Here is a 447,009-nt window from a genome sequence, read left to right as displayed (position 1 = left end):
CCGCGCCTTGATGGACGTGGCGCAGAACGGCACCGCCAAGCGGGTCTGGGGTTCCTTCAAGGATCCGTCCGGCGCCGCGGTCCCGATGGGAGGCAAGACCGGCACCGGCGACCACCGGCTGGAGCGCTGGGGTCCGGGCGGCGTGCTGCTGGAATCGAAGGCGGTGGCCCGCACCGCCACCTTCGTCTTCTACATCGGCGACCGTTTCTTCGGCACCATGACTGCCTTCGTCCAGGGGCCGGAGGCCGACGACTACCGCTTCACCAGCGCCCTGCCGGCCCAGCTGTTGAAGAGCCTCGCTCCTGCGCTGCAGCCCCTGGTCGACCAGGTCGCCACCCGCACCGCCGACACCCGCCCGGCGCCCGCCGGTCTGTAAAGGCCACCAATAGCGCCGCGACAACCGCCGCCGCCCCCTGTTGAGGCTGTCGATACAGCGCAAGCCGGGGGGAGAAAAGATGCGGGATCTGCAAGGCGCCGCCGTCGTGGTGGCCGGAGCATCGAGCGGGATCGGGCGGGCCACCGCGCTGGCCTTTGCACGCGAAGGCGCCCGGCTGGCGCTGGCCGCCCGGCGGGAGGAACTGCTGGAGGAGGTGGCGGAGGACTGCCGCAACCTTGGCGCCAGCGCCATCGTCATCCCCACCGACGTCACCGATGCCGACGCGGTGAAGCGCCTCGCCGAGCGGACGGTGCAGGAATTCGGCTCCATCGACATCTGGATCGCCAATGCCGGTGTCGGCGCGGTCGGCCGCTTCGAGGATACTCCAGTCGAGGCGCACCGCCGGGTGATCGAAACCAACCTGCTGGGACCGCTCCACGGCGCCCATGCGGTGCTGCCCCTCTTCCGCCGCCAGGGCCACGGCACCTTCATCGCCACCGTTTCTGTCGGCGCCTTCGCCCCCGCCCCCTATGCCGCCGCCTATGCGGCCAGCAAATACGGTCTGGACGGGATGCTGGAAAGCCTGCGGGCGGAGCTGGTCGACAGCCCGGACCTGCATGTCTGCGGCGTCTATCCCGCTTTCACCGACACGCCCGGCATGATGCACGGCGCCAACTACACCGGGCACGAACTGTCGCCGGAAGGCCCGATCTACGACGATCCCGAGGACGTGGCGGCGACGATGGTGGCGGTCGCCCGCCGTCCGCGCGCCAAGGCCATGGTCGGAGCGCTGACGCCGCTGGCCCGCCTCGGCCACGCCGTGGCGCCGCGGCTGGTGGAGGCGGTGGCGGGCTATGGCGCCCACCGCCATTTCGACCGCCAGCCCCCGGCGCCGCACAGCGACGGCAACCTGTTCCAGCCGGTGGAGAGGGGCCGGGACATCACCGGCGGCTTCTACACCCCGCCGCCCGCCTGGGTCTCTCCCGTGCTGGTGGCCGGCGCCGCGGTCGCCGCCTTTGCCGCCTACCGCAGCCTGCGGCGGCATTGAGCGCCGCTTTTCATCGGATGCTTAGCCGCCCCGCCGCCCGTGCCAGAATGGACGGGTCAAGTCGCGCCCTTGTGAAGTGAACAACTGAACAGGGGCGCAAAACCTGTTTCATGCCGTTTCAAACGTTCCATCCGCCGCCGGTTCCTGCGAAATCCCGCCACGCCCCTTGACGCAGCCCCCCGATTGCCGTAAGCACGCCGCGCACGCGTCGGCACCCCTGGAGGCCGGCGCCCTTTTCGTTTTGGAGCATCGTCATGACCAAGATCATTCCGCTCGGCGCTGAGACGCGCGAACGGGCCGGCAAGGGGACCGCCCGCCAGACCCGCCGTGACGGCCGCATTCCGGCCGTCATCTACGGTGGTAAGCAGGCTCCTGTTACCATTTCGCTCGAGAAGTTCGAGTTCACCCGCGTCCTGCATCAGCCGGGCTTCTTCACCCACCTGTTCGAAGTGACCGTCGACGGCGCCGCGCATCGCGTCCTGCCGCGCGACGTGCAGTTCCACCCGGTGACCGACGTCCCGCTGCATGTCGACTTCCTGCGCGTTTCGTCCGACACCCGCATCAACGTGCAGGTTCCGGTCGAGTTCGCCGACCAGGACAAGTCGGCTGGCCTGAAGCGCGGCGGTGTTCTGAACATCGTCCGTCATGAGCTGGAGCTGAGCTGCCCGGCCGACAGCATCCCCGAGCACATCACCATCTCGTGCGAGGGCTTCGACGTCGGCGACTCGATCCACATCTCCTCGGTCAAGCTGCCGGAGGGTGTGACCTCGACGATCACCGACCGCGATTTCACCATCGCGACCATCGTTGCGCCGTCGGGCCTGAAGTCGGAAGAGGGCGCCGCTTCCTAATCCGGAGCGTCCGTTCTTCGACGATGGGTACAGTGGGGGGCTTCGGCCCCCCGCTTCGTTTGTGGAGAGTGCTTTCCAAAGGGTGAGGGACATGCTGCTTCTGGTCGGATTGGGCAACCCCGGCAACGAGTATGCCCGCAACCGCCACAACATCGGCTTCATGGCGGTGGAGACCATCGCCCAACGCCATCGCTTCACCCCGTGGAAGAAGCGCTTCCAGGGCCAGACCGCCGAAGGCACCGTCGCCGGCGACAAGGTGCTGGCGCTGGAGCCCGCCACCTTCATGAACCTGTCCGGCCAGTCGGTGGTGGCGGCCCTGCAGTTCTACAAGCTGAAGCCCGAGAACGTCGTCGTCATCCATGACGAGCTGGACCTGCCCCCCGGCAAGATCCGGGTGAAGAAGGGCGGCGGCCATGGCGGGCACAACGGACTGCGCTCCATCGACGCGCATATCGGCAAGGAATACTGGCGCATCCGGCTGGGCATCGGCCATCCCGGCAACAAGGATCTGGTCAGCGGCTACGTCCTGCACGACTTCGCCAAGGCCGACCAGGGCTGGATCGACCCGCTGCTCGACGCCGTCTCCGACAACCTCCCCCTGATGGTAGAGGGCCAGCCGGAGCTTTTCATGAACAAGGTGACGGTGGCGACGCAGGCGCGATAAGCCGCGGCCTGCCCGTCCCCTCCCCCACTTCGCGTTTGCGCTTTGCCCCCCTTCGTAGGATAAAGCGCAACAATTCCAGCATTTCCGACGGCGAGCACCCACCCATGGGCTTCAATTGCGGCATCGTCGGCCTGCCGAACGTCGGCAAGTCGACCCTCTTCAACGCGCTGACCGCCACCCAGGCGGCGGAGGCGGCGAATTTCCCCTTCTGCACCAAGGAGCCGAACGTCGGCCGCGTCAGCGTGCCCGACCCGCGGCAGGACAAGCTGGCGGAGATCGCCAAGTCGCAGAAGGTCGTCCCGACCCAGCTGGAGTTCGTGGACATCGCCGGCCTGATCCGCGGCGCGTCGAAGGGTGAAGGGCTGGGTAACCAGTTCCTCGCCAACATCCGCGAGGTCGACGCCATCGTCCATGTGCTGCGCTGCTTCGAAGACGACGACATCACCCATGTCGAGGGCAACGTCGACCCGCTGCGCGACGCCGAGGTGGTCGAGACCGAGCTGATGCTCGCCGACATGGAAAGCCTGGAACGCCAGTTGACCAGCCTGCAAAAGAAGGCCAAGGGCGGCGACAAGGACAGCAAGATCAAGGCCGACCTGATGGAGCGCGCCCTGAAGGTGCTGCAGGACGGCAAGCCGGCCCGCGTGGTCGAGGTTTCGGACGAGGAGCGGCCGGTGTTCAAGCAGTTCATGCTGCTGACCGCCAAGCCGGTGCTCTATGTCTGCAACGTGGAGGAGGCGTCCGCCGCCACCGGCAACAGCTTCTCCGCCAAGGTCGCCGAAAAGGCCAAGGCCGAGAATGCCGAAGTCGTCGTCATCTCCGCCGCCATCGAGTCCGAGGTCGCCCAGCTGACCGACCCGGCCGAGAAGGCGGAGTTCCTGGAATCGATGGGGCTGGAGGAAACCGGCCTGAACAAGCTGATCCGCGCCGGCTTCAAGCTGCTGGACCTGATCACCTTCTTCACCGTCGGCCCCAAGGAGACGCGCGCCTGGACCGTGCGCCGCAACGCCAAGGCCCCGGAAGCGGCGGGCGTCATCCACACCGACTTCGAACGCGGCTTCATCCGCGCCGAAACCATCGACTACACCAGCTATGTCACGCTGGGCGGCGAGCAGGGGGCGAAGGACGCCGGCAAGATGCGCCAGGAAGGCAAGGAATACGTCGTCCAGGACGGCGACATCTTCCACTTCCGCTTCAACGTCTGATCAGACGGGGTTTGAGGGGACGGGGGCGTAACGGCCCCCATTCCACCTCCGCCGTCACCCAACTGTCATATTGTCGTAACAATCAGCGCACCCCACCCTTCAGTTAGGGGTGCCGCCTGATCGCATCCCCGATCCGACAGAGGGGGTGCGATGCAGGCGACACGGGTGCTGCTGGAACTGGCCGGGAATGTCGTGCTGCTCCTGTGGGGGCTGCACATGGTGCAGAGCGGGCTGACCCGCGCGCTGGGCGGCGATCTGCGCCGCATCCTGGGCGCCGGGCTGCGCAACCGCTGGACCGCCTTCCTGTCCGGCATGGGCATCACCATGCTGCTGCAGAGCAGCACCGCAACCGGCCTGATGGCGACCGGCTTCACCGCCAACGGGCTGGTGTCGCTGATGCCGGCGCTGGCGGTGATGCTGGGTGCCAATGTCGGTTCCACCCTGATCGTCCAGGTTTTGGCCTTCGACGTTTCCCATGTGGCGCCGGTGCTGCTGCTGGGCGGCTTCCTCGCCTTCCGCCGCGGCAGCCGGACGCGCAGCCGCGACCTGGGCCGGGTCGCCATCGGGCTGGGCCTGATGCTGCTGTCGCTGCACCTGCTGCTGGCAACCATCGCCCCGGCGGAGAACGCGCCGATGCTGCAGCGGATGCTGGGCATGCTGACCGCCGATCCGGTGGTGGCGGTGCTGCTGGCCGCCATCCTGTCCTGGGCCGCCCATTCCAGCGTCGCCGCGATCCTGTTGATCGCCTCGCTGGCCGGCGGCGGGGTGATCGCGCCCGAGGCCGCCGTCGCCATGGTGGCCGGCGCCAACCTGGGCAGCGCGATCAATCCGATCATCGAGGGACCGGGCGGCGACGGCCAAAACCCGGCGGCCCGGCGCCTGCCGGTGGGCAACCTGGTCAACCGCCTCGTCGGCTGCCTGATCGTCGTGCCGCTGCTGGGGCCGATCACCGCCGGGTTGCAGATGGTGTCGCCGGATGCCACCCGGCTGGCCGCCAACTTCCATCTCGCCTTCAATCTGGCGATGGCCGCGCTGTTCATCGGCCCGCTGCCCTGGTTCGCGCGGGCCCTGACCCGGCTTTTCCCGGAGCGGGTGGCGGTCGCCGATCCGGCGATGCCGCTCTATCTCGACCGCAGCGCCCTGCGCATTCCCCATCTCGCCATCGCCAACGCCTCACGCGAGGCGTTGCGGATGGCCGACACGGTGGACAGCATGCTGCGCGGCGCGCTGGACGTGCTCCAGACCGACGACCGCAAGCGGGTGCAGGAGATCCGCAGGATGGACGACGTGCTCGACCGGTTGCACGACACGATCAAGCGCTACCTCACCCAGATCAACGTCGAGGATCTGGACGAACGCGACGCCCGTCGGGTGTCCGACGTGCTGACCTTCACCATCAACCTCGAACATGTCGGCGACATCGTCGACCGCAACCTGATGGAGGCCGCGTCGAAGAAGATCCGGCGCAGGCTGCGCTTCTCCACCGAAGGCGCGGCTGAGATCGCCGGCATGCTGGAACGGCTGAGTGAGACCCAGCGGCTGGCCGCCGCCGTCTTCGTGTCCGGCGACATCCGTTCCGCCCGCGCACTGATGCGCGAGAAGGAGGTCATCCGCGATCTGGAAACCAGCGCGACGGAGGCGCATTTCGCCCGGCTGCGTGCCGGACGGACCGAAAGCGTGGAAACCAGCGCCCTGCATCTGGATATCCTGCGCGACCTGCGCCGCATCAACGCCCATCTGGTCGCCGCCGCCTACCCGGTGCTCGATCAATCGGGGGAGCTGCTGCCCAGCCGACTCAAGCATGAGGCACCCCATGGGTGATTGTCTGTCCCAATGATGGGGAGCGGTGAGGTCTCCGCTTAGCCTCTTTCTTGTCACCAACCCAGCAACGTTAACTCTTTCGTAACCATATAAAATTCGTCAAGCTCTTTCGCGACATGGTTAACAAACCATTGCTGTGGTTGTTATGCCAGGGAGAGCCGGGCAGCGACCGGCAAAGGTTGGCGGAATGGAGCGGACGGTGGCGAACACGCACGCGACGTCGAACGGGCCCGAAACGCCGGGGACATCCGACGCGGGATTCGTCGAGCGGGTCCGCGATGCCATCGATCGGCAGGAGCTGTCGCTGGTCTTCCAGCCGCAGGCCGACGTCTTCACCAACCGCCTGACCGGGTTCGAGGCGCTGTCGCGCTGGCGCCTGTCCGACGGCACCATGCTGCCCCCGGACGTCTTCGTGCCGATGGCCGAACAGGGCGAGGCGATCCACCTGCTGGGCGAATGGACCCTGCGCGCCGCCTGCGCGGCGGCGGCCGGCTGGCTCCGCGCCGGTATCGTCGACGTTCCGGTGTCGGTGAACCTGTCGGCCCGTCAGCTCGACGATCCGGGTCTTGTGCTGAAGGTGCTGGGTATCCTGGGCGAAACCGGCCTGCCCGCCGCAAACCTGAAGCTGGAATTGACCGAAACCGCGATGTTCAGCCAGACCGCCGACGCGCGGGAGGCCCTGCTGCAGCTGCGCGGCGCCGGGATCCGGATGGTGCTGGACGATTTCGGCACGGGCTGGTCGTCGCTCGCCACCCTGCGGCGGGTGCCGGTGGAAGCGCTGAAGATCGACAAGCAGTTCGTCCAGGCGATGGTGGAGGACCGCGACGCCGCCGCCATCGTCCAGGCGGTGGTGGCGCTTGCCCACGCCCTCGACCTCGGTGTGGTGGCGGAGGGGGTGGAGACGGCCGAACAGCGCCTGTACCTCCAGGCCTACCGCTGCGACACGCTGCAGGGCTATTGGCTGTCGCGCCCGCTGACCGCCGATGGCGTGGCGGAGTTCCTGGCCGAACGCAGCGTCGTCATCGGCCTGAAGCCGGGCGGGCCTTCCGCTGTTCCGCCGACATCAGGATGACCCGCCGGGTCTCGTCCCACTCCGTCAGGTCGCCGGCCTCGTCGGCGGTGGCCCAGCAGGCTTCCAGCGCATCGTCGGCGCAAATCGGATCGCCCTCCGCACTGTCCGCCGCCACCTCCACCAGCGTGTAGTGGTAATGGACGCGACCCTCGGCATCGGGGGTGATCGCGTCCACCACGGTGACGATGCCGGTCGGCACCACCTCCAGTCCGGTTTCCTCCCGCACCTCGCGGATCGCCGTCTCGAACACGGTCTCGCCCACCGACTGCGCCCCGCCCGGCAGGCTCCATTGCCCCAGCCGCGGCGCCTTGCCCCGCCGGATCAGCAATACCCTATCCCCGCGCCAAACGACCACCCCCACCCCTACCCAGGGACGGTCGGGATATTCGCGGCTGGAACGGTCGGGCGGAACAGTGGACATGATCGGCTCCCCATCGATGGCTTGACCCGACGGTAACGCGATCCGACACTGGCACACCAGACGCGAAGACGCATCGCCGCGTTCTGCCGGCCCTCCGGACTTTAAGGTCTCCCCATGAAGCTCAACGAAATCCGCACCTTCATCGCCGTGGCCGATGCGCAGTCGGTGCAGGAGGCCGGCAACCGGCTGGGGCTGACGCAGTCGGCGGTGTCGCGGCTGATTCAGCGGCTGGAGGCGGAACTGGGCGTCGTGCTGTTCGACCGGCAGACCAAGCCGCTGGCGCTGACCCGCGACGGGGAGCTGGCGCTTGCCCATGCGCGGCGCATCCTGGCGGCGGCCAGCGACTTCGCCGACGCCTTCGCCGGATCCGTGGAACCGCGCGGGTTGCTGAGGCTGGGCGTCGCGCATGTGCTGACCGCGCTTGCCGCCGGAAGGCCGCTGGACGACCTGCGCGCCGGCTTTCCCGGCCTGACGGTGCGACTGCATTCCGACTGGAGCAACCCGCTGATCGAGCAGGTCCGCGCCGGTACGCTCGATGGCGGGCTGATCCTGATGTGCGAGGAGCAGACGCCGCCCGACGACCTGCCGGCCCGCCGGATCGGGACCGAGGATGTCAGCATCGTCGCCTCTCCCGACCGGTCGGTCGGCGCCGATCTGGCATCGATGAACGAACATGGATGGGTGCTGCAGCCCAACGGCTGCCGGTACCGCGAGGCGCTCCACCAAGCGCTGGCGCCGCTGGGACTGCAGCCGAACGTGACGGTGGAGGCCTACGACCAGAGCCTGCTGGTGTCGCTGGTGGCGCGCGGCGTCGGGTTCGGGCTGGCGCCGATGGGCCTTATCGCGCCGATCCCCGGTGCCGCCATGGTCCGGCCGGTCGATCTGCCCGGTTTCCGGATGGCGGTGACCATCTGGCTGATCCAATCGCGGACGACCGGACGCATCGCCCCGGTGTTCGACCGGCTGGAGGAGGCGCTGCGGCGCGAGTTGGCCGCCGCTCAGCCGGTGAACCAAGCGATGGAACGGATCGCATTCCTGCATTCCGCCGCGGAATGACCCGGTTACCGATTATGAATTTGCCGAACTGTTGATGCCTGCCTATCGTCGGAGGCGACACAACGCCACGATGCGTATTCCCCTTCCGCGCTGCTGCGCCGGATCGGCACGCATCGGCACCCGACCCCGGAGGACGCCTTGACCACCGCCACCCCCGCACCGGCGCCCTCCTGGAGGACGCCAGCACTCGTCGTCGTCTGCGGCTGCCTGATCTCGATGCTGGCCTTCGGACCGCGGTCCAGCATGGGCCTGTTCATCGGGCCGCTTTCTGAAACCCGCGGCTGGGGCCGCGACGTCTTCGCGCTGGCGATGGCGATCCAGAACATCCTGTGGGGGGCCGGCGGCCCCTTCGCCGGTGCGCTGACCGACCGCTACGGTCCGGCTCCAGTGCTTGCCGGCGGCGGGGTTCTCTACGCCGCCGGGCTGGCGCTGATGCCCTATGCCACCACCAGCGTCGAGCTGTACCTGACGGCCGGCGTGCTGATCGGGCTGGGGCTGTCGGGCGCCTCCTTCGGCATCATCATCGCCGGCTTCACCCGGCTGCTGCCGCCGGAACAGCGCAGCTGGTCGGTCGGCATCGCCACCGCGGCCGGGTCGATGGGCCAGTTCCTGTTCGCGCCGATGGGTCAGGCCTTCATCGCCGGCTTCGGCTGGCAGACTGCCCTCCTTCTGCTGGCGGCGTCGATGATCGCGGTGCCGCTGCTGGCCGGCGTCTTCCCGGGACCGAAGGGCATGACGGCGAGCGGCACCCCGGCGGTGACCGGCGCCAACATCGGCTACATCGCCGCGGTGCGGCAGGCCTTCCAACACCGCAGCTATGTGCTGCTGGTTGCCGGCTTCTTCGTCTGCGGCTTCCAGCTGGCCTTCATCACCACCCATCTGCCGCCCTACCTGACCGAGGCCGGCATCAGCGCGTCGCTCGCCGCCTGGGCGCTGGCGCTGATCGGCCTGTTCAACGTCATCGGCTCCTACGCGTCCGGCGTGCTGGCGGGCAAGGTCAGCAAGCGCTACCTGCTGTGCGCCAACTATTTCTCGCGCGGCATCGCCACGGCGATCTTCATCCTGCTGCCGATCTCGTCGGTGACGGTGATCGTCTACGCCGCGGTGATGGGCCTGCTGTGGCTGTCCACCGTGCCGCCGACATCCGGCCTCGTCGCGCTGATGTTCGGTACCCGCTACATGGGCACGCTGTACGGCTTCGCCTTCTTCAGCCATCAGGTCGGCGGCTTCCTGGGCGTCTGGCTGGGCGGCGTTCTGTATGAGCGCACGGGGTCCTACGACGTCGTCTGGTGGCTGGGCGTGGCGCTGGCCATGTTCGCGACCATCGTCCACTGGCCGATCGCCGAGAAGCCCGCCCCGTCGCTGGCGGCGGCCGAGGCGAAGGCGTAAGGTAAATCCCATGAGCAACAGCCCCGCCCCCTCCCCTTCCGGGCTCCCCATCGGCCACGGCCTTGCCGCGGCGCTGTTCGGCGGCGTTCTGCTGGTCTGGGCGGCGCTGATGGGGCTGTCGCTGCAACGCGCCGCCCTGCCGGACGCGACCGACGGCATGATGCTGGCGGTCTTCTCCCCCGGCACCAGCGACGCGGAGGCGCTGGCGGCGATGGTGCGGGCTGGGGGCGAGCCGGTGCGCTCCACCTGGCTCGGATTCGCCTGGGTCGCCCGCGGGACGGAGCCCGGATTCGTCGGCCGGCTGAAGGCCGAGGGCGCGCTCGGCGCTTTCGGGGAGCTTCCGGTCGGGCCGACGCTGGGCGGCTGCACCGCCACCCCGGTCGACACCGCCAAGATCGCCGCGACCCGCCTGCAATAGGCGCCTCTTTCCACCCTGCGGGGCAGCTTGGGCCTCACCAACGGTGGACGCGCGTCCCTTGCGGTGTCATAGTGCGGCCCGCATTCGACCAGCCCCGTGTCCGCGGGGCCAGACTCCGGAATTCGTGAGCGACGATGAGCGAGCCGATCTCCCTGTTCACCAAACTGGCGAACATCCACATCCGTTACGTCACGTGGCGTCGGGGCGCCAAGGTCGGCAGCGACCGCTTCGGCAACGTCTATTACCGCAGCAAGGACACCAAGGCCGGCACGCGCGAGCGCCGCTGGGTCCTGTATGCCGGTGAGCCCGACGCCTCCAAGATCCCGCCGGAATGGCACGGCTGGCTGCACCACACCACCAAGGAGCCGCTGCCCGAAGGGTCGAGCGCCTTCCACAAGCCCTGGCAGAAGGAACATCTGCCCAACATGTCGGGCTCGGTCCAGGCCTATCGTCCCCCCGGCCATGTGCTGGCCGGCGGCAAGCGCGTGCCGGCCACCGGCGACTACGAGCCCTGGACTCCGAGCTGATCCCTGCCTAGGACTGACCCTCACGTCAGAGCGGAAAGCCCGGCCCCTTTCGGGCCGGGTTTCGTTTCTGGAACTCGCAGCAGGATAGCTCTATGCGCCGGAATGTGATCGAAACCGTGCTGGGCGGCGTCGTGCTCGCCGTGGCCGCCGTGTTCCTTGCCTTCGCCTACAAAAGCGCCGATCTGCGCAAGGTGCAGGGCTATGACATCACCGCCAATTTCACCAGCATCACCGGCCTGCAGGGCGGCGCCGACGTCCGTATCAGCGGCGTGAAGGTCGGCACGGTCACCGGGCTGTCTCTCGACCCCACCAGCTATCAGGCGGTGGTCCACCTGTCGGTCGACAATTCGGTGAAGCTGCCGAAGGACACCGCGGCGGTCATCGCGTCGGAAAGCCTGCTGGGCGGCAAGTTCCTGTCCCTGGAACCGGGCGGCGATCCCGACATGATCAAGCCGAACGGCAAGATCGAGTTCACGCAGAGCACGCCGGGCCTGGAGCAATTGCTGGGTCAGGTCATCTTCTCGCTGCAGAGCATGAGCAAGCCGGGCGATTCGTCCAGCGGCCAGTCCTCCCAGGCGCCGTCACAGGCGCCGGCCCAGCCGCCGAAGCTCTGACACCAGGCTCCGATACGAAGCAGGGACGCGGCCGGAACCAGCGGCCACGCTCAAGCGTTCCTCCTGTATCCGGATGGCGGCCATCGGACAGGCGCTGCCGGATCATGAAGCAGGAGGAAGTGCGATGCGTCTCTCCCACTTGGCCGTGTTCGGTCTGGCCCTGGCGACCGCGGCCTGCGGTGCCAACATGGAAGAGAAATCCGCCAGCGGCGGACTTGGCGGTGCCGCCGCGGGCGCCGTGGTCGGCGGCCCGGTGGGTGCGGTCGTCGGCGCCGCGGCCGGCGCCGGTGCCGGTGCGGCCACCCAGAAGATCGAAGACCGGAACGAAGCGCAGAGCGGTACCGGCTCCACCTACAGCGCCCCTGCGTCGCGCAGCAGCGTCACGCGCTGAGCCCTCTGGCGCTGAACCATCCGCCACGAACAACCCATCCCGGCGTCCCCGCCACTGGACGCTGCCCCCGCTTCCGGGCTAGAAGGCGGAGCGCCCCCGGCAGAGCCCATACCGACAGGCAGGTCCGGCCGCAAGGGCGCCGTCCGCAATAACGGAAGCGATCCGACGTGACGCGACTCTCAAGATGTTTCCGGCCGGCCGCCCGGCTGATGGGTGCCGCGGCGGTGCTGGTCCCGCTGGCCGTCCAGGCCGCCCCGGTTCCGAGCCAGATGATGGAGCGGCCGGCGGCAAAGCTGCAATGGCTGGACAAGGTGACCGCCCGCACCTCCACCTTCACCATGAAGGTGGGGGAGACCAAGGCGATGAGCAGCCTGCGCATCACCCTGCGCGCCTGCCGCGAGAACCCGCCGATCGAAACACCGGAATCCGCCGCCTTTCTTGAGGTCACGGAGATCAAGCCCGGCGAGCAGGCGGAACAGGTCTTCAGCGGCTGGATGTTCGCCTCCAGCCCCGCCCTCTCGGCGATGGAGAACCCGATCTACGACGTGTGGGTTCTGGGCTGCGAGCAGTGAGGGCGTAGGGGGAGGTTAGACCCCCACCTATCCTCCCCCACTGGGTGGGGGAGGGACTACCGCCGCTTTTCCGAACAAGCACTTTTCCCCTCCCCCGCCCAGCGGGGGAGGGTTGGGGTGGGGGGGTAACTTACTCCGCCACCGCCGCGATGGGATTGCCCAGGGCCTTGTCCAGATAGTCGTCGACCTGCGTCGCCAGATCGTCGGTGCGGTTGACGAAGAAGTGGCTGGCGCCGGGGACCACGCGGTGGTCGATGCGGATGTCCTTCTGGTGCGACAGCTTGGTCACCAGCTTGGTCACAGCGGCCTGGGGCACCACCTCGTCCTTGTCGCCGTGGATGATCAGGCCCGAGGACGGGCACGGCGCCAGGAAGGAGAAGTCGAAAAGGTTGGCCGGCGGCGAGACCGAGACGAAGCCGTCTATCTCCGGACGGCGCATCAGCAGCTGCATGCCGATCCAGGCACCGAAGGACACGCCACCGATCCAGCAGACCGGCGCATTCGGGTTGTAGGTCTGCAGCCAGTCCAGCGCCGCCGCGGCGTCGGCCAGTTCCCCCTCCCCCTTGTCGTAGGTACCCTGGCTGCGCCCGACGCCACGGAAGTTGAAGCGGAGCGCCGAATAGCCGCGCTTGGTGAAGGACTGGAACAGGGTGAAGACCACCTTGTTGTTCATCGTCCCATTGTGCTGCGGGTGCGGGTGCAACAGCAGCGCAACCGGGGCGTTCGGCTGCTTGCCGTGGGTGTAACGGCCTTCCAGGCGACCGGCGGGACCGTTGAAGAGCACTTCAGGCATGGGAACGACGTTCCTGACGCGGACAAAGGGTTGTTGGGACCGTCTGAGGCGACCAACCGGAGATGATCCGGCCTGCCGCTCCGACGCACGGGGCCTTTACGAGCCCGTCACGGATTTTCCCGCATTGGAGTGGGGTTTTTCGCACACAATTCTTGACCGTTTTGCTTGGTCATCATATATGCGTCGTAACGTCCTCCGGGGCAACCCGCCTGACCCGCCCGATCGGCCCAGCGCTAGCGGGACCGGCCGAAAGACCGGGTCCATGCCGGCCGGATCCGCATGGTTCCGGACCGGAAGGTCCTGAACCGCAAGGTTCCGACAGGCCGAAGCCGGGCGCGGGCGGCCGATGAGAGCGGCGGACTATACCACGGCGGGTGATGGCGTGTTCAAGCATCTTCGCGAAGAGATCGACGGGATCATGGCGCGCGACCCGGCGGCGCGGTCCCGGCTGGAGGTGGCGATCTGCTACCCCGGATTTCATGCGATCGTGCTCCACCGCCTTGCCCGGCGTGCCCGCGACGCCGGCTGGCACCTGACCGCCCGCCTCGTCTCGCAGATCGCCCGCTCGCTGACGGGCATCGAAATCCATCCCGGTGCAACCATCGGCCGCCGCTTCTTCATCGACCACGGCATGGGCGTCGTGATCGGCGAAACTGCGGAGATCGGCGACGACGTCATGCTCTATCACGGGGTGACGCTGGGCGGCACCTCGCTCAATCCCGGCAAGCGCCATCCGACGCTGAGCGACGGCGTGATCGTCGGCGCCGGCGCCAAGATACTGGGCGCCATCACCATCGGGCGCGGCGCGCGGATCGGCGCCAACGCCGTCGTGGTGGCCGATGTGCCGGCGGACACCGCGGTCGTCGGCATCCCGGCCAGGCCGGTCGCCCCGCGCGACCGGACGGAAACGCGCAAATTCATGCCCTACGGCACCCCTTGCGGCGAGATCCCCGATCCGGTGGCCCGCGCGCTGTCCGGCCTGCTCGATCAGGTCACGGCGCTGCAGGCCCGTGTCGGCGAGCTGGAGGCGGCGAACCCGCCATCGGCTGCAACCGTACTTCCCCGTTCAACACCCACACCGCTGGAAGCGGTGGCGTCCCACCCTGTCGGGATGCACGAAGCCCAAGGAGATCCGCGATGAGACTCAGCACCAAGGGACGCTATGCCGTGATGGCGATGGTCGATCTGGCCGCCACCAGCCAGGGCAGCCCGGTCGCGCTGGCGGACATCGCGGAACGGCAGGAGATCTCGCTGTCCTACCTGGAGCAGCTGTTCGCCAAGCTGCGCAAGGGCGGGCTGGTCAAGAGCGTGCGCGGTCCCGGCGGCGGCTATCTGCTCGCCCACCCGGCCGATGCCACCCGGGTGTCCGACATCATCCTGGCGGTGGACGAGCCGATCCGCACCACCCGCTGCGCCAACGGCACGCCGCAGGGTTGCCGCACCAACCGCTCGCGCTGCCTGACCCACGATCTGTGGGAGGAGTTGGGCAACCAGATCCACATGTATCTCAGCTCGGTCACCGTGGCCGACGTGGTGGAACGGCGGATCATCGGCACCAGCGGCCTGAACCTGCTGCGCCCGGCCCCGGCCGCCGACAGCGCCGCGGTCGCCGCCGCCGAGTGAAGACGACCCTTTCCGGACGCGAGCAGGCCTGAAAAGTGACCATTCTGCCCGTCAGCCCGTTCCGGCGGACCGGAGTCTATCTCGACCACAACGCCACTGCTCCGCTGAAGCCGGAGGTGAAGGCGGCGATGGGTCAGGCGATGGATCTGGTCGGCAACCCGTCCTCCGTGCATGCCTTCGGCCGCAGCGCCCGGCGCGCAATGGAGGAGGCGCGCGCCGCCGTGGCCGCGCTCGCCGGGGTCAGGCCGGCGCAGGTGCTGTTCACCGGCAGCGGGACGGAGGCCAACAACTTCGCGCTGCGCGGCTTCGCCGGCCGCCGGGTAGTGACCTCGGCCATCGAGCATGAGTCGGTGCTGGCCGCCCGGCCCGACGCGGAGCGCTTCGGCGCGACCCGCGACGGCGTCGCCGACCTGGAGGATCTGGAACGCCGGCTGACCGACGGGGCCGATCCGGCGCTGGTCGCGCTGATGCTCGTCAACAACGAGACCGGGGTGATCCAGCCGGTGGCGGACGCCGCCCGGATCGCGCACGCCCACGGCGCGCTGGTCCATTGCGATGCGGTGCAGGCGGCCGGACGGCTGCCTCTGTCGCTGTCTGCCCTCGGCGCCGACCTGATGACGCTGTCGGCCCACAAGCTGGGCGGTCCGACCGGCGTCGGCGCCCTGATCCTGGCCGAGGGTCTGGAACCCGATGCGCTGATCCGCGGCGGCGGACAGGAGCGGCGCAAGCGCGCCGGCACCGAGAACCTGCTGGGCATCGTCGGCTTCGGCGCCGCGGCGCGTCTGGCGCTGGACGGGCTGGCGGACGCCGCCGACCTCGCGACCCTGCGCGACCGGCTGGAGCGCGAGGCGCTGGCCGCCATGCCGCGCGCCCGCGTGATGGGGGCCGGCGCGGCGCGCGTCACCAACACCTGCTGCCTGATGCTGCCCGGCCTGCCCGGAGAGACCCAGGTGATGACGCTCGACCTCGCCGGGGTGGCGGTCAGCGCCGGTTCGGCCTGTTCCAGCGGCAAGGTGAAGCCGTCCCATGTGCTGGCGGCGATGGGCGAGGACGACCAAGCCGCCGCCAGCGCCATCCGCGTCAGCCTGGGCTGGACCAGCGACGACGAGGCGGTGGACCGCTTCCTGACGGCCTGGACCGCGATGGCGCGGCGAAGTGCGCCTGCGGATGGCTGAGGGTCCTCCTACAGCCGGCATGGCTGCGCGACCATCTGTCTCCCATCCGGAAAGCCTGCATTCGCGCATTGCGCCGGATGCGGCTTCTGGGTATGACGCCGCGGAAGGCCCCTATGGTGTCGGGCCGGATGGCGGCGGAGGCATGATGTCGGGTACACCATCCTATCGGCCGAGCCTTTCGGCGTTTTGACGGACAGCGCGCATGACCCGTTCCAAATCCGGCCCGCCCGGCAACAACAGCGGCGGAATTTCCGGCGCAATCGCCGGCGATCTGGAGCCCTGCGGCGCCTGCGGCCGCTCGGTTGCGCCGCGTGCCCTGTTCTGCCACGCCTGCGGTGCGGCGCAGCCGCCGCGCGCCCTCGACCCCTTCACCCGGCTGGGGCTGGAACGGCGCTTCGACATCGATCTGGAGCAGTTGTCGAAGCAGCATGCCGGCTTCACCCGCGCTATGGACCCGGAACGCTTCGCCGCCCGCGGCCCGCGCCAGCAGGCCAACGCCAAGGCCCAGGTCGACGCCCTGCGCGAGGCGTACGAGGTGCTGCGCGACCCCATCCGCCGCGCCCGGACGCTGCTGTCCCTGCTGGGCGGCATGCCGGCCGTGGACGATGGGGCCGAAAATGGGGCCGAAAATGGGGATGAGGAGATCGCCGACCTTGCCGCCCGGCTGACCCGTGCCGACGACGCGCTGGAGTTGGACCGCATCGGCCTGGACCTCGGCCAGCGGATCGAGGCCTGCATCAAGTATCTCGCCCCCGCCTTCCGCAAGGCGCAGACGGCGTCCGGCCTGGACAGCCCGCCGGCCTTCGACGGCGCCGCCCGCATCCTGGCCCGGCTGGAACGGCTGGAGGCGCTGGCCGCCGACGTCCGCGACCGCCGTGCCGCCCGGACGCCGCCACGGCCCTGATCCGGCCAACCCGTTACCAAAACCCGCCCTTTCAATCGCTAGGCAACCTTAGAAGAACGAGGACCCCATGCCCAAGATGACCTTCATCGAGCCCGATGGCAGCCGCCGCGAGGTGGACGCCCCGCTCGGCTTGTCCGTGCTGGAAATCGCGCACAAGAACAGCCTGGACCTGGAAGGCGCCTGCGAGGGCTCGCTGGCCTGCTCGACCTGCCATGTCGTGATCGAGCCGGAATGGTTCGACGTCCTGCCGGACGCGCAGGAGGACGAGGAGGACATGCTGGACCTCGCCTTCGGCCTGACCAAGACCTCGCGCCTCGGCTGCCAGATCATCATGACCGAAGAGTTGGACGGCCTGGTCGTCCGTCTGCCGGGCGGCAGCAACAACGCGATGAAGTAACGGCGCGGGGGAGCCCTGTTCCGGCCGCCGGAGACGGCGTCACGCGACGCAAGACCCGGCGGCCTCTTTCCCCTGCCCGTCCTCTGTTCCGATTTCCTACTTTTCCGGGCGCCTGCCCGTACCATATAGGGCGCCATGAACTCCCTCGGTCTTTCAAAGCGCCCCCAGGACACCCGCGTCGTCGTCGCGATGTCCGGCGGGGTGGATTCCTCCGTCACCGCCGCCGTGCTGCGGGAGGAGGGCTATGACGTCGTCGGTATCACGCTGCAGCTTTACGACCACGGCCTCGCCTTGCAGAAGCCGGGCGCCTGCTGCGCCGGCCAGGACATCTACGACGCCCGTCAGGTCGCCGACCGCATCGGCATCCCGCATTACGTCCTGGATTACGAGGGCCGCTTCAGCCAGGACGTGATGGACGATTTCGCCGACAGCTATCTGCGCGGCGAGACGCCGATCCCCTGCGTGCGCTGCAACCAGCGCGTCAAGTTCCGCGACCTGCTGAACACCGCCCGCGACCTTGGCGCCGACGCGCTCGCCACCGGCCATTACGTCCGCCGCATCGCCGGCCCGCAGGGCGCCGAATTGCACCGCGCCGTCGATCCCACCAAGGACCAGAGCTATTTCCTGTTCGCCACCACGCGCGAGCAGCTGGAGTTCCTGCGCTTTCCGCTGGGCGGCCTGACCAAGCCGGAGACCCGCGCGCTGGCCGAGCGCCATGGGCTGGAGGTCGCCGCCAAGCCGGACAGCCAGGACATCTGCTTCGTGCCCAACGGCAATTATGCCGAGGTGGTGGCGAAGCTGCGCCCCGGATCGGTCGAGCCCGGCGACATCGTCCATGTCGACGGCCGCGTGCTGGGCCGCCACAAGGGCGTCGTCCACTACACGGTCGGCCAGCGCAAGGGGCTGGGCATCGGCGGCATCCGCGGCCAGGAGGAGGAGGCGCTCTACGTCGTCCGCCTGGAGCCGGCCCGCCGCCGCGTCGTGGTCGGTCCCCGCCGCGACCTCGCCCGCTCGCTGGTGATGGTGCGCGACGTGAACTGGCTGGGTCCCGATCTCGCCGACGGTGCGGGGATCGAGGTGTCGGTGAAGCTGCGTTCCGCCCAGCCGGCAGCCCCTGCCCTGTGGCGCGCCGGACCGGACGGCAGCGCGCGCGTCGAACTGCTGGACGCCCAGCACGGCATCGCCCCCGGTCAGGCCTGCGTCGTCTACCAGGGCGACCGCGTGCTGGGCGGCGGCTGGATTTCCGGCACCGCCGGTGGTGTGGACGCGGGGGCGGAGGTGAGTGAAACGGCGGCTTGAATCAGGGGGTTAAGCGACTTTCCGCCAGCCAGCCGAAAAAAATCGCACCCCCTGAAAATTCCGCGTTGACAGGCCAAGTCGCCCTATCCTATATAGCGGCTCCCGGCGGCAACGACGGGACACGATGGTAGCCAACGGCGGCGGAAACGCCAACAACGGCGAACACGATGGCAGCGTAGCTCAGTGGTAGAGCAGGGGAATCATAATCCCTTGGTCGGGGGTTCAAATCCCTCCGCTGCTACCATCATAGGAAAACCCCCTGATTTCCAGACGGAAGTCAGGGGGTTTTTCTTTGCGCATCATCGGGTTGACGCGCCGTCGATTGCAGTTCGACCAATGCGGAACGCCGACTGCGGCCTCCCCTACCCCATCATCGACTTCGGCAGCGCGATCCGCGGTTCCACCTCCACGCGGTTACGGCCGGCGTGTTTGGCGCGGTAGAGGGCGGCGTCGGCGCGGGCCAGCAGGGGTTCGATGCCGGTGTCGGTCGCATTCAGCCAGCTCAGGCCCAGGCTGACCGTCACTGTCATCTCGCCGCCGGCCTCCAGCCGCACGGGCATGGCGGCGACGGCCTGGCGCAGGCGCTGGGCGACGGCGTAGGCATTGACCGGCGGGGTTTCGGGCATCACCACGGCGAATTCCTCGCCGCCCAGGCGGCCGATGATGTCGCTGGTTCGCAAACTCTCCTTGCAGGCGCGCACGGTGCTGCGGATCGCCTCGTCGCCGGTGGCATGGCCGTGGGTGTCGTTGACCCGCTTGAAATGGTCGATGTCCAGCATCACCACCGACAGCGGACGTTCGTAGCGCCGCGAGCGGCCGAACTCCTCATCCCCCCGTTCCAGGAAGCGGCGGCGGTTCAGGGCACCGGTCAGGGCGTCGGTGGTGGCCAGCCGCTCCAGGTCGCGCTGCATCGCCACGACGCGCGAAGCGGCCAGCAGGCGCGCCGCCGTCCATTTCCAATCCAGCGGCTTGCGCAGGAACTCGTCGGCACCGGCCTCCACCAGTTCATGGAACTGGTCGGTCATGCTGCCGGGGATCATCAGGATCAGATAGAGGTGACGCAGCCCCTGGGCGGTGCGCAGGTGCCAGCACAGCTCGATCCCCGTCATGTCGGCAAGGCGGATGTCGGCCATCACCACGTCGAAGCGCTCGTTCGCCACCGCCTCGATGGCGGCGGCGCCGGTCTCGACCACGCTGGTCGCGTAGCCCAGCTTCGTCAGCTCATACACCATCATGGTGAGGTGACGCGGTGAATCGTCGACGATCAGAATCCGCAAATCGAAAGCTCCCGGCGATCCATGCCCGTTTATGGAGCATGAGACCCGACTTGTGCAAATGTCCTTAACGTCATGTCGCAGAACGATAACGAAAAGCCGGGGTCATACGCAGGTATGGCGGAGACCTGTCCGCGGTCGGCCGGTGGGCCTGTCTGATGCTTTTGCACATGTTGCCTACCGGGTCGCCCGGTTGCTAATGTTTCATTCAAATCTGTTCGCGGGACAAGCGGACGATATTGCGGGAGGCACGACCATGGACAGCGCGCGCGCGGCCCACATCGATGAACTCGTCCGTGTCTCCGCCGGTGTGCCGTCAGCCCGCGATGCGATCATCGAAAGCTCCTGGCGCCGCTGCGTCGCCGACCACAAGCTGGACCCCACCATTGGGCGCGAGGCCCACATCCTGCCGCAGGAACGGCTGCGCGAGCACCGCGACGCAATGGACGAATTCCTGCGCATGGCCCGCTTCGGGTTGGAGGCGCTGTACCGGCAGGTCGCCGGCATGGGCTATGTCCTGCTGCTGACCGACAGCAACGGCGTCACGGTGGACTTCATCGGCGACCCGACCTTCGACAACCATCTGCGCCGGGCCGGGCTGTATCTGGGCTCCGACTGGAACGAGGGGCATGCCGGCACCTGCGCCGTCGGCACCTGCATCGCCACGGCCCAGGCGCTGACCGTGCACCAGACCGACCATTTCGACGCCACCCACATTCCGCTGACCTGCACCGCCGCCCCCGTCTTCGACAGCGGGGGAGAGCTGGCAGCAGTCCTCGACATCTCCGCCCTGCATTCGCCGGAACCGAAAATCAGCCAGTATCTGGCGCTGCAGATGGTCAAGGCCTATGTCCACAAGATCGAAACCGCCAACCTCTACAACAACTTCCGCCGCGACTGGGTGGTGAAGCTGTCGGCGTCGCAGGAATTCGCGGAGGTCGATCCCGACTTCGTCCTCGCGCTGGACGGCGGGGGACGGGTGATCGGCTTCAACCACAAGGCCCATGACCTGCTGGCAGAGGACGGCGTGTCGCCGCTCGGCCGCTCCTTCGCCGAACTGTTCGACTGCGAGGTGGACGATCTGGTCCGCTTCGTCCGCGCGCTCCCGACCGAGCAGCGCACGCTGCGCCTGCGCCGCACCGGACTGCCGCTGTTCGCCCAGGCGATGCCGCCGCCGGCGGTGTCCCTGCCCCGCAACCATCCCCACGATCACGGGAACGACCCATTGCCGGAGCCGCTGCGCGTGGTGTCCGGCGGCGACCCGGCGCTGAAGGCGGTGCTGACGCGGGCGGCGAAGCTGGTCAACACGCGCATGAGCCTGCTGATCCATGGCGAGACCGGCACGGGCAAGGAGCATCTGGCCAAGGCGCTGCACAAGTCCAGCGTCCGCCGCAACAAGCCCTTCGTCGCCGTCAACTGCGCCGCCTTGCCGGAAAACCTGATCGAGAGCGAACTGTTCGGCTACGAGCCCGGCTCCTTCACCGGGGCGACGGCGCGCGGCAAGAAGGGGCTGATCCTGGAGGCCGACGGCGGCACCCTGTTCCTGGACGAGATCGGCGACATGCCGCTGTCGTCGCAGACCCGCCTTCTGCGCGTGCTGGCGGAACGAGAGGTGACGCCGATCGGTCGGACCAAGGCGGTGTCTGTCGACGTCCGCGTCATCGGAGCGACCCACCGCGATCTGGTCGAGCTGGTCAAGGCCGGCCGCTTCCGCGACGACTTGTACTTTCGTCTCAACGGGGCGGTGTTCACCGTGCCGCCGCTGCGGCAGCGCGGCGACCTGGACTGGCTGATCGAACGGCTGCTGGCCGAGCGGGCGGAGCGCGACGGCGTCGGCTACCGCCTGGCCCCGGCGGCGCTGGCGGCACTGCGGGGCCACAGTTGGCCGGGCAATGTGCGGGAGCTGGTGAATGCGCTGGACTATGCCTGCGCGGTCAGCGACGGCGGGCTGATCGACCTCGCCGACATTCCGGAGCCGGTTCAGCACAGCGGCCTGTTCCAGGCCTGGCCGGCGGAGGCGACGGAAACGGTGGTGGCGGAAGAGGATCCCGCCGCGCGGCTGCGCGAGACGCTGCGGCGCCACCATTGGAACGTGTCGGCGACGGCGCGGGCGCTGGGGGTCGACCGATCGACCATCCATCGGCAGATGCACCGCTTCGGCATCGTGGCGCCGCATCGGGCTGAGTGAGGGTGCGGGGCGTTATACCCCCACCTAACCTCCCCCGCTGGGCGCGGGAGGGACTGCCGCTACCTTTCCGAACAAGCACTTACCCCCTCCCCCGCCCAGCGGGGGAGGGTTGGGGTGGGGGCAAACGCCCCCTCACCCCACAGCCCCGAACCCACCCCCGCCGGGCGTCTCCACCACCAGGGCGTCGCCCGGCCGCATCGCCGTGCTGTCCTGGGATGCCAGTTCCTGCACGCTGCCGTCGGTGCGCTGGACCCAGGTCCGGCCGAGCGCGCCGTCGGCACCGCCCTTCAGGCCGAAGGGGGCGATCTTGCGGTGGTTGGCAAGGATGGCGGCGGTCATCGGCTCCAGGAAGCGCAGGCGGCGGATCACGCCGTCGCCGCCGCGCCAGCGCCCTGCCCCGCCGGAGCCGCGGCGGATGCGGAAGCCCTCCACCAGCACCGGGAAGCGCCATTCCAGCACCTCCGGATCCGTCAGGCGGGAGTTGGTCATGTGGGTCTGCACCGCGTCGGTGCCGTCGAAGCCGTTTCCGGCGCCGGACCCGCCGCAGACCGTCTCGTAATACTGGTGCCGCTCGTTGCCGAAGGTGGTGTTGTTCATCGTCCCTTGCGCCGACGCAATCACCCCGAGCGCGCCGAACAGCGCATCGACGATGCACTGGCTGGTCTCCACATTGCCGGCGACCACCGCGGCGGGCGGGTTGGGCGACAGCATGGACCCCGGCGGGATGACGATCTCGATGGGACGCAGGCAGCCCTCGTTCATCGGGATCTCGTCGTCCACCAGACAGCGGAAGACATAGAGCACCGCCGCCCGGCAGACCGCCGAGGGGGCGTTGAAGTTGTTGGTCAGCTGCGTGCTGGTGCCTGAGAAATCGACGATCGCCGAGCGCGCGGCATGGTCGATGGAAACCCGCAGCTTGATCACCGCCCCGTTGTCCAGCGTCACCGCGAAATCGCCGTCGCTCAGCACGCCGATGGCGCGGCGGACCTGCTCCTCCGCATTGTCCTGGACGTGGCGCATATAGGCGATGACGGTGGACAGGCCGTGCAGGCGGACGACGCGGTGCAGTTCGCGGGTGCCCTGCTCGTTCGCGGCGACCTGCGCCTTCAGGTCACCGATGTTCTGCGCCGGGTTGCGCGCGGGGTGCGGACCGGAGCGCAGAAGCTCCAGCATGGCCTCCTCGCGGAACCGGCCGTTCTCCACCAGCGGCACGCAGTCCAGCAGCACGCCCTCGTCGGCGATGGTCTTGCTGTCCGGCGGCATGGAGCCGGGGGTGATGCCGCCGACGTCGGCGTGATGCCCGCGCGAGGCGACGAAGAACAGCAACTCCTTGCCCGCCTCGTCGAACACCGGCGAGACGACGGTGATGTCCGGCAGATGCGTGCCCCCATGATAGGGGTCGTTCAGCGCGAAGCTCTCGCCCGCGGTGAAGGTCCCGCCGCGCCGTTCGATGACCGCGCGCACGCTCTCGCCCATCGAGCCCAGATGCACCGGCATGTGCGGAGCGTTGGCGATCAGCCCGCCGTCGCGGTCGAACAGGGCGCAGGAGAAATCCAGCCGCTCCTTGATATTCACCGAGCGGGCGGTCTTCTCCAGCGTCACGCCCATCCGCTCGGCGATGGACATGAACAGGTTGTTGAAGACCTCCAGCATCACCGGATCGACCTTCGCAGCCCCCTTGATGCCGGCTGCCTGACGCTGGGTCGCCGGCTCCAGTCGGGTCAGCACCAGATGGTTCTTGCGGGTGACTTCCGCCATCCAGCCGGGCTCGACCACGGTGGTGGAGACCGCTTCGGCCAGAATGGCCGGGCCGACGACGCGGTTGCCGGGCTGAAGCTGGCGGCGGTCGTAGAGCGGCGCCTCGCGGCGCTGGCCGCCGCTATGGATGGCGACGGTGGCGAGCCGGCGCGGCAGCACCGCGGTGGTGGCGGGAAGCTCGGGATCCTCCAGCACATCGGTCAGGCCGACGGCCTCCAGCGTCACGGATTCGACCTCCAGCGCGGTGCCGGGGGTGAGGAAGCCGTAGCGGCGGCGGTGCGCCTCCTCGAACGCCTTGGTCATCGCCACCTTCGACCCGAAGGCGACCGTCAGCGTGGTGTCGGAGCCGGCGGCCTTCAGGTGGACGCGGCGGTTGATCGCCTGCCGGTCGGCGGCAACGCCCTGACGGGCCAGCTCCGCCCGCCCCTCGGTCTCCAGATCGGTGAACAGCATGGTCAGCCGGTCGACCACGGGATCGCTCAACGGGCCCTCGACCGCGCGCTCGCGGATGGCGACGGTGTCGGCCAGACCGATCCCGTAGGCGGACAGCACGCCGGCCTGCGGGTGCAGGAACACCCGCGTCATGCCCAGCGCGTCGGCGACGGCGCAGACATGCTGGCCCGCCGCCCCGCCGAAGCCGTTCAGCGTGTAGCCGGTGACGTCATAGCCGCGCTCCACCGATATCTTCTTGATGGCGTTGGCCATGTTGTCGACGGCGATGCGCAGGAAGCCTTCGGCGACCTCCTGCGGGGTCATCGTCGTGCCGAGCTTGGCGTTGACGGTGGCGGCCAGTTCGGTGAAGCGGGCCTTGACCACCTCGGCATCCAGCGGCTGGTCGCCGTTGGGGCCGAAGACCTGCGGGAAGAAGCGCGGCTGGATCTTGCCGACCATCACGTTGCAGTCGGTGACGGTCAGCGGGCCGCCTCGACGGTAGCAGGCCGGGCCGGGATTGGCGCCGGCGCTGTCCGGCCCGACGCGGAAGCGGGTGCCGTCGAAGACGCAGAGCGAACCGCCGCCGGCCGCCACGGTGTGGATGTGCATCATCGGCGCCCGCACGCGCACGCCGGCCACCACCGCGTCGAAGGCGCGCTCATACTCCCCGGCATAATGCGACACGTCGGTGGAGGTGCCGCCCATGTCGAAGCCGATGACCCGGTCGAAGCCGGCCATCCCGGCGGTGCGCACCGCCCCGACGACGCCGCCGGCCGGCCCCGACAGGATGGCGTCCTTGCCCTGGAAGCGGCGGGCGTCGGTCAGGCCGCCGTTCGACTGCATGAACATCAGCGGCACCGGCATGCCATCGACGCTGAGGTCGTTGGCGACCCGGTCGACATAGCGGCGCAGCACCGGAGAGAGATAGGCGTCGGCCACCGTCGTGTCGCCACGGCCGACCAGCTTCATCAGCGGGCTGACCAGATGGCTGACCGAGACCTGGGTGAAGCCGACGGCGCGGGCAAGCGAGGCGACCTGCCGCTCATGCTCCGGATAGCGGTAGCCGTGCATCAGCGCGATGGCGGCGGCGCGGAAACCCTGGCGGTAGGCCTCCTCCAGCCCGCGGCGGACGGCGTGCAGATCGACCGGCTTCAGCACGCGGCCGTCGGCCATCACCCGTTCCGGCACCTCCACCACATGGGAATAGAGCTGGTCGGGCAGATCGATGCGGCGGGCGAAGATCTTCGGCCGGGCCTGATGGCCGATGCGCAGCTGGTCGCCCAGCCCTTCGGTGATCAGCAGAACGGTCGGCTCGCCCTTGCGTTCCAGCAGGGCGTTGGTGGCGACGGTGGTGCCCATCTTCACCACCTCCACCGTATCCGGCGGGATCGGCTGTCCGGGCTTCAGGCCCAGCAGCTCGCGGATGCCCTGGACGGCGGCGTCGGCATAGCGCTCCGGATTCTCCGACAGCAGCTTGTGGGTGACGACCGACCCATCCGGGCGGCGGCCGACGATGTCGGTGAAGGTGCCGCCGCGATCGATCCAGAACTGCCATTGGGCGGGCTTGACCGCCGCCGTCCCGCCCATCGCCGCGCCTTGATTCTCAGCCATCGTCGTCGCACCCGCCGAATCCCTGCGCGGCAACCGCACCGCGCGTGGGCCGGAGTTTCGCGATCCGGCAGCGAATTTCAACCGCCAGCGTGCCCCACGCCCATCAGGGCAGCCATCAAGACGGGCGGCCGCGGCGGAAAGAACACAGGATCACCGATGAAGCACACCTTTGGTCAGGCGGCGAGCCGCTCCGGCCGGGTGCCGGGCAGGCGGGCCAGGATGGCGTTGCCGGCCAGGATGCTGTTGAAGGCGCCGCTGCCGTCCTCCAGCGCTTCGAGGGCGAGGGAGAACTGGTTGGGCGGCGGCAGTTCGAACAGAGCCGCGACCTCGCCGCCGTCCAGCGCCAGCCGGCCGCCGAAGCGGCGGGCCAGGGCACGCATCCGGACATTGCTGGCCAGGCACATCATGTGGACATGGCGGATGCCGCGGTTGCGGGCGACGGTCAGGATGCGGCGGACCAGCGTGCTGCCGATGCCCTTGCCCTGAAGCACCGATTCGACGCTGATGCCGAATTCGGCCTGATCGGGCCAGAGGATGCGGTCGCCGCACAGCTCCACCGCGCCACGCAGAACGCCGTCCTCGAACGCGCCCAGCAGCACCGTACGGCCCCAGTCGATGGATGCGCAGTGCCGCTCCACAGCCTCGTCCGACAGCGTGCCGGTGAAGCGGGCATAGCGGTCGGCATTGTCCAGGCGGAGGAGATGCGCCCGGTACTGCGGGAGTTCGGTCGGCATGATCTTGCGGATGACAGGCATGGCTCTGCTCACGGTTCTCGAAATCCGAAAACGCATTCGTGCAGAACGTTTTTCCCCAGACCCCGGCACCGCACGCTCGTGACAAGCACTTGGCGGACACCGTCGTTATCGAAACCGGCGCTCTCTGCGGCGCCCTTTATTGCAGTGCAACATGGCGTCCTGGAGGGGAATGGCAAGCGCTTATTAGAAATTCGCAATGCGAACAATGCTGGCCTGTTGCAGCCGCGCCACAGTTGGCCGATAACCGTACGGCGGCTATGCTGCCGGCCGACAGGATGACGGACGAGCGGAACGCGGAAGGCGGAGCATGAGCATTTGGGGCAGGATCCTTGGCAGCGCGGCCAGCCTGTTCAGCGGCGGGCCGTTGGGCAGCCTTCTGGGCGGGCTTGCCGGGCAGGCGGTGGACCTGTGGTCGCCCTGCGGCCCCGGCGACCAGCGCAGGGCCATGACCGATGCGGAGGCCGAGGAGGCCAAGCAGACCGTCGCCTTCACCATCGGCGTGATCGCCCTCGCGGCGAAGATGGCGCGGGCCGATGGCGTGGTGAAACGGGTGGAGGTCGACACCTTCAAGCGGCTGTTCCGCGTCCCGGCCGACGAGTTGGCCAATGTCGGCCACGTCTTCGACCTCGCCCGCCGCGACACCCATGGCTTCGAAGAGTATGCCCGCCAGATCGCCAACCTGTTCGAGGACAGGCACGCGGTGCTGGAGGAACTGCTCGACAGCCTGTTGATGATCGCCGAGGCCGACGACGAGTTGCACGAGACGGAGGTGGAGTATCTGCACGCCATCGCCGTGATCTTCGGCTTCGACGAGGCCGAATTCCGCCGCATCGTCGCCGGGCACCATATGGCCGGCGGCCCGACCGACTCGGACCCCTACGCTGTGCTGGGCGTGGCGCGAACCGCCGGCGACGACGCGGTCAAGGCCGCCCACCGTGCGCTTGTGCGCGAACACCACCCCGACCGGCTGATCGCCCAAGGCATGCCGCAGGAGTTCGTGGATCTGGCGACGCAGAAGCTCGCGCTCGTCAACGCCGCCTATGACCGCATCCGGCGCGAGCGGGAAGGAAGCGCCGCCCTGCTCTAGCGTGTCGCGATTCGTCACGATGTGACTGGATTTTAAATTGCTTTACCGTGGGCTTTATCCCGTTTTTTGACGTATCGTCCCCGATGGGGCGGGCGACCGGTTGCCCGCAGGATTTGGGAACGACACGACGATGCAACGCACGATCATCCGGACGATCTTCGCTGCGGCTTTAGGAACGGCATTGGCGGCAGGTACGCTCTGCGCCGCCCAGGCGCAGACCGCATCCATCGACAGCCCGGTGGTGCTGGGTCAGCCGCTGACGCTGAATCTGGGGGCTCCGCCGTCCGGCGCCGATTGCCCGACGCAAGCCGCGGCGCTCAACGCGCAAGGGCTGGTCCTGGTCGCCAACGGCCAGACCATTCCGGGCGCCCGCGCCAGCTTCGGCTGCTCCGCCAAGGGGGAGCTGGTGGGCACCGCCTCCACCTCCATCGCCGGCAACGGTGACGACGCGGCACAGCGGCGGGCGGCATGGCAAACCGCCTTCAGCGGCTTCTTCAGCCTTTCCCGCACCAAGACCCTGCCGATCGCCTTCGGTCCGGCCACCGGCGGCATGAGCACCGCACCGAAGCTGGTCGCCATCCAGGGGGCGAGCGACCGCGACCTCGGGCTGGCCGGCCTGTGGTTCGCGCTTGTGGCGGCGGGGTTCCTGTTCGCCTTCTTCCGCCATTTCGGCCGCATGGATTCGATCACCCCCATTTCCCGCGTGCCGATGCCAGCCGATTACCGGGCGCCCTACAGCCTCGCCCGCTTCCAGCTTCTGTGGTGGAGCGGGATCGTCACCGCCTCCTACGTCGCCATCCTGACCATCACCGGATCGATGGACACCGTCACCACCGGCACCATGGCGCTGATGGGAATCGTCGGCGGCACCTCCGTGCTCGCGGCCTTCCAAGACCGCCGGCCGGGCGACGACGAGACGCGGCGCCAGCAGCATGCCGCCGCCTACATCGCCGCCGCCGCGGCCAACCCGCCCGATCAGGCGACGATGGCCGCGAGCCTGAAAGAGGTCTATCCGCCGACGCAGGGATGGCTGGCCGACCTGCTGAGCGATGCCGCCGGCTACAACATCCACCGCCTGCAACTGCTGGCCTGGACCATGGTGCTGGGCATCACCTTCCTCTACGAGGTCACCCGCACGCTGGGCATGCCGGAGCTGTCGGCCAACCTGCTGGCCCTGACCGGCATCAGCAACGGCACCTATTTCGGCTTCAAGATGCAGGAGCAGCAGGTGGCGACGCCGACCGGACCGGTTCCGGCGGCGGGCTGAGGGGAGCCCGGCTCCGCAGGACGCAACCCGCCCAACCGTTTTTCCGGGTCGCGGTGGAGGGGGATGGCGCGTTATAACCCATCCCCTTCCCTCGATTTTCCGGCGCACGAACGGTCCATGGCTCCTCCCGCACCCATCACGGCGCTCCAGGGCGTCACCGTCACCTTCGGCGGCCGTCCGCTGTTCGACGGCATCGACCTGTCCATCGCCCGCGGCGACCGCGCCTGCCTGGTCGGCCGCAACGGGTCGGGCAAGTCGACGCTGATGAAGGTGCTGGCCGGGATGATCCACCCCGACGGCGGCACCGTCTTCGTCCAGCCGGGCGCCCGCCTCGCCTATCTGCCGCAGGAACCGGACTTCACCGGCTGCGCCACCGTCCACGACTATGTCGTGCAGGGCCTGCCCGCCGACGAGCAGGACGAGGCCCACCGGGTCGACGCCGTGCTGGACCGGCTGCAGGTGGACGGCAGCCTCGACCCCCGCACCCTGTCGGGCGGCGAGTCGCGCCGCACGGCGCTGGCCCGCACGCTGGTCGGCAACCCCGACGTCATGCTGCTGGACGAGCCGACCAACCACCTCGACCTCCCCACCATCGAGTGGCTGGAGGAGGAACTGCTGTCCTTCCGTGGCGGATTGCTGCTGATCAGCCACGACCGTGCCTTCCTGAACCGGCTCGCCAAGCGCACGCTGTGGCTCGACCGCGGCACGGTGCGCGCCACCGACCGCGGCTTCGCCGAGTTCGAGACCTGGCAGGCCGAGGTGTTCGAGTCGGAGGAGGCCGCGGCCCACAAGCTGGACCGCAAGATCGAAAGCGAGATGAAGTGGCTGCGCGAGGGCATCTCCGCCCGGCGCACCCGCAACATGGGGCGCGTGCGCAACCTGCTGGACCTGCGCGCCGGGCGCGCGGAGCAGATCAAGGGCGGCCAGCAGGCCAAGCTCGCCATCGCCGAGGCCGAGCGCGGCGGCCGGCTGGTGATCGAGGCGACCGGCATCTCCAAGGGCTTCGACACGCCCGATGGCCGCAAGACCATCGTGAAGAACTTTTCCACCCGCATCCTGCGCGGCGACCGGGTGGGCCTGATCGGGCCGAACGGCGCCGGCAAGTCCACCCTGCTGAAGATGCTGACCGGCCAGCTCGATCCCGACGAGGGCACGGTGAAGCTGGGGACCAACCTGGACACCGCCTATTTCGACCAGCGGCGCGAGGGCCTGGATCCGGAGGACACCATCCGCAAGGTGCTGTGCCCGTTCGGCGGCGACGCGGTGATGGTCAACGGCGTGTCGCGCCATGTCGCCGGCTATATCAAGGACTTCCTGTTCGACACCCGGCAGCTGGACAGCCCGGTGAAGGCGCTGTCGGGCGGCGAGCGCAACCGGCTGCTGCTGGCCCGGCTGTTCGCAAAGCCCAGCAACATGATGATCCTCGACGAGCCGACCAACGACCTCGACATGGACACGCTGGACCTGCTGGAGGACGTGCTGGGCGACTATCAGGGCACGCTGCTGCTGGTCAGCCACGACCGTGATTTCCTCGACAGGCTGGTGACCGCCACCATCGCGCTGGAGGGCGACGGCACCGCCACCGAATATGCCGGCGGCTATTCCGACTATCTGGTGCAGCGCCCGGCCAAGCTGGCCCCAGCTGCCGCCGCCAAGCCGAAACCCGCCGCCGCGGCGCCGGCCGCCGCCGCCAAGCCGCGCGGCAAGCTGAGCTACAAGGACCAGCGCGAGTTGGACGAGCTGCCGGCCCGCATGGATGGGCTGGGGGCGGAGATCGCCAAGCTGGAGAAGGCGCTGGCCGACCCCGACCTGTTCACCCGCGATCCCGCCAAATTCCAGAAGACCAGCGAACAGCTGCACGCCAAGCAGGCCGCCCTCGCCGCGGCGGAGGAGCGCTGGCTGGAGCTGGAGGCGATGCGCGAGGAGCTGGAAGGCGGGCGGGCATGAGTTTCGCCCACACGCTCCAGGCGCTGGTGGTGATGGCGCTGTGGGGGCTGAACTTCGTCGTGGCGAAATGGGCGCTGGCGGAATTCCCGCCGCTGTTCGTCATGTTCCTGCGCTTCGCCCTGGTGGCGGTGCTGATCACCCCCTTCTTCCGCATGCCGCGGGACAAGCTGTGGAAGATCGCGCTGCTGTCGGTGACGCTCGGCAGCATCCATTTCCCGATGATGTTCACCGGGCTGCAGGGGATCGACGCCGCCACCGCCTCGCTGGCGGCACAGGCGCAGGTGCCCTTCTCCTCGCTGCTGGCGGCTGTGGTGTTCAAGGACAAGCTGGGCTGGCGCCGCGGCATCGGCATGGCCGCCGCCTTCGCTGGCGTGGCGGTGATCGCAGGCGAGCCGCGGCTGGGTGAATCGCTCTATTCGCTGCTGCTGATCCTGGCCGCGAGCTTCGCCTTTGCGGTGGCCAGCGTGCAGATGAAGCTGATCGGCGCGGTGAACGGCTTCGCCGTCAACGGCTGGATGGCGCTGTTCGCCATGCCGCAGTTGCTGGTCCTGTCGCTGCTGCTGGAGCATGGCCAGATGGAGGCGCTCGCCAATTCCACCTGGGTGGGGTGGGCATCGATCGTCTACATGGCGGTCGCCGTCACCATCATCGCCTATGGGCTGTGGTATCCGCTGCTCGGCCGCTACTCCGTCAACCAGACCATGCCCTATCTGCTGACGGTGCCGATCTTCGGCGTCGCATCGGGCGCGCTGCTGATGGGGGATCCGCTGACGATCAACCTCGCCATCGGCGGGCTGCTGACCATCGGCGGCGTCGCGGTGATCGTCCGGCGCGGAGCGAAGGCGGTCAACGAGACGGTCACGAATCCGACATGAGCGCCTTCCGCCGGATCGACCGCCCCTCCCCCAACCATGGCCCTCGGGCCGATGGTGCGCAGGTGGAGTTGTTGATCCTGCACTACACCGGCATGCCGACCGCCACCCATGCGCTGGACCGGCTGTGCGATCCGGCGGCCCAGGTCAGCGCCCATTACACGGTGGACGAGGACGGCACCGTCTACGCCCATGTGCCCGAGGACCGGCGCGCCTGGCATGCCGGCCGGTCGAGCTGGCGCGGGGCGGAGGACGTCAACAGCCGCTCCATCGGCGTCGAGATCGTCAATCCCGGCCACGAGTTCGGCTATCGCCCCTTCCCGCCGGTGCAGATGGCGGCGGTGGCGGAGCTTTGCCACGGCATCATGGAGCGCCACGCCATCGCTCCCGCCGACGTGCTGGGCCACAGCGACGTGGCGCCCGCCCGCAAGGAGGATCCGGGCGAACTGTTCGACTGGCCAGGCCTCGCCACCCACGGAGTCGGGATCTGGCCCACGCCGTCCCAGGCCGACGGCGGCCCCTTCACCGATGCCGAGGTCGCCGGGCTGCTGGGACGCTATGGCTACGACCCGGCCGAACCGCGGGCGCTGCTGGCCTTCCAGCGCCATTTCCACCCCGACTGCCTGACCGGCACCCCGAACGCCGAGACGGTGCGGCGCCTGCGCGCGCTGCTGCGGCGGACGGGGCGGTGACGGCACGCGCGGTTCCTCTGATCGATTGAACCGCCGCTTGATTTGGGATTTGCCCCCACGGCCGCTTCCCTATATGAACGACCGCGCCAGATGGCCGGATGGCCGCCTTCGGTTTCGACCGGGGGAGGAAAGTCCGGGCTCCACGGAAACACGGTGCCGGTTAACGGCCGGCGGGGGCGACCCTAGGGACAGTGCCACAGAAAGCAAACCGCCAGCGTTTCGACGCAGGTAAGGGTGAAAGGGTGCGGTAAGAGCGCACCGCGGACCCGGCAACGGGGACGGCACGGTAAACCCCACCGGGAGCAAGACCGAATAGGAGCGGCCCGACCACCGTCCCCGCAACGGGACGGGCGTGGGTCAAGCGCGTTTCCGCGCCGCCGCTCGGGTTGGTCGCGCGAGGCGTCCGGGCAACCGGCGTCCCAGACGAATGGCCATCGCCTGCCCTTCGGGGCGGGATACAGAACCCGGCTTACAGGCCATCTGGCACTTTTCCTACACCACTGCCCATTCCATCCCAGTTCGGGCGGCCGACCGGGGCATGTGATCCCATGCGCCCCCATGGCGGCACCCTTTTGCCCCCCTGCCGCCCAATCGGATGGTTCGGCGTGGGACGGCATGGGCGCTTTCCCGCGTCATCCACAGGGCGGGCGCCGCCCCTCCTTCCCCGCATCCCGCAGTTTGCCGGGCTTTCCCGCGGCCATCCCCAGGATGTCCACGGCCACATCCACATTTTCCCCAGACTAATCCACAGCCGGTGGATAACTGTGGGGCGATTTCCCATGCCGTCCCATGCCGGACCGCCCTTTCCTACCCAAGGTCCTATGCCGTCGGAGGGGGTCGATTCGACGGTGCAACAAACCATGGATCAGTCGCATTTTCTTAAAACTTTGGAACATTCAGAGAACCCGTGTGGATAACTTTATCCACATCGGCAGAGTCCAGCGGAATACTGCGAAGATTCCGGAAATTCGTACACCAACTTGCGCAGATGCCACAGCCTGACCCGAAAGTCTTGACACCCCCGTCTGAATACTCGGGGGGCCGTTGACGCCCATGCCGTCCCATGCTATCCCAAGAATGCCCATTTAAGGGGGGCTCTTACCCATTCTGGTTAACACCGGGGGCGGGGGCTGAATGGGCCAAGCGGGGCTAGCGCGGAGCACCCGACCGCGCACGGGGGATAGCAGGGGGGATCGCCGGGCCTATGGCCGTTTTCCTGTCCACATACGTCAATAAGGTTGACAGGAAAGGGCGTGTGTCCATCCCGGCACAGTTCAGGCAGTCGCTTGCCAAGACGTCGGCTCCCAGCACCGTCTATCTCTGGCCCTCGCTGAACCACCAGGCGCTGGAAGGCGCCGACCAGGACTATCTCGACGTCCTCTCCGAAAGCCTCGAATCCCCCGACCTCGACGCTGACGAGCGTGACATGATCGAGACCTTCATCTTCGGAAAGCTGATCCCCGTCTCCTCCGACGCCGAAGGCCGCATCGTCCTGCCCAAGGAGCTGGCGGAATTCGCCGGCATCACCGAGGAGGCCGCCTTCATCGGCCGCCGCAAGACCTTCCAGATCTGGGAACCCGACGCTTTGAAAGCCCACGAGGCGGCGCTGCGGGAGCAGGTCGTGCGCAAGGACATCTCCCTCAGCCAGATCGTCGCCAAGGCCTCCCGCGGCGCCGCCAGCCGGAGCGGGGAGGGCGCCTGATGACCGGAAACACTCCCATCCATATTCCCGTCCTGCTGGACGAAGTGATCGCGGCCTTGGCCCCGCGCGACGGCGGCCTCTATGTCGACGGCACCTTCGGCGCCGGCGGCTACAGCCGCGCCCTGCTGCGCTCGGCGTCCTGCCGCGTGATCGGCATCGACCGCGATCCCGCGGCGATCGAGCGCGGCCGTACGCTGGCCCAGGAATTCCCGGGCCGGCTGGAGGTCATCGAGGGCCGCTTCGGCGACATGGACAGGCTGCTGGCCGACCATGGCGTGACCAGCGTGGACGGCGTGGCGCTCGACGTCGGCGTCTCCTCCCCCCAGATCGACGAGCCGGAGCGCGGGTTCTCCTTCCGCTTCGATGGCCCGCTCGACATGCGGATGGGACGGGATGGGCCGACCGCCGCCGACGTGGTCAACACCGCCGACGAGGCGGAACTGGCCGACATCATCTATCACCTGGGCGAGGAACGGATGGCGCGCCGAGTCGCCCGCGCCATCGTCGCCGCCCGCCGCGAGGCACCGATCGAGCGAACGGCGCGGCTGGCCGAGATCATCCGCTCCGTGGTGCCGAAGGGGAAGGGCGACGGGATCGATCCCGCCACCCGCAGCTTCCAGGCGCTGCGCATCCATGTGAACGACGAGTTGGGCGAACTGCGGCGTGGCCTGTCCGCCGCCGAGTCGCTGCTGGCGCCCGGCGGGCGTCTGGCCGTCGTCTCCTTCCATTCGCTGGAGGACCGCGAGGTCAAGGCGTTCCTGAGGGAACGGTCGTCGCCGCCGCCCTCCCCGTCCCGCCATACGCCCGTGACCGCGGTCGCGGCGCATCACCCATCCTTCCGCCTGCTCTCCCGGAAACCCGTGGACCCGAGCGAGGCCGAAGCCCGCAACAATCCCCGCGCCCGGTCCGCCCGGCTGCGCGCGGCTGAACGTACCGAGGCGCCAGCGTTCCCGGCGCCCGGCAAGGAGGCAGCATGAAAGGCAAGACCTGGCTGTTCTGGGGTGGCCTGATCGCGGCCGCCGGTGGCGTGCTGTTCCAGACCAGCTACGACGTCCAGGATCTGGAGGAAAAGCTCGCCGGGCTGAACCGCAAGATCATCCATGAGCAGGAGTCCATCCAGGTCCTGAAGGCCGAGTGGAGCTACCTGAACGATCCGACCAAGCTGGAGCAGATGGCCCAAAGCCATCTGGCGCTGCAGCCGACGGAGCCGCGCCAGTATGTGGCGATGGACCTGATTCCCATGCGCCCGGCCGATGCCGTTCCGCCGCCTGCCCCTGCCCTGCCCGGCCAGCCCGGTGCCGCCCCGCTGCCGCCGATGGTCCGCGCGCCCGGCACCGGCACCTCCCAGGTCGCTTCCGCCCGCGTGCCCACCGTTCCCAACAACACCGCCGCCGGAATCGTTCCGGCCAGCGTGCCGGCGGCCGCGAAGCCGCTGCCGATGGACAAGGCGCTGGAACGCGCGGCGGTCATCGTGCCGGCCTCCTTGCCGTCGAGCGGCGGCCTTGCCGATCCGGCTCCCCGCGTCAAGCCCTCCGCCCTGGTGCCGGGTGCGGCCCGCGCCCCGGTGGAGAAGACCCCTGAGAAGACGGCGACCGACCGCGCCGCCGGCAAGCTCGCGCCGAACGCCCCGACCTCTCCCAACCGGGCGACCGAGGTGGCGACGCGGCCGGTGCCGCCGGCCGCGGCTCCGGTTCCAGCACCCAAGGCGGCGGCGGTCCAGCAGCCCTACCAGCCCAAGCCGACCGACAGCCTGGGCCTGCTCGTCGCGCGTCTGGGGGCCAATCGATGAGCGGTTACGACCACGGCGGCCCGGCCGGTTACGGCCAGCCCGGCGGTGGCGGGGTGCCCGGCAGCCCCGGCAGCACTTATGTCCCGCCCCCGGCGCCCTCGCCTTACCAGACGCCGCCCCAGCAGCCGTCCGCCAGACCGCGGACGTCACTGGCCGTCGCGCTGGAACAGAGCCGTTACCGTCTGCTGGTAACAGCCGCCGTGGTCACGACGGTCTTCACCGCGATCAGCGTCAAGCTGGCGATGGCAACCCTGTTCGCCGGTGGCGGCGAGCCGCGCCAGCATGTGGCGCTGGAGGTGGACAACACCACCACCAACCGGGCCGACATCGTCGACCGCAACGGCAACCTGCTGGCGACCTCGCTGGTCACCCAGTCGCTCTTCGCCGATCCCAAGCTGGTCTCGCGCCCGGAAGAGGCCGCGCAGAAGCTGGTCAGCGTCCTGCCGGACATGGACTACAAGGATCTGGTGGGCAAACTGAGCGGTGACCGCCGCTTCGTCTGGCTGAAGCGCAACCTGACGCCGAAGCAGCAGGCCGCCGTCCACCGGCTCGGCATTCCCGGCATCGCCTTCGAGCGTGAGGAGCGCCGCTTCTATCCGGCCGGCCCGCTGGCTTCGCATGTGGTCGGCTTCACCGGCATCGACAACAACGGCCTCGCCGGCATGGAGCAGGGCTTCAACAAGCGCCTGACAGAGGATCCCGGCACGCCGCTGCAGCTGTCTCTCGATCTGCGGTTGCAGCACGTCCTGAAGAAGGAACTGACGGCCACCATTCAGGAGTTCAGCGCCATCGGCGCCGCCGGCATCGTCTTCGACGTGCGCAGCGGCGAAGTCCTGGCGATGGTCTCGCTGCCCGATTTCGACCCGCAGGACCCGACCGGCCTCAACCCCGACACGCTGTTCAACCGGGCGACGCTCGGCGTGTACGAAATGGGTTCGACCTTCAAGATCTTCAACTCGGCATTGGCGCTGGATTCCGGCAAGATCCGAGTGACGGACATGTTCGACACCAAGCATCCGATCAAGATCGGTCGCTTCACCATCAACGAATATCATGGACTGAACCGCGCCCTGACGGTGGCGGAAGTGTTCCAGCACTCCTCCAACCTCGGTTCCGTGCGCATGGTCCAGTTGATGGGCATCGCGGCGCAGAAGGCCTTCATGACCAAGATGGGCTTCACCAAGCCCACCGGGCTGGAGCTGCCGGAAAGCGGCTGGCCGCTGGTGCCCAACCCATGGCGCGAGGTCAACAGCTACACCATCTCCTTCGGTCACGGCATTTCGGTCAGCCCGATGCACACGGTGGCCGCCGCCGCATCCGTCATCAACGGCGGCTTCTTCCACAAGCCGACGCTGCTGAAGCGCAATTCGGAGGCCGAAATCCCGACCGAACAGGTCGTTTCGCGCCAGACCTCCGACATGATGCGGCGGATGTTCCGCTTCGTCGTCACCGAAGGAACGGGCAAGTCGGCCGACGTAAAGGGTTATGTGGTCGGCGGCAAGACCGGTACCGCCGACAAGCAGAAGGGTCGGCATTACCAGAAGAACTCGCGCATGTCGTCTTTCCTGGGGGCCTTCCCCATGCACGACCCGCGCTATGTCGTCTATGTGCTGGTCGACGAGCCCAAGGCGACGGCCAAGACCTACGGCTACGCCACCGGCGGCTGGGTCGCCGCTCCGGCGGCCGGCCGCATCATCAAGCAGATCGGCCCGCTGCTGAACGTGCCGACGGTGGACGAGAGTTCGCCCGAGATCCTGAACTCCACCTTCCTGAACGCCGCCGGGTCCACCAACTGGCAGCAGTCCCTGCCTCCCGTCTCCGCCCCACCCCCGTCGAAGGGAAGCACCGTTGCGTCTTTCCCAACTCAGACCAAGCCCCGCTGACGCCACCGCCCATGTGGCACACGGTGTAGCCGACCCCGACATCGCCGGGCTGACCGCCGACAGCCGCGCGGTCAGGCCCGGCTTCGTCTTTGCCGCCCTGCCCGGCGTGAAGGCCGATGGCCGCGCCTTCATCGCCGACGCGCTCGCCAAGGGCGCCGTCGCGGTTCTGGCGCCCGAGGGCACCGAACTTCCGCCCGGTTCCACCGCCGTCCTGCTGACCGATCCCCAGCCCCGCCTCGCCTTCGCGCGCATGGCCGCCGCCTTCCATGGCGGGCGCCAGCCGGAGACGGTGGTGGCGGTGACGGGCACCAACGGCAAGACCTCCACCGTCCAGTTCGCCGCCCAGATCTGGACGCGGCTCGGCCTGCCCGCCGCCAGCCTGGGCACGCTTGGGTTGCTCGGCCCCGGACTGCAGGGCTATGGCGGGATGACCACGCCCGACCCGGTGTCGCTGCACCGCGACCTCGCCGCCGCGGCGGAGGCCGGCATCGGCCATCTGGCGATGGAGGCGTCGAGCCACGGCCTGGAGCAGTTCCGGCTGGACGGCGTGGCGATCAAGGCCGCCGGCTTCACTAACCTGACGCTGGACCATCTGGATTACCACGGCACGATGGAGGCGTATCGCGACGCCAAGGCGATGCTGTTCGACCGGGTCCTGCCGCCGGGCGGCGTCGCGGTGCTGAACGCCGACTCTCCGGAATTTCAACATTTTGCCACCATTTGTAACCACCGTGGCCACCGCGTCCTGTCCTATGGTCTGGCCGGAACCGAGCTTCGGGTGACCGGGGTGGAGCCGCTGGCCCATGGCCAGCGCCTTGCCCTGTCCGTGCTCGGCCGCGACGTGACGGTGGACCTGCCGCTGGCGGGTCGTTTCCAGGCCTGGAACGTGCTCTGCGCGCTAGGGCTGGTCATCGGGTCCGGCGGGGATGCCGAACGGGCGCTCGCCACCCTTCCCTCGCTGGAAGGTGTGCCGGGCCGGCTGCAGCATGTCGCGACCCACCCCAACGGGGCGACGGTCTACGTCGATTACGCCCACACGCCCGATGCGCTGGAAACAGTGCTGCGGGCGCTGAAGCCGCATGCCGCGCGCCATCTGGTGACGGTGTTCGGCTGCGGCGGCGACCGCGACCGCAGCAAGCGGCCGGTGATGGGGGCGCTGGCGGCTAGGCTGGCCGACCGCGCCATCGTCACCGACGACAACCCGCGCACCGAGGATCCCGCATTCGTGCGGGGTCAGGTGCTGGCCGGCGCCACCGGGGAACTGGCCGGAAAGCTGGAGGAGATCGGCGACCGGGCCGAGGCGATCCGCACCGCGGTGCGGCAGCTTCAGCCCGGCGACGTGCTGGTCATCGCCGGCAAGGGCCACGAGCAGGGACAAACGATCGGCACCGAGGTGCGTCCGTTCGACGACGCGGACGAGGCCCGGAAAGCCGTAGCGGAGGTTGGAGCATGAGCGAGGACAAGACGGTCCTCCGGACCGGCGATAAGACGGTCCTCTGGACTGCCCGGGACGCGGCGGCCGCCACCGGCGGGCTTCTGGCCGGTCCGGATGCCTGGACCGCCACCGGCGTCGCCATCGACAGCCGCAAGGTGGCGCCGGGCGATCTGTTCGTCGCCATCCGCGGGCCGAATTTCGACGGGCACGCCTTCGTCGGCGCGGCACTGGCCGCCGGGGCTTCGGCGGCACTGGTCGACCATGTGCCCGACGGGCTGCCGGCGGATGCGCCGCTTCTGATCACCCCGGTCGACACGCTGGAGGCGATGGCGGCGCTGGGTGCCGTCGCGCGTGCCCGCTGCGGCGCGCGGGTCGTCGGCGTCACCGGCTCCGTCGGCAAGACCGGCACCAAGGAGACGCTGCGGCACGTCCTGTCGGCGCAGGGGCTCACCTACGCCACCGAAGGCAGCCTGAACAACCATTGGGGCGTGCCGCTGTCGCTCGCCCGCCTGCCGGAAGCCAGCGCCTATGGCGTGTTCGAGTTGGGGATGAACCACGCCGGCGAACTCGGCCCGCTGTCGCGGCAGGTCAAGCCGCATGTCGCCATCGTCACCACGGTGGAAGCGGCGCATCTGGAGTTCTTCTCCGGCGTCGAGGCGATCGCCGACGCCAAGGCCGAGATCTTCGAGGGGTTGGATGCCAACGGCGTCGCCGTGCTGAACCGTGACAACGGGCAATATGCCCGGTTGGCCGCCGCGGCACGCCGCCAGGGACTGACCAACATCTGGAGCTTCGGCGCCCATGAGGATGCCGACGCCCGCCTGATCGACTGTTCGCTGCACGCCACCTGCAGCGCCGTCACCGCGGTCATCCGCGGCGAGCGGCTGCAATATTGCCTGTCGCAGCCCGGCCGGCACTGGGTGATGAACAGCCTCGCGGTGCTGCTCGCGGTGAAGGCGCTGGGCGCCGACGTCGCCGCGGCCGCCCGCTCCCTGTCCAGCCTGCAGCCGGTCAAGGGCCGCGGCACCCGCAAGCGCATCCAACTGCCCCAGGGCGCCTTCACCCTGATCGACGAGAGCTACAACGCCAGCCCGGCCGCCATGGCCGCGACACTGGAGGTTCTGGGCAAGATCGATCCCGGCGCCGGCGGACGCCGCATCGCGGTGCTGGGCGACATGCGCGAGCTGGGCGATCGCGCCGACACGCTGCACATCGCGCTTGCCGACCCGTTGCGCGCCGCGCAGGTCGATACCGTCTATGCCTGCGGCCAGCACATGAAGGCGCTGTTCGACCGGTTGCCGGAAACCATGCGCGGCGCCTGGACCGAGACCAGCGTCGACCTCGCTCCCATCGTAACCGCGGCCGTAAAAGGCGGCGACGTTATCATGGTCAAGGGGTCATTGGGCAGTCGTACAGGTCTGGTCGTCGATGCGCTCGCGGCACTCGACAGCGGGCGCGAAAGCGTGGACAAAGCCGCCTCCCGAACCACCAACCAGCCGCAGGCGGCCGCGCAAGGCCAGCAAGGCCCGCGAGGCTGACGGACCCAAATGCTCTACAACCTCCTCTTCGGACTGGCCGACGTCTTCACGCCGTTCAACCTGTTCCGCTACCTGACCTTCCGCACCGGCGGTGCCGTGATCACGTCGCTGGTCATCAGCTTCGTGTTCTTTCCGCGCCTGATCGCCTGGCTGAAGCGCAAGCAGGGCGAAGGACAGCCCATCCGCGCCGACGGCCCGGAAAGCCATTTCAAGAAGAAGGGCACGCCCACCATGGGCGGCCTGATGATCCTGATCGCCATGACGGTCAGCACCCTGCTGTGGGGCGACCTGACCAACGCCTATGTCTGGATCGTCCTGCTGGTGACCATCGGCTATGGCCTGATCGGCTTCGGCGACGATTACCTGAAGCTGACCAAGCGCAACACCAAGGGGCTGTCCGGCCGCTTCCGGCTGGGCTGGGAGATCGCCATCGGGCTGGTCGCCTCCGCGCTGATCATGTGGGTGTCGGCCCCACCGCTGTCGGGCGGCGTCGCTGTGCCCTTCGTCAAGGATTTCCTGATCCAGCTGTCCTGGTTCTTCGTGCCATTCGGCGCCTTCATCATGGTCGGCGCGTCGAACTCGGTGAACCTGACCGACGGGCTGGACGGGCTCGCCATCGTGCCGACGATGATCGCCGCCGGCTGCTTCGGCCTGATCTCCTACCTGTCGGGCAACGCCATCTTCGCCAACTACCTGCAGATCCACCATGTTCCGGGATCGGGCGAGCTGACGGTCTTCTGCGGCGCCCTGGTCGGCGCCGGGTTGGGCTTCCTCTGGTACAACGCCCCGCCGGCCATGGTCTTCATGGGCGACACCGGATCGCTGTCGCTGGGCGGCGCGCTGGGCGCCGTCAGCGTGGTGACGAAGCACGAGATCGTGCTGGCCATCATCGGCGGCCTGTTCGTGCTGGAAACGGTGTCGGTGATCGTGCAGGTCGCGTCCTTCAAGCTGACCGGCAAGCGGGTGTTCCGCATGGCGCCGCTGCACCATCATTTCGAGAAGAAGGGCTGGGCCGAACCGACGGTGGTCATCCGCTTCTGGATCATCGCCTCGATCCTGGCGCTGGTCGGCCTGTCCACGCTGAAGCTGCGCTGAGGGGGCCCAAGGCGATGATCGACCTGTTCTATATGCAGGAGCTGCCCGTCGCGGTGATGGGGCTGGGCAAGTCCGGCCTCGCCACCGCCCGCGCGCTGCGCGACAGCGGGGCCGAGGTGCGGGTGTGGGACGACAACCCCGCCTCCCGCGCCGCGGCGGAGGCCGAGGGCTTCGCCGTCGTCGATCTCGCCACCGCAGACCTGTCGGATCTGACCACCATCGTCTGGTCGCCGGGCATCCCCCACACATACCCCACGCCCCACCCGGTCGCCGAGCGCGCCAAGGCAATGGGGATCGAGCTGATCTGCGACATCGAGCTGCTGGGCCGGGCGGAGCGCGATTGCGCCTTCATCGGCATCACCGGCACCAACGGCAAGTCGACCACCACCACCCTGGTCGGCCACATCATGGCCGCCGCCGGGCGCAAGGCTGCGGTCGGCGGCAACCTGGGCACGCCGGTGCTGACCTTCGACCCGATCGGGTCCGGCGGCACCTGCGTCCTGGAGATGTCGAGCTACCAGCTGGAGCTGACCCACTCCATCACCTTCGACATCGCCGTCCTGCTGAACATCACGCCTGACCATCTCGCCCGCCATGGCGGGATGGAGGGCTACATCGCCGCCAAGACGCTGATCTTCCACCGCCAGACCTGGCCACGCACCGCGGTGATCGGCGTGGACGACGAGCATTGCCGGAAAATCCACGCAGACCTCGTGGCGGCCGGCGACCAGCGCATCTGGCCGGTCTCCGCCCTGGGGCCGGTCGCGGGCGGCGTCTATGCCGCCGACGGCTGGCTGGTCGACGACACCGACGGCCAAGCCGCCCGCGTGGTGGAGCTGTCCACCCTGCCCACCCTGCTCGGCACCCACAACTGGCAGAACGCCGCCGCCGCCTTCGCCGCCTGCAAGGCCGCCGGCCTGCCGGTGCCGGCCGTCGTCGCAGCGATGGCGACCTTTCCTGGCCTTGCCCACCGGCAGCAGCTGGTCGGCGAGGCGGACGGCGTGCGCTTCGTCAACGACAGCAAGGCGACCAACGCCGACGCGACGGAAAAGGCGCTGGCCACCTTCGACCCGATCTACTGGATCCTCGGCGGACAGGCCAAGGACACCGGGCTGAACGGGCTGGAGGGCTATATGGGCCGCGTCCGCCACGCCTTCCTGATCGGCGAGGCGCAGGAACAATTCGCCGCATGGCTTGACGCGCAAGGTGTTGCTTATACACGCTGCGGGACGCTGGATATCGCAACCGCGAAGGCGGCTGGTCTGGCCCTGGCGGAACGGCTGGACGGCGCCTGCGTGCTGCTGTCGCCCGCCTGTGCGTCCTGGGACCAGTTTGCCAACTTCGAAAAGCGTGGCGAGGCTTTCGCAGCCTATGTCGCGGGCATACTCGGCGCGCGCGATGCGACGAGCGGGGGCGCTGCATGATCACCTTCGACCGTACCGACCAATCCATCTTCGGCCGCTGGTGGTGGACCGTCGACCGCTGGCAGCTGGGCGCCATCGCCCTGCTGATGTTTCTCGGCACGGTCCTGATCACCGCGGCCAGCCCGCCGGTCGCCGAGCGCATCGGCATCCAGGACACCTTCTATTTCGTCGAACGCCACCTGATGATGCTGATCCCGGCGATCATCATCATGGTCGGCGTCTCGCTGCTCAGCCCGCGCGGGGTGCGGCGGGTGGCGCTGGGCGTGTTCCTGTTCTCGGTGCTGCTGGTCTTCGCCACCCTGGTGGTGGGCATGGAGATCAAGGGCGCGCGGCGCTGGATCCACATCCCCGGCCTGTCGATCCAGCCGTCTGAGTTCGTCAAGCCCGCCTTCGCGGTGGTGGCGGCGTGGCTGTTCTCGCTGTCGCGCACCAACCCCGGCTTTCCCGGCGCGCTGGTGTCGATCGTGCTCTACGGCATCACCGTCGCCGGCCTGATCCTGCAGCCCGACCTGGGCATGACCTTCGTCGTTTCCGCCGTCTGGTTCACCCAGTTCTTCCTGGCCGGGCTGAATCTGGTGCTGGTGATGGGGCTCGGCGGGCTGGGCGTGGTCGGGCTGATCGGCGCCTATTACACGCTGCCGCACGTCACCAGCCGCATCGACCGCTTTCTCGACCCGAATGCCGGCGACAACTATCAGGTCAACCGGTCGCTGGAGGCATTCGCCAACGGCGGACTGATGGGCACCGGCCCCGGCCAGGGCACGGTGAAGTTCTATCTGCCCGACAGCCACGCCGACTTCATTTTCGCCGTCGCCGGTGAGGAACTGGGGCTGATCTTCTGCCTCGGGTTGGTGGTCCTGTTCGCCTTTGTCGTCCTGCGCGGATTCGCGCGGGTCTTCAACGACAACAACTACTTCGTCCTGCTGGCGACCGCCGGTCTTCTGATCCAGTTCGGACTTCAGGCGGCGATCAACATGGGATCGTCCTTGCATCTTATGCCGACGAAGGGCATGACCCTGCCGTTCATTTCCTACGGCGGCTCCTCGCTGCTGGCACTCGGGTTCGGCATGGGCATGGTTCTGGCTTTGACACGCAAACGCTTCGGCCCCGCGGAATGAGGAGGCCGACGGATTTGGACCCCACAGCGCACAAGGTGATCGTGCTGGCCGCCGGCGGCACCGGCGGGCATATGTTTCCGGCCGAGGCGCTGGCGCGCGAGCTGCTGTCCCGCGGCCGTGCCGTGACTCTGGTCACCGACAAGCGCGGCCATGCCTTCGGCGACAATCTGCCGGAGGTGCCGGTCCACCGCATCCGCGCCGCCTCCCCCGGCGCCGGGATCGTCGGCAAGCTGAAGGCCGCCCTGCAGATGGGGATGGGCCTGCTGGAGGCGCGCGCCCTGATGCGGCAGCTCGCCCCCGCGGCGGTGGTCGGCTTCGGCGGCTATCCGTCCGTCCCCACCGTCTATGCGGCCATCCAGTCCAAGCTGCCGGCCCTGCTGCACGAACAGAATGCCGTTCTCGGCCGCGCCAACCGGATGCTGATCGCAGGCGCCCGCCGCATCGCCGTCGCCTTCCCCGGCATCGAGAAGCTGGCCGAGGCGCAGAGCGCCAAGATCGTCCGCACCGGCAACCCGGTCCGTCCCGCCGTCGCCGCCCGCCGCCTCTCCCCCTACGAGGCGCCGCAGCCCGGTGGTCCCGTCCGCCTGCTGGTGATGGGCGGCAGCCAGGGCGCCCGCGTCTTTTCCGAGGTGATCCCCGCGGCGCTGGCCCTGCTTCCGGAGGACCTGCGCGCCCGCATCCATCTGGCGCAGCAATGCCGCGCGGAAGACCTGGAAACCGCCCGCGACGCGCTGGAGCCGCTGGGCCTTGCCCGGCTGGAGCTGCAGACCTTCTTCCGCGACGTGCCGGAACGGCTGGCCGCCTGCCACCTCGCCGTCACCCGCGCCGGTGCCTCCACCATCGCCGAGCTGACCTGCGTCGGCCGCCCGGCAATTCTGGTGCCCTACCCGCACGCCACCGACGACCACCAGACCGCCAACGCCCGCCATCTGGCGGAGGCCGGCGCCGCGTGGCTGGTGCCGCAGCCCGCCTTCACCGCGAGCGCGCTGGCCGAGCGGCTGTCCGCCCTGCTGGCCGATCCGCAGGCGCTGTCCGCTGCGGCGCAGGCCGCCCATGGCTGGGGCACCGCCGACGCAGCCAGCGCCCTGGCCGACGCCGTTCTGGCGATGCTGGACGGCGGCACCCGAGTCAACCGCACCGCCGACACCGGTTCCAACCAGACCGACCCGACCACGACCGATCCGACGAAGACTGACCACGACCGATCCCACAACGCCCGGTGGTCCGCCGCCGGCGCCAGCGCCAAGGGGGCCGCGGAATGATCAAAGCCAGGACACTGACCCGACCGACGCCGCGCCCGCTGCAGGACTGGCCGGCGGACATGACTCGGACCGAGGGCGGCTGGTACAACCGTCCGGGCTGTCCGCTGGTGCCGCGCTTCCTCGCCGAAGGCGGCTTTCTGCGGGATCGCCTGTCGATGATCCACGGATCGCAACCCCTTCCCAACGACCTGTCCGACGGGGCGGTCGACGCCACCCTTCGCCTGATGCTTCGCCGCGGAAAGTAAGCCTGACATGCGCGCCCTCCCCCTCTCGATCGGCACCATCCACTTCGTCGGCATCGGCGGCATCGGCATGAGCGGCATCGCCGAGGTTCTGCGGAACCTGGGCTACACCGTCCAGGGCTCCGACCTGGCCGAGAACGCCAACGTCAAGCGCCTGCGCGAACTGGGCATCAAGGTGTTCGTCGGCCATCGCGGCGAGAACATCGCCGGTGCGGCCGTGGTCGTCGTCTCCTCGGCCGTCAAGCGCGACAATCCGGAAGTGGTCGCCGCCCGCGCCGCCCTGGTGCCGGTGGTCCGTCGCGCCGAGATGCTGGGCGAACTGATGCGCCTGAAATGGGCCATCGCCATCGGCGGAACCCATGGCAAGACCACGACCACCTCGATGGTCGGCCATATGCTGGAGCACGCCAACCTCGACCCGACCGTCATCAACGGCGGCATCATCAACGCCTACGGCTCCAACACCCGGCTCGGCACCGGCGACTGGATGGTGGTGGAGGCGGACGAGAGCGACGGCACCTTCGTGAAGCTGCCGGCCTGCATCGCCGTCGTCACCAACATGGATCCGGAGCATCTGGACTTCTACGGCACCTTCGACAACGCGCGGGCCGCCTTCGACAGCTTCGTCCAGAACATTCCCTTCTATGGCTTCGCCGCGCTCTGCATCGACCATCCCGAGGTGCAGGCGATGATCCCCCGCGTGTCCGACCGCCGCATCGTCACCTACGGCTTCTCGCCGCAGGCCGACATCCGCGCGGTGAACGTGGAGCTGGGTCCCGACGGCGCCAAGTACGACGTGTTGATCTATGACCGCCACAGCGGCGAGAGCCGCGCCATCGCCGGCGTGCGCCTGCCGATGTACGGGCCGCACAACGTCCAGAACTCGCTGGCCTGCTTCGCGGTGGGCAACGAGATGGGCCTGCCCGACGTGGTGATGCGCGACAGCATGGCCAAGTTCCAGGGCGTGAAGCGCCGCTTCACCAAGACCGGCGAGGCCAACGGCATCACCGTCATCGACGATTACGGCCATCACCCGGTGGAGATCGCCGCTGTGCTGAAGGCCGCACGCACCGCCGGCACCGGCCGCACCATCGCCGTGGTCCAGCCGCACCGCTATTCCCGCCTCGCCGCCCTGTTCGAAGAGTTCTGCACCTGCTTCAACGACGCCGACGCCGTGATCGTCGCCGACGTCTATGCGGCCGGTGAGGCGCCGATCGAGGGCGTCAGCCGAGACAGCCTGGTGGAGGGCCTGCGCATGCACGGCCACCGCCATGTCGTGGCCCTGCACAACCAGCAGGAGCTGGCGCAGGTCGTGCGCGAGATGGCCAAGCCCGGCGACTTCGTCGTCTGCCTGGGCGCCGGCAACATCACCCAGTGGGCGAACGCCCTTCCGGGCGAGCTGTCGTCCCTCTACGGCACCAATCGATGACGGCGGCACCGCGCATGAGCGCCCCTCACGGCCATCGGATCGGCCACTTGATCGAGCGGATGCCCGCCGTGCGCGGGCGGCTGACCGCCGACGCCCCGCTGGCGCCGGTGACGTGGTTCCGCGTCGGCGGGCCGGCGGAGGTGATGTTCCGCCCGGCCGATGCAGACGACCTCGCCGGCTTCCTGGCCGCCTTGCCCGCCGAGGTTCCGGTGACGGTGATCGGCGTCGCGTCCAACCTGCTGGTGCGGGACGGCGGCGTGCCGGGCGTAACCATCCGGCTCGGCCGCGGCTTCACCGACATCCTGGCGGATGGGATGACGCTGACCGCCGGTGCGGCGGCGCTCGACCTCAACGTCGCCATGGTCGCCCGCGACGCCGGCATCGAGGGGCTGGAGTTCCTGTCAGGCATCCCCGGCACCATCGGCGGCGCGCTGCGCATGAACGGCGGCGCCTATGGCCGCGAGTTGGCCGACGTGCTGGTCTCCGCCACCGCGGTCGCGCGCGATGGCCGGCGGCTGGAGTTCAGCCATGCCGGCATGGGCTTCACCTACCGCCACAGCGCAGCGCCGGAGGACTGCATCTTCACCGGTGCCGTCCTGCGCGGGGAGCCCGGCAACCCGCTGGAGATCGCCCGCCGCATGGCGGAGATCTCGGACAAGCGCGCCGACAGCCAGCCCGTCCGCTCGCGCACCGGCGGTTCGACCTTCAAGAATCCGGCCCCTGAAATTTCCGGCGGCCACAAGGCTTGGGAGCTGATCGACCGGGCCAGCTGCCGCGGCCTGTCCATCGGCGACGCCCAGGTGTCGGAAAAGCACTGCAACTTCCTGATCAACAACGGCACGGCCACCGCCGCCCAGCTGGAAGCGCTGGGCGAGGAGGTCCGCCGCCGCGTGTTCGAGACCAGCGGCGTGACGCTGGAGTGGGAAATCAAGCGCATCGGCGTCCCGGCCGCCGAAGGAAGCACCGTCCAATGACCGAAGCCCTGCTCCACGCCCACAAGAAGCATGTCGCCGTCCTGATGGGCGGCTGGTCGGCCGAGCGCGAGGTGTCGCTGGTCAGCGGTGCCGGCGTCGCCAAGGCGCTGGAAGAGGAAGGCTACCGCGTCACCGCCATCGACGTGCAGCGCGACCTGGGCGGGCTGATGCACGCCCTGACCAATCCGCGCCCCGACGTGGTGTTCAACGCCCTGCACGGCCGCGGCGGCGAGGACGGGACGATCCAGGGCGTGCTGGAGTTCCTGGGCCTCCCCTACACCCATTCCGGCGTCCAGGCCGCGGCAATCGCCATGGACAAGGCGATGACCAAGCGGGTGCTGGATACGGTCGGCATCCGCTCCCCCAAAGGAATGGTGCTGTCCCGTGGCGAGATCACCGGCGGTACCCACCCCATGCCGGCGCCCTATATCGTCAAGCCTGTGGACGAAGGCTCGACCGTTGGCGTAACCCTGGTCCGCGAGGGGCAGAACAGCCCGGTCGGCGACGATGGCTTCTTCGGGGGGACCTTCGGAGAACGCGTGCTGGTCGAGGAGTTCATCCCCGGTCGCGAACTGACCGTGGGCGTCATGGGTGACCGCGCTTTGGCGGTGACCGAGATCGTCTTTCAGGCTCAGGTCTACGACTACACCGCGAAATACAGCGCCGGCCATGCCGTCCATACCATCCCCGCCGCGATCCCCGAGGCCGTGGCGGAGGAGGCGAAGCGGCTGGCGGTGCTGGCGCACCACACCCTGGGTTGCCGGGGTGTCTCGCGCAGCGACTTCCGCTGGGATGACGGCCGGCCGGGAACCGACGGGCTGTACTTCCTGGAGATCAACAACCAGCCGGGCATGACGCCCCTGTCGCTGGTGCCCGAACAGGCGGCGCATGTGGGAATTTCCTACGGCGCGCTGGTCGGCTGGCTGGTGGAGAATGCCGCATGTCAGCTCGCCTGATGGCCGACCCGGACTTCCGCGCCGCCGCCGCCGGCGCGCGCGCCCGGGACGAGATGCCGACCCCGCCGCGCGCCATGGCCGCGTCGGCGCAGAAAGGCAAGCGCCGCCGCGCCTGGCCGCGCTGGACGCGTTCGGCCGTCAAGGCGGCGCTGATCCTGGTGCCGGTGCTGGGGCTGACCGCCGCCGCCGGCTCCACCTGGAAGCGCGGCACCCTGGCCGACACGCTGGAGGCGGCGCGGGAAAGCGTCATCCAGACCACCGGCGACCTGGGTTTCCGCCTGTCGGAAATCCTGGTGGTCGGCCGCAGCGAGACGGAACGCGACGCCGTGCTCGACGCGCTGGGCGTGCGCCGGGGCGAGCCGATCCTGTCCATCGACCTCGCCGAGGCCAAGCAGCGGCTGGAAGAGCTTCCCTGGGTGTCGTCGGCCTCCATCGAGCGCCGGCTGCCCGGTTTCCTCTACATCCGCCTGTCGGAACGCCAGCCGATGGCGATCTGGCAGCATGAGCGGCAGTTCACCGTCATCGACCGCGCCGGCCGGCCGCTGGCCGATGCGGCGGAACTGGCCCGCCGCGGCAACCAGCGCATCGACACGCTGCCCCAGGTGATCGGCGCCAACGCCCCGCAGCAGGTCCACACCCTGCTGTCGGCGCTGGACAGCGCCCCCACCATCGCTCCGATGCTGTCCTCGGCCAGTTGGATCAGCGACCGGCGCTGGAACCTGCAGCTCAGCAACGGCGTGACGGTGAAGCTGCCCGAAGGCACCGCGGAGATGCGCCGCGCCCTTCAGCAGCTGGAGCAGATGCATACGGCCAGCCATGTGCTGGACCGCGACATCGTCGCCATTGACCTGCGGCTGCCCGGCCGCGCCGCGATCCAGACCTCCGCCACCGCCCAGCTTCCTGGCTGGGAGGATGAGTCGAAGAAGAAGAACGGCAAGAAATCGTAAGGACGGACCGGCGGCGGGCCTTTCCGGGGGAAGCCCGTCGCCGGTGGACAGGAGTAGAGGGGACGTTTGGGGGGCATGTTCGGGATGGGATTCAACGGCGCCAAGAAGCCGAAGCGGCCAGCCCGTGGCGGAATCGTCACGGCGCTGGACGTCGGCTCGACGAAGGTGTGCTGCGTCATCGCACGGATGGAGGAGCCCGGCTCCCTCCGCGTGATCGGCGTCGGCCACCAGATCGCCACGGGCATCCGCGCCGGAACCATCATCGACATGGAGGCGGCGGAAACCTCGATCGGTGCCGCCGTGCATGCCGCCGAACAGATGGCCGGCGAAACGGTGCACGATGTCGTTGTCAACCTGTCGATGGGCCAGCCGCGTTCCCACGCCTTCACCGCCACGGTCCCCGTCTCCGGCCAGGAGGTGACGGAGGGCGACATCCGCCGCGCCATGGCCCATGCCCGCACCCTGCAGGCCGGCCCCGATCAGGCGCTGATCCACACCATCCCGCTGGGCTTCAGCCTGGACGGCAGCCGCGGCATCCGCGACCCCAAGGGGATGAGCGGCCATTCGCTTGGCGCCCAGCTGCATGTCGTCACCGCTGCGGCCGGCGCCATCCGTACGCTGCACGCCTGCATCGCCCGCTGCCACCTGAACATCGAATCCATCGTGGTCAGCCCCTTCGCCTCCGGCCTCGCCTGTCTGGTGGAGGACGAGATGGAGATGGGGGCGGCCTGCGTCGACATCGGAGGCGGCGGCACGACAATCTCGATCTTCTCCGAAGGCAATCTGGTCTGGACCGGCTTCGTGCCCTTGGGCGGCCGGCATGTCACCAACGACATCGCCCATGGGCTGACCACGCCGCTGGTCCATGCCGAACGGCTGAAGGTGCTCTACGGCAGCGCCCGGGTGAACCCGGCCGACGAGCGCGAGATGATCGAGGTCCCGCAGATCGGCGAGGACGAGCGCAGCGGCAGCGGCACCGCCAGCCACCCGCGCTCCTTCCTGGTCAGCATCATCCAGGCGCGGATGGAAGAGATCTTCGAAGAAGTGCGCAGCGCCATCGAGCAGTCGGGCCATTCCCGGCTGGTCGGCCGGCGCGTCGTGCTGACCGGCGGCGCCAGCCAGCTGCCCAACACGCGCGACATGGCCGCCCCGATCCTGGACAAGCAGGTCCGCATCGCCCGCCCGACCCGGATCGCCGGCCTCAACGAGGCCCATGGCGGCCCGGCCTTCGCGACGGTCGCGGGCCTTCTCCTACACGCCGTCCGCAACCCGACGGAGCTGATGGTGACCGGCCACGAGGCGGTCGCATCCACCGGGCTCATCGGCCGCGTCGGCCTCTGGCTGCGGGAGAATCTGTGATGATTCCCGCTGCCATCCACCGATTCCCGAACGGACAGACACCGGACACAACCGGGCGCCGGTCGCGGCATATCAAACATCAAACCCAACGAAAACAGGTTGTGGAGGCCTGAACACCATGATCAACGTGACCATTCCCCAGATCGAGCCCGAACTGAAGCCGCGCATCACCGTGTTCGGCGTCGGCGGCGCCGGCGGCAACGCCGTCAACAACATGATCAAGTCGAACCTGGAAGGCGTGGACTTCGTCGTCGGCAACACCGACGCGCAGGCGCTGAAGGGTTCCTTGTGCGAAAAGCGCATCCAGCTGGGCACCGGCACCACCCGCGGCCTGGGCGCCGGCTCCAAGCCGGATGTCGGCCGCGCGTCGGCCGAGGAGCAGATCGACGAGATCGTCCAGTATCTCGAAGGCTCCAACATGGTGTTCATCACCGCCGGCATGGGCGGCGGCACCGGCACCGGTGCGGCACCGGTCATCGCGCGCGCGGCCCGCGAGCGCGGCATCCTGACCGTCGGCGTCGTCACCAAGCCCTTCCATTTCGAGGGCGGCCACCGCATGCGGCTGGCCGAGGGCGGCATTGCCGAGCTGCAGCAGTATGTCGACACCCTGATCATCATCCCGAACCAGAACCTGTTCCGCATCGCCAACGAGAAGACGACCTTCGCGGACGCCTTCAAGATGGCCGACGACGTTCTGCATTCGGGCGTGCGCGGCGTCACCGACCTGATGGTGATGCCCGGCCTGATCAACCTGGATTTCGCCGACATCCGGTCCGTCATGACCGAGATGGGCAAGGCGATGATGGGCACCGGCGAGGCCGGCGGCGAGCGCCGCGCCATCGAGGCCGCCGAGGCCGCCATCTCCAATCCGCTGCTGGACGACGTGTCGATGAAGGGTGCCCGCGGCGTCCTCATCAACATCACCGGCGGCTACGACATGACCCTGTTCGAGGTCGACGAGGCGGCCAACCGCGTCCGTGACGAGGTCGACCCCGACGCCAACATCATCTTCGGCTCGACCTTCGACAGCTCGCTGGACGGCGTGATGCGCGTGTCGGTCGTCGCCACCGGCATCGACGCCGCCGCGATGAGCAACCCGCGCACCCTGCACCCGGTCAACCTGTCGCTGGTCGGCGACCGCGCCAAGAAGCCGGGCGCTCCCGGCAATCTGACCGGCGCGCCGGTCGCCCCGGCCGGCGCCCCCGGTTCGCCCATCCCCAGCGCCGCCATCGGCCTGCGCACCCCGCAGCCGGTGACCGCCGGCGCCGCCGCGATCCAGCACGACCCGGCCCAGCAGCACGCCCCCCAACAGCATGAGGCGCCGAAGCCCGCCGCCGGTCCGTTGCATGGCGAGAACCAGGGCGGCCATTTCTTCGCGCCGAAGCCGGCCGATGCCGGTCCCCGCCAGCCGGTGACCGTCGGCGCCGCCCCGCTGTCCGCTCCCCAGCCGCAGCAGCCCGCCGCCCACCAGCAGGCCCCGCAGGCTCACCAGCAGCCGCAGCCGCAGCAGCACCAGCCGCAGCAGCCGGTCTCCCACCAGCAGGCCCCGCAGGCCCACCAGCATCACCATCACGCCGCCCCGCAGGCTCACCAGCCCCATCCGGGCGGCCTGTCGGTCGGCCCGGCTCCGGCGCAGGCGCCCGCTCCGGAGCCGGCGCCCGCCCGCAAGGGGAACTTCCTGTTCGGTCTGGTGACCGGCCTCGGCCGCAAGTCGGAACCGGCGCACCAGCCGGCCCCGCAGCCCGCGCCGCAGGTCTACCAGCCGCAGCCGGCCCCGCAGCAGTACCAGCCGGCCCCGCAGGGCTACCCGCAGCAGCAGCCGGCCTACCCGCAGCAGCCGCAGGCGCCCCAGGCCTATCAGCCGGCCCCGTCCTACCCGACCGCTCCGCAGCAGGCTCCGGTCTATCCGCAGCAGCAGGCGGCTCCGCAGCAGGCCCCGCAGGCGCCCAGCTATCCGGCCGCCCCGCAGCAGATGGCCCCGGCCCCGCGCGCCGACGCCAAGCCGGGTGAGCAGGAGGAACTGGACATCCCGGCCTTCCTGCGCCGTCAGGCCAACTGAGCGCCCACCATTCCGGACCGCCGCGGACTCTCCCGCGGCGGTCGGCCGATCCCGGCGAAAGCCGGAGATAACCGCCGGCGCCGCAGCCTCCTAATCGCGGCGCCGACGGCTCCACAACCTGACCGAACCTCTCGGACCCCGGGACGCCTCCGTGCGTTTCCGGGGATTTTTTATTGCATCACTATTGTGCGTATACCCGATTGCTTGTGATCCGCGCCTCTTTTGCCCTGCAACAAACGGTAACAATGAGTGATTTGCCGATTTCCGAGCCCCGGTGTTACCTATCAGCATGGTCGAAAGCGAAAGCCGCCGACGCGATGATCTCCCAAGATCATGCGGCGCGGCATCGCCGGGAACCTCCCCTTCATGACCAAGATGGAAAAGACATCGTGGCCAACAATCGCAGCAACGCGGACGGCATGTTCCAGCAGACCCTGAAGAAGTCGGTGACGATCGCCGGCGTCGGTCTGCATTCGGGCGTCATCGTCACGCTGACGATTTCCCCGGCCGATGCGAATTCCGGGATCACCTTCCATCGCACCGACTTCCGTGGTGCCGCCGCCGTCATTCCGGCGCGCTGGGACACGGTGGTCGACACCCGTCTGTGCACCGTGATCGGTAACGAACATGGCACCACCGTCGGCACGATCGAGCATCTGATGTCCGCGCTGGCCGGCTGCGGCATCGACAATGCCGTCGTTTCGCTGGACGGCATCGAGGTGCCGATCATGGACGGCAGCGCCGCCCCCTTCGTCGCCGCCATCGAACAGGCCGGCATCGCCGTGCAGAAGGCCCCGCGCCGCGTCATCCGCATCCTGAAGCCGGTCGTCATCGGCGACGGCGTGAAGAGCGCGTCCTTCACCCCCGACATCGCGACCACCTACAGCTTCGAGATCGACTTCGACAGCGCCGCCATCTCCCGTCAGGCGCATGCGCTGGAGATCGACACCGACAGCTTCAAGGACGAGATCAGCCGCGCCCGCACCTTCGGCTTCCTGCATGAGGTCGAGGGGCTGCGCAAGATGGGCCTCGCCCGCGGCGGCTCGCTGGACAACGCGGTGGTCATCTCCGGCGACACGGTGATGAACGCCGAGGGCCTGCGCTTCACCGACGAGTTCGTGCGCCACAAGATCCTGGACGCCGTCGGCGACCTGTATCTGGCTGGTGCGCCCATTGTCGGGCATTTCCATGGCGTGCGCTCCGGCCACGCCCTGAACAACCAGCTGCTGCGTGCGCTGTTCGCCGACCGCAGCGCCTGGCGCTATGAGACGGCGGTGTCGCTTCCGGTCGCGCGCCGTGGTTTGGAGCAGCTGGCGGTCGCTTGACGACAGCCTGTTCTCGATTGGGCCGGTTTTCGATTGGGTTTGCCCCTGCCTCCCCCACCGGGGAGGGCTTTTTCTTTGCGCGCACTCCCCTCCCCTTCCGTCGGCCAGAGGCGTGCGAAAGAAAAAGCGCCCTCCCCTCTCGGGTTGGGCGCTCACCGGATTTTCGTGGCTGCTCACGCTTTTCTGAATTGTTTCAGTATTTTAGATAATTTTCTTCAGATGATGCTTCGAGAGCACTTGCGTTAAGCCCCTCCCCCCTTGCGGGAGAGGGGTTGGGGTGAGGGGGGCGCAAACTAATGTTTCCAGTCGCCTACGGCCCTTACACCCCTCATCCCAACCCACGGGTCGGTAAAACGCCGTTGGCGTTTGGCCGATCCCGCCCCGCAAGGGGAGAAGGACTATTGGCGTGCCATGGTCTCGACCAGATTGAAAGTTCCTCTCCCCCTACTCCGCCACCGCCAGTTCCGCTTCGCTGCCGGCATATTCGCCGAAGCGGGTGTCTTCCTTCAGGATGTGCTTACCGAGCCAATCGGAGCAAAAGAGGAAAACCTCCTCGCCACTGATGCTGCCGCCGTTGGCCCGGAAGTCATCGCGGTAGCTTTCGACCTGCCGGGTCAGATTGTCGTGCAGAGCCTTGTGTGCGGCGAAGGTCGGGTAGTTCAGGCGCTGCATCTGCGCCTCCTCCTCCGCAAAATGGTGGCGGGTGTAGGCGATCAGTTCATCCATGATCGCTTCGATCAAGGCGGGGTCCTGGCGGTTGGCGTCGTCATACAGCTTGTTGACGATGGCGATCAGGACGCGGTGATCCTCGTCCAGAGCGTCGTTGCCGACGCTCATCCAGCGCGACCACTGAATTGGCTCCATGGCGTTTCCTTCGTCCCCCTTCGTTGGGTGCCGGGCAGGTAGGTGCGGGCGTTGGCCGCCCGTCGACCCCGCCCTGATCCAGGGTCGGGCCGCCTGCTTGGCATCGTTTCGCTTCTGACCATAAGCGTTGTCTGATCTCACTCCCCCTGCCTCCGTCCGTCAATCCGAGCGAACGGAGATGCGACATTTTGGCTAAGGCCGGCATCCGGTCAGCCGCCGATCTTGGCCAGCCATTCATCCTCGGTCAGGATCTCGACACCCACCTCCTTGGCCTTGGCGGCCTTGCTGCCGGCGTCTGCCCCGGCGACCAGATAGTCGGTCTTGCCGGAGACCGAACCGGCGACCTTGGCACCCAGCGATTCGGCCCGCGCCTTGGCCTCCGAGCGGGTCATCCGCTCCAGCGTACCGGTAAAGACCACCGTCTTGCCGGCGATGGGTGAGTTGCTGGCCTTCGGCGCCTCGGCCGCCAGCACGGTCAGCCGCTCCATCAGACCGCGGACGATGACGAGGTTGCGCTCCTCCGCGAAGAAGCCGGCGAGTTCCTCCGCCGCGACCTCGCCGACATCGGGGGTGGCGACCAGGTCGAGCCAGGGCTGCCCCGGCACCTGCGCCGTCGCGCGCTCCATCGCCGCCCGCCAGTCGGCGAGAGTGCCGTAGCGGGTGGCCAGCGCCTGGGCCGCGCGCGTGTTCAGCCGCTTGATGCCGAGCGAGCTGATGACCGTCTCCAGCCGCAGTGCTTCGCTGCCGGCATAGAAGTCCAGCTTGGCCGCATTTTCCGGATCGGCGAACCAGGCGAGGATGGTGTCGGCGGTGACCGGGCCGACGCCACTCAACGCATGCAGGTCGCGCCACTCCTGCCCCGGCATGGCCTGTTCCGCCGCCAGCATGCCGTCGACCCAGCCCTGCATGGTCTTATACTGGCGGGCCAGCGACTTCGCCGTCACTTCGCCGACATGGCGGATGCCGAGCGCGTAGATCACCCGGTGCAGGTCGATACCGCTGCGGCGCTGTTCGATCGCCTTGAACAGGTTCTGGACCGATTTCTCCTTCCAGCCCGGCCGGCCGATCAGTTCGACCCGGCCTTCCAGGGTGAAGATATCCGCCGGTGACTTGATGAAGCCCTCGTCCCAGAACTCCTCGATGATCTTCTCGCCCAGCCCTTCGATGTCGAAGGCGTCGCGGGAGACGAAATGGCGCAGCCGTTCCTTCGCCTGGGCCGCGCAGATCAGGCCGCCGGTGCAGCGGCGCACCACCTCCCCCGCCTCGCGGATGGCGAGGCTGCCGCAGACCGGGCAGGTCTCCGGCGCGACATAGGTCACGGAGTCGGCGGGGCGCTGGGACAGCACCACCTCCACCACCTGCGGGATGACGTCGCCGGCGCGCTGGACGACCACGAGGTCGCCGACGCGGATGTCCTTGCGGGCGATCTCGTCCTCGTTGTGCAGGGTGGCGCGGCTGACCACGACGCCGCCGACGGTGATGTCCTCCAGCTCGGCGACGGGGGTCAGCGCGCCGGTGCGGCCGACCTGGATGGTGATCGCCTTCAGCCTTGTCTGCGCCTGTTCCGCCGGAAATTTATGGGCGATGGCCCAGCGCGGCGCCCGGCTGACGAAGCCCAGCCGCTGCTGAAGCTCCAGGCTGTCGACCTTGTAGACGACGCCGTCGATGTCGAAGGGAAGGCCCGCGCGCCGCCGGCCGATACCCTCGTAATAGGCCAGCAGCTTGTCCCTGCCGTCGCACAGCTCCGCCGGGCGGTTCAGTTGGAAGCCCCAGCCCTTCAGCCGCTCGCGGATGCGCCATTGCGTCTCGGCGATCGATTCCGACACCTCGCCCAGCGCATAGCCGAAGAAGCAGAGAGGCCGGCCGGCGGTGATGGAGGGATCGAGCTGGCGCAGGCTGCCGGCCGCCGCGTTGCGCGGGTTGGCGAACAGTTGCTCCCCCTTTTCCGCACGGGCGGCGTTCATCGCCAGGAAGTCGTCGCGGTTCATATAGACCTCGCCGCGGACCTCCAGCACATTGGGGAAGGGGGCCGGCAGGCGGTGCGGCACGTCGCGGATGGTGCGGACATTGGCCGTGACGTTCTCGCCCTCCGCCCCATCGCCGCGGGTGGCGGCCAGCACCAGCTCACCACGCTCGTAACGCAGGGAGCAGGACAGGCCGTCGATCTTCGGCTCCGCCACGAAGGTCAGCGGCGCCTCGTCGGACAGGCCGAGGAAGCGGCGGACGCGGGCGTCGAATTCCGCCACATCCTCGGGCGCGAAGGCGTTGCCCAGCGACAGCATCGGAATGGCATGGCGCACCTTGCCGAAGCCGGCGGCAGGGGCGGCGCCGACGCGCAGGCTGGGCGAATCGGCGCGGCGCAGGTCGGGGAAGCGCGTCTCGATGGCGAGGTTGCGGCGGACCAGCGCGTCATACTCGGCGTCGGAGACCTCCGGCTGGTCCTGCTGGTGATAGAGCCGGTCATGGTGGGCGATCTCGGCGGCCAGCGCCGCCAGTTCCGCCGCCGCCTGATCCGGCGTCAGCGCCTCGACATCGATGCTGCGGGGATTGGGCGGCGTGTCGAACAGGTCCTGCATGGCGCGTCTCGTGACGAATCGGGGGCTTCCGAAGAAGGGCCGCGCAGGATAGCGCCTGCAGATCGGTTTCGGGAGTCTGTCGGGACGGACACTGCGCATCGGGGCGACGGGCGGCCGGAGTGCCTATATACTGACGGGCACATCTTTTCGGAGTCCGCCTGCCTGATGAGCAAAGCCCATCTCCCGGACCTGCGCATCGACGACCGCATGATCGTCGCCGCCGCTCTGGACCGCATCCTCTACGACGATCCCGATCATTTCGCGGCGGAGGACGCGCGCACCGTCCGCCGCCTGATCCCGCACGGCCGCTCCGGTTGGCTGCGGCTGGGATTCCGTGCCGAGTCCCAGGGCCCCTCGATGAAGGGCGAGGCCGCCGGGGTCGGCGACGTGCGGATGGAGGGCGACAAGAAGGTGGTGGAGGGCAGCGTCGGCGAATCGACCGCCTGGCGCTGCGGCCAGTACAAGATCACCAACCATGGCGGCGACCTGGAAATCTGGCAGGTGATGAGCGACGAATACGCGCCGGAGCCGAAGGGCGCCCGCCTGGAATTCGACGCGCACGGCGAGCCGGAACGGCTGACCTTCTTCCAGCCGCGGGACATCGAACTGCGCATTCCCTTCACCAGCATGGCCGTCGGCGTGCGGCTGGGCGGGTGGCAGTTCTGGAAGCAGGTGGCGAGTTAGACCCCCACCTATCCTCCCCCGCTGGGCAGGGGAGGGACTGCCGCCGCCTTCCCCGCAAACACGTGCCTAAACAAGGGCTTGTCTCCTCCCCCGCCCAGCTCTCGCACAAAGCTATGCTTTGTGCGAGAGCTGGGCGGGGGAGGATTAAGGTGGGGGCGATCGAAGACGGTGGTTATCCGCAAAAGCCCCCAACCTCACCTTCACCCCTGCCGGTAGTTCGGCGACTCGTTGGTGATGGTGATGTCGTGGACGTGGCTTTCACGCAGGCCGGCGTTGGTGATGCGGACGAACTGGCACTTCTCGCGCATCTCGGCGATGGAGGCGCTGCCGGTGTAGCCCATGGCCGCGCGCAGGCCGCCGACCAGCTGGTGGATGACCGCCGAAACCGGGCCCTTGTAGGGAACGCGGCCCTCGACGCCTTCCGGCACCAGCTTCATGGTCGAAACCTCCTGCTGGAAGTAACGATCCGCCGAGCCGCGCGCCATGGCGCCGACCGAGCCCATGCCGCGATAGCTCTTGTAGGAACGCCCCTGGAACAGGATGACCTCGCCCGGGCTCTCGTCGGTGCCGGCGAACAGGCTGCCCAGCATGGCGACGCTGGCGCCGCCGGCAATGGCCTTGGCCAGATCGCCCGAATACTTGATGCCGCCGTCGGCGATCACCGGAATGCCGTGCTTCTCGCACTCGTCCACCACATCCATGACCGCAGTCAGCTGCGGCACGCCGACGCCGGCGATGATGCGGGTGGTGCAGATGGAGCCCGGACCGATGCCGACCTTGACGGCGTCCGCGCCGGCGTCGATCAGCGCCCTGGCCGCTTCGGCGGTGGCGACGTTGCCGGCGATCACCTGGGTGTAGCTGGACATGGCGCGGGCGGCGCGGACCTGCTCCAGCACCTTGGCGGAGTGGCCGTGCGCGGTATCGACCACCAGCACGTCGACACCGGCGTCGAACAGGGCCTCGGCGCGGGCAAGACCGTCACTGCCGGTGCCGGTGGCGGCGGCGACGCGCAGGCGGCCCTTGCTGTCCTTGCAGGCGTTCGGATAGGCCTGGGCCTTCTCGATGTCCTTGACGGTCACGAGGCCGATGCAGCGGTAATCCTCGTCGACGACCAGCAGCTTCTCGATGCGGTGCTGGTGGAGCAGGCGCTTGCCTTCCTCCTGGCTTACGCCCTCGCGGACGGTCACCAGCTCCTTGGTCATCAGTTCGCTGACCGGCTGGTTGGGATCGGTGGCGAAGCGGACGTCGCGGTTGGTCAGCATGCCGACCAGCTTGCCGCTGCCGAGCTGGTCGCGGCTTTCCACCACCGGGATGCCGGAAATGCGGTGGTCGGCCATCAGCTGCAGCGCGTCGGCCAGCGTGGCGTTCGGCGTGATGGTGATCGGGTTGACGACCATGCCCGATTCGAACCGCTTGACCTTGCGGACCTCTTCGGCCTGCTGCTCGATGGTCAGGTTGCGGTGGACGACGCCGATGCCGCCGGCCTGGGCCATGGCGATGGCGAGACGGCTCTCGGTCACCGTGTCCATCGCCGAGGACATCAGCGGGATGCCCAACTCGATGGTCTTCGTCAGTCTTGTCCGGGTGTCCACGTCGTTCGGCAGGACCGAGCTTTCGGCCGGAACCAGCAGCACGTCGTCGAAGGTCAGGGCTTCGCGGATTTTGGTGTCGCGCGCCATGTGTGAATCTCCCGGAAGATAAACGTGGCGCACTTATACACAAGACCATGGGCTTGTGAACCCGTGCGCACACAGCATCTGTTATGCAAGTGCGAAAATCAGCGAATGTCGCCGTTCGCGCTGCCGCCGCGGAAGCCGGTGGCGACGACGTAGGTCTCCGACGACTCCGCACGGCTGGCCGGCGGCTTGGCGTGCTTGACCTGGGCGAAGTCGCGCCGCAGCCGGTCGAGCAGCGAGCGCTCCGCCCCGCCCTGGAACAGCTTGGCGACGAAGGCGCCGCCGGGGGCCAGCACCTCCTCCGCGAAATCGTAAGCCGCCTCGGCCAGACCCATGATGCGGAGGTGATCGGTCTGCTGGTGGCCGGTGGTCGGCGCGGCCATGTCGCTCAGCACCAGGTCGGCCGGGCCGCCCAGCGCTTCCTTCAGCGCTTCCGCAGCCCCCTCCTCAAGGAAGTCGGCCTGCATGGTGGTGGCGCCGGGGACCGGATCCATGGGGAGGATGTCGAGCCCGACGACCTTCCAGCCGTCCTTGGCGGTCTGAACCTTCTCCACCGCGATCTGGGTCCAGCCGCCGGGGGCGGCACCCAGATCGACCACGCGCATGCCGGGGCCGAGCAGGCGGAACTTCTCGTCCAGCTGCAGCAGCTTGAACGCGGCGCGCGAGCGGTAGCCGCGCTTGGTCGCCTCGGCCACATAGGGGTCGTTCAGGTGGCGCTCCAGCCAGCGCTTGGAGGATTCCGTGCGCTTGCCGGCGGTCTTCACACGGACCGTGGCACGGCGCCCGCCCGGGCGCGTCGACGGAGTCTTTTCGGTCATGATCGCTGCAGTTCCTCGGTCATCCGGCACGGGCGGGGAGCCTTCTCCCCTGCCCGGCCCATACAAATTCCGGCCGCTCGCCGGCCAAATCCGGTCACTCGCCGGCGGCCCCCATCAGGTCCACCAGAATTCCTTCGCGCAAGCCGCGGTCGGCGATGCGCAGCCGTTCCACCGGCCACACGTCGCACAGCGCGTCCAGAACGGCGCAGCCGGCGACCACCAGATCGGCGCGGTCCTGCCCGATGCAGGGATGGCGGGCACGGCCGTCGAAATCCTGGGAGACCAGATGGTCGATCACCGTGCGGGCATGGTCCACGCGCAGATAACTGCCGTCCACCGCCCGCCGGTCGTAGCGGCAGAGCCCCAGATGCACACCGGCCAGCGTCGTCACCGTACCGGAGGTGCCCAGCATCTGCACCTTGCCGGCGGCGATGCGGTCCTGGATGCGGTTGCGCGCCTCGAACGGGGCGATGGCGTCGGCCACAGCCTCCACCATCTGGTCGTAGTTGACGCGGGTGACGTCGGGGCCGCCATATTCCTCGGTCAGGCCGATCACGCCGCAGCGGATGGAGGTCTGGTCCAGCAGGCGCGGCACCCGCCCCTTCTCCACCGCCAGCCACATCAGTTCGGTGGAGCCGCCGCCGATGTCGAACACGATGGCATAGGGATGCGTCGGCTCCAGCAGCGCGGCGCAGCCGGCGAGCGCCAGCCGCCCTTCCTCCTGGCTGGAGATGATCTCCAGCGCGATGCCGGTCTCGCGCTCCACCGCTTCGACGAAGGCGGTGCCGTTTGCGGCGCGGCGGCAGGCCTCCGTGCCTACGGCACGCACCGCGGTAACCCCGCGGCGCTCGATCTTGGAGCCGCAGACCCGCAGAGCCGCGATGGTGCGTTCCATCGCCGGCTCCGACAGATGGTCGTTGCGGCTCAGCCCCTCGCCCAGCCGGACGATGCGGGAAAAGGCGTCGATGACGCGGAAACCGCCGGGTGCGGATTTGGCGATCAGCAGCCGGCAATTGTTGGTGCCGAGGTCCAGCGCGGCGAAGACCGGGCGCACCAGCGCCGACGAACGCAACCGTCCGGTGTCGTTCTGTCGTTCGCTTTGCACCTGTAGATCCACGTACCGTCCCCGCTGCGCCTAAAGAGCGGAGTGTAACCCGGATCGCGGTCCGGCGGGAACCCCTCTCGACCCCGATCCCGCCGGCGACGCCCCGCAGGTCACCCCTGCGCCGGTTACTGGGCTTTGACGAAGGGGCAGGCGCTGGTTTCCAGCGGCAGGAAGGCTTCGGCCGCCGGGATGCTGCGGATCTGCTTGTAGTAGTCCCACGGCGCCTTGCTCTCCGCCGGGGTCTTCACCTGGTACAGATCAAGGTCGTACAGCACGCGGCCGTCCTTGCGGATGCTGCCGGGGGTGCCGAAATAATCGGTCGGCATCGCCTTCATCGCGGCGGTGACCGCCTCGGCGTCGATGGTGCCCGCCGCCTTCACGCCCTTCAACCAGTGCAGGGTGGCGAGATAGGTGTTGGCCTGCTCCTTGGTCGGCATCTTGCCGTGGCGCTCGAAGAAGCGCTTGGCCCATGCCCGCGTCCGGTCGTTGCGGTCCCAATAGAAGCCGCTGGTGACATACAGCCCCTTGGCGAGGTCGAGCCCCAGCGAGTGGATGTCTGTGATGAAGACGATGTAGCCGACCAGCCGCTGCCCGGATTCGGTCAGCCCGAATTCGCCAGCCTGCTTGATGGTGCCGATGGTCTCGGCGCCGACATTGGCGAGCGCCACCACCTTGGCGCCGCTGCCCTGGGCGTTCAGCAGGTAGGACCCGAAATCGCTGGTGCCCATCGGGTGGCGCACGCCGCCGACCACCGTGCCGCCGGCCTGTTTGATCGCCTCGGTCGCGGCCTTCTCCATCGCCGTGCCGAAGGCGAAATCGGCGGTGATGAAGTACCAGCTGGTGCCGCCCGACTGCACCACCGCCTTGGTCGTGCCGACCGCCAGCGACGCCGTGTCGTCCGCCCAATGAATGCTGTAGGGCGAGCATTGGGCATTGGTCAGCTCGGTCGTCGTCGCGGCGCTGATCATCAGCACCTTCTTCTTCTCGCGCGCCACCGCCTGCACCGCCAGCGCCACGGAGGAGACCGGGATGTCGGTCACCATGTCGACGCCATCGACGTCGAACCAGCTGCGCACGATGTTGGACGCCACGTCCGGCTTGTTCTGCATGTCGGCGGACAGCACCTCCACCGGCCGGCCGAGCACGGAACCGCCGAAATCCTCCACTGCCATCCGGGTGGCGAGCACGGCCCCCCTGCCGCCGATGTCAGACGCGAAGCCCGCCTCGTCCGCCAGCACGCCGATGCGCACCGGCTTCGCGGTCTGAGCCAGAGCGGGAAACGCCGCAGCGGACAACACCGTCGTGGCAAGCAGCGCCGCCAGTGCGAAAGGCCTCAGCAACCGACCCATGCGATCCTCCCCATCCTTGGTCTTGCGTGACGGGTGCGCGCCGGCCTGCGGCGTCCCGCCGCACCGTCAGTTTCCGTGGATAGCGGGATTTGGTTTCATGCGCAAACAGTATCGTTTGAAACGTATTGCTGGAGAGCTCTCCGCAAAACAAAAGCCCTCGCTCCGAGATGAAGCGAGGGCTTTCGCAGCGGGCATCCATGGCCCGGATGAAGTCGCCAATCAGGCGAAGGAATTCGAAACTGAAACCTCAGTCATATCGGCCGAGAAGTTCGGCACAATCAGGTAAGCGCCGGTGGAGTCATGATCTTACTCACCCTCCCTGGTATCGGTCTCTACTGCTCCGTCCAAGCTATCAGCTTGACCGGTTAGGCGTTTCCGAATTTCGCTCACTTCACCTCGGCGTTGATTACTGCAAGACGAAGCCTGCCCCTCTTTCCGGAGGCTGTCAAGAAAATCGCACATTGCGGCGCAGCACCATCCGGGGGACATCGGTCGGCAGTCTCCGATCGGGGGAGGACTGGCCTTTTGCCAGGGGCGCACCCACCTTGTGGGCATGCCGGAACACGATGAGAACACATGGGGCGGACGGGTCGCGCGATATGCGCGGGTCGGCACCGCCGTTGGCGGGCTGGCCGCGCGGCTGGCGGGCGAGCGCGTGCTGGGAATCCGCGTTGAGCGCGAACGCCATGCGGCGGAGCTGCGGGCGGCGCTGGGTGGTCTGAAGGGGCCGCTGATGAAGGTGGCGCAGATCCTGTCCACCATCCCCGACGCCCTGCCGAAGGAGTACACCCAGGAATTGGCGCAGCTTCAGGCCGACGCGCCGTCGATGGGCTGGCCCTTCGTCAAGCGGCGGATGGCGAGCGAGCTTGGCCCCAACTGGCAGTCGCGGTTCCAGAGCTTCGAGCACACGGCCGCCGCCGCCGCGTCGCTGGGCCAGGTCCACAAGGCCATCGGCCCCGATGGGCGGGAGCTTGCCTGCAAGCTGCAATATCCCGACATGGCCTCGGCGGTGGAGGCCGATTTGCGGCAGCTGGGCCTGATCTTCGCGATCTTCGAGCGCACCGACAGCGCCATCTCCACCCGCCAGATCCAGAAGGAAATCGGCGCCCGCCTGCGCGAGGAACTGGATTACGAGCGGGAGGCCAAACACGCGCGCCTTTATCAATCGATGCTGGCCGGCACACAGGGCGTCCATGTGCCGGACGTGGTGCCGGAGTTGTCGACCAAGCGGCTGCTGACCATGGGGTGGGTGCATGGCCGCAAGATCCTGGACTTCGTCGCCGAGCATCCCGAGGCGCGCGACGAGCTGGCGATGAACATGTTCCGCGCCTGGTACGTGCCCTTCTACAATTACGGCGTCATCCATGGCGACCCGCATCTGGGCAACTACACGGTCCGGCCCGACCGGTCGATCAACCTGCTCGATTTCGGCTGCATCCGCGTCTTCAAGCCCAGCTTCGTCAAGGGCGTGATCGACCTCTACAACGCGTTGCGCACCGAGAACCGCGAGCAGGCGGTGGAAGCCTATCGCACCTGGGGCTTCGTCAACCCGTCGAACGAACTGGTCGACGTGCTGAACATCTGGGCGCGCTTCGTCTACGCCCCGATCATGGAAGACCGCCAACGCAAGATCGAGGAGACCAACGGCGGCCATTACGGCCGCGAGACGGCGGGCAAGGTCCATGCCGAGCTTCGCCGCGTCGGCGGAGTCGAGATCCCGCGCGAGTTCGTCTTCATGGACCGCGCCGCGGTGGGGCTTGGCTCGGTCTTCCTGCATCTGAAGGCGGAGCTGAACTGGTACCAGATGTTCCAGGGGCTGATCCGCGACTTCGACGTCGATGTGCTGACGGCACGGCAGAGCGCGGCGCTGGCGGCGCAGGGGCTGCCGCAGGCGGAGTGAGGAGGGGGACTCGGATTTCTTGCGGCGTAGACCCCCACCTAACCTCCCCCGCTGGGTGGGGGAGGGACTGCTGCTGAACGTCGACAAAGGTCCATTTCCCTCTCCTGCCCAGCAGGGGAGGGTCAGGGTGGGGGTCTAACGTCGCAAGAAGCCAACCCCCCAAACCCTTCCCATCCGCCCACCGTTCAGTCTATAGCTTGCCCCTCCCATGAAGACCGCCGATTTCGACTTCGACCTGCCGCCCGACCGGATCGCCGAGCATCCCGTCCGGCCGCGTGACGCCGCCCGCCTGCTGGAGGTGGGTTCCTCCTTGCGCGACCTCATCGTGCGGGACCTGCCGACGCTGTTGCAGCCGGGCGACCTGATGGTCGTCAACGACACCCGCGTCATCCCCGCCCGGCTCGATGGCCGGCGCGGTGAGGTGGCGGTGGAGATCACGCTGCACAAGCGGCTGGGCGAACGGGAATGGGCGACCTTCTCCAAGCCCGGCAAGCGGCTGAAGCCCGGTGACACCATCGTCATCGCGGAAGACTTCAGCGCCGAGGTGATCGCCAAGGACGGCATGGAGGTGCGTCTGCGCTTCTCCGCCGGTGGGGCGGAGCTGATGGAGTCTCTGCACCGCCATGGCCGGATGCCGCTGCCGCCCTACATCCGCCGCAAGGCCGACGAGGGCGACAACGCCGATTACCAGACCGTCTTCGCCGCGCGCGAGGGCGCCGTCGCCGCCCCCACCGCCGGGCTGCACTTCACGCCCGAGCTGCTGGCGGCACTGGATGCGCGCGGGGTGCGGCGGGTTCCGGTCACCCTGCATGTCGGCGCCGGCACCTTCCTGCCGGTGAAGGTCGACGACATCGCCGACCACAAGATGCACAGCGAATGGGGAGAAATCTCTCCCGAGACCGCCGCCGCGGTGAACGAGACGCGCAAGGCCGGCGGCCGGATCGTTTCGGTCGGCACCACCGCGCTGCGCATCCTGGAGACGGCGGGGCAGCCGGACGGGACGCTGGTCCCCTTCAGCGGCGACACCGACATCTTCATCACCCCCGGCTACCGTTTCCGCATCGTCGATCTGCTGTGGACCAACTTCCACCTGCCGAAATCGACCCTGTTCATGCTGGTCTGCGCCTTCGCCGGCTACGACCGCATGCGGGCGGCCTATGGGCACGCCATCGACACCAACTATCGCTTCTTTAGCTACGGCGACGCCTCGCTGCTGCACAGGACGGACCCATCATGACCGGCATCGGCTTTGACCTTCTGGCGACCGACGGGCGGGCGCGGCGCGGCCGCGTGACCACCGCCCACGGCACCATCGAGACGCCGGCCTTCATGCCGGTCGGCACCGCCGCGACGGTGAAGGCGATGACCACCGACGCGGTGGCCTCGACCGGTGCGGAAATCCTGCTGGGCAACACCTACCACCTGATGCTGCGCCCGACGGCGGAGCGGGTGGCCCAGCTGGGCGGCCTGCACCGTTTCATGAACTGGGACAAGCCGATCCTGACCGACAGCGGCGGCTTCCAGGTGATGAGCCTGTCCGACCTGCGCACCATGTCGGAGGAAGGCGTCACCTTCAAATCGCACCTGGACGGCAGCCGCCACCACCTGACGCCGGAACGCTCGATCCAGATCCAGCACATGCTGGACAGCAACATCACCATGTGCCTGGACGAGTGCACGCCCTTCCCCGCCACGGAAGCGCAGGCCGAATCATCCATGCGCCTGTCGATGCGCTGGGCGCGGCGCAGCAAGGACGCCTTCGTCGAGCGGCCGGGCTACGGCCTGTTCGGCATCGTCCAGGGCGGCATCTATCCGGAGCAGCGGGCGGAGAGCGTCGCCGCCCTGACCGACATCGGCTTTGACGGCTACGCCATCGGCGGGCTGGCGGTCGGCGAGGGCCAGGAGACGATGTTCCGCGTGCTCGACTTCACAGAGCCGCTGATGGTCAAGGACCGGCCGCGCTACCTGATGGGCGTCGGCCGGCCAAGCGACCTGATCGGCGCCGTGCGGCGCGGCGTCGACATGTTCGACTGCGTGATGCCGACCCGTTCGGGCCGCACCGGTCAGGCCTTCGTCCGCCGCGGCACCATCAACATCCGCAATGCCCGCCATGCCCATGACGAGCGCCCGCTCGACGCCGAATGCGGCTGTCCCGCTTGCCGCAGCTACAGCCGGGGCTATCTGCATCATCTGTTCAAGGCGGACGAGATGCTGGGGCCGATGCTGCTGACTTGGCACAACCTGCATTACTACCAGGACGTGATGCGGACGATGCGGCAGGCCATCGCCGACGGCAACTTCGAAGAGGTCGCCGGCGCCATGGAAGCCCGCCTGAACGAGGGCGACATCGAGGCGACCGTCGACCCCATCGCCAAGCCCGGCAAGCCGCCGAAGCAAGGCCGCCCGCCCAAAGCCGAGCGGATGGCAGAGGAAAAGACCGATGACTGAAAACATCTATGCCGGCCTGACCCAGCTCGGCGGCTCCACCGTCCAGCCCAAGACCCCGGAAGAGGCGGTGCTGGAGCGGGTGCCGAACCCGAACCCCGGCGACGCCTATTGCGTGCGCTTCACCGCGCCGGAATTCACCTCGCTCTGCCCGATCACCGGCCAGCCGGACTTCGCCCATCTGATGATCGACTATGTGCCGGGCGACTGGCTGGTCGAATCGAAGTCGCTGAAGCTGTTCCTGACCAGCTTCCGCAACCACGGCGCCTTCCACGAGGCCTGCACGGTCGGCATCGCCAAGCGGCTGGTCGACGAGCTGTCGCCGGTCTGGCTGCGCATCGGCGGCTATTGGTATCCGCGCGGCGGCATCCCCATCGACGTGTTCTTCCAGACCGGCGAGCCGCCGAAGGGCGTCTGGATTCCGTCGCAGGACGTGCCGACCTACCGTGGCCGCGGCTAAGCCCGCCACCGTCCCGTCTGACCCGTCGCGCCTGCGGGAGGCGATCCGCAACCGCGCGCTGGCGGTGGGATTCGATGCGGTGGGCTTCGCCCCCGCCGCGCTGGGGCCGGAGGCGCGCGAACGCCTCGCCCGCTTCGTCGCCGAGGGACGGCACGGCGACATGGGCTGGATGGCCGAGCGCAGCGACCAGCGCAGCCATCCGCAATCGCTGTGGGACGAGGCGCGCACCGTCATCGCGCTGGGCACCAGCTACGCGCCACACGACGATCCGCGCCGGCTGGCCGAGCATCCCGACCGCGGCATCGTTTCCGTCTATGCCCGCAACCGCGATTACCACGACCTGATCAAGGGGCGGCTGAAGACGCTGGCCCAATGGCTGGCCCACCAGACCAAGGCCGGGGTGAAGGTGTTCGTCGACACCGCCCCAGTGATGGAAAAGCCGTTGGCGGCGCAGGCCGGGCTGGGATGGCAGGGCAAGCACACCAATCTGGTGTCGCGCGACCATGGCTCCTGGCTGTTTTTAGGCGAGATCTACACGACGCTGGAACTGCCGCCCGACCCGCCGGCGCGCGACCGCTGCGGCTCCTGCGACCGCTGTCAGGTCGCCTGCCCGACGGCAGCCTTTCCGGCGCCCTACCAGATCGATGCCCGGCGCTGTATCAGCTACCTGACCATCGAGCACAAGGGGCCGATCCCCGACGAACTCAAGCCGCTGATGGGCAACCGCATCTATGGCTGCGACGATTGCCTTGCCGCCTGCCCCTGGAACAAATTCGCCCGCGCGACAAACGAGCCAGCCTTCCTGCCGCGGGCCGAACTGACGGCGCCCCGGCTGGCCGATTTGGCGCAGTTGGACGATGCCGGCTTCCGGCAGGTGTTCAGCGGCTCCCCCATCAAGCGCATCGGCCGGGACCGCTTCGTCCGCAACGTGCTGATCGCCATCGGCAACAGCGGCGACCCGGCGTTGAGACCTGTGGCTGAGGCCCTGCGCGAGGATGCGAGCGATGTGGTGCGCGAGGCGGCCGCATGGGCGGCAGTTCGGTTGAGCGATGCGGCAAATTCACACGCCTGAGTGACATTTCTTCTGCGCGACGATGGCTTCCGCCTACCTTGTCGCCGCCAGCGCTGTTGCGCTATCATTCCTGCGGAGGCGTGCATGTCCAACAATGCCGAGATTCTAACCGCGATTCTGGATCTGAAGACCCACTTCGACGGCAAGTTCGATCGGGTGGAGCAGCGTCTCGACCGGGTGGAGCAGCATCTCGACCGCCTAGAGCAGCGGGCCGATGGAGTCGACCAGCGCCTGGATGACATGAACCACCGCCTCAAAGACCTGCAGATCACCACCCACAATCAGGGCGAACGCATCAGCCGGATGGAAGGCCGCCTGGACGAGCAGTCGCGCATCCTCGCTGCGCTGATCCCGACCCGCGTCGCCGCGGTGCCGCCTGCCGCCGAATGAGCGGAGACCGGCCGTTTCCCTTCCCACGCCACAATCCGACTACGGCCCGGCACATCCGGACGAACTGAGCGCAGTCGCTCGGCTGGCCCGGCTCGGCTTCGGGCTGTCGCGCGACCTGTTCGACCGCTATGCGGCTCTGTTCGGCCCCGACACCGTTCGGGTGCTGAGACGTCCGCATGGCAGCGGCACCATTCCGGTGGCCTGTGCCGCGCACTGGATGATGGACCAGTGGTTCGGCGGAAGCCCGGTTCCGGTACAGGCGGTCGCCATGGTGGCGGTCGATCCGGCCCTGCGCGGCTCCGGCCACGGCAAGGCAATGATGCGCGCCCTGCTGACGGAGGCGCGCTCCGCCGGAGCGGTCCTGTCGATCCTTTGCCCTGCCACGCTGCCATTCTATCGCGGACTGGGGTACGGGTGCGGAGGCGTCGCCTGCCAGTGGAGCGCACCGCCTGCCGCCTTCGCCACACCGCCATCCGGCGCCGCTTCCCTCCGGCCGGCGGATCCGCTCGACGCCGCCCCGCTTGCCCAGCTCCGCCGTCAATTGCTGGCAGACGGGAATGGGTTGCCGGAACGGACGGAGGCATTGTGGACGCTTGCCCTCTGTCCGGATGGCGATCCGGCCGACCTCTTCCGCGATGATGACGGATACATCGCCGTCCTGCCGCCGCGGGATCGGCGGCTTGCGGTCGCCGACCACTGCCTGCCCTCCGGCGCAACGCTGGGCGGGGCGATGAACCTGCTGGCAGGCTTCCGCGCCCAGGTGGACCGGGTAACATGGTCCGGCGGTCCCAACGACCCTCTGGCGCTCCTGGCCGGCGACGGCTTGCGGCTGGACGGACGGGAAGAATGGCTGGTCCGCCCGCTGGACGTCGCGGCGGCGCTGGAGAAACGCGGCTATCCGGCCGGCCTCACCGAATCGGCTACCTTCGAGATAAAAGATTCCTTAATTTTCAGCAATTGCGGGCGCTACCATCTTGAGGTTGCTCGATCCAGGGGGAATATCTCCCAAATCGAGCAAGTTGTTGAAGCGCCGGCCAGGATGGAGATCGGCACCTTCGCCAGTCTGTTCACCGGACACGCAAGCGCTCGCGCATTGTGGCGGGCGGGTTTGCTTCATGGTGAAGAAAAGATGATCGACCGGCTGCAGCGCATATTTTGCGGCGCGGCACCCTGGATGCCTGACCGCTTCTGAAATAAGGCTGTTTCCTGACCTGAATCAAACCGGACGTTAACCGTCCTGTGCTTCAATCGGGCAATGATCGGGAGAAAGGCGTCTCCGGAAGGGCGACGCGAGCGGGGAGTCCACCATTCATGACGATCGGAACGCGGATCGCGCTTGGCTTCGCCACCGTGCTGCTTCTGACGGTTGGCGTGGCGTTCGTCGGCTGGAACAGCCTCAGCACCTATGCCGAGCGAGTCGATCTGGCGGCCCACACCGCCGATCTCGACACGCGGCTGAAGTCGGTGCGGCTGGAAGAGGCGCGCTTCGTGACCGAACGCGACGCCAAGGCCGCGGCCAATGTTCCCGGCATGCTGGACGCCCTGCAGGCCGAAGCGCAGGAGACCCGCGCCGCGCTCGCCGACGGGGAAGGCCGTCGCCTGCTGGACGAGGTGCGTTCGGGGATCGACGGCTACCGTGCCGCCTTCACCAACTTCGTCGCCCAGGACGCCGAGGCGCACGCCCGCACCGCCAGCATGGAAATGCGCGCGCGCGCGCTGCGCGAGATCGCCGAGAAGATCGGCAAGCAGCAGTCGGAGCGCCATGACCTGAACATGGCCAGCAAGCGCGACGCCGACGCCGAACTGCGCCATGCCATGGACACCGCCGAACGGGCCAACCGCGTGATCGAACGGGTTCTGGAGGTCCGCCGCCGGCAGAGCGAGTTGCGGCGCAACGCCGAAGAGGCGCTGGCTGCCCAGATCGTGGAGGCGCTGGACGAACTCGTGCAGACCACCGATACCGTCGCCAAGGACCTTGTAGGCACCAATGATGAGGCGCTGGCCGCGCGAATCGCCGACGACACCCGAGCCTATCACGGCACGGTGCAGGCTCTGCGCGGCAGAGGAGCCGCGGCGCTGGCCGATGCCGGGGTCGCCGCCGGGCTGGACGAGGCCGCACGCGGCGTGCAGGAACGCGCCGTGGAGCTTCAGCAGAACCAGGCCATCGTGACCGAAGCACTGCGCGAAGCCTCGAAATTCGCCCAGAGCGAAGTGAACGAGGCGGTGATGCTGCGCGGTCTGGCGATGCGCCTGGTGCAGGGTGCCCAGTCCGCGATGCTGGGCCAGCGTGATTTCCTCCTGTCCGGCGCGTCGGATGCATCCACCGGCGCGAAGACCGCGGTCGCGGCGGCGGTCAAGGAGATCCTCGACATCGCCGGACAGGCCGGAGCCGTGCTGGTCGACCAGGAGGGGCGCGCACTGATCGCCGCCATCACCGACGCCGCCCGCGCTTTCGATTCGGAATTCGCAGCGCTATCGGCCGCCGCCGCCAAGCAGCACGAGGCGTCGGCCGCCATGGCCCAGGCCTCATCCGCGGTCAGCGGACAGGTGGGCCGGCTGGTCACCCTCCAGCGCGAGGATCGCGAGGCCGGCCGCGCCAGCGCCGGGATGGTGATCGCCATCGGTGCGGCGGTCGCCCTGCTGCTGGGCGCGCTGATGGCCTGGATCATCGACCGCGCGATCACCCACCCGCTGCACGCCATGACCGGCGCCATGGGCCGGCTGGCCGAGGGCGACCTGACGGTCGAGATCCCCGGAGGCGACCGCAAGGACGAGATGCGCCACATGGCCGACGCCATGACCATCTTCAAGGACAATGCCCTGGAGATGCAGCGGATGGAACGCGAACGCGAGGAGATGCGCATCCAGATCGATGCCGACCGCCGCCGCACCATGAACGAGTTCGCCAACGGCTTCGAGCAGGCGGTGTCCGGCGTTGTGATGTCGCTGACCGAGTCGGCGGGGTCGCTGGGTCGCGATGCGCAGGAGATGTCGTCCGATGCGGCGCTGACCACCGCCAAGTCCACCGCCGTCGCCACCGCCTCGCAACAGGCGACGGCGAATGTCCAGACCGTCGCGGCGGCGGCGGAGGAGCTGTCCGCCTCCATCGCCGAAATCTCGCGCCAGTTGAACGCCAGTTCCGCCACCGCATCCGGCGCCGCCGACAAGGCGGTGCAGACCAACAGCATCGTCGAAGGCCTGTCGCTCGCCGCCGAGCGGATCGGTCAGGTCGTCGGGCTGATCGGTGAGATCGCGGAGCAGACAAACCTGCTGGCGCTCAACGCCACCATCGAAGCGGCCCGCGCCGGCGAGGCCGGCAAAGGCTTCGCCGTGGTGGCGACGGAGGTCAAGAACCTTGCCGGCCAGACCGCCAAGGCGACGGAGGAGATCTCCGCCCAGGTCGCGGAAATGCAGACCGCCACCTCCAGCGCCGTGGCGGCCATCCGCACCATCTCCGACGCGGTGACGGCCATCAGCGGAACCGTCACCGACATCGCCCACGAGATGGAGCAGCAGGGCAGCGCCACCCGCGAGATCGCCCAGAATGTCCAGCAGGCGGCCGAAGGCACCCAGCAGGTGATGCGCAACATCGCCGAGGTGACCACCGCCGCCACCAAGACCGGCGGCGCCGCGGATGCGGTCCTGAATGCCAGCCGCACCCTGACCGCCCAGGCCGACCGCCTGCGCGGCGAGGTGCAGGGCTTCCTCGACAAGGTGCGGACGGCGTAGCTTTTACAGTGACTCAGTTTGCTGCGGTTGCGCCGGTTCCTCCCGCCCTTTCGGCGGCGAATGGGGACCGGCACCTGCAGTGGATCATATTCGCTAAGCGGCCGCAGGCGACGACCAGCGTTGGATGGGTGCGCGGGAGAGGGACGAGTTGCCGTAGGCCCGCAGCGTGGTGACCTCCGCCCCGATCCAGTCGGGCAGCGGAACGGTCTGGTCGGGGTCTTCCAGTTCGACCTCTGCGATGATCAGGCCGGTGTTCTCACCGTGGAAGACGTCGATTTCCCAGCACAGGCCGTCCTGACAGTGGCGGTAACGCGTCTTGTCGATCACTCGCCCCTCGCAGCCGTAGAGCAGCAGTCGCCGGCCGAAATCCAGCGACAGGGGATGTTCCACCTCCTCGCGGCAGGCCCCCTGTTTCAAGGATTTGATGGTGAGTGTCGCGCGGTCGTCGGCGATGCGGACGCGGACCGTGCTGATGCCGTCGGACGGCAGATATCCCTGGACGATTCGCACGCCGTCCCGGCAGAGATGCCGGACGCCCTTGCGGACCAGGAATCGTCGCTCGATTTCCAGTGCCATGACCGGGCCCTTCGGACGAATTCGCCGACGACCCTAGCCGAAAGTCGCGCCAGCCTTCAACCTCGCTGCCCTGTGTGCGGCGCAACCGAGACTGCGTGCGGCTGTACTATGCCGTGACGATCGGTCGCAAACGCTCCGTCTTCGGTGCTATCTTGGAGCGATGAACGCCGATTCCTCCGCCAACGGTCTCTGGGCCGCCATTCCCTGGCTGGTCCTGTTCGCCTTCTATGGGCTGCCGCTGCTCCATGTGGCGCTGTCGCGCCGCGGTGGCGGATGGCGTCCGCCTGCCGGATCACGCTGCCCCTTCGGCCCGCGCGCCGGCTGGCTGGTGATGGTGCTGATGCTGGGGCCGGTCGGATGGCTGATGTTCGCCCTCCGCCGGCCCCGCCGTGCATCAAACGGATAGACTGTCCGATGGGTTGCGGATCAGATCCGGCCCATCAGCAGCAGAACGATCAGGACAATCAGCAGCACGCCGAGGATGCCGCTGGGACCATAACCCCAGCCGCGGCTGTGCGGCCAAGCCGGGACGGCACCGAGTAGCAACAGAATCAGGATGATGAGCAGAATCGTGCCGAGCATGGCCTTCTCCCTTCTGGTGGAGCTTTCGTGACGGACAAGCGGAAACGGAACGGGTATTCCTGGGCTTTGTTCCTGTCCGGCTCGAACGTGACCATTCGCCACCACCAAGGGGGGATTCGGCTCCTCCGGCGCTCCCCGAACGCGACGCCTGCGGACTTCCGGCTGGTCGGCCCCTGTTGACGGGGCGGCTGCGGCAGCTTAGGCTGTTGCCATGATCACGCATCGCTTCGACGGCATTCTGCGAATTAGCGGCCCGGTTCTCCTTTGAGAGCCGGGGATTTCGCTCGTCCATTCCGCAGAACCGTCTGAAAGCCTGATCACGCCATGTCCGTCACCGTGAAGACCACCGCCGCATCCGCGTCTGATGCGCGCGTCACCGCGCCCGGCCGCCGGGTCGCCTTTTCCCTGGTCGCAGATGCCGATCCCGGCACCCTCCCCCGCATCTTGGAATTCGTTGCAAAGCGCGGACTGGTCCCGCTGGCCCTGCACAGCCGCCTGACCGACGATACGCTTGCCATCGCCATGGAAGTGGGTGACCTGCCCCAGGCGGAGACCGACCATATCGGCCGTTGCCTGGGACAGATCCCGATGGTGGCGCGGGTCATCGTCGCGGAACTTGCCGCCACCGCATCCGCCGCGGAACTGGTGGCGGCGGAATAGCGGCGGCGGAATGCAGCAGGCGGAAGGCCGGTCAGACCGGCTTCCGCGGTTCCTCTCCGGACGCTGCGATGTCGTCAGACGGCTGCTCCCCGGGAGAGGCTTCGGCCTCAACCTCCGGCCCCGGCTCCGTGATCTCCGTCCGCATCAGTTCCGCGGCACTCTGCAGCTTGCGGAACTGGAGGACGGAGAAGGGCAGCATCGACAGATAGGCCAACCCGACGATGGACAGGGTCCACCAGGGCTGGCTGACCAGCATGGCGGCCAGCAGGCCGACACCGGCCAGCGCCGGCACCACCCATTGTGCCGGCACGCGGGCGCCCTTGAAGGAGAAGGTCGGCAGGGTGCTGACCATCAGCCCACCGATCAGCAGGGTCCAGGGCACGATCACCGCCGGATGGCCGAGGAACTCCGGCCCGATCTCGAACCCCAGGATCATCGGCAGCAGCACGAGGCCGGCGCCGGCCGGAGCCGGAACCCCGGTGAAGTAGTTGTAGGCCCAGGGCGGCAGATCGACCACGCCGAGTCGCGAGTTGAAGCGGGCAAGACGCAACGCGCAGCACACGGCATAGGCCATGGAGGCGATCCAGCCCAGGCTGCCCGCGCCGTTCAGCCCCCACAGATACATCATGAAGGCCGGCGCGACGCCGAAGCTGATGGCGTCGGACAGGCTGTCCAACTCCTCGCCGAACTTGCTCTGGCCGTTCAGCAGGCGTGCGATCCGGCCGTCAAGCGCGTCCAGGATGGCGGCGATGACGATGGCGATGACCGCCGGCTCCCACCGCCCCTGCATGGCGAATCGAATCGCGGTCAGGCCGGAGCAGAGCGCCAGCACCGTCAGCACGTTCGGCAGCAGGTGGTTGATCGACAGGCCCTTCAACCGTGGGTGCGGCCGGCCGGGGCGGCGCGCCCGGTGCGGGCGGAAGATCTGCTGGCGGAAGACGGGCGGTCGTTTCATCGACGCACATCCCCCTGCCGTTGCGCTTCCGTCCCGTCCAGGTCGGCCAGGATCGTCTCGCCACCGATGGCGGTCTGACCGACGCAGACCAGCGGGGCGACGCCGTCCGGCAGGTAGATGTCGGTGCGGCTGCCGAATCGGATCAGGCCGAATCGCTCGCCCGCCTTCACCTCCTGCCCCGCCTTGACCCACCACAGGATGCGGCGCGCCACCAGACCGGCGATCTGGACATAGGCGATCTCGCGCCCGTCGGGCAGGCGATGGCGGAAGGCCATCCGCTCGTTCTCGTCGCTGGCCTTGTCGAGCGCGGCATTGACGAAGGTGCCCTTGTGGTATTCGGCCGCCACGATGGTGCCGTCGGCCGGCACGCGGTTGACGTGGACGTTGAAGACGTTGAGGAACACGCTGATCCGGGTCAGCGGCTTGTCGCCCATGCCCAGTTCCTTGGGCGGCACGGCCTGGACGATCATGGTCACCCGCCCGTCGGCCGGGCTGACCAGCAGGCCGGGCCGGGTCGGTGTCACGCGGTCCGGATCGCGGAAGAAGTAGGCGCACCAGAGCGTGAGGACCAGCCCGATCCAGCCGAGCGGCGCCCAGACGGCGAGACCGAGAACCAGGGAGACCACCGCGAATCCGGCGATGAAGGGCCAGCCGGCACGGTGGATGGGAACGACGACGGTATCGATGGCGGACATCGCCTGCTTTCTTCGTATTTTCAGACCACAGCGAACAGCCATTCTAGACGTGCGTTCCGGGCCTTTACAGAATTTTAGCTGGCGGCGCCCATGCTGTCGTCTCAATCGCCCCTGAAGCCGAGCGTACCGCCTTGTCCGTTCCCGATCTGAAGACCATTCAATCGCTGGCCGAGGTGCCCGACGGCGCCCTGCCGATCAGCCCAGGTTCCATCGAAGTGACGCCGGAAGGCGTGCTGGGCATCGCCAGGCCGCCGCGCCCCTGCAAGCTGACCTTCATGGCCGACGGCCTGCCCTTCAACGTCGCCGTCCGGCATGAGAGCGAAGAGGAAGGCGGCGGGTCGATCTGCCAGATTTGGGCCGATGTCGGCCATGTGCCCTACACCGCCCAGGCGCCGGAACGCCGCCGCTCCCTGCTGGCGGTGCTGCGCGGGATCGAAGGGCTGCCCCATGTCCGCTTCATCGTCCAGGGCGGGCAGAAGATCATCCTGTTCTCGGAAATCAGGCTGGAACACCACGCCTCGCCCGAGGATCTGTTCCACCAGACGACGCTGGTCCTGCAGGAAGCGCGCCCGTTCCTGCGGCTGCTGGGCGAGTATCTGTAAAGCGGGGCGGCGCCGGAAGGTGCCGCTCAGGCATCCGGCCAGAACGACTCGTTCATCATCTCAGCGAAGCTCCACGGGCAATCCGTGGGAAAAACCTGTCGCGAGATACCGGTTTCGCGTTCGGCCGCGATCAAGGCAAGCCGGTATGCGTCCTCGACAGACGCTCCAAGCGATGACTTGAGGCTTGGATTATCGCGCAGATGAGCGGCGAGCCGATAGCGTTGCTCCTCGATGCTGAGGCGCCAGCTGTTGCCACGCAGCGGCTCCTGATAGCGCCACTTCAACAGGTGCAGCAGCAGAACGACCAGGCGGTTGACCAGTTCACGCTTTTCGCTGCGCCCCATGCTCTCGATCTCCTCGGCGATGTGCTCGATGTCCGCCGCGTCGAGCTTGCCGGCCCGCAGAAGGGCGGCCTGTTCGTTCGCCCAGGCGTAGAAATCGCTGTCGTAGAGGCTGCTACCGTCCATCGCCCACCTCCCCACATCGCCGAAGGGCGCGACGGACAGGAGGTTTTCACCGCCGGTTCGCCGCGCCGTACACTGCTTACTTCGGAACCTTGCCCTGCACGCCCTCGACGTACCAGTCCATCTTCAGGATCTGCTCGTCGGTGGCGGTCTTGCCTTCCGGAATCACGACCTTGCCGGCCTGGTCCTTGACCGGGCCCTGGAAGGAGTGGCGCTTGCCCGACACGATGTCGGCCTTGAGCTGATCGGCCATCTTCACGACGTCGGCCGGAATGGCCGGGTTGTAGGGGGCCAGCTCGACCATGCCGGTGCTGATGCCGCCCCAGGTGTCGATCGGCTTCCAGCTGCCGTCCAGCACCGCCTTGACGCGCTGGACGTAATAGCCGTTCCAATCCTCGACGATCGCGGTCAGGTGCGACTTCGGACCGAAGCGGGTCATGTCTGACGACTGGCCGACCGACCACAGCCCACGCTCCTGCGCGGTCTGGATCGGGGCCGGGCTGTCGGTGTGCTGGACGATGACGTCGGCACCCTGGTCGATCAGCGCCTTGGCCGCCTCGGCTTCCTTGCCGGGGTCGTACCAGCTGTTGACCCAGACGACGCGGACCTCGGCCTTCGGGTTCTGCTCGCGCAGCGCGATGGTGAAGGCGTTGATGCCGCCGACCACCTCGGGAATCGGGTAGGAGCCGATGTAGCCGATGATGTTCGACTTGGTCATCTTGCCGGCGATGGCGCCCACCACCGTGCGGCCCTCATAGAAGCGGCCGGAGTAGGTCGCGACGTTCTCGGCGCGCTTGTAGCCCGTGGCGTGCTCGAACTTCACGTCGGGATAGCGCTTGGCCACCTTCAGCGTCGGGTTCATGAAGCCGAAGGAGGTGGTGAAGATCAGCTTGTGGCCGCTGGCGGCCAGCTGCTCGACCACACGCTCGGCGTCGGCGCCTTCCGGCACATTCTCGACGAAGGTGGTGGTGACCTTGTCGCCCAGCGCCTTCTCCACGGCGAGACGGCCCTGGTCGTGCTGGTAGCTGTAGCCGTGGTCGCTGACCGGGCCGACATAGACGAAGCCGACCTTCAGCTTGTCCTGCGCCAGGGCGGAGCCCATGCCCACGCTCAGCGCGATGGCGGCACCGGCCAGACCCAGCACCGCCTTGCCCATCGTCCTTCTGTTCACGTCGAAGCTCCTTGTTCTTGATATCTCTGTGATATGGGCTTTGTTTCGATTTCAAAACGACGCGTCAAGCATCGGGATGAAACAGTTTTCCCAGACAGGCCGGCGCGTTCAGGCGGATGCGGGCGACGTCCCGCGAAATCAGCACCAGGACCAGGACGGTAGCCAGATACGGCAGCATCGACAAGAGCTGCGACGGCACGTCGATGCCCAGCCCCTGAACGTGCAGTTGCAGGATGGTGACGCCGCCGAACAGCCAAGCGCCCAGCATGGCGCGCACCGGCTTCCAGGTGGCGAAGACCACCAGCGCCAGCGCAATCCAGCCGCGGCCCGAGGTCATGTTCTCCGCCCACATCGGCGTGTAGTCCATCGACAGGAACGCGCCGCCCAGCCCGGCCATGGCGCCGCCGAACAGCACGGCGAGGAAGCGGATGCGCAACACCTTGTAGCCCAGCGCATGGGCGGCCGTGTGGTTCTCCCCGACCGCGCGCAGGACCAGCCCGGCGCGGGTGCGGTAGAGGAACAGGTGGACCAGCGGCACGGCGGCGACCGCCAGATAGACCATGATGTCCTGGCCGAACAGCGCCTGCCCCACCACCGGCAGGTCAGTGAGGCCGGGGATGTACAGCTTGGGCAGCCCTTCCAGCGGGATGCCGACGAAGCCCTGCCCGATCAGCGCCGACAGGCCGACGCCGAACAGGGTGAGCGCCAGGCCGGTCGCCACCTGGTTGGCCAGCAGGAACAGGGTCAGCACGGCGAACAGCGAGGCGGTGGCGGCACCGGCCAGCGCCGCGACGAGAAAGCCGGTGACGGCGCTACCGGTCTGAATCGTCACGGCGAAGCCGCAGACGGCGCCCACCAGCATCATGCCTTCCACGCCCAGGTTGAGGACACCGGACTTCTCGACCACCAGCTCGCCCAGCGCCGCGAACAGCAGCGGCGTCGCCGCAGCGAACATGGCGGTCAGGATCGGGCCGATCAGGGCAAAGTCGTTCATGCCACCGCCCTCCGCGCCCCGAAGCGGACCCGGTAGCGGATCAGCACGTCGCTTGCCAGCAGGAAGAACAGAAGCATGCCCTGGAACACTCCGGTGATGGCCTTGGGCAGGCCCATGGCGATCTGCGCCGCCTCGCCGCCGATGAAGGACAGCGCCATCAGCAGCGCCGCCAGCAGGATGCCGACCGGATGCAGGCGGCCCAGGAAGGCGACGATGATGGCGGTATAGCCGTAGCCCGGCGAAATGCCGGCGGTGACCTGCCCGATCGGGCCGGCGACCTCGCCCATGCCGGCGATGCCGGCCAGCGCGCCCGACAGCAGCAGCGCTAACCAGACGATCCGCTTCTGGTCGAAACCGGCATAGCCGGCGGCGGCCGGGGTCAGGCCGATCACCTTGATCTGGAAGCCGATGAAGGTCCGCGCGATCAGCAGCCAGCCGCCCGCGACCGCCAACAGCGCGAACAGCGCGCCCAGATGGACGCGGGTGCCCGTCCACAGGATCGGCAGCACGGCGTCGGCCTCGAACAGGCGCGACTCCGGGAAGGCGAAGCCATCGGGGTCGCGGTAGGGGCCGTGGACCAGATAGTTCAGCAGCAGCAGCGCCACGTAATTCAGCATCAGGCTGGTCAGGATCTCGCTGGCGTTGAAGCGCAGCCGCAGGAAGGCCGGCACCGCCGCCCAGACCGCGCCACCGACCGCACCGCCGATCACCATCAGCGGCAGCAGCCACCAGCCGCCCTCGCCATAGAAGGCCAGCGCCAGCCCGCCGCCGGTGATGGCGCCCAGCGTCAGCTGGCCCTCGGCACCGATGTTCCAGACATTGGCGCGGAAACCGATGGCGAGGCCGACGGCGCACAGCACCAGCGGGGTCGCCTTCACCACCAGTTCGCCCAGCCCGCGCACCGAGGTCAGCGGGGCGATGAAAAAGGCATGGAGCGCCTTGACGGGATCGAACCCCATCGCAAGGAACAGGATGAAGCCGCTGAGCAGGGTCAGCGCCACCGCCAGCAGCGGCGTGGCGTAGACCATCGTCTTCGACGCCTGCCCGCGCGGTTCCAAACGGATGAGGCTCATGCGGCGTCTCCGGCAATCGCGAAACCATCAGACCGCACGCGTGATCTCCCCGTCTTCGTCCGGCGGCGTGCCGAACAGGCCGCCCATCAGCAGGCCGATGCGTTCCACCGTCGTCTCGTGCGTCGGCCGGCTGTCGGACAGGCGGCCGTGGAACAGCACGGAAATCCGGTCGCTCAGCACGAACAGCTCGTCCAGATCCTGGCTGATCACCAGAACCGCGGCGCCCGAGCGCGCCAGCCCGATCAGCGCCTTGTGGATCGCCGCCGCGGCGCCGGCATCGACGCCCCAGGTCGGCTGGCCGACCACCAGCAGCTTGGGCTTCTGCAGGATCTCGCGACCGATGATGAATTTCTGCAGGTTGCCGCCCGACAGCGACCGCGCTTCCGCCCGGTGGCCGTGGGCGACTACGTTGAAGCCGCGGATGATCGTTTCGGCATAGGCCCGCGCCCGGCCGAAATGGACCATGCCGCCACGCACCAGCGGCTCGCGGGCATACCCCGACAGCAGCGCATTCTCAGAGAGGCTCAGTTCCGGGACGGCGCCGCGGCCCAGCCGCTCCTCCGGCACGAAGGCGAGGCCGAGCGCGCGGCGCGCGCGCGGCCCCAGATGCCCGGCCGAGGTGCCCTCGATCACCACGGACTCGGCGTCAGCAACCAGCATCTCACCGCTGAGCGCGGCCATCAGCTCCGCCTGCCCGTTGCCGGCCACCCCGGCGATGCCCAGGATCTCGCCCGCCCTCACCTCGAAACCGACGTCTTTCAGGTTGGTGGCGAAGGGATTGTCGGAGGTGGTGGACAGATGGCGCACCGACAGGCGCGCGGCCCCGGCGGCACCCTGCGGCGGCCGTTCGGGCATGGACAGCTCCGCCCCCATCATCATCTCGGCAAGGCTGCGCGCCGTCTCCTGCCGCGGGTCGGCGGCGCCAACCACCTTGCCGGCGCGCAGAACGGTGGCGCGGCTGCACAGCGCGCGGATCTCCTCCAGCTTGTGCGAGATGTAGAGGATCGTGCAGCCCTCCGCCGCCAGGACGCGCAGCGTCTCGAACAGCTTGGCGGCCTCCTGCGGCGTCAGGACCGAGGTCGGCTCGTCCATGATCAGCAGCTTCGGATCCTGCAGCAGGCAGCGCACGATCTCCACCCGCTGCCGCTCGCCCACCGACAGGTGGAAGACATGGCGTTCGGGGTCGAGCGCAAGGCCATAGCGTTCGGACACGCTGCGGATGCGGTCGGCCAGCTCGTCCATCCGGCCGGCATCGTCCAGGCCGAGCGCGATGTTCTCCGTCACCGTCAGCGTGTCGAACAGCGAGAAGTGCTGGAACACCATGCCGATGCCCAGCCGCCGGGCTCCGGCAGGATCGGGGACATTGGTCTCCGCCCCCTGCCACAGCATGGTTCCGGAGTCGGGGTGCAGCACACCGTAGATCATCTTGACCAGGGTGGATTTGCCGGCGCCGTTCTCACCCAGCAGCGCATGGATCTCGCCCGGCTGGAGGACGAGGTCGACATGGTCGTTGGCGAGGCATCCGGGGAATCGCTTGGTGATGCCGCGCAGCTCCAGGCGGGGCGGCGAAGCGTCCGGGGGAAAAGTCTCGGCGTGCGAAGGCAAGGAGGGTCAATCCGGGAAAAGGTCAAACCTGTATGGCAATGCCAAAGCCGTGCCACCGCTACCAACAGAGTAATCCGGTGGCACCACCGGCCGTCAACAGCCGATCCTCTGCCTATACGCAATGCATTTGCCGCTTCGGTCATCATGCCACAGTCCGTGGCGGCAACCCAGCCTTTCGCCCGGGGGGTCTGTTGCGATGCGGCAGGCCCTTGCCAGCCGGCCCGTTCGGACCAACACTCCAGACGGTCGGCAGTTCGGCCGATCGGACAGGGTGGAGGCAAGGATGTCGGCGGGTTACGCGGTGCTGGACCGGCGGAGCGTGGTGGCGGTGACGGGGGAGGACCGCAAGGCCTTCCTGCAGGGGCTGGTGTCCAACGACATGCTGCGCGTTACCCCCGACCATGCCGCTTATGCCCTATTCCTGACCCCGCAGGGCAAGTTCCTGCATGATTTCACCGTCGTCGAATCGGGTGCCGTCGAATCGGGTACGGATGCGTCAGCGGCACTTCTGCTCGATCCGGAGATGGACCGGCGCGCCGACCTGCTGCGCCGGCTGAAAATGTACAAGCTCCGCTCGAAGATCGCGCTGGAGGACCGGGCCGAGGCGCTGCGCGTCGTGGTGGCATTCGGGGACGGCGCGCTGGCTGCGCTGGGACTGCCGGCGGAGCCGGGCACGGCACGGCCCTTCGGCGGCGGGATCGCCTTCACCGACCCCCGACTGCCGGCGCTGGGCGCCCGCCTGTTCCTGCCTGCGGACGGCATTGCGGAACTGGAGACAGCCGGGCTGGTGCGACGGGATGCCGCGGAGTACGACCGCCTGCGCCTGTCGCTCGGCGTGCCGGACGGGACCGACGACCTGATCCCGGAAAAGTCGATTCCCCTTGAGAACCGGATGGACGCGCTGAACGCCATTTCCTGGGACAAGGGCTGCTACATGGGGCAGGAGCTGACCGCCCGCACCAAGTACCGCGCCCTGATCAAGAAGAAGCTGTTCCCCGCCGCCATCGAGGGTCCGGCACCGGAACCGGGCACTCCGGTGATGCTGGAGGGCAAGGAGGCCGGGGAGATCCGCAGCGTCCGCGACGGCGCGGCACTCGCCCTGCTGCGGCTGGAGGAGGTGCGGCGCGCGGCCGAGAACGGGCTTTCCTTCCAGGCCGGTCCGGCGACGCTGACGCCGCAGGAACCGGGCTGGGACATTACCACCAAGGGTTAGGCCCACACCGAAAGAGTTCACGGAAGGTGAGATCAAACGGGGCTTGCGCCTGTTGTACCGGTGTCTTTCGACACAACGACAAAGGAGCCACCCCATGCGTCGCACCCTGATCGCCACCGCCGCCACGCTGGCTTTGCTCTCCGGCGCCGCCGTCGCGCAGACCACCTCGCCGACCGTGGGCAATCCGTCCTCGTCGACCTCCACCATGTCGAACAGCGCCACCACCGGCAGCTCGGCCACCAGTGCCACCGGCGGCCAACTCGCCAGCGCCGAGGAGTTGATCGGCAAGAACGTCTATGGCCGCGACAATGAGAAGATCGGCGAGGTCGACGACGTGATCCTCGACGCCAACGGGCAGGCCAAGCAGCTGGTGGTCAGCTCCGGCGGCTTCCTCGGCATCGGCGAGAAGCAGGTCGCGGTCGACTACACCGCCGCCAACTGGGATTCGCAGAACAACCGCCTGAACCTGGCCGGCATGAGCCGCGACGACGTGAAGGCGATGCCGGAGTTCAAGTACGACGACACCATGACGTCGCTGAACAAGAACCGGAAGCCGGCCGAGGACGATAAGATGGCGCCGGGCGCCGCCCCGACCACCGGCTCGACCGGGACCACCGGCACGACGACCGGCACCGGCAGCACGGCGCAGTAAAGGTCGTCGCGGCATTGGGGGAGTTAGCCCCCCTGACCCTCCCCCGCCCAGCGGGGGAGGGTCAGGGTGGGGGTCTAACTTTCCCTCCCCCCAGCACCCTCACCCCCGCAGCAGATCCACGAAACGCCGGCAGGCCACGATCTCCGCACGTACGTTCGCGCGGCGCTTCGTGGCCTCCGCGTCTTCACCCCACTGCTCGATCTGGTAGGTCTCGTCCAGTTGCGAGACCTCGAAAGCCTCTTCGGCGCCGATGCGGCCTTCCAGCAGGGCCAGCGCCACGATGATCGAACCGCAGACGCCGGTCGTGGTCTGCAGCGCCGACAGGTACCAGTCGTCGGTCCGCTCCACCACCCGGCGCAGGGCGGCCAGCGCCTCCTCCGGCTGCGGCTTGGGCATCAGGCCGGCACAGACATGCAGCGGCGCGTCGTAGGTCAGCGCCGCCCAGTCCAGCAGCGGTTGCCACAGCTGGGCCTGACGGTCCACCAGCGGCTGGGGATGTTCGGCGCGGTAGCACAGCAGGTCGGTGCCGGCATAGGCGCTGATGGCCTGGACGATGTCGGGCCGCTTGGCCGGAATCAGGTCGACGGCGGTGCTCGACAGTTGCATCAGCGGCATGGAATGGGCGTCGATCTGGTCGCCCTGCTCCGCCCATTCGTCCGCCACGCCCTGGGCCAACGGCCGGCTGGGGAAAACCAGCGGCGCCTTGGCAGGGCTGCGCACCGGACGGCCGTCCAGTTCGACCCGGAAGCCGCCTTCGGTCTCGCCGACCCCCGCCGCCTTGTAGAAACGCTTCATCGCTTACCTTTCCAAAAGCTCCAGCACCGCGGTGGCGACATCCCGCCCGCGGTGAACGATGCGGTCCGCCCCGGCCCGCTCCAGCTCCGGCACCGCGTGATAGCCCCAGGAAACGCCGACCGACCGCACCCGCGCGTTGCGGGCCATCTGAATGTCGTAGGTCGTGTCGCCGATCACAACCGTGCCCGCCTCTTCCGCGCCGGTCTCCGCCAGCGCGCGCTGGACCATGTGCGGGTTGGGCTTGCCGGGACCGACATCGGCGGTCTGCAGCGTGACGAAGCGCCCGGTCAGCCCGTGCCCCTTCAGCACGGCGTTCAGCCCGCGCCGCGACTTGCCGGTCGCGACCCCTAGCAGGATGCCCGCCTCTTCCAACGCCGCCAGCGTGTCGATGATGCCGGGGAACAGCGGCTCGTCCACATCGCCCCGGCTGCGCGCGGCGGAGAAGGCCCGCTTGTAGCTTTCCGCCACCGCGACATGGGCCTCGGCGTCGTGGGTGGGCAGCAGCAGGGCCACCGCCTCCACCAGCGACAGTCCGACCATGCGGCGGACCTCCATCGGGTCGGGCTCGCCCAGCCCATGCTCCGCCCAGGCCTGGGTCATGGCGTCGATGATCGCGAACTGGCTGTCGACCAGCGTGCCGTCGCAATCGAACAGGGCGAGACGCAGGGGCGATTTCCCGGAAGCCGCCATCACTCGAAATCCTCGAACGGATCGTCGCGCAGGTTCGGGCTGAAGCCGAAATACTTCCAGGTCGCCTGCATGTGGTCGGGCAGCGGAGCGGTGACGTCGATGGTCTTGCCGCCGCGCGGGTGCGGCAGGATCAGCCGGCGGGCATGCAGATGCAGCTTCTTCGTCACCTCCGCCCCGGCCAGGAAGGCGCCCTGCCCGGCATATTTGCCGTCGCCGAGGATCGGCGTCCCGACGGCGGCCATGTGGACGCGCAGCTGGTGGGTGCGGCCGGTCAGCGGCCACATGGCGACGAAGGCCGCCTGCTTGCCGACATTCTCCTGCACCGAATAGACGGTGACGGCGCGCTTGCCCTCTTCCTTGTTCTCGGCCACCCGCTCGCCATGGGGACCGCCTTCCTTGGCCAGCGCGAGGTCGATCTTGCCCTGGTAGGGCGTCGGCACGCCGACGGTGACGGCCCAGTAGATCTTGCGCACGGCGCTGCCGCGGAACAGCTCCGTCAGCTTGCTGGCGGCGAAGGTGGTGCGGGCCAGCAGCAGGACGCCCGAAGTGTCCTTGTCCAGCCGGTGGACCAGCTTCGGCCGCTCGTTGCCGTCGAAGCGCAGGGCGTCCAGCATGGCGTCGAGGTGCTTGGAGGTGCCGGTGCCGCCCTGCACCGCCAGACCGGCCGGCTTGTTGATGGCGATCACGTCGGCATCGCGGTAGAGCACCAGCGCCTGCAGTTCGGCGATCTGCTTGTCGGACATGCCCTTGGGCTTGCCCGCCCCCGGATTGGGCCCCTTGACCGGAGCCGCCCAGGCGGCAAGCGGCGGAATGCGCACGCCCTGCCCCGCCGCCAGCCGCGACGACGTCTCCGCCCGCTTGCCGTCGATGCGGACTTGGCCCGTACGCAGCAGCTTCTGCAGATAGCTGTGGTTCACGTCGGGGAAATGCCGCTTGAACCAGCGGTCGAGCCGCATGTCGGCCTCGTCGGCCGTGACGGTGCGGGTTTCGACCTTGCTGTCGCTCTTGGTTTCAGTCGACGGGTCGGCAGCGTGATCGGGAGAGTCAGTCATCAGAGGGACACCGAAACAAGAGAACGCACGGCCCACAGGCCGGCAAAGAAGCCCACCACGCTGAACAGCGTCGAGGCGAGGAAGTATCCCGCCGCCGCGGCGAACTCGTCTCGGGCGACGAGAACACCGATGTCCAGCGTGAAGGAGGAGAAGGTGGTGAAGCCGCCGAGCACGCCGACCAGCAGCAGGGCCCGCAGCTCCGGCGACGGCGACCAGGTCAGTGCCGCCAGTTCCGACAGCACGCCCATCACCGTGCAGCCGATGACGTTGACGACGATCGTCCCCACCGGGAACCGGGTGCCAACCCACTGCATGATCGCCAGCAGCATCAGATAGCGCGCCACCGATCCGGCGGCACCACCGACGGCAACGGCAAGCAAGGACAGGGGGGATGCGAGCACGGCGCCTCCGGTTCAGCGCAGGACGGTGGGGTTGGGGATCGAGCGCCGGATTAGAGCCAGAAACCGCGCCACTTGTCACGCGATGGACAATGGCGGCAGGATCGTCGGCATGGAAACGCTCCCCCACAACGCCGCCCTGCTGATCGTCGACCTGCAAATGGCCATCGACGATCCGCGCTGGAGCCGCATCGGTCCGCGCAACAACCCGCAGGCCGAAGCCAACATCGCGGCATTGCTGGCCGCCTGGCGGCGGGACGGGCGGCCCATCGTCCATATCCGCCATGATTCGGTGGAGCCCGACTCCACCTACCGTCCGGGCGGCCCCGGCCACGCCTTCAAGGATGAGGCCATGCCGCTGCCGGGCGAAACGGTGATCGGCAAGGCGGTGAACAGCGCGTTCATCGGCACCGGTCTCGACGAGTGGCTGCGCGGCCGCGGCATCGGCACGCTGGTGGTGGGCGGCGTCGTCACCAACAACAGCGTCGAGGCGACAGTGCGGATGGCCGGAAACCTCGGCTTCGACGTGCGTCTGGTCGCCGACGCCTGTTTCACCTTCGCCAAGTTGGATCGGTCGGGAAGGCTGCGCACCGCGGACGAGGTCCACGACCTGTCGCTCGCCAACATGGACGGCGAATATGCGACGGTGGTGGAGACGGCGGAGGTGTTGGGGGCGGTGTCGGCTTCGAGCACCCCCACCTAGCCTCCCCCGCTGGGCGGGGGAGGCTAGGTGGGGGGTCTAACTCCGCGCCTACGCCAGCTTCGCCTTCAGGAACTCCACCGTGCGCTTCCAGGCCAGATCGGCGGCCTCCTTGTTGTAGCGCTCGGCCGAGGTGTCGTTGTGGAAGGCGTGGTTGACGCCTTCGTACATGTGGATCTGATGTTCCACGCCGGCCTTCTTCAGCGCCTCGTCATAGGCGGGGATGCCGGCGTTGATGCGCTGGTCGAGCCCGGCGTAGTGCAGCATCAGCGGCGCCTTGACGGTGGTGACCAGCGCCGGGTCGGGCGCCGGGCCGTAGAAGGCGACGCCGGCCTTCAGGTCGGGCGCCTTCAGCGCCAGGCGGTTGACCATGCCGCCGCCCCAGCAGAAGCCGACGGCACCGACCTTGGCCGAGGAATAGCGGTAGGCCATCAGGTAGCTCATGGCCGCGATCAGGTTGTTGACCGTCTTGTCGCCGTCGAGCTGGCCGATCATGTCGCGGGCCTTGTCGGGGTCCTGCGGCGTGCCGCCCAGCGGCGACAGCAGGTCGGGCGCCAGGGCCACGAAGCCTTCGGTGGCGAGCCGGCGGGTGACGTCCTCGACATAGGCGTTCAGGCCGCGGTTCTCGTGGATGACGATCACCGCCGGGGCCTTGTCCGACAGCTTCGGCCGGGCGAGATACCCGGCAACGTCGCCGGTCGCCCCCTGGAAACTCACCTTTTCCGCCGCCAGACGCTTGTCGTCCTCGCCGACGATGGCCGCGTGGGCATAGTTCGGCTCGATCGCAGACAGAATGGCCGGGATCGCCGCCGCGCTGCCGGCCAGTACCGCCAGCCGCTCCAGGAAGACCCGGCGCGGCAGCGGCGCATGGGTGTATTCGTCGTAGAGATCGATGATACGCTGGTCCATCCCCAATGCCCCCTGTCTTGCCTATGCCGCAGCTCAGCCGGCGCGGTCGCGCTTGAGAGTGGGGGCACGGCACCGGCTTGGCAACCGGGGGACGGACGCGCTTTCGGCCTATGACGCGTCCGGCGCGGCCTCGGCCAACGGGACCAGTTCCGACGGCTGGTACTCGACCAGCCGCCCGTCGCGCATCTCCAGTACCCGGTCCATGCGGCGGGCGAGGTCCAGATTGTGCGTCGCGACCAGAGCGCCCACCTTGGCCTGACGGACGATCGCCGACAGCATGGTGAAGACATGCTCCGCCGTGTGCGGGTCGAGGTTGCCGGTCGGCTCGTCGGCGATCAGCAGCGATGGGGCGTTGGCCAGCGCGCGGGCGATGGCGACGCGCTGTTGCTCGCCGCCCGACAGGCGGGCCGGACGGTGGGTGCCGCGCTGCTCCAGCCCGACCATGCGCAGAAGCTCGTCCGCACGCTGCCTGGCGACGGCCTTCGGCACGCCGGCAATCATCTGCGGCAGGACGATGTTCTCCCGCGCGGAGAATTCCGGCAGCAGGTGGTGGAACTGGTAGACGAAGCCGATGGAGCGGCGCCGCACCTCGGTCCGCTTGCCGTCGTCCAGGTTCGACACGTCGGTGCCGGCGATGCGCACCGTGCCGCCGGTGGGCCGTTCCAGCAGGCCGGCGATGTGCAGCAGGGTGGATTTGCCGGCACCCGACGGGCCTACCAGGGCAACCAGTTCCCCGGCGCCGACCGTCAGTTCGACCCCGCGCAGCACCTCCAGAATCTCGCCCGCCTGTTCGAAGCGGCGGACGATATCCTTCAGTTCCAGCATCGGCTGCATGACCGCATCACTCATAGCGCAGCGCCTCCACCGGATCGAGCCGGGCGGCGCGCCAGGACGGGTAGATGGTGGCTGCGAAGGACAGGCCCAGCGCCATCAGCGTCACCTGCACCACCTCGCTCCAGTCGATCTTGGCCGGCAGGTGGGAAAGGAAATAGATCTCGGCGTTGAACAGGTTCGTGCCGGTCAGGCCCTGGATGACCTGCCGGATACTCTCGATGTTCAGCGCGAAGGACACGCCCAGCGCCAGCCCCAGCAGCGTCCCCGTCACGCCCACGCTGGCACCGGACAGGAAGAAGATGCGCATGACCATGCCGCGCGTCGCCCCCATGGTGCGCAGGATCGCGATGTCGCGCCCCTTGTCCTTCACCAGCATGATCAGGCTGGAGATGATGTTGAAGGCCGCGACCATGATGATCAGCGACAGGATAAGGAACATCACGTTGCGTTCGACCTGAAGGGCGGTGAAGAAGCTGGCGTTCGACTGCTGCCAGTCGACCACCCGCCCTTCCCCGGCCACCGCCGATTGGACCGCGGCACGCGCGGCAACGATCTGCATCGGGTCGTCGATGAAGACCTCCAGCGATGTCACGGCTTCGCCGGTGCGGAAGAAGGCCTGCGCCTCCTCCAGCGGCAGGAAGATGAAGCTGTTGTCGTATTCGAACATGCCGACGTCGAAGATCGCGCCGACGGGATAGCTGCGCATCCGCGGCACGGTGCCGAAGGCGGTGACGTTGCCCTGCGGCGCGATCAGTGTGATCTGGTCACCGACGCTCAACCCCAGCCGCTGGGCCATGCGCGATCCGATGGCGATGCGGTCGTCTCCGAATTCCTCGGCCGAGCCGCGGATGACGTTGTTGGCAAGTGTCGGCCGCATCCTGAAGTCTTCCGCCCGCACGCCGCGGATGACCGCGCCCGACGCGACGCCGCGCACCGACACCAGCGCCTGGCCTTCCACCGTTGGGGTGACCGTGTTGACTCCGGGCGTGTTGCGCAGCTTGCCGGCCAGGATGTCGAAGTCCGGCAGCGGCCCGCCGCGCATGTTGTAGACGTTGAGGTGCCCGTTGAGGCCGAGCACACGGCCCAGCAGCTCCGCCCGGAAGCCGTTCATCACCGCCATCACGATGATGAGCGTCGCGACGCCGAGCGCGATGCCCAGCAGCGAGAACCCCGCGATGACCGAGATGAACCCTTCCTGGCGGCGCGCCCGGAGGTAACGCATCGCGACCATGCGTTCGAAGGCGTTGAAGATCATGCGAGGGTCCTATGGGTGGGCGGAAACGATGCCCTACATGGGAACGTGAGCGTGGCGGAAAAAGGGCAAAGCCCGGATCGCCGCATTGCGGCCATCCGGGCTTCCTGGTCGGGTTAAGCCGATCAGCCCAGCAGCTTCGCCAGCGCCGCCTCGACCGGCAACTCTTCCTTCTCGCCGGTGGCGCGGCGCTTCAGCTCGACGACGCCGTTCTTCAGGCCGCGGGGGCCGACGACCAGCTGCCAGGGAACGCCGATCAGGTCCATGTCGGCGAACTTGGCGCCGGGACGCTCGTCACGGTCGTCATAGGCGACCTCCAGGCCGGCGCCCTCCAGCTTGGCGTTCAGCTCGGCGCAGACGCGGTCGGTCTCGGCGTCGCCGGACTTCAGGTTGATCAGGCCGACATTGAAGGGAGCGACGGCGTCCGGCCAGATGATGCCGTTGTCGTCGTGGCTGGCCTCGATGATCGCGCCCATCAGGCGCGACACGCCGATGCCGTAGCTGCCCATCTCCACCGGGATCGACTCGCCGTTCGGACCAGCGACCACGGCATTCATCGGCTTCGAATATTTGGTGCCGAAGTTGAAGATATGGCCAACCTCGATGCCGCGGGCGGAAACCAGTTCCGACTCCGGCACCGGGCTGTTGGCCGGGTCGTGCTTCTCGTCGGTCGCGGCATAGATGGCGGTGACGCGGTCGAAGAAGGGCTGCAGGTCGTCCTCCATGCCGGGGGCGTCCTTCAGCACGTCCAGGTTCATCCAGTCCTTGTGGCAGAAGACGCCGCTCTCGCCGGTCTCGGCCAGGATGATGAACTCGTGGCTCAGGTCGCCGCCGATGGGGCCGGTGTCGGCGCGCATCGGGATCGCCTTCAGTCCCATGCGGGCGAAGGTCCGCAGATAGGCCAGGAACATCTTCTGGTAGGAACGGCGGGCGCCGTCCGGATCGATGTCGAAGGAATAGGCGTCCTTCATCAGGAACTCGCGGCCGCGCATCACGCCGAAGCGCGGGCGGATCTCGTCACGGAACTTCCACTGGATGTGGTAGAGGTTCAGCGGCAACTGGCGGTAGCTCTTGACGAAGGAGCGGAAGATGTCGGTGATCATCTCCTCGTTCGTCGGGCCGAACAGCATCTCGCGGTCGTGGCGGTCGGTGATGCGCAGCATCTCCTTGCCGTAATCGTCGTAACGGCCGCTCTCGCGCCACAGATCGGCCGACTGGATGGTCGGCATCAGCAGTTCCTGCGCACCGGCGGCGTCCTGCTCCTCGCGGACGATCTGCTCGATCTTGCGCAGAACCCGATAGCCCAGCGGCAGCCAGGCATAGATGCCGGCGCTGGTCTGGCGGATCATCCCGGCCCGCAGCATCAGGCGGTGCGAGACGATCTGCGCCTCGGTCGGGGTCTCCTTGAGGGTCGGCATGAAGAAGCTGGACAGCCGCATGGCTCTGCTCTCGTGTGCGAGGTGTTCGACAAGGCCGCGCGGACATGCTCCTTTTTCGAACGGGAGCGGACTCGGGCGGCGGGTGAGCGACTTTAGGAAGGTCGCCCGCACTTGTCCACTGTAAGCCCCCGCTTCCTCCCCGGCCGCCCCGGCCCTACCGGGTGCGGCAATAGGCGTAGAGGCGGTCCTCCGCCCCCGGATCGATCGGCTGGCCGTTGAGATAGAGCCGGTCGCCGACGACGCTCAGCCAGACCGAAGTCACGTCGTCGGGCAGAAACGGCACCGACGGCAGCGCAATGCCCATCCGCCGGGCGAGATCCACCGACAGCGGCAGGTCGATGGGAATGGGCGGTTGTGCGCCGGCGGTGCCCGGCAGGTCTGCGGGCGCCACCGGGCGGCCGTTCACATCCACCCCCGGCCGGTATTCCACGTTGGCGGCCGGCACATGGCGGGTCAGACGCTGGCACAGCGACAGATCGATCACCGGCCGCTCGCGGGCGGCATCGGGGGTCAAAGGGATCGGACCCGGCAACTGCGGCTGCGATTGCGCGGATGCGGAGCCGGCCGCAAGAGCCAGCAGGCACGCGGTCAGGCCGGCGCGCAGGGCCTCTGGCGCCGTCACAGCGTGTGCCGCTCGGCCAGCAGGGCCGGGTTGCGCATGGCTTTCCAATAGAGCGACAGGTAGGGCATCCCTTTCTCCGCCTCCTCCTGGGTCCGCGCCGACTGGCGGATGTATTTGCCGATGAAGGGCTTGTTCACATGCTCCAGGTCCACCGCGGCCTTCAGCACCAGGAACTCGCCGATCTTGTCCGGCAGATTGTAATGCCATTTCTGCAGGCAGTCGGAGGTCACGCCCGGCTTGGCCTGTTCCGGTTCAGGTAGATAGAATTCCTGATGGTGATACTGCGAGATCTCCTTCCACGCCTGGGCGACCCGGCCGGGTTTCAGCCGCGGCAGGGCCTTCAGGATACGGACATCGTCGTGGAACAATGGCAGGAAACCGCGCTTCTGCGCCAGTTCGGTCAGCATGATGTGCAGCCCGGCCATCACGCCGCCTTCCGCACCCGCGCCGTGGCCACCGTCGGACTTCTCTTCGCGCTTGCGGCCGAACAGGGCGCTGAAAAAGCCCTTCTTCGGCTTGGCGCCGCCACCGGCCCCGCCATTGTCCTGCCCGACCTTGCGCTCGTCCCACAGCGAATCCCAGGCATATTCCCAGGCGGTGAAGATGGCGTTGGAGCGGTCGTCGAGGACGGTCAGCAGATACTCGCGGCCTTCCCGCGCCCAATCGACGTCGCCGACGATGGCGCGGACCGGCCGGCGGCTGAGCACCACCGGCAGGATGCCGACGCGCACGAGGTCCTGATAGAACTCGACGAAGGATGGCGTCTGGATGAAAGGCAGCATGGAGCAGGGCTGCTGGTCCGGCGCCAGCAACTCCATGCTTTTTCTGGTCCGCTCCAACAGTTCGGTCGTCAGAACCGCGGCGAACTGATCGAATCGTTCGTTTTCGTTCGCGGCCATCGGCGCCTCGACTGTCGTCCTTCTTCTGACGCCCGCCGGAACGGGCGATTGACCGGTTGGTCCGATGGGCCAATGCGGACGACCACCCGGGCGGCGCGTGCCTCCGGACGGCATTCTTTGCGGCCATTCTCGCCGGATAGGGAGAAACCCCAAGGCAGAATCGGCCCGAGCAACGCTACCAAGGAAACCGTTAACGTTTTCTGGACCTGCGGAGGAAATTTCCTGTCCGCATGCAAACAATCGGCATGGCGGATAAAGAAAGGCCGCGCGGCGAATGCGGCGCGGCCTGTCGAGTTTAGGGAGGAATCGCCACCAGGCGTCGGAAAGGGAGGAAGGTCCTCCCTCGTCACATCAAAAGAGTGAACCCGTGCCGCAGCCATGGCAAGCCCAAAACAAAGGCAATACCCTGCCATGCTCAAAGTTTTTGCATTTCTGCCCAGCCTTTCGGCGATTGCCGCCGTTCTGACCGGACCTTTGCCTACTTCATGGGCTCAAACCCGCGATAGCCGCTGTCGACCGCGGCCTTCCAGGGCGGACTCTGGGCCAGGACGGCGGCGTGGACCGGACAATCAGGCTGGTGCGCACCCGGCAGGTAGCCCAGGCTCATCAGAAACTCGCCGACGATCTCGCCGCCTGTGAAGCGGAAGGTCCGGCCGAACAGCTTCACCCATTCCGCCTTGGTCAGCGGATGATGGGCGCGCAGCCAGCCGTCGAAGGAGCCATGGGTCTCGCGCAGGGCAATGATCCGGCGGGCATTCTCGATCACCGCATCGACCTTCAGACGGTTGCGGATGATACCGGCGTCGGCCAGAAGCCGCGCCCGTTCCGCCTCGCCGTAGGCGGCGACCCGGTCGATGTCGAAATCGTCGAAGGCGGCGCGGAACGCCTCGCGCTTCTTCAGGATGGTCAGCCAGGACAATCCGGCCTGGTTGATCTCCAGCACCAGCCGTTCGAACAGCACCCGGTCGTCGCTGCTCGGGAAGCCGTATTCGCCGTCATGGTAGGGGCCATGGTGGAGATGGCCGGGTGCGGCCGCGCAATAGGTCAGGCTCACCCGCCCTCTCCTCTCCGGTCGGTCAGTACATGTGCCGCGCCATTTCGCGGAAGGAGATGATCCCGGACCTCTCCACGCCGAAGATCACCAGCCACACCAGAAGGGCGACCACCGACGTGATCATGAACTTGCGCAGGATGCGCGGCTCGACGGGCGCGGACGACGCCATGCCGGGCTCCGGTTCGTCCGGCGTTCTGACACCCCAGGGCAGCACCCCGAACAGCACCACCCACCACACGACGATATAGACGAAGACCGCCGTCACCCAGTTGTCCATCGCCCTCTCCGCCGCCTTTCGTCCCCTAACCTTCTCCGCCCGCCGCCCGGCGGAGGGATCAGGCCTGCTCCAGTTCCACCAGCGTCCCGCAGAAGTCCTTGGGGTGCAGGAACAGGACCGGCTTGTCGTGGGCGCCGATCTTGGGCTCTCCATCGCCCAGCACGCGGGCGCCCTGCTCCTTCATCCGGTCGCGGGCGGCCAGGATGTCGTCCACCTCGTAACAGATGTGGTGGATGCCGCCGGACGGGTTCTTTTCCAGAAAGCCAGAGATGGGAGACTTTTCGCCGAACGGATGCAGCAGTTCGATCTTGGTGTTGGGCAGGGTGACGAAAACCACGGTCACGCCATGCGGCGGCAGATCCACCGGCTGAGACACCGCGGCCCCCAGCGTGTCGCGGTAAAGCGCGGTCGCCGCGGGCAGGTCCGGAACGACAATAGCGACGTGGTTGAGCTTCCCGATCATGCGTGTCCTCTCGCTGGCTGTCCGTCTGGCCCGTTAGCGGGCTCTGATAAGCCTGTTATACACACTTTCCGTCAGACGCGGACCAGATGGACCTCCGTCACCGGCTTCTTGCCATGGGACGCATTGAAGCAGCGGCGGACGGCGATCCGCGCCGCCTCCTTCACCTGGGCATCGTCGGCGCGCGCCGATTTGGGCAGCATCGCCACCGATTCGCGCACCGCGTCGATCACGTCCAGCAGCAGGTCGCGGTCGGTCGCCTCGTCGATCAGCCCCATCACCGCCACCTGCGGCGCGGTCAGCAGTTCCCCGCTCCCGGTCATCACCAGCGTCACCACGGCGGCGCCGTTGTTCACCATGCGGTTGCGTGCCCGCATCATGCCGGTGTCGAGCGGCACCAGCCGCTTGCCGTCCACCGCCATGCGGCCGGACCGCACATGGGCGACCACCTGCGCGCCCTCCGCCCCGTCAAGCCGGATCAGTTCCCCATTGGCCGGCACGATGCTGTGGGCGACCTGACAGTCTTCCGCCAGGGCCGCATGGGCCTGCTGGTGCCGCTGCTCGCCGTGGACCGGCACCGCGATGCGCGGCCGCACCCATTGGTACATGCGCACCAGCTCGTCCCGCGCCGGATGACCGGAGACGTGGACCGCCGCCTCGTCCGCCGTGACCAGCTCCACGCCCTGGGCGACCAGCTGGTTCTGCATGCGCCCGATGGCCCGCTCGTTGCCGGGGATCTCGCGGGAGGAGAAGATCACCACGTCGCCGCGCGACAGCGTGACCTGCGGATGGTCGTTGGCGGCGATGCGGGCAAGGGCGGAGCGCGGCTCTCCCTGGCTGCCGGTACAGATCAGCACCAGCTTTTCCCGCGGCAGATAACTGGCGTCATGCTCCGACAGGAATTTCGGCACGTCGGCCAGATAGCCGCTGGCCCGCGCCGCCTCGTTGATCCGCCACAGCGACCGGCCGACCAGCGCCACATGACGGTCATGCGCGGCGGCGGCGGCGGCGATGCTCTCCAGCCGCGCCACGTTGGTGGCGAAGCAGCTGACGGCAATTCGCGAATCGCGGTAGCGCCCGAACAGCTCCATCAGCGAGGCCCGCACCGTCGCCTCCGACCCGGCGGAGCCCGGTACCAGCGCGTTGGTGCTGTCGCCGACCAGTGCCAGCACTCCCTCGTCGCCGATGGCGCGCAGCCTCGCCTCGTCGGCGGTGTCGCCGACCAGCGGGTCGGGGTCCAGCTTCCAGTCGCCGGTGTGCAGGACAGTGCCGGCGGAGGTGCGGATGGCGAGCGCGTTCGGCTCCGGAATCGAGTGCGTCATGGTGACGTATTCGACGGAGAAGGGACCGACCTCCACCGTGCCGCCCAGCGGGATCTCATGGATCGGAACCGTGGCGCTCAGACCCTTCTCGTGCAGCTTGGCGCGCAGGAAGGCGGCGGTGAAGGGCGTGCAATAGACGGGGCAGCGCAGGTCCGGCCACAGATACTGCACAGCGCCCAGATGATCCTCATGCGCATGGGTCAGCACCAGCCCGACGAGGTCCGCCCGCCTCTCGGCGATGAAGGCCGGGTCGGGCATGATCACGTCGAGACCGGGCATGGTGTCGTCGGCGAAGGAGATGCCGAGGTCCACCATCAGCCACTTGCCTTGATGGCCATAGAGGTTGAGGTTCATCCCGATCTCGCCGGATCCGCCGAGCGGGAGGAAATACAGGGCGCCATCCTCCGGAACGAAGGTGTCCGCCGGCGCTGCAGGGATTCCGGCGGCTGTCTTGGAGGATTGTGTCATTGGACCGTGTTGCGCTTGTGGATCAGGAGGAGACCGCGGAGCGTCAGCTCATTGTCGGTGTGTTCGATCACATGGGTAGCCTTGGCGAAAAGAACAGCCAATCCGCCAGTAGCGACCACCCGCATCGGTTCGCCGTACTCCGCCCGGATGCGGGCGACCAGCCCTTCGATCAGGCCGACATACCCCCAGAAGATGCCCGACTGCATGCAGGCGATGGTGTTCCGCCCAATCACATGCTCCGGCGGCTGGATCTCCACCCGCGGCAGCTTGGAGGCGGCCATCTGCAGCGCCTCCAGCGACAGGTTCAGCCCCGGTGCGATCACGCCGCCGCAATAATTGCCGTCGGCATCCACCACGTCGAAGGTCGTCGCGGTGCCGAAATCGATGACGATCAGCGGGGACTTGTATGTCGCGGCGGCGGCCACCGTGTTGACCAGCCGGTCGGCCCCGACCTCCTCCGGCCGGTCGACCAGCGCCTTGGCGCCCAATTCGACGCCGGGCTGGCCGACGATTACCGGTTCGCAGCCGAAATGATCCTTGCACAGGCGCTTCAGATTGAAAGTGGCGCCGGGCACGACGCTGGCGATGATCGCGCCATGGATGTCGACCGGCTTCAGCCCCTTCAGCGCCATCAGGTGCGTCAGCCACACCATGTATTCGTCGGCGGTGCGTTTGGGATCGGTCGCCGTGCGCCAGATGCCGCGCTGGCGGTCGCCGTCATAGATGGCGAACACCACATTCGTGTTTCCGGCGTCGATGGCTAGCAGCATGGCGTGGTCCTGAAGGCGATGGGCACTTGGGATTAGCTGGCGGCAGAAGGTGCGAAGAACACGTCCCCGGCGGCGATCCGCTGGCGCGGTCCGCCGTCCGTTGGATCAAGCAACAGAACGCCGTCGCTGTCCAGATCGGCGAAGGTGCCGGGGATCGTCCGATCGGCCAGCCTGACCATGATCGGTCCGCCGAGCCCGCGGGCGCGAGACAGCCAAGCTTCACGCACCGGAGCGAAGCCATGGGCGCGCCAGCGGCCATACCAGTCCGCCAGGTGACCGGCAAAGACCTCCAACAGGGCGCCGGCTCCCATCGGCGGTGCCCCTTCGGCGATCAGCGATGTCGCGCCGTACTCGGCGGTCGCGGGAAAATGCCGCAGGTTGATGCCGACGCCCAGCACCACCCAGGCGACCGCACCGTCCGCCGCAGGCTCCGACTCGAGGAGGATACCGGACAGCTTGCGGTCATGCACCAGCACGTCGTTCGGCCATTTGCAGCGCACGCCGCCGGGATCGGGCAGTACGGATTCGGCAGTCTCGGCGATGGCCAGCGCAGCGACGAAGGAGACCTGTGCGGCTTCCGCCGGCGGCCGGCCGGGCCGCAGGATCGTCGTGCTGTAGAGGTTGCCTTCGGGGGACGTCCAGGCCCGGCCCCGCCGGCCGCGCCCGCTTTCCTGCCGGCGGGCCCAGACGATGGTGCCTTCCGGTGCCCCTGAACGCGACAAGGCCTTCGCTTCGTCGTTCGTGCTGCCGACGGAGTCGAAGGCCTTGACCTGGAAGCCCGGAGGCAGGCGCAGACGCGCCGCCTCCGCTTCGAGAGATAACGTCATCGGTCCGCCGTCAGCCGGCGAACAGGGCCGCCGCGGCAGCCGCCGCACCGTTCAGGATCGGCGCCGGGGCGACGAAGAACAGCAGGGTGAACAGGCTGGTGACAACCAGAACGCCGGTCATGCCGTCGTCGTCCACCTTGTCGACCACCACCGCGGGCTCATCGAAATACATGATCTTGATGATGCGCAGGTAGTAGAAGGCGCCCACGACGCTCGTCAGCACGCCGATCACGGCCAGCGTGTATTCCTGCGCCGCGACGGCGGCCAGGAAGACATAGAGCTTGCCGAAGAAGCCGGCCATCGGCGGGATGCCGGCCATGGAGAACATGAAGATCGCCATGGTGGCGGCCAGCATCGGGTTGGTCTTTGACAGGCCGGCGAAGTCCTTGATCTCCTCCAGCATCTGGCCCTTGGCCTTCATGCTAAGGATGACCGCGAAGGCGCCGATGTTCATGGCGATGTAGAGCGCCATGTAGATCAGCACGCCACGCACGCCGTCCTGGGTGCCGGTGGTCAGGCCGACCAGGGCGTAACCGACGTGGCCGATGGAGCTGTAGGCCATCAGGCGCTTGATGTTGGTCTGCATGATGGCGACAAAGGACCCGATCACCATCGACAGCACGGCGGCGGCGACCAGCACCTGATGCCACTGGTCGGCGAGATGGCCGAACGGCTCGATCACCACGCGGGTCAGCAGGGCGATCGCCGCGACCTTCGGGGCCGCCGCGAAGAAGGCGGTCACCGGCGTCGGCGCGCCCTCATACACGTCCGGGGTCCACATGTGGAACGGCGCGGCGGAGACCTTGAAGGCCAGACCGGCCATCACGAACACCAGACCGATCACCAGACCCGGCGACACGTGGGCGCCGCCGGCGAACAGGGCGGCGACCTTGTCGAAGGAGGTCGTGCCGGCGAAGCCGTAGACCAGAGACGCACCGTACAGCAGCATGCCCGAGGAGAGCGAGCCGAGGACGAAATACTTCAGACCGGCTTCGGACGACTTGGCGCTGTCGCGGCGGAAGGCCGCGATGACGTAGAGCGCGAGGCTCTGCGTCTCCAGCCCGACATAGAGAGAGATGAAGTCGTTGGCCGAGATCATCATCAGCATGCCGAGGGTCGCGAAGACCATCAGCACCGGGAACTCGAAGCGGGCCATTTGCTCCCGCTCGTTGAACCCGAGCGAGAGGACGACCGCGAAGGCCGCCGACACCAGCACCAGCACCTTCATGAAGACGCCGAAGGCGTCCATCACGAACATGCCGTTGAAGGTGACGATGCGGCCGCTGCCGTAGCCCATCGCCAGTACGGCGGCGAGCAGCATGCAGACGATCGCCAGGTAGGAGACGGGACGGGTGAAACCGTCGCCGCGGAACACGCCCAGCATCAGCAGGGCGACGCCCGAGAGTGCCAGGAAGATCTCCGGCAGGGCCGGCCAGATGTCGGGAAACACTGCGGTCATGTCGAAGAACCCCTTACCGAGCGGCGACCGAGACACCGGACGCGGCGTGCGACGCGGCCAGCTTGGTCTGGTAGGTCTGGATCAGCTGCTCGACCGATGCCGAGGTGACGTTCAGGAAGCTGCTGGGATAGACGCCCATCCACAGGACGACGGCGACCAGCGGCAGGAACACCGCGATCTCGCGCGGGGTCATGTCGAACATCGCCTTGACGTCCGGATTGACCAGCTTGCCGTAGACGACGCGACGGTACAGCCACAGCGCATAGGCGGCGCCCAGGACCATGCCGGTGGCGGCAAGGGCGGCAACCCAGGTGTTGTCCTGGAAGACGCCGAGCAGCACCAGGAACTCGCCGACGAAACCGGCGGTGCCCGGCAGGCCGACCGAGGCCATGGTCATGAACAGGAAGACCACCGCGTATTTCGGCATATTCTTCACGAGGCCGCCGTAACGGGCGATCTCGCGGGTGTGCAGCCGGTCATAGACCACGCCGACGCACAGGAACAGCGCGCCCGACACCACGCCGTGCGACAGCATCTGGAACACCGAGCCTTCGATGCCCTGCTGGTTCAGCGCGAACATGCCGATGGTGACGAAGCCCATGTGGGCGACCGACGAGTAGGCGATCAGCTTCTTCATGTCCTCCTGGGCGAGAGCGACCAGCGAGGTGTAGATCACGGCGACGACCGACAGCGTGTAGATCAGCGGCGCGAAGTACTCGGTCGCTTCCGGCAGGATCGGAATGTTGAAGCGCAGGAAGCCGTAGCCGCCCATCTTCAGCAGCACGCCGGCCAGGATGACCGAACCGGCGGTCGGCGCCTCGACGTGGGCGTCCGGCAGCCAGGTGTGGACCGGCCACATCGGCACCTTCACCGCGAAGGAGGCGAAGAAAGCCAGCCACAGCCACAGCTGCATGTTGCGCGGGAAATGGGTGGCGGTGATGGTCGGGATGTCGGTGGTGCCGGCCACGAAATACATGGCCAGGATCGCCAGCAGCATCAGGACCGAGCCGAGCAGCGTGTACAGGAAGAACTTGAAGGCGGCATAGACACGGCGCGGACCGCCCCAGACACCGATGATCAGGAACATCGGGATCAGGACGCCTTCGAAGAACATGTAGAACAGCACGAAGTCCAGCGCGCAGAACATCCCGATCATCAGGGTTTCCAGCGCGAGGAAGGCCATCATGTATTCCTTCACCCGGACCTGCACCGACTCCCAGCTCGCCAGGATGCACAGCGGCATCAGGAAGCCGGACAGGACGACGAACAGCACCGAGATGCCGTCGACGCCCATGTGGTAGTTGATGCCGAATTCCGGGATCCAGCCCGCCTTCTCGACCATCTGGTAGCCGGGATTGCGCGGATCGAAGTTGGCCCAGACGAGCAGCGTCAGCACGAAGGTGACGAGCGTCGTCCACAGAGAAATGTACCGCACGTTCCGCAGCACGTCCGGGGAGTTGCCCCGGCAGAACAGCAGGATCAGCGCGACGCCCACGAGCGGCAGGAAGGTCGCGAACGACAGGATCGGCCAGCTAGCCATTGTTGTTGTTCTCCTTCGATACCGCTCAGCCGAAAACCGACAGCCAGGCGACGAACAGGACGACCCCGATCACCATGGCAAAGGCGTAGTGATAGACGTAACCGGACTGCAGACGGCTGGTGCGTGCCGCGATGTCGCGGGTGGCGGCGGCAACGCCGTCCGGCCCCACGCCGTCGATCACCGCACCGTCGCCCGCCTTCCACAGCCCATAGCCCAGGGCCTTGGCCGGACGGGTGAACAGCGCGTCATACAGCTCGTCGAAGTACCACTTGTTGTAGAGGAACTGGTGGATGCCGCGGAAGGTGCCGGCGATCTTGCCCGGCAGGCCCGGCATCATGATGTAGCCGACATAAGCCATGGCGATGCCGATCAGGCCGACCACCAGCGGGGCCAGCTTGACCCAGCCCGGGGTGTGGTGGTGCGCGGCCTCGATGGTATCGTGGTCGTGCAGGACCATCAGGGCCTTGCCCCAGAACTCGGCGCGGTCATGGCCGATGAACCACTCGTGGAAACCGACGCCGGCGAACAGCGCGCCCAGGGTCAGGACCGCCAGCGGCACCAGCATGACGACCGGCGACTCATGGGCGTGGTCGTAGACCTTCTTGTCCATCCGCGGCGTGCCGTGGAAGGTCATGAACAGGAGACGCCAGGAGTAGAAGGCGGTCAGCAGCGCGGCAGTGATGCCGAGCGCGAAGGCAAAGCGCCCCACCCCGCTGCCCGAGGCGAAGGCCGCCTCCAGGATCATGTCCTTCGAATAGTAGCCGGCGAAGAAGGGCAAACCGGCCAGAGCCAAGTTGCCGATCCACATCATCGCGTAGGTGGCGGGGATCTTGCGCCAGACGCCGCCCATCTTGCGCATGTCCTGCTCATGGTGCAGGGCATGGATGACCGAGCCGGCGCCGAGGAACAGCAGGGCCTTGAAGAAGGCGTGCGTGAACAGGTGGAACATCGCAGCGCCATAAGCCGACACGCCGATGGCGAAGAACATGTAGCCGAGCTGGGACATCGTCGAATAGGCGATGACCCGCTTGATGTCGAACTGGGTGAAGCCGATGGTCGCGGCGACGAAGGCGGTCAGGCCGCCGACAACCGCGACGACTTCCAGCGCCGTCGGCGCGTATTCGAACACCGGGGACAGGCGGCAGAGCATGAAGACGCCGGCCGTCACCATGGTGGCGGCGTGGATGAGCGCCGACACCGGGGTCGGGCCTTCCATCGCGTCCGGCAGCCAGGTGTGCAGGCCGAGCTGCGCCGACTTGCCCATGGCGCCCATGAACAGCAGCAGGCAGGCGATGGTCAGGCCGTTGAAGTCCCAGCTGAGGAAATGCAGCGTCTCGCCGGTCAGCGTCGGCGCCTTGGCGAAGATGGCGTCGAACTGGACCGAGCCGGTCAGCACGAAGATCGCGAAGATGCCGAGCGCGAAGCCGAAGTCGCCGACGCGGTTGACCAGGAAGGCCTTCATGGCGGCGGCGTTGGCCGACGGCTTCTCGTACCAGAAGTTGATCAGCAGGTAGGAGGCGAGACCGACGCCCTCCCAACCGAAGAACATCTGAACGAGGTTGTCCGCCGTCACCAGCATCAGCATGGCGAAGGTGAACAGCGACAGGTAGCCCATGAAGCGCGGCTTCTGCGGATCCTCGGCCATGTAGCCGATGGAGTAGACGTGCACGCAGGCCGAGACGGTGTTGACGACGATCAGCATCACCGCGGTGAGCTGGTCGACGCGCAGCGCCCACTTCACGTCCAGCGTGCCGCTCTGGATCCAGGTCATCAACTCGATGGTGCGCGGGTGACCGCCCACGGCGACGTCGAAGAACAGGACCCACGACAGGATCGCCGAAACCAGCACGGCACCCGCGGTCACGAACTGCGAGACACGGTCGCCGACGGTCGGCGGGCCGGCGACGACATGATGGTCGTCATGCCCGTCGTCGTGGCCATGATCGTCGTGGGAATGGTCGTCATGGGCATGGGCGATCTGGGCGTGACCGTGATCGTCATGACCATGACCGTGGCTTCCGTGACCCGCAGCCGCCGGCTCGGCCTTCGGCCCGCCGAACAGCGCGATCGATCCGGCGACGAGGAACGCCAGGAGCGGAAGGAATACGACTAGCACTTCCATGGCGCCGCCTCAGCCCTTCATCATGTTGATGTCTTCGACTCGGATCGAGCCGCGGTTGCGGAAGTAGACCACCAGGATGGCGAGGCCGATGGCCGCCTCGGCGGCGGCGACGGTCAGGATGATCATGGCGAAGATCTGGCCGACCAGATCGTGCAGGAAGGTCGAGAAGGCGACGAGGTTCAGGTTCACCGCCAGCAGCATCATCTCGATCGACATCAGGATGATGATGACGTTCTTCCGGTTCAGGAAGATTCCCAGCACACCCAGCGTGAAAATGATGGCCGAGACCGTCAGGTAATGTCCGAGACCGATCTCCATGATCACACGCCCTCCCCGGTCGGTACCTTGCGAATGACGACCACGTCTTCCCGGCGACGGGAGATCTGGGCGCCGACATTCTGTTTGCGCACGCCCGGACGGTGCCGCAGCGTCAGCACGATGGCGCCGATCATGGCGATCAGCAGGACGATGCCCGACGCCTGGAACAGGTAGACGTACTGCGTGTACATCAGCCGGCCCAGCGCATGGGTGTTCGTCACCTGATCGAGCGCCGGCGTCGGCGCACCGGCGACGGTCGCGACGTTCGGGGCGACGATCCAGCCGCCCAGCACGGCCGCCAGTTCCGCCAGCAGGATCAACCCGACGAGCGCGCCCAGCGGCAGCGCTTCCATCGCACCCTTGCGCAGTTCGCGGAAGTTGATGTCGAGCATCATCACCACGAACAGGAACAGCACGGCCACGGCGCCGACATAGACGATGACGAGGATCATCGCGATGAACTCGGCGCCCATCAGGACGCAGAGACCGGCCGCCTGGAAAAAGGCGAGGATCAGGAAAAGAACTGAGTGAACGGGGTTCCGCGCCGAGATGACCATCACACCGGAGGCCACCAGCAGCGCGGCGAACACGTAGAAGGCGATGCCTTGGAGTATCATCGTTTTTCTCGCTTCCGCTTACCGGTAAGGAGCCTCGGCCGCGAGGTTCTGGGCGATTTCCGCCTCCCAGCGGTCGCCGTTCGCCAGCAGCTTCTGCTTGTTGTAGAAGAGCTCTTCACGGGATTCGGTGGAGAACTCGAAGTTCGGCCCCATGACCACCGCATCGACCGGGCAGGCCTCCTGGCACAGGCCGCAGTAGATGCACTTGGTCATGTCGATGTCGTAGCGCGTCGTGCGGCGGCTGCCGTCGTCACGCGGTTCGGCCTCGATGGTGATGGCGAGAGCCGGGCACACCGCTTCGCAGAGCTTGCACGCGATGCAGCGCTCCTCGCCGTTCGCATAGCGGCGGAGCACATGCTCGCCGCGGAAGCGCGAGCTGATGGGGCCCTTCTCATAGGGATAGTTGATCGTGACCTTGGGCTTGAACATGTAGCGCAAGGTCAGCGCCATGCCGCCCAGCAGCTCGGTCAGGAACAGGCTGCGCGCCGCGCGGTCGAGGAACGCCATGGCCTCTTCGTCTCCTTCCTCGCCGGCGGACGCCCTTTTGTTGGACGGCTCGCCGGCACTCAAATCGACACATCAATGATGGGTTCGGTGCAGGCTGGCTTGTTTGGGCCCCGTTTACTTGGGCAGCCAGCCGAAGGTCACCAGCACGCCGGCGGTCAGCACGACCCAGAACAGCGAGAAGGGCAGGAAAACCTTCCAACCCAGCCGCATCAGCTGGTCATAGCGGTAACGCGGAACCGTGGCGCGAACCCAGACAAAGGTGAACAGGCACAGCGCGATCTTCAGCGCGAACCACACGATGCCGGGCACCCAGGTGAAGGGCGCGATGGGCAGCGGGGGCAGCCAGCCACCGAGGAACAGGATGCTCGTCATCGCGCTCATCAGGATCATGTTGGCGTATTCGCCAAGGAAGAAGAGCGCGAAGGGGGCGGAGCTGTATTCCACCATGAAACCGGCGACCAGTTCCGACTCGCCTTCCGGCAGGTCGAAGGGGGCGCGGTTGGTTTCCGCGAGCGCCGAGATGAAGAACATCACGAACATCGGCAGCAGCGGGATGGCGAACCACACCGTCTCCTGGGCGCGCACGATGTCGGTCAGGTTCAGCGAGCCGACGCACAGCAGCACGGTGATGATGATGAGGCCCATCGAGACCTCGTAGGACACCATCTGCGCCGCGGAGCGGAGCGCGCCCAGGAAGGCGTAGCGCGAGTTCGACGCCCAGCCGGCCATTACGATGCCGTACACGCCGAGCGACGAGATCGCGAAGAGGTACAGCACGCCGACGTTGATGTTGGACAGCACCACCCCGTAGTCGAACGGGATGACCGCCCAGGCGATCAGCGCCAGGAAGAAGGTCAGCATCGGCGCGATGTAGAACACGATGCGGTTGGCGCCTTCCGGCAGGATCTGCTCCTTCGCGAACAGCTTCAGGCCGTCGGCGAAGGGCTGCATCAGGCCGAAGGGACCGACGATCGCCGGACCCTGGCGCAGCTGCATCGAGCCCATGATCTTCCGCTCGGCGTAGGTCATGAAGGCCACGGCGACCAGCAGCGGCACGACGATCGCCAGGATTTGCAGGACCATAATGATCAGCGGCAGGAGAAAGCCGCTCCAGAACTCAGCCATGGGTGCCAGTCCTCTCCTGAGCAGGGCCCACCAGCGCTTCCGTGCAGTTGGCCATCGTCACCGATGCCCGGCTGATCGGGTCGGTCATGTAGAAGTTGGTGATCGGCGTCACGAAGGGAGCGGCGTCGACCGGGCCCTGCGCGCCGAACGGCGCCCAGGCGGCCGCGGTCATCTCGCCGATCGCACCGAAGATCGGGTTCGCCGCCATCAGCCGCTGGCGCAGCTGGCCATGGGTGTCGAAGGGCAGCGTGGTGCCCAGGACTTCCGACAGGGCGCGGACGATCTTCCAGTCCTCGCGCGCTTCACCCGGCGGGAAGACCGCGAGGCGGGCGAGCTGCGGACGGCCCTCGGTGTTGACGTAGACCGCGTTCTTCTCGGTGTAGGCGGCACCCGGCAGGATGACGTCGGCGCGGTGGGCGCCGGCATCGCCGTGGTGGCCCTGATAGACGACGAAGGCATTGCCCAGCTTGGCCGTGTCGATCTCGTCGGCGCCCAGCAGGTAGACGACGTCGATCTCGCCCTTCGACGCGCCGTCGAGAATGCCGTGAACGTCGCGACCGCCCTCGCCCGGCAGGAAGCCGGCTTCGATGCCGCCGACACGCGCCGCGGCGGTGTGCAGCACGTTGAAGCCGTTCCAGTCGTCACGGAACATCCCGTAGGCCTCGCCGACCAGACGGGCAGCGGCCTGCACCGCGAGACCGTCGGCGCGCTGGAAGGCGCCCATGCCGACGATGATCATCGGGTTCTTGGCGGCGCGCAGGGTCTCGGCAAACGGATGGCTGCCGTCGACCAGCTGCTGCAGCGTCTCCGGACCGGAGCCGATCACGCTGTAGGGATAGGTCAGGTCACGCTGCTCGCCGATGGAGGCGATGGTGACGCCGCCGGCCAGATAGCGCTTGCGGATGCGGGCATTGACCAGCGTGCCTTCCCAGCGCGGGTTGGTGCCGACCAGCAGGATGACGTCGGCCTTCTCGATGCCGGCGATGCCCGAGTTGAAGAGGTAGCCGGCACGCACCGACGTGTCGAACCGCGCACCGTCCTGGCGGCAATCCAGGTTCGTGGAACCCAGACGCGACAGCAGCTCCTTCAGCGCGAACTGCGCCTCGACATCGACCAGATCGCCGGAGATGGCGGCGATGCGGTTGCCGGACAGGCCCTTCAGGCGCGCCGCGATGGCGGTGAAGGCCTCGGCCCAGCTGGCCGGAACCAGCTTGCCGTTCTGGCGGATGTAGGGGCGGTCCAGGCGCTGGCGCTTCAGACCATCATAGGAGTAGCGGCTCTTGTCGTTCAGCCACTCCTCGTTGATGTCGTCGTTCACGCGCGGCAGGACGCGCATCACCTCAGGCCCACGGGCGTCGACGCGGATGTTCGAGCCGACGGCGTCGAGGACGTCGATGGTCTCGGTCTTGCGCAGTTCCCACGGGCGCGCCGTGAAGGCGTAGGGCTTGTGGGTCAGCGCGCCGACCGGGCAGACGTCGGCGAGGTTGCCCGACAGCTCCGAGCCGATCGCCTTCTCGACGAAGGTGGTGATCTCCATATGCTCGCCGCGATAGACGGCGCCGACATCGGGAACACCGGCCACTTCGTTGATGAAGCGGATGCAGCGGGTGCAATGGATGCAACGGGTCATAATGGTCTTGATGACCGGACCCATATACTTGTCGTTGACCGCCCGCTTGTTCTCGCCGTAGCGGCCGCGGTCGAAGCCATAGGCCATGGCCTGGTCCTGCAGATCGCACTCGCCGCCCTGATCGCAGATCGGGCAATCCAGCGGGTGGTTGATCAGCAGGAATTCCATGACGCCCTTGCGGGCCTTCAGGACAGTCTCGCTGTTGGTGCGGACGACCATTCCGTCGCCGCAGGGCATGGCGCAGGACGCGACCGGCTTGGGCGCGCGCTCCATCTCCACAAGGCACATGCGGCAGTTGGCCGGCACGCTGAGGCGCTCGTGGTAGCAGAAGCGCGGAATCTCGATCCCCAGCTGCTCGCAAGCCTGGAGGATCGAGGTGCCCGGCTCGACCTCGATCTCGATCCCGTCGATGGTCAGTTTCGGCATGGGAACGGGAACTCCTTACTCGGCTGCCAGCGGGGCGCTGTTGCGGTAGGCCTGGATGCGCCGCTCGACTTCCGGACGGAAGTGGCGGAACAGGCCCTGGATCGGCCAGGCGGCGGCGTCGCCGAGCGCGCAGATGGTGTGGCCCTCGACCTGCTTGGTGACCTGCAGCAGCATGTCGATCTCTTCCATGCGCGCGTTGCCGGTGACCATGCGCTGCATGACGCGGTTCATCCAGCCGGTGCCCTCGCGGCACGGCGTGCACTGGCCGCAGGATTCATGCGCGTAGAACTGCGACAGGCGGGCAATGGCCTTCACGATGTCGGTGGACTTGTCCATCACGATCACCGCGGCGGTGCCGAGGCCGGACTGCACTTCGCGCAAGGAGTCGAAATCCATCAGGACGGTGTCGCAGATCGACTTCGGTAGGACCGGAACCGACGAGCCGCCGGGGATGATGCCCAGCAGGTTGTCCCAGCCGCCGCGCACGCCGCCGGCGTGCTTCTCGATCAGCTCCTTCAGCGGGATGCCCATCTCCTCTTCCACGTTGCACGGATTGTTCACGTGCCCGGAGATGCAGAAGAGCTTGGTGCCCGAGTTCTTCGGACGGCCAAGGCCGGCGAACCAGGAGGCGCCGCGACGCAGGATGGTGGGAACAACCGCGATGGATTCGACGTTGTTCACAGTGGTCGGGCAGGAATAGAGACCGGCCTGGGCGGGGAACGGCGGCTTGTTGCGCGGCTGTCCCTTCTTGCCCTCGATCGACTCGATGAGCGCGGTTTCCTCGCCACAGATATACGCGCCCGCGCCGCGGTGGATGTAGACGTCGTAGTTGTAGCCGGTGCCGCAGGCGTTCTTGCCGATCAGTCCCGCCGCATACGCCTCGTCGATGGCGCGCTGGACGTTGGAGCCCTCGTTGTAGAACTCGCCGCGGATGTAGATGTAGCAGGCACTGGCACCGATGGCGAAACCGGCGATCAGGCAGCCTTCGATCAGCTTGTGCGGATCGTGGCGCAGGATGTCGCGGTCCTTGCAGGTGCCGGGCTCGCCCTCGTCGGCGTTGATGACGAGGTAGACGGGCTTGTCGGTCACGTTCTTCGGCATGAAGGACCACTTCATGCCGGTCGAGAAGCCGGCGCCGCCGCGGCCGCGCAGCCCCGATTCCTTCACCTGCTCGATGATCCAGTCCCGGCCGTTGGCCAGGAAGGACGCCGTGTTGTCCCAGTCACCGCGCTTGCGGGCCGCCTCGAGACCGAAGTCCTGGTAGCCGTAGAGGTTGGTGAAGATGCGGTCCTCATCGCGAAGCATCGCTGTCCCCTCCCCCTCAATCGTCCGCTTGCGCGGTGGTGGCGTCCGCTTGCGCGGTGGTAAAGGCCTTCAGCGTCGTCGGGCCGCCGACCGGCTCCGAGGACTGACGGCCGGTCTGCGAACCGGGCTTCGGCGTCTCGCCGCGCGCCAGCGCGTCGAGGATGCGCTCCATATGCTCCGGGGCCACGTCTTCGTAGTAATCGTCGCCGATCTGCACAACCGGCGCGTTGACGCAGGCGCCCGAGCACTCGACCTCGCCCAGCGTGAACTGGCCGTCGGCCGTGGTCTCGCCCACCTCGATGCCGAGCTTCTTCTTGCAGGTGTGGACGATGTCGTCCGACCCGCGCAGCCAGCAGGGCGTGGTGGTGCAGACCTGGATGTGGTGCCTGCCGACCGGGTTCTTGTTGTACATCGTGTAGAAGGTCGCGACCTCGTACACGCGGATGCGCGGCATGCCGAGCAGATCGGCCACGGCGTCCATGGCGACACGGGGCAGCCAACCGCCGTTCTGGCGCTGGGCCACGTCCAGCAGCGGCATGCAGGCGCTGGCCTGCTTGCCCTGCGGGTACTTGGCGATGATGCGCTTCGCCAGCTCCAGGTTTTCCGGAGTGAAGGTGAAGCTGGTCGGCTCGGCGTGGCCGTGATCGGAAGCGGGCGCGCTCATCGATCGATTTCTCCGAAAACGATGTCCATCGAGGCGATGTTGGCGACAGCGTCAGCCAGCATGTGACCCTTCGACATGAAGTCCAGGCCCTGAAGATGGGCGAAGCCCGGCGCGCGGATCTTGCAGCGGTAGGGCTTGTTGGTGCCGTCGGACACCAGATACACGCCGAACTCGCCCTTGGGCGCTTCGATGGCGGTGTAGGTCTCGCCGGCGGGGACGTGGAAGCCCTCGGTGAAGAGCTTGAAGTGGTGGATCAGCGCTTCCATCGAGCGCTTCATCTCGCCGCGCGGCGGCGGCGACACCTTGCGGTCCTCGATCTTGTAGGGACCGGCCGGCATCTCCTTGCAGCACTGGCGGATGATGCGCAGCGACTGCCGCATCTCCTCCATGCGCACGAGATAGCGCGCCCAGCAGTCGCCGGTCAGGCCGACCGGGACGTCGAACTCCATGCGGTCGTAGACCTCGTAGGGCTGCGACTTGCGCAGGTCCCACGCCACGCCTGAGCCGCGCAGCATCGGGCCGGTGAAGGCCCAGTCGAGCGCCTCCTCCTTGGTGACGATGCCGATGTCGACCGTGCGCTGCTTGAAGATGCGGTTCTCGGTCAGCAGGCTTTCGAGGTCGTCCATGAACTTCGGATAACGCTCGGTGAAGGCCCAGATGTCGTCCAGCAAGCCGTCCGGCAGGTCCCAGGCGACGCCGCCGGGCCGGAAATAATTGGCGTGCAGACGGGCGCCCGAAACCCGCTCGTAGAACTCCATGAGGATTTCGCGTTCCTCGAAGCCCCAGAGAGCCGGCGTGATGGCGCCGACATCGAGCGCGCCCGTCGTGATCGACAGGATGTGGTTCAGGATGCGCGTGATTTCCGAGAACAGCACGCGGATGTACTGGGCGCGCAACGGCGCCTTGATCTGCAGCAGGTTCTCGATGCCGAGCACATAGGCGTGCTCCATGCACATCGGGCTGACATAGTCCAGCCGGTCGAAATACGGCACGGCCTGGACGTAGGTCTTGTACTCGATCAGCTTTTCGGTGCCGCGGTGCAGCAGACCGATGTGCGGATCGCAGCGCTCCACCACCTCGCCGTTCAGCTCCATCACCAGACGGAGCACGCCGTGGGCGGCCGGGTGCTGCGGCCCGAAATTCATCGTATAGGGCTTGATCTGCGTCTTGGTCTCGGGACCCGACGCGCTGATCGGTCCACCCGGGCCAGTCGTGACGACGCCGGTCGCCGATTCGGTCGAAACGGTCATGCTCACGGCTTCTTGCTCCCGTCCTGGAGGGCCGCCTTCTCGTCGCCGGGCAGCATGACGTTGGTCATGCCTTCCCACGGGCTGAGGAAGTCGAAGGCGCGGAAATCCTGGGTCAGACGGACCGGCTCGTAGATCACGCGCTTCTGGTCCTCGTCGTACCGGGCTTCGACATAGCCGGTCAGCGGGAAGTCCTTGCGGAAGGGGTGCCCCTCGAACCCGTAGTCGGTGAGGATGCGGCGCAGGTCCGGATGATTCTCGAAGAAGATGCCGAACAGGTCCCACACCTCGCGCTCGAACCAGTTGGCCGCGCTGAAGACGGACACGGCCGACGGGACGGGCGTGTCCTCGTCGGTGGCCAACTTCACGCGCATGCGCCGGTTGTGGGTGTAGCTGAGCAGCTGATAGACCACCTCGAACCGCTCGACGCGATCCGGGTAATCAACAGCGGTGATGTCGGTCAGCTGCTCGAACCGGATGGCCGGATCGTCGCGCAGCGCGGTCAGCACCGTCAGGATGGCCGGCCGTTTGACCGTCACCATCAGCTCGCCGAGCCTCACCTCGACCTTCAGGACGTCGCCGCCGATTTTGGCCGCGATGACGTCCCCGAGTTCCTTCAACGCCTGTTCGGACATGGGTGGGACCCTGCCTTCCTACTTGTCTTCAGCGCGCTTGTCGTTCGTCCCGCCCGGCAGCGGCATGGCTGCGGGCGGGAACGGTACGCCGTGGTCAGCGGGCGATGCGGTTGCCGCGCTTGATCTTCTTCTGGAGCTGGAGGATGCCATAGATCAGCGCCTCCGCCGTCGGCGGGCAGCCGGGCACATAGATGTCGACCGGAACGATCCGGTCGCAGCCACGAACCACGGCGTAGGAATAGTGATAGTAACCGCCGCCGTTGGCGCAGGACCCCATGGAGATCACCCAGCGCGGCTCCGGCATCTGGTCGTAGACCTTGCGGAGCGCGGGGGCCATCTTGTTGGTCAGGGTGCCGGCGACGATCATGCAGTCGGACTGGCGCGGGCTGGGACGCGGGATCACGCCGAAACGGTCCAGGTCATACCGGCTCATATAGGCGTGGATCATCTCCACCGCGCAGCAGGCCAGACCGAAGGTCATCGGCCACAGCGATCCGGTCCGGGCCCAGGCCAGCAGGTCCTCGTACTTCGCCAGCACGAAGCCCTTGTCCTGGATCTCGTCGGAGACCGCGCGGATGTAGGCGTCCTGTTCCGGTCCGGGCGGAATCGGCGCCAGCGGCTTGGCGACCTCTACTCCCATTCCAGAGCTCCTTTCTTCCACTCATAAATGAAGCCGATGGTCAGGATGCCCAGGAACACCATCATCGACCAGAAGCCGAACAGCCCGATGTCGCCGAGGGCGATCGCCCACGGGAACAGGAAGGCGACTTCCAGGTCGAAGATGATGAACAGGATCGAGACCAGGTAGAACCGCACGTCGAACTTGGTGCGCGCGTCCTCGAACGGCTCAAAGCCGCATTCGTAGGGGGAGACCTTCTCGGCGTCCGGGTTCTTCGGGCTGATGACGTAGGATGCCCCAACCATCACCGCGGCCAGCGCGATGCCGATCAGCAGAAACACCAGGATCGGAAGATACTCAATGATCAGCGGAGTCGACACCGCGTTCCTCCCATAAGCCCACGACCACGGGCGCCGTTCCAGCCGGAAATCGGCGGAAGCGCAAAGCCGTGGCAGCCATGCCTTGGATTAGCCCATCAGACGGGCCGGAATATATGCCGAGACCGTGGGCAAGGAAAGCGCTTTGAATCGCTTTTCACTACGCGGAAGGACAAGCCGGTCCCTGCGGTAGATCCTGGTAATACCACGTTTTTAAAAACGGGCAAAGGGAAGACTATTCGCATGCGAAAAAGGACCCGCAAACTGCGAGTCCTTGAGCCATACTGGCGATTGACAACGATTTTTCAAAAGGAAAGTGGCGCGAGTGACGGGACTTGAACCCGCGGCCTCCGGCGTGACAGGCCGGCGCTCTAACCAACTGAGCTACACCCGCGCTGAGCGACTTGGTTTGAACACCATCCAATCGCAAAGCCAACGCTTTGAACTGACTGCTGTTTTCACCGGGACCGTTGAGGCCCCCCGTCGTTCGGTGGGCGGTTTGTAGTCGCCCGGGAGGCCGCCTGTCAATCACCAAATTGCAAAAAATTAATGCCGAGGCGCCCGCTCGGGTTCCGCCCGTCGCCCTGCCCTGCTCAAGGCAGTTGATGAGCTTCCCGGCGCAACGCTTCCAGGCGATCGAAGGCCTGGATCATGCCGGCCGACAGTTCCCGGTGGTCGACGGCATCGGGACCGCCGAAACGGGTCAGCGTTTCTTCCAGGGCCCGGGCAAGATGTTCGGCGACGTCCAGATGCTTCTGCTCCAGCGCCAGTTCCAGTGCGGCGAGGATGCGGTCGCCGAGCCGCCGGTCGTTCGAAGTCATGCGTTTCCCCAGCCCGTGGTTTCTGCAGGCGGCCTTCTGCCGCCGCGGTTCGATTGAAGACCCAGGATAACAGTTTCGCCGGACCGGGGCGGCGGGAATCGCACCGCTGCGACATTTCGGAGGCACCTCTTCCGATTCGGGGACAGCCCATGCGATAGTGCCGCCATGCCGTTCCATGCTTCATCCTGCCGCAGCCTCGGCGCCCTTCTGCTGACCGCCGGCCTCGTCCTGGCGGCGGGGCCGGCCCCGGCCGCTTCCAATGTCTCCGCCGCGCAGGCGGAGGCCAAGGAGATCGCCAAGTCCATGGGCAACTGCACCCCGGCCAAGGTCGAGGTGCTGCGCTATACCGTCGGGCGCGAGGGATCGACCACCTTCAAGATCGGCTGCAGCGAGGACAAGGACGCCTTCGTCGTCGTGCAGTGCCGGTCGCGCATCTGTGCGCTGGCGCGCTGAGCTGAGAGCGGCAAGGACGAGCCGCATGAGTGAATTCACCGCTTGTTAACCGCGGTCGCGCGCAATTGTGGAATGCGGCGGACCAGGAGCGGTGTGCGCATGGCAACAGGGACCAGATGACGATGGGCATGGGACGGACGGCGTCGATGCGGAGCTGGCTGGCCATTGCAGTGGCAGGGCCGGTTATGGCGTTGGCCGGTTGCACCTCCCCGCTCGGGCTGGCGGCGGCCGGTGCGGATGTGGTGACGCTGAACGCCACCAAGAAGACCATCGGCGATCATCTGGTGTCGGCAGCGACCGGCCGCGACTGTTCGATCATCAGTTTCGAGAAGACGGGCGATTATTGTCCCGACAAGGTGGAGGTCGACCGCTCGCGGGTCTATTGCTACCGCACGCTGGCCGATGTCGAGTGCCACCACATTCCCGATCCCTACCGCAACGGCAACACGGCGCTCGCCAGCCCGCCGCCGGACATCCGGACGGTCCCGCGCAGGAAGAGCTGGTTCGACGACTCCACGCCCTACACGGCGAACAACGGAACCTAGGCCCCTCAGCGCACCTTCTTGGCGACGAAGGCCTTGGCGATCGCCATCATCGCCTTCTCGTGCGTCGGTCCGCCGGCCGGGGCCTCGTGAACGGTGGCCCCCTTTGCAGCCGCCGCAGCCTTGCCGGCGGGGGCGCCGCGCTGGGGAACCGGGTCTCCCGAATCGCGGCCCAACTGGTTCAGCAGGTTTTCAAGCGCATCACGGCTGAGACCCGAAGCGGACGGCCTCCCTCCCCCTGCGCCACCACCGGCAGCCGGACGTGCGGCCGCGCTCCGGCTGGGCGGACGGCCGGCACGCTCGATGGCGGCGGCGGCGATGGCCTTCAGGAAGGGCTGGGCGATCCCGCGCAGCAGGTCGGGATCCTCGACGGCCCAGGCCATCAGGAGCTTTTGCGCGTTCATCCGGCTGCCCTTGGCCGCCAGGATCGCTTCGCGGACCTTGCCGTCGACGTAGGAATTGCTCATCGGGAATCGTCCACCGGGATATGTCCGCCAGCCGCTTTGGGACTGCGAGAACCATGGAGGACTGTCGGGCCAACTCGGTTAACAAACGGTTGCAAGGCCCTTTGCACTTTCCGGAAGGAATGGAAGAAGCGGTTGCCGCGCGCCGGAGAGGCGCGGATAGTGGCGGGATGCTGATCGAAACCTTCGCCGACCTGATCTGCCCCTGGTGCTATATCGGCAAGCGCCGGCTCGACCGGGCGCTGATGCAACGGCCGGGCTTGCGCCCGGAACTCCGCTGGCAGCCGTTCCAGCTGAACCCGGACATGCCGCGCGGGGGAATGTCGCGCGATGATTATCTGGCCGCGAAGTTCGGTGGCGGGGAGCGCGCCCGGCAGATTCACCGGGTGGTCGAGGACACGGCGGCACGCGACGGGCTGCCGCTGGCGCTCGACCGCATCCAGCGCACGCCCAACAGCTTCGATGCGCATCGGCTGGTCCGAATCGCCGGGCGCCATGGGCTGGGCAACGCGATGGCCGATGCGCTGTTCGCCGCTTATTTCGTCGAAGGCGTGGACATCGGCGACCGGGACGCACTGGCGAGCGTCGCCGCCGGGTTGGGCCTGGATTTCGTCGAGACGCGGCGCCAACTGTCCACCGACGCCGAATCGGCTTCCGTGCATGCCGCCGACGCGCTGGCCCGCCAGATGGGACTGCAGGCGGTGCCCTGCTACATCTTCAACCGCCGCTACGCGCTGTCCGGCGCGCAGGAGCCGGCGAGCTTTCTGCCGCTGCTGGACCTCGGCAGCGAGGAGCCGGAGAACCTGTCGGTCGTATCCGGCTGAATCCCTGGAATGAGAAAGGGCGGCCCGAGAGCCGCCCTTTTCGCTGTCCGCCCCATCAGGCCGGCGTGCTGCTGGTCTTGGCATAGCCCAGCGTCTTCAACGCATCGGCGATTTCCGGCAGGATGCCCGGATCGTCGATGGTCGCCGGCATCTTGTAGTCCTGGCTGTCGGCGATCTTCTGCATGGTGCCGCGCAGGATCTTGCCGGAGCGGGTCTTCGGCAGACGGTCGACCACCAGGGCGCGCTTGAAGTCGGCGACCGGGCCGATCTGCTCGCGCACCAACTGGACGACCTCCTTGACGATCTCCTCATGCGGACGGGTGACACCGGCCTTCAGGCAGACGAAGCCCAGCGGCACCTGGCCCTTCAGGTCGTCGGCCACGCCGATCACCGCGCATTCGGCGACGTCCTTGTGGCTCGACAGCACCTCTTCCATGGCGCCGGTGGACAGGCGGTGGCCGGCGACGTTGATGATGTCGTCGGTGCGGGCCATGACATAGACATAGCCATCATCGTCGATGAAGCCGGCGTCGCCGGTCTGGTAATAGCCCGGGTAGTCGGCGAGGTAGGATTTCTTGAAGCGCTCGTCGGCGTTCCACAGCGTCGGCAGCGTGCCCGGAGGCAGCGGCAGCTTGACGCAGATGGCGCCGATGTCGCCGCGCGGAACCTCCTTCAGCTCGGCATTCAGCACCCGCACGTCCCAGCCCGGCATCGGACGGGTAGCAGAGCCGTACTTGATCGGGAACAGGTGGACGCCCAGCGGATTGCCGGAGATCGCCCAGCCGGTCTCGGTCTGCCACCAGTGGTCGATGACCGGAACGTTCAGATTGTCCTCGGCCCAATGCAGCGTGTCGGGATCCGACCGCTCGCCGGCCAGGAACAGGGCACGGAAGTGCGACAGGTCGTACTTCTTCAGGTAGTTGGCGTCCGGATCCTCGCGCTTGATGGCGCGGAAAGCGGTGGGCGCGGTGAACAGCGTGCCGACCTTGTGCTGCTCGATCACGCGCCAGAAGGTGCCCGGATCGGGGGTGCCGACCGGCTTGCCTTCGAACACCACGGTGGTGCAGCCGGTCAGCAGCGGGGCATAGACGATGTAGGAATGACCGACGACCCAGCCCACATCCGATGCCGCCCAATACACCTCGCCGGGCTTGACGTTGTAGATGTTGGTCATGGTCCAACGCAGCGCCACCGCATGGCCGCCGTTGTCGCGCACCACGCCCTTGGGCTGCCCGGTCGTGCCGGAGGTGTAGAGGATATAGAGCGGGTCGGTCGCCTTGACGGGCACGCACTCCGCCGGCTCCGCCTTCGCCACCGCTTCGGCCCAATCGACATCCCGGCCGGCCACCAGAGCCGCGGTCTCCTGCGGGCGCTGCCAGACGATGACGCTTGCCGGCTTGTGGGCCGACTGTTCTATGGCTGAGTCCAGCATCGGCTTGTACTTGACGATGCGGTTCGGCTCGATGCCGCAGGAGGCCGAAACGATGGCCTTAGGCTTGGCGTCGTCGATGCGGGTCGCCAGCTCGTGCGGGGCGAAACCGCCGAACACCACCGAATGCACGGCGCCCAGACGGGCGCAGGCCAGCATGGCGACGACCGACTGCGGGATCATCGGCATGTAGAGGAGGACGCGGTCGCCCTTCTCCACGCCCTGGGCGCGCAGCGCGCCGGCGAAGCGGGCGACCTGATCCTGCAGCTCGGCATAGGTGATGGTCTGGACGGTCTGGGTGACCGGGCTGTCATAGATGATCGCCGCCTGCGCGCCGCGACCGCCCTCCACATGGCGATCGACCGCGTTGTAGCAGGTGTTCAGCTCCCCGCCGGTGAACCAGCGGTAGAAGGGCGCGTTGCTGTCGTCCAGCACCTTGTCCCACGGCTTGAACCAGGAAATGTCCTTCGCCGCCTCGCCCCAGAACCCGGCGGGGTCCGACAGGGAGCGGGCATGCATCTGGTCGAAAGGCTCTGCAGTCGTGGTGCTGGCGGTCGGGCTCATGGCAGGGCGTCCCTCGTTCTATTTTGGTACTATTCGGTGCGCATTTCCTCTCGGCCGCGAAACGATCAGTTCCGCCGCCTCCACAATCTGCGACAAAAGCATAAGTGCTGGCAAATGTCAGAAGGTCGGGGGTGCGGCGAGCTGTCGCATTCCCCGTTCGTGAAACGCCGTTCCGAAACTTGGAATTCAAAAGGAAACGCAAACCGGCCGTATGGCGAGTCCAACCGACTGCTGGTGGAATCGCTCCTTGTACGATTCGACGATTTCGCGGATGAGCGACAGCGTCGCCGGTCCGCCTTCGGCCAGCAGGGTGAGCACCTTGCTCGGCTCCCGGATCAGCCGGCCGGTCTCGCTGTCACGCCAATGGCCGGAAGCGTCGATTACGGTCAGGCCGTTGGGGAAGCGCGGCGTGACCTCCCCGTCCAGGAAATCGGCCCAGTCGCGGTCGCTGACGCCCACGTCCGCACCGATGTTGCGGCCGAAGAACAGATGCGCCTCGATCATCGGGGCGGCGGAATAGGCCTCGCACGCCAGCGCTGCCGCAGCCGGAGCGAAGGCCGGCTGCGTGGAGGGGGGCGCCAGCTGCGCCGCAGCCGGACCGCTCAGCAGCACGAGCGGGAGAAGCATGGACGGCAGAGTGGGGACGGGACGCATCGGCGAGACTCCGTTCAGGCACCGGATGGCGCGTCAGGTCGAACGGGTGGCGCCAGGATCAGCGATGCTCTGGTCAGGACGCCCCCGGACCGTTATGCATGGATCATGGCCACCGATCCACCCATCACCGGGATTCGCCCGATCCTGACCGTCGTCCATGGGAATGGCGAGCGCCTGATCGTGGCTCGTCTCACCAATCTCGGCGGCGGCAGCCAGTCAAACCGCTTCGTCCTGCGCCGCGCCGATTTCCGCCCGCCGTGGGAGCAGCCGGAGAAGGGCTATTTCGGCTATGCGGAGGTCGCCCGCGCGCTGGACGCCAACGGCTGGCGCGGCTGCAGCATCGAAGCGATGGCAACCACCGACCTGGAGGAACGCCGCGCCCGCCAGCTCGCCCGCAAGAAGCTGCACCTGCAATGCGTCGAGGCGGCGATCCGGCGGGCACAGGAGACGGAAACGCCTGAAAGGGCGTAGGATCTGCGCTCACCGCTTCCCCAGCGCCGTCATGCGTCGGTCGAAATCGGCGGCAAGGTCGGCAAGCGTCACTTGATCGAGGTGGCGGAGGAGCACCGCCTCCGCCTCGCGCAACGCCCCGTCCAGGGCGGCATTGACGGCCTGCTCCACCAGACAGCTCGGCTCGTCCGCCGTCGGGCCGATGGCGAAGATCCCCGGCTCGCCCAACGCGCGGTGGATGTCGAGCAGCGTGATCGCGCCAAGCGGCCGTGCCAGCCGCCAGCCGCCGCCATGCCCCTTTTCCGACCGGACATGGCCGGCGTCGCGCAGACCCGCCATGGTCCGGCGGATGACCACCGGATTCGTGTTCAGCATATCGGCGATCGCCTCGGACGTCAGGGCGCCGTCATGCCGATCCATGTGGATCAGCACATGCAGCATGCGGGAAAGGCGGCTGTCCTGTCGCATCGGTGATCGGTTCCTTGCGGTGGCGCGCCGGGCGGCCGGCCAAGTCAGGCCACTTTATAAGTTACATGTCACATTGACCGCCGCCTTTCATGTAACTTATCGTGTGTCATGACTGGGCGCGGACGTCGCGCCCGGCCAATCCGAGGAAAGGCACGGTCATGGACGGAAACAACACGACGACCTACGACGCCATCGTCATCGGCGGCAGCTATGCCGGCATCGCCGCCGCGCTGCAGTTGGCCCGCGCCCGGCGCCGGGTGCTGGTGATCGACGAGGGGGTGCGGCGCAACCGCTTCGCCTCCCATTCCCATGGCTTCCTCGGTCAGGACGGCCGTCCGCCGGGAGACATCGCCGCCGAGGCCCGCGACCAGTTGATGCGCTACCCGACCGTCACCTGGAAGACCGGCAGAGCCGAGGATGCCGCACGGACGGCCGAAGGATTTCGGATCACCGATTCGGATGGCGTCGGCCACCGGGGGCGGCGGCTGCTGCTCGCCGTCGGTGTGGTCGACGAGTTGCCGGGGATTCCCGGCCTGCTGGACCGTTGGGGCCGCTCCATCTTCCATTGCCCCTACTGCCACGGCTACGAGCTGATGCAGGGGCGGATCGGCGTCATCGCCGTGTCCGGGCAGTCGATGCACCATGCGCTGATGCTGCCGGATTGGGGGCCGACGACGCTCCTTCTGAACGGGACGTTCGAGCCCGACGCCGACCAGTCGGCCCATCTGGCGCGGCGCGGGGTTGCCGTCGAGACCAGCATCATCATTGGAATCGGCGGCGATCCGGCGGAGGTCGCGCTCGCCGACGGGCGGGCTCTGCCCTTCGCCGGCCTGTTCGTGCTGCCGAAAAGCCGCATCGCGAGTCCGCTCGCCGCACAGCTGGGATGCGCGACCGAGGACGGGCCGCTCGGCACCCACATCCGGGTCGATGCGATGCAGGAAACCAGTGTCCCCGGTGTCTTCGCCTGCGGCGACGCGGCACGGGCGGCGGGATCGGTGGCGCTGGCGGTCGGCGCCGGCACGATAGCCGGAACGGCGCTGCACCGGTCCCTGCTGTTCTGCGAGGACGACGCCCTGTTCGCCCGCCCCTAACCGATCAGCAATCCGGCGGCGATGGCCCACATCACCACGGCGATGACGCCGTCCATCACCCGCCAGGACGCCGGCCGGGCGAAAAGCGGGCGCAGCAGGCGGGCGCCATAGCCGAGCCCGAAGAAGAACAGGAAGGAGGCGGTCATCGCTCCCAGCGCGAAGGCCTCCCGCGCCTCGGCGAAGCGGGCGGAAACGGAGCCGACCAGCACCACCGTGTCCAGATAGACATGCGGGTTCAGCCAGGTCAGTGCCAGACAGGTCAGCAGCGCCGGCAGCAGTCCGGCGGGCTCCCGGTCCGCCGGGGTCAGCCCGGCGGCCCCGTTGCGCAGGGCGGATCGGGCGCTGCGCAGGCCATAGACCAGCAGGAACGCCGCGCCGGCATAGCGCATCAGCGGCTCCAGCCAGGGCCAGCGCGCGCCGGCCGTGGCGAACCCGCTGACGCCGATCAGGATCAGCACCGCGTCCGACAGGGCGCAGGTGGCGCAGATCGCCAGCACATGCTCGTTGCGCAGGCCCTGGCGCAGCACGAAGGCGTTTTGCGCCCCGATGGCGACGATCAGGCTGAAGCCGAGGAACAGGCCCGGCAGAAAGGCGGTGAGCAGGGCGGAGGAAAACAGGGAGGCGGTGAAGGGGTCGTTCATGGCGCGGTTCCGGAGCCGGTGGATGCCAATCCGCTACCATCGCGGCCGCCCTTTGCCCTACTTAATACTCCTTGATCTGATTAAGCAGAGCTAATTGATGTTGGACTATCCGCTGCTGGCGGCACTGGCCGCCGTGATCCGTACCGGCAGCTTCGAACGCGCCGCCCAGCAGCTGCACGTCACGCCGTCGGCGGTGTCGCAGCGGGTCAAGCTGCTGGAGGAACGGCTGGGCAGCGTCCTGGTGGTGCGCGGCCAACCCTGCACCGGGACGGCCGCCGGCCAGCGCCTGTGCCAGCATGTGGAGCGGGTGGCTCTGCTGGAAAGCGAACTGCGCGGCGCCCTGCCCGGCCTGATCCCGGCGGAGGGGCCGACCACCCTGCGCATCGCGGTGAACGCCGACAGCCTTGCCACCTGGTTCGTCCCAGCGATGGCCGAGATGCCCGACTGCCTGTTCGATCTGGTTCTGGACGACCAGGACCACAGCGCCGAATGGCTGCGCAAGGGCGAGGTGTTGGCCGCCGTCACCGCCAGCGCGGCACCGGTTCCCGGCTGCAACAGCCATCCGCTGGGCGCGCTGCGCTATCGCGCGACCGCAAGCCCCGACTACATGCGCCGCCATTTTCCGGACGGCGTGATAGCCGACGCCCTGTTCCGCGCGCCCTGCCTGACCTTTAACCGCAAGGACCGGCTGCAGGCGCAATGGCTGCGGACGGTGCTGGGCGACCGCCATTCGCAAACGCCGACTCCACCCACCCATTGGCTGCCCTCCACCCACGCCTTCGTCGACGGGGCGCTGGCCGGGCTGGGATGGGGGATGAACCCGGACCCGCTGGTCGCCGACCATCTCGCTGCCGGCCGGCTTGTGGAACTGGTGCCCGGCCATCCGCTGGACGTGCCGCTCCATTGGCAGCAGAGCCGCATCGCCGGAACAGCGCTGGCCGAGCTGTCGCGTGCCGTCCTGCGCGCGGGCCGACGAGCGCTGCATCCCGCCGACGGAGTGGAGCGCGGCGCAAGCCCACCGGACGCATGAGGACTTTGCCCGCAGCGCGTGCGCGCTTATATGGATCCAACCAATCTCTGGAGGGATTCGATGACCAGCAGCGCCGCCACGGCCGCAAACGACACCGCCGAACTGGGTGCGCTTCCCACCTGGGACCTGAGCGATCTCTATCCCGGCATGGAGTCGCCGGAGCTGAAGGCCGACCTCGACCGGATGGAGCGGGAATGCAAGGCCTTCCGCGAACGCTATGCCGGCAAGCTGGCCGCGCTGAAGGGCGATGAACTGGCAGCGGCGATCCGCAGCTATGAGAGCATCGACGAGACTCTGTCGCGCGTCATGTCCTATGCCGGGCTGGTCTACAACGGCAACATGGTCGACCCGACCATCGCCAAGTTCTACCAGTCGGCGCAGGAGCGGGTGAACGACATCTCTGCCCACCTGATCTTCTTCACGCTGGAGATCAACCGGCTGGACGAGGCCGATCTGGCGGCCAAGCAGAAGGCGTCCCCGGCGCTGCGCCATTACGAGCCGTGGCTGCGCGACGTCCGCCTCTACCGCGACCACCAGTTGTCCGACGAGATCGAGCGGCTGCTGCACGAAAAGCATGTCGTCGGCCGCGCCGCCTGGAACCGCCTGTTCGACGAAACCATCGCCAGCCTGCGCTTCCCCATGGGCGGCCCAAACAGCGTCAGGGACCTGACCTGCGCGGAGGCGCTGAACCGCCTGTCCGACCGCAACCCCGTCGTCCGCCGCGAGGCCGGCGAGGTGGTGGGCAAAGTTCTGGGCGAGAATGCGCGGCTGTTCGCGCTGATCACCAACACGCTGGCCAAGGACAAGGAGATCGAGGACGACTGGCGCAACTATCCGACGCCGACCTCCGCCCGCAACCTGTCCAACCGGGTCGAGGACGAGGTGGTCGACGCGCTGGTCTCCGCCGTCAAGGGCGCCTATCCGGACCTGTCCCACCGCTATTACGCGATGAAGGCCAAGTGGTTCGGCCAGGACCATCTGGACTATTGGGACCGCAACGCCCCCCTGCCGGAGGATGCCGACCGCAGCATTCCGTGGGAGGAGGCGCGTGACATCGTGCTCGGCGCCTATGGCCGCTTCTCCCCCGATCTCGCCAGCCTGGGCAAGCGCTTCTTCGACAACCCCTGGATCGACGCGCCGGTCCGCCCCGGCAAGGCGCCGGGCGCCTTCGCCCACCCGACCGTGCCCAGCGTCCACCCCTATCTGCTGGTCAACTACCAGGGCAAGACGCGCGACGTGATGACGCTGGCCCATGAGCTGGGCCATGGCGTCCACCAGATCCTGGCCGGCAAGCAGGGGCATTTCCTGTCCGACACCCCGCTGACGCTGGCGGAAACCGCGTCGGTGTTCGGCGAGATGCTGACCTTCCGCGCCCTGTTGGCGGCGGAGACCGACCCGAAGCGCCGCCGCATCATGCTGGCCGGCAAGGTCGAGGACATGCTGAACACGGTGGTCCGCCAGATCGCCTTCTTCGATTTCGAACGCCGTGTCCATACCGAGCGGCGCGAGGGCGAGCTGACGTCGGACCGCATCGGCGAGATCTGGATGGCGGTGCAGACCGAGAGCCTCGGCCCGGCGCTGCGCTTCGACGAGGGATACCGGCACTACTGGTCCTACATTCCCCACTTCATCCACTCGCCCTTCTACGTCTACGCCTATGCCTTCGGCGACTGCCTGGTGAACTCGCTCTACGCGGTCTATCAGGATGCGGAGAAGGGCTTTGCCGAAAAGTATCTGGCGATGCTGTCGGCCGGCGGCACGCTGCGCCACAAGGAGCTGCTGGCTCCCTTCGGGCTGGATGCCTCCGACCCGGCCTTCTGGCAGAAGGGCCTCGGCGTCATCCGCGGCTTCATCGACGAGTTGGAGGCCGGCGAGGCGAAGGGCTGACGCTCCGGCTGTCTTGACCGCCGTCAAGAGACCATGACGGCTGTGCGGGTATGGTGGCCTTCGGAGCGTCGTCTCCGAAGGCCATCTTCGTTTCAGGAAGCCCCCCCATGCTTGCAACCGCCACGCCCGCCGCCCCAGCCGCCGAGGTCCCGACCCTTGGATTTGCGGTCATGGACCGTGATCACATCGATTCCGTCGCCCTGCTGCAGGCCGCCTGCGATGCCCCGGCCGGCGAATTGCAGGTGCCTTTCGCCGCCTTCGCCAAGCACCTGCGCGAGCATTTCGCCCGCGAGAACGCATTGATGACGCAGCACGGCTTCTTCGCCCTGCATTGCCACAAGGACGAGCACGCCCGCGTCCTGAACGTGGTCGCGACCATGGAAGCCGAGTTGGCGGAGGGCAAGGAGGACCGTGCGCGCCTGTACGTGACCGAGCATTTCCCCGACTGGTTCCACACCCATCTGGCGACGATGGACCGGGTGACCGCGGATTTCCTGGCACAGGCGGAGGGGTGAGGGTTTAGGCCGGATTGCCTCTTCCCCATGCCACCCCGCCTTCGGCGGTGGAGAGGGTTGAACGCTTGTCGGCGTAAGTAACCGCGAAAGCGGCGGCGGTCCCCTCTCCCGCCCTGGCGAGGGAGGGTCAGTGAGGGGACATTACGCGAGGCGCCTCGCCCTCCAACAGAACCCCAAAACTGGAAAGGGGCCGGAACCTGCTCGGTTCCAGCCCCTTAAGGATGGTGGGCGCACAAGGACTCGAACCTTGGACCCGCTGATTAAGAGTCAGCTGCTCTACCAACTGAGCTATGCGCCCATCCGTAGGACATGTTCAAGAGATGGTGGGCGCACAAGGACTCGAACCTTGGACCCGCTGATTAAGAGTCAGCTGCTCTACCAACTGAGCTATGCGCCCATCTCTTGATGCGATGAACTTCGCCGAAACGAGCCGACTGTTCATCGCGCCGGCCAAGCCGTTGTCCCGGCCGGTGTGGCGCGGTTTATAGCGAAGGGCTTTTGGCCTGTCGATAGCAAAATCGCACCCCATGTGAATTTTTTGGCGCGCGCTTTTCGGTGGCCGAGTTCCACCCCCGGCAGCTACACCGGCGCTGTCGACAATGGGCATCGAAACGGGAGATCGGGAATGGGCGGCTGGACGGAAGGCTATGTCGGCGGCATCGACTATATCCGCGCCGTCTACCGCGACTGGTCGCCCGCCCTGCTCGGCTTCGCCCTGACGCTGCGCGGTTGGCGCCCGCCCGAGGCGCTGCGCCGCGGCTGCTTCACCATGGCGGAACCGGGATGCGGCCACGGGCTGACCAGTGCGCTGCTGGCCGGTGCCCACCCGGCGGCGCGGTTCGAGGCGATGGACTTCAACCCTTCGCACATCGCCGGCGTCCGGCGGCTGGCCGACGATGCCGGGCTCGCCAACGCCACCTTCCTGGAGGAGAGCTTCGCCGACCATGCGCGGCGCGAGGGGCCGATGCTGGACGTGGTTGCCCTGCACGGCGTCTGGTCCTGGGTGAGTGCCGAGAACCGGGCGATCCTGCTCGACACGCTGCGCCGCCGGCTGGTGCCCGGCGGGGTCGTGTTCGTCAGCTACAACGCCCTGCCCGGCACGCTGGCCCATATGCCGCTGCGCCGCCTGCTGGTGGAGCGCTGCGCCGACGGCGATGGTCCCCTGCCCGACCGCATCGCGCGAGCGGTCGAGTTCGCTTCGCGGATGGCCGCCCGGGGCGGCGGCTGGTTCGGCGCCACCGACGGCGTGGTGGAGCGGATCGAACAGCTGCGCCACAAGTCACCGAACTACATCGCCCACGAGTATCTCAACGGCGACTGGACGGCCTTCTACCACGCCGACGTGGCGCGCGAGATGGCCGCCGCCAAGCTGGAGTTCGCCGGCGCCGCGGTGCCGATGGAGCAGTTGCACGACCTCAGCCTGTCCCCCGCCCAACAGGCGCTGGCGGCGGAGGCCCGCGACCCGGCCCAAGCCGAGACCCTGCGCGACGTGATGACCAACCGCAGCTTCCGCCGCGACCTGTTCGTGAAGGGCGGCGAGCGGCTGGGACCGGCCGAGCGGCGCACGCTGTTGGGTGAGACCCGGTTCGTGCTGCTGGTGGCCGCCGACGATTTGCCGGAAGTCGCCTCCACCCCCGTTGGCCGCCTGCCCTTCCCGCAGGCGCTCTACCAGCCGCTGGGCGAGGCGCTGGCCGAGGGGCCGCAGAGTCTCGACGCGCTGCTCGCCCGGCCGGCTCTGGCGACGCAAGGGGAAGATGCCGTGTTGCGCGCGCTGGTCCTGCTGACCAGCCTGTCGCTGGCCGCGCCGGTCATGCCCGAAGACGGTATTGCCGAACGCAAGGCCTCGAGCGAGCGCTTCAACGTCGTGGTTCTGGAGCGCCACCGCTTTGGCGACACGCCGGGGCAGCTCGCCTCCCCGCTGCTGGGCGCCGGGGTGCCGGTATCGCGGATCGAGGCGCTGTTCCTGCTGGCCGCCCGGCTGGGTGAGGACCCCGCCGCCTTCGCCTGGCGCCATCTGTCCGCCGACGGACTCACGCTTGGCCGCGACGGCGAGCGTTGCGAGGGGGATGAGGCCAGCCGGGCGGAACTGGCGCGCCGGCATGCCGCTTTCGTGCAGCGGCGGCTGCCGTTGCTGGAAGGTTTGGGAGTGGTTTGAAGGTTGGGAGCGTCGGCGTCAATGTCCCCCGACAGCCCCGCTCAACGCTCGGCGACCACCTTCGGCAGTTTCTCGGCGATGCCGTAAAGCGCTTCGCGCCGGCGGATTTCGGCGAACACGTCGTCCGGGTGGATGTTCAGCGTCGCCCAGAGCACCGACAGGTTGTACAGCAGGTCGGCACTTTCGTTGATGACCCCCTGGCGATCCTCGTTCATGGCATCCAGCGCCACCTCGACCGCTTCCTCGCCCACCTTCTTGGCGATCTTCTTCGGACCGGCGGCGATCAGGCGGGCGGTCTTGGACTGCGCCGGGTCCATTTGCTGGCGGTCGAGGATGGCGTCATAGAGGCGGATCAGGTCGTCGGTCATCAGGGAGGGTTTGTCTCGTCTGCGGGTTGGAACGGCATCCCGTTAACGTGATCGCTCCGCAACGGAAATGCTATCCCCCATCGGCCCGGTCCCAGGCCGAACGATCGCCTTATGCCTTGCGGTGACGCCCCCCTTGTCTCAGGCCTCAGCTTACCGGATCATAGGAATGGTCGGCCTTCGGACGCTCGTCCAGCAGGGTCTGGCCGGTGCTGACGAAATGCACGACCTCGGCGATGTTGGTGGCGTGGTCGCCGATGCGCTCCAGGTTCTTGGCGATCATCATCAGGTGCATATGCGCCATGAATTGGTCCGGTGCCGCCAGGGCGGACCGTTCCACTTCCGCAACGAGGCTGGTGTAGAGCGCGTCCACCTCATCGTCGGTGCGCCAGATGCGCAGTGCCGCCTCGCTGTCGCTGTCGACATAGGCGTCGACCACGGCGCTGAGCCGCTCGCGCACCAGTCGCCCGAGCTGCGGCAGGCCCGACAGCGAGGCCGATTCTGCAAGGCTGAAGATGGCGACCGCGCGCTTGGCGGTGTTGGCGGCATGGTCGCCGATGCGCTCCAGGTTGCCGGCGATCTTCAGCGCCGCCACGACCTCGCGCAGGTCGTCGGCCACCGGCTGGCGCAGTGCCAGCAGGCGCATGCAGTGCGCTTCGATGTCATGCTCGAAAGAGTCGAGTCGCGCGTCCGACTCGACGATTTCCCGCGCCAGGTCGGGGTTGCGCTGGGCCAGGCAGGTCAGTGCCTGATCGATCTGCGTCTCCGCAGCGCCGGCCATCTGCACGATGGCGGATTTCATCCGCTTCAGCGCGTCCTCGAACGCGGACACGATGTGCGGAGCGGAGGTCTTCATGGTCGGCAAACCCTTCCCGGCGGTCTCATCCAAAGCCGCGACCATAGCGTCTCGACGTTACGGTACGATGACAATGCCTATGACGAATGGAGGTTCCGCCCTCTCCGCGCGACGATTGAAATGCGCGGTTGATTTTGCGGCGCAGCATTGCGACACATCCGTCGTCTCCGCATCTTCCCTAATCAACGACGTGCCGAACCCGCCATGATCGAACGCCGCTTCGAACAGATCATCTTCGCCAGCCGCTGGCTGCTCGCGCCCTTCTATCTCGGACTCGTGGTCTCGCTGGTGCTGCTGCTGGTGAAGTTCACCCAGGAAATCCTGCACATCGTTCCGCATGTGCTGGACATGAGCGAGAAGGACGTGCTGCTGGCCGTGCTGACGCTGATCGACCTGTCCTTCGCCGGCAATCTTCTGCTGATGGTGATCTTCGCCGGCTACGAGAACTTCGTCTCGAAGATCGACGTGGCCAATCACGAAGATCGTCCGGATTGGATGGGCAAGGTCGATTTCGGTGGGCTGAAGTTGAAGCTGATCGCCTCCATCGTCGCCATTTCCGGCATTCATCTGCTGAAGGCCTTCATGAATTTGTCCCAGACCTCGCAGGAGGAGCTGATGTGGCTGGTGATCATCCACATGACCTTCGTGGTGTCGGGCGTTCTGCTGGCCTGCATGGACCGGCTGGAGGGACACCACGCCCATGCGGCAAAGCCGACGGGCAAGCCCGAGGCCGGGCATCACTGACCACCCCGCCGGACCGGCGGGCAATTGCCCATTGCGGCACACCATGGTTCGGACTAGACACTGAACCGCCACACCGGCCGAATGGCTATCGGCGGGTCGGGACGGCGTTTACCGCAAGGGCGAACCTCAAGAGTTTGGCCGTTGACGGAAAATTAACCCTGATCCGCCAGTTTTGCCTTCACCAGACACCGCAAGAGGCGGCGGGCACCGGCCAACCGGAACCCGCTTTCGCGACACGGGTCAGGCCTGCCGGGCGCACTCTCCGCTTGAGCGTGCGGACGCATTCGACTATGGAACCGTCGGCGGGCATGCTATGCCAGTCGCCGCCGGCTCGGCCGTCTCAACCGCTTTGATAGAGTTCGTCAGCTCCATGCTCTCCAAACTGCTGGGCGTTCTGTCCGCCGACATGGCGATCGATCTGGGCACGGCCAACACCCTGGTCTATGTCAAGGGCCGCGGCATCGTCCTGAACGAACCGTCGGTCGTCGCCATCGCCAACGTGCGCGGCAAGAAGCAGGTCCTCGCCGTCGGTGACGAGGCGAAGATGATGCTCGGCCGAACCCCCGGCAACATCCAGGCCATCCGGCCGCTTCGCGACGGCGTCATCGCCGATTTCGAAGTCGCGGAGGAAATGATCAAGCATTTCATCCGCAAGGTTCACAACCGCCGCAGCTTCGCCAGCCCGCAGGTCATCATCTGCGTGCCGTCGGGCTCGACCGCGGTGGAACGCCGGGCGATCCAGGAATCGGCGGAGGCCGCAGGCGCCCGCCGCGTCTTCCTGATCGAGGAGCCGATGGCCGCCGCGATCGGCGCCGGGCTTCCGGTGACGGAACCGACCGGCTCGATGGTCGTCGACATCGGCGGCGGCACCACCGAGGTGGCCGTGCTGTCGCTGGGCGGCATCGTCTATTCGCGGTCGGTCCGCGTCGGCGGCGACAAGATGGACGAGGCCATCATCGGCTACATCCGTCGCAGCCACAATCTGCTGGTCGGCGAAGGCTCGGCCGAGCGGATCAAGAAGGAAATCGGCTCCGCCTGCCCGCCCGAGGACGGCGAGGGCCGCATCCTCGAAATCAAGGGCCGCGACCTGATGAACGGCGTGCCCAAGGAACTGATCATCTCCGAACGGCAGATCGCCGAGTCGTTGGCCGAACCCGTTTCGGCCATCGTCGAGGCGGTGAAGGTGGCGCTGGAACACACCGCTCCGGAACTGGCCGCCGACATCGTCGACAAGGGCATCGTGCTGACAGGCGGCGGCGCCCTGCTGGGCAACCTGGACTTCGTTCTGCGCCACGCCACCGGCCTGCCGGTGTCGATCGCCGACGATCCCCTCTCCTGCGTGGCGCTCGGCACCGGCCGCGCGCTGGAGGAGATGAAGACGCTGCGAAACGTCTTGGTCAGCGCTTACTGATTGGTGTATCCCTGATTGGAAGGCCTCCGGTCCGCCGCCCAACTCCCGGGCGGTGAGGGCCGGAGACGGACCGCGTATCTGGACGGGAATTTCCTGTGAAGTCACGCTCATCCGGCTCCGTCATCCGCCTTGCCGCGCCCCTGCGGGCCCTCGCGCAGCGTTTCTCCTTCCTCCTGCTTGTCCTGGCCTCCATCGCCTTGATGATGGTCGGCAAGATCGAGTCCGTGTCGGTGGACAGCGCCCGCGCCCGCGTGACCGACGCCTTCGCCCCGATCCTCGACGCCATCTCCCGCCCCGCCGCGACCGCGGCGCGCGTGGTCGAGTCGGTGGTCGAGCTTGAGAACGCCTTCGACGAGAACCAGCGCCTGAAGGCCGAGAACGCCCGGCTTCTGCAGTGGAAACAGGCGGCATTGCGGCTGGAGGCCGAGAACAGCAGCCTGCGCAGCCTGCTGCGCGTCCGTCCGGAGCCCTCCGTCAATTATATCGCCGCCCGCGTCATCGCGACCCCCGGCAGCTCCTTCGTCCGCACGCTGGTGGTGACCGCCGGCAAGCGCGACGGGGTGCGCAAGGGACAGGCTGCGCTGGCCGGCGCCGGTCTGGTCGGCCGGGTGATCGAAGTCGGCGAATGGTCGTCCCGCATCCTGCTGCTGACCGACATCAACGCCCGTGTCCCGGTGGTCCTGGCCAACACGCGCCAGCGCGCCATCCTGGCCGGGGACAATTCCGACCAGGCCAAGCTTCTTTATCTGCCGCCGGAGTCGCCGATCCAGGTGGGCGAGCAGGTGGTGACCTCGGGCGACGGCGGCCTGTTCCCGTCCGGCCTGCCGGTCGGCGTGGTGACCGCGGTCAGCGAGCGCGGCGTGCGCGTGCTGCCCAGCGCCGACCTGTCGCGGGTCGAACATTTGCGCCTGGTGGATTTCGGGTTGCCCGGCACCGACCTGGACCCGTCGCCGGAGTGGAAGTGAGCCGGTCCGACTGCGCCCCGGCGGGAAGGCCGCCGGTATGACGGCAACTTTCTGGCAACGGGTCGATAAGGCCGGGCGCAATCTGGCGCCCTTCGCCGTTACCGTCATGATGGTTCTGGTCGGCATGATTCCGGTGCCGGTGCCGGGCTACGCCCCGGTGGCGCCGAACCTGACGCTGGTTTCCGTCTACTATTGGACGATCCACAGGCCTGACCTGATGCGTCCGGGGGTGGCCTTTCTGATCGGGCTGCTGCAGGATTTCCTGATCGGCGGGCCGCTGGGCGTCAATGCCCTGCTGCTGATCGTGGCGCAGTGGGCGGTACTGAACCAGCGCCGGGTGTTCCTGGCCAGCACTTTCGCGTTGCTGTGGTTCGGCTTCACCCTGGTGATGGCCGGTGCCGTGGTGCTGCAATGGCTGGCCTTCACGGCACTGGATGCGGCGGCGCTTTCAATCCTGCCGGCGCTGTTTCAGGGCTTGCTGACGGTGGCGGTGTTTCCTGCGGTGGGCTGGCTGCTGATCCGCGTCCACCGCGCGTTCTTGAACGGGTAAAGGGTCCCGGCGGTTTCATGAGTTCGATCGATCGCGATACCGACCGTTCCCGCCTGCTGGCGCGCCGCGCCCTGGTGCTGGGCGGCATCAAGCTGGCCGGCCTGTCCGCGCTGGTCGGTCGGCTCTATTACCTGCAGGTGGTCGAATCCGCGCGCTACACCATGCTGGCGGAGGAGAACCGCATCAGCCTGCGGCTGATCGCACCGTCGCGCGGCAACATCGTCGACCGGTTCGGCGTGCCGCTGGCGGTAAACGAACAGAACTACCGGGTCGTCGTGGTGTCGGAGCGCACCCACAACATCCAGGAGACGCTCGACAAGATCTCCCGCATCGTGCCGCTGACCGACGGCGACCGCCGCCGTGTGATGCGCGAACTGCACCGCAAGCGCCGCTTCGTCCCCGTCACCGTGCGTGAGAACCTGACCTGGGAACAGGTGGCGACGCTGGAGACCAACACCCCCGATCTGCCCGGCGTGGCGATCGAGGTGGGCGAGCTGCGCCACTATCCGCAGGCGGAGGCGACCGCCCATATCCTGGGCTATGTCGGCGCGGTGTCGGAAGCGGAGCTGAGCGGCAACAGCGATCCGGTGCTGTCGCTCCCTGGCTTCCGCATCGGCAAGGCCGGCATCGAGAAGTATCACGAGAAGGTTCTGCGCGGCACCGCCGGCACCAGCCAGTTGGAGGTCAACGCGGTCGGCCGCGTCATCCGCGAGCTGTCGCGCGACGAGGGGCAGTCGGGTCGCGAGATTCAGCTGACCATCGACATGGCGCTGCAGCGCTTCGTGCAGGAACGCCTGTCGCAGGAGGTCAGCGCGTCGGCGGTGGTGATGGACGTTCACACCGGCGGCATCTATGCGCTGTGTTCCCACCCCAGCTACGACCCCAACCAGTTCACCATGGGCATCAGCGCCGAGCTGTGGGAGGAGCTGCTGTCCAACCAGGCGACGCCGCTGAACAACAAGGCGGTGGTCGGCCAGTATCCGCCGGGCTCCACCTTCAAGATGATGGCGGCGCTGGCGGCTCTCGAGTCGGGAATCGTCAGCAGCCGGCACACCGTCTTTTGTCCCGGCCACATGGAACTGGGCGACCATCGCTTCCACTGCTGGAAACGCGGCGGCCACGGCACGGTCGATTTCGTCGGGGCGCTGCGCCATTCCTGCGACGTGTTCTTCTACGACGTGTCGCGCCGCATCGGCATCGACCGCATTTCCGAGATGTCGAACCGCTTCGGCCTGGGCGCCCGCACCGGTATCGACCTGCCGCATGAGCGCGCCGGGCTGATGCCGTCCATCGCCTGGAAGAAGGCGACCCTGGGCAAGGGCTGGGACATGGGCGAGACGCTGGTCGCCTCCATCGGCCAGGGCTATGTGCTGACGACGCCGCTGCAACTGGCGGTGATGACCTGCCGGCTGGCCAACGGCGGCTATGCGGTCAAGCCGCATTTGACCAAGCAGATCAAGACCGTGAGCGGCGAACAGACCGCCTGGCCCAGCATCGGCGTGAAGAAGGAGAATCTCGACATCGTCCTGCGTGGCATGAACGAGGTGACCAACGCGCCCAACGGCACCGCCTTCAAGTCGCGCATCACCGAAGTCGGGTACGAAATGGCCGGCAAGACCGGCTCCGCCCAGGTCCGCCGCATCACCATGGCGGAGCGCACCACCGGCGTGAAGAAGAACGAGGACCTGCCCTGGCGCGAACGCGACCACGCGCTGTTCGTCGCTTTCGCACCCGTCCAGGCGCCGCGCTATGCCTGCGCCGTCTTCGTCGAGCATGGCGGCGGCGGCTCCACCGCGGCGGCGCCGATTGCCCGCGACATCCTGCTGGAAACCCAGAAGCGCGACCCCGGCCGCGCCGCGGTGGCCGAAACGCCGCCGACCAGTTTCAAGGATCCGCGGGGCTGATACCTCCCCGCAGCGGTCAGCCGCGCCGGCCCGCGGGAACGGTCATGGCCGCGACCCCCAGCACGACGGCCGCACAGCCGGCAAGAATGTCCGGTTCCAGTGTCTCGCCCAGCAGAAGCGCGCCGATCCCGACACCGATCGGCACCCTCAGATAGGCCTGCGCGGTGGTCGGAACCGACCCGATGGTCTGGACCAGACGAAAATAAAGGACGAAAGCCAGCGCGGTCGAGAAGATCGACAGGCCAGCGAGTGCCAGCAGCGAGTCCCATGATGGCGCGAGGGTCCAAGGCCGGTCGACCGCCAGACTGACCGGCAGCAGAAGCACCGCTCCGCTCAGCAGCGATCCGGCAGCCGGCATGATCGGGTCCAGCCCCTTGAAGACTCGGCCGAAGATGGCGGCTCCGGCATAGCAGAGCGTGGCGAGGACGATCGCCCCCTGCGCCAGAAGATCGCGGCCGATGCCATCCACTGCCCCCACCCCGACGACGAGAACCGTTCCGCCCAGACCGGCAAGCACACCGAACGCCTTCCAAATGGTCAGAGGCTCGTGCCGCGTGAGCAGAAGGGTAAGGAGAAACGCGAAGATCGGCGTGGTCGCATTGAGAATGACTGCGGTCCCGGCTTCCACCGTCTGTTCGGCCCAGGCGATCAAAGTGAAGGGGATGACGCTGTTCAAGCAGGCTTGGATCAGGAATCGGCGCCACACCGCTGGATCGCGCGGCAGGGAAACCCCACGCCAGCGGATGACCGTCAGCAGGATCGCGCCGGCAATCAGCGTCCGGGCGGCAATCAAGGTCAGGGGCGGGATGGTCTCGACGCCGATGCGGATGAAACTGTAGGACGCTCCCCACAAGGTGGCGAGGCACAGAAGCAATGCGAGTTCGACACGAAGATCTGGCCGGGAAGAGGATCTGTCCGGAGCGGAATTGCCCTGGTCGGAAGGATTGGTCATCATTGCTCCGTCAGTCTGAATGGCGGCCCACCATGCCGGCTCCAGCGAACGATCGCCCCCTCGAACGCTTCGGCGGCGGGCGAAGCATCTCCAGCAGCCCGAAGCAGCCACGCGGCGTACAATTCGGACCATGAGCAACCCGCCCTGCCCCGCCGCGTCCGCCAATGACATTGCCACCATCGCCGCCCTGATCGGCGATCCGGCACGGACGAACATCCTTTCAGCACTCATGGGCGGACAGGCGCTGACCGCCGGGGAATTGTCCTGGCATGCCGGCGTTGGAGCACCGACAACCAGTGGCCATCTCGCAAAGTTGAGCGAGGCGGGACTGCTGGTGATGGAACGGCAGGGGCGGCACCGCTATTACCGGCTGGCCTCCGCCGACATCGCCCATACGATGGAGAGCCTGATGGCGCTGGCGGCCACCGGTCCGCGCCGCCACCGGCCGCCAAGCCCGAAGGACGAGGCGCTGCGAACCGCCCGCACCTGTTACGACCATCTGGCCGGACGGCTCGGCACCGCGCTGGCCGGATCGCTGGACGCGCGAGGTCATGTGATCGTCGGCGACGGCGGCGCCCTGGTAACTGAAGCGGGCCGTGATTTTCTGGCCGGCTTGGGTGCCGGCCTGGGTGCCGCCCTTGCCGACGGGAATGGCGACGGAGCGGGCGGGGGCCGCCCGCTGTGCCGCGTCTGCCTGGATTGGAGCGAGCGCCGCCACCATCTGGCTGGACGGCTGGGCGCGGCGCTGCTGACCTGTTCGCTGGAACGCGGCTGGATCGCCCGCATCCCCGACAGCCGCGCAGTGACGATCACCGACGCCGGCAAGCAGGCCTTCTCTACAGTCTTCGACATCACAGCGGAGCACCTGGCTCCCAAATGAAAAGCGCGCCCCCGGAGGGACGCGCTTTCCAACAAACCGACTTGGCTTGCGCCCGATCAGTTCTTCGACTTGTCGACCAGACGGCGCTCGGCGATCCACGGCATCATGGCGCGCAGCTTCTCGCCGACCTTCTCGATCTCGTGCTCGGCATTGCGGCGGCGGATCGCCTTGAAGGACGGCTGGCCGGCCTTGCACTCCAGCATCCAGTCGCGGACGAAGCGGCCTTCCTGGATGTCGGTCAGAACGCGCTTCATCTCGGCCTTGGTCTCGGGCGTGATGATGCGCGGGCCGGTGCGGTAGTCACCGTATTCGGCCGTGTTGGAGATCGAGTAGCGCATGTTGGCCATGCCGCCCTCGTACATCAGGTCGACGATCAGCTTCACTTCGTGCAGGCACTCGAAATAGGCCATCTCGGGGGCATAGCCCGCCTCGACCAGCGTCTCGTAGCCGGCGCGGATCAGCTCGGTCAAGCCGCCGCAGAGCACGGCCTGCTCACCGAACAGGTCGGTCTCGCACTCTTCCTTGAAGGTGGTCTCGATGATGCCGGCGCGGCCGCCGCCATTGGCCGAGGCGTAGGACAGGGCGATGTCCAGCGCATTGCCCGAGGCGTTCTGGTGCACGGCGACCAGCGACGGCACGCCGCCGCCACGCTGGTATTCGCTGCGCACGGTGTGGCCGGGGCCCTTCGGCGCGATCATGAACACGTCGAGGTCGGCGCGCGGCTCGATCAGGTTGAAGTGGACGTTCAGGCCGTGCGCGAAGGCCAGAGCGGCGCCCTGCTTCATGTTCGGGGCCAGATCGTCACGGTACAGGTCGGCCTGCAGCTCGTCCGGGGTCAGAACCATCACGACGTCGGCCCAGGCGGCGGCTTCGGCCGGGGTCATCACGGTGAAGCCGGCGGTCTCGGCCTTCTTGATGGTGGCCGAACCCGGGCGGAGCGCGATCCGCACGTCCTTCACGCCGCTGTCACGCAGGTTATGGGCGTGGGCGTGGCCCTGGCTGCCGTAGCCGACGATGACGACCTTCTTGCCCTTGATCAGGTTGACGTCGGCATCACGATCGTAATAGACGCGCATGGAGATGGTTCCTTGAATTCACAACGAACGAAGACAGAGTGCGTTTCCTGCGGCGGATTACTCCATTGAGCAAAGCCGCGCGTCAAGGGAAACAATCGCTCGACCGAGCGGCAAAATGCAAAGCTTCCTTGCGTTTTTGCCGCTCCGATCTTTCGCAGAATGTATTTCTGCGGGTTACGGCGCCTAGAACGCCGACGGTCCCTTCGACATGGCGACCACGCCGGTGCGGCTGGCTTCCACGAGGCCGAGCTGGCCCATCAGGCCGACGAAATCGTCGACCTGCTCGGTGGTGCCGGTCAGCTCGAAGACGAAGCTGCTCAGCGTCGCGTCGACCACCTTAGCCTGGAAGATGTCGGCGAGGCGAAGCGCCTCGATCCGGCGGTCGCCGGTGCCGGCCACCTTGACCAGCGCCAGTTCGCGTTCCACCGACGGCCCTTCGTCGGTCAGGTCATGGACGCGGTGGACCGGAACCAGCCGGCCGAGCTGCGCCTTGATCTGCTCGATGATCATCCGGGTGCCGGAGGTGACCAGCGTGATCCGCGACAGGTGGTCGGCGTTGTTGACCTCCGCCACCGTCAGGCTTTCGATGTTGTAGCCGCGGCCCGAGAACAGCCCGATGACGCGGGCGAGAACGCCCGGCTCGTTGTCCACCAGCACGGCGATGGTGTGCTTTTCGATCGCGTTTTCCATGAGACCCATTCCCCCCGTTCGTTCGTCGTCAGCCGATCAGACCAGCACCATGCCGTCTTCCGGCGTGGCGTCGGACGGGCTGTCGTCCGGACCGAACAGGATTTCGTTGTGGGCCTTGCCGCCCGGGATCATGGGGAAGCAGTTTTCCTTCGGATCGACGGCGATGTCGATGATGCAGGGGCGGTCGGTGACCGCCAGCATCTTCTCGATCACCTGATCGACCTCGGCCACCGTGGTGGCGCGCAGGCCGACGCAGCCCCAGGATTCCGCCAGCTTCACGAAGTCCGGCAGGGCTTCCGAATAGCTCTGGGAATAGCGCGAGCCATGCAGCAGTTCCTGCCACTGGCGCACCATGCCCATATACTGGTTGTTCAGGATGAAGATCTTGACCGGCGCACGGTACTGCACGGCGGTGCCGATCTCTTGCATGTTCATCAGGAAGCTGGCCTCGCCCGACACGTCCACCACGATGGCGTCGGGGTGGGCGAGCTGTGCGCCGATGGCGGCCGGCAGGCCGTAGCCCATGGTGCCGAGCCCGCCCGAGGTCAGCCAGCGGTTCGGCTGGTCGAAGGGCAGGAACTGGGCGGCCCACATCTGGTGCTGGCCGACTTCCGTCGTGATGTAGTGGTCCTTGCCGCGCAGGGCCTCGCGCAGGCGTTCCAGCGCGTATTGCGGCTTGATGACCGATTCGGTGCGGTTGTAGTTCAGGCAGTTGCGGGCGCGCCAGCCCTCGATCTTGCCCCACCACTCCTTCAGCGCCGGCTTGTCGGCGCTCTTAGCGCGCGCCTTCCAGATGCGCAGCATGTCTTCCAGCACGGCGCCGCAATCGCCGACGATCGGGATGTCGACCGCGACGTTCTTGTTGATCGAGCTGGGATCGATGTCGACGTGGATCTTCTTGGAGCCCGGCGAGAAGGCCGACAGCTTGCCGGTCACGCGGTCGTCGAAGCGGGCGCCGATGTTGATCATGACGTCGCATTCATACATGGCGAGATTCGCCTCGTAAGTGCCGTGCATGCCCAGCATGCCCAGCCACTGATTGTCCGACGCCGGGAAGGCGCCGAGACCCATCAGGGTCGAGGTGATCGGGAAACCGGTGGTCTTGACGAACTGGGTCAGCAGCTTGGCCGCGAAGGGACCGGCATTGATCACGCCGCCGCCGGTGTAGAAGACCGGCCGCTTGGCGTTGGCGATCAGTTCGATCGCCTCTTCGATGCGGGCCATCTCCGGCTTCACCTGAGGCCGGTAGGTCTTGTGCTTGACCTCCGCCGGCGGGACATAGGTGCCGTCGGCGAACTGCACGTCCTTCGGAATGTCGACCAGCACCGGGCCGGGACGGCCACTGCGCGCGACATAGAAGGCCTCGTGCAGGGTGCGGGCCAGGTTGTCGACGTCCTTCACCAGGTAATTGTGCTTGGTGCAGGGACGGGTGATGCCGGTGGTGTCGGCTTCCTGGAAGGCGTCGTTGCCGATCAGGTGGGTCGGCACCTGCCCCGACAGGCAGACGAGCGGAATGCTGTCGCACAGGGCGTCCAGCAGGCCGGTCACCGCGTTGGTGGCGCCGGGGCCGGAGGTCACCAGCACGCAGCCGACCTTGCCGGTCGAGCGCGCATAGCCCTCCGCCGCGTGAACCGCGGCCTGTTCATGGCGTACGAGGACATGTTTCAGGTCGTTCTGCTGGAACAGCGCGTCGTAGATGGGAAGTACGGCGCCGCCGGGATAGCCGAAGATGATGTCAACGCCCTGATCCTTCAGGGCCTTGATGACGATCTGGGCGCCGGTCAGCTTCTGTTCGGACATCGCTCACGACCTTCTCATGTGGGCGCCTCCTCTAGGGCACCCGGTTCCTTGGGAACACCAACCCCGCCGGATGGGCATAGCCGTTCAGAACAACGACTTAGCCCCGATGGCGTGTGCTGGGACCGGCAAATTAGTCAAATCATCCGTCACAGGTCAACCCAATTCGCGAATGTTTGCAAAGTTTTTTTGCCGCAGTTTTTCCAATTGTTGCGCGCCCATAGGAGGTGGCGGTCCTGCCCGGTCCCAGCTTGCCCAAAACGGAAACGGCGGCCGCACCGAAGCGCGGCCGCCGTTCCGAAGGAGCGACGACTGGGAAGGACGAACCGTCAGGCGGCCGTCTTCAGCAGCGCGCACAGCCGGCGGATGCCCTCGCGGATCTGGGCCGGCTTGGTGACCGAGAAGGCCAGCCGCAGCGTGTTCTTGCCCGACCGGTCGGCATGGAAGGCCGATCCGGGGACGAAGGCGACATTGGCCTCCTTGATGGCGCGGGCCAGCAGTTCCGTGCCGTCGACGCCCTCCGGCGCCTCGATCCAGACGAACAGGCCGCCTTCCGGCTTGGTCCAGGTGACGCCCGGCGGGGCGTATTCGTCCAGCGCCGCCAGCATGGCGTCGCGGCGCTCCTTGTACTGGGTGCGCAGCAGCTTGATATGGCTGTCGAAGATCTGCGAGACGACGTCGTGCATGACGATCTGGTTGATCGTGCTGGCGTGCAGGTCGGCCGCCTGCTTCATCAGCACCAGCCGGTTCACCACCTCCGGCGCCGCATTGACCCAGCCGACGCGCATCGCCGGCACCATCGTCTTGGAGAAGGTGCCGCCGAAGATGACGTTGGTCAGCTTGCCGCCGTTGCGCTCGCAATCCAGCGCCGCCATCAGCGGCAGATGTTCGCCGTCATAGCGCAGCTCGCAATAGGCGGTGTCCTCGATCACCGGCACGCCGGCCGCATCGCAAGCGTCCAGGATGGCGTGGCGGCGGGCCAGCGTCACCGTGGTGCCGTTGGGGTTCTGGAAATCGGGGACGAGATAGAAGAACTTCGGCTTCTGCGCCAGCGCCTCGTTCAGCGCGGTCATCTCCGGCCCTTCCTCGTCCATCGGAATGGAGAGGTAGGTCGGCTCATAAGGCGAGAAGGCCTGCAGCGCGCCGAGATAGGTCGGGCGGGTGACCACGATCTTGTCGCCCGGGCCGATCAGCAGCTTGCCGACGAACTCCAGCACCTGCTGCGAACCGTTGGTGATCAGCACGCCGTCCAGGCCGATGTTGACGCCCTTGCCGCCCATGTAATCGCAGATCCATTCCCGCAGCGGCGTGTAGCCCTCGGTGATGGAATACTGCAGCGCGGCCCCCGCCCCGGCATTGGACTGGAAGATCTTCTCGTAGGACCGGGCAATGGCGGAGCTGGGGAACAGGTCCGGGTCCGGAATGCCACCGGCGAAGGAGATGATCTCCGGACGATCGATCAGCTTCAGCAGTTCCCGGATTTCGGACGCCGTCATGCCGCCCACGCGGCCCGCGAACACATGACCCCAATCAACCGACACGTCGCTTCTCCTTCGGATCAGTAATTTAGTATCGTTCTCAGGCGGCCGAGCATTGCATTTCGTTCCGCCTCTGAACAGGGTGAATCGATGGTATGGCAGCTATGCTGTCCTGTATGACTTACCAGCATTTCGGCCGCTTTGCCAACAATCTGATGCCGGAACCAAGTCACCTGCCGTTTGGCATAGCGGCGGGTGGATTGCTGGGCCAGCGCGACCGCCTCGGCCAACGGGATTTCGCCATGCAGGTGGCGGCGCAGTTCCGGCACGCCCAGCGCCTTCAGCACCGGCAGGTCGGGAGCGAGGTTCTGCTCGCATGCCAGGGCGTCCAGCCGCCGCACCTCCTCCAGCGCACCCTGTCCCATCATCAAGTCGAAGCGCTTGTCGCACTGGGCGTAGAGGTCGGCCCGCGGCGGATCGAGCACGATGACGGTGAAGCGCAAATCCTCCGGCGCACCTTGGGCGGTTTGGCTCTGCCAATGGGACAGCGGATGGCCGGTGGCCTCCAGCACCTCCCAGGCGCGGGTCAGGCGGGTGGTGTCGCCAGCGTTCAGCTTGGCCGACGCCGGATCGCGGACGACCAGTTCGGACCGGAAGGCCTCGCCTCCGATGGCGGCCAGCCGGGCATGGGCGGCGGCGCGCAATTCGTCGGGGATGGAGGGGACCTCGCTCAAGCCCTGCATCAGCGCACGTAGATAAAGACCGGTGCCGCCGACCACCACGGGCAGCAGCCCCTCGGCCTTGGCCGCGTCGATCTCCGCCAGCGCCATCTCGCGCCAGCGCGCCGCCGACCCGCGTTCGGCCGCCGGGAGGACGCCATAGAGACGGTGGGGCGCCCGCGCCAGATCCTCGGCCGGCGGGCGGGCGGTCAGCACATCCAGGTCGGCGTAGAGCTGCATGCTGTCGGCATTGATGACGGTGCCGCCGAACGCCTCGGCGACGGCGAGCGCCAGCCCCGACTTGCCCGACGCGGTCGGCCCGCCGATGACGATGACGTCGGTAAGGTGGGGCGTCATTCGAATCCGACCTCAGATCCCCCTCTCCCCCCCTGGGAGAGGGTCGGGGTGAGGGGGTGACGCGGCAGGACATTCGCAAGGCTCCCGCCGCGCGTCCCCCTCACCCTAACCCTTTCCCCGGGGGGGAGAGGGGATATGATCCGTCGAGCCTGTTCCATCGCCCTTCCATGGCGTTCCGGCGCTCTCTTTGCAACACCCAACCGCATGCCGACGCCGAAGCTTCGTTGGACCCGGCTCCCCGCCTGTGGTAGGCAGCGCGCAAAGGCCCTCTTTTCCTCGGGATACCCGCCGATGAACGCCGTCGCCACGCTGATCGCCCCCCGCACCGCCACGCTCGACGAGTCCGTCGTCCAGACCGCCAAGGCGGCGCTGGTCGGGCTGGGCGCCGATGCCGGGGCTCCGGATTGGCTGGCCCCCGGCACCGCCTGCGACCTGCCTTTCGGCAACCTCGCACCGGAACAGGCGGAGGCGGCGATCCGCCACGCCCTATTGGGGAATGGGAACGGCGCCACGCTGGACATCATCGCCCAGCCGGCGGCGATCCGGCGCAAGCGGCTGCTGGTCGCCGATATGGAATCGACGATCATCGAGCAGGAGATGCTGGACGAACTCGGCGACTATGTCGGTCTGAAGGACCACATCGCCGCCATCACCGCCCGCGCCATGAACGGGGAGATCGACTTCAAGGACGCGGTGCGCGAACGCGTCGCCCTGTTGAAGGGTTTGAAGGAGACGGTGATCGACGAGGTGTGGCAGCGCGCCACCCTGATGCCGGGGGCATCGCAGCTGGTCGGCACCATGCGCGCCAACGGCGCCCTCTGCGTCCTGGTGTCGGGCGGCTTCCGCTGCTTCACCGGCCGTGTGCGCAGCTGGATCGGCTTCGACGACGACCGCGGCAACGATCTGGAAGTGGTCGACGGCGTGATGACCGGCACGGTGATCGAACCGATCCTGGACAAGGACAGCAAGCTGCAGGCGCTGATGGCCTATGCCGGCGAGCACCGCGTGCCGATGGCGGAGACCATGGCCGTCGGCGACGGCGCCAACGACCTTCCGATGCTGCTGGCCGCCGGGCTTGGCGTCGCCTTCCATGCCAAGGCCGTCGTCGCCGCCGAAGCCCGTGCCCGTGTCGACCACGGCGACCTGACCGCCCTGCTCTACGCCCAGGGCTATCGCGCCACCGAGTTCGTGGGGTAGGCGCCTGCCCCTATCCGATCACGCCCAGACGCCGCGCACATAGGGCGTGAGCTGCGTGTCCATCAGGATGATGTGGCGGACCAGCCAGTCGGCGGTGAATTTGTAGAGCTTCTCGGCGTTCTCGTGGGTGGGCTCGATGGAGAAGCGGTTCGACAGCTCGCTGACCATCTTGACCGCGGCGCGGTGCATGGCGACGTGCTCCTCGAATTGCGGATAGCGCACGATCTGCATGATGCGCTCCTCGCGGGCGAAATGCTCCTTGGTGTATTCCAGCAGCTTGACCAGAATCTTGGCAACGCGAACCGGCTGGAACCGCGGGGCGGCCAGCGCTGCGTCGAGTTCGTTCAGATACTCGATCAGATGCTTGTGATCGTCGTCGATGGCCGGCTGGCCGACGCTCAACTGCCGTCGCCATGTGATGGCGCCCATGACCTTGCCGCCTCCCCCCTTACCGGCACCCCGTTCGGGCGGATTATGGCTGGTGCTACCACCGCACCCAAACAGTCGGGACGTCACACGGCAATTTGACGCACCTTGGAGAGGCGTTCCAATCGAAACGGGGCGGATGCGTCGCCGCACCCGCCCCGTTCTTCAACCGGAAATCCGCCGGCTTCAGCCGATGATGGAATAGCCGCAGTCGACGTAGGTGGTGTCGCCGGTGATGCCCTTGGCGCCGTCGGTGGCGAGGAAGGCGGTGGTGTAGCCGACCTCCTCGATGGTCACCAGCCGGCCCTCGGGAGCCCGCTCGGCAGCCTTGTTCATCAGCTCGTCGAAATGGGCGATGCCGGAAGCGGCGCGGGTCTTGATCGGGCCGGGGGAGATGGCATGGACGCGGATGCCCTTGGGGCCGAGTTCCGACGCCAGATAGCGCACGCTGGCCTCCAGCGCGGCCTTGACCGGTCCCATGACGCCGTAATTGTCGATAACGCGGTTGGCGCCGAAATAGGACATGGTGAACAGCGACCCGCCGTCCTTCATCAGCGGCTCCGCATACCTGGCCATACGGATGAAGGAGTGGCAGGAGACGTCCATCGCCTGCTGGAAGCCCTCGCGCGAGCAGTCGACGACGCGGCCGTGCAGATCCTCCTTCGGTGCGAAGGCGATGCTGTGCAGCGCGAAGTCCAGCTTGCCCCACTTCTCGCCGATCTTGTCGAACATGGCCTTCAGCTCGCCTTCGCCGGTGACGTCCACCGGTTCGAAGATCTCGGCCTCAAGCTGCTGGGCCAGCGGCTCGACGAAGCGCTTGGCCTTGTCGTTCAGATAGCTGACCGCCAGGTCGGCACCCAGCGCGCGGAAGGCGCGGGCGCAGCCCCAGGCGATCGACTGGTCGTTGGCGATGCCAAGGACGAGCCCCTTCTTGCCTTCGAGCGTGGCGGCGGCGGGAATGATCGTGGTCATGGCGGACGGTCCTGCGGTCGGTGTGACGGGAGGAGCGGCCGCAACCCTGGCGGCCTTTTCGCCGGGCAAGGGCACGCGGCGTTCCTTGTGCGGTGCACCATAAACCAATCGCGACAGGTCCGCAACGTGCAATGGGCGCAATTCACGAACCCAATCCAATCATTGCGCAGCATTGATGCCGGCATATCCAGTAAAAGCCGAAGTCCTAACGGCAATGCCTTTCATTGATCCACATCAAGACGGCCCTCCGGCACCAGGCCGGAAGACCGTTTCTTGATGACATTTCTGTTATCCCGCCACACCGCTTGGTCGATCACCCCTTACCGCGCAACACCGGGCGTGAAGGAGGGCGGATCGCTGGCTGGGAAGGATTCCTGAGACGCCTCGTCGACGATCTCCTCCTCGCAGGCTTCCTGATAGATGTCGCCGGGATGGCGGGAATAGGGATCGATCCCGCGTTCCACATCCTGCGACGGAATGGCCGCGCGGTCGCGTTGCGCCCAATCGGCCAGCATCGACTTGCCGGGACAGAATCCGGTCAGGCCGCGCGCCACCAGGACGCCGCCGGCCAACGCCATCGCGGCGCCGGTCCAGTTCGGCCGGCGCAGGCCCAGCACCGCCAGCGCCACGCCGCCGGCCAGCGAGGCCAGCCGTTCGCTGTGGCCGACATTGATGGTATAGCCGCCGCCGGGACCATGGATGCGGTCGTTGAAGCCGCGCAGGCTGCGCTGGGCCGTATCGGTGATGGAAGAGAGTTCCATGTCGGTCCTCCTGGATGCGGGACCCGAAGCCGGGTGCTCCCGCGATCGGATCGTTATCGTGTCACTGTTGGGAAACCGGCGGCTGGGGGGTGTCGTTCCCCGACGGTGCCTGCGGAGATGCCTGAGGAGTTGCCTGGGAGGCGCCACCCTGCCCGCTTCCGCCGGCCGTCGCGGCGCTGGAGCCGGATGCCCGCGCCTGCTGCAGTTCCTGGTTCAGCCGCGACACCTCCTGGGACAGGCGCTGGACCTCCTGGCGCAGGGGCGCCGCCGCGGCGTCGCTGCCGCCGCCCGTCGAGCCGGCGATGGCGGCCAGCGTCGCCGACTGCTGCATCCAGTAGGGAGCGACGCCGTAATAAGTGTGCACCGCCATCGCCCACTGGCGGTCGTTCATGTTCGGGCGGTTGCTGTCGTCGAAGCGCGGGGCGTTGGTCAGCTTGTCCTTCGGCACGTTCAGGACATAGCCGTTGCCGGACGGCGCGAACAACGCCCACGGCACGGGAAAGTCGCTGTCGCCGATGCCGAGGAAGCCGCCCAGCTCGACCACCGCATAGGCGATGCGGCCGGTCGCCGGATCGATCACCAACTCGGAGATTTTGCCCAGATCCTTGCCGTCCGGACTGCGCAGCTTGGCGTCCTCAAGGTCGTCGGCGGCAATCGCGCGGGGGTGGGCGATGGAATCCTGCAGCGCCGTGGCCTCCCCCAGGATGGCTTGGCAGGCAGGCGCATTGCCCTTCTGCGCCGCGCCTTGGGCGGCCTGCTGCAGGGCACGCAGCTGCGCGATCTCCTGCTGGGTCACCGGGGCCGGATTGTTGGGTGCCGCGGCCTCGAGGGCCGCCGCCTGCTGTCCCAGCCGGTCGAGCCCGGCCGCGCAGTCGTCGGCGGCCAGCGCGGGCGCGGCGATGGGTCCCAGCGCGGCGAGCAGCAGCGCGGTGCCCAGGGCCGTTGCAGGGGTCGGGCGCGTCATCAGGACATCCTCCGGCTTGAATCGTCTCACGCTGCATGAACAGCATGGTCAAGCCGGAGGTTCCCGCAAGCCGGTCTTCCTGCGGTTGTGTCTTCGGGTGTAAGACTCTCAACCCGGCAGGGGCAGGCCGCCGCGCTGGACGATGAAGGACTGGATGGCGTCCACGCCCTCGCCGGCCTTGACGTTGGCGAAGACGAAGGGACGGTCGCCGCGCATCTTGCGGGCGTCGCGGTCCATCACCTCCAGGCTGGCGCCGACCATCGGGGCGAGGTCGGTCTTGTTGATCACCAGCAGGTCCGACCGGGTGATGCCCGGGCCGCCCTTGCGCGGGATCTTGTCGCCGGCCGACACGTCGATGACGTAGATGGTGATGTCCGCCAGTTCCGGCGAGAAGGTGGCCGCGAGGTTGTCGCCGCCCGATTCGATGAAGATCAGGTCCAGGTTGGGGAACTTCGCGTTCATCTGGTCGACGGCGGCGAGGTTGATCGAGGCATCCTCGCGGATCGCGGTGTGCGGGCAACCGCCGGTCTCCACCCCCATGATCCGTTCCGGCTTCAGCGCGCCGGAGCGGGTGAGGAATTCCGCATCCTCCTTGGTGTAGATGTCATTGGTGATCGCCGCGACCTCCCAATCGTCGCGCATGCGCTTGCACAGCGCGTCGGTCAGCGCGGTCTTGCCGGAGCCGACGGGACCGCCGATGCCGACGCGAAGCGGACCGGCGTGGCTCTTTTCGATAGCGGGGAGAGCGCTCATGAGCGGAACAGCCTCGTATATTGGGTTTCGTGGATCATCGAGGTCCAGTCGACGGCCATCGCCCGGCCGCCGAGATCGTCGAGCGGGGCCGCCAATGCCGCCTCCGCCGCCTTGTGGGTGATGGGGTCGAGGGCGGCCAGCGCCCGCTGCCCGTCGGTCTGGCCGAGCGGGACCAGCCGGACGCCGGCCGAAACGAGGTTGGCGGCGAAGGCATGCAGATAGGCGGTCAGCGCCGGCCCCTCCGCCACGCCGATCAGGGCCGACACCAGCGCGACCGACACGGCATAGGCCGGCGGCCGGCCGGTGGCGGCGATAACGGCATCCCAGCGCGGCAACTCGTCGAGCGGCCATGCGGCGCGGATCGCCAACAGGAAGGCCTGCCCCTGCGCCCGCGATTCGAGCGCGGTCTCGGAGGAGGCGCGCAGGATGTCGGCCCGCTCCACTGCCCAGGCGAAGGCAGCGTCGTCACCGGCCAGCACCGCGCGATGCACGGCAGCGAACAGCATTCCGTCGGTTCGCCCGGCGCCATGGCGCAGGATGCCGTCGAGCCAGACGATCATCGTCGCCCGGTCCCGCACCAGCCCCTGCTCCACCGCCGCCTCGATACCATGGCTGTAGGAGAAGCCGCCGACCGGAAAGCTGGGCGACAGCCACGCCAGCAGGCGCGTCAGGGCGTGGGTGGAGACGCCGTCCACCTCAGTGCGAATGCCCATGCCCGCCGCCATGCGAATGCCCGCCATAGGCGCCGCCTTCCGGCATGAAGGGCGCCGTCACGTCGCGCACCTCGGCCCCCAGCCCACGCAGCATGTCCTCGATCACATGATCGCGACGCAGCCGGATGGTGTCGCCGACGATCTGCACCGGCAGATGACGGTTGCCGAGATGCCAGGCCACCCGCGCGAAGGCCTCCACCGGGCCGGGCACGCGGACCTCCATCAGGTCTTCCGGCGCGGCGACCACGCGCAGGAAGCTGCCGTCAATCAACTCCAACCCGTCGCCGTCGTCGAGCGCCACCGCGCGCGGCAGGTCGAGCAGGAAGGCGCCGCCGGCATCGTCGGTCATCGCCATGCGGCGGCGGAAGCGGTCGTCGAAGGCGAGCGTCACGGTGCCGGCCGCCTGCTCGGCAGGCCAATGGCCGCGGGCATGGACACGGGTGGCGCGGCGGGTGGGGTCGGTCATCAGCTAAGCCGTTCGAAGGGGGTCGGGTGGCCGAAGAAGCGGCCGGCCAGTTCGCTGACCAGCGCCGCGTCCCCGGTGGTGAAGAAGCGCAGGCCCTTCTCGGCGGGATCGGGCCGGTATTCGGGGTGGCGGTCGAGATACTGCTCCAGCGAGCGGGCGGTCAGGGTGGGCTGGCACAGCACCTCCACCCCCGGCGGCAGGGCGCGGGCGAACAGGTGGCGGACCAGCGGGTAATGGGTGCAGCCCAGCACCACCGTGTCCAGCGGCTGGCTGCCCATCTTGTCCAGCAGCACGCGGACATAGCCGGCGACCGCCGGTTCGATCTCTGCATCCGACGCGCCGCGCTCGATCAGCGGGACGAGGTCCGGGCAGGCCTGCTGCACGACGCGGACGGAAGGCGCGCGCTTGCCGATCTCCCGCGGAAAGGAGCCGGAGTTGACTGTGGCCGCGGTGGCGAAGATGCCGACTGTGCGCGGTTCGGCCAGATGGTCCGGCGGCACGGTGTCGATCATCCAGGGCACCCGCGTGATCGCCTCCACCATCGGCACCAGCACGCCCAGCACGTTGCGGCCGGGATGGGCCGATGGTAGCCATTCCTGCTGCAGCCGGCGCAACGCGACGGCCGCGGCGGTGTTGCAGGCGATGACGACCAGCCGGCAGCCCTGGGCGAACAGCCGGTCCATCCCGGCGATGGTCAGCCGGTAGATGTCGTCCTCGCTGCGCGGGCCGTAGGGAGCGGCGGCATGGTCGCCGAGATAGACGAAGGGCCGGTCGGGCGCCGCATCCACCAGGGCGCGCAGCACCGTCAATCCGCCATGTCCTGAGTCGAATACACCGATCAACTGTGTAAGCCTTCGCAACCATTACCCTCTCCCGCCCCGGGAGAGGGAGGGACCCGCTGAAGGCGGGAGGGTGAGGGGTGATCCAGACATGGATTCCTGACCCTTGCCTAGCCCCTCACCCTTCCCATGCTCCGCATGGGCCCCTTCCCTCTCCCGGGGCGGGAGAGGGAGCCTACCATCAGAACAGGAAATACCGCTGCGCCATCGGCAGGACGTCCGCCGGTTCGCAGGTCAGCAGCTGCCCGTCCGCCCGCACCTCGTAGGTTTCCGGGTCCACCTCGATGTGCGGGGTCGCGTCGTTGTGGATCATGTGCTTCTTGCCGACGGTGCGGGTGCCCTGGACGGCGATCAGCTCGCGCTGCAGGCCAAGCTGCCGGCCGACCTCCAGCTCCATCGCCTTGGCGCTGACGAAGGTCACGCTGCTGGCCTGCATCGCCCGGCCAAAGGCGCCGAACATCGGACGGTAATGCACCGGCTGCGGCGTCGGGATCGAGGCGTTGGGATCGCCCATCAGCGCGGCGGCTATGGTGCCGCACTTGATGACCATGTCCGGCTTCACCCCGAAGAAGGCCGGCGACCACACCACCAGATCGGCCAGCTTGCCGACCTCTACCGAGCCGACGACATGGCCGATGCCATGCGACAGCGCCGGGTTGATGGTGTATTTGGCGATGTAGCGCTTGACCCGGAAATTGTCGTTGTCGCCGGCCTCCTGCGGCAGGCGGCCGCGCTGCAGCTTCATCTTGTGGGCGGTCTGCCAGGTGCGGATGATCACCTCGCCCAGCCGGCCCATCGCCTGGCTGTCCGACGAGATCATGGAGAAGACGCCCAGATCGTGCAGGATGTCCTCCGCCGCGATGGTCTCGCGCCGGATGCGGCTTTCGGCGAAGGCGACGTCTTCCGGAATGCGGGCGCTGAGGTGATGGCACACCATCAGCATGTCCAGATGCTCGTCCACCGTGTTGATGGTGAAGGGCCGCGTCGGGTTGGTCGAGCTGGGCAGCACATTGCCGAGGCTGGCCACCCGGATGATGTCCGGCGCATGCCCGCCGCCCGCCCCTTCGGTGTGGAAGGTGTGGATGGTGCGGCCCTTGAACGCCGCGATGGTGTCCTCGACAAAGCCCGATTCGTTCAGCGTGTCGGTGTGGATCGCCACCTGGACGTCGAGCTGGTCGGCGACGGTCAGACAGGTGTCGATGGCGTCGGGCGTGGTGCCCCAATCCTCGTGCAGCTTCAGGCCGCAGGCGCCGGCGGCGATCTGCTCCAGCAGCGCGTCGGGGCGGCTGGTGTTGCCCTTGCCGAAGAAGCCCAGGTTGATCGGCAACCCTTCGGCGGCCTGGAGCATCCGCTCCATATGCCACGGTCCCGGCGTGCAGGTGGTGGCCGCGGTGCCGGCGGCCGGGCCGGTGCCGCCGCCCAGCATGGTGGTGACGCCGCTGTTCAGCGCCTCGTCCACCTGCTGCGGGCAGATGAAGTGGATGTGGGCGTCGATGCCGCCGGCGGTGACGATCTTGCCCTCGCCCGCGATCACCTCGGTGCCTGGACCGATGATGATGTCGACGCCGGGCTGGACGTCGGGGTTGCCGGCCTTGCCGATGGCGGCGATGCGCCCGCCGGTGATGCCGATGTCGGCCTTGACGATGCCCCAGTGGTCGATGATCAGCGCATTGGTGATGACGGTGTCGACCGCCCCCTGGTGGCGCGAGCGCTGGCTTTGGCCCATGCCGTCGCGGATCACCTTGCCGCCGCCGAACTTCACCTCTTCGCCATAGACGGTGTGGTCGCGTTCGACCTCCACGATCAGGTCGGTGTCGGCCAGCCGGACGCGGTCGCCGGTGGTCGGGCCGTAGAGGGCCGCATATTCGGCCCGGTCGATGCGGTGCGCCATGTTCTCGCCCTTCCTGTCGGCCCGTCAGAGGGCGCCGTTGACCTTGCGGTTGAAGCCGATCACCACCCGGTCGCCGCCATAGGCGACCAGCGTCACCCGGCGGGTCTGGCCGGGCTCGAAGCGCACCGCCGTCCCGGCCGGAATGTCGAGCCGGAAGCCGCGCGCCTTCTCGCGGTCGAAGGTCAGCGCACTGTTGGTCTCGTAGAAATGGAAGTGCGAGCCGACCTGGATCGGCCGGTCGCCGGCATTGGCGACGTCAAGCTCGGCGGTGGCTCGGCCATCGTTCAGCACGATCTCGCCGGCCGCCGGGAAAATTTCACCGGGTTTCATCGGGCATTCCCCTCAACGGATCGGCTGGTGGACGGTGACGAGCTTGGTGCCGTCGGGGAAGGTGGCCTCGACCTGGATGTCGTGGATCATCTCGGGGATGCCCTCCATCACCTGATCGCGGGTCAGCACGGTGGCGCCGTCGCGCATCAGCTCGGCCACCGTGCGCCCGTCGCGCGCACCCTCCACCACGTAATCGGTGATGAGGGCGACCGCCTCCGGATGGTTCAGCTTGACGCCGCGCTCCAGCCGCCGCCGCGCCACCATCGCCGCCATCGCGACGAGCAGCTTGTCCTTCTCGCGCCCTGTCAGGTTCATCGGGGGATTGCCCTTTCGCCGCCCTGTTCGTCACCGGATCATTGCCGGCTGATTAGGGGCGATTATGCCACGATGATGCGGTGCGCCAAGTGCGTCGTATGACGTAGGGGGTTGAAAGTGCTGGCGGTGCGGCCTGGGTCCGGCCGTCAAACCTCCCACAGCCGCGGCAGGCGGGTGGGCAGGCCGGCGGCTTCGGCACGCAGGCCCGACCACAGCGCGGCATAGGCCAGCCGCACCGCACGGGCATCGCCGCCGAGGATGCGGACGACCAGCAACCCGTCCAGAGCCGTGGCGCCGATGCGCACGCCCTCAAGCGGCTCCGCCAGCGCGCGGACGGCGTCGAGATGGCGGGCGGCGTCGGGAGAGGCGTGCAGCAGGGTGGCGCAGGCGGCGGCACCATTGAAGCCGGCGGGGTGGGCCAGCGCTTCGGCGATGTCGTCGTCCAGATGCAGGGCGTCGGCCCAGATCAGGCGGCCGTCGCGGGCGACCTCCCAGGCGTCGCGGATCAGGCCGCGGGTCACCGTTTCGCCGAAGGCGGCGCGGCCGAAGACCAGCATTTCGCCGGCGATGGCGCGGCCGTCGCCCGACAGGTCGATCCGGGTCAGGCGGCGCAGGCGCGAACCTTCGAAAACGATGGCTTCCTGCGGCATCCACTCCAGCCAGCCGCCCTCCTCCACCAACAAGGCGGTGTCGATGCGGCAGTCGGCGCCGGTGGAGCGGTAGACCTTCTCGGCCGCCTGGGTGGTGACCAGGGCCTTCGCCCCCGGCCCGACCGACAGCGCGATGTCCATGCGGTCGCCGCCGACCATGCCGCCGGAGGTGGTGGCGAGCACCGCGATGGGAAGGTCGTCTCGGCGCGGCGTTGGCATCAGCACCCGCAACGGGTCGTGGTGGTAGAGCGTCGCCAGCCGGGTCTCACCGTGGCGATGCTCGAACCGGACGGTGGCGGCGCCATGGACGGCGACCTTCTTTTCCTCGCGACTTGCGTCTTCCGGCCTGTCGGCCACCGCCACCTGAACCAAGCGCCCGCTCCCACCCTGGATGTTGCGGGCGCCAGTCTGCCGGAAGCGGGACGGTTCAGGCAATGCGGACGAGGGCGCGCGGCTCAGCCTTCGCCGGAGAAGCAGCCGTTGCGGGCGGCGACCACCGCCACCTGGGTGCGGTTGCGCACGCCCAGCTTCTGCATGATGGCGCGGACATGCACCTTCACCGTGCCTTCCAGCACGCCGAGGCCGCGGGCAATCTCCTTGTTGGAATGGCCGGCCAGCAGCAGTTCGAACACGTCGCGCTGGCGGTCGGTCAGCCGGTCCAGGATGTCGTCGTTGCCGCGCGGTCCCTCGCTCAGCGCTCCGTTCAGCACGGCGCGCGGCAGCGGCAGGAAGACGTCGCCGCTGAGCGCCAGCGAGATGGCATGCTCCAGCACTTCCGGCGGGCTGGTCTTCAGCACATAGCCGCGGGCGCCCATGCGGACGCTGTCGACGATGTCCGCCACCTCGTCGGAGTTGGTCAGGATCAGGACGGGCACCTCGCCCAGCGTTTCCTTCAGGCGGCGCAGCCCATCGATGGCGCCGCCGCCGCCGGCATCCGCATCGTCCAGGCGCGGCGGGCCGGGATCGTACAGGACCAGGGCCAGTTCGGGAGTCTTGCGGCCGATGTCCAGCGCTTCATCCAACGACCCGGCCTCCAGCACGCGCGTTCCGGGGCAGATTTCGCCGATGGACAGGGCGAAGCCGTGGCGAACCATCGGCTGCTCGTCGACCACCAGAAAAATCCGCGTCGGATTGCCCGCGCTACGCGAACTGCCGCGCGCTTGAAGCTCGAACTCCATCGTGTCCCCTTATGCTCAGCGGACCACTTTTCAGAAGGGCCAAGAACACCAAAAAGCCCCATTGGGAAAGCGGTTCATTCGCGCCGCTCTATGACGCGCCTACCTCTAAATATCGAATGAACGGGTCTCCGTTCAATTTCTGCCCAAATCCGATCTATTGGCTGTGACTTTCCTGTTCTCATCTTGCGCAGTTGGTTAATGAACCGTATAAATCATCCCGGCACGAAGCGTAAAGCCCGCTGTTCCGAACAATATTGTTCTAATTTTTCATGTTCGGAGTCTGCCTGGACCGGATCAGTCGGCCCGGTCCTTGGCCCTTGTCTTCCGACCAAGGTCCAGGGGATGCAGATCAAAGGGGGGATCGCCGCCGCCCGGCAATGGGCGGCCCAGCGGAGGATGATCGATGAAGACATGGACTGTGATGCTGGTCGACCACGACCGGCTTTTCTCGGCCGCTTTGGCGACGCTGATCGGCGGCGGCCCCTTCCGGGTCAGCGCCCACGCGGCCAGCGCCGACGACGCGCTCGACCTCATCGCCGATGGCGACCAGCCCGACCTGATCGTGCTGGCGCTGCAGGACGGCATGCCCGAGGAGATCGCCGGCATCCGCCGCCTGCGCGAAGGCACGTCGGCGCGGATCGTCGTGCTGGCCGACACCATCGCCGACCGCAGCCTGTCGCAGTCGCTGAAGGCGGGCGCCGACGCCTATCTGAACAAGAGCATGTCGAGCGAGAGCCTGTTGCGCTCCTTGCGGCTGGTGATGTTGGGCGAGGTGGTCTACCCCACCCATGTCGCCGGCCTGCTGATGGCCGCCGCCAACGAACGTCCGCAGCACACCCCGACGCCCATCGCCATGCCGCCCAGCGGCGACCTGTCGAAGCGCGAGGTGCAGATCCTGCGCTGCCTTCTGGCCGGACAGTCGAACAAGGCCATCGCACGCAACCTGCACATCACGGAATCCACCGTGAAGATGCATTTCAAGAACGTGATGCGGAAGATCAACGCGCAGAACCGCACGCAGGCAGCGGTGTGGGCGATCCAGAACGGGTTGTCGCCGCTGGTGACGGCGTAGGGAGAAATGTTGAAGAGGCGTCGGCTGACGATGCCCCCACCTTGATCCTCCCCCGCTGGGCGGGGGAGGAAACTGAGTGCATCTTCGCGGGAGTGGCGGCAGTGCCTCCCCCACCCAGTGGGGGAGGATAGGTGGGGGGTCTAGCGCCGCAATTATCCCGCTCGCCCCTACTCCGCCGCGTGGCGATGGCCGGCGTGGCGGCCTTCGCAGAACTCCTCGATCATCTTGCGGCAGAAGGCCGGAATGTCGTCGGGCTTGCGCGAGGTGACCAGCCCGTGATCGGTCACCACCTGCTCGTCGACCCAGGTCGCCCCCGCATTGCGCAGGTCCGTCTGCAGCGACGGCCAACTGGTCATGCGCTTGCCGCGCACGCCGCCCGCGTCGATCAGCGTCCAGGGGCCGTGGCAGATCGCCGCGATGGGCCGGTCGGACGTAACAAAGCTCTTCACGAACTCGATCGCCTTGGACTCCAGCCGCAGCGCATCCGGGTTGATCACGCCTCCCGGCAGAAGCAGTGCGTCGTAGCGGGCGGCATCGGCCTGATCGAGCGTCACGTCCACGTCGACCATGTCGCCGCGGTCATGGTGATTCCAGCCCTGGATCTGCCCGGCCTTGGGCGCGACCACATGCACGGTGGCGCCGGCGTCGCGCAGCGCCTTCACCGGTTCGGTCAGTTCCGCCTGTTCGAAGCCATCGGTGGCGAGGACGGCGACGGTCTTGCCGTCAAGTTTTTGAGCCATGGAGGGGTCTCCTTCGCTGAAGGTCGTACCGCAGCAACCGGATTACCCCTGGATGGTTCCCTGGGAACTGTCCCGCAATTCCCATGTTGATTGTGACATACGAGACACACATCAGCGATGGGAGCCCGATCCATGCGGTTCCAGACCATGTTGGCCGGCCTTGCGCTGGCGACGACCCTTTCCTTTACCCACGCCGAGTCGGCGCTGGCCGCCGATCCGCGCGGCGGTGACGACCTCGTCGGCGTCGAGGTGACCGGCCTGCTCGGCGAAGAGCTGGGCCAGATCGTTTCCGTTTCCCCTTCCGCCAACGGCAAGGACGACAGCATCCTGGTCGAGGCCAGCGGCATGCTCGATGTCGGCCACCGCTTCTTCACCGTCCACCGCTCGCAGCTGGCGCCGGGCGAGGACATGGATACCGTCACCTACAAGAAGACCGCGGAGGACGTGATCCGCCGCCTGCACAGCGACACCCAGGTCGCGGAGCGTTGAACCAGGCCACGCAGCACTGGACCGACGCTCCGCCCGACCATTCAGGCGATCTGGTTGGGACCGGTTTCGTCGGGATGGCAGGGTTTGCAGCCGGTGGGCCAGGGCTCGCCCAGATCCTCCACCACCATGCGCCAGGACGGCCCGTCGAGCCGGACACAGCCGCCGCCGGCGAAATGCAGGGCGACCCCGCCCTCCATCGTCTCCATCGACAGCAGTTCCAGCATCTGGCCGCGGTCCTTCAGGTCGAAACCGCGCAGCTTTGCCCCGGTCACCCCCTCCACCCGCACGCCGCAATGGACTCGCTCGTAGGGAGCCAGAGCGTCGTCGTCGGCGGCGGGACCGGGCCGGGGCTGGTCGGCCGACTCCCAGCGGAAGCGGTTGACGACCATAACGAACCGTTTCTCGTCGGGCTGGAAGCACATGTCGCCGACCGGCAGGATGGCGTCCTGCAGGCAGGCGGAAACGACCTTCAGGTCCTCCTCATCCTCGGCACGCAGGCGGATCGGGGTGATGGCCGTCATGATCGGGGGCACCTCTCGGGAAAGGCCAACCTCAATGGGATGGCGGGAGGGGTGCCCCCGCCGCTTACTCGTCGCCGCCGTGGATGCGCTCGATCTCCGCACCGCAGGCGGCCAGCTTCTCCTCCACCCGCTCATAGCCGCGGTCGAGGTGATAGACGCGGTTGACCATCGTCTCCCCCTCCGCCGCCAGCCCGGCGAGCACCAGCGACACCGAGGCGCGCAGGTCCGTCGCCATCACGGGCGCACCGGTCAGCCGCTCCACACCGCGCACCAGGGCCGACGAGCCGTGGACCGTGATCCGCGCGCCCATGCGCGTCAGTTCCGGCGCGTGCATGAAACGGTTCTCGAAGATCGTTTCCGTGATCATCGCCGCACCCTTGGCCGTGCACATCAGGGCCATCATCTGGGCCTGAAGGTCGGTGGGGAAGCCTGGGAACGGCTCGGTCATCACATCGACGCCGTGCAGTTCGCCGTTGGCGCGCGAAACGCGGATCCCGTTCTCGATCTCCTCGAAGGCCACGCCGGCCGGAGCCAGCGCCTTGACCGCCGCCTTGATCAAATCGAGACGGGTGTTCATGATGTCAAGACGGCCCCCAGTGATCGCCGCGGCCATGGCGTAGGTGCCGGTCTCGATGCGGTCGGCCACCACCATGTGGCGGGCTGCATGCAGCCGGTCGACACCCTCGATCACCAGCCGGTCGGTGCCGATGCCGGTGATCTTCGCCCCCATCTTGACCAGACATTCGGCGAGGTCGGTCACCTCCGGCTCGCGCGCGGCGTTGACCAGGATGGTGGTGCCCTTGGCAAGCGTGGCGGCCATCAGCAGGTTCTCGGTCGCGCCGACCGACACCTTGGGGAAGACGTATTCCGCACCGCGCAGGCCGCCGGCCGGGGCCTTGGCGACGATGTAGCCCGCCTCGATCCGGATGTCGGCGCCCATCGCCTCCAGACCCTTGATGTGCAGGTCCACCGGACGCGCGCCGATGGCGCAGCCGCCGGGGAGCGACACCTTGGCCTCGCCGCAGCGGGCCAGCAGCGGCCCCAGCACCAGCACGCTGGCGCGCATCTTGCGGACCAGATCGTAGGGGGCGGTGGTGTTGGTGATGTCGCGCGCGGTGAAGTCCACGGCGCGGCCGGCGCAATCGCCCCCCGCCCCGGCCATGTGGATCGCCACGCCGTGCTGCAGCAGCAGATTGCACAGCGTGTTGATGTCGGCCAGGATCGGCAGGTTGGTCAGCGTCAGCGTCTCGTCGGTGAGCAGCGACGCCGTCATCAGCGGCAGGGCGGCGTTCTTGGCCCCACCAACGGTGATGGAGCCGTTCAGCGGGCGGCCGCCGCGGATGCGGATCTTGTCCATGGACCTGTTTCTTTCGCGGATACGCTCTGACGAGCGTTCAGATTAGGAGTGCTCAGAGCCGGGGCAGCGTGACGCCCTTCTGCCCCATGTATTTGCCGGACTTGTCGGCGTAGGACACCTCGCACACGCTGTCGCCCTTCAGGAACAGGAACTGGCACAGCCCCTCGTTCGCATAGACCTTGGCGGGCAGCGGGGTGGTGTTGGAGATCTCCAGCGTGACGTGGCCTTCCCACTCCGGCTCCAGCGGGGTGACGTTCACGATCAGGCCGCAGCGGGCATAGGTGCTCTTGCCCAGGCAGATGACCAGAACGTCGCGCGGGATGCGGAAATACTCGACCGTGCGGGCCAGCGCGAAGCTGTTCGGCGGGATGATGCAGACGTCGGTCTTGCGGTCGACGAAGCTCGAATCGTCGAAGCGCTTCGGGTCGACGATGGCGTTGTCGACATTGGTGAAGATCTTGAACTCGTCGGCGACCCGGGCGTCGTAGCCGTAGGACGACACGCCGTAGGAGATCACGCCTTCGCGCTTCTGGGTCTCGACGAAGGGTTCGATCATGCCCTTGGTCTCGGCCATCTCGCGGATCCAGCTGTCCGGCATGATGCCCATCGCGGGGGTACTCCTTGGCGTATCGATTGGATTGAGGATCGTGAAGGCTGGTTTGTAGCCGAGCACGCGGCGGGGCTCAAGGAAAGGTAGCCCGCTCGGCGTGCATGGACGGTTCTTTATCACGGCGCTGGTCTTGCCCGCCGCCGCGGCTAAGCTGTCCATCATGATCCAGAGCTTCACCCTGTCCGTGACGGACACCCCTGCCCCGGCCGATCTGGCCGGAGTCTTCGACGGCCTGCGCGCCTACAACGAGGCGTCGCTCGGCCGTCCCTATGACCGCCGCGACCTGGTGGCCGTCGCCCGCGATCCGGACGGCACGCTGAAGGGCGGGCTGGTCGGCTACACCCTGTGGGAGTGGCTGTATGTCGACCTGCTGTGGGTGGACGAATCGACCCGCGGCAGCGGCCTCGGCGGTCGGCTGATGGCTGCGGCGGAGACGGAGGCGAAGGCGCGCGGTTGCCGCTGGTCGCGGCTCTACACCTACGATTTCCAGGCGCCGGGCTTCTACCCGAAGCAGGGATACGAGGTCTGGGCGGAGATGGAAGGCTATCCGCCGGGGCACAGGCAGATCTGGTTCAGGAAGGATTTGGCTTAGGGGCTGCGGATTATGGGGAGGTTAGACCCCCACCTAACCTCCCCCGCTGGGCGGGGGAGGGACTGCCGCCTCTCTCCCAAACAAGCACTTGTCCCCTCCCCCGCCCAGCTCTCGCACAAAGCTTCGCTTTGTGCTGACGCGGCAGGCGGACGGTAGGTCCGCTGAGAGCGGCGAAGGGTTAGGGTGGGGGTTTAACGCCCCACTCACTCCCCCCGCTGCCGCGCCTGTTCCTTGCGCTTGCGCAGATTCTCGCGCAGGCGGGCGGCGAGGCGTTCGTCGCGGCCCGATGCCGCCGGCTTCGGCGTCACCGGAGCCGGCGGTTCCTTCATCGACTCGGCGGTGTCGTCCATCGGAGCGGCTCCGCAGCCGGCCTCGGTGGCCGGCCTCAGTGGTTGGACTGGTGGAGGATCTGGTCGCGCAGGCCGGTGTCATACTCGACGCCGGTCGCGGTCAGGATCGCCGCGCCGGGGGTGCGCTTCACGATGCCCTTGCGCTCCAGAATGGTCCAGACGGCGTCGTTCTGCAGGCCGGTGGCGTCCTTGGCGGCGACGACGGAATGGCCGAGATGGAAGTGGTTGCCGTGCGCATGCGGCAGGGCGGTGATCTGGAAGCCACCCTCCTCGTCCTCGGCCGGCTTGTTCTCCAGACGGGCGAGTTCCTGCAGCAGGGTCAGGGTGCGCAGTTGCAGCGGGTTCAGGTTCAGCGGATTCTTCTTCGGGGGCATCGATGGTCCCATCGGTCCTGATGTGTCGCGGTCGCGCAGTAGACCGGCAGCGCGGAGCGGCTGTCAAGCGTGCGAACCGGCCACGGAAGGGCCTGGATGGAGGCTGGCGCCTTGGCCGCCGCTGGGGCATAAGACCGGTGGACCATCGTCATAAGGGCCTTGAGACCATGACCATCCTCGTCACCGGTGCCGCCGGCTTCATCGGATCGCATGTCGCCGCCGCTCTGCTGGACCGCGGGGAGAGCGTGCTCGGCCTCGATAACCTGAATGACTATTATGCGGTTGCCTTGAAGGAGGCGCGGCTGGCCCGGCTGAGCGGGCGGCCCGGCTTCCGCTTCATCAAAGCCGACATCTCCGACCGCGCGGCGGTGGAGGGGCTGTGGCCGCAACTCAAAGACGTGACCGGCGTGGTCCATCTGGCAGCGCAGCCGGGCGTGCGCTACTCCATCGAGAATCCCTATGCCTATGTCGACGCCAACGTCACCGGCCAGGTGACCTTGCTGGAGGCTGCACGGCGCATGCCGGACTTGCGGCATTTCGTCTATGCCTCGACCTCGTCCGTCTATGGCGCCAACCGCAAGATGCCTTTCTCGGTAGAGGACCGCGTCGACAGCCCGGTGTCGGTCTATGCCGCGACCAAGAAGGCGGCGGAGATGCTGGCCTTCACCTACAGCCACCTCTACCAGATGCCGATGACCGGTCTGCGCTTCTTCACGGTCTACGGCCCGTGGAGCCGTCCGGACATGGCGACCTGGCTGTTCGCGGACGCCATCACCGCCGGCCGGCCGATCCGCGTCTTCAACGGCGGCAAGATGAAGCGCGACTTCACCTATATCGACGACATCGTCGCCGGCGTGCTGGCCGCCCTAGACCGCCCCGCCCCCGTCGATGCGGAGACCGGCGCCCGGCACCGCGTCTTCAACCTCGGCAACAACCGGTGCGAGGAGTTGATGCGCTTCATCGGCGTGCTGGAGCAGGCTTTCGGCCGCGAGGCGGTGAAGGTGATGGAACCGATGCAGGCCGGCGACGTGCAGGAAACCGCTGCCGACATCGAGTTGAGCCGCCAAGTGCTGGGTTTCGAGCCGAAGACCCCGATCGAGATCGGCCTGCCCCGCTTCGTGGAGTGGTACAAGGGCTATCACAAACTCTGAGCCTTTCCCCCGTCTCCACCTGCCCTCCACCACCCGAGCCACCATGACCTCCACCGCCTATTCGTCCGCGCTGATCGGCGTCTTCCTGCTGTGTCTGGCCGTCGGCTGGTACCTGTCGACGCGGGTGCTGCGCTATCTCCTCGCCAGCAGCATCATGGACATCCCGAACGAGCGGTCGAGCCATCAGGCCCCGACTCCGCGCGGCGGCGGCTGGGCGGTGATGCTGACGGTGGTGCCGGTCTTCGCCATCGCCGGGATCGCCTTCGGCCGGCCGCTGGAAACGGGGGCGGTGCTGCTGGGGACGCTGGCGCTGATGGGTGTGTCGTGGATGGACGACCGACGGGAATTGTCGCCGCTGCTGCGGCTGGCGGTGCAGGCGCTGGCGGTGGCCTTCGGGTTGCTGGCGCTGCCGTCCGACCAGTTGGTGTGGCAGGGCTGGCTGCCCTGGGGGCTTGACCGGGCGGCGACCGCCTTCCTGTGGCTGTGGTTCGTCAACCTCTACAATTTCATGGACGGAATCGACGGGCTGGCCGGCAGCGAGACCATCCTGATCGGCGGCGGCGTCGCGCTGGTGTCGCTGGTGATGGGAGAGTTCGGGCTGACCGGAGTCGCCGGGGCGGCGCTGGCCGGGGCGGCGGCGGGGTTCCTGACCCACAACTGGCGGCCGGCCCGCATGTTCATGGGCGATGTCGGCAGCATTCCGCTCGGCCATATCCTGGCCTTCCTGCTGGCCTCGCTGGCGGCGCGCGGCGATTGGGCGGCGGCGCTGATCCTGCCTGCCTATTACCTGACCGACGCCACCATCACGCTGCTGCGCCGGCTGCTGCGCGGCGAGAAGATCTGGCAGGCCCACCGCGAACATTTCTATCAGAAGGCCGCCAAGGGCGTCGGCCGGCATGACCGCGTGGTGTTGACCATCATCGGCTACAGCCTCGTCCTCGTCGTCGCGGCGCTGGCCGCCGGGAGCTTCGGGGCCTGGACGCTCTTGCCCGGTGCCGTGACCGTCGCGCTGCTGCTGGCGACGCTGACGCGCATGTCGAAGGCCTGATCGCGATGACCTCCGCTTTCCTCGACCTGTCGGTCGTCCTCTACCATCCCGATCCGGACCTGCTGGCCCGCTCGCTCGACACCATCGGTGCCGCCGCCGACCGGCTGGCCGAGGGGTCCGGGGTGCAGACCCGGCTGTGGATTATCGACAATGGCGCACCGGAGGGCAGCGACCCAGGCTCCAACCCGTTCCGGGCGCTGCTGGACCGCTATGCGGAAGCCGGCCGGCCGCCGGTGACGCTGATCGCCGGACACGGCAACGTCGGCTATGGCGCCGGCCATAACCTCGCGATCCAGCAGGGCGACGCGCCCTATCACCTGATCCTGAACTACGACATCCTGCTGGAACCCGACGCTCTGCTGGCCGGCTGGCGCTATATGGAGGCGCACCCGCGCACCGTGCTGCTGACGCCCAAGGTGTTCGGCCCGTCGGGGGAGCAGGAGTTCCTGTGCAAGCGCCGGCCGACCGTGCTGGATCTGGGCCTGCGCGCCTTCGCCCCCGCCTCGGTCAAGCGGATGTTCGCCAAACGGCTCGACCGCTACGAAATGCGCGACGTCACCCGCGACGCCGTCGTCACCGGGCTGGAGCAGGTCAGCGGCGCCTTCATGCTGTTCCGGCGCGATGCGCTGACCCGGCTGGGCGGATTCGACGACGGCTATTTCCTGTATTTCGAGGATTTCGACCTGTCACGCCGGGCGATGGCTTTGGGCGAGATCGCCTATGTGCCGGACGTGCGCATGGTGCATTTCGGCGGCAAGGCCGCACGCAAGGGCGGCGCGCACATCCGGATGTTCGCCCGCTCCGCCCTACGCTTTTTCAACACCCACGGATGGCGGCTGGTCTGAGCTGTGCGATTTCCGCAGCCCCGGCCGGCCGCGGGTCTTCAGCAGCAGCGGGTTCCAGGCGATCATGCGGGCGACCTGCCCCAGCGTGGCCTTGCGGTCGCGCTGGATGGCGCGGCGTTTGGCGATCATGCGCGGCAGCCCGCACAGCGCATCGCGGATTCCACGGCCGATGGCGCCGGTGCGGTCGCTGCCCAGGCTGCGCACCACCAGATAGACCACCAGCAGCGCATGGCCGGCGAAGGCAAGCGGCAGCAGCGGCAGCGGCATGTTCTTCACCATGGTCCACACCAGATTGCGGACGCCATGATACTGGGCGAAGGTGCCGTACTGTTTGGACACACCGCTGCTGACATGCTCCACCACCGCGTCGCCGACCTGGACCGCCGGTCCGCCGCTGAGCCTGATGCGGAAGCCGAGATCGACATCCTCGCAATAGCAGAAGAAATCCTCGTCGAAGCCGCCGACGGCCTCGAAATAGTCGCGCCGGTACATGGCCGCGGCGGCGCACGGCGAGAACACCGCGCCGCTGTAATAAGGCGGCTTCAGCATGCGGCGGTAATTGACCCGCCAGGCGAAGCCGAAGATGGAATACTGGTCGCCCTCGCCGTCGATCATGCGGGGATCGTGGGAGAAGAGCTGGGTCGAACCGAACATCGCCACGTCGGGCTGCGCTTCGGCGGCGGCCTGCAGCCGCTCCATCCAATCGCGGCGCGGAAAAGCGTCGGGGTTCAGCGTGACGATCCAGGGAACGGTGGCACCGGCCGCGCCGATGTTGTTGGCCTTGGCGAAGCCCACATTCGTGTCCAGCCGGACCATGCGGAACCGCGGATCGGCAGGCAGAGCGATGCCGTCGACGTCCTTCGAGGCATTGTCGACGATCACCACCTCGAAAGCGGGATCGGTCTGGTCGAGCAGACAACCAATGACGCGATTGACGAAGTCGGCGCAATTAAAGCTGACGATGATGATTCGGCTGTGCCGATCATTCGCATCGTCCACGAGATGTGACATGTCTTGGTAGCGTCCTTATTCACGCGTCCCTGTCCAGCTTATAACCATTCCCTTCATCAACCGAAAGCCGGAAAAGGTGCGTGGGACTTTGTGCCGTGGCGCACCCTAGCCAAACTGGATAATAAATCGTCGCTCAGTCCACCATACGAACCAAGCCCGGACGACCCTGCACATGCGCGTTCTCCTGACCGGCGCCACCGGCTTCGTCGGCCGCCACACCGTCCCGCTGCTGGCCGCCCACGGACACCGGGTGCGCGCGGCGCTGCGCACCGCCTCCGAAGGACCGTGGGAGCCGGCCGTCGTCGGCGACATCGGCCCCGACACCGACTGGACGGCCGCACTCGCCGGCGTGGACGCCGTGATCCACATGGCCGCCCGCGTCCATGTGATGCACGACACCGCCGCCGACCCGCTGGCGGAGTTCCGCCGCGTCAACACCGCCGGCACCATCCGATTGGCGGAGCAGGCCGCCGCCGCCGGGGTGAAGCGCTTCGTCTTCCTCAGCAGCATCAAGGCGATGGTGGACGAAAGCCGCCCCACCCCGCTGGACTCGGCAACGACGCCCGACCCCCACAGCCCCTATGGCGTTTCGAAGCTGGAGGCCGAGCGCGCGCTGGCGGAGATCGCGGCCCGCACCGGCATGGAGGTCGCCGTCATCCGCCCGCCGCTGGTCTATGGCCCCGGCGCCGCCGGCAACATGCGGGCACTGGTGAAGCTGGTGGCGACCGGCCTGCCCTTGCCCCTGGGCGGCATCCGCAACCGGCGCAGCCTGATCTATGTCGGCAACCTCGCCGATGCGGTGGTGACGGTGCTGGAGCATCCGGACGCCGCCGGACAGACCTTCCTGGTCCAGGACGGCGAGCCGCTGTCGACCGCCGATTTGGTCCGCGCCATCGCCGCAGCGCTCGACCGGCCGGCCCGGCTGATCCCGGTGCCGCAGGGGCTGATGGCGCTGGGCGCGGCGCTGACCGGAACGCGGGCGGTGTTCGACCGGCTGGCCGGAACGCTGACGGTGGACGACAGCCCCATCCGCGACAGGCTCGGCTGGTGCCCGCCGCATGACCTTGCGACCGGGTTGCGCGCCACGGCGGAATGGTTCAAAGCTTCCCGCGGCTGATTACGACACCGGAACCGCCACGGCCGGTTCCGGCTGCCGAACGAATGAACAAGGTTTAGCGGCATGCGCATCCCGTCCGCACGGGCATCCCTGGTGTTCCTGCACGATCTGGTGATGACCGGGGTGGCCCTGGTCGTGGCCCTCTATCTGCGGGTGGGCGGTTCCGCCTTCGGTCTCTATTCCGATGCGCTGTCCATCGCGCTGCCGGTGCTGGTCGGGCTGTCGGCCGCGGTGTTCGTGCTGTTCGGGCTGTACCGCGGCATCTGGCGCTACGCCTCCATCCCCGACCTGATGCAGGTGGTGCGCGCCGTCACGGTGGCGGTGCTGTGCTTCGTGCTGGCGATGTTCCTGCTGACGCGCGCCGAACTGCTGCCCCGCTCGCTGCCGCCGATCCTGTGGCTGGTGCAGATGCTGCTGCTGGGTGGACCGCGCTTCGGCTACCGCTTCCTCAAGGACCGCCGGTTCAGCTGGGCCGAGGCGGTGGAGGGCGTGCCGCGCATCCCCGTCCTGCTGCTGGGCGTCGGCGACGCGGCGGAGCTGTTCATCCGCTCGCTCGACCAGCCGGGACAGTCGGCCTATCGCGTGGTCGGCATCCTCGACGACAAGGGCCGTCGCATCGGCCATGCCGTACGCGGCGTGCCGGTGCTGGGCGGCCCCGACGATCTCGAACAGGTGGTCCAGGCGCTGGAGCGCAAGGGCGAACGGCCACAGCGGCTGATCGTCACCAAGGGCAATGCCGAGTTGAAGGGATCGACCCTGCGCAGCCTGCTCGACCGGGCGGAGGCGCTGGGGCTGGTCATGTCCCGGCTGCCCAGCCTGACCGAGTTCAAGTCGGCGTTGGGCGAAGGCAAGGGCGTGGAGGTGCGTCCCATCGCGCTGGAGGACCTGCTGGGCCGGCCGCAGGCGGTGCTGGACCGCGGCGCCATCTCCGGGCTGATCGGCGGGCGGCGGGTGATCGTCACCGGCGCCGGCGGCACCATCGGCAGCGAACTGGTCCGCCAGATCGCGGCGCTGGGGCCGGAACGGCTGATCCTGCTCGATGCCGGGGAGTTCAACCTCTACAGCATCGAGATGGAGGTGCGGGAGAAGTTCCCCAGCCTCGACACCCGCGCGGTCATCGCCGACGTGCGCGACCGCGACCGCATCATGCGCCTGTTCCAGGACGAGCGTCCGGCCCTGGTCTTCCACGCCGCCGCGCTCAAGCATGTGCCGCTGGTGGAGGCCAACCCGTGCGAGGGCGCGCTGACCAACGTGGTCGGCACCCGCAACGTGGCCGACGCGGCGCGCGCCGCCGGCTGCCTCGCCATGGTGCTGATCTCCACCGACAAGGCGATCCGCCCGACCAGCGTGATGGGCGCGGCCAAGCGCTTCGCCGAGACCTATTGCCAGGCGCTGGACGTGCTGCCGCCGCGTGATGGGACGGAGCACGCCACCCGCTACATGACCGTGCGTTTCGGCAATGTGCTGGGTTCCTCCGGCTCCGTCGTGCCGCTGTTCACCCGGCAGCTGGCGCAGGGCGGGCCGCTGACCGTCACCCATCCCGATATGCGCCGCTATTTCATGACGGTGCGCGAGGCGGTGGAACTGGTGCTGCAGGCGTCGGCCCACGGCGCCACCCGCGCGGAGGACCGCGGCAAGATCCTGGTGCTGGACATGGGCGAGCCGGTGAAGATCGCCGACCTCGCCCGCCAGATGATCCGGCTGGCCGGCTACCGGCCGGGCGTGGACATCGAGATCGCCTTCACCGGCCTGCGTCCCGGCGAGAAGCTGTTCGAGGAGATCCTGACCGCCGCGGAGGCGCCGAGCCGCACCGAGGCCGACGGCGTCTTCCTCGCCTCCCCCCGTCTGATCGACTATGCGCTGATCAACCGCGCGGTGGGCGAACTGGAAGCGGCGGCACGGACCGGCGACGGCGAGCGGGTGCTGTCGATCCTCGGCACCGTCGTGCCCGATTTCCGCGCCGAAGCGGTGCTTCCGCCCGCCGCCACGCAGGCATGATTTCGGGGCTCGTTCCGGGCGCGAAAAAAAGTGAGTGACGAGGTGACTTTAAGCGCTTGCATCCCCAAAAGGCCTGTGGCATAACCCGCGCCACTTCGGGGGGCGGTCAAGCCTGAACGCCTCACCCGGACGCATCGCCTCGGCGATGATCGGTTATCGGGGCTGCCGTAGCTCAGTGGTAGAGCACTCCCTTGGTAAGGGAGAGGTCGAGAGTTCAATCCTCTCTGGCAGCACCATTTCTCCGATCCTGTCTTCAGGCGTTCGTATCCGGCGCTGCCGTAGCTCAGTGGTAGAGCACTCCCTTGGTAAGGGAGAGGTCGAGAGTTCAATCCTCTCTGGCAGCACCATCCTCCTCTTTTAAAAACTCCCCTTAAAAATCGGTTCATCGCTTCCTTGACCTTGCCGCCGAAAGGCCGCAAGAAACGCGCGCCCGCTTTGCAGTTGCGGGTTCGTCTCGGGAGGATGTCACCATGGCCGGCAACAGCTTCGGCACGCTTTTCCGCTTCACCACCTGGGGCGAGAGCCACGGTCCGGCCATCGGCGTCGTCGTGGACGGCTGCCCGTCGCTGATCGACCTCGTTGCGGAAACCGACATCCAGCCCTGGATGGACAAGCGCCGGCCCGGCCAGTCGCGCTACACCACCCAGCGCCAGGAACCCGATCAGGTGAAGATCCTGTCCGGCGTGTTCGAGGGCAAGACGACCGGCACCCCGATCTCGCTGCTGATCGAGAACACCGACCAGCGTTCCAAGGACTACAGCGATATCGCCGGCAAATTCCGCCCCGGCCATGCCGACTACACCTACTGGCAGAAATACGGCATCCGCGATTACCGCGGCGGCGGCCGTTCCTCGGCGCGGGAAACCGCCTGCCGGGTCGCCGCCGGCGCGGTGGCGCGCAAGGTGTTGGGCGCCGCCATCCAGGTGCGCGGCGCGCTGGTGCAGATCGGTCCGCACAGGATCGACCGCAGCCGCTGGGACTGGGCGGAGATCGACAACAACCCCTTCTTCTGCCCCGACCCGGTCGCCGCCACCCAGTGGGCCGAGTATCTCGACGGCATCCGCAAGAGCGGCTCGTCGGTCGGCGCGGTGGTGGAACTGGTGGCGTCCGGCGTGCCGGTCGGCCTGGGCGACCCGCTCTACGACAAGCTGGACAGCGACCTCGCCTGCGCGATGATGACGATCAACGCGGTGAAGGGTGTCGAGATCGGCAACGGCTTTGCCGCCGCCGAACTGACCGGCGAGCTGAACGCCGACGAGATGCGCATGGGCCCGGACGGCCAGCCGCAGTTCCTGTCCAACAATGCCGGCGGCATCCTGGGCGGCATCTCCACCGGGCAGGACATCGTCGTGCGTTTCGCGGTGAAGCCGACCAGTTCGATCCTGACGCCGCGCCAGACGGTGGATACCGCCGGCAACGACACCGACATCCTGACCAAGGGCCGCCACGACCCCTGCGTCGGCATCCGCGCCGTGCCGGTGGGCGAGGCGATGATGGCCTGCGTGCTGGCCGACCATCTGCTGCGGCGGCGGGCCGAGCGGCGGGAGTGAGGATTTGGGTTTCTTGCGGCGCTAGACCCCCACCTGACCTCCCCCGCTCTCAGCGGACCTCCGGTCCGCCTGCCGCGTCAGCACAAAGCGTAGCTTTGTGCGAGAGCTGGGCGGGGGAGGGACTGCCGCCGCTCTCCCACACAAGCGCTTGTCCCCTCCCCCGCCCAGCGGGGGAGGGTTAGGGTGGGGGTCTAACCCCGCCCGTTTCAAACAGCCCTACAGGACCACCCCATGCCCGCCCTCCGCCACGGACAGCGCCTGATCCTCGCCCTGGCGATGCTGATCGCCGCCATGCCGGCGGCCATGGCGGACAACAGGCCCTTCCAGGAGTTCGACGAGACCTTCAAGTCCTGGAAGCTCTACTGCCAACTCTGGACCGGCACGCGACAGGTCGAATGCGAACTGACCGCCCGCGGAACCAACGACCGCACCGCCCGGCTGGTCTGGCTGCGCTCGACCGAGAAATGGCGCGAGGGGCTGCGCTTCCGGGTGTCCGCCGAATCGCTGGACCTCGACAAGCTGGTGCGGGTCTGGTCCGACCGGGCGGTGTTCAAGCCCGATTCCCCCTGCAAGCCCTACCGGTTCGAGACCAACACCTGTGCGGTGACCGATCCCGACATCAACCGCCGCATGGTGGAGCGGATCGCAGCGGCGCCGGAGGTCTCCATCGTCGGCCAGTCGCCGGCCGGCGAGAAGACGGAGGTGCGTTTCCCGCTCACCGGCTTCCGCGAGGCGCTGGAACGCAGCGACGCCATCCGCGCGATGGCAGGCAGGCCATGGGCGACGAGCCCCGGCCAAGAGTAAACCTGCTACGGATCGATCCCTATATAGCCATCCCAGCGACAAGAACCGACGGACCCCCCGCCCCGTGACCGACAGCCATTTCCCCGGCAAGGACGCCATTCTAGCCTTCATCCGGTCCAGCACCACCCCCGTCGGCAAGCGCGAAATCGCCCGCGCCTTCAAGCTGTCCGGATCGGCCGACCGCGAGATGCTGAAGGACCTGCTGCGCGAACTGGAGGCCGATGGCGCGGTGGAGCGCGGCCGCAACAAGCGCATGGCCCCGCCGCAGTCGCTGCCGGCCGTTGCCGTGCTGCTGATCACCGGCGTCGACCCCGATGGGGAATTGTCGGCCCGCCCGCTGACCTGGACCGGCGAGGGCAACCCGCCGCGCATCTTCCTGCTGCCGGAAAAGAAATCGCGGGGCGAGGGAAAGCCGCTGGCGGTCGGCGATACGCTGCTGGCGAAGCTCGCCCGCATCAACGACCGCCTGTACGAGGCCCGTGTCATCCGCCGTATAGATGGCGAGCGCGAGGGCCGCATCCTCGGCGTCTACCGGCCGAGCGCCGACGGCGGGCGCATCCTGCCGACCGACCGCCGCCACAAGACCGAGTTCCTGGTGCTGCCGCCCAACCGCGGCGACGCCGAAGCGGGAGACCTCGTCTTCGCCGACGTCCTGCCGGCCGGACGCGCCAGCCAGCCGCAGGCCCGCGTGGTGGAACGGCTGGGCTCCACCGACGAGCCGCGCGCCTTCAGCCTGATCGCCATCCACGCCCACGGCATCCCAACCGCCTTCCCGCACGCGGCCCTGCGCGAGGCCGAACTGGCGGCGGTGCCGGCGCTGATGCAGCGGGAGGATCTGCGCGGTATCCCGCTGGCGACCATCGACGGTTCCGACGCCCGCGACTTCGATGATGCGGTGTGGGCGGAGCCGGACTGCGACCCGGAGAATCCGGAAGGCTGGCACCTGATCGTCGCCATCGCCGACGTGTCCTACTATGTGCGCCCCGGATCGGCGCTCGACCGGGCGGCTTACGAGCGCGGCAACTCCGTGTACTTCCCCGACCGTGTCGTGCCGATGCTGCCGGAGGCGCTTTCGAACGGGCTGTGCTCGCTGCGGCCGGGGGAGGACCGCGCCTGTCTCGCCTTCCACCTGTGGATCGACCGCAACGGTGTGCTGATTCGGCACCGATTGGTCCGCGGACTCATGCGCTCGGCGGCGCGGCTGACTTATGAACAGGTGCAGGACTGCCACGATGGCCGGCCTGACGAGGTGACGGCGCCGCTGGCAGACAGCGTGATCGCCCCGCTGTTCGGCGCATACGCCCGGCTGGCCGCGGCCCGTGCCAAGCGCGGCACGCTGGAACTGGATCTGCCGGAACGCCGCGTGCGGATCGACGAGCGCAGCCGGGTCGCCGAGATCGCGGTGCGCGAACGCCACGACAGCCACCGGCTGATCGAGGAGTTCATGATCGCCGCCAACGTCGCCGCGGCGGAGGTGCTGGAACGGCGCACCATGCCCGGCCTCTACCGCATCCACGACCGTCCCTCGATGGACAAGATGGAGGCGTTGCGCGGCTTCCTCGCCGACATCGGTCATCCGCTGGGCAAGAGCGCCGATCTCACGCCCAGCCATTTCACCCGCATCCTGCGCAAGGTGGAGGGCACCTCGCACGCGCCGCTGGTCAGCGAGGTGATCCTGCGCGCCCAGGCGCAGGCCGCCTACAGCCCCGACAACATCGGCCATTTCGGGCTGGCGCTGCACCGCTACGCCCATTTCACCTCGCCGATCCGCCGCTATGCCGACCTGATCGTCCACCGGGCGCTGATCCGCACCCTGGGGTTGGGCGTCGGCGGGCTGGACGACGAGACGCTGGGCCGACTGGCGGAGATCGGGGAGCATCTGTCCGGAACCGAACGCCGTGCCGCCGCCGCCGAACGCGACGCAATCGACCGCTATACCGCGGCCTTCCTGGCCGACCGGATCGGGGAGCGCTTCAGCGGCCGCATCGCCGGCGTCAGCCGCTTCGGGCTGTTCGTGCGGCTGGACGAGAGCGGCGCCGACGGGCTGATCCCGGCCAGCACCCTGCCCGACGACAGGTACGACCATGACGAGGCGGCGCACGCCCTGGTCGGGCAGCGTACGGGCCGTACATACCGCCTCAGCAGCCCGGTCAAAGTGGTCCTGATCGAGGCCGATCCGGTCAGCGGCAGCATGCTTTTCCGGCTGTCCGACTCCGACTGACTCCAGGTCTCCGGCCGATACCGTTGCTTAACGGCCACGCTTGTGCAGTGTGACGAACCGATGGCGGACTCGTGGCAAAGCCAAGGGTTCGCCCCTGCGGCACCATACAAGCGTGACCTGGGCGACACAGGCCGGGACAATCTGCAACATTGCGAATCGCTCCGCAATTTTGTCCCGCACGCCGTCCTGAACGAAGGTGTATCTATCCCCCATCCGGGACCGGCACCATCCTCGTCCGGTCCGGCTGCAGGAAAGGGAGGCCGCGGTTCGCCCCATGGCCAATTGCGATCACAGCGCGTGCGATCACTCCGTGCCGTCACGCGTGTCGCCGTTTCGGATCCCCGCGATGTCGAGCTTGACGCGCCGCCTGCGCCGCTCCATCCGCCATTCCGCCCTTCAGCTTTCGACCGCGGCGCTCCTCGCCTCCACCGCGGTTGCCGCACCCACCCAGTCCCTTCCGGCCAGCGCACCACCGTCCGTCAGCGAGCAGGTCTTCGCCGTCGGCTTCGGCAAGATCGCCGAGGTGTATCTGGACGCCGTGTCCTTCAACCGCCTGGGCCTGGACGGTCTGAAGGGCCTGAGTGCCCTCGATCCCGCCGTGACGGTGGAGCGCGCCGGCAGCACCGTACGCCTGTACGTGTCGGGCGCGCTCGCCGCGGAGTACGGGGCGGCGCCGGACGCCGACGCCGGCGGCTGGGCGGCGCTGACCACCCGCGTCATCGACCGCGCGCGCAGCCACTCCCCCGTCCTGTCCAAGGCGACGCCGGAACGGCTGTACCAGGTGGTGTTCGACGGCATCACCGCCGATCTCGACGGCTATTCCCGCTATACCGGTGTCCAGCGCGCGACCAATGAGCGGGCGCAGCGCGAAGGCTATGGCGGCGTCGGCATCTCGCTGGACAGCAACCCCAACGGCCGCGTGACCGTGCATGACATCATGCCGCACAGCCCGGCCGAACGCGCCGGCATCGTCGACGGCGAACAGCTTCTGGCGATCGACGGCGACCTGACGACGCGGATGACCGCTTCGGAGATGCGCGACCGGCTGCGCGGCCCGACGGGCACCCTGGTCACGCTGACCGTCGCCCGCGACAACGGCGCCCCGCGCCGCCTGCCGTTGCGCCGGGAGCGGGTGGTGCCCAACACCATCACCTATTCGCTGTCCGGCGACGTCGGCATCGTCAAGCTCGACCGCTTCAACGCCACCACCGCCTCCAGCCTGCGGACGGCGGTCAACGCCCTTCGCCAGACCGCCGGTCCGACCCTGAACGGGATGGTGCTGGACCTGCGCGGCAATCCGGGCGGGCTGCTGGACCAGGCGGTCGCGGTGGCGGACCTGTTCATGCGCCGTGGCCGGATCATCTCCACCGAAGGGCGCAACCCGGAAAGCCGCCAGCGCTTCGACGCCAACCCCGACGACCTGCTGGACGGGCTGCCGTTGGTGGTTCTGGTCGACGGCCGCTCCGCCTCCTCGGCGGAAGTGGTGGCGTCGGCGCTGCAGGACTCCGGCCGCGCTGTGGTGGTGGGTGCGTCCAGCTACGGCAAGGGCAGTGTCCAGACCGTCACCCGGCTGCCCAACGACGGCGAGCTGTTCCTGACCTGGAGCCGCATCTATACGCCGGCCGGCTACACCCTGCACCGCCAGGGCGTGCAGCCCACCGTCTGCACCAGCCGGGCCGGCCAGACCGATCCGGATTCCCTGCTGTCCGACCTGCGCGAAGGGCGGCTGCGCGCGGCGCAGATCGCAAGCTGGCGGTCCAAGGCGGCCGACGACGAGCATGCGCTGAGCGCCCTGCGCGAAGCTTGCCCCTGGAAGGAGCATGAGCCCGACCTGGACCTAAAGGTCGCCATGCGGCTGCTGGCCGAGCCGGCGCTGTACCAGCGCGCGGTCGCCAGCGCCGTGGTCAACACGGTGGCGGAGCGCTGAGTCCCGCCAATGAGGCGACAGGACCTGTGGCAATCGAAGTCGGACACCGATTTCACCGCCCATAAGGCTTGACATTGCGGCGTCAGACGGTATTTTCCGCCGCTACGACGCCGCCCCCGCCGGGCCGGCGGGGCACGGATTTTTTGTCGGGATCGAGATCATGGCCAAGCAGAACACCGTCCTCATCAAGCTGGTGAGCACGGCTGACACCGGTTTCTTCTACGTGAAGAAGAAGAACCCGAAGAAGACCACCGAGAAGCTGTCGTTCCGCAAGTACGACCCGGTGGCGCGCAAGCACGTCGAGTTCAAGGAAGCCAAGATCAAGTAAGTCTTGTCCGACACTGAGCTGTGCTTCGAATGAACAAGGCCGCCTTTTCGGGCGGCCTTTTCGTTTTTCGGGCAGAGCTTGGCATTTTCCGCACCAGGGCCGGTGCGGCATCCGGTCGCTGCCGCTATTTGCGGTGACCGCCACACCACGGATGCGTGCATTCCAAATGGGGCACTTCGGGCGGACACTCATCGGACGGTAACCGACCCCGGAGGGACCGACCATGCCCGACACGCATCTCATCCCGTCCGCTGGCCCGCTTGCCGACTCCGGCGCGACCATGCCGGACGGCGACCGGCGGCAGGCTCTCGCGACCCGCTTCCAGAAGGCGCGCGCGCGCACCGCTGAACTGGTCGCCACCCTGTCGCCGGAAGACCTGATGGTTCAGACCGTCCCCGACGGCGCCCCGGCGAAATGGCACCTCGCCCACACCAGCTGGCTGTTCGAGGTGGCGGTGCTGATTCCCTTCAGCCCAGGCTACCGCCCCTTCGACCCCGTCTTCCTCGACCTGTTCGCGGCGCGCGGTGAGCGATTCGCCGCTCCGCCCCGTGTGCTGTCCCGTCCCAGTGCCGCAGAGATCATGCGCCATCGCGACCAGATCAACGCCGCGGTGCTGCATCTGATCGAGCGGGTCGAAGACGGACTGTGGGACGCGGTCGAACCGGCGCTGGTGATGGCCGTCGCCCACGAACGCCGCCACCAGGAGCGCATGCTCCTGCACATCAAGCACGCCCTGTGGTCCAACCCGCTGCGCCCAGCCTATGAACCGGCGCCGGACCATCCGCATCTTGGGGCACCGCCCGACGGCTGGGTGGAGCAGGCCGGTGGACTGGTCGAGATCGGCCGGCCCGCCCCGCTGCCCGGATTCGACCATGAGGGGCCGCGCCACCGCGTCTGGCTGGATCCTTACCGTCTGGCCGCCCGCCCGGTCACCTGCGGCGAGTTCCTCGCCTTCATCGAGGCGGGAGGCTACAGCGACCGCTCGCTCTGGCTGTCCGATGGGTGGGAGACCGCGCGGGCGGAGGGCTGGAGCGCCCCGCTCTATTGGGAGCGCGGCAGCGGCGAGCAGAGCGGCGACCAGAAAAGCATTTCCGGCTGGCGGGTCTTCACCCTCTACGGCATGCAGCCGCTCGACCCGGACGAGCCGGTCTGCCATGTCAGCTGGTACGAGGCCGACGCCTATGCCCGCTGGGCCGGCAAGCGCCTTCCGCGTGAAGCCGAATGGGAGACGGTCGCCGCCGGCTGCGACAGCATGGGCAATCTGCTGGGCACCGGCCATCGCCATCCGCGCTGCGGCACCTGTCACGGCACCGGCCCCTGGCAGATGTGCGGCGACGTGTGGGAATGGACAGCCGACGCCTTCGCCACATATCCGGGCTACCGCCGACCCGACGGACCGGACGAGGCGGTCAATGGCCGACTCGCCGGCAACCGCATGGTCCTGCGCGGCGGCAGTTGCCTGACCCCCTTCGACCATGCCGGCCCCTGGACGCGGCATTACCTGCGGCCGGAAACCCGACTGTCGGTGAGCGGCTTCCGGCTGGCGGAGGATGCGGTTTAAGAGGCTTGGCCGGACGCGCCTGCCGCCACACGCCCCGCCACCAGCGCCCGCGCCTGCCCCTGGGTCAGGACGCCGCGCTCGGTCAGACGGCTGAACAGCGCGGCGGCCAGTTCGGCCACGGCCAGCGCCTCCCCCTCGGGGCCGTTGCGCGCATGCTGGTGCAAGCCGAAGGCGGCGGCGAGCCGGTCGGGGGACGCACCGGCCAGCGCCGGGTCCAGCGCCGCCGCCAGCACGCCGAGGTCCAGGCCGTGCGGCAGGGCGGGATCGGCGACGCCGGCCAGCGCGGCCGACCGCGCCAGGGCGGCGAGCGCCTGGTCGATGCCGATGCCGACGGCGATGCAGTTGTGCAGCGCATCCTGGATCGCCGGCCAGACCGCGGCGAAGGGACGCTCGCCCGCCACCATGGCGGTGCCGATCCCGTGACGGGCGGCCGCCGCCTCCGGCACCGGATCGATGGGGTCGATCAGAAGGGCGAGCGACACCGTCGGGAAGATGCGCGATCCCGCCAGCCGCACCGTGCCCACCGCGATGACCGGACCGCTGTCCGGCCCCACCCCCGCCGTCGCCACCCACAGCGCGACGAACGGCAATGCGGCCAGCGGCTCGTCGTCACCCAGAGGGGCGGCGGGCTGGGCCGGTCGAAGGGTGAGCGCTCGCTTGGCCGTCAACCCGGCGCCGTTGGCCATGCCGCGGGCGGGAAAGGACAGAATCACTCCGGAATTCAGGCCGAGATCGACGAGCCTTGCGGACAGTTCCCCCTCCTCCGTCCGGCGCAGCACCGCGGAAACGGGCGCCCCGCCGCCCCGCGCCCGTTCGATGGCGCGGGCCAGATCGTCGCGCAGCAGGGCCTTGCCGATGTCGGCGCCCTCCTCGACCTCCAACAGCCGGGCGGCGGCGGGATTGAGCCGCTCCACCCGCCCCAGTTCGTCGATGATCAGCAACGGGTCGTCGGTGAGGACCAGCGCCGCGCGAACCGCCCGGTCCATGCGTCCGCCGCCCAGCGGCCCGCGCCCCAATGGGCCATCTGCGAGGGGGCCATCGGCCGCGATCTGCTCACCGCCCCGGGTCAGCCCAGAGGCCGCCGCGGCCAGACGCCCGACCTCGCCGCCGCTTCCGCCTGCCCAGGGTTCCAGATCGATGCGGCTGCGCCCGCCGGACAGGCGATCCGCCAGACGTTCCAGATCGCCGAAATGGCGGGACAGGCGGGAGAAGACGAACCAAACCGCCAGCAGGCCGATCCCGCAGATCGTCAGGCCACGCGTGAAGGCGGTCCGGTCCTCCGCCGCCAGCTGCGTGATCTCCACGCCCAGAAAGACCAGCGTGGCCGCCGCCACCGCCAGCCCCAGCATCGCCACGCGCCAAACGCCGCCCTTCATCGGGCCGCCTCCCCCTCGTTGTGCTCCGACACTAAAGTCTGTCAGATGCTTATTGAAGCATCTGACAGACTTTAGGCTTTTGATTCTCCGTGCGATTCACGCTTCAGGCGGTTCCGCTTGAACCGATCACACTCTAGCGGTCTGAAGGGAAACGGAGAAGCGACGCGCGTGTTCAGCGCGCCAGCAGCGCAGACCGCGCGCCGTCCACCTGCTCCATCAGGCCAGCCAGCGCCTCCCTGATCTCGCCAGATAGGCCAATCATCAGCAACGCCACCACCGCCACGGCCAACGCATGGTCGAGGAAGGATCGATTTGCTTGAATGCGGAAGAACGAACGGATCGGCGGCATCGCAGGCTGGCTCCGGCGCAGGAGGAAATTGTGGAATTGACAGGCGCCGGCAGCCTACCGGTGGAAAAGCCCAACGAATGTTTAACAGCGCGGGAACCAGACGGCTTGTCCTGCTTTTGACACCAGCGAATCGCGATTCGCCGGCGTTTTTCAAAGTCGAGGTGACGCTTTCCACTTCACACCGGTCGAGTTACCCTTTGTTGCCGCCTACGCAAACTCGGATTACCGCCTTTGCGTAAAATACATAGCAACTTCCAACCGATCTTTTGCTATCGCTCTGTTGCATTTCCTGGTTTGCCTGCTTGCCGGATGATGCTAAGAGTAGGTCATCCAGCGACAACACTCCTTTCCGCATAGGCAATTCCTTGGGAGGCCGGCAATGACTTTGGTCTATCGTCCCCTGCCCTATGGCGGGCACGAAGACCGGCGGACAGGTCGTCACCTGCTGTTGGTGGTGGCTCTGATCCTTGCCATTCCGACCGTGCTCGGTGCCGGCTGCACCGTCGACGCCCTGCGCAGCTATGCGGTGGAGGCGCGGCTGGCGCAGGCGGTCGACGCCGCTGCCCTGGCCGGCGGGCGGGTGATGTTCGACTCACAGCGTGACGGACACATCCGCAGCTTCTTCGACAAGGCCTTCCCCAGGGGGTTCCTGGGATCGAACCTGTCGCCCCTGACCATCGCGGAGGACGCGGCGGCCGGCACCCTCACGGTCAGCGCCCACGCCACCGTCAACGCCATCTTCCTGCGCCTCTTCGGTAAAAAGGAAGTGACGGTGGAAGCGCAATCCATCGTCCGCCGTGGCCACCACGCCCGCAGCAAGCTGCAGTAAGCACCCTCCGAACCCACGCGACCACATCGCCGATTCGCGACGCTCGCATTCGCGGAATGCAGCCCGGAGGCTTCGCCACTGCGGTAGAAGGACGGACAGCGCCCTTTCCACCGGAGTCCGCGATGCTCGGAACCCTGACGCTTTTGCTGCTTTGCCAACTGGCGGGCGAACTGGCCGCGCGCCTGCTGCACCTTCCGGTCCCCGGACCGGTGCTGGGCATGCTGCTGCTGTTCGCCGGACTTCTGCTGCGCGGTGGAGTTCCCGCAGCGGTGCAGGAAACGGCCGGCGGGCTGCTGCGGCACCTGTCCTTGCTGTTCGTGCCGGCCGGCGTCGGCGTGATGGTCCATGTCACCCGCCTGGAGACGGAAGCGCTGCCGATCATCGTCGCGCTGTTCGGCAGCACGCTGTTCGGCATCGCCGTGACGGCGAAGCTGATGGCCTTCCTGCTGAGTCGCACCGATCCGCGGCTGGAGGAAGAACCGGCGGCCAGGAATCCGGCGGAAGGGGACCGGGGATGAGCGACGACCTTCACCAGATCTGGGTCTATCTGTCGGCGAACCCGCTGGCCGGGCTGACCCTGACCCTGGTCGCCTACCAATGCGGGCTGTGGCTGTTCGAGAAGCTGGGCAGGCGCCCGGTGCTGAACCCGGTGCTGATCGCGGTCGTCCTGATCGCCGGCGTGCTGAGCCTGTCGGGCATCGATTACCGCACCTATTTCGACGGCGCGCAGTTCGTCCATTTCCTGTTGGGTCCGGCCACCGTGGCGCTGGCCATCCCGCTCTACAACCAATTCCAGGAGGTCCGCCGCTCGGCCCTGGCGCTGGTGGTGGCGCTGCTGGTGGGATCGGCGGCCTCGGCGCTGAGCGCGGTGGCTCTGGTCTGGGCCTTCGGCGGATCGGCGGTGACGATCCTGTCGATGGCGCCCAAATCCGTCACCTCACCCATCGCCATGGGCGTGTCGGAGCAGATCGGCGGCCTGCCGTCACTGACCGCGGTGTTCGTCATCATCACCGGCATCGTGGCGGCCAGCCTCGGCACTTGGGTGCTGAACCTCGTGCGGGTGAAGGACTGGCGTGCCCGCGGATTCGGCATGGGCGTGGCGGCGCATGGCATCGGCACGGCGCGCGCCCTGCAGGTCAACGAGGTAGCAGGCGCCTTTGCCGGGCTGGGCATGGGGCTGAACGGGCTGGCGACGGCGTTGCTGCTGCCGACCCTGTATCACCTGATCTGGGGCTGAGCGGCGCTATGGTTTGCGTATCCCGCAGTCCGTTTTCCGCCAATCCGGGCTTGACAGCGTTGCCGCACCTGCGCAGAGTGCGGCCTATGACCTGCATCGACCGCAAGAACGCTCTTCTTCGACTTCTCGGCCCGGCGCTTTAAGCGTCCGGGTTTGTCGCGTTCGCACACCATTTCCATCGGTCGAAGTGTCTGTTCCATGAGCGATGTTTGCAAAGGCGCCGGTATCGGCGTCGCCCGGCCGGGGCCGGGACTGCGACTTACCGACGGTCGCTGAGCCACGTCCGGCGGCTCTGCGGCCGTACCCCTCGCCGGTCCCTCCGCCTTTCAAAATCCGATCCGCCGCCCCCGGCCGCAAAGAGAGCCTCGGGGCCGCCACTGGAGCCGAACGACGTCATGAGCACCGCGACCCAAACGAATGCTGGCATCCCGACCCTGCCGAAGTCCCCGTCCAAATACGCCCCCTTCCCCCAGGTGAAGCTGGCCGACCGCCAATGGCCGTCGCGCACCCTGGACAAGGCGCCGATGTGGTGCTCGGTCGACCTGCGCGACGGCAACCAGGCGCTGATCGAACCGATGGGGCCGGACCGCAAGCGCGCGATGTTCGACCTGCTGCTGCGCATGGGCTTCAAGGAGATCGAAGTCGGCTTCCCCGCCGCGTCGCAGACCGATTTCGACTTCTGCCGCGAGGTGATCGAGCAGGGCAAGATCCCCGACGGCGTCACCATCCAGGTGCTGACCCAGTCGCGTGAAGAGCTGATCCGCCGCACCTTCGACGGCATCAAGGGCGCCAAGCGCGCCATCGTCCACCTGTACAACTCCACCTCGGAGCTGCAGCGCCGCGTGGTGTTCGGGCTGGACCGCCAGGGCATCATCGACATCGCCGTCGCCGGCACCAAGCTGGTCAAACAGCTGGCCGCCGAGACGCCGGAGACCGAGATCGTCCTGCAATATTCGCCGGAAAGCTTCACCGGCACCGAACTGGACTTCGCGGTCGAGATCTGCGAGGCGGTGATGGAGACCTGGGGGGCGTCGCCCACCAACAAGGTCATCCTGAACCTGCCGGCCACGGTCGAGATGTCGATGCCCAACGTGCATGCCGACCAGATCGAGTGGTTCTGCCGAACCCTGAAGAACCGCGACTCGGCGATCATCTCGCTGCACCCGCACAACGACCGCGGCACCGGCGTCGCCGCGGCGGAGATGGGCCTGCTGGCCGGGGCCGACCGCGTCGAGGGCACCCTGTTCGGCAACGGCGAGCGCACCGGCAACGTCGACGTCGTCACGCTGGCGCTGAACATGTTCACCCAGGGCGTCGATCCGCAGCTGAACATCGACGACATCAACGAGATCGTCCGCGTTTCCGAATATTGCACGCAGCTGCCGGTGCACCCGCGCCACCCCTATGCCGGCGAACTGGTGTTCACCGCCTTCTCGGGCTCGCATCAGGACGCCATCAACAAGGGGCTGAAGGCGCTGACCAAGTCCAACACCGGCAAGTGGGAGGTCCCGTACCTGCCTATCGACCCGCAGGATTTGGGCCGCAGCTACGAGGCGGTGATCCGCATCAACAGCCAATCCGGCAAGGGCGGCATCGCCTATGTGCTGGAGAAGGACTACGGCTTGCAGATCCCGCGCCGCCTGCAGATCGAGTTCTCCAAGGTCGTGCAGCGCGTCGCCGACGAGTCCGGCAAGGAGCTGTCGCCCGCCGACATCCACGCCGCCTTCAAGGCCGAGTATCTGGATGCCGACACCCCGCTGGAACTGGTCGAGCACTCGACCGAGCCGCGCGGCCCGAACTCCGGCGCCCGCGCCATGAGCGTGGTGATGCGCCGCAACGGTGAGATCGTCACCACCAAGGGCAAGGGCAACGGCCCGATCGACGCCTTCCTGGACGCTCTGCGCCAGGGCTGCGGCACCGACCTGCACGTCGTCGATTACCGCGAGCACGCCATCGGCTCCGGCGAGGACGCCCAGGCCTGCGCCTATGTCGAGGTGAAGACCGGCGACAAGACCCTGTTCGGCGTGGGCATCGATGCGGACATCGTGACCGCAAGCCTGCGGGCGCTGGTGAGCGCGGCCAATCGGGCGGGGCACTAAGGTTCGGTACTTAGGTTCGGCGCTGCGGCCCCCTCCCTAACCCTCCCCCACCTTCGGTGGGAGAGGGGACTGCCGCCGCAACCGCTAACCTACCCTCTCCCGCATAGCGGGGGAGGGAGGGACCCGCTCGCAAGAGCGGGAGGGAGGGGGCACCACCTTGCCCCCACGCGCCTCCCCGCCTATAAGTCCCCACGAAACGCGTCGAGCAACAGCGGACAGCGCTATGATCGTGGTCACCGGCGGGGCCGGCTTCATCGGGTCCAACCTTGTCGCGGCATTGGCCGCGCGCGGCATCACCGACGTGGCGGTCGTCGACCGCTTCCGCGACGGCGAAAAGTGGCAGAACCTCGCCAAGCGCGAGGTCGCGACCCTGGTGCCGCCCGAGCAGACGCTCGCCTTCCTCGACCAGCATGCGGCCGAGATCGACACCGTCTTCCATCTCGGCGCCGTGTCCGCCACCACCGAGCGGGATGTGGACAAGATCGTCGCCAACAATGTCGCGCTGACGCTGGACCTGTGGCGCTGGTGTTCCTGGCGCGGTTGCCGGCTGATCTACGCCTCCTCCGCCGCCACCTATGGCGACGGCTCCGCCGGTTTCGACGATGACGGATCCTGCGATGGGCTGGCGCGGCTGCGGCCGCTGAACGCTTATGGCTGGTCCAAGCATCTGGTCGACCGCCGCATCGCCCGCGCCGTCGCCACCGGCGACCTCGTGCCGCCACAATGGGCCGGGCTGAAGTTCTTCAACGTCTACGGCCCCAACGAGACCCACAAGGGCGACATGATGAGCGTGGTCGCCAAGCTGCATCCGCAGCTGACGGCCGGCGATCCGGCGCGCCTGTTCAAGTCGCACAAGGATGGCTTCGAGGATGGCGGCCAGCTTCGCGACTTCATCCATGTCGACGATTGCGTCGCGGTGATGCTGTGGCTGTACGACCATCCCGAGGTCAGCGGCCTGTTCAACGTCGGCACCGGCAAGGCGCGCAGCTTCAAGGATCTGGCGCTGGCGACCTTCGCCGCCCTGGGGCTGCCCCCCCGGATTGAGTACTTCGACATGCCCGAGCATCTGCGCGGCAAATACCAATATTTCACGCAGGCGACGACGGATCGCCTGCGCGCCGCCGGGTTCGACCAGCCCTTCACCGAGCTGGAAGAGGGTGTCCGGCGCTATGTGCAGGATTTCCTGTCGCAGCCCGACCCGTATCGCTGACCGGAGCCCCCATGTTCGCCGCCCTGCCTGTCGTCGCCTTTCCCACCATCGATCCGGTCGCCTTCGCCGTCGGCCCCGTCGTCGTCCGCTGGTACGCGCTGGCCTATCTGGCAGGCTTCGTGCTGGGCTGGCGTTATTGCCTGGGGCTGGCGCGGCTCGACCCCGACCGGCGGCCGAAGCCGGAGGAGTTCGACGACTTCCTGACCTGGGCGGTGATCGGCACCATCCTGGGCGGGCGGCTGGGCTATGTGCTGTTCTACAACCTGCCCTATTATCTGGAAAACCCACTGGACGCGCTGCAGGTGTGGCACGGCGGCATGTCCTTCCATGGCGGCATGGTCGGCGTGCTGATGGCCATCGGGCTGTTCTGCTGGCGCCGCGGCATCTCGCCCTTCGTCTTCGGCGACATCATCGCCGCCTGCACACCCATCGGGCTGTTCTTCGGCCGCATCGCCAACTTCATCAATGGCGAGCTCTATGGCCGGCCGGCTCCCGACTTCGCCTATGCCATGGTGTTCCCGCGCGATCCGCTCCAGGTGCCGCGCCACCCCAGCCAGCTTTACGAAGCGGCGCTGGAGGGGCTGGTGCTGTTCGTGCTGCTGGCGATCGCCATCCGCAGCCCGGCGCTGCGCCACCGGCCGGGCACGGTCGGCGGGCTGTTCCTGATCGGCTACGGCCTGTCGCGCATCATCGTCGAGTTCTTCCGCGAGCCCGATCCGCAGTTGGGCTTCCTGTTCGCCGGCGCCACGATGGGACAGCTGCTGTCGCTGCCGATGGTCGCGGTCGGCCTGTGGCTGGTCCTGCGCAGCCGGCGCCACGCCATCCCGGCCTGACGCCATGGCGGACGAAAGCGCCGGTTCGGACACGCTGGCCCATCTGCTGGCCCGCCGCATCCTGATGGACGGCCCGATCAGCGTCGGCGCCTTCATGGCGGAAGCGCTGGGTCACCCGCGCCTTGGCTATTACATCCGCCAGGACCCGTTCGGCAGCGGCGGCGACTTCACCACCGCGCCGGAAATCAGCCAGATGTTCGGCGAGCTGGTCGGGCTGTGGTGCGTCGACAGCTGGGCGCGGCTGGGCGGCCCCGGCCCCTTCCATCTGGTGGAGCTCGGTCCCGGCCGCGGGACGCTGATGGCCGACGCGCTGCGGGCAGCGGCCGTGCTGCCGCTGTTCCGCGACAACGCGACGGTTCATCTGGTGGAGACCAGCCCGGCCCTGCGCGAGCGCCAGCGCCGGACGCTGCAGCCCATCCTTGGCGATGCCATCCAGTGGCACGACCGGCTGGAGGATGTGCCGGACGGCCCGACCATCCTGATCGCCAACGAATTCTTCGACGCCCTCCCCATCCGTCAGGTGCAGAAGACCAGCCATGGCTGGTTCGAGCGTCTGGTCGATGTCGAGCCCGACAGCACCGAATCCGATCCGCACTTCCGATTCGTGCTGGAGGCGTTCGGCAGTTCCGGCAGCCGGCTGGTGCCCGACGCCCTCCGCGATGCGCCCGACGGCAGCGTGGTCGAGGTCTCTCCCGCCTCGCAGGCGGTGGCGCGGTTGATCGGCGCCCGGCTGGCCGCCGCCCCCGGCGCCGCTCTGGCGATCGACTATGGCTATGCCCAGGGCCCCGCGGTGGGCGACACGCTGCAGGCGCTGCGCCGCCACGCCTTCGCCCCGGTGCTGGAGGCGCCTGGCGAGGCCGACCTGACCGCGCATGTCGATTTCGCCAGCATCGCCGCCGCCGCGCGGGAAGGGGGAGCCCAATCCTTCGGCCCGGTCGAGCAGGGGGAATGGCTGACCCGCCTGGGCATCCACCAACGGGCGTCCTCCCTGATGGCCAAGGCTACCCCGGCCCAGGCCAAGGATATCCAAAGCGCGATGGACCGCTTGATCGATCCTGCGCAAATGGGCAGGCTGTTCAAGCTGGTCGCGCTGGCCACGCCCGGAGCCTTCGCCGACGCCTCCCCGCCGGCAGGCTTCTGACGGCCGAGCGCAGACAACCGGTTAGGGACAAGAGCACCGGAACCGCCATCGAGACAAACCGGGCGGACCGTGCATCGCGGCCCCCTGCCCTGTTGGGCAAGCGGGAGCCACAGAACAGGGAAGGACGGCGTTCGTGATCACACTCGGCGCGCTGAACGACATCACCCATATCCGCCACGCCTTTTTCACCCGCACCGGCGGGGTGTCCACCGGGCTGTACGCCTCGCTGAATTGCGGGCTGGGGTCCAACGACTCAACCGCGGCGGTGCACGAGAACCGCGCCCGCGCCGCGGCACGGATGGAGGTGACGCCCGAAAACCTCGTCACCTGCCATCAGGTCCACAGCCCGACCTGCGTGGTGGTGGAGGAGCCTTGGACGCCGGAGGCGGCACCCAAGGCCGACGCTATGGCAACCCGGAGTCCGGGGATCGCGCTCGGCATCCTGACCGCCGATTGCGCGCCCGTGCTGTTCGCCGACAGCAAGGCCCGCGTGATCGGTGCGGCCCATGCCGGCTGGAAGGGCGCCCGGGCCGGCGTGATCGAGGCGACCGTCGCCCGCATGGTGGAGCTGGGCGCCAAGCCGAACCGGATCGTCGCCTGCATCGGCCCCTGCATCGCCCAGCGCTCATACGAGGTGGGGCCGGAATTCCCCGCCCCGTTCGAGGAGGAGGACCCGCGCAACCGCGACTATTTCGCCCCCGCCCGCAAGCCCGGCCATTTCCTGTTCGATCTGGCCGCCTACGTCACCCGGCGGCTGGGCGACTCCGGCGTCACGGTGATCCAGCGCTGCCCCAACGACACGGTGGCGGAGGAGGACCGCTTTTTCAGCTACCGCCGCTCCTGCCTTCGGGGTGAGCCGGATTATGGCCGAGGCCTTTCGGCCATCGTCCTGCAGAACTGAAACGGCCCGAACGGGCGGCCATCGCGCAACGGTCATGCCGCCCGCGCAGGGCGGCATTCCCCAATGGGGAAAGATGCCACCGTCATCGAACGTTTACATGGGCACGACCCTTTGTTATGGTCCGCCCCGTTTTCAAGGGGCGCCGGCGCGCAAGCGGCGAACGTGCCTTGAGCCGTATCCCTGCAAAGAGAGCCGACCCCGATGAAGGTGCTTGCCGGCAACAGCAACCGTCCGCTGGCCGAGGCGATCTCCACCTGTCTCGGCGTGCCGCTGACGAAAGCGAGCGTGCGCCGTTTCTCCGACATGGAGGTGTTCGTCGAGATCCTGGAGAACGTGCGCGGCGAGGACGTGTTCGTCGTCCAGTCGACCTCGTTCCCGGCCAACGACAACCTGATGGAACTGCTGGTGACGATCGACGCGCTTCGGCGCGGGTCGGCCCGGCGCATCACGGCGGTCATCCCCTATTACGGCTATGCTCGGCAGGATCGCAAGACCGGCCCGCGCACGCCGATCTCGGCCAAGCTGGTCGCCAACCTGATCACCCAGGCCGGCGCCAACCGCGTGCTGACGATGGACCTGCACGCCGGCCAGATCCAGGGCTTCTTCGACATCCCCACCGACAACCTGATGGCCGCTCCGGTCTTCGAGAAGGACATCCGCCAGTCCTTCGAGAGCATCGACGAGATCACCATCGTGTCGCCGGACGTCGGTGGCGTGGTGCGCGCCCGCGCCCTGGCCAAGCGCCTGGACGCCGATCTGGCGATCATCGACAAGCGGCGTGAACGCGCCGGCGTGTCGGAGGTGATGAACATCATCGGCGACGCCAATGGCCGTCGCTGCATCCTCATCGACGACATCGTCGACTCGGGCGGCACGCTGTGCAATGCCGCCGTCGCGCTGATGGAAGCCGGCGCCAAGTCGGTCCATGCCTTCTGCACCCACGGCGTCCTGTCCGGCGGTGCGGTCGCTCGCGTCGCCGTCTCTCCGCTGGAACAGTTGGTCACCACCGACAGCATCCAGGCGACCGAAGCGGTCCGCGTGTCGCGCAACATCCGCCAGTTGACCATCGCCCCCCTGCTCGCCGAAGCGATCATGCGCATCAGCGAAGAGCGGTCGGTGTCGAGCCTGTTCTCGTAACGAGCGGCAGTTTCACGGAAAAGGCCCTTTCCCGGTGGGAAGGGGCCTTTTTTGTTGCGCGCGTCTTGCCCTCAGCCCTCCCCCGCCAGCCCGTGGAAGTCGTTCGCCGTCACCTGCCCGCCGGTCGCTGCGGCAATGCGTGCCATCACTGCCGGACGGGGAACCCGGCGGCCGTGGCGGTAGCGGTTGACCGTGGCCTGACTCGTCCCGATCAGGGCGGCAAAGGCCTCTTCCTTGGTTGCGGTCCGGGTGAGCCAGTCATCGAGCGTCATACCGCAATGGTTTAGACCAGGCCGGCTTCTGCGCGCAACCGGATTTATTCCGCAGCGTTGGACTTTCCAAAGCCGTTTTGGTATGAACGGTCCATGACCACCATGCGTGAACTGCGGCAGGCCGCCGGGCTGAGCCAGGAGAAGCTGGCCGAACTGGCCGGCACCTCCCAGCCCCAGATCAACAAGCTGGAGACCGGCCAGCGCAAGATGACCGTCGATTGGGCGGTCAAGCTCGCCCAGCCGCTGGGCGTGGAGCCGGCGGTGCTGCTCGGCCTCGACCTGCCGGCCGCCCCCGTGACGGCGCGCCCGGCACGGCCCGCGATGCCGGCGCTGCTGCGAACGCCGCCGGCCGGGGCGCAGCAGGTCCAAGCGGCCGCATCCATGCCGGTACGGGCCGCGGCGCGCGGCGGGGTGGACCAGGAGATGTTCCTGGAGGACGGGCCGATCGACTGGATCGCCCGTCCCGACTATCTAAAGAACGCCCGCGATCCCTACGCCATGTATGTCGTCGGCGAATCGATGATGCCACGATTTCGGCCGGCACAGCTGCTGCACGTCAACCCGCACAAGCCACCGGCGCCGGGGGCCGGGGTGGTGGTGGTCAAGCGCAACAAGGCGGTGCTGGTGAAGGAGTTCGTGCGCCGCGGCCCCGAGGCGGTGGTGCTGCGCGAATATCAGCCTGCGGACCGCGAGTTCGCCGTTCCGCTGGAGGATCTCGACACCTTGCACACCGTCGTGGGGCTGCAGGAGCCCTGAGGCTATACCGATCCGGTATCGGTATTCAATGGCCCTTATAATCCAATATGGATTATTCCTTCGCTGCACGGACCGCCGGACATGCCCGGTGCGCCGCCCCAGCCAAGGAGAAACGGCCATGCCCCAGCTTTATCCCCGCTTCCATCCCGGCCCGTCCGCCGGGCGGCTCGACAGCTTCAGCGAGCGCGGCGCCCACGAGCTGGCCCGCCGCATCCGGGCCGCCTGGGCGAAGATCGGCTGGGACGTGGAGGTGCACGTGGAACGCATTGCCAGCGAGGAGCTGGGCGACGGGCGCAGCATCGCCCATTTCACCGTCCGCAGCGACCTGATCAACGGCTTGCCGCAACGTCGTCTGGAGCGGTGCCAGAAACAGCAGATCGAGCAGCAGGTTGGACAGCGACCGGACAAGGCGGCGGCCCAGCCGCAGAAGCGGGCCGCTTGACGCCGCTTCACTTCAGCCGCTCGTCCAGTTCCACCTGATAGCCGACGGCGAGGCGATTGGTCTCGTTCGCCATTCCCACCACCGCCATCAGTTCGCCGAACTGCGCGTCGGTCATGCCCAGCCGGCGCGCCGCCGCCTCGTGCGAGCGGATGCAGTACTGGCAGTTGTTGGTCACGCTGACCGCGACGAAGATCATCTCCTTCATCAGCGGATCCAGCGCGCCGGGGGCCATCACCTCCTTCAGGCTGTCCCAGGTCCGCGCCAGCGTCGGCGGATGATGGGCGATCACCTTCCAGAAATTGTTCACGTCCGGGACATTGCGCGTCGCCTTGATGTCGTCGTAGACGGCGCGCACCTCCGGTTCGGCGTCGGCCTGTTCGATGAGGGGAAGCGGCATGGCGGGCAGGCTCCTGCACGGGGATTGGAATCCGTCGATATGGCCGGACATCGCGCCGCAAGGCAACCGCCGGTCTATTCCCGCCGCCGTCCGGTTCATGCCCATCGGCCGCGTTGACCATGGATCGTCCCGCTGGTAGTAAAGACTACGAACAAGATCGCGCAAACGTTCGGGCCGCCGATCGGCCGCCGACGGTACCAAGCCAAGAAGCCGACAAGACACGAAGCCCATTCGTGCAACGTTCCCATGCGGCCCGGTTCCGGCACACGCCCGGTCAGGCCCGACAGCCGGGAGGAACAGCGTGGAGAGCATGGTTCTCGAAACGGCCGAGCGTCTTGGAGCGGCCAACTCCCCAGCCGCCGCCCGGGAAGACGCGGGCCTCCGCATCTCGGCCGAGGCCCTGCGCCGCCTCGCTCATTTCCATGCGGAGGAGCCGACGCCGGCTCTGTTGACGGCACTGCGCCAGAGCCCGGTAGGCCGCGGTCCGCTTACGCTCGACCGCGACGACGCCCTTCAGGCCGCCGCCCTGGTGGACGAGGTGGTGAGCGATCTGCCCGAACGGATCACCCGCCGCTGTCTCGCCCCTCTGGCCGCCGATTTCACCGCCATCCACCACGGCGAGGACCTGCGCGCCTGCCCAATGGAAGGGCCGTGGATGGACGAGCGGGTCCGGGCCGAGGCCGCCGCCTCGCTCCAGCGCTGGCGGACCGGGCTGGAGACGGAACTTCGCCGCCCGCCGTTCGACCGGCTGCCCGACGACCATGTCGCGGTGGAACTGGCGTTGCTGGCCACCCTGCTCGACCGCGGCCAGGCCGCCGACGCGGTCCGGTTCCTCGACCGCCATCCGTTGCGTTGGGTGCCGAATTTCTGCAGCCGGGTCGCCACCCGCTGCCGGGAGCCCTTCTTCGCCGGCATCGCCATCCTGACCAACGCCCATCTCGACCATCTGCGCGACCGGCTGGGCGCCGTCTGCAACATGCCGCGTTCCGGCGAGGACGAGGCCGACATCCGCCGTCGCCGCTGGACCGAGGGGCGGTTCCCGCGCGCCTGCACCTGCGAATCGTAAGGCCGGACCAGCCGGAAGTCGGAATTGCCCCGGCTTCAGTGCATCGTCCAAGGTGATAGGGGCGGCGTCCCCGTGGCCGTCCCGCTCCTTTTTCCCAACAGTGGATGGCAATGCCCTTTCGCAGCCCCGAAAGCCGGACCGATCGCAGAGGGTCCCTGCGGCTGCTTCGCCTCCTGCTGGCGGTGTCGGTGGCCTTGCCGCTTGTGCTGTTCGCCGGCATCGGATGGCGCGAGCGGGGCGAGGCCCAGGAAGAGGCCGAACGGAGCAGCCGCAAGAACGCGCTGATTCTGCACGAACATGTGCTGAAGGTGTTCGACACCATGGCGCAGGTTCTGGACCGGGTGGACGAGCGCGTCCACGGCCGAAGCTGGCGCGAGATCGGCGAATCGGAGTCGCTGCACCGCTATCTGCGGACCCTGGTGGGAGAGCTGGACCAGGTCGGCGCCATCGGTCTGACCGATTCCACCGGTACCGTGCGCAATTCCAGCCGCGTCTTCCCGTCGCGCAACAGCTACATCGGAGATCGCGCCGATTTCCGGGAACAGCGGGAGAGCGACGCCGGCCTGCTCATCGCCGGACCGATCGCGGATGCAGCCACTGGCAAGGCCACCTTCGGCATCAGCCGGCGCCGCAGCGGCCCCGGCGGTCCCGACGGCAACTTCGACGGGATCATCGCCGCCATCGTCAATCCCGATTATTTCTTCAGCTTCTATCAGCAGGTCATCGGCGCCGAAGGCGAATCCATCTCGCTGATCCGCGACGACGGCGTGATCCTGATGCGCTACCCGCCGTTGGAAGGGCGGCAAGGGCCGGCGGCGCTCCCCACCCTGCCGCCCGACCGCGGGCTGCGCGGCGAAATCCGCAAGCAGCCGGTCGAAGGGCTGTTCCGCACCGACGTCAGCCATGTGCAAGGTCTGGAGCGCGTGTTCGCCTACAAACGGGTCGGCGATTTCCCGGTCTATGTCGTCTACGGGCTGGATCAGTCGCAGATCACCCGGTCCTGGTGGCGCAACATGGCGCTGGACGGCGCCTTCGTCGCCCCGGCCACACTGGCGCTCGCACTGATCGCCTGGCTGGCCTACAGCCGTGCCGCCTCCGAGAATGCGGCGGTGCGCCGCTGGGCGGAGGAGGTGCGCAACCGCGAAAGGCTGGAGGAGGCCCTGCGCCAGAGCCAGAAGATGGAGGCGCTGGGCCAGCTGACCGGCGGGGTCGCCCATGATTTCAACAATCTGCTGACCGCGGCGATGGCCAACATGCATCTGCTGGGCCGCCATCTGCCACCGGAGGGGCAGCGTTTCCTGACGGGTGCCAACACCGCGCTGGAGCGGGCGGAGAAGCTGACCCGCCAATTGCTGTCCTTCTCGCGCCAGGACGCGGTGAATCCGACCGTGGTCGATCTGGGTGACAGCCTGCGCCGGATGGGCGACCTGCTGGAACGGTCGGTCCGGGCCGACGTCGCGCTGGAATGGGACATCGCGCCCGTGCCGATGGCGGTCGCCGTCGATTCCGTCCAGCTGGAAATGGCGGTGCTGAACCTGGTTCTGAACGCCCGCGACGCCATGCCCGGCGGCGGGCGGATCCGCATAGCCGCGTCGCCCGGACCGGAACCGCGCAGCGTGCGCATCGAGGTATCGGACACCGGGGCCGGCATGCCGCCGGAGGTGATCGCCCGCGCCTTCGATCCCTTCTTCACCACCAAGGGCGTCGGCAAGGGCACCGGGCTCGGCCTTTCGATGGTCTATGGCTTCGCCCGCCAGTCCGGCGGCAATGCCTCCATCGACAGCCGGCCGGGCGAAGGCACGCGCGTCCGCATCGACCTGCCGCTGACCGAAATGAGGCCGCCGGAACCGGTCCCCGCCCCCACTGCGCCGGTGGCCGATCACCGCCCGCTGCGCATCCTGGTGGTGGAGGACAATCCCCTGGTCCTGATGGCGACGGTGGAAGGGCTGACCCAGGAGGGCTTCACCGTGGAGACCGCCGAAGACGGCGTGGCGGCACTGGAACTGCTGGAAACCGACCGCGACTTCGACTTGGTCGTGTCGGACGTGGTCATGCCCCGCGGCGTATCCGGCATCGACCTGGCACGGCACATCCGCGAACGCTGGCCGCAGCTGCGCGTCCTGCTGGCATCCGGCTACAGCCCGGAATCGCTGGCGACCATGGGGGCGGACACGGCATCGGTGCTTGCCAAGCCCTTCACCCCCGACCAGCTGGCCGTGCGCATCAGGTCCCTGGCCGGAGTATAGTTCGATGCTCAGATCCGGAGGCTGCCGCCTGTCGGGATCAGGTCAGGGCGCTGACGAACATCGGCGTCCACATCGCCATGCACCAGACGAGGCCCAGGCAAAGGCCGCGGGTGAAGTCGTCGAAGGTCGGCTGTTCCAGGCGGTGCAGCTTCCACATCGCGTTCACGTCGCCGGGCGTCGGGGTGGCGTCATCCGCGGCGTTGGGGGTGTCGGTGGGTTCACGGCTTGCTGCTGCGCGCCGATCGGGATCGCGTGACGGCATGGCTGGGCCTCGCATCGATAGCGGAATGCCCAGGAAGTTTGTGCCCGCCGCCGCTGCCGGCCACCCTTTCTTCCGTCATCGGTGGAATTTTATCGACATACGAAAAAAGGCCGCCACCCGCTGGACGGATGGGGCCTTTCCTCAGAGGATCCGGCCAAATCGGCCGGATGCGTTCACTTGCCGGGACGAATCACCGGGGTGAGCTGGTCGCCCCAGTTGCCGGCTTCGTTGTGATAACGGGCGGTGCGCATCAGCTCCACCGTCACGCCGGCCTCGACCGCCTTGACGACGGCGTCGTTCAGACGGTGCAGGTTGTTGGCCACGATGCGGATGGCGCTTTCCTGTTCCGGAGTCATCTCCGAACGGTCATCCGGCGGCGCGTCCTTGAATCCCGACATGCGTTGTTCCTTCCCCTGGATTGGGACCGCCCCGGCGGGACCGGCAGCGGTCCAGTACTTGGTCATGATCTTGCCCGGCGTCCGGTGCCGGTTTTCATCATGTACCATATCATGTGCGCCGCGACAAAGTTCCCGACGCGCCAAACGCTTGCGACCATTGGCCTCTTGCAACCCGCAAACTGCCCTGTGGTACCTCCGGGCCGAAGGTGCGGCTGATACGCTGAGGATGTTTATCGCAAACAGTGAATGGTTGCTAACCGTCATTACCGGAATGCAATCGAAAAGCACTAAAAGTTTCTTTCTCACAGCGGGAATAAACAGTCGTTTAGCGTCCTACTTACTTTTGGATTAACTCAGCTGTTGACGCCCTTCGATTGCAATGCCCAAACTTAGACACAAACTTGTTTTCCCCACGGAGATCATCTTGAAGAACATCGCCGCCAAGGCCCTGCTGGTTGCGTCCTCGCTGTTCCTGATGCACGGCGCGGCACTCGCCGGCCAGCAGGACTTCACGATCGTCAACAAGACCGGCTACCCGCTGAAGCACGTCTACGTGTCCGAGAACAACAACAACAGCTGGGATGAAGACATCCTCGGCCGTGATGTCCTGAACGACGGCGAGTACTTCGAGGTCGCCTTCGCCAAGGCCGAGAAGACTTGCAAGTGGGACATGAAGGTCGTGTATGACGACGGCGAGTCGGCGGTTTGGGACGGGCTGAACCTGTGCCAGATCTCCAAGCTGACGCTGAAGTGGAACAAGAACACCGGCGTCACCTCGGCCCAGACCGAGTAAGTTCCTCAGCGGAAGTTGTCGGTGCTGCGGTTCATCAGGTGGATGAAGACGTCTTCCAACGTCGGGTCCGTCGCGGTGATCCGCAGATCCGGCCGTCCGGCCCAGGGGGCCAGTGCCCGGTCGAGGGCGACGGCGTCAGTGCCGCTGACATGCAGTCGGCTGCCGAAGACGGCCACCATCTCCACCCCTGGCTGGCCTTCCAGCGTCTCAGCGATGCGGTGCAGACCTTCGCCCGCGACCAGACGGGTGTGCAGGCCCGAATCGGCGACGACCTGCTCCACCGTGCCGTGGGCCATCATCGTGCCATAGGCGATGTAGGCGATGCGATGGCAGCGCTCCGCCTCGTCCATGTAATGGGTGCTGACCAGCACGGTCAGCCCTTCCCCGGCCAACCGGTGGATCTCGTCCCAGAACTCCCGACGCGCCTTGGGATCGACGCCGGCGGTCGGCTCGTCGAGAAGCAGAAGCTTCGGCTCGTGCAGGATGCAGGCGGCAAGCGCGAGGCGCTGTTTCCAGCCGCCCGACAGTTCCCCCGCCAACTGCGTGCGGCGGTTGGACAGCCCCAGCCTGTCCAGCGCATCGGCCACCCGGCGCCGCCGGTCGGGCAGGCCGTACATGCGGGCGACGAAATCCAGATTCTCGGCGATGCTCAAATCCTCCCAGAAGCTGAACTTCTGGGTCATGTAGCCGACCTGCCGCTTGATCTCCGCACTCTGCCGCCGGATATCGAGACCGAGGCAGGTCCCCTCGCCCGCATCCGCGGTCAGCAGCCCGCACAACAGGCGGATCGTCGTGGTCTTGCCCGACCCGTTGGGACCGAGAAAGCCATAGATCTCGCCGGTCTCCACCCGGATCGACACATCATCGACCACGGTCTTGGTGCCGAACCGCTTCACCAGCCCGCGCACATCGATGGCGGGAGGGGCCTCCGCCGTCATTGCGGCCTCTCCACCGGCCCGACATCCGCGGGCCAGACATCCACGGGCAGCCCCGGATTCAGCGGCCTCCCCGGCACCGCCTCCACCCGGAAGACCAGCTTTTCGCGGCTGCCGACGCTGTAGATCACCGGCGGGGTGTATTCCGCCTGGGAGGCGATGCGCGTGACCCGCGCCGACAGGCCGGGCGGGCAGCCGTCGCAGCGCACCGACAGCACCGTGCCCGGCGCCACCGCCGCCATGGCGGTTTCGGGAACGAACAGCACCAGCTTCACCCGCTCCGGCGGCAGCAGCGACACCACCGGGGAACCCGCCGGCACCCATTCGCCCGGGTTGTAGAGCGTGTCGTCCACCAGCGCCGCGACCGGGGCGGCGGGCGCGAGATCGGCCAGCCGGCGCTCCGCCTGGGCCAGCGCCGCTTCGGCCTGGGACACCGCCTCGTCGGCGGCGCGCAATTGCTCGGGCCGGGCGGGCAGCGCTGCGACCGCCAATTGCGCGTCGGCCTCCGCCAACTGGCCGCGGTCGCGGTCGTAAGCGGCGCGCGCCTGATCAAGCTTGTCGGGGGAGGTGACCTTGCGGGCGACTAGTGCCTGCTGGCGGGCCAGTTCGGCGGAGGAATAGCGCAGGGCTGCCTCCGCCCGCGCCTTTTGGGCGGTCAGCACCGCCACTTCCTGTGGCCGCTTGCCGGTGGCGAGGTCGGCACGCTGGGCCCGCGCCTGGGCCAGTACCGCGGCCAGCCGGTCGCGCTCCGCATTGGCCGTGGCACGGTCGATGGCGAACAGGGGCGCCCCTGCCGCCACCTGTGCGCCGCGGACCACCGACAGGCTTTCCAAGGTTCCGGCACTGGGGGCGGCGATGCGCAGATACTCCCCCTCGGCATAGCCGTGGGCGAGCGGTGGCGGCCCGTCGGCGCCGAAAGGAAGCCCCAGCGCCAGCGCGAAGGCTGCCAGTCCATCCACGAGACCGGCCAGGATACCGCTCATGGCGTCGTCTCCCCCGCATCCCGCAACAGCACCCGGCCCAGGTTGTCGATGTGCGTCTCCACCAGTGCCGGCACGTCCAGCGGCGGTTCGCCGTCCAGCCCGTCGAAGGAGGTGCGCCAGACCGCGCTCATCAGCAGCGGGGCGACGATCAGGCGGACGGTGGGATCGACGTCCACCGGACGGAACTCCCCGCTCGCGATCCCCCGCTGCAGCAGCGAAGCCAGCACGCCGAAGGCGCGGCGGATCACCTCGCGGTGGTAGAAGGCGGCAAGATCCGGGAAATTGCCGGCCTCGGCGATCACCAGCCGCGGGATGGTGGCCGCACGCGTGGTCGCGACCAGATGCGCCACCATGCGCAGCAGCCGTTCCAGCACCGGAAAGCACGGCCCCGCAGCGGCGGCGGCCATGGCTTCGGCCTGCTCCAGATTGGGCAGGATGGCGGCGCGGATCACCGCCTTGAACAGCTCGTCCTTGCTGGGGAAGTAGAGATAGAGCGTCCCCTTGCTGACGCCGGCGCGAGCCGCCACCTCCTCCAGCCTCGCGGCGGCAAAGCCGCGTTCGGCGAAGACATCCATCGCCGCGGCGACGATCTCCTGCGGACGGGCGTCCTTGCGGCGGCGCCAGCGCGGCAGGGCCTCCGGTTCGGTACGGGGAGCGCGGTCGGGCATGGTGCAGCCCTCTTCATAACTGACTGGTCAGTTATTAACATGAAGGCGTCGTGCCACCAATGGCTAAGCCCATTGTGCAACGCAACAGGATCTATGCAAAAGGTCTTGCCTTTCGGCGAGTAGTCACAGACACTTTCCACCGGTCGGCAGCGTGCGAACGGGCCGCAGCCAAGCCCGGTCCGCCGAATGGGCGCCGAGACCCGGGCACCAACAAAAACAGGGCACGAACAGCGCGGCCGGACCAACGGTCGCCGCGGTTTTCGGGAGGGGCGGATCAAGGCGCTGACGCCAGGACCCGATGCATTGCGATGCCTGGATCATTCCGTCCGGCGCGTGGCCGGGTCCCAAGCCGAGCGAGGGGATCGATCATGCCGAGTGCTGCCCAGTCCGCGTCATCTTCCAGCCTCGAGCTGCTGACGATCTACGAGGTCAGCAAAATCCTCGGGTCGTCGCTGGATTTGGAACAGACCCTGCGCGAAGTGCTGCGCGCCTTGTCCTACCAGCTGCAGATGCACCGTGGCCGCGTCTACCTCCAGGGGGAGGACAATGCGCTGCGTCTGGTCGCGGCGCTTGGACTGCCGAAGGATTCGACGGCGCAGGAGATCGATTACAGCCAGGGCGAAGGCATCAGCGGCCGCATCCTGAAGACCGGCATGCCGGCCGTCGTCCCCAATCTTGCCGAGGAGCCGCTGTTCAACAACCGCTCCGGCGGGCGCGACGACCTGGACGAACAGGTGGCGTCGCTGGTCGGCGTGCCGATCAAGGCGGCCGGCACCGTCGTCGGCGTGCTGACCATCGACCGCATTTCCGATGACGGGCCCAGCGGCCATTTCGGCTCCGACGTCCGTTTCCTGACCATGGTCGCCAACCTGATCGGCCAGACCGTGCGCCTGCACCGGACGGTGGCGGAGGAGCGGCGCTTCATGATGCGCGAGACCTTCCGCGTCCAGAAGGAACTGCGGCCGGTGGTGGCGCCGGTCAACGACGTGGTCTGCACCAGCCCCAACATGGTCGATGTGCTGGCCCAGGTGCATCGGGTGGCGCCCTTCAAGTCCACCGTGCTGATCCGCGGCGAGAGCGGCACCGGCAAGGAGCTGATCGCGCGGGCCATCCACAACCTGTCGCCGCGCAAGGACGCCCCCTTCATCCGCGTCAACTGCGCCGCCCTGCCCGAATCGCTGCTGGAGTCGGAGCTTTTCGGCCACGAGAAGGGATCCTTCACCGGCGCCCAGAAGGACCACAAGGGCCGGTTCGAGCTGGCCTCGGGCGGCACGCTGTTCCTGGACGAGATCGGCGACATCTCCTCCAACTTCCAGGCCAAGCTTCTGCGCGTGCTGCAGGAGCAGGAGTTCGAGCGGGTCGGCGGGTCGAAGACGATCAAGACCGACGTCCGGCTGATCTGCGCCACCAACCTGAACCTGGAGGAGGCGGTCGGCCACGGCAAGTTCCGCGCCGATCTGTATTTCCGCATCAACGTGGTGACGATCCACCTGCCGCCGCTGCGCGAACGGCGCGGCGACATCGCCATGCTGGCCAAGCATTTCATCGCAAAATTCGCCCGAGACAACGGCCTGACTCTGGACATCGACCGGGACGCGCTGGAGGTTCTGAACCGCTGCACCTGGCCCGGCAACGTGCGCGAGCTGGAGAACTGCATTGAGCGCGCGGCGACCCAATGCCGCAACGGCACCATCCGCGTGCCCGACCTGTCCTGCAGCATGAATCTGTGCAACTCGTCGGTGCTGTTCCAGTACCGCACCATGGGGGCCGCGGTCGGCGGGCTGGCCCCGTCGATGAGCGGCACCCCGACAAACCCGGCTTTGGGACGCCCGCAGCAGCCGACCAACGCCGGCATGCCGCCTGCGGTGCCGGCACCGGCGAACGGGGCGGCGAACGGGGCGGCGAACGGAACACAATGGCCGGCCTGCGCGTCGGGCTGTTCCGCCGGTCCGGCGCCGGTCTGCGGCGCGTCCAAGCCGCTGCCGCCGACCGCCATCGCCCCCCTGCCCACACCCCAGCCGGCAGCCGCCGTTCCCGCGGTTCCCTCCGCCCCGGCACCGCAGCCTGCCGATGCCCCCGACCTGCCGCTGGACGAGCCGGAGTCGGGTCCCCTGCGTGACCGTCTTGTGTGGGCGATGGAGCGCACCGGCTGGGTGCAGGCCAAGGCCGCCCGCCTGCTGGGCATGACCACCCGCCAAGTCAGCTACGCGCTCCGCAAATACAACATCGAGATCAAGAGGTTCTAAGGCGCTCGCCTGACCGATGCCGCAACCGGAACCCTGCGGGGTGCGACCACCGCCGTCGCACCCCGCCGCGGTTTCATGCTACCCTGCCGCGCCTTCGGTTCGATGGCATCTTTCCGATCGAACGGATTTCCGTCTTGCCCTCGCTTGAGAAGCCCCTCGCCCTGATGTTCGTCGACATCGCGGACAGCACGATGCTGTACGAGCGCATCGGCAACGCCACCGCCGCGGCGCTGACGCAGCAGGTGCTGGCCCACCTGCGCCAGCTGGTCGAGGAGCACAGCGGCGGGGTGATCAAGAGCCTGGGCGATGGGCTGCTGGCCGCCTTCCCGGCCTGCGACGACAGCGTCCGCGCCGCCTGCGCGATGATCGACGGACAGGACCGGCATGGCCTGCGGCTGCGCATCGGCATCCATCACGGCGCTGTGATCGAAGGGGTGGGCGACCTGTACGGCGACGCCTGCAACGTCGCCGCACGGGTGCAGCAGATCGCGCGACAGGGCGAGATCCTGGTGACCCAGGCATTGGTGGACGGCCTGTCGCCCGACCTGCGCGACCGGACCAAACCGCTGAGCAACGTCGCCATGAAGGGCAAGACCGCACCGATCCGCGTCCACCGGGTCCGTAGCGCCGACGATGCCGACGACGCCATTGAAAGCACCACGCTCGGCTTCTCCATGGTGACGGAGGCCGGCGATCCCATGGTGACGCTGCATCTGTCCTACCGCGGACAGGAGATCGCGATGAGCCGCGCGCTGCCCCGCGTCACCATCGGGCGGGAGGACAGCAGCGGCCTGCGCATCGCTTCGCGCCAGACCTCGCGCCAACATGCGGTGATCGACTTCACCCGCGAGAGCTTCCTGCTGACCGACCATTCCACCAACGGCACCTTCATCCGCAGCGGCGGGTCGCCGCCGCTGGTGCTGCGCCGCGATTCGACCAAGCTGGTCGGCAGCGGCCTGATCGGCTTCGGGGCGGAGGCGCTGGACGAGGGCCAGGACCATGTCGTCGCCTTCCGCGGCGAACTGGCCTGACCGGTTTGTCGGCACCCCGACAAAGCCCCTGACCGGTCCCGCCATTGTCGCAATGACGACAGTGTCCGCGATGCCGACAAATCTCAGCAAACCCTTGTAAACGCTTCATTTCCCCTTCTGGCCCCGAACTTGCTTTTCTCCACTTCGTCCAACGGTGTCGTCCGGCACGGCAGGGAAGGAGTGGATGATGAGCAACGTGGTTTCGCTCGACAGCATCTTCGGGCTGGGGGAACTGGCCCCGTCCGCGACGATGCCGGCAGCGCCCGAGGCGGCGTCCGGCTGTTCGTCGTCGTCCTGCGGATCGTCGGACGGTCCGGCCGACATGGACCCGGCGGTGTGGGAGAAGGTGAAGAACCACCCCTGCTATTCGGAAGAGGCGCATCACTATTTCGCCCGCATGCATGTCGCGGTCGCCCCGGCCTGCAACATCCAGTGCAACTACTGCAACCGCAAATACGATTGCTCGAACGAGAGCCGGCCGGGCGTGGTCTCCGAAAAACTGACCCCTGATCAGGCGCTCAAGAAGATCCTCGCCGTCGCCCAGGAAATCCCGCAACTGTCGGTGATCGGCATCGCCGGCCCCGGCGACAGTCTGGCGGCCAACGGCAAGAACACCTTCGCCACCTTCGAAATGCTGCAGAAGAAGGCGCCGGACCTGAAGCTGTGCCTGTCCACCAATGGTCTGGCCCTGCCCGAGCAGGTGGACACCATCGCGCAATACAACATCGACCACGTCACCATCACCATCAACATGGTCGATCCGGAAGTCGGCGCGCAGATCTACCCGTGGATCTTTTACAAGCACAGGCGCTGGACCGGGCTCGACGCCGCCAAGATCCTGCACGAGCAGCAGATGCTGGGGCTGGAGATGCTGACCTCGCGCGGCATTCTGGTGAAGGTGAACTCCGTCATGATCCCGGGGATCAACGACGAACACCTGCTGGAGGTGAACAAGGCGGTGAAGAGCCGCGGCGCCTTCCTGCACAACATCATGCCGCTGATTTCCGACCCGGCGCATGGCACCTGGTTTGGCCTGAACGGCCAGCGCGGGCCGACCGCGCAGGAACTGAAAGTGGTGCAGGACGCCTGCGAGGGCGGGGCCAAGCTGATGCGCCATTGCCGCCAGTGCCGCGCCGATGCGGTCGGCCTGCTGGGCGAGGACCGCGGCGAGGAGTTCACCGCCGACAAGATCGAGGCGATGGGCGCCATCGACTATGACGACGAAGCCCGCCGCAGCTACCGCGAGCATGTCGAGGCCGAACGCGCCGGCCGGCATGCCTCCAAGGCCGCCGCCCAGGCCGATGTCCGCGACAGCGTCGGCACCGCGGTCGATCCGATCCTGATCGCCGTCGCCACCAAGGGCGGCGAGCGCATCAACGAGCATTTCGGCCACGCCAAGGAATTCCAGATCTACGAGGTCGGCCCGGGCGGCGCCAAGTTCGTCGGCCATCGCCGCGTCGACCAGTATTGCGAGGGCGGCTCCGGCGACGGCGACACGCTGGACGGCGTGCTGGCGGCCATCAACGACTGCACCGCGGTGTTCGTCGCCAAGATCGGCGGCTGCCCGTCGAAGTCGCTGGCCGATGCCGGGATCGAGCCGGTCGACCGCTTCGCCTTCGACTACATCGAGGAATCGGCACTGGCCTACTTCAAGGACTATGCCGAGCGGCTTGGCCAGGGTGTCGTTCAATCGCGCGCCGGCCAGGATGCGGTGATCCGCACCGGGGCGCTGACCGCGCGACGTGCCTGACGCCCCTTCCTCTTCCCCCTTCCACAGCCATCCCATCACCGAAGGAGAGAGCCATGGCCTACAAGATCAAGTCCGCCGAATGCACCGTCTGCGGCGCCTGCGAGGCCGAGTGCCCGAACATCGCCATCAGCCTGAAGAAGGGCACCTACGTTATCGACCCGGCCAAATGCACCGAATGCCAGGGTCAGTTCGACAGCCCGCAATGCGCCGCCGTCTGTCCGGCCGACTGCTGCGTCCCGGCGTGATGATCTGATCCCCTCTCCCTTTCGGGAGGGGGGAAACCCAGGAGCGCCGCGCCATGCTGGACGAGGTGGATGAGGACTGGCTCGCCCGCCGCTACTACGGCGGGGATCTCCCGCCCGAGGCGGAACGCTGCCTGCATCTGGCCGCCGCCAGCTATGCCGACAGCGGGGCGGCGCTCGCCCATCTCACCCGCGCGGCGGAGGTTGCCCCCGGTCATCGCCTTGTCGATCTCGGCCATTACAAGTTTCACTTCTACAAGGCCAATCTCGACCGGGCGTTGGTCTATGGCGAGCGCATGATCGGCCACGCCATGGCCGCGCTCGGCGTCAACCACACCGACTGGCGCGCCGTCACCCCGGCCACCGCCGATTTCCGCGGGCTGGAGCCGGCGCCCCGCCTGTTCCTGTTCGCTTTGGTCGCCATCGGCTACCTGCTTCTGCGCACCGGCCGGCTCGACGCCGGGCGGGAGGCGCTGGGCAAGGTCCGCGACCTCGACCCCGACGACCGCTTCGGCGCCGCCCGCCTGATCGCCATTGCCGACCAGCATGAGCATGAGGAAGCCGGCGCATGAGCGACGACATCCTCGAATCCCTGGATTGGCGCGGCGAACCGGTGGACTGCACCGGCTGCACCCACCGCGACCGCCGCCTCGACGCCGAGACCGCCGCCCTTCCTGCGGGCGGCAAGCTGGCCGGCCATTGCCTGCCGCTGAAGGCCTGCGTGCAGGACCGCTACGCCAAGCGCATCCAGCGCTTCTTCGAATGGAATCCGGACCTCGCCGCCGGCCATCTCGGCCACCCCTATTTCGAAGTTCGGGCGAATGCCGCCCGCTTCGCCCCGATCTTCCAGCTTCCCCGGCTGATGAACGACCCGGACGAGACGGTGCGCTCCGTCCTGGCCCGCCGGCTGCCGCGCCGCCTGCTGCTGAAACTGCGCGACGACCCGGACCGCGAGGTGCGGATCGCCGTCGCCACCCGGCTGGAGGATGCGGACCTCGCCCCGCTGATGCGCGACCCCGACTGTTCGGTACGGTTGCGCGTGGTGCGGCGGATCCCCGACGGCATGTTGCCGGCGATGATGCATGACGAGGACCCGGAGGTTCGGGTGGAGGTCGCCCGCCGCCTTTCCATGGACTGGCTGCCCAGCCTCGCCTGGGACGACAGCCCGCGGGTGCGGCTGGTGGTGGCGCAACGGCTGTCGGCGTCGAAGCTGCATGTGCTGCTGCAGGATGCCGACTGGATGGTCCGCCTCGCCGTCGCCGGGCGGATCGACGCCGGGCAACTCGGCCCCCTGCTCGACGACCCGGAGGAGGAGGTGCGCGCGATCGCCCGCCAGCGCGCCGCCGGTCTCGCAATTGCCAACGACCTTCCGCCCCTGTAGCGGCCCCTCAACCGACGGAGCGCCAGCGCCATGACCGACACCGAAACCACCACTCCGTATCGCCGCGAGCGCGCCCGCAGCGCCGAGGACGCCAACGAGCTGGTCGGCCCGCCGGTGCTGGAACAGGGCTTCAAGGTCAAGGCGCTGCGCGACGTGCGCAACGACGGGACCTATCCCGGCCGGCCGGTCGGCGACTTCCTGATCCGCGAGGGCGATGTCGGCTACGTCATCTCCGTCGGGACCTATCTGCAGATGTATTACATCTACGCCATTGATTTTTATGAAAAACGGGTCGTCGTCGGCATGCGCGCGCGCGAGCTGGAGGTGATCGACGCCCACTGCAACGACCCGCAATAGCCACCGGTCCCCCACAGATAAGGAGCCTCGCGATGTCCGACGTCGAAGCCGCCGCCAAGCCCGGTTTCATCCCGCCGCGCGAACCGCTGTACGACTGGGGCCTGCGGGTCACGGTGCAGGAGGACCTGTTCAACGACGGCAGCCATCCGCAGGTGCCGGACGGCGCGCTGCTGGCGCCGAAGGGCACGCCGGGCGTGATCGTCCGCGTCGGCCGCACCGAGGAAGGCAGCCTGCCGGTCTATCTGGTGGAGTTCCCCGGCGGCACCGTCGTCGGCTGCCTGGAGGAGGAGATCGTCCCGGCCGACGGGTCGCGGCGCGGCGTGCCCGGTGTGATGTGAAGGGGAGTGATGTGATGGGGGGTGATGTGATGACCGTCTACCTCGACAACAACGCCACCACCGCCCTGGCTGCCGAGGTGCGCGACGCAATGATGCCGCACCTGTTCGGCGCGTTCGCCAACCCGTCCAGCCCGCATTCCGCCGGCATGGCCGCCCGTCGCGCGGTCAGCGAGGCCAAGGCGCAGGTCGCGGCACTGATCGGCGCGAAGCCGGCCGATCTGGTGATGACCGGCAGCGCCACCGAGGCGACGCACGCCGCCATCCTCGGCGCGCTCCGCGTCATCGAGGAGACCGACCACCGCCGCGACCACATCGTCACCACCGCGGTGGAGCATCCGGCGACGCTCGCCCTGTTCGACGATCTGCGCCAGCGCGGCTGGCGCGTCACCGTCCTGCCGGTGAACCGCGACGGCCTGCCCTCGCTGGTCGATCTCGCCGCCGCGGTGACGGAGGCGACGGCGCTGGTCTCCATGATGTGGGCCAACAACGAGACCGGCGTGCTGATGCCGGTGGAAGGGGCGTCGGCCATCGCCCATGCCCATGGCGCGCTGTTCCACAGCGACGCGGTGCAGGCGGCGGGCCGCGTGCCGGTCGATTGCGGCATCGCCGACTACCTGACGCTGTCGGCCCACAAGATGCACGGGCCGAAGGGGGTCGGCGCGCTCTATGTCCGCAAGGGTGCTCCCTTCCACGCGCTGATCCACGGCCATCAGGAACGCCGCCGTCGCGGCGGGACGGAGAATGTGCCGGGCATCGTCGGCTTCGGCGCCGCCGCCTCGTTGGCATCGCTGTGGCTGGACGAAGCGGACCTGATCGCCTTCCTGCGCGACCGGCTGGAGCAGGGCATCCTCGCCCGCTGGCCCGGCGCGGTGGCGAACGGGGCCGGCGCAGCCCGGTTGCCCAACACCAGCAATATCCGCTTCGCCGACGGCCGTGGCCATCCGCTGGATGCGGAGGAACTGCTGATGCGGCTCGACCGGGCCGGGATCGCCGTGTCGATGGGCGCCGCCTGCTCCTCCGGCGGCAACGAGCCGAGCCATGTGCTGACCGCCATGGGGCTGAGCGGCGCGCAGGCCGCCGCCAGCCTGCGCTTTTCGTTGAGCCGCTACACCACCGCGGCGGAGGTGGACGCCGTCCTGTCGGAACTGCCGGCCCTGCATGCCCGGCTGGTCGCCGCCTAAGACAAAAGCGAATCAGAACAACAGGATGGAGTGCCGGTGATGAAGGTGATGATCCGCAAGGCGTCGGAGCAATACACGATCTACGTCGCCAAGAAGGACCTGGAGGAACCCATCGTCGAAATGGAGAAGCCGGACCTGTGGGGCGGCTGGATCAAGATCGCCAATGGCTGGACGCTCGACCTGCCGGAAATGCCGGCGGACACCCGCCTGCCGATCACCGTAGACGCCAAGAAACGCGGAACGGAGTGACGCCCATGGCCCTGTCTCCTGAACACATCGACAGCATCGCCACGCTGGCCGGCCGGCTGTTCGCCGGGGGCGGCACGCTCGACGCCGTGGTCCGCGGCGTGCGCGAGGCGAACCCGGACCTGAAGACCGTCACCGGCGCCATGGCCGCGGTGATGGCCGAGGATCCCTTCCGGGAGGAGGCGGGCTTCGACCTGCATCTGGTGGACGGCAACAACCACTGCTGGCTCATCACCGACAAGCCGGAGCTTGCCACCGGCGTCGTGATCGCCCAACGGGACGAGGACGAGTGAATGAGCGAGGCCGCCGCAGCCCTTCCACATCCCTCCCCCGCCGCCGACGACGAGGTTGACGACTACATCCCGCTGACCGACCCGGATATTTCCGGCGCCGAGGTCGAGATGCTGGGTCGCCTGCTGTCCTCCGGTGCCTTGAGCGACGGGCGGATGGTGCGGGCGTTCGAGGACGCCTTCGCCGCCTATGTCGGCCGCGACCATGCGGTGGCGGTGTCCAGCGGCACCATGGCGACGCTGCTGATGTTGAAGGGCTACGGCATCGGCGAGGGCGACGAGGTGCTGTGCAGCCCCTTCGGCTGGCATCAGGTCCAGCATGCGGTGGCGCTGTCCGGGGCCACGCCGGTGCTGGTCGACATCGACTATTGGCAGCACACCATCAACCCGGAAAAGGCGGCGGCCCTGGTCACGGAGAAGACCAAGGCGGTCCTGGCCGCCAACGTCAACGGCCACCCCGCCCATTGGGATGAACTGCGCGCGCTGGCGAACGCCAAATGCCTGATCTTGCTGGAGGATTCATCCGAGGCCATCGGTTCCACCTACAAGGGGCAGATGGTCGGCACCTTCGGCGACGCTGCGGTCTTCGACTTTTCCGAACCCGGCATCCTGCTGGCCGGCGAAGGCGGAATGATCGTCACCGACGACCGCGACCTCGCCCATCGGCTGCGCTACATGCGCCGGCGCGAGACGGAGCACCGCAACACGGTGGTCATCACCCGCACCCTGCCCTGGCAGGCGGGGATGAGCGACCTGAATGCCGCGCTGGCCCTGGTACAGTTGAAACGCCTGCCGGAGATCCTGACCCGCCGCAATCTGGTCATCGCCTATTACGACGCGGCGATGGCGAGCTTCGAGGGGATCAAGCCGCCTTACCGCGGGCCGGGGGCCGAGGTGGTCAACCCGATGGTCTATTGCGTCCATCTCGGCACCCGCTTCACCGCGTCGGGGCGCCGGTCGATCATCGAGGATCTGGACACCCACGACATCGACGCCAGCGACTACGGCCAGCCGCTGCACACCCAGCAATATTACATCGAGTCGCTGGTCGAGGCCCAGGGCGAACAGCGCGCCGGGCGCGGCGCCTGCCCGGTGTGCACCAAGACGGCGGACCGTGTGCTGGCCCTGCCGCTGCACCGCAAGATCACCCGCGATCAGGTCGCCTTCATCGTGGAAACGCTGAAGGACGCCAGCGTCAACACCGGCGCCGGCGCCGCGATCTATCTCTAGAAAATCAGGGAGAAGCCTTCCATGACCGACACCACGCTGGCAACCGATTCCGACTCCGTCACGGTGCCGGACGCCGCGGCGGCGCTGGCCGATATCGCGGCGGCGCTGGCGGCAAAGCAGGTGGTGCCCTATCTCGGCCCCGGCGCCTTCGCCCTGCTGCCGCCCGACCAGTGCCCGATCCCGCGCAATTCGGCGGAACTGGTGCAGCGCCTGAACGCCAAGGTCGCCGCCCCCGGCCGCATCCGCTCCAACCTGACCGCCGTCGCCCAGTTCATCGAGACGCGCAAGCACCGCAAGACGCTGGAGGCCATCCTCAACGAGATCTTCCGCCAGACGGTGCCGGCCACCCCGGTGCATGCCCTTCTGGCCGCGATCCCGGCCCCGCCCCTGCTGGTCGACGTCTGGTACGACAACGTGCTGGACAGTCTGCTGAGCGCCGCCGACCGGCATTGGGGCCAGATCCAGGGTGTGTCGCACCCGCAATCGACCGGCGAATGGGTGCGCTACTACGCCCCCGACGGCGCCGAGACGACGGCGGAGGCCGCGGTCGGCTGGGACACCGTGCTGTACAAGCCGTCGGGGGCGGTGACGCCGGCCGGCAACTACCTGATCTCCGACAGCGATTATGTCGAGATCCTGACGGAGATCGACATCCAGACTCCGATCCCCGCCGTCGTCAAGGACCGCCGCGCCGGGCGGCACTTCCTGTTCCTGGGCTGCCGGTTCGACCACGAGATCCAGCGCACCTTCGCCCGCCAGATCGCCAAGCGCTCCTCCGACAGCCACTGGGCGGTGATCCCCGGCGAACTGTCGAAGAACGAAGCGCGCTTCCTGGCGCTGCATGGGATCAGGCGCATCGACATGACGCTGGAGGAAGCGGTGGAGGGGCTGCGGGCGCGGGTGTGAGGGGGAGTTGTCGGCTGGCGATACCCCCACCCTAACCCTCCCCCGCTGGGCGGGGGAGGGGACCAGTACTGATGCGGGAGAGTGGCGGGGGAGGATAGGTGGGGGCATTCGCCTGCCGACACCTCCCCACCCCTACCCCCAAAGAAGCCGCACCGCATCGCAACAGTCTCCCCCTCAATCCGTTACCCTGCGAAACGGATGGAGCGTGCCGGAATGGCGACGAACAGCGGCCCCACCTTGGCCGCCGCATTTGCGACCCTGCTGCTGACCGCAACGGGGACAAGCGCACAGGAAACCACCCCGCCGCCGGGCGACGCGCCCGCGGCTTCCGGCCCCGCCATCGGCTTCTGGATCGACAACGATCTTTTCGGCGGCGGGACCGACCGCTACTACTCGAACGGCTTCCAGTTCTATTATTTCTCCGGCGCGCGGCCGACCTACGGCAGCATCGACTGGCTGGCGAATCTCGTGCCCTGGATCGAACCGGGCGGGGTGCGGCGCTACGGTTTCGCCTTCGGCCAGAACATCTATACGCCGAGCAACCTCAAGGCCCGCAATCCGGACCCCACGGACCGGCCCTATGCCGGCTGGCTCTATGGCCGGGTGTCGGTGCTGAACGAGGCGCCGACGGCGGTGGACCGCATCGACCTCGACCTCGGCATGGTCGGACCATCCTCGCTGGCCGAGCAGACGCAGAAGACGGTCCACAAGATCGTCGGCGGCGCCACCTACCCGGAGGGCTGGAACTACCAGCTGCGCGACGAGCCCGGCGTGGTGCTGAGCTACGAGCATGTCTGGCGCGGCGAGAAGCCGAACACGCTGGGGCCGCTGGAGTGGGATTTCAGCCCCCATGTCGCCGGCAGCGTGGGCAACGTCCTGACCTTCGCCGCGGTGGGAAGCACGGTCCGGCTGGGCGGCAACATGCCGCCGCCGGTCGGCGCCCTGGTGACCCGCCCCACCTCCAGCATCCCCTACCAGGACTCCCCTTATTCGGAGCGACCGGGGCGTTTTTCCTGGTATGTCTACGCCAGCGCTGAGGGACGGGCGGTTGCGCGCAACATCTTCCTGGACGGCAACACCTTCCGGGAAAGCCGGTCCGTCGACAAGCATCCCTTCGTCGGCAGCGTGCAGGCCGGGCTGACGCTGCGCTACGGCCGCTATGGCCTGACCTATGCCCAGACCCTGCAGACGCCGGAGTTCCGCGGGCAGAAGTCGCTGACCAATTACGGCTCGCTCCGGCTGTCGGCGCAGTTCTGAGCGGCCGGCATCATCCATCCGAATGCCCTACCCGCCACCATTCGCCCCTTTCACGGGCGGCCGGTTCGGGCTATGTCAGGGGAATGAACCAGTTCGCACGCCTGGCGATCGAGGCCGGTCCGCTGGCCGCCTTCTTCGTCGCCAATTCCCAGGCCGGCATCATGACCGGCACCGCGGTCTTCATGGTCGCCATCAGCATCGCGGTCGCGGTGTCGTGGCGGCTGGAACGCCGCATCCCGATCATGCCGGTGGTCGGCGCAGGCTTCGTGCTGCTGTTCGGCGGCCTGACCCTGTGGCTGCAGGACGACCTGTTCATCAAGATCAAGCCGACCCTGGTCAACCTGCTGTTCGCCTCGGTGCTGTTCGTCGCCCATGCAATGCGGCGCAACGTGATGAAGCGGCTGCTGGGCACCGTGCTGAACCTGTCGGACGAGGGGTGGCGCACGCTGAGCATCCGCTGGGCCTGGTTTTTCCTGGTCCTGGCGGTGCTGAACGAGGTGGTGTGGCGGAATTTCTCCACGGACATGTGGGTGAACTTCAAGGTGTTCGGCATCATGCCGCTGACCCTGGTCTTCAGCGCGTTCCAGGCGCCGCTGATCATGCGCCACCAACTGCCGGAGGAGCCGGCGGAAAGCGGGCCGGCCGCCTGAGGGCGCCGCGTTTATCGGGTTCCTTCGGCGCTCCCCTCTTGTGCGGCGCGGAAGGGGCACTCACATTGGTGGCGACCGCGACGTCGTCCGCTCCGACCGATTTGCAGAGGTATTGATCGATGGGCAGTTTCAGCATCTGGCACTGGTTGATCGTTCTGGTCATCGTGCTTCTCCTGTTCGGCGCCGGCAAGCTGCCCAACGTGATGGGCGACATCGCCAAGGGCGTGAAGGCCTTCAAGTCCGGCCTGAAGGACGAGGAGGACGAGACGCAGGCGGCTCCGGCCCAGACCGCCGCCCAGGCCCCGCCCGCCGCGATCAACCCGGCGCCCGTCCAGCCTGCCGCCCAGCCGGTGACGCAGGCTCCGGTACCCCCGGTCGCGTCCTCGACCGTCCATCCGACGCCTCCCACGGCCACCCAGCCGCACCCGGTCGATCCGGCCAAGCCGCATCAGGGCTGAGCGGCCCCCCGGGACGGCAGCCCCTTCTTTGCATCGCCCGTCCGCCGGGCGCGACCGCTTGGCGGTTTGATGGGGCGGCAAAATACGATAAAGAGAAGGGGCTTTCCGCAGCCGGTCCGTGTTCCGCGGACCGGCCGCCGGAAGGCCCCTCTTTGTTTCCAGCCGGCCCGCCATGACGGGCAAGCGCAGGTCGACCGTGACGCTCAAGCCACCGCCCCGGCAGGCTCCCACCCTGTCGACACCGACGTTCAAGGACGAGATGAAAGCAAACGGCAAACCTTCCGAGACTCCGCCGCCGGAGAACGAGGACATCGCCAAGCTGCTTCGTGCCTTGAACGAGGATCTGCACGCCGATCAGCAGGACGAGGTCGAGGACGACGAGGAAGAGCCGGCAAGCCGCAGCCTGCCGCTGGGCAAGATCGCGCTCGCCCTGCTGGCCGCGGGCGGCATCGCCGTCGGCGTCGTGTATCTCGGATCAGGCGACCCGGAGCCGGTGACGACGGCGGCCAACACCTCCTCGCCGATGGTGCCGGCCCCGGCCATCACCCGCGCGCCCCAAAACGCCACACAGCAAAACGCTGCGCCGTCCAACGCGTCACCGTCCGGCGCAGCGACCAACAGCGCGCCGGCCGCAGCCGTCACGCCTCCGGCACAGACACCCCCCACCCAGGCAGCCCCGGCAACACCGCCGGCCGTGTCCGCCGCCCCGCCGCCGCCGGTCGCCGCCCCGCCCGCCGGCCCGCCGCCGGTGCTGAAGGTGCCGGAACCGCCGGCCGTCCCGGCCACGGCGCCCGCCGCCGCGCCGAAGCCGCGCGCCACGGCCCCGGCCGAAAGCGCACCGCCACCGGCCGCCCAAAAGCCGGAAGCTCCCAAACCCGATACCGCCAAGCCTGACACTGCCAAGCCGGAGCAGCCGGCCGCTGGCGGGCCTGCCGACACCGGCTCCCTCCAGGCGATGCTGGCCCCGCCGAAGGAAGCCGCCAAGCGTCCGCCCGCCGGTGCAGCTCCCGCCGCGACTCCGGCCGCCCCGCCCGCTCCCCCGGCCACGGCATCTGTGCCTCCCTCCGCCAATGGCGAAGCGAAGCCCCCGGCCAAGGCCGCCACCCCGCCGGCTTCGATGCCCGCCGGGCGCTATACCGTGCAGGTCGGGACCTTCTCGGTGACGGCGAACGCCGATTCGCTGGCGCAGCGGCTGCAGGGCGGCGGTTTCCAGGCCTATACGGTGGACTGGACCGACAACTCCAACCGGTCCTGGCGAGCGGTGCGCGTCGGTGGATTCGCCGATCAGACCGCGGCCAAGCGCGAGGCCGAGCAGTTGAAAACGAAGATGGGGCTCAACCCGGTCGTGATCACAGCCCGCTGATCCCCTGACGAACCGGCGGAGGCCAGGCAACGGTCCCGCTACCTGCGACAACCTGTCATACAAGCGTTGGCCCGGCGGCGACATTTGGTCGCGGCCGGGCTTTTTCTTGCCTGGGCCACCCCATTCTTTGGTCGGGGGAGCCGGGAGTGCCGCTTGATCCCCGCTTGTCTTTGCTCGTACCATGGACATTCCAGGGCACGAATGCATTGCCCCGGCCACAAATTTGGGAAGCCGGCAGCAGACCGGCGCACCGGAGGACGCCCCGCCATGAAGCCGACCATCCTGGTCGTCGACGACGAACCCAGCATCGTCCTGTCGCTCCAGGTCCTCATGCAGCGCGCCGGGTTCGACGTGCGCATCGCCCGTGACGGGGACGAGGCGCTTCGCTCGGTGGAGAGCTTCACCCCCGACCTGATCCTGCTCGACGCCATGATGCCCAAGCGCGACGGCTTCGACGTGTGCCAGACGCTGCGGACCAACCCGGCCTGGAAATCCCTGCCCATCATCATGCTGACGGCGCGCAGCCGCGACGTCGAACGGCAGAAGGGGCTGGCGCTGGGCGCCACCGACTACATCACCAAGCCCTTCTCCACCCGCGACCTGCTGACCACCGTCCGCCGCCATCTCGGCTTGCCGGCGGCCGGCAGGGTGGAGCCGGCGCCGTGACCGGGTCCGCGACCACCCCTGCCCCCCAGCCCCGGCGGATCGTCCCGCTGGCCTTCCGTGCCGCCGGGCTGGGGCTGGTGGCGCTGTCGGTCGGGCTGGCGATGGCGGTGCGCGGGTCGGATGCCGCGGATCCGCTGCTGACCTATGCCGTGGTGATGACGGCGGCCTGCGCGGCGGCGGTGTGGGGGCTGTGGCTGGCGGTCGACCGCTACCTGCTGCGCGCCGCCGAAACGCTGAGCCGGGAAGCCGGGCTGATCGCCCACGGCAATGCGGAGGGCGCGGTCGGCGGCCGGGTACCGCTGGCGCGCTACGGCGACCTGCAGCCGATCGCCCGCGCGGTCAACGACCTGTCGGACAAGCTGGCCCAGGTCCGCCGCGACATCGCCCGCACGGTGTCCGAGTCGACGGCCAAGGCAGAGGAGCAGAAGACCCAGCTCGCCGCCGTTCTGCGCGACCTGCATGAAGGCGTCCTGGTCTGCAACACCCGGCACCAGATCCTGCTCTACAACCAGACCGCCCTCGACATCCTGCACCTGACGGGGGAACTGGGGCTGGGCCGTTCGCTGCTGCATTTCGTGGTGGCGGAGCCGCTGACCCACACGCTGGAACGGCTCTCCTTGCGGGTGCGCGAAGGGCGGCACATCAATCACGAGCACGGCACCACCGCCCAATTCGTCGGCGCCACCACCGACGGCCGCATCCTGCTGGAAGGCCGCATGAGCGCCATCCTGCAGGACCCGGAACCGGGACCGGACGAGCCGCCTGTCATCACCGGCCCAATCATCACCGGTTATGTGCTGACCCTGTCCGACGCCACCAGCGAACTGGCAGCGCTGGGCCAGCGCGACGCCCTGCTGCGCGAGGCGACGGAGGGGTTCCGCGCGCCGATCGCCAACCTGCGCGCCGCGGTCGAGACCCTGTACGATGCGCCGGACCTCGGCCCCGTCGACCGGGCGGCCTTCGAAAGCTCGATGCTGGACTCCTGCGACAGCCTGTCCCGCCGGCTGGAGCAGGTGACCGCCGCCTACCGCAACGTCGTCACCGGCAGCTGGCCGATGAGCGACATCCACTCCAACAACCTGATCAACCTCGTGGCCCACCGGGTCGGGACCGAGTGCCCCACCACGGTCACGCTGACCGGCCTGCCGCAATGGGTGCATGGCGACAGCCACGGGCTGGTCCTGCTGTTCGCCTATCTGATCGAGAAGGTGCACGGCCTGACCGGCGCCACCGCCTTCGACCTGGAGGCCGCCGGGCCGCAGGACGGCGATCGCTGGGTCTATCTGGATCTGGTGTGGGAGGGGCCGGCGGTGCCCAGCGCCACGCTGGACGGCTGGCTGGACCAGACCCTGCCGGACGGGCTGGGGGGTCTCAGCGCCGGCGACGTGCTGCAGCACCACCGCAGCACCGCCTGGAGCGAGCCGCTGCCGAACTCCGACGGCACCGCAACACGGGCACGGCTGCGCGTACCGCTGCCGCCGGCGCAGTCGCCGCGCTCCGCCCAGCCACGGCCGCGGGCCGGCGCCCGGCCGGAATTCTTCGACTTCGGGTTGCTGCACCAGCCGCTGGCGACCAGCGAGCTTGGCGGCACGCCGCTCGACCGGCTGCATTACGTGGTGTTCGACACCGAGACCACCGGCCTGTCGCCCAGCACCGGCGACGAGATCATCCAGATCGCCGCGGTCCGCGTCGTCGGCGGGCGTATTCTGACGGGGGAGACCTTCAACACGCTTGTCGACCCGAAGCGGCCGATCCCGCCGGAATCGGTCCCCTTCCACGGCATCACCGACGGCATGGTCGTGGGCAAGCCGACCATCGACGCCGTGCTGCCGCAGTTCCGCGGCTTCGTCTCCGGCGCTGTGCTGGTGGCGCACAACGCCGCCTTCGACCTGAAATTCCTGAAGATGAAGGAACGTGCGGCGGGGGTGGCCTTCGACTGCCCGGTGCTGGACACCATGCTGCTGTCGCGCATGCTGCTGGGCAACGACGGCGACCACACGCTGGACGGCATCGCCGAGCGGCTGGGCATCGAGGTGGTCGACCGCCACACCGCCCTGGGCGACAGCCTGGTCACCGCCGCGGTCTTCCTGCGGATGATCGAGATGCTGCGCGAGCGCGACGTGCGGACGCTAGACGACGCCATCCGCGGCGCCAACATCCTGGTCGAACTCGCCGCAAGGGAACGCGCCTTTTGACCGCGCCGGCCCGCGACGAACAGCCCGCCCCCCGCCGCCGCGAGCGCATGGCCGGGCTGTTCCTGCTGGCCGCCGTGCTGTTCAGCCCGCCTTTGCTCGGCCTGTTCGGGGTGGAGGGCACGGTTCTTGGGGTGCCGGCCCTCTATGCCGGGGTCTTCGGCGCCTGGGCTGTGGTGATCCTGCTGGCGGCGCTCGCCGGCCGGTCTCGGTAGGGAGGGCCACATGGGCGTCGGGCTCGATTGGGGCACGGTCCTGGTCGCGGCGCTGGCCTACCTGTCCGCCCTGTTCGCCATCGCCCATTGGGCCGACCGGCGGGAAGCGGCGGGGCGCAGCGTCATCGCCTCGCCCACCATCTTCGCCCTGTCGCTGGCGGTCTATTGCACGACCTGGACCTTCTACGGTTCGGTCGGGCGGGCGGCGACGCTGGGTATCGGCTTCCTGCCGGTCTATCTCGGCCCCACCCTGCTGATGCTGCTGGCCCCGCTGCTGCTGCGCAAGATCCTGCGCATCGCCAAGGCGCAGCGCATCACCTCCATCGCCGATTTCCTGTCCAGGCGCTACAGCCACAGCCCTTTGCTGGGCGGACTCGTGGCGCTGACCGCCACCGTCGGCGTCACTCCCTACATCGCCCTGCAGCTGAAAGCGGTCGCCGTCAGCTTCGACGCGCTGACCGGCGGCGGGCTGGAAACGACCCATGCTCTCTTCCTCGACCAGGGATTCCTGATCGCCGCGGTGATGGCGCTGTTCGCCATCGTCTTCGGCGCCCGCCAGATCGACGCGGCGGAGCATCACCCCGGCATGGTCGCTGCCATCGCACTCGAATCGCTGGTGAAGCTGGTCGCCTTCCTGGCGGTGGGGATCTTCGTGGTCTGGGGCCTGCACGGCGGACTGGACAACCTGTTCACCGCTGCCGCCTCCCGCCCCGACCTCGCCCGGCTGTTCGGCGGCGACATCGCGCTGGAAGGGGCGGCGTCCGGGGTCTGGGTCACCACCACCATCCTGTCGGCGGCGGCGATGCTGTGCCTGCCGCGCCAGTTCCAGGTGATGGTCATCGAATCGGTGGACGAACGCCAGCTGGACCGCGCGGTCTGGCTGTTCCCGCTCTATCTTCTGCTGATCAACCTGTTCGTCCTGCCGGTGGCGCTGTCGGGGCTGCTGACCTTCGGCGGGCGGGTGGACCCCGACCTGTTCGTGGTCGCCCTGCCCCTGCATGGCGGGGCCGAGTGGCTCGCCCTTCTGGCCTTCCTCGGCGGATTGTCGGCGGCGGCGGGCATGATCGTGGTGGAGACGGTGGCGCTGTCCACCATGCTGTGCAACGACCTCGCGGTGCCTGTGCTGCTGCGCTTCCGGCCGGCGGCACTGGCGCGCTCGGCGGATCCGGCGCCGCTGCTGCTGATGGTCCGGCGGGTCGCCATCGTCGCGATCCTGCTGTTCGGATACGGCTATTACCGGCTGGCGGGATCGGCCTATGCGCTGGTGTCGATCGGGCTGATCTCCTTCGCGGCGGTGGCGCAGTTCGCCCCGGCGCTGATCGGCGGACTCTACTGGCGCGGAGCGACCCGGCGCGGCGCCATCGCCGGGGTGGCGGCCGGCACGCTGGTCTGGGCCTACACGCTGCTGCTGCCCAGCTTCGCGCGCTCGGGCTGGCTGCCCGCCAGCTTCATCGCCGATGGACCGTGGGGCATCGCGGCGCTGCGCCCTTACGCGCTGTTCGGGCTGGAGGGCTGGGATCCGCTGGCCCATGCCCTGTTCTGGAGCGCCCTTGCCAACATCGGCGCCTATGTCGGGCTGTCGCTGTTCGACCGGCCGGACGCGGCGGAGCGGGCGCAGGCCGCCGCCTTCGTCGATGTGTTCGAACCGACGTCCGCCGCCAATCCGCAGACCTCGCCGGCGGACTGGCGCAATGCCGCCAGCGTCGGCGATCTGGCCCGCGTGGTCGCCCGCTTCCTCGGGCCGCAGCGCGCCGAGCAGGCCTTCACCGGCGCCGACCCGGACGAGCCGGCGGGACCGGAGCGGCTGCGGCTGGCCGAACGGCTGCTGGCCGGCGCCATCGGCGGGGCTTCGGCGCGGGTGGCGCTCGCCTCCTCCGTCTCCACAGGGGCGGTGGAGGCGGCGGAGCTTCTGCGCATGCTGGACGAGACCAGCGACGTCATCGCCCACAGCCGCCAGCTGGAGTTGAAGACGGCGGAACTGGAGCGCGCCACCGACGCTCTGCGCGCCGCCAACGAAAGGCTGACCGAGCTGGACCGGCTGAAGGACGACTTCCTGTCCACCGTGACGCACGAACTGCGCACGCCGCTGACCTCGATTCGCGCCCTCAGCGAGATCCTGCACGACGATCCGGAGCTGGAGACGGACCAGCGGCAGGAATTCCTGGCCGTCATCATCAAGGAGAGCGAGCGGCTGACCCGCCTGATCAACCAGGTGCTCGACATGGCGAAGATCGAGGCCGGCGCGCTCGACTGGCGGATCGAGACCATGGATCCGGCCGCCCTGCTGACCCAGGCGGTCGCGGCGACGGAGGCGTTGTTCCTGGAGCGCGGCATCGTCCTGTCGGTGGACATCCCCGGCAACCTGCCGCCGGTGCGCGGCGACGAGGATCGGGTGATCCAGGTGGTGGTGAACCTGTTGTCCAACGCAGCGAAATTCACGCCCACCGGCGGCCGGACCCGGCTGGAGGCGAAGCTGGACGGGGACACGCTGCGAATCACGGTAATCGACAGTGGCCCCGGCGTGGCGCGGAAGGACCGCAACATCGTGTTCGAGCGTTTCCGTCAGGCCGGCGACATGCTGACGGGCAAGCCGGCCGGCACCGGCCTGGGACTCGCCATCGCCAAGCGCATCGTCGAGCATCTGGGCGGCCGGATCGGGGTGGAAGACGCCCCCGCCGGACTGGACGCCGAATCGGGCAAGGGAGCCGCCTTCTGGTTCACTCTGCCGCTTGCGGAAGCGGAGGCCCCGCAGGGAACCGCTGGCTGACCGGCAATGTCCCAATCACAACCATCTCGCCGCATTGCAATCCCGTGTTATCCTGTCCGCCGACCGCGCGTGACAATCGATTGGGGGATTCCCGTCATGCAGCCTGATCCCGGGTTGCGGCCACAGTGCCATACAACCGATGGGGCACCGTACGCCACGGTGCTTCCCGTCCGGGCGATCCGCGCTTATGGTGGGGCGCCCGGATCCGGTTGCGGCACGGGTCGGGCGGGTTGGCGGTAGGAAGGCGGGATGGGAAAGATTCTGGTTGTCGACGACGAGAGGGACGTCGAAACGCTGATCATGCAGCGTTTCCGTCGCGCCGTCCGCGCCGGTGAACTGGAGTTCCTGTTCGCCCATGACGGGCAGGAGGCGCTGGAAACCCTGCGCGCCCGGCCCGACATCGACATGGTGCTGAGCGACATCAACATGCCGGGGATGGACGGGCTGACGCTGCTCGACCATCTGCCGCAGGTGAATGCCGACATCCGCGCGGTGATGGTCTCGGCCTATGGCGACCTCGGCAACGTGCGGGCGGCGATGAACCGCGGTGCATTCGACTTCATCATCAAGCCCATCGATTTCAGCGACCTGGAAGCCACCATCCACAAGACGCTGGAGGCTTGCCGCGCCGTGCGGCGGCTGCGCGACGCGCTGCAGGAGACGCGGACGGCCGAAGCGGCATCGCGCGCCCAGGCCGCCCGCCTGCGCCGGGTGCTGGACGGCAGCCCCATCGGCGTGTCGATCATCACCGAGACCGGCGAGCTGCTCTACTGCAACCAGCGCTGCACCGACCTGTTCGGCGTTCCGGCGGAGGCGATGCACCAGCGCTGCTCCCCCACCCTGTTCCGCCATGTGCGGGAAAGGCTGCCCGACCGGGCGCCCGGGGCCGTGCCTGCGGCGGACGAAATCCATTACGTGCGCGAGGACGGGCGGACGGTGTGGATGGCGATGTCCGTCGACCGCACCACTTACGAGAACCAGCCGGTCTTCATCGTCTGGCTCTACGACATCACCGAACGCAAGGTGCAGGCGGAGGCGCTGCGCAGCGCCAAGGATTCGGCCGAACAGGCCCTGGCCGACCTGGAGCGCATGCAGTCCGACCTTATCCGGGCGGAGAAGATGGCGGTGATCGCCCAGCTGATCGCCGCGGTCGCACACGAGATCAACACGCCCGTCGGCATCGCGCTGACCGCCGCCACCCATCTGCAGACGGCGTCGGAAGCGATCATCATGACCTTCAAGGGCGGTCAGCTGCGCAAGAGCGACTTCCAGGATTATGTCGGCACGGCCAGCGAGGTCTCCACCTTGCTGGTCGCCAACATCGAACGCGCCGCCGCCCTGATCCAGAGCCTGAAGCTGGTGACTGAGGGCAAGGCCAGCTCGCCGCGCAGCCGTGTCGGCCTGCGCGACTACCTGTCCGACATCGTGCTGGCGGTGCAGGTGCAGCCGGCGGCGGCAGGGCACCAGCTGGCTCTGGACTGCCCGGACGGGCTGGCGCTGGACACTTATCCCGGCGCGCTGACCGAGGTGCTGCTGGCCCTGCTGACCAACGCTTTCGCCCATGCCTTCGAGCAGGTGCCGGCGGTCGCCGCCATCGGCGCGGGTGCCGAAGACGGGACGCAGGAGGATGCAGCCGCCGCCTGTCGCCCCGGCGGCAAGGTGACGGTTTCGGTGCGGATGCTGGGAGAGGACAGGGTGGAACTGCGCGTGTCCGACAACGGCCGCGGCATCCCGGCCGACATCCGGCCGCGGCTGTTCCAGCCCTTCACCACCACCCGCCGCGGTGCCGGCAGCATGGGGCTGGGGCTCTACGCCGTGTTCAACCTGGTCACCGGCAAGCTCGGCGGCGAGATCGACATCGACAGTGAGGTCGGCCGCGGAACCAGCGTCGTCCTGCGGCTGCCGCTGGATGCTCCCTGATCCCGCCGCCCCCTGACGCTGTCTGGTAAGCGGCAGAAGCCCTGTGGACGACAATTCGGGATCCTCCCATGCACGATAAGACCGATCTGCTGCGATCCCTGCCCCCGCTGTCGTCCTATTCGCCGGAGGAATCGGTGGCGCACTCGCTGGACCGGGCGCGGCTCTACCATGACCAGCTGGTCGCGGCGATGCCGGGCCTGATCGTCCATCGCGACGGCGTGATCCTCCATTGCAGCGGCACGCTGGCCCGCCTGCTGGGCTACGAATCGGCGGAACAGGTGATGGCCCTGCCCGACGTCATGACGCTGGTCCCGGAAGACGCCCATCTGGCGGAGCGCAACGCCTATGCCCGTTGCCTGCAGGGTCCGACCCAGCCGCTGGCCCGCCGCATCAAGCGCCGCCGCGCCGACACCAGCATCCAGTGGTTCGACCAGCTGCTGGAGCCGGTGGACTGGGGCGGCGCGCCTGCGGTGATGGAGATGCTGACCCAGATGCGCCCCGAGGCCGCCAATGCCGAGGTGCCGCATCAGGGACAATTGCTGCAGGCCGCCATCGACGCCATGCCCAACGGCGTGCTGATGCTGGACCGCGACCTGCGGCTGGAAGGGGCCAACAGCGAGTATTTCCGGCTGTGGGACTATCCCCCCGGCATGTTCCCGCCCGGCACCCCGGTGGCCGAGACGCTCCATTACAATCACCGGCGCGGCGATTACGGCGACGTCCCCTGCGAGGAGACGGTGGCGGAGCTGTGCACCCGCTTCCTGGTCAAAGGCGTCATCAATTCCGAACGCCAGGTGCCGACGAACGGCCGCATCCTGGACATCCGCACCGCCCCGCGCGCCGACGGCGGTTATGTCATCACCCAACACGACATCACCGACCGCAAGCGCATCGAGGATGAACTGCGGGAGGCCAAGGAGCGGGCCGAGGCGATCCTGAAGGAGCTGCGCGAGACCCAGCAGCAGCTGATCGTGCAGGAGAAGATGGCGTCGCTCGGCCAGCTCACCGCCGGCATCGCCCACGAACTGAAGAACCCGCTGAACTTCGTCAACAACTTCGCCGAATTGTCGGGAGAGCTTCTGGACGAGATGCTGGCGTTGCTGGAGCCGCTGAACGACCATTTGGACGACGCGACCCGCGCCGATGTGGACGATCTGGTCGACAGCCTGCAAAGCAACCTGCGCAAGATCGCCGACCACGGCCGGCGCGCCGACAACATCGTCAAGAGCATGCTGGCCCATTCGCGCGGCGGCGGCGGCGAATGGCAGACGACCGATCTGAATGCTTTGGTGGAAGAGGCGCTGTCGCTGTCCTACCACGCCGTGCGCGCCCAGGATCGCAACTTCAACGCCACGCTGGAGCGTCTATTCGCCGCGGATGTGGGTGAGGTGAAGCTGGTTCCGCAGGATATGTCGCGTGTTCTGGTCAATTTGTTCACGAACAGCTTTTACGCCGTCCGCAAGCGGCAGTTGATCTGTGGCGACATGGCTTATGAACCGACGCTGACGGTGACAACCGAAACAAGAGGAACTGAAGTTTCCATAAGAATTCACGACAATGGCGTCGGCATGCCACCCGCCGTGGTCGACAAGCTGTTCACGCCTTTTTTCACCACGAAGCCCACCGGCGAAGGAACCGGCTTAGGCCTTTCACTCAGCTATGACATCGTGGTACATCAGCATAGGGGCCGTTTCGACGTATCCAGCATCGAAAACGAGCATGCCGAGTTTACGATCACGCTGCCACGAACCGTGACGGCAATATCGCTAGGGGAGCGCCGAAAGACATGACCCTGGGAATCCTCGTCGTCGATGACGAACCGGATATCGAGGATCTGTTCCGTCAGCGCTTTCGCGCAGAATTGCGCCGTGGAGAACTGGCCCTTCACTTTGCCTCTTCTGCCGAAGAGGCACTTGAAAGCTTGAACACCGGCCTGCAACCGGAAGCTGTTCTTGTCCTGAGCGATATCAATATGCCCGGCATGAGCGGCCTTGACTTCCTGCAGCGCCTCCGCGCGGACGCCCCGCAGGTGCCGGTCATCATGGTCACCGCCTATGGCGACACCGAAAACCGCCGCCGCGCGCTGGACATCGGCGCGACCGAGCTTGTGACCAAGCCCGTCGATTTCGTCGCGCTGAAGAAGCTGGTCCAGAACGTCATCGTCCAGAAGACGGCGGCCTGAGCACAGGCTTTCGCCTGCCTCGGGTGGGGAGGGGGCGGACGCCCCCCAGCACCGTTCACCCCTCACAGACCGCCGCGATGTCGCTCAGTTCCGGCTGTGCGCCCGCCGAACAGGACGGGCAGTCCGGATCGACCGGAACCGCGATCTCGTTGAACTCTCCGCGCAGGCCGTCATAGAGCAGTAGGCGGCCGGCCAACGGTTCGCCGAGACCGAGCAGCAGCTTGATCGTCTCGGCCGCCATGATGGTGCCGATCACGCCGGGCAGCACGCCCAGCACGCCGGCCTCGGCGCAGGACGGTGCGTATTCGGCCGGCGGCGGTTCCGGGAACAGGCAGCGATAGCAGGGCCGCAGCCCCGGCGCGGCGCCACCGAACACCGACACCTGCCCCTCGAAGCGGAAGATCGCGCCGTAGACGTTCGGCACGCCCAGCCGCAGGCACGCGTCGTTGACCAGATAGCGCGTCGGCAGATTGTCGGACCCGTCGACCACGACATCATGGTCGGCCAGCAGGTCCAGCACATTGGCCGCCTCCAGCCGCGTGTCGTGCGACACCACCTCGATCGTCGGGTTGAGATCCAGCAGGGCGGCGCGCCCGCTTTCAACCTTGCGCTGGCCCAGCCGACTTTCGGCATGGAGGATCTGGCGCTGCAGATTGCTGCGCTCGACCTGGTCGTCGTCGATCAGGGTCAGGCGCCCGACCCCCGCAGCGGCGAGGTAGAGCGCGATCGGCGATCCCAGCCCGCCGGCACCGATTAGCGCGACGCGGCTGCGCAGCAGCCTGTGCTGCCCGGCCTCCCCCACCTCCGGCATGGTCAGGTGGCGACGGTAGCGCTCGCGCTGGGCGGCGTCGAGCTGCGGCGGCACCTCCACCGGCAGACCGGCGGCCTTCCAGGCCGAGAAGCCGCCGGCCACCGACCGCACATCCTCATAGCCCAGCCGCAGCAAATCCTCCGCCGCGAACAGCGACCGGGTGCCGCCGGCGCACATCAGCAGGACGGGACGCGCCGGATCAGGCACCTTTTCCTCGATGCGCAACTCCAGGAAGCCGCGCGGCAGGCGCTGCGCCCCGGCGGGACTGCCGGTCGCCGTCTCCTCATCCTCGCGGACATCGACCAGCAGGGCGCCATCCCGTTGCAGGGCGAGCGCGTCGGCGGCGGTCACTTCCGCGATGCGGGCGCGCAGATCGGCAAGGCGCCGGTCCTTCAAGCTCATGTCGAGACGCTCCTCAACCGCCCGCCAGGGCGACCATCAGGGTCAGGGTGGCACCGGCCGGCAAGGCCGCCTCCAGCCCGCCCAGCCGCCGCACGTCGTCACGGCCGAGATAGACGTTCACGAAGCGGCGCAGCTCGCCTTCGGCGGTGAACAGCCGATCACGGAAGGCGTCCTGCCCGGCGGTCAGCGCCGACAGCGCCTCGCGCACCGTGGCGCCCGGCACCGTCACCTGATCGCGCCCGCCGACGAAGCCGCGCAACGGAGTCGGCACGCGGATGGTCACTTCTGCGGTCGTCACGTCTGCATCTCCTCTTCCGGCACGGGCTGTTCCGGCTTGGGCTCCTGCGGCACCGCCTGGGCCAGCGCCGCCTCCGCCTCCACCGCCAGTTGGCGGAACAGGTCGCGCACCTGCTTGGCCCGCATCAGGTCGATGCGCAGGTCCAGCAGGTCCTTGAAGCCATATTCATAGGACCAGACGTCGGCCGGCGCATCAACCCGGCAGGCGGTGCCGGCGACATGCTCGGCCAGCAACTGCTCCACCGTTTCCTTGGGCTGGCGGCTGGCGTCGCCGAAATGCAGCTCCATCACCCGGTCGACCAGCGCCGCCTCCTCGGCGGTGGACTCATAGAGCCCGCGCAGCCGCAACTCGTTCAGCACCGGCTTGGTCGTGCGCGCCAGGAAACGGCGCGGGATGAGCCAGAGCCGCATCGCCCGTTCGATGGCCAGTTCGGTCATCAGTTCCGAGAACTCGGCATCGGTCAGGTCGTTGCGGCGGCACCAGCCGGCCAGCGCCTCCGCCCCATCGAGACCGCGCATGGCGCAGAAACGCTGGGTTTCCGTCCGCACCGCCGCCTCGTCCACCGTGACGCCCATCACCTCGGCGAACTGGCGGATCAACAGGCGGCCGAGTGCCGCATTGTTGATCTCGGCGAAGTCCGGCCGGTGCAGGGCGGCGTGCGACGCGATCTCCGACAGCGGCACGGTGTTGCCGCCATGGCAGACGCGGCGGTCGCGCTCGTACAGCACGTCGAAGTAATGGGACGCGTTGAAGTCGAAGGGCGCCGGCCGCGGCGGCGTGATCAGGCTGGCGAGATGGCCCAGCAGAATCTCCGCATCGCGGCGCTTCTGGTCGATCGCACCGGTTTCCAGGAAGCGCTCCAGCCGGACGGTCTCCTCCCGGCTCAGCCCGGCTTCGGCGAAGATGCGGTCGCGGATGCGTTCGGTGAAATACAATCCCTTCGCGGCGGCGATCACCCGGTCGTGCAGGCTCCGGTCCACCGCACCGGCGGCCAGCGCCGCGGCCATGCTGGCGCGCAGGTTCACCAGAGGCTCCGACAGCGGGAACCAGCCGTCCTCCGGCCCGGCATGGGCCAAAGCCACCTCGTCGTCGCCGGTCAGCCGGCCGTCGACATAGCCGCGCGCCACCTCGCCGACCGGCACCATGCCGAAGGGATGGCATTCGGCCGCCCGCAAGGCGCCCATGCTGGACGCGCCGTAGACCGCCACGCCCTTGTGCAGGGCATAGAGGATTTCCTTGTGCCAGACCGACAGGGACTGGCCGAACACCCCGTCGATCAAGGCGATCACGTCAGGCCGGTGGATGGTCATGGCGCTGATGATGTCGGCCTGCGCCGCCGGCGGCAGGAAGACTGCGCCCGGCAGGATGGCACGGGCATCCTCCACCGGCATGGTGGGCCCCAGGAACACACAGATCTTCATGCGACCGATCCCATCTGGCCCATTTGCGCCCCCGCTTGCGCCTGAGCCGCATGCGCCTTCAGCGCCTCCGCGAAAGCCAGCGGACGCGCACCCGGAGTGTAGAAGTCGAACTGGTAGCCTTCCAGCCCCGGCACCAGCACGCGGACCACCGGAATGCCGATTTCCGGCAGGGTCAGGTCGAAGACCAGCGCCTGCTCGATCCCGGCGCGGCGCAGCACGGTCAACAGGATGGTGATGTCGCCCTCGAAGGTCGGGGTGGCATGGTTGAGGTGGCGCCGCCCGTCGGTGTTGATCGGCGTCGCCTCCAGCGCCGCGATCTCGGCGCTGCCGTCGGCATTCTGGTTGCGGACGAGGTCGCGGCGGAAGAAGTCGTCGCGCGAACCGGCGATCAGGACCAGCCGCGACTGCACCGCCTCGGTCAGGGCGCGGCACATGGCGACCGCCGGTTCCAGATGGCTGCCATAGCCGCGGTTCATGCCGGTCTTGCGCAGTTCGCGGTCATAGACGATGGCCATGTAGCTCGGCACGCCCATGTCCGTGGTGACGTCGAACAGCAGCGGACGGATGCCGGCCAGATCGAAACGGTGCAGCAGGTCGCGCACGGACGGCGCGTCGATGCTGGCCAGATCGACCCGCGGCGTCGGCCAGTTCAGCCGGTCGCCGGCATAGCGCCAGCAGGCGACGGAATCGCGCTCGATCACCTCGTAGAGGCCGGCGGCGACCGCCTCCAGGATATGGTTGCCGCTGGCCAGCCCGTTGGTGCCCATGGCGTAGAAGCTGCGGGCGCCCGGTTTGGTCCCCGGCGGCATGCTGTGCAGCCCGACCGAGGTCCAGGGTGCAGCGACCGGACGGCCGCTCATCAGATCCCAGCCCCAGGTCCAGATTTCCGGCCGGTCGGGACGGAAGGCGCCGTGCTTGGTCCCCGGCAACCGGTCCAGCGGGATGCGCCCGTCGGCCGGCAGGTCGTTCCACGCCGCCTCGACATGGGGCAGGCGCAGATGCTCGGCATGGTGGAACTCGATCGCCTCCATCGCGGCCGAGACGGTCGCGGCGGCGAGGCTGAAGCCCTTGCCGGCACTGCCGGACAGGGTCGGACTGTTCGGCCGGTGCCCGATGACGGTGTGGATGCCCAAGCGGTCCAGCCCGGTCACGTCGGCCAGCCGGGTGATGCCGCAACGGGCGAAATGGGGCGATATGCGGGCCAGCGTCTCTTCCGGCGTCGCCGTGCGGTGGGTGCCGAGGAAGAAGCGCTTGGCGGCGCGGTGGACGGTGTCGCCCAGGCGGATGCCGGGAAACTCCGGATAGACGGTGTCGGGCGATGCGCTGTCAGCCATGGGATGGGTCAGGACTCGCGGCTCCGGCCGGTTCGGGGAGATGGATTGCAGTCCCGCAGAGTGCGGGAAGCAAGGGACGGGGCCGGCCGTCTCCCGAAGGAAAGGCCGGCCCCGATCCTATCACGCCTCGGTCGTGGGATCGTCGCTCGCCGCTGCAGGCCCCTGCGAGGCGGAGGCCGACGCCCCCGGAGTGGCCGCGGCGGAGGTCGCCGAAGCGGACTGCGCCGCAGCGGAGGTGGCCGACGCAGAAGTCGCCGACGCCGACATCGCCGACGCGGAGTGAGCAGACGCCGGAGCGGCGACCGCGGAGAAGGCCGGGGCCGGAACCGCAGACGCGGACTGCGCGGCGGCCGAGAAGGCGGACGCCGGAGCGGCGACGGCCGAGAAAGCCGGAGCCGGAACCGCAGACGCAGACTGCGCGGCGGCCGAGAAGGCGGACGCCGGAGCAGCCACGGCCGAGAAAGCCGGAGCCGGAACCGCAGACGCAGACTGCGCCGCAGCCGAGAAGGCGGACGCCGGAGCGGCGACGGCGGAGAAGGCCGGAGCCGGAACCGCAGACGCAGACTGCGCCGCAGCCGAGAAGGCGGACGCCGGAGCGGCGACGGCGGAGAAGGCCGGAGCCGGAACCGCAGACGCAGACTGCGCCGCAGCCGAGAAGGCGGACGCCGGAGCGGCGACGGCGGAGAAAGCCGGAGCCGGAACCGCAGACGCAGACTGCGCCGCAGCCGAGAAGGCCGACGCCGGAGCGGCGACAGCGGAGAAGGCCGGGGCCGGAACCGCAGACGCAGACTGCGCCGCAGCCGAGAAGGCCGACGCCGGAGCGGCGACAGCGGAGAAGGCCGGGGCCGGAACCGCAGACGCAGACTGCGCCGCAGCCGAGAAGGCCGACGCCGGAGCGGCGACGGCGGAGAAAGCCGGAGCCGGAACCGCAGACGCAGACTGCGCGGCGGCCGAGAAGGCGGACGCCGGGGCGGCGACCGCGGAGAAAGCCACCGGGGTCGGAACAGCAGACGCGGATTGCGCCGCCGCGGAGGTCGCGGACGCCGACGTTGCCGACGCGGACTGCGCAGAGGCCGAGAAAGCGGGTGCCGGAGACGCCGACGCGGAGGTAGCCGAAGCCGAGGTTGCGGAGGCGGAGGTCGCGGACGCAGAAGTGGCCGAAGCGGAGGTGGCAGAGGCCGAAGTGGCAGAGGCTGAAGCAGCCGTCGCGATCGATTCGACCGCCACGTCGCTGTCCAAGCCGCTGTCTTTGCCGGTCAAGGAATTGAAGGCGGCGGCGGCGGCGCTGCGGACATGGTCGGGAAGGACGCCGCCGAACCCGCTCTGCGCCAGAAGTGCCTGCTTGCCCGGAATATCGAGGGCGTTCAACTGATTACGGAATTCGCCGTCGGTGGCGAGGCGCTTAATGAGGGCGAGTGCCTGTTCCTTGGCCATTTACGGGCCCCTCCTGCAATCGGTTCAGCCAATAGGATTGCTGCGAATGGAATGCAACGGCTAAACCAATAGCATAGGCAATCCGCAAAAATTCTAGTGAAAACACACAAGAATCTATGCCTGACATCGAAATTTAACGTCCATTGCAGGCTCGGCCGGCCTGCAAGACGGCAGGATGGCGCAGAACAGGCGGGGCAGCGCCCCAATCATGGCCCGCAATCGTCATCAGGAGCGATGCTTCGGCCTGAAACGCACACGTATGAATGACGCGGGGAAAGGGTGGCCGCGACTCGGGCGGAAAAGCGGTCTCAGCGGGCCAATACGGCCGTCCGCCGCCGCGCCCGCCATTCTTCGCGCGTCTGGTGCCAGACGTCGGCCTCGGGCGGGTTGACCGGCTCGGGCAGCAGAGTGGTTCCGCGCACCTCGGCCCCCAGCCTGCGCGCAACCGCCTGCGAGGCCGTGTTGCGGGGATGGATGGTGTGGATGACCTCGGTCCAGCCGAGATGGTCGAACACCCAGTCGATGGCCGCGGCGGCACTCTCGACCGCATAGCCGCGTCCCCAGCAGTCCCGCATGATCGCCCAGCCGACTTCCGGACCCGGCCAGCCATCCGGCACCCACGGCCCGACTCGGCCGACCCAACGGCCGGTCTCCTTCTCGATGACGGAGAACATGGCGAAGCCCTGGATCGACCAGGCGCCGGCCATCGACAGAAAGCCGCGCCAGGCAACGGGGCGCGACTGCAGACCGCCGATGAACTCGGTCGCCTCCGGATTGGCCATCATCGCCGCCCAGCCATCGAAATCCTCCGCCCGGGTCGGCCGCAGGATCAGACGAGCGGTTTCCAGAATCGGTTCGTCCATGGAGGCCTTCATCCCACCGACCAGACTCTCAGCAAAAAGCGCAGCCATGCCGCGAGCACCCTCTCACAAATCGCCCTCAAAAAAGATATGGGCAAATCATTCACAACCGAAACATGTTGGCGATAGCAAATCCGTCAACGGTTACAAGAAATATCATTCACAAGCATCAAACCTGCGTCCAGAGCGAACTGTCGGCACCACCCTTGCGCAGCGCGGCCTTAACCGAACACCCTAGGCTTTCTGGGCTAAGGCGACGGCGCGTATCGCATCCCATATAAGGGTGCGATGCCCGGGCGCTCCCTTGTGCCCGGACGGACAAAAAGAACAGAGACAAGTACGGAGTACAACGATGTTGCGGTTTCGGATGGCGATCCTGGCCCTGGCGGCGGTGAGCGGCGCGACCCTGGCCGTCGCCGGCTTCAGCGGCGGTGCCGCGGCCCAGTCCAAGCTGGATTCCTCGGGCCAGCCCGTGTGGGACGACAGCCACAACCAGCGCCCGACCGCGGCCAGCGACCGCGCGCTGCCGGCCGGCGTGGTCACCTTGCGCACGGCGACCTCCGGTCCCGGCCTGCTCGGCGTCTATGCCCGCAACGGCCTGCCCTTCGACATCGTGCTGACCCGTGTCGACGCCAGCCAGTGCGTCAACATCCTGCCGGAGGATTGCGGCCTGCTGGGCACCGACATGCGCGTCGCCACCGGAACCGAGGTTCTGGTGCGCAGCCTGCGTCAGGCCGACATGACCCGCACCTACGGCGTCACCCCGGTCTACACCTGGCGCCCGGCCGTCGCCGCGAAGTAAGCGGCGGGTCCGTCGGGCCGCCGCCCGATCGCGGACGGCGGCCCGCCCCTCTCCTATTCCCTTGACTTCCCGTCGCCCGCAGGGTGAATGCGCGCAAGAGCAGACGGGTAGCCGGCGATGATATCCTTGTCCAAGATTCTCCTCCTTGCGCTGGTGATCGGCGTCGTGTGGTTCGGCTGGCGCTGGATCAACCGCGTCCAGGCGATCGGCCGCGCCCGCACCACTCCCCGCCGGCCGGATGGCCGCCGCGACCCAGCGGCCGGTCCGTCACCGCGCGGAGCCAAGCCCTATGCCGCCACAGAGGCTGAGGATATGGAGAAATGCCCGGAATGCGGCGCCTATGTCGCCCCGCGTTCCGCCGTGTCCTGCGGCCGCCCGGCCTGCCCCTACGGCCGCTGACGGCAGCACGCGCTCTCCCCTGGTCCCCAACACGACGACGCGGCGGCGCGATTTGCCGCGCTGCGGCTTGATTTGACGGTGGCGCCCGCCTATCGTGCGGCGCGTTTTCAACCTTTCTATTGTGGACCGTCCATGGCCTCCCAGATCGGGACTTCCGACGGCGGGAATTCCGCCGACCGCCGCGGCCTGTCGTTCCAGGCCCTGATCCTCAAGCTCCACCAGTTCTGGTCGGAGCAGGGTTGCGTCATCCTGCAGCCCTACGACATGGAGGTCGGCGCCGGCACCTTCCACCCCGCGACCACGCTGCGCGCGCTGGGTCCCGATCCCTGGAAGGCGGCCTATGTCCAGCCGTCGCGCCGGCCGAAGGACGGCCGCTATGGCGAGAACCCCAACCGCCTGCAGCACTACTACCAGTACCAGGTCATCATGAAGCCCTCGCCGGCCAACGCGCAGGAGCTGTACCTGGAAAGCCTGCGCGCCATCGGCATCGACCCGGCGCTGCACGACATCCGCTTCGTCGAGGACGACTGGGAAAGCCCGACGCTGGGCGCCTGGGGTTTGGGCTGGGAAGTGTGGTGCGACGGCATGGAAGTGACGCAGTACACCTATTTCCAGCAGGTCGGCGGCATCGAATGCGACCCCGTCGCGGTCGAGCTGACCTATGGGCTGGAGCGCCTCGCCATGTATGTGCAGGGCGTGGAGAATGTCTATGACCTGGACTTCAACGGCCAGGGGGTGAAGTACGGCGACGTGTTCAAGCGCGCCGAGGTCGAATATTCGAAGCATAACTTCGAATTCGCCAACACCGACATGCTGCTCCAGCATTTCAAGGACGCCGAGGCCGAGTGTCAGGCGCTGGTCGCGCAGAACCTTGCGCTGCCCGCCTATGACCAGTGCATCAAGGCGTCGCATCTGTTCAACCTGCTGGACGCCCGCGGCGTGATCAGCGTTGTCGAGCGCGCCGCCTATATCGGCCGCGTGCGCACGTTGGCCAAGGCCTGCTGCGAAGTCTGGACGGGAGCGAAGTAATCCAATGACCGAACTCCTGATCGAATTCTTCTCCGAAGAAATCCCCGCCCGCATGCAGGCGCGGGCCGCCGACGACCTGAAGCGCCTCGTCACCGACAAGCTGGCGGCGAACGGCCTGACCTTCACAACGGCCGACGCCCATTCCACCCCGCGCCGTCTGGCCCTGGTGGTCGACGGGCTGCCGGAGCGCACCGCCGACGTGCGCGAGGAAAAGAAGGGTCCGCGCGTCGGTTCGCCGGAGCAGGCGGTCGCCGGCTTCCTGAAGTCGGCCGGCCTCGACAGCCTCGACCAGTGCGAGCAGCGCGACACCGGCAAGGGCGTGTTCTATTTCGCGGTGACCGAGAAGAAGGGCCGCGAGACGCGGTACGTTATTCTCGAAACTCTCCACGAAATCCTGAATCATTTTCCCTGGCCCAAATCGATGCGTTGGGGCGATACCAGCCTTCGCTGGGTCCGTCCTCTGCACCACATACTCGCTGTATTCGGTGGCAAGCCGCTGGGTGGAAGGGTCGAGTTCGGCAAGTATGATCCGCGGTTTTCGTTCAGTGGCATCTCAGGTGCCGACGAGTTCCAGCAGAGCGACGCCATATTCGGCCAATCTTACGTGCCGTCGAACACCACCCGCGGCCACCGTTTCCTGGCGCCCGACGCCTTCACGGTGGATAGCTTCGCCGATTACAAGGAGAAGCTGCGCGCCGCCAAGGTCGTGCTGGACCGCGAGGAGCGCAAGGCCAAGATCAAGGCCGATGCCGAGGCGCTGGCCGCTGCGCAGGGCCTGACCCTGTCGCCCGACGACGCGCTGCTGGAGGAGGTCGCCGGCCTCGTCGAATGGCCGGTCGTGCTGATGGGCAGCATCGACGAGAGCTTCATGGACGTGCCGTCGGAGGTTCTCATCACCTCCATGCGCACCCACCAGAAGTATTTCGCCGTGCTGGATGCCGACGGCAAGATGGCCCCGCGCTTCATCGTCGTGGCGAACACCGAGACGCTGGACGGCGGCAAGGCCGTGGTCGCCGGCAACGAGCGCGTGCTGCGCGCCCGCCTGTCCGACGCCAAGTTCTTCTGGGACCAGGACCGCAAGACCAAGCTGGAAGCCCGCGTCCCGGCGCTGGAGAAGATCACCTTCCACGCCAAGCTGGGCACGGTGGCCGAGAAGGTCACCCGCGTGCAGCTGCTGGCCGCCGAGATCGCCCGTGCCATCGGTGCCGACAGCGACGCCGCCAGCCGCGCCGCCCTGCTCTGCAAGGCCGATCTGGTGACCGAGGTGGTCGGCGAGTTCCCCGAGGTTCAGGGGATCATGGGCCGCTACTATGCCTTGGGCCAGGGCGAGAGCGCCGACGTCGCCAACGCCATCGCCGACCATTACAAGCCACTGGGTCCGTCGGACAGCTGCCCGACCGCGCCGGTTTCGGTCGCGGTGGCGCTGGCCGACAAGATCGACACGCTGGTCGGCTTCTTCGCCATCGACGAAAAGCCGACGGGCTCCAAGGACCCCTATGCGCTGCGCCGCGCCGCGTTGGGCGTGATCCGGCTGGTGCTGGAGAACGGGCTGCGGGTGAAGCTGTCCGAGGTGTTCGCCGCGGCCCATGGCGCTTACAAGGTCAGCGGCTTCGCCCCGGCCGGTGGCGTCGGCGGCGACCTGATGTCCTTCTTCGCCGACCGCCTGAAGGTGGTGCTGCGCGAGCAGGGTGTCCGCCACGATCTGGTGGATGCCGTGTTCGCGCTCGGCGGCGAGGACGATCTGGTGCGGCTGCTGGCCCGCGTGAAGGCCCTGCAGGCGTTCGTCGGCTCCGACGAGGGCGCCAATCTGCTGGCGGCCTACAAGCGTGCCTCCAACATCGTCCGCATCGAGGAGAAGAAGGACGGTGCCACCTTCGACCAGCCGGTCGATGCCGCCCGTCTGGCCCAGGACGAGGAAAAGGCTCTGTTCGCCGCGCTGAACGAGGCCTCGGCCACCGCCAAGCCGCTGCTGGACGCGGAGGACTTCACCGGCACCATGGCGGCGCTGGCGAAGCTGCGCGGCCCGGTTGATGCCTTCTTCGACAAGGTGACGGTGAACGCGGAGGACAAGGACCTGCGCGCCAACCGCCTGCGCCTGCTGACGCAGATCCGCACGACTCTGAATACGGTCGCCGACTTCTCGAAGATCGAGGGCTGAGTGCGGAGGGGGCGTTCGCGCCCCCTCCCCCGCATCCCCATTCCACCAAACGCACCCATCGCATGGTCGCTTGGACGGGTCGGCGGCCATTTAACCTCTTCCCCGTTCCGCGTTGCCCTCCCATTTGCTAGACAGACAGGAGACCAACCGGAGAGCCTGATGACCGTTTCGCCGAACGACCAGCACCGGACGGATCCGTCCGGGGTCCTGAACCTGCTGGACGACCTGATCGCCAAGGCGCGCGCCGCCGGGGCGGATGCCGCCGACGCCGTGCTGTTCGACAGCGCGTCCGTGTCCCTCGCCCAGCGGCTGGGCAAGACCGAAAAGCTGGAGCGGTCCGAATCCGGCGACCTCGGCCTTCGGGTGTTCGTCGGCAAGCGGCAGGCCATCGTCTCTTCCACCGACCGCAGCACCAAGGCGCTGGACGAGTTGGTCGAGCGCGCCATCGCCATGGCCCGCGTGGTACCGGAAGACGGCTTTGCCGGCATCGCCGATCCCGAACAGCTGGCCCGCAGCTGGCCCGACCTCGACATCTGCGACAGTGAGGAACCGTCCTCGGAAACGCTGATCGAACGCGCCCGCATCGCCGAAGAGGCGGCGCTGGCGGTCGAGGGCGTCACCAACTCCGAAGGCGCCGATGCCGGCTGGAGCCGCTCGACCATCGCCATCGCCGCGTCCAACGGCTTCGCCGGAACCTATGGCGTGTCGCGCCAGTCGCTGTCGGCCTCCGTCATCGTCGGCACCGGGACAGGGATGGAGCGCGACTACGACTATGACAGCAAGGTCTATGGCGCCGACCTGCGCGACGCCGCCGAGATCGGCCGCGAGGCCGGCGAGCGTGCCGTCCGCCGCCTGAACCCGCGCCGGGTCAAGAGCTGCAAGGTGCCGGTGGTGTTCGACCCGCGGGTGTCGCGCGGCCTGCTCGGCCATCTGACCGGCGCCATCAGCGGCCCAAGCATCGCGCGGGGCACCAGCTTCCTGAAGGACAAGATGGGGCAGCGGATCTTCGCGCCCTCCATCACCATCGTCGACGATCCGCATGTGAAGCGCGGCCTGCGCTCCCGCCCCTTCGATGCCGAGGGCGTCGAGGTGAAGCGCCGCACGCTGATCGAGGACGGCGTGCTGACCACATGGCTGCTCGACCTGCGCTCCGCCCGGCAGCTCGGCCTGCAGACCACCGGCCACGCCGCGCGCGGCACCTCCAGCCCGCCCGGCCCGGCCCCGGCCAACGTCTATATGGCAGCCGGCAAGCGCAGCCGCGCCGATCTCCTGGCGGAGATCAAGGACGGCTTCTACCTCACCGACCTGATGGGCATGGGCGTCAACGGCGTCACCGGCGATTACAGCCGCGGCGCCGGCGGCTTCTGGATCGAAAACGGCCAGATCGCCTATCCGGTCAACGAGATCACCATCGCTGGCAACCTCAAGGACATGTTCCTGAACATGGAAGCCGCCGACGATCTGGAACTGCGTTTCGGCATGGATGCGCCGACCGTGCGCATCGACGGCATGACCATCGCGGGCATGTAATCGGCCGGGCGGAGGGTGTCTCCGCCCGCCTCTTCATCATTTGGCATCGTTCTTGCGCAGACAGCGGGCAACCCAACGCGGGTTCGCCCGCTTTTTGTGCTGCATTTCCGCCACTCCGCCTATCCAAACGTCAGCTACGCCCTTGCGCATATCTGCACGATCTGATAGCAATTTGCCGCTTTTTTAGGCATACTGCTGAAGGTTTGTGCAAATGGATGCGGCAAAGACGGGTGGCGACGTCCTTTTCGTCCTAATGGGCGCAGTAATGGTGCTGGCGATGCACTGCGGCTTCGCCCTGCTGGAGGTCGGGACGGTCCGGCGCAAGAATCAGGTCAACGCGCTGGTGAAGATCCTGTCGGACTTCGCCATGTCGACCATCGCCTATTTCTTCATCGGCTACACCGTCGCCTATGGCATCGATTTCTTCACCGACGCCCACACGCTGGTCGGCAAGGGAAGCGGCGGATTCACGGCCTATGGCTATGACCTCGTGAAGTTCTTCTTCCTAGCGACCTTCGCCGCGGCCGTCCCGGCCATCGTGTCGGGCGGCATCGCCGAACGCGCCCGCTTCTGGCCGCAGGCCGGCGCCACCCTGGCGCTGATCGCGCTGTTCTATCCGCTGATGGAAGGCACGGTGTGGGGCACCCGCTTCGGCCTGCAAAGCTGGATGGCCGCGACCTTCGGACAGCCCTTCCATGATTTCGCCGGATCGGTAGTGGTCCATGCCTTCGGCGGCTGGGTGGCGTTGGGTGCCGTACTGAACCTCGGCAACCGCCGCGGCCGCTACCGCGCCAACGGGTCGCTGGTCGCCATCCCGCCGTCGAACATCCCCTTCCTGGCGCTGGGCGCCTGGGTGCTGTGCGTGGGCTGGTTCGGCTTCAACGTGATGAGCGCGCAGGTTCTGGACGGCGTGACCGGGCTGGTCGCGCTGAACTCGCTGATGGCGATGGTCGGCGGCATCGTCACCTCGCTGGTGATCAGCCGCACCGATCCCGGCTTCGTCCACAACGGCGCTCTGGCCGGACTGGTGGCGGTCTGCGCCGGCTCCGACGTGATGCATCCGCTGGGCGCGCTGATCACCGGCGGCATCGCCGGCCTGCTGTTCGTCTGGGCCTTCAACAAGTGCCAGATCGACTGGAAGATCGACGACGTGCTCGGCGTCTGGCCGCTGCACGGCCTGTGCGGACTGACCGGCGGCCTGCTGGCCGGCGTCTTCGGGCAGGAGGCGCTGGGCGGCCTGGGCGGGGTGTCGATCCTCAGCCAGATCGTCGGCACTCTGGGCGGCGCCGGCTTCGGATTCGCCGCCGGTCTGGCGGTCTACGGCCTGCTGCGCGTCACCGTGGGCATCCGCCTCGACCCTGAACAGGAGTACAAGGGCGCCGACCTGTCGTTGCACCACATCACCGCCTACCCGGAAGAAGACGCGCCGGGTATGTAATGCGCCGCACACAACTCCGCCGCCCCTTGGCCGACTCTTGCTTTGCCGGGGCGGCGGCTTTAGTGTCCGGCGCGAACTCCTCCCCCTCACGACGCCGGATTTTGACCGCCCCATGAAGGCCGCCATCGTCGTTTTCCCCGGCTCCAACCGCGAACGCGACGCCGTCGCCGCGCTGGAGGCCGTCAGCGGGACCAAGCCGCATCTGGTCTGGCACCGCGACACCGAACTGCCCAAGGTCGACCTGATCGTCGTGCCCGGCGGCTTCTCCTATGGCGATTACCTGCGCTCCGGCGCCATGGCGGCGCATTCGCCGATCATGCGCGAGGTGAAGGCGCGGGCCGATCAGGGCGTGCGGGTGCTCGGCATCTGCAACGGCTTTCAGATCATCACCGAGGCCGGTCTGCTGCCCGGCGCGCTGATGCGGAACGGCGGGCTGAAGTTCATTTGCCGCGTCCAGCATCTGCGGGTGGAGAACACCGACAGCCCCTTCACGGCGAAATACGCCAAGGGTCAGGTCGTCCGTTACCCGATCGCCCACGGCGACGGCAACTATTGGACCGACGCCGAAACGGTGAAGCGTCTGGACGGCGAGGGCCAGGTGGCCTTCCGCTACATCGCCGACGAGACCCGCGCCGATCCGCGCGGCAATCCCAACGGTTCGGTCACGGACATCGCCGGCATCTTCAACGCCAAGCGCACCGTGCTGGGCCTGATGCCGCACCCCGAGGACGCGGTGGAGGCCCTGCACGGCAACACCGACGGCAAGCCCATGTTCGAAGGTCTGGTGGAGGCCCTGTCGTGAGCGCTGAAGCTACCAAGGCGCAGGAGCGTCCGGTCACCGTCGAGCTCGCCAAGGAGTTCGGCCTGTCCGCCGAGGAATACAAGAACGCCCTGGACATCCTGGGCCGCACCCCGACCTTCACCGAACTGGGCATCATTTCGGTCATGTGGTCGGAGCATTGCTCCTACAAGTCGTCCAAGGTGTGGCTGAAGACTCTGCCGACCACCGGCCCGCAGGTGATCTGCGGCCCCGGCGAGAATGCCGGCGTGGTCGACATCGGCGACGGCGACGCCGTCATCTTCAAGATGGAGAGCCACAACCACCCGTCCTACATCGAGCCCTTCCAGGGCGCGGCGACGGGCGTCGGCGGCATCCTGCGCGACGTGTTCACCATGGGCGCGCGTCCCATCGCCAACATGAACGCGTTGCGCTTCGGCTCGCCCGACCATTCCAAGACCCGCCATCTGGTGTCGGGCGTGGTCGCCGGCATCGCCCATTACGGCAACTGCGTCGGTGTGCCGACCGTGGGCGGCGAGACCAACTTCCACCCGGCCTTCAACGGCAACATCCTGGTCAACGCCATGACCGTGGGTGTCGCCAAGACCGACAAGATCTTCTATTCGGCCGCCGCCGGCATCGGCAACCCGGTCGTCTACGTGGGATCCAAGACCGGCCGCGACGGCATCCACGGCGCCACCATGGCGTCGGCCGAGTTCACCGAGGATTCGGAGGAGAAGCGCCCGACCGTGCAGGTCGGCGACCCCTTCACCGAGAAGTTGCTGATCGAAGCCTGCCTGGAACTGATGGAGACGGACGCCATCGTCGCCATCCAGGACATGGGCGCCGCCGGCCTGACCTCCTCCTCGGTCGAGATGGCCGGCAAGGGCGGCCTGGGCATCGAGCTGACGCTCGACACCCTGCCGATGCGCGAACAGGCGATGACGCCCTATGAGATCATGCTCTCCGAAAGCCAGGAGCGCATGCTGATCATCCTGAAGCCCGGCCGCGAGGAGGTGGCGAAGGCCATCTTCGACAAGTGGGAGCTGGACTTCGCCGTCATCGGCCACCTGACCGACACCGGCAACCTCGTCATCAAGATGTATGGCGAGACCTGGTGCGACATGCCGATCGCCCCGGTGTCCAACGCCGCGCCCGAGTACAACCGCCCGTGGGAGCCGACGCCGAAGTCGTCGGACGTCGACGACGGCGTGCTGGCCGGTTATTCCGCCGATCTGGGCGACACCCTGACCAAGCTGTTCGGCTGCCCCGACCTCGCTTCCAAGCGCTGGATTTGGGAGCAGTATGACAGCCTCGTCGGCGGCGACACCCGCTTCATGTCGGGTCAGGCCGACGCCGCGGTCGTCCGCGTGCCGGGCCAGACCAAGGCAGTCGCCATCACCACCGACTGCACCCCGCGTTACTGCCTGGCCGACCCGGTCGAGGGCGGCAAGCAGGCTGTGGCCGAGGCGTGGCGCAACCTGTCGGCGGTGGGCGCCCTGCCGCTCGCCATCACCGACAACATGAACTTCGGCAACCCCGAGAAGCCGCGGATCATGGGCCAGTTCGTCGGCGCCGTTCAAGGCATCGGCGAGGCCTGCAAGGCGCTGGACTTCCCGGTCGTGTCGGGCAACGTCTCGCTCTACAACGAGACGAATGGCGAGGCGATCCTGCCGACTCCGGCCATCGGCGGCGTCGGCATCATGCCGGACGCGATGATCGCGGTCGGCATCGCCTTCAAGAACGAAGGCGACGTGATCCTCGCGGTGGGTGAGACGAAAGGCCACATCGGCCAGTCGATCTTCCTGCGCGAGATCCTCGGCCGTGAGGAGGGAGCTCCCCCGCCGGTCGATCTGGCGGTGGAGCGCCGCAACGGCGACTTCGTCCGCGGCCTGATCCGCGAGGGTCTGGTGGTGTCGAGCCACGACGTGGCCGACGGTGGCCTGATCGTCACCATCGCCGAGATGGCGTTGGCCGGCGGTGTCGGCGCCTATCTGACCGCCTTCGACGGTGTCAGCCCGCGCGTGCTGTTCGGCGAAGACCAGGGCCGCTACGTCTTGGCCGTCCGTCCGGACGTCGCCGCGTCGGTGCAGGAGAAGGCCAAGGCGGCCGGCGTTCCGGTCACCGTGCTGGGCGAGACCCGCGGCACGACGCTGTCGGGCCGCGGCGGCGACATCGTGTCGCTGAAGCGCCTGCGCGATGCCAACGAAAGCTGGCTGCCGACCTACATGGCGGCCGAGCTGTAAGGTAAGAAAAAGGGGCTGCTTCGGATGAAGCAGCCCCTTTTGATTCATGTACCGTGTGGGACTGTGCAGACGTCCCCAACCCTCTCAGGTAGACGCCTCACTCCGCCGGATTGGTGGCAGCCAGCGCCCGGCGGCGGACCCAGAGGATGCTCTTGATGGTGAGCCACAGGCCGCCGATGGCCAGAGCGGACAGCACCAGGATCTTCGGGCCGTCCTCGCCGATGGCGGCAGCGGCTTCGCCGAACAGGTAGCCCGCACCGGCGAAGCTCCAGGCCCAGATGCCGGCGGCGATGAAGTTCCAGAACAGGAAGCGGGACCACGGCATGCGCGAAGTGCCGATGGCGACCGACGCGATGTTCCGCACGCCGTAGAGGAAGCGGAAGACCAGGATGAAGGCGACGCCGTATTTCTCAAGCCAGCGCAACACCCGGCTGGCATGGACCTCGGCCGATGGGAAGCGCGCGAGCGCCCTGTTGCCCCAGCGGCGGCCCAGCCAGAACCAGACCTGATCGCCCATGAAGCTGCCGATCCAGACGGTGCCGACCAGCCAGTATAAATTGATGATTCCGAGCTTTGCACCCATCCCGCCGAAGATTACAAATGTTTCACCTTCAAAAAAGGCCCAGACAAAGGCCAGCGGGTAAAAGGCGTTCCCCCATTCCTGCAACCAAGTAATCCAGTCCAAAGCCCCCTCCGGGAGACGTCGCATGTGGGTTCGGCGGGCCCGATGACGTCAAACGGCCGCTTTATTGTGCGATGCGGCATGTAAAACGCGGGCTGAGGACGATCATGACATAAAGGCGCGTCGTTTGTCTCGGAAACTTTCTTGACTAAGGAGTGGCCCCGACAGCGCCCAAACGATCAGAAATCGTCACCCGACAGTTCCCCCACCGCCTGTCTCGCGGCGCGCAACAGGGCCGGGTTCGGCTCCTGCGGCATATCGCCGTCCTCGCCGTCCGGATCGCTGCGGTCCGGCGCGGCGCGGCGCTTCAGTTCCCGCGCGGCCTCGATCAGCAGATGCGCCAACCGCTGGTCGGGCAACGCCTGCACCAACGCCCGCAATTCCGGATTGGACAGCGCAGCCGGGTCGAACGCCGGGGGTGGAGGAGGCGGGGCAGGAGGGGCGAGGGGCAAGGTCGCCACGCCGGCCGCGAGCACCGCGGCCCTGGGCAGAGGGGCAGCCTCCCGCACCACGTCGACCGCCACCTGGGCGGCCATGGTTGCCGCAGCGCCGGCCGTCCGGCTGCGGCGCGGCTTGCGCACCGGTTCCGTCTCCGGCAGGTCGTCGAACAGAAGCCGTTGGACGCTCATCGCTGCAGATGCCCCCTGCACTCCACCATCGGCGCGGCATCACCGTCGCCGCAGCCATTCCCGTTCACTCGCGGTTTGCGATGTGTTCTCTTTTCATTCTAGGAAGAGCGTCCCGTTTGTCGAGCGGATTCTGTGGGGCTGCCCGATCAGCGCTCCGCATCCAGGGCGTCCAGGAATCGTTCGGGCCGCAGAACCCTCGTCTCCCCGGCCCGGCGCACCGACAGGAGCTGGCGGTCGACGGTCACCAGCCAGGGCACCGACCCGCCGACGGCGGCGGCCAGGAACATGTCGTCCTCCGGGTCGCGGCACAGGCGCCCGACCGCCGCCGGCGTCACCAGAACCGTCTCCGTCCTTATCCGGTCGAGGAAGGCGCGGCGATCGGCCGCGGAGGCGTAGCGGTCGAAGGTCGGGCGCATCAGCACCTCCTCCAGTTCCGCCAGCGTTTCGCTGCTGCCGGTCAGCCCGCCATCCTCCCGCACCCGCTCCACGCAACGGCGGATCGCGTCCTGGCGCCGGATGGCGGTGTCGCCCAGCAGCGCATAGGCCACCAGGATGTTGGTGTCGAGCACGGCGCGGACCTGCGGGCGAACAGGTGCAGGCGCTGCGTTGTCCTGGATGAACATTGATATATCGGAAGGCTGTAACGGTTGAAGAACTCAGGCCCCTTGCGAGGCCTCTTGTTGTGGGGCGGACCACTTTGCGGTAAGAAACCCGCGAGGTCTGAACGGAATCTTTAGGACGGAAACATCGGCATGACCAGCATCCTCGTCGTCGACGACAGCCGACTGGCGCGCAACATGGTCTCCAGCGTCATCGCTTCGCTGCGGCCCGACTGGACCATCGTCACGGCCGCGAGCGGCGAAGAGGCCCTGGAGATCGTCGGGGAGGTGCCGCCGGCCGCCGCCATCGTCGACTACAACATGCCGGGCATGGACGGTCTGGCGCTCGCCGAGCGGCTGAAGGAGCGTTTTGACGGACTCACCATCGGCCTGCTGACCGCCAATGTCCAGGACGCCCTGCGGCGCAAGGCCGAGGCTCTGGGCGTCCGTTTTATCGCCAAGCCGATCACCTCGGACAAGATCCGCGACTTCCTCGCCGCGGCCGGGCAGTGACGCCGATGGCAGAGCCCGCATCAGGGGATCCCCTGCGCCTGGACGACGACGAGGCCGACGCCATCGCCGAACTGTTCAACATCGGCATGGGCGAGCCGGCCGCCGCCCTCAGCTCCATGCTGGGGGAGGAGGTGCTTCTGTCGGTGCCGTCCTTCGCGGTATCGACCCGCGCCAGCATCACCCGGGAGGTCGGCGGCGACCTGGAGGGCGACCAGCCGGTCTGCGCCGTCCGCGGCGCCTTCACCGGCCCCTTCACCGGGGAAGCGATGCTGATCTTTCCCGAACGCGGCACGTTGGCCCTCGTCGGCCGACTGGTCCCCGTCGATCCTGCCGCCGAGGCGCCGGGTGAGATGGAACAGGACGCGCTGACTGAGATCGGCAACATCATCCTGAACGGCTGCCTCGCCAGCCTGTCCAACCTGATCGGCGGCGAATTGTCGGGGGCGGTTCCGGGCTATGGCGCTGGCGCCCCGGCGGCGGTCATCGGCTCCGCCACCGATCCCGTGCTGTTCGTGCGCATCGACATGGCCCTGGCGGCGGGCGATGCGCGCGGGCATGCACTGTTCCTGCTGGACATCGCATCGCTTGACGCCTTCCGCGAGGCGATCCGCCGAGCGCTGGCAGGGCTTTAACGACAAAAGGGGGAGGCGGCGATGTGCCCCCTCCCCCGTTCCGCCCATCATCGGGCGGCATTCGCGTTCCCGGATCAGGCCAGTTCGCGCCGGCCGGCAGCGGCGGTGCCCAGCGCCGGAAGCTTCACCGCGAAGGCACCGTCACCCAGAAGCGACTGCACGACCAGCAGGACCGTCCAGAAGGCCGGAAATTCCCAACCGCCACCCTGCGCGCTGAACACCCAGCCATTGCCGACATGCTGCAGCGTGGCGCCGATCATGATCGGCAGCAGGGCCAGCGCGATCCAGCGGGTATAGACACCGGCGATCAGCAGAAGCCCGCCGCCGATCTCGCCCAGGATCACGAGATAGGCGAAGATGCCGGGATAACCGATGCTCTCGAAGTAGCCGACGGTGCCGGGAATGGTGAAGGTCATCACCTTCAGCACCATGCCGTGGGCCAGGAACAGCAGGCCGAGGCCGACGCGCAGCAGGAAGGCGGCATAGGGAGCGGTGCGAGTGTCGATCATGGTCAGGGTCTCCTCTGTCAGGCGGTCGGTTGCGACCGCGTTTCGTCTGGAGAGGAGATTAGCCGGATCGGCGGGTGCGATAATCCGCGGAGTTGACGATAGTTTGTTGTTGGTAGAGGAACAATAAAGCGGGTGCCCTCTCCCGCCCAACTCCCTCTCCCCCCCCGGGGGGGGAGAGGGGATCCTCCTATCTCACCCCCGCTTCCAGGTCGTGCCCTGCGGGCCGTCCTCAAGCACGATGCCCTTGTCGGCCAGGTCCTTGCGAATGCGGTCCGCCTCGGCGAAGTTCTTCGCTGCGCGGGCGGCCTTGCGGTCGGCGATCAACTGCTCGACATCGGTGTCGCTCAGCCCTTCGGCCCCGCCGGTCGGCGCCCAGCGGAACCACGCCTCCGGGTCCTGCTGCAGCAGGCCGAGCTGCTGACCGGCCGACAGCAACGCGCCCTTGGCCGCGGCCTTCTCGGCATCGCTCTTCGCCTTGTTCACCGCGGTCGCCAATTCGTGCAGATGCGCGATGGCGAGCGGGCTGTTCAGATCATCCTCCAACGCCGCCAGCACATCGAAGGGCAGTTCGCCCGGCATCGCCGCGGGTTCGCCGCGCAAGGCCTGATACCAGCGGTCGAGGGTGCCCTTGGCCTGCCGGATGCCTTCGCGGGTAAAGTCCAGCGGCTGGCGGTAATGGGCGCTCAGCAGGGTCAGTCGGATCGCCTCGCCGGGGAACTCGTCCAGCAAGTCGTGCACGGTGAAGAAGTTGCCGAGGGACTTCGACATCTTCTCGCCTTCGACCGTCACGAAGCCGTTGTGAACCCAGGTGCGGGCCAGCCGGTCGGTACCGTTGGCGCAGCAGCTCTGCGCGATCTCGTTCTCATGGTGCGGGAAGATCAGGTCCAGCCCGCCGCCATGGATGTCGAAGGTTACGCCCAGGTGCTCCTTCGCCATGGCAGAGCATTCGATGTGCCAACCCGGACGGCCGCGGCCCCACGGGCTGTCCCAGCCGGGCTGGTCGGGCGTGCTGGGTTTCCACAGAACGAAGTCCGAGGCATCGCGCTTGTAGGGCGCCACCTCCACCCGCGCGCCGGCGATCATGTCCTCCAGCGACCGGCGGGACAGCTGGCCATAGCTGGGCATCGACGGCACCGAGAACAGCACGTGCCCTTCCGCCGCATAGGCGTTGCCGCGTTCGATCAGCGTGGCGATCAGCGCGATCATCTGGCCGATATGCTGGGTGGCCCGCGGCTCGATGGTCGGGCGCAGGGCGTTCAGGGCGTCCATGTCGGCATGGAACAGGTCGGTGGTGCGCGCGGTCAGCGCGTCGATGGGCTCGCCGCTGTCCCGCGCGCGGTCGATGATCTTGTCGTCCACGTCCGTGATGTTGCGGACATAGGTCACCACCGGATAGAGCCGGGACAGCAGCCGGAACAGCAGGTCGAACACCACCACCGGCCGGGCATTGCCGATATGGGCGGTGTCGTAGACCGTCGGACCACAGACATACATGCCGACATGGTCCGGGCGAAGCGGCTCGAAGCGCTCCTTACGGCGGGTCAGCGTGTTGTAGAGGTCCAACGGCACGGTCCGAACTCCTGGTATAAGGAAGGTGTCAGGCGGTTTCACCGGCCAGTCGCCGGAGGCTGCGCGCCCGTCCGATCAGGGGTAGCAGGTTCTTCAATTCCGGTCCATGGTCGCGCCCGGTCAGCGCCCGGCGCAGAGGAAGGAACAACTCCTTGCCCTTGCGCCCCGTCGCCCCCTTCACCGCGTTGGTCCAGGCCCCCCAGGTGGCGAGGTCCCACGGCTCGTCCGGCAGCAGCGCCGCCGCCTGGGCCAGGAAGCCGGCATCCTCGACCAGCGGCGTCACCGGCGCATGGGTCACCGCCCACCAGTCGCGCGCGTCATTCAGCCGCGCCAGATTGGGTCTCACCGCATCCCAGAAGGCGGCATCGGCGCCGGTCAGGCCCAGCGCCTCCAGCCGGGCGGCCACGGCATCGAAGGGCGTCAGGTGCAGGATGCGGGCGTTCAGTCGGCCCAGCTCCTCCGGATCGAATTTCGGCGTGCCGCGGGCGATCTTCGACAGGTCGAATTCCGCCACCAGCTCGTCAAGCGTCAGCCGCGCCTCGATCGGGTCGGAGGTGCCGAGCTTCGCCAGCAGGCTGTTGACCGCCATCGGCTCGATCCCGTCGTCGTCGCGCAGGCTGCCGACCGACAGGCTGCCCAGCCGCTTCGACAGCCCCTGCCCGCCGGCATCGGTCAGCAGCGGCAGATGGGCGAAGGACGGCACCGCGGAGCCCAGTGCCTCGAAAATCTGGATCTGCACCGCGGTGTTGGCGACGTGGTCCTCGCCGCGGATGATGTGGGTGATGGCGAAGTCGGCGTCGTCCACCACGCTGGTTAGGGTGTAGAGCGGCCGGCCATCCTCGCGGATCAGCACCGGATCGCTCAGCGCCGTGCCCTCGAAGCGCACCGGGCCGCGGACGAGGTCGGTCCATTCCACCGGAGTCGGGTTCAGCTTGAAGCGCCAATGGGCCTTGCGCCCCTCCCCTTCCAGCCGGGCGCGGTCCTCGTCGGTCAGGCGCAGGGCGGCGCGGTCGTAGATCGGCGGGCGGCCCTGCGACACCAGACTGGCGCGCTTGAGGTTCAGCTCCTCCGGCGTCTCGTAGCAGGGATAGAGCCGGCCGGCTGCCTTCAGCGCAGCGGCCGCCTCGTCATAGCGCGGATAGCGGTCGCTTTCGCGGGCGAAACGATCCCAGGTCAGGCCCAGCCATGTCAGGTCGGCGGCGATGCCGTCGGCGAACTCCTGGGTGGAGCGCTCCTCGTCGGTGTCGTCCAGCCGGAACATGAAGCTGCCGCCGGTCTTGCGCGCGAACAGCCAGTTGACGAGCGCAAGGCGCACATTGCCGACATGGATGCGGCCGGTCGGGCTGGGGGCGAAACGGACGGCGGTGGACATGGCTGGACTCGATCTGCAGACGGGACAGGCGGGCAGTCCTAGCACGGCCGGCGCGCCTTCCGAAAGCGGTCCGGAACCTATGCATCCGCGCAACAGGCGAGGCGATGCGGCCGTTGGCGTGGTAGGCGCGGCCGTCCGCCTGCGTTAGCTTGGCGGCAAATCCAAACCTCGGAGACATCCTATGGCGGACAAAAGCTTGCGCATCGGCGTCGTGCTGTCGGGTTGCGGCGTGTATGACGGCACGGAAATCCACGAAGCCGTCTGCACCTTGCTGGCCATCGCCAAGGTGGGAGCGGTCGCGGTGTGCTATGCCCCCGACGTCCTGCAGGCCCATGTCGTCAACCACCTGACCGGCCAGGAGACCGGCGAGAGCCGCAACGTGCTGGTCGAATCGGCCCGCATCGCCCGCGGCAAGATCACCCCGCTCAGCGACTTCTCGGCCGGCGACGTCGATGCGCTGATCTTCCCCGGAGGTTTCGGCGCCGCCAAGAACCTCAGCGACTTCGCGTTCAAGGGTGCCGACTGCTCGGTCAACCCTCAAGTGGTCGCCGCCGTCGCCGCCATGCGCGCGGCCGGCAAGCCGATCGGCGCGCTGTGCATCGCGCCGGCCATCCTCGCCAAGATCCTGGGCCAGCAGGGGGTGGAACTGACCATCGGCAACGACCCCGGCACCGCCGCCGCGCTGGAGACCATGGGCGCCATCCACCGCACCACCACCCATGGCGAAATCGTGGTCGATCCGGGGCTCAAGATCGTCACCTCGCCCTGCTACATGCTGGATGCCAATCTGCTCCAGATCGCCGAGGGCGCAGAGAATACGGTCAAGGCTCTGGTCGATCTGGCGAAGTGATCAAGTGAACCGGACGACAAAGGGGGGTAGCCATACCCCCTTTTCCACCTTCAATGTCACAAAGCCGGGCAATAATTCATTAACCGGCTTCCCACACCCTTTCCCTCAGTTTCGACTTTATCGGGCGAGGGCTGGCGATGACCTGCATTGTGGGATTGGTGGAAGGCGATCGGGTGTGGATGGGCGGCGACAGCGCCGGGGTGAACGGCCTGGACATCACGGTGCGCGCCGATACCAAGGTGTTCCGCAACGGCGATTGCCTGATCGGCTTCACCAGCTCCTTCCGCATGGGCCAGCTGCTGCATTACCGGCTGGAGGTTCCGTCGCGCAACGGCGATACCGATCTCTTCCGCTACATGGTGGTGGACTTCGTCGATGCCGTCCGCAATTGCCTGAAGGATGGCGGATACGCCCACCGCTCCAATGACGTGGAGACCGGCGGCACTTTCATGGTGGGGCTGGAAGGCCGTCTGTTCACCGTGCAGTCGGACTATCAGGTCGGCGAGGCGGTGCGGGGCTATCACGCCATCGGCTGCGGCTCCGACTATGCGCTGGGCTCTCTTGCATCCACCGCCGGGCAGCCGCCGGAGGAGCGTGTGCTGAAGGCCCTGGAATGCGCCGAGCTGTTCAACGGCGGCGTACGCGCGCCCTTCACCATCCAGTCCAGCCTGCGCCGTCCGCAGTTGGCACTCACCGAGGCTGCGTAGCCTTCGACCAAAGTCGAAAGCAACGGCCAAGGCCGGGCTCTGGTCACCCGAAGCATCGTGGGGTATGAACCGACGTCCTGCTGCAGTGCGGGACAGGGAATAACCACAAAAACTTTGGGTGATAGAGATGACGGACCAAGCGGTTACCGCCGATGCTTACTTCGGTGAAGACGAGAACCCGGCCGGGTTGTTGACCAACTGGGGCAACTCTCCCTATCTCGTCTTCCCGGCCATGCTGCTGATTTTCATCATGCCGCTGGCGATCATCTTCCATCCGACCTGGATTGTGCTGCCAGCCGTTCTGTGGAGCTTCGGCATGATCGCCACGATCATCAAGCTGACCCGCGGCTGACGCCCGGTCCGGCAAAAGGAAATGCGAAGGGGGGACGTTCGCTCCCCTTCGCGCCCCAATCCTCTCAAGCCAGATCGATGACACCCCCGCCGGCGGGAAGGCGCCGCAGCCGCGCGACGGCTTGGCGCGAGACCCGCGGCCCCGGCGGCGCCCTGCGGCGGTCCGCTTCCGCCTGAACCACCATCCGCCAGACCAGATCCACCGTCTCGGCCGCATGTCCGCGTCCGGCGAGATCGGACGGCGAAAGGCCGCCGTCGAGAAGGCCGGCCAGCAGATCGTCCAGTGCCTCCACCGGCGGCAATCCGGCCGGCGTCGCAGCCTTCAACCGACGCGCCAACACCCGTTCCGGAACCACCCGGCCGGCCGGCCCGCGCGATCCCGCCGGCTGATTTGCGTTGCGCCAGCGCGCCAGTTCCAGCACCGCGGTCTTCGGCAGGTCGGCCAACACGGCATAGCCGCAGCCCGACTCCTCGGGCACGAGGCCGAGCAGCCGGTCGGTGCGGTCGGCGGTCGACAAAAGCAGCGCCCCCATCCGCTCCGCCAGCGCCGCCAATGTGGCGGCGCGAAGACGGGCATGCAGCCGGTCCGCCGCCCCGCCCGACTCGCGCCCGGCAAAGGCGGGCGCCAGCAGCGAGTCGGCGGCCTTCAGCACCGGGCCCAGCGCCACATTGTCCAGGCGGCACCCCAGCAGTTCGACGATCTCGGCCGCATCGTCCAGGCTGTCCGCCAGCGCATCGATTTCGCTGCCCGGCAGCGGCGCCCGGACGGCCAGCACCCGCTCCGGCCCAAGCGCATCGACGGCGATGGCCGCGGTCAGCGCCGAGTCCAGCCCGCCGGTCAGGCCGACCACCACCCCCGGCGCGCCGCCTTTCGCCACCGCGTCGCGCAGACCCAGCATTAGCGCGCTGTAGAGCGCCTCCGCCCCCTCGACCGGCGCAATCATTTCGGCTTGGGAACTGTCCCAGGAATCATCGTCGCCACGTTCCCAGCGGGACAACAGCAGATGCTCGGCGAACAGCGGTGCCTGGGCGACCAGCCGGCCGCCTGACGCAAGGGCGAAGCTGCCGCCATCGAACACCCGCTCATCCTCGCCACCGACCGCGTTCACCGCGACCAGGGGCAGGCCGCACTCCACCACCCGCGCGACGGCGGCTTGCACCCGGTCGTCGGCACGACCGGGGGCGAAAGGGCTGGCCAGCAGCGCGACCAGCAATTCGGCGCCGCTTTCGGCCAGCGTTTCCGTCACGTCGGCGCTCGCCAGATCGCCGCCGACCAGCAGGCCGACGCGCACACCGCGGACATTCACCGGTCCCGGCATCGGACCGGCGTCGTAACGATCATCCTCCGGCGCGCCGATCTCGCCACCGCCCATTTCGGCCTGGAAACGAACCGCTGCGATCTTGCCCGCGTCGAGCAGCAGAGCGGCATTGTGCCGCTTGGCGCCGTCACGCCAGGAGGCACCGACCAGCAAGGCGGGTCCGCCATCGGCGGTATCCGCCGCCAGCGCCTGGGCCGTCGCCTCCACGGCGTCGAGGAAGGCAGGCTGAGCGATCAAATCCAGCAGAGGAACGCCGGACAGCGCGCCGGCCGGACAAACGACGAGGTCGGCGCCGCGGGCAGCGGCCTCCGCCCGGGCAGCGCGGATGCGGTCGGCGTTGGCGGCGAGACTGCCGGCGGCCGGATCGGCCTGGGCGAGCGCGATGGAAAGTCGGTCGGTCATGATGGCTGGCTCCCTTCTTGCGGGTCCTTTTGCCATCAGGGTAGCAGCGCCCCCGGCCGGGCGAAAGCCGCCGCTCGTCGCAGGTCGTCACGCAGGCGAAACAAGTGCTGGAAAGCTTAGATATAGAAGTTATAAAGACTTCGACGATTAGTAAGGTAACGAAGTTATCTTGATCATTCAAAGAAATATCCGAAATTAATAACTGGTAAAGGTTGCCGGCGTCATGCTTCCGCTTGCACACAAACTACGCGATGCGGGGGCATCCATGTATTACGCGGAGCTCAGCGGCCCGAACGGCAAACCGTCGGTGCTGTCCACGGCTGTGCAGAACGGCTCGTCAAAGACGGCCGGCACGGCGAAGGACGCGCTGGCCAAATCGGACGCGAAATCGGTCGATGGCGACAAGGCGGACAAGAAGAGCCAGTCGCCGGCCTACACCATCAGCCAGTCGATGGAATCGCTGCTGGACAGCATGACCGGCAAGGGCGGCGCCCAGGGGGCGGGCGGGGGTGGCAGCCTGGCGGCCGGCAACAGCGGCGTCGACCGCGCCAAGCAGGCACAGTCGCTGATGCAGTCGGCGCTGGACCACGGCAACGATCTGGCCGGCATGTTCGGCAAGGGCATCGACGCGCTGAAGCAGGGGCTGGGCGACACGCTGAGCATGCTGGGCGTTCCGAAGAACCGCATCGACGACGCGGTCAGCGGCTTCGGCGACAAGCTGAAATCCAAGCTGGACGGCATGGACCTCAGCCAAATGTCGGTGGACATGCAGGCCAGCCAGTCGCAATGGTCGATCGAATCCCACGGGATCGAGCTGGAGATCCAGGACGGCGACCGCAGCGTCCGCATTTCCTTCGCCAAATCGACTCTGGACTTCCGCCGCGACGACCAGCGGCTCCAGGCCTCGCTGGGCAAGGGCGGCGACATGGCGATGACCGCCACCGGCATGACCACCACGGCCACCGGCAAGTCCACCGGCATGATCGTCCGTTCCGAAGGCTTCAGCGAGGACGAGATCAAGGACATCCTCGGCAAGCTGAACGACATGGCCTCCAAGTCCGGCGGCGACGGGATGAAGGGGCTGGCGGTGCTGAAGCCGACCACCTCCAAGAACGGCGTCACCCACCTGACGCTCGACCTGTCCACCCCGGTGGACGGGCTGTCCGGCGGCAAGGACGGCGCGGCGGTCAAGGAAGCGGCCGCTGCCTCGTCGTCGGGCTCGACCGCGAAACCGCAGAGCGTCAACCTGACGGCCTGAGGCGCTTTTTTCGCAGCCAACTTGTCACAGCGCCGGCCCGGAACCGACCGGACCGGCGCTTGCCCATGCCGGATGGCTTCATTACAAGCGGACTGACGCCGGCCGGACAGCCGTGCCTCACCCGTTCCCGGAACCATCGCCCGGACAGAAGCCATGACCGACCGCGACACGCTGCTGGCCCTGAACCAGGCCTTCTACCGCGCCTTCACCAACCGCGACGCCGCCGCGATGGAAGCGCTGTGGGCGGAGACCCTGCCGGTGTCCTGCATCCATCCCGGCTGGACCGCCCTGTTCGGCCGCGATGCCGTGCTGACCAGCTGGCGCGACGTTCTGCGCGCTCCCAGCGGCATCACCGTCGAGGCGCGGAACGAGCGCGTGACCCTGCATGGCGACACCGCCCTGGTGGTCTGCGAGGAAACGCTGGGCGGTGCCGTGCTGGCCGCCACCAACCTGTTCGCACGGGAAAACGGCAGCTGGCGCCTTGCCCACCATCAGGCCGGTCCGATCGCCCAGGCCCGCGCCGACGTCGATGTCCCTGCCAAGGCTCCCCGCCGCCTGCATTGAGGACGGAGCCCACTTACGGCAAGCTTGCCACCTCCGGCGGAGTCTCCAGACAACGGACGAGATCGATCACGACCCGGTCGGCGGTGACCTGATCGGGATCGCTGTTGGTCAGCGCCACCACGCCCCAGCGATGCGCCTTCGAAAAGGCAATGTAGGCGTTGAACCCGCCGGTGGAGCCGGAATGCCAATGGATCGGCGTTCCATCCCCCGCCCAGGCGACGAACCAGCCGAGCGCCATCGCCCCCGCCCCCAGGCTTCCCGCGTCGGCCAGAGTCCGGCCATCGACCTGCACCGTCTGCGCCAGGGCCAGGGTCGCCGACGCCGCGGGAGCACAGCCCTGCCCCTCCGGCCCGGCGGCGCGACCGAGACAGTCGCCCAGGTTGGCGGACAGCCAGCGCAGCATGTCGTCGGCGGAGGAGTAGAGGCCGAAGGCCGGCAGCATCGCCGGCGCCTCCCAATCCGGCACGATCCGGCCGCGGGCATGGCCGGCCGCCTTGCGCGCCCGCTGCTCCGCCGTCGGCTGCAGGGTGGTGTCGCGCAGGCCGAAGCGGTCGGTCACCACCCGCTTCAGCAAGATCTCGTAAGGCTGACCGGCCGCGGCGGACAGCGCCTCCCCCAGCACCGCCATGCCGGCGTTGGAATAGCTGAAACGCACCCCCGGCGGCATCGGCAACCGATAGCCCGACAGCCACAGCGCAAGTTCGGCCCGCGACAGCGGCTTATAGGGGTTGCGCGGATCCTCCAGCCGGTTCCAGGAAAAGCGCGGGGTTTCCGGCACGCTGGGCAGACCGGCGGTGTGGGTGGCGAGGTCGCGCAGGCGGATGCGCAGGCCGTCATGGTCCGGCAGATGGGCGACTTGCACCGGCCCGACGCGTCGCAGATGCCGTTCCAGTGGATCGTCGGGTGACAGGCGGCCCTCCCGCACCAGTTCCGCCATGATGGTGCCGGTGAAAGGCTTGGTGAGGGAGGCGATCTGGAACAGCGTCCGCCCGTCCGCCGGTCCGCCGTCCGGACGCCCGGCGTCGCCGCGCCCGACCACCAGCGTCCGGCCGTCGCGGATCACGCCGACCACCAGACTGCCCGCTCCGTCCGGCGGCCGACGCTCTTCCACGGCGCGGGTCACCAGATCGACCAGCGGATCGCCGGCCCGATCCTCGGACCGATCGAGACCGATGGCCCCGGTCGGGCCGAAGGGAATGCTCCACAGCAGCAGACTTAAAACGCACAGCAGCAGCCTGCGCCGCATCCCCGCCTCCGCCCGGCCTCAGAATCGCAGGTTCGGAGAGTGGGGAGAGGTCCGGCGGGCGGACAGGGCCGCGAAGGGCGATCCGGCGAAAGACGGCGGCGGCGCGGTGGGGGGTACTCCCCAACCACCCGCGCCGCCTCAACCGGTCACTTCAGCCGGTCATTCGGGCGGGCGGCCATTCAGTTGGGCGGTCATTCGGTCGGGACGTCGGCCTTGGGCGGACGGCGGTCCTTGACGATGGACAGCGGCACGTCGTCGGCTGCGATCTCCAGGATCGGGTGGCCGTCCAGCAGCGACGGGCAGCGCTTCACCTGGGTGAAGGCCAGGAAGAAGTCGGCCTTGCGCCAGTCCGGCTCGATCCCGTTGACCAGGCGCAGCCAGGGCGGCAGTTCGAACCGGACCGCCAGCGTGTTGCCGCAGACGGTCAGGGTGTACTGCCGCGGCGGGGGGCGGCCGTCATTCTCGCGCTCGACATATTCGATCAGCTCCTGCAGCGCCTCGTGCAGGGAATTGCCCCAGTAATCCAGTTCGAACTTGCCGTCGGCGCCCCGTACGCCTCCGACGAACTGGTTGTAGTACACGTACTGGTTCGGATGCATGGCGCCCAGCTGCCACGCGTACACCACCGCGACCACGGTCATCGCGGCGGCGAAGCCCTGCCCCAGAGCCCGGCCGCCGCGCTGGGACAGCGTCCACAGCCGGTCGGCGGCGATGGCGGCCATCACCACGAAGGGCGGCACCAGGAACAGGAAATGGCGGATGCCGTTGTAGACCGACGGCCGCATCAGGATGAACAGCAGGATAGGCAGGAAGCCCGCCAGCGCCAGTGGGGTGTAGCGCACCAGCGTGAAGGCTCCGGTGCGCCGCCAGCCGCCGCGGGCCAGCCAGATCCCGGCCAGCACCAACGCCGCGGCGACGCCGATCACCACCGCTTCCGGCAGCTTCACCGCCAGATAGACCGGCAGATACAGGGCGGGCGGGTCGTTGGAATGGACCAACTCGCCCATGAAGAGGGTCTGGATGTCGATGGGGAAGTGCGAGACGACGCGCAGCGCCTCCAGGGGATTGCGCAACGGCCTCTGCACCACCCACGGCCAGAATACGGCCATGATCGCATAGGCGACGGGGATCGCCGGCCACAAGGACAGGAAGGCGCCGCGCGCATCGACCAGCGCCCAGCGATGCCCCTCCTGCCGCGTCACCAAGGCGAAATGCAGAGCCATCGCGACCGCCAGATAGAAGCCGGCAAGCACCCCGCCGACGCGGATCGCCAGCGTCAGGCCCAGCACCAAGCCGAACTTCAGCACCGCGCTGCGGCTGGGCCGCGGCAGTTGCTTGAGGATGCGGGTGGCGAAATAGAGCGTCCACACCATTCCGGCCGCGAACGGCACGTCCTTGGTGTTGTTGAACATCGCACCGTAATAGACGCCGCTCAGCGACAGCAGCGCGGCGGCGATGAAGCCGGCGCGCGGCCCGGCCAGCAGCCGGGTGTAGCGCCATGTCCCCGCGATGCCCAGCACACCGACCAGCGCGCAGAGCAGATGCCGCGTCTCGTATTCCTCGAAGGGGGAAAAGGGCACGATGACGGCGGTGACGAGGTCGAACAGGCCGCCGTAATAGGCCAGATCCTTGAAATGGAAGGCAGATCGGTCCTGGAAGAAGCTGGTGTAGTAGGACAGCAGCTTCTTGCCGTAGATGTGCTGCACCTCCTCGTCCGTGCTGATGCCGTAGCTGAGGAAGGTCAGGGCGGCGAGGATCAGCAGCCCCAGCAGCAGCGCGCGCGACAACCCGTCCCACAGCGCCGCCTCGCCGCGCGGCAGCGCGAGGCCGGCGGCAGTGGCGGTGTCGGAGGCGGTGCCGTGGGCGGAGGATGGCGGGACGGTTCCGGAGGAACGGCGGCGGGCGGCGGGCATCCCGTCACCAGCGTCTTCGTCGCCGGTGCGCAGGCGGGTCTCGATGCTCATCGCTGCCGCTCCTGACCCGCCGGATTGCCGACCGGATCGAACGGGTGCTCGCGCTCCTCGTCCGACGGACTGAAGCCGTGGGCTGAGCGCACGATGAACAGCGGCCTGCCCTTCACCTCGGCAAAGACGCGGCCCAGATAGTCGCCGATGATGCCCAGCGTGATCAGTTGGATGCCGCCCAGGAACAGCACCGCGACCAACAGCGATTCGTAGCCGGGCACGTCGACGCCGTGGAGCAGCGTGCGGACCAGCCGGATCAGGATGTAGACGAAGGCCACGCCCGACACGGCCATGCCCACCAGGCTCCAGACCCGCAGGGGGAAGGTGGAGAAGGCGGTCAGACCGTCGAAGGACAGGCGCAGAAGCTTGACGAAGCCCCATTTGGTGTCTCCGCCGGCGCGCTCGCCCTGTTCATAGGGGATGGCGGCCTGCCGGAATCCGACCCAGGCGAAGATGCCCTTCATGAAGCGCGTGCGCTCCGGCATCCGGTTGATCACCTCGACCACGCGGCGGTCCATCAGGCGGAAATCGCCGACCTCGCGCGGAAGCTTGATCTCCGACAGATGGTCGAAAACCCAGTAGAACAGCTTGGCGAACAGCCGGTGCTTCAGGCTCTGCCCGACGCGGGCGTGCCGTACGGCGACGACCACGTCGAAACCCTCGCGCCACTTGGCGATGAAGGCCGGCAGCAGTTCCGGCGGATGCTGCAGGTCGGCGTCCATCGGCACCACGGCGTCGCCGGTGGTGTGGCTGAGCCCGGCGGACAGCGCCAACTCCTTGCCGAAGTTGCGCGACAGGTCGACCACCTTCACCCGCGGGTCGCGGTCATGGACGTCCAGCAACCGGTCGACGGTGTCGTCGCGGCTGCCGTCGTTGACGCAGACCACCTCCCAATCCATCTCCAGCCCGTCCAGCACCGGCGTGAGCCGGGCGAACAGGGCGTCGATGTTGGGACCTTCGTTGTAGAAGGGGATGACCACCGACAGGCGTCCGCGCCGCGGACGGCCCAAACGATCTGTGCCGGGCCGGCCGGCAGATGGCTGGACTTCGCCGGGACTAGCGCCGGGACGGCGTGCGGAAGCGGTGCGGACATCCGAAGATGCCGCGGAAATGGGCGCGTCGGGAATGGACATGGCCAGCCGTCGGGTCAAAGCGTCAGAGACCGGGAGGATGAGGGATCGGCGACGACCCCGGACGGCCGCTGCGCCCTTTGGCATATACCACGATACCAGGGGATGTTCAAAATGCCTCTCCTGTGACCGCCGCGGCACAAAAAATGGCCTTTCCGCCCGTGAAAGCGCCCGCGGGACGGCAGCCCGCGACCCCACGCAACGGGCAAACATGCAAGGCGTCGGTTTATTCCACGCCTGCCGTCCGTTGCTTTCCCCTGCGTCACCCCGGTCCCTTCCCACTGCCGGCCCCTGCGGCCCGGCCATACCGGGGCATGTGGCATGCTTCCTGAAACAGGTCGCAGGGGCTGACCTTTTCCGGTCGCCCCGACCAAGCGCTGAGCAGCGACCCTGTGCCGACGGAGGCCTCGACCATGAGCCTTTTCAATCGCTTTTCCGTGGGTTCCAAGATCACGGCGGCCAGCGCCGGCATCCTGGTGTTCCTGGTGCTGATCGGCGGCATCGGCGTGGTGGCCCTATCCGATGCCGGCGGTGCGGTGGAGACCTACCGGCGGCTCGGCCAGCAGACCAACGAGGCCGGACGCATCCAGGCCCTGATGCTGGAGATGCGCCAGCAATCCACCCGCTTCCTGCTGACCGGCGATCCGGAGGTCGGCGCCACCGTCCGCCGCCTTGCCGGCGAAGCGGCGCAGACCATCGACAAGGCCCGCACCCTGTTCGCCGACCCGGCCCTGCTGCAGACCGTCGACCACATGGCGCAGGAAATCGCCCAATATCAGGAGGCCTTCACCGCGACGATGGAGTTGCAGGCCCAGCGCAGCAAGGCCATCGCCGAACTGGACGAGATCGGCCCCCGGCTGGAGGGTGCCCTGGACACCATCATGGACAGCGCCGGCGCCGCCGGCGACACCGACGCCGCCTATTTGGCGGGCATGGCGCTGCGCCACATGCTGTCCGCCCGTGTCTCGGCCACGCGCTACAACGTCGACGGCTCCCCGGCGCTGGCGAGCCAGACCCGCTCGCAATTCACCGACGCCGCCAGCCGCGGCGGGGCGATGATGGCGAAGCTGACCGACCTGGACCGCCGCAAGATGGCGATGTCCTACACCGCGATGCTGCGCGTCTACACCACCGGCTTCAACGCCGTGGTCAAGGCGACGACCGAGCGCGACCGGCTGGTGACCGAGGTTCTGACCCCCGTCGGCGATTCCATCGCTGCCGAGGCGGAGCAGTTGACCGTCGCCAGCGTCGACCATCAGAAGAAGCTGGGCGAAGAAACCGGCGCCTTCATCACCAAGGCGCTCACCGTGATGATCGCCGCTTCTCTGGTCGCGGTGGTCCTGGGGCTGGCGACCGCGCTGCTGATCGGGCGCGGGCTGTCGCGCCCGGTGGTGGCGATCACCGACCGCATGACCCGGCTGGCCGGCGGCGACCGCAACGTCGACATCCCCGGCCTCGACCGCGCCGACGAGATCGGCGGCATGGCCAAGGCCCTGCAGGTCTTCAAGGTCAGCCTGATCGAGAGCGACCGGCTGGCCGAGGCCCAACGTGCCGACCATGAGGCGCGGCGCGGCCGCGGCGAGCGGATCGACCGGCTCACCCAGGAGTTCGACCGGCTGGTCCTGGCGGCGCTGGGCCGGGTTTCCGCAGCGGCGACGCAGCTTCAAGCCACCGCGCAAACCATGTCCGCCACCGCCGAACAGACAACCCGGCAGGCCGACGCGGTCGCCAGCGCCTCCCATGAGGCGACCGGCAACGTCGAGACGGTGGCCGCCGCGACCGAGGAATTGACCGCCTCCATCGCCGAGATCGGCCGGCAGGTGGCCGAAAGCACCCGCATCGCCGGGCAGGCGGTCGCGACCGCCGAGAAGACCGACGGCACCGTCCGCGGGCTGGTCGATGCCGCCCAGCGCATCGGCGAGGTGGTGCAGCTGATCACCGACATCGCCAGCCAGACCAATCTTCTCGCGCTGAACGCCACCATAGAGGCGGCGCGCGCCGGTGAAGCAGGCAAGGGCTTCGCCGTGGTGGCGTCGGAGGTGAAGAACCTCGCCAGCCAGACCGCCAAGGCGACGGAGGAGATCGGCAGCCAGATCGCCGGCATCCAGGAGATCAGCCGGCAGGCCGCCGGTGCCATCGCCGAGATCGGCCGTGTGATCGCCGAGATCAACCACATCTCCACCACCATCGCCGCCGCGGTGGAGGAGCAGGGCGCCGCCACCAAGGAGATCAGCCGCAACGTCCAGCAGGCGGCGCGCGGCACCCAGCAGGTGTCCGGCAACATCGCCGGCGTCTCGGAGGCCGCGGCATCCACCGGCGACGCCTCTCGCGAAGTGCTGACCGCCGCCGACGGACTGAACCATGAGGCGACCGACCTGCGCGGCTTCGTGTCGCGCTTCCTGACCGACATGCGGGCCGCGTAAGAAACGGCATCGAACTTCAGCGCGGCCGTGACAGTTGTGGCGCTGGCGGGACCGGAACGGACCGGGTCTTGCCGGCGCCCTTCTTCTGCCGGGCAGCCCTGCTCTTTTACCCGGTTACATTCCCCTTGCGCCGCAGCGCCCCCTTCGGCACATAGGCGCCATGATCCTGACCCCCATCGCCATCGACGACATGCCGAAGGCCATCGCCGCCTTCGACGCCCATCTGGACGGCCATGCCCAAGCGCGGGCCGCCTTCCGCCGGATCGCCGCGACCTGGCCCGTGCGGCCGGAGGACGAGCCCGGCGGCGGCGTCGACACGCCGGCCCACCGGGCCGAAGCGGTGCGGATGGCCCATGCCCACGGCATCGACACGCTGGACGAGCCGCCCAGCCGCTCCTTCATGTGGGACGGCAAGGTGATCCGCACCGATGTCGAGGCGACGGTGATCGTGCATGAGGTGGCGCACTGGCTGTGCGCGGCGCCCGAACGGCGGACGCTGATCGACTACGGCTTGGGCCCCGGCCCGGAGACCACCGCCCGCAAGGAGGCCCGCGCCGACAAGCGCCTGTGCTTTGAAGACTGCATGCATGAGGAGCAGCAGACCTCGCTGCTCGGCGTGCTGTGGGAGGTGGAACTGGACCAGCCGGGGATCCTGGCCTTCCTGGAACAGAACTGGATGGAGCATTGGGAGCGGCCGAGCACCGCCGCCTTCTTCATCCGCCATGCCGAGGAACTGTTCACCCGTGGCCTGATCGACGTCGACGGCCGCCCGACGACGGCGCGCGAGTGGGCGGATGCGCGCAAGGGCGTTCTGGTGGGGTGAAGCGTCGGCTTCGAATGCCCCCACCTAACCTCCCCCGCTTCGCAGGGGAGGGACTGCCGCCACTCTCCCACATCAGCACCAATTCCCTCCCCCGCCCAACGGGGGAGGGTTAGGGTGGGGGTCTAACGCCCCCAACTCTCAACCGTCACGCCGCGGTGATGCGGGTGATAAAGGCTTCGATTTCATGGTCCAGACGGTTGAAGCTGCGCGACAGCTCTTCCGTGGTGTTCTGGACCGAGCCGGCGGAATGGCCGGTGGTCTCGGCGGCCTGCTGGACCAGACGCATTTCCTGCATCACCGCCATTGTATCGACGGCGGCGCGCTGGGACCGGGCGCTGATGTCGCGGGTGGCGGCGTCCTGCTCCTCCACCGCGGCGGCGACGGTGCCGAGCGACTCGTCGACCTGACGGATGGTGCCGACGATGGCGCGGATGGCGCCGACCGCGGCATGGGTGGCGGCCTGGACCGCCGCGATTTCCGCGCCGATCTCCTCCGTCGCCTTGGCGGTCTGGTTGGCGAGGCTCTTCACCTCCTGCGCCACCACGGCGAAGCCCTTGCCGGCTTCACCGGCGCGCGCCGCCTCGATGGTGGCGTTCAGCGCCAGCAGGTTGGTTTGGCCGGCGATCGACTGGATCAGGCCGACGACCTCCTCGATCTTGCGGCTGGCCTCGCTCAGCCCCTGGACGATGCTGTCGGTGCGGCCGGCTTCGTCCACCGCGCCGCGGGCGAGCTGCGCCGACTGGCTGATGGAGCGGGTGATCTCGTCGATGGAGGCGCGGAGCTGCTCGGCACCGGCCGCCACGCTCTCGACCTCGCTGGTCGCCTCCTGCACGGAATGGGCGACGCTGTCGCTGTGGTGGCTGGTCTGCTTGGCATTGTCGAGCATCGAATTGGCTTCGTTGCGCATCGAGGTGGCCGAGCGCACCACCTCGCCCATCATCGCCTTGACCGACGCCTCCAGGTCGTTGGCGAGCGCCGACATCGCCTGACGCCGCTCCTGTTCGTTGCGGATGCGCATCGCCTCCTGCTCGCGGGACAGTTCCTGCACCCGGATGGCGTTCTCCTTGAACACCTGGACGGTGCGGGCCATCTGGCCGATCTCGTCGCCGCGGTCCGCGGCGGGAATGTCGGCCTCCAGGTTGCCGCGGGCCAGGCGTTCCATCACGTCGGTCAGGCGCACGATGGGCCGGGCGATGTTCATGCCGATGAACAGGGCGACGCCGACCGTCACCAGCAACGCGCCCCCCGCCACCAGCATGAAGGCCTGGGTCGTGTTGTCGACCGATGCGTTGACCTGGGTGTAGGCGTCGGTGGAGACCTTGCGCTTGTAGTTCAGATAGTCGCGGCTGGTCGCGTGCAGGCGGGTGTAGGCCGACTGCACCTCCTGCAGGAAGTCCAGCGGATCGACACCCATCTTCAGCAGGTCGAGGAAACTCCCCACCTTTGCCAGATAGGTCGCGGCATCGCTGCCGAACCGCTCGAAATACTTCGCTTCCTCGTCCGTTTCGGCAGTGGCGCCCTTCAATGCTTCCGATTGGCCCTTCAGCTTGTCGAGCTGGCCGTTGAGGGCCTTCATCTCCTCATCCACCGCCTTGGGCGAGGCATTCGCGCTGCTGAGGATCACGGTCCGGTACATGCCGGCGTGGGCCACCGTCAAGGTGTCGGTCAGTCCCTGGATCTCCGCCTCACGCGTGAAGGAGCGGTTGAACAGGGTGTCGAGCAGCGTCGACTGCTGGGTGATCGCCGACCAGCCGAGCAGCGCGATCACCAGCATGCCGATGATCGCCGTCGTCGCCGGAATGGCCATCTTGACGGGGATGTGGAAGTTGTTGAGGAGGGTCATGGGGCACCTGCGTCGGCCGCCGGTCCGTGGCGCGAACCATCCGGCATGGCATTGGAGCGGAGGAACGGGCCGCGGTCGCGCGACGCCGGCTGCACCATCGGCGCCGCCCTGCGTTCCGCCATCGCCGCACCGCTCCGCGATACGTGGTTGGAACGAGATCCCTTTACGGGTCCGAATCCGTATCCGGGGCGGCCGTCCCGCCGGCACGACCGCCACCGCGTCATCTCATTCCGAAAATCTTTTTCAATGATTAACGGCAGTTTTTTTGTCGGAATCTTTGATCTGTCACAATAATCCGCCGGTTTTCCGACATATTCCCGCATGCACATCTTAGTCATACTACCATATGCGCCAAGGCATGCTGGCTTTCTCTTGGCCGGATCGAAACCGGCCGGACACCGCTGCGCCAGCAGGGTGTTCCCTTTTTCCGAGTTTTTCCAGAACAAGAAACATCCCTAGCGCAGTCGTTTTGCTTCAGAATGCATACAGTTAGAGGGTAACAGGAATTCACTCTCGCTTCAATGGCGCGAATCCCGGTCATACTGCCGCATGGGGCGCGCAGACGGACATCCCTTCCCGCCCGGGACATGACAGGGCCTGAAAGTCAATTCTCAGTCTTTTCAAGGATATGCCAAGTAGACGCGCCGCCGGCGCAGACCGCTTCAGCCCGCGGCCGACACCATGAAGGCGATGGAGATCGACACCGGCGACAGCAGGGTGGAGATCAGCAGCGACATCGACACCACGTCCCGCCCGGCGTTGTAGCGCTCGGCGAAGACATAAGCGTTGATGCCGATGGGCAGCGCCGCGGCGGTCACGGCCGGGGCGACCCACACCGGCGGCAGGTCGAAGACATGGGTGGCCAGCAGCCAGGTCAGCAGCGGATGCAGCCCGGTCTTCAGCAGGGCCACGACCGTCGCGGGCAGCACCGCGCCCGAGGCCGGGCTGAGCGCCAGCGACGCGCCCAGCGTGAAGCAGGCGCATGGAAGCACCGTCTGCGCCATCATGGTGAAGCTCTTCATCACCATGGGCGGGATCGGCAGATGGATCAGGTTGGCCGCCAACCCGAGGATGACCGACACCACGAGCGGGCTGGTCAGCGTCGCCTTGGCCGCCCCCAGCGTCGCCTGCACCGGGCGTCCGGACCGGCCGCCGCGCGCCGATCGCTGGGTCTCCGCCAGCATGGTGGCGGAGGTGAACAGCAAGGGCGACTGGAAGACGATCAGCAGCATCACCGGCACCGCCACCGTCGGCCCATAGGCCTCCATGATGATGGGCGAGCCGAGAAGCGCGATGTTGGAAAAGGAACTGGCGAGGCCGATGGGTGCGATCTGCTCCCGCCGGCCGGCCATCCGCATCCACAGCCCGCCCACCAGGAATACCGCGACCGCCGCGATGTAGAAGGACCCAAGCACCGCCCATTCCAGAGGATCGGGAATATCTGCCCGCGCCATGTTGGAGAACAGCAGCGCCGGCAGCGCATAGATGCCGAGGAAACGGGAAAGCCCCTGAACCATCGCATTGCTGAACCCGCGGTAGCGTGCCGCCCAATAGCCAAGGGCGATCAGGCCGAACATCGGCAGGACGATCTGGAAAATCAGCGACATGGACGCGGCACCGTGTGGGCGGGGTCGGCCTGGCGGGCCGACGATGCGGGGGCTTTCCTTACACCGATCCGTTCATTCGGCGGGAACGATCTCCAGCGGCGGGACGCCCAGCACGTCCACCAGGGTAGCGCCGGCCTCGATCTGCTCGGTCCACTGGCGCTCGCGCTCCAGCAGGGCGAGGCTCTGGGTCAGGGCGGCATCGGCGAAAGCCAGCGGCACGACCACCACGCCGTCCTCGTCGCCCAGGATCAGGTCGCCGGGGTTGACCGGCACGCCGCCGATGGCCGCGGTGACGTCCATCTTGCCGCCGAAATTCTTGTGCGGACCACGGGCAACGGCCCCCTTGGCGAACACCGGCAGGCCGAGTCCGCGGATTTCGTGCAGGTCGCGGACGGAGCCGTCGACCACCAGCCCGCCGAGCGCCCGGCGCTTGCAGCAGCGCACCACCCATTCGCCGGCCAGCGCCACGTCGTCCAGACCGCCGCCGGCCACGACGACGACGTCGCCCGGCTCGGCCAGGCTGACGGCATGATGAACCATGCTGTTGTCGCCGGGCATGGTGACGACGGTGCGGGCCTGACCGCAGATGCGCATGCCCGGCACCATCGGCTTGATCCGCGAATCCATGCTTTGGCAGCGGTTCAGCGCATCGGAGGCGACGCTGCTGGGCACCGACGACCATTTGGCGAGGGCGTCGGTGGACAGCCGGCGGTAGTCGACGAGATAGCGTTGCATGGCCATGGCAGGGTCCTTTCTTCGGTCTGGTCTTCGTGTCTGGATCGGGTTCGGAAGGGGCGTTGGGGGCGGTGACGGTTCCTGCGTCGCTCGATCCCGAAGCCGGCGGACGGTCAAGCGATCCGGGCGTCCTTATGCGGGAAGGATTCGGGACTTCAACGCGCTTTTCCGCGGAATATCTGCGAGCGGCACAACCCCCGGAGCTTTAGACGCCATTTATTTAGATTTTGAAGTGTACCCGTATAAGCCGTCATACGCAAGGAGGTTGACAATCTGTAAATACGTCATAGGAAATTTCATCCCGCTCTGCTGGTTATAACCAGGAGGCACACGCTCGGAACGTGAAATTACAAGACAGTCACCAGCCAAGCCTCGGAACTCCACAACTGCCGCAGCAGGCGGTGGGAATTGGGCAGAGTCGGAAAAACGTGACTGGGTATAAGGCGGGGAACTCGCCTACAATTGTATGATGCCGATGGCTTGTCTTGGCACAATCTCTGGATAGGCCCTTCAACCCGCAAAAGCGGGCCGGCACCACAGGGCGCCCAGGTCGGAGGAAAAGGCAGAGGAACCGCGACGCGGGGGACGGCGGGCGGGGGCCAGGGCCGGGCGGGTGGGCCGAAGATGGCAGGCCGGCAAACGCGAGCGCCAAAAAGCGAAAGGCCGGCACCCGAAGGTCCGGCCTTTTGAGATCGCATGCTCCAGCAGGAAGGCTGGAGGAAACTGGAGCGGGCGAAGGGATTCGAACCCTCGACCCCAACCTTGGCAAGGTTGTGCTCTACCCCTGAGCTACGCCCGCGCTCCGTACCGTCGTTCAGCAGCTTGTCGGTGCCGTCCGGCGGTGTGCGGCGGACTATACTCATCGGCCGACGCATTGCAAGCGCGTAATTTCAGTTTTTTGACCGGCTGGACGATTTTTTGCGGGCCCGGTACAAAGGGCGTCATGGACACAGCACCGACCTCCCTTCCGGGCGCCTCCCTTCCAGATGGGGACGCACCGCTGCCGACCTCGCCGGACCAATTGCTGGCGCGGCTCGACGCGCTGGGCATCCAGGCGACCACGCACAGCCACCCGCCGCTGCACACGGTGGAGGAGAGCAAGGCCCTGCGCGGCGCCCTGCCCGGCGGCCATTGCAAGAACCTGTTCCTGAAGGACAAGAAGGACCAGCATTGGCTCGTGGTGGCGCTGGAGGATGCGCGGGTCGACCTGAACCGGCTGGACAAGGCGATCGGGTCGGCGCGGCTGTCCTTCGCCTCGGCCGACCGGCTGTGGCGCGTCCTCGGCCTCCGGCCGGGGTCGGTCACGCCCTTCGCCCTGGTCAACGACACCGGGCACAAGGTTCGCGTGGTCCTGCAACAGGCGATGATGGAGCATGACCTGCTGAACTATCATCCGCTGCTGAACGACCGCACAACGGCGATCCGGCGCGACGACCTGCTGCGCTTCATCCGCGCCTGCGGGCACGAGCCGGCGATCGTCGATTTCGGCCGCACCGATGATTGACCGGCTCAGGCGGCGGTTCCACGCAATGCCTGCCCACGCAATGCTTGCTTGAGCCGCCTTGCGCGCTCACATATGTCGGCAACGATCAGGATCCGGACCGGCGACGGCCGGGCCGGCAACTCCATGGCCCACCGGGATGACCTACTGGGCCAGGCATCACCAACGGGACCGAAACACGCCATGTTCTCCATGCCCCCCGCCAACGGGTCCAAGCCCGCCGCTCCCGCCGCCGGTGCCGCCCCCAGTGCCGCCGACGTCGTCAAGGACAGCAGCGACCGCGCCTTCATGGCCGACGTGATCGAGGCCTCGCGCGACGTTCCGGTGATCGTCGATTTCTGGGCGCCCTGGTGCGGCCCCTGCAAGCAGCTGGGCCCGATCATCGAGAAGGTGGTTCGCGCCGCCAAGGGCGCGGTGCGCCTGGTGAAGATCGACACCGACGCCAACCCGATGATCGCCTCGCAGCTGCGTGTTCAGTCGATTCCGGCGGTCTACGCCTTCTTCCAGGGCCGGCCGGTCGACGGCTTCATGGGCGCCCTGCCCGAATCGCAGGTGAAGGCCTTCGTCGACAAGCTGGTGGCGCTGGCCAAGCAGGCGGGCGTCGGTGGTGCCGACGACATGCTGGAAGAGGCCTTCGCCCAAGCCAAGGAGCTGATGGAGGGCGGCGACCTGCAGGGCGCGCTCGACCTCTACAGCCAGATCATGCAGGCCGAGCCGGAAAACGCCCAGGCCTATGCCGGCATCATTCGCTGCCTGATCGCCGCCGGCGACCTGGAGAATGCCAAGCAGATGCTGGCCCAGGCGCCGGAAGCCATCGCCAAGGACAAGGAACTGGCCAACGTCCGCGCCGCCCTCGACGTGGCGGAGCAGGCCGCCAACGCCGGCCCGATCCCGGAGCTGATGGAGAAGGTCGCCCACGACCCGAACGACCATGCCTCGCGCTTCGACCTCGCCATGGCGCTGTTCGCCGCCGGCAAGCGCGAAGCCGCGGTGGACGAGCTGCTGGAGATCTTCAAGCGCGACCGGACCTGGAACGAGGACGGCGCCCGCAAGCAGCTGGTGAAGTTCTTCGAGGCGTTCGGCCAGACCGACCCGCTGACGGTGAAGACCCGCCGCCGTCTGTCGACCATGATGTTCAGCTGACGCTTTTCCGGACAAAGGACGGCTGTTCCACCGGCGAAGGGGTTCTATCTGATTGGCATGACCACGAACCCAACCAGAAATCCCTTCGATCCGGACTTCAGCCAGTTGCCGGGGATGCTGCCCATATTCCCGCTGGCCGGCGTCCTGCTGCTGCCGCGGGCAAGGCTGCCGCTGAACATCTTCGAGCCGCGCTACCTCGCCATGGTCGAGGACGCGCTGGGCAGCGGCCGCATGATCGGCATGGTCCAGCCGCTCGACCCCGCCGGGCGGGAACGCGAGCCGGCGGTCTATCACTGCGGCTGTGCCGGCCGCATCACCAGCTTCGCCGAGACGGACGACGGCCGCTTCCTCATCACCCTGACCGGCGTCGCCCGCTTCGAGATCGGGCGGGAGGTGGAGGGTGCGCATGGCTACCGCCGGATCGTTCCCGACTGGCGACCCTTCCGTAGCGACCTGGAGCATGAGGCCTGCGGCGACATCGACCGCAACCGGCTGCTCGGCGCGTTGAAGAGCTATTTCCGCGTCCAGGGCCTGTCGGTCGACTGGAAGTCCATCGAATCGACGCTGGACGAACGGCTGGTCAACTCGCTCGCCATGATCTGCCCCTTCACGCCCGGCGAGAAGCAGGCGCTGCTGGAGGCCCCGACGCTGGCGGAGCGTGGGAAGCTCTTGATCGGGCTGGTCGAGATGGCCATTCTCGACAGCCATGACGGGGACGGTCCGCCGCCCAAGCATTGATCCTTTCCTTGAACACTGCGAGACACGACATGGCGACGCCCGAGGACAAGAACAGCGAATCGAAAACCAGCGCGCGGGTCGACCCGAAGCTGCTGGAAATCCTGGTCTGTCCGCTGACCAAGGGGCCCCTGCGCTACGACGCCGAGCGCGGCGAACTGGTCAGCGAGCGCGCCGGACTGGCCTACCCGATTCGCGACGGCATTCCGATCATGTTGATCGACGAGGCCCGCAGCCTGGACAAGGCGGGGGCGTCGCGATGACCGGCGACGACTTCGGAACGGTCCACTGGCCGACCGAGATCCGCCTGAAGAAGGAGGAGAAGCGGCTGGAGGTCGATTTCGACGACGGCCGGACCTTCTACTACCCGGCGGAGTTCCTGCGCGTGGTCAGCCCCTCGGCCGAGGTGCAGGGCCACAACCCCAGCCAGAAGCAGACCGTCGCCGGCCGCCGTCATGTCGGCATCATGCGGGTGGAGCCGGTCGGCAACTATGCCGTCCGCATCGTTTTCGACGACCTGCACGACAGCGGCATCTACAGCTGGAAATACCTCTACGAGATCGGTACCGAGCAGGAGACCCTGTGGGCCGAATATCTTGAGGAGTTGCAGGCAAAGAGTCTGAGCCGCGACCCGCGGCGGTGATCGTGTCCCTCTCCCGACCCGACCCGGGAGAGGGCGCTCACCTCACTTCCAGATCGGTTTCCCGCTGCCCGGCAGGCCGTACAGGTCCCATTTCCGGCTGACCTTCTCCACGACCTCGTCGGTCATGTGCAGCTTCTCGCCCCATTCGCGCTTGGTCTCCGGCGGCCATTTGTTGGTGGCGTCCAGGCCGACCTTGCCGCCAAGCCCCGATTCCGGGCTGGCGAAGTCGAGATAGTCGATCGGCGTGCCCTCGATCACCGTGATGTCGCGGGCCGGGTCCATGCGGGTCGAGATCGCCCACATCACGTCCTTCCAATTCCGCGCGTCGATGTCGTCGTCCACGACGATCACCCATTTCGTGTACATGAACTGGCGCAGGAAGGACCAGACGCCCATCATCACGCGCTTGGCGTGGCCGGGATAGGCCTTCTTCATGCTGACCACCGCGATGCGGTAGGAGCAGCCTTCCGGGGGCAGCCAGAAATCGACGATCTCCGGGAACTGCTGGACCAGCAACGGGATGAACACCTCGTTCAGCGCCTCGCCCAGCACCGACGGCTCGTCGGGCGGGCGGCCTGTGAAGGTGGACAGGTAGATCGGCTTGCGCCGCATCGTCATGGCGGTGACGGTGAAGACCGGGAAGGGCTCGACCGAATTGTAATAGCCGGTGTGGTCGCCGTAGGGTCCTTCGTCGGCGTATTCGTCCAGGCTGACATGGCCTTCCAGCACGATTTCCGCCTGGGCCGGCACCTTCAGCGGCACCGTCTTGCACTCCACCAGCTCCACCTTCTTGCCGCGCAGCAGGCCGGCGAACTGGTATTCCGACAGGGTGTCGGGGACCGGCGTCACCGCCGCCAGGATGGTGCCGGGATCGGCCCCCAGCACGACGGCGCAGGGCAGCGGCTCGCGCTTGCCACTGGCGGCCCAGCGGTGATGGTGCTGGGCGCCGCCACGGTGCTTCAGCCAACGCATGATGGTCTTGTTCTTCCCCAGCACCTGCATGCGGTAGATGCCAAGGTTGAAGTCGTCCTCGCGCTTGCCCGTCGGCCCCTTGGTGACCACCAGCGGCCAGGTGATCAGCGGCGCCGGCTCCCCCGGCCAGCAGCCCTGCACCGGCAGCCGGCCGAGGTCGATGTCGTCGCCGGTCAGCACCACCTCCTGGCATGGCGCCGAGCCGACGGTCTTCGGCTTCATCGACAGCACGGTCTTGGCGAGCGGGATCAGCTCCAGCGCCTCGCGGAAGCCGCCCGGCGGTTCCGGCTGCTTGAGGAAGGCCAGCGTCTCGCCGACGGCGCGCAGTTGGTGCGGCTCGCGGTCCATGCCCCAGGCGACCCGCTCCACCGTGCCGAACAGGTTGACCAGCACCGGCATCTCCGAGCGCGTGCCGTCGGCCTTGATGACATTCTCGAACAGCACCGCCGGGCCGTTCTCGGCCAGCAGGCGGGTCTGGATCTCGGTCATCTCCAGCACGGTGGACACCGGTTCCTTCACCACCACCAGCCGCCCCGCCTTCTCCAGCCGGTCGATGAAGTCACGCAACGAGGTGTAGGGCATCGCAGGGTGTCCAGTGTGTGGGTGGTGCGTCCGAAACGGACGATAACCTTCAACTCGGCGGCCGGTCCGTCAAGTGCGGTGGGGGCTGGTTCACAAACAAAAACCCCTCCCCCACCCCCGGCGGACCAAGGGTCCGGCCGGGCGCGGGAAAGGGGCTTCGTCAAAGCTCACGAACTGGGGTGCGAGACCCGGTGCGGGATCAGTACATGTGCTGGCCGCCGTTGACCGACAGGGTCGAGCCGGTCATGAAGCCGTTGTCGTCGTCGACGAGGTACAGCACCGCCTTGGCGATCTCCGACGCGCGGCCGAGGCGGCCGACCGGGATGCGGGCGACGATCTTCTCCAGCACGTTCGGCGGCACCGCGCGCACCATGTCGGTGTCGATGTAGCCGGGGGCGATGGCGTTGACGGTGATGCCCTTGGCCGCGCTCTCCTGCGCCAGCGCCTTGGTGAATCCGTGGATGCCCGACTTCGCCGCGGCGTAGTTGACCTGGCCGTACTGGCCGGCCTGGCCGTTGACCGAGCCGATGTTGACGATGCGGCCGAAACCGCGCTCGCGCATGCCGTCGATCACGTTGCGGCACATGTTGAAGCAGGAGGACAGGTTGGTGTGGATCACCTTCTCCCACTGATCGTAGGTCATGCGGTGCATCACGCCGTCGCGGGTGATGCCGGCGTTGTTGATGAGCACGTCGACCGGGCCGAGATCGGACTCGATCGCGGCGATCCCCTTCTTGCAGGCGTCGAAGTCCGCGACGTCGAACTTGTAGGTCGGGATGCCGGTGCGGGCGGTGAACTCCTCGGCCGCCTGATCGTTGCCGGCATAGTTGGCGGCGACCTTGTAGCCGGCATTCTTCAGGGCGACGGCAACCGCCTCGCCGATGCCGCGGGTGCCACCAGTGACGACTGCAACACGAGCCATAGTTCTTCTCCCCAGATTTAGTGATGGTTGGTTGGTTTCTTTGACTTTTTATTTTTGGGCACGGGACTCCCTCCGCAGGTCCGGCGGATGCCCCAAGCCTTCAAGCGAAGCGGGCCGCTTCCATTTTGGAAAGCGGCCCGTCCGATCCTCAGTCGCGCTGGACGCAGAGGGCGATGCCCATGCCGCCACCGATGCACAGGGTGGCGAGACCCTTCTTGGCGTCGCGCTTCTGCATTTCATACAGCAGCGTGGTCAGCACGCGGGCGCCGGAAGCGCCGACCGGGTGGCCGAGCGCGATGGCGCCGCCATTGACGTTGACCTTGCTGGTATCCCAGCCGAGGTCCTTGTTGACCGACAGCGCCTGGGCGGCGAAGGCCTCGTTCGCCTCGATCAGGTCGAGGTCGTCGACGGTCCAGCCGGCCTTTTCCAGCGCCTTGCGCGAGGCCGGGATCGGGCCGGTGCCCATGATCGCCGGATCGACGCCGGCGGTCGCCCAGGAAACGATGCGGGCCAGCGGGGTGACGCCGCGCTTGGCCGCGTTCTCCGCCGACATCAGAACCAGGGCGGCGGCGCCGTCATTGATGCCCGAGGCGTTGCCGGCGGTCACCGTGCCGTCCTTCGAGAAGGCCGGGCGCAGCTTGCCCAGCGATTCCGGCGTGGTGCCGTGCTTCGGATACTCGTCATCCGATACGACGACGTCGCCCTTGCGGCCCTTGATGGTGACCGGGACGATCTCGTCCTTGAAGCGGCCGGCCTTCTGGGCGGCCTCGGCCTTCTGCTGGCTGGCGGCGGCGAAGGCGTCCTGCTCGTCGCGGGTCAGCTGCCACTTCTGGGCGACGTTCTCCGCCGTGGTGCCCATGTGATAGCCATGGAAGGCGTCGGTCAGGCCGTCGCGCAGCATGGTGTCGAGCAGTTCGGCGGAGCCCATCTTGGTGCCGTTGCGCAGATGCATGACGTGCGGCGCCATGCTCATGCTCTCCTGGCCGCCGACGACCAGGACGTCGGCGTCGCCGTTCTTGATCGCCTGATAGCCGAGCGCGACGGCGCGGAGGCCGGAACCGCAGAGCTGGTTGATGCCCATGGCGGTCGCCTCCACCGGGATGCCGGCGTTGACGGCGGCCTGGCGGGCCGGGTTCTGGCCCTGACCGGCGGTCAGGATCTGGCCCAGGATGACTTCGTCCACTTCCGCCGCGTCGGTTTTGGCGCGGGCCAGCGCTTCGCGGATCGCGACCTCGCCCAGAACGTGGGCGGGAACGGCGCTGAGAGCACCGTTGAAGCTGCCGATGGGCGTACGGGCGGCACCGGCGATGACGACTTCGGTCATTGAACGCTCCTCGAAATAGGACAGTTTTATTATAGCGCTGGTGGGACGCTCGGAGTGATTGTTACCTTAAGTCGGGCAATGTGACGGGTGCAAGCTGGCCGAAGGTCGCGGCGCTAACCTGTCGCAGCAAGCCATTCGGCCAGCGGATTCCACACTCCGGTCTCGGCACCGGCACTCACAACCATTCCGATATGGCCCAGCGGCGGGCGCAGAATGCGGGCATCGGGGATCGCGGCGGGCAGCGCCAGGGCGGAAGCGGGCGGGACGATGCGGTCGCGCTCCGGTATCAGGGCCAGGGTGGGCACGCGGATGGCGGCCGGATCGACCGGCAGTCCCGCGACCATCCAGGCACCGGCCATCGTGTCGTTGCGCCCGTACCAGCCGGCCAGCGCGTCGCGCGCCACACCGGCCACCAGCGGCACCCCGTCGTTCAGCCAGTCCTCCAGCGCGACGAAGGCTGCGGCGGCGCGGGAGTCCGGCGCCATGCGGGCGAAGCTGCCGAACTTCTTCAACGCCAGCAGCGGGTCGAGCTGGGCGAACAGCGCCTGCAACGCGTCGGTCGGCAACTCGCCCCAGCGCTCCAGCGCCGGTCCCCAGGGCTGGATGAAGGCGGCCACCCGGCGCGCCGTGGCCGCATCCTCTGCATGAAAATCCCAGGGCGTCGCCATCAGCCCGAGCCCGGCGAGCGACCGCGGCCGGCGCTGCGCCAGCGCCGCGGCCAGCAGCCCGCCCATGCAGTATCCCACCACCGGGACCGGCCGCCCGACTGCCTCGACCACCACATCCAGCGCGCGTTCCAGCCGGCCGGCGATATAGTCGGTCAGGGTGAAGCGGCGCTCCAGCGGCCCCGGCCTGCCCCAGTCCAGCAGAAGTGGGCGGAAGCCGCGCGCCGCCAGCCAGCGCATCAGGCTCTTGTCCCGCGACAGATCGAGGATGTAGGCCCGGTTGACCAGCGACGGCACGAACAGCACCGGCCGCCCGCCGGCCTCCTCGCCGTAATCGAGCAGGCGTGATCCGCCTTCGGTCCAGACCACCGGCGGGTCGGGCAGGTCGCGGACATAGGGATGCTGGCGGTAGCGCTCGATCCCGGTCAGGACCGCGTCGATGCGGCGCCGGACCTCGCGGTCAACCTCCCGGCTCAGAGGGTCGTCGGCGCTTGGCCCCGCGTTGCCCCGCAGCCGGTCGGCCTGCGACATTTCGTCCTTCAGCGCCGCCGCCCGTTCCCTCAGTGCCGGATTCCAGGGAAGCGAGCCGTTCCTCAAGAGCGGCAATGCGGCCGAGGAGCTGAGCAAGCTGCCCAGCGCCGCCGTCAGATGCAGGCCCAGCGGACGCGGCCCCATGCGAAGCGGCGTCCCGTCCGCCCGCTTCCCCTTTTCCCCTTTCCTGTCCTGTGGGCGCTCGCTCATCGAAAGGCCGTTCGCTTTGGGGAGAGACGTTGTGGGAGAAGGGTGCCGGACGGGGATCCCAACCGCTGCCGGGCATGCCGCCCCCACCGAATCCGAATCCGGCAGGTCCGAAGGCGAATGGTGCCACGGCCGCCATGCCCTGCCCCATCATCTGGAACATCCGGGCCATCATGTCGGCCGTCTCCGGATCGGCGGCACCCGCCGTCCACTGGTCCTGCCACAGGTCCAGGTAGCGGCGCGCCAGCGATTCATAGGATGGCGGATCAGGCGGAGGATTTGGTTGCGACGGGTCGGCCATGGCCGGATTATAAGGGCGGCGGGGCCGGATTGACCAGTGCGGCATGGCTCCCCACCTGTCCATTCGGGTATCGTCGGAGGCTGTCCGGGTGCGTCTCGCTTCTCCGTCAGTGCGGCAATCCGGACCGCAACCGCGGCGGTATGCCGCGGCGCAACGCTGGACAAATTGCTATCCCTTCGAGTAGTCCTAATGACGGAACAATTTCCGCCGCAATGTCCCCGTGTTCTGGAACATGATGGTTCTGGAATATGTCCCTTCTTGAAAGAGTCCGCGATGGCCGACAAGGAAGACCAGAAGTCCGCTCCGATCACGATCAAGAAGTACGCCAACCGGCGGCTCTACAACACCGCCACCAGCAGCTATGTCACGCTGGACCATCTCTGCCAGATGGTGAAGGACGGGCTGGACTTCGTGGTCTATGACGCCAAGACGGGGGAGGACATCACCCGCTCCGTCCTGACCCAGATCATCGTGGAGGAGGAGAGCAAGGGCCAGAACCTGCTGCCCATCAGCTTCCTGCGCCAGTTGATCGGTTTCTACGGCGACAACATGCAGTCGGTCGTGCCGCGCTATCTGGAATATTCGATGCAGGCCTTCTCCCGCAATCAGGAGCAGATGCGCGACTATTTCCAGAACACGCTGGGCGGCATGTTCCCGTTCGGCCGCCTGGACGAGGTCAGCAAGCAGAACATGGCGATGTTCGAACGGGCCATGCGGATGTTCACGCCCTTCGGCGTCGCCGGCGCCCCGGACGACGTCGCCGGCCAGCGTCCGGCCGGACAGCCGGGCGCCACGACTCCCCCCACCCCGGCGGCCGGCGCCACCTTCGACGAGTTGCAGAAGCAGATCGACGAGTTGCAGAAGCAGATCGCCAGCATCGCCAAACCGCCCGGCAAGACCGACGTCAAGTAACCGGTCGGCAAGGTTCCGGCGGACTGGCAGCACGGAAGGCGGGGGCATACCCCGCCTTTTTCATTGCGCCGGCCGAATCAGGCGCGCAGGCTTGGGGCCGTGCATAGGGGGCACCTTCTCGTCCACGGTGCCGGTCCGGCGGCTCTGCCGCGTGGGTTCGGCCCGTCCAACCGTCAGGAGGGAACCGACCATGACCACCGAACTGACCGTCTCCATCACCCTGGCCAGCGACGATCCGCGGGAGGTTTCCCGTTTCGAGGACATGCTGCGCGAGTGGCTCGACCACCAGCCGGGCGTGGCCGGGCTTGCCATCGCCGACCGCGGCAACGATCTGGCGGCCGAGAACATCTGGCGCGCGGCCCGCAAGGCCACCTTCGGCCCGGCGCTGAAGAACCCCTTCGCGCCCTGACAGGCCGAACCCGGGGAGCGATCAGCCCCTGAACAGGTGCGGGACCATCGCCCAATCCGGACCGCCGCCAAGGCCAAGCCGCGGGTCGGTCGATTCCCGCACCCCCATGCCCAGGCACTTGTCGCCGACGATCCAGGCATGCAGGACGGCGCGGCTGTCCTCCTCGCGGAAGCAGGGCGGAGTTTCCAGCCATACGGCCCCATGTGCGGCGACATCCCCGCCAATCTCCGGCCCATCATCCGCGACCAGCGCGCCGTGATCCACGACGCGGGTCGGCGCGCCGTCCAGCCCGTGGAAGGCCCGCACCGTCACCATTTCCGCCCCGGCGATGCCGCTGGGGTCCAGTGCCGCACGGCACAGGTTGGGATGGCGCGGGTACAGGGACGACAGCACCGCCAGCAGGCCGTGGTTCGACCACAGCCAGCACCACAGCGGCGACAGCACGCTCATGCCGCTGCTGCGCAGCCGCTGCAGGAACCCGTCGTCGGCCAGCCCGTCCCAGGGATAGAGCTTCGCCAGCCAGGAGATCGCCTGCCCCTCGTCGTCGAGGAAGCGCCGGCCGTCCCAGGCGATGGAGTGCAACGGCAGCAGCCGGGTGTCGATGCCGGCCTCCGCCGCGGTTGCGGCCAGATAGACCAGTTCACCCTCGCGCACCGGATCGGGGGTGGCGCAGGTCGCATGCATGCGCCCACGGCCGGGCACGCCTGCCGCCATCTCCTCCCAGCGCTCGACCAGCGCCTCGTGCAGGCCGTTGAACTGGTTGGCGTCGGGGGCCATCGCCTCGCGCCAGTTGCGCTGGATGATGGAGGCGGCGAACAGCCCCTCGCCGGTGTCGTAATTGCAGCCCAGCAGCTTGATGCTGTCGCGCCCGTCATAGGCCAGCGTCAGCCGCCCGGCGAGCCCACCGGCCCGCTCGTTGCGCCGCCCGCCGGCCCAGTAATCGGTCCAGGACGCCTCCAGCATCCGCGCCAGATCGCCGCGGATGCCGAGTGCGGCGAACAGCTTGTGCTCCACCACATGGCGCACGGCGACGGCGATCATGCTGTGCAGTTCGTCCGCGACGCTTTCGATCAGATCGATCTGCGAGGCGCTGAACTCATAGACGGTGTCCTCCCGCCAGCCGGCCCCGGCCGACATGGCGCGCACACCATAGGGATATTTGCGGAGACCCGGGCGCCAGTCGGCCCGCGGCTTCATCGTCGTCCTGCGCATGCCTGTTCCGATCCCCTGCGTATCAGGACCGGGAGGCCGGACGGCACGCGGCGGCGAAGGTCCGGCGCATGGATGAGATGACGGGCGGCAGGCTGGTCAACTGTCCACTGGGCAACGCTCTACTCCGGGGGAGGCCAATCCGAGGAAGACGCGGATGCTCGCGACGCAATCGCTGCGGCGCAAGCACGGCCTTGCGTATGTAACCTGCCCCGCCGCGGCGCGCCAGCGCGCATCCGCGATAGCTCCCCCCGATCGGGCGGGCAGCGGAAGCGGAATGGACCGCCGCGACGCAGGGCCGCAACGGTCCATTCCCGCAGTCTTTACAAAGCCAGTCTTCAAAACGGCCCAGTCTTCAAAACGGCAGCCGGAAAAGCGCGCTCAGATCAGACCCACCGAGGGACGGTGGGCGAGCGAGCGCATCGCCCACAACGCCAGACGGCCGCGCCGCGGCTTCATCACCGCCGCCGGCCGGATCGGGGCCGCTGCCGCAAGCGCTGGCACCAGGGCCGGCCTGTCGTTTTGCGCGCTGCTGCCGAGGCGCCGGAGCCGGCGGGCGGCCAGAACGACGCGCAGCACCTCTTCTTCGGACACGGCGCGGCGGGCCGGGCCGGTGGCGAGGCTCGCCGCCTCGCACAGGGCCGCCCGTTCGGCCAAAAGCCCGGTCAGGCCCTTGGCAGCCGCCGTCAATGCAGCTTCATCGTAAAGGGCGAGGACAAGCGTCCTCAACCCGTGTTCCATCCGTGTGGACATGGCGGGCGCTCCGGAAAAACGGAATGGCGTGCGGATCGGATACCGATGGATCGGCAGGCGAGATTATCCGTGCGCGGCACCCGTTCGGCCATGCGCCCCAAGGTGGTAACACCCCGACTGCGGCTCCGTGATGCTGGAAAGCCACACTCGCTGTACCGGTAAATATCTGGATATGTCGGGATCAGTCCGCCCCGACGGCGGGAAGAAATGGTGGAGCCAAGGAGGATCGAACTCCTGACCTCTACAATGCCATTGTAGCGCTCTCCCAGCTGAGCTATGGCCCCACTATACTTTTCTTCCACTTGACCAACACTTTGTGTGTTGGTGCGCTTGGAGGGAGTCGAACCCCCACGGCCTTTCAGCCACTAGGACCTGAACCTAGCGCGTCTACCAGTTCCGCCACAAGCGCGTCCGCGTTTCTTGGGGTCACGCGGGGCGCTCTATGTACCCAGACCGACCGCCGCGCTCAAGAGGAAAAATGCAATCGCGCAAAAGTTTTTCCGGGGGTGGGGGTGAAGGGTGCGAAGTTCGATCCCCGCCGCCCCCTGCCTACTCCGCCGGCTTGATCGCGTAGAACCGGTAAACCCGCACGCCGGCCTCGATGGCGGCGACGCGGCGGGCCCAGAGTTCGACCTCCTCCATCACCGCCAGCTTGGTGGGGGTGTCGAGTTGGAACCTTTCCAGATGGTCGACCAGCCCCTGGATGGCGGACAGGATCAGGCCGCGGTGGGTGTCGGTGATGTCCTCGGCGATGCGGAGGTCGAGGTTGCGCTGGGCGAAGGCGTTGGCCATGCGGTCCTTGGGCCACAGGTTCGGCGTCAGCGGTTCCTTCTCGCACCAGGTCTGCACCGCCTTGGCGCCTATCACCTCGGCCTCGGCGATATAGTCGGTGATCAGCAGATGGCCGCGCGGCTTCAGCGCCAGTTCCATCCCGTCGAACATCTGCTCCTTGTCGCGGACGAAGAACAGGCCTTCCTTGTAGACGATGGCGTCGACGCGCTTGGGATAGCCGAAATGCTCGGGGTTGAAGGTCTCGATCGGCGCCTTCTTCTCCAGCCCCAGCTTGAAGGAACGGACCATTCCTTCCTTCGCCAGCAGGTCCGACGCCTCCAGCCCGGTGACCCAGCAGCCGTATTTGCCGGCCATGGTGCGGCTGGTGCCGCCCAGTCCGGCGGCAAGGTCGAGCACGCTCATCGCCGGGTTCAGGCCCAGCGGCTTGACCAGATAGGGGATGTGATCGGCGCCGCCGGGCGTGTTGAAGCCTTCGCCCCACATCTTCTCCGCCACTTCGATGCGGGTGGCGGTCCACAGCGGCTTGCCCCAGCGGTTCATGCCGGGACCGGGGCCGGGATCCGACGGCTGAGGCTCCGCCGAAGCCTGCTGCGAATCGTCGCCCTTCCTGGCCTTCAGGCCGGACAGGTCGTAGCCTTCCCACCAGGCGTATAGCCGCGTCTTAAGGCTCGGTCCGTGCCCGGACGATCCGTCCTTGTCCGTCATCGCCGTCGTCCACCCCATCGACCGATCGACGCCGCCGGCATCCCCCGTTCGGCGCCGCACGGCGCATCATCCTTGCGGTTGTTCCGTGACATTGAAACACACCACCCGCAAGAATTCCTCCAGCCTCAGGTTAGACTGACGCTAATTGCATGCAAGTGGAAAAATTTCCCTGCTGTAACGCCGTCTTTGGGGCGTGGCGTCAGTGCGCCGCCTTGGCCGGTGCCGGGGTCGATTCCGGCAGGGAGGCCATGCGCGTACCCGCTGCGTTCAGGACCGGGGCGCAGGCGGCGGGCATCTTGCGGACCACCCGCGGTTCCGGTTTGTAGCCCGGCGGACGCTCGATGGCGGGGGAGGCGCTGGTCAGCCAGGACATCAGTTCGTCGTCGCAGCCGTCGCCGTCGGGCTGGGCCGTCTGCTGCTCGCACAGCGGGCTGCCGGCCGGACAGCTCAAGCGGATGTGCATGTGGCCGTCATGGCCGTGCCAGGGCCGCAGCTTGTTCAGGAAAGCTCGGTCGGACCAGTTGCGCTGGCACATCGCCAGCTTGATCGCCGGGCTGACGAAGATGCGGGAAACCCGCGCGTCGCTGGCGGCGATCTGGACCATCTTCGCCTGCCGGTCCGACCAGTCCCCGGTCACACGCATCCGGTCATAGTCGACATACTTGATCTCCTCCAGCCGCTCGCGGCCGGCGCGCCCCATCGGCGGCAGGTCCAGCCGCAGCCAGACATCGGCGTCCAGCCCGATCTGGTGGCTGGCATGGCCCGACGGCATCGGGCCGCCGCGCGCCTGCCCCATGTCGCCGATCAGCGCGGTGCCCAGCCCGGCGAGCGCCACCCGCTGGCCGAAATCACGGAGCATGTCGACCAGCACCGGGTGGCCGTAGTTGCGCTTGCGTGACAGGCGGATGACCTGATAGCCGACCCCTTCGGGCGGCAGGGCGCGGGCGCCGGCGACACATCCCGCGGCATAGCCGCCGATGGACTGCGCCCCCCCCAGCGACGGGCCGGACACTGCGCCCCAGGCGACGCTGGTGGCATAGGCCGGGATCGGCGCCGGCTTTTTCTTTCGCTGCTTTGCGTCGGCCGCACCCGATGCCAGCAGGGCCGACACAAGCAGGGCGACAGCCAGCCCGACGCACGCGACAAGCCTGAAGGCAGGCCCCCCAAAAGCGCGAAATCCCATATCCGTTCCCCGCATCGCCGCCAGCACCGCCGCCAGCACCGCCACTGTTACGGCTATAGCGGAGTCGTGGTTAAGGAATGATGGAGGACGCATCGGGGTCGCACAACCGGACGGTCAGGCGCCGTTCCGGTCCATCCGGGGTGCGCCCCTTGGCCGAAGCTGCGGCTTGCGGCGCTCAGTCCAGCGTCTGGCGGTAGCGTCTCAGCGCCACCACCGTCACCACCGTCAAAAACAGGAGGAGCGCCAGCACCTCCGCCGCGATCTCGGCCAGCCCGTTTCCTTTCAGCAGGATGCCGCGGACGATGCGCAGGAAATGGGTCAGCGGCAGCAGTTCCCCCACCGCCTGCGCCCATCCGGGCATGCCGCGGAACGGAAACATGAAGCCCGACAGCAGCATCGACGGCAGGAAGAAGAAGAAGGACATCTGCATCGCCTGCAACTGGTTGCGTGCCAGCGTGGAAAAGGTGAAGCCGACGGCGAGGTTGGCCGCGATGAACAGGATCAGCACGGCCGACAGCAGGCCAAGGCTGCCGACGATGGGCACGTCGAACAGCAGCCGCGCCGCCACCACGATCAGCAGCACCTGGACATAGCCGATGGCGACGAAGGGAACGATCTTGCCCAGCATCACCTCGAACGGGCGCACCGGCATGGCCAGCAGGTTCTCCATGGTCCCGCGCTCCCGCTCACGGGTGACGGCCAAGGCCGTCATCATCACCATGGTCATGGTCAGCACCACGCCCATCAAGCCGGGCACGACATTGTATTGGGTGATGCCTTCCGGGTTGTAGCGGCGGTGGATGCGCAACTCCACCGGATCAGGATCGGCGCGCAAGGCCGCCAGCGGTCCGGTCAGGTCGGGGTTCAGCGCCTGCCGCGCGATGGTGGACAGGGCCGACAGCGCGTTGCTGGTCGCTGCCGGGTCCGTCGCATCCGCCTCGACCAGCAGAACCGGGCGGGTACCGCGTTGCAGGTCGCGGGCAAAGCCGGCGGGGATGGTGACGGCGAACTGCACCTCCCCCTCCGCCAGCAACCGGTCGATCTCGGCCTCCGACGTCGCGGCACTGGTGATGGCGAAATAGCGGGAGTTTTCCATCGCCGCCACCAGCGTCCGGGCAAAGGGGCTGGAGTCGGCGACCAGCACGGCGGTGGGCAACGCCTTGGGGTCGGAGTTGATGGCGAAGCCGAACAGGATCAGTTGCAGGATCGGCACCCCCACCATCATGGCGAAGGTCAGCCGGTCGCGCCGCATCTGGATGAATTCCTTCACCATCACCGCCATCAGGCGGCCTGCCGATATCCGCGCCATCGCACCGCCTTACAGGGCTTGGGGGTGGGAGGAGGGTAGCGCGGTTGGGTGGAGGCGTCGATTCCCCCTACGCCACCCCGTCCGCCCGGTCGAACTGCAAAGCCGCCAGCCTTGCGTAGAGACCGCCCTGCGCCACCAGTTCGGCATGGGTGCCGGTCTCCACCACACGGCCCTTGTCCATCACCACGATGCGGTCGGCGTTCAGCACCGTCGCCAGCCGGTGGGCGACGATCAGGGTCGTGCGGCCGTGCATCAGCCGGTCGAGCGCGTCCTGCACCATGCGCTCGCTCTCGGCGTCGAGCGCGCTGGTCGCCTCGTCCAGCAGCAGCACCGGCGGGTCGCGCAGGATGGCGCGGGCGATGGCGAGGCGCTGGCGCTGGCCCCCCGACAGCCGCACGCCCTTCTCGCCCAGGAAGGTGCCGAGCCCCTCGGGCAGCGCATCGAGGAAGTCCAGCGCATGGGCGGCCTCGGCCGCGGCGCGCACCTCGGCATCCGACGCGTCGGGGCGGCCGTAGCGGATGTTCTCCCAGGCATTGGCGGAGAAGACCACCGGGTCCTGCGCGACGAGGCCCAGCCGGCGCCGCACATCCACCGGATCGGCGTCGCGGAGTTCGACGCCGTCGAGTCGCACCGAACCGGCCTGCGGGTCGTAATAGCGCAGCAGAAGCTGGAACACCGTCGATTTGCCGGCTCCCGACGGGCCGACCAGCGCCACCCGCTCGCCCGGCCTCACGTCCAGCGAGAAGCCCTCAAGCGCCGCCCAGTCGGGTCGGGAGGGGTAGTGGAAACGGACGGCGTCGAAGGACAGGGCCCCCGCCGCCGGGCTGGGCAGCGGCTTGGGCACGGCCGGCGCGCGGATTTCCGACTCGATGGCCAGCAGGCCGAACAGGCGCTCGGTGGCGCCGGCGGCGCGCTGCAGGTCGCCGATCACCTCGCTGATGGCGCCGACCGACCCGGCGACGACCACGGAATAGATGACGAAGGCCGACAGCTCGCCCGGCGTCAGCCGCCCGGCCACCACGTCATGGCCACCGATCCACAGGATGATGCCGACGGCGCCGAACACCAGCACGATGACGATCACCGTCATCAGCGCCCGCACCCGCACGCGGCGGATGGCGACGTCGAACGCCTCCTCAACCCGCTTGCCGAACAGGGCGCGGTCGATGGCCTCGTGGGTGTAGGCCTGGACCGTGCGGATGGCGGCCAGCGTCTCCTCCACGAAGGAGCCGACGTCGGCGATGCGGTCCTGACTGTCGCGCGACAGCTTGCGCACCCGCCGGCCGAAGAACACGATGGGCGCCACCACCAGCGGAACCACCAGGGCCACCAGCCCGGTCAGCTTGGGCGAGGTGATCAGCAGCATGCCGGTGCCGCCCAGGAACAGCAGCGCGTTGCGCAGCGCGATGGAGGCCGACGATCCGACGACCACCTGCAAAAGCGTGGTGTCGGTGGTCAGGCGCGACAGGATCTCTCCGGTCTTGGTCGTCTCGAAGAAACCCGGCGACAGGGTCAGCACATGGTCGTAGACGGCGCGCCGGATGTCGGCGACTACCCGCTCGCCGATCCAGCTGACCAGATAGAAGCGCCCGTAGGTGGAGGCCGCCATCAGCGCGATCACCCCAAGCAGCACCAGCAGCGCCCGGTCGAGCAGCGAGGTGTCGCCGCCGGCGAAGCCCTGGTCGATCAGCACCCGCATCCCCTGCCCCAGCCCCAGCACGGTGCCGGCAGCCACGGTCAGCGCCACCATGGCGCCCAGGATGTGCAATTTGTAGGGGAGGAGGAACGGCACCAGCCGTCGCAGCGGTCCAAGATCGCGGCGGCGGGCATCCGGCTCGCCGCGGGCGGAGGCGGCGATCAGGTCGGGGGAGGGTTGGCGAGCCACGCTGTTCCCGCTTGTCTGTTGGGGGTATTGCTGCGGATCGCTGCCATATAGCGTGGTTGAAAGGCACCAACAAGGCGACCGGCGGGTGAAACCGCCCGGAAACCGCCCGCGGATACTTGCATGGATGCCTCGAATGAGCGGCGATTCCAGGGTTGCGCCGGCGGAGGTGTTTTGGTATAGACGCCGCTCGCTTTGCAGGAACCCCGGCCATGAAGACTGACATCCATCCCGACTATCACGAGATCACCGTGGTCATGACCGACGGCAGCTCGTTCACGACCCGCTCCACCATGGGCAAGCCGGGCGACACGCTGCGCCTCGACATCGACCCGAAGTCGCACCCGGCCTGGACCGGCGTGCAGAAGCTGCTGGACACCGGCGGGCAGATCGCCAAGTTCAACAAGCGCTTCGCGAACTTCGGCCTCAAGAAGTAAGCGGTTCTCGCGCTTCTATCCTGCCGATGCGAAAAGGGCGTCCGACCGGTTCGGACGCCCTTTTCGTGTGTGCGTGTCGTGAAGCCTCGTGTCCCGGGGCTCCTTTACCCCACCGCCGCGGCGGCCTCGCGCTCCACGTCGGCGCGAACCATGGCGTCGAGCCGATGGACGCGCATATAGAGGCTGTGGCTGCGCTCCAGCAGGCTGCGCAGGCCGGATGGCAGCTCCTCGTTGTCGGGGCCGCTGGGATCGGAACAGATTTCGCCGCCGGACAGCGCGAAATCCTCGCTCGCCGCCTGCTCCTTCGTCATCTCCCCGGCATGCACGGCCTTCTGCGCCAACAGCCAGGCCATCACCTGGGTCAGGCGGCTGGTCACCCGCATTGACTCGTAGGAGATCTGCAAACGAACCTGCGGCGGCAACTTCCGGTGTTCGGCCGCGTCGTGGTAGGCAATGTAATTCCGCGCCTCGATCAAGAGGGCCATGGTCTCGTCGTAGGGACCGTTGAAGAAGAAGGTGTGCGTCATGGTCGTCGGCCCCCTCCCGCGGGCTTACGGCCCTAGCTTGAGCCTTGCCGCAACTGATTAACAATTGGTGACTGGGCGGTATCCGGCAACCCCAAGCGGGGTTTCACCGGAGTTGGTGCGGCCGCCCTCTTGAACAGGACAGAGCATCGATTATCTCTCGCTCGTCCGGCGGATGCCCATACGGGGTCCGCTACCAACCCGCCCCTAGAGGACCGACCGATGTCGTGGTCCTCGACGGCCGTATCGCTCTTTTGGAGGATATGTCATGCGCAGCTACGACCTTTCGCCGCTGTTTCGTTCCACCGTCGGTTTCGACCGCCTGTCGCGTCTGCTGGAGACCGCGACCACCGGTGACGAGGCGGCCTCATACCCGCCCTACAACATCGAAAAGCTGAGCGAGGATTCGTACCGGATCACCATGGCCGTCGCCGGCTTCGGTCTGGACGACCTCAACATCACCGCTCACCAGAACTCGTTGACCGTCACGGGTAAAGCTAAGAAGGACGAGCCGACCGGCCAATTCCTCTACCGGGGTATCGCCGGCCGCGCGTTCGAGCGCCGCTTTCAGCTCGCCGACTTCATCAAGGTGACCAGCGCGTCTCTTCAGAATGGCCTTCTGCACATCGAGCTGGCACGCGAGGTACCCGAAGCGATGAAGCCGCGGAGCATTCCGATCGCCACCGCCGCCGGCAGCGAAACGGTGCAGGTCGAAGCGCCCGCTCCGGCTCCCGCCCTGACCCAGCAGGCGGCCTGACGCACCGACGCGGTCCGTCCGTGCATGACGCGGACGTGAGAACGGCGCCCCGGACCTTCCGGGGCGCCGTTTCCTTTGTCGAACCGCGGGTCTTCGCGGCGCCTATTGGCCCAGCTTCGCGGTGTCCAGCACGATCATCGCCACGCCGATCTTCTGCTTTCCGGTAGGATCCAGCACCGGAACGCTGGCTTCGGCCAGCATGGCGCCGGTCTTGGCGTCCTTCTCCGGGTCGGTCATGTAAAGATCGGCATTGCCGGTGAAGACCTTCTGCCATTTCGGCTCGTCACCCTGCCAGAGGTCTGAGGTTCCCCCGGTCTGGGCGACATTCAGCCCGTGATCGTCCATCAGAAGGATTTCGACGATCTTGCCGCCGCTGCCGGCGACGACCTGCTTCAGCTGCTTGGACACCGCAGTCGACGAGACCTCATCGAAGGCCGGATTGGCACCGCCTGCCTTGGCGGCCGCCTTCCACGTGTTGTCCATCTCGTCGATCTTCGCCTGGGCGATTCCGGCATTCTTGGTGTTCTGCGATTTCACCGCCCCGACCACGGCCGGGTCGCTCAGCCATGGCTGGGCCTGCTGGCTGACCGCCTTGCGCACCGCTCCCTCCAGGGCGGGGTCCGCGGCGGATGCCATGGAGAGCGTGCCCGCGCACAGAAGGGAAATCGCGCAGCCGGCAATCCAGTATCTGGTCTGCGTCATGTGATGTCCTCCCAGTCGTTTGGCCCGATCATGGGCGTGGCGATGGTCGGACTCCCGGTGCCGGCGCCACAGCACCGGGCCTTGTTTTTCCGTCAAACGGAAGATCCGTGATACGGATCAAATGCTGCATATCGGCTCGGCTACGGGTAAGACCCGGCAGGGCGTCATTGCCGCGGAAAGCTGTCCGGCGGCGCCAGAACCCACTCGGCATAGCCGGCGCGCAGCAGCTCGAAGGCGGCGACCAATCCGGCGGCCCCGGCATAGGCGGTGACCAGCACCTGCTCCGGCGACACCTGTGCTCCGAAGACGATCAGCAGAGCCCCCAGGAACGGACCGCCCAACAGGAATGCCGCCAGCCACAGCGGTTCCGCCGACAGCCAGGCGCTGAGCACCGCACGCGTCCGCTGCGACAGGCGCAGCAGCCCCCCTGCCTTGGCGTCGAGCGCTTCGAGGCTGCCGGCCCTCAGTTCCGCCACCCGCCGGCCGTCGGCATCGATGAAGACGACCTCCACCCTCATGCCATGGCGCCGAACCGAGGCACGCACCGAGTCGCCGAGTCGCGTCTCCAGCAGGATCGTGTTGCCTCCCAATGCGGGCAGCGCGTCGCGCACCTCCTCCGGCGGTTCGCCCCACTCGCGCAGCGCCGCCAGGATGACGCGGGGGTCGTCGCAGGGGATCGCATCCATATGGATCACCCGCCCCTGCGGGGCCTTCACCGTCAGAATCAGCACCTGCTCCACCGGATCATGCATGCCCTCCACCCGCAGACCGCCCTCGGCCACATAGGAAAACCGCAGGCACCCATCATGGCGGCTGAGCGTGTTCATGGCGGCGGCACCTTTCCGGTCGCTGGCGTTGACATGACCAACAATCCAGCCGGGGGAAAGGCCATCGCGATCGCGCGGCGAAAAAGGAGAAGCTCGACCGGACGAAGCCGGAACGCGGGCATGAAAAAAGCGCCTAGCCGGTCCGGCTGGCGCTTTCCGCTATCTTCCCTCTCTCGGAAGAGAGAGAATGGCGGATGGGGGGAGATTCGAACTCCCGATACCCGTGAGGGTATGCCGCATTTCGAGTGCGGTGCATTCAACCGCTCTGCCACCCATCCGCTGCCCCGTTTGGCGGGGTGGGCGGAACCTATATAAACGCCTTCAGGCGTGCAAGCCTTTTTTGCAGAAAAATGCGAAGGCCTTGGCCCGCAACCCTGTTGACTCTCAGCCCCTCCTGAGTATAGATCGTCGCTCCCATGAACGGGCTTGCGCATCGAACGGTGGGCGAGAAGCCCGCCGTTTGTTTTGACATAGGCAGTGACGACAATGTTTGCAGTGATCCGCACCGGCGGCAAGCAGTACAAGGTCGCCAATGGCGACGTGATCCGTGTTGAGAAGCTCGAGGCCGATGCTGGCGCCTCCATCACGCTCGATGACGTGCTGATGGTCGGCGACGCAGGCAACACCACCATCGGCACCCCGACCGTGGCCGGCGCCTCGGTCGTCGCCGAGGTCGTCGCCCAGGACCGCGGCCCGAAGATCATCGTCTTCAAGAAGAAGCGCCGCCAGAACTACCGCCGCAAGAACGGCCACCGCCAGGACCTGACCGTCCTGCGCATCACCGGCATCAACGGCGCGGCCTGATCCGGGTTCTCCGGTCGGGCTTCCAGGCGCATCTTCAGTTTAGGAGCAACACCCCATGGCACACAAAAAGGCAGGCGGCTCGTCCCGCAACGGCCGTGACTCCGCCGGTCGCCGTCTCGGCGTGAAGCGTTTCGGTGGCGAGAACGTCGTCTCCGGCAACATCATCGTCCGTCAGCGTGGCACGAAGTTCCACCCGGGCGAGAATGTCGGTCTCGGCCGCGACCACACCCTGTTCGCGATGGCCGATGGCCAGGTTTACTTCAAGCACAGCTCGAACGGCCGCACTTTCGTGAACGTCGTTCCGGCCAACGACCAGGAAGTTCCGGCCGTCGCTGCCGAGTAACCTCTAAGGTCGTTGCGTGGCCTGTGTCGCAGGCCTGCACGCTTGTGGGATAAAATCGGGGGACCGGGCGACCGGCTCCCCGATTTTCGTTTTCAGTCCGGTGCCGTCCCGCCGCCGGTTTCCCTTCCGTTTACGGGCAGGTTCCCCGATGAAGTTTCTCGATCAAGCCAAGGTCTTCCTGAAGAGCGGTGACGGCGGCCCCGGTGCCGTAGCGTTCCGGCGCGAGAAGTTCATCGAGTTCGGCGGTCCCGACGGCGGCGACGGCGGACGGGGCGGGGACGTGATCATCGAGGCGGCGGACGGCCTGAACACGCTGATCGACTACCGCTACAAGCAGCATTTCAAGGCACAGCGCGGCCATCATGGGATGGGCAGCAACCGGAATGGCGCGCGTGGCGAGGATGTCGTCCTGCGCGTGCCGGTCGGAACCCAGATCCTCGACGAGACCCAGGAAACCGTGCTGTGCGACCTGACCGAGGCCGGCCAGCGTCGCGTCTTCCTGCGCGGCGGCGACGGCGGGCACGGCAACGCCCACTTCAAGACGCCGACCAACCGGGCGCCGCGCAAGTTCCACCCCGGCTGGCCGGGGCAGGAGCAGTGGGTCTGGTTGCGGCTCAAGCTGATCGCCGATGCCGGCCTGCTTGGCCTGCCCAATGCCGGCAAGTCGACCTTCCTGGCGGCGACCACCGCGGCCAAGCCGAAGATCGCCGATTACCCCTTCACCACGCTGGCGCCGAACCTGGGCGTCGTCCGCGCCGGTGATGAAGAGTTCGTCATCGCCGACATCCCCGGCCTGATCGAGGGCGCGCATGAGGGGCATGGGCTGGGCGACCGCTTCCTCGGCCATGTCGAACGCTCGCGCATCCTGCTGCACCTGATCGACGGCACGGCCGACGACATCGTCGCCTCCTACCGGACGATCCGGAACGAGTTGGAGGCCTATGGCGGCAACCTTGCCGTCAAGCCGGAGGTGATCGGGCTGAACAAGTCCGACGCCCTGCTGGACGAGGAGATCGAGGAGAAGAAGAAGGCGCTGGAGGAAGCCTCGGGCGCCGAGGTGATGGTGCTGTCCGGCGCCACCGGCGACGGCGTGAAGCAGGTGCTGTACCGGCTGCTGACGGTCATCAAGGAATCCAAGGCGGAAGAACCCGAGGTCATCCACGCCCCCGCCACCCGGTCCATCCCGCGCCCGCCGGTCGGCCAGAAGCTGCCCGACGACGGCGAGATGCAGTGGGACGATGAAACCGGCGAATGGGTCGGCGGCGAGGATGGCGACCTTGAGGACGAGGACTTCGAGGAGGATGACCTCGAAGAAGGCGGCCTCGAAGAGGGTGACGAGCCGGAAGGCGAAGAGCCGGACGGCGACTCGGACGAAGCCCTTGACGGAGAGGAGCCGGAGGGCGAAGAGGACGGCTCGGACGACGATACGGACGGAACCTCCCGCCATGGCGCTTGACGCCCCTACCCTTCTCGAATCCCGCCGGCTGGTCGTGAAGATCGGCTCGGCCCTTCTGGTCGATGGGGAGACCCGGCAAATCCGCCGGGACTGGCTCGACGCGCTGGCCGACGACGTTGCCGCCTGCCGCAAGCGCGGACAGGAGGTGGTGATCGTCACCTCCGGCGCCGTCGCCTGCGGGCGGGAGCATCTCGGCCTCGTCGGCCGGGCGCTGAAGCTGGAAGAGAAGCAGGCGGCCGCCGCCACCGGCCAGATCCGTCTGGCCCACGCCTATCAGGAAACGCTGGCCCGCCATGACGTCACCGTCGCCCAGGTCCTGGTGACGCTGGAGGACACGGAGGAGCGGCGGCGCCACCTGAACGCCCGCAACACCATCGACACCCTGCTTAAGCTGGGCGCCGTTCCCGTCATCAACGAGAACGACACGGTCGCCACCGCCGAAATCCGTTTCGGCGACAACGACCGGCTGGCCGCCCGCGTGGCGCAGATGGTCAGCGCCGACACGCTGGTGCTGCTGTCGGACATCGACGGCCTCTACACCGCCGACCCGCGCAAGGACCCGGACGCCCGCCACATCCCCATCGTGCGCGAACTGACGCCGGAGATCGAGGGGATGGCCGGCGAGCCGCCCCCCGGCTACAGCAGCGGCGGCATGGTGACCAAGATCGCCGCGGCGCGCGTCGCCCTGTCGGCCGGCTGCCGCATGGTCATCGCCAAGGGCAAGCGCATGAACCCGCTGGCGGCGCTGGAACAGCGGCCGGAGGATGGCGGCGCGCCCTGCACCTGGTTCCTGCCCTCGGCCGAACCCACCAGCGCGCGCAAGGCCTGGATCGCCGGCCATGTGAACGCCACCGGCGTGCTGGTGGTCGATGACGGCGCCATGCGCGCGCTGTCGCACGGCGCAAGCCTGCTGCCGGCCGGCGTCACCGCCGTGCAGGGCGAGTTCGACCGCGGCGATGTGGTGATCGTCCGCACCCAGGAAGGGCGCGAGGTCGCCCGCGGCCTGGTCGCCTACAGCGCCGACGATGCCCGCAAGATCCTGCGCCACAAGAGCACCGAGATCCCGGAAATCCTGGGCTATCAGGGGCGCGACGAGATGATCCACCGCGACGATCTGGTGGTGCGGTGACCGGCATGATCAGTCACCCGATCCGCGGCCGGATCCGTGCCATCCTGTGGGACATCGACGGCACGCTGATGGACAGCGAGCCATGGCACCAGCAGATCACCGTCGAGGTCTGCCGCGGCTACGGTCATGAGCTGAGCGACGAGGATTGCCGGTCGATGCACGGCGTGGCGTTCCGCGAGATCTACGCCGCCCTGCACGCCCGCCGCCCCTTCCCGATCGACCTGCACGCCTGGGCGGACGAGATCAACGCCCAGTATGTCGCCAGCGTCCATCAGGTCCGCCCGCGCGAGGGCGCCTTCGCCCTGGTTGAGGCCTTCGCCGCCCGCGGGCTGGCGCAGGCCTGCGTGTCGAACGGCGGGCGCATGATCGTCGACGCCAACATGCGCGCCATGTCGATCCCGCATTTCCGCTTCAGCATCGCCCGCGAAGACGTCGCCAACGGCAAGCCCCATCCGGAGCCCTACCTGCTGGCCGCGAAGATGCTGGGCCTGCCCCCGGAAGCCTGCGCGGTGATCGAGGACAGCCCCACCGGCGCCCGCAGCGCCAAGGCCGCCGGCATGCTGACCATCGCCTGGCCCCAGCACCCCGCCGTTGTGTTCGACACCGTCGACCATCTGGTGGAGGATCCGGGGGCGCTGGATTGGGATGCGCTTTGCGGGTGAGGGGGTCTAACGCCTCACCCTATGGCCCCTAGTCCAACGTCCATTTCGCCATCTGCGGGAACGGCGCCAGTCCGTTGTTGCCCATATAGGCGAACATCCCCGCATAGCCGGTGAAGCCGGACTGCGCCAGATTGATCAGACCGAAATGCGTCCCCTGCTCGATCCAGGCCAGCATCGGGTGGGTGTCCTGATAGTCGGTGTATTTGTAGGATCCGGGGAAGAACAGGCATTCCTGCGGCAAGTCCAGATGATGGACGACGGCATAGGACCAGGCCTGCGACATGAACTCGCCCTGCCGGGCGGCCAAGGTCAGGACCGGATCGGGCGTTCCGTCCCGCGCGGTCTGGTCGGCAAGGATGCCGTCGATGTCCGCCTGCAAGTCGCGACCCAGCAGCGGCCAATACCGGCGCGGCAGAACGATCATGTGTCCCGCCTCATGCAGCAGGTCGCCCGGCCCCAGCAGGGTTTCGGGATCGACATGGATCACGCCGGCATGGATGTTCACGCCGGGCAGAAAGCCGCCAAGGGCGCCCTCGCCATACTCCACCTGCATCCCAATGCCGCGCAGGAACGCGACGATGGGCTCCAGCGCTTCCGGATGGTACATCCGCCCTCTCCGCAAATTTGAAATTCGGCGAAGATATTCTCGCAACGGGCGCAGTGACGCAAGACACACACGCGCAACCGCCCGATGCGCGTTGTCGCATCGGGCGGAATGAGCGGGAACGCTATTTCTGGATGTTGACCACCGCCGACACGGGGGCCAGCGCGATCCCGCGGTCGGCCACCGATGTCAGCCACAGATTGAGGCGCTCGATCGTCGTCGGATAGGGGGAGGCGAAGCCGACGGCGGCACCGTTGGTCTTGGCAAGCTCCTCCAGCTCGCGCAGTTGGTCGTCGATGGCGCCGCGCGACAGGTCGCGGTCGATGATGCGGTCGCCCAGAGCCCGCGGCACGCCGGCCAGATTGGCGAGCGGCCCGGCGACGCTCTTCGGGTTGGCACGGGCATCGACCAGAAGCAGGCCGCGGGCCTTCAGCGCATCGATCACCGGCTGCATCGCCGCCGGGTTGGCGGTGAACTTGCTGCCGGTGGTGCTGGTGATGCCGACATAGCCCACCGCCTTGCCCAGCGACCATTCGAGCCGCTCCACATTGCGATCGGGGCCGAGCATGGTCAGCAGCGCGTTGGGGCCGGGATCATCGCGCGGATAATTGAGCGGCTCCATCGGCACCGACAGCATCACCTCGTGCCCCTTGGTGCGGGCCCGCTCGACCCAGTCGTCCAGCCGCTCGGCATAGGGCAGGAAGGCCAGCGTGATGCCGGGCGGCAGCTTCGCCAGCGCATTGCCGGTGGTGACGCCGCTGAGGCCCAGGTCCGACATGACGATGGCGACGCGCGGACGCTTGTCGGTCGCGGGGAAAGGCCGGGCATAGACCTGCCAGGGCTTGCGCCCGTCCTGGGCGATGCGCGGCAGCGGGCCGCTGCGGCTGTCCTCCACCAGCCCCGGCACCGGCGCCGGGACCAGCGTCACCGTCGCCGCCGGGGCGCCCGGCAAGGGCAAGGGTGCGGCGTCGGTCGGCAAGGGCGTTGCCGGTTGGACGACCTTCGGCTCCGGCTTCGGTGGCGGCGGCAGCGGGGCGACCGCCATCGTGGCCGAGGGTATGGACGCCTGCCACGCCTCACGCGTCGCGTCGGCGTTCAGCGCCAGCCATCCGCCCAGCCCGGCATAGGCGGCGGCCACCAGGGCGACGGCACCCAGAAGCGGCCTGGACAGCGGCTTGCGAGGTCCCGCCCCGCCACGGATGCGGCGCAGCCAGCCGAGCCCGGGGCGCAGGCCCCGGACATCGAACCGCAGACGACCGAGCAGAGCGGGAGCCTTCACCGTCGTCAGCCCCGGTCAGCGCGCCGCGGCGCGCTGCTGGAACAGGGCGACGCCGCGCAGCAGATCCAGCGCGCGGGCGAGCTGGAAGTCGAAGGGCGGCTCGGCCCCCTCCGCCGCGGCGCCGTCGGTCGGCGCGGCCCCCGGCGCAGGAGCGGCACCGGGAGCAGCCCCGGGAGCAGCCGGAGGCGCACCGGCGCCCGGACCCGCCGGATTCGGAGCGGCGGGAGTTCCGGGCGCGGCCGGGTTGGTGGTGGCCGGACGCGGCGCCTTGTTGGCGTCGGGGTTGACCAGCGCACCCTTCAGATCGGCTTCGCGGCGGCGGACGATGTTCTTGTCCAGATCCTCCACCTTGGCGACATGCACCTCGATGTCCGGGGTGATGCCCAGCTGCTGGATCGACCGGCCGGCCGGCGTGTAGTAGCGCGCCGTGGTCAGCCGCATGGCGCCATGGCCGGGCAGCGGGATGATGGTCTGCACCGATCCCTTGCCGAAGCTCTGGGTGCCCATGATGATCGCGCGCTTGTGGTCCTGCAGTGCGCCGGCGACGATTTCCGAGGCCGAGGCCGAACCGCCGTTGATCAGCACCACCATCGGCAGGTTCTTGATCAGGTCGCCCGGCTTGGCGTTGAAGCGGGTGCCCTCCTCCGCGCGCCGGCCGCGGGTCGACACGATCTCACCCTTGTCCAGGAAGGTGTCGGACACCGACACCGCCTGATCAAGCAGGCCGCCGGGGTTATTGCGCATGTCGAGCACGAAGCCCTTCAGCTTGTCGCCCAACTGCTGCTGGATGGAGGAGATCGCCTTCTCCAGCCCGCTCTGCGTCTGCTCGTTGAAGCTGGTGACGCGGATGTAGCCGATGTCGCCTTCGGTGCGGAAGCGGACCGACTGCACCTTGATGACGGCGCGGGTCAACGACACGGTGAAGGGCTCGCCCGCCTCGCCGCGGCGGACGGTGACCTTCAGCTCGCTGCCGATAGGTCCGCGCATCTTCTCCACCGCCTCGTTCAGGCTGAGGCCCATCACCGCCTCGCCGTTCAGCTGGACGATCAGGTCGCCCGGCTGCAGGCCGGCGCGGAAGGCCGGGGTGTCGTCGATGGGCGACACGACCTTCACCAGGCCGTTCTCCATCGTCACCTCGATGCCCAGCCCGCCGAACTCGCCGCGGGTCTGAACCTGCATATCCTGGAAACTTTTCTTGTTCAGATAGCTCGAATGCGGGTCGAGCGAGGTCAGCATCCCATTGATCGCCGATTCGATCAGCTGTTCGTCGGTGACCTGCTCGACATATTCGGCGCGGACGCGCTCGAAGACGTCGCCGAACAGGTTCAGCTGCCGGTAGGTGTCCGACGAATTGCTGGACTGAGCGGTGACGGTGGCGACGCCGGCGCCCAGAAACACCAGAGCAGCCGCCGTGGCGGCGCGCTTGATCATCCTCATCTACCCTTGTCCTTTCCCCTCCGGGGCGCCGAACCCGCGTTGCGGGTTGATCGGCTGGCCGTTTCGTCGCAGCTCGAAATAGAGATCCGGATTGCCGTCCGGCGGCATGACCGCCAGCGGTTCCCCGCCGGCCACCTTACGCCCGACAGCCGTGTCGATCCGGCCCAAACCCGCAATCAGACTATGATATCCGTTGCCGTGTTCCACGATCAAGATGAGGCCATAGCCCTTGAAGGGGCCGGCGAACACGATCGTGCCGCCGCGCGGCGCCACCACGGCGGCCCCGGCGCGGGTCTGGACCGTCACGCCACGGCTGGTGGCACCGTAGCGGTCGGCCTCGCCGAAGCGGGTGGTCAGCTTGCCGGCGGCGGGCAGCACCATGCCGGCGACCGCCGGCGGCCCATCCGGCGCCTTTGCGGCCAATTCGCGCTCGCGCGCCGCTTCCCTGGCGGCTTCATCCTTCGCGCGCTTTTCCTCGGCAGCCTTTTGTTCGGCGATCTTCTGCTCGGCGGCGCGCAGTTCGGCCAGCTTGCGTTCGGCCTCCTTGCGCTCCGCCTCCTTCTGGGCGGCAAGGCGCCGCTCGGCCTCGCGCTTTTCCGCCTCGCGCTTGGCGGCCTCCTTGCGCTCCGCCTCGCGCCGTTCGGCCTCGCGGCGGGCAGCGGCCTCGGCGGCGGCGCGGCGCTCGGCCTCGATCCGCTCCATCAGCTGGCGCAGGTCGGTGGCCTGACCCGACAGCTCCGCCATGCGCTGGCCGACCTGGACGCGCTCCTCCTCGGTCTGGCGCGACAGCTCCTCGCGCCGCGCGATCAGGCGGTTCATCTCGCCCTGCTTCTCGGCAAGCGCCACCCGCGCCGCCAGCGCCTTGGACCGCTGATCGACCAGCTTGCCGCGGGTGTCGGCCAGGGCGGTCAGCGCCTGCGCCAGCGCATCGGCCCGCGCCTTAAGCGCCGGCACGGCGTCGCGCAGCAGCAGGGCGGAGCGCAGGGTGTCGACCGGACTTTCCGGCCGGGCCAGCGCCGCTTCCGGCGGGATGCGGGCCAACCGCTGGAGGGCGGCCAGCAGGGTGGCGATCTGCTGACGTTCGTTGTCGAGCCCGGCGGACCGCTCGCGCTCCTCCCCCTCAAGGGCGGTGAGCGTCTCTTCCAACTGGTCGAGCGCCTGCTCCTGCCCGCGCGCCTGGTCGGCCAGCGCGATCAGCCGGCCGCGCAGGTCGTCCAGTTCCGTCTGCAGGGCTTGGGACTGGCGTTCCAGCTGCTGCTGACGCTGCTTGCCGGTCTGAAGCTGCTGCTCGACGCGCTTCAGCGTATCCTTGGGGGCATCGTTCTGGGCATTCGCCGGCTGGGCGAGGATCAGGCCGACGACGACCACGAAGCCTGTAACAAACCCCTCCCCCGCCCCGGATACCCTCTCCCCCCCGCTCACGCGCAAACTTTGTTTGCGCTGACGCGACAGGCGGACCTCCGGTCCGCTGAAAGCGGGGAGAGGGCTGGGTGAAGGGGATGCAATGCGAGACGTAGATTGAAAATCCAAGCTACGCCCCAATCCTCTTGCATCTCCACGCCACGCGTCCCCCTCACCCCGACCCTCTCCTCGGGGGGGAGAGGGGGAATACGGCATGAAAGAGCCACGCGGCGCCATCCGTTACTCCGCCGCCGCGCGGGCGGCGGTGCGGACCAGCAGGTTGCGGCCGGTCATCTCGGCCGGCTTGGGCAGGCCCAGCAGGTCGAGCAGCGTCGGGGCGATGTCGGCCAGACGGCCGCTTTCGATCCGCGCACCGGCCGGGCCGTTGATGAGGATCAGCGGAACCTTGTCCAGCGTGTGAGCAGTGTGCGGGCCGCCGGTCTCCGGGTCCTTCATCAGCTCGCAATTGCCGTGGTCGGCAGTGACCAGCATAGTGCCGCCGGCGCGGCGCACCGCGGCCTCCACCTGACCCAGGCTGCCGTCGACCGCCTGCACCGCCTTGATGGCGGCGTCGAGCATACCGCTGTGGCCGACCATGTCGGGATTGGCGAAATTGACGACGATCAGGTCGTACTTGCCGGAATCGATGGCGCCGACCAGCTTGCCGGTCACTTCGGCGGCGGACATCTCCGGCTGCAGGTCGTAGGTGGCGACCTTCGGCGACGGCACTAGGATGCGATCCTCGCCCTCATACACCCGCTCCTCGCCACCGTTGAAGAAGAAGGTGACGTGGGGGTACTTCTCCGTCTCGGCGATGCGCAGCTGCTTCATTCCGGCCTCGGAAACCACCTCGCCAAGCACCTTGGTCAGGGATTTCGGCGGAAAGATGGTGGTCATCAGCTTCGCCAGCGACGACGAATATTCGACCATGCCGACAACGGCGGCCAGCTTCGGCGCGCCGCCCGCCGGGGAGTTGGCCACCGGGAAGCCGTCGAAATCCTTCTCGACATAGGCGGCCAGGATCTCGCGGGCGCGGTCGGCGCGGAAATTCGCCATCAGGATGGCGTCGCCGTCCTTCATGCCGGCATAGTCACCGATCACCGTCGGCAGGATGAACTCGTCATGCTTGTCGGCGGCATAGCTCTGCTCGATCGCCTGGATCGGGTCGGCGGCGCGCTCGCCCTCCGCCTTGGTCATCGCGGCATAGGCCTTGGCGACGCGGTCCCAGCGCTTGTCGCGATCCATCGCGTAATAGCGGCCGATGACGGTCGCCACCTCGACGCCCGGCAGCTCGAAGACGTCGGCCATGAACTCGGCCACCTGATCCTTGGCGCTCTGCGGCGGCACGTCGCGGCCATCGGTGAAGGCGTGGACGGCCACCGGCACGCCCTCGCGCGACAGCACGCCGGCCAGCGCCGCGATGTGGTCCTGGTGGGAGTGGACACCGCCCGGCGACAGCAGGCCCATCAGGTGGACGCGTCCGCCGGTCTTGTGCATCGTCTTCACGAGATCGTTCAGCGCCTGATTGCGCTCGAGATCGCCCTCGACGATGGCGTGGTCGATCATCACGAGATCCTGCATGACGACCCGGCCGGCGCCGAGATTCATGTGCCCGACCTCGGAGTTGCCCATCTGCCCCTTCGGCAGGCCGACCTCTTCCTCGCTGGCGTTCAGAAAGGCCTTCGGCTCGGCCGACCACAGGCGGTCCCAGTTCGGGGTGTCGCCCAGCGCAATCGCGTTGTCGGACCGCTCCTCGCGATAGCCCCAGCCGTCCAGAATGCACAGGACGACAGGGCGGGGTCGGTTGGTCTCGGTCATCGCGCTTACCTTTCTCGAAAGGTTGTGGTCTCGGAGTTTCGTGTTCTTCCGCTCCGGCGCTTTTCCGCGCGCCGGATGCGACGCTCGGTATCAGGATCTGTGATAGGGGTGACCGGCAAGAATTTGTTGGGCGCGATAGAGTTGCTCCGCAAGCATGCCGCGCACCAGCATGTGGGGCCAGGTCATCGGCCCGAAGGCGAGCAGGAAGTCGGCCCGCGCGCGCACCGCGTCGCCATGGCCATCGGCACCGCCAATCAGAAAGGCGAGGTCGCCGGCGCCGCGGTCGCGCCAGTCGCCGATCTTGGCGGCGAAGCTCTCGCTGGGCAGCGCCTTGCCGCGTTCGTCCAGCGCCACGACGATGGCGCCGGCCGGCACGGCGGCGAGCAGCAGCTCGGCCTCCTGCCGTTTCAATTCGTCGGAGGAGAGGCGTTTCTTCACCTCGACCTCCTTCAGGGTAAAGGGCCAGCTGAGCCGGCCGACATACTCGTCGAACAGGTCGCGGGTCGGTCCGCCCCGCGACCGCCCGACGGCGGCGAGCCACAAACGCATGATGCGGCCCTCCGCCTCCTGCCCGTCAGGCGCTCAGCCGTGCCGTGCCCGACGGCGTCGGCAGGTCCAGACCCCACATCTTCTCGATGTTGTAGAAGGTCCGGACTTCCGGCTTGAACAGGTGAACGATCACGTCGCCGGCATCGACCAGCACCCAGTCGCACTGGGTCATGCCTTCCATCTCGACGCCGCGGACGCCGGCCTGCTTCAGCTTTTCGGCCAGCTTCATCGCCATGGCGGCGATATGCCGCGTGTTGCGGCCCGACGCCACGATCATGTAATCGGCGAAGGTGGTTTTCCCGGCGAGATCGATGACGGTCACGTCATCCGCCTGGTCGGCGTCCAGCGACGCCTGAATGAGCGCCTTCAGGTCCTGCGGTTCCAGGATCTGGGGAACGGCGGCTGGCCGCGGAGCGGTCGCGGCCGTTTCGGTGTGCGTGGTGATGGCTCCAACCTCTTGCAACGGTTTCACGACCCGGCGGCCCGTGCCTGCCGGATCGCCGTCGCCGAGGCCGGATGCAGGGGGTTGCGTAAGAACGCCCAGGCCGGCCGCCTGCGGCGCGCCAGCCCTTTTACCCCCGACACGGACACCCGTCGACGGGTGAAACGCTGGGCGGCCTTGCCGCTCAGCGCACTAAGAGAATAGGTGGGGCGGGCGAAAACCGCAACGGCCACCGAGTCGAAGATTCGTGTCCAAAGCTTCCAGCGCGAAATTTGTCGCAGATTGTCCGCTCCCATCAACCAAACGAACCGCGTTTTCGGGAAGCGGCGCTGAAGCTCGGCCAGTGTATCGGCGGTGAAGCGGGTGCCGAGCGCCGTCTCGATCGCCGTCACCTCGATCCGCGGATGGGCGGCCACCGCCCGCGCCTCCGCCAGCCGTTCGGCCAGGGAGGCCATGCCGGCGGTGGACTTCAGCGGGTTCTGCGGACTGACCATCCACCAGACCCGGTCGAGACCCAGCGCCTTCAGCGCGAACAGGCTGATGTGCCGGTGCCCGGCATGGGCCGGGTTGAACGACCCGCCGAGAATGCCGACCGTGAGCCCGGCATAGAGCGGACCGGAATAGAGGTGGGGGGCGTGTATTCCCTCTCCCGCCCTGGGAGAGGGAAGGGGCCCATGCAAAGCATGGGAAGGGTGAGGGGTGATGCAAGGATCGGGGGCTCCATGTGCGGATCGCCCCTCACCCTCCCCGCCTGCGGCGGGTCCCCTCCCTCTCCCGGGGCGGAAGAGGGCTTTTTCCTTACGGCCGCGTCTGGCCATCGCCGCGCACGACATACTTGTAGCTGGTCAGCTGCTCCGCACCCACCGGGCCGCGGGCGTGGAACTTGTCGGTGGAGATGCCGATCTCCGCACCCATGCCGAACTCGCCGCCATCGGCGAACTGGGTGGAGGCGTTCCACAGCACGATGCCGCTGTCCACCCGTGACAGGAACCGCTCCGCCGCCGCCGGATCCTCGGTCAGGATCGATTCGGTGTGGTGGGAGCTGTGGGCGTTGATGTGGTCGATCGCTGCATCCACCCCGTCCACCACGCCGCAGGCGATGATGGCGTCGAGATACTCGGTGTCCCAATCCTCCGGCGTCACCGGGGTCACGCGCGGGTCGACGGCCTGGGCCGCCGCGTCGCCGCGCACGGCGCAGCCGGAATCCAGCAGATCCTTCACCAGCACCGGCAGCGCGGTGTCGGCGATGGCGCGGTCGACCAGCAGCGTCTCGGCGGCGCCGCAGATGGAGGTGCGGCGCATCTTGGCGTTCAGCACCACCTTGCGCGCCTTCTCCAGATCGGCGGCGGCATCGACATAGACGTGGCAGTTGCCGTCCAGATGCTTGATGACCGGCACCCGGCTTTCGTCGGCGATGCGCTGGATCAGCGACTTGCCGCCGCGCGGGATGATGACGTCGATGTGGTCGCGCATCGTCAGCATGTGGCCCACGGCGGCGCGGTCGGTGGTGGGGACCAGCTGGATCGCCGCCTCCGGCAGTCCGGCCTCGCGCAGGCCCTGGACCAGGCAGTCGGCGATGGCGCGGGACGAGCGGATGCTCTCCGACCCGCCGCGCAGGATGGCGGCGTTGCCCGACTTCAGGCAGATGCCGCCGGCATCCGCCGTCACGTTGGGCCGGCTTTCATAGATGATGCCGACGACGCCCAGCGGCACGCGGACGCGCTGGATGCGCAGGCCGTTGGGCCGGGTCCATTCCGCCAGCACGCCGCCGATGGGATCGGGGAAGTCGGCGATGTCCTCCAGCCCCTTGGCCATTGCCTCGATGCGCGTGTCGTCCAGCATCAGCCGTTCGCGCATGGGGCCGGACAGGTCGCGGGCGTTCGCCATGTCTTCGGCGTTGGCGGCCTTGATCTCGGCGGCACGGGCGCGGATGGCCGCCGCCGCCGCCCTCAACGCCCTGTCCTTCGACGGTCCTGGCACGGTCGCCAGCGCGGCCGCGGCGGCGCGGGCAGCCCGGCCGAGGGTCAGCATCTGGTCGTGCAGGGCGTCGGTGGTATCGAGCAGGGCGGACATGGAGGTCTCCGGACACTCTATCCGTTGAAGGGATGACGACCTTAACGAATTGTTCGGGGTTGCGAAAGCCGCGCGGTTGTGGGACTTCGGCGTTGCGGTATGGGCGGGCGTGTGCAAAACGCAACGCGCCGGCCCCGCTGGGGCAAGGTTTTCGGGTAAGGTGACATGCTGACGCTGCTGCTGATCGTCTCCGCCTTTTTCGCGGGCGTGCTGAACGCCGTGGCCGGAGGCGGCAGCTTCCTGACCTTCCCGGCGCTGATCCTGGCCGGCGTGCCGCCGCTGAACGCCAACGCGACGAGCACCGTCGCCGTGTCGCCCGGCGCGCTGGCCAGCGCCTACGGCTACCGGCGGGAACTGGGCCGCATCCGCGACATCCACCTGCCTTCCTTCCTCGGCATCAGTCTGGTCGGCGGGCTGCTGGGCGCGCTTTTGCTGCTGTGGACGCCGCAGCGGACCTTCGAGACCATCGTCCCCTGGCTGCTGCTGTTCGCCACGTTGCTGTTCGCCGTCGGGCCCAAGGCGTCGGCCTGGATCCGCCGCAACTGCACCATCGGCCACGGCACGGTGCTGGCCGTGCAGTTCCTGATCGCCGTCTATGGCGGCTATTTCGGCGGCGGCATCGGCATCCTGATCCTGGCGACGCTGGGCGTCTTCGGCCTGACCGACCTGCATGCGATGAACGGGTTGAAGTCGCTGGTGTCCGGCTGCCTGAACGCCGTCGCGGTGGCGGCCTTCGTCGCCGGGGGCGCCGTCTATTGGACGGAGGCGCTGATCATGCTGGTGGCCGCCATGGCCGGCGGCTATGCCGGCGCCTCGGTCGCCCGCCGCATCCCGCCGCCTTTTCTGCGCAAGGTCGTGATCCTGGTGGGTGCCGCGATGACCGTCTATTTCTTCGTCACGAAAGCCTGATTCCAACGGAGTTCCCCGGCATGACCGCCCCCATCGACCGCAACACCCTGCCCTACCGCCCCTGCGTCGGGATCATGCTGCTGAACGACCGCGGCGAGGTGTTCGTCGCCAAGCGTTGCGGGTCGGACGCCGACTGGCAGATGCCCCAGGGCGGCGTCGACGACGGCGAGGACGTCCGCACCGCCGCCTTCCGCGAGTTGGAGGAGGAGATCGGCACCGCGAAGGCGGAGTTCATCGCCATGACCGCCGCCCCTCACCGCTACGACCTGCCCGACGATCTGCTGGGCAAGGTCTGGAAGGGGCGCTGGCGCGGGCAGGAGCAGATGTGGATGCTGGCCCGCTTCACCGGCGACGAGTCCGACATCCGGCTCGACACCGACCATCCGGAATTCGATGCCTGGAAATGGATCGACGCGGAGGAACTGCCGGGCCTGATCGTCGCCTTCAAGCGCCCGGTCTACGAATCGGTCCTGGCGGAATTCCGTCCGCTGATCGCAAGGGCAAAGAGCTGACCCGCATACCCCTGCACCGATCCCGGCGGCATGTCCCAATTTTGACTGCGGTTATCCCCAACTTCTCAACGACGCCCGGCCCATCCACCACTTCCGCTTAACGAATCCTTGAGACGCCTTCTGGCAACGTCGCTGCTGCAACCGCAATGCGCAAGAGTGCGTCTGCTGTGGACGGAGGGGTGGCGTGTCGCTGATCAAGTGGACGGAGGAGGATGGCGGGCGGATTCGCCTGGGCCTGCCCAGCGACCTGGATTTGCCCATGGCGCAACCTCTGCTCGACAGCCTGCGCGCCGCCTTCAAGGCGTCGGCGGACGTCATCGTGCAGGCGGACGCGGTGGAGCGGATCAGCGCCGCCTGCATCCAGGCCCTGGTCGTCGCCGCCCGCGATGCGGCCGAACGCGGGGCCGCCTTCGTCCTCGCCGCCCCGTCCGAGGTCCTGTCCGAAGCGTGCGAGGATTTGGGTCTCGCCGCCTGGCTGAAGCAATGGAGCCGAGCGTGAAGAAGAAAGTGATGACGGTGGATGATTCGCGGACCATGCGCGACATGGTGTCCTTCACCCTGCGGGGCGCCGGCTACGACGTGGTGGAGGCCGCCGACGGCCAGCAGGCGATGAGCGCCATCGCCACCACCAAGGTCGATCTGGTCATCACCGACCTGAACATGCCGGTAATGGACGGGCTGACTCTGATCCGCAGGCTGCGCGCCATTCCCGCCCACCGCACCCTGCCGATCCTGATGCTGACCACCGAAGCGGACGAGAGCAAGAAGGCGGAGGGCCGGGCCGCCGGAGCGACCGGCTGGATCGTGAAGCCCTTCAACCCCGACAAGCTGGTGTCGGTGGTGCAGAAGGTCTGCGGCTGAACCGCAGCGGACGGTAAGGAGGCACAGCCGTGGACGATCTCAGCCGCTTCAAGCAGACCTACTTCGACGAAAGCGCCGAATTGCTGGCCGTCGCCGAGGCCGGGCTGCTGCGCCTCGCCCCCGGCGAGATCGACATGGACGAGGTGAACGCGATCTTCCGCGCCGTCCATTCGATCAAGGGCGGCGGCGGCGCCTTCGGCTTCAACGACCTCGTCGCCTTCGCGCACGAGTTCGAAACGGTGATGGACGGCGTGCGCAACGCCGAGATCCCGGTCTCCACCGAACTGGTGGACACGCTGATCCGCGCCAACGACGTGCTGGCCCGCCTGCTGGCCCATGCCGCCGACGGAACCGATCCGCCGGCCGGCACCACCGACGATACGGTCGCGGCGCTCCGCCGTTTCCTGGGCAAGGCCGAGGCACCGGAGGAGGAGCTGCCCCCGGCGCCCGCGGCCAAGCTCTATCCCGACGACGAGGATGACGAGGCCGGCATCTTCGGCGACGCGCTGGCCGCCATCCAGGCCGCGCGCGACGACCAGCCCGCCTCCGCCTTTGCAGGCCCCGTCTCGGAAGGCCCGGTACCGGAGGGAAAGGTCCGCTGGACCATCCTCTTCCGCCCGAAGGCCGAACTGCTGCTGTCCGGCAACGAGCCGACCTACATGCTGCGCGCCCTGCGCCGTCTCGGCGACGCGGAGGTGGTCTGCCACCTGGACAAGCTGCCCTCCCTGCGCGACCTCGACGCCGAGCTGCTGCACCTGTCCTGGACGGTGACGCTGCTGGCCGATCCGCAGGTCGACCGCGCCCAGATCGACGACGTGTTCGAGTTCGTCGCCGACGACTGCGACATCCGCATCAGCGCCGAGGCGCCGCCCCCCGCCATCATCCAGGCGGCCGATCCTCTGTCGGCCGCCACCGCGCCGGCCGCCAACCTGCCGGAACCGGCGGCACCCGCCTCGCCGCCGGCAGCGGCCACCCCGGCCGCCACCTCCGGCTCCCCCGGCGCCGCGAAGGCCGGCGACGGCGCCAAGCGCGGCAACGGCGGAGGCACGAGCGGCGACCATTCGGGGCCCACCACCCACACCATCCGTGTCGACCTCGACAAGATCGACCGGCTGGTGAACATGGTCGGCGAGATGGTCATCACCCAGGCGATGATCGCGGAGCATCTGCGCGACCTGCCGCCCGGCCAGTTCCAGGAACTGCTGGAGGGGCTGGAGAGCCTTGCCCAGCACACCCGCGAGCTGCGCGAGAGCGTGATGTCGATCCGCGCCCAGCCGGTCTCCAGCGTCTTCTCCCGCATGCCGCGGCTGGTGCGCGAATGCGCCGCCGCCACCGGCAAGGAAGTCATGCTGGTCACGTCGGGCGAGACGACGGAGGTCGACAAGACGGTGGTGGAGAACCTCGTCGATCCGCTGACCCACATGATCCGCAACTCCATCGACCATGGGCTGGAGGGGCCGGAGGAGCGGGAGCGCATCGGCAAGCCGCGCGCCGGCACCGTGCATCTGTCCGCCGCCCACCGGTCCGGCCGCATCGTGATCGAGGTGACGGACGACGGCCGCGGCATCAACCGCGCCAAGGTGCTGTCCAAGGCCATCGAGAAGGGGCTGGTCCAGCCCGGAGCCACCATGTCCGACGAGGAGATCGACCACCTGATCTTCCTGCCCGGCTTCTCCACCGCCGATCAGGTGTCGAACCTGTCCGGCCGCGGCGTCGGCATGGACGTGGTGCGGCGGAACATCTCCAGCCTGGGCGGTCGCATCGGCGTCTATTCGACGCCGGGCGAGGGCTCGCGCTTCGTCCTATCGCTCCCGCTGACGCTGGCGGTGCTGGACGGCATGGTGATCTCGGTGGGGGAGGAGCGCTTCGTCCTGCCGCTGACCAACATCGTGGAAAGCCTGCGGCCCAAGCCCGCCGACCTGCATGGGCTGGTCAACAAGTGCGACGTGATGATGGCGCGCGGCGAGTATGTGCGGCTCGTCCACCTGCACCGGCTGTTCGGCATCCCCCAGGCCATCGACGACGCCACCAAGGGGCTGGTCGTGCTGGTGGAGACGGAGGACGGCTCCCGCCTCGGCCTGGTGGTCGACGAGGTGCTGGGGCAGCAGCAGGTCGTCATCAAGAGCCTGGAGGCCAACTTCCGCCGGCTGGACGGCGTGGCCGCCGCGACCATCCTGGGCGACGGCCGGGTCGCCCTGATCCTGGACGTCGCGGGCCTGCGCGAAATGAGCCGCCACGGCGCCGGCAATGGAAACGCCGCCGGCGGCGCCACCCCGCCTTCCCCATCCCTGCCCGCCCCGGCGGACAGGTCCGACCAGCGTCAACGCCAAACGGTTTGAGGCCCAGCGATGAGCAGTTCCACCGCAATCGCCACCGTCAATTCCCGCACCGACCTCCAGACCGCCGGCGGCATCGCCAACGGGACGGAGGAGCAGTACGTCACCTTCACGGTCGGCAGCGAGGAATATGGCGTCAACATCCTGGCCGTGCGTGAAATCCGCGGCTGGACGCCGGAAAGCCGCCTGCCGAACCTGCCGGACTATGTCCGCGGCGTGATCAACCTGCGCGGCATCATCATCCCGATCTTCGACCTGCGCGCCCGCTTCGGCGGCGGCCCCACCCAGGTGACGAAGCGCCATGTCGTGGTGGTGATGCAGGTGGGCGAGCGCACGCGCGGCATCCTGGTCGACGCCATCTCCGACATCCTGGCCATCGGCCATGACGCGATCAAGCCGCCGCCCGACGTCGACAGCGGCCTGATCGACGCCGAATATCTCAGCGGCCTCTACACCGCCGACGACCGGATGGTGACCCTGCTGAACGTCGAGAAGCTGTTCGCCGGGGAGCATGTCGACCAGGACGCCGCCCCGCGCGCGCCGGCGCTCGAAGTCACCTGACCGGAAAGAGTCAGGGAACCTTCGGCGCCTCTGCACCGAGAAGCAATAAAAAGAGGGAACGTCACCGATGGCCACTGACGGTACGATCGCCAAAACCGGCAGCTTCCTCAGCAACATGCGCATCGCCAAACGGCTGTGGCTGGTCTTCGGCCTTCTGCTGGTTCTGATCGCCGCCCAGTCCGGCGTGGGCATCCTGGGGCTGGACGGGCTGAACCGCCGCATCGATGGGGTCATCGCCTCCGGCGACCTCGCCGTGTTCGCCAAGGATCTGGAAAGCCGTCTGGCCGCCGAACGGCTGCAGACCCGCGAATACATCAATCTGGGCACGCCCGAGGCACTGGACCGGCTGCGCGTGCTGCGCGGAGAGTTCGAATCGGCGATGACGCAGAGGCAGGCGACGCTGGCGGCCTCGCCCCAGGCCGCCGTCTTCGCCGAACTGGCCGGCCTGCACACCACCTACCATGAGCGGTTCGAGGCGGTCCGCGCCATGCGGGAGCAGGCCGACCGCAGCCTGCGCGAACGGATGGACCCGCTCGGTGCCCTGGTGACGAACCGGCTGGAAGAGGTGGTGTCGATGGCCGACGCCTTCGGCGACAGGGCCGACGCCTCCGGCGACAAGGATGCTGCCTTCGCCGCGCAGGAGGTGGAGAAGCGCTGGCTGATGACCCGCTTCAGCGCCAACCGCGCCATCGGCCTGCGCGACGCCGCCGCGGCTGCACAGGTGGAAACCGAAGGCAAGGCGATGGCCGACGCCGTCGCCCGGCTGTCCGCCATCCTTGGTGCCGGGGGCCGTACCAACAGCGGCCTGTCGATGGCCCTGCGCGACGTCGATGCCCGCGCAGCCGACTATCGCGCCGCCTTCCGCGACGTCATCGCCGCCAATGACGAGGCGAAGCGCCGCGCCGACCAGCTCGCCGCCGCCGCCGCGGCGGTCAACGACGCCATCGACGGCATCGTCGGCCGGATCGCCGCCGATGCCAGGGCGACGGAGGAGGAGGCAGGGACCGTGGCGGCCTTTACCATCCGCCTGACGCTGGGGCTGGGGCTGCTGTCGCTGGTGATCGGCGTCGTCGCCGCCAACCGGATCGCCGCCTCCATCGTCACACCGGTCACCGGCATCCGCCGGGTGATGGCCGAACTGACCGACGGCAAGCTGGCGGTCAGCGTCCCCCACACCGGTCAGCAGGACGAGCTGGGCGACATGGCCCGCGCCGTCGCGGCCTTCAAGGACGAGGCGGTGGAGGCCCTGCGCTCGCGCATCGCGCTGGAACGGGTGTCGGCCAACATCATGATGGCGGACACCGACGGCCGCATCCTCTATGCTAACGACTCGATCATGGACATGTTCCGCAATGCCGAGGCCGACCTGCGCGCCTCGCTGCCGGGCTTCGAAGCGAACAGGCTGGTCGGCCGCAACTTCGACGTCTTCCACCGCGATCCCTCGCACCAGCGCCGCCTGCTGGCCGACCTGAAGCAGACCCACCGCGGCTGGGCCAGGACCGGCGGCCGGACCTTCCAGGTCATCGCCAATCCGGTGGTCAGCCGCCAGGGCGAGAAGCTGGGCACCGTCATCGAATGGCGCGACCTGACGGAGGAGCTGGCGATCGAGGCGGAGATCGGCGCGATGGTCGAGAACGCCGTCCGCGGCGACTTCAGCCACCGCATCGCGCTGGACGGCAAGACCGGCTTCTTCCGCCTGGTCAGCGAAGGCATCAACCGCCTGTCGGAGAATGTCGCCGCCGTCACGGAGGAACTGGCATCGGTGCTGGAGGCGCTGTCGCAGGGCGACCTCAGCCGCCGGATCGACAAGCAGTATGAGGGCGTGTTCCAGAGGCTGAAGGACGACTTCAACGGCACCGTGTCGCATCTGTCGGAGATCGTCCGGCGCATCGACCATGCCGCCGGCTCCATCGCCGTCGCCAGCCGCGAAGTGGCCGAAGGCAGCTTGGACCTGTCGGAACGGACCGAGCAGCAGGCCTCTTCGCTGGAGGAGACCGCGGCCAGCATGGAACAGCTCGCCGCCACCGTGCGCTCCAACGCCGACAACGCACAGCAGGTCAACGGCTATGCCACCGAGGCGCGCACCGCCGCATCCCGCGGCGGCGAGGTGGCGACCAGTGCCGTGGAGGCGATGCGCCGGATCGAGCAGTCGTCGCAGAAGATCGCCGACATCATCGGGGTGATCGACGAGATCGCCTTCCAGACCAACCTGCTGGCGTTGAACGCGGCGGTCGAGGCGGCCCGTGCCGGTGATGCCGGGCGCGGCTTCGCCGTGGTGGCCCAGGAGGTGCGGCAGCTCGCCCAGCGCTCCGCCCAGGCGTCGAAGGAGATCAAGTCGCTGATCCTCGACAGCGGCGGGCAGGTGCGCGAGGGCGTCGGGCTGGTCCGGTCCGCCGGCAGCGCCTTGACGGAGATCGTGTCGGGCATCGGCCGCGTCGCCGATCTGGTGTCGGAGATCGCGCGGGCCACGGCCGAACAGGCTTCCGGCCTGGACGAGGTCAACATCGCCATCGCCCAGATGGACGAGATGACGCAGAAGAACGCCGCCCTGGTGGAGGAAAGCACCGCCGCCGCCCGCTCGCTGGAGGATCAGGCCGACCAGCTGCGCCGGCAGATGACCTTCTTCACCCTGGACCGCCAGTCGCGGAACGCCATCTCCGCAGCCGCTGCTTCCACCGGGGACACCCGGCGGCAGCAGGTGCCCGCCTGACGATGCCGCCGGTGCCGCGATGACCGACCGTTCCTCCGCCCTGTCGATCGAATCTCCGGCGGCGCGCCGGGTGCCGGCCGCGGTGTTCGGCGGCGCGCGCGAGTTCCATTTTGAACGGCATCACTTCGACCTGATCGCCGGACTGCTCTATCAGCTGGCCGGCATCGCGCTTGCTCCGCACAAGGCGGAGATGGTTTATGCCCGGCTGGCGCGCCGCCTGCGCGAACTTCGGCTGCCCGATTTCGACGCCTATTGCGCCCTGCTGCAGGGCGACGGCGGGGCGGATGAAATCGGCTTCCTCGTCAATGCGCTGACCACCAACCTGACCAGCTTCTACCGCGAATCGCATCACTTCGACTTCCTCGCCTCCACCGTCCTGCCGGAGGCGCGGATGCGCAATGCGGGAGCCTCCCGCCCGCGGCTCCGGCTGTGGTCGGCCGGCTGTTCCTCGGGTCCGGAGCCCTACACCATGGCGATGGTGCTGGTCTCGACCATGGGCGCGGACCTGCGCCGCTGGGACGCCCGCATCCTTGCCACCGACATCGACACCCACATGGTCGACACGGCAAGGCGCGGCGTCTATCCGCTGTCGGGCGCCACCGGCATTCCGCCCGCCATCCGCCAGCGCTTCACCCACGACACCCGGCTGAACGGCGAGCCGGCGGTGGAGATGGGCGAGGATCTCAAGCGTCTCGTAACCGTCAAGCCTCTGAACCTGCTGGAACATTGGCCGATGTCCGGCCCGTTCGACGCGATCTTTTGCCGCAACGTCCTGATTTATTTCGACCGTCGCGGTCGCACGCAGGTGATAGAAAACTTCGGCCGGATGCTCCGCCCCGGCGGGTATCTGTTCCTCGGCCACTCGGAGAGCCTGTATGGCGTGTCGAACCTGTTCCGACAGGCCGGCCCAACGATTTACCGGAGGGAGTGAGCGATGAACGCCTCCACCCTCCCCCATGCGGGCCCCAGCCCGGCGGCACCGGCGCGGCGGCTGGGCAGCGGCCGCTATTTCAACCACGAGTTCAAGACGGAGACGGTCAAGATCGCGCTGGGCCAGCAGGCGATCAGCGACCGGGGCGACCTGATGATCGCGACCACGCTGGGCTCCTGCGTGGCTGCCTGCATCCACGATCCGGTGCGGGGGATCGGCGGCATGAACCATTTCATGCTGCCCGACCTGCCGGCCAGCGAACTGGAGGGGGCCGGCGCCGCCGCGCGCTACGGCTCGGTCGCGATGGAGCGGCTGATCAACGCCCTGCTCGCCGCCGGGGCCGACCGCAGGCGGCTGCAGGTCAAGCTGTTCGGCGGCGCCAGCGTCATCGAGTCGAGCTACGACATCGGCGGACTGAACAGCCGCTTCGCGCTGGATTATGTGCGGGCGGAGGGGCTGAGGCTGGCCGGGCAGGATCTGGGCGGCGGCTCCGCCCGGCGCCTGCATTACTTTCCGCACAGCGGCCGCGCCCTGCGCCGCCTGCTGCGGCCGGAGGCGGCGGCCGACACCGTCACCCGCGAACGGTCCTTCATCACCCATCTCGCCCGCACCCCGGTGGAAGGCGAGGTGGAGCTGTTCGGACCCGCCGATGCGGGAGGGAACTGACCCATGCCCAGACCGATCCGCGTCGTCATCGTCGACGACAGCGCCCTGATGCGCGAGATGCTGAAGGACATCCTGACCCGCGAGCCGGGGATGGAGGTCGCCGGCGTCGCCCGCGACGCCTTCGAGGCGCGCGACGTGATCAAGGCCACCAATCCCGACGTCATCACGCTGGACGTCGAGATGCCGAAGATGGACGGCCTGTCCTTCCTGGAAAAGATCATGACGCTGCGGCCGACGCCGGTGATCATGGTCTCCTCCCTCACGCGCGAGGGCTCCGACGCCGCCATCCGCGCGCTGGAACTGGGGGCGGTCGACTGTGTCGCCAAGCCCGGCGGCTCCGACGGGCTGGGGTTCGAGGCGACGGCGATGGAGCTGGTCTCGAAGATCCGGGTCGCCGCCACCGCCCGGCTGGCCATGCGCAGGCCGCCTGCCGTCCATGGCGTCCTGCCGACGCCGCGCCGCGCCGGATCGGGCAAGCGGCTGATCGCCGTCGGCGCCTCGACCGGCGGGGTGGAGCGCATCCGCGACCTTCTGGCCGCCATGCCGGCCGATTGCCCACCCATCCTCATCACCCAGCATATGGGACCCAGCTACGTGCCCAGCTTCGCCGCCCGGCTCGACCGGCTGTCGGCGCCCACGGTGCGGGTGGCCGTTCATGGCGACCGGCCGGCCCAGGGGCTGGTGCTGATCGCGCCCGGCGACCGCCACCTCGCCGTCGTCCGCGACACCGCCGGTTTCGTCTGCCACATCCAGGACACGCCCCCGGTCAGCGGCCATCGCCCGTCGGTGGACGTGCTGTTCGCCTCCGTCGCCAAGGCGGCCGGCGGCAAGGCGGTCGGCGTGATCCTGTCCGGCATGGGCCGCGACGGCGCCATCGGCATGAAGGCCATGCATGAGGCCGGCGCCTTCACCATCGGCGAACAGGAATCGAGCTGCGTCGTCTATGGAATGCCGCGCGCCGCCAAGGAGGCCGGTGCGGTCGCGGTCGAACTTCCGCTCACCCAAATCCCCGCCGAAATGCTGCGCGCCTTCGACGCCGTCGGCGAGCGCCCCCGCACCGCCTGACCCGAGCGGGCATCCGGGCCGAGTTCCCAAGGAGCACCAGTATGTTCATCCCCGCCGCCGCCAGAGATGCCGCCCAGTTCGCCGCCCGAGATGCCGCTCCGGCGATGGCGGACCACCCGGCACCGCCCCCTGCGGACGGCGAGGCCAAGGTCTCGGTCACGGCAGAGCTTTTGTCGACCTGGCTCGGTTTCGCCGACGTGCAGCGCCGCACGCTCGACATCGTCCAGAGCGAGCTGACGCGCACGTCGGACCATGTGGAGACCTCCACCCTCGACCTGTCGGAGCGCTTCCGCGAACTGGCCCAGAAGGCGCTGGAACAGTCGGAGCGGGTGGAGCAGATCGTCGCCATGGCGGGATCGGTGGACATCGACGGCGAACGGATGCCGCTCGATTCGCTGGTCGTCGGCATGCAGGACATGATCACCGACATGGTGACCAACATCGTCACCCTGTCGCGCCATGCCATGAGCATGGTCTATCTGCTGGACGACGTTCAGAAGGACGTGGCCGAGCTGGAGAAGTCGATCGGCGACATCGACGGCATCAACCGCCAGACCAACTTCCTGGCGCTGAACGCCACCATCGAAGCCAGCCGCGCCGGCGAGGCCGGGCGCACCTTCGCCGTGGTCGCGCAGGAGGTGCGCCACCTCTCCCGCTCCACCGGCGAGCTGGCGGACCGCATGCGCAGCAAGGTCGGCGCGGTGGTCAAGGGCGTGCGCAACGGACACGACATCCTGCGCCAGATCGCCAACACCGACATGTCGCCGCAGATGCTGGCGAAGGAACGCGTCGACAAGACGATGGACAGCCTGGTGGCCCAGACCACCCATTTCCAGGCGGTGCTGGAAACGGCGGCATCGGTGTCGACCGACATGTCCTCCACCATCGCCCATGTCATCACCGGCATGCAGTTCCAGGATCTGACCAAGCAGCGGATCGAGGCGATCAACGACAGCCTCGCCATCATGAGCGCCGGGCTGGGCGAGTTGGAGACCCGCATCCGCGCCCAGCTGCCGCCCGGCATCGGCGCGCGGGAGCCGCAGGAATGGCTGAACCAGCTGATGGGCCGCTTCACGCTGAGCGAGATGCGCGAACGTTTCGTGCGCAAACTGCTGCTGGAGGGCACCGCGCTGGACGAGAACGGCGTGCTCGACCTGGATGTCGGAGGGGACAACGGCTCCGGTGGCGACATTGAACTTTTCTAGCGCGGAACAGCCGGCGCTTGTACAGTGAGACACCTAATCTGAAAGACGACACAATGGATTACGGCATCGAAGTGCGCGACCAGGAGGCGGTGGTCCGACTGCGCGGCCGCCTGACCTTCAACGACCATGCAAAGTTGCGCGCCCTGATCGGCGAGATGGGGCAGAACAAGCCCCGGCGCCAGGTGCTCGACCTGTCCTCGCTGGAATTCGTCGACTCCGCCGGCATCGGCATGCTGCTGATCGCGCGGGAGGAGATGGACCGCGCCGACAAGCAGTTCGTGCTGCGTGCCGCCACCGGCCAGGTGAAGCGGGTGCTGACCGTGGCGCAGATCGCCAAGATCGTCCAGATCGAGGACTGACCCGCTTGACCGACGGGGACACCCTTCCCGGCGGTGCCGCCACCGGGCTCCGCACGCGCTTCGCCGGATTCGTCGCGCCGGGGCTGCCGCCCGACCGCAGCGATCGGCTGGCGCGGGCGCTGGGCCTGCGGCCGGCAGATGGGCCGGCGGAGGGGCCGGCCGGTTCCGAAGCGCTGGCGCTGCTTCTGTCGGACGGTAGCGCGGCTGAGGAGGAGTCGCTGTGGCTGCCCCCTGTCGCCGCCTGGGTCGAGCCGGCGGCCGGCGACGAGGATGGCCGCGGCGTGGCCGCATTGCTGGCGGAGGCGTCCGGCACGGACCTGTATGTCAACCTGACCACCGCGACCGCACACGACCTGCAACTGGGCGGTCGCCTGCTGGCCGCCATCGGCGCCCGCCACCCGCTTTCCGGGCACCGCCGCGACGATATCGAACTGGCCCTGCATGAGGCGGTCAGCAACGCGCTGGTGCACGGCAATCTCGGCGTCAGCGGCATGAAGGAGTTGAGCGCCCAGGAGCTGGAGCGCTTCTCCCGCGATCTGGGCGACGGGCTCGCCGACCCGGTGCTCGCCGCGCGGCGGATCGCCATCGCCGTACGCATCGACCCGCCGCAAACCGCCCCGGCTGGGCGTGGGCGTGGGTTTGGGCCTGAACCAGCGGAGGGCCTGCCGGAAGACGCGTCGGAGAATGGCCGGGCATTGGCGACGGTCGAGATCACCGACCAGGGCGCCGGCTTCGTCCCGCGCAGGCCGGAGCAGGCCGGTGCGTCGGGCCGCGGACTCGACCTGATCGGCAGCATCGCCGACGGGCTGGAGATCGAGGACGGCGGCCGGCGCATCCGCCTGAGGTTCCGGCTGTGACCATGACCGGGCAGGACATCTCCGGCTACGGCCGTCCGCAAAGCCTCGAAGGCCGGGATCCGGAACTCCGAAGCCCCGACTCGCAGGTCGCCGACTCACAGGTCGCCGATTCCCAAATTTTGGATTGCCCGGTCCTGGTGGTGGACGACACCGCCTTCAACCGCACCGTGATCGGCACCTTCCTGGCCGAGGCGGGGTTCCGCAAGGTCTCCTTCGCCACCAACGGCATGGAAGCGCTGGCGATGATCGAATCCGGCGTTCCCGACCTGCTGATCCTCGACATCATGATGCCGGGGATCGACGGCTACGAGGTCTGCCGCCGCCTACGCGCCATGCCGGAAACCGCGGACCTGCCGATCCTGGTGCAGACCGCCCTGTCGTCGGGCGAGGACCGAAACAAGGCCTTCGCCGCCGGCACCACCGATCTCGTGGCGAAGCCGCTTGAACGGACGGAACTGCTGGCCCGCGTGCGCATCCATCTGGAAGACCGCGTGCTGATCCGCCGGCTGCAAGGCTACCGCGCACGGGTGGAGGCGGAACTGTCCATCGCCCGCTCGATGCAGGAGCATCTGCTGCCGACGCCGGCGCAATGCACCGCCGCCGCCGCCGCGGCCGGCTGCACGCTGCGCGCCCATAGCGTGATCTCGCCCCATCTCGGCGGCGATCTTTGGGGACTTCTGCCATTGCAGGGCCGGCGCTTCGGCGTCTATCTGCTGAACGTCGCAGGCCAGGGCGTGTCGGCGGCGCTGAACGCCTTCCGCCTGCACACCCTTCTGCAGGAGTTGGGGCCCATCCACGGCGAGAATGCCGCCGCCCTGCTGAGCGCCCTGAACGATCGCGCCGCCGGTCTGCTGGCACAGGGGGAAACGGCCACCATGACCTACGGCGTGGTCGATGGCGAGCTCGGGCGCTTCACCCACGCCTCCGCCGAGGGAGCGCCGCCGATGATCCTGCGCGGCGACGGCGGATCGGATTTCGGCGTCGCCACCGGACTGGCGATCGGCATTGCTCCCGGCACCCGCTATCGCGCCGAGGTCATGGAGCTGCCGCCGGGTGCCGTGCTGGCGCTTTACTCCGTCGCGGTGCTGGAGGCGCTGGATGCAGGCGGGACCGGGATCGGGCTCGGCTGGATGATCGCCCGCGCGGTGGCGGAAGGCGACGGCTTCGAGGCCGTCGTGCGCTCGCTCAGCTTTGCGCTGGGACAGGTCAGCGGCGACGACCATACGCTGCTGTGGATCGAGCGGGGGGCCAGGTGAATAGCGGGTACATGAATACCGGGGACATGATGACAGCCGGCCCGCTTGCCGGAGGAAGCAACGCCGTGGACGGGTTGGCCGGCGCCCGCGTGCTGGTCGTCGACGACAACCGGATCAACCGCCATCTCCTGCTGGCCCTGCTGGAGCGCGGCGGCATCACCCTGGTCGAGCAGGCGGAGGATGGGCAGGACGCGCTGGCCCGGATGGAGCGCTTCAAGCCCGACCTCGTTCTGCTCGACCTGATGATGCCGCGGATGGACGGGTTCGAGATGTGCCGGCTCCTGCGCGCCGATCCGCGCTGGAAATCGCTGCCGGTGCTGGTGCAGTCCAGCCTGAACCGGGTCGAGGACCGTGCCCGCGCCTTCCGCGCCGGGGCGACCGATTACGTCACGAAGCCGATCAACGCGGTGGAACTGCTGGCCCGCGTGCGCATCCAGCTTCGCAAACGCGCCATGCTGCGCGACCTGGAGCAGTATCACAGCCGGACGGAGAGCGAACTGGCGCTCGCCCGCGCCATGCAAAGCCGGCTGCTGCCCGGTCCCGACCGGCTGGCGGAATTGCAGGAGGCGACCGGGATCGCGATCGACGCCCATTTCGCGCCCTCGTCCGAGCTGGGCGGCGATTTCTGGGGGATCGACCGGCTGCCGGGCGGCCGGGTCGCCGTCTACATGGTCGATTTCTCCGGCCATGGCGTGGGGGCGGCGCTGAACACCTTCAGGCTGGACGCCATCTGCCGCCAGATCGGCAGCACGGGGCTGACCCCTGCCGAATTCCTTGCCGCGATGAACCGCCGGCTGTGCGGCCTGCTTCCCTGCGGCCAGTTCGCCACAATGCTGACCGGCCTGATCGACCCGGTGGCGGGGGTGTTCGATTACGCCTCGGCCGGATCGACGACGCCGATGATGTGGCTGCCCGGCGACGAGGCGCCGCGGCTGGGCGACGGCAGCGGCCTGCCGCTCGGCCTGCTGCCATCCGCCACCTACGACAGCCGGCAGCTGCCGATGCCGCCGGGTGCACGGCTGTTCCTGTACTCCGACGCGGCGATCGAGATTCCGCTCGGCTCGGACGGTCATGATGTGCTGGACGAACCGGGTCTCGCCGCGCTGCTCGCCCGCCGCCTGCACGAACCTGACGGCGCCCGCCTGCTCGACGGCCTGCTGGGCGATCTCCACGCCACCGGTCCCATCGACGACGACCTGACGGCTCTGCTGGTGTCCCGGCGGAGGTGAGTGTGGTGTTGGGGATCTAACGCCGCATCCAAGAGCATCCGCCAGAAGCAAAAAGGCCGCCCCCTGAGGGAGCGGCCTTTCGCGTGCGGCGGGAGCCGACCGATCAGCGCGAGTAGAACTCGATGACTAGGTTCGGTTCCATCTGGACCGGGTACGGGACGTCGGCCAGCAGGGGAGCGCGGACGAAGCGGCCCTTCAGCGCGCTGCTGTCGACTTCCAGGTAATCGGGGATGTCACGCTCGCCGGAAGCGGCGGCTTCCAGGACCAGCGCCATCTGCTTGGACTTGGCGCGCACCTCGACGGTGTCGTTGTCCTTGATGCGGGCCGACGCGATGTTCAGGCGACGGCCGTTGACCAGGATGTGGCCGTGGTTGATCAGCTGGCGCGCGGCGAACGGGGTCGGCGCGAACTTCATGCGGTAGACCACGGCGTCCAGACGACGCTCCAGCAGGCCGACCAGGTTCTCGCCGGTGTCGCCCTTGCGGCGGACGGCCTCGGCATAGATGCGGCGGAACTGCTTCTCGCCGATGTTGCCGTAGTAGCCCTTCAGCTTCTGCTTGGCCATCAGCTGCAGACCGTAGTCCGACGGCTTCTTGCGGCGCTGGCCATGCTGGCCCGGGCCATACTCGCGCTTGTTCAGCGGGCTCTTGGCACGGCCCCAGAGGTTGACGCCAAGGCGGCGGTCGATCTTGTACTTGGACTCTTGACGCTTGCTCATAACTCTTACGCCTCGTTGGACACGAGTTGATGTTGTCCCGGTAGTTCCGACCGCCCTTTCAGGCGGCGGACGGGGCGCCAAAGATTGCGCGCGCCCGCTTTCCCAGGAGGTGAAGGCGCGCACAATACCCATTGGCGTGCCGGAGTCAAGCCTGACGCGTCAAGCCTATGGCGCCACCGTCTCCCCCTTGCATCCCCCGGCCCTTTGCGCTCCCCTTCCCCGCACCGCAAGCGGCAGGCAGGGATGACGCGATGGAACGGGTGGAGTGCGTGGTCGTCGGGGCGGGAGTGGTCGGTCTGGCGGCGGCGCGCCGGCTGGCGCGGGCCGGGCGCGAGGTGATCGTGCTGGAGGCGGCGGACGCCATCGGCACCGGCACCAGTTCCCGCAACTCCGAAGTCATCCATGCCGGCATCTATTATCCGACAGGCAGCCTGCGCGCCCGGCTGTGCGTGCCCGGCCGCGACGCTCTCTATGACTACTGCGCCGCCCATGGCGTGGAGCATCGCCGCATCGGCAAGCTGATCGTCGCGACTGAGGACAGCCAATTGCCGAAGCTGGCGGCGATCCGCGCCCAGGCCGCCGCCAACGGCGTCACCGACCTGACGGAGATCGACGCCGCCACCGCGATGCGGTGGGAACCGAACCTGCGCACCGTCGGCGCCCTGCTGTCGCCCTCCACCGGCATCATCGACAGCCACGGGCTGATGCTGGCCCTGCTGGGCGACGCCGAGGAGGCCGGTGCGATGCTGGCGCTGCAGAGTCCCCTGCTGCGCTCCCACCGCACCGCCGACGGTTTCGAGCTGGAGGTCGGCGGGGCGGAGCCGATGCGGCTGGCCTGCTCCACCCTGGTGAACGCCGCCGGGCTGGGCGCCTGGGCGGTCGCGCGCGGGCTGGAGGGGCTGGATGCCGCGCATGTGCCGCCGCGGGTGCTGGCCAAGGGCAACTACTATGCGCTGGCCGCCGGCCGCTCGCCCTTCTCGCGGCTGGTGTATCCGGTGCCGGTGGAGGGTGGGCTGGGCGTCCACCTGACGCTGGACCTCGCCGGGCAGGCCCGCTTCGGCCCCGACGTGGAATGGCTGGGCGATATCGCCGGCCATGGAGAGGGGCCCATCGACTACGCCGTCGATCCGGTCCGGGCCGACTCCTTCTACGGTGCGGTGCGCGCCTATTGGCCGGGGCTGCCCGACCATGCGCTGGTGCCGGCCTATTCGGGCGTGCGGCCCAAGCTGAGCGGACCGGGGGAGCGCCAAGCCGATTTCCTGATCCAGGGGCCGGGCACCCATGGGGTGGAGGGGCTGGTCAATCTGTTCGGCATCGAATCGCCGGGCCTGACCTCCTGCCTCGCCATCGCCGACGCGGTGGCGGCGGAGTTGGGCGAGGCTCCCGAGATCATTGGCGGCGCTTGGGGCTCACAGGGTTCTTGACCGCGACCCCGGCTCTCCCAATCTATAGGCGTGGCGGCGCCGGCATGTGCTGGGCCGCCGATCCGCCGGGCGCCGGAAACGGGCCCATCTTCCGCAACTCGCTCCCGTCGTGAGGAGGATGCGTCGTGACGACTCGCCTTTCGCTCTTCAACAGCCCGCTGCTTCTCGGCTTCGATCAGTTCGAGCGGACGCTCGACCGCATCGCCAAGAATTCGGCCGAAGGCTATCCTCCCTACAACATCGAGCAGATCGGCGACGACGGCCTGCGGATCACGCTTGCCGTGGCCGGCTTCACCTCCGAAGACCTGTCGGTGCAGATCGAGGACAACCAGCTCGTCATCCGCGGCCGCCAGACCGACGACAAGTCGCGCGTCTACCTGCATCGCGGCATCGCCGCCCGGCAGTTCCAGCGCAGCTTCGTCCTGGCCGAAGGGATAGAGGTCGTGGGCTGCTCGCTCGACAACGGGCTGCTCAACATCGACCTGACCCGTCCGATGCCGGAACCGAAGGTCCGCACCATCAAGATCGAGCAGCCGAAGAAATCCGCCGGCGGTGCCATGCCGCGCACCATCGACGTGTCCGCCGACGGCAAGGACGACTGACCCGGCCCCGATTCCCCTCCCACCTGCCTTCCCGACACCCTGCACGCGCGGCCGCCCATGACGGGGAGCCGCCGGGAGACCACGATCATGATGAACGATACCCACAGCCAGCTGCGCCAGCTGTCGACCCAGGATTTCGCCAGCTTCGGCCTGGGCGACGTTGCCTATGTCCGCCCGGTGGAGATGGAGGGCACTGCCGCCTTCGCGATCCACGCCGCCGACGGCACGCCGCTGAGCGTCGTCGCCGACCGCGAGCTGGCTTTCGCCGCCATCGTGCAGAACGACATGGAACCGGTCAGCGTCCACTGACCACCCGCCGCCGCGCGCCGGCCAACAAGGGCCAGGCGCGCGGCGGCCGGTCGTGCCGCTGGCCGGCATCTCGATCCTTGTCAGCCCTAACTCCTGTTGTAAGGTGCGCTCTGCCATAGTTACGGCACTACACGCGGAAAAGGCATCGGGGGACGGTCGGTTGGACGGCGGGGCGAGCGATACGGCAGTGGACACGAAGACCGCAGCCGAAACGGAAAAACGGAAGGCGTGGGATGACGAGGCCCGCGATTCCCTGCACATTCTGCCCTTGTCGTCGATCCCGCTGGACACTCCCGGCCTGCAGCATGCCCGGCTGATCAAGAATGTCCGGCTGCAGACGGTGGTGGAGATGTTCCACGACGCCCAGGCCGGCAGCGGCCAGGTGACCGCCCGCCATCTGCCCGCCTATTTCGAATCCTACAAGGACGAGATCGAGCGCGATCTGGTGAAGCTGGAGAAGATCGGCGCCGCCTCCAGCTTCGACGTCTACTCCTCGCGCATCGAACTGCGCCGGCTGAACATCGACGTCAACAACGTCGAATCGCTGACCCTGTCGGACCGCAAGAAGGCAGAGCTGACCAACTACATGCGGGTCTTCACCCGGCCGCTGATGGAATACGTCTACGGCACGGAGGAGCTTCAGGTCGCGGACGTGACCGACATCATCCAGCTGTTCGCCAACCCCAACCGGGACGAGGCGCTGCGCAACCTGCGCATGATGGCCGACCGGCTGGACATCGGCCTGAACGAGATCCCGCAGTTCCTGGAGGAATACGGCGACATCTTCCTGTCGCTGGCCTATTTCCGCAAATGCCTGGACGAGATCGTGCCGGAGGTGCAGCGCTTCGTCACCTGGATGGGCGAAATCCGCAGTTCCGCCGAGGTGAAGCGCGATTCGCGGCAGATGCGGATGCTGGATGAGATCGCCCGCGACCTGACCGACATCGCCACCTCCATCACCGGCCGGTTCGAGAGCTTCGACAACCGGTCCAAGGACTTCTGGAGCGACATCAACGCCGACACCTTCCGTGCCATCCGCGAGCTGATCTCGTCCCACCATGTCACCATCGGCGGGGTCCTGTGCGGTTTGGCGGTGAAGATGAACCTGTGGAAGCACCGCTTCGCCCGCGGCGGCGGCGGTCCGAACCGGCGCATGGAGTTCGTGAAGTCGGAGATCCTGCCCGGCCTCTCCCACATCAAGGCGCTGGAGCAGTCGGCGCGGACGGGGCACCTGTAAAGGGCGACGTCAGGGCCGCCGCGACCACGTCAATCCATCGAGAGAATCGTCGCCACCGCCCGGTTGTCCAGCAGGATCGTCGCGGCCAGCGTCAGGATCGGCGCCAGGAACAGCAGTCCGATGACACAGCGCACGATCAGATCGGTGCGCCGGGCGGAACGGCAGAGCGGACAGTCGTCAGGACCGTGCCCGTAGTCGGAGCCGCAATAGGGACAGGCGGTGGTGTTGACCATGGCGAACGGGCTTTCGGAATGGGCCGGCGGCCGTGGAGCTGCCGCCATTCTGGACCGGCGCGGCACCCGAACGTCATGAATTCACTGTCATCTTGCCGTCTTCGCCCGGTCTGTGGCCGAAGGGACGCTCATGCCGCCCGTTCCATCGGCACCAACCCGGCGACGATGCGGCCGAACTGACCGGCGAAACGCTCGCGGTCGGCGGCGGCCAGGGTGAAGGTGACATGCAGACGGCCGCCAACACCGCTACCAACACCGCCGTCAATCGCGCGCACCGTGGCGGGCACCGGCTGCAAACCCGGCAATGCGACGCTCAACGCCGTCCCCTCCGCCAGACCGGCCCAGCACTCCTGCGGCAGGCCGCTGATCTGCGCACCGCCTTCGGAGGCGTTGTCGACCGTCACCGGCACCTCGCGCCCGCCGATGGTCAGCCGGCCCGGCCGGTTCAGCGGATAGCGCGGGGCGGCCCGGCGATTCACCTCCGGCGTGGCGGTGCGGATCGCCTCGATCAGGACGCGGCGCAGCTGGTCGATGCTGGAGGCCACGCGGGTCGACAGGGCGTTGACTTCGCTGGCGCGTTCGCCGGTGGCCGTCGCCTCCTGCGAGACGGCGGCGATGCGGGTCGCCACCTCCTGCGCCGCGTTGGAGGTCTGGACGACGTTGCGGGCGATCTCGCCGGTTGCCGCCTCCTGCTCCTCGATGGCGGCGGCGACGGTGGCCGATACCGTCTCCACCCCGCGCACCCGGTCGGCGATGGCGCGCACCGCGCTGACCGCCTCGGCGGTGGTGGCCTGGATGGCGGCGATCTGGCTTTCGATTTCATCCGTCGCCCGCGCCGTCTGGCCGGCCAGCTGCTTCACCTCGCTGGCGACCACCGCGAAGCCCTTGCCGGCCTCCCCCGCCCGCGCCGCTTCGATGGTGGCGTTCAGCGCCAGCAGGTTGGTCTGGCCGGCGACGTCGTTGATCAGGTCGGTCACCTCGCCGATGCGGGTCACGGCCTCGGCAAGGCGCTGGATGGTCTCCTCCGCCCGGACCGAGGCGCCGACCGCTTCGCCGGTCATGGCGGTGGCGGTGCCGATCTGGGTGGCGATCTCGCGAATGGAAGCGCTGAGCTGCTCCGACGCCGCCGCCACGGTCTGGGCGTTCGACAGCGCCTGGGTCGCGGCGGCGGCGACATTCTGGCTGTTGTCGCTGACCGCGCGGGCCGATTCGGCCATGCGGGTGGCATTGCCGGCCATCTGGCTGGTCTGGCTGGCGACCACGTCGACGGCATTGGACGCTTCCGTCTCCACCGTCTCGGCCATGCGCAGCAAGGCGGCCTGCTTCTCCCGTTCGGACCGTTCCCGCTCTTCTTCGCGCAGGCGGCGCAGACGCTCGGCCTCCTCGGCATTCTCCTTGAAGACGCGCAGGGCCCCGGCCATCGCACCGATCTCGTCGCCGCGGCCGGAATTGGGAATGGCGACGCCGAGGTCGCCCTGGGCCAGGCGGCGCATGACGGCGGTCAGTTCACCCACCGGCCGGACCACCCGGCGCCTGATGCCCAGCACGCCCAGCACCACCACCGCCAGCACCAGGGCCGAGACGCCCCAGACCGCGCTCATGAACAGGCTTTCACGTCCGGCGGCGTAGACCTCCGTCTCGCTGTTGTAGCGGGTGGTGTCCGCCACGATCCGGTCGACGACGGCGCGGTGGGCCGCATAGGCCTCGGCGATGACCGCATAGGAGGCGCGGACCGCCGCCTCGTCCTTGCGGGCCAGGGCCGGCAGGAACTTCGTTTCCATTTCGGTCCAGAACCGCATCACCGGCGCATGCGAGGTCCCGGTCAGTTGGTCGACCAGCGCCGGTTCGAACCTCTCCTTCAGCCAATACTCATGCCGGTCGTCGTAATCCTTGCGCAGCTGCGCCAGTCGCGCCCGCCGCTGCTCCACCGACGCCGGGTCGTTCATAGCCAGCGTGGCTTCCAGATAGGCCTCGATCACATATTCCGGCGGCGGCAGGATATCGGCGATCAGATCCTTGCCCAGCACGATGCGCTGGTAGATCGGGCCGCCCACCTTCAGTTCGCGGATCGCCAGCGCACCCGTCAGGACGACCGCCAGGAAGCCGAGCGTGACCACCACGCCGAACAGGTTGGTAAGCGCGGCAATCCTGAGGTTCTTCAGCATGATGCGACCCCTGCGCAAAGACGACGGCAGAGGGTTGCTTCTCAGATTGAACTATTCATGACAAGCAAAAAACTTGCTCGATTATCAGGTCAAATAGAAATGATGTTTCGTTGTGCGTTTTGCATACGGAATGTGCAGTGTCTGTGCAATGGCCGACCAAAGTACCGGCAATGGAATCAGGTGAGGACCAAAGTACCGATCCAGCCGACCAGGGCGAGGATCACCAGCATCACCAGCAGGGTCACGATCACCGCATTGCTGCGTCGAATCGAACGGCAGCGCGGGCAGCCCCCCTCCGTCACGACGGGATAGGGATGGTTGCAGCGGTCGCAGCGGACGGTCTGTTCGGTTCCGGTCTGGTCCGTCATCGGCGGGTTCCATGGTGTCGAAGCCTGTGAGGCCGCATGGATAGCACGGCCGACGGTGCACCGCAGCGGTGAAGACGTGCCGGTGAGCGCCGTTGCGGACAGGACGGAATGTCGCAGCAACGGGCCGCCGTCAGTCGGCGGCGGAAGATTCCACCGGCGGCACGCGCAGTTCCATCGCCTGCAGGCGGCGCGGGCTGTGGTCCAGAGGTTCCAGCAGCGGCATCTCCGATCCCTCCGGCGCGGCATGCAGGTCGCGGAAACGGCGCGCGCTGACCAGCACCCGCGATTCCAGCGTGCCGACCGCGCTGTTGTAGCAGCCGACCGCCTTGTCCAGTTGGCCGCCCAGCTTCTCCATATGGCCGCCCAGGTCGGACAGGCGCTTGTACAGCTCCGCCCCCAGCGCGCTGATCTCGCGGGCGTTGTCGGCCAGCCGCTCCTGCCGCCAGCCATAGGCGACGGCGCGCAGCAGCGCGATCAGCGTGGTCGGCGTGGCCAGGATCACGCGGTGGTCGATGCCCGCCTCGATCAGCGCGGGGTCCTGTTCCAACGCTGCAGAGAAGAAGTTCTCGCCGGGCAGGAACAGCACGACGAATTCTGGGCTGTCGTCGAACTGGTCCCAATAGCCCTTGGTGCCCAGTTGCTTCATATGCTCGCGCACGTGGCGGGCATGGCGGACCATGCCGTCGCGCCGCGCCCCGTCCTCCCCCGCCTGGACGCCGTCCAGATAGCCTTCCAGCGGCGTCTTGGCATCGACCACGATGGTCTTGCCGCCGGGCAGCGTGACGATCAGGTCGGGGCGCAGCCGGCCGCTGTCGACCGACACCTGCTCCACGAAGTCGCAATGGTCGAGCATGCCCGCCATCTCGCAGACCCGGCGCAGCTGGATTTCGCCCCAGCGCCCGCGCGCCGCCGGGGTGCGCAGCGCCCGGACGAGGTTCCCGGTCTCCGCCCGCAGCTGGCTCTGGGTTTCCACCAGCGACAGCACCTGCTGCTTCAGCCCCTCATAGGCGCCGGCGCGGCTGCTTTCCAGGTCGCGAATCTGGCGGTCCATCGCCTCCAGCGACTGGCGCACCGGATCGACGATGGCGGCGATGGCGGTCTGGCGCTTGTCCAGGTCGCCTTTCGCCTGCTCCTGAAACCCCGCCAGCGTCTCCCGCGCCAGATCGAGGAAGCTGCGGTTGTTCTGGTGCAGCGCCTCCGCAGACAGGGCCTTGAAGCTGTCGGCCAGCGCCGCCTGGGCGCGCTCCAGCAGGGCCATCTTCTCCGCCGCCGCCGTCCGTTCGGCGTCCAGCCGTGTCGACAGCTGGGCATGGCGTTCGCGGGCGTCGGTGACCTCGCCATGCAGGCGGGCGATCTGGTGGTCGCGCGCCTCGATCTCCTCGCGCAGGTCGTCCTCGGTCCGCTCGGCGAGGTCGAGGCGGGTGGCGAACTCCGCATGCAGGGCGGCGGCCGCGGCCTCCGCCCGGCCGGCAGCGGCGCGCAGCACCGCCCAGGCGATGGCGGTGCCCAGCAGCAGGCCGGCCGCCAGCCCGATCACCAGCGACAGGCCGTCCACCACCAAACCGTTCACCACGAACTGCGTCACACCTGCTCCCCCACCCTGCCCCACACCTGAAACGGGCACAGCCTATCGGAACGAAACGCGAATTGGAACAGGGCGCGAACGGACGGGGTGCCGCAGCAAAGCCCAGCCGCCGCTTTCCCCGCTTGCCCAACCAAGGCCGCGGCGCCATATCGGAAGCCATGCCGAACGACAAGACTCCCGACACGAATTCCCCCGATTGCGGCCCCGGCTGCGGCGGCCCCCGCGTCCGCGCCATACCCCCCGGCGAGGACCGCGAGCGGCTGATGTGCCCCGACTGCGGCTACATCGCCTACCAGAATCCGCTGATCGTCGTCGGGGCGGTGGCGACCTGGGAGGACGGCCGCATCCTGCTGTGCCGCCGCGCCATCGAGCCGCGCAAGGGCTTCTGGACCCTGCCCGCCGGCTTCATGGAAGAGCGCGAGAGCACCCGCGAGGGCGCCGCCCGCGAAGCCTGGGAAGAGGCGCGCGCCCGCATCGACATCGACCATCTGCTGGCGATTTACGACATCCCGCGCATTAGCCAGGTGCAGATGATCTTCCGCGCCCGCCTGCTGTCGCCGGACGTGGAGCCCGGCCCGGAAAGCCTGGAGGTCGGCCTGTTCGCCTGGGAGGAGATCCCCTGGGGCGAGCTCGCCTTCCCCACGGTGATCTGGGCTCTGCGCGAGCACCGTGACCGTCTCGGCCGCAGCGATTGCGCCCCCGCGGTCAACCCCACCCCGGACGCGCTCGCCCGCTGGGAACGGATGCTGTAGCGGCAGGCCCTACCGCCGCTCCGTCGGGAATTTCGCCACCAGTTCCTGCTCCGCGCCGTCGCGCCGGATGGTCAGCGGCAGCCAGGTGCCGGGCGCCTGACGGCGGATGACGGCGACCAGATCGGCGGGCGCCCGCACCGGGTTGCCGGCGGCGTTCAGGATGCGGTCGCCGCTGCGCAGGCCGGCCAAGGCGGCGACGCTGCCGTCGCTGACCGCCCGCACCGTGATGCCGTCCGGACCGGGGTCGAGTTGCACGCCCAGCCGCAGCCGCTGCGGTTCGGCATCCTCGCGGGCCGGCCCCAGCCCGAAGACCGCATCGGCGATGCGCCCGTCCAACTCGTCGCAGTCGCGGTCGGCATCCCAGGGCAGCAGCACGGCGGCATCGGCGATGCCGAGATCGGCCAACTGGTGCGGGACGCCGTCGCGGTAGAGGATATGGCCCTGCCCCAGGATGCCGACGACGGCGCGGCCGGTGGTGCGGCGGGTCTCCGCGATCTTCTCGGCCATCGCACGGTCCCAGACGCTTTGCGCCTCGATGAAGCGCTTGGCCGCATCGGTGGGGGCAGCGGCCTGCGACTCCGAGCGATCATGCGCCGCCAGCGTTTCGGTCAGGCGGCTGCGGTAGGTCTCCGTTGGGGCGGCAGGGGTGCCGACGCCCTCGCGCTCCCCCTCCGGAATGGCGGCCCAGCCGTTGCGGGCGGTGCGGCTGATCAGCGGGCGTTCCACATTCAGCGCCACCACCGGCAGACGGTGCAGGCGGGCGAATTGCAGGATCGGCAGGTAGAAGGCCGGATCGAAGCCCCAGACCGTGCGCCAGTCCGTTTCCCTCAGGAACTCGCTTTCCGTCAGTTCCCCCGCCACCCAGCGGTCGAGCACCGGCTGCAGCCGACGCGGCAACATCTCCATCCCGACGGCAAGGTCGGGGGTCAGTGCATGCAGGGCGGCGAGCGTGTGGAGTTGCCAGCGGTGATGATCGGCCTTGTCATGCTGCTCCCCCAGCAGGACCACCGGCGCTTCGGCGAGCCGGCGCAGCAGCGGCACCGGCTCCACCGCCGTCCCGGTGCCGTCCGCCCACACCCCCGGCGGCACGCAGCCGATGCGCGCGGCATCCTCCGCCCGGACGCCGGATGCGGCGACAAAGGACAGCGCCGCGAAGACCAGCGGAACAAGGCGGGGAAATTTACGGACGATCTGGCGCGGCAAGGGTCGGCTCCGTCGGCGCAGGGATTGCGCCAAGGTTGGAACTGCCGGACCCAAGGTCAATGGCGAACGCCACCGATTGCGTCGTTCGGCCGCGCCGAAGATGCGCGGCGGATGACAGCCGGAGCGTCGGCGGGTAGGATCGGCACCGGCGGTGGACAGACGGCGGATGGAGGCTTTCCGAGCCGGCATCCGTAAACCCCCGAGGCCGTTCCCAGGGCGTCCGCTTTCCCCGCCCGACCGCAATCATTCGTGAAGCGCACCGCCGCCATGCCGCACCGCAAGACCGTCATTCTCACCGGCGCCAGCCGGGGTATCGGACACGCCACCGTCACCCGGTTCAGCAATGAAGGCTGGCGCGTGATCTCCTGCTCGCGGGAGGACGTGCCGGAGCATTGCCGGCGCGATCCCAACTGGACCCACCACATCCCGGCCGACCTGTCCGACCCCGCCAGCCGCGCCGCCTTCGTGGAGGAGGCGAACAAGGCGCTGGACGGCGCCCCCCTGCATGCCCTGATCAACAACGCCGGCATCTCGCCCAAGACGCCGATCAAGGAGAGGCTGGGCTGCCTGAACGGCTCGATCGAGGGCTGGCACCGGGTGTTCGAGCTGAACTTCTTCGCAGCGCTGGTTCTGGCCCGCGGCTTCGCCGCTCCGTTGTCGAAGGGCAAGGGGGCGATCGTCAACGTCACCTCCATCGCCGGCCATTCGGTGCACCCCTTCGCCGGCTCCGCCTATTCCACCTCCAAGGCGGCGCTGTCCGGCCTGACCCGCGAGATGGCGGTGGAGTTCGCGGAGATCGGCGTCCGCGTCAACGCCGTCGCCCCCGGCGAGATCGAAACGGCGATGACCGGTCCGGAATACGACGTGCTGATCCCGCGCATCCCGCTGAAGCGCATGGGAACGCCGGAAGACGTCGCCGCCGTCATCTTCTACCTCTGCGGCCCGGATTCGGCCTATGTGACGGGAACGGAGACCTTCATCACCGGCGGGCAGCATCTGTTCTGAGGGGGTGTGGAGCGGCCGAGTGAGCCCCCCACCCTAACCCTCCCCCGCTGGGCGGGGGAGGGGATAAGTGCCTGTTCGGGAAAGCAACGGCAGTCCCTCCCCCGCCCAGCTCTCGCACAAAGCTGTGCTTTGTGCTGACGCGGCAGGCGGACCGTAGGTCCGCTGAGAGCGGGGGAGGTTAGGTGGGGGTCTAACTCCGCACCCTACTTCCCCGCCCGCCAGGCGATCAGCCGCCGCGCCGCCTCGGCGATGGTCTCCTCCGACCCGGCGAAGCTGAAGCGCAGGAAACGCCGGCCGCGGGCGGTGTCGAAATCGATGCCCGGAGTGCAGGCGATGCCCGTCTCCTCCAGGATCTGCTTCGCCAGCGCCTCGCTGTCGTCGGTCATGTCCGACACGTCGGCATAGATGTAGAAAGCGCCGTCGGCCGGGGCCATCCTGGTGAAGCCCGCCTTCGGCAGTTCCTGCAGCAGAACCGCGCGGTTGCGGGCGTAGCGGGCGACGTGGCCGTCCAGTTCCGCCGTGCAGTCGAAGGCCGCGACCGCCGACACCTGGCTCAGCGTGGGCGCCGAAATGAACAGGTTCTGCGCCAGACATTCGACCGACCGCAGCAGATCGTCCGGCACGATCATCCAGCCCAGCCGCCAGCCGGTCATCGAGAAATATTTGGAGAAGCTGTTGACCACCAGCGCCTGATCGTTCACCTCGGCCGCGGTGACGGCGTCGGTGCCATAGGTCAGGCCGTGGTAGATCTCGTCCGACACCATGCGCACGCCGTTGGCGCGGCACCAGTCGGACAGCGCGGTCAGTTCCTCACGGCTCAGCATCGTGCCGGTCGGGTTGGCCGGGCTGGCGACGATCAGGCCCTGCACCGGCTCCTCCAGCGCCTCCAGCAGTTCGATGGTCGGCTGGAAGCGGTGCTCCGGCCCGGTCGGCAGTTCCACCGGGACCACGCCGGCCGCGGTCAGGGTGTGGCGGTAGGCAGGATAGCTGGGCGACGCCATAGCAACCCGGTCGCCCGGATCGAAGGCGGCGAGGAAGCCCAGCTGGAAGGCGCCCGACGACCCGGTGGTGACGACCACCCGCCGCTCCGGCACATCGACGCCGTAACGGTCCTTGTACCAGTTGGCGATGGCCGCGCGCAGCGGCGGGATGCCCAGCGCCCCGGTATAGCCCAGCGGGTCGCTTCCCACGACGGCGCTGGCAGCCGCCTGCACCACGCCCTTCGGCGCACCGGTGGAAGGCTGCCCCACCTCCATATGCAGGACCTCAAGCCCGGCGGCCTCGCGCTCCGCCGCGGCGCGCATCACTTCCATCACGAAGAAGGGCGGAATGGCGCCCCGCTTGGAAACCTTGGGCTGCTTGCTCATGATCGTCCGTCTCTAACTCTCTTTTGGGCAGGCCGCTTTTTCGCGGTTCAGTCCCGCTTGCGTTCGCTTTCGACCGTCAGCGCTAGGCTGCCGGCGCGCGGGTCGGTCGCCGTCTGGCAATAGCGGATCCCGTCCTCCGTTGAAACCCGGCAGCCGATGAAGCTGACCCGTCCGGGGATGGATTGCGGCCGCGCGGCTTGGATCTGCGGCGCGGTCGAATTGTCCTCCAGGCCCGACGGCAATGCCACCGACAGCAGGGCGGCCGGGCCGGCGGCGGGGCCGTCGCTGCCCCCGGCGGTGCCGACCCCGGCGAACAGGGTACGGCCGATGATCGAGTTGGCGATCAGCGCCGGCGCGCCGAAGCCGCCACGGTCCACACCTTGGGCCACCAGCATGCCGGTGCCGGGAATGCCGCGCCCGGTGCCGAAGGGCGCGCCTTGGGTGAATGCGCAGGCAGCGCCATTCTCGTCCGGATCGATCACCATCACCCCGGCGCCGGCCGCAGTGGCGCCGGCACCGGTGGCGCCCAGCAGCTGGGTGGCACGGGTCGCGCGCTCGGCCGGCGGCAGGGCGGCCACCGCTTTCCAGGCTTGGATCAGGGCAGCCCCCGACTCCGGCTCGGTCGTGTCGGGAACATGCAGGTCGCTGATGTCGAAGGGCACGGTCAGCGTGGCGCCGACGCGCGGCTGGTAGGCGCGCAGCTGCGCCGGGTCCAGCCCCAAGCCCTGGGCGACCGTCGCGGCGAGCGGCCCGGCATAGAAGGCGCCCACGCCCTGGCGGCGCAGCACCGACAGGGTCGCGGCCAGTTCCGGCTGGGCGGCGACCGTGCCGACCGCCGGGGTGCCGGCGCCCAGCAGGCGGCGGCGCGCATCGGAATCGGCGGCAAGACGCCCGCCGAACGCGCCGAGATCCTGCACCAGCGCACGGCTGAGGCCGGGCGAGAACTGGGCCAGTTGCTCCGCCGGGGCGACCACCTGCTCCCACCGCAGCACGCCGGCCGAGGCCTGGACCGCATACAGGCCGCGCGTCATCGCCGGTATGGCGACTCCGCCAGCCCCGACCGGGCGCGGCAGGAAGTCGATGGTGCGGGCCTTCTTGGATGCGGCGTCGAACAGCACGCAGACGCCGCCGCCGGTCAGCCCGACGCGCGACGGCAGGCTGGCGGTCATCGCCAGCGCCATCGCCGCCACCGCGTCGCCGGCCTTGCCGCCCTGGGCGATGATGTCCCGGCCGATGCCGGCGGCATAGGGTTCATCGGCGACGACGAAGCTCTGGACCGTCGCGTCGGTCTTGAACTTCGTGTTGACGCAGCCGGCCAGCAGTGATGCAGCTATGGCAACCGCGCCCAACCGTCGCCAGATTCGCAAGCGAGTGTGTCGCGGCCCGGAGTTCCGCCGGTTCCGCGCGGGGGTCCGCTGTTCAAAGCCGGAGGTCGTCACGGTGCGCAAGCCCAGCAGGCTGGTTTCGGTCGTCGCCATCATGTCCATGTGTCTGATGTCGCTGGTGTGGGGAGCGCCACCGGCGAGCGCGCAGCGCCGCTCGGACATGCAGATCCTGGGCGACGCCGAGACGGACCATATCATCCGCAAGATGGCCCGGCCAATCTTCCAGGCGGCCGGCATCGACCCCGACTCGGTGCAGATCCTTCTGGTCAACGATCCGTCTGTGAATGCCTTCGTCGCCGGCGGACAGAACATCTTCCTGCACACCGGGCTGCTGCTGACGGTGGACGACGCCGACCAGCTGCTGGGCGTCATCGCGCACGAGACCGGCCACATCTCCGGCGGACATCTGGTGCGCGGGACGGAGGCGATGGACAATGCCTTCCTGTCCTCGCTGCTCGGCATGGGCCTGGGCGTGATCGGCGGTCTTGCCTCGGGCAATGCCGGGGCCGGCGCGGCGGGCGTCATGCTGGGCCAGCATCTGGCGGAGCGGAACTTCCTGTCCTTCTCCCGCACGCAGGAGGCGTCGGCCGATCAGGCCGGCCTGTCCTTCCTGGAACAGTCGGGCATCTCCGCCAAGGGGATGGAGACCTTCCTGGAAAAGCTGGGCGTCGGCGAGCCGCTGATGAACGACCGCGACGCCGGCTACCGCCTGACCCACCCGCTGACGCGCGAGCGCATCGAAGCGGTGAGGGCCTTCGTCGCGCGGTCCCGCCATGCCGACGCCCGGCTGCCGGCGGCGACGGAGGCCGACCTGCGGCGGATCCAGGCCAAGCTGTACGGCTATCTCGATCCGCGCGGCGCGCTGCAGCGCTACAAGGCGAACGACCCGTCGCCGGCCGCCCGCTATGGCCGCGCCTATGCCTATTTCCGCCAGGGCGACGTCAAGCAGGCCACCCCGCTGGTCGACGGCCTGATCGCGGACGAGCCGAGGAATCCCTACCTGCACGAGATGAAGGGCGACCTGATGCTGCAAACCGGCCGCGCCCCGGATGCGGTCGCCCCTTACCGCAAGGCCATCGAGCTTGCCGGTTCCGAAGCCGGAACGATCCGCGTCTCCCTGGCCCATGCCCTGCTGGAGCAGCGCGACCCGCGGCTGGCCGACGAGGCGCTGAAGAACCTGCAGATCGCGGCGAAGGGCAAGGCCCAGTCCGCCTTCCTGTGGCGGCTGACCGCCCAGGCCTGGAGCATGAAGAAGAACGACGGCATGGTCGCCTACGCCACCGCCGAGGAGGCCCTGGCGAGAGGCGACATGCCGATGGCCAAGGCGCAGGCCGAACGGGCGGAAAAGCTGCTGCCCGCCGGCTCGCCGGGCTGGCTGCGCGCCCAGGACATCCGCGGCCAGACCGGCGGCGAGAGGCCGCGCTGATCGGATTGGCGCGGTTCGGTCATATGACGAAAGCGTCCTTCCGGTAATGCAACGGTCACCGAACCGTCCCCGCCACGTCATCGCCGCTTGCTATTCCGCGGACATCGAGCGCGTCCCCTGCCCATCGGCCCCGACGCGCGGTTCCGTCCACGGGAGTGCATGCCCATGCTGTCCGTCCGCCTGCCGTCCTGGCGCGGCGCCCTGTTCGCCACCGCAGCCCTGCTGTCCACCGCCCTGACCGCCGCGATCCCGGCTCAGGCCCAGGAGCAGCAGGCCAAGCGCTACCCCGCCACGCTGGCCGGCCATGCCCTGCTTCCGGCCAGCACGCTGGTGCAGGCGCCGGCCGATGCCGGGCCGCTGTTCGCCACCGCCGGCAAGTTCACCAACGCCGACCGCAAGCGGGTGGACAGTGTGGGCAGCATCCGCGCCACCTCCTTCGCCTCCGACCCCAAGGTCCCGCGCCAGACGGAGATCATGCTGCCGGTCGCAGGGCAAGCGGTGCAGGGTTTCTCCGCCATCGTGCCGCAGGGCAACGGCGAGTTCATGGCGCTGACCGACAACGGCTTCGGCAGCAAGGTGAACTCGGTCGACGCGCTGCTGATGGTCCATCGCGTCAAGCCGGACTGGCAGAGCGGCGCCCTGCAGCGGCTGGAGACCATTTTTCTGCGCGATCCCGACCGCAAGGTCCCCTTCGCCATCGTCAACGAGAACAGCACGGCACGCTACCTGACCGGCGCCGACTTCGATCCCGAATCGCTGGTGGTCCAGGCCGATCGCCTGTTCATCGGCGAGGAGTTCGGCCCCTACATCCTGGAACTGAGCCGCAACGGCGTGGTCGTCGCCGTGCATGAGACGATGGTCGACGGCAAGCCAGCCCGCTCGCCCGACCATTACCGCAACGGCATCCTGCCGCCGGTTCCGGGCGCCGTCGCCTTCGAGGTCCGCCGCTCGCGCGGGTTCGAGCCGATGGGCGTGTCGCCGGATGGCAAGACCCTGTACCCGTCGCTTGAAGGCCCGCTGTGGAATGCCGCCGCCAACGCCGTCGAGAACAAGGACGGCCGCGCGTACACCCGCATCCTGGAGTTCGACGTCGCCAGCCGCACGTACACCGGCAAGTCCTGGAAATACAAGCTGGAGGACAATGCCAACGTCGTCGCCGATCTGGCGATGATCGACGCCGGCACCGCCCTGGTGATCGAGCGCGACGACAGCAGCGAAGGGGCGAAGACCCAGGCCTGCCAGGGCGAGGCGAAGCCCGACTGCTTCAACGCGCCGGCCGCCTTCAAGCGGGTCTACAAGATCGACATCGCCGGGGCCGACGCCGACGGCTTCGTCCGCAAGGTCGGCTACATCGACCTGACCGACATCGCCGATCCCGACCATAAAGCCCGCGCCGGACAGGCGCCGGAAGGCCGCTTCGTCATGCCCCATCTGGGGCCGGAGGGGGTGAACATCGTCGATGCCGACCATATCGTGGTCGTCAACGACAACAACCTGCCCTACTCCACCGGCCGTACCATCGGCATGGCCGACGGCGACGAGATGGCGCTGCTGTCGGTGGGCGAACTTTTGCGCGCCCGCTGATCACGCGATAGTGAAACCGGGGGTGAGGTCCGGACGAGCGCTTTGCACTTGTCCGGGCCGGATTGTCGGTCCAGTGTGGGCGGCCTTCGGCCCAATGTCCCCAGCGTTTCGGAGACCGCCCACCATGCGCCCCGTCCTGCCGTACCTGCGTTCCGCCCTTTTGGCCCTGCCTGTCGCGGCGCTGGCGCTGTCCGCCTCCGCTCCGGCCCATGCGCAGTCGGCGAGCTTCGACGGCAACCAGAAGGCCGCCATCGAGAAGATCGTCCGCGATTACCTGATGGAGCATCCCGAGGTCATCCTGCAGGCCGTCGACGCCATGCAGGAGCGCCAGAAGGCGGCGGAGGCCGAACAGGCCCGCAATGCCCTGATCGAGAACAGGCAGGAGCTGACCCGCAACCCCGCCGATCCGGTCGCCGGCAACCCGCAGGGCGACGTGACGGTGGTGGAGTTCTTCGATTACCAGTGCGGCTACTGCAAGGCCGTGCAGGCCGACACCCAGGCGCTGATCAAGGGCGATCCCAAGCTGCGCTTCGTCCTGAAGGAATTCCCGATCCTGGGACCGGCGTCGTTGCTCGCCTCCAAGGCCGCGCTCGCCGCCCGCGGCCAGGGCAAATACATGGAACTCCACAATGCCCTGATGGCCCACCGCGGCCAGCTGGACGAAGCGGTGATCATGCGGCTGGCCAAGTCGGTCGGTCTCGACACCGACCGGCTGAAGAAGGACATGGAATCGCCGGACGTGCTGAAGGTGATCGCCGCCAACCAGGCGCTGGCCGAGAAGCTGAACATCCGCGGCACCCCGGCCTTCGTCTTCGGCGATGAGCTGGTGCCCGGCGCCATCAAGCTGGACGACATGAAGCGGCTGACCGACGCCGCCCGCGCCAAGGGCTGAGGCGGGCCGTTTGATGACCGGAACGACTGAGCCGCTGAAGCCGACCGTCGTCGTGTTCGACGTCGGGCAGGTGCTGATCGAATGGGACCCGCGGCACCTCTACCGCGAACTGTTCGACGGCTATGAAGACCTGATGGAGGATTTCCTCGACCGGGTCTGCACCCCCGCCTGGAACCTTGAGCAGGACCGCGGCCGTCCCTGGAGCGAGGCGGTCGCCCAGCTGACCGAGGAGCATCCGGACTGCGCCGAACTGATCCGCGCCTATGACGACATGTGGGAACGCATGGTGCCGGGCCCGATTCCCGGCACGCCGGAAATCCTGGCCGAACTGAAGGCCCGCGGCGTCCCGGTTTACGCCATCACCAATTTCTCGGTCGACAAGTTCGAGCTGACGCGCAAGCGCTTCGACTTCCTGAACGGCTTCGACGGCATCATCGTTTCGGGTCAGGAACGGCTTGTGAAGCCCGACCCGGCGATCTACCGGCTGCTGATGGACCGTTACGGCCTCGAACCGAAGCATTGCTACTTCATCGACGACAACCCCGACAATGTCGAGGCGGCCAAGTCGGTGGGCATGTCGGCGCACCTGTTCCTGGGCGCAGAGGCTCTGCGGCGGGACTTGGTGGCTTTGGGAGTTTTGTGAGGGGGGCGGAGTTAGACCCCCACCCTAACCCTCCCCCGCCCAGCGGGGGAGGGTTAGGGTGGAGGCATTAGAAGCCGAAGCCCCCTACTCCGCCGCAGCCTCGCGGTCGCTCGCGGAGTTGAAGGCGTAGGTCTTCCAGGTCGGTTCATAGCTGTCGTCGGCCTGGTTGCCCCAGACCGACCAGTTGGGTCGGGCGCCGCGGGCGAACATTTCCAGGAAGGGGCCGGGGCTGCAGGCCTCGATCAGTTCATACTGTTCGTCGGGCTTGCGGCTGTGCTCGCGCTTGCGGCTTTCGATCAGGTTGACCTGGGTCCGGCCGGGGGGCAGCGTGCGGGCCTTCTTGCCGCGGACGCCGAACAGGATCAGTTCGGTCACGTTGCGGAAATAGAACCCAACCCCGCGCCCGTCCGACCCGCCGTCCTTGCGCACCTTGTGCCAGACGAGATTGGTCTTGTACTCGAACCCCCAGCTGCGCATGACCTGCAGGCCTTCCGGCAGCAGCGCGTTGGGAACCCAGAGATAGAGATGCGCGGTGGGGGCGGCGATGTCGGCGACCGGGAGAGCGCAGATGTCCTCGACCGTCATGGTGCCGTAGCGCGACAGGCGGCGATGTTCCGGCGCCATCTTGCCGGTGCGGTTGACGAAGCGCCAGGGCGGGTCCGCCATCACGGTGGCGAAGCGCCGGTCACCGGCGAAAGCCACCAGATCCCGCGCCGGATCCGATGCCGTCGCCACCGTGTTGCTGTCGCCCATCGCTGCCTCGAAATCCTGAACAAACCCGGTACTGGGAGGGGTGCAAACTCGCACGCGGCGGCAACCGCCGTCAATCCAGTCTAGCCGCTCCGCCGACGCTGTCACAAGCGGCGGCGGGAGCGGCGGCAGGGGGCGCGGTCACTCCTCCTCGCCCGCCTCGGCCACGGCGCGCAGGGTGGCGCGCTCGGCCACGCTGACGGTCAGTCCCTGGGTTTCCACACCCGAAGCGCGCAGCTTGGCGAGCGCCCGCGACAGGGTTTCCGGCTGCATGCCCAGGCGCCGCGCGATCAGCGCCTTGTCGAAGGGAAGCTGGAACTGCGCCGGTCCATCGCCGGGCGGGCAGACGCGCATCAGGAAGGCGGCGACACGCTGCGGCGCCGGCTGGACCTGCAACTGCTCGATCTGGGTCACCAGATGGCGCAGGCGCACCGACAGCGAGCCCAGCATGCCGAAGGCGATGCGGTCGTCCTCACGCAGGCAGCGGGCGAATCCGTCGGCGGTCAGGGTCATGACGCGGGCGTCGGTCACCGCCTCCGCACAGACCGGGAACTTGCCGTCGGCGAACATGGCGGCCTCGGCGAAGCTTTCGGCCGGGCCGATGACATGGACCACCGCCTCCGTCCCATCGCGGGTCAGGCGGTACAGCTTCACCCAGCCGTCGAGCAGCACGAAGAAGCGGTCGGCAGGCTCGTCCTGCAGGAACAGGGTGGTGCCGCGCGGCACCGGGCGCACGATGGCGACGCCGCCCAGCAGGGACACGGCACGGTCGGTCAGCTTGGCGAAGAGCGGAATGGCGCGCAGTGCGGCGGCATCTTCCGCCGACAGGTTGCTGTGGTGGGTGGTCATGACAGCTTCGCCTCCCCGGCCGTTGGCGGCATTGGTGTTGGCCCAGTTTGTGTTGGTGGGCGCGGTGCCGTCCGCTCGCGCAGGAGCATCCAGGCATTGACGGCCATCCCGGTCAGGTCGGAGACCATTCCCGGGATCGACCCCACCAGACAGTTGTGCACGAACCAACAGGGCAATGCCACCAGCATGGTGCCGCGGAACACCGCAACCCGGGTCTGGTAGCGGGCAAGGCTGATCAGCGCCATGCCGGCCGCGGCGAAGACGGACGGCAGGCCGGTCCAGGTCACGGCCATCACCGCGGCTATCACCGGCAGGATCAGCAGATAGACGAGTCGGAATGCCGGCCATGTGCCGAGCGCCAGCGCCGCCAACACCTGCAGCGCCGCAAGCCCATTGAGCGCCGCCGCGGTCGGGGCACCCACCAGGGCGAAATGCAGGGCGAAGCCCAGGCAGGGCACCAGCTGCACCAGAAGCATGGCCTGCCGGCTGCGGAAAAAGGGCCAGAGCATGCCGCCAAGCATGCCGCACAAGCCGACCAGCTGCGCAACGGACCACCAGATGTCCGTCTCCCCTCCCCCGCCGAAGAGCGCCGGGAGCTGGACGGTCAGCATCTCGATCATGCCGGAAAGCCCCCCAGCAACGAAAAGTGCGGCGGGATAAGGGGAGAGAAGCGGCGCCGGCCGCCCCGAAGGGCGGCGCAAAGGAAGGCGCAGAAAGCAAAGTACCGAAAGAGAAGAGCGGAAGACACACGCAACGTACCGCCGGGCCAAACCAAGCCACGGCCGGATCACTCACGAGCCAGGACCGCAGAAAACCGAGATGCAAAAGACAAGAACGCACGGCGCGCCCCCGAAGGGAGGCACCGTGCGAAAAGAATCCGGAGTTTCACCGGGAAGACCGGAGCGATGATCGCTCAAGCCTTCGATACGCTTGTCAGATGAGCGGAGCCGACCGAGCCGGCGCACGTCCGAAAACGCGCGCCGTCCGGTCGAGGTCCGGGATACCCCGAACCTTACAGGTACTCGACCTTGCCCGCTTCCGGACCCTTCTGGCCCTGGCGAACGGTGACACGCACCTGATCGCCTTCCTGGAGGGTCTGCATGCCCGAGCGGCGCAGCACGTTGACATGGACGAAGACGTCCTTGCCACCGGTGCTCGGCGTGATGAAGCCAAAGCCCTTGTCGGCATTGAACCACTTCACGGTGCCGTCGACTTCTTCGCCGCCGCTGCTGCCGCCGGCATCGTAGCCGCCGCGGTCATAGCCGCCACGGTCGAAGCCGCCGGTCCGCGGACGGGCCGAACGCTGAGCGGTCGACGTATCGACCGTGTGGATGGAGGCCACCTGCGGACCCTTCGGCCCACGGGCCAGGTCACAGGTGATGGTGGTGCCTTCGTCCAGCGCGTCGTAGCCTGCGGCCTGAACCGCAGAGACGTGCAGGAAGGCATCGGGCGAACCGTCCTCAGGCGACACGAAGCCGAACCCCTTGGTGGGGTTGAACCACTTCACGGTGGCGGTGACGTTGGACTTGGTGATCTCGGGAGCGCGGAAGCCCTGGCGGGGCGGGCGGTCGAACATGTGTCTTCAAGCTCATAGAGTGTGCCGAATGTCTTTTGTCACAGGGATCCGGTCCCAGGTCAAGCCTTCCAAAGGAAAGATGACCGAATCGCCGTTAAATGCCCCACCCCAGGCTCACGCTTGCCGCCGTGCCAGCGCTCCGGAACGGGGCGGGCGGCACCGAAGTGCCGCTCCGCATCCCACCTCCGGCCCCTTCGCCTCGCCATCTGCGCGGCGACTCGGGGGCGATCTGCACGCCGCCCGTGCGGCGAACGGTCAGGCCGCTGACTGCCTCAATGGGGGATAGTCGGTGTAGCCGTGATGGTCGCCGCCGTAGAAGGTCTTCTGGTCCGGCTCGGCCAGGGGGGCGTCGATGCGCAGCCGCTCCACCAGGTCGGGATTGGCAATGAAGGGGCGGCCGAAGGCGATCATGTCGGCATGGCCGCTGGCCGTCGCCTGGATCGCCATGGCGCGGTCATAGACGTTGTTCGCCATGTAGCGCCCCTTGTAGAGCCCGCGCAGCTCGGCGAGGTCGCCGCCGAATCCCGGATGCGGCCCGCGGGTTACGCCTTCGATCATATGCAGATAGGCGAGGCCGTAATCGTTCAGCCGGCGGATCACCGGGCTGAAGGTGCCGATCGGGTCGCTTTCCTGCGCGTCGTTGGCCGGGCTCAGCGGCGACAGGCGGATGCCGACGCGGTCGGCCCCGGCCTCCGCCACCACGGCGTCCAGCACCTCGAACAGGAAGCGGGCGCGATTCTCGACGGAGCCGCCATAGGCGTCGGTGCGCTTGTTGGTGCCGTCGCGCAGGAACTGGTCGATCAGGTACCCGTTGGCGGCATGCACCTCGACCATGTCGAGTCCGGCCGCCAACGCGTTTCGGGTCGCTTTGCGGTAATCCTCGACGATGCCCGGCAATTCGGAGATGTCCAGCGCGCGCGGAGTCGGGATGTCCTTGAAGCCGTCCGTGGTGAAGGCCTTCATCTCCGGCTTCACGGCGGAGGGCGCCACCGGCAGGGCGCCGCCCGGCTGCAGGTCGGGGTGGGAGATGCGCCCGACATGCCACAGCTGCAGGCAGATGTGCCCGCCCCTGGCATGGACGGCGTCGGTGACCAGCTTCCAGCCCGCCACCTGTTCGGCGCTGTGGATGCCGGGGGTGTAGGCATAGCCCTTGCCCTGCGGCGAGATCTGCGTCGCCTCGGCGATGATCAGGCCGGCGCTGGCGCGCTGGGCGTAATATTCGGCGTTCATCGCGGTCGGCACGCCGGTGGCGTTGTCGGTGCGGCTGCGGGTCAGCGGCGCCATGGCGATGCGGTTGGGCAGGTTGTAGCGCCCGATCGTCACCGGCTGGAACAGGGGGGCCGCGTCCTGGCTGTCCGTCATGTCCGATCCATTCAGATGGTGAAACTGGACAGAAGAGTGTGGCCCGGCCTCCGCCACCGGCAAGGTGCCGATTGGCCGCAGCGGGCGACCGGACAGCATGGCTGCCATACCGCCTGCCGCCGGGCCGCGGGACCTTTCGCCCCGCCCGGCGGTTATTCCCGACAGCCCCAGACCACCAGTCCCAGACCACCAGCCCCATTCCTCCAGCCCAAGACCTCCAGCAAATGGGATCGCCGATGCAACAGCGCTGGCCCGACCGACTCTGGATAGTCCGCCATGGCGAGAGCGCCGGAAACGTCGCGCGCGATGCGGCGCACGCGGCCGGCCTCGTCCGGATCGACATCGACGAACGCGACGTCGACGTTCCGCTCAGCCAGTTGGGGGAGCGGCAGTCCGACGCGCTCGGCCGCTGGTTCGCCGCCATGCCGGCGGCGGAACGGCCCGACGTGGTCCTGACCTCGCCCTACCGCCGGGCGCTGAGCACGGCGGAGCGGCTGCACCAGGCCGGCGGCCTGCCGGTCGATCCGACCGACTTCGTCATCGACGAGCGGCTGCGCGAAAAGGAATTCGGCGTGCTCGACCGGCTGACCACCGCCGGCATCCGGCAGGAATTCCCGGAACAGGCCGAATTCCGCCGCCTTCTGGGCAAGTTCTACCATCGCCCGCCGGGGGGCGAGAGCTGGTGCGACGTGATCCTGCGGCTGCGCAGCGCACTCGACACCATCAGTCTGCATCACGGCGGCCAACGGGTGCTGATCGTCGGGCATCAGGTGGTGGTGCTGTGCCTGCGCTACCTGCTGGAGAACATGACGGAGGACGAGATCCTGGCCATCGATGCGTCCGGCGACGTCGCCAACTGCTCCGTCACCGAATACCGGTTCGACGCCAAGGCCGGGCCGCGCGGCGGGCTGTGCCTGCACCGCTACAACTTCGTCGCTCCGCTGGAGGAGGCCGGTGCTCCGGTCACAGCCGAGCCGGACGCCGCCGTCGCGGCCCGATAGGGAGCACGCCCGTGGACCGTATCGAGGAAATTCCTGTCACCGCGGAGTTGCTGCGCGGTATGCCCCTGCCCCAGCCGGACGGCGACGGCGACAAGGAAACACGCGGCCGGGTGCTGGTTATTGCCGGCAGCGTGCCGGTGCCGGGCGGCGCCCTGCTGGCCGGAATCGGCGCCCTGCGGGCGGGGGCCGGCAAGCTGCAGATCGCCACCGCAGCCAGCATCGCCCCGCATCTGGGCCTCGCCCTGCCCGAGGCGCTCGTCGCCGGCCTGCCGGAAACGGCGGAGGGCGGCATCGCCTCCGAGTCGGGCGCGACGCTGGCGGAGCGGGCATCGCGTTGCGACACCGTGCTGATCGGCCCTGGCATGATGGATGAGGCGGCGGTGGCGGAGTTGACCGCCGATCTGCTGACGCGCCTGGATCCGGCTGGGGACCCGGCCGGCGGCGGACCGCGCTTCGTGCTGGATGCGGGGGCGCTGGCCGGGCTGGGCCGCGATCCGGGGCCGGTGCAGCGGCATTCCGGCCATGTGGTGATCACCCCCCATGCCGGCGAGATGGCCGGGCTGCTGGGCTGCTCCCGCGATCAGGTTGAGGCCGACCCGCTCGCCACCGCCCGGCAGGTGGCGGCCCACCTGAAGGCAGTGGTGGCGCTGAAGGGGAGCTGCACCCGCATCGTCACGCCCGAGGGTCGTGCCTGGGCCTATCGCGGCGGCACGGTGGGGCTTGCCACCTCCGGTTCCGGCGATACGCTGGCCGGGATCGTCGCCGGCCTGCTGGCCCGCGGCGCCAGCCCGGAGCAGGCGGCCATCTGGGGCGTCTATCTGCATGGCGAGGCCGGCAACCGGCTGAGCCGCCGGATCGGCCCGCTGGGCTTCCTCGCCCGCGAACTGCTGGCGGAAATCCCGGCGGCGATGGCGGCCCTGGCCGAGGGGGCGGAAAGCGATTGACCGCCTCAGCGAGCCGGAGCGCTAGCCGGGGTGGGCGCCGCGGCCGGGGCCGGAGGCAGAGCCGGGGTCGCAGGGGCGGCGTTGAACGTCCGGGGCTGGGCCGGCGCAACCTCGGCCGACAAGGCGGCATCGCGGTCGCGGCAGCGGTCGACCACCTTCTGGCCGCAGTTCATGAAGCCCAGATCCTTGTTCAGGCAGACCCTGACCTCCGACACGTCGCGGCGGGAGCAGACAACCGCCACCCCTTCCGCGGTCAGGCCGGGATTGGCCTCCAGGAACAGGCGCTCCACCTGAACGGCCGGCACGGTCGGGCCGGGCGCCTTCAGCGGATCGGGAATCGCGAGCTTGGCGGCGGCGGCGCGCAGCTTGGCGAAATAGTCGGTGGCGGTCAGGCCGGAGCAGGTCCCGTGCTTGCGCCACTGGTGCATCATCAGCCCGACGCTGGGCATCACCGTCATGGTCTGGTCCACCACCGCCTTGGGCACGTTGCGGTCGCGGGTGCAGGTTGCGGGATAGCTGCCGTCATTGTATTGCGGCCACAGGCCGTGGACGACGAAGCCGTATTTCCGCTCGCCGCACTGGTCGGGATCGGGGCCGTTCCTGTCGCGGGCGCAGTAGGTCGGCGACCAGGACAGCGACAGGATGTAGTAATCGAAGGCACCCGGCTCCGCCTTTCTTTGCGCCCAGGCGGGGCCAGCGGCGAACAGTCCGGCAACCAGAACGGACAGGACGGCGAAAACGACGCTGCGCATGACGAGTCTTCCCACGGCTGTGCTTCCCAGCGTTGCATACCATGGAAGGAGGTTGCTGTCGCGGGGTCTCGACACCAGTATCACTCGGCCGGACGGCTGCCCCCCGCCATCGGCATCGGTGTTTCGCCACAATGGCCTGCGTCGCTTCATCGGGTATAGTCATCGGCATGTTCACCCTGTCCGCCCCGATGCTTCTGCGCGCCTATGCCGCCGGTATCTTCCCGATGGCCGAAAGCGCGGAGTCGCGGGAACTCCACTGGTTCGATCCGGAGCGCCGCGGCATCCTGCCGCTGGACGCCTTCCATGTGCCGCGCAGCCTGCGCAAGATACTGCGCCGCGGCCAGTTCGAACTGCGGTTCGACAGCGCCTTCCGCGCGGTGATCGAGGGCTGCGCCGAATCGACGGAGGATCGGCCGAAGACCTGGATCAACGACGACATCATCCGCCTCTACGGCGAACTGTTCGACGCCGGCTTCGCCCACAGCGTGGAATGCTGGCGCGACGGCCGGCTGGTCGGCGGGCTGTATGGGGTGTCGATCGGCGGCGCCTATTTCGGCGAGAGCATGTTCAGCCGCGAGACCGGGGCCAGCAAGGTGGCGCTGGTCCATCTGGTCGCCCGCCTGCGCGCCGCCGGATTCGCCCTGCTCGACACCCAGTTCGTGACCGAGCATCTGTGCCGGTTCGGCGCCGTGGAAATTCCCCGCACCGAATACCGCCGCCGCCTTGCCGCCGCGATGGAGCGCAAGACCGACTTTCACGCGGTGGACCAGCAGGCGGCGCTGGCGGATCTGCTGGAGTCGGCCACGAGTTAGGCCGCCGGGTGGAACACGCCCCCGCATTGGGGGGCCGGCACGCCGGTGGTCGCCGGCAGGCTGAGCGGCAGCCCGAGCCGGCTGCGGACCGCGAGATAGCCGAAGGCCTGGGCCTCCAGCGCGTCGCCGTCCCAGCCGACCAGATCGGCCGAGTCGACGGGCACCCCCAGCCGGTCGGCCAGCATCGCCATCAGCGAGGCATTGTGGCGGCCGCCGCCGCAGACCAGCCAGCGCACCGGCGGGGCCGGCAGGTGGCCGACGATGCGGGCGACCGAGTCGGCAGTAAAGGCGGTCAGGGTCGCGGCGCCGTCGGCGGCACACAGGGCGGCCACCGGCGCGGGGTCGAAGGCGTCGCGGTCCAGCGACTTGGGCGCCGGGCGGTCGAACCAGGGATGGGCCATCAGAGCGGCCAGCGCCGGACCATCCACTTGGCCGGTCGCCGCGAGTGCCCCGCCGGCATCGAAGCGGCCGAGGCCGTGGCGCAGAACCCAATCGTCGATCAGGGCGTTGCCCGGACCGGTATCGCAGGCCACGACCTCCGCCTCCCCCTCCGACTCCGATATCTCGGTGCCGATCCAGCTGACGTTGGCGACACCGCCGATGTTGAGAATGGCGAGCGGGCGTGGCAGGCCATGCGCCAGCGCGCGGTGGAACAGCGGGACCAGCGGCGCTCCCTGACCGCCCGCGGCCACGTCGGCGCTGCGGAAGTCGTTGACCACGGCGATGCCGGTCGCCGCGGCCAGCCGGGCGCCGTCGCCGATCTGCCGGGTGATCCGCCGGTCCGGGTCGTGATGGATGGTGTGGCCGTGGAAACCGATCAGCTCGACCTCGGCCGGCGCGACGCCCGCCTGGTCCAGCAGGCGGCGCACCGCGTCGGCATGGGCGTCGGTCAGCTCGCGCTCGACCTCCGCCACCGGCCCACCATTGTCGGTCCTGCCGAGGCAACCGCGCAACTGCGCACGGAAGCCGTCATCATAGGGGATGGTCAGGAAGGAGAGCGCCTCCACCCGCTCGCGCCCGTCGGTGCGCAGCAGGGCGGCGTCGACGCCGTCCATCGACGTGCCGCTCATCAGGCCGACGACGGTCCGCAGCCCCTCCCCGATATTTCCCTCCCGGTTCTTCATCGTCCGCTCCGCGCCCGCTTTTGTGACGGGCGCACACTAGCCTAGCTGAGCCAAAGCTGCAGCATCAGCCGGTCGCGGTCGGCCGGCGGCACGGCGCGGTGATAACAGGAGGTGTCCTCCAGGAAGCCGGTGCCGGCCGGCCCCTCCACCACCAGGATGCGGTCGCGGGCGAAGCGGGTGAACAGCTCCTCGTCGCGGGCATTGGCCGAACCCAGCAGCATGCGCAGCGACTTGCCGTGATGGCTGCCGCGGACAAGCTCATGCTCCCCCGCACCGGGGCTGACGTCGGTCAGGTAGAACTGGGCCGAGCAGAAATGGAAGTCGTGAACGTCGTAATGCCAGTCGATGGTCTGGCCCAGTTGCCGGCGCTCGTCGTCGCTGGCGTCGGTGACGAAGCTCCAGAACAGGCGCGGGATGATCTTGGTCGCGGGGAACCCCAGGAAGGCCCCGGCGCACTCCATCAGCAGCGGGTCGCGGCAGACCCGTCGCACCGCCGGGCAGTCCAGCGGATCGGGAACGACGCCCATCACCGCGGGAGAGCCGTCGGCAAGCCGGCCCTTACGAACCTCGTGGCGGTAGAACATCCGCTCGTCGCGCAGCCGCCGCTGAAGGGGGGAGTGGGTGGCGAACTCCACCATCTCCTCCACCATCGCCCAGGGCAGGTCGAAGCCGGTGGCGATCGAGTCGCGGCGCAGCTCGGCCAGCGCCCGTTCCGCCGTCTGGCCGGCGAACAGGCTGACCGGAAGGGTGGGCAGGGCAACGGGCGGCCCGGCCGGGGCACGTTGCCGCGACCGGGGGGACAGACGGCGCAAGGCACTGTAGCCGCGCCGCACCGTTTCGAAGCGGCCGAGCGCATAGTGGAACTCTCCGGCGACGAGGCGCCGGGCAATATTCGCAACGTTCATCGATGGTGCATCCCTGGGGCAGCCGAAGGACCAAAACCGCGGTGGGTTGCGCGGCCACTGGTGCGGGAATGCACGGAGTGTATGCAGTTTTGGGGCGATTCTAAAAATGCCCTTGTGGCGTAAACCCTCGCGCCGGAGGAATAGCCGGGGCGGCGGGGTGTCCATCCCGTACGGTTCATGCCGGGAGAAAATGGAACCCCGCCTTCACGCGACAGGCTACAGCGCCTGCACGGCCTTCAGCACCGCCGCGACATGGCCGGTCACCTTCACCTTGCGCCAGACGTTGCGGACCACGCCGTCCTTGTCGATCAGGAAGGTGGCGCGGTCGATGCCCATGTATTTGCGGCCGTACATGCTCTTCTCGACCCAGATGCCATAGGCCTCGCAGACGCCGCCGTCGGTGTCGGAGGCGAGCGTGAAGGTCAGCTCATGCTTGGCCTTGAACTTGTCGTGGCTGGCGACGCTGTCCTTGGACACGCCGATCACCACCGCGTCGACGGCGGAGAAGTCGGGCAGCTGGTCGCGAAAGCCGCAGGCCTCCGACGTGCAGCCCGACGTGTCGTCCTTGGGGTAGAAATACAGCACCACCGGCTTGCCGCGCAGGGCCGACAGGGTGACGCTGCCCCCGCCGTCGGTCGGCATGGTGAAATCCGGGGCGGGCGATCCGACGTCTACGGTCATGGCTGCTCGAATGTCCTTCTTCTTGCCGGCTGGGGAAGCGGCGGGTGAATCCGGCCCTCAGGCCGGAGGCGTGTTCGTGTTGGGTGGGGCCAGACGGCCCGCCGGTTCCTCGACCAGGGCCTTGAAGTGGCTATGGGCGCGGGCGGCGACGGCACGGATTTTGTGGTCCAGTTCGGGGAAGTCAACACCGCCAGGCTCACGCTCATCCGGAAAGGCGGCGCGGACCAGCCCGGCCAGCAGGCTGGGCGACACCTGTTTGGGGTCCAGCACCCCGGCGGTGGTCAGCCGCAGGAAGCCCTGCACCCGCCGCCAGACCCGCAGCGTCGCTTCCAGATCCGCCGCCACCTCCGCATCCAGGGCACCGGTCCGGGCGGCGCATTGCAGCGCCTTGGCGGTGCCGATGTGCAGGATGTCCGGCCGCTCATGACCGAAACGCAGCTGCAGGTACTGGGCGATGAATTCGATGTCGATCAGGCCGCCGCGGGCGTATTTGACGTTCCAGACGTTGGTCGTCCCAAACTCCTTCTCGATTCGCCGCCGCATGTCGGCGACGTCCCACAGCAGCCGGTCGGCATCGCGCGGCGCCGTCAGCACCGAGCGGATGGCGGTGCAAACCCGGTCGGCCAAGGCGGGGTCGCCGCCGATCACCCGGGCGCGGGTCAGCGCCATGTGTTCCCAGGTCCAGGCGTCGGTCGTCTGATATTTCAGGAAGGCGTCCAGCGAGGTGGCGAGCGGCCCGGCATTGCCGGACGGGCGCAGCCGCATGTCCACCTCGTAGAGCCGCCCGTCGCCCATCGGGGCGGTGATGGCGTTGGTCAGCCGCTGGGTCAGCTTGATGTAGTACTCGTTGGGCGACAGCGGCTTGGCGCCATCCGACAGGCGAGGCCCCCCGCCGCCCACTTGGCCCTGCGCCCCTTGGCCCTGCACCACGTCGTAGATCACGATCAGGTCGATGTCCGACGTGATGGTCAGCTGCCGGCTTCCCAGCTTGCCCATCGCCACCACCACCCAGGCGCCGCCGGGAATGCGGCCATGGCGCTGGGCGAACTCCTCCTCCACCAGGCGGGCGAGGTCGGGAACGACGATGTCCGCAAGGTCGGCCAGGAAGGCGCCGCAGCGGTCGCCGTCGGTGATGCCGCGCAGGATGTGGACCCCGGCGCGGAAGCGCTGGTCGTTGGTCCAGCGCCGCGACAGGGTCAGCGCATCCTCGAAATCGCGGGACGCCGCCATCACGCGGGCATGGTCCGCCGCCAGCCCATCCTCCCTGCCCGGCAGCGGGTCGAAGAAGTCCGGCGAGAGCACGGCGTCCAGCAGCGACGGGTTGCGCGACAGGGTCTGCGCCATCTGCGGCGCGATGCCCATGATCTCCGCCACCAGCTCCAGCAGCCAGGGATTGGCGACGAACAGGGAGAACAGCCCGACGCCGGCCGGCAGCTTGCCGAGGAAATCGTCGAAGTTCATCAGCGCCGCATCGGGGGCCGGCGTCTTGGCCAGCGCGCTCAGCAGGGCCGGCGTCATTTCGGTGAGCAGCTCCCGCGCCCGGCCCGACCGGGTGGCGCGGTAGCGGCCGCGGTGCCAGGCCGAGACCACGTTGATGACGCGCGCGGCGTCGGCAAAGCCCATGCCGCTCAGCGTTTCCACCGTGCCCGGATCGGGATCGGTGCCGGTGAAGACGAGGTTGCCGGGACCGGAGAGCGACGGCGCCTCCTCGAACAGTTCGGCATAGCGGTCCTCGACCTGCCCCAGCGTCGCCAGCAGCTCCGACCGGAAGGCATCCGGGTCGTCATAGCCGAGAAATGTCGCCAGATGCGCCACCCCGGCATCGTCGGCGGGAATACGGTGGGTCTGCTGGTCGTCGATCATCTGAATGCGATGTTCGACACGGCGCAGGAAATGATAGGCCCCCGCAAGATCCTCCACCGTTTGCGCCGGCACGCGCCCGACGTCGCGCAGCGCCTCGTTCGCCATCAGCGTCGGGGCGATGCGCACGCGCGGGTCGCGGCCGCCGAAGATCAGCTGCTGGGTCTGGGCGAAGAACTCGATCTCGCGGATGCCGCCGCGGCCGACCTTGATGTCGTGGCCGTTGACCGTCACCTCGCGGTGGCCCTTGTGGGCGTTGATCTGGCGCTTGATCGAATGGATGTCCTGGATGGCGGCGAAATCCAGGTTGCGGCGCCAGATGAAGGGCTCCAGGAAGCGCAGGAAGGACGCCCCCGCCTCCGGATCGCCGGCGATCGGGCGGGCCTTGATCATCGCCGCGCGTTCCCAGTTCTGGCCGACGCTGCCGTAATAAATTTCGGCCGCCGAAACGGAAACGGCCAGCGGCGTGGCGCCGGGGTCCGGCCTAAGCCGAAGGTCGGTGCGGAAGACGTAGCCGTCCTTGGTGCGTTCATCCATAATGCGGACAAGATCGCGTGCGAGCCTGATGAAAGTTCGCGCGAGGTTGTCCGGCTGGGGCGTCTGCACAACAGCGTCGTCGTACAGGACGATCAGGTCGATGTCGCTGGAATAGTTGAGTTCGCGCCCGCCAAGCTTGCCCATGCCCAATACGATCAGACCTGAGCCGATCCACGGTCGCTGCGGATCCGGCAGCGTCAGCGTCCCCGCTTCCGCGGCGCGGCGCAGCAGGAAATTCGCGGCCAGCTGCACCCCCGTCTCCGCCAGCTCCGACAGGGCGCCGGTGACGCGGAACAGCGGCCACACGCCGGCGATGTCGGCCAGCGCGATCAGCAGGGCCGCCCGACGCTTCGCCACCCGCAACCCGGCCATCAGCCGGTCCATCGACGTCTCCCGGCCATGCTCGGCATGGAGTGCTGCGATCAGCCCGGCGAAGCTGGCGTCGAATCCGTCCTCCATCACCCGCCGGACGAAGGGCAGTTCCCGCGTCAGGATATGGCCGAGATACGGGCTGTTGCCGCACACCGCGTCGACCAGCGCACGGCCGGGCTCCGAATCGGCAAAGGCATCGGCCCAGGCCCGCGTCTCCGGCTCCGCCATGGCGGCCTGCTGGCGCCAGCGCTCCATCCCCAGCGCCGCCTGCGCGGCGTCGAAGGGCTTCGGCAAGGGGGCGGGGAACGGGACGGGGCTGGACATGGCGACGGTCTTTCCTGCTCAAAACATGTGCAGAAAGCTGCACGCGTCGGGAGAGAACGTCAATCGGGCCGATTCGCGCGCCCTCTCCGCCCTCCTCCTTTCCTCCCTCCCCCTCTCCTCTTTCCATGGTGCCCGATGATCCGGCGCACCGCGAAGATTCTCGGCCTGACGCTGACCGGAATCGGGGCCGTGGCGCTGGCGGCGGGCGGGCTGTTCGCCTGGCGGCTGTCGCAGGGGCCGATCGCGCTCGACCCGCTGATCCCCTATGTCGAAGAGGCGTTGGGCGACCGCGACGGCCGGTTCCGCATCGATGTCGGCGAGTTGGTGCTGTCGCTGGAGGATGAGGACACTCTGGAAAGCGGCGGCGGCGGGCGGCGTCTCGACCTGCGCGCCCGGCGGGTGCAGGCGCTGAATGCCGACGGGGCGGAACTGGCCGCGGTGCCGGAGATGGGCATCGGCTTCTCCATCGCGGCGCTAATGCGCGGCACGCTGTCGCCGACGCGCCTCGATCTGGTCCGGCCGCGCCTGAGCGTGCTGCGGCGGGCGGACGGCAGCCTCGCCTTCGATGTGCGGTCCGACACGGAGGCGGTGCAGAAGCGGCAAAGCGACGGCCCCGACCTGCTGGACGAGGCGCTGGACAGCCTGCGCCGGCCGCCCGACATCGACCGGCCGCTGGGGCTGCTGCGCAGGCTGTCGGTGGTGGGGGCCGATCTGCGGATCGAAAACCGCATGCTGGATCTCTCCTGGCATGCGAGTCGCGCCGACATGATCCTGACCCGCGACGACCACGGCGCCCAGGGCCGCGCCCGCCTGACCCTTGATCTCGGCACGCAAAACCTGAGGGATGCGAACCGCCGCCCGGTGACCGTCGCCGCTTCCGGCCATTTCAACATCGCCGATTCCACCACCGACCTGACCCTGTCCGTCGAAGGCCTGGAGCCGGCGGCGCTGGCGGAGGTCGGGCCGGCGCTGGCCCCGCTGGCCGCGGTGAAGCTGCCGCTCTCGGGCACGGTCACGGCGAAGCTCGATCCCCGGTTCGAGCCGTCGACGCTCGACCTGAACCTGCGCGGCGGTGCCGGCACCGTCGCGCTGCCCGCCCTGCGGCCGGACCCGCTCGCCGTGCAGAGCGTGGCCTTGCGCGGCAGCCTGGACGTTCCGGGACGGCGGCTGCGCGTGGACGATCTGTCGCTGATGGCGGCGTCTGCGGATGGCGGCGAACCGCTGGCGCTGAACGGCCGGGGCGAACTGACGGAGAACGACCGGGGCCGCGACCTCCAGGCATCGCTGTCGCTGACCGCCGGCGGCCGGACCGCCGGGTTGGAGCTGTCGGGGCAGCAGGGACCCGGCAAGGACGGGCGAGCGGCGGCGCGCCTGACCGGCGTCACCCCCGCGGCGCTCGCCGGCATAGCCCCGATGCTGGAGCCGCTGAAGGCCGCCGCCCTGCCGCTGTCCGGCACTGTGGAGGTCGCCTTCGATCCGTCCCTGCAGCCGACCTCCGGCAAGGCAGACCTCACCGCCGGCCAAGGCCATCTGCACCGTCCGGACCTGTTCGAAGGGCCCGTGCCCGTCGAGTCGGCCCGGCTGCGCCTGCATGGCGACCGCGACCGCATCGCGCTGGACGGCCTGACGGCGGTTCTGGGCGAGGCCGGCGGGCCGCAGCCGCGGGTGGAGGCCAGCGGCACCGCCCTGCGCCAGGGCGACCGCATGGCGGTGGAGGCGCAGGCGAGCGCGCGCGGCATGGCGCTGGACGAGTTGCGCCGCTACTGGCCGAAGGTCGCCGGCCCCAACGCGCGGGAATGGGTGACCACCAACCTGTCCCACGGCACGGTGACGGAGGCGCGCACCGAGGTGGCGCTGTCGCTGCCGCTCGACCGGCCGGCCGAGCCGGAGATGACGCGCTTCCTGGCGACCATGGCCGGGGAGGACATCAGCGTCCGCTATTTCCACGACCTGACGCCGGTGACCGGCGCCGGGATGGAGGCGACCACCGACGGCAAGACCTTCACCATCCAGACCAAAGGCGGGCGAATCGCCGATCCGAAATCGGGCGACATCGAGATCGGCGACGGCAAGGTGGTGATCGGCGGGCTGGACACCGGCAAGGAGACGATGGACATCCGCATCCCGGTCCAGGGGCCGGTGCGCTCGATCCTGACCCTGATCGACATGCCGCCGCTGGGCTATCCCACCAAGCTGGAGATGGACCCGAAACGCACCCAGGGCACGGCGGAAGCGCAGCTTCACTTCGCCTTCCCGCTGCTGGTCGACCTGAAGGTGGAGCAGCTGGACCTGGAGGTGGCCGGCAAGCTGCACAAGGTGGCGGTGGAGAAGGTGGCGGCCGGGATGAACGCCACCGAGGGCGAACTGTCGCTGGCGCTCGACCTCAAGGCGATGCAGATCAAGGGCGCCACCAAACTGGACGGCATCCCCGTAACCGTCGACTGGAACGAGTCGTTCGACAGCGCGGCCAAGGGTCCGCGCACCCGCATCGCGGTGAAGGGCGACGCCACCGCCGACGACCTGCGCGCCCACGGCATCGACCTGGAAGACCGGGTGCAGGGCCCCTTCGGCGCCGACATCCTGTTCACGGTGGACCGCAAACACAAACTGGCGCTGACGGCGAACCTGAACCTGGAGAAGACCCGGCTGTCCATCGAGGAGCTGGCCTGGGCCAAGCCGCCCGGAAAGTCCGGCACCGGCAAGCTGACGCTGGAGTTCGACAAGGACCGGCCGACCCGCATCAGCAACCTGACCGTCGATGCCGGCGGACTGAAGGCCGTCACCAACCTGGAACTGGCCGATGGCGGCAAGCGGGTGGCGCGGGTGCAGACCCCCAGCTTCAAGCTGGGCCAGACCGACCTGCGCGCCGACCTGACCGTTCTGCCCCCGGCGAAGCCCGGCGGTCCGGCCGGCGGCTATGCCGGCACCATCACCGGCGGCAGCCTGGACGCCCGCGGCCTGACCGGCAAGACGCCGTCCGGCGAGGGTGCCGTCACTCCCGACCCACAAAAGGCCCGGAGCGGCGACGGCCGCAAGACGCCGCTGGACGTCGCCATCAAGTTCGATTCGGTGGTGTTCGGCGAGGGGCGGCGGCTGCGTCAGGTCGCCGGAACCATGCGGCGCGACACCACGGCCTGGACCCTGCTGGACCTCACCGGGCGCAGCGAGGGTGGCGGCGTGTCGATGAAATGGCGGCCGGGGGCGCAGGGCGTCTACGGCCTCGCCATCACCGCCGACGATCTGGGCTCCGCCCTGCAGGCGATGGACCTGAACGACCGCATGCGTGGTGGCCGCCTGACCCTGTCCGGCCGGTCGGTGGAGCCGCGGGCGGATGCCGCCATCGTCGGCAAGGCGGAAATCCTCGATTACACGCTGCTCGACGTGCCCGCCCTGGCGCGCATCCTCAACGCCATCTCGCCATCAGGATTCGCCGAGCTGCTGGGCGGCGGCAAGGGCGTCAATTTCGGCCGCATGTCGGCGGAATTCCGCAAGGAGGGCCGCCTGCTGACCGTGAAGGACCTGCGCACCTCGGGCTCGGCGCTCGGCCTGACGCTGGAGGGGCAGGTCGATCTGGAGACGGAGACCGCCAATCTCCGCGGCACCATCGTTCCGGTCTATGGCCTGAACCGCCTGATCGGCCAAATCCCGCTGCTGGGCGACGTGCTGAGCGGCGGCGAGGGCCAGGGCATCTTCTCCGCCACCTGGCATGTCCAGGGGCCGCTGTCCGACCCCGACGTGTCGGTCAACCCGCTGGCGGTGCTGGCCCCCGGCTTCCTGCGCAACCTGTTCTTCCTGGGCGGTGACGGGACGCCGACGCCGGACAACAGGCCGCCGCCGGAGGCGCATACGCGGTGAGGCGTTAGACCCCCACCTTCACCAGCGCATGCCGCTTCTTGCCGGCGCTGAGCTTCACCACGCCGTCCGCGTTCAGATCCGCCGTCGTCGCCTTCGCCGTCTCGTCCGCGATCGGCCCGTCGTTCAGCTTGGCGCCGCCGCCCTTGATCAGCCGGCGCGCCTCGCCCTTCGACGCGGCCAGACCGGCCGACACCAGCAGATCCACCACCGGCAGGCCGGCCTCCAGGTCGGCGCGGGCGACCTCGATGCTGGGCAGACCCGCGGCCGCGGCCCCTTCCTCGAAGGCGCGGCGGGCGGTCTCGGCGGCCTCCTGCGCGGCCTCCTCGCCGTGGGCGAGCTTGGTCACCTCGTTGGCGAGGATCTTCTTGGCCTCGTTGATCTCGGCGCCCTGCAGGTTTTCCAGACGGGCGACCTCGTCCAGCGGCAGTTCGGTGTAGAGGCGCAGGAAGCGGCCGACATCGGCATCCTCGGTGTTGCGCCAGTACTGCCAGAAATCGTAGCTGCTGAGCTTGTCGGCGGTCAGCCACACCGCCCCGGCGGCGGTCTTGCCCATCTTGGCACCGGAAGACGTGGTCAGCAGCGGCGTGGTCAGGCCGAACAGCTCCGCCCCGTCGGTGCGGCGGCCGAGTTCGACGCCGTTGACGATGTTGCCCCACTGGTCCGACCCGCCCATCTGCAGGCTGCAGCCGTAGCGCCGCTTCAGCTCCACGAAGTCGTAGGCCTGGAGAATCATGTAGTTGAATTCCAGGAAGGTCAGCGGCTGCTCGCGATCCAGCCGCAGCTTGACCGATTCGAAGGACAGCATGCGGTTGATCGTGAAATGGCGGCCGATGTCGCGCAGCAGCGGAATGTATTTCAGCTCATCCAGCCAGTCGGCGTTGTTCGCCATCACCGCGTCGGTCGGGCCGTCCCCGAAGGTCAGATAGCGGCCGAAGATGCGCTTGATACCCGCCATGTTGCCGGCGATGACCTCGTCGGTCAGCAGTTGGCGCGCCTCGTCCTTGCCGGACGGATCGCCGATCTTGGTGGTGCCGCCGCCCATCAGGACGATCGGCTTGTGGCCGGTCTTCTGCAGCCAGCGCAGCATCATGATCGGCAGCAGGCTGCCGACATGCAGGCTATCGGCGGTGCAGTCGAAGCCGATATAGGCGACGATCGGCCCCTTCTGCGCCCGCTCGTCCAGCGTGGCGAGATCGGTGCACTGATGGATGAATCCGCGCTCCTGCAGGGTGCGCAGAAACTCCGAGGCGGGGGCCGAGGAGGAGGTCGTCGTCATGGCCGCAATCCGGCTGTCGTTGGAAAGAAGGGCGGAGAAATCCCGCGGTCTGTTAGCACGGAACGGCCCCTGCCTCAATGCGGCGGCCCGATTGCGTGGGGGGGAACCGGCAAGCGGGCGGGCCTGTTCTTCCGCTCAAGCATCGCTGCGCCGGCGCAAGTCAAAAACCGCAATCCGAGGCGGGGAATTCACCGCAATCCTTTCCAATCGCAATTGACATTGATTCGCAAAACAGGGAAGCGGCCCTGACTGTATTTTGGGCATCCGGAATCCGTTCCAACTGATAGTGACTATCAACTACATCTCTATCAGAAAGGGATATTTTTATTGTGCGAGTCCTTCGGTTGTGCCAAGGTGCGACAAATCGTCTATTTCGGAGAATCCTGCCATGCAAGGCGATCAAGGGGTCCTGGACCGTTTGAACAAGCTGCTCACCGGCGAGTTGAGCGCGGCCGACCAGTATCTGTCCCATGCGCGCACCATGGAGGACATGGGCCTCAAGGCGCTGAGCGAGCGCATCTCGCACGAGCGGGTGGAAGAGCTGGAGCATGCCGACAAGTTGATCCGCCGCATCCTATTCCTGGAAGGCACGCCCGACGTCGCCAGCCGCGACCCGATTCACATCGGCAAGACCGTTCCGGAGATGATGCGGAACGACCTGAACCTGGAATATGAGGTGGTGGCCGCCCTGAAGGAGGCAATCGCCTATTGCGAGCAGGTGAAGGATTACGACACCCGCCGCATCCTGCTGGAACTGCTGGTCGACACCGAGGAAGACCACGCCCACTGGCTGGAACAGCAGCTTCGCCTGATCGACATGCTCGGCCTGCAGAACTACCTGCAGTCGGCCATGGGCGGCTTCCCGAGCTGAGAGGGGGACGGACCATGAAGGGCAACAGCGACGTCATCGCCCAGCTTCAGATCGTCCTCAAGGACCAGCTGACGCAGATCAACCAATATTTCCTGCACGCCCGCATGCTGAAGAACTGGGGCGTCAAGGCGCTGGGCAAGTGGGAGTATCACGCTTCCATCGAGGTGATGAAGAGCGCGGACGAGATCATCGAACGCATCCTGTTCATCGAGGCGATCCCCAACCTGCAGGACCTCGGCAAGCTGCACATCGGCGAAGACGTGCCGGAGATCCTGTCCAGCGACCTCGCCGCAGAGCAGGAAGCCCGCGACCGCATCGCCCACGCCATCGCCGTGTGCGAGGAGAAGGCCGACTACGTGTCGCGCGACGAGCTGTCCGAACTGCTGGAAGAGTCGGAGGAGCGCATCGACTATCTGGAAACCCAGCTGAGCCTGATCGACGACATCGGCCTAGCCAACTACATCCAGTCGGCGATGGGCGAGATCAAGGACTGAGTGGTTCTTCAGGGGGTGGAGCTTTGCGGCGTTAGACCCCCACCTTAATCCTCCCCCGCTGGGCGGGGGAGGAGACTGGTGCTGGTGCGGGAGAGTGGCGGCAGTCCCTCCCCCGCCCAGCGGGGGAGGTTAGGTGGGGGGTCTCATTCCCCCTATACCAACCTCCCCCTCCCCCCTCAAACCCGCCCCAAAATCTCCTCCGCCAGCGCCTGCATCTCCGCAGCCGCCTGGGTCTTGCGAGCGGCCTCCGTCACCGACAGCCCGGTCATCAGCGTGCCGGCATAGGCGGTGCGGTTTCCGACCTGCGCAGTCGCCAGTTCGACCGCCGGCGGGGCGACCAGTTCATGCACCTTGGCGATCAGCTCGTCGGCAATGCGGGCGCGCGGCGGAACCCGGTTCAACACCAGCAGCAGACGGCGCTTCTCCTGCCCGGCCAGATCGATGGTCGGGTGGACCGCCCACAGATCCATCGGGCTCGGCTGCACCGGGGCGATCACCAGCGTGGCGGCGCGGACGGCGATGCGCGCCTCCGTCTGGGCGTGGGGCGGACTGTCGACAACCACGATGTCATGGGCACGCGCCAGCTTCTCCACCTCCGCCTGGGTGCGCCAGCCGGTAATCTGCACATGGGTGAAGCCGGGCTGCCCACGGGTGGCCTCGGCCCGGACGGCGTGCCAGCGGGTCAGGCTGCCCTGCGGGTCGATGTCGACGGTGGCGACCTTGTATCCGAGCTGCGCCCAGGCGATGGCGAGGTGGGCCGCCAGCGTGGTCTTGCCGGCGCCGCCTTTCTGCTGCGCCACGGTGAAGACCTTGCCCGTCATGCCCGCACCCATCATGTTGTGTTCGGTGATTGCGCACTCCCCTCATAACCTTGGGCATGGCACCGGTGCAACCGCGCGAATTGACACCTGCGCCACACAAGCTAGAAACACGCCGTGACCGACCATTCCGCACCCGATACCGGTGAGAAGCGCCCGGCGCTGATCCCGGCCACCCCCGCCGGCATCGCCCGCGCGGCCGAGTTGCTGCGCGTCGGCCGTCTGGTCGCCTTCCCGACCGAGACGGTCTATGGCCTGGGCGCCGACGCCACCGACGACCGGGCCGTGGCGGGCATCTTCGCCGCCAAGGGACGGCCGCAGTTCAATCCGCTGATCGTCCATGTCCCCGATCTGGCCGCCGCCCACTCCTGGGGCTTGTTCGACGACCGTGCCCACGATCTGGCGACACAGTTCTGGCCCGGCCCGCTGACCATGGTCGTGCCGCGCCCGGCCAACTCCGCGCTGTCGCTGTTGGTGAGCGCCGGGCTGGACAGCATCGCCATCCGCGTGCCCAACCACCCGGTGGCCCAGGCCATCCTGCGCGCCGCCGGCAAGCCGATCGCCGCCCCCAGCGCCAACCGCTCCGGCGCGGTCAGCCCGACCACGCCGCATCATGTGCTGGAAAGCCTGGGCGACCGGGTCGACGCCATCGTCACCGGCGGCAAATGCATGGTCGGGCTGGAATCGACCGTCATCGACCTGACCGGGCCCGAGGCGGTGCTGCTGCGTCCCGGCGCCGTGCTGCCCGACGAGATGGAACGGCTGATCGGCCCCGTCCGCCTGTCGGCCGGCGATCCGACGGCGCCGAAATCGCCCGGCCAGCTGGAAAGCCACTACGCCCCCAACGCCGCGGTGCGCCTCAACGCCTCCTCGGCGGAAGAGGACGAGGCGTTCCTGACCTTCGGTCCCGACCGCTTCGTCTTCGGCGGCACCACCCGCCTGAACCTGAGCCTGGAAGGCGACCTGAACGAGGCGGCGGCCAACCTGTTCTCCCACCTGCGCAGCCTCGACCAGAGCGGGGCCAGGCGCATCGCCGTGATGCCGATCCCGGAAGTGGGTTTGGGCATGGCGATCAACGACCGCCTGCGCCGGGCGGCGGCTCCACGGAGCTGAACCACTGCGTTGCAGCAGGTCTGCGCAACAGTTGCATGGAAATGGGGGCGGCTAGATTGTAGAAGTGTCGCGGCGATCCCCCCACCCTAACCCTCCCCCGCTGGGCGGGGGAGGGGATCGCACCAGCATTTCGACAAAGCTCCTGTCCCCCTCCCCCGCCCAGCGGGGGAGGGTCGGGGTGGGGGCAAGACACCACCTCCACCTGCCGGACCCCGCGCCATGACCAACATCGCCGCCGCCCTCGACCAGATCCGCGCCATCGTCGGCCCGTCCGGCATCCTCACCGACGCCGCCGACATGGCGCCCTACCTGTCGGAATGGCGCGGGCGCTTCAAGGGCAACAGCCCGGCGGTGGTCCGCCCGGCCTGCACGGAGGAAGTCGCGGCGGTCGTCAAGGTCTGCGCCGAGGCCGGCATTCCCATCGTTCCCCAGGGCGGCAACACCAGCCTCGTTGGCGGGTCCATCCCCTACGAGGAGGGGCGCGAGATCGTGCTCAGCCTGTCGCGCATGAACCGCATCCGCGACATCGACACGCTGAACTACACCATGACGGTGGAAGCCGGCGTGGTGCTGACCAGCATCCAGGAGGCCGCGGCCGACGCCGACCGCCTGTTCCCGCTCAGCCTGGGGGCGGAGGGCACCGCGCAGATCGGCGGCCTGATCTCCACCAACGCCGGCGGCATCAACGTCCTGCGCTACGGCAACACCCGCGATCTCGTGCTGGGGCTTGAGGTGGTTCTGGCCGACGGGCGCGTCTGGGACGGCATGCGCCGGCTGCGCAAGAACAACACCGGCTACGACCTGAAGAACCTGTTCATCGGCGCCGAAGGCACGCTGGGCATCGTCACCGCCGCGGTGCTGAAGCTGTTCCCGCGCCCGCGCCAGTCGATCACCGCCTTCGTCGCCGTGCCCAGCCCCGCCGCCGCCATCGAGCTGCTGGCCCGCCTGCGCGCCGCCTCGGGCGACGCCGTGTCGGCCTTCGAGCTGATGTCGCGCCGCTGCCTGGGCTTCGCGCTCAAGCATGTCGCCGGCACCATCGACCCGCTGTCGGAGCCGTCGCCCTGGTACGTCCTGACCGAGCTGACCGCCGGCACCCAGTCCGATGCCTTCCAGGAGACGGTGGAGACCGCGCTGGGCGAGGCGTTCGAGGCGGAACTGGCGACCGACGCCACGCTGGCCCAGTCGGACGCCCAGGCCAAGCAGCTGTGGTTCATCCGCGAGGCCATCGTCGAGGCGCAGAAGTTCGAGGGCGGCTCGATCAAGAACGACGTGTCGATCCCGGTTTCCCGCGTCGCCGAGTTCATCGAACTGGCCGAGGCGGCGGTGGCGAAGGCCTGCCCCGGCATCCGCCCGACCCCCTTCGGCCATGTCGGCGACGGCAACATCCACTTCAACCTCAGCCAGCCCGAGGGTGCCGACACCAAGGCCTATCTCGACCGCTGGGACGAGATCTGCCACGTCGTGAACGAGGTGATCTTCAAGCTCGACGGCTCGATCTCCGCCGAGCATGGCGTCGGCCGCTTCAAGAAGGACGAGATGCCGGTCATCAAGGGGCCGGTGGAGTTCGACATGTTGCGCGCCATCAAGGCGACGCTCGATCCCAACGGCCTGCTGAACCCCGGCAAGATGCTGCCGTAAGGGCTTAGCGCGATAGAATGTTGCGGGGGACAGGCTTGCGGCGAAAGACGTATGGCCGCGCTTGTCCCCGGCGCGACACAAGGCTATGGTGCGGCCTCCGATTGTTCTGCGCCTGTCGTACCGCGAGAGAGAGTTTTTCCGATGTCCAAGCCGCGCACTCTGTTCGACAAGATTTGGGACAGCCACGTCGTGCATCGCCAGGACGACGGCACCTGCATCCTCTACATCGACCGCCATCTGGTCCATGAAGTGACCAGCCCGCAGGCGTTCGAAGGACTGCGCGTCGCCGGCCGCAAGGTGCGGCGTCCGGAAGCCACTCTCGCCGTGCCCGACCACAACGTCCCCACCACCGACCGCTCCAAGGGCATCGTCGAGGAGGAAAGCCGGATCCAGGTGGAGACGCTGGACAAGAACGCCCGCGACTTCGGCGTCCGCTATTTCCCGATGGACGACGTCCGCCAGGGCATCGTGCACATCGTCGGTCCGGAACAGGGCTTCACCCTGCCCGGCGCCACCATCGTCTGCGGCGACAGCCACACCGCCACCCATGGTGCCTTCGGCGCCTTGGCCTTCGGCATCGGCACGTCGGAGGTGGAGCATGTGCTGGCCACCCAGACCCTGCTGCAGAAGCCGGCCAAGAACATGCTGATCCGCGTGGACGGCACGGTGAATCCGGGCGTCACCGCCAAGGACATCGTGCTGGCCATCATCGGCAAGATCGGCACCGCCGGCGGCACCGGCTACGTCATCGAATTCGCGGGCGATGCCATCCGCGACCTGTCGATGGAAGGCCGCATGACCGTCTGCAACATGGCGATCGAAGGCGGCGCCCGCGCCGGCCTGATCGCCCCGGACGAGAAGACCTTCGAATACGTCAAGGGCCGTGCCCTGGCCCCCAAGGCCGGCGCCTGGGAGCAGGCCGTCCAGTACTGGAAGACGCTGCCGTCGGACGAGGGGGCGGTCTATGACGCCACCGTCGTGCTGAACGCCGCCGACATCGTCCCGCAGGTCACCTGGGGCACCAGCCCGGAAGACGTGCTGCCGATCACCGCGACCGTGCCGAACCCGGCCGAGATCGCCGATGCCGGCAAGCGCGCCGCCGTCGAGCGCTCGCTCGCCTATATGGGCCTGACCCCCGGCCAGCCGCTGACCGAGGTGAAGGTCGACACCGTCTTCATCGGCTCCTGCACCAACGGCCGCATCGAAGACCTGCGCGCCGCCGCCGAGGTCGCCAAGGGCCGCAAGGTCGCCGAGGGCGTGCGCGCCCTGGTGGTTCCCGGTTCGGGTCTGGTCAAGGAGCAGGCCGAGGAAGAGGGTCTGGACAAGATCTTCACCGAGGCCGGTTTCGAGTGGCGCGAGCCGGGCTGCTCCATGTGCCTGGCGATGAACGCCGACCGTCTGGCTCCGGGCGAGCGCAGCGCCTCGACCTCCAACCGCAACTTCGAAGGCCGTCAGGGCCGCGGCGGCCGCACCCACCTCGTCAGCCCGGCGATGGCCGTGGCGGCGGCGGTGACGGGGCATCTGGCGGACGTTCGGGCGCTGTAAGGTCACGCAGTCAGGTAAGTTAGACCCCCACCTTAATCCTCCCCCGCTGGGCGGGGGAGGAGACAAGTGCTTGTGCGGGAGAGTGGCGGCAGTCCCTCCCCCGCCCAGCGGGGGAGGTCAGGTGGGGGCAATGGACGCCCACACCCCGCTGCTAATCCCCCCTCCCCCGAGCCTGCCCCATCAGCCCCTGCGGCCGGAAGATCAGGAACAGCGTCAGCAGCCCGAACGCCACGATGTCCTTGTAGGCGATGGCGAAGTACGCCGACCAGAAGGTCTCCACCAGCCCCAGCAGGGCACCGCCGAGCATCGCCCCCGGCACGGAGCCGATGCCGCCGACCACCGCCGCGGCCAGCGCCTTGAAGCCGATCAGGTAGCCGGTGAAGAAGTTCACCCCGCCGTAATAGAGCGCGATCACCGCCCCCGCCGCCGCGGCCAATCCGCCGCCGATGGCGAAGGTCGCCGCCACCGTGCGGTTGACGTCCACCCCCACCAGTTCCGCTGCCGCGATGTCGTCGGTGCAGGCACGATGCGCCCTGCCAAAGGCGGTGCGCTGCATGATCCCCCACAACAGGGCATAGAGCCCGCCGGTCAGCGCCAGGATCGCCAGCTGCGCCGTCAGTGCGGTCACGGTGAAGGCACCGTCACTCAGCAGGTCGTGACGGCCGGTCAGCACCGGCGCCGGCCACCAGTCACGGGCGCCATGCAGCAGCCGCACCCCCTCCTGATAGGCGATGGACAGCCCGACCGCGACGATCAGCGGCGTGTGGCTGCGCACCCCGCGCAGACGGCGGAAGACCAGCCGGTCCATCGTCCAGCCCTGCACCGCGGTGAAGCCCATCGCCAGCACCAGCACGCCCAGCAGCGCCGGCGGCCATGTCGCCCAGCCGGCCATGCCCAGCCCGGCCGCCGCCATCGCCGTCAGCATGGCACCGAGCATCGTCAGCTCCCCCATCGCCAGATTGATCTGGCCGAGAATGGCGTAGACCAGGGTATAGCCCAGCGCCAGCAGCCCATAGACGCAGGCGACGGTGGCGGCATTCACGATCTGCTGGATCAGGAACAGGACGGGCGTCCACCGCGTCGGTGGCGCACGCTCAATCACCGCACTTATCCCTCCGCCATCGCGCGGCGGCTTGATGCGCAGCCATTGCTGCAACATGGCGAAGCGCATGCCGGTCAGCCAGCCGGTGCGGTCGGTCGCCACCGACACCAGGGTGTGCCGCCCCTCCTCCATCGACGTGCCGGCGAAGCGGCAGGCGATCCAGTGGCGCTGTTCGCCGCTGCGGTAATCGACGCGCAGAACCCGCCGGTCTTCGGCGTAGCTGCGGGTGGAAAGCTCGGTGACGGGGCCGGGTTCGAAGGCCGGGATCAGCTTCCGGCACAGCACATCCTGGTCGGCATCGATGCCGCACCCGGTGAGCACCAGCAGGACGAAGCACAACAGCGGCAGGATGCGGAGCACGGAACCGCCCGGTCAGGTGGGACGGTTCAGCCTACCGACAATTTGGGAGGGTGGGAAGGTGGGAGAGTGGTTGCACGGTTGCCCCCTCCCCATCCCTCCCCCGCCCTCGGCGGTGGAGGGGGTAGGACGCTTGTCAGTGTTATGGACTTGGCAAAGCGGCGGAGTTCCCTCTCCCTCGAAGAGGGGGAGGGCTAGGGAGGGGGCAACCGCAGTCGCACTTCACTCCACCATGTAATCCCGCACCAGCAGCTCGGCGATCTGCACGGCGTTCAGCGCGGCGCCCTTGCGCAGGTTGTCGGCGACGCACCAGAAGGACAGGCCGTTCTCCACCGTGAAGTCGTCGCGGATGCGGCTGACGAAGACCGGGTTGTCGCCGGCGACCTCGACCGGGGTGACATAGCCGTCGCCGGTCTGCTGATCGACCACCGACACGCCGGGAGCTGCGCGCAGGATGATACGGGCCTCCTCGGCGTTGATCGGCTCCTCCGTCTCGATGTTGATCGACAAGGCATGGCCGATGAAGGTCGGCACGCGGACGCAGGTGGCGGCGACCTTGATCTTGGGGTCGAGGATCTTCTTGGTCTCCACCATCATCTTCCACTCTTCCCTGGTGGAGCCGTCCTCCATGAAGGAATCGATTTGGGGGATGACGTTGAAGGCGATCTGCTTTGGGAAGACGCTCTTGGCGATGGGATCGTTGACGAATATGGCGCGGGTCTGGGTGAACAGCTCGTCCATCGCCTCCTTGCCGGCGCCCGACACCGACTGGTAGGTCGACACCACGACGCGGCGGATTTTATAGCGGTCGTGCAGCGGCTTCAGCGCCACCGCCATCTGGATGGTGGAGCAGTTGGGATTGGCGATGATGCCGCGCTTGCGATAACCGGCCAGCGCCTCCGGGTTCACCTCCGGCACCACCAGCGGCACGTCGGGGTCCATGCGGAAGTGCGAGGTGTTGTCGATCACCATGGCACCGGCGGCGGCAGCGCGCGGCACATGGACGGCCGACACCTTGGCGCCGGGCGACGACAGCACGATGTCCACGCCGTGGAAGTCGAACTTGTTGAGGTCCTCGACCTTGAGGATGTCATCCTCGCCATAGGACACCTCCTGGCCGATCGACTTTTCGGAGGCGAGCGCGATGACCTTGTCGGCCGGGAACTTCCGTTCGGCCAGCGTTTGCAGGATCTCGCGCCCGACATTGCCGGTGGCGCCGATGACCGCGACGGTATAGCCCATGACGGTAGTTTCCTTCTGCCGAATGTCCGCGAATACAAGAATGGTGCCGGGGGGCGTTAGGAGCTAGGCGCTTTCCCCGCGAATTGCAACCCGTCCCGCCAAACTGGCCCTCATGAAACCTGCCCTCCGGCCGGGTTGACATGCCATGGAGGGCGGCGGGAAGATTCCATCCCTCAACAGTGCCCGAACGGGCCTTTAGGGAGACTTCACGGATGACCAGCTTCAAGCGCGGCCTTGCCCAACGTATGATGTTTGGGCAAACGGTTCTCGGCGCCGCCGCTCTCGCCATCGCCGGTTTCACCGCCCCCGCCATCGCCGACACGCCGAAGGACGCGCTGGTGATGGCTTGGCAGTTCGACGACATCGTCAGCCTCGACCCGGCCGAGATCTTCGAGCTGTCGGGGGCCGAATACAGCGCCCAGGTCTATGACCGGCTGGTCCATTTCGACGTCAACGACGTCAGCAAGATCGAGGGCGAGGCCGCCGAAAGCTGGACCGTGTCGCCCGATGGCAAGACCTTCACCTTCAAAATCCGCGACGGCATCGCCTTCCATTCCGGCAACCCGCTGACGGCGAACGACGTGGCCTGGTCCTTTGCCCGCGCGGTGAAGATGAACAAGGGTCCGGCCTTCATCCTGACCCAGTTCGGCCTGACCCCGGACAATGTCGAGCAGATGGTACGCGCCACCGATCCGCGCACGCTGGTCTTCACCACCGACAAGGCCTATGCGCCGACCTTCGTGCTCTACTGCCTGACCGCCGACGTTGGCTCCATCGTCGATTCCAAGCTGGTGAAGAGCAAGGAGAAGGACGGCGATTTCGGCACCGGCTGGCTGAAGACCAACTCCGCCGGCTCCGGCCCCTTCATGCTGAAGCAGTGGAAGGCGAGCGAGCTGCTGACCTTTGACGCCAACCCGAAATACTGGCGCGGTGCGCCGAAGCTGAAGCGCGTGCTGATCCGCCACATCCCGGAGCCGGCGACCCAGCGGCTGCTGCTGGAGAAGGGCGACGTCGATGTCGCGCGCAACCTGAAGCCGGAGCAGTTCGAACCGCTGAAGTCCAGCGACGCCATCCGTCTGGTCCAGGCGCCGAAGGGCACGCTGTGGTATCTCAGCCTGAACCAGAAGAACGCCACCCTGGCCAAGCCGGAGGTGCGCGAGGCGTTCAAGTATCTGGTCGACTATGACGGCATGGCCGGCACGATCATGAACGGCATCGGCGCCGTCCATCAGGCCTTCCTGCCCAAGGGCTTCCTGGGCGCCGTCAACGACAACCCCTACAAGTACGATCCGGCCAAGGCGAAGGAGCTGCTGGCGAAGGCCGGCTATCCAGACGGCTTCACCGTCAGCATGGATGTGCGCAACACCAACCCGACCCAGGACATGGCTCAGGCGATCCAGGCCAGCGCCGCCAAGGCCGGCGTGAAGATCGAGATCATCCCCGGCGACGGCAAGCAGGTGCTGACCAAGTACCGCGCCCGCAACCACGAATTGATGATCCAGCAGTGGGGGGCGGACTATCAGGACCCGAACTCCAACGCCGACACCTTCGCTTCCAACCCGGACAACGGCGACAACGCCAAGTCCAAGCCGCTGGCCTGGCGCAACGCCTGGGACATCCCGGAGCTGACCAAAAAGACCGCCGCCGCGGTCGAGGAACGCGACAGCGCCAAGCGCGCCCGGATGTATGAGGAACTCCAGCGCTCGGTCCTGGCCGATTCGCCCTTCGTCATCATGTTCCAGCAGACGGAGATGGTGGCGGAGCGCAAGACCGTCAGCGGCCTCGTCTGGGGTCCCAGCTTCGACACCAACTATTACTGGAAGGCCGAGAAGAAGTAAGGATGCAGGGGGTGCTCGCCGCGCCCCCTCTCCCCGCTCACCCCCAGGCCTGCGCATCCTCCACCACCACGGCGAGGCTGTCGGACAGGCCTGTCAGCACGCCGCGCTGGATGTCGGCCGCCGGCACCACGCCGCCCTTGCCGTCCGGCAGGTCACGGGTGGCGGTGGCCGACGCAACGACCGTCACCCGCCAGCCGTGATCCACCGCCGAACGCACGGTGCTGCTGACGCAGTTGTGGGTCATGAATCCGGCAACGATCATCTCGGCACGCCCGCTGTCGCGCGCCACCGCCTGCAGGTCGGTCCCGGCGAAGGCATTGGCGAGCTTCTTGACGATCACCGGCTCGCCATCGCGCGGGGCGACCGAAGGGACGATCTCCGCCATCGGCCCGGTCGGGTCGAACACCGGGGCGCCCGCCGCGGTGTGGTGGACGATATGGATCACCGGCACGCTGTTGGCGCGGGCAAGAGCCAGCAGTTCTGCCGCCTTCCCCACCGCCGCATCGACGCCCGACAGCCGCAGGGCGCCGTCGGTGTATTCGCGCTGAAGGTCGATCAGCACCAGCACCGCCTTGTCCAGCGGGGCGGGCGTGGCCGGAGCGCCGACGATCTGGCGCAGGGTTTTGGCGGTGTCGGGCTTCATCGGGGGATGCTCCGCGGTCGTTGAATGGTGATGGACGCAATCGTGCCCCGTTCACCGATGCGCAGCCATCCGCTATCCTTGCACCATGACTGTTCAGAAATTCACAGGGTCTCTCGATTGGGACGACCTGCGCGTCTTCCTGGAACTGGCGCGGGCGGGCAGCCTGTCGGCGGCGGCGCGCGGCCTGCGGCTGAGCCACGCCACGGTCGGGCGCCGGCTGGCGGCGCTGGAGGCCGCACTCGGCCGCAGCCTGATGGAGCGCCGGCCGGAGGGCTATGTCCTGACCGAAGAGGGCGAAAGCGTCCGCGCCCTGGCCGAAGCGATGGACGAGCGGGCACAGGCGATCCGCCGCCGCGAGGGCGACGGCGCCGGGCTCACCGGCACCGTGCGGCTGACGATGACCCAGGCGCTGGCCGACATCTTCCTGATCCCCCGCCTGGGGCCCTTGCGGGCGGCCAACCCCGGCCTGGACCTGGAGATCATCGTCGACAACCGCACCCTCAGCCTTGCGCGGCGGGAGGCCGATCTGGCGATCCGGCTGGCCCGGCCGCAGCGCGGCGATCTGGTCGGGCGGCGGCTGGCGACGCTGGGTTATGGGCTCTATTCCGCGCCGGACGCGCCCGACACGCTGATCGCCTATGACGAGTCGATGGCGGAACTGCCGGAAGCGCTTTGGCTGGACCGCCATGGCGGCGGCCGGCGCGTCGCCTTCCGTTCCAACAGCGTGCAGGGCCAGCTTGCCGCGGCGGTCGCCGGCTTCGGCACCGCCTTCCTGCCCTGCATGCTGGCGGACGGCGTGCCGGGGCTTGAGCGCCACCCGCTGCCCCGCCCGCCGCCCAGCCCACCATTAACCCGCGAGGTGTGGCTGCTGGTCCACCGCGACCGCCGTGAGGTGCCGCGGGTGCGGGCGGTGATCGAGCATCTGGTGACGGTGTTCACCGCCGAGAAGGAGCGGTTGGCGGGAAGCGCCGTCGCTCAGTAGCGTGCCGCCATGAAATACAGCCCGTCCGGCGGGCAGGTCGGCCCAGCCTTGGCGCGGTCGCGGGCCTCCAGCGCAAGGCGGACATCGTCGGGGGTCCATTTGCCGGCGCCGACCAACTCCAGCGTGCCGACCATGTTGCGGACCTGATGGTGCAGGAAGGAGCGCGCGGCGGCATGGATGCGGATCTCCTCGCCCTGGCGCTCCACATCCAGCCGGTCGAGCGTCTTCACCGGCGACTTCGCCTGACAAAGCGCGGCGCGGAAGCTGGTGAAGTCATGCTGGCCCACCAGCACCTGCGCCGCCGCGTGCATCGCCTCCGCGTCCAGCGGACGGGTGACGTGCCAGGCCCGGCCGGCATCGAGGGCCAGCGGCGCCCGGCGGTTGACGATGCGGTAGACATAGGCGCGGCCGGTCGAGGTCAGGCGGGCGTGGAAATCCTCGCCCACCGCCTCCACCTCCAGCACCGCGATGGGCGCCGGCTTCAGGTGGAAGTTCAGGGCGTCGCGCAGCTTCAGGCCGGTGAAGGGCTTTTCCAGGTCGAAATGGCAGACCTGTCCCAGCGCATGCACCCCGGCATCGGTGCGGCCGGAGCCATGCACCCGCACCACCTCGCCCGACAGGCGCTGCACCGCCTCCTCCAGGCTCTGCTGCACGGAGGGACCGTTGTCCTGGCGCTGCCAGCCGACGAAGGGACGGCCGTCATACTCGACGGTCAGTTTCCAGCGCTGCACGGCGGTCAGTCCGCGACGGCTTCAGTGGATACGGGGGCGGAAACCGGCTGCCCGACCGCCAGCGCGAAGCCGCGCAGGAAGGCCGCGCCGTCCACCGGCGCCTTGCCGGGACGCTGCACCTTGACCAACCGCACCGCCCCGTCGGCGCAGGCGACCGTCAGCCGCTCGTCCAGCAGCGTGCCGGGCGTGCCCTTGCCGGCCGCGGGTTCGGCGGCCAGCACCTTGATGCGTTCGCCGTTGGCGGCATCGAACCAGCAGCCGGGCCAGGGGGTGAGCGCGCGAACCTGCCGCTCGACGTAATCGGCGGGCTGGGTCCAGTCGAGCCGGCCATCCTCGCGCGTCAGCTTGGCGGCGTAGGTGACGCCCTCTTCGGGCTGCGGCACCGCGGTCAGCGTGCCGGCGGCCAGCCCTTCCAGCGCCGGAGCGATCATGCGGGCGCCGAGCGCCGCCAGCTCGTCATGCAGGCTGCTGGCGGTGGTGGCGGGGCTGATCGCCACCGCCTCTTTCGACAGCATGGCGCCGGTGTCGAGCCCGATGTCCATCTGCATGATGGTGATCCCGGTCTCGGCATCGCCGGCCAGGATGGAGCGCTGGATCGGAGCCGCCCCGCGCCAGCGCGGCAGCAGCGAGCCATGCACGTTGACGCAACCCAGCCGCGGCGCATCCAGGATCGGCTGCGGCAGGATCAGGCCATAGGCGGCGACCACCGCGGCGTCGGCCTTGAGATCGGCGAACTCGGCCTGTGCCTCGGCATTGCGCAGGCTCTTGGGCGTGCGCACGGGGATGCCGTGCTCCTCGGCGAAGCGGTGGACGGGCGATTTCTGCACCTGCTGGCCGCGGCCGGCCGGGCGCGGCGGCTGGCTGTAGGCGCAGACGACCTGATGCCCCGCCTCGATCAGCGCGGCAAGGCTGGGCACGGCGAAGTCCGGCGTGCCCATGAAGACGAGACGGAGCGGGGTCATCTTTTTCTATCGCCGATCTGCTTTTGGGCGGGTCAGGCCGTCGCCTTCTGCATCTTCTGGACCTTCTTCAGCAGGATGTTCCGCTTCAGCATCGACAGGTAATCGACGAAGAGGACACCGTTCAGATGGTCGATCTCATGCTGGATGCAGGTAGCGAGCATCCCGTCGGCCTCGATCTCCTGCTGCTGGTTCTTTTCGTCGAGATAGCGGACGCGGATGCGCTGGGGGCGGGTGACCTCGGCATACTGCTCGGGCACCGACAGGCAGCCCTCCTCGCACACCGCCTTCTCGTCCGACGACCAGACGATTTCCGGGTTGGCGAGGCGGATCGGGTTCGCCGGCTCGCCCTTTTCATGGACGTCGACGACGATGACGCGGTCGAGCACGCCGACCTGCGGGGCGGCCAGACCGATGCCGTTGGCGTCGTACATGGTCTCCACCATGTCGTCCATCAGCTTGACGACGCGCGCATCCACTTCGGCGACGGGTTGCGCCTTGCGCTTCAGGATCGGATGCGGGGCGACGAGGATCGGAAGACGGGCCATGGGTGCTCGATGATGATAGGGGAAGTTCAAAGGGAGAAAGTAGGCGGACCAAGTGTTTTGGTCAAGGAATCGGACCTATGCGAACGGTGCGGAACCGTCCTTCGTGCAGGGTTGCGCCGGACGCCGGTTGGGCGTAGTCGATGCCGATCATGCGTGACGCGACCACCGCCCCCTCTCCTTCCCCGCGCTGGACCCAGGACGCCGCCTTGGCGCTGGTGTTCCTGACCCGCCTGCCCTTGCCCTCAATCGGCCCGCTCAACGGACCGCTGGCCGAAGGCGCTTCGGCGCGGGCGATGGGGTGGTTTCCGGTGGTCGGGGCACTGGTCGGGCTGGCCGGCGGTGCCGTGTTCGCACTGGCGGCATCGCTGAACCTGCCGCCACTGGCCGGGGCACTGCTGGCCTTGGCGGCAACGGTCCGGCTGACCGGCGGGCTGCACGAGGACGGCGCGGCCGACGTCGCCGACGGATTCGGCGGCGGACGCGATCTGGCGCGCAAGCTGGAGATCATGCGCGACAGCCGGGTCGGCAGCTATGGCGTGCTGGCACTGGTCTTCTCGGTCGGCATCCGTGCGGCGGCGCTGGCGGCCCTGCCGGTGCCGGCGGCGGTCGCGGCGCTGGTGGCGGCCGGCGCCCTGTCGCGCTGCGGACTGGCGGCGATGGCTCGCGTCCTCTCCCCGGCACGCCGCGACGGGCTGGCCGCGGCTCAGGGCCGGCCGGCGATGGCGACGGTGCTGCTGGCGCTCGTCTTCGGCATCACAATTGCGGTGGTGACTCTCGGCGGGCTGGCCCTGCCGGCGCTGGCGGCATCCCTCCTGGGGGTGGCCGCGATGGGCGCCCTCGCCCGGCGCCATCTCGGCGGACAGACCGGCGACGTCTTCGGCGCGTCCCAGCAGGTGGCGGAGGCCGCGGTCCTGCTGACCCTTTCCTCCTTCCTGGGGTCCGCCCTCATCGGAGCAGCGGCATGAACGCGATGAGCCTCACCCCCCTGACCGTCACCCGCTGGTGGCTGATCCGCCATGCGCCGGTCCACAACCCCGACAACGTCATCTGCGGGTCGAGCGACCGCGAGGCCGACACCGGCAACCGCGCGGCGGCGGCGGCGCTCGCAGCCAGCCTGCCCGTCGAAGCCCTGTGGCTGACCAGTCCGCTCCGCCGCAGCCGGCAGACAGCCCAGGCGCTGTGGACCCGCAATCCGCGCCTTGCCGACACGGCGGTGGTGGAGCCGGCGTTGGCCGAGCAGGATTTCGGCGACTGGGAGGGCATCAGCCACGACACCGCGGCGATTCGCGATGCGGAGGCGGCGGCGCGCTTCTGGCGCGATCCGGCCCGCCACGCCCCGCCCGGCGGCGAGAGCTTCGCCGCGGTGATGGACCGCACGGCGGCGGCGCTGCGGCGGCTGACCGGCGTCCATGCCGGACGCGATGTGGTTGCGGTGATCCATGCCGGAACCATCCGCGGCGCGCTGGCGCTGGCATTGGATCTGACGCCGGAGGCGGCGCTGCGGCTGCGGATCGACCCCTGGTCGCTGACCCGGATCGATCACTACCACGCCGGGACAGGTTCCTGGTCGGTCGGGGGAGTGAACGCTCAACCCGGAACCTTTTGACCGCGAAAGGCGTTCCCCTGTCTCCGCTGGGCTACCGAACGAGAGGCAGACCATGGTCCATAGCACCACCGCCGGCCACAGCCCTGACCAGGGTGAAGTCAAGAAGCTCTGGGAGATGATGAAGGGCGTCCAGGTCGCGATGATGACGACGCTGGACGACAACGGCCGGCTGAACTCCCGTCCGATGGCGACTTTGTCCCACGCGGGGTTCGAAGACGGCACCCTATGGTTCTTCACCCGCGCCCATTCCGAAAAGGTGGCGGAGATCGACCGCCATTGGCGCGTCAACCTCGCCTACTCCAACCCGGACAAGCAGGATTACGTCTCCGTATCCGGCATCGCCGAGGTGGTGCGCGATCGCGACAAGATCCGCTTCCTGTGGCGCGACATCATGAGCACCTGGTTCCCCCAGGGTCCGGACGACCCGGAGGTCGCCCTGCTGAAGGTGTCGGTCGATCAGGCCGAATATTGGGACAGCCCGTCGAGCACCATGGTCTACGCCTATGGCTATGTGAAGGCGAAGCTGACCGGCCAGTCGCCCGATCCTGGCGACAATGCGAAGATCGCGTTTCAGTAAAGAAGCGTCCCACCGGGCCAGACTGAAATGAAAACGCCCCCCTGCCGACCGCGAGGCCGACAGGGGGGCGTTTTCATTCGAGGTTCAGAAGCGTCAGGGACGCTGCTTACCAGCTCTTCGCACGGGCCGCCGGCTTGCCGTTGCCGTGGGCTTCACGGCGGGCATGGGCGTGGTCCGGGCGGGCATCGCCGCGGTGGTTGTCGTTGCGGGCATAGTCCGGACGCGGGCCGCGCGGGGCGTGCGGACCCTTGGACTCGCCGTTGCGGTGCCACGGCTTGCCGGCGCCGCCACCCGGACGGCCGTTGCGGGCCGGCGGACGACCGGCGCCGCCGGTGGTGAAGGGGCGCGTCGGCTCCAGGCCGGGCACCACATGCACCTCAAGCGTCGCCTTCGTGTAGCGCTCGATGCGGACCAGGGTCTCGCGGTCGGCACGGGAGGCGAAGGACACAGCGATGCCCGAGGCGCCGGCGCGGCCGGTACGGCCGATGCGGTGGACATAGTCCTCCGCCGAGCGCGGCAGGTCGAAGTTGATGACGTGGGTGATGTCGCGCACGTCGATACCGCGGGCGGCGACGTCGGTGGCGACCAGCAGGCGGACCTGACCGGTGCGCAGACGCTGGAGCGTGCGGTTGCGCTTGGTCTGGTCCATGTCGCCGTGCAGGGCGGCGGCGGCATGGCCGGCGGCGCTCAGCTCCTCGGCCAGCGTGTCGGCATCACGCTTGGTGGCGGCGAAGATGATCGCCTTGCCGACCTCTTCCTGGGCGGCGAAATGCTGCAGCAGGCGGCGCTTGTGGTCCATGTCGTCGGCATGGTGCAGACGCTGCTCGACGTTGATCGCGGTCGCCTGGCTCTCGACGGCCACGCGCTCCGGGTTGCGGAGCAGGTTGCCGGCCAGCTGCGCCATGCGGCGGTCCAGCGTGGCGGTGAACAGCAGGGTCTGGCGCGTCGGCGGGCAGCACTTGGCAATGGTCTCGACATCGTCGAGGAAGCCCATGTCCAGCATGCGGTCGGCCTCGTCGAGGATCAGCACCTCGACCTCGTCCAGCGCGATGCGGCGGCGGCCGACATGGTCAAGCAGGCGGCCCGGAGTGCAGACGAGAACGTCGACCGGGCGCGACAGCAGGCGCAGCTGCTCGCGGTAGGGCATGCCGCCGACCACGTCCACGATGTTCAGCTTCATGAACTTCGCGTATTTGCGGGCGGCGTCGGTGACCTGCTTGGCCAGCTCGCGGGTCGGGGCCAGAACCAGCACGCGCGGGGTGGCGGCGCCGTTCAGCGGCAGTTCGGCGGTGCGGGTCAGCGCCGGCAGCATGAAGGCGGCGGTCTTGCCGGTGCCGGTCTCGGCGGTGGCGAGGATATCGCGGCCCTGAAGCGCCGGCGGAATGGCGGCGAGCTGGACCGGGGTGGGAACGGTGTATTCGAACGCCTCAAGGGCCTTCAGGACGAGCGGGTGCAGGCCGAGTTCGGAAAACGTCAAGTCGTAACAACCTTCTCAAAGCAACACGGCACGGCCCCGCGCGCCCCGATGGCGGGCGTGGGACATACCGGCGGACTCGCCGGGAGGAGGTCGATAGAGGGAGAGGCGTCTATCCGATGCAGCGGCCAGTGCGCCCCAGAACCTTGGAGGCGTTCGCCGTTGCGCAATCACAGCGCGTCTCGCTCAAGAGACGCGCGAGCCTCCAGCGATCAAGACGCCCTACATAAGCTATTGCGCCGCACAAGACAAGGGGCATCGCCAAACGAGCCCCGCGTCGTTCACTTGACGACCATGCGTTCGATGTAGACGTCGCGGATCAGGCCGGTCCCGGCTTCGCGGTTCACGGCGTCCCTGATGCTTTGTTTCAGAAAGGCGGCGGAACCGGTGCCGGTCAGCGCTTCGGCGCCGGCCTGGCTGACGGTCTGGAACAGCCGGTCGGCGATGCGGTCCTGGTAACGCAGGACGCGCTCGGCCTCCACCTTCGGCGCCAGCACCAGCGAGACCTGCATCTCCACCGCGCGCAGGCCACCGAGCGGAACCTCGATCGCCGGCAACTGCGCAAGACTGGGCTTCGGCCCCATGCGCGCCTCGATCCGCCGCTGTTCCACGATGCGGTCCACCGCGATGCCGCCGCCATAGGCCAGCCCCGCCAGGGTCAATAGCGCGATCAGGACGACGATCAGCGTGCGGGTCGGATGGGCCGGTTCGGAATGGGGCGCATTGTGCGCGGCGAGCGCATCCCGCGCATCCCGCCCCAGCGGATCGGGGGGTGGGGCCGGGTACGGCGTTCCGTGCAGCGTGCGATGCGTGGCCATGGTCGGCCTCCTCCGGGCCGGACAGGGGCATGGAGGAGTCTACCGCCGCCGCGGTTAAGATTCGGTGGAGGTGGGGACGCCGCCCTGGAGCGGACGCCCCCACTTGAGTCCTCCGGTCGGCGCTCAGGCCGCTACGGCCATCCGCCCTTCCCGCGCGCGCATCAGCAGCCACACCGCCGACACACCCAGCAGCTTCGACGCGAGGCTGGCGGCCCACACGGTGGGGTCCCAGATGTCCAGCATGCCGAAGAAGATGGCGGTGTCGACCGGCACCGACAGGGCGGCGCTGATCCACAGACGGTCGCGCAAGGGCCGGCGGGTGATGGTGAAGACCGCCCAGTCGATCATCTCCGACACCGCGAAGGCGACGACGCTGGCGGTGGCGACGAAGGGATCGGTCAACAGATAGGACAGCACGGTGCCGCCCAGCATGGCGGCGAGCGCCCAATGGCCGAAGCGCACCTGGACCATGTCGCGCAGGATGAAGATCAGCCCGGCCCAGCAGGACCAGACCAGATCCAGGTGCGGAAACAGGCTGAAGGCGAAGTTGATGGCAAGAATGCTGCCGATATAGGCGGCGAGCCAGAGCATGGCGTTGATCCTCCGAGAGCGGACCCGCGGCAATACGGGCGCCGGTGACCGGAGCAGTCCCCGCGTGAATGCGAGCGCCCCGAAACCGCCGTTGCTATCAGAACATCGCCGTGGTGGGAAGGTGCCGCGTGGCCCCCCTCGCACCGGCCCTCATACCGGCTTCGCCTCGCTCTTCATCAGGGCGTAGGTGTAGCTGTCCACCAGCGCTTCCATCGAGGCCTCGATGATGTTGGTGGACACGCCCAGCGTCGACCATTCGCTGCCATCGGTCCGCGCGCTACGGATCAGCACGCGCGGCATGGCGCCGGTGCCCTCCTTGGCGGCCAGGATGCGGACGCGGTAGTCGGACAGGCTGACATGGGCCAGCGCCGGATAGACCGGCTCCAGCGCCTTGCGCATGGCCACGTCCAAGGCGTGGACCGGGCCGTTGCCGTCCGCCACCTCCAGCCGGATGGCGTCGCCGACGCGAACGCGCACCACCGCCTCCGATTCCACCACCAGCTTGCCGACCGCGTTGTAGCGGCGCTCGTCGGTGACGTGGAAGCGCAGAAGCTCGAAGAAGCGCGGCACCTCGCCCAACTCGCGCCGGACCAGCAACTCGAAGCTGGCCTCCGCCGTATCGTAGGCGTAGCCGTCGCTGTCGCGCTGCTTCACCAGATCGAGCAGGCCGGCCAGCCGGTCGTCCTTCGCGTCCACCGCCATGCCGATGTCGCGCAGCCGCACGATCAGGTTGGAGCGGCCGGCCTGGTCGGACATGACGATCTGGCGGCGGTTGCCTATGGCCTCCGGAGCGACATGCTCGTAGGAGGACGGGTCCTTCTCCACCGCCGAGACATGCAGCCCGCCCTTATGGGCGAAGGCGCTGGCGCCGACATAGGGCGCATGGCGGTTGGGCGCGCGGTTCAGCCGGTCGTCGAAGGCGCGGCTCAGCTGGGTCAGAAGATGCAGGTCCTCGCGCCGGATGCCGGTCTCGTAGCCCAGCTTCAGCATCAGCGTCGGGATCAGCGAGACGAGGTTGGCGTTGCCGCAACGCTCGCCCAGCCCGTTGATGGTGCCCTGGACCATCCGCGCGCCGGCCCGCACCGCGGCCAGCGAATTGGCGACCGCATTCTCGGTATCGTTGTGGCAGTGGATGCCCAGCCGGTCGCCGGGGATGCCGTGCGTCTCCACCACCTCGCGCACGATGGCGTCGATCTCGTGCGGCAGGGTGCCGCCGTTGGTATCGCACAGCACGATCCAGCGCGCGCCGGCCTCGTACGCCGCCTTGATGCAGGAGACGGCATAGGCCGGGTTGCGCTTGTAGCCGTCGAAGAAATGCTCGGCATCGAACAGCGCCTCGCCTTTGGCGGCATGGAGGGCGGCGATGCTGTCGCGGATCAGGTCGAGGTTCTCCTCGCGCGGGATGTTCAGCGCGACATCGACATGGAAGTCCCAGGTCTTGCCGACCATGCAGACCGCCTTGGCACGCGACTGCGCCAGCGCGGCCAACTGCGGGTCGTTGGCGGCGCTGCGGCCGGGGCGGCGGGTCATGCCGAACGCGGTGAAGGTGGCGCGGGTCAGCTCCGGCGCCTCGGCGAAAAACTGGTCGTCGGTCGGGTTGGCGCCCGGCCAGCCGCCTTCGACATAGTCGATGCCCAGCCGGTCGAGGTCCTTGGCAATCGCAATCTTGTCGGCGACCGAGAAATCCACGTCCTGGGTCTGCGCCCCATCGCGCAGCGTGGTGTCGTAAAGATAGATGCGTTCGCCCGTCATCGCCGCCTGACCCGTCTTAAGCCGGTGGAACGGCAGAAGGTCCGCCGCCCCGTGGAAAGCCGGGAGAATGGACGATGCGGCGCCTGCGCTCAACCGTTTTGAGAAGAAACTTGCGAAAACCGCCCCTTTGCCGCAACGGAAGGGATTGGCGGCCGGAACAGGCCGGCCGGAGCGGAATGGCCGGTCACGCGGTCCGCACCTGCCGGATGAAACGCTCCACCTCCGTCGACAGCCGGTCGGCGTCGGCGGACAAGATATCGGCCGCACCAAGCACGTCGCGGGCGGCGCTGCCGGTGTCGTCGGCCGCCTGACGCACCACCACGATGTTGGAGGAAATCTCTTCCGTTCCCACCGCGGCTTGCTGGACGTTGCGGGCGATCTCGCGCGCGGCGGCATCCTGCTGGTCGATCGACGCGGCGACGGAGGCGGCGATGCGGTTGATGTCGTCGATGGTCCGGCCGATCTCGGTGATCGCGTCCACCGCTTCGCCGGTCACGCCCTGCATGCTGCCGATCTGGCTCGCGATCTCCTCGGTCGCCTTGGCCGTCTGGTTGGCGAGGTTCTTCACTTCGCCGGCCACCACCGCAAACCCCTTGCCGGCCTCGCCGGCGCGCGCCGCTTCGATGGTGGCGTTCAGCGCCAGCAGGTTGGTCTGCGCGGCGATGGCGTTGATCAGCTGCACGACGTCGCCGATGGCCTTGGCATGGTCGGCCAGCTGGCGGATGGTGGCATCGGTGCGGCCGGCCCGTTCGGCGGCGTGGCGCGCGACGGCCGCCGTGTCGCTGACCTGCCGGGTGATCTCCCCGATGGAGGCGGCCATTTCCTCGGCCGAGGCGGCGACGGTCTGCACGTTGGCGGAGGTCTGCTCGCTGGCACCCGCCACCGCCGCGGCCTGCGAGCGGCTCTGCTCCGCCAGCGTCGACAACGACCGCGCGTTGGCGGTCAGTTGCCCGGCGGCGCCGCTGACCTGGGCGACCACGCCGCGAACCGCCTGTTCGAACCGGTCGGCCAGTTCGGCCATCATGCGGCGCCGGTCGGCCTCCATGGCCTGTTTCTGCCGATCCTGCTCCGCCTCCATGCGCTGCTTTTCGATGGCATTGTCCTTGAACACGGCCACGGCGCGGGCCATCCGGCCGATCTCGTCGCCGCGGTCGGTCGCGGGAACCGTCACGGTCACGTCGCCACCGGCCAGCCGGGCCATGGCGGCGGTCATCGCCGTCAGCGGTGCGATCACCCGGCGGATCACGATGGCGATTCCGGCCGCCAGCAGCAGGGCCGCGCCGGCAAGCAGCATCCAGGAGCCGCGGCGCTCGCGCTCGTAGGACAGCTGGGAGTCGGCGAAGTCGTTGCCGGCGACGCGGACCTGAAGGTCGATCAAGCCGCTGACATGCTCCGTAACCGGGTCGATGGTAGGGTACAGGTCGCGAGCGACGAAGGCTTCCAGCCCCGCCTTGTCGCCGCCATCCAGAACGCGCAGCAGCGTGGCGACGCCGGCGTCGGCCCGTTCCATCGCCGCCCGCGTCTCCGCCACCATCCGGGACTCTTCCGCCGTCAGCGAGGTGGAGGTGTAGGCCTGCCAGCGCTCACGCACCGTGGTCAGGGCCTTGCGCACGGAAGCGGCGCCGTCGGTCCAGGGCATCGCCCCTCCGCGGACCTTGTGCGAGGTGTCGACGATCATCACCGCATAGGCGTCGGAGACGATCTTCAGGTCCCGCAGCGGCACCACCCGGTCCTCATAGACCGACTTCATCCGCCCATTGGCGGTTTCCAGCGTGGTGATGCCGTTCAACGCCTCGAAGCCCAGCATCAGGCCGAGCGACGCGAGAACCCCAACCAGAATCATGCGCAACGACATTGCCATCCCCCGCCGCGGCGTCACAGAACTGCAACACCGCAGACCGGTATGGATCAGGACTATTGCTTAAGGCAATGCGAGGTGTTGACGCATACACCCATAGTCGGGGATGGGAGGAGCCTTTCAGCGTGCAAACAGGCGGTAGAGCGCGGAATGGTCCAGCGCGCCGTCTCCCTGTTCGACCAGCATCTCGAACAGTTCCAGCGACAGGCCCAACGTCGGAAGGTCGATGCCGGACTGCTGGGCCAGTTCCTCCGCCTGGCGCAGATCCTTGACCTGGGTGGTGACGCGGCCGCCCGGCGTGAAATCGCCGCTGACCATGCGGCCGCCATGCAGGTCGAGGATGCGGGATTCGGCGAAGCCGCCGCGGATGGCGTCCCGCACCTTCGCCGGATCGGCGCCGGCCGCACGCGCCAGGGCCAGCGCCTCCGCCACCGCGCCGATGGTCAGGGCGACGATGACCTGATTGGCGGACTTGGCGATCTGTCCGGCGCCGCTGGCCCCGACATGGGTGATGCGGCGGCCCATCGCCTGCAGCACAGGCAGTGCGCGGGCGAAGGCGGCGTCGGAACCGCCGGCCATGATGGTCAGGGTCGCAGCCTCCGCCGCCACCGTGCCGCCGGAAACGGGGGCGTCGAGCCAGTCGGCGCCGGCGGCGGCGGCCCGCTCGGCGAGCGCCCGGGTGGCGGCGACGGCGGTGGTGCCCATGTCGATCACCAGATGACCCGGGCGCAGGACCGGCAGCAGCGCCTCGGCCACCGTCTCCACCGCCGCCGTATCGGTCAGCATCAGTATGATGGTCCCGGCCTGTCCGGCGACCGCGGCCGGACCAGTGGCGGCGATCATGCCCTCCGCCGCCAGTTCGGCGACCGGGCCGGGGCTGCGGCTGGTCACCACCGGCTCCGCACCGGCGCGGGCCAGGGCGCGGACCATCGGCTTGCCCATCAGGCCGAGCCCGATGAAGCCGATGCGCTGGCCGGAGAGGTCGGGGCGGGTGGTCTCTTCGCTCATGTCCAGGCTTTCGATAAAATTCCGGGCCGGTAAAATTCCGGGCTTTCAGGAGAAGGCCGGCAGGATCACAGGCGCATGTGGCGGGCGCGGGCGCCGCGTTCGATGGCGGCGGCGCACAGCCGGTCCACCCCCAGCCGGTGCCGGATCAGCTCCAGCATGCGCAGTTCCTCCTGCGAGGCCTTGGGATCGGCGGCGGCGATGTCGCAGGCGACCGCATAGGCGGTCTCGCGCAGCTTGGCCGGCAGCGCCTGCTCGACGATGGTCAGCACGGTGTCCAGCCCGTCATTGTCGGACAGCATGGCGGTGCATTCGCGGGTGGCGGCCATCACCTGATCGCCGCTGTAATCCTTGAAGATCGGCAGGTAGCGCACATTCTCGCCGATGGCCTCCAGTTCCGCGTCGGTCATGTCGCCGTCGCAGGCGGATACCAGGACCATGACGTAGATGAGGGCGCTGTGGTGGTCGATCATTGCGTCTGTCGGCTTTCTCATGAGGCGGTCTCCCTCGGGGAGCGGTCGCGTGTCCGGGCGGCAATCTCGAACGCCGCTCCAGCCGCGTCAAGCCCGGCGTCCGATGCCGCTTGTGCGGCGTCAAGGGTGCCATGCTCGGGGCGGAGGGGTCGGTCGCTCGACGCGACGGTTGGCTCCCCCTATTGTCGCGCATCATGAACGTCGTCCTCAATGTCGCTTTTCCCGTATTCGCCATCATCCTGGCCGGTTTCCTGTCCGGAAAGTCGAAGCTGCTGGGTGCGGCTTCGTCGGAAGCGCTCAACAAGTTCGTCTACTGGATGGCGCTGCCGCCGGTTCTGTTCCTGGGCACGGCGCGGCGGTCGATCCCGGAGATCTTCAACGGCCCCTTCATCGGCGCCTTTCTGGGATCGATGCTGCTGGTCTATGCGCTGGGGGCGGTCATCGGCCGGCTGCTGCGGCGGGAGCGCACGCAGATCCAGTGCATGCAGGGGCTGAACGCCGCCTTCTCCAACACCGGCTACATGGGCATCCCGCTGTTCCTCGCCGCCTTCGGCCCGGACCATCTGGCCCCCACCATCCTGGCGACCGTCATCATGAGCGCCATCATGGTCGGCATCGCCGTGGTCTGGATGGAGTTCGCCAACAGCCACGGCAACGGGATGGGCAAGGCGCTGCGCGACGTCGGGCGGGCGCTGGCGAAGAACCCGCTGATCCTGTCCACCGCCGCCGGCCTCGCCTGGTCGGCGCTGCTGCCCGGCGTGGCGGTGCCCAAGCCGATCGCCACCTTCTGCGAACTGATGGGCGCCCCCGCCGGCCCCTGCGCCCTGTTTGCCATCGGCCTGTTCCTGGCCTCGCAGCGACTGACCGCCGGGCTGGCGGAGGCCGGGTGGATCAGCGCGCTGAAGCTGCTGGTGCATCCGGCGCTGGCCTGGGTGCTGACGCAGACCCTGTTCCCGATGGACCCCTTCTGGACCGGCAGCGCCGTGATCCTGGCGGCACTGCCGACCGGCGCCCTGACCTTCGTGGTGGCGACCCAGTACCAGACCTATGTCGAGCGCACGTCCTCAGCCATCCTGGTGTCCACGGTGTTCAGCGTGGTGACCCTGTCGGCACTGCTGGCGGTGTATGCGCCTGGGGGGTGATGGTTACTTATGAATGCTAATTCTACTCTTTGCTTTCAGATAAGAGTTAATATTTGTTGACAATTTAAGTCTTGCCAGAATTTGCTGAGCTTTGCCATATTCTATGGGGTTTGAAATTCATACGAATGCCCAGGAGAATACAAATGACTTTATTCCAATTGGAGGTCGTCACCTCGGCAGTGAAACCCGGCCAGAAAAGTGGATTGGCAATGGGACGTCGACAAATTCTTATTGGGGCTGCGGCTGTCTCAGTTGCTCCCATTTCCTTAGTTGGATGTTCTCAAGCAGACTTTACGAAAGTTGTAGATACTGCGAGCGCTTTTGTTGTTGCAACCCTAACAAGTTTTCGAGAACTTTTGGGTTTTAAGAATGGGAAAACCGAGGTTGCTGCTGCAGGATTTACAAATCCGACGCAGAGTCAGTCTTCCGGTGTGATCAAAACAAACTTCTATTACTCTAGTTTGGGGGCGGACGCGCACCTTGCTAGGTTGCAGAACGGTGGGGGAGCCAATTATTTCGAATCCGCGTTTGAGCCAATTCAGTCTAAAACAGAAAGAATTACAATTATGCCGGAAGAGAGGCAAACTCTCGTCACGACGGCAAGCAGAGATATCCCAAGAGGGACTTATGCATTTCAATACATAACCGCTATTCAGAAGTATGATCCGACAAACTCTCAGATCTATCTGATAGAATTGTGAGGCTTTAGCGACGATAGTTCTTTTAGTGGCCGGGGACAGGAGCAATATACGAAGTTTTTTCTCGCGGCATGAGATGGTATTTGTTCCTGTCGAAGGCTGGTAAGCGGATCTATGAGTTAATAATGTGGTTGCAGAGGTGCTGGAATGAATAAAGCGATTCAAGCGATTTTGATTGCTTCCCTTGCCGCAGTTTCTGGGTGCTCGACAAATGAGGGGGCGCGCCTCATCAACGCGGATATCGTTCAAGCGCTTCAACTCCCCCGAAATGAAGGAAACGGTTTCGCTGTAGAAATGATTTCTGCCGATAACTCAAAAGATAAAGATAAAATCATTGCGGAGTTGTACAGATACTCTGATTTCTACAAAAGAAAAGATTCTGGAGTAACGCAGCGGGATGAAAGAAAACCTTTTAGCGTTCAGACTATTCAGGTGCCAGAACAATTGTTGCAACAGCAACCTGGAAGTTCCATTGTGTTCGACATAAAGGTTTCCTCTGATATTCCGCCAGGGAAATATTTGTTCTTGATAAGAACAGAGAGCGATTCCTGGCGGACCGGACCTTTCCTGATTTCACAGCAAGATGCGACGCAAAAAACTGTCACAATAAAAAAGAATAAAACGTAAATATCGGCGTCTATATAGCCTCACCACCCCCGCAGGAACTCAGCCGTCTCCTCCACCGCCTGCTTCAGCCCCACACGCCGCATCTCCACCCCTTCCGGGAAGGCACCGGCCAGCCGGCTCGGCATCATGGAGTCGAGCAGGACGAAGACGCCGGTGTCGTCGGCGCGGCGGACCAGACGGCCGAAGGCCTGCTTCAGGCGCAGCCGCGTTATCATGTCCTCGTAGCGGCGGCGGCCGAAGGCCTCGCGGCGGGCACGGTGGAGGATGTCGGGACGCGGCCAGGGAACGCGGTCGAAGACGATCAGGCGGAGCGAGCGGCCCGGCACGTCCACCCCGTCGCGCACCGCGTCGGTGCCGAGCAGGCAGGCATGCTCCTCGTTGCGGAAGATGTCGATCAGGGTGGACACGTCCAATGGATCGACATGCTGGGCGTAGAGCGGGATGCCGACCTGATCCAGCGGCTCGGCGATGCGGTCGCGCACGGCGCGCAGCCGGCTGATCGCGGTGAACAGGCCGAGCCCGCCGCCGCCCGCCGCCAGGAACAGCGACTTGTAGGCCGCCGAGACCTGCCCGAGGTCGTCCTTGCGCACATCGTTCACCACGAAGACGCGGGTGCGGTTCGGGTAGTCGAAGGGCGACGGGACCTGGGCGCGGATCGCCGGGGCCGGCAGATGGCTGGCGCCGCAGCGGTCCTCCGCGGCGCGCCAATCCTGCCCGACGTCGCCGGTGCCGTCGGTCAGCGTGGCGGAGGTCACCACCAGCCCGTGGGCCGGACCGGCCAAGGCCTCGGCGAAGGGAACCGTCGGATCGACCCAGTGGCGGTACAGCCCGACATCGACGTCGCGGCCGTCGATCCGCTCCACCGCGAACCAGTCGACGAAGTGCGACGGCGTCTCGGTCGGCAGGGTGCGCAGCATGGCGCGCCATGCCTCCACCGTCAGGGTGCCGCGGCGGTGCAGGCTGCGCGACAGCGCATCGATGCGGCGGCGTTGGTCGGAATCCAGTTCGGCGCTCTCGTCCTCAAGCCGCTGCGCCAGCCGGCGGGCCAGCGCCTCCACCGGTTCGGACAGGCGGACCAGCGCCTGCTCCAGTTCCGCCGCCGCCTCCAGCAGACCGTCCACCGGATAGGCCTTGTCGGCCTCCAGGCTGTAGGGACCGCCCTGCCCGGCCGTGCGGGCATAGACCTGCTGGCGGGCCAGCAGCAGGAAGCGCTCGGTCGGCCCCTGTGGGTTGTCGGCGGCCAGACGCGCCGACCAGCCGTCGCCGGGCAGGACGCGGGCGCCCATCAGGATGTCGTCGAGGTGGCGAAGGGCTTCCTCGTCGCCGGCGACGATGTCCTCCAGCCGGCGCTTCAGGCCGCGGGCGCGGCTGCGTCCGGTTTCCTCGGCGCCCAGCAGCCAGCGCCGCAGCTCCTGCGTCTCGCGGCAGGTCAGGTGGCCGGCGAAGGCGCTGTCGGCGGCGTCGAAGACATGGTGCCCCTCGTCAAAGACATAGCGGCTGGGCAGGGTCGGTTCCTCGCCGCCGCCAAGCGCCGCCTGCACCATCACCAGCGCGTGGTTGGCGATGACGATGTCGGCGCGCCGTGCCCGGCGCACGCTCTTCTCGATGTAGCAGCGGGCGTAATGGTCGCAGGCGGAATAGATGCATTCGCCGCGGCGGTCGGCCAGCCCCATGGTCGGGCCGCGCCCGGCGATGTCGACCAGCCAGCCGGGGAAGTCGCCGCCGGTCATGTCGCCGTCGCGCGTCGCCGCCGCCCAGCGCGCCATCAGCCCGACGCCGATGGCGTTGTGCGGCTGGAAGGGCATGGCGCGCACCGCCTCTTCCAGGTTCAGCAGGCACAGGTAGTTCTCGCGCCCTTTGCGCAGCACCACCTTGCGCGCCTTGGTCGCCGGGTCGGCATAGAGCCGGTCCAGTTCCCCGTCGATCTGGTGCTGGAGGTTGCGGGTGTAGGTGGAAATCCACACCGTCCCGCCATTCTTCTCCGCCCAGACCGTGGCCGGCGCCAGATAGCCCAGCGTCTTGCCGACGCCGGTCCCGGCCTCCGCCAAGACGACATTGGGCGTGTCGGGCAGCTGGCGCGGGGCGAAGGCGGCGGACACCGCGCTGGAATAATCGGCCTGCTGCGGCCGCGGCTCCGCCACCTTGCCCAGCACGTTGGCCGACAGCATGGCGGCGAGGCGGCGGCGTGCCTCATCGGGATCGACCGGGTTCTGGGCGGGCGGCGGCGGGGGAGCACCCTCCTCCCACTCCTTGATGCAGGTCCAGACGCGCAGGCCCGAGCGGGCGGCGCCCTTCTCCGGCCCGTCCGGCTTGCCGAGCGCGGCCAGCACCGCGGGCGCCCACGGCCAGCCGGCGCGCCCCATCTCCCAGGCGAAGGCGACGGGGTCGGAGGACTCCTCCCGTCCGGCAGCCCCAAGGTCGCCCAGCAGCCGGCGCACCGCGCGCTGCAGGGCCAGCGCCTCCGCCTCGTGGCCGTCGGGGGTGGGCAGGTCGAGCGCCTCGGCGATGCCGCGCGGGGTGGGGACGCAGAAGCGGGCGGGATGGACGAAGGCGAACAGTTCCAGCACGTCGAAGGCCGGGAAGCCGTCGATCCCCAACCGGCGGGCAAACGCGCGGGCATGGCAGACCAGCGGCGGCTGGCGGCGCACCTTCGATGCGGCGGCGGCCAGCGACAGTTCCTCCACCTCGCCGTCGAGCGTCAGCGACACGACGCGGCGCGCGCCGGCCACCATGGCGGGCGCGTCGTCCAGGCTGTGAAGGGGGGTGGGATCGGCGGTCAGGTCCATCGGCGGCACTATATGGCGGCGGCGTGCTGCAAAGCGAGCGCCGGATGTTGACGGGCCGCCGCTTCACCCCCATTGAGGGAAGTCCGGGGGAGCCGAGCGGAGACGGGACTTTATGCGGAAGCTGCTGCGCTGGGCGTCGATCGGGGTGGCGGGGCTGCTGGCCTTCACCATCCTGTGGGCCGCGCTCTACCGGATCGTGCCGCCACCGGCGACGCCGCTGATGCTGATCCGGGCGCTGGGCGGCTCCGGCCTGTCGCGCGACTGGGAACCGCTGGAGCGCATCTCGCCCTCGCTGGTGGAGGCGGTGATCGCGTCGGAGGACAGCAATTTCTGCGGCCATGGCGGCTTCGACTGGGCCGCCATCGAGGGCGCCTTCGAGGACAACGAGGAGGGCAAGCGCCTGCGCGGCGGCAGCACCATCAGCCAGCAGACCGCCAAGAACGCCTTCCTCTGGCCCGACCGCAGCTGGACCCGCAAGGGGGCGGAGGCCTGGTTCACCCTTCTGATCGAAGGGCTGTGGACCAAGCGCCGCATCCTTGAGGTCTATCTGAACATCGTGGAGTGGGACGACGGCGTCTATGGCGCGGAGGCCGCGGCACGGCATCATTTCGGCAAGTCCGCCGCGGCGCTGACCCGGCGCGAGGCGGCGCTGCTGGCCGTGGTGCTGCCCAGCCCGCGCAACTGGTCGCCCACCCGCCCCGGCCCCTATGTCGCCCGGCGGGCGGGGGTGATCGAGCGGCGGATGGCGGTGGTGCGCCGGGACGGGTTGGCCGACTGCGCGCGGTAGCGCCAGCCCTCGGGCCGGTCCCCGCTTCAGAACTTGATGAAGCGGTTGAACAGCCGCCCCACCGGACCGGTCAGCCTCAGTCCGCCGATGGTGGTGGCGAGGCACAGGCAGCCCTCCGGGTCGGACACCGGCCGGTGGACCAGCGACGGGTCGCCGATGGCGAGGTCGCCGGGCAGGAAGGCGCCGAACTCGTCGGAGAAGCCACCTTCCAGCACCACGGTCAACTCGATGCCGCCATGGGTGTGCGTGGGCACGCCGACGCCGCCCTTCATGCGGATCAGCCGGGTCGTCCCGTTCGGACCTGACAGCAGATCCATGCAGCGCATGCCCGGCTGCAGGAAGCGCCAACCGCCCTCCCCGATCCGGCCATCGCGGTCGAGACGGCCGCGCAGATAGCTGCGCAGCGGCTCCGGATAGCGCGACTGCTCGGCCGGCGGCTTCGGAGCGGCATCACGGGGAGCGGGACGGCAAGGCGCCGGCCGCTCGTGGTCCAGGCGGGCCATCAGCGCTTCCAGGCAGCCGTTGGACAGCGGTTCCGGCTCCAACTCGTCGAGCAGGGCGCCGCCGATCGCCTCCATTTCCGCCACCTCGTGACGGCAGGCGGGGCAGAAGGCCAGATGGGTCGCCACGGCCAGCGAGGCGCCTTCGCACAGGGCGCCGCCGGCATAGTCGATCAGCAAGGTATCGCCCGGATGGTGGCTCGGCCGAATCATCGGAAATGCCTCATCCCACATCCCTGAGCGACCGGCGCAGGCGCTCCATCGCCAGACGCAGCCGCGATTTCACCGTGCCCAACGGGATGCCGTGCTCCGCGGAGATGACGCTGTGCGGCTTGTCCTCGAAATAGGCCATGCGCAACAGTTCGGCCTGTTCGGGCGGCAGGTCCTTCAGCGCGGCGCGCAGGCGGCCGCTGCTCTCCTTCACCTCGATCCGGCGATCGGCGGCCTCCTGGGGTTCGGGGACCAGCGCCGGATCGTCGGGGTCGATCTCCGGCCGCTGTTCGCGGCGCAACACGTCGATTCGCTTGTTGCGCGCGATGGTGAACACCCAGGTGCCGGCCGAGGCGTGGATCGGATCATAGGTTTCGGCACGACGCCAGACCAACAGCATGACCTCCTGAACAAGTTCTTCCGCGGCGGCGGAATCGCATCCCAACCGGCGCAGATACGTCTTCAGCCGTGGCGCGAAGTGGCCGAACAGGACCCCGAACGCCTGACGGTCCCGCTCGCGCCCGACGGCGACGAGCAGGTCTTCCAGACTGGGGGCCATGTCGGCCGCGGGGGTGTGCTGGTCCTGCATGGACCCATTCAAGGGGAACATCGGCCGCCGCACAAGCCGGGGATGGCACCCATTCCCGGAATTCGCGACACCCTCCCCTTTCCGGGCCCCCCTTTCAGGTCTCCTGCACCGATCCCCCACGCGCTTGGCCGTCAAGCCGGGCTGTATGTCGCATCGTGATCCTCGGTACGCAACCGCCCAGCCGTCGGATCACCAAAAATCCCGACCTCCGGCATTTTGTTCGGATTTGACGGAAGGATCGGTCTGCCTCTATCGGATGAACCCCATGGCACGCAGGGCCTCCGCCACCTTCGGCGTCTCCAGCGCCTCGACGAAGCGGCGGACTGCCGGACGGTCGCGGCGGGCGGCGGGGACGATGAAGTCGTAATGCTCCTCCTGCAGCGGCAGGAAGCCCAGCCCGTACAGGGTCGCAGCCGTCCCGATGGCAACACCCCAGTCGGCGCGATTCTGCGCCACCGCGACGGCGACGGCATTGTGCGACTTGGCCTGCGTCCAATAGCCGGTCGGCCGCGCCGGCCCCAGCAGCCGGTCGGTCAGGATGCGGGTGCCGCTGCCGGCATTGCGGTTGATCAGGATGCAGTCGGGCAGACCGGCGACCGCCGCCACCGCCTCGGCCGCCGTCCGGCCCTCGAAGCGCGGGTCGCCGCGGCGGAAGACGATGCCCTGCATCCGGCGGTAGCCGGCGACCAGCTCCAGCCCCGGCGCCAGGAAGGGCGTGTTGTAGGTGCCGGTGGCGGGATCCATCAGATGGACCGGTGCGATGTCGCACTCCCCCCGCCGCGCCGCCGCCAGCCCGCCCATCGAGCCGACATTCAGCGCCTTCACCGTCATCCCCTCCCCGATCAGGCCGCCGAGCACGGCGTTGAGGCCGATGCACTGGCTGCCCACCACGATCAGGTCGGCCGGCGTCACCGACCGGCCGAGCAGCTGGACCGACACCGGCGTCCCCGCCTCCACCGCCTCGGCCTGGGCGTCGATGGCGAGGAAGCCGTCGGCATGGCTGAAGGCGGTGACGGCACCCGATCCCTTCGACAGCGGATAGGCCGCCAGCGCGTCCCCATCGGCACCATGGACTAGCGAGACCATGACATATTCGGTGCGCCCGCGTTCCGACCCCAGCCGCACCGGCAGGGTGGCCGGCACCTCCTCCGCCGTCGCGGGCGGCAGGCCGGCCATGGCGCGGATCACCGGCGCGACGAAGCTGTGGAAGGTGAACATGGCGGAGGTCGGGAAGCCCGGCAGGATCACCACCGGCTTGCCGCCGGTCACCGCGAGGCACAGCGGCTTGCCGGGTTTCAGCGCCACGCCATGGGCGACGATGCCGGGGTCGTTCAGCTGCGCCACGATGCGGTGGGAGCGGTCGCCCGCCCCCTTCGAGGTGCCGCCCGACAGCAGCAGCGCATCGCACTCCAGCCCCTTCGCGACCAGCCGTTCCAGCGCCGCGTCCTCGTCCGGGGCGATGCCCAGCGGCACCGGCTCGGCCCCCAATTCCGCCACCGCGGCCGCCAGGATGGCGCCGTTGCTGTCATAGACCGCCCCGGTGCGGATCGGCTGGCCGGGCGCCACGATCTCGTCGCCGGTGGACAGGATGGCGACGCGCGGCCGGCGCACCACCGCGACCTCGGCCAGCCCGATGGCGGCGAGCACGCCGATCTCGCGCGAGGTCAGCGACTGCCCCCGGCGCAGCACCACCTCGCCCCGGCCGATGTCGGAGCCGGCGGCGGCGGCGAAGGCACCGGGGGTGGCGGGCCGGGTCAGCGTGACGAACAGGCCGTCCGGCCGCTCCACCGCCTCCGTCGTCTCCACCATCACCACGGCGTCGGCGCCGCGGGGCAGCATGCCGCCGGTGGCGATCACCGTGGCGGTGCCGGGCTCCACCGTCAGTTCGGGGGCGTGGCCGGCGGCCAGCACCTCGTCGTTCAGACGCAGGGCGACCGGGTTGTCCTCCGCAGCGCCCACCGTGTCGGCGGCGCGCACGGCGAAGCCGTCCACCACCGACCGGTCGAAGCCGGGCACGTCCACCTCCGCCACCACGTCGGCGGACAGCACGCGGCCGAGAGATGCCGACAGCGGCACCCGCTCCTCCCCCCGCGGGGCGAGGTCGAGATGGCGGTGGAAACGGGCGCGCGCCTCCTCCCCGCTCACCACCTCGAGGAACTGGTCCTGGCGGGCGGCCTGGGCGACGAAACGGCGGATGTCCTCGCGGCTGCGGTCGGAACTGTGCACGCGGCAAACCCTTGCAGAGAAGAATCAGGCGAAACGATACATGGTGAAATCATACATGGTGACTTGGGCACCGTCCGGCACGCCTTCGCTGTCCGCCCCGATCAGGACGAAGCCGTCGGCCCGCGCCGCAGCCGCCAATCCCGGCCAGCCGGGCGAACCCACCGGCTCCACCCTGCCCCCGTCGTCCAGCCGGACCCGGTGCAGGTCGACACAGCCGATCTCCGAAACCAGCTTGCGCGCGGTCACCGCCCGAACGGTGGCATGGGGCAGCCCGGAGGGCAAGCCGGCGGCACGCCGCACCGCGCGTCCGGCCAGCAGTTCGTAAGCCGCCAGCGCCGCCATCGGCTCGCCCGGCAGCAGCAGCACGGGAACGCCGGCGGCACGTCCCAACCCGGCGCTGCCGCCAGGCCGCATGGCGATGCCGTGAAGGTCCAGGCTGCCGGCCTTCGCCAGGGCGGGCGGCGCCACATCGTCCGGGCCGCTGCCGGTGCGTCCGGCCGACAGGATCAGGTCGGCGCCGGGCCGGGTGAAGGCGTCAGCCAGCGCGTCCATGTCGGCGGGCAGCGGGACGACCGCCTCGACATCGCCGCCGTCGCGCCGGACCAACGCGGCCAGCATGTCCCCCAACTGCTCCGGCGCGCCGGCCTTGGGACCGCCGGCCAGAAGGATGCGCACCCGCGAAGCCGGCAGGACCGGCAGGACGCGGTGCCCGGCGGCGGCGAGCAGGCCGAGATCGGCGGGGCGCAGGCGCCGGCCGGCCGGCAGCAGCGGGCTCCCATCCGCCATCCAGGCGCCCCGGCGCTCCACCCCGCTGCCGGGAGCCACGGCATCGACCGCCTCGACGAAGGGGCCGGCGGCCTGCACCGATTCATACGGGATCACCGAGTCGCAGCCCGGCGGCAGCGGATCGCCGGCCACCACCGCAACCGCGCCCATCAGCGGCACCGGATTGTAGGAGCCGGCACCCAGGGTTTCGGCGGCCGCCACGGCATAGCCGTCCGCCGCGGCCCGGTCGGACGGCGGCCAGTCTCCAGCCGCCACGACCGCCTCCGCCAGCACCAGTCCGGCGCAATCCGCCAGCGGGAAAGGCCGGGCGGACGGCGGGGCGACCCGGCCGTCGATCCAGCTCCAGGCGGCTTCCAGCGTCGACCGACGGGAGAAGCCGCGGCCGCGGACATCATTGAACGGCGGGGCGGTCACAGCGCCGGCACCGCTGCGTCCTGCACGCGGTTGCGGCCGGCGCGCTTGGCACGATAGAGCAGCTGGTCGGCCATCTCAGCCAATCGTTCCGGACTGCCGTCGGCTGACGGGATCACGGTGGCGACGCCGAGGCTGATGGTGACGAAAGGGGCGACGGGCGACTGGGCGTGCGGGATGCGCCGTTCCGCCACGCCGGCCCGGAATCCCTCGGCGACACGGGTGGCGCCGGGCCCATCGGTCTCCGGCAGCAGGCAGACGAACTCCTCCCCGCCATAGCGGGCGACGAGGTCGCTCGGCCGCCTCGCCCGATCCGCCAGCACCTCGGCCACCACGCGCAGACATTCGTCGCCGGCCTGATGGCCGTACTGGTCGTTGTAGGCCTTGAAATGGTCGACATCGAGGATGATGAGCGACAGCGGCAGGTGCGAGCGGGCGCAGCGCCGCCATTCGCGGGTCATCGCATCGTCGAAGCGGCGGCGGTTGGCGATGCCGGTCAGCCCGTCCAGGAAGGACAGGCTGCGCAGCAGGTCGGTCTGGCGTTTCAGCAGCAGGTGGTTGCGCACACGCGCCTTCACGATGGGCGGGCTGATCGGCTTGGTGATGAAGTCGATGGCCCCGACCTCCAGCCCGCGGGTCTCGTCCTCCACCTCGCTCTTGGCGGAGATGAAGATGACGGGAATATCGTGGGTGGCCGGGTCGGCCTTGATGCGGCGGCACACCTCGAAGCCGTCCATCCCCGGCATCATGATGTCCAGCAGCACAAGGTCGGGCATCCGCGCCTGGACCAGATCCAGCGCCTTTTCGCCGTCGGTGGCGAAATAGATGTCGTAGTCGCCCTTCAGGATGCGGCTGAGCACATGGACGTTGGACGGGATATCGTCCACCACCAATATCTTCGGGCGGGGTTCGGCCATGGGCGCGTTCAGACCGTCGGCAATGAAAGGCCGAGGTCCCGCGCGATCCGCTGCACGATCCCAAGCGCCTTGATGAAATCCAGACCGTCGATGGCGGCGGACAACCCCTTGATCGTCGAGGGGTCGACCGAATCCGTCAGCAACGGTGCCAGCATAGCGAACTCTTCCGCTGCTGCGAAGTTGCTGTCATGTAACAATATTGCGAACTGCGGCAGTCGCTCCGCCAACTCCTTACGGCTTTCCGCCGACCGGCCGGGGTTGCCGGCGCCTGCCGGGCTTCCAGGACCGTAGGCTGTCGCCGCCAGCAGGACAGCGCTCTCCAGCACCAGGGCCAGTTCGGCGTGCAGCACCGGCAGCTGGGCGGCGGCCACGGCGGCATCGCCCTGCTGCGCGGCGATCTGCACCGCATCGGCGGCAGCGGACAGGCGCACGGCGCCGACATTGCCGGCGACGCTCTTCAGTTCATGCGCGATGCCCTTGGCGGTCGTCAGGTCGCCGGAGCCCAATGCCGCCGAAATCCGGTCGGCGACATCGCCGTAGCCTGACGCGAACTGGCCGACGAAGCGGCGGAACAGCCCGGCATCGTCGCCGAGCCGGTTGAGCGCGTCGGCCAGATCGATTCCCGGCAGGTCGCTCGGCAGGTCCCCTGCCAAGCGGTCCGACACCGCCACGGACGCCATGGCGATGCCGGGAGAGGCCGCGGCGGTCAGCATGGTCTGGCCGCGCGAGGGGATCGGTCCGGGGGCGCAGGGCGTGCTGGGCCGGATCGCCACCAGCGGCGGCCCGATCCAGCGGGCCAGCGTGGCGAACAGCTGCGGCAGGTCGAGCGGCTTCGGCACATGGGCGTCCATTCCGTTGTCCAGGCAGCGCTGACGGTCGGCGGGCAAGGCGCTGGCGGTCATCGCGATGATCGGCAGATCCCGCCCGACCGGCAGCGCACGGATCGCCGCGGTCGCCGCGAACCCGTCCATGTCCGGCATCTGCACGTCCAGCAGCACGGCATCGAAGGGCTGGGCGGCCGCGCGCACGCAGTCCACCGCCTGCCGCCCGGTGGCGGCCACGGTGACGGCCGCCCCCGCCCGCTCCAGGATCTCGCGCGCCACCTGCTGGCTGATGGCATTGTCGTCGGCCAGCAGCAGCCGGCGGCCGTACAGCGCCCGGCTGGCATCCCAGGCCGCCCCGGAAAGCCCGCCATCCGCACGCACGCCGCCCGCCGCTTCGGATCGAAGCGTGGGAAAAGCCGGGGCCGGAATGGCGGCGGGCAGGCGGACCCCCTCGCCGGGCGGCTCCGTCCGGGCATAGGCGACGGTGACGGCGTCGAGCAGGGTGGAGGCGGTGACCGGCTTCACCAGGAATCCGGCGGCTCCGGTCTCCTCGAAACGGGCGCCCAGCCGGTCGCGGCCATAACCGCTGATGACGATGATCATCGGGGTGCCGGCGCGGGCATCGGCGCGGATGCGGCGCGCCGCCTCGATCCCGTCCATCCCCGGCATCTTCCAGTCCATCAGCACGACGTCATAGGGGTCGCCGGCCGCCGCCGCCCGCTCCAGCTCGTCGATGGCGGCCTGTCCATCGGCGCAGGCGGTCACCGCCCAGCCGAAGGCGGCGGCGATCTCGCTCAGCACCTCGCGCGCGGTGGCGTTGTCGTCCACCACCAGAACCGTCAGGTCGCGTGGAACCTGACGCGGCAGCCGTCCGGCCGCGATCCCGAATGCAGCCCCGCTCCCGGCATGAAGCCCGAACTCGGCATGGAAGCGGAAGACGCTGCCCTTGCCGGGCTCGCTCTCCACCTCCATGGCGCCGTTCATCAGCCGGACCAGCCGCGCGCAGATGGCCAGCCCCAGCCCGGTGCCGCCGAAGCGCCGGGTGGTGGAACTGTCGCCCTGGCTGAAGGCCTGGAACAGCCGGTCGCGCTGCTCCGGCGCGATGCCGATGCCGGTGTCGCGCACGGCGAAGTCCAGCACGGCGCGGTCGTTGGACAGCGAGCGGACCTTGACCGCCACCACCACCTCGCCGGCCTCGGTGAACTTGATGGCGTTTCCGGCGAGGTTGATCAGGATCTGCTGCAGGCGCAGCGGATCGCCGATCAGGTCAAGCGGCACGTCCGGCGCCACGGAGAACAGGACGTCGATATCCTTTTCCTGCGCGGCGGAGCCGACGATCACCGCCAGCGTCTGCAGCAGGTCGTCCAGGCGGAAATCGACCCGCTCCAGTTCCAGCTTGCCGGCCTCCACCTTGGAGAAGTCGAGGATGTCGTTCAGGATGCCCAGAAGCGACTGTGCCGACACCCGCACCTTGTGCACGTAGTCCGCCTGCCGGTCGGTCAGCTCCGTCTGCTGGATCAGGTGGATCAGCCCGAGGATCGCGTTCATCGGCGTGCGGATCTCGTGGCTCATGTTGGCCAGGAACTCGCTCTTGGCGCGGCTCGCCGCCTCCGCCGCCAGCCGGGCGCGCTGCATCGCCGCCTCCGCCCGCTTGCGCTCGGCGATCTCGTGAAAGACCACCACCGCCCCCTCCACCTTGCCGTCGGCCAGCATGGGCGATGCGGTGTATTCCACCAGGAAGGGCTTCCCGGCCTTGGTCCAGTAGGTGTCCTCCAGCCCGCGCCGGCTTTCCCCGCTCAGCAGCACCGCGGTCACCGGGCACTCCAGCGCCGGGAAGGAAGAGCCGTCGGCGCGGCGGGAATGGATCAGCGCATGCAGATTGCCGCCCAGAAGTTCCTCGTTGTCATAGCCGGTCAGCACCGAGGTGGCGGGGTTGGCGAAGGTGATCCGCCCCTCGCGGTCGACGCCGCAGATGCTGTCGGATGCGGAGTGCAGGATCAGGTTGAGGCGGCGGTTGGCGCTGACGAAGGCCTCGTTGGCGGATTCCAGCTCCCGCTTCTTGGCGTCGAGTTCGGCATTGGTGTCGGCCAGCCGGCGGCGGCCGGCCACCTCGCGCTCCAGGCTGCGCAGGGCACCATAGGCCAGCCCGGCGCAGGCCAGCACCGCCAGCCCGACCAGGATGCCGCCACGGACCGCCCGCTCCCGCCACGCCGCCAGTTCCGTCCGCTCCGACAGGGCGACGAAGACGACCAGCGGCAGGGTCGGCACCCGCTGATAGGACAGGATGCGCAGTTCTCCCGGCACGGGCCCTTCAACCTCGAAGGTCTCGGTGGCGGCATCGACGGCATGGCGCAGCACGATCCTGCCGTCCGGCCCGTCCAGCGGTTCGCTGTCGGGGAAGCGCAGCACCGGCTTGCCGTCGGTGCGGTAGACCGCGACCGCCGAACCGGCGCCGAGATCCAGGCTCTCGTACAGCTGTTGGTAGTAATCAAGGTCGATGTTGGCGTGGGCGACCCCCAGGAAGCGGCCGTCCTGCAGGACCGGCCGAGTAACCGTGAAGGATTGGATGCCGGTCATCCTGCCGGTGATCCGCTCGCCGACATGGAATTCGGCGCCGTCGCGATGGACCTGGAAATAGGTTCGGTCGGCGACGTTGCCGCGCGGCACCGGAAACTGGCGGCTGGACAGCACATTGTCACCGGTGGGACCATGGACCCACAGGGCCGCGATCTCCGGCAGATTGTCCACCATGTCACGGACGGTGATCCATGCCTCGCGGTTGGTGTCCAGCCCCGGCATGCCGTATCGGCTTATGAGGTCCTGGGTCCGCCGGATGGCGAGGTCCGCGGTCGCGACCGTCCGGCGCACATGCTCCTGCATGAGCCGCGCCGACGCCTGCGCCTGCTCCTGCGCATGGCGCAAGGTCTCCGTCCGGTCGGCCCAGACCACATAGCCCCAGAAACCGATGCCCAGCAATGCGATCAGCGAAAAGGCGGCGGCAAGCAGCAGACGGGTGCGGGTGGGCGACAGGGCAAGAGCCGCAGCGTCGATCGCGTTTCTGTCCATCATTGCCGAACCGTCGCCGCACCGCTGCCGTCGGCCGGCGCCCACCGCCAGCCTTTCCGCCTACATCGGTCGGAGTATGGTCTGGTGCGCTCCGTGACCGCAAGCAACTTGATGTGCGCAACGGTGACGATGGGGACATCCGGCGCTTGCGGGGGACCCCGACGGTACAGCCCCCCTTGCACCGCCTGCCTTTGCGCGCGGCCGGCGGCATCGTGCCCCATATTTGTCATGCCGCCCGTTTCCGCCCCCGCCCCGTTGAAAGTGCCCGATCGATGGCCGACCGCCGCCTCGTCCCAGCCAAGTTCCTCCCAGCCAATCTGTTGGGCGCCACCCTGTTGGGCGCCGGCCTGCTGGCTCTGGCGGTCTGCACCACCCCGGTCGTGCCGGCGCAGGCGCAGGGGGCGATGACGGGGCCGGTGCGGACGGACCCTATGCAGACGGTCGGCGCCGAGGTGCATGTGCGGATGGAAACGCTGCCCAAGCCCTATGCCACGCCCGCCGTCGCCAACGAGGCCGTGCTGGTGCCGCGGCCCGGCGACCAGCCGCTGCGGGCGCCGCGGGGCTTTACCGTCACCCTGTTCCGCGATGGGGTGGAGAATGCCCGCAACCTGCTGGTCCTGCCCAACGGCGACGTGCTGGTGGCCCAGCAGCGGCCGGGCACCCTGACCCTGCTGCGCGACGGCGACGGCGATGGCCACGCGGAGATGGCCCAGGTCTGGGCGGAGGGCTTCGATCATCCCTTCGGCCTCGCCTTCCATGACGGTGCGGTGCTGGTCGGCGACCTGAACGGGGTGTGGCGGCTGCCCTGGACGGCTGGGACCGCACAGGCGGGGGAGCGGCGGCGGCTGACCCCGGAGGGCGCCTTCGGCAAGCGCGGCGGCCACAACACCCGCTCCGTCGTGGTGGCGCCGGACGGCCGGCATTTCTACGTCGGCATCGGGTCGGAGGGGAACATCGGGGTGGAGCCGGAACCGCGCGCCACCATCCAGGAATTCCGCATCGACGGCAGCGGCCAGCGCATGTTCGCCGGAGGGCTGCGCAACCCCGTCGGCCTCGCCTTCAAGCCGGGCACCGGCAACCTCTATGCCGTGGTGAACGAGCGCGACGGGCTGGGCGACCAGCTGGTCCCCGATTTCCTGACCGCGGTGACCCCCGGCGGCTTCTATGGCTGGCCCTATTCCTACATCGGCGCCAACCCGCAGCCAGACCTGGCGGGGCGGCGGCCCGATCTTGTCAAGGCGGCGCTGGTGCCGGGGCTGCTGTTCCAGGCCCATTCCGCGCCGATCGGGCTGGTCTTCGGCGATGCCACCCATTTCCCGGAACGCTACCGCATGGGCGCCTTCGTGGCTCTGCGCGGCTCGTGGAACCGGTCCCGCCCCACCGGATACGCCATCGCTTTCGTGCCCTTCGACACCGCCCCCTTCGACAAGAACCGCCCGACCGGCACTTACGAGACCTTCGTCACCGGCTTTCGCATCGACAGCCGGTCGGACGGCGACGAGACCCCGCGGGTCTGGGGCCGGCCGAGCGGGCTGGCGGTCGCCGCGGACGGCGCCCTGCTGATCGCCGAGGACGTGTCCGGCACGGTCTGGCGGGTGGCCTATGCCGCGGCGGACCGGGAGCCGGAACCGGCCGCCAAGCCCTGACCGCGCCGCCGCCCGGTCCGCGATCCGGTCAACAGCACTCGTCCTCCAGGCGGCGGAGCATCGCCAGCCCTTCCTCGTCGTCATGTTCCTCGAACAGGTCGGCGATGTAATAGATGTTGGCGCAGAGCAGGCACAGCCCGTCGGCCTGCCGCTTCAGCGGATCCTCGGCAACCGCCAGCTTGGCGCGGAACCGCTCCCAGAAGGCGTTGGTCTTGGCCGGATCGTCGATGTGCATGTACAGCCGGTCGATGATGCGGCGGCTGTTGCCCTCGCAGTCGATTCCCTTGAACGAGACGTAACGGTCGGGCGCGTCGATGCTGTCCACGGGATGCGGCCTCCTCATGCCGGTTGCCAGGGGTGGGGAACATGACATCGATGCTTCGCCAGTTGCGGCCCTGCCCGCAAGCCGTGCTGCACCAGCGGCAGTCCACTCGCGCGAACGGCGAAATCGCTGCGTGAACGGAGACGCTTAAAGCGCCAGCCGCTTCTTCAGCGCGTCGGCCCGGTTGCGGCTGACCGGCACGCGGGGGGCGCCGGGGGCGGCCATGACGAAGGCGGCGCGGCCGTCCTGCCGCTCCACCGCGCGGGCATGGCGCAGGTTGACGATGTAGCCGCGATGGGTGCGCACGAAGGACCGCGGGTCGAGCCGCGCCTCCAGCTCCGACAAGGGCAGACCGCAGAAGAAGGCGCCGTCGCCGGTGTGGACGGTGGTGTAATGGCCGTCGGCCTGCAGATAGACGGCATCCGCCGGGTCGAGCAGGACGATGCCCTGCCCCTTTTCCACCGGCAGCTTGACCAGCGGTTCGGGCGGCGATGCGGATGGCGGGACGGAGGGTGCCTGCGCATCCACCGCAGCGGGCCGAACGGCCTCCATCAGCATCAGGGCGGTGACGGCACTGCCCTCCGCCACCGTCGCGGCGGGCGCCAGCGCGGTCGCCTTCACCACCAGAACCCGGCCGGGCAGCGCCACCATCATCGAACAGGCGGAGGCGGGAGCCGCCGGATCGCCGGCCGCGGCCAGCAGCAGTTCCACCTTGGCCCGGTGCGAGGGCGGGTGCAGGTCGTGCAGATAGGCGCCGACCAGCCCGGCCGCCCGTTGCCCCAGCAGCCGCACCGCCGCCGGGTTCAAGGCCAGCACCCGCCGCGCGCTGTCCAGCAGCACCAGCCCGACGTCCATGTTCTGCAACGCATAGTCCATGGACGCCCACTATAGCGGTGATTCAGTCCTGGCTCTCGCCTTTCCGCCGGCTGCCCTGGACCAGGGCGGCGACGACGCCGTGGAAGGTGCGCACCTCCTGCTCGGTCATCTCCATGCGTTCGAAGGCGTTGCGCAGGGTGCGGACCATCGACGGGCGCTTTTCCTCGCTGGTGAAGAAGCCGGTGCGGTCCAGCGCCGCCTCCAACCGCTCGAAGAAGTTCACCCGCTCCGCCATCGTCGCCGGGCGGGTCTGGCCGGTGTGCAGGAAGCGGTCGGGCGTGCGATCGCCGGCCTGGAACCACTCGTAGCCGATCAGCAGGACCGCCTGCGCCAGGTTGAGCGAGGAGAAGGCCGGGTTCAGCGGCACCGTCACCAGCGTCTGGGCGAAGGTCAAATCGTCGTTGAACAGCCCGGTGCGCTCCGGCCCGAACATCACGCCGACCTTCTGCCCGGCGGCATAGCGTTCCCGCATCTCGCCCGCCGCGACGCGCGGGGTGACGAAGCGCTGGATCATGTCGCGGGTGCGCACCGTGGTGGCGTAGACCGCTTCCAGGTCAGCGACCGCCTCGGCCGTCGTCTCGAAGATCTTGGCGTTGTCGATGACGAGGTCGGCGCCCGATGCGGCGGCACTCGCCTTCGGGTTCGGCCAGCCGTCGCGCGGCTTGACGAGGCGCAGGTCGGTCAGCCCGCAATTCAGCATCGCGCGCGCGCAGGCGCCGATGTTCTCGCCGAGCTGCGGCTGCACCAGGATGACGGCGGGGCCGCCAAGGATGGACTCACGCGTGGGGTTCTGGCCGGAGGTCATGGGACGACAGTGGTTGGAGTGGCAAACGCTTGCCCCCACCCCGACCCTCCCCCGCTGGGCGGGGGAGGGAGACAGGAGCTTTGCGGAAGAACTGCAGAGTCCCCTCCCCCGCCCAGCGGGGGAGGGTTAGGGTGGGGGGCTAACGCCCCGCCTATTCCTGCTGTTCCGCCTTCTCCGCCTCGACCTTCACCGGGCCGCCGTCGATGGCGGTCAGGCGCTTCTTCAGGTCGGAGACGTCGGCGAACAGGCGCTTCAGGCGGGCGAGGCCCTTGTATTGTTCGAAGGCACGGGCGCGCGGCACGGCGGGATAGCCCATCCATACCGACTTCGGCGGGATGTCCATGCCGACGCCGGAGTTGGCGGCCACCACCGCGTCGCTGCCGATCTTCACATGGTCGGCCACGCCCACCTTGCCGGCCAGAACCACGCGGTCGCCGATCACCGTGCTGCCGGCGACGCCGACATGGCCGCACAGCATGCAGTTGGTGCCGACCTGGACGTTGTGGCCGATCTGGACGAGGTTGTCGATCTTGGTGCCGTTGCCGATGCGGGTGGCCGTCACGGTGCCGCGGTCGATGGTGGCGCCGGCGCCGATCTCGACATCGTCGCCCAGGATCACCGTGCCGATGGAGTTCACCCGGCGGATCAGCACGTTCGTGCCGACGACGCGGCCGGTGGTCTTGGCCGATTCGACGCTGCCCGGCTCCGGCGTGACGAAGCTGAAGCCGTCGTTGCCGACGGCGGCGTTGGGATGGATGATGCAGCGGGCGCCCATCTCCACCCGCTCGCCGATGCGGGCGCCGGGGTGCAGCAGGCAGCCGTCGCCGATCACCGCATCGGCACCGACCGTGACATGCGGCAGGACGATGGCGCCGGCGCCGATGCGGGCGCGCGGGCCGATGTAGGCGAAAGGAGCGATGGAGGCATCCGGGGCCACGATCGCGTCGGGCGCCACATAGGCCTGCGGCGACACCCCCGGTTCGGCATGGACCGGCTTTTCGAAGATGTCGAGCATCCCGGCCATGGCATAGCGTGGGCGCTTCACCACGATGCGGTTTTCGATGCCGTCCGGCACCTCGACCCCCTCGGCCACCACGGCGGCCACCGCCTTGCTGCCGGGCAGCAGGGCCAGCAGGTCCTTGTCCATGGCAAGCGCCAGATCCTCCGGCCCTTCCGCCTCCGACGGGTGGACGGCGCGGCGGACCAGGATGGAGCCGTCGCCTTCGACCGTCGCGCCCAGCGCTTCGGCGATCTCGGCCAGAGTACGGGGGGCCTGGGTCGGATGGGGCTTGGTCATGGGAAAGCACCGGTGTCAGAGTCGTCACGAACCGCCTTGCCGGACGGCGCGGCGGACCCTAACACGGGCGTCCGGCGGATGGCGAGGTATCAGAACGCGGCACCGGCCTGCGCATCTCCCGTCTGCCCTCCCTTGGCGCCCCGACGCAACAGGCCCTTCACCCGCTCCTTCACCCGCCGCAGCAGCGGCTGGCGTGCCTGGACTGCATAGTATTTGCGCACCGTTTCCAGGATTTCCCAGGTGCCGGTGAAGCCCATCGGCAGGACCAGCGCGTCGCCGGCCTTGTATTCTCTCGGCACTCCGCCTTCGGGCGTGATGATGACGCGGCCGGACAGCAGGACGCAGAACTCGTGATACGGCCAGTCCTTCATCGCCACGATGCCCGGTGTGCACTGCCACACCCCCGACTTGAAGCGGCCAAAGTCGCCGTCGAACAGGTTGCGGTGAATCTCCTGCGGCTGGCCGGACAGGATGGCGCCGAACACCGCAGGCTTGCCGGTCTCGTCATCGGCGATGCGGCGGCTTTCGATGGGCACGGGGGTGAAGTCGGGCATCGGCTCTCCCGGTCAGGAAGGTGTAAGGGTCGGCGGCGCTCCTGCGCAACACCGCAAGCCCCCGAAGGTTCCCGGCCGGGCCAAAAAAATCAGCCGCCCAGATTGACGATCTCCACCCGCCGGTTGGCCGCCGCCTTCGGCTCGTCGGGCAGCAGCAGGTCCCGCGCGCCCATGCCCGATGCCTCCAGCCGGTCGCGGCGGATTTGGTAGTTCGACACCAGATATTCGACCACCGCCGCCGCCCGCCGCTTGGACAGGGTGAGGTTCGCCGCATCGCCACCGACGGCGTCGGTGTGGCCGACGATGCGGAAGCGCGTGTTGCCCGCCGTCGTCATCACCGCGGCCACCTTGTCCAGGATCGCCCGCGACTCCGGCTTGATGCGGGCGGAGTTGAAGTCGAACTCCACCCGGAAGGTGGCGCGCAGTTCCGGCGCCGGCAGGGCCGCCGGTCCAGGCAGCGGCGGCAGCGCCACCGGTCCGGGAGGAGCGGCAACGCTTGCCGACGGCGGGGTGGCGGGGCGCTGCATCGTCACCGGCGGACAGTTCGGGCCGGTGGTGCCAAGCAACGCCGCCTGAATCTCGCATTCGCTGGGATTCGGACCCATCGGCATCGCCGGGTTGGGCAGCGCCTGGGCGAAGGCCGCCACCGGCAGAACCAGCCAGACGCAAGCACCGAGCATCAGGCCGAGCCGCATGGCCGCATTGCGGCTCCGCAGCATGGCCGCATTGTTCGGACCGCGGACGGTCGTATCACATTGCCCGTGGAACAGTCCTGCGTGCATCTGTACGATCCCGGTCCGTATCTTTCGTATAGGGCGCTTGGGAGGAAACAAGCATGAAATCGCTTAAGGCTCTGCTCGCCGGCATCACGCTGGCCGCGCTGACGGTTCCCGCCGTTCTGGCCGGTGCAGCGAACGCTGCCGACTACAAGGCGGAGTACAAGCTTTCCACCGTTCTGGGCAAGCCTTTCCCCTGGGGCGTGGGCGGCGACCGCTGGGCCGAACTGGTCAAGGAGAAGACCGGCGGCCGCATCAACATCAAGATGTATCCCGGCACCTCGCTGGTGAACGGCGACCAGACCAAGGAATTCACCGCGCTCCGCCAGGGCACCATCGACATGGCGGTCGGCTCCACCATCAATTGGTCGCCGCAGGTGAAGGAGCTGAACCTCTTCTCCCTGCCCTTCCTGATGCCCGACCACAAGGCGCTGGACGCCCTGACCAAGGGCGAGGTGGGGAAGAAGCTGTTCGACCTGCTCGCCACCAAGGACGTCGTGCCGCTGGCCTGGGGCGAGAATGGCTTCCGCGAGATCTCCAACTCCAAGCACCCGATCAGGACGCCGGCCGACCTGAAGGGGCTGAAGATCCGCGTCGTCGGCTCGCCGCTCTACCTCGACACCTTCTCGGCGCTGGGCGCCAACCCGACGCAGATGAGCTGGGCCGACGCGCAGCCCGCGCTGTCCACCGGCGCCGTCGATGGCCAGGAAAACCCGCTGACCATCTTCGTCGCCGCCAAGCTGGCGACGCTGGGCCAGAAGAACCTGACGCTGTGGGGCTATGTCGCCGACCCGCTGATCTTCGTGGTCAACAAGGAGGTGTGGGCGAGCTGGTCGAAGGAGGACCAGGAGGCCGTGCGCGCCGCCGCCGTCCAGGCCGCGGCCGAAGAGGTCGCGATCTCCCGCAAGGGCATCACCGCCGAGGACGACAGCCTGCTGAAGGACATCGCCGCCCAGGGCGTCGAGGTCGTCCGCCTGACGCCGGAGCAGCAGAAGGCCTTCCAGACCGCCACCCAGCCGGTCTTCGACAAGTGGGCCAAGCAGATCGGTCCCGATCTGGTGAAGTCGGCCCAAACCGCCATCGCCGAGCGGAAATAGGCATTTTTCGCCCGCATGACGAAAAGCGGCGCCCTTCGGGGCGCCGTTTTTCATGGCCGCAAAGCACTTGCTTGTGATGCGTGCCCGTGCGGATTGCGCTACAACTCCCCCAACTTGCCGAGTGGTTTGCGGAGCGGGCGCCTATGACGTCGGAAATGCTGCTGGCGCTGTTCTGCATCGGCGCCACCCTGCTGTTCCTGGCGGTCCGGCGCGGGTTGATCCTTCGCACCGACCAGGAAATCCGCCGTGCCGGCGCGACCCTGATCGCGGAGCGCGATGCGCTGGAACATCAGGCCAACGAGCTTGAGGCCATGCAGGCCGGCATCGGAGCGATGAAGGCCAAGCTGATCGAGCTGTCGACCGACAAGCTGGTCCTCAGCCGCCGCGGCGGCAAGCGCACCGCGGCGTCGCGCCGCTTCATCCACGAGATCGGCCGGCCGGAGCCCGGGCGCAAGTGCTTCGCCTTCCGGCTGGCGATGGCGCCGGGCTTCGTCGCCCAGCCTGACGCCAAGGCGGTGGTTCATCCCGCCATCTGGCGTTTCGAGAATGCGGCGCAGGTCTGGGCCGCCGATTTCGCCGCCGCCCAGATGCTGACCCGCAGCATTTTCCATGAAGGCGTCGGCGTGACGGTTTCCGGCGAGGATGCCGAGCAGGACGCCGTTGCGGGAGCCGCCGCGCCATGACCATCCTTTGGGTGCTGGGGGCGGTCGCCAGCCTGGGTGCCGGTGTGGTGGGAGAACGGATCCTCGGCATCCGCGCCCGTCGCCAGTCGCAGAAGCTGGCCGCGCTGAAGGAGCGGCTGGACGTCTACGCCAACTACGCCAAGCTCGCCGCACTCCGCCGGGCGGAGACGGAGGAAACGCTGGCGGGCCTGCGCCGCGAGGTGGCGGAGGTGGAGGGCGAGATCCTGTCCCTGCAATCGGCTGTGACCGACGAGGCCGCACTCGCGCCGATGGAGTTTTACTCCGTCGACCGCGTCGCCCGTTCCGGCGGCCCGCTGTGGTACGTCGCGGTGGAGGCGCTGGACGCCACCGCCCCCTGGTCGGGCGTGCGCAATTACGCCGTCGCCGCCGAAACTGCGGAGGACGCGCGCAAGCGGATCGCCGAACGCTATCCTTCGCCCACCACCTTTGCCATCTCCCCCGCCGCGCCGTTGGTGCTGCCGGAGCGTTGAGGGGCTTCGGTGTTGTAGCGTGGTCGGCTTCGATTGCCCCCACCTAACCTCCCCCGCTGGGCGGGGGAGGGACTGCCGCCACTCTCCCGAACAAGCACTTAACCCCCTCCCCCGCCCCGCGGGGGAGGGTTGGGGTGGGGGTCTAACGCCGCGAAAAAGAAAGGGGGCGCCCCACCAGAGCGCCCCCTCTTCCATCAACCGCAGATCAAGCGTTGTTCATGCGGTTGTCGATCAGGTCCGTCACCACGCCCGGATCGGCGAGCGTCGAGGTGTCGCCCAGGCTGTCATGCTCGTTCGCGGCGATCTTGCGCAGGATACGGCGCATGATCTTGCCCGAACGGGTCTTCGGCAGGCCCGGAGCCCACTGGATCAGGTCGGGCGAGGCGATCGGGCCGATCTCCTTGCGGACCCAGGCGACCAGTTCCTTGCGCAGCTCTTCCGTCGGGGTTTCGCCGGCGTTGAGCGTGACGTAGGCGTAGATGCCCTGGCCCTTCAGGTCGTGCGGATAGCCGACAACCGCGGCCTCGGCGACCTTCGGGTGGGCGACCAGCGCGCTTTCGACCTCGGCGGTGCCCATGCGGTGGCCGGACACGTTGATGACGTCGTCGACGCGGCCGGTGATCCAGTAATAGCCATCGGCATCGCGGCGGCAGCCGTCACCGGTGAAGTACTTGCCCGGGAAGGTCGAGAAGTAGGTCTGGACGAAGCGCTCGTGGTCGCCGAACACCGTGCGCATCATGCCGGGCCATGCGTCGGCGATGCAGAGGTTGCCCTCGGTCTCGCCTTCCAGGATCTGGCCTTCGTTGTCGACGACGACCGGCTGGACACCGAAGAACGGCTTGGTCGCCGAACCCGGCTTCTGGCCGATGGCGCCGATCAGCGGGGTGATCAGGATACCGCCGGTCTCCGTCTGCCACCAGGTGTCGACGATCGGGCAGCGGGCATCGCCGACCACGTTGTAGTACCACAGCCAAGCTTCCGGATTGATCGGCTCGCCGACCGAACCCAGGACGCGGAGCGAGGCGCGCGAGGTCTTCTTCACCGGGCCTTCGCCCTCACGCATCAGCGAGCGGATGGCGGTGGGAGCGGTGTAGAAGATGTTGACCTTGTGCTTGTCGATGACCTGCCAGAAGCGCGAGGAGTCCGGATAGGTCGGGATGCCTTCGAACATCAGCGTGGTCGCGCCGTTGGCGAGCGGACCGTAGACGATGTAGCTGTGGCCGGTGACCCAGCCCACGTCGGCCGTACACCAGTAGACCTCGCCGTCCTTGTAGTCGAAGACATACTGGTGGGTCATCGACGCATAGACGAGATAGCCGCCGGTGGTGTGCAACACGCCCTTCGGCTTGCCGGTCGAACCGGAGGTGTAGAGGATGAACAGCGGATCCTCGGCGCTCATCTCCTCCGGCGGGCAGTCGGCGGAGACGCTCTCCATCTCTTCATGATACCAGAGGTCGCGGCCCTCGGTCCAAGCGACGTTGCCGCCGGTGTGCTTGACGACCAGCACATGCTTGACCATCGGTGCGCCGGCCACCGCCTTGTCCGCGTTGGCCTTCAGCGGCACCTTGCGGCCGCCGCGCAGGCCCTCGTCCGAAGTGATGACGAAATGGCTGTCGCAGTCGACGATGCGGTCCTTCAGGCTGTCGGGCGAGAAGCCGCCGAAGACGATGGAGTGCACGGCGCCGATGCGGGTGCAGGCCAGCATCGCATAGGCTGCCTCCGGGATCATCGGCAGGTAGATGGTGACACGGTCGCCCTTCTTGACGCCGTTCTTCTTCAGGACGTTGGCGAGGCGGCTGACCTTCTCGTGCAGTTCCTTGTAGGTGATGGCCTTGGAAACGCCGGGGTCGTCGCCTTCGAACAGAATGGCGGTCTGGTCGCCGCGGGTCGCCAGGTGGCGGTCGATGCAGTTGGCCGAAACGTTCAGCGTGCCGTCGTAGAACCAGCGGATGTGAACGTCGTCGTTGAAGTTGACGTCCTTCACCTTGCTGTAGGGCTTGATCCAGTCGAGCCGCTTGCCCTGCTCGCCCCAGAAGGCCTCGGGGTCCTTGACCGACTGCTCGTACATGCGGGCATAGGCTTCCGCATTCACGTGGGCGGTCGCCGCGATCTCGGGCTTCACCGGAAAGAAGCTGTTGTCGGTCATGAGTGCGATTCCCCCGTGGTGCTTCCGAATTGGCCGGAAGATGTTGCAGGGCGGCGGGCCGCCGCCCGGAATTGAGCGGCATTATCCACACATGTTGCGGGACTAACAAGCAAATCGGCCCCCACAGGCCCCCCGACCAAAGGAGGATTGTGTCGCTGATTTTGCAGCGCGAGACTGTTTCTTCCCCAAGCATACCCAGGCATTGCAGGGCACGCAGGATCCGGCACCGCACGTCTCCGGACTCCCCCCGGTCCCTTTGCCGCGACCATCCGCCGCGCCGCAGTGCAAAACGCGTCATGACGGCCTTGTAACGGGCGATCCCTTGCTTAACCCGACCTTAACCGGGTGGCAGCTATAGAGTTGCCGCATCACGGTAACGATCATCGTCGGCAAGGATCGCAATGCCCAGCACCACGAACGCGGACGATCTTCCCGAAACCGGCGACCGCAGCGACCGCCTCGCCGGTCTTGCCGACCGCACCAACCTGATGGCCATCGACGCCACGCTGCGCGCGCTGGGCGCTCCCCTCAACGCCAACTCCGCCGCCAGCGTGGCGGACATCGCCCGGCGCATGAAGCAGGCGACCAGCGACTTCCGCGCGGCAATGCAGGACGCGGCGGAGTGATCTGGCGGTTATGTTAGACCCCCGCCTGTCCTCCCCCGCTGGGCGAGGGAGGATAGGTGGGGGGCAAGCGTCACCCCACCCCACGCCCCTTCAAGCCGGCACCCCAACCCCCGCCAGATCGCACACACGCGCCCATTCCTCGTCGCTGACCGGGCAGACCGACAGGCGGGACTGGCGGACCAGCGCCATCGACTGCAGCAGCGGGTCGGCCTTGATCTGCTTCAGGGTGACGGGCGTCTTCACCGGCATCACCGGGGCCACGTCGACCATGCCGAAGCGGCCGGACTCGTCGCTGGGGTCCGGGTAATAGGTGCGGACGATCTCGACGATGCCGACGATCTCCAGACCTTCGTTGGAGTGATAGAAGAAGGCGCGGTCGCCCACCTCCATCGCCTTCAGATTGTTGGACGCCTGGTAATTGCGCACCCCGTCCCAATGGGTCCGGCCATCGGCGACCATGCGGTCCCACGAATATTTGAACGGCTCGGACTTCAGCAGCCAATAGGCCATCGCAGGCACTCTCCCGCTCAGGCCTTGGGGTAGACGCGGCGCCAGGGCCGGATCGTCACGCTGTCGAACAGGCCGGCCTTGGCATAGGGGTCGCCGGCGGCGAACACTTGCGCGGCAGCGGCATCGGCGCACTCGACGATCAGCAGGCTGCCGACCATGCCGCTCTGGTCGTCCGACAGCAGCGGGCCGGCGGCGAAGATACGGTCGGCGTTGGCTTCCAGATAAGCCAGATGCTCGGCGCGGTTGGCGGCGCGGACGTCGGCGGCACCCGCCTTGTCGACGCAATGGAACATGAACAGCATGCGGTCCCCTCCTCCATACGGTGGAGCGGGAGCCTAGCGCAGGGGACGGCGGCGGGAAAGCGCCGCCTGCAGCTTCACGCCACCACGCGCGGACGCCGCGGCGGCGCCTTGCCGCGGCCCTTGCCACCCTTGCAGGGGCTGTAGCCGCCGGGCGCGATGCGGCCCAGGCTGATGCCGGTGCCCTCGATCTCGCCGAAGCCGCGCAGCCCCATCTCCTGCGTGGCAGCCAGCGCGATGCGGCCGCAGGCTTCGGCATCGCTGCCGGCACGGTGATGGTCGAGCGCGATGCCCAGGAAGTCGGCCAGATGGTTCAGCCGGTGCCCGGTCAGCGTCGGCCAGGCACGGCGCGCCAGCACGACCGTGCAGAGATAGTCGCAGGCGGGCCAGTCGAGCCCGTAGTCGGTCAGGGTGTGGCGCAGCACGCTGAGGTCGAAGGCGGCATTGTGCGCCAGGATCAGCCGGCCCTGCACCCGCTCGCGCAAGGCCGCCCAAACCTCCGGGAACTCGGGCGCTCCGGCCACGTCCTCTTCCCGGATACCATGGATGGCGCTGTTGAAGGAATTGAAGCGCAACTCGCGCGGGCGGATCAGATGCTCTTCCGTCCCGGTCACACGGCCGTTCTCGATCCAGGCGACGCCGATGGAGCAGGCGCTGGTGCGGGTCTCGTTGGCGGTTTCGAAATCGATGGCGACGGCGTGGCCGGAGATGACGGTCATTGATATCCGATTTGCAGGCAGGTCAGAGGCGGAGAATTTCGGCGAGATCCTCGGGAAGCGCCTCTTCCGCCGCCAGAACCCGCAGCTTCAGCAGGCTGGCGACCGCCATGGCATCGGTGATGGCGCCGGCCAGCACCATGTCGATCACCTCGGGGAAGGGCACGCGGCGGACCGCCAGCACCTCGGTCTCGTCGGGGGCGGACTCGCCCTGCTCCAGACCCCAGGCGACGAAGGTGTGGGCGACCTCGTCGGTGATGCAGTTGGACAGGTGCAGTTTCATCAGCGGCATCCAGCGCCGCGCCGTCAGGCCGGTTTCCTCACGCAACTCGCGCGCCGCCGATTCCTGCGGTTCCACCCCCTTGCGCCCGCCGCCTTCCGGAATTTCCCAGCTGTATTGCTTCAGCGGGAACCGATACTGGCCGACCAGGGTCACCGTGCCGTCGTCGTGGATCGGCACCACGCCGGTGGCAAGGCTGCGGGGATGGACGACGCCGTAGATGCCGGGAGCGCCCTTCGGGGTCAGAACCTTATGCTCGACCACCTCCATCCAGGCATTCTCGTACTTCGTCGTGCTGGTCAGCACAGTCCAGGGATTGCCGGTGGACTCACCGGTTTCGATCGGCACGCGAGGCCCCCTCCGTCGGTTGCGACCGGAGTATAGGGAGACGGTCACCCGGTCGCAATGGCCGCACCGCAGCAGGTCACAGACAAAAAATGATAAAATTTTCCAACAATTGGGCGAAACGAAGTCCAAATCGTTAAATAATGGTTTCTTGACAGACAAATCGACCGCACTTACTTCTAAATCGTGACAGGAAAAGTCGCGGTCATACTCCGAATGGGTGGGGCGACAGCCCGCCCATTGACCTGGAAAGGGCAGCTGCGTGGCTCCTCAGTTCGGTCCACAGGATTTGGAGCGGTGGCGAAATCCCGACTGGCGTAACCGTTTGGTTGCCTGGTGGGAAGGGTATGACCTCTCTCGGTTGCCCCGCGTTACGAACCGGTCTGCCCTGCGTAACTTGATGGACGAGCGAAGGAACGGGCCGGTCAATGCCGTGGGCACTGCGCCCAGCCTTTCCGCTCCCCTGCCCTCGGCGGTCGACCCAACTGCGGTCGGCGGCAATCCGGAGCTGGACCAGTTGGCGTTGATGCAACTCGACCGCCATGGCGAACCCGTCTGGTCGCCGGCGCGCAGCGAGGGGGCGCAGCTTCTGTGGGGCCAGGACATGACCGGGCCGGAAGAGGCGGCGTGGATGGTCGACTCCGTTCGCTCCTTCGGGCTGAACCCGGCCAAGAGCGTGCTGGACCTGTCGGCCGGCCTCGGCGGCACCGCCCGCGCACTGGTGGAAAACTGCGACACCTGGGTGACCGGGCTGGAGCCGTCGCCGCTGCTGGCGAAGCTGGCGATGGACCGGTCGAAGGCGCTGGGCCTGTCGAAAAAGGCGCCGATCGCCCATTACGACCCGGAGCATTTCAACCAGGCCGGCAGCTTCGACCTCGTCATGGCCGACCGCGTCGTCCACCGCGTTCGCGACAAGGAACTGTTCCTGGACCGGGTCGGCGACTGCGTGAAGCCCAAAGGCGGCATTGCCCTGTTCGATTACGTGATCGACGGCGCCCCCGGCTCCTGGGATGCCTGGAGCGCGTGGCGGGACGAGGAGCCGATGGAGGTCTATCCCTGGACCGCCACCCGCATGGCGGACGAGTTGACGCAACGCAACCTCGACCTGCGTATTTCCGAGGATCTGACCCAGTTGCACCGCCGCCATATCATCGACCGGGTGCGCAATCTGGCAGACACGCTGACGAACGCCGTACCGCCGGCGCCGGTGCTGGCGGCGCTGAAGCGCGAGCTTGCCCTGTGGTGGGCACGGCTGAAGGTGCTGGGCAGCGGCCTGCGCTTCGTCCGCTACGTGGCGATGAAGCCTGCATAAGGCGGCGGAGCAGGCCTCCCTAATGTTCATATGAGTAAAGAAGACATCCCCTGAGATGTCATAGGATGTTCGGTGGGTCCCGCCATAAGGCTGCCCCTACTGACAGTTGCTGGCGATGCTCCACGACCGTGCCCATGCTCCCGCTTTCTTCGAGCCAGACGTTTGATCTGCACAGACCACGCCCTACATCTTGCCTGCATGACGCGCGGGCGCCCTTGCGGCCGCCCCAGTCTTTTGGACGATCTCCGGCGTCCTTTCGACCGTCATCAGCCGGACCGTAACCGAAGCGCCCTCCCAAGCGCCGCCCAAGGCGCAAGCCCGACCCAAAGCCAAGGAGGCTTCCCGTGACCACCTTCACCGGTCAGGATTCGCTGAAGACCCGCCGCTCGCTCAGCGCGGGCGGCAAGAGCTACGACTATTTCAGCCTGAAGGCCGCCGAGGAGGCGGGCCTCGGCGATCTGTCGCGGCTGCCGTTCTCGATGAAGGTGCTGCTGGAAAACCTGCTGCGCTTCGAGGACGGGCGCACCGTCTCCGTCGACGACGTGAAGGCGGTGGCCCAATGGCTGGTCGACAAGCGGTCCGACCGTGAAATCGCCTATCGGCCCGCGCGCGTGCTGATGCAGGACTTCACCGGCGTGCCGGCGGTCTGCGATCTGGCGGCGATGCGCGAAGCCATGGCATCGCTGGGCGGCGATCCGGCGAAGATCAACCCGCTGGTGCCGGTCGACCTCGTCATCGACCACTCGGTGATGGTCGATTACTTTGGCGGCAACGATGCCTTCGAAAAGAACGTCGAACTGGAGTTCGAGCGCAACCTGGAACGCTACGCCTTCCTGCGCTGGGGCCAGAAGGCCTTCGACAATTTCCGCGTGGTGCCGCCGGGCACCGGCATCTGCCATCAGGTGAACACCGAATATCTGGCTCAGGTGGTGTGGACCGACAGCGACCCGTCGGGCAAGCCGGTGGCCTACCCCGACACGCTGGTCGGCACCGACAGCCACACCACCATGGTCAACGGCCTGTCCGTGCTGGGCTGGGGCGTCGGCGGCATCGAGGCGGAGGCCGCGATGCTGGGGCAGCCGATCTCCATGCTGATCCCCGAGGTCGTCGGCTTCAAGCTGACCGGGCGGATGAAGGAGGGCATGACCGCCACCGATCTGGTGCTGACCGTCACCCAGATGCTGCGCAGGAAGGGCGTGGTCGGCAAGTTCGTGGAGTTCTTCGGGCCGGGCTTGGACAGCATGACGTTGCCCGACCGCGCCACCATCGGCAACATGGCGCCGGAATATGGCGCCACCTGCGGCATCTTCCCCATCGACGCCGAGACCATCCGCTACCTGACCTTCACCGGCCGCGATCCCGACCGCGTGGCGCTGGTCGAGGCCTATGCCAAGGCGCAGGGCATGTGGCGCGAACCGGACAGCCCCGATCCGGTGTTCACCGAGGTACTGGAACTGGACATGGCCACGGTGGAGCCGTCGCTGGCCGGCCCGAAGCGCCCGCAGGACCGTGTCGCCCTGTCGGGCATCGCCCAGGGCTTCGCCAAGGACATGACCGACGCCTACAAGGCGGACGACCCCAACAAGGCGGTTCCGGTGAAGGGCGCCGATTACAGCCTGGAGCAGGGTGCGGTCGTCATCGCCGCCATCACCTCCTGCACCAACACCTCCAACCCGGCGGTGCTGGTCGCCGCCGGCCTGCTGGCCAAGAAGGCGGTGGAAAAGGGGCTGAAGCAGAAGCCGTGGGTCAAGACCTCGCTGGCCCCAGGATCGCAGGTGGTCACCGACTATCTCGCCAAGGCCGGGCTGCAACCCTACCTGGACCGCATCGGCTTCAACATCGTCGGCTATGGCTGCACCACCTGCATCGGCAATTCCGGGCCGCTGCCGGAACCGATCGCCGCGGCGGTGGAGGAGGGCAACCTCGTGGTCGGCGCCGTGCTGTCGGGCAACCGCAACTTCGAAGGCCGCGTCAACCCGCACACCCGCGCCAACTATCTGGCCTCGCCGCCGCTGTGCGTCGCCTATGCGCTGGCCGGCAACCTGAACATCGACCTGACGACGGAGCCGATCGGCGAGGGCACCGACGGCCCGGTCTATCTGAGGGACATCTGGCCGAGCAACCGCGAGGTTCAGGACGCCATCGACGCCTCACTGACCGCGGACATGTTCCGCAGCCGCTATTCCGACGTGTTCAAGGGCCCGGAGCAGTGGCAGGCCATCGCCACGGCGGAGGGCCAGACCTACCAGTGGCAGGAAGGCTCCACCTATGTGAAGCTGCCGCCCTTCTTCAGCGGCCTGACCAAGACGCCGGACCCGGTGTCGGACGTCCGTGGCGCGCGGGTGCTGGCGGTGCTGGGAGATTCGATCACCACCGACCACATCTCCCCCGCCGGCTCGATCAAGCGGACCAGCCCGGCCGGCGAATATCTGCTGAGCTATCAGGTCCGTCCGCAGGACTTCAACAGCTACGGCGCCCGCCGCGGCAACCATGAAGTCATGATGCGCGGCACCTTCGCCAACATCCGCATCCGCAACGAGCTGATCCCCGGCGTGGAAGGCGGTGAGACCAAGCATTACCCGTCGGGCGAACAGCTGCCGATCTACACCGCTGCCATGCGCTACGCCGACGAGGGCGTGCCGCTGGTGGTGGTCGCCGGCAAGGAATACGGCACGGGATCGAGCCGCGACTGGGCGGCGAAGGGCACCCGGCTGCTGGGCATCCGCGCGGTGATCGCCGAGAGCTTCGAGCGCATCCACCGCTCCAATCTGGTCGGCATGGGCATCCTGCCGCTGCAGTTCAAGGACGGTATCACCCGTGCCGACCTGAAGCTGGACGGGTCGGAGACCTTCGACATCGCCGGCATCGAGCAGGACCTGCGCCCGCGCAAGGACGTCACCCTGACCCTGACCCGCGCCGACGGCAAGGTCGAGACCCACCCGCTCCTGCTGCGCATCGATACGGTGGACGAGGTGGAGTATTACAGGAACGGCGGCGTGCTGAACTTCGTGCTGCGGAATCTGGCGAAGTAAGGCCTGCCATGGGCTGAGTAAGAAAAGGGCCGCTTCCCGGTGGGGAGCGGCCCTTTTTCTTGGTGTCCTGTTTTGGCCCGCGTGCCCTCACGCCGCCCCGGCGCTCGCCATCATGCGGCGGAGGTCGTTGGGGAAGACCGGCTTGTGCAGCAGGCGGAAGCCGCGGCGTTCGGCTTCTTCCTGGCGTTCGGAACTGGTGTCGCCGGTCAGGATGATGCCGGGAACGGTCCGGCCCAGCATGGCCTGCACCGCGACAACCGCCTCCGGGCCGGTGCGGCCCTGCTGGAGCTGGTAGTCGGCCAGCACGATCTGCGGGCAGCGTCCGTCGGCGCGCAGCCGCTCCAGCGCCTGATCACCCGACTTGGCGGTCAGCACGTCATACCCCCAGCCTTCCAGGATCGCTTTGAGGCCAAGCAGGATGATCGCCTCGTCGTCGATCACCAGCACCATGCCCTTGGCATCCGCTCCCTTGCTGGGCGGAATCGCCGTCTTGACCGCAACGTCTCCGCCATTCGTCGCCCCCCTGCCCTTGCCGCCACCGAACGCGCTGGCGATGGCGTTGATCGCCTGTCCGCGGTCATTGGCGGCGGCATTGGCCGCATCGTTGGCGGCGGCGGAGCGGCGGGCCAGCGTCGCCGCGGCGGCGGCCGTGCCGCTGGCGGGACGGGCATTGCCCAGGATCACCCGCGGCAGTTCCACCGCGAAGACCGAGCCCTTGCCCTCCCACGACCGCACCGTCACCGGATGGCCGAGCAGCCGCGACAGCCGCTTGACGATGGCCAAGCCCAGGCCCAGGCCGCGCTCGCTGCGCTCGCCCAGCTGGGTGAACTCCTCGAAGATGTCCTCCAGCCGGTCGGCGGGGATGCCGGCGCCGGTGTCCCACACCTCCACCCGCATGCCCGACGGCGTGCGCCGGCAGCCCAGCAGCACCTTGCCGCTGGTGGTGTAGCGCAGGGCGTTTTCCACCAGATTGCGCAGGATGCGTTCCAGATGGGCCGGGTCGGTGCGCACCCAGGCACGGGTCGGCACGGCGCGCAGTTCCAGCCCCTTCTGGGCGGCGCGCGGGCCATATTCGGCGACCAGCCGGCCGAGCAGTTGGTTCAGCCGCACCTCGACCGGAGTGGCGACGATCTTGCCGGACTCCAGCCGCGACATGTCGAGCAGGCCGTCCAGCAGGCTCTTCAGCGTGTCCAGCCCCTGGCGGATGTTGTCCAGGATCGGCAGCGCCGGGTGCCCCTGCAGCCGGTCGCTCAGCGCCGCGGTGAAGAGATAGAGCGACTGGACCGGCTGGCGCAGGTCGTGGCTGGCGGCGGCAAGGAACTTCGATTTGCCCTCGTTGGCTTGGTCGGCCTCCTCCCGCGCGCGGTGCAGCTCGGCCTCGGCCCTCTTGCGGTCTGTGACCTCGACCGCGGCACAGGTGACGCCCTCCACCCGGCCGGAGGGATCGCGCAGGGGATCGACGGTCAGGTCGAAGAAGCGCTCCTCGCCCTTGCAGCGGATGCGAACCTCCTCGCGCGCGCCGACGCCGCTTTCCATCACGCGGCGCTTCAACGCCATCAGGTTGTCGGCTTCCTCGCCATGGTCGAACAGGTCGGCATCGGTACGGCCGAACAGCGCCTCCGGCGAGAAACCCAGCAATTCGGAATGGGACCAGGTGTAGCGCAGCTCGCGGTCCTGGTTGAAGACCGCCACCCCCGAATTGCGCAGGCCGGTGCGCACGCGCTCCTCCGCGACGCGCAGGGCCTCCTCGGTGCGCTTGCGCTCGGTGATGTCGATGCCCGACGCGATCAGGTGGGTGACATGGCCGTCGGCATCGACCATCGGGGTCAGGTTGACGTCCACCGTCAACTCGCGCCCGTCGCCCAGCCGCAGCCCGGAGTCGAAGCGGGAGGAGCGGCCGTGCGCGCCCAGCGCCAGCGCCTGGCGCAGCCGCTCGCGCCCGGCGTCGTCGAAGGACAGCCAGCAGATCTCGTCGAAGGGACGGCCGACGATGCGGGCGGCCGGCAGCCCGGCGGCATCGGCGGCGGCACGGTTGACCTGGGCAACCGCCCCGTCCGGCGTCAGCACGCCGACATAGGCCGGCAGCGCGTCCAGAACGGCGCGGATGTGGCTTTCCGACTGGCGCAGCGCCGCTTCGCGCGCTTCCAGCCGGTCGGCCATCATGTCGAAGGCATGGCCGAGCTGGCCGATCTCCGACGAGCGGTCGGACAGCTTGACGCGGGTGGCGGTCTTGCCCTCGCTCCAGTCGCGGGCGGCGCAGACCAGCGCGTCGACGGGGCGGCGGATGAACAGGGTGCCGCCGATCCAGGCGGCGGCGGCGGCGACCAGGAAGCCGGACAGGGTCATCAGCAACCCGTCGCGGGTGGCGCGATCCACCGCCCCCATCGCGGCACCGCGGTCGACGCCGACGCTGATGAACAGGTCGCGGATTCCGGCGGTGGGCGGGGAGAAGGCCAGGATGCGGGAGACGCCATCCAGTCCGGGCAGCATCGTCACACCCATGTCGGTCGCCGACAGCAGCGGCAGGTAGTTGTCGGGCAGCCGCTCGCCGACGCGGCCCTGGGTGCCCGGCAGCTTGACCAGGATGGTGCCGGACCGGTCGGCGACGGTCAGGGCCGTGTTCTCCGGCATCGGGCGGGTGGCGAAGATGGAGGTCAGCCGCGGCACGTCGAGAGACAGGGCGATCACGCCGGCCCGCTTGCCCTCGGCATCGGTGTAGGGAACCGCGACCGGAAGCTCGCCGCCGGCGACACCGGAATGGGTGATCGTCCATTCGCCGACCACGAAGCGGCCCTGGGCCATCGCGCGGCGGAAATGCGGTTGGGAGGTCAGGGAGGAGCCGATGCGCGCCGGGTCGGCGCTGCACCTGATGCGCCCGCCGGCATCGGTGACCGACAGGGTGCGGTAGTCGGCGGATCGGGCGGACAGCCGCTCCAGATAGGCTTGGCAGCCGGCGACCTCGCCCCCGCTCCCGTCTCCGCGCAGGAAGGGGGCCTCCGTCACCGCGGTGACCATCAATCGGGCGCTGTCCAGGATGCGGACATGTTCGCTCTCCACCTGACGCAGCAGCCGTTCGGCCTGGAGGGTGACCTCCGCCTCGCGCTCCGCCCGCTGTTCGAGCACGCTGTAGATCTGGATGCCGATCGCCGGCAGAACCGCGAGCAGGACCAGGATGAAGAGGCGTGCCAGAAGGGTCATGGCGTAGACGAGGCTCCCACCGCGAAGCCGACCGGATGGCGCACCAGGCGCACCACCGTGCCGCTTGCCTATCGCTATCGCACTTATGGTTAAGCGCCGGTTAATTTAGAAAACAGTTGGGTAGAATAGGCGGAAAGCTCCCGCCCGATCGAAAGAAATGCCCTCAAGAATGCTGGTTGGTCAGCCGCATTTGTATAAAAATTCAAAACATACCCCCAACGAGTGGTTACGGCCAAAAGAGGTATGACGTCACCGGAACCTGAACCTCCCACCCCAAGGCCGGTTTTGGATTTCCGACGGTGCGGGAACAGCGCAGGGAATGGGGTGTTGATGGCTTGCAATGACCCATCCCTTCTTCCTCCCCCCGCTCCGCACCACCCCCCAGGGCACGCCGCGCCGCGTCGGGGTGGAACTTGAATTCGCCGATCTGGACGCGCCATCGGCCGCGTCCTGCGTGCGCGAGTTGTTCGGGGGGACGGTCACCGTCGAAAACCCGCACCGATGTCTGGTGAGCGGCACCAGCCTGGGCGACTTCACGGTGGAACTGGATATGCGCTCCGCCCACCCCGGCAAGGGAGGGGCCGCGGTGCTGGACCCCTTGCGTCCGCTCTGGGGCAACATCGGCAGTCTGGTGATGCCGTTCGAGATCGCCGCCCCGCCGGTGACGGTGGAGCAGATGCCGGACCTGGAGAGGCTGGTCGCCTGCCTGCGCGACCGCGGTGCCGCCGGGACGGAGGCCAGCCCGCTCTTCGCCTTCGGCCTGCATTTCAATCCGGAGGTGGCGCGGACGGACGGCGACTATGTGCTCGATCACCTGAAAGCCTTCCTGATCCTGGCGCCCTGGCTGAGGCGGGAGATCCGCGTCGACCCGACCCGCCGCCTGTCCGGCTTCATCGCCGCCTTCCCCGCCCCTTATGCCGCCAAGCTCGCCGACCCGGCCTATCGCCCCGACCTGGGCGGGCTGATCGACGATTATCTGGCCGACAACCCCACCCGCAATCGCGAGCTGGACCTGTTCCCGCTGTTCGCCCATCTCGACCCCGACCGCTTGGCGAAGGCGATGGAGGACCCGCATGTCCGCCCGCGCCCGACCTTTCACTACCGGCTGCCCAACGCGCGGCTGAGCGATCCGGACTGGTCGCTCGCCGCCGACTGGAACCGTTGGGTGGCGGTGGAACGGCTGGCGGCGGACCGCGCCTTGCTGGACGGACTGGGTGCCGAGTACCGGCAGATGGCCGACACGCAGGCGCTCGATCGCTGGGCCGAGCGGATCGACGGCTTCATGGCCGCGAATCCCGTCATCCATGGCCCTCCCGGTGAGGACGATGCCGCGGACGGCACTCTGCGGCAGGCCGGCTGAAAAGGGAGCGTGCCATGGCAGCCGTCATCGGAAGATCCCGGCCGCTGGTCGGCATCACCGCCTCCGTCCATGGCAGCCGCATCGCCGCCATGGCCAACCGGCTTGCCCTGTGGCGGGCCGGTGCCGCATCGGTCCGCATCACGGCCGAGGCGCCTTTCCCCATCGACCGGCTGGACGCGCTGGTGGTCGGCGGCGGCGACGACATCGACGCGGCGCTCTACGGCGAATCCGCCCGGCCGCACATCCGCATCGATCCCGAACGCGACCGGCTGGAGATGCGTGCGCTGGACTGCGCCGCCCAGCGCGGCTTGCCGGTTCTGGGCATCTGCCGCGGGTCGCAGATGATCAACGTCCACCGCGGCGGCTCGCTGCACGTCGACATCCACGAGGTGTACGAGGAAGCGCCGCACATGCGCACCGTGCTGCCGCGCAAGCGCATCCGCATCGAACCCGACAGCCGGCTGTACCGCATCCTCGGCATCGCCGAATGCCGGGTGAATGCCCTGCACCACCAGTCGGTGGACCGTGTCGGCGACGGCCTGCGCGTCGTCGCCCGCGAGCGCGCCGGCGTCGTCCAGGGCATCGAGGCGCCCGACGAGCCCTTCATGATCGGCGTGCAGTGGCACCCGGAATATCTGGTGACGGACAGCCGCCAGCAGGGCCTGTTCCGCCGTCTGGTCGCCACCGCCATGGGCACCGTGCCGATGGACGACATCGCCGGAACCGCCCCGGCCGACCTTGACCGGACCGAGGCCTCACCCACCCGCCAGTCGGTGCGGGCGCAGGGCTGAGGCGTTTCGGATCCTGACAGCCATCCCGGCAGCCACCGCGTCCTTCCTCCGCCTTGCGCGGGCGGTCGCGGCTATGCTTGAAGACATCTGTTCCAAAACGACGCGGGCGCCGCCGGAGGGATGGCTCCGGCGACGCCCGCGGTATCATGGCCGCTAAGCGGACGTTACTGGCTGCCGCCCTGGTCCGGGCCGCAGTTCGGGGTGCCCGGCGGGCAGTGGGTGCCCGTGGCGGTCTGGTTGTCGCGCGGGATGTTGCTGCCGGTGTTGTTGCCCATGCCCGACGGCGCGGTGGTCACGCCCGGCGTGGACGAACCGGACATGCTGCCGCTGGAAGTGCCGGTCGAACCCGAGGTGCCCGGAGCATTCAGCGGGCCGCTGCCCGACGAGCCGGCCGACGGCGAGGTGGTGGCGCCCGGCGTGGTGCGGACCACACCGTCCGGACCGGTGTAGCTGGTGGCGCTGTCGGCCGAACCCTGCGGAACTTGCGGGGCCGTCTGGGCCAGGGCCGGGGTAGCCATCAGGAGAACCGCCGAAACGGCGCCGATCATCAGGTTACGCATCCTCGAACTCCTTCATGGTGGCAACGCCTCGCATTCGGGCGTCTTTCGGATCGGGGCCGATGACGGACCTTGCATCGCGTGCCGCGTCGGCGTCGCGCTTGCAGGCCGGGCCATCGCCTCTTTCACCGGGTTCAACAGGGCAATCCGGCCATGGTTTCGGTCGGTGAATGCGCTTTTTTCAAGAATCCGCGGCAAAAGCGTGCCTGCGGGGCCTCCTTCGGCGTGATCCCGACGGACCGGCCCTGCGGCGGGAACATCGGGCCCGCGCCGGGGTTCAAGCCGCGAGGCGGACAGTGTGCCGGACAGCCGACCGGACGGTATCCATGCGTTTCCGCCGCGCCCGGAGTCGAATTTTCCCGATGAAGCTCAATCCTTCCGCCCCGCCGATCCATTCCCCGCAACCCGCAGCCGGGCCGGTGCTGCGCCCAGGCGTCACCTGCTGGCGGACGGAGCGGGCCGGGCGGGTGGCGGTCCTGGTCGATGGCGCCGATTATTTCGTCGCCGCCCGCGCCGCGATGGAAAAGGCACGGCATTCGATCCTTCTCGTCGGCTGGGACGTCGATCCGCGCATGCGGCTCGATCCCCACAGCCCGGAAACGCTCGGCCGCTTCCTGGCCCGGCTGATGCGGTCGCGCCCCGACCTGCATGTGCGGGCGCTGAAATGGGAGATGCCCTTCCCCATCGCGCTGGACCACCCGCACGAACCGCTGGAGCGCTGGAACCGCAACACCGGCCGCCGGCTGAACGCCCGGCTGGACGGGGAACTGCCGGTCGGTGCCGCCCAGCACCAGAAGATTTTGGTGATCGACGACGCGCTCGCCTTCTGCGGCGGGATCGACTTCTCCTTCGACCGCTGGGACACGTCGGAGCATCGCGACGACGACCCGCGCCGACGCTGCCCGAACGGCGAATCCTACGGCCCCCGCCACGACGTGATGATGATGGTCGACGGCGACGCCGCCCGGGCGCTGGCGGAACTGGCCCGGGAGCGCTGGCGATGCGCCACCGGAGAGGCGTTGGAACCCTGCCCTCCGCCGGATCATGATCCCTGGCCCGACTGCCCGCTGCGCGACTGCTCCCACCCGGTGCTGACCGATGCCGTGATCGGCGTGTCGCGCACCGTGCCGGCGACGGACGACAGCCCTGCGATCCGCGAAAGCGAGGCGCTGACCTTCGCCGCCATCGCCGCGGCGGAGCGCACCATCTATCTGGAAAACCAGTATTTCGCCTCCGCCCGCGTCGCCAGTGCGCTGGCCCGACGGCTGGCCGAGCCCGACGGGCCGGAGGTGGTGGTGGTGGTGTCGATGGAAAGTCCGAGCTGGTTCGACCGCATGGCGATGGACACGCCCCGGTCGGTCGCCCTGCGCTGCCTGCGCGAGGCCGACCGCTTCGGCCGCCTGCGCGCCATGACCCCGGTGACCGAACAGGGCGCGCCGGTGATCGTCCATTCCAAGGTGGTGGCGGTGGACGGCCGGCTGCTGCGCATCGGCTCCTCCAACCTGAACAACCGCTCGATGGGCTACGACACCGAATGCGACCTGACCATCGAGGCGCCGGAGGAGGACGGTCCCGAGCGCGACCGGGCGGCGGACGCCATCACCGGCGTGCGCAACCGCCTGCTGGCCGAGCATATGGGCATCGACCAGGACCGGCTGGAAGCCGAGCTGCGGGAGACCGGAAGCCTGATCGCTGCCATCGACCGCCTGTGCCGGCAGTCCGGCCGCCGTCTGGTGGACCTTCCCGCCACCGATCCCAGCCTGACCGAACAGGCCTTCGCCGCGCTGCGCATTGCCGATCCCGATGATCCGGATGAGGCGTGGGCCCCGTGGAAACGCCTGCCCGCTCCGCCGCGCTCGGCCTTGCGCGTGGCCGCGGCGGCGCTGCTGACCGTGGGTCTGGCGGCGGGCGCCTGGGGTGTGGTGCGGGCGGTGCGGAAGGAGGAGCGCGGTCAGTAGCGCTTTTCGTCCTCAAGCCAAGGCCCCCTCTCCGCTGTATGCGGGAGAGGGGGGCTTTTTTCAGGCGGTGGAGAAGGGGGCGCGAAGCCCCCTTTAGCGTGTCTGCGCCACCGTGCCGTCGTCGGAGATGATGATCTCGACGCGGCGGTTCTGCTGGCGGCCGGCGTCGTTGCTGTTGGAGGCGACGGGCTGCGCCTCGCCCATGCCCTGGGTGACGATGCGCGACGGCGAGACGCCGCGGGCGGACAGGGCATCGCGGACGGCCTGGGCGCGGGCTTCCGACAGGCGCAGGTTGGTGGTGTCGCTGCCGGTGTTGTCGGTGTGGCCCTCGATCCGCACGGTGCGCGCCGGATGCGCCTGCAGGAACTGGGCGAGCCGGTCCATGCGCTCATAGGCGCCGGGGGTCAGTTCCGCCCGGCCGGTGGAGAACAGGATGTCGCCGAGCGTCATCACGAGGCCGCGCTCGGTGCGCTGGGCCTGGAGGTCGCGCAGCTGCTGCTCCAACTCGGTGTTGCGAGCCTGGAGGCGGTAGGTGTCGGCATTGGCGACCACGGTCTGGGCACCCTTAACCCCGGCCGTCTCCTGCGCGATCTGCACGCGGCGGCTGACGAGGTAGGCCTGGTGATCGACCTCGGAGGCATCGGCGCCCTGGTCGCGCAGCGCCTCGGCCCGGCGCAGCGCCTGCTCGGCATCGCGCAGTTGCAGCGGGGCGTTGCCGGCGACCTGCGGGTTGGCGGCGGCAAGGCTGTAGTCCTGGCGCGCCTGGGTCAGGGCGGCGCTGTCGGTCGGCTGGGTGGCGCAGCCGGCAAGGCCGAGCCCGAGGCCGGCCAGCACCAGGAGGGTGCGAGGAGCGAGCGCGGTCATTGACGCACCTCCGGATAGCTGTAGCCCCAGCTGTTGCCGGTGCTGGTGCCGAGCGAACCGGCGGGCGCCGGCGGGACGGCGGACGGTGCGGGGTAGCTGGAGCCGCTTGCGCCGGAGCCCGTTGCCGGCAGCGTGCCGAGCGTCGAACCGCTGTAGACCGGTGCGGCGCCCGGCGCGGCATTGGGCGCCGTTGCCGACTGAGGCGTGGTCGGGGTGGCGGACTGGCGGACCGCGGCGGCGGCCTGCTGGGTCACGGCGCGCTGCGAGGTCACCGTCGCCAGTTCGGCATCGACGCGGGCCTCCTCGGCCAGACGGCGGGCGCGGGTGCGCTCGTCGGCGCGCATCGCCTTGTCGGCGGCGGCCAGCTTGTCGCGGGCGCTCTGCAGGGCGACCGGCGCATATTGCAGGGCGTTGGCGCGCTCGGCCTCCTGCACCGCCTGGGAAGCGGCGCCGAGCTGGGCGGTGGGCGGCGGCACGTCGGAGGCGCAGGCGGCCATGCCGAGCGCCGCCGACAGGACGGCGGCGGCACGCCACCGGTTCGTCGTTGCGGAATTGCGGGTCATCGCATTGGATCCTTTCGGAAGCGGCTCACGCCGAAAATCCTGGCCGACGCTACTGGCCGTAAGGCCATGTCCGTTCGGGTGGTTCGTGCCTCCAACGCGCAAGCCTGCAGGAAGGTTCCACGGCGGATCAGCCGCCGCTGCGCGACACCCCGGTCCTGGCCGCGCGGCGGCTGTCGCGGCGGTGGCGGACCAGCCGCAGCACATAGGCGCCGATCAGGACGATGAACAGCAGCAGCGTCCCCGGCACCATCAGGTCGGCGATCCAGGGGAAACCCACCCGCACCAGATAGCCCGTGCCGGCCAGCACCAGCGACCACAGCGTCGCCCCCGCCGCGGCATAGAGCAGGAACACCCCCATCGGCAGCCCGCAGGCCCCGGCGGGGACGGAGATCAGGGTGCGCAGGCCCGGCAGGGGCTGGCACAGCAGGACAGCAAGGCCGCCGCGCCGGGCGAACCATCCGGTGGCGCGATGGACCTGCTCCGGCTTCACCGTCAGCCAATGGCCGTGACGGCCGAGGAAGGCCTCGAACCGCTCCCGCCCCATCCAGTGGGCCGGCGCATACCAGACCAGTTCGCCCACCGCGGAGCCGAGCCCGGCTGCCAGCGCCACCAGCAGCAGGTTGAACTCCCCCGTCGCCGCCCCCATGCCGGCCAGCGGGATCACCGTCTCCGCCGGGATCGGCGGCAGCGCGCGTGCCAGGATCAGCATCAGGAAGATGCCGAGATAGCCGAACTGCTGCACGATCTGGATGATCCACTCGGTCATTTGCTCGATCGGGTTGGCAGTGGATTGAAGGGGTTCGATATCGTGAACCGTGCGACCGGCGCGGGCGTTCCCGAGCCGATCCTCTCTTGACCCTCCCCCCTCTTGACCCGAGTCAAGGCGCGGACCGTTCATCCACTGTTCAGTGTCTCCATCATGACCGCATCCCTCGCCCTCGCCGCCGCCCTGCTGTTCCTCAGCCATGCCCTGCCGTCCTGGCCGGGGGTGCGGCCCGCCCTGATCGCCCGGCTCGGCCGCGGCGGCTTCGCGACGATCCATTCCGTCGGTTCGCTGCTGACGCTGACCCTGTTCGTGCTGGCCTATCGCGCCGCTGATGGCGGGGAGGTTGTGTTCACGCCCTTCGACTGGGCGGCGCCGCTGGTGGCGGTGGTGATGCCGGTTGTCTTCCTGCTGCTGGTCGCCCGCGTCACCACGCGCTTCGGTAGCCAGAGCGCGCCCAACCCACCGCACGGCATCTACCGCCTGACCCGCGCACCGGGCAGCCTGGCGCTGCTGCTGTGGGCGCTGGCCCATCTGAACGCCACCGGCGACGGGCGCCGCGTGCTGCTGTTCGGCACAATGACGGCCATCGCGCTGTTCGCGCTGGTCAAGAACGAGATCGTCCTGGGCCGCAGCCCGGCCGGCCGCGCCTTCCGGGCGGAGACCTCGCTGCTGCCGTTGGCCGGCCCGCAGGGGGTGCGCGGCGCGCTGAAGGGGCTGGCGGAAATGGGGCCGGCACGATTGGCCGGAGGGCTGGCCGCTTATGGGGGCATGCTGTTGCTGCATCCCTGGCTCTTCGGGGTGGAACCACTCTACTGGATAGGTTGAGCGCGACGGCGGACTGGGGCATCTGTTGAGACGGGACTGGAGTACCGCGCCTCACCGCCACTGTGCCAGGAAGCCCCCGCATGAAAATCCGCGAGATCATGACCCGCGACGTGCAGACGGTACGGCCCGACGACAGCATCCGCCGGGCCGCGCAATTGATGGACCAGTTGAACGTCGGCATCCTGCCCGTCTGCGAAGGGCGGGATCTTGTCGGCGTGGTGACCGACCGCGACATCACCGTCCGCGCCATCTCGGCCGGAAAGCAGCCCGACCGCTGCAAGGTGGCGGAGGTGATGACCGCCAATCCCCGCTATTGCTACGAGGACGACCCGGTCGGCAGCGTCACAGAACTGATGGCCGGCCAGCAGATCCGGCGCGTGCCGGTGGTCGACCGCAACGACCGGCTGACGGGCATCGTCTCGCTGGGCGATTTGGCAACCGAAGCCAAGAACGACCGCGCCGTGCAGGGCGCGCTGGAGCGGATCTCCTCCCCCTCCCAGCCGGACCGCAGTTGACCGGCCCGCAACCACTCGGATTGGAACCGATCGCCATGGAACACACACTGGGGCCGGACGACCCGCGGGTCCGCGAACGCGCCTATCGCATTTGGGAACAGGAAGGGCGGCCCGAACACCGCCATCTCGATCACTGGGCGCAGGCCGCCCGCGAGATCGAGGAGGAGGACCGCCGCAACTCGGGCGGTCCCCGCGTCAACAGCCCGGACGCCGGGCTTGCCGTCCCCGACGACCCCGCCGCCCGCAACCAGCGGGAAGCGGCGGAGCATCTGGGGCAGTCCACAGTACCGTCCGACCAGTAGGCCGGGCGGCGGAAGCGGTCACTCGACTTTGAGGCTGACCGCCTCCATGCCCTTTTCAGTCTGGCGCACGGTCATGCGCACGCGCTGCCCGTCATCCAGGCCGCGCAGGCCGGCACTCTCGAGCGCGCGGGCCGGGATGAACACGTCGCGCCCGCCGCCGTCGGGCTGCGCGAAGCCATAGCCCTTGCCGCCGTTGAACCACTTCACGGTGGCACCCATCTCGCTGGTCGGGCCGCTGGCCTGCTGCGGCTGGCGCGGACCGCGATCCTGGAAGCCGCCCCGGTCCTGCCCCCGGTCCTGCCCCCGGTCCTGCCCCCGGTCCTGCCCCCGGTCCTGGAAGCCGCGGCCTTGGCCACGATCCTGGAAGCCACCCCGATCCTGGCCGCGATCCTGGAATCCGCGACCCTGGCCACGGTCCTGGAAGCCGCCGCGGTCGCCGCCCCGGTCCCCGAAGTTGCGGTCACGCGGACCACCGGCATCGCGCCGCGCGCCGAACCCGCGATCGCCACCCCGATCACCGAAGCCGCGGTCACCGCCCCGATCGCCGCCCCGATCCCCGAAGCTGCGCTCACCGAAGCCACGGTCGCGCCCCTGCGGACGGGCCGGGGCGGCGGCGGTGGAGAGGTCGACGGAATGCAGGGCGCTGACCTGCTGGCCTTTCCGATCCTCGACGATGTCGACGACGACGGTGGCGCCGTCCGGCAAGGTGGTGTGGCCGGCGGGCACGACGAGCGAGGCCGGCAACAGGGCATCCTTGCCGCTGTCCCCGACCTTGACGAAGCCGTAGCCGCGTTCGGGGTTGAACCATTTCACGGTTGCCGTCACCTGGGTGGCGACGACGTTGGGCTGACGATAGACGTGGCTGCGGGGCGGCTGATTGTACATGGGAAACCCGAACTCCGGCAAACAGAAGCGGCGCCCGCACCGGTCCCGACATGGACCGGCGGACGCCAACCCCTGACACATCGCCCGTCCCGGCGGCTTTGGCAAGTCGGGACCGCTCCGAATACGCCGGACAGGCTGTAAAATCTTACATGCGGTCCGTCAGCCCAGGGCCAGGGCTATCATATATGAGAATTCGAGCGATGGCGTTGCGCTGCGGATGCCCTTCTCCCCTTGCGGGAGAAGGGCTTTGCATGCGAACGAATTCCATATGCGATTGTCCTGAGCATCAGCCCATCAGACGGTCCATCAGGCGGTCGGGCACCGGCGGCGGTTCGCGCGGCGGAACCGGGATGGGGGCCGGCGGCTCCCCCAGCGGCGGGCGGGACGGATCGCCCGGCACCGGCAACGGCTCGTCGGGACCGATCGGGGGAATGGACGGCTCGCGCGGCGGAGACGGCGGAAAAGGACCAAGGCTGAAATTCATGCTCGGTGTCCCCATCGGTGGAAAGGCGGCGGTGATTGGAATGGACTAGGCGGGTCAGCCGCCTTGGCCGCCGGGAGCCGTCTGCGACAGGCGGCGGGCGTCGTTCAGGCTTTCCATGCAGCGGGCCTCATCGCCGTCGCGGGCGGCACTGCGGGCCGCCGTGACCAGGGCCTCCAGCTGGGCGTTGCGCGCGGCCTGTCCCATCATCCCGTTGGCTCCGCCGGAGCCGCCGGCTCCGCTGTCCGGCATCGCGCGGGAATTTGCCTGCGGAGCGACGGAGGGGGCGGTCGGCATGTTGCTGCCGGTCGCCGGGGGTTCGATCACCGACCGGTCGCCGACGGCGGGCGGCGCCACCATGCCGCCGGACTGGGCCAGTTCCTCGCTGCTGGTGCCCGATCCGGAACCGGAGCCCTGCTCGTCGCGCGGGGTCGAGCCGGACAGGCCGGGTGCCGTGCCATCGGGAACGGCGACCGGCGGCGGTTCGGTCGACAGGCCGCGGTTGGCGGCGAACTGCTCCACCATCGCGGCGCATCCGGTTTGCGCCCCGCTCTGTGCAGTAGCCGGCTGGACGGCCAGAAGCCCGGCCGCCACCGCAAGCGCAAGGGGGGCGACGGGGCCAAGCCTCGTTAAATCTGTCCGCATCGGTCGCATCCTCCTCGGTTGGCTGTGCCACGGACGGCGTATGTCAACCGAGTCAACGGCAGCCGGCAGGGCCGGGTTCCGGTGGCGTGATCCGATGGCCGCTTCCGATGGCTGGGCGGAAGAGAGGTCCGGCCATGCAGCTTGCTCATTTCGCGGGCAGACGCCGGCTGCTGTAGAGTGCCGGTCCACGATCTCAACCAACGGTTCATAAGTCCATCATGATCGCCAATATGGCTGCGCTCGGCGCGGCGCTGTGCTGGGCCGCGGGCGGCCTGATCGCCATCGGGCCGGTGCGGGTGCTCGGCTCCATCGCGTTCAACCGCGTGCGCCTGACCATCGTCGCCGCGGTCCTGCTCGTCGCCACCACGCTGCTGGGCGGTTGGGAGACGCTGGACACCGGAGCGGTCCTGACCCTGGCCCTGTCGGGGGCCGCCGGCATCGTGATGGGCGACATGGCGCTGTTCTGGTCGCTCAGCCGGCTGGGGCCGCGGCGCAACGTGGTGATCTACGCCGCCAACGCGCCGCTGACGGCCCTGCTCGGCTACACCCTGCTGGGCGAGGCGCTGGGGACGTGGACGACGCTGGGAATCGTGCTGGTGACGCTGGGGGTGATGCTGGCGGTGGCGTTGCGCTCCGGCTCCACCCACAATTGGGAAGCGGTGCAGGGCAGCCTGCTGGCCGGCGTCGGCGTCTGTCTGGTGGCGGCGGTGGCGCAGGCGGTGGGATCGGTGATCGCCAAGCCGGTGATGGCGGCCGGTGCCGATCCGGTCGCGTCGGCCACCGTGCGGGTGACGACGGCGGCGCTGATGTTCACCGCTATCGGCGCCCTGTCGGCGCTGCGGGGTGGCGATGCGGCGGCGGCCGGCGGCGGCCTGTTCCTGCCGCGGGGCCTGACGCCGAAGCTGGCCCTTCAGGTCGCCGGCAACGGGCTTCTGGGCGTCGGTCTGGGAATGACGCTTCTGCTGGTCGGGCTGGCACACGGCAACGCCGGGGTGGTCGCCACCCTGTCGGCCCTGAGCCCGGTGCTGATCCTGCCGATGATGTGGCTGATGACAGGTCAGCGCCCGTCGCTGGGCGCCTGGGCCGGCGCCGCGGTCGCCGTTGCCGGCGTCGCCCTGATCGTGAACCGCTGACCCTCAACAGATGGAAGAGAGCCTCAGCGCGCCTCGACCGCGACGCCCAGGGTGGGCAGCGCCGCCTGCAGCGCGGCGGAGGCGCGGTTGACGGCGTCGCGCAGCTGCGCCTTCAACGCCGGCACCTCGGGACGATCCTGTTCGCAGGCATGCTGCAGCATGCGGGCCAGCCGCGACAGCTCCAGCAGGCCGACATTGCCGGCCAGCGACACCATGGCATGGGCGTCGGTGGCGGCGTCCTTCATGGTCTCCGCCTCGCTGATGCGGTCGGCGCGCAGGGCCAGTTCCGCCAGCGTGCCGGTGACGAAGCGGGGAAGCACGTCGCCGCCCAGCGTATCCGCCAGCGTGTCCAGCGCGGCGCGGTTCAGCACAGGCGCGCCGCCGGACACCGGAGCGACGCCGGCCAGCACGGCCGCCTCCTCCGCGTCGCCGCCGGGCCGGGCAGTATCCGCCGCAGTATCCGCCGCAGCCTTCGCGTCTGCATCCGCCTTGGCTTCCAGCCAGCGGTCGACCGCCGACAGCAGGGTGTCGCGCTCGATCGGTTTGGTCACATGGTCGTTCATGCCGACATCCAGGCAAAGCTGCAGCTGATCGGTCAGCGCGTTGGCGGTCAGTGCGATGATGGGCACGGCACCCCGCCGTCCGCCAAGCTGACGGATCGCCGCGGTGGCCTGCAAGCCGTCCATCCGGGGCATCTGCATGTCCATCAGGACCAGGTCGAACTCGCCGCCGCGGACCGCCTCCACCGCCAGCACGCCGTCCTCCGCCACCTCCACCGTGTGGCCGGCCTTGCAGAGGATGGAGGAGGTGACGATCTGGTTCATCGGCACATCCTCGGCCAGCAGGATGCGGGCGCTGCGCCCGGCGGCACCCTCCGCCCGCCGCTCCGCCACGAGGCCGGGAGCCTCCGCCACCGGCAACGGCAGCTCGAACCGGAAGGTGCTGCCGACACCCGGGCTGCTCTGCACGCCGATCCGCCCGCCCATCAGCTCCGACAGCTGCTTGGAGATGATCAATCCAAGCCCGGTGCCGCCGAAGCGCCGCGTGGTGGACCGGTCGCCCTGGCTGAAGCGCTGGAACAGGTTCGCCTGATCGGTTGCCGGAATGCCGGGTCCGGTGTCGCTGACGGAGAAGCGGACCAGGGCCGGCACGCCCTCGCCACGGCCGTCCTCCTCCCCCGACAGCAACCCGACGGAGACCAGCACCGATCCGCGTTCGGTGAACTTCACGGCATTGCCGACCAGATTCAGCAGGATCTGGCGGATGCGCGCCTCGTCGCCGCGGACGAAGCGCGGCACCGTGCCGCCCAGCGACAGCTGCAGCAGCAGCCCCTTCTGCGAGGCGGCGTTGCTCATCAGGTCGCGGCAGTCGCGCAGCAGCCGGTGCAGGTCGAAGGCGCGTTCCTCCAACTCCAGCTTGCCGGCCTCGATCTTCGAATAATCCAGGATGTCGCCGATGATCGCCAGCAGCCCCCGCCCGGCCTCGCGCTGGAGCGAGACATACTGGCGCTGTTCCGGCGTCAGGTCGGTGCCCAGCAGCAGGTCCGCGAACCCGATGACGCCGTTCAGCGGCGTGCGGATCTCGTGGCTCATGGAGGCCAGGAATTCCGACTTCACGCGGTTGGCCGCCTCGGCCTCCGCGCGGGCGGCGGACAGTTCCTCCTCATAACGCTTGCGTTCGGTCACGTCGCGGACGACGCCGACCACGACGAACACGCCGTCGGCCCCCACCGTCGGGCGCATGCTGGATTCGACCCACAGGTAATGGCCGTCGCGGTGGCGCAGCCGGTGGGTGAAAGTGGCGGGCGGCGACCCCGGCTGCATGCCGGCGAAGGCCATCGCCGCACTTTCCAGATCGTCGGGGTGCAGCAGATTGGCGGGGGCGCGGCCGACGAGGGCGGCCGGATCATGACCCAGGATGTCGCGCACCGACGGCGACAGGTAGCGGACCGATCCGTCCGCCTTCATCTCCAGGATCATGTCGGTGGCATTGTCGGCCAGCAGGCGGTAACGCGCCTCGCTCTCGCCCAGCCGCTGTTCGGAGCCGTGATGGCGCTGCTCGCGCAGCAGCAGGACGCCGAGGAACAGGGTGCCGAGCGGCACGATCGCCAGCATGGGCGCCGCCGTCCGCTCCGCCACCTGCAACGCCAGATCCAGGTTGGGAAGCAATGCCAGCGTGGACAGCGACGCCAGCGTCAAAAGCAGGCCGAACAGCAGGAGCGGCAGCACCCCCAGCCCGACGCGGCGCCGTTTCACCCAGACGGTGAAGCCGACGCCGACCAGGAAGGACAGCCCGGCATTGGCGACCCCGGCCTCCATCCCCACGCCGCCCAGGGAAAAGCGGTAGCCGGCCACGCCCGCCGCCGCCATCGCCGCGGAGACCGGCCCGCCGAACAGGGCGGCCAGCCCGATCAGCGGGGTCCGCGCGTCGATGAAGATGCCCGGTCCGACATGGATCGGGTGGACCATGGAGAACAGGGCGGTCAGCGCCATCACCGCGCCGAAGACGACCTGTCGGGTGAGTTGGTTCCAGCCGCCGGACCGTCGGATCAGGAAGGTATAGGCGAGAACGACGAAGGCGCTTGCCGCGATGTTCTCGGCAAGATCGTAGGCCATCGAAGAAAAGTTGCCCAACATCGCCCGGCCGTCGTCCCCGCACAATTCCCGGCTACCTCTATACCACGGAAGGGTGGCGCGAAACCGCTAACACCGACGGGAGGAATGTGACCTGAACGGGACAAAAGCATGTCGTCTTGCGCTTCCGCCTCACGCCTCCGCGTCGGGTTGGCGGTCGGGAGCGGCGGCGGCGAAGGCCGGCAGGGCACGGCAGGCTTCGTCGATGCGCAGCAGAGTCGGATAGCCGTCCAACGGGCAGGCCAGCCGGCGGGCGTTCGCCAGTTGCGGCACCAGCAGAATGTCGGCCAGCCCCGGAGCGTCGCCATGGCAGAAGCGGCCGGTGCGCGGATCGCCGGCCAGTTGGGCCTCCAGCCCGGTCAGCCCGACGGCGATCCAGTGGCGGTACCAATCGTCGACCTCCTCCTGGCCGTGGCCCATCGCCTTCAGCCGGCCAAGCACCCGCAGATTGTTCAGCGGATGGATGTCGCAGGCCACCGCCAGCGCCAACGCCCGCACCCGCGCCCGGCCCAGCGGATCGGCCGGCAGCAGCGGCGGGGCGGGGTGCGTCTCGTCCAGATACTCGATGATGGCAAGCGACTGGGTCAGCACATGGTGCCCGTCCGGCCCGTCGACCTCCAGCGCCGGCACCAGATGCTCCGGGTTGAGGTCGGCGAAGGGCGGCTTGGACTGCTCGCCCCGGCGCAGATGGACGAAGGCCTGCTCCGGCGCCAGCCCCTTCAGGTTCAGGGCGATGCGCACGCGGTAGGCGGCGGAGGAGCGGAAGTAGGTGTGGAGTTTCACGGGCGTGGGTCCGCTAGGTTGATGCTGCGCCTTGCCCCCTCCCCGACCCTCCCCCGCTGGGCGGGGGAGGATAGGTGGGGGTCTAACGTCGCCACCCTATCACAGCCCCAGATAAGCCTGCCGCACCCGCTCGTTGCTCAGCAGCGCGGCACCGCTGTCGCTCAGCACGATTTCGCCGGTCTCGATCACATAGCCGCGGTCGGCGATGGCGAGCGCCGCATGGGCGTTCTGCTCCACCAGCAGGATCGTCGTGCCCTCGCGCTTCAGCCGCTGCACGGCGTCGAAGATCTCCGCCACCAGCAGCGGCGCAAGCCCCATGCTGGGCTCGTCGAGCAGAAGCAGGCGCGGTTTCGCCATCAGCGCGCGGGCAAGCGCCACGATCTGCTGCTGACCGCCCGACAGGGTGCCGGCGGGCTGGTCGCGCTTGACCTTCAGCACCGGGAACATCTCGTAGAGCCGATCGATGTCGTCGTCGGGCTTGCCGCTGCCGCGGCGGAAGGCGCCGAGGCGCAGGTTGTCCTCCACGCTCTGCGGGCCGAACAGCTGCCGGCCTTCCGGCACCTGCACCACCCCTTCGGCGACGCGGCGCGACGCCTTCATCCGGGTGATGTCGCAGCCGTCGAAGGTGATGCGCCCGCTGCTGGCGGGGTGGACGCCGGACAGGGTGCGCAGAAGCGTCGTCTTGCCGGCGCCATTGGCACCGACCAGCGCCACCAGTTCGCCCTCCCGCACGGACAGGCTGGCCGATTTCAGCGCGTGGATGCGGCCGTAATGGCTGTTGAGGCCCTCGATCTCCAGTAGCATTCGGGCTCTCCTTACGGGGCTGCGCCGAGATAGGCGGCGATGACGTCCGGGTTGGCCGCCACCTCCTGCGGCGTGCCCTCGGCCAGCATGCGGCCCTGGTTCAGCGCGGTGATCCGGTGCGAGATGCCCATCACCATCTTCATGTCGTGCTCCACCAGGACGATGGTGACGCCGTTTTTGGCCACGGTCTTGATCACCTCGTCGATCTCGCGGCTTTCGGTGGCGTTCAGCCCGGCGGCCGGCTCGTCCAACAGAAGCAGCTTCGGTTCCGACGCCAGCGCGCGGGCGATCTCCAGCCGCTTCAGCGCGCCGTAGGGCATGGAGGCCGCATCGGCGTCGATGTACTTCTCCAGTCCGACCTCGGTCATCAGTTGCGCGGCACGATCGCGCGCCTCGCGGTCCTTGCGCACCAGCGAGGGGAAGCGGAACAGCGCCGGCAGCAGCCGGGTGTTCAGGTGCAGGTGCCGCCCCACCATGACGTTCTCCAGCGCCGTCATGTTGAAGAAGATCTGCAGGTTCTGGAAGGTGCGCGACATGCCGCGGGCGGCCAGCTTGTAGGGCGCCATGCCCGACACGTCGGCCCCGTCGAACAGCACCCGGCCGCCCGACGGCTTGTAGACGCCGGTCACCAGGTTGAACAGCGTGGTCTTGCCCGCCCCGTTCGGCCCGATGATCGAATGGATGTCGCCGGCCGCGATGGTGAAGCTGAGATCGCCGACGGCGAGCACGCCGCCAAACTCGCGGCTGAGATGCTCCACCTGCAGGATCGGCGGACCGACGCGGCGCGCCTGCGCGCTGGTATCGGGGGCAAGGTCAGTGGTGGTCAGCATGTTCATGCCCGCCTCCGCGCCGGGAGCAGCGCCGCCAGGGTGGGAAGAAGGCCCTTCGGCATGAAGACCATCGTCGCCATCAGGATGCCGCCCAGCACGATCTGCTGGTAATCCTGGAAGACGGTCAGCGCCTGGGGCAGCAGCGTCAGCACCACCGCGCCCACGACCGCGCCGAAGGTGGACGCCATGCCGCCGAACACCACCATCGTCACCAGCTCGATCGACTTGAAGAAGTCGGCCTTGGCCGGGGTGATCAGGCCGGCGTAATGGGCGAACAGGCTGCCGGCCACGCTGGCGAACACCGCCGACAGCACGAAGACCAGCACCTTGAAGCGGGCGGTGTCGACGCCGACCACCTCGGCCGCCACCTCCGACCCGTGGACGGCGCGCAGCGCCCGGCCCATCGGGCTGTCGATCAGGTTCAGCGAAAGCCAGACCACGCCCAGCAGGAACACGCCGACCACCCAGTACCAGACCTTCTCGCCATACAGCTCGACGCCGAAGATCCTGAACGGTTCCACCATCATGCCGTCCGGGCCGCCGGTCAGGCCGCTTTCGGTGCGCAGAACGATCGACACGATGATGCCGATGCCGAGCGTCGCCATGGCGAGGTAATGGCCCTTCAGCCGCAGGATCGGCTTGGCGACCAGGAAGGCCAGCAGCCCGACCGCCACGGCGCCGGCCAGCAGCGCCAGCACCGGCGGCCAGCCATAGCTGCCGACCAGCACGCCCGACGCATAGGCGCCGATACCGAAGAAGCCGGCATGGCCGAGGCTGATTTGCCCGGCATAGCCGATCAGCAGGTTCAGCCCGACGCAGACCACGGCGTTGAAGCCGGCCAGGATGGCGATGTCGAGGTAGAAGTTGTTGGGCAGGAAGGCCGGCAGGATCGCGATCACCGCGCCCAGTGCCAAAAGCCCGGTCAGCCGCCCGTGAAGGAGTGCGTTCATCGGTTGTACTGTCCTTACACCCGTTCGGTGCCGCGCTTGCCGAACAGCCCGTTCGGCATGAAGAGAAGGACGGCCAGGATGATGACGAAGGCCACCGCATCCTTGTAGGCCGAGGAGATGTAGCCGGCGCCCAGCGCCTCCGCGACGCCGACGATCAGCCCGCCGGCAACGGCGCCCGGCCCGTGGCCGAGGCCGCCCAGCACCGCGGCGGTGAAGCCCTTCAGCCCCAGCATGATCCCCATCTCGGTGTAGGAGAAGGTGATGGGCGCGACCACCGCCCCGCCGATGGCGCCCAGCGCCGCCGACAGCGCGAAGGAGGCGAGCACCACCCGCTTCACGTCGATGCCGACCAGCTGTGCGGCCAGCCGGTTGTGCGAGGTGGCGAGGATCGCCTTGCCGGTCAGCGTCTTGTTGAAGAACAGGCCGATGGCGACGATCAGCACGCCTGCGGTGCCCACCACCCACAGCGACTGCGGCTGCATCGAGGCGCCCAGGATCTGGATCGGCGTCTCGCCTGAAAAGGCATCCAGCCGCTTGAAATCCTTGCCCCAGACCAGCTCCGCCACGCCGCGCAGGAAGATCGACGCGCCGATGGTGATGATGATGAGGGTGACCGTGGAGGCGTTGCGCGCCCTCTCCACCGCGAATTTCGCCACCAGCACGCCGACCAGCATGGCGCCGCCGCAGCCGATCAGGATCGCCAGCGGCAGCGGCACGCCCGACGCGGTCAGGGTGGCCGACGCCATGCCGCCGACCATGATGAACTCGCCCTGGGCGAAGTTGATGACATGGCTGGCGTTGTAGATGATCGAGAAGCCGAGCCCCGCCAGCGCATAGATCGCGCCGATGGTCAGCCCCGACAGCATGTATTGCAGCAGTTCCGCGAACATCGTTGGGTTCCTGATGTTCCTCTCCCGCGCACAGTCCCCCCTCTCCCCCCCCGGGGAGAGGGTCGGGGTGAGGGGGATGCGTGGGGTGGATTGGCGGGAATGATCGCGGCATCACATTCTTGTGAGGCCACGCAATGCATCCCCCTCACCCTAACCCTCTCCCCAGGGGGGAGAGGGGATATGGATCGGCGGTTTACTTCACCAGAGCCCAGTCGCCCTGCTTGACCTCCACCATGTGGAAGGCGTCCAGCGTCAGGCCCATGTGGTCCTTGGCGCTCATGGTCACGGTGCCGCCGGTGCCGACATAGCCCTTGGTCTGCTCGATCGCGTCGCGCAGCTTGGCCTTGTCGGTGCCGCCGGCGCGCTTCACGGCGTCCAGCGCGATCATCAGACCGTCATAGGCATGGCCGGCGAAGGTCGAGACCTCGGTGTTGAAGCTGTCCTCGTAGACCTTGGTGAACTCGGTCACGACCTTCTTCTGCGGGTCGCTGTCGGGCAGTTGCGCGGCGACGACCAGACCGGCGGCCGGCAGGCGGACTCCCTCGGCGGCACCGCCGGCCAGCCGGATGAACTCCTTCGACGCGACGCCGTGCGACTGGTAGATCGGCAGCGAGATGCCGAGCTGGCGATAGTTCTTGGTCACCACCGCCGGCCCCTGGCCCAGGCCGAACACCAGCACCGCCTGCGCCGCGGCGTTGTTCTTGATCTTGGTCAGCTGGGCGGTGACGTCGGTGTCCTTGGCGCCATAGGTCTCGTCGGCGACCAGTTCGATCCCGCGCTCCTTGGCGACGGCGACGGTCTGCTCGCGGCCCGACTTGCCGAAGCCGGAATCCTCCGACAGCAGCGCCAGCTTGGTCAACCCACGCTTCTTCATGTCCTCCATCACCTTTTCCGCGGCCATGCGGTCGGTGTGGGGGGTCTTGAACACCCACTTCTTCACCGGCTCCACGATCACCACTGCGCCGGCCAGCGAGATGAACGGCACGCCGGCGCGTTCCACCAGCGGCACCGCCGCCATGGTCGCCGCTGTCGTGGTGCCGCCGACGATCACGTCGACGCCGTCGCTCTCGATCAGGCGCTTGGTGAAGGAGGCCGCCTTATCGGCGGCGCCGCCGTCGTCATAGACGGTCAATTGCACCTGACGGCCGTCGACGCCGCCGGCCTTGTTGATGCGGTCGGCATACAGCTCCAGCACCTTCTTCTCCGGATCGCCGAGGAAGGAGGCCGGGCCGGTGGCCGAGACGATGGCGCCGACCTTGATCGGGTCCGCGGCCTGCGCCGCCCCGGACAGCAGGCCGGACACCGCCGTCATGGCGGTCAGGGCGGTGAAGGCGATGGTGGCGAACAAGCGATTGCGCATGATGTCCTCCCTTGGGCTGCCCACCTTGACGCCGAACCGGGCAGGGGCCCGATCCCGGCGCGGCGGGACGATTTGCATCACATAATGTTTCAAACGAAACAGTTTCGAAAGAAGATTTTTGGCCGCCGTGACCACAATCGAAGTACGGATGTTGCCGTCCGCTTCCCCTTCCCTTTGCGATCCCTCCATCTTCGGCCCAGGGGATCGTCGTTTCGTTTTATGACACAAATTTGCTTTGATGATCCAACGTAGTGTATCACATTAATGATTGTCAAACGGAAAGTCCGGATTGCCTCCTATCGGCCGCCGCTGCGCTTTCCGCTCCGGTCGTCCGCGCTGTCGTGGCACTGGCCGAACCGGGTCCGGGTTTCGTATACAACTCCGTCGTGCCGCCTCGCCCGGCTCCACCCGCATCGCAAGCCGTATCCATAAGGACGTCCCCACCGCATGGCCCGCCCGCGCCGCCCCGAAGACCTTGCCGCCCAGCTGACCGAGACGATCGCGCCGCGGGCGAAGTCGCTGATCATCACCATCTATGGCGACGCCGTGCTGCCGCATGGCGGATCGCTCTGGCTGGGCAGCCTGATCGACCTGATGGGCCTGTTCGGGATGAGCGAGCGGATCATCCGCACCTCCGTCTTCCGGCTGTGCAAGGACGATTGGCTGACCAACACCCAGATCGGCCGGCGCAGCTTCTACCGCGTCACCGACAGCGGGAAGGAACGCTTCGCCGCGGCGGAGCGGCGAATCTACGCGCCGCTGGCCCGCGAATGGGACCGCGGATGGGACCTGCTGATGGTGCCGCCCAACGCGCTGGACGCGGAGACGCGCGACGCTCTGCGGCGGGAACTGACCTGGCAGGGCTTCGGCGCCGCCTCGGCCACCGTCTACGCCCACCCCAACTGCGACGAGGCGGCGATGCACCGCTCGCTGGCGGAGTTGGGGGTCGCCGACAAGATCGTCCACATGAAGGCCAGCCTGGACCGGGCGGAGGGGTTCGGGGCGCTGCGCGATCTGGTGCGCGGCTGCTGGGACGTCGATCAGCTCGAGCACGACTATGCGGCGTTTCTGGATCACTTCCGTCCGGTCTGGGCGGCGGTCGATGCCGCCGACACGCCGGATCCGGCGGCCTGCTTCGTCCTGCGCACGCTGATGATCCACGACTTCCGCCGCATCCTGCTGCGCGACCCGATGCTGCCGCCCGACCTGCTTCCGGCCGACTGGCCGGGTCAGGAATCGCGGATGCTCACCCGCAACCTCTACCGTCGGCTGGCCGGTCCGTCGGAAGCCTTCCTGATGCAGGCGGCGACCACCGCCAACGGTCCGTTGCCCGATGCGCAGCCCGCCTTCCAGGGCAGGTTCGGCGGACTGGAGAGCATCCCGGCCGGTTGACCTGCCCCCCTCCGACAATGACCCTGCGACAATGGGCGCCCGTCCCACCGGCCACCCTGGCCGAAAGCGTATACATAAAATGCAAGGAATCACGGTAAGCTGGGACCGTCGCCGTTCAATCCGGCCCTTTCCGGGATGCCGCCATGCTGACCATCGTCTACCGCAGCGAGGCTGTTGACCGACTGCCCTACAGCGCCCTCGCCGACATCTGCCTGTTCAGCGCCCGCAAGAACCGGGAGTTGGGAGTGACCGGCTTCCTGGTGGAGTTCGAGGGCATATTCCTGCAGGTCCTGGAAGGTGAAGCCGAGGTGGTGGAGCGGCTTTACGCCCGTATCGCCGCCGATCCGCGCCACCGCGACGTCGAACTGCTCCTGCGCGAAAATTCGGCCGGCCAACCCAATTTCGGCTTTTGGGCGATGAATTTCGGACCGCTCGACACCCCGACCTTCTGGCAGGCGGTGTTCGGTTCCCCGGTCCGGATCGAGGAGTTCCGCCGCAGGTCGCACGATGCCGACTTCGCGCTGGACGTGCTTGCCCGCGCCTACATGCATGCCTGCATCCTGGCTGATGTCGATCCCGCCACCCGAGAACTGGTGCACGGCAACATTCCCTGCTTCGTGGGCGGTTGACGCGGGCCTGACGCAGCCCCCGACGAAGCCCTCCATTTCGATACTGATTGACCGGATTAAGATCGCATGTCGAACGAATTGATTTAGATCAATTCGGCGTTTCCGCATGTCTTTCTTTACAAATCAATACTTTAGATCTCCGGTCTCGTCTCTTGATATGATACATAAATCGTTGAATACGTCTATTTTCCGTGTCATATAAAGACCACAGGGCGCCGATGGAAAAGTGAGCGCCCGCCGAAATGTCCCGGAGGAAACGCCCCCATGTCCAAGGACTACACCCCCATCGCCAATACGATGGAGTTCCCCCCCGCCACGCCGCAGCCGAACGTCTATCCGCTGTCCTGGGTGTCGCAGACCAAGAAGCTGGAAGAGGTCTACGCCGCCGCCCAGCGCGAGAACTGGGATCCGGCCAAGCTGCCCTGGGACAGCTTCGACGTGTCGCGCTACAGCTGGGAGGAACGGGAGGCCATCGCCTATTGGTGGACCATCCTGTCGGTGTTCGACGCGTCGGCCCCGCCGGTCTTCGCCCATGCCCTGATCAAGACCTACGAGGTGCATGAGGAGGATCCCGTCCGCCGCTGCTTCTTCTCCGTCACCCGGGACGAGCAGAATCACGAGCAGATGTGCGGTCTGGCCATCACCAAGCTGCTGGAGGCCACCAGCCCGCTGACCTACGAGCCGAAGACCGATCTCGGCCGCCGGCTGCAGAAGAACGCCCACTGGCTGTACTACAATGGCGGGCGCTATTGGGACGGCTACAAGAAGGCGGTTCCGAAATATTCGCTGGCCGTTCTGTTCAGCTCCTTCCTGATGGGGGAGATCGCGGCGGCGACCATCTTCCACCAGATGGCGGCCGGCTGCAGCGAGCCGGTGTTCAAGGAGGCCTTCCGCAACATCGGCCGCGACGAGGGCCGCCACATGGCGATCTGCATGTCGGTGATGGAACGCGACTATCCCCACCTGGCGGTGGAGGACAAGTCCGTCATCACCAAGCAGATCCGCGCCGGCTACCTGTTCCTGTCCGCCGTGCTGTTCGAACCGCCGCCCCAGTTCTGGGACCTGCCCGACGACTTCATCGCCACCCAGCGCGAGGCCGAGGCCATCGCCCGCAACGCCGGCTTCCACATCCCGGATTACGAGGCGAAGAAGGAGAACTGGCGCAACGCCATGCTGAACCTCAAGGGCGTGCTGGACCGCTACGGCATCCCGTTCCCGGCGATCCCCGAAGTCGGCATCACCGGCGAGGAAGTGCGGGATGTCGACATGGACGAGATCATTCCGGTGTTCTGAGGCGCCGGTCCGACTTGCCCCCACCCTAACCCTCCCCCGCTGGGCGGGGGAGGGGACTGCCGCTGAATACCGACAAAGCTCCTGTCCCCCTCCCCCGCCCAGCGGGGGAGGGTCGGGGTGGGGGCAAGTGTTTCCCGACCGATCAATTCCCAAGGATCCCCCCGGTGAGCCGCATCCGCCTCCACCCCTCGGGCCGTACGGTCGAGTGCCGTGACGGCGAGACCGTCCTGTCGGCGCTGGAACAGGCCGGCTATGCCCTGCCCAACAACTGCCGCGCCGGCGCCTGCGGCGAATGCAAGGTCAAGGTCCTCAGCGGCCAGTTCGACCAGGGCATGGTGCTGGACATGGCGCTGTCCCAGGGCGAGCGGAAGGACGGCTACGGCCTGATGTGCATGGCCAAGCCGATCTCCGACGAGCTGGTGATCGAATACGGCACCGCCGACGCCCAGCCCAAGCTGTTCCCGCCCCGCGAGAACGTGCTGTTCATCGTCACCGACCGCATCCCGCGCACGCCGCGCATCGTGGAACTGCGCCTGCGCCCTCTCGGCCAGCCGCTGCGCTACTGGCCGGGCCAGTATGTGATGCTGGGCGATGCCTCGGCCGGCGCGCCGCCGCGCTGCTATTCCATCGCCAACGCCCCCCGCCCGGACGGCGAGATCGTGTTGCAGGTCACCCGCGTCGACGGCGGTCCGACCAGCGCCTGGATCCACGACACGCTGACCGTCGGCAGCATGGTGAAGCTGTCCGGCCCCTATGGCACCTTCACCGGCGACCCTTCGGTGGACAGCCCGGTGCTGTGCATGGCCGCCGGCTCCGGCCTTGCCCCCATCCTGGCGCTGACCGACGCGGCGCTGCGCCGCGGCTACCGCCCGCCGGTGACCCTGCTGTTCTCCGCCTGCACCCGGGCGGATGTGTATGAGCTGGGGCTGCTCAGCTACTGGCAGGCCAAATACCGCAACTTCAAGGTCAAGGTGACCCTGACGCGCGAGGACGCTCCCAACCATCTGAAGGGCCGCATCCCCGCCATCCTGCCCGACCTGTTCCCCGACCTGTCCGGCCACGCCATCTTCACCGCCGGCAGCCCCGCCTTCGTCGACTCCTGCGTCACCGCCGCCCGTTCGCTCGGTGCCAGGGACGACCAGATCCACAGCGAAGGCTACGTTTCCCAGCACATCCCGGAAACGCTGCCGGCCGACCGGCTGATGGCGGTGGGATGACCGGGAGGCAGGATCCTCAAGCCTTGTGGACACCGGCGATGAAGCCGTCGATCTCGCGGGTCAAATCCTTCGACTGGCCGGCGAGCGCGGCGGCGGCGGCGAGCAGTTGGTCGGCCGCCGCACCGGTCTCGCCGGCCCCCGCCCGGATGTTGCCCATGCCGCCGCTGACCTCCTGCGCCCCGTCGGCGGCCCGGATCACGCTGCGGGCGATCTCCTGGGTCGCCGCCGCCTGCTGATCCACCGCAGCGGCGATCCCCGACGCGATGCGGCTGACCTGGGTGATGGTCTCGCTGATGCCATGGACGGCGGCCACCGCCTCCTGCGTCGCATCGCGGATGCCCTTGATCTGGCCGACGATGTCCTCGGTCGCCTTCGCGGTCTGGTTGGCGAGGCTCTTGACCTCCGACGCCACGACGGCGAAGCCCTTGCCCGCTTCGCCAGCCCGCGCCGCCTCGATGGTGGCGTTGAGCGCCAAAAGGTTGGTCTGCCCGGCGATGGAGTTGATGAGTTCCACCACCGCACCGATCCGCTCCGCACTGTCCGCCAGGACGGCGACCGCCTCGTCGGCCCGCTTGACGTCGGACACTGCGGCATCGGCGATGCGGGCGGAATCCGCCACCTGCCGGCCGATATCCTGAACCGAGGCGGACAGCTCCTCCGTCGCCGCGGCGGCGGTCTGCGCACTGTCGGCGGCGGCACTGGCGGAGGCGGCCACCTGCTCCGACCGGCCGAGGCTCTGGTCGGCGATGCCGGTCAGGGCGCGGGCGGTCGATTCGAGCTGCTGGGCGGACGAAGCCAGCGCCCCGGTCAGACCGCCGACGCGGGCCTCGAACGCTTTCTGCAATTCGGCCAGCGCCGCGGCGCGGGCCTCCTTGGCATGCCAGTCGGCCTGCTGCTGGCTGTCGAGCTCCCTTGCCCTGACCAGTCCCTCCTTGAACACCTCGACCGCGCGGGCCATGCCGCCCGCCTCGTCGTCGCGGTCGGCGCCCGGCACCGCGGCGTCCAGATCGCCGGCCGCCAACCGGTCCATGGCGGTGGTGACGGCGGCGACCGGCCGGGCGATACCGTCACCCACCTTCCAGGCCACCAGACAACCCAGCGCGACGCAGCCCAGGCTGACCAGCACGGTCAGCAGGGTCAGCCGGTTGGCGTCGGCCATCACGCTCGATTGCGGCGCCGCCACCATGAAGGACCAGGACCCATCCGCGCCGGAGAAGCGCACCGGGGCCAGCCGCAGGTAATGGGGGGCTCCGGCGAGTGTCACGATGCCGTCGAACGCCCGCCCCTCGGCGACGGCGCGTCGGGCCGCTTCCGGCAGATCGTCGGCCGCCTTCGACAGCTTGCCCTCTTCGGGATGGGCGACATAAATGCCCGACCCGGTCAGCACCGCGGCGAATCCGTCGCCATAGGGCTTCACCGAGCTGACCACATCGGTCAGGCCGGTCAGCGCCATGTCGACCCCGGTGACGCCGATCACGCGCCCGCCATCCATCACCGGCGCCGCGGCGCTGGTCATCAGCCGCTTGGTGAAGTCGTCGAGATAGGGCTCGGTCAGCACCGGCTTCCGCGCGACGGCTGCCGACTTGTAGTATTCCTTCTCCTGCACGTCGGAGAAGGGGTAGCCTTCGCTATCGTCGGCCTGCCCCCCCTGCGCGCCCGGTAGCCACAGCAGGCTCATCCGGCCGGTCTTGGGCAGGCCGAGAATCTCGGTGGAACGGTCATGTTCGGCAAAGGCCGCGTCCCGGCCGTCGAACCCGTCGTCGGCCATGTCCACCCATACCCCCGCATAGAGTGGATTGCCTTGCGCGACGCGGCGCAGATAGCGGTTCACCGTTTCACGCCGCGGGCTTCCGGTGGAGCGCTCCACCTCCACCAGTGCAGCGGTGGCACGGGCAGCGTCGAGAGCGGCGGAGATATCGGCGGAGACCCGCGCACCATGGCGGTCCGCCATCTCGGCAGCCAAGGTCAGGGCGGCCTTGTGCCCGGCGTCACGCGACAGGGACAGAGATACCGTCGTCACCGCGGCGGCACCCGCCGCCAGAACCGCCGCCACGCCGATGATGATCTTCGTCCTGAACCGAGCCTTCATGCCGCAAGCCTTCGTCCGGTCCGCCGAATGTTCGGAAATGAACGGAAAGGCGGCTCCAAATAGGGGTAAGGAGCGGCACTTTATAATCGATAACGATCGAAAGGCACGTCAATTCTCGGGATTGCCAGCTTCCCGGTTCAACCCCCCGCAGTTTGCGAACCGGCCGAACCAAATCACCGCGACCGATTGCCTGATCTTGTTGCAACTGCGAAAAAGGGGCGCCGGAAAGGCAGATGCCATCCCCGCCGGCGCCGTGTTCCACAACCTTACCCGGCAGGCTTCGCTTCAGCGGGCTCCATTTCAGGGATTTCGTTTCAGGAGGATGCCGAACTCCGCGTGTCTTCGGACACTTTACGGACCGTCGTACCGCACCACCTGCTGGTCGATGGCGCCGAACACGCTGGCGCCGTCATTGTCAAAAAGCTCGATCCGCACCCGGTCGCCGAAGCGCATGAAGGGCGTCTTCGGCGCGCCATGCTCGATGGTCTCGATCATCCGCAACTCGGCGAGGCAGGAATAGCCGACACCGCCGGCCGTGACCGGCTTGCCGGGGCCGCCGTCCAGCTTGTTCGACACCGTGCCCGACCCGATGATGCTGCCGGCCGCCAGATGGCGGGTCTTGGCGGCGTGCGCGATCAGCGTCGGGAAGTCGAAGGTCATGTCGACCCCGGCATCCGGGCAGCCGAAGGCCTCGCCGTTGAGCGTCGTCACCAGCGGCCGGTGCAGCTTGCCGCCGTCCCAGGCGTCGCCCAGCTCGTCCGGGGTCACCGCGACGGGGGAGAAGCTGGAGGCCGGCTTGGACTGGAAGAAGCCGAAGCCCTTGCCCAGCTCCGCCGGGATCAGGTTGCGCAAGCTGACGTCGTTGACCAGCATCAGCAGCCGGATCTGACCGCCTGCCGCTTCCGCCGAGATGCCCATCGGCACGTCGCCGGTGACGACGGCGATCTCCGCCTCGAAATCGATGCCCCAAGCCTCGGTCGCCGCCGGGATCGGGTCGGTCGGCGCCAGGAAGCTGTCGGAGCAGCCCTGATACATCAGCGGATCGGTCCAGAAGCTGGGCGGCATCTCCGCCCCGCGCGCCTTGCGGACCAGTTCCACATGGTTGACGTAGGCCGAGCCGTCCGCCCACTGGTAGGCGCGCGGCAGCGGCGAAGCCGCCGCGGCCGGGTCGAAGGGCCGGCCGGCCGCCGGATCGGCGTTCAGCGCGCGATAGGCCTCCTCCAGCTTCGGCGCCAGCGCCGTCCAGTCGTCCAGCGCTGCCTGCAGCGTTCGGGCGATCTCCGGCACCGGGGTGGCGCGGGTCAGGTCGCGCGATACCACGACCAGGGTGCCGTCGCGCCCGCCCGCCTTCAAACTTGCCAGCTTCATTGGTCTCTTCCCTTCCTTGGAATTCAGCGTCCGGCGACCTTGACCCTTGTTTCGGGTTGGCCGCTCATTTCGCCTTCCAGCTGTCGGCGTAGCCGCCCCATTCGACGCCTTCCATCGCCTGATAGACGTCCAGCGGATCGCGGGTGTCGATCATCACCGCGACCTCGTCGGTCTCCTTGCGCTCGAATTTCTGCGCCACCTCGTAGGCCTTCGGGTGCGGCCCGTGCGGGAAGCCCGAGGGGTGATAGGTGACCATGCCGGGATGGATGTTGTCGCGCGAGAAGAACTGGCCGCGGTGATAGAACAGCACCTCGTCGAAATCCTCGTTGGAATGATAATAGGGCAGCTTCAGCGCCTCCGGGTCCGACTCGATGGGCCGCGGCACGAAGGTGCAGATGATGAATCGCCCGGCAATCCAGGTGCTGTGCGCCGAGGGCGGCAGGTGGTAGCGGTGGCTCATCAGCGGCCGGATGTCGCGCCAGTTCAGCCGCACCGGCGCCAGATCGCCGTGCCAGCCCACCGCGTCCAGCGGGTTGAACGGATAGGTCATGGCGCAGAGCTGCCCACGCTTCTTCACCCGGACCAGAGTCTCGCGCTCGTTCTTCTGCGCCTGGAATGCGTCGTCCAGCGCCGGGACGTCCAGCACCGCCGGGTCGAAGATGGCATGGGTGCCGACCAGCCCCTTGTGCGGCAGCTTGTAGGCGTCGTTGGTGGCCTCCACCATCAGCACCATCACCGCTTCGTCCGTCTCCAGCCGCCAGCAGGTGTTGCGCGGCAGCACGACATAGTCGCCCTCGCGCACCTCCAGATGGCCGTAGTCGCAGAAAAGGTGGCCGCCGCCCTGGTGAAAGAACAGCAGGTCGTCGCCATCAGCGTTGCGGACCAGATGTTCCATCCTGCCCTTGAACCGCCATAGCCGCACCTGGGTCGCCCCGTTGCCCATCAGGGCCGGCGCCTCCAGCGGGCAATCCGGCATGTGGTCCACATGGTTCAGGTCGAAGGCGCGCGGGCGCAGCGGCCCGTCGAAGCTGGTCCAGCCGGTCGGCGGATGGCCATGGTGCATCTGGGTCGCCGGGCCGAAGAAGCCCTCGCGCCCCATCTCGCGCTCGTAGGTGCCGGCGGGAAGCCGGACATGGGCCTGGCGCGACGCGGTGCCTTCGACCTTCGGAAACGAAATCCAGTTCTTCATGGCGCTTCCCCTTCAACTCCGCCGGCCGCTTCCGTATCGGGCACCGGCGGGCTTGTTCCGTTGGCGTCATTTTAGTTTCGTTTGAAACTGTTGCAAGAGCCAAATTCCGGCGCAGGATGGGGACACCCGCGATTCTTCCCACAGACGATGCCCGCCGATGCCGTCCGCACGCCGACCCCGCTCCGCCTCATCCGCATCATCCAAATCCGCATCCGGGCCGGCGGATCGGCCGGCGCTGCACCTGACGCGCTTCCTGCCCTACCGGCTGTCGGTGCTGGCCAACACGGTCAGCCACACGCTGGCCAAGCTCTACGAGAAGCGCTTCGGCATCACGATCCCGGAATGGCGGATCATCGCCGTGCTGGGCGGCGGCGAGACGATGAGCGCGGGCGAGATCGCGCAGCGCACCGCGATGGACAAGGTGCAGGTCAGCCGCGCCATCAGCCGCATGCTCGAATCCGCGCTGATCATCCGCGAATCGGGCGACACCGACCGGCGCAAGGCCCTGCTGACCCTGACGCCCAAGGCGCTGGCGATCTATGCGGAGATCGTCCCGATGGCTCTGACCTATGAGGAAGAGGTCACCGACGCCCTGTCGATCGACGAGCGCGCACAGCTCGACACGCTATTGTCGAGGCTGCAGGCCCGCGCCGACCAACTGGCTGCCCGCCCTGCGCCGATTGCACCCAAGATGGAGGCAGCGCCGGTCAGGGAAGATTGACACGCTGCAGCCGATGCGACCACAGGTCGCGAAGCTCCGGCGACTTCTCCTCCTTCACGCGCTTTGGTGGACTGCCTAAGACTGCAGGTGGCCGGCATGGTTCTGGCCGCCTTCGTCCCCACTTCCACTCCATCGCCCGCCGGAGGCCGCATGACTGGGTCCACGATCAGCATCCGCCCTCTCGACCTGCACAGCGCATCGGCGGCGGAATGGGCGGCCTTCCATCAGTTCCGCCGCATCCGCCACGCCGACTCCTGCCGTGACGAACCGCTGCTTCCCGATGCGGCGGTCGAGGCGTCTCGGCGCAAGCGGAGCCACTATTGGCAGCATGTGGGTTGGGCGGCTTGGGAGGATACAGGGGGCGGCGAGCGGATCGTCGGATACATCCATGCCGATCTGCCGGACGTGAATCATCCGGAAATGGCATCCAACGGCAACCAGATGTTCGTTCACGGCAGCGTCTGCAAGGAATTCCGCCGCCGGGGCATCGGTACCCGCCTTCTCGGCAAGGTCGGCACCCTGGCGGCAACTGCCGGGCGCAGTCTCGTGACGTCCACCACCGAACAGGAGGACGGTCACGCCTTCCTGCGTCACTTCGGTGGGGAGGAAAAGATGCGCTACGAAGAAAATCACCTGCGCCTCGACCGGGTCGATTGGACGATGGTGGAGCGCTGGTACGCCGCCCTTCCCGCCGATCTTTCGCTCACGACCTATGCCGGCCGTGTGCCGATGACGGCGTTCGAGCGGATGCTGCCGGCCATCAACGCGATGATCGCCGACATTCCGCGCGACCGGATGAGCATCCCGGTCATCGAAAACTCCGCCTCGATGATAGAGGACTGGTACGCACGGATTGGCCAACAGGATGGCCGACATCATCTGCTGGCGCTGACGGATGCGAACGGCGAACTTGCCGCCATGGCGGATCTGCTCTGGTTCCCCGATACCCCCGACCGCGCCGGCCACAATCTGATGGGGGTTCGGCGGGACCGGCGCGGACAGGGGCTTGGCAAGGCGATCAAGGCCGCCGCGCTGCTGCACGTCCGGAAGTCGCTGCCGACCGTGGAATTGATGACGACGGGCAACAATCAGGTGAACGCGCCGACGCTGGCGATCAACCGCCAACTGGGCTTCTTCACCCAACGCAGTGGCGGGTTCTACGAGATCGCGGCGGACGCCCTGCCCCGAGGGTGAGGGATCACCCTCCCTTCACCTTGTGCAGCGGCTGGCTCGTGCCGGCATCGACGCGGCCGCGGCCGGGCTCCTCCGCCTCCAAGGCTTCGCAGGCCACCATGGTGGCGAGCGAACGGCGAGCCAAGCGCTGGTACTCGTCGGTCCCCTCCGACTTCCAGGCGATCTCGTCAGGGCGCAACTCGCGCATCACCTTGGCCGGCAGACCGGCGACCAGCGTGCGCGGCGGCACGACGAAGCCGGCCTTGATGAAGGCCATCGCGGCGACCACCGACTCCTCGCCGATCTCCGCCCCGTCCATCACCACCACATTCATGCCGACCAGCGCGTTGCGGCGGACGATGCAGCCGTGCAGCACCGCGCCATGTCCGACATGCCCGTCCTCCTCGACGATGGCGTCATGCCCGGGGAAGGCGTGGAGCGTGCAATTGTCCTGCACGTTGCTGCCCCGCTGCAGCACGATCCGGCCGAAATCGCCGCGCAGGCTGGCGCAGGGGCCGACATAGCAGCCGGGGCCGACCACCACGTCGCCGATCAGCACCGCGGAGGGATGGACGAAGGCGGTCGGATCGATGACGGGAATCACCCCGTCGATGGCATAGACGGTCGGACGCGGCAAGGTGGGCGTGATGGTGGGAGCGGTCATGATTGGCGTTCCTCGGTGTCTCTATCCGGTCTTTTGCCGCAAGGCTACACCGCCGCCCCCTGTACGCGATACTGATTTTCCGTCATAGTAGCCTTACCTGTATCGCTTCCAAATCGCTCGCGTTGAACGCTTGATTGGTATCATTTGAAACTGTATCGTTGGCAACCATAACGGTTCGTTACAAGCCGGCGCGCAAAAGCGCCCGACCATGGTTTCCGGAGGAGGAAACGCCCAATGCACGCGACCTTCAGCTATCCCAAATACAGCTTCATACCGTCGGAGGAACAGCGCACCGGCACCGTCCGGCGCCATCCGGTGGTGGTCATCGGCGCCGGGCCGGTCGGGCTGACCGCCGCGCTCGATTTCGCGCGCAAGGGCGTGCCGGTGGTGGTACTCGACGCCGAGGATACCGTCAGCGTCGGCAGCCGCGCCGTCTGCTATGCCAAGCGCGCGCTGGAGGTGTGGGACCGGCTGGGCGTCGGCCGGCGCATGATCGACAAGGGCGTGGTGTGGAAGATCGGCAAGGTCTTCAACGGCGACCGCATGGTCTACCAGTTCGACCTGCTGCCGGAGCCGGACCACAAGATCCCCGCCTTCATCAACCTCCAGCAATATCATCTGGAGGATTTCCTGGTCACCGAGGCACGCAAGAACGACCTGATCGACCTGCGCTGGCTCTCCCGCGTCATCTCGGCCAAGCAGGAAGCCGATCATGTCGTGCTTCAGGTGGAAACGCCCGATGGCGTCCATGCGGTCGAGGCCAATTGGGTGATCGCCTGCGACGGCGCCAAATCGTCGGTGCGCAAGATGCTGGGGCTGGAGTTCCAGGGCGAGGTGTTCAAGGACCGCTTCCTGATCGCCGACGTGGTGATGAAGGCCGATTTTCCAGCCGAACGCTGGTTCTGGTTCGACCCGCCCTTCCACCGCAAGCAGTCGGCCCTGCTGCACATGCAGCCCGACAATGTCTGGCGCCTGGATTTCCAGCTGGGCTGGGACGCCGACCCGGAGGAGGAGAAGCGGCCGGAGCGCGTCATCCCCCGAGTCCAGGCGATGCTGGGCGCCGACACGCCGTTCGAGCTGGAATGGGTGTCGGTCTACACCTTCCAGTGCCGCCGGCTGGAGCGGTTCCGCCATGGCCGCATCCTGTTCGCCGGCGATTCGGCCCATCAGGTCTCGCCCTTCGGCGCCCGCGGCGCCAACAGCGGCGTGCCCGACGCCGATAATCTGGTGTGGAAGCTGGCGCTTGTGCTGGACGGCAAGGCGCCGGAGTCGCTGCTGGACAGCTACAGCGACGAACGGGTGGCGGCGGCGAAGGAGAACATCCTGAACTCGACCCGCTCCACCGACTTCATCACGCCGAAAAGCGAGATGAGCCGCGTCTTCCGCGACGCCGTGCTGGAACTTGCGGTCGACCAGCCCTTCGCCCGCTCTCTGGTCAATTCCGGCCGGCTATCCACGCCGACCACCTATACCGACAGCCCGCTGAACACGCCGGACAGCGACGTTTTTGCCGGCAGGATGGTGCCGGGCGCGCCGGCCACCGACGCGCCGGTGGAACGCGACGGCCAGCCGGGCTGGTTGATGGAGGCGCTGGACGGCCGCTTTACCGTGCTCTACGCCGCGGGTGACGGCGTGGTCCCGGCGGAGGTGGCGGAGGCGCTGGACGGCCTTGCCACCGGACCGCTGCCGCTTGCCTGGCATGTGGTGACGGAGCGCCGCCGCGGCATCGCCGGAGAGCTGGTGGACAGCGCCGGCCGCCTGCGCGAGCGCTACGACCTGACGCCCGGCAGCGTCTATCTGATCCGCCCCGACCAGCACATCGCCGCCCGCTGGCGCCGCTTCGACGCCGCCGCCCTGTCCGCCGCGCTCGCCCGCGCCACCGGCCGCTGATTCCCGAATTCTGGAGCCCTCCCATGGCCAAGCTGATGACCGAGCAGCGTTTCGCCAGCCCGGACGACGTCTATCAACTGCTGATCGACAGCCACCGCGACCTGACCCCCGACCAGAGCACCCGCCTGAACGCCAAGCTGATCCTGCTGCTCGCCAACCACATCGGCGACGCCGAGGTCCTGGCCGAGGCGC

At 68.1% G+C, this 447,009-nt stretch carries 428 protein-coding genes, 10 tRNA genes and 1 other RNA gene (2 of these 439 cut by a window edge); 228 read left to right on the top strand and 211 right to left on the bottom strand.

What is annotated here, in order from left to right:
- The 7 genes from J2Y49_RS04660 to J2Y49_RS04630 form a co-directional block, all read left to right on the top strand.
- Window positions 1-376 carry the 3' portion of a transglycosylase domain-containing protein gene (locus J2Y49_RS04660; protein ID WP_310112775.1) on the top strand. 2,669 nt of this gene lie to the left of the window's left edge, so the window shows 376 of its 3,045 coding nt (coding positions 2,670-3,045); the start codon falls outside the window, past its left edge; its stop codon occupies window positions 374-376.
- Window positions 377-455: 79 nt separating this feature from the next.
- A complete protein-coding gene (locus J2Y49_RS04655; protein WP_310112773.1) occupies window positions 456-1,424 on the top strand; it encodes an SDR family oxidoreductase in 969 nt (322 codons plus the stop codon).
- Window positions 1,425-1,678: 254 nt separating this feature from the next.
- Complete coding sequence (locus J2Y49_RS04650; protein WP_310112771.1) at window positions 1,679-2,275, top strand: 50S ribosomal protein L25/general stress protein Ctc; 597 nt, start codon at window positions 1,679-1,681, stop codon at window positions 2,273-2,275.
- 91 nt (window positions 2,276-2,366) lie between these two features.
- Entirely contained in the window at window positions 2,367-2,939 is a 573-nt protein-coding gene (gene pth, locus J2Y49_RS04645) for an aminoacyl-tRNA hydrolase (protein WP_310112770.1), read from the top strand.
- Window positions 2,940-3,043: 104 nt separating this feature from the next.
- The gene (gene ychF, locus J2Y49_RS04640; RefSeq protein WP_310112768.1) at window positions 3,044-4,144 is read left to right on the top strand and encodes a redox-regulated ATPase YchF; all 1,101 of its coding nucleotides are present in this window, start codon (window positions 3,044-3,046) and stop codon (window positions 4,142-4,144) included.
- 150 nt (window positions 4,145-4,294) lie between these two features.
- The gene (locus J2Y49_RS04635; RefSeq protein ID WP_310112767.1) at window positions 4,295-5,965 is read left to right on the top strand and encodes a Na/Pi cotransporter family protein; all 1,671 of its coding nucleotides are present in this window, start codon (window positions 4,295-4,297) and stop codon (window positions 5,963-5,965) included.
- 199 nt (window positions 5,966-6,164) lie between these two features.
- The gene (locus tag J2Y49_RS04630; RefSeq protein ID WP_310112766.1) at window positions 6,165-7,037 is read left to right on the top strand and encodes an EAL domain-containing protein; all 873 of its coding nucleotides are present in this window, start codon (window positions 6,165-6,167) and stop codon (window positions 7,035-7,037) included.
- On the opposite strand, the gene J2Y49_RS04625 is transcribed toward J2Y49_RS04630, so the two are convergent.
- Window positions 6,985-7,458: an NUDIX hydrolase gene (locus tag J2Y49_RS04625; RefSeq protein WP_310112765.1), complete on the bottom strand. Its 474-nt coding sequence runs from the start codon at window positions 7,456-7,458 to the stop codon at window positions 6,985-6,987. The two genes, J2Y49_RS04630 and J2Y49_RS04625, sit on opposite strands and share 53 nt — an antisense overlap.
- 114 nt (window positions 7,459-7,572) lie before the next feature.
- Between J2Y49_RS04625 and J2Y49_RS04620 the strand changes: the two genes are divergently transcribed.
- The 7 genes from J2Y49_RS04620 to J2Y49_RS04590 all read left to right on the top strand — a co-directional run bounded on the left by J2Y49_RS04620 (window position 7,573) and on the right by J2Y49_RS04590 (window position 12,425).
- Window positions 7,573-8,514, top strand: coding sequence for a LysR family transcriptional regulator (locus tag J2Y49_RS04620; RefSeq protein ID WP_310112763.1), 942 nt, complete (start codon window positions 7,573-7,575; stop codon window positions 8,512-8,514).
- Between the two features lie 138 nt (window positions 8,515-8,652).
- Window positions 8,653-9,903 (top strand): MFS transporter, encoded by a 1,251-nt coding sequence (locus tag J2Y49_RS04615; protein ID WP_310112761.1) that lies wholly within the window; start codon window positions 8,653-8,655, stop codon window positions 9,901-9,903.
- A gap of 10 nt (window positions 9,904-9,913) precedes the next feature.
- The gene (locus J2Y49_RS04610) at window positions 9,914-10,321 is read left to right on the top strand and encodes a hypothetical protein (protein ID WP_310112759.1); all 408 of its coding nucleotides are present in this window, start codon (window positions 9,914-9,916) and stop codon (window positions 10,319-10,321) included.
- A 134-nt stretch (window positions 10,322-10,455) separates the two neighbouring features.
- Window positions 10,456-10,848: an NADH:ubiquinone oxidoreductase subunit NDUFA12 gene (locus J2Y49_RS04605; RefSeq protein WP_310112758.1), complete on the top strand. Its 393-nt coding sequence runs from the start codon at window positions 10,456-10,458 to the stop codon at window positions 10,846-10,848.
- Window positions 10,849-10,940: 92 nt separating this feature from the next.
- Window positions 10,941-11,462, top strand: a complete 522-nt coding sequence (gene mlaD / locus J2Y49_RS04600; RefSeq protein WP_310112757.1) for an outer membrane lipid asymmetry maintenance protein MlaD — start codon at window positions 10,941-10,943, stop codon at window positions 11,460-11,462.
- 124 nt (window positions 11,463-11,586) lie between these two features.
- On the top strand, window positions 11,587-11,853 hold the full coding sequence (locus J2Y49_RS04595) for a hypothetical protein (RefSeq protein WP_310112756.1): 267 nt from the start codon (window positions 11,587-11,589) through the stop codon (window positions 11,851-11,853).
- A gap of 167 nt (window positions 11,854-12,020) precedes the next feature.
- A complete protein-coding gene (locus J2Y49_RS04590) occupies window positions 12,021-12,425 on the top strand; it encodes a DUF2155 domain-containing protein (protein ID WP_310112755.1) in 405 nt (134 codons plus the stop codon).
- Between the two features lie 130 nt (window positions 12,426-12,555).
- Here the strand turns inward: J2Y49_RS04590 and J2Y49_RS04585 are convergent, their stop codons facing one another.
- Window positions 12,556-13,218 (bottom strand): alpha/beta hydrolase, encoded by a 663-nt coding sequence (locus tag J2Y49_RS04585; protein ID WP_149222034.1) that lies wholly within the window; start codon window positions 13,216-13,218, stop codon window positions 12,556-12,558.
- A 346-nt stretch (window positions 13,219-13,564) separates the two neighbouring features.
- Here J2Y49_RS04585 and epsC point away from each other — a divergent pair, with 346 nt between their 5' ends.
- The 7 genes from epsC (at window position 13,565) to J2Y49_RS04550 (ending at window position 18,860) form a co-directional block, all read left to right on the top strand.
- Window positions 13,565-14,359 (top strand): serine O-acetyltransferase EpsC, encoded by a 795-nt coding sequence (gene epsC, locus J2Y49_RS04580; RefSeq protein WP_310112754.1) that lies wholly within the window; start codon window positions 13,565-13,567, stop codon window positions 14,357-14,359.
- On the top strand, window positions 14,356-14,841 hold the full coding sequence (locus J2Y49_RS04575) for an Rrf2 family transcriptional regulator (protein ID WP_014248224.1): 486 nt from the start codon (window positions 14,356-14,358) through the stop codon (window positions 14,839-14,841). The genes epsC and J2Y49_RS04575 overlap by 4 nt, the downstream gene beginning before the upstream one ends.
- A gap of 35 nt (window positions 14,842-14,876) precedes the next feature.
- Window positions 14,877-16,016 (top strand): cysteine desulfurase family protein, encoded by a 1,140-nt coding sequence (locus tag J2Y49_RS04570; protein WP_310112752.1) that lies wholly within the window; start codon window positions 14,877-14,879, stop codon window positions 16,014-16,016.
- Window positions 16,017-16,218: 202 nt separating this feature from the next.
- Window positions 16,219-16,920: a molecular chaperone DnaJ gene (locus J2Y49_RS04565; RefSeq protein WP_310112750.1), complete on the top strand. Its 702-nt coding sequence runs from the start codon at window positions 16,219-16,221 to the stop codon at window positions 16,918-16,920.
- A 67-nt stretch (window positions 16,921-16,987) separates the two neighbouring features.
- Window positions 16,988-17,317 carry a ferredoxin family 2Fe-2S iron-sulfur cluster binding protein gene (locus J2Y49_RS04560; RefSeq protein WP_194913406.1) on the top strand — a complete coding sequence of 110 codons (330 nt, stop codon included), beginning with the start codon at window positions 16,988-16,990 and terminating at the stop codon, window positions 17,315-17,317.
- 135 nt (window positions 17,318-17,452) lie between these two features.
- A complete protein-coding gene (gene mnmA, locus J2Y49_RS04555; protein WP_310112748.1) occupies window positions 17,453-18,616 on the top strand; it encodes a tRNA 2-thiouridine(34) synthase MnmA in 1,164 nt (387 codons plus the stop codon).
- 169 nt (window positions 18,617-18,785) lie between these two features.
- Window positions 18,786-18,860: transfer RNA gene (locus J2Y49_RS04550), tRNA-Met, on the top strand.
- Between the two features lie 118 nt (window positions 18,861-18,978).
- Here the strand turns inward: J2Y49_RS04550 and J2Y49_RS04545 are convergent.
- Window positions 18,979-19,893 (bottom strand): diguanylate cyclase, encoded by a 915-nt coding sequence (locus tag J2Y49_RS04545; RefSeq protein WP_310112746.1) that lies wholly within the window; start codon window positions 19,891-19,893, stop codon window positions 18,979-18,981.
- Window positions 19,894-20,146: 253 nt separating this feature from the next.
- Here J2Y49_RS04545 and J2Y49_RS04540 point away from each other — a divergent pair, with 253 nt between their 5' ends.
- Window positions 20,147-22,078, top strand: coding sequence for a sigma-54-dependent Fis family transcriptional regulator (locus J2Y49_RS04540; RefSeq protein ID WP_310112745.1), 1,932 nt, complete (start codon window positions 20,147-20,149; stop codon window positions 22,076-22,078).
- Window positions 22,079-22,210: 132 nt separating this feature from the next.
- Here J2Y49_RS04540 and J2Y49_RS04535 read toward each other — a convergent pair whose 3' ends face one another.
- Both J2Y49_RS04535 and J2Y49_RS04530 read right to left on the bottom strand, forming a co-directional pair.
- Entirely contained in the window at window positions 22,211-25,879 is a 3,669-nt protein-coding gene (locus J2Y49_RS04535) for a hydantoinase B/oxoprolinase family protein (protein ID WP_310112743.1), read from the bottom strand.
- Window positions 25,880-26,052: 173 nt separating this feature from the next.
- Complete coding sequence (locus J2Y49_RS04530) at window positions 26,053-26,634, bottom strand: GNAT family N-acetyltransferase (RefSeq protein ID WP_310112742.1); 582 nt, start codon at window positions 26,632-26,634, stop codon at window positions 26,053-26,055.
- Between the two features lie 307 nt (window positions 26,635-26,941).
- On the opposite strand from J2Y49_RS04530, the gene J2Y49_RS04525 reads away from it, so the two are divergent.
- The 24 genes from J2Y49_RS04525 to lpxC all read left to right on the top strand — a co-directional run bounded on the left by J2Y49_RS04525 (window position 26,942) and on the right by lpxC (window position 55,036).
- A complete protein-coding gene (locus tag J2Y49_RS04525; RefSeq protein ID WP_310112740.1) occupies window positions 26,942-27,721 on the top strand; it encodes a TerB family tellurite resistance protein in 780 nt (259 codons plus the stop codon).
- A gap of 130 nt (window positions 27,722-27,851) precedes the next feature.
- On the top strand, window positions 27,852-28,988 hold the full coding sequence (locus J2Y49_RS04520; RefSeq protein WP_310112738.1) for a hypothetical protein: 1,137 nt from the start codon (window positions 27,852-27,854) through the stop codon (window positions 28,986-28,988).
- Between the two features lie 117 nt (window positions 28,989-29,105).
- Complete coding sequence (locus J2Y49_RS04515; protein WP_310112736.1) at window positions 29,106-30,935, top strand: ATP-binding cassette domain-containing protein; 1,830 nt, start codon at window positions 29,106-29,108, stop codon at window positions 30,933-30,935.
- Entirely contained in the window at window positions 30,932-31,810 is an 879-nt protein-coding gene (locus J2Y49_RS04510) for an EamA family transporter (RefSeq protein WP_310112734.1), read from the top strand. The genes J2Y49_RS04515 and J2Y49_RS04510 overlap by 4 nt, the downstream gene beginning before the upstream one ends.
- Entirely contained in the window at window positions 31,807-32,499 is a 693-nt protein-coding gene (locus J2Y49_RS04505) for an N-acetylmuramoyl-L-alanine amidase (protein WP_310112732.1), read from the top strand. The genes J2Y49_RS04510 and J2Y49_RS04505 overlap by 4 nt, the downstream gene beginning before the upstream one ends.
- An 86-nt stretch (window positions 32,500-32,585) precedes the next feature.
- An RNA gene (gene rnpB, locus J2Y49_RS04500) (RNase P RNA component class A) lies at window positions 32,586-32,987 on the top strand.
- 767 nt (window positions 32,988-33,754) lie between these two features.
- On the top strand, window positions 33,755-34,201 hold the full coding sequence (locus J2Y49_RS04495; protein WP_014248340.1) for a division/cell wall cluster transcriptional repressor MraZ: 447 nt from the start codon (window positions 33,755-33,757) through the stop codon (window positions 34,199-34,201).
- Entirely contained in the window at window positions 34,201-35,178 is a 978-nt protein-coding gene (rsmH, locus tag J2Y49_RS04490; protein WP_310112729.1) for a 16S rRNA (cytosine(1402)-N(4))-methyltransferase RsmH, read from the top strand. Before J2Y49_RS04495 ends, rsmH begins: the two co-directional genes overlap by 1 nt.
- Window positions 35,175-35,990 carry a hypothetical protein gene (locus J2Y49_RS04485; RefSeq protein ID WP_310112728.1) on the top strand — a complete coding sequence of 272 codons (816 nt, stop codon included), beginning with the start codon at window positions 35,175-35,177 and terminating at the stop codon, window positions 35,988-35,990. The genes rsmH and J2Y49_RS04485 overlap by 4 nt, the downstream gene beginning before the upstream one ends.
- Entirely contained in the window at window positions 35,987-37,873 is a 1,887-nt protein-coding gene (locus J2Y49_RS04480; RefSeq protein ID WP_310112727.1) for a penicillin-binding protein 2, read from the top strand. Before J2Y49_RS04485 ends, J2Y49_RS04480 begins: the two co-directional genes overlap by 4 nt.
- 13 nt (window positions 37,874-37,886) lie before the next feature.
- Entirely contained in the window at window positions 37,887-39,326 is a 1,440-nt protein-coding gene (locus J2Y49_RS04475) for a UDP-N-acetylmuramoyl-L-alanyl-D-glutamate--2,6-diaminopimelate ligase (RefSeq protein ID WP_310112725.1), read from the top strand.
- Window positions 39,323-40,846, top strand: a complete 1,524-nt coding sequence (locus J2Y49_RS04470) for a UDP-N-acetylmuramoylalanyl-D-glutamyl-2,6-diaminopimelate--D-alanyl-D-alanine ligase (RefSeq protein WP_310112723.1) — start codon at window positions 39,323-39,325, stop codon at window positions 40,844-40,846. The genes J2Y49_RS04475 and J2Y49_RS04470 overlap by 4 nt, the downstream gene beginning before the upstream one ends.
- A 9-nt stretch (window positions 40,847-40,855) precedes the next feature.
- The gene (mraY, locus tag J2Y49_RS04465) at window positions 40,856-41,941 is read left to right on the top strand and encodes a phospho-N-acetylmuramoyl-pentapeptide-transferase (RefSeq protein ID WP_149222053.1); all 1,086 of its coding nucleotides are present in this window, start codon (window positions 40,856-40,858) and stop codon (window positions 41,939-41,941) included.
- Between the two features lie 14 nt (window positions 41,942-41,955).
- Window positions 41,956-43,365 (top strand): UDP-N-acetylmuramoyl-L-alanine--D-glutamate ligase, encoded by a 1,410-nt coding sequence (gene murD, locus J2Y49_RS04460; protein WP_310112721.1) that lies wholly within the window; start codon window positions 41,956-41,958, stop codon window positions 43,363-43,365.
- On the top strand, window positions 43,362-44,483 hold the full coding sequence (locus J2Y49_RS04455) for an FtsW/RodA/SpoVE family cell cycle protein (RefSeq protein ID WP_149222055.1): 1,122 nt from the start codon (window positions 43,362-43,364) through the stop codon (window positions 44,481-44,483). The genes murD and J2Y49_RS04455 overlap by 4 nt, the downstream gene beginning before the upstream one ends.
- Window positions 44,480-45,745 (top strand): undecaprenyldiphospho-muramoylpentapeptide beta-N-acetylglucosaminyltransferase, encoded by a 1,266-nt coding sequence (gene murG, locus J2Y49_RS04450; protein ID WP_310112720.1) that lies wholly within the window; start codon window positions 44,480-44,482, stop codon window positions 45,743-45,745. Before J2Y49_RS04455 ends, murG begins: the two co-directional genes overlap by 4 nt.
- Window positions 45,742-45,990: a hypothetical protein gene (locus J2Y49_RS04445; RefSeq protein ID WP_149222057.1), complete on the top strand. Its 249-nt coding sequence runs from the start codon at window positions 45,742-45,744 to the stop codon at window positions 45,988-45,990. Before murG ends, J2Y49_RS04445 begins: the two co-directional genes overlap by 4 nt.
- A 7-nt stretch (window positions 45,991-45,997) precedes the next feature.
- Window positions 45,998-47,416, top strand: a complete 1,419-nt coding sequence (gene murC / locus J2Y49_RS04440) for a UDP-N-acetylmuramate--L-alanine ligase (RefSeq protein ID WP_310112718.1) — start codon at window positions 45,998-46,000, stop codon at window positions 47,414-47,416.
- A gap of 14 nt (window positions 47,417-47,430) precedes the next feature.
- Window positions 47,431-48,390 (top strand): UDP-N-acetylmuramate dehydrogenase, encoded by a 960-nt coding sequence (gene murB, locus J2Y49_RS04435; RefSeq protein ID WP_310112716.1) that lies wholly within the window; start codon window positions 47,431-47,433, stop codon window positions 48,388-48,390.
- Complete coding sequence (locus tag J2Y49_RS04430) at window positions 48,387-49,346, top strand: D-alanine--D-alanine ligase (protein ID WP_310112714.1); 960 nt, start codon at window positions 48,387-48,389, stop codon at window positions 49,344-49,346. Before murB ends, J2Y49_RS04430 begins: the two co-directional genes overlap by 4 nt.
- Window positions 49,331-50,293: an FtsQ-type POTRA domain-containing protein gene (locus tag J2Y49_RS04425; protein ID WP_310112713.1), complete on the top strand. Its 963-nt coding sequence runs from the start codon at window positions 49,331-49,333 to the stop codon at window positions 50,291-50,293. Before J2Y49_RS04430 ends, J2Y49_RS04425 begins: the two co-directional genes overlap by 16 nt.
- Window positions 50,294-50,377: 84 nt before the next feature.
- Window positions 50,378-51,652, top strand: coding sequence for a cell division protein FtsA (ftsA, locus tag J2Y49_RS04420; RefSeq protein WP_149222448.1), 1,275 nt, complete (start codon window positions 50,378-50,380; stop codon window positions 51,650-51,652).
- A 118-nt stretch (window positions 51,653-51,770) separates the two neighbouring features.
- On the top strand, window positions 51,771-53,711 hold the full coding sequence (gene ftsZ, locus J2Y49_RS04415) for a cell division protein FtsZ (RefSeq protein WP_310112711.1): 1,941 nt from the start codon (window positions 51,771-51,773) through the stop codon (window positions 53,709-53,711).
- A gap of 389 nt (window positions 53,712-54,100) precedes the next feature.
- Window positions 54,101-55,036 carry a UDP-3-O-acyl-N-acetylglucosamine deacetylase gene (gene lpxC, locus J2Y49_RS04410; RefSeq protein WP_310112710.1) on the top strand — a complete coding sequence of 312 codons (936 nt, stop codon included), beginning with the start codon at window positions 54,101-54,103 and terminating at the stop codon, window positions 55,034-55,036.
- A gap of 444 nt (window positions 55,037-55,480) precedes the next feature.
- On the opposite strand, the gene J2Y49_RS04405 is transcribed toward lpxC, so the two are convergent.
- Window positions 55,481-55,900: a bacteriohemerythrin gene (locus tag J2Y49_RS04405; RefSeq protein WP_310112709.1), complete on the bottom strand. Its 420-nt coding sequence runs from the start codon at window positions 55,898-55,900 to the stop codon at window positions 55,481-55,483.
- Window positions 55,901-56,109: 209 nt separating this feature from the next.
- Entirely contained in the window at window positions 56,110-58,476 is a 2,367-nt protein-coding gene (gene ligA, locus J2Y49_RS04400; RefSeq protein ID WP_310112708.1) for an NAD-dependent DNA ligase LigA, read from the bottom strand.
- A gap of 165 nt (window positions 58,477-58,641) precedes the next feature.
- Here ligA and J2Y49_RS04395 point away from each other — a divergent pair, with 165 nt between their 5' ends.
- Window positions 58,642-59,160, top strand: a complete 519-nt coding sequence (locus J2Y49_RS04395) for a hypothetical protein (protein WP_310112707.1) — start codon at window positions 58,642-58,644, stop codon at window positions 59,158-59,160.
- A gap of 200 nt (window positions 59,161-59,360) precedes the next feature.
- On the opposite strand, the gene guaB is transcribed toward J2Y49_RS04395, so the two are convergent.
- From guaB to J2Y49_RS04375, 4 genes are all read right to left on the bottom strand, one after another.
- Window positions 59,361-60,839, bottom strand: a complete 1,479-nt coding sequence (guaB, locus tag J2Y49_RS04390) for an IMP dehydrogenase (protein WP_310112706.1) — start codon at window positions 60,837-60,839, stop codon at window positions 59,361-59,363.
- Between the two features lie 98 nt (window positions 60,840-60,937).
- Window positions 60,938-61,654, bottom strand: a complete 717-nt coding sequence (locus J2Y49_RS04385; RefSeq protein ID WP_310112705.1) for an RlmE family RNA methyltransferase — start codon at window positions 61,652-61,654, stop codon at window positions 60,938-60,940.
- A 94-nt stretch (window positions 61,655-61,748) separates the two neighbouring features.
- On the bottom strand, window positions 61,749-62,759 hold the full coding sequence (locus J2Y49_RS04380; RefSeq protein WP_310112703.1) for a Ppx/GppA phosphatase family protein: 1,011 nt from the start codon (window positions 62,757-62,759) through the stop codon (window positions 61,749-61,751).
- Window positions 62,760-62,884: 125 nt separating this feature from the next.
- The gene (locus J2Y49_RS04375; protein ID WP_310112701.1) at window positions 62,885-64,108 is read right to left on the bottom strand and encodes an ABC transporter substrate-binding protein; all 1,224 of its coding nucleotides are present in this window, start codon (window positions 64,106-64,108) and stop codon (window positions 62,885-62,887) included.
- A 97-nt stretch (window positions 64,109-64,205) separates the two neighbouring features.
- Between J2Y49_RS04375 and J2Y49_RS04370 the strand changes: the two genes are divergently transcribed.
- The 9 genes from J2Y49_RS04370 (at window position 64,206) to J2Y49_RS04330 (ending at window position 74,104) form a co-directional block, all read left to right on the top strand.
- On the top strand, window positions 64,206-64,394 hold the full coding sequence (locus tag J2Y49_RS04370) for a hypothetical protein (RefSeq protein ID WP_310112699.1): 189 nt from the start codon (window positions 64,206-64,208) through the stop codon (window positions 64,392-64,394).
- A 267-nt stretch (window positions 64,395-64,661) separates the two neighbouring features.
- A complete protein-coding gene (locus tag J2Y49_RS04365) occupies window positions 64,662-66,008 on the top strand; it encodes an AarF/UbiB family protein (protein WP_310112697.1) in 1,347 nt (448 codons plus the stop codon).
- A 208-nt stretch (window positions 66,009-66,216) separates the two neighbouring features.
- A complete protein-coding gene (gene queA / locus J2Y49_RS04360; RefSeq protein WP_310112695.1) occupies window positions 66,217-67,245 on the top strand; it encodes a tRNA preQ1(34) S-adenosylmethionine ribosyltransferase-isomerase QueA in 1,029 nt (342 codons plus the stop codon).
- The gene (tgt, locus tag J2Y49_RS04355; protein ID WP_310112693.1) at window positions 67,242-68,456 is read left to right on the top strand and encodes a tRNA guanosine(34) transglycosylase Tgt; all 1,215 of its coding nucleotides are present in this window, start codon (window positions 67,242-67,244) and stop codon (window positions 68,454-68,456) included. Before queA ends, tgt begins: the two co-directional genes overlap by 4 nt.
- The gene (gene queF / locus J2Y49_RS04350) at window positions 68,449-68,913 is read left to right on the top strand and encodes a preQ(1) synthase (RefSeq protein ID WP_310112692.1); all 465 of its coding nucleotides are present in this window, start codon (window positions 68,449-68,451) and stop codon (window positions 68,911-68,913) included. The genes tgt and queF overlap by 8 nt, the downstream gene beginning before the upstream one ends.
- Entirely contained in the window at window positions 68,900-69,985 is a 1,086-nt protein-coding gene (queG, locus tag J2Y49_RS04345; protein ID WP_310112691.1) for a tRNA epoxyqueuosine(34) reductase QueG, read from the top strand. The genes queF and queG overlap by 14 nt, the downstream gene beginning before the upstream one ends.
- A gap of 84 nt (window positions 69,986-70,069) precedes the next feature.
- Window positions 70,070-70,375 carry a hypothetical protein gene (locus J2Y49_RS04340; RefSeq protein WP_310112690.1) on the top strand — a complete coding sequence of 102 codons (306 nt, stop codon included), beginning with the start codon at window positions 70,070-70,072 and terminating at the stop codon, window positions 70,373-70,375.
- Entirely contained in the window at window positions 70,362-71,567 is a 1,206-nt protein-coding gene (gene eis, locus J2Y49_RS04335; protein ID WP_310113296.1) for a GNAT family N-acetyltransferase, read from the top strand. Before J2Y49_RS04340 ends, eis begins: the two co-directional genes overlap by 14 nt.
- Before the next feature lie 119 nt (window positions 71,568-71,686).
- Complete coding sequence (locus J2Y49_RS04330) at window positions 71,687-74,104, top strand: methyl-accepting chemotaxis protein (protein ID WP_310112688.1); 2,418 nt, start codon at window positions 71,687-71,689, stop codon at window positions 74,102-74,104.
- A gap of 93 nt (window positions 74,105-74,197) precedes the next feature.
- Here J2Y49_RS04330 and J2Y49_RS04325 read toward each other — a convergent pair whose 3' ends face one another.
- Complete coding sequence (locus J2Y49_RS04325) at window positions 74,198-74,680, bottom strand: CYTH domain-containing protein (RefSeq protein ID WP_310112686.1); 483 nt, start codon at window positions 74,678-74,680, stop codon at window positions 74,198-74,200.
- A gap of 160 nt (window positions 74,681-74,840) precedes the next feature.
- Between J2Y49_RS04325 and J2Y49_RS04320 the strand changes: the two genes are divergently transcribed.
- Window positions 74,841-75,086: a hypothetical protein gene (locus J2Y49_RS04320; RefSeq protein ID WP_310112684.1), complete on the top strand. Its 246-nt coding sequence runs from the start codon at window positions 74,841-74,843 to the stop codon at window positions 75,084-75,086.
- A 20-nt stretch (window positions 75,087-75,106) separates the two neighbouring features.
- Here J2Y49_RS04320 and J2Y49_RS04315 read toward each other — a convergent pair whose 3' ends face one another.
- Window positions 75,107-75,262 (bottom strand): DUF3309 family protein, encoded by a 156-nt coding sequence (locus J2Y49_RS04315; protein WP_082860756.1) that lies wholly within the window; start codon window positions 75,260-75,262, stop codon window positions 75,107-75,109.
- A gap of 324 nt (window positions 75,263-75,586) precedes the next feature.
- Between J2Y49_RS04315 and J2Y49_RS04310 the strand changes: the two genes are divergently transcribed.
- A complete protein-coding gene (locus J2Y49_RS04310) occupies window positions 75,587-75,922 on the top strand; it encodes a hypothetical protein (protein WP_310112682.1) in 336 nt (111 codons plus the stop codon).
- 31 nt (window positions 75,923-75,953) lie between these two features.
- Here J2Y49_RS04310 and J2Y49_RS04305 read toward each other — a convergent pair whose 3' ends face one another.
- Both J2Y49_RS04305 and J2Y49_RS04300 read right to left on the bottom strand, forming a co-directional pair.
- Window positions 75,954-76,877 (bottom strand): phosphatidylcholine/phosphatidylserine synthase, encoded by a 924-nt coding sequence (locus tag J2Y49_RS04305; RefSeq protein WP_310112680.1) that lies wholly within the window; start codon window positions 76,875-76,877, stop codon window positions 75,954-75,956.
- Window positions 76,874-77,572 (bottom strand): phosphatidylserine decarboxylase, encoded by a 699-nt coding sequence (locus tag J2Y49_RS04300; protein ID WP_014248378.1) that lies wholly within the window; start codon window positions 77,570-77,572, stop codon window positions 76,874-76,876. The genes J2Y49_RS04305 and J2Y49_RS04300 overlap by 4 nt, the downstream gene beginning before the upstream one ends.
- 131 nt (window positions 77,573-77,703) lie before the next feature.
- Between J2Y49_RS04300 and J2Y49_RS04295 the strand changes: the two genes are divergently transcribed.
- Window positions 77,704-78,174: a hypothetical protein gene (locus J2Y49_RS04295; protein WP_310112678.1), complete on the top strand. Its 471-nt coding sequence runs from the start codon at window positions 77,704-77,706 to the stop codon at window positions 78,172-78,174.
- Window positions 78,175-78,200: 26 nt separating this feature from the next.
- Here the strand turns inward: J2Y49_RS04295 and J2Y49_RS04290 are convergent, their stop codons facing one another.
- The 5 genes from J2Y49_RS04290 to J2Y49_RS04270 all read right to left on the bottom strand — a co-directional run bounded on the left by J2Y49_RS04290 (window position 78,201) and on the right by J2Y49_RS04270 (window position 83,481).
- Complete coding sequence (locus J2Y49_RS04290) at window positions 78,201-78,641, bottom strand: DUF29 domain-containing protein (RefSeq protein WP_310112677.1); 441 nt, start codon at window positions 78,639-78,641, stop codon at window positions 78,201-78,203.
- A 76-nt stretch (window positions 78,642-78,717) separates the two neighbouring features.
- A complete protein-coding gene (locus tag J2Y49_RS04285; RefSeq protein WP_310113295.1) occupies window positions 78,718-79,794 on the bottom strand; it encodes a BMP family ABC transporter substrate-binding protein in 1,077 nt (358 codons plus the stop codon).
- 79 nt (window positions 79,795-79,873) lie between these two features.
- Window positions 79,874-80,803, bottom strand: coding sequence for an ABC transporter permease (locus tag J2Y49_RS04280; protein WP_310112675.1), 930 nt, complete (start codon window positions 80,801-80,803; stop codon window positions 79,874-79,876).
- A complete protein-coding gene (locus J2Y49_RS04275; RefSeq protein WP_310112673.1) occupies window positions 80,800-81,876 on the bottom strand; it encodes an ABC transporter permease in 1,077 nt (358 codons plus the stop codon). Before J2Y49_RS04275 ends, J2Y49_RS04280 begins: the two co-directional genes overlap by 4 nt.
- A 27-nt stretch (window positions 81,877-81,903) precedes the next feature.
- Complete coding sequence (locus J2Y49_RS04270) at window positions 81,904-83,481, bottom strand: ABC transporter ATP-binding protein (protein ID WP_310112672.1); 1,578 nt, start codon at window positions 83,479-83,481, stop codon at window positions 81,904-81,906.
- 283 nt (window positions 83,482-83,764) lie between these two features.
- Between J2Y49_RS04270 and J2Y49_RS04265 the strand changes: the two genes are divergently transcribed.
- Together J2Y49_RS04265 and J2Y49_RS04260 are read left to right on the top strand one after the other, a co-directional pair.
- Entirely contained in the window at window positions 83,765-84,694 is a 930-nt protein-coding gene (locus J2Y49_RS04265; protein ID WP_310112670.1) for a folate-binding protein, read from the top strand.
- A 94-nt stretch (window positions 84,695-84,788) separates the two neighbouring features.
- Window positions 84,789-85,346 carry a PRC-barrel domain-containing protein gene (locus tag J2Y49_RS04260; protein ID WP_310112666.1) on the top strand — a complete coding sequence of 186 codons (558 nt, stop codon included), beginning with the start codon at window positions 84,789-84,791 and terminating at the stop codon, window positions 85,344-85,346.
- Between the two features lie 99 nt (window positions 85,347-85,445).
- On the opposite strand, the gene J2Y49_RS04255 is transcribed toward J2Y49_RS04260, so the two are convergent.
- Genes J2Y49_RS04255 through crcB form a run of 4 tightly spaced genes read right to left on the bottom strand, consistent with a single transcriptional unit; the run spans window position 85,446 to window position 88,284 of the window.
- A complete protein-coding gene (locus tag J2Y49_RS04255) occupies window positions 85,446-86,141 on the bottom strand; it encodes an ATP12 family protein (RefSeq protein WP_310112665.1) in 696 nt (231 codons plus the stop codon).
- A gap of 3 nt (window positions 86,142-86,144) precedes the next feature.
- A complete protein-coding gene (locus tag J2Y49_RS04250; RefSeq protein ID WP_310112663.1) occupies window positions 86,145-86,831 on the bottom strand; it encodes an HAD-IA family hydrolase in 687 nt (228 codons plus the stop codon).
- Window positions 86,831-87,883, bottom strand: a complete 1,053-nt coding sequence (locus J2Y49_RS04245) for an RluA family pseudouridine synthase (protein WP_310112662.1) — start codon at window positions 87,881-87,883, stop codon at window positions 86,831-86,833. The genes J2Y49_RS04250 and J2Y49_RS04245 overlap by 1 nt, the downstream gene beginning before the upstream one ends.
- Window positions 87,883-88,284, bottom strand: a complete 402-nt coding sequence (crcB, locus tag J2Y49_RS04240; RefSeq protein ID WP_310112661.1) for a fluoride efflux transporter CrcB — start codon at window positions 88,282-88,284, stop codon at window positions 87,883-87,885. Before crcB ends, J2Y49_RS04245 begins: the two co-directional genes overlap by 1 nt.
- A 109-nt stretch (window positions 88,285-88,393) precedes the next feature.
- Between crcB and J2Y49_RS04235 the strand changes: the two genes are divergently transcribed.
- A complete protein-coding gene (locus J2Y49_RS04235) occupies window positions 88,394-88,984 on the top strand; it encodes a cysteine hydrolase family protein (RefSeq protein WP_310112659.1) in 591 nt (196 codons plus the stop codon).
- A 48-nt stretch (window positions 88,985-89,032) separates the two neighbouring features.
- Here J2Y49_RS04235 and J2Y49_RS04230 read toward each other — a convergent pair whose 3' ends face one another.
- The 28 genes from J2Y49_RS04230 to J2Y49_RS04095 form a co-directional block, all read right to left on the bottom strand.
- On the bottom strand, window positions 89,033-89,890 hold the full coding sequence (locus tag J2Y49_RS04230; RefSeq protein WP_310112657.1) for a dienelactone hydrolase family protein: 858 nt from the start codon (window positions 89,888-89,890) through the stop codon (window positions 89,033-89,035).
- 108 nt (window positions 89,891-89,998) lie between these two features.
- A complete protein-coding gene (locus tag J2Y49_RS04225; protein WP_310112656.1) occupies window positions 89,999-90,739 on the bottom strand; it encodes an ABC transporter ATP-binding protein in 741 nt (246 codons plus the stop codon).
- Complete coding sequence (locus tag J2Y49_RS04220) at window positions 90,732-91,979, bottom strand: lipoprotein-releasing ABC transporter permease subunit (RefSeq protein WP_310112654.1); 1,248 nt, start codon at window positions 91,977-91,979, stop codon at window positions 90,732-90,734. The genes J2Y49_RS04225 and J2Y49_RS04220 overlap by 8 nt, the downstream gene beginning before the upstream one ends.
- Before the next feature lie 122 nt (window positions 91,980-92,101).
- The gene (gene proS / locus J2Y49_RS04215; protein ID WP_310112651.1) at window positions 92,102-93,415 is read right to left on the bottom strand and encodes a proline--tRNA ligase; all 1,314 of its coding nucleotides are present in this window, start codon (window positions 93,413-93,415) and stop codon (window positions 92,102-92,104) included.
- Between the two features lie 154 nt (window positions 93,416-93,569).
- The gene (locus tag J2Y49_RS04210) at window positions 93,570-94,037 is read right to left on the bottom strand and encodes a hypothetical protein (protein ID WP_310112649.1); all 468 of its coding nucleotides are present in this window, start codon (window positions 94,035-94,037) and stop codon (window positions 93,570-93,572) included.
- Window positions 94,034-94,936 carry a hypothetical protein gene (locus J2Y49_RS04205; RefSeq protein ID WP_310112647.1) on the bottom strand — a complete coding sequence of 301 codons (903 nt, stop codon included), beginning with the start codon at window positions 94,934-94,936 and terminating at the stop codon, window positions 94,034-94,036. Before J2Y49_RS04205 ends, J2Y49_RS04210 begins: the two co-directional genes overlap by 4 nt.
- A gap of 478 nt (window positions 94,937-95,414) precedes the next feature.
- On the bottom strand, window positions 95,415-95,990 hold the full coding sequence (locus tag J2Y49_RS04200) for a DNA-3-methyladenine glycosylase I (protein ID WP_310112645.1): 576 nt from the start codon (window positions 95,988-95,990) through the stop codon (window positions 95,415-95,417).
- A gap of 22 nt (window positions 95,991-96,012) precedes the next feature.
- A complete protein-coding gene (locus J2Y49_RS04195) occupies window positions 96,013-96,267 on the bottom strand; it encodes a DUF1467 family protein (protein ID WP_149222098.1) in 255 nt (84 codons plus the stop codon).
- A 58-nt stretch (window positions 96,268-96,325) separates the two neighbouring features.
- Complete coding sequence (gene mce, locus J2Y49_RS04190; RefSeq protein WP_310112644.1) at window positions 96,326-96,730, bottom strand: methylmalonyl-CoA epimerase; 405 nt, start codon at window positions 96,728-96,730, stop codon at window positions 96,326-96,328.
- A 71-nt stretch (window positions 96,731-96,801) separates the two neighbouring features.
- On the bottom strand, window positions 96,802-98,517 hold the full coding sequence (locus J2Y49_RS04185) for a ribonuclease J (protein ID WP_310112643.1): 1,716 nt from the start codon (window positions 98,515-98,517) through the stop codon (window positions 96,802-96,804).
- The gene (locus tag J2Y49_RS04180) at window positions 98,514-99,287 is read right to left on the bottom strand and encodes a type III pantothenate kinase (RefSeq protein ID WP_310112641.1); all 774 of its coding nucleotides are present in this window, start codon (window positions 99,285-99,287) and stop codon (window positions 98,514-98,516) included. Before J2Y49_RS04180 ends, J2Y49_RS04185 begins: the two co-directional genes overlap by 4 nt.
- 32 nt (window positions 99,288-99,319) lie before the next feature.
- Complete coding sequence (locus tag J2Y49_RS04175) at window positions 99,320-100,114, bottom strand: biotin--[acetyl-CoA-carboxylase] ligase (protein WP_310112639.1); 795 nt, start codon at window positions 100,112-100,114, stop codon at window positions 99,320-99,322.
- A gap of 10 nt (window positions 100,115-100,124) precedes the next feature.
- On the bottom strand, window positions 100,125-101,573 hold the full coding sequence (gene nuoN / locus J2Y49_RS04170; RefSeq protein WP_014248406.1) for an NADH-quinone oxidoreductase subunit NuoN: 1,449 nt from the start codon (window positions 101,571-101,573) through the stop codon (window positions 100,125-100,127).
- A gap of 13 nt (window positions 101,574-101,586) precedes the next feature.
- Window positions 101,587-103,113 carry an NADH-quinone oxidoreductase subunit M gene (locus tag J2Y49_RS04165; protein WP_310112637.1) on the bottom strand — a complete coding sequence of 509 codons (1,527 nt, stop codon included), beginning with the start codon at window positions 103,111-103,113 and terminating at the stop codon, window positions 101,587-101,589.
- A 25-nt stretch (window positions 103,114-103,138) separates the two neighbouring features.
- Window positions 103,139-105,235 (bottom strand): NADH-quinone oxidoreductase subunit L, encoded by a 2,097-nt coding sequence (gene nuoL / locus J2Y49_RS04160; RefSeq protein WP_310112635.1) that lies wholly within the window; start codon window positions 105,233-105,235, stop codon window positions 103,139-103,141.
- A 9-nt stretch (window positions 105,236-105,244) separates the two neighbouring features.
- Complete coding sequence (gene nuoK, locus J2Y49_RS04155; RefSeq protein WP_014248409.1) at window positions 105,245-105,553, bottom strand: NADH-quinone oxidoreductase subunit NuoK; 309 nt, start codon at window positions 105,551-105,553, stop codon at window positions 105,245-105,247.
- A gap of 2 nt (window positions 105,554-105,555) precedes the next feature.
- Window positions 105,556-106,170, bottom strand: a complete 615-nt coding sequence (locus J2Y49_RS04150; RefSeq protein ID WP_149222105.1) for an NADH-quinone oxidoreductase subunit J — start codon at window positions 106,168-106,170, stop codon at window positions 105,556-105,558.
- Window positions 106,171-106,188: 18 nt separating this feature from the next.
- Window positions 106,189-106,677: an NADH-quinone oxidoreductase subunit NuoI gene (nuoI, locus tag J2Y49_RS04145; protein WP_014248411.1), complete on the bottom strand. Its 489-nt coding sequence runs from the start codon at window positions 106,675-106,677 to the stop codon at window positions 106,189-106,191.
- A gap of 114 nt (window positions 106,678-106,791) precedes the next feature.
- Window positions 106,792-107,802 (bottom strand): NADH-quinone oxidoreductase subunit NuoH, encoded by a 1,011-nt coding sequence (gene nuoH / locus J2Y49_RS04140; protein ID WP_149222106.1) that lies wholly within the window; start codon window positions 107,800-107,802, stop codon window positions 106,792-106,794.
- Window positions 107,795-109,858, bottom strand: a complete 2,064-nt coding sequence (gene nuoG / locus J2Y49_RS04135) for an NADH-quinone oxidoreductase subunit NuoG (protein WP_310112628.1) — start codon at window positions 109,856-109,858, stop codon at window positions 107,795-107,797. The genes nuoH and nuoG overlap by 8 nt, the downstream gene beginning before the upstream one ends.
- 15 nt (window positions 109,859-109,873) lie before the next feature.
- On the bottom strand, window positions 109,874-111,163 hold the full coding sequence (gene nuoF / locus J2Y49_RS04130; protein WP_310112626.1) for an NADH-quinone oxidoreductase subunit NuoF: 1,290 nt from the start codon (window positions 111,161-111,163) through the stop codon (window positions 109,874-109,876).
- 16 nt (window positions 111,164-111,179) lie between these two features.
- Window positions 111,180-111,827 (bottom strand): NADH-quinone oxidoreductase subunit NuoE, encoded by a 648-nt coding sequence (gene nuoE / locus J2Y49_RS04125; RefSeq protein ID WP_310112624.1) that lies wholly within the window; start codon window positions 111,825-111,827, stop codon window positions 111,180-111,182.
- Complete coding sequence (locus tag J2Y49_RS04120) at window positions 111,824-113,083, bottom strand: NADH-quinone oxidoreductase subunit D (RefSeq protein ID WP_310112622.1); 1,260 nt, start codon at window positions 113,081-113,083, stop codon at window positions 111,824-111,826. Before J2Y49_RS04120 ends, nuoE begins: the two co-directional genes overlap by 4 nt.
- Window positions 113,080-113,709, bottom strand: a complete 630-nt coding sequence (locus tag J2Y49_RS04115) for an NADH-quinone oxidoreductase subunit C (RefSeq protein ID WP_310112620.1) — start codon at window positions 113,707-113,709, stop codon at window positions 113,080-113,082. The genes J2Y49_RS04120 and J2Y49_RS04115 overlap by 4 nt, the downstream gene beginning before the upstream one ends.
- A 94-nt stretch (window positions 113,710-113,803) precedes the next feature.
- Window positions 113,804-114,349: an NADH-quinone oxidoreductase subunit B family protein gene (locus tag J2Y49_RS04110; RefSeq protein ID WP_174470176.1), complete on the bottom strand. Its 546-nt coding sequence runs from the start codon at window positions 114,347-114,349 to the stop codon at window positions 113,804-113,806.
- The gene (locus tag J2Y49_RS04105; RefSeq protein WP_310112616.1) at window positions 114,340-114,708 is read right to left on the bottom strand and encodes an NADH-quinone oxidoreductase subunit A; all 369 of its coding nucleotides are present in this window, start codon (window positions 114,706-114,708) and stop codon (window positions 114,340-114,342) included. Before J2Y49_RS04105 ends, J2Y49_RS04110 begins: the two co-directional genes overlap by 10 nt.
- 314 nt (window positions 114,709-115,022) lie before the next feature.
- Window positions 115,023-115,099: transfer RNA gene (locus J2Y49_RS04100), tRNA-Asp, on the bottom strand.
- A gap of 199 nt (window positions 115,100-115,298) precedes the next feature.
- A complete protein-coding gene (locus J2Y49_RS04095; protein ID WP_149222112.1) occupies window positions 115,299-115,526 on the bottom strand; it encodes a hypothetical protein in 228 nt (75 codons plus the stop codon).
- Window positions 115,527-115,691: 165 nt separating this feature from the next.
- On the opposite strand from J2Y49_RS04095, the gene J2Y49_RS04090 reads away from it, so the two are divergent.
- Complete coding sequence (locus J2Y49_RS04090) at window positions 115,692-115,979, top strand: hypothetical protein (protein WP_310112613.1); 288 nt, start codon at window positions 115,692-115,694, stop codon at window positions 115,977-115,979.
- 116 nt (window positions 115,980-116,095) lie between these two features.
- Window positions 116,096-116,524: a hypothetical protein gene (locus J2Y49_RS04085; RefSeq protein ID WP_310112612.1), complete on the top strand. Its 429-nt coding sequence runs from the start codon at window positions 116,096-116,098 to the stop codon at window positions 116,522-116,524.
- A 5-nt stretch (window positions 116,525-116,529) separates the two neighbouring features.
- Here J2Y49_RS04085 and J2Y49_RS04080 read toward each other — a convergent pair whose 3' ends face one another.
- A complete protein-coding gene (locus J2Y49_RS04080) occupies window positions 116,530-116,988 on the bottom strand; it encodes a hypothetical protein (RefSeq protein ID WP_310112610.1) in 459 nt (152 codons plus the stop codon).
- Between the two features lie 167 nt (window positions 116,989-117,155).
- Between J2Y49_RS04080 and J2Y49_RS04075 the strand changes: the two genes are divergently transcribed.
- Window positions 117,156-117,809 carry a DsbA family oxidoreductase gene (locus J2Y49_RS04075; protein ID WP_310112608.1) on the top strand — a complete coding sequence of 218 codons (654 nt, stop codon included), beginning with the start codon at window positions 117,156-117,158 and terminating at the stop codon, window positions 117,807-117,809.
- 55 nt (window positions 117,810-117,864) lie between these two features.
- On the opposite strand, the gene J2Y49_RS04070 is transcribed toward J2Y49_RS04075, so the two are convergent.
- Together J2Y49_RS04070 and J2Y49_RS04065 are read right to left on the bottom strand one after the other, a co-directional pair.
- Window positions 117,865-119,802, bottom strand: a complete 1,938-nt coding sequence (locus tag J2Y49_RS04070) for a propionyl-CoA synthetase (protein WP_310112606.1) — start codon at window positions 119,800-119,802, stop codon at window positions 117,865-117,867.
- A 186-nt stretch (window positions 119,803-119,988) separates the two neighbouring features.
- A complete protein-coding gene (locus J2Y49_RS04065) occupies window positions 119,989-120,456 on the bottom strand; it encodes a DUF3574 domain-containing protein (protein WP_310112605.1) in 468 nt (155 codons plus the stop codon).
- A gap of 105 nt (window positions 120,457-120,561) precedes the next feature.
- On the opposite strand from J2Y49_RS04065, the gene J2Y49_RS04060 reads away from it, so the two are divergent.
- Window positions 120,562-120,927 (top strand): hypothetical protein, encoded by a 366-nt coding sequence (locus J2Y49_RS04060; RefSeq protein ID WP_310112603.1) that lies wholly within the window; start codon window positions 120,562-120,564, stop codon window positions 120,925-120,927.
- Window positions 120,928-120,936: 9 nt separating this feature from the next.
- Here the strand turns inward: J2Y49_RS04060 and J2Y49_RS04055 are convergent, their stop codons facing one another.
- Window positions 120,937-121,374, bottom strand: coding sequence for an Rrf2 family transcriptional regulator (locus J2Y49_RS04055; RefSeq protein WP_310112602.1), 438 nt, complete (start codon window positions 121,372-121,374; stop codon window positions 120,937-120,939).
- Window positions 121,375-121,532: 158 nt separating this feature from the next.
- On the opposite strand from J2Y49_RS04055, the gene J2Y49_RS04050 reads away from it, so the two are divergent.
- Window positions 121,533-122,465 (top strand): NAD(P)/FAD-dependent oxidoreductase, encoded by a 933-nt coding sequence (locus J2Y49_RS04050; protein ID WP_310112601.1) that lies wholly within the window; start codon window positions 121,533-121,535, stop codon window positions 122,463-122,465.
- On the opposite strand, the gene J2Y49_RS04045 is transcribed toward J2Y49_RS04050, so the two are convergent.
- A complete protein-coding gene (locus J2Y49_RS04045) occupies window positions 122,462-123,106 on the bottom strand; it encodes a LysE/ArgO family amino acid transporter (protein ID WP_310112599.1) in 645 nt (214 codons plus the stop codon). The genes J2Y49_RS04050 and J2Y49_RS04045 overlap by 4 nt on opposite strands.
- Before the next feature lie 97 nt (window positions 123,107-123,203).
- Here J2Y49_RS04045 and J2Y49_RS04040 point away from each other — a divergent pair, with 97 nt between their 5' ends.
- The 3 genes from J2Y49_RS04040 (at window position 123,204) to J2Y49_RS04030 (ending at window position 126,538) form a co-directional block, all read left to right on the top strand.
- Window positions 123,204-124,136 (top strand): LysR family transcriptional regulator ArgP, encoded by a 933-nt coding sequence (locus J2Y49_RS04040; RefSeq protein ID WP_310112597.1) that lies wholly within the window; start codon window positions 123,204-123,206, stop codon window positions 124,134-124,136.
- A gap of 60 nt (window positions 124,137-124,196) precedes the next feature.
- A complete protein-coding gene (locus tag J2Y49_RS04035; RefSeq protein WP_310112595.1) occupies window positions 124,197-126,023 on the top strand; it encodes a M3 family oligoendopeptidase in 1,827 nt (608 codons plus the stop codon).
- A gap of 170 nt (window positions 126,024-126,193) precedes the next feature.
- Window positions 126,194-126,538, top strand: coding sequence for a hemerythrin family protein (locus J2Y49_RS04030; protein WP_310112593.1), 345 nt, complete (start codon window positions 126,194-126,196; stop codon window positions 126,536-126,538).
- 222 nt (window positions 126,539-126,760) lie between these two features.
- On the opposite strand, the gene J2Y49_RS04025 is transcribed toward J2Y49_RS04030, so the two are convergent.
- Both J2Y49_RS04025 and J2Y49_RS04020 read right to left on the bottom strand, forming a co-directional pair.
- Window positions 126,761-126,836 (bottom strand) — tRNA-Lys (locus J2Y49_RS04025).
- Between the two features lie 23 nt (window positions 126,837-126,859).
- Window positions 126,860-126,935, bottom strand: a tRNA-Lys gene (locus J2Y49_RS04020).
- A gap of 228 nt (window positions 126,936-127,163) precedes the next feature.
- Between J2Y49_RS04020 and J2Y49_RS04015 the strand changes: the two genes are divergently transcribed.
- The gene (locus J2Y49_RS04015; protein ID WP_310112591.1) at window positions 127,164-128,693 is read left to right on the top strand and encodes a class I SAM-dependent methyltransferase; all 1,530 of its coding nucleotides are present in this window, start codon (window positions 127,164-127,166) and stop codon (window positions 128,691-128,693) included.
- 41 nt (window positions 128,694-128,734) lie between these two features.
- Here the strand turns inward: J2Y49_RS04015 and hisE are convergent, their stop codons facing one another.
- The gene (hisE, locus tag J2Y49_RS04010) at window positions 128,735-129,061 is read right to left on the bottom strand and encodes a phosphoribosyl-ATP diphosphatase (RefSeq protein ID WP_014248435.1); all 327 of its coding nucleotides are present in this window, start codon (window positions 129,059-129,061) and stop codon (window positions 128,735-128,737) included.
- 145 nt (window positions 129,062-129,206) lie between these two features.
- Window positions 129,207-129,914 carry a phosphate signaling complex protein PhoU gene (gene phoU / locus J2Y49_RS04005; RefSeq protein ID WP_149222123.1) on the bottom strand — a complete coding sequence of 236 codons (708 nt, stop codon included), beginning with the start codon at window positions 129,912-129,914 and terminating at the stop codon, window positions 129,207-129,209.
- 204 nt (window positions 129,915-130,118) lie between these two features.
- Here phoU and J2Y49_RS04000 point away from each other — a divergent pair, with 204 nt between their 5' ends.
- The 5 genes from J2Y49_RS04000 to mrdA all read left to right on the top strand — a co-directional run bounded on the left by J2Y49_RS04000 (window position 130,119) and on the right by mrdA (window position 135,488).
- Window positions 130,119-130,658 carry a TIGR00645 family protein gene (locus tag J2Y49_RS04000; RefSeq protein WP_310112589.1) on the top strand — a complete coding sequence of 180 codons (540 nt, stop codon included), beginning with the start codon at window positions 130,119-130,121 and terminating at the stop codon, window positions 130,656-130,658.
- A 370-nt stretch (window positions 130,659-131,028) separates the two neighbouring features.
- Window positions 131,029-132,069 carry a rod shape-determining protein gene (locus J2Y49_RS03995; RefSeq protein WP_012974729.1) on the top strand — a complete coding sequence of 347 codons (1,041 nt, stop codon included), beginning with the start codon at window positions 131,029-131,031 and terminating at the stop codon, window positions 132,067-132,069.
- Window positions 132,070-132,164: 95 nt separating this feature from the next.
- The gene (gene mreC / locus J2Y49_RS03990) at window positions 132,165-133,034 is read left to right on the top strand and encodes a rod shape-determining protein MreC (protein ID WP_310112583.1); all 870 of its coding nucleotides are present in this window, start codon (window positions 132,165-132,167) and stop codon (window positions 133,032-133,034) included.
- A 37-nt stretch (window positions 133,035-133,071) separates the two neighbouring features.
- Entirely contained in the window at window positions 133,072-133,584 is a 513-nt protein-coding gene (gene mreD, locus J2Y49_RS03985) for a rod shape-determining protein MreD (protein ID WP_194912667.1), read from the top strand.
- A 17-nt stretch (window positions 133,585-133,601) separates the two neighbouring features.
- Window positions 133,602-135,488, top strand: a complete 1,887-nt coding sequence (mrdA, locus tag J2Y49_RS03980) for a penicillin-binding protein 2 (RefSeq protein ID WP_310112580.1) — start codon at window positions 133,602-133,604, stop codon at window positions 135,486-135,488.
- A 16-nt stretch (window positions 135,489-135,504) separates the two neighbouring features.
- Here the strand turns inward: mrdA and J2Y49_RS03975 are convergent, their stop codons facing one another.
- A complete protein-coding gene (locus tag J2Y49_RS03975) occupies window positions 135,505-136,440 on the bottom strand; it encodes an EamA family transporter (protein WP_310112579.1) in 936 nt (311 codons plus the stop codon).
- A 130-nt stretch (window positions 136,441-136,570) separates the two neighbouring features.
- Between J2Y49_RS03975 and J2Y49_RS03970 the strand changes: the two genes are divergently transcribed.
- Window positions 136,571-137,320, top strand: a complete 750-nt coding sequence (locus J2Y49_RS03970; protein ID WP_310112577.1) for a helix-turn-helix transcriptional regulator — start codon at window positions 136,571-136,573, stop codon at window positions 137,318-137,320.
- A 56-nt stretch (window positions 137,321-137,376) separates the two neighbouring features.
- On the opposite strand, the gene ilvC is transcribed toward J2Y49_RS03970, so the two are convergent.
- The 5 genes from ilvC to miaA form a co-directional block, all read right to left on the bottom strand.
- Window positions 137,377-138,396 (bottom strand): ketol-acid reductoisomerase, encoded by a 1,020-nt coding sequence (gene ilvC / locus J2Y49_RS03965; protein ID WP_014248441.1) that lies wholly within the window; start codon window positions 138,394-138,396, stop codon window positions 137,377-137,379.
- Between the two features lie 183 nt (window positions 138,397-138,579).
- On the bottom strand, window positions 138,580-139,086 hold the full coding sequence (ilvN, locus tag J2Y49_RS03960) for an acetolactate synthase small subunit (protein WP_310112573.1): 507 nt from the start codon (window positions 139,084-139,086) through the stop codon (window positions 138,580-138,582).
- Window positions 139,087-139,122: 36 nt separating this feature from the next.
- The gene (locus J2Y49_RS03955; RefSeq protein ID WP_310112571.1) at window positions 139,123-140,886 is read right to left on the bottom strand and encodes an acetolactate synthase 3 large subunit; all 1,764 of its coding nucleotides are present in this window, start codon (window positions 140,884-140,886) and stop codon (window positions 139,123-139,125) included.
- A gap of 326 nt (window positions 140,887-141,212) precedes the next feature.
- Entirely contained in the window at window positions 141,213-142,424 is a 1,212-nt protein-coding gene (locus tag J2Y49_RS03950) for a PLP-dependent aminotransferase family protein (protein WP_310112569.1), read from the bottom strand.
- Window positions 142,425-142,441: 17 nt separating this feature from the next.
- The gene (gene miaA, locus J2Y49_RS03945) at window positions 142,442-143,437 is read right to left on the bottom strand and encodes a tRNA (adenosine(37)-N6)-dimethylallyltransferase MiaA (protein ID WP_310112568.1); all 996 of its coding nucleotides are present in this window, start codon (window positions 143,435-143,437) and stop codon (window positions 142,442-142,444) included.
- Window positions 143,438-143,728: 291 nt separating this feature from the next.
- On the opposite strand from miaA, the gene serB reads away from it, so the two are divergent.
- Window positions 143,729-144,634 (top strand): phosphoserine phosphatase SerB, encoded by a 906-nt coding sequence (gene serB / locus J2Y49_RS03940; RefSeq protein WP_310112566.1) that lies wholly within the window; start codon window positions 143,729-143,731, stop codon window positions 144,632-144,634.
- Window positions 144,635-144,652: 18 nt separating this feature from the next.
- Here the strand turns inward: serB and J2Y49_RS03935 are convergent, their stop codons facing one another.
- From J2Y49_RS03935 to J2Y49_RS03875, 13 genes are all read right to left on the bottom strand, one after another.
- Complete coding sequence (locus tag J2Y49_RS03935) at window positions 144,653-145,063, bottom strand: bacteriohemerythrin (protein WP_111066794.1); 411 nt, start codon at window positions 145,061-145,063, stop codon at window positions 144,653-144,655.
- 183 nt (window positions 145,064-145,246) lie between these two features.
- Window positions 145,247-146,032, bottom strand: a complete 786-nt coding sequence (gene fabI / locus J2Y49_RS03930; protein WP_310112563.1) for an enoyl-ACP reductase FabI — start codon at window positions 146,030-146,032, stop codon at window positions 145,247-145,249.
- Between the two features lie 320 nt (window positions 146,033-146,352).
- Window positions 146,353-146,793 carry a DUF2892 domain-containing protein gene (locus J2Y49_RS03925; protein WP_149222134.1) on the bottom strand — a complete coding sequence of 147 codons (441 nt, stop codon included), beginning with the start codon at window positions 146,791-146,793 and terminating at the stop codon, window positions 146,353-146,355.
- A gap of 61 nt (window positions 146,794-146,854) precedes the next feature.
- The gene (locus J2Y49_RS03920) at window positions 146,855-147,757 is read right to left on the bottom strand and encodes a PRC-barrel domain-containing protein (RefSeq protein ID WP_310112562.1); all 903 of its coding nucleotides are present in this window, start codon (window positions 147,755-147,757) and stop codon (window positions 146,855-146,857) included.
- A gap of 108 nt (window positions 147,758-147,865) precedes the next feature.
- Window positions 147,866-148,510 carry an urease accessory protein UreG gene (gene ureG / locus J2Y49_RS03915; RefSeq protein ID WP_014248453.1) on the bottom strand — a complete coding sequence of 215 codons (645 nt, stop codon included), beginning with the start codon at window positions 148,508-148,510 and terminating at the stop codon, window positions 147,866-147,868.
- Window positions 148,507-149,250, bottom strand: a complete 744-nt coding sequence (locus J2Y49_RS03910; protein ID WP_409017779.1) for an urease accessory protein UreF — start codon at window positions 149,248-149,250, stop codon at window positions 148,507-148,509. Before J2Y49_RS03910 ends, ureG begins: the two co-directional genes overlap by 4 nt.
- Window positions 149,207-149,689 carry an urease accessory protein UreE gene (locus J2Y49_RS03905; protein WP_310112558.1) on the bottom strand — a complete coding sequence of 161 codons (483 nt, stop codon included), beginning with the start codon at window positions 149,687-149,689 and terminating at the stop codon, window positions 149,207-149,209. Before J2Y49_RS03905 ends, J2Y49_RS03910 begins: the two co-directional genes overlap by 44 nt.
- A complete protein-coding gene (gene murI, locus J2Y49_RS03900) occupies window positions 149,689-150,531 on the bottom strand; it encodes a glutamate racemase (RefSeq protein ID WP_310112557.1) in 843 nt (280 codons plus the stop codon). Before murI ends, J2Y49_RS03905 begins: the two co-directional genes overlap by 1 nt.
- Window positions 150,532-150,709: 178 nt before the next feature.
- Window positions 150,710-152,419 carry an urease subunit alpha gene (gene ureC, locus J2Y49_RS03895; RefSeq protein ID WP_310112555.1) on the bottom strand — a complete coding sequence of 570 codons (1,710 nt, stop codon included), beginning with the start codon at window positions 152,417-152,419 and terminating at the stop codon, window positions 150,710-150,712.
- Window positions 152,420-152,443: 24 nt separating this feature from the next.
- Entirely contained in the window at window positions 152,444-152,749 is a 306-nt protein-coding gene (locus J2Y49_RS03890) for an urease subunit beta (RefSeq protein WP_310112553.1), read from the bottom strand.
- Window positions 152,750-152,761: 12 nt separating this feature from the next.
- The gene (locus tag J2Y49_RS03885; RefSeq protein ID WP_014248459.1) at window positions 152,762-153,064 is read right to left on the bottom strand and encodes an urease subunit gamma; all 303 of its coding nucleotides are present in this window, start codon (window positions 153,062-153,064) and stop codon (window positions 152,762-152,764) included.
- A gap of 146 nt (window positions 153,065-153,210) precedes the next feature.
- Entirely contained in the window at window positions 153,211-154,077 is an 867-nt protein-coding gene (locus J2Y49_RS03880; protein ID WP_310113294.1) for an urease accessory protein UreD, read from the bottom strand.
- Window positions 154,078-154,169: 92 nt separating this feature from the next.
- The gene (locus J2Y49_RS03875) at window positions 154,170-154,892 is read right to left on the bottom strand and encodes a response regulator transcription factor (RefSeq protein WP_310112550.1); all 723 of its coding nucleotides are present in this window, start codon (window positions 154,890-154,892) and stop codon (window positions 154,170-154,172) included.
- A gap of 403 nt (window positions 154,893-155,295) precedes the next feature.
- Here J2Y49_RS03875 and J2Y49_RS03870 point away from each other — a divergent pair, with 403 nt between their 5' ends.
- Window positions 155,296-155,964 (top strand): response regulator transcription factor, encoded by a 669-nt coding sequence (locus J2Y49_RS03870; RefSeq protein ID WP_014248463.1) that lies wholly within the window; start codon window positions 155,296-155,298, stop codon window positions 155,962-155,964.
- Between the two features lie 167 nt (window positions 155,965-156,131).
- On the opposite strand, the gene J2Y49_RS03865 is transcribed toward J2Y49_RS03870, so the two are convergent.
- Entirely contained in the window at window positions 156,132-156,704 is a 573-nt protein-coding gene (locus tag J2Y49_RS03865) for a type 1 glutamine amidotransferase domain-containing protein (protein WP_310112545.1), read from the bottom strand.
- A gap of 132 nt (window positions 156,705-156,836) precedes the next feature.
- Here J2Y49_RS03865 and J2Y49_RS03860 point away from each other — a divergent pair, with 132 nt between their 5' ends.
- Entirely contained in the window at window positions 156,837-157,193 is a 357-nt protein-coding gene (locus J2Y49_RS03860) for a hypothetical protein (protein WP_310112544.1), read from the top strand.
- 41 nt (window positions 157,194-157,234) lie between these two features.
- Here the strand turns inward: J2Y49_RS03860 and J2Y49_RS03855 are convergent, their stop codons facing one another.
- From J2Y49_RS03855 to dcd, 3 genes are all read right to left on the bottom strand, one after another.
- The gene (locus J2Y49_RS03855) at window positions 157,235-157,714 is read right to left on the bottom strand and encodes a DUF2948 family protein (RefSeq protein WP_310112541.1); all 480 of its coding nucleotides are present in this window, start codon (window positions 157,712-157,714) and stop codon (window positions 157,235-157,237) included.
- Window positions 157,715-157,778: 64 nt separating this feature from the next.
- Window positions 157,779-159,071, bottom strand: a complete 1,293-nt coding sequence (murA, locus tag J2Y49_RS03850; RefSeq protein WP_136704395.1) for a UDP-N-acetylglucosamine 1-carboxyvinyltransferase — start codon at window positions 159,069-159,071, stop codon at window positions 157,779-157,781.
- Window positions 159,072-159,123: 52 nt separating this feature from the next.
- Window positions 159,124-159,678 carry a dCTP deaminase gene (gene dcd / locus J2Y49_RS03845; protein WP_014248468.1) on the bottom strand — a complete coding sequence of 185 codons (555 nt, stop codon included), beginning with the start codon at window positions 159,676-159,678 and terminating at the stop codon, window positions 159,124-159,126.
- A 133-nt stretch (window positions 159,679-159,811) separates the two neighbouring features.
- Here dcd and J2Y49_RS03840 point away from each other — a divergent pair, with 133 nt between their 5' ends.
- A complete protein-coding gene (locus J2Y49_RS03840; RefSeq protein WP_310112539.1) occupies window positions 159,812-160,273 on the top strand; it encodes a GNAT family N-acetyltransferase in 462 nt (153 codons plus the stop codon).
- Between the two features lie 203 nt (window positions 160,274-160,476).
- Here J2Y49_RS03840 and J2Y49_RS03835 read toward each other — a convergent pair whose 3' ends face one another.
- Entirely contained in the window at window positions 160,477-160,623 is a 147-nt protein-coding gene (locus J2Y49_RS03835; RefSeq protein WP_310112538.1) for a hypothetical protein, read from the bottom strand.
- A gap of 35 nt (window positions 160,624-160,658) precedes the next feature.
- Window positions 160,659-160,997, bottom strand: coding sequence for a hypothetical protein (locus J2Y49_RS03830; RefSeq protein ID WP_194912685.1), 339 nt, complete (start codon window positions 160,995-160,997; stop codon window positions 160,659-160,661).
- Between the two features lie 167 nt (window positions 160,998-161,164).
- On the opposite strand from J2Y49_RS03830, the gene J2Y49_RS03825 reads away from it, so the two are divergent.
- From J2Y49_RS03825 to J2Y49_RS03815, 3 genes are read left to right on the top strand one after another with little or no spacing between them, the layout of a single operon-like run.
- Window positions 161,165-162,148, top strand: a complete 984-nt coding sequence (locus J2Y49_RS03825; protein WP_310112537.1) for an SDR family NAD(P)-dependent oxidoreductase — start codon at window positions 161,165-161,167, stop codon at window positions 162,146-162,148.
- 43 nt (window positions 162,149-162,191) lie between these two features.
- Window positions 162,192-163,196 (top strand): glycosyltransferase family 4 protein, encoded by a 1,005-nt coding sequence (locus J2Y49_RS03820; protein ID WP_310112536.1) that lies wholly within the window; start codon window positions 162,192-162,194, stop codon window positions 163,194-163,196.
- Window positions 163,197-163,201: 5 nt separating this feature from the next.
- Complete coding sequence (locus tag J2Y49_RS03815; protein WP_310112534.1) at window positions 163,202-164,041, top strand: glycosyltransferase family 2 protein; 840 nt, start codon at window positions 163,202-163,204, stop codon at window positions 164,039-164,041.
- Here the strand turns inward: J2Y49_RS03815 and J2Y49_RS03810 are convergent.
- Window positions 164,003-165,052, bottom strand: a complete 1,050-nt coding sequence (locus J2Y49_RS03810) for a glycosyltransferase family 2 protein (RefSeq protein WP_310112533.1) — start codon at window positions 165,050-165,052, stop codon at window positions 164,003-164,005. The genes J2Y49_RS03815 and J2Y49_RS03810 overlap by 39 nt on opposite strands.
- Before the next feature lie 172 nt (window positions 165,053-165,224).
- Here J2Y49_RS03810 and J2Y49_RS03805 point away from each other — a divergent pair, with 172 nt between their 5' ends.
- From J2Y49_RS03805 to egtB, 10 genes are all read left to right on the top strand, one after another.
- Window positions 165,225-166,169, top strand: a complete 945-nt coding sequence (locus J2Y49_RS03805; protein ID WP_310112532.1) for an SDR family oxidoreductase — start codon at window positions 165,225-165,227, stop codon at window positions 166,167-166,169.
- A 63-nt stretch (window positions 166,170-166,232) separates the two neighbouring features.
- Window positions 166,233-168,167, top strand: coding sequence for a nucleoside-diphosphate sugar epimerase/dehydratase (locus J2Y49_RS03800; RefSeq protein WP_310112530.1), 1,935 nt, complete (start codon window positions 166,233-166,235; stop codon window positions 168,165-168,167).
- Between the two features lie 161 nt (window positions 168,168-168,328).
- A tRNA-Thr gene (locus tag J2Y49_RS03795) sits at window positions 168,329-168,403 on the top strand.
- A 36-nt stretch (window positions 168,404-168,439) separates the two neighbouring features.
- Window positions 168,440-168,514, top strand: a tRNA-Thr gene (locus tag J2Y49_RS03790).
- A 123-nt stretch (window positions 168,515-168,637) separates the two neighbouring features.
- A complete protein-coding gene (gene aroC, locus J2Y49_RS03785) occupies window positions 168,638-169,717 on the top strand; it encodes a chorismate synthase (RefSeq protein WP_310112529.1) in 1,080 nt (359 codons plus the stop codon).
- 231 nt (window positions 169,718-169,948) lie between these two features.
- The gene (locus tag J2Y49_RS03780) at window positions 169,949-170,521 is read left to right on the top strand and encodes a hypothetical protein (protein ID WP_310112528.1); all 573 of its coding nucleotides are present in this window, start codon (window positions 169,949-169,951) and stop codon (window positions 170,519-170,521) included.
- A 64-nt stretch (window positions 170,522-170,585) separates the two neighbouring features.
- Window positions 170,586-172,742, top strand: a complete 2,157-nt coding sequence (gene rnr / locus J2Y49_RS03775; RefSeq protein WP_310112526.1) for a ribonuclease R — start codon at window positions 170,586-170,588, stop codon at window positions 172,740-172,742.
- A 346-nt stretch (window positions 172,743-173,088) separates the two neighbouring features.
- On the top strand, window positions 173,089-174,669 hold the full coding sequence (locus tag J2Y49_RS03770) for a S41 family peptidase (RefSeq protein WP_310112524.1): 1,581 nt from the start codon (window positions 173,089-173,091) through the stop codon (window positions 174,667-174,669).
- Between the two features lie 160 nt (window positions 174,670-174,829).
- Complete coding sequence (gene rpmG, locus J2Y49_RS03765; protein WP_012974790.1) at window positions 174,830-174,997, top strand: 50S ribosomal protein L33; 168 nt, start codon at window positions 174,830-174,832, stop codon at window positions 174,995-174,997.
- A gap of 223 nt (window positions 174,998-175,220) precedes the next feature.
- On the top strand, window positions 175,221-176,558 hold the full coding sequence (gene egtB / locus J2Y49_RS03760; RefSeq protein ID WP_310112499.1) for an ergothioneine biosynthesis protein EgtB: 1,338 nt from the start codon (window positions 175,221-175,223) through the stop codon (window positions 176,556-176,558).
- On the opposite strand, the gene J2Y49_RS03755 is transcribed toward egtB, so the two are convergent.
- Both J2Y49_RS03755 and J2Y49_RS03750 read right to left on the bottom strand, forming a co-directional pair.
- A complete protein-coding gene (locus J2Y49_RS03755; RefSeq protein ID WP_310112497.1) occupies window positions 176,555-177,934 on the bottom strand; it encodes a DNA polymerase III subunit epsilon in 1,380 nt (459 codons plus the stop codon). The genes egtB and J2Y49_RS03755 overlap by 4 nt on opposite strands.
- 172 nt (window positions 177,935-178,106) lie before the next feature.
- Window positions 178,107-178,283: a hypothetical protein gene (locus J2Y49_RS03750; RefSeq protein ID WP_310112495.1), complete on the bottom strand. Its 177-nt coding sequence runs from the start codon at window positions 178,281-178,283 to the stop codon at window positions 178,107-178,109.
- 379 nt (window positions 178,284-178,662) lie between these two features.
- Here J2Y49_RS03750 and J2Y49_RS03745 point away from each other — a divergent pair, with 379 nt between their 5' ends.
- The 9 genes from J2Y49_RS03745 (at window position 178,663) to J2Y49_RS03705 (ending at window position 187,670) form a co-directional block, all read left to right on the top strand.
- On the top strand, window positions 178,663-179,112 hold the full coding sequence (locus J2Y49_RS03745) for a hypothetical protein (protein WP_310112492.1): 450 nt from the start codon (window positions 178,663-178,665) through the stop codon (window positions 179,110-179,112).
- A gap of 122 nt (window positions 179,113-179,234) precedes the next feature.
- Window positions 179,235-179,630 carry a CidA/LrgA family protein gene (locus J2Y49_RS03740; protein WP_310112491.1) on the top strand — a complete coding sequence of 132 codons (396 nt, stop codon included), beginning with the start codon at window positions 179,235-179,237 and terminating at the stop codon, window positions 179,628-179,630.
- On the top strand, window positions 179,627-180,349 hold the full coding sequence (locus J2Y49_RS03735; RefSeq protein WP_014248487.1) for an LrgB family protein: 723 nt from the start codon (window positions 179,627-179,629) through the stop codon (window positions 180,347-180,349). The genes J2Y49_RS03740 and J2Y49_RS03735 overlap by 4 nt, the downstream gene beginning before the upstream one ends.
- Window positions 180,350-180,744: 395 nt before the next feature.
- Window positions 180,745-182,448: a 2-isopropylmalate synthase gene (gene leuA, locus J2Y49_RS03730; RefSeq protein WP_409017776.1), complete on the top strand. Its 1,704-nt coding sequence runs from the start codon at window positions 180,745-180,747 to the stop codon at window positions 182,446-182,448.
- A 223-nt stretch (window positions 182,449-182,671) separates the two neighbouring features.
- Window positions 182,672-183,658, top strand: coding sequence for an ADP-glyceromanno-heptose 6-epimerase (gene rfaD, locus J2Y49_RS03725; protein ID WP_310112489.1), 987 nt, complete (start codon window positions 182,672-182,674; stop codon window positions 183,656-183,658).
- 11 nt (window positions 183,659-183,669) lie between these two features.
- Window positions 183,670-184,491, top strand: coding sequence for a prolipoprotein diacylglyceryl transferase (lgt, locus tag J2Y49_RS03720; protein ID WP_310112488.1), 822 nt, complete (start codon window positions 183,670-183,672; stop codon window positions 184,489-184,491).
- Window positions 184,492-184,495: 4 nt separating this feature from the next.
- Complete coding sequence (locus J2Y49_RS03715; protein WP_310112486.1) at window positions 184,496-185,632, top strand: SAM-dependent methyltransferase; 1,137 nt, start codon at window positions 184,496-184,498, stop codon at window positions 185,630-185,632.
- A gap of 133 nt (window positions 185,633-185,765) precedes the next feature.
- Window positions 185,766-186,533 (top strand): peptidoglycan editing factor PgeF, encoded by a 768-nt coding sequence (pgeF, locus tag J2Y49_RS03710; RefSeq protein ID WP_310112484.1) that lies wholly within the window; start codon window positions 185,766-185,768, stop codon window positions 186,531-186,533.
- A gap of 201 nt (window positions 186,534-186,734) precedes the next feature.
- On the top strand, window positions 186,735-187,670 hold the full coding sequence (locus J2Y49_RS03705) for a ribose-phosphate pyrophosphokinase (RefSeq protein ID WP_063635101.1): 936 nt from the start codon (window positions 186,735-186,737) through the stop codon (window positions 187,668-187,670).
- A gap of 71 nt (window positions 187,671-187,741) precedes the next feature.
- On the opposite strand, the gene J2Y49_RS03700 is transcribed toward J2Y49_RS03705, so the two are convergent.
- Entirely contained in the window at window positions 187,742-187,942 is a 201-nt protein-coding gene (locus tag J2Y49_RS03700) for a helix-turn-helix transcriptional regulator (protein WP_109105773.1), read from the bottom strand.
- Between the two features lie 93 nt (window positions 187,943-188,035).
- Here J2Y49_RS03700 and J2Y49_RS03695 point away from each other — a divergent pair, with 93 nt between their 5' ends.
- Both J2Y49_RS03695 and J2Y49_RS03690 read left to right on the top strand, forming a co-directional pair.
- A complete protein-coding gene (locus J2Y49_RS03695) occupies window positions 188,036-188,698 on the top strand; it encodes a LexA family transcriptional regulator (protein ID WP_310112479.1) in 663 nt (220 codons plus the stop codon).
- 118 nt (window positions 188,699-188,816) lie between these two features.
- Window positions 188,817-189,140 (top strand): hypothetical protein, encoded by a 324-nt coding sequence (locus J2Y49_RS03690; protein ID WP_310112477.1) that lies wholly within the window; start codon window positions 188,817-188,819, stop codon window positions 189,138-189,140.
- A 7-nt stretch (window positions 189,141-189,147) separates the two neighbouring features.
- Here the strand turns inward: J2Y49_RS03690 and J2Y49_RS03685 are convergent, their stop codons facing one another.
- On the bottom strand, window positions 189,148-189,537 hold the full coding sequence (locus J2Y49_RS03685) for a carboxymuconolactone decarboxylase family protein (RefSeq protein ID WP_194912723.1): 390 nt from the start codon (window positions 189,535-189,537) through the stop codon (window positions 189,148-189,150).
- Between the two features lie 310 nt (window positions 189,538-189,847).
- Here J2Y49_RS03685 and J2Y49_RS03680 point away from each other — a divergent pair, with 310 nt between their 5' ends.
- Together J2Y49_RS03680 and J2Y49_RS03675 are read left to right on the top strand one after the other, a co-directional pair.
- Window positions 189,848-190,603: a molecular chaperone gene (locus J2Y49_RS03680; protein ID WP_206692413.1), complete on the top strand. Its 756-nt coding sequence runs from the start codon at window positions 189,848-189,850 to the stop codon at window positions 190,601-190,603.
- A 188-nt stretch (window positions 190,604-190,791) separates the two neighbouring features.
- Window positions 190,792-192,849 carry an ATP-binding protein gene (locus tag J2Y49_RS03675; protein WP_310112473.1) on the top strand — a complete coding sequence of 686 codons (2,058 nt, stop codon included), beginning with the start codon at window positions 190,792-190,794 and terminating at the stop codon, window positions 192,847-192,849.
- A gap of 37 nt (window positions 192,850-192,886) precedes the next feature.
- Here the strand turns inward: J2Y49_RS03675 and J2Y49_RS03670 are convergent, their stop codons facing one another.
- The gene (locus J2Y49_RS03670) at window positions 192,887-193,111 is read right to left on the bottom strand and encodes a hypothetical protein (protein ID WP_310112472.1); all 225 of its coding nucleotides are present in this window, start codon (window positions 193,109-193,111) and stop codon (window positions 192,887-192,889) included.
- Window positions 193,112-193,284: 173 nt separating this feature from the next.
- The gene (locus tag J2Y49_RS03665; protein ID WP_014248504.1) at window positions 193,285-193,509 is read right to left on the bottom strand and encodes a hypothetical protein; all 225 of its coding nucleotides are present in this window, start codon (window positions 193,507-193,509) and stop codon (window positions 193,285-193,287) included.
- 424 nt (window positions 193,510-193,933) lie between these two features.
- Between J2Y49_RS03665 and J2Y49_RS03660 the strand changes: the two genes are divergently transcribed.
- Window positions 193,934-194,302, top strand: a complete 369-nt coding sequence (locus J2Y49_RS03660; RefSeq protein ID WP_310112470.1) for a hypothetical protein — start codon at window positions 193,934-193,936, stop codon at window positions 194,300-194,302.
- Window positions 194,303-194,307: 5 nt separating this feature from the next.
- Here J2Y49_RS03660 and J2Y49_RS03655 read toward each other — a convergent pair whose 3' ends face one another.
- Genes J2Y49_RS03655 through J2Y49_RS03645 form a run of 3 tightly spaced genes read right to left on the bottom strand, consistent with a single transcriptional unit; the run spans window position 194,308 to window position 196,888 of the window.
- Window positions 194,308-195,240: an ABC transporter ATP-binding protein gene (locus J2Y49_RS03655; protein WP_310112468.1), complete on the bottom strand. Its 933-nt coding sequence runs from the start codon at window positions 195,238-195,240 to the stop codon at window positions 194,308-194,310.
- Window positions 195,237-196,220: an HlyD family efflux transporter periplasmic adaptor subunit gene (locus tag J2Y49_RS03650; RefSeq protein WP_310112466.1), complete on the bottom strand. Its 984-nt coding sequence runs from the start codon at window positions 196,218-196,220 to the stop codon at window positions 195,237-195,239. Before J2Y49_RS03650 ends, J2Y49_RS03655 begins: the two co-directional genes overlap by 4 nt.
- Window positions 196,217-196,888, bottom strand: a complete 672-nt coding sequence (locus J2Y49_RS03645; RefSeq protein WP_310112463.1) for a TetR/AcrR family transcriptional regulator — start codon at window positions 196,886-196,888, stop codon at window positions 196,217-196,219. The genes J2Y49_RS03650 and J2Y49_RS03645 overlap by 4 nt, the downstream gene beginning before the upstream one ends.
- A gap of 368 nt (window positions 196,889-197,256) precedes the next feature.
- Between J2Y49_RS03645 and nifA the strand changes: the two genes are divergently transcribed.
- The 24 genes from nifA (at window position 197,257) to J2Y49_RS03525 (ending at window position 221,756) form a co-directional block, all read left to right on the top strand.
- Window positions 197,257-199,134, top strand: coding sequence for a nif-specific transcriptional activator NifA (gene nifA, locus J2Y49_RS03640; protein WP_310112461.1), 1,878 nt, complete (start codon window positions 197,257-197,259; stop codon window positions 199,132-199,134).
- Between the two features lie 134 nt (window positions 199,135-199,268).
- Window positions 199,269-200,165, top strand: a complete 897-nt coding sequence (locus J2Y49_RS03635; RefSeq protein ID WP_310112459.1) for an adenylate/guanylate cyclase domain-containing protein — start codon at window positions 199,269-199,271, stop codon at window positions 200,163-200,165.
- 187 nt (window positions 200,166-200,352) lie between these two features.
- A complete protein-coding gene (gene nifB / locus J2Y49_RS03630) occupies window positions 200,353-201,915 on the top strand; it encodes a nitrogenase cofactor biosynthesis protein NifB (RefSeq protein ID WP_310112457.1) in 1,563 nt (520 codons plus the stop codon).
- Window positions 201,916-201,968: 53 nt separating this feature from the next.
- Window positions 201,969-202,160, top strand: a complete 192-nt coding sequence (locus tag J2Y49_RS03625) for a 4Fe-4S dicluster domain-containing protein (protein ID WP_014248512.1) — start codon at window positions 201,969-201,971, stop codon at window positions 202,158-202,160.
- A 53-nt stretch (window positions 202,161-202,213) separates the two neighbouring features.
- Complete coding sequence (locus tag J2Y49_RS03620; protein ID WP_310112451.1) at window positions 202,214-202,729, top strand: hypothetical protein; 516 nt, start codon at window positions 202,214-202,216, stop codon at window positions 202,727-202,729.
- On the top strand, window positions 202,726-203,538 hold the full coding sequence (locus tag J2Y49_RS03615; protein WP_310112449.1) for a 4Fe4S-binding leucine-rich repeat protein: 813 nt from the start codon (window positions 202,726-202,728) through the stop codon (window positions 203,536-203,538). Before J2Y49_RS03620 ends, J2Y49_RS03615 begins: the two co-directional genes overlap by 4 nt.
- A 30-nt stretch (window positions 203,539-203,568) precedes the next feature.
- Window positions 203,569-203,895, top strand: coding sequence for a nitrogen fixation protein NifZ (locus J2Y49_RS03610; protein WP_310112447.1), 327 nt, complete (start codon window positions 203,569-203,571; stop codon window positions 203,893-203,895).
- 32 nt (window positions 203,896-203,927) lie between these two features.
- A complete protein-coding gene (locus J2Y49_RS03605; protein ID WP_063635114.1) occupies window positions 203,928-204,233 on the top strand; it encodes a nitrogen fixation protein NifZ in 306 nt (101 codons plus the stop codon).
- Window positions 204,234-204,262: 29 nt separating this feature from the next.
- Window positions 204,263-205,414, top strand: coding sequence for an aminotransferase class V-fold PLP-dependent enzyme (locus J2Y49_RS03600; protein ID WP_310112442.1), 1,152 nt, complete (start codon window positions 204,263-204,265; stop codon window positions 205,412-205,414).
- A gap of 39 nt (window positions 205,415-205,453) precedes the next feature.
- Window positions 205,454-205,663, top strand: coding sequence for a putative nitrogen fixation protein NifT (nifT, locus tag J2Y49_RS03595; RefSeq protein WP_310112441.1), 210 nt, complete (start codon window positions 205,454-205,456; stop codon window positions 205,661-205,663).
- A 5-nt stretch (window positions 205,664-205,668) separates the two neighbouring features.
- Window positions 205,669-205,953: a hypothetical protein gene (locus J2Y49_RS03590; RefSeq protein WP_310112439.1), complete on the top strand. Its 285-nt coding sequence runs from the start codon at window positions 205,669-205,671 to the stop codon at window positions 205,951-205,953.
- The gene (locus J2Y49_RS03585) at window positions 205,954-207,180 is read left to right on the top strand and encodes a DegT/DnrJ/EryC1/StrS family aminotransferase (protein ID WP_310112438.1); all 1,227 of its coding nucleotides are present in this window, start codon (window positions 205,954-205,956) and stop codon (window positions 207,178-207,180) included.
- Between the two features lie 21 nt (window positions 207,181-207,201).
- Entirely contained in the window at window positions 207,202-208,086 is an 885-nt protein-coding gene (locus tag J2Y49_RS03580) for an SIR2 family protein (RefSeq protein ID WP_310112436.1), read from the top strand.
- A 213-nt stretch (window positions 208,087-208,299) separates the two neighbouring features.
- A complete protein-coding gene (locus tag J2Y49_RS03575) occupies window positions 208,300-209,343 on the top strand; it encodes a lipid A deacylase LpxR family protein (RefSeq protein WP_310112433.1) in 1,044 nt (347 codons plus the stop codon).
- 83 nt (window positions 209,344-209,426) lie between these two features.
- Complete coding sequence (locus J2Y49_RS03570) at window positions 209,427-209,993, top strand: septation protein A (RefSeq protein ID WP_310112432.1); 567 nt, start codon at window positions 209,427-209,429, stop codon at window positions 209,991-209,993.
- A gap of 119 nt (window positions 209,994-210,112) precedes the next feature.
- The gene (locus J2Y49_RS03565) at window positions 210,113-210,451 is read left to right on the top strand and encodes a twin-arginine translocase TatA/TatE family subunit (RefSeq protein WP_310112430.1); all 339 of its coding nucleotides are present in this window, start codon (window positions 210,113-210,115) and stop codon (window positions 210,449-210,451) included.
- A 259-nt stretch (window positions 210,452-210,710) separates the two neighbouring features.
- Window positions 210,711-211,814, top strand: coding sequence for an SPOR domain-containing protein (locus tag J2Y49_RS03560; protein ID WP_310112428.1), 1,104 nt, complete (start codon window positions 210,711-210,713; stop codon window positions 211,812-211,814).
- Window positions 211,815-212,081: 267 nt separating this feature from the next.
- Window positions 212,082-212,480, top strand: a complete 399-nt coding sequence (locus tag J2Y49_RS03555; protein WP_310112426.1) for a response regulator — start codon at window positions 212,082-212,084, stop codon at window positions 212,478-212,480.
- Window positions 212,477-214,675: an exonuclease domain-containing protein gene (locus J2Y49_RS03550; RefSeq protein ID WP_310112423.1), complete on the top strand. Its 2,199-nt coding sequence runs from the start codon at window positions 212,477-212,479 to the stop codon at window positions 214,673-214,675. The genes J2Y49_RS03555 and J2Y49_RS03550 overlap by 4 nt, the downstream gene beginning before the upstream one ends.
- Window positions 214,672-214,887 carry a hypothetical protein gene (locus J2Y49_RS03545; RefSeq protein WP_310112421.1) on the top strand — a complete coding sequence of 72 codons (216 nt, stop codon included), beginning with the start codon at window positions 214,672-214,674 and terminating at the stop codon, window positions 214,885-214,887. Before J2Y49_RS03550 ends, J2Y49_RS03545 begins: the two co-directional genes overlap by 4 nt.
- A gap of 10 nt (window positions 214,888-214,897) precedes the next feature.
- Entirely contained in the window at window positions 214,898-217,654 is a 2,757-nt protein-coding gene (locus J2Y49_RS03540; RefSeq protein ID WP_310112419.1) for a sensor histidine kinase, read from the top strand.
- A gap of 249 nt (window positions 217,655-217,903) precedes the next feature.
- Window positions 217,904-219,574, top strand: a complete 1,671-nt coding sequence (locus tag J2Y49_RS03535) for an ATP-binding protein (protein ID WP_310112417.1) — start codon at window positions 217,904-217,906, stop codon at window positions 219,572-219,574.
- 68 nt (window positions 219,575-219,642) lie between these two features.
- Complete coding sequence (locus tag J2Y49_RS03530; RefSeq protein WP_310112415.1) at window positions 219,643-221,364, top strand: PAS-domain containing protein; 1,722 nt, start codon at window positions 219,643-219,645, stop codon at window positions 221,362-221,364.
- Window positions 221,361-221,756, top strand: a complete 396-nt coding sequence (locus J2Y49_RS03525) for a response regulator (RefSeq protein ID WP_194912759.1) — start codon at window positions 221,361-221,363, stop codon at window positions 221,754-221,756. The genes J2Y49_RS03530 and J2Y49_RS03525 overlap by 4 nt, the downstream gene beginning before the upstream one ends.
- A gap of 55 nt (window positions 221,757-221,811) precedes the next feature.
- Here the strand turns inward: J2Y49_RS03525 and moeB are convergent, their stop codons facing one another.
- The 6 genes from moeB to J2Y49_RS03495 all read right to left on the bottom strand — a co-directional run bounded on the left by moeB (window position 221,812) and on the right by J2Y49_RS03495 (window position 228,319).
- Window positions 221,812-222,969: a molybdopterin-synthase adenylyltransferase MoeB gene (gene moeB / locus J2Y49_RS03520; RefSeq protein WP_310112410.1), complete on the bottom strand. Its 1,158-nt coding sequence runs from the start codon at window positions 222,967-222,969 to the stop codon at window positions 221,812-221,814.
- Window positions 222,970-222,982: 13 nt separating this feature from the next.
- A complete protein-coding gene (locus tag J2Y49_RS03515) occupies window positions 222,983-223,267 on the bottom strand; it encodes a MoaD/ThiS family protein (protein WP_194912761.1) in 285 nt (94 codons plus the stop codon).
- A complete protein-coding gene (locus J2Y49_RS03510; protein ID WP_310112405.1) occupies window positions 223,264-224,688 on the bottom strand; it encodes a TfuA-like protein in 1,425 nt (474 codons plus the stop codon). Before J2Y49_RS03510 ends, J2Y49_RS03515 begins: the two co-directional genes overlap by 4 nt.
- The gene (locus J2Y49_RS03505; protein ID WP_310112402.1) at window positions 224,685-226,022 is read right to left on the bottom strand and encodes a YcaO-like family protein; all 1,338 of its coding nucleotides are present in this window, start codon (window positions 226,020-226,022) and stop codon (window positions 224,685-224,687) included. The genes J2Y49_RS03510 and J2Y49_RS03505 overlap by 4 nt, the downstream gene beginning before the upstream one ends.
- Before the next feature lie 120 nt (window positions 226,023-226,142).
- Window positions 226,143-227,456 (bottom strand): hypothetical protein, encoded by a 1,314-nt coding sequence (locus tag J2Y49_RS03500; protein ID WP_310112399.1) that lies wholly within the window; start codon window positions 227,454-227,456, stop codon window positions 226,143-226,145.
- 308 nt (window positions 227,457-227,764) lie between these two features.
- Window positions 227,765-228,319, bottom strand: a complete 555-nt coding sequence (locus J2Y49_RS03495) for a GNAT family N-acetyltransferase (protein ID WP_310112396.1) — start codon at window positions 228,317-228,319, stop codon at window positions 227,765-227,767.
- Window positions 228,320-228,668: 349 nt separating this feature from the next.
- Between J2Y49_RS03495 and J2Y49_RS03490 the strand changes: the two genes are divergently transcribed.
- From J2Y49_RS03490 to purL, 8 genes are all read left to right on the top strand, one after another.
- Complete coding sequence (locus J2Y49_RS03490) at window positions 228,669-229,118, top strand: hypothetical protein (protein WP_310112395.1); 450 nt, start codon at window positions 228,669-228,671, stop codon at window positions 229,116-229,118.
- A gap of 117 nt (window positions 229,119-229,235) precedes the next feature.
- Window positions 229,236-229,517, top strand: coding sequence for a hypothetical protein (locus J2Y49_RS03485; protein WP_310112392.1), 282 nt, complete (start codon window positions 229,236-229,238; stop codon window positions 229,515-229,517).
- A gap of 132 nt (window positions 229,518-229,649) precedes the next feature.
- Complete coding sequence (locus tag J2Y49_RS03480; protein ID WP_310112390.1) at window positions 229,650-230,546, top strand: glycine--tRNA ligase subunit alpha; 897 nt, start codon at window positions 229,650-229,652, stop codon at window positions 230,544-230,546.
- Window positions 230,547-230,550: 4 nt separating this feature from the next.
- Complete coding sequence (gene glyS, locus J2Y49_RS03475) at window positions 230,551-232,704, top strand: glycine--tRNA ligase subunit beta (RefSeq protein ID WP_310112387.1); 2,154 nt, start codon at window positions 230,551-230,553, stop codon at window positions 232,702-232,704.
- A gap of 159 nt (window positions 232,705-232,863) precedes the next feature.
- Window positions 232,864-234,234: a metallopeptidase TldD-related protein gene (locus J2Y49_RS03470; RefSeq protein WP_310112386.1), complete on the top strand. Its 1,371-nt coding sequence runs from the start codon at window positions 232,864-232,866 to the stop codon at window positions 234,232-234,234.
- Between the two features lie 211 nt (window positions 234,235-234,445).
- Window positions 234,446-235,672, top strand: coding sequence for an ammonium transporter (locus tag J2Y49_RS03465; protein ID WP_310112383.1), 1,227 nt, complete (start codon window positions 234,446-234,448; stop codon window positions 235,670-235,672).
- A gap of 112 nt (window positions 235,673-235,784) precedes the next feature.
- Complete coding sequence (gene purQ / locus J2Y49_RS03460) at window positions 235,785-236,474, top strand: phosphoribosylformylglycinamidine synthase subunit PurQ (protein WP_014248546.1); 690 nt, start codon at window positions 235,785-235,787, stop codon at window positions 236,472-236,474.
- Window positions 236,471-238,696 (top strand): phosphoribosylformylglycinamidine synthase subunit PurL, encoded by a 2,226-nt coding sequence (purL, locus tag J2Y49_RS03455; protein ID WP_310112379.1) that lies wholly within the window; start codon window positions 236,471-236,473, stop codon window positions 238,694-238,696. Before purQ ends, purL begins: the two co-directional genes overlap by 4 nt.
- Window positions 238,697-238,793: 97 nt before the next feature.
- Here the strand turns inward: purL and J2Y49_RS03450 are convergent, their stop codons facing one another.
- The 3 genes from J2Y49_RS03450 to J2Y49_RS03440 form a co-directional block, all read right to left on the bottom strand.
- A complete protein-coding gene (locus J2Y49_RS03450) occupies window positions 238,794-239,405 on the bottom strand; it encodes a DedA family protein (RefSeq protein ID WP_409017775.1) in 612 nt (203 codons plus the stop codon).
- Window positions 239,406-239,557: 152 nt separating this feature from the next.
- On the bottom strand, window positions 239,558-240,007 hold the full coding sequence (locus tag J2Y49_RS03445; protein ID WP_310112372.1) for a hypothetical protein: 450 nt from the start codon (window positions 240,005-240,007) through the stop codon (window positions 239,558-239,560).
- Window positions 240,008-240,153: 146 nt separating this feature from the next.
- A complete protein-coding gene (locus J2Y49_RS03440) occupies window positions 240,154-240,576 on the bottom strand; it encodes a putative toxin-antitoxin system toxin component, PIN family (RefSeq protein ID WP_310112369.1) in 423 nt (140 codons plus the stop codon).
- Between the two features lie 183 nt (window positions 240,577-240,759).
- Between J2Y49_RS03440 and J2Y49_RS03435 the strand changes: the two genes are divergently transcribed.
- A complete protein-coding gene (locus tag J2Y49_RS03435; protein WP_310112366.1) occupies window positions 240,760-241,119 on the top strand; it encodes a response regulator in 360 nt (119 codons plus the stop codon).
- Window positions 241,120-241,124: 5 nt separating this feature from the next.
- On the top strand, window positions 241,125-241,751 hold the full coding sequence (locus tag J2Y49_RS03430; protein ID WP_310112363.1) for a chemotaxis protein: 627 nt from the start codon (window positions 241,125-241,127) through the stop codon (window positions 241,749-241,751).
- Between the two features lie 74 nt (window positions 241,752-241,825).
- Here the strand turns inward: J2Y49_RS03430 and J2Y49_RS03425 are convergent, their stop codons facing one another.
- The 3 genes from J2Y49_RS03425 to gltX all read right to left on the bottom strand — a co-directional run bounded on the left by J2Y49_RS03425 (window position 241,826) and on the right by gltX (window position 245,201).
- Window positions 241,826-242,260, bottom strand: coding sequence for a DoxX family protein (locus J2Y49_RS03425; RefSeq protein WP_310112360.1), 435 nt, complete (start codon window positions 242,258-242,260; stop codon window positions 241,826-241,828).
- A 192-nt stretch (window positions 242,261-242,452) separates the two neighbouring features.
- Window positions 242,453-243,829 (bottom strand): cysteine--tRNA ligase, encoded by a 1,377-nt coding sequence (cysS, locus tag J2Y49_RS03420; protein WP_310112357.1) that lies wholly within the window; start codon window positions 243,827-243,829, stop codon window positions 242,453-242,455.
- Between the two features lie 28 nt (window positions 243,830-243,857).
- Window positions 243,858-245,201: a glutamate--tRNA ligase gene (gene gltX, locus J2Y49_RS03415; RefSeq protein WP_310112354.1), complete on the bottom strand. Its 1,344-nt coding sequence runs from the start codon at window positions 245,199-245,201 to the stop codon at window positions 243,858-243,860.
- A 181-nt stretch (window positions 245,202-245,382) separates the two neighbouring features.
- On the opposite strand from gltX, the gene elbB reads away from it, so the two are divergent.
- The 3 genes from elbB (at window position 245,383) to J2Y49_RS03400 (ending at window position 247,110) form a co-directional block, all read left to right on the top strand.
- The gene (elbB, locus tag J2Y49_RS03410; RefSeq protein ID WP_310112350.1) at window positions 245,383-246,051 is read left to right on the top strand and encodes an isoprenoid biosynthesis glyoxalase ElbB; all 669 of its coding nucleotides are present in this window, start codon (window positions 245,383-245,385) and stop codon (window positions 246,049-246,051) included.
- A gap of 137 nt (window positions 246,052-246,188) precedes the next feature.
- Window positions 246,189-246,758 carry a hypothetical protein gene (locus tag J2Y49_RS03405; RefSeq protein WP_310112348.1) on the top strand — a complete coding sequence of 190 codons (570 nt, stop codon included), beginning with the start codon at window positions 246,189-246,191 and terminating at the stop codon, window positions 246,756-246,758.
- A gap of 127 nt (window positions 246,759-246,885) precedes the next feature.
- The gene (locus J2Y49_RS03400; RefSeq protein WP_310112345.1) at window positions 246,886-247,110 is read left to right on the top strand and encodes a hypothetical protein; all 225 of its coding nucleotides are present in this window, start codon (window positions 246,886-246,888) and stop codon (window positions 247,108-247,110) included.
- Window positions 247,111-247,174: 64 nt separating this feature from the next.
- Here J2Y49_RS03400 and nadE read toward each other — a convergent pair whose 3' ends face one another.
- Window positions 247,175-248,830: an NAD(+) synthase gene (nadE, locus tag J2Y49_RS03395; RefSeq protein WP_310112342.1), complete on the bottom strand. Its 1,656-nt coding sequence runs from the start codon at window positions 248,828-248,830 to the stop codon at window positions 247,175-247,177.
- Between the two features lie 265 nt (window positions 248,831-249,095).
- Here nadE and J2Y49_RS03390 point away from each other — a divergent pair, with 265 nt between their 5' ends.
- Both J2Y49_RS03390 and J2Y49_RS03385 read left to right on the top strand, forming a co-directional pair.
- Window positions 249,096-250,088 (top strand): hypothetical protein, encoded by a 993-nt coding sequence (locus tag J2Y49_RS03390; RefSeq protein ID WP_310112339.1) that lies wholly within the window; start codon window positions 249,096-249,098, stop codon window positions 250,086-250,088.
- Between the two features lie 153 nt (window positions 250,089-250,241).
- The gene (locus J2Y49_RS03385) at window positions 250,242-250,652 is read left to right on the top strand and encodes a nuclear transport factor 2 family protein (protein ID WP_310112335.1); all 411 of its coding nucleotides are present in this window, start codon (window positions 250,242-250,244) and stop codon (window positions 250,650-250,652) included.
- Window positions 250,653-250,665: 13 nt separating this feature from the next.
- Here J2Y49_RS03385 and J2Y49_RS03380 read toward each other — a convergent pair whose 3' ends face one another.
- The 3 genes from J2Y49_RS03380 to J2Y49_RS03370 form a co-directional block, all read right to left on the bottom strand.
- Entirely contained in the window at window positions 250,666-251,898 is a 1,233-nt protein-coding gene (locus J2Y49_RS03380) for a serine hydrolase domain-containing protein (RefSeq protein ID WP_310112332.1), read from the bottom strand.
- A gap of 191 nt (window positions 251,899-252,089) precedes the next feature.
- Complete coding sequence (locus tag J2Y49_RS03375; RefSeq protein ID WP_310112330.1) at window positions 252,090-253,862, bottom strand: glycosyltransferase family 39 protein; 1,773 nt, start codon at window positions 253,860-253,862, stop codon at window positions 252,090-252,092.
- A complete protein-coding gene (locus J2Y49_RS03370; RefSeq protein WP_409017774.1) occupies window positions 253,859-254,995 on the bottom strand; it encodes a glycosyltransferase family 2 protein in 1,137 nt (378 codons plus the stop codon). Before J2Y49_RS03370 ends, J2Y49_RS03375 begins: the two co-directional genes overlap by 4 nt.
- 410 nt (window positions 254,996-255,405) lie before the next feature.
- Between J2Y49_RS03370 and J2Y49_RS03365 the strand changes: the two genes are divergently transcribed.
- Both J2Y49_RS03365 and J2Y49_RS03360 read left to right on the top strand, forming a co-directional pair.
- Window positions 255,406-257,415, top strand: a complete 2,010-nt coding sequence (locus J2Y49_RS03365; RefSeq protein ID WP_310112324.1) for a methyl-accepting chemotaxis protein — start codon at window positions 255,406-255,408, stop codon at window positions 257,413-257,415.
- Window positions 257,416-257,575: 160 nt separating this feature from the next.
- Window positions 257,576-258,238: a hypothetical protein gene (locus tag J2Y49_RS03360; protein WP_310112321.1), complete on the top strand. Its 663-nt coding sequence runs from the start codon at window positions 257,576-257,578 to the stop codon at window positions 258,236-258,238.
- 145 nt (window positions 258,239-258,383) lie between these two features.
- Here the strand turns inward: J2Y49_RS03360 and J2Y49_RS03355 are convergent, their stop codons facing one another.
- The 4 genes from J2Y49_RS03355 to J2Y49_RS03340 form a co-directional block, all read right to left on the bottom strand.
- Complete coding sequence (locus tag J2Y49_RS03355; protein ID WP_310112318.1) at window positions 258,384-260,081, bottom strand: methyl-accepting chemotaxis protein; 1,698 nt, start codon at window positions 260,079-260,081, stop codon at window positions 258,384-258,386.
- 662 nt (window positions 260,082-260,743) lie between these two features.
- Window positions 260,744-261,688, bottom strand: a complete 945-nt coding sequence (locus J2Y49_RS03350) for an AEC family transporter (protein ID WP_014248571.1) — start codon at window positions 261,686-261,688, stop codon at window positions 260,744-260,746.
- Between the two features lie 72 nt (window positions 261,689-261,760).
- Window positions 261,761-262,429, bottom strand: coding sequence for an RraA family protein (locus J2Y49_RS03345; RefSeq protein WP_310112313.1), 669 nt, complete (start codon window positions 262,427-262,429; stop codon window positions 261,761-261,763).
- 718 nt (window positions 262,430-263,147) lie between these two features.
- A tRNA-Gly gene (locus J2Y49_RS03340) sits at window positions 263,148-263,222 on the bottom strand.
- A gap of 144 nt (window positions 263,223-263,366) precedes the next feature.
- Between J2Y49_RS03340 and J2Y49_RS03335 the strand changes: the two genes are divergently transcribed.
- From J2Y49_RS03335 to J2Y49_RS03315, 5 genes are all read left to right on the top strand, one after another.
- Complete coding sequence (locus J2Y49_RS03335; protein WP_310112311.1) at window positions 263,367-263,927, top strand: prolyl-tRNA synthetase associated domain-containing protein; 561 nt, start codon at window positions 263,367-263,369, stop codon at window positions 263,925-263,927.
- Between the two features lie 180 nt (window positions 263,928-264,107).
- The gene (locus J2Y49_RS03330) at window positions 264,108-265,067 is read left to right on the top strand and encodes a co-chaperone YbbN (RefSeq protein ID WP_310112308.1); all 960 of its coding nucleotides are present in this window, start codon (window positions 264,108-264,110) and stop codon (window positions 265,065-265,067) included.
- A gap of 57 nt (window positions 265,068-265,124) precedes the next feature.
- Complete coding sequence (locus J2Y49_RS03325; protein WP_310112305.1) at window positions 265,125-265,805, top strand: LON peptidase substrate-binding domain-containing protein; 681 nt, start codon at window positions 265,125-265,127, stop codon at window positions 265,803-265,805.
- Window positions 265,806-265,834: 29 nt separating this feature from the next.
- Window positions 265,835-266,065 carry a Trm112 family protein gene (locus J2Y49_RS03320; RefSeq protein ID WP_149222229.1) on the top strand — a complete coding sequence of 77 codons (231 nt, stop codon included), beginning with the start codon at window positions 265,835-265,837 and terminating at the stop codon, window positions 266,063-266,065.
- Complete coding sequence (locus J2Y49_RS03315) at window positions 266,062-266,445, top strand: DUF971 domain-containing protein (RefSeq protein ID WP_310112302.1); 384 nt, start codon at window positions 266,062-266,064, stop codon at window positions 266,443-266,445. Before J2Y49_RS03320 ends, J2Y49_RS03315 begins: the two co-directional genes overlap by 4 nt.
- Before the next feature lie 42 nt (window positions 266,446-266,487).
- Here J2Y49_RS03315 and J2Y49_RS03310 read toward each other — a convergent pair whose 3' ends face one another.
- From J2Y49_RS03310 to J2Y49_RS03295, 4 genes are all read right to left on the bottom strand, one after another.
- Window positions 266,488-267,999, bottom strand: coding sequence for a UbiD family decarboxylase (locus J2Y49_RS03310; RefSeq protein ID WP_109153029.1), 1,512 nt, complete (start codon window positions 267,997-267,999; stop codon window positions 266,488-266,490).
- A 199-nt stretch (window positions 268,000-268,198) separates the two neighbouring features.
- Window positions 268,199-268,921 (bottom strand): acetoacetyl-CoA reductase, encoded by a 723-nt coding sequence (phbB, locus tag J2Y49_RS03305; protein ID WP_310112298.1) that lies wholly within the window; start codon window positions 268,919-268,921, stop codon window positions 268,199-268,201.
- A 148-nt stretch (window positions 268,922-269,069) separates the two neighbouring features.
- A complete protein-coding gene (locus J2Y49_RS03300) occupies window positions 269,070-270,245 on the bottom strand; it encodes an acetyl-CoA C-acetyltransferase (protein WP_310112295.1) in 1,176 nt (391 codons plus the stop codon).
- Window positions 270,246-270,358: 113 nt separating this feature from the next.
- Complete coding sequence (locus tag J2Y49_RS03295; protein WP_409017772.1) at window positions 270,359-271,585, bottom strand: alpha/beta fold hydrolase; 1,227 nt, start codon at window positions 271,583-271,585, stop codon at window positions 270,359-270,361.
- A gap of 637 nt (window positions 271,586-272,222) precedes the next feature.
- On the opposite strand from J2Y49_RS03295, the gene phaR reads away from it, so the two are divergent.
- Both phaR and J2Y49_RS03285 read left to right on the top strand, forming a co-directional pair.
- Window positions 272,223-272,861, top strand: coding sequence for a polyhydroxyalkanoate synthesis repressor PhaR (gene phaR, locus J2Y49_RS03290; protein WP_310112290.1), 639 nt, complete (start codon window positions 272,223-272,225; stop codon window positions 272,859-272,861).
- Between the two features lie 190 nt (window positions 272,862-273,051).
- Window positions 273,052-273,270 carry a hypothetical protein gene (locus J2Y49_RS03285; protein ID WP_310112288.1) on the top strand — a complete coding sequence of 73 codons (219 nt, stop codon included), beginning with the start codon at window positions 273,052-273,054 and terminating at the stop codon, window positions 273,268-273,270.
- Window positions 273,271-273,291: 21 nt separating this feature from the next.
- Here the strand turns inward: J2Y49_RS03285 and J2Y49_RS03280 are convergent, their stop codons facing one another.
- The 8 genes from J2Y49_RS03280 to J2Y49_RS03245 all read right to left on the bottom strand — a co-directional run bounded on the left by J2Y49_RS03280 (window position 273,292) and on the right by J2Y49_RS03245 (window position 281,106).
- A complete protein-coding gene (locus J2Y49_RS03280) occupies window positions 273,292-274,482 on the bottom strand; it encodes a glutathionylspermidine synthase family protein (protein WP_310112284.1) in 1,191 nt (396 codons plus the stop codon).
- A gap of 378 nt (window positions 274,483-274,860) precedes the next feature.
- The gene (locus tag J2Y49_RS03275) at window positions 274,861-275,232 is read right to left on the bottom strand and encodes a hypothetical protein (protein ID WP_310112282.1); all 372 of its coding nucleotides are present in this window, start codon (window positions 275,230-275,232) and stop codon (window positions 274,861-274,863) included.
- Between the two features lie 208 nt (window positions 275,233-275,440).
- Window positions 275,441-275,516: transfer RNA gene (locus J2Y49_RS03270), tRNA-Ala, on the bottom strand.
- Between the two features lie 38 nt (window positions 275,517-275,554).
- Window positions 275,555-275,641, bottom strand: a tRNA-Leu gene (locus tag J2Y49_RS03265).
- Window positions 275,642-275,781: 140 nt separating this feature from the next.
- Window positions 275,782-276,789 (bottom strand): methyltransferase domain-containing protein, encoded by a 1,008-nt coding sequence (locus tag J2Y49_RS03260; RefSeq protein ID WP_310112279.1) that lies wholly within the window; start codon window positions 276,787-276,789, stop codon window positions 275,782-275,784.
- A gap of 139 nt (window positions 276,790-276,928) precedes the next feature.
- Window positions 276,929-277,840 carry a penicillin-insensitive murein endopeptidase gene (gene mepA, locus J2Y49_RS03255; protein ID WP_310112277.1) on the bottom strand — a complete coding sequence of 304 codons (912 nt, stop codon included), beginning with the start codon at window positions 277,838-277,840 and terminating at the stop codon, window positions 276,929-276,931.
- 247 nt (window positions 277,841-278,087) lie between these two features.
- Window positions 278,088-279,221 carry an ABC transporter permease gene (locus tag J2Y49_RS03250; RefSeq protein ID WP_310112276.1) on the bottom strand — a complete coding sequence of 378 codons (1,134 nt, stop codon included), beginning with the start codon at window positions 279,219-279,221 and terminating at the stop codon, window positions 278,088-278,090.
- 67 nt (window positions 279,222-279,288) lie between these two features.
- Window positions 279,289-281,106, bottom strand: coding sequence for an ABC transporter transmembrane domain-containing protein (locus tag J2Y49_RS03245; RefSeq protein ID WP_310112275.1), 1,818 nt, complete (start codon window positions 281,104-281,106; stop codon window positions 279,289-279,291).
- A gap of 209 nt (window positions 281,107-281,315) precedes the next feature.
- On the opposite strand from J2Y49_RS03245, the gene rpmE reads away from it, so the two are divergent.
- Window positions 281,316-281,540, top strand: a complete 225-nt coding sequence (gene rpmE, locus J2Y49_RS03240) for a 50S ribosomal protein L31 (protein ID WP_012974887.1) — start codon at window positions 281,316-281,318, stop codon at window positions 281,538-281,540.
- 104 nt (window positions 281,541-281,644) lie between these two features.
- Here the strand turns inward: rpmE and J2Y49_RS03235 are convergent, their stop codons facing one another.
- On the bottom strand, window positions 281,645-282,067 hold the full coding sequence (locus tag J2Y49_RS03235) for a DUF1465 family protein (protein ID WP_310112272.1): 423 nt from the start codon (window positions 282,065-282,067) through the stop codon (window positions 281,645-281,647).
- 265 nt (window positions 282,068-282,332) lie between these two features.
- Here J2Y49_RS03235 and J2Y49_RS03230 point away from each other — a divergent pair, with 265 nt between their 5' ends.
- A complete protein-coding gene (locus J2Y49_RS03230) occupies window positions 282,333-282,821 on the top strand; it encodes an Hsp20 family protein (RefSeq protein ID WP_310112269.1) in 489 nt (162 codons plus the stop codon).
- A gap of 102 nt (window positions 282,822-282,923) precedes the next feature.
- Here the strand turns inward: J2Y49_RS03230 and J2Y49_RS03225 are convergent, their stop codons facing one another.
- The 3 genes from J2Y49_RS03225 to J2Y49_RS03215 all read right to left on the bottom strand — a co-directional run bounded on the left by J2Y49_RS03225 (window position 282,924) and on the right by J2Y49_RS03215 (window position 284,628).
- Window positions 282,924-283,523, bottom strand: a complete 600-nt coding sequence (locus J2Y49_RS03225; RefSeq protein WP_310112266.1) for a PDC sensor domain-containing protein — start codon at window positions 283,521-283,523, stop codon at window positions 282,924-282,926.
- Between the two features lie 164 nt (window positions 283,524-283,687).
- A complete protein-coding gene (locus J2Y49_RS03220) occupies window positions 283,688-284,350 on the bottom strand; it encodes a hypothetical protein (RefSeq protein WP_310112262.1) in 663 nt (220 codons plus the stop codon).
- A 188-nt stretch (window positions 284,351-284,538) separates the two neighbouring features.
- Window positions 284,539-284,628: transfer RNA gene (locus tag J2Y49_RS03215), tRNA-Ser, on the bottom strand.
- 208 nt (window positions 284,629-284,836) lie between these two features.
- Here J2Y49_RS03215 and rplU point away from each other — a divergent pair.
- The 5 genes from rplU to J2Y49_RS03190 all read left to right on the top strand — a co-directional run bounded on the left by rplU (window position 284,837) and on the right by J2Y49_RS03190 (window position 288,744).
- Entirely contained in the window at window positions 284,837-285,154 is a 318-nt protein-coding gene (gene rplU, locus J2Y49_RS03210) for a 50S ribosomal protein L21 (RefSeq protein WP_012974890.1), read from the top strand.
- Window positions 285,155-285,209: 55 nt separating this feature from the next.
- Window positions 285,210-285,497: a 50S ribosomal protein L27 gene (rpmA, locus tag J2Y49_RS03205; protein ID WP_109075582.1), complete on the top strand. Its 288-nt coding sequence runs from the start codon at window positions 285,210-285,212 to the stop codon at window positions 285,495-285,497.
- Between the two features lie 148 nt (window positions 285,498-285,645).
- Entirely contained in the window at window positions 285,646-286,953 is a 1,308-nt protein-coding gene (obgE, locus tag J2Y49_RS03200; protein ID WP_310112241.1) for a GTPase ObgE, read from the top strand.
- Window positions 286,943-288,082 (top strand): glutamate 5-kinase, encoded by a 1,140-nt coding sequence (gene proB / locus J2Y49_RS03195; RefSeq protein WP_310112238.1) that lies wholly within the window; start codon window positions 286,943-286,945, stop codon window positions 288,080-288,082. The genes obgE and proB overlap by 11 nt, the downstream gene beginning before the upstream one ends.
- A 5-nt stretch (window positions 288,083-288,087) precedes the next feature.
- Complete coding sequence (locus J2Y49_RS03190; protein ID WP_310112234.1) at window positions 288,088-288,744, top strand: HAD family phosphatase; 657 nt, start codon at window positions 288,088-288,090, stop codon at window positions 288,742-288,744.
- Window positions 288,745-288,772: 28 nt separating this feature from the next.
- Here the strand turns inward: J2Y49_RS03190 and J2Y49_RS03185 are convergent, their stop codons facing one another.
- From J2Y49_RS03185 to J2Y49_RS03145, 9 genes are all read right to left on the bottom strand, one after another.
- Window positions 288,773-289,351, bottom strand: a complete 579-nt coding sequence (locus J2Y49_RS03185; RefSeq protein WP_310112232.1) for a hypothetical protein — start codon at window positions 289,349-289,351, stop codon at window positions 288,773-288,775.
- Window positions 289,352-289,472: 121 nt separating this feature from the next.
- Window positions 289,473-290,627: a divergent polysaccharide deacetylase family protein gene (locus J2Y49_RS03180; RefSeq protein ID WP_310112229.1), complete on the bottom strand. Its 1,155-nt coding sequence runs from the start codon at window positions 290,625-290,627 to the stop codon at window positions 289,473-289,475.
- 15 nt (window positions 290,628-290,642) lie between these two features.
- Window positions 290,643-292,064 carry a S41 family peptidase gene (locus tag J2Y49_RS03175; RefSeq protein ID WP_310112227.1) on the bottom strand — a complete coding sequence of 474 codons (1,422 nt, stop codon included), beginning with the start codon at window positions 292,062-292,064 and terminating at the stop codon, window positions 290,643-290,645.
- A complete protein-coding gene (locus J2Y49_RS03170) occupies window positions 292,065-293,432 on the bottom strand; it encodes a peptidoglycan DD-metalloendopeptidase family protein (protein WP_310112224.1) in 1,368 nt (455 codons plus the stop codon).
- Between the two features lie 273 nt (window positions 293,433-293,705).
- Window positions 293,706-295,283 (bottom strand): 2,3-bisphosphoglycerate-independent phosphoglycerate mutase, encoded by a 1,578-nt coding sequence (gpmI, locus tag J2Y49_RS03165; RefSeq protein WP_310112221.1) that lies wholly within the window; start codon window positions 295,281-295,283, stop codon window positions 293,706-293,708.
- A 90-nt stretch (window positions 295,284-295,373) separates the two neighbouring features.
- Window positions 295,374-295,832: a 23S rRNA (pseudouridine(1915)-N(3))-methyltransferase RlmH gene (gene rlmH, locus J2Y49_RS03160; RefSeq protein WP_149222254.1), complete on the bottom strand. Its 459-nt coding sequence runs from the start codon at window positions 295,830-295,832 to the stop codon at window positions 295,374-295,376.
- 25 nt (window positions 295,833-295,857) lie between these two features.
- A complete protein-coding gene (rsfS, locus tag J2Y49_RS03155) occupies window positions 295,858-296,304 on the bottom strand; it encodes a ribosome silencing factor (RefSeq protein WP_111066995.1) in 447 nt (148 codons plus the stop codon).
- Window positions 296,301-296,954, bottom strand: coding sequence for a nicotinate-nucleotide adenylyltransferase (locus tag J2Y49_RS03150; protein ID WP_310112214.1), 654 nt, complete (start codon window positions 296,952-296,954; stop codon window positions 296,301-296,303). Before J2Y49_RS03150 ends, rsfS begins: the two co-directional genes overlap by 4 nt.
- Before the next feature lie 118 nt (window positions 296,955-297,072).
- Window positions 297,073-298,347, bottom strand: coding sequence for a glutamate-5-semialdehyde dehydrogenase (locus tag J2Y49_RS03145; protein WP_310112211.1), 1,275 nt, complete (start codon window positions 298,345-298,347; stop codon window positions 297,073-297,075).
- A gap of 165 nt (window positions 298,348-298,512) precedes the next feature.
- Here J2Y49_RS03145 and J2Y49_RS03140 point away from each other — a divergent pair, with 165 nt between their 5' ends.
- The 15 genes from J2Y49_RS03140 to J2Y49_RS03070 all read left to right on the top strand — a co-directional run bounded on the left by J2Y49_RS03140 (window position 298,513) and on the right by J2Y49_RS03070 (window position 313,804).
- Window positions 298,513-299,256 (top strand): sulfite exporter TauE/SafE family protein, encoded by a 744-nt coding sequence (locus J2Y49_RS03140; RefSeq protein WP_310112209.1) that lies wholly within the window; start codon window positions 298,513-298,515, stop codon window positions 299,254-299,256.
- A gap of 20 nt (window positions 299,257-299,276) precedes the next feature.
- The gene (locus tag J2Y49_RS03135) at window positions 299,277-299,768 is read left to right on the top strand and encodes an RNA pyrophosphohydrolase (RefSeq protein WP_310112207.1); all 492 of its coding nucleotides are present in this window, start codon (window positions 299,277-299,279) and stop codon (window positions 299,766-299,768) included.
- Window positions 299,769-299,952: 184 nt separating this feature from the next.
- The gene (locus tag J2Y49_RS03130; RefSeq protein ID WP_310112205.1) at window positions 299,953-300,267 is read left to right on the top strand and encodes an STAS domain-containing protein; all 315 of its coding nucleotides are present in this window, start codon (window positions 299,953-299,955) and stop codon (window positions 300,265-300,267) included.
- Window positions 300,252-300,629 (top strand): response regulator, encoded by a 378-nt coding sequence (locus J2Y49_RS03125; RefSeq protein WP_149222260.1) that lies wholly within the window; start codon window positions 300,252-300,254, stop codon window positions 300,627-300,629. Before J2Y49_RS03130 ends, J2Y49_RS03125 begins: the two co-directional genes overlap by 16 nt.
- 29 nt (window positions 300,630-300,658) lie before the next feature.
- On the top strand, window positions 300,659-302,968 hold the full coding sequence (locus J2Y49_RS03120; protein WP_310112202.1) for a chemotaxis protein CheA: 2,310 nt from the start codon (window positions 300,659-300,661) through the stop codon (window positions 302,966-302,968).
- Window positions 302,969-302,977: 9 nt separating this feature from the next.
- On the top strand, window positions 302,978-303,526 hold the full coding sequence (locus J2Y49_RS03115) for a chemotaxis protein CheW (RefSeq protein WP_310112201.1): 549 nt from the start codon (window positions 302,978-302,980) through the stop codon (window positions 303,524-303,526).
- Window positions 303,527-303,593: 67 nt separating this feature from the next.
- Window positions 303,594-306,236, top strand: a complete 2,643-nt coding sequence (locus J2Y49_RS03110) for a methyl-accepting chemotaxis protein (protein WP_310112198.1) — start codon at window positions 303,594-303,596, stop codon at window positions 306,234-306,236.
- A 19-nt stretch (window positions 306,237-306,255) separates the two neighbouring features.
- Window positions 306,256-307,167 (top strand): CheR family methyltransferase, encoded by a 912-nt coding sequence (locus J2Y49_RS03105; protein ID WP_310112195.1) that lies wholly within the window; start codon window positions 306,256-306,258, stop codon window positions 307,165-307,167.
- 3 nt (window positions 307,168-307,170) lie between these two features.
- Window positions 307,171-307,833, top strand: coding sequence for a chemotaxis protein (locus J2Y49_RS03100; RefSeq protein WP_310112192.1), 663 nt, complete (start codon window positions 307,171-307,173; stop codon window positions 307,831-307,833).
- A 3-nt stretch (window positions 307,834-307,836) separates the two neighbouring features.
- On the top strand, window positions 307,837-308,898 hold the full coding sequence (locus tag J2Y49_RS03095; protein ID WP_310112189.1) for a chemotaxis response regulator protein-glutamate methylesterase: 1,062 nt from the start codon (window positions 307,837-307,839) through the stop codon (window positions 308,896-308,898).
- A gap of 41 nt (window positions 308,899-308,939) precedes the next feature.
- Window positions 308,940-310,103, top strand: coding sequence for a methyl-accepting chemotaxis protein (locus tag J2Y49_RS03090; protein ID WP_310112186.1), 1,164 nt, complete (start codon window positions 308,940-308,942; stop codon window positions 310,101-310,103).
- Window positions 310,104-310,156: 53 nt separating this feature from the next.
- Window positions 310,157-310,462 (top strand): STAS domain-containing protein, encoded by a 306-nt coding sequence (locus J2Y49_RS03085; RefSeq protein WP_310112183.1) that lies wholly within the window; start codon window positions 310,157-310,159, stop codon window positions 310,460-310,462.
- 5 nt (window positions 310,463-310,467) lie between these two features.
- Window positions 310,468-311,319: an ATP-binding protein gene (locus J2Y49_RS03080; RefSeq protein WP_310112180.1), complete on the top strand. Its 852-nt coding sequence runs from the start codon at window positions 310,468-310,470 to the stop codon at window positions 311,317-311,319.
- A gap of 2 nt (window positions 311,320-311,321) precedes the next feature.
- Window positions 311,322-312,575, top strand: a complete 1,254-nt coding sequence (locus J2Y49_RS03075; RefSeq protein WP_310112177.1) for a response regulator — start codon at window positions 311,322-311,324, stop codon at window positions 312,573-312,575.
- A 26-nt stretch (window positions 312,576-312,601) separates the two neighbouring features.
- Window positions 312,602-313,804 (top strand): fused response regulator/phosphatase, encoded by a 1,203-nt coding sequence (locus J2Y49_RS03070; RefSeq protein ID WP_310112173.1) that lies wholly within the window; start codon window positions 312,602-312,604, stop codon window positions 313,802-313,804.
- A 103-nt stretch (window positions 313,805-313,907) separates the two neighbouring features.
- Here the strand turns inward: J2Y49_RS03070 and rpsD are convergent, their stop codons facing one another.
- Window positions 313,908-314,522 carry a 30S ribosomal protein S4 gene (rpsD, locus tag J2Y49_RS03065; RefSeq protein WP_310112170.1) on the bottom strand — a complete coding sequence of 205 codons (615 nt, stop codon included), beginning with the start codon at window positions 314,520-314,522 and terminating at the stop codon, window positions 313,908-313,910.
- Window positions 314,523-314,773: 251 nt separating this feature from the next.
- Between rpsD and J2Y49_RS03060 the strand changes: the two genes are divergently transcribed.
- From J2Y49_RS03060 to J2Y49_RS03045, 4 genes are all read left to right on the top strand, one after another.
- Complete coding sequence (locus J2Y49_RS03060; protein WP_310112168.1) at window positions 314,774-315,946, top strand: NAD(P)/FAD-dependent oxidoreductase; 1,173 nt, start codon at window positions 314,774-314,776, stop codon at window positions 315,944-315,946.
- Between the two features lie 125 nt (window positions 315,947-316,071).
- Window positions 316,072-316,548 carry an Hsp20 family protein gene (locus J2Y49_RS03055; RefSeq protein ID WP_149222273.1) on the top strand — a complete coding sequence of 159 codons (477 nt, stop codon included), beginning with the start codon at window positions 316,072-316,074 and terminating at the stop codon, window positions 316,546-316,548.
- An 87-nt stretch (window positions 316,549-316,635) separates the two neighbouring features.
- A complete protein-coding gene (locus J2Y49_RS03050; RefSeq protein WP_310112163.1) occupies window positions 316,636-316,857 on the top strand; it encodes a DUF1150 family protein in 222 nt (73 codons plus the stop codon).
- A 187-nt stretch (window positions 316,858-317,044) separates the two neighbouring features.
- Window positions 317,045-318,094, top strand: coding sequence for a hypothetical protein (locus tag J2Y49_RS03045; RefSeq protein WP_310112161.1), 1,050 nt, complete (start codon window positions 317,045-317,047; stop codon window positions 318,092-318,094).
- 29 nt (window positions 318,095-318,123) lie between these two features.
- On the opposite strand, the gene J2Y49_RS03040 is transcribed toward J2Y49_RS03045, so the two are convergent.
- The 4 genes from J2Y49_RS03040 to rmuC all read right to left on the bottom strand — a co-directional run bounded on the left by J2Y49_RS03040 (window position 318,124) and on the right by rmuC (window position 322,445).
- Complete coding sequence (locus J2Y49_RS03040; protein WP_310112158.1) at window positions 318,124-318,375, bottom strand: hypothetical protein; 252 nt, start codon at window positions 318,373-318,375, stop codon at window positions 318,124-318,126.
- Between the two features lie 80 nt (window positions 318,376-318,455).
- A complete protein-coding gene (locus tag J2Y49_RS03035; protein ID WP_310112155.1) occupies window positions 318,456-320,492 on the bottom strand; it encodes a methyl-accepting chemotaxis protein in 2,037 nt (678 codons plus the stop codon).
- Window positions 320,493-320,668: 176 nt separating this feature from the next.
- The gene (locus J2Y49_RS03030) at window positions 320,669-320,860 is read right to left on the bottom strand and encodes a hypothetical protein (RefSeq protein WP_310112152.1); all 192 of its coding nucleotides are present in this window, start codon (window positions 320,858-320,860) and stop codon (window positions 320,669-320,671) included.
- 130 nt (window positions 320,861-320,990) lie between these two features.
- Window positions 320,991-322,445: a DNA recombination protein RmuC gene (gene rmuC / locus J2Y49_RS03025; RefSeq protein WP_310112149.1), complete on the bottom strand. Its 1,455-nt coding sequence runs from the start codon at window positions 322,443-322,445 to the stop codon at window positions 320,991-320,993.
- 158 nt (window positions 322,446-322,603) lie between these two features.
- On the opposite strand from rmuC, the gene J2Y49_RS03020 reads away from it, so the two are divergent.
- Window positions 322,604-323,197: an NUDIX hydrolase gene (locus tag J2Y49_RS03020; RefSeq protein WP_310112146.1), complete on the top strand. Its 594-nt coding sequence runs from the start codon at window positions 322,604-322,606 to the stop codon at window positions 323,195-323,197.
- Between the two features lie 9 nt (window positions 323,198-323,206).
- Here the strand turns inward: J2Y49_RS03020 and J2Y49_RS03015 are convergent, their stop codons facing one another.
- Complete coding sequence (locus J2Y49_RS03015; protein WP_310112142.1) at window positions 323,207-324,400, bottom strand: ChaN family lipoprotein; 1,194 nt, start codon at window positions 324,398-324,400, stop codon at window positions 323,207-323,209.
- A 267-nt stretch (window positions 324,401-324,667) separates the two neighbouring features.
- Between J2Y49_RS03015 and J2Y49_RS03010 the strand changes: the two genes are divergently transcribed.
- Window positions 324,668-325,405, top strand: a complete 738-nt coding sequence (locus tag J2Y49_RS03010) for an SDR family NAD(P)-dependent oxidoreductase (RefSeq protein ID WP_149222464.1) — start codon at window positions 324,668-324,670, stop codon at window positions 325,403-325,405.
- 203 nt (window positions 325,406-325,608) lie between these two features.
- On the opposite strand, the gene J2Y49_RS03005 is transcribed toward J2Y49_RS03010, so the two are convergent.
- Both J2Y49_RS03005 and J2Y49_RS03000 read right to left on the bottom strand, forming a co-directional pair.
- Window positions 325,609-326,772: an aminotransferase class I/II-fold pyridoxal phosphate-dependent enzyme gene (locus J2Y49_RS03005; RefSeq protein ID WP_310112140.1), complete on the bottom strand. Its 1,164-nt coding sequence runs from the start codon at window positions 326,770-326,772 to the stop codon at window positions 325,609-325,611.
- Window positions 326,773-326,819: 47 nt separating this feature from the next.
- Entirely contained in the window at window positions 326,820-328,139 is a 1,320-nt protein-coding gene (locus J2Y49_RS03000; protein ID WP_310112136.1) for a gamma-glutamyltransferase, read from the bottom strand.
- 73 nt (window positions 328,140-328,212) lie between these two features.
- On the opposite strand from J2Y49_RS03000, the gene J2Y49_RS02995 reads away from it, so the two are divergent.
- The 4 genes from J2Y49_RS02995 to J2Y49_RS02980 all read left to right on the top strand — a co-directional run bounded on the left by J2Y49_RS02995 (window position 328,213) and on the right by J2Y49_RS02980 (window position 332,702).
- Entirely contained in the window at window positions 328,213-329,583 is a 1,371-nt protein-coding gene (locus tag J2Y49_RS02995) for a M48 family metalloprotease (protein WP_310112134.1), read from the top strand.
- Window positions 329,584-329,748: 165 nt separating this feature from the next.
- On the top strand, window positions 329,749-331,167 hold the full coding sequence (locus J2Y49_RS02990) for an esterase-like activity of phytase family protein (protein WP_409017797.1): 1,419 nt from the start codon (window positions 329,749-329,751) through the stop codon (window positions 331,165-331,167).
- Window positions 331,168-331,291: 124 nt separating this feature from the next.
- Window positions 331,292-332,059: a DsbA family protein gene (locus J2Y49_RS02985; protein WP_310112130.1), complete on the top strand. Its 768-nt coding sequence runs from the start codon at window positions 331,292-331,294 to the stop codon at window positions 332,057-332,059.
- A gap of 13 nt (window positions 332,060-332,072) precedes the next feature.
- The gene (locus J2Y49_RS02980) at window positions 332,073-332,702 is read left to right on the top strand and encodes an HAD family phosphatase (protein WP_310112128.1); all 630 of its coding nucleotides are present in this window, start codon (window positions 332,073-332,075) and stop codon (window positions 332,700-332,702) included.
- Window positions 332,703-332,786: 84 nt separating this feature from the next.
- Here the strand turns inward: J2Y49_RS02980 and J2Y49_RS02975 are convergent, their stop codons facing one another.
- The 5 genes from J2Y49_RS02975 to J2Y49_RS02955 form a co-directional block, all read right to left on the bottom strand.
- The gene (locus tag J2Y49_RS02975; RefSeq protein ID WP_149222284.1) at window positions 332,787-333,455 is read right to left on the bottom strand and encodes an MT-A70 family methyltransferase; all 669 of its coding nucleotides are present in this window, start codon (window positions 333,453-333,455) and stop codon (window positions 332,787-332,789) included.
- A gap of 138 nt (window positions 333,456-333,593) precedes the next feature.
- Entirely contained in the window at window positions 333,594-334,301 is a 708-nt protein-coding gene (locus J2Y49_RS02970; RefSeq protein ID WP_310112125.1) for a Crp/Fnr family transcriptional regulator, read from the bottom strand.
- Window positions 334,298-334,921, bottom strand: a complete 624-nt coding sequence (locus J2Y49_RS02965; protein WP_310112123.1) for a YgjV family protein — start codon at window positions 334,919-334,921, stop codon at window positions 334,298-334,300. Before J2Y49_RS02965 ends, J2Y49_RS02970 begins: the two co-directional genes overlap by 4 nt.
- Window positions 334,922-335,313: 392 nt before the next feature.
- Window positions 335,314-335,877 (bottom strand): cold-shock protein, encoded by a 564-nt coding sequence (locus J2Y49_RS02960; protein ID WP_014248651.1) that lies wholly within the window; start codon window positions 335,875-335,877, stop codon window positions 335,314-335,316.
- A 255-nt stretch (window positions 335,878-336,132) separates the two neighbouring features.
- Window positions 336,133-337,239 carry an alkene reductase gene (locus J2Y49_RS02955; RefSeq protein ID WP_310112115.1) on the bottom strand — a complete coding sequence of 369 codons (1,107 nt, stop codon included), beginning with the start codon at window positions 337,237-337,239 and terminating at the stop codon, window positions 336,133-336,135.
- 236 nt (window positions 337,240-337,475) lie between these two features.
- Here J2Y49_RS02955 and J2Y49_RS02950 point away from each other — a divergent pair, with 236 nt between their 5' ends.
- Both J2Y49_RS02950 and J2Y49_RS02945 read left to right on the top strand, forming a co-directional pair.
- Window positions 337,476-338,240, top strand: a complete 765-nt coding sequence (locus J2Y49_RS02950; protein ID WP_310112112.1) for a histidine phosphatase family protein — start codon at window positions 337,476-337,478, stop codon at window positions 338,238-338,240.
- Window positions 338,241-338,251: 11 nt separating this feature from the next.
- Window positions 338,252-339,184, top strand: a complete 933-nt coding sequence (locus J2Y49_RS02945) for an NAD(P)H-hydrate dehydratase (RefSeq protein WP_310112109.1) — start codon at window positions 338,252-338,254, stop codon at window positions 339,182-339,184.
- 5 nt (window positions 339,185-339,189) lie between these two features.
- Here the strand turns inward: J2Y49_RS02945 and J2Y49_RS02940 are convergent, their stop codons facing one another.
- Entirely contained in the window at window positions 339,190-339,936 is a 747-nt protein-coding gene (locus J2Y49_RS02940) for a ribonuclease T2 (protein ID WP_310112105.1), read from the bottom strand.
- A 167-nt stretch (window positions 339,937-340,103) separates the two neighbouring features.
- On the opposite strand from J2Y49_RS02940, the gene aat reads away from it, so the two are divergent.
- On the top strand, window positions 340,104-340,748 hold the full coding sequence (aat, locus tag J2Y49_RS02935) for a leucyl/phenylalanyl-tRNA--protein transferase (RefSeq protein WP_310112103.1): 645 nt from the start codon (window positions 340,104-340,106) through the stop codon (window positions 340,746-340,748).
- On the opposite strand, the gene J2Y49_RS02930 is transcribed toward aat, so the two are convergent.
- The 4 genes from J2Y49_RS02930 to J2Y49_RS02915 form a co-directional block, all read right to left on the bottom strand.
- Window positions 340,745-341,872 (bottom strand): anhydro-N-acetylmuramic acid kinase, encoded by a 1,128-nt coding sequence (locus J2Y49_RS02930; protein ID WP_310112100.1) that lies wholly within the window; start codon window positions 341,870-341,872, stop codon window positions 340,745-340,747. The genes aat and J2Y49_RS02930 overlap by 4 nt on opposite strands.
- A gap of 41 nt (window positions 341,873-341,913) precedes the next feature.
- Window positions 341,914-342,777, bottom strand: coding sequence for a hypothetical protein (locus J2Y49_RS02925; protein ID WP_310112097.1), 864 nt, complete (start codon window positions 342,775-342,777; stop codon window positions 341,914-341,916).
- Between the two features lie 216 nt (window positions 342,778-342,993).
- Window positions 342,994-343,458 carry a thioredoxin-dependent thiol peroxidase gene (gene bcp, locus J2Y49_RS02920; protein WP_310112095.1) on the bottom strand — a complete coding sequence of 155 codons (465 nt, stop codon included), beginning with the start codon at window positions 343,456-343,458 and terminating at the stop codon, window positions 342,994-342,996.
- A gap of 57 nt (window positions 343,459-343,515) precedes the next feature.
- On the bottom strand, window positions 343,516-346,551 hold the full coding sequence (locus J2Y49_RS02915; RefSeq protein ID WP_310112092.1) for a bifunctional [glutamine synthetase] adenylyltransferase/[glutamine synthetase]-adenylyl-L-tyrosine phosphorylase: 3,036 nt from the start codon (window positions 346,549-346,551) through the stop codon (window positions 343,516-343,518).
- A 135-nt stretch (window positions 346,552-346,686) separates the two neighbouring features.
- Between J2Y49_RS02915 and J2Y49_RS02910 the strand changes: the two genes are divergently transcribed.
- A complete protein-coding gene (locus J2Y49_RS02910; protein WP_310112087.1) occupies window positions 346,687-350,406 on the top strand; it encodes an AsmA-like C-terminal domain-containing protein in 3,720 nt (1,239 codons plus the stop codon).
- Window positions 350,407-350,410: 4 nt separating this feature from the next.
- Here the strand turns inward: J2Y49_RS02910 and tyrS are convergent, their stop codons facing one another.
- A complete protein-coding gene (gene tyrS / locus J2Y49_RS02905) occupies window positions 350,411-351,682 on the bottom strand; it encodes a tyrosine--tRNA ligase (RefSeq protein WP_310112084.1) in 1,272 nt (423 codons plus the stop codon).
- A 388-nt stretch (window positions 351,683-352,070) separates the two neighbouring features.
- Here tyrS and bfr (J2Y49_RS02900) point away from each other — a divergent pair, with 388 nt between their 5' ends.
- Entirely contained in the window at window positions 352,071-352,553 is a 483-nt protein-coding gene (gene bfr / locus J2Y49_RS02900) for a bacterioferritin (RefSeq protein ID WP_149222295.1), read from the top strand.
- Window positions 352,554-352,567: 14 nt separating this feature from the next.
- Window positions 352,568-353,047: a bacterioferritin gene (gene bfr, locus J2Y49_RS02895; protein ID WP_310112078.1), complete on the top strand. Its 480-nt coding sequence runs from the start codon at window positions 352,568-352,570 to the stop codon at window positions 353,045-353,047.
- A gap of 176 nt (window positions 353,048-353,223) precedes the next feature.
- On the opposite strand, the gene parA is transcribed toward bfr (J2Y49_RS02895), so the two are convergent.
- Window positions 353,224-353,868, bottom strand: a complete 645-nt coding sequence (gene parA / locus J2Y49_RS02890) for a ParA family partition ATPase (RefSeq protein WP_310112075.1) — start codon at window positions 353,866-353,868, stop codon at window positions 353,224-353,226.
- 114 nt (window positions 353,869-353,982) lie between these two features.
- Here parA and J2Y49_RS02885 point away from each other — a divergent pair, with 114 nt between their 5' ends.
- From J2Y49_RS02885 to leuC, 3 genes are all read left to right on the top strand, one after another.
- Entirely contained in the window at window positions 353,983-354,978 is a 996-nt protein-coding gene (locus J2Y49_RS02885; RefSeq protein ID WP_310112073.1) for an L-threonylcarbamoyladenylate synthase, read from the top strand.
- 219 nt (window positions 354,979-355,197) lie between these two features.
- On the top strand, window positions 355,198-356,616 hold the full coding sequence (locus J2Y49_RS02880; protein WP_310112070.1) for an FAD-binding oxidoreductase: 1,419 nt from the start codon (window positions 355,198-355,200) through the stop codon (window positions 356,614-356,616).
- Between the two features lie 141 nt (window positions 356,617-356,757).
- A complete protein-coding gene (gene leuC / locus J2Y49_RS02875; RefSeq protein ID WP_310112067.1) occupies window positions 356,758-358,161 on the top strand; it encodes a 3-isopropylmalate dehydratase large subunit in 1,404 nt (467 codons plus the stop codon).
- Window positions 358,162-358,312: 151 nt separating this feature from the next.
- On the opposite strand, the gene J2Y49_RS02870 is transcribed toward leuC, so the two are convergent.
- Together J2Y49_RS02870 and J2Y49_RS02865 are read right to left on the bottom strand one after the other, a co-directional pair.
- Window positions 358,313-359,623 (bottom strand): branched-chain amino acid ABC transporter permease, encoded by a 1,311-nt coding sequence (locus J2Y49_RS02870; protein WP_310112063.1) that lies wholly within the window; start codon window positions 359,621-359,623, stop codon window positions 358,313-358,315.
- Window positions 359,624-359,842: 219 nt separating this feature from the next.
- Complete coding sequence (locus J2Y49_RS02865; protein WP_310112059.1) at window positions 359,843-360,862, bottom strand: aspartate-semialdehyde dehydrogenase; 1,020 nt, start codon at window positions 360,860-360,862, stop codon at window positions 359,843-359,845.
- Between the two features lie 212 nt (window positions 360,863-361,074).
- On the opposite strand from J2Y49_RS02865, the gene J2Y49_RS02860 reads away from it, so the two are divergent.
- Window positions 361,075-362,700 carry an ABC transporter substrate-binding protein gene (locus J2Y49_RS02860; protein ID WP_310112055.1) on the top strand — a complete coding sequence of 542 codons (1,626 nt, stop codon included), beginning with the start codon at window positions 361,075-361,077 and terminating at the stop codon, window positions 362,698-362,700.
- A 37-nt stretch (window positions 362,701-362,737) separates the two neighbouring features.
- Here J2Y49_RS02860 and J2Y49_RS02855 read toward each other — a convergent pair whose 3' ends face one another.
- On the bottom strand, window positions 362,738-363,343 hold the full coding sequence (locus J2Y49_RS02855) for a cysteine hydrolase family protein (RefSeq protein WP_310112053.1): 606 nt from the start codon (window positions 363,341-363,343) through the stop codon (window positions 362,738-362,740).
- Window positions 363,344-363,428: 85 nt separating this feature from the next.
- On the opposite strand from J2Y49_RS02855, the gene J2Y49_RS02850 reads away from it, so the two are divergent.
- Window positions 363,429-364,325, top strand: a complete 897-nt coding sequence (locus J2Y49_RS02850; RefSeq protein WP_310112050.1) for a LysR family transcriptional regulator — start codon at window positions 363,429-363,431, stop codon at window positions 364,323-364,325.
- Here the strand turns inward: J2Y49_RS02850 and truA are convergent.
- Genes truA through def form a run of 3 tightly spaced genes read right to left on the bottom strand, consistent with a single transcriptional unit; the run spans window position 364,319 to window position 366,563 of the window.
- Window positions 364,319-365,056 (bottom strand): tRNA pseudouridine(38-40) synthase TruA, encoded by a 738-nt coding sequence (gene truA / locus J2Y49_RS02845; protein ID WP_310112047.1) that lies wholly within the window; start codon window positions 365,054-365,056, stop codon window positions 364,319-364,321. The two genes, J2Y49_RS02850 and truA, sit on opposite strands and share 7 nt — an antisense overlap.
- Before the next feature lie 5 nt (window positions 365,057-365,061).
- Window positions 365,062-366,018, bottom strand: a complete 957-nt coding sequence (gene fmt / locus J2Y49_RS02840; RefSeq protein ID WP_310112044.1) for a methionyl-tRNA formyltransferase — start codon at window positions 366,016-366,018, stop codon at window positions 365,062-365,064.
- A 32-nt stretch (window positions 366,019-366,050) separates the two neighbouring features.
- Complete coding sequence (def, locus tag J2Y49_RS02835) at window positions 366,051-366,563, bottom strand: peptide deformylase (protein WP_310112040.1); 513 nt, start codon at window positions 366,561-366,563, stop codon at window positions 366,051-366,053.
- 140 nt (window positions 366,564-366,703) lie between these two features.
- On the opposite strand from def, the gene cobS reads away from it, so the two are divergent.
- Genes cobS through J2Y49_RS02820 form a run of 3 tightly spaced genes read left to right on the top strand, consistent with a single transcriptional unit; the run spans window position 366,704 to window position 368,746 of the window.
- Window positions 366,704-367,528, top strand: coding sequence for an adenosylcobinamide-GDP ribazoletransferase (gene cobS, locus J2Y49_RS02830; protein ID WP_409017770.1), 825 nt, complete (start codon window positions 366,704-366,706; stop codon window positions 367,526-367,528).
- The gene (locus tag J2Y49_RS02825) at window positions 367,525-368,169 is read left to right on the top strand and encodes a histidine phosphatase family protein (RefSeq protein ID WP_310112034.1); all 645 of its coding nucleotides are present in this window, start codon (window positions 367,525-367,527) and stop codon (window positions 368,167-368,169) included. The genes cobS and J2Y49_RS02825 overlap by 4 nt, the downstream gene beginning before the upstream one ends.
- A 52-nt stretch (window positions 368,170-368,221) precedes the next feature.
- Window positions 368,222-368,746 carry a pyridoxamine 5'-phosphate oxidase family protein gene (locus J2Y49_RS02820; RefSeq protein ID WP_310112031.1) on the top strand — a complete coding sequence of 175 codons (525 nt, stop codon included), beginning with the start codon at window positions 368,222-368,224 and terminating at the stop codon, window positions 368,744-368,746.
- Between the two features lie 106 nt (window positions 368,747-368,852).
- Here the strand turns inward: J2Y49_RS02820 and J2Y49_RS02815 are convergent, their stop codons facing one another.
- The 7 genes from J2Y49_RS02815 to J2Y49_RS02785 all read right to left on the bottom strand — a co-directional run bounded on the left by J2Y49_RS02815 (window position 368,853) and on the right by J2Y49_RS02785 (window position 376,738).
- The gene (locus J2Y49_RS02815; protein WP_310112028.1) at window positions 368,853-370,223 is read right to left on the bottom strand and encodes a DEAD/DEAH box helicase; all 1,371 of its coding nucleotides are present in this window, start codon (window positions 370,221-370,223) and stop codon (window positions 368,853-368,855) included.
- 278 nt (window positions 370,224-370,501) lie between these two features.
- Window positions 370,502-371,038, bottom strand: a complete 537-nt coding sequence (locus tag J2Y49_RS02810; protein ID WP_310112025.1) for a flagellar basal body-associated FliL family protein — start codon at window positions 371,036-371,038, stop codon at window positions 370,502-370,504.
- Between the two features lie 123 nt (window positions 371,039-371,161).
- Window positions 371,162-371,629 carry a preQ0 transporter gene (locus J2Y49_RS02805; RefSeq protein ID WP_149222314.1) on the bottom strand — a complete coding sequence of 156 codons (468 nt, stop codon included), beginning with the start codon at window positions 371,627-371,629 and terminating at the stop codon, window positions 371,162-371,164.
- A gap of 150 nt (window positions 371,630-371,779) precedes the next feature.
- A complete protein-coding gene (gene cimA / locus J2Y49_RS02800; protein WP_310112021.1) occupies window positions 371,780-373,381 on the bottom strand; it encodes a citramalate synthase in 1,602 nt (533 codons plus the stop codon).
- Between the two features lie 184 nt (window positions 373,382-373,565).
- Window positions 373,566-375,236 (bottom strand): methyl-accepting chemotaxis protein, encoded by a 1,671-nt coding sequence (locus J2Y49_RS02795; RefSeq protein WP_310112018.1) that lies wholly within the window; start codon window positions 375,234-375,236, stop codon window positions 373,566-373,568.
- Window positions 375,237-375,359: 123 nt separating this feature from the next.
- On the bottom strand, window positions 375,360-376,247 hold the full coding sequence (locus J2Y49_RS02790; protein WP_310112015.1) for an NAD(P)-dependent oxidoreductase: 888 nt from the start codon (window positions 376,245-376,247) through the stop codon (window positions 375,360-375,362).
- 65 nt (window positions 376,248-376,312) lie between these two features.
- Entirely contained in the window at window positions 376,313-376,738 is a 426-nt protein-coding gene (locus J2Y49_RS02785; RefSeq protein WP_310112012.1) for a tellurite resistance TerB family protein, read from the bottom strand.
- Window positions 376,739-376,911: 173 nt separating this feature from the next.
- Here J2Y49_RS02785 and J2Y49_RS02780 point away from each other — a divergent pair, with 173 nt between their 5' ends.
- The 3 genes from J2Y49_RS02780 (at window position 376,912) to J2Y49_RS02770 (ending at window position 379,184) form a co-directional block, all read left to right on the top strand.
- A complete protein-coding gene (locus J2Y49_RS02780) occupies window positions 376,912-377,859 on the top strand; it encodes an AEC family transporter (RefSeq protein WP_310112009.1) in 948 nt (315 codons plus the stop codon).
- A 143-nt stretch (window positions 377,860-378,002) separates the two neighbouring features.
- Entirely contained in the window at window positions 378,003-378,560 is a 558-nt protein-coding gene (locus tag J2Y49_RS02775; RefSeq protein WP_310112006.1) for a hypothetical protein, read from the top strand.
- A 144-nt stretch (window positions 378,561-378,704) separates the two neighbouring features.
- Window positions 378,705-379,184, top strand: coding sequence for a hypothetical protein (locus tag J2Y49_RS02770; protein WP_310112004.1), 480 nt, complete (start codon window positions 378,705-378,707; stop codon window positions 379,182-379,184).
- 20 nt (window positions 379,185-379,204) lie between these two features.
- On the opposite strand, the gene J2Y49_RS02765 is transcribed toward J2Y49_RS02770, so the two are convergent.
- Complete coding sequence (locus J2Y49_RS02765; protein ID WP_310112002.1) at window positions 379,205-381,970, bottom strand: ATP-dependent DNA helicase; 2,766 nt, start codon at window positions 381,968-381,970, stop codon at window positions 379,205-379,207.
- A gap of 112 nt (window positions 381,971-382,082) precedes the next feature.
- On the opposite strand from J2Y49_RS02765, the gene mtgA reads away from it, so the two are divergent.
- Window positions 382,083-382,757 (top strand): monofunctional biosynthetic peptidoglycan transglycosylase, encoded by a 675-nt coding sequence (mtgA, locus tag J2Y49_RS02760; RefSeq protein WP_310111999.1) that lies wholly within the window; start codon window positions 382,083-382,085, stop codon window positions 382,755-382,757.
- A 26-nt stretch (window positions 382,758-382,783) separates the two neighbouring features.
- Here the strand turns inward: mtgA and J2Y49_RS02755 are convergent, their stop codons facing one another.
- From J2Y49_RS02755 to J2Y49_RS02730, 6 genes are all read right to left on the bottom strand, one after another.
- Window positions 382,784-383,470, bottom strand: coding sequence for a ChrR family anti-sigma-E factor (locus tag J2Y49_RS02755; protein WP_310111996.1), 687 nt, complete (start codon window positions 383,468-383,470; stop codon window positions 382,784-382,786).
- A gap of 10 nt (window positions 383,471-383,480) precedes the next feature.
- Window positions 383,481-384,056: a sigma-70 family RNA polymerase sigma factor gene (locus J2Y49_RS02750; protein WP_310111993.1), complete on the bottom strand. Its 576-nt coding sequence runs from the start codon at window positions 384,054-384,056 to the stop codon at window positions 383,481-383,483.
- Window positions 384,057-384,305: 249 nt separating this feature from the next.
- A complete protein-coding gene (locus J2Y49_RS02745; RefSeq protein WP_310111991.1) occupies window positions 384,306-386,282 on the bottom strand; it encodes a molybdopterin biosynthesis protein in 1,977 nt (658 codons plus the stop codon).
- 24 nt (window positions 386,283-386,306) lie between these two features.
- Window positions 386,307-387,482 (bottom strand): molybdopterin-binding protein, encoded by a 1,176-nt coding sequence (locus tag J2Y49_RS02740; protein WP_310111988.1) that lies wholly within the window; start codon window positions 387,480-387,482, stop codon window positions 386,307-386,309.
- Window positions 387,479-388,396, bottom strand: a complete 918-nt coding sequence (locus J2Y49_RS02735) for a PleD family two-component system response regulator (protein ID WP_310111985.1) — start codon at window positions 388,394-388,396, stop codon at window positions 387,479-387,481. The genes J2Y49_RS02740 and J2Y49_RS02735 overlap by 4 nt, the downstream gene beginning before the upstream one ends.
- 8 nt (window positions 388,397-388,404) lie before the next feature.
- Entirely contained in the window at window positions 388,405-392,286 is a 3,882-nt protein-coding gene (locus J2Y49_RS02730) for a response regulator (RefSeq protein WP_310111983.1), read from the bottom strand.
- A gap of 272 nt (window positions 392,287-392,558) precedes the next feature.
- Between J2Y49_RS02730 and J2Y49_RS02725 the strand changes: the two genes are divergently transcribed.
- The gene (locus J2Y49_RS02725) at window positions 392,559-393,932 is read left to right on the top strand and encodes a PQQ-dependent sugar dehydrogenase (RefSeq protein WP_310111980.1); all 1,374 of its coding nucleotides are present in this window, start codon (window positions 392,559-392,561) and stop codon (window positions 393,930-393,932) included.
- Window positions 393,933-393,960: 28 nt separating this feature from the next.
- On the opposite strand, the gene cowN is transcribed toward J2Y49_RS02725, so the two are convergent.
- From cowN to J2Y49_RS02695, 6 genes are all read right to left on the bottom strand, one after another.
- Window positions 393,961-394,257, bottom strand: coding sequence for a N(2)-fixation sustaining protein CowN (gene cowN, locus J2Y49_RS02720; protein WP_310111978.1), 297 nt, complete (start codon window positions 394,255-394,257; stop codon window positions 393,961-393,963).
- Between the two features lie 144 nt (window positions 394,258-394,401).
- Complete coding sequence (locus tag J2Y49_RS02715; protein ID WP_310111976.1) at window positions 394,402-395,130, bottom strand: PAS domain-containing transcriptional regulator; 729 nt, start codon at window positions 395,128-395,130, stop codon at window positions 394,402-394,404.
- Window positions 395,131-395,152: 22 nt separating this feature from the next.
- Complete coding sequence (locus J2Y49_RS02710) at window positions 395,153-395,935, bottom strand: RNA methyltransferase (protein WP_310111973.1); 783 nt, start codon at window positions 395,933-395,935, stop codon at window positions 395,153-395,155.
- 151 nt (window positions 395,936-396,086) lie between these two features.
- Window positions 396,087-397,232 carry a UDP-3-O-(3-hydroxymyristoyl)glucosamine N-acyltransferase gene (lpxD, locus tag J2Y49_RS02705; RefSeq protein WP_310111970.1) on the bottom strand — a complete coding sequence of 382 codons (1,146 nt, stop codon included), beginning with the start codon at window positions 397,230-397,232 and terminating at the stop codon, window positions 396,087-396,089.
- 89 nt (window positions 397,233-397,321) lie between these two features.
- Complete coding sequence (locus J2Y49_RS02700; RefSeq protein ID WP_310111966.1) at window positions 397,322-397,786, bottom strand: cupin domain-containing protein; 465 nt, start codon at window positions 397,784-397,786, stop codon at window positions 397,322-397,324.
- Between the two features lie 89 nt (window positions 397,787-397,875).
- On the bottom strand, window positions 397,876-398,568 hold the full coding sequence (locus tag J2Y49_RS02695) for an OmpA family protein (protein ID WP_310111963.1): 693 nt from the start codon (window positions 398,566-398,568) through the stop codon (window positions 397,876-397,878).
- A 53-nt stretch (window positions 398,569-398,621) separates the two neighbouring features.
- Here J2Y49_RS02695 and J2Y49_RS02690 point away from each other — a divergent pair, with 53 nt between their 5' ends.
- From J2Y49_RS02690 to J2Y49_RS02680, 3 genes are all read left to right on the top strand, one after another.
- Window positions 398,622-399,659 (top strand): DctP family TRAP transporter solute-binding subunit, encoded by a 1,038-nt coding sequence (locus J2Y49_RS02690; protein ID WP_310111960.1) that lies wholly within the window; start codon window positions 398,622-398,624, stop codon window positions 399,657-399,659.
- Window positions 399,660-399,802: 143 nt separating this feature from the next.
- On the top strand, window positions 399,803-400,342 hold the full coding sequence (locus J2Y49_RS02685; protein ID WP_310111957.1) for a hypothetical protein: 540 nt from the start codon (window positions 399,803-399,805) through the stop codon (window positions 400,340-400,342).
- The gene (locus tag J2Y49_RS02680) at window positions 400,339-400,833 is read left to right on the top strand and encodes a hypothetical protein (protein ID WP_310111954.1); all 495 of its coding nucleotides are present in this window, start codon (window positions 400,339-400,341) and stop codon (window positions 400,831-400,833) included. The genes J2Y49_RS02685 and J2Y49_RS02680 overlap by 4 nt, the downstream gene beginning before the upstream one ends.
- 205 nt (window positions 400,834-401,038) lie before the next feature.
- Here the strand turns inward: J2Y49_RS02680 and acs are convergent, their stop codons facing one another.
- Window positions 401,039-402,979, bottom strand: a complete 1,941-nt coding sequence (acs, locus tag J2Y49_RS02675; protein ID WP_310111951.1) for an acetate--CoA ligase — start codon at window positions 402,977-402,979, stop codon at window positions 401,039-401,041.
- 401 nt (window positions 402,980-403,380) lie between these two features.
- On the opposite strand from acs, the gene J2Y49_RS02670 reads away from it, so the two are divergent.
- Entirely contained in the window at window positions 403,381-403,605 is a 225-nt protein-coding gene (locus J2Y49_RS02670; protein WP_310111948.1) for a hypothetical protein, read from the top strand.
- Between the two features lie 90 nt (window positions 403,606-403,695).
- On the opposite strand, the gene J2Y49_RS02665 is transcribed toward J2Y49_RS02670, so the two are convergent.
- From J2Y49_RS02665 to J2Y49_RS02650, 4 genes are all read right to left on the bottom strand, one after another.
- On the bottom strand, window positions 403,696-404,115 hold the full coding sequence (locus J2Y49_RS02665) for an EVE domain-containing protein (RefSeq protein WP_310111945.1): 420 nt from the start codon (window positions 404,113-404,115) through the stop codon (window positions 403,696-403,698).
- 17 nt (window positions 404,116-404,132) lie between these two features.
- Window positions 404,133-404,417 (bottom strand): YciI family protein, encoded by a 285-nt coding sequence (locus J2Y49_RS02660; protein ID WP_310111943.1) that lies wholly within the window; start codon window positions 404,415-404,417, stop codon window positions 404,133-404,135.
- Between the two features lie 74 nt (window positions 404,418-404,491).
- Entirely contained in the window at window positions 404,492-405,133 is a 642-nt protein-coding gene (locus tag J2Y49_RS02655; protein WP_310111940.1) for a 3'-5' exonuclease, read from the bottom strand.
- A 22-nt stretch (window positions 405,134-405,155) separates the two neighbouring features.
- On the bottom strand, window positions 405,156-405,758 hold the full coding sequence (locus J2Y49_RS02650) for an NUDIX hydrolase (RefSeq protein WP_310111937.1): 603 nt from the start codon (window positions 405,756-405,758) through the stop codon (window positions 405,156-405,158).
- 430 nt (window positions 405,759-406,188) lie between these two features.
- On the opposite strand from J2Y49_RS02650, the gene J2Y49_RS02645 reads away from it, so the two are divergent.
- Entirely contained in the window at window positions 406,189-407,067 is an 879-nt protein-coding gene (locus tag J2Y49_RS02645) for a class I SAM-dependent methyltransferase (protein WP_310111934.1), read from the top strand.
- A 344-nt stretch (window positions 407,068-407,411) separates the two neighbouring features.
- Window positions 407,412-410,099 (top strand): aconitate hydratase AcnA, encoded by a 2,688-nt coding sequence (gene acnA / locus J2Y49_RS02640; RefSeq protein WP_310111931.1) that lies wholly within the window; start codon window positions 407,412-407,414, stop codon window positions 410,097-410,099.
- An 87-nt stretch (window positions 410,100-410,186) separates the two neighbouring features.
- On the opposite strand, the gene J2Y49_RS02635 is transcribed toward acnA, so the two are convergent.
- Window positions 410,187-413,297: a PAS domain-containing protein gene (locus tag J2Y49_RS02635; protein WP_310111928.1), complete on the bottom strand. Its 3,111-nt coding sequence runs from the start codon at window positions 413,295-413,297 to the stop codon at window positions 410,187-410,189.
- 340 nt (window positions 413,298-413,637) lie between these two features.
- On the opposite strand from J2Y49_RS02635, the gene J2Y49_RS02630 reads away from it, so the two are divergent.
- Window positions 413,638-414,657: an amidoligase family protein gene (locus tag J2Y49_RS02630; protein ID WP_310111925.1), complete on the top strand. Its 1,020-nt coding sequence runs from the start codon at window positions 413,638-413,640 to the stop codon at window positions 414,655-414,657.
- 14 nt (window positions 414,658-414,671) lie between these two features.
- A complete protein-coding gene (locus J2Y49_RS02625; RefSeq protein ID WP_310111923.1) occupies window positions 414,672-415,448 on the top strand; it encodes a gamma-glutamyl-gamma-aminobutyrate hydrolase family protein in 777 nt (258 codons plus the stop codon).
- A 164-nt stretch (window positions 415,449-415,612) separates the two neighbouring features.
- Here the strand turns inward: J2Y49_RS02625 and J2Y49_RS02620 are convergent, their stop codons facing one another.
- Complete coding sequence (locus J2Y49_RS02620) at window positions 415,613-416,008, bottom strand: hypothetical protein (RefSeq protein WP_310111920.1); 396 nt, start codon at window positions 416,006-416,008, stop codon at window positions 415,613-415,615.
- Window positions 416,009-416,367: 359 nt separating this feature from the next.
- Here J2Y49_RS02620 and J2Y49_RS02615 point away from each other — a divergent pair, with 359 nt between their 5' ends.
- Window positions 416,368-417,963 carry a phospholipase D-like domain-containing protein gene (locus tag J2Y49_RS02615; protein WP_310111917.1) on the top strand — a complete coding sequence of 532 codons (1,596 nt, stop codon included), beginning with the start codon at window positions 416,368-416,370 and terminating at the stop codon, window positions 417,961-417,963.
- Window positions 417,964-418,056: 93 nt separating this feature from the next.
- On the opposite strand, the gene J2Y49_RS02610 is transcribed toward J2Y49_RS02615, so the two are convergent.
- The 3 genes from J2Y49_RS02610 to J2Y49_RS02600 all read right to left on the bottom strand — a co-directional run bounded on the left by J2Y49_RS02610 (window position 418,057) and on the right by J2Y49_RS02600 (window position 420,156).
- On the bottom strand, window positions 418,057-418,827 hold the full coding sequence (locus J2Y49_RS02610) for an OmpA family protein (protein WP_310111915.1): 771 nt from the start codon (window positions 418,825-418,827) through the stop codon (window positions 418,057-418,059).
- On the bottom strand, window positions 418,824-419,390 hold the full coding sequence (locus J2Y49_RS02605) for a DUF4398 domain-containing protein (RefSeq protein WP_310111913.1): 567 nt from the start codon (window positions 419,388-419,390) through the stop codon (window positions 418,824-418,826). Before J2Y49_RS02605 ends, J2Y49_RS02610 begins: the two co-directional genes overlap by 4 nt.
- A gap of 127 nt (window positions 419,391-419,517) precedes the next feature.
- Window positions 419,518-420,156 (bottom strand): DedA family protein, encoded by a 639-nt coding sequence (locus tag J2Y49_RS02600; protein WP_310111911.1) that lies wholly within the window; start codon window positions 420,154-420,156, stop codon window positions 419,518-419,520.
- Between the two features lie 153 nt (window positions 420,157-420,309).
- Here J2Y49_RS02600 and J2Y49_RS02595 point away from each other — a divergent pair, with 153 nt between their 5' ends.
- From J2Y49_RS02595 to J2Y49_RS02585, 3 genes are all read left to right on the top strand, one after another.
- Entirely contained in the window at window positions 420,310-420,981 is a 672-nt protein-coding gene (locus J2Y49_RS02595; protein ID WP_310111910.1) for an NnrU family protein, read from the top strand.
- A gap of 80 nt (window positions 420,982-421,061) precedes the next feature.
- The gene (locus J2Y49_RS02590; RefSeq protein WP_149222356.1) at window positions 421,062-421,496 is read left to right on the top strand and encodes a CBS domain-containing protein; all 435 of its coding nucleotides are present in this window, start codon (window positions 421,062-421,064) and stop codon (window positions 421,494-421,496) included.
- A 35-nt stretch (window positions 421,497-421,531) separates the two neighbouring features.
- Window positions 421,532-421,798, top strand: a complete 267-nt coding sequence (locus J2Y49_RS02585; protein ID WP_310111905.1) for a DUF2934 domain-containing protein — start codon at window positions 421,532-421,534, stop codon at window positions 421,796-421,798.
- A gap of 18 nt (window positions 421,799-421,816) precedes the next feature.
- Here the strand turns inward: J2Y49_RS02585 and J2Y49_RS02580 are convergent, their stop codons facing one another.
- The 3 genes from J2Y49_RS02580 to J2Y49_RS02570 all read right to left on the bottom strand — a co-directional run bounded on the left by J2Y49_RS02580 (window position 421,817) and on the right by J2Y49_RS02570 (window position 423,809).
- On the bottom strand, window positions 421,817-422,683 hold the full coding sequence (locus tag J2Y49_RS02580; RefSeq protein ID WP_310111903.1) for a cold shock domain-containing protein: 867 nt from the start codon (window positions 422,681-422,683) through the stop codon (window positions 421,817-421,819).
- A 286-nt stretch (window positions 422,684-422,969) separates the two neighbouring features.
- Window positions 422,970-423,167 carry a hypothetical protein gene (locus tag J2Y49_RS02575; protein ID WP_310111900.1) on the bottom strand — a complete coding sequence of 66 codons (198 nt, stop codon included), beginning with the start codon at window positions 423,165-423,167 and terminating at the stop codon, window positions 422,970-422,972.
- Between the two features lie 54 nt (window positions 423,168-423,221).
- Complete coding sequence (locus J2Y49_RS02570; RefSeq protein WP_310111898.1) at window positions 423,222-423,809, bottom strand: hypothetical protein; 588 nt, start codon at window positions 423,807-423,809, stop codon at window positions 423,222-423,224.
- A 218-nt stretch (window positions 423,810-424,027) separates the two neighbouring features.
- Here J2Y49_RS02570 and J2Y49_RS02565 point away from each other — a divergent pair, with 218 nt between their 5' ends.
- The gene (locus tag J2Y49_RS02565) at window positions 424,028-424,942 is read left to right on the top strand and encodes a DMT family transporter (RefSeq protein WP_014248737.1); all 915 of its coding nucleotides are present in this window, start codon (window positions 424,028-424,030) and stop codon (window positions 424,940-424,942) included.
- A 23-nt stretch (window positions 424,943-424,965) separates the two neighbouring features.
- Here the strand turns inward: J2Y49_RS02565 and J2Y49_RS02560 are convergent, their stop codons facing one another.
- The 7 genes from J2Y49_RS02560 to J2Y49_RS02530 form a co-directional block, all read right to left on the bottom strand.
- A complete protein-coding gene (locus J2Y49_RS02560; RefSeq protein WP_310111895.1) occupies window positions 424,966-427,557 on the bottom strand; it encodes an ATP-binding protein in 2,592 nt (863 codons plus the stop codon).
- A gap of 150 nt (window positions 427,558-427,707) precedes the next feature.
- Window positions 427,708-428,358, bottom strand: coding sequence for a maleylacetoacetate isomerase (gene maiA, locus J2Y49_RS02555; protein WP_310111893.1), 651 nt, complete (start codon window positions 428,356-428,358; stop codon window positions 427,708-427,710).
- Window positions 428,359-428,457: 99 nt separating this feature from the next.
- Entirely contained in the window at window positions 428,458-429,162 is a 705-nt protein-coding gene (locus tag J2Y49_RS02550) for an ABC transporter ATP-binding protein (RefSeq protein ID WP_310111890.1), read from the bottom strand.
- A gap of 11 nt (window positions 429,163-429,173) precedes the next feature.
- Entirely contained in the window at window positions 429,174-429,998 is an 825-nt protein-coding gene (locus tag J2Y49_RS02545; RefSeq protein ID WP_310111887.1) for an ABC transporter ATP-binding protein, read from the bottom strand.
- Window positions 429,995-430,942 carry a branched-chain amino acid ABC transporter permease gene (locus J2Y49_RS02540; protein ID WP_310111885.1) on the bottom strand — a complete coding sequence of 316 codons (948 nt, stop codon included), beginning with the start codon at window positions 430,940-430,942 and terminating at the stop codon, window positions 429,995-429,997. Before J2Y49_RS02540 ends, J2Y49_RS02545 begins: the two co-directional genes overlap by 4 nt.
- A 14-nt stretch (window positions 430,943-430,956) precedes the next feature.
- Window positions 430,957-431,832: a branched-chain amino acid ABC transporter permease gene (locus tag J2Y49_RS02535; protein ID WP_310111881.1), complete on the bottom strand. Its 876-nt coding sequence runs from the start codon at window positions 431,830-431,832 to the stop codon at window positions 430,957-430,959.
- A 193-nt stretch (window positions 431,833-432,025) separates the two neighbouring features.
- Entirely contained in the window at window positions 432,026-433,192 is a 1,167-nt protein-coding gene (locus tag J2Y49_RS02530) for an ABC transporter substrate-binding protein (RefSeq protein ID WP_310111879.1), read from the bottom strand.
- Between the two features lie 447 nt (window positions 433,193-433,639).
- On the opposite strand from J2Y49_RS02530, the gene paaX reads away from it, so the two are divergent.
- The 4 genes from paaX to J2Y49_RS02510 all read left to right on the top strand — a co-directional run bounded on the left by paaX (window position 433,640) and on the right by J2Y49_RS02510 (window position 437,723).
- The gene (gene paaX / locus J2Y49_RS02525) at window positions 433,640-434,584 is read left to right on the top strand and encodes a phenylacetic acid degradation operon negative regulatory protein PaaX (RefSeq protein WP_310111876.1); all 945 of its coding nucleotides are present in this window, start codon (window positions 433,640-433,642) and stop codon (window positions 434,582-434,584) included.
- 143 nt (window positions 434,585-434,727) lie between these two features.
- Window positions 434,728-435,213 carry a BLUF domain-containing protein gene (locus J2Y49_RS02520; protein WP_310111874.1) on the top strand — a complete coding sequence of 162 codons (486 nt, stop codon included), beginning with the start codon at window positions 434,728-434,730 and terminating at the stop codon, window positions 435,211-435,213.
- Window positions 435,214-435,477: 264 nt separating this feature from the next.
- Window positions 435,478-436,506 carry a hypothetical protein gene (locus J2Y49_RS02515; protein ID WP_310111871.1) on the top strand — a complete coding sequence of 343 codons (1,029 nt, stop codon included), beginning with the start codon at window positions 435,478-435,480 and terminating at the stop codon, window positions 436,504-436,506.
- A 164-nt stretch (window positions 436,507-436,670) separates the two neighbouring features.
- Window positions 436,671-437,723, top strand: a complete 1,053-nt coding sequence (locus J2Y49_RS02510; RefSeq protein WP_310111869.1) for a 2Fe-2S iron-sulfur cluster-binding protein — start codon at window positions 436,671-436,673, stop codon at window positions 437,721-437,723.
- 16 nt (window positions 437,724-437,739) lie between these two features.
- Here the strand turns inward: J2Y49_RS02510 and J2Y49_RS02505 are convergent, their stop codons facing one another.
- The 3 genes from J2Y49_RS02505 to J2Y49_RS02495 form a co-directional block, all read right to left on the bottom strand.
- Window positions 437,740-439,812 (bottom strand): methyl-accepting chemotaxis protein, encoded by a 2,073-nt coding sequence (locus J2Y49_RS02505; RefSeq protein ID WP_310111866.1) that lies wholly within the window; start codon window positions 439,810-439,812, stop codon window positions 437,740-437,742.
- 351 nt (window positions 439,813-440,163) lie between these two features.
- Entirely contained in the window at window positions 440,164-441,180 is a 1,017-nt protein-coding gene (locus tag J2Y49_RS02500; protein ID WP_310111864.1) for a fumarylacetoacetate hydrolase family protein, read from the bottom strand.
- A gap of 64 nt (window positions 441,181-441,244) precedes the next feature.
- Window positions 441,245-442,369, bottom strand: a complete 1,125-nt coding sequence (locus J2Y49_RS02495) for a homogentisate 1,2-dioxygenase (protein ID WP_310111862.1) — start codon at window positions 442,367-442,369, stop codon at window positions 441,245-441,247.
- Window positions 442,370-442,526: 157 nt separating this feature from the next.
- On the opposite strand from J2Y49_RS02495, the gene J2Y49_RS02490 reads away from it, so the two are divergent.
- Together J2Y49_RS02490 and J2Y49_RS02485 are read left to right on the top strand one after the other, a co-directional pair.
- Window positions 442,527-443,090 (top strand): MarR family transcriptional regulator, encoded by a 564-nt coding sequence (locus J2Y49_RS02490; protein WP_310111859.1) that lies wholly within the window; start codon window positions 442,527-442,529, stop codon window positions 443,088-443,090.
- A gap of 96 nt (window positions 443,091-443,186) precedes the next feature.
- A complete protein-coding gene (locus J2Y49_RS02485; RefSeq protein ID WP_310111857.1) occupies window positions 443,187-444,284 on the top strand; it encodes a GNAT family N-acetyltransferase in 1,098 nt (365 codons plus the stop codon).
- A 4-nt stretch (window positions 444,285-444,288) separates the two neighbouring features.
- Here J2Y49_RS02485 and J2Y49_RS02480 read toward each other — a convergent pair whose 3' ends face one another.
- Window positions 444,289-444,927, bottom strand: a complete 639-nt coding sequence (locus J2Y49_RS02480; protein ID WP_310111853.1) for a transferase hexapeptide repeat family protein — start codon at window positions 444,925-444,927, stop codon at window positions 444,289-444,291.
- A gap of 234 nt (window positions 444,928-445,161) precedes the next feature.
- On the opposite strand from J2Y49_RS02480, the gene J2Y49_RS02475 reads away from it, so the two are divergent.
- Complete coding sequence (locus tag J2Y49_RS02475) at window positions 445,162-446,817, top strand: FAD-dependent oxidoreductase (protein ID WP_310111851.1); 1,656 nt, start codon at window positions 445,162-445,164, stop codon at window positions 446,815-446,817.
- 23 nt (window positions 446,818-446,840) lie between these two features.
- Window positions 446,841-447,009, top strand: partial view of a DUF2783 domain-containing protein gene (locus J2Y49_RS02470; RefSeq protein WP_014248756.1) — the 5' portion only. The gene runs 29 nt beyond the window's last position; the window shows 169 of its 198 coding nt (coding positions 1-169); the start codon lies at window positions 446,841-446,843; its stop codon lies beyond the right edge, outside the window.

Origin of the sequence: Azospirillum sp. BE72, from assembly GCF_031455875.1 — a bacterium.
Classification (GTDB): Bacteria; Pseudomonadota; Alphaproteobacteria; order Azospirillales; family Azospirillaceae; genus Azospirillum.
The sequence above is the reverse complement of the archived record's forward strand: the minus strand, read 5'-3'. Positions and strand labels throughout refer to the sequence as shown.

What these genes read in the sequence shown, in the direction of transcription:
- J2Y49_RS04655 (WP_310112773.1), top strand. Translation starts at nt 456, where the DNA reads ATGCGGGATCTGCAAGGCGCCGCCGTCGTGGTGGCCGGAGCATCGAGC.
- J2Y49_RS04650 (WP_310112771.1), top strand. Translation starts at nt 1,679, where the DNA reads ATGACCAAGATCATTCCGCTCGGCGCTGAGACGCGCGAACGGGCCGGC.
- pth (WP_310112770.1), top strand. Translation starts at nt 2,367, where the DNA reads ATGCTGCTTCTGGTCGGATTGGGCAACCCCGGCAACGAGTATGCCCGC.
- ychF (WP_310112768.1), top strand. Translation starts at nt 3,044, where the DNA reads ATGGGCTTCAATTGCGGCATCGTCGGCCTGCCGAACGTCGGCAAGTCG.
- J2Y49_RS04635 (WP_310112767.1), top strand. Translation starts at nt 4,295, where the DNA reads ATGCAGGCGACACGGGTGCTGCTGGAACTGGCCGGGAATGTCGTGCTG.
- J2Y49_RS04625 (WP_310112765.1), bottom strand. Translation starts at nt 7,458, where the DNA reads ATGTCCACTGTTCCGCCCGACCGTTCCAGCCGCGAATATCCCGACCGT.
- J2Y49_RS04620 (WP_310112763.1), top strand. Translation starts at nt 7,573, where the DNA reads ATGAAGCTCAACGAAATCCGCACCTTCATCGCCGTGGCCGATGCGCAG.
- J2Y49_RS04610 (WP_310112759.1), top strand. Translation starts at nt 9,914, where the DNA reads ATGAGCAACAGCCCCGCCCCCTCCCCTTCCGGGCTCCCCATCGGCCAC.
- J2Y49_RS04605 (WP_310112758.1), top strand. Translation starts at nt 10,456, where the DNA reads ATGAGCGAGCCGATCTCCCTGTTCACCAAACTGGCGAACATCCACATC.
- mlaD (WP_310112757.1), top strand. Translation starts at nt 10,941, where the DNA reads ATGCGCCGGAATGTGATCGAAACCGTGCTGGGCGGCGTCGTGCTCGCC.
- J2Y49_RS04595 (WP_310112756.1), top strand. Translation starts at nt 11,587, where the DNA reads ATGCGTCTCTCCCACTTGGCCGTGTTCGGTCTGGCCCTGGCGACCGCG.
- J2Y49_RS04585 (WP_149222034.1), bottom strand. Translation starts at nt 13,218, where the DNA reads ATGCCTGAAGTGCTCTTCAACGGTCCCGCCGGTCGCCTGGAAGGCCGT.
- epsC (WP_310112754.1), top strand. Translation starts at nt 13,565, where the DNA reads ATGAGAGCGGCGGACTATACCACGGCGGGTGATGGCGTGTTCAAGCAT.
- J2Y49_RS04575 (WP_014248224.1), top strand. Translation starts at nt 14,356, where the DNA reads ATGAGACTCAGCACCAAGGGACGCTATGCCGTGATGGCGATGGTCGAT.
- J2Y49_RS04565 (WP_310112750.1), top strand. Translation starts at nt 16,219, where the DNA reads ATGACCCGTTCCAAATCCGGCCCGCCCGGCAACAACAGCGGCGGAATT.
- J2Y49_RS04560 (WP_194913406.1), top strand. Translation starts at nt 16,988, where the DNA reads ATGCCCAAGATGACCTTCATCGAGCCCGATGGCAGCCGCCGCGAGGTG.
- mnmA (WP_310112748.1), top strand. Translation starts at nt 17,453, where the DNA reads ATGAACTCCCTCGGTCTTTCAAAGCGCCCCCAGGACACCCGCGTCGTC.
- J2Y49_RS04540 (WP_310112745.1), top strand. Translation starts at nt 20,147, where the DNA reads ATGGACAGCGCGCGCGCGGCCCACATCGATGAACTCGTCCGTGTCTCC.
- J2Y49_RS04535 (WP_310112743.1), bottom strand. Translation starts at nt 25,879, where the DNA reads ATGGCTGAGAATCAAGGCGCGGCGATGGGCGGGACGGCGGCGGTCAAG.
- J2Y49_RS04530 (WP_310112742.1), bottom strand. Translation starts at nt 26,634, where the DNA reads ATGCCTGTCATCCGCAAGATCATGCCGACCGAACTCCCGCAGTACCGG.
- J2Y49_RS04525 (WP_310112740.1), top strand. Translation starts at nt 26,942, where the DNA reads ATGAGCATTTGGGGCAGGATCCTTGGCAGCGCGGCCAGCCTGTTCAGC.
- J2Y49_RS04520 (WP_310112738.1), top strand. Translation starts at nt 27,852, where the DNA reads ATGCAACGCACGATCATCCGGACGATCTTCGCTGCGGCTTTAGGAACG.
- J2Y49_RS04515 (WP_310112736.1), top strand. Translation starts at nt 29,106, where the DNA reads ATGGCTCCTCCCGCACCCATCACGGCGCTCCAGGGCGTCACCGTCACC.
- J2Y49_RS04510 (WP_310112734.1), top strand. Translation starts at nt 30,932, where the DNA reads ATGAGTTTCGCCCACACGCTCCAGGCGCTGGTGGTGATGGCGCTGTGG.
- J2Y49_RS04505 (WP_310112732.1), top strand. Translation starts at nt 31,807, where the DNA reads ATGAGCGCCTTCCGCCGGATCGACCGCCCCTCCCCCAACCATGGCCCT.
- rsmH (WP_310112729.1), top strand. Translation starts at nt 34,201, where the DNA reads ATGACCGGAAACACTCCCATCCATATTCCCGTCCTGCTGGACGAAGTG.
- J2Y49_RS04485 (WP_310112728.1), top strand. Translation starts at nt 35,175, where the DNA reads ATGAAAGGCAAGACCTGGCTGTTCTGGGGTGGCCTGATCGCGGCCGCC.
- J2Y49_RS04480 (WP_310112727.1), top strand. Translation starts at nt 35,987, where the DNA reads ATGAGCGGTTACGACCACGGCGGCCCGGCCGGTTACGGCCAGCCCGGC.
- J2Y49_RS04470 (WP_310112723.1), top strand. Translation starts at nt 39,323, where the DNA reads ATGAGCGAGGACAAGACGGTCCTCCGGACCGGCGATAAGACGGTCCTC.
- mraY (WP_149222053.1), top strand. Translation starts at nt 40,856, where the DNA reads ATGCTCTACAACCTCCTCTTCGGACTGGCCGACGTCTTCACGCCGTTC.
- murD (WP_310112721.1), top strand. Translation starts at nt 41,956, where the DNA reads ATGATCGACCTGTTCTATATGCAGGAGCTGCCCGTCGCGGTGATGGGG.
- J2Y49_RS04455 (WP_149222055.1), top strand. Translation starts at nt 43,362, where the DNA reads ATGATCACCTTCGACCGTACCGACCAATCCATCTTCGGCCGCTGGTGG.
- murG (WP_310112720.1), top strand. Translation starts at nt 44,480, where the DNA reads ATGAGGAGGCCGACGGATTTGGACCCCACAGCGCACAAGGTGATCGTG.
- J2Y49_RS04445 (WP_149222057.1), top strand. Translation starts at nt 45,742, where the DNA reads ATGATCAAAGCCAGGACACTGACCCGACCGACGCCGCGCCCGCTGCAG.
- murC (WP_310112718.1), top strand. Translation starts at nt 45,998, where the DNA reads ATGCGCGCCCTCCCCCTCTCGATCGGCACCATCCACTTCGTCGGCATC.
- murB (WP_310112716.1), top strand. Translation starts at nt 47,431, where the DNA reads ATGAGCGCCCCTCACGGCCATCGGATCGGCCACTTGATCGAGCGGATG.
- J2Y49_RS04430 (WP_310112714.1), top strand. Translation starts at nt 48,387, where the DNA reads ATGACCGAAGCCCTGCTCCACGCCCACAAGAAGCATGTCGCCGTCCTG.
- J2Y49_RS04425 (WP_310112713.1), top strand. Translation starts at nt 49,331, where the DNA reads ATGTCAGCTCGCCTGATGGCCGACCCGGACTTCCGCGCCGCCGCCGCC.
- ftsA (WP_149222448.1), top strand. Translation starts at nt 50,378, where the DNA reads ATGGGATTCAACGGCGCCAAGAAGCCGAAGCGGCCAGCCCGTGGCGGA.
- ftsZ (WP_310112711.1), top strand. Translation starts at nt 51,771, where the DNA reads ATGATCAACGTGACCATTCCCCAGATCGAGCCCGAACTGAAGCCGCGC.
- J2Y49_RS04405 (WP_310112709.1), bottom strand. Translation starts at nt 55,900, where the DNA reads ATGGAGCCAATTCAGTGGTCGCGCTGGATGAGCGTCGGCAACGACGCT.
- ligA (WP_310112708.1), bottom strand. Translation starts at nt 58,476, where the DNA reads ATGCAGGACCTGTTCGACACGCCGCCCAATCCCCGCAGCATCGATGTC.
- J2Y49_RS04395 (WP_310112707.1), top strand. Translation starts at nt 58,642, where the DNA reads ATGAGCAAAGCCCATCTCCCGGACCTGCGCATCGACGACCGCATGATC.
- guaB (WP_310112706.1), bottom strand. Translation starts at nt 60,839, where the DNA reads ATGGCGCGCGACACCAAAATCCGCGAAGCCCTGACCTTCGACGACGTG.
- J2Y49_RS04385 (WP_310112705.1), bottom strand. Translation starts at nt 61,654, where the DNA reads ATGACCGAAAAGACTCCGTCGACGCGCCCGGGCGGGCGCCGTGCCACG.
- J2Y49_RS04375 (WP_310112701.1), bottom strand. Translation starts at nt 64,108, where the DNA reads ATGGGTCGGTTGCTGAGGCCTTTCGCACTGGCGGCGCTGCTTGCCACG.
- J2Y49_RS04370 (WP_310112699.1), top strand. Translation starts at nt 64,206, where the DNA reads ATGCGCAAACAGTATCGTTTGAAACGTATTGCTGGAGAGCTCTCCGCA.
- J2Y49_RS04365 (WP_310112697.1), top strand. Translation starts at nt 64,662, where the DNA reads ATGCCGGAACACGATGAGAACACATGGGGCGGACGGGTCGCGCGATAT.
- queA (WP_310112695.1), top strand. Translation starts at nt 66,217, where the DNA reads ATGAAGACCGCCGATTTCGACTTCGACCTGCCGCCCGACCGGATCGCC.
- tgt (WP_310112693.1), top strand. Translation starts at nt 67,242, where the DNA reads ATGACCGGCATCGGCTTTGACCTTCTGGCGACCGACGGGCGGGCGCGG.
- queF (WP_310112692.1), top strand. Translation starts at nt 68,449, where the DNA reads ATGACTGAAAACATCTATGCCGGCCTGACCCAGCTCGGCGGCTCCACC.
- J2Y49_RS04340 (WP_310112690.1), top strand. Translation starts at nt 70,070, where the DNA reads ATGTCCAACAATGCCGAGATTCTAACCGCGATTCTGGATCTGAAGACC.
- J2Y49_RS04330 (WP_310112688.1), top strand. Translation starts at nt 71,687, where the DNA reads ATGACGATCGGAACGCGGATCGCGCTTGGCTTCGCCACCGTGCTGCTT.
- J2Y49_RS04325 (WP_310112686.1), bottom strand. Translation starts at nt 74,680, where the DNA reads ATGGCACTGGAAATCGAGCGACGATTCCTGGTCCGCAAGGGCGTCCGG.
- J2Y49_RS04320 (WP_310112684.1), top strand. Translation starts at nt 74,841, where the DNA reads ATGAACGCCGATTCCTCCGCCAACGGTCTCTGGGCCGCCATTCCCTGG.
- J2Y49_RS04315 (WP_082860756.1), bottom strand. Translation starts at nt 75,262, where the DNA reads ATGCTCGGCACGATTCTGCTCATCATCCTGATTCTGTTGCTACTCGGT.
- J2Y49_RS04310 (WP_310112682.1), top strand. Translation starts at nt 75,587, where the DNA reads ATGTCCGTCACCGTGAAGACCACCGCCGCATCCGCGTCTGATGCGCGC.
- J2Y49_RS04305 (WP_310112680.1), bottom strand. Translation starts at nt 76,877, where the DNA reads ATGAAACGACCGCCCGTCTTCCGCCAGCAGATCTTCCGCCCGCACCGG.
- J2Y49_RS04300 (WP_014248378.1), bottom strand. Translation starts at nt 77,572, where the DNA reads ATGTCCGCCATCGATACCGTCGTCGTTCCCATCCACCGTGCCGGCTGG.
- J2Y49_RS04290 (WP_310112677.1), bottom strand. Translation starts at nt 78,641, where the DNA reads ATGGACGGTAGCAGCCTCTACGACAGCGATTTCTACGCCTGGGCGAAC.
- J2Y49_RS04285 (WP_310113295.1), bottom strand. Translation starts at nt 79,794, where the DNA reads ATGGGCAAGGCGGTGCTGGGTCTGGCCGGTGCCGCCATCGCGCTGAGC.
- J2Y49_RS04280 (WP_310112675.1), bottom strand. Translation starts at nt 80,803, where the DNA reads ATGAACGACTTTGCCCTGATCGGCCCGATCCTGACCGCCATGTTCGCT.
- J2Y49_RS04275 (WP_310112673.1), bottom strand. Translation starts at nt 81,876, where the DNA reads ATGAGCCTCATCCGTTTGGAACCGCGCGGGCAGGCGTCGAAGACGATG.
- J2Y49_RS04265 (WP_310112670.1), top strand. Translation starts at nt 83,765, where the DNA reads ATGTCGGCGGGTTACGCGGTGCTGGACCGGCGGAGCGTGGTGGCGGTG.
- J2Y49_RS04260 (WP_310112666.1), top strand. Translation starts at nt 84,789, where the DNA reads ATGCGTCGCACCCTGATCGCCACCGCCGCCACGCTGGCTTTGCTCTCC.
- J2Y49_RS04255 (WP_310112665.1), bottom strand. Translation starts at nt 86,141, where the DNA reads ATGAAGCGTTTCTACAAGGCGGCGGGGGTCGGCGAGACCGAAGGCGGC.
- J2Y49_RS04250 (WP_310112663.1), bottom strand. Translation starts at nt 86,831, where the DNA reads ATGGCGGCTTCCGGGAAATCGCCCCTGCGTCTCGCCCTGTTCGATTGC.
- J2Y49_RS04245 (WP_310112662.1), bottom strand. Translation starts at nt 87,883, where the DNA reads ATGACTGACTCTCCCGATCACGCTGCCGACCCGTCGACTGAAACCAAG.
- J2Y49_RS04235 (WP_310112659.1), top strand. Translation starts at nt 88,394, where the DNA reads ATGGAAACGCTCCCCCACAACGCCGCCCTGCTGATCGTCGACCTGCAA.
- J2Y49_RS04230 (WP_310112657.1), bottom strand. Translation starts at nt 89,890, where the DNA reads ATGGACCAGCGTATCATCGATCTCTACGACGAATACACCCATGCGCCG.
- J2Y49_RS04225 (WP_310112656.1), bottom strand. Translation starts at nt 90,739, where the DNA reads ATGAGTGATGCGGTCATGCAGCCGATGCTGGAACTGAAGGATATCGTC.
- J2Y49_RS04220 (WP_310112654.1), bottom strand. Translation starts at nt 91,979, where the DNA reads ATGATCTTCAACGCCTTCGAACGCATGGTCGCGATGCGTTACCTCCGG.
- proS (WP_310112651.1), bottom strand. Translation starts at nt 93,415, where the DNA reads ATGCGGCTGTCCAGCTTCTTCATGCCGACCCTCAAGGAGACCCCGACC.
- J2Y49_RS04205 (WP_310112647.1), bottom strand. Translation starts at nt 94,936, where the DNA reads ATGGCCGCGAACGAAAACGAACGATTCGATCAGTTCGCCGCGGTTCTG.
- J2Y49_RS04195 (WP_149222098.1), bottom strand. Translation starts at nt 96,267, where the DNA reads ATGGACAACTGGGTGACGGCGGTCTTCGTCTATATCGTCGTGTGGTGG.
- mce (WP_310112644.1), bottom strand. Translation starts at nt 96,730, where the DNA reads ATGATCGGGAAGCTCAACCACGTCGCTATTGTCGTTCCGGACCTGCCC.
- J2Y49_RS04185 (WP_310112643.1), bottom strand. Translation starts at nt 98,517, where the DNA reads ATGACACAATCCTCCAAGACAGCCGCCGGAATCCCTGCAGCGCCGGCG.
- J2Y49_RS04180 (WP_310112641.1), bottom strand. Translation starts at nt 99,287, where the DNA reads ATGCTGCTAGCCATCGACGCCGGAAACACGAATGTGGTGTTCGCCATC.
- J2Y49_RS04175 (WP_310112639.1), bottom strand. Translation starts at nt 100,114, where the DNA reads ATGACGTTATCTCTCGAAGCGGAGGCGGCGCGTCTGCGCCTGCCTCCG.
- nuoN (WP_014248406.1), bottom strand. Translation starts at nt 101,573, where the DNA reads ATGACCGCAGTGTTTCCCGACATCTGGCCGGCCCTGCCGGAGATCTTC.
- J2Y49_RS04165 (WP_310112637.1), bottom strand. Translation starts at nt 103,113, where the DNA reads ATGGCTAGCTGGCCGATCCTGTCGTTCGCGACCTTCCTGCCGCTCGTG.
- nuoL (WP_310112635.1), bottom strand. Translation starts at nt 105,235, where the DNA reads ATGGAAGTGCTAGTCGTATTCCTTCCGCTCCTGGCGTTCCTCGTCGCC.
- nuoK (WP_014248409.1), bottom strand. Translation starts at nt 105,553, where the DNA reads ATGGAGATCGGTCTCGGACATTACCTGACGGTCTCGGCCATCATTTTC.
- J2Y49_RS04150 (WP_149222105.1), bottom strand. Translation starts at nt 106,170, where the DNA reads ATGATACTCCAAGGCATCGCCTTCTACGTGTTCGCCGCGCTGCTGGTG.
- nuoI (WP_014248411.1), bottom strand. Translation starts at nt 106,677, where the DNA reads ATGGCGTTCCTCGACCGCGCGGCGCGCAGCCTGTTCCTGACCGAGCTG.
- nuoH (WP_149222106.1), bottom strand. Translation starts at nt 107,802, where the DNA reads ATGGCTGAGTTCTGGAGCGGCTTTCTCCTGCCGCTGATCATTATGGTC.
- nuoG (WP_310112628.1), bottom strand. Translation starts at nt 109,858, where the DNA reads ATGCCGAAACTGACCATCGACGGGATCGAGATCGAGGTCGAGCCGGGC.
- nuoF (WP_310112626.1), bottom strand. Translation starts at nt 111,163, where the DNA reads ATGCTTCGCGATGAGGACCGCATCTTCACCAACCTCTACGGCTACCAG.
- nuoE (WP_310112624.1), bottom strand. Translation starts at nt 111,827, where the DNA reads ATGAGCGCGCCCGCTTCCGATCACGGCCACGCCGAGCCGACCAGCTTC.
- J2Y49_RS04115 (WP_310112620.1), bottom strand. Translation starts at nt 113,709, where the DNA reads ATGTCCGAACAGGCGTTGAAGGAACTCGGGGACGTCATCGCGGCCAAA.
- J2Y49_RS04110 (WP_174470176.1), bottom strand. Translation starts at nt 114,349, where the DNA reads ATGGGAGTAGAGGTCGCCAAGCCGCTGGCGCCGATTCCGCCCGGACCG.
- J2Y49_RS04095 (WP_149222112.1), bottom strand. Translation starts at nt 115,526, where the DNA reads ATGACTTCGAACGACCGGCGGCTCGGCGACCGCATCCTCGCCGCACTG.
- J2Y49_RS04090 (WP_310112613.1), top strand. Translation starts at nt 115,692, where the DNA reads ATGCCGTTCCATGCTTCATCCTGCCGCAGCCTCGGCGCCCTTCTGCTG.
- J2Y49_RS04085 (WP_310112612.1), top strand. Translation starts at nt 116,096, where the DNA reads ATGACGATGGGCATGGGACGGACGGCGTCGATGCGGAGCTGGCTGGCC.
- J2Y49_RS04080 (WP_310112610.1), bottom strand. Translation starts at nt 116,988, where the DNA reads ATGAGCAATTCCTACGTCGACGGCAAGGTCCGCGAAGCGATCCTGGCG.
- J2Y49_RS04075 (WP_310112608.1), top strand. Translation starts at nt 117,156, where the DNA reads ATGCTGATCGAAACCTTCGCCGACCTGATCTGCCCCTGGTGCTATATC.
- J2Y49_RS04070 (WP_310112606.1), bottom strand. Translation starts at nt 119,802, where the DNA reads ATGAGCCCGACCGCCAGCACCACGACTGCAGAGCCTTTCGACCAGATG.
- J2Y49_RS04065 (WP_310112605.1), bottom strand. Translation starts at nt 120,456, where the DNA reads ATGCGTCCCGTCCCCACTCTGCCGTCCATGCTTCTCCCGCTCGTGCTG.
- J2Y49_RS04060 (WP_310112603.1), top strand. Translation starts at nt 120,562, where the DNA reads ATGGCCACCGATCCACCCATCACCGGGATTCGCCCGATCCTGACCGTC.
- J2Y49_RS04055 (WP_310112602.1), bottom strand. Translation starts at nt 121,374, where the DNA reads ATGCGACAGGACAGCCGCCTTTCCCGCATGCTGCATGTGCTGATCCAC.
- J2Y49_RS04050 (WP_310112601.1), top strand. Translation starts at nt 121,533, where the DNA reads ATGGACGGAAACAACACGACGACCTACGACGCCATCGTCATCGGCGGC.
- J2Y49_RS04045 (WP_310112599.1), bottom strand. Translation starts at nt 123,106, where the DNA reads ATGAACGACCCCTTCACCGCCTCCCTGTTTTCCTCCGCCCTGCTCACC.
- J2Y49_RS04040 (WP_310112597.1), top strand. Translation starts at nt 123,204, where the DNA reads ATGTTGGACTATCCGCTGCTGGCGGCACTGGCCGCCGTGATCCGTACC.
- J2Y49_RS04035 (WP_310112595.1), top strand. Translation starts at nt 124,197, where the DNA reads ATGACCAGCAGCGCCGCCACGGCCGCAAACGACACCGCCGAACTGGGT.
- J2Y49_RS04030 (WP_310112593.1), top strand. Translation starts at nt 126,194, where the DNA reads ATGGACCGTGATCACATCGATTCCGTCGCCCTGCTGCAGGCCGCCTGC.
- J2Y49_RS04015 (WP_310112591.1), top strand. Translation starts at nt 127,164, where the DNA reads ATGGGCGGCTGGACGGAAGGCTATGTCGGCGGCATCGACTATATCCGC.
- hisE (WP_014248435.1), bottom strand. Translation starts at nt 129,061, where the DNA reads ATGACCGACGACCTGATCCGCCTCTATGACGCCATCCTCGACCGCCAG.
- phoU (WP_149222123.1), bottom strand. Translation starts at nt 129,914, where the DNA reads ATGAAGACCTCCGCTCCGCACATCGTGTCCGCGTTCGAGGACGCGCTG.
- J2Y49_RS04000 (WP_310112589.1), top strand. Translation starts at nt 130,119, where the DNA reads ATGATCGAACGCCGCTTCGAACAGATCATCTTCGCCAGCCGCTGGCTG.
- J2Y49_RS03995 (WP_012974729.1), top strand. Translation starts at nt 131,029, where the DNA reads ATGCTCTCCAAACTGCTGGGCGTTCTGTCCGCCGACATGGCGATCGAT.
- mreD (WP_194912667.1), top strand. Translation starts at nt 133,072, where the DNA reads ATGACGGCAACTTTCTGGCAACGGGTCGATAAGGCCGGGCGCAATCTG.
- mrdA (WP_310112580.1), top strand. Translation starts at nt 133,602, where the DNA reads ATGAGTTCGATCGATCGCGATACCGACCGTTCCCGCCTGCTGGCGCGC.
- J2Y49_RS03975 (WP_310112579.1), bottom strand. Translation starts at nt 136,440, where the DNA reads ATGACCAATCCTTCCGACCAGGGCAATTCCGCTCCGGACAGATCCTCT.
- J2Y49_RS03970 (WP_310112577.1), top strand. Translation starts at nt 136,571, where the DNA reads ATGAGCAACCCGCCCTGCCCCGCCGCGTCCGCCAATGACATTGCCACC.
- ilvC (WP_014248441.1), bottom strand. Translation starts at nt 138,396, where the DNA reads ATGCGCGTCTATTACGATCGTGATGCCGACGTCAACCTGATCAAGGGC.
- ilvN (WP_310112573.1), bottom strand. Translation starts at nt 139,086, where the DNA reads ATGGAAAACGCGATCGAAAAGCACACCATCGCCGTGCTGGTGGACAAC.
- J2Y49_RS03955 (WP_310112571.1), bottom strand. Translation starts at nt 140,886, where the DNA reads ATGTCCGAACAGAAGCTGACCGGCGCCCAGATCGTCATCAAGGCCCTG.
- miaA (WP_310112568.1), bottom strand. Translation starts at nt 143,437, where the DNA reads ATGACGCCCCACCTTACCGACGTCATCGTCATCGGCGGGCCGACCGCG.
- serB (WP_310112566.1), top strand. Translation starts at nt 143,729, where the DNA reads ATGAACGCCGTCGCCACGCTGATCGCCCCCCGCACCGCCACGCTCGAC.
- J2Y49_RS03935 (WP_111066794.1), bottom strand. Translation starts at nt 145,063, where the DNA reads ATGGGCGCCATCACATGGCGACGGCAGTTGAGCGTCGGCCAGCCGGCC.
- fabI (WP_310112563.1), bottom strand. Translation starts at nt 146,032, where the DNA reads ATGACCACGATCATTCCCGCCGCCGCCACGCTCGAAGGCAAGAAGGGG.
- J2Y49_RS03925 (WP_149222134.1), bottom strand. Translation starts at nt 146,793, where the DNA reads ATGGAACTCTCTTCCATCACCGATACGGCCCAGCGCAGCCTGCGCGGC.
- J2Y49_RS03920 (WP_310112562.1), bottom strand. Translation starts at nt 147,757, where the DNA reads ATGACGCGCCCGACCCCTGCAACGGCCCTGGGCACCGCGCTGCTGCTC.
- ureG (WP_014248453.1), bottom strand. Translation starts at nt 148,510, where the DNA reads ATGAGCGCTCTCCCCGCTATCGAAAAGAGCCACGCCGGTCCGCTTCGC.
- J2Y49_RS03910 (WP_409017779.1), bottom strand. Translation starts at nt 149,250, where the DNA reads ATGGCGGGCATTCGCATGGCGGCGGGCATGGGCATTCGCACTGAGGTG.
- J2Y49_RS03905 (WP_310112558.1), bottom strand. Translation starts at nt 149,689, where the DNA reads ATGACCGACCCCACCCGCCGCGCCACCCGTGTCCATGCCCGCGGCCAT.
- ureC (WP_310112555.1), bottom strand. Translation starts at nt 152,419, where the DNA reads ATGGCGCACCGCATCGACCGGGCCGAATATGCGGCCCTCTACGGCCCG.
- J2Y49_RS03890 (WP_310112553.1), bottom strand. Translation starts at nt 152,749, where the DNA reads ATGAAACCCGGTGAAATTTTCCCGGCGGCCGGCGAGATCGTGCTGAAC.
- J2Y49_RS03885 (WP_014248459.1), bottom strand. Translation starts at nt 153,064, where the DNA reads ATGAACCTGACAGGGCGCGAGAAGGACAAGCTGCTCGTCGCGATGGCG.
- J2Y49_RS03875 (WP_310112550.1), bottom strand. Translation starts at nt 154,892, where the DNA reads ATGGAGTTCGAGCTTCAAGCGCGCGGCAGTTCGCGTAGCGCGGGCAAT.
- J2Y49_RS03870 (WP_014248463.1), top strand. Translation starts at nt 155,296, where the DNA reads ATGAAGACATGGACTGTGATGCTGGTCGACCACGACCGGCTTTTCTCG.
- J2Y49_RS03865 (WP_310112545.1), bottom strand. Translation starts at nt 156,704, where the DNA reads ATGGCTCAAAAACTTGACGGCAAGACCGTCGCCGTCCTCGCCACCGAT.
- J2Y49_RS03860 (WP_310112544.1), top strand. Translation starts at nt 156,837, where the DNA reads ATGCGGTTCCAGACCATGTTGGCCGGCCTTGCGCTGGCGACGACCCTT.
- J2Y49_RS03855 (WP_310112541.1), bottom strand. Translation starts at nt 157,714, where the DNA reads ATGACGGCCATCACCCCGATCCGCCTGCGTGCCGAGGATGAGGAGGAC.
- murA (WP_136704395.1), bottom strand. Translation starts at nt 159,071, where the DNA reads ATGGACAAGATCCGCATCCGCGGCGGCCGCCCGCTGAACGGCTCCATC.
- dcd (WP_014248468.1), bottom strand. Translation starts at nt 159,678, where the DNA reads ATGGGCATCATGCCGGACAGCTGGATCCGCGAGATGGCCGAGACCAAG.
- J2Y49_RS03835 (WP_310112538.1), bottom strand. Translation starts at nt 160,623, where the DNA reads ATGGACGACACCGCCGAGTCGATGAAGGAACCGCCGGCTCCGGTGACG.
- J2Y49_RS03830 (WP_194912685.1), bottom strand. Translation starts at nt 160,997, where the DNA reads ATGCCCCCGAAGAAGAATCCGCTGAACCTGAACCCGCTGCAACTGCGC.
- J2Y49_RS03825 (WP_310112537.1), top strand. Translation starts at nt 161,165, where the DNA reads ATGACCATCCTCGTCACCGGTGCCGCCGGCTTCATCGGATCGCATGTC.
- J2Y49_RS03820 (WP_310112536.1), top strand. Translation starts at nt 162,192, where the DNA reads ATGACCTCCACCGCCTATTCGTCCGCGCTGATCGGCGTCTTCCTGCTG.
- J2Y49_RS03815 (WP_310112534.1), top strand. Translation starts at nt 163,202, where the DNA reads ATGACCTCCGCTTTCCTCGACCTGTCGGTCGTCCTCTACCATCCCGAT.
- J2Y49_RS03810 (WP_310112533.1), bottom strand. Translation starts at nt 165,052, where the DNA reads ATGTCACATCTCGTGGACGATGCGAATGATCGGCACAGCCGAATCATC.
- J2Y49_RS03805 (WP_310112532.1), top strand. Translation starts at nt 165,225, where the DNA reads ATGCGCGTTCTCCTGACCGGCGCCACCGGCTTCGTCGGCCGCCACACC.
- J2Y49_RS03800 (WP_310112530.1), top strand. Translation starts at nt 166,233, where the DNA reads ATGCGCATCCCGTCCGCACGGGCATCCCTGGTGTTCCTGCACGATCTG.
- aroC (WP_310112529.1), top strand. Translation starts at nt 168,638, where the DNA reads ATGGCCGGCAACAGCTTCGGCACGCTTTTCCGCTTCACCACCTGGGGC.
- J2Y49_RS03780 (WP_310112528.1), top strand. Translation starts at nt 169,949, where the DNA reads ATGCCCGCCCTCCGCCACGGACAGCGCCTGATCCTCGCCCTGGCGATG.
- J2Y49_RS03770 (WP_310112524.1), top strand. Translation starts at nt 173,089, where the DNA reads ATGTCGAGCTTGACGCGCCGCCTGCGCCGCTCCATCCGCCATTCCGCC.
- rpmG (WP_012974790.1), top strand. Translation starts at nt 174,830, where the DNA reads ATGGCCAAGCAGAACACCGTCCTCATCAAGCTGGTGAGCACGGCTGAC.
- egtB (WP_310112499.1), top strand. Translation starts at nt 175,221, where the DNA reads ATGCCCGACACGCATCTCATCCCGTCCGCTGGCCCGCTTGCCGACTCC.
- J2Y49_RS03755 (WP_310112497.1), bottom strand. Translation starts at nt 177,934, where the DNA reads ATGAAGGGCGGCGTTTGGCGCGTGGCGATGCTGGGGCTGGCGGTGGCG.
- J2Y49_RS03750 (WP_310112495.1), bottom strand. Translation starts at nt 178,283, where the DNA reads ATGCCGCCGATCCGTTCGTTCTTCCGCATTCAAGCAAATCGATCCTTC.
- J2Y49_RS03745 (WP_310112492.1), top strand. Translation starts at nt 178,663, where the DNA reads ATGACTTTGGTCTATCGTCCCCTGCCCTATGGCGGGCACGAAGACCGG.
- J2Y49_RS03740 (WP_310112491.1), top strand. Translation starts at nt 179,235, where the DNA reads ATGCTCGGAACCCTGACGCTTTTGCTGCTTTGCCAACTGGCGGGCGAA.
- J2Y49_RS03735 (WP_014248487.1), top strand. Translation starts at nt 179,627, where the DNA reads ATGAGCGACGACCTTCACCAGATCTGGGTCTATCTGTCGGCGAACCCG.
- leuA (WP_409017776.1), top strand. Translation starts at nt 180,745, where the DNA reads ATGAGCACCGCGACCCAAACGAATGCTGGCATCCCGACCCTGCCGAAG.
- rfaD (WP_310112489.1), top strand. Translation starts at nt 182,672, where the DNA reads ATGATCGTGGTCACCGGCGGGGCCGGCTTCATCGGGTCCAACCTTGTC.
- lgt (WP_310112488.1), top strand. Translation starts at nt 183,670, where the DNA reads ATGTTCGCCGCCCTGCCTGTCGTCGCCTTTCCCACCATCGATCCGGTC.
- J2Y49_RS03715 (WP_310112486.1), top strand. Translation starts at nt 184,496, where the DNA reads ATGGCGGACGAAAGCGCCGGTTCGGACACGCTGGCCCATCTGCTGGCC.
- J2Y49_RS03705 (WP_063635101.1), top strand. Translation starts at nt 186,735, where the DNA reads ATGAAGGTGCTTGCCGGCAACAGCAACCGTCCGCTGGCCGAGGCGATC.
- J2Y49_RS03700 (WP_109105773.1), bottom strand. Translation starts at nt 187,942, where the DNA reads ATGACGCTCGATGACTGGCTCACCCGGACCGCAACCAAGGAAGAGGCC.
- J2Y49_RS03695 (WP_310112479.1), top strand. Translation starts at nt 188,036, where the DNA reads ATGACCACCATGCGTGAACTGCGGCAGGCCGCCGGGCTGAGCCAGGAG.
- J2Y49_RS03690 (WP_310112477.1), top strand. Translation starts at nt 188,817, where the DNA reads ATGCCCCAGCTTTATCCCCGCTTCCATCCCGGCCCGTCCGCCGGGCGG.
- J2Y49_RS03685 (WP_194912723.1), bottom strand. Translation starts at nt 189,537, where the DNA reads ATGCCGCTTCCCCTCATCGAACAGGCCGACGCCGAACCGGAGGTGCGC.
- J2Y49_RS03680 (WP_206692413.1), top strand. Translation starts at nt 189,848, where the DNA reads ATGGTTCTCGAAACGGCCGAGCGTCTTGGAGCGGCCAACTCCCCAGCC.
- J2Y49_RS03670 (WP_310112472.1), bottom strand. Translation starts at nt 193,111, where the DNA reads ATGCCGTCACGCGATCCCGATCGGCGCGCAGCAGCAAGCCGTGAACCC.
- J2Y49_RS03665 (WP_014248504.1), bottom strand. Translation starts at nt 193,509, where the DNA reads ATGTCGGGATTCAAGGACGCGCCGCCGGATGACCGTTCGGAGATGACT.
- J2Y49_RS03655 (WP_310112468.1), bottom strand. Translation starts at nt 195,240, where the DNA reads ATGACGGCGGAGGCCCCTCCCGCCATCGATGTGCGCGGGCTGGTGAAG.
- J2Y49_RS03650 (WP_310112466.1), bottom strand. Translation starts at nt 196,220, where the DNA reads ATGAGCGGTATCCTGGCCGGTCTCGTGGATGGACTGGCAGCCTTCGCG.
- J2Y49_RS03645 (WP_310112463.1), bottom strand. Translation starts at nt 196,888, where the DNA reads ATGCCCGACCGCGCTCCCCGTACCGAACCGGAGGCCCTGCCGCGCTGG.
- nifA (WP_310112461.1), top strand. Translation starts at nt 197,257, where the DNA reads ATGCCGAGTGCTGCCCAGTCCGCGTCATCTTCCAGCCTCGAGCTGCTG.
- nifB (WP_310112457.1), top strand. Translation starts at nt 200,353, where the DNA reads ATGAGCAACGTGGTTTCGCTCGACAGCATCTTCGGGCTGGGGGAACTG.
- J2Y49_RS03625 (WP_014248512.1), top strand. Translation starts at nt 201,969, where the DNA reads ATGGCCTACAAGATCAAGTCCGCCGAATGCACCGTCTGCGGCGCCTGC.
- J2Y49_RS03620 (WP_310112451.1), top strand. Translation starts at nt 202,214, where the DNA reads ATGCTGGACGAGGTGGATGAGGACTGGCTCGCCCGCCGCTACTACGGC.
- J2Y49_RS03615 (WP_310112449.1), top strand. Translation starts at nt 202,726, where the DNA reads ATGAGCGACGACATCCTCGAATCCCTGGATTGGCGCGGCGAACCGGTG.
- J2Y49_RS03610 (WP_310112447.1), top strand. Translation starts at nt 203,569, where the DNA reads ATGACCGACACCGAAACCACCACTCCGTATCGCCGCGAGCGCGCCCGC.
- J2Y49_RS03605 (WP_063635114.1), top strand. Translation starts at nt 203,928, where the DNA reads ATGTCCGACGTCGAAGCCGCCGCCAAGCCCGGTTTCATCCCGCCGCGC.
- J2Y49_RS03600 (WP_310112442.1), top strand. Translation starts at nt 204,263, where the DNA reads ATGACCGTCTACCTCGACAACAACGCCACCACCGCCCTGGCTGCCGAG.
- nifT (WP_310112441.1), top strand. Translation starts at nt 205,454, where the DNA reads ATGAAGGTGATGATCCGCAAGGCGTCGGAGCAATACACGATCTACGTC.
- J2Y49_RS03590 (WP_310112439.1), top strand. Translation starts at nt 205,669, where the DNA reads ATGGCCCTGTCTCCTGAACACATCGACAGCATCGCCACGCTGGCCGGC.
- J2Y49_RS03585 (WP_310112438.1), top strand. Translation starts at nt 205,954, where the DNA reads ATGAGCGAGGCCGCCGCAGCCCTTCCACATCCCTCCCCCGCCGCCGAC.
- J2Y49_RS03580 (WP_310112436.1), top strand. Translation starts at nt 207,202, where the DNA reads ATGACCGACACCACGCTGGCAACCGATTCCGACTCCGTCACGGTGCCG.
- J2Y49_RS03575 (WP_310112433.1), top strand. Translation starts at nt 208,300, where the DNA reads ATGGCGACGAACAGCGGCCCCACCTTGGCCGCCGCATTTGCGACCCTG.
- J2Y49_RS03570 (WP_310112432.1), top strand. Translation starts at nt 209,427, where the DNA reads ATGAACCAGTTCGCACGCCTGGCGATCGAGGCCGGTCCGCTGGCCGCC.
- J2Y49_RS03565 (WP_310112430.1), top strand. Translation starts at nt 210,113, where the DNA reads ATGGGCAGTTTCAGCATCTGGCACTGGTTGATCGTTCTGGTCATCGTG.
- J2Y49_RS03560 (WP_310112428.1), top strand. Translation starts at nt 210,711, where the DNA reads ATGAAAGCAAACGGCAAACCTTCCGAGACTCCGCCGCCGGAGAACGAG.
- J2Y49_RS03555 (WP_310112426.1), top strand. Translation starts at nt 212,082, where the DNA reads ATGAAGCCGACCATCCTGGTCGTCGACGACGAACCCAGCATCGTCCTG.
- J2Y49_RS03540 (WP_310112419.1), top strand. Translation starts at nt 214,898, where the DNA reads ATGGGCGTCGGGCTCGATTGGGGCACGGTCCTGGTCGCGGCGCTGGCC.
- J2Y49_RS03535 (WP_310112417.1), top strand. Translation starts at nt 217,904, where the DNA reads ATGGGAAAGATTCTGGTTGTCGACGACGAGAGGGACGTCGAAACGCTG.
- J2Y49_RS03530 (WP_310112415.1), top strand. Translation starts at nt 219,643, where the DNA reads ATGCACGATAAGACCGATCTGCTGCGATCCCTGCCCCCGCTGTCGTCC.
- J2Y49_RS03525 (WP_194912759.1), top strand. Translation starts at nt 221,361, where the DNA reads ATGACCCTGGGAATCCTCGTCGTCGATGACGAACCGGATATCGAGGAT.
- moeB (WP_310112410.1), bottom strand. Translation starts at nt 222,969, where the DNA reads ATGAGCTTGAAGGACCGGCGCCTTGCCGATCTGCGCGCCCGCATCGCG.
- J2Y49_RS03510 (WP_310112405.1), bottom strand. Translation starts at nt 224,688, where the DNA reads ATGAAGATCTGTGTGTTCCTGGGGCCCACCATGCCGGTGGAGGATGCC.
- J2Y49_RS03505 (WP_310112402.1), bottom strand. Translation starts at nt 226,022, where the DNA reads ATGGCTGACAGCGCATCGCCCGACACCGTCTATCCGGAGTTTCCCGGC.
- J2Y49_RS03500 (WP_310112399.1), bottom strand. Translation starts at nt 227,456, where the DNA reads ATGGCCAAGGAACAGGCACTCGCCCTCATTAAGCGCCTCGCCACCGAC.
- J2Y49_RS03495 (WP_310112396.1), bottom strand. Translation starts at nt 228,319, where the DNA reads ATGGACGAACCGATTCTGGAAACCGCTCGTCTGATCCTGCGGCCGACC.
- J2Y49_RS03490 (WP_310112395.1), top strand. Translation starts at nt 228,669, where the DNA reads ATGTTGCGGTTTCGGATGGCGATCCTGGCCCTGGCGGCGGTGAGCGGC.
- J2Y49_RS03485 (WP_310112392.1), top strand. Translation starts at nt 229,236, where the DNA reads ATGATATCCTTGTCCAAGATTCTCCTCCTTGCGCTGGTGATCGGCGTC.
- J2Y49_RS03480 (WP_310112390.1), top strand. Translation starts at nt 229,650, where the DNA reads ATGGCCTCCCAGATCGGGACTTCCGACGGCGGGAATTCCGCCGACCGC.
- glyS (WP_310112387.1), top strand. Translation starts at nt 230,551, where the DNA reads ATGACCGAACTCCTGATCGAATTCTTCTCCGAAGAAATCCCCGCCCGC.
- J2Y49_RS03470 (WP_310112386.1), top strand. Translation starts at nt 232,864, where the DNA reads ATGACCGTTTCGCCGAACGACCAGCACCGGACGGATCCGTCCGGGGTC.
- J2Y49_RS03465 (WP_310112383.1), top strand. Translation starts at nt 234,446, where the DNA reads ATGGATGCGGCAAAGACGGGTGGCGACGTCCTTTTCGTCCTAATGGGC.
- purQ (WP_014248546.1), top strand. Translation starts at nt 235,785, where the DNA reads ATGAAGGCCGCCATCGTCGTTTTCCCCGGCTCCAACCGCGAACGCGAC.
- J2Y49_RS03450 (WP_409017775.1), bottom strand. Translation starts at nt 239,405, where the DNA reads ATGCGACGTCTCCCGGAGGGGGCTTTGGACTGGATTACTTGGTTGCAG.
- J2Y49_RS03445 (WP_310112372.1), bottom strand. Translation starts at nt 240,007, where the DNA reads ATGAGCGTCCAACGGCTTCTGTTCGACGACCTGCCGGAGACGGAACCG.
- J2Y49_RS03435 (WP_310112366.1), top strand. Translation starts at nt 240,760, where the DNA reads ATGACCAGCATCCTCGTCGTCGACGACAGCCGACTGGCGCGCAACATG.
- J2Y49_RS03430 (WP_310112363.1), top strand. Translation starts at nt 241,125, where the DNA reads ATGGCAGAGCCCGCATCAGGGGATCCCCTGCGCCTGGACGACGACGAG.
- J2Y49_RS03425 (WP_310112360.1), bottom strand. Translation starts at nt 242,260, where the DNA reads ATGATCGACACTCGCACCGCTCCCTATGCCGCCTTCCTGCTGCGCGTC.
- gltX (WP_310112354.1), bottom strand. Translation starts at nt 245,201, where the DNA reads ATGTCCACCGCCGTCCGTTTCGCCCCCAGCCCGACCGGCCGCATCCAT.
- elbB (WP_310112350.1), top strand. Translation starts at nt 245,383, where the DNA reads ATGGCGGACAAAAGCTTGCGCATCGGCGTCGTGCTGTCGGGTTGCGGC.
- J2Y49_RS03405 (WP_310112348.1), top strand. Translation starts at nt 246,189, where the DNA reads ATGACCTGCATTGTGGGATTGGTGGAAGGCGATCGGGTGTGGATGGGC.
- J2Y49_RS03400 (WP_310112345.1), top strand. Translation starts at nt 246,886, where the DNA reads ATGACGGACCAAGCGGTTACCGCCGATGCTTACTTCGGTGAAGACGAG.
- nadE (WP_310112342.1), bottom strand. Translation starts at nt 248,830, where the DNA reads ATGACCGACCGACTTTCCATCGCGCTCGCCCAGGCCGATCCGGCCGCC.
- J2Y49_RS03390 (WP_310112339.1), top strand. Translation starts at nt 249,096, where the DNA reads ATGTATTACGCGGAGCTCAGCGGCCCGAACGGCAAACCGTCGGTGCTG.
- J2Y49_RS03385 (WP_310112335.1), top strand. Translation starts at nt 250,242, where the DNA reads ATGACCGACCGCGACACGCTGCTGGCCCTGAACCAGGCCTTCTACCGC.
- J2Y49_RS03380 (WP_310112332.1), bottom strand. Translation starts at nt 251,898, where the DNA reads ATGCGGCGCAGGCTGCTGCTGTGCGTTTTAAGTCTGCTGCTGTGGAGC.
- J2Y49_RS03375 (WP_310112330.1), bottom strand. Translation starts at nt 253,862, where the DNA reads ATGAGCATCGAGACCCGCCTGCGCACCGGCGACGAAGACGCTGGTGAC.
- J2Y49_RS03370 (WP_409017774.1), bottom strand. Translation starts at nt 254,995, where the DNA reads ATGTCCATTCCCGACGCGCCCATTTCCGCGGCATCTTCGGATGTCCGC.
- J2Y49_RS03365 (WP_310112324.1), top strand. Translation starts at nt 255,406, where the DNA reads ATGAGCCTTTTCAATCGCTTTTCCGTGGGTTCCAAGATCACGGCGGCC.
- J2Y49_RS03360 (WP_310112321.1), top strand. Translation starts at nt 257,576, where the DNA reads ATGATCCTGACCCCCATCGCCATCGACGACATGCCGAAGGCCATCGCC.
- J2Y49_RS03355 (WP_310112318.1), bottom strand. Translation starts at nt 260,081, where the DNA reads ATGACCCTCCTCAACAACTTCCACATCCCCGTCAAGATGGCCATTCCG.
- J2Y49_RS03350 (WP_014248571.1), bottom strand. Translation starts at nt 261,688, where the DNA reads ATGTCGCTGATTTTCCAGATCGTCCTGCCGATGTTCGGCCTGATCGCC.
- J2Y49_RS03345 (WP_310112313.1), bottom strand. Translation starts at nt 262,429, where the DNA reads ATGGCCATGCAACGCTATCTCGTCGACTACCGCCGGCTGTCCACCGAC.
- J2Y49_RS03335 (WP_310112311.1), top strand. Translation starts at nt 263,367, where the DNA reads ATGGACACAGCACCGACCTCCCTTCCGGGCGCCTCCCTTCCAGATGGG.
- J2Y49_RS03330 (WP_310112308.1), top strand. Translation starts at nt 264,108, where the DNA reads ATGTTCTCCATGCCCCCCGCCAACGGGTCCAAGCCCGCCGCTCCCGCC.
- J2Y49_RS03325 (WP_310112305.1), top strand. Translation starts at nt 265,125, where the DNA reads ATGACCACGAACCCAACCAGAAATCCCTTCGATCCGGACTTCAGCCAG.
- J2Y49_RS03320 (WP_149222229.1), top strand. Translation starts at nt 265,835, where the DNA reads ATGGCGACGCCCGAGGACAAGAACAGCGAATCGAAAACCAGCGCGCGG.
- J2Y49_RS03315 (WP_310112302.1), top strand. Translation starts at nt 266,062, where the DNA reads ATGACCGGCGACGACTTCGGAACGGTCCACTGGCCGACCGAGATCCGC.
- J2Y49_RS03310 (WP_109153029.1), bottom strand. Translation starts at nt 267,999, where the DNA reads ATGCCCTACACCTCGTTGCGTGACTTCATCGACCGGCTGGAGAAGGCG.
- phbB (WP_310112298.1), bottom strand. Translation starts at nt 268,921, where the DNA reads ATGGCTCGTGTTGCAGTCGTCACTGGTGGCACCCGCGGCATCGGCGAG.
- J2Y49_RS03300 (WP_310112295.1), bottom strand. Translation starts at nt 270,245, where the DNA reads ATGACCGAAGTCGTCATCGCCGGTGCCGCCCGTACGCCCATCGGCAGC.
- J2Y49_RS03295 (WP_409017772.1), bottom strand. Translation starts at nt 271,585, where the DNA reads ATGGGGCCGCGTCCGCTGGGCCTGCATCTGACGGCGGCGCTGGGCAGC.
- phaR (WP_310112290.1), top strand. Translation starts at nt 272,223, where the DNA reads ATGGCCGACAAGGAAGACCAGAAGTCCGCTCCGATCACGATCAAGAAG.
- J2Y49_RS03285 (WP_310112288.1), top strand. Translation starts at nt 273,052, where the DNA reads ATGACCACCGAACTGACCGTCTCCATCACCCTGGCCAGCGACGATCCG.
- J2Y49_RS03280 (WP_310112284.1), bottom strand. Translation starts at nt 274,482, where the DNA reads ATGCGCAGGACGACGATGAAGCCGCGGGCCGACTGGCGCCCGGGTCTC.
- J2Y49_RS03275 (WP_310112282.1), bottom strand. Translation starts at nt 275,232, where the DNA reads ATGTCCACACGGATGGAACACGGGTTGAGGACGCTTGTCCTCGCCCTT.
- J2Y49_RS03250 (WP_310112276.1), bottom strand. Translation starts at nt 279,221, where the DNA reads ATGGCGCGGATATCGGCAGGCCGCCTGATGGCGGTGATGGTGAAGGAA.
- rpmE (WP_012974887.1), top strand. Translation starts at nt 281,316, where the DNA reads ATGAAGACTGACATCCATCCCGACTATCACGAGATCACCGTGGTCATG.
- J2Y49_RS03235 (WP_310112272.1), bottom strand. Translation starts at nt 282,067, where the DNA reads ATGACGCACACCTTCTTCTTCAACGGTCCCTACGACGAGACCATGGCC.
- J2Y49_RS03230 (WP_310112269.1), top strand. Translation starts at nt 282,333, where the DNA reads ATGCGCAGCTACGACCTTTCGCCGCTGTTTCGTTCCACCGTCGGTTTC.
- J2Y49_RS03225 (WP_310112266.1), bottom strand. Translation starts at nt 283,523, where the DNA reads ATGACGCAGACCAGATACTGGATTGCCGGCTGCGCGATTTCCCTTCTG.
- J2Y49_RS03220 (WP_310112262.1), bottom strand. Translation starts at nt 284,350, where the DNA reads ATGAACACGCTCAGCCGCCATGATGGGTGCCTGCGGTTTTCCTATGTG.
- rplU (WP_012974890.1), top strand. Translation starts at nt 284,837, where the DNA reads ATGTTTGCAGTGATCCGCACCGGCGGCAAGCAGTACAAGGTCGCCAAT.
- rpmA (WP_109075582.1), top strand. Translation starts at nt 285,210, where the DNA reads ATGGCACACAAAAAGGCAGGCGGCTCGTCCCGCAACGGCCGTGACTCC.
- obgE (WP_310112241.1), top strand. Translation starts at nt 285,646, where the DNA reads ATGAAGTTTCTCGATCAAGCCAAGGTCTTCCTGAAGAGCGGTGACGGC.
- proB (WP_310112238.1), top strand. Translation starts at nt 286,943, where the DNA reads ATGGCGCTTGACGCCCCTACCCTTCTCGAATCCCGCCGGCTGGTCGTG.
- J2Y49_RS03190 (WP_310112234.1), top strand. Translation starts at nt 288,088, where the DNA reads ATGATCAGTCACCCGATCCGCGGCCGGATCCGTGCCATCCTGTGGGAC.
- J2Y49_RS03185 (WP_310112232.1), bottom strand. Translation starts at nt 289,351, where the DNA reads ATGTACCATCCGGAAGCGCTGGAGCCCATCGTCGCGTTCCTGCGCGGC.
- J2Y49_RS03175 (WP_310112227.1), bottom strand. Translation starts at nt 292,064, where the DNA reads ATGAGGATGATCAAGCGCGCCGCCACGGCGGCTGCTCTGGTGTTTCTG.
- gpmI (WP_310112221.1), bottom strand. Translation starts at nt 295,283, where the DNA reads ATGACCGAGACCAACCGACCCCGCCCTGTCGTCCTGTGCATTCTGGAC.
- rlmH (WP_149222254.1), bottom strand. Translation starts at nt 295,832, where the DNA reads ATGCGTTTGTGGCTCGCCGCCGTCGGGCGGTCGCGGGGCGGACCGACC.
- J2Y49_RS03145 (WP_310112211.1), bottom strand. Translation starts at nt 298,347, where the DNA reads ATGTCCGCCCTGCTCGATACCACCGACGCCCTGCACGACCAGATGCTG.
- J2Y49_RS03140 (WP_310112209.1), top strand. Translation starts at nt 298,513, where the DNA reads ATGCTGACGCTGCTGCTGATCGTCTCCGCCTTTTTCGCGGGCGTGCTG.
- J2Y49_RS03135 (WP_310112207.1), top strand. Translation starts at nt 299,277, where the DNA reads ATGACCGCCCCCATCGACCGCAACACCCTGCCCTACCGCCCCTGCGTC.
- J2Y49_RS03125 (WP_149222260.1), top strand. Translation starts at nt 300,252, where the DNA reads ATGGAGCCGAGCGTGAAGAAGAAAGTGATGACGGTGGATGATTCGCGG.
- J2Y49_RS03115 (WP_310112201.1), top strand. Translation starts at nt 302,978, where the DNA reads ATGAGCAGTTCCACCGCAATCGCCACCGTCAATTCCCGCACCGACCTC.
- J2Y49_RS03110 (WP_310112198.1), top strand. Translation starts at nt 303,594, where the DNA reads ATGGCCACTGACGGTACGATCGCCAAAACCGGCAGCTTCCTCAGCAAC.
- J2Y49_RS03105 (WP_310112195.1), top strand. Translation starts at nt 306,256, where the DNA reads ATGACCGACCGTTCCTCCGCCCTGTCGATCGAATCTCCGGCGGCGCGC.
- J2Y49_RS03100 (WP_310112192.1), top strand. Translation starts at nt 307,171, where the DNA reads ATGAACGCCTCCACCCTCCCCCATGCGGGCCCCAGCCCGGCGGCACCG.
- J2Y49_RS03095 (WP_310112189.1), top strand. Translation starts at nt 307,837, where the DNA reads ATGCCCAGACCGATCCGCGTCGTCATCGTCGACGACAGCGCCCTGATG.
- J2Y49_RS03090 (WP_310112186.1), top strand. Translation starts at nt 308,940, where the DNA reads ATGTTCATCCCCGCCGCCGCCAGAGATGCCGCCCAGTTCGCCGCCCGA.
- J2Y49_RS03085 (WP_310112183.1), top strand. Translation starts at nt 310,157, where the DNA reads ATGGATTACGGCATCGAAGTGCGCGACCAGGAGGCGGTGGTCCGACTG.
- J2Y49_RS03075 (WP_310112177.1), top strand. Translation starts at nt 311,322, where the DNA reads ATGACCGGGCAGGACATCTCCGGCTACGGCCGTCCGCAAAGCCTCGAA.
- J2Y49_RS03070 (WP_310112173.1), top strand. Translation starts at nt 312,602, where the DNA reads ATGATGACAGCCGGCCCGCTTGCCGGAGGAAGCAACGCCGTGGACGGG.
- rpsD (WP_310112170.1), bottom strand. Translation starts at nt 314,522, where the DNA reads ATGAGCAAGCGTCAAGAGTCCAAGTACAAGATCGACCGCCGCCTTGGC.
- J2Y49_RS03060 (WP_310112168.1), top strand. Translation starts at nt 314,774, where the DNA reads ATGGAACGGGTGGAGTGCGTGGTCGTCGGGGCGGGAGTGGTCGGTCTG.
- J2Y49_RS03050 (WP_310112163.1), top strand. Translation starts at nt 316,636, where the DNA reads ATGATGAACGATACCCACAGCCAGCTGCGCCAGCTGTCGACCCAGGAT.
- J2Y49_RS03040 (WP_310112158.1), bottom strand. Translation starts at nt 318,375, where the DNA reads ATGGCGGCAGCTCCACGGCCGCCGGCCCATTCCGAAAGCCCGTTCGCC.
- J2Y49_RS03035 (WP_310112155.1), bottom strand. Translation starts at nt 320,492, where the DNA reads ATGCTGAAGAACCTCAGGATTGCCGCGCTTACCAACCTGTTCGGCGTG.
- J2Y49_RS03030 (WP_310112152.1), bottom strand. Translation starts at nt 320,860, where the DNA reads ATGACGGACCAGACCGGAACCGAACAGACCGTCCGCTGCGACCGCTGC.
- J2Y49_RS03020 (WP_310112146.1), top strand. Translation starts at nt 322,604, where the DNA reads ATGCCGAACGACAAGACTCCCGACACGAATTCCCCCGATTGCGGCCCC.
- J2Y49_RS03010 (WP_149222464.1), top strand. Translation starts at nt 324,668, where the DNA reads ATGCCGCACCGCAAGACCGTCATTCTCACCGGCGCCAGCCGGGGTATC.
- J2Y49_RS03005 (WP_310112140.1), bottom strand. Translation starts at nt 326,772, where the DNA reads ATGAGCAAGCAGCCCAAGGTTTCCAAGCGGGGCGCCATTCCGCCCTTC.
- J2Y49_RS02990 (WP_409017797.1), top strand. Translation starts at nt 329,749, where the DNA reads ATGCTGTCCGTCCGCCTGCCGTCCTGGCGCGGCGCCCTGTTCGCCACC.
- J2Y49_RS02985 (WP_310112130.1), top strand. Translation starts at nt 331,292, where the DNA reads ATGCGCCCCGTCCTGCCGTACCTGCGTTCCGCCCTTTTGGCCCTGCCT.
- J2Y49_RS02980 (WP_310112128.1), top strand. Translation starts at nt 332,073, where the DNA reads ATGACCGGAACGACTGAGCCGCTGAAGCCGACCGTCGTCGTGTTCGAC.
- J2Y49_RS02975 (WP_149222284.1), bottom strand. Translation starts at nt 333,455, where the DNA reads ATGGGCGACAGCAACACGGTGGCGACGGCATCGGATCCGGCGCGGGAT.
- J2Y49_RS02970 (WP_310112125.1), bottom strand. Translation starts at nt 334,301, where the DNA reads ATGACCACCCACCACAGCAACCTGTCGGCGGAAGATGCCGCCGCACTG.
- J2Y49_RS02965 (WP_310112123.1), bottom strand. Translation starts at nt 334,921, where the DNA reads ATGATCGAGATGCTGACCGTCCAGCTCCCGGCGCTCTTCGGCGGGGGA.
- J2Y49_RS02960 (WP_014248651.1), bottom strand. Translation starts at nt 335,877, where the DNA reads ATGTTCGACCGCCCGCCCCGCCAGGGCTTCCGCGCTCCCGAGATCACC.
- J2Y49_RS02955 (WP_310112115.1), bottom strand. Translation starts at nt 337,239, where the DNA reads ATGACGGACAGCCAGGACGCGGCCCCCCTGTTCCAGCCGGTGACGATC.
- J2Y49_RS02950 (WP_310112112.1), top strand. Translation starts at nt 337,476, where the DNA reads ATGCAACAGCGCTGGCCCGACCGACTCTGGATAGTCCGCCATGGCGAG.
- J2Y49_RS02940 (WP_310112105.1), bottom strand. Translation starts at nt 339,936, where the DNA reads ATGCGCAGCGTCGTTTTCGCCGTCCTGTCCGTTCTGGTTGCCGGACTG.
- aat (WP_310112103.1), top strand. Translation starts at nt 340,104, where the DNA reads ATGTTCACCCTGTCCGCCCCGATGCTTCTGCGCGCCTATGCCGCCGGT.
- J2Y49_RS02930 (WP_310112100.1), bottom strand. Translation starts at nt 341,872, where the DNA reads ATGAAGAACCGGGAGGGAAATATCGGGGAGGGGCTGCGGACCGTCGTC.
- J2Y49_RS02925 (WP_310112097.1), bottom strand. Translation starts at nt 342,777, where the DNA reads ATGAACGTTGCGAATATTGCCCGGCGCCTCGTCGCCGGAGAGTTCCAC.
- bcp (WP_310112095.1), bottom strand. Translation starts at nt 343,458, where the DNA reads ATGACCGTAGACGTCGGATCGCCCGCCCCGGATTTCACCATGCCGACC.
- J2Y49_RS02915 (WP_310112092.1), bottom strand. Translation starts at nt 346,551, where the DNA reads ATGTCCAGCCCCGTCCCGTTCCCCGCCCCCTTGCCGAAGCCCTTCGAC.
- J2Y49_RS02910 (WP_310112087.1), top strand. Translation starts at nt 346,687, where the DNA reads ATGATCCGGCGCACCGCGAAGATTCTCGGCCTGACGCTGACCGGAATC.
- tyrS (WP_310112084.1), bottom strand. Translation starts at nt 351,682, where the DNA reads ATGACGACGACCTCCTCCTCGGCCCCCGCCTCGGAGTTTCTGCGCACC.
- bfr (WP_149222295.1), top strand. Translation starts at nt 352,071, where the DNA reads ATGCAAGGCGATCAAGGGGTCCTGGACCGTTTGAACAAGCTGCTCACC.
- bfr (WP_310112078.1), top strand. Translation starts at nt 352,568, where the DNA reads ATGAAGGGCAACAGCGACGTCATCGCCCAGCTTCAGATCGTCCTCAAG.
- parA (WP_310112075.1), bottom strand. Translation starts at nt 353,868, where the DNA reads ATGACGGGCAAGGTCTTCACCGTGGCGCAGCAGAAAGGCGGCGCCGGC.
- J2Y49_RS02880 (WP_310112070.1), top strand. Translation starts at nt 355,198, where the DNA reads ATGACCAACATCGCCGCCGCCCTCGACCAGATCCGCGCCATCGTCGGC.
- leuC (WP_310112067.1), top strand. Translation starts at nt 356,758, where the DNA reads ATGTCCAAGCCGCGCACTCTGTTCGACAAGATTTGGGACAGCCACGTC.
- J2Y49_RS02865 (WP_310112059.1), bottom strand. Translation starts at nt 360,862, where the DNA reads ATGGGCTATACCGTCGCGGTCATCGGCGCCACCGGCAATGTCGGGCGC.
- J2Y49_RS02860 (WP_310112055.1), top strand. Translation starts at nt 361,075, where the DNA reads ATGACCAGCTTCAAGCGCGGCCTTGCCCAACGTATGATGTTTGGGCAA.
- J2Y49_RS02855 (WP_310112053.1), bottom strand. Translation starts at nt 363,343, where the DNA reads ATGAAGCCCGACACCGCCAAAACCCTGCGCCAGATCGTCGGCGCTCCG.
- J2Y49_RS02850 (WP_310112050.1), top strand. Translation starts at nt 363,429, where the DNA reads ATGACTGTTCAGAAATTCACAGGGTCTCTCGATTGGGACGACCTGCGC.
- fmt (WP_310112044.1), bottom strand. Translation starts at nt 366,018, where the DNA reads ATGACCCCGCTCCGTCTCGTCTTCATGGGCACGCCGGACTTCGCCGTG.
- def (WP_310112040.1), bottom strand. Translation starts at nt 366,563, where the DNA reads ATGGCCCGTCTTCCGATCCTCGTCGCCCCGCATCCGATCCTGAAGCGC.
- cobS (WP_409017770.1), top strand. Translation starts at nt 366,704, where the DNA reads ATGCCGATCATGCGTGACGCGACCACCGCCCCCTCTCCTTCCCCGCGC.
- J2Y49_RS02825 (WP_310112034.1), top strand. Translation starts at nt 367,525, where the DNA reads ATGAACGCGATGAGCCTCACCCCCCTGACCGTCACCCGCTGGTGGCTG.
- J2Y49_RS02820 (WP_310112031.1), top strand. Translation starts at nt 368,222, where the DNA reads ATGGTCCATAGCACCACCGCCGGCCACAGCCCTGACCAGGGTGAAGTC.
- J2Y49_RS02810 (WP_310112025.1), bottom strand. Translation starts at nt 371,038, where the DNA reads ATGGCCACGCATCGCACGCTGCACGGAACGCCGTACCCGGCCCCACCC.
- J2Y49_RS02805 (WP_149222314.1), bottom strand. Translation starts at nt 371,629, where the DNA reads ATGCTCTGGCTCGCCGCCTATATCGGCAGCATTCTTGCCATCAACTTC.
- cimA (WP_310112021.1), bottom strand. Translation starts at nt 373,381, where the DNA reads ATGACGGGCGAACGCATCTATCTTTACGACACCACGCTGCGCGATGGG.
- J2Y49_RS02795 (WP_310112018.1), bottom strand. Translation starts at nt 375,236, where the DNA reads ATGTCGTTGCGCATGATTCTGGTTGGGGTTCTCGCGTCGCTCGGCCTG.
- J2Y49_RS02790 (WP_310112015.1), bottom strand. Translation starts at nt 376,247, where the DNA reads ATGAGCGAAGAGACCACCCGCCCCGACCTCTCCGGCCAGCGCATCGGC.
- J2Y49_RS02785 (WP_310112012.1), bottom strand. Translation starts at nt 376,738, where the DNA reads ATGAGAAAGCCGACAGACGCAATGATCGACCACCACAGCGCCCTCATC.
- J2Y49_RS02780 (WP_310112009.1), top strand. Translation starts at nt 376,912, where the DNA reads ATGAACGTCGTCCTCAATGTCGCTTTTCCCGTATTCGCCATCATCCTG.
- J2Y49_RS02775 (WP_310112006.1), top strand. Translation starts at nt 378,003, where the DNA reads ATGACTTTATTCCAATTGGAGGTCGTCACCTCGGCAGTGAAACCCGGC.
- J2Y49_RS02770 (WP_310112004.1), top strand. Translation starts at nt 378,705, where the DNA reads ATGAATAAAGCGATTCAAGCGATTTTGATTGCTTCCCTTGCCGCAGTT.
- J2Y49_RS02765 (WP_310112002.1), bottom strand. Translation starts at nt 381,970, where the DNA reads ATGGACCTGACCGCCGATCCCACCCCCCTTCACAGCCTGGACGACGCG.
- mtgA (WP_310111999.1), top strand. Translation starts at nt 382,083, where the DNA reads ATGCGGAAGCTGCTGCGCTGGGCGTCGATCGGGGTGGCGGGGCTGCTG.
- J2Y49_RS02755 (WP_310111996.1), bottom strand. Translation starts at nt 383,470, where the DNA reads ATGATTCGGCCGAGCCACCATCCGGGCGATACCTTGCTGATCGACTAT.
- J2Y49_RS02750 (WP_310111993.1), bottom strand. Translation starts at nt 384,056, where the DNA reads ATGCAGGACCAGCACACCCCCGCGGCCGACATGGCCCCCAGTCTGGAA.
- J2Y49_RS02735 (WP_310111985.1), bottom strand. Translation starts at nt 388,396, where the DNA reads ATGGCCGAACCCCGCCCGAAGATATTGGTGGTGGACGATATCCCGTCC.
- J2Y49_RS02730 (WP_310111983.1), bottom strand. Translation starts at nt 392,286, where the DNA reads ATGGACAGAAACGCGATCGACGCTGCGGCTCTTGCCCTGTCGCCCACC.
- J2Y49_RS02725 (WP_310111980.1), top strand. Translation starts at nt 392,559, where the DNA reads ATGGCCGACCGCCGCCTCGTCCCAGCCAAGTTCCTCCCAGCCAATCTG.
- J2Y49_RS02715 (WP_310111976.1), bottom strand. Translation starts at nt 395,130, where the DNA reads ATGGACTATGCGTTGCAGAACATGGACGTCGGGCTGGTGCTGCTGGAC.
- J2Y49_RS02710 (WP_310111973.1), bottom strand. Translation starts at nt 395,935, where the DNA reads ATGACCTCCGGCCAGAACCCCACGCGTGAGTCCATCCTTGGCGGCCCC.
- lpxD (WP_310111970.1), bottom strand. Translation starts at nt 397,232, where the DNA reads ATGACCAAGCCCCATCCGACCCAGGCCCCCCGTACTCTGGCCGAGATC.
- J2Y49_RS02700 (WP_310111966.1), bottom strand. Translation starts at nt 397,786, where the DNA reads ATGCCCGACTTCACCCCCGTGCCCATCGAAAGCCGCCGCATCGCCGAT.
- J2Y49_RS02695 (WP_310111963.1), bottom strand. Translation starts at nt 398,568, where the DNA reads ATGCACGCAGGACTGTTCCACGGGCAATGTGATACGACCGTCCGCGGT.
- J2Y49_RS02690 (WP_310111960.1), top strand. Translation starts at nt 398,622, where the DNA reads ATGAAATCGCTTAAGGCTCTGCTCGCCGGCATCACGCTGGCCGCGCTG.
- J2Y49_RS02685 (WP_310111957.1), top strand. Translation starts at nt 399,803, where the DNA reads ATGACGTCGGAAATGCTGCTGGCGCTGTTCTGCATCGGCGCCACCCTG.
- J2Y49_RS02680 (WP_310111954.1), top strand. Translation starts at nt 400,339, where the DNA reads ATGACCATCCTTTGGGTGCTGGGGGCGGTCGCCAGCCTGGGTGCCGGT.
- acs (WP_310111951.1), bottom strand. Translation starts at nt 402,979, where the DNA reads ATGACCGACAACAGCTTCTTTCCGGTGAAGCCCGAGATCGCGGCGACC.
- J2Y49_RS02670 (WP_310111948.1), top strand. Translation starts at nt 403,381, where the DNA reads ATGCCCAGCACCACGAACGCGGACGATCTTCCCGAAACCGGCGACCGC.
- J2Y49_RS02665 (WP_310111945.1), bottom strand. Translation starts at nt 404,115, where the DNA reads ATGGCCTATTGGCTGCTGAAGTCCGAGCCGTTCAAATATTCGTGGGAC.
- J2Y49_RS02660 (WP_310111943.1), bottom strand. Translation starts at nt 404,417, where the DNA reads ATGCTGTTCATGTTCCATTGCGTCGACAAGGCGGGTGCCGCCGACGTC.
- J2Y49_RS02655 (WP_310111940.1), bottom strand. Translation starts at nt 405,133, where the DNA reads ATGACCGTCATCTCCGGCCACGCCGTCGCCATCGATTTCGAAACCGCC.
- J2Y49_RS02635 (WP_310111928.1), bottom strand. Translation starts at nt 413,297, where the DNA reads ATGACCCTTCTGGCACGCCTCTTCATCCTGGTCCTGCTCGCGGTTCTG.
- J2Y49_RS02630 (WP_310111925.1), top strand. Translation starts at nt 413,638, where the DNA reads ATGACCCATCCCTTCTTCCTCCCCCCGCTCCGCACCACCCCCCAGGGC.
- J2Y49_RS02625 (WP_310111923.1), top strand. Translation starts at nt 414,672, where the DNA reads ATGGCAGCCGTCATCGGAAGATCCCGGCCGCTGGTCGGCATCACCGCC.
- J2Y49_RS02620 (WP_310111920.1), bottom strand. Translation starts at nt 416,008, where the DNA reads ATGCGTAACCTGATGATCGGCGCCGTTTCGGCGGTTCTCCTGATGGCT.
- J2Y49_RS02615 (WP_310111917.1), top strand. Translation starts at nt 416,368, where the DNA reads ATGAAGCTCAATCCTTCCGCCCCGCCGATCCATTCCCCGCAACCCGCA.
- J2Y49_RS02610 (WP_310111915.1), bottom strand. Translation starts at nt 418,827, where the DNA reads ATGACCGCGCTCGCTCCTCGCACCCTCCTGGTGCTGGCCGGCCTCGGG.
- J2Y49_RS02605 (WP_310111913.1), bottom strand. Translation starts at nt 419,390, where the DNA reads ATGACCCGCAATTCCGCAACGACGAACCGGTGGCGTGCCGCCGCCGTC.
- J2Y49_RS02600 (WP_310111911.1), bottom strand. Translation starts at nt 420,156, where the DNA reads ATGACCGAGTGGATCATCCAGATCGTGCAGCAGTTCGGCTATCTCGGC.
- J2Y49_RS02595 (WP_310111910.1), top strand. Translation starts at nt 420,310, where the DNA reads ATGACCGCATCCCTCGCCCTCGCCGCCGCCCTGCTGTTCCTCAGCCAT.
- J2Y49_RS02590 (WP_149222356.1), top strand. Translation starts at nt 421,062, where the DNA reads ATGAAAATCCGCGAGATCATGACCCGCGACGTGCAGACGGTACGGCCC.
- J2Y49_RS02585 (WP_310111905.1), top strand. Translation starts at nt 421,532, where the DNA reads ATGGAACACACACTGGGGCCGGACGACCCGCGGGTCCGCGAACGCGCC.
- J2Y49_RS02580 (WP_310111903.1), bottom strand. Translation starts at nt 422,683, where the DNA reads ATGTACAATCAGCCGCCCCGCAGCCACGTCTATCGTCAGCCCAACGTC.
- J2Y49_RS02575 (WP_310111900.1), bottom strand. Translation starts at nt 423,167, where the DNA reads ATGAATTTCAGCCTTGGTCCTTTTCCGCCGTCTCCGCCGCGCGAGCCG.
- J2Y49_RS02570 (WP_310111898.1), bottom strand. Translation starts at nt 423,809, where the DNA reads ATGCGGACAGATTTAACGAGGCTTGGCCCCGTCGCCCCCCTTGCGCTT.
- J2Y49_RS02565 (WP_014248737.1), top strand. Translation starts at nt 424,028, where the DNA reads ATGATCGCCAATATGGCTGCGCTCGGCGCGGCGCTGTGCTGGGCCGCG.
- J2Y49_RS02560 (WP_310111895.1), bottom strand. Translation starts at nt 427,557, where the DNA reads ATGGCCTACGATCTTGCCGAGAACATCGCGGCAAGCGCCTTCGTCGTT.
- J2Y49_RS02550 (WP_310111890.1), bottom strand. Translation starts at nt 429,162, where the DNA reads ATGCTACTGGAGATCGAGGGCCTCAACAGCCATTACGGCCGCATCCAC.
- J2Y49_RS02545 (WP_310111887.1), bottom strand. Translation starts at nt 429,998, where the DNA reads ATGAACATGCTGACCACCACTGACCTTGCCCCCGATACCAGCGCGCAG.
- J2Y49_RS02540 (WP_310111885.1), bottom strand. Translation starts at nt 430,942, where the DNA reads ATGAACGCACTCCTTCACGGGCGGCTGACCGGGCTTTTGGCACTGGGC.
- J2Y49_RS02535 (WP_310111881.1), bottom strand. Translation starts at nt 431,832, where the DNA reads ATGTTCGCGGAACTGCTGCAATACATGCTGTCGGGGCTGACCATCGGC.
- J2Y49_RS02530 (WP_310111879.1), bottom strand. Translation starts at nt 433,192, where the DNA reads ATGCGCAATCGCTTGTTCGCCACCATCGCCTTCACCGCCCTGACCGCC.
- paaX (WP_310111876.1), top strand. Translation starts at nt 433,640, where the DNA reads ATGGCCCGCCCGCGCCGCCCCGAAGACCTTGCCGCCCAGCTGACCGAG.
- J2Y49_RS02520 (WP_310111874.1), top strand. Translation starts at nt 434,728, where the DNA reads ATGCTGACCATCGTCTACCGCAGCGAGGCTGTTGACCGACTGCCCTAC.
- J2Y49_RS02515 (WP_310111871.1), top strand. Translation starts at nt 435,478, where the DNA reads ATGTCCAAGGACTACACCCCCATCGCCAATACGATGGAGTTCCCCCCC.
- J2Y49_RS02505 (WP_310111866.1), bottom strand. Translation starts at nt 439,812, where the DNA reads ATGAAGGCTCGGTTCAGGACGAAGATCATCATCGGCGTGGCGGCGGTT.
- J2Y49_RS02500 (WP_310111864.1), bottom strand. Translation starts at nt 441,180, where the DNA reads ATGAAGCTGGCAAGTTTGAAGGCGGGCGGGCGCGACGGCACCCTGGTC.
- J2Y49_RS02495 (WP_310111862.1), bottom strand. Translation starts at nt 442,369, where the DNA reads ATGAAGAACTGGATTTCGTTTCCGAAGGTCGAAGGCACCGCGTCGCGC.
- J2Y49_RS02490 (WP_310111859.1), top strand. Translation starts at nt 442,527, where the DNA reads ATGCCGTCCGCACGCCGACCCCGCTCCGCCTCATCCGCATCATCCAAA.
- J2Y49_RS02485 (WP_310111857.1), top strand. Translation starts at nt 443,187, where the DNA reads ATGGTTCTGGCCGCCTTCGTCCCCACTTCCACTCCATCGCCCGCCGGA.
- J2Y49_RS02480 (WP_310111853.1), bottom strand. Translation starts at nt 444,927, where the DNA reads ATGACCGCTCCCACCATCACGCCCACCTTGCCGCGTCCGACCGTCTAT.
- J2Y49_RS02475 (WP_310111851.1), top strand. Translation starts at nt 445,162, where the DNA reads ATGCACGCGACCTTCAGCTATCCCAAATACAGCTTCATACCGTCGGAG.